Genomic DNA, 450660 nt, shown 5'->3' with positions numbered 1-450660 from the left:
GCCAGAGCCCGGCCTGGGTCAGGCGAGTGGCACCTTCGATGTCGCCAGCGCCGTGACGGATTGCCACCAAAGTGCCCACGGCAGCAATCACTCCGATGCAGAAGATCGACACGAACGAATAGCTCGCTGCGCCCAGGCCACCACCGGCCAGCGCTTCAGGGCTCAGGCGAGCCATCATCAAAGTGTCGGTCAGCACCATCAGCATGTGCGCCAACTGTGAGGCAATCAACGGCCCAGACAGCCGCAGAATGGCCCAGAGTTCGTTACGCGCTGGATGCTGCATGATCATCACACTCAGAAAGTCAGAGGGTTGGAGAGGGTTGGATTCTCGGCCCTCTCAGCTCATTGCACAAAGGGATAAAAGCGATCATCTACATGATTAAAACTCATGCCTGACTGATTCTGGTACGGTTTCGGCATCCTGCTGTCGGAGCTTTCCTCATGTCTCGTCGTCTTCCTCCTCTTTATGCCTTGCGTGCATTTGAAGCGGCCTCCCGGCATAACTCCTTTACCCGCGCCGCCGAGGAACTGTCGATTACCCAAAGTGCGGTGAGCCGACATATCCGCACGCTGGAAGAGCATTTCGCCTGTCGCCTCTTCCAGCGCAGCGGCCGTAACCTACAGCTCACGGAAGCGGCGCGCCTGCTGTTGCCCGGTGTGCGCGAGGGGTTCGCGGCGCTGGAGCGGGCCTGCCATACCCTGAACGCCGAAGATGACATCCTGCGCATGAAAGCGCCGTCGACCCTGACTATGCGGTGGTTGTTGGCGCGCCTCAGTCGCTTCCGCGCATTACAGCCAGGCAATGAAGTGCAATTGACCAGCGCCTGGATGAATGTGGATGAAGTGGATTTCAACCAGGAGCCTTTCGACTGTGCGGTGCTGTTGAGCTACGGGCACTTTCCGGCGGATTGGGAGGCCAGCTATTTGTTTCCTGAGCTGTTGATACCGGTGGGCGCGCCGAATCTGTTGGACGATGGCCCATGGGATGTAAATCGACTCGCCGGTGCCGAGTTGCTGCACCCCACGCCCGACCGCAGGGACTGGCGCAATTGGCTGGAGCGCATGGGGCTGTCGAATCAGGTTTCGCTCAAGGGTGGGCAGGTGTTCGATACCCTGGAGCTGGGCATGATCGCCGCCGCTCGCGGTTATGGCGTCTCCATGGGCGATCTGCTGATGGTGGCCGAGGATGTGGCGCAGGGACGTTTAAGCTTGCCGTTGCCGACGGCGGTAGCGAGCAGGGAAAATTACTATTTGGTGTGGCCGAAAACCCGTCCGGGCGGCGAGCGCTTGCGACGCTTGGCGGATTTCCTCCAGAGCGAAGTGCAGGCCATGGTTTTGCCCGATGTCGAACGGCTTGATTGAATAATTCTGGCTCTATCACGCAACCGTTTGCGTGATACCCCTGCGATTCGCTCAAGTATTGCAAAGCGCCGCCGAAGTAGGGGTGTTGGAACCATCGTGCACCAACGTTTCCCACCAGATAATTTGCCGAGCAGCGCTATGAGATCAGGATGATCCTGGCCTCGGCCAGGAGCTTTCATGTCTCAACCTCGCGCCCGGATCGCCTCGCAGTTAGGTCTTGCATTAGCCGTGATTTTGGCTGTCGTCATCAGCGGCAGTACTGTTTTCGCCTTGCGTTCCCTTGACTCCGCCAACCTCGATACCCGCGAGGAACACTTGGCCAGCGAGGCACGACTGCTGGCCGACCAACTCAATACCTTCCACAGCACGCTGCGCGAGAGCACCCAGCGTCTGACCGGATTGTTTGAAAAGCGCTTCAGCGCCGGGTTGCGTGTGCAGGCTGATCAAATGGTCGCGGTGGCTGGGGTCCAGACGCCGAGCCTGTTGCTGGGCAGCGAAGTGCTCAATAACAACTTCACTGAAGTCGATGAGTTCAAGCAGATGTCCGGCGGTGTGGCCACGGTGTTCGTGCGCAGCGGCGACGACTTTGTGCGCGTCAGCACTTCCCTGACCAAGCAGGACGGCAGCCGCGCCATCGGCACCGTGCTTGACCGCCAGGGTCCGGCTTACCAGCGCGTGCTCGGTGGTCAGGCGTATATCGGCCGCGCGGTGTTGTTCGATCGCTCCTACATGACCCAATACAGTCCCGTACGAGACAGCAGCGGCAAAGTGATCGCTGTGTTGTTCATCGGCTTTGACTACACCGACGCCCAGGCCGCGCAGTTTGAGAACCTCGAGCGCTTCCGCATCGGTCAGACCGGCTCCCTGGCGTTGCTCGACGAGCAGAAGCGTTGGCTGGTACCGCCCGCGGGTGTGCAGGCCTTGGACCAGTCGGTTGCGGTGATGCTGGACCTGGCCAAGACCCCAGGCAAAGGCCGCTTCTGGAGCGATAAGAACGAAGACTTCTACAGTGTTTCGGTACCGTTCGACGGCGGTCCTTGGGCCGTCGTCGCGAGCATGCCGAAAGCTGAAATCCGTGCAGTGACCTGGGCGGTCGGTATTCGCCTGGTGATCGGCAGCATACTGGCGATGTTGCTGGCGGTAGGCGCCACGGTCTGGTTGCTGCGCAGCAAACTGCAGCCGCTGAGTGATCTGGTGCGCCAGGCCGAAGCCTTGGGCGCGGGGGACTTGAGTGCGCGCCTCAACGTGTCCAGCCATGATGAAATCGGCCAACTGGCCCGTAGCTTCAACCAGATGGGTGAAGCGCTTTCGACCATGGTTTCCCATATCCGCAAGGCGGCCGAAGAGGTCAACAGCCGTGCACAGGCACTGTCCGGGTTATCCGGCGGGGCCTATGACGGCATGGAGCAGCAGTCTGGCGAAATCACCAGCATGGCTGGTGCGGTGGAAGAGTTCAGCGCCACTTCGCTGAATATCGCCGACAACATGGGCAACACCGAGCGTCTGGCTCAAGAGAATGCCCAGCAAACCCGCATCGGCCGCACCTCGATGCAGGAGGCGTCGTCGTCGCTGGAACATATCGCGACCGCGCTGAATAGCACGGCCACGGTGATCAATACCCTGGGCCAGCGCTCTCAGGAAATCGGCGGCATCGTCGGTGTGATCACCTCCATCGCCGAACAGACCAACCTGCTGGCGCTGAACGCCGCCATCGAGGCTGCTCGCGCAGGTGAACAGGGCCGTGGGTTTGCCGTGGTTGCTGACGAAGTGCGTAACCTGGCCTCGCGTACCCGCGAAGCCACCGATGAAATTTCCGGGATGATCCAGAGCATTCAGCGGGAAACCGGCAACGCCATCAGCACCATGGAGCACGGCAACACGTTGATGCAGGAAGGCCTGTCGCGCAACGCCGACGTGGCGTCGGCCCTGGCACGTATCGACGAGCAGAGCCGTTCGGCCGGTCAGCAGTTCGCGGCGATTACCACGGCGACTCAGGAGCAGAGCAGCACCGCGACATTGCTCAGCAGCAACTTGCAGAGCATCGCACTGGCCAACAGCGAGCAGCGGGAAGTGGTGTCGAACCTGGCGATTACGGCTAAGGAGCTCGAGACGTTGGCGGCGGGCTTGCGTCATGAGGTGGATCGCTTTCGCTGAGGCTCAATTGAGGGAGGCCGGGCGGTACTGCAAGGCCTCCTTCAAGTGGTCCCGCGTGATGGCATCCACCTGATCCAGGTCCGCCAACGTGCGTGACACTTTGAGCAGCCGATGAGCCGCACGCAGCGACAATGTCAGTCGCTCGCAGGCGCTTTCCAGCCAGCCTTCGTCGGCTTTCAAAAGTTGGCAGTGCTCACGCAGCCTCGGCAGATCAAGAAAGGCGTTGGCACAGCCTTGGCGCTGTTGCTGGCGCTCCCGAGCCTCGGCCACCTGGGCTGAGGCCGTTGCCGTCGTATCTCCAACCTGCTGGGTTGGATTCAGCGCAGTTGTTTCCCGCGCCACGGTGAGGTGCAAGTCAATCCGATCCAGTAACGGTCCAGACAGTTTATTGCGATACCGCTGGACCTGCTCCGGTGTACAGCGACAACGCCCAGTGGGTTCGCCCATATACCCGCAAGGGCAGGGGTTCATCGCTGCCACCAGTTGAAAACGCGCTGGGAAACTCACACGGTCGCGGGCGCGGGAAATCACGATATGCCCTGACTCCAATGGCTCACGCAAAACCTCCAGCACCTTGCGATCAAACTCCGGTAACTCATCCAGGAAAAGCACGCCATGATGAGCCATGGTGATTTCCCCAGGCTGCGGTTTCGATCCACCACCCACCAACGCGGGCCCTGACGCAGAGTGGTGCGGCTGGCGAAACGGCCGGTGCGGCCAATGGCTCAGCGGTGCGAGGCTGACCACCGACTGAATTGCCGCCACTTCCAGGGCCTCCTGCTCGCTCAGCGGAGGCAGCAAACCGGGCAAGCGGCTGGCAAGCAAGGTCTTGCCGGTGCCCGGTGGCCCGCTGAACAGAAGGTTATGTGCGCCCGCTGCTGCAATCAACAACGCCCGCTTGGCGGAGAGTTGGCCTTGCACTTCGCTCAAATCCGGGTAGGGCTTGTTCAGGTACAACAAACCATCGGATTTATAGGGCTCAATCGGCACTTGTCCGTTGAGGTGCGCCACGACCTGCAGCAAGTGATCCACGGCAATCACCTTCAGCCCCGAAGCCAGGCAAGCTTCCTCTGCATTCGCCCGCGGCACTATCACGGTGCGCCCAGCCTTGCGCGCCGCCAAAGCGGCTGGCAACACACCTTTGACCGCACGCACTTCGCCGGACAACGCCAACTCACCCAGGCATTCAATGTCATCGAGCATCAACGCTGGCACCTGCACACTGGCGGCGAGGATCCCCAGTGCAATCGCCAAATCAAAACGCCCGCCGTCCTTAGGCAGGTCGGCGGGCGCGAGGTTGAGCGTGATGCGGCGGGAGGGGTATTGCAGGGCGGAGTTGAGGATTGCGCTGCGTACTCGGTCCTTGCTTTCCTTGACGGCGGTTTCGGGAAGGCCCACCAGCGTGAGGGACGGGAGACCGTTGGCCATGTGCACTTCGACGGTGACGGCTGGGGCTTCTACGCCGATCTGGGCGCGGCTGTGGACGATGGCGAGGGACATGCTCGTTCCTTGAAAGAGAGGCCGCTTCCTGCGGGTTTTTCAAGGGTAGACGAGGGGTGGGGCTAGCGAGGGAGGGAGGTTTTACAGAACGTATCCAGAGAACGACGCAGAACAAATGTGGGAGGGAGGGGGCTTGCCCCCGATAGCAGTGGGTCAGTTGATAAATATGTCACTGACCCACCGCCATCGGGAGCAAGCCCCCTCCCACATTTTGGCCTCGTTGCGTCAGTTACTCGGCCGTTGGGATTAGCCGCGCTTCCAGTTCAGCCACCTTCGCCTCCAGGCTCTCCAGCCGCGCACGCGTGCGGGCCAGCACCACCATTTGGCTATCAAACTCTTCCCGGCTTACCAAGTCGAGCTTGCTGAAACCGCTTTGCAACAAGGCCTTGAACTGGCTTTCGATTTCATTGCGGGGCAGAGGGGTTTCGCCGCTGAACAGGCGAGAGGCGTGGCCGCTCAGGGCGTCGAGTAGGTCTTTGGGCGCGAGCATGGGAAATATTCCGGAAACTGTTGGCGGGCAGTGTATCACGCAGCGTCTATAGTCTTTTTCGCGGCCTGCAGCGCACGCTTTTCGCGCATCGGGCTGTGCGACAGCGCACTGTTTTCGTGCGCATTGCAGCTGCCAAATAGTCCTGTGGGTGAGGTTAAGTGGGCAAAGGACTGATTTCAGTGATTTTTACGGAGCTGGCAAGGTTTCTGCTTAGACGATCATGACCCATGCACTGATGCAGTCGCTGTGACGAATGCAGTGCGCCGACGGATCAGGGGTACAGGTTTCGTCACCAGTGGTTCGCTGGCGTCGCAAAGGCAACTGCCCTTGCGACGATGCGTTACAAAGCCAGGCACTGCGCTTAGACTTGAGACGGGTTTGTTTTCCTGGGGCAAGTCCACCAATTCGGGAGAGAGTTTTCATGAAGCTAGTCACTGCCATCATCAAGCCGTTCAAGTTGGACGATGTACGCGAGTCGCTGTCCGAGATCGGCGTGCAGGGCATTACCGTTACTGAGGTCAAGGGCTTCGGTCGGCAGAAGGGTCACACCGAGCTGTATCGCGGCGCGGAATACGTAGTCGATTTCCTGCCGAAGGTGAAGATTGATGTCGCCATTGACGACAAGGATCTTGACCGGGTTATCGAAGCGATAACCAAGGCCGCCAACACCGGCAAGATCGGTGACGGCAAGATCTTCGTGGTCAATCTGGAACAGGCTATTCGCATCCGTACCGGCGAAACCGATACCGACGCAATCTAAGCCGCCAAACCCCAACGCCCCAGGAGAAAACAATATGACTCTGCGTAAATTCGCAGGGCTCGGAGCCCTGTTGTCCATCGTAATGCCAAGCCTGGCCATGGCGGCAGACGAAGTGGCTGCTCCAGTCCTCAACTCTGGCGACACCGCCTGGATGCTGACCGCCACCGCACTGGTGCTGTTCATGACCATTCCCGGCCTGGCGCTGTTCTACGGCGGCATGGTCCGCTCCAAAAATATTCTGTCGGTGATGATGCAGTGCTTCGCCATCACTGGCCTGATCAGCATCCTGTGGGTCGTCTACGGCTACAGCATTGCGTTCGATACCACCGGTATGGAACAGGGTGTGGTCAACTTCAATTCCTTCTTCGGCGGCATGGGCAAGGCGTTCCTGGCGGGTGTGACCCCAGCCAGCATCACCGGGCCTGCGGCGTTGTTCCCGGAAGCGGTGTTCATCACCTTCCAGATGACCTTCGCCATCATCACCCCGGCGCTGATCGTCGGTGCCTTCGCTGAGCGTATGAAGTTCTCTGCGATGCTGATCTTCATGGGCATCTGGTTCACCCTGGTTTATGCGCCAATCGCGCACATGGTCTGGAGCGGCAACGGCGGCCTGATGTGGGACTGGGGCGTGCTGGACTTTGCCGGCGGCACCGTGGTGCACATCAACGCCGGTGTGGCTGGGCTGGTGGCGTGCATCGTGCTCGGCAAGCGTAAAGGCTTCCCTACCACTCCGATGGCACCGCACAACCTGGGTTACACCCTGGTGGGCGCGGCAATGCTGTGGATCGGTTGGTTCGGCTTCAACGCCGGCTCCGCTGCTGCGGCCAACGGCACTGCTGGCATGGCGATGCTGGTCACTCAGATCGCTACCGCTGCTGCGGCGTTGGGCTGGATGTTCGCCGAGTGGATCACTCACGGCAAGCCAAGTGCACTGGGCATCGCCTCGGGCGTAGTCGCTGGCCTGGTAGCTGTTACACCAGCCGCCGGTACCGTTGGCCCGATGGGCGCTCTGGTAATCGGCCTGGTGGCCGGTGTGGTCTGCTTCTTCTGCGCGACCAGCCTCAAGCGTAAGCTGGGCTACGACGACTCCCTGGACGCATTCGGCGTGCACGGTATCGGCGGCATCGTCGGTGCGATCCTCACAGGTGTATTCGCAGCCCCTGCTTTGGGCGGCTTCGGCACCGTCACTGACATCGCGGCTCAAGTCTGGATCCAGTGCAAGGGTGTTGGCTTCACCGTGATCTACACGGCGATCGTCACCTACGTCATCCTCAAGGTGCTCGATATGGTCATTGGCCTGCGTGTTACCGAAGAGGAAGAGGCTGTCGGCCTCGACCTGGCGCAACACAACGAACGCGGCTACAACTTGTAAGTGCGCGTAAAAAAAATGCCCGGCTTGCCGGGCATTTTTTTGCCTGGTGTTTGTCAGTCGTAAGACGCTGTGCCGGTTTTTGCGCAAAGTTTGTGATCGGCCGCACACGGCACTTTTCAGTGTGCGAATGTCTTACAGGCACGTAGGCGTATTCGGCACTTTGTTTTTTCCCAGAGCGCGCTAGAATGCGCGCCGATGGGCGGAGAACTCTATGTGGCAACAGACCCTGATTACCCTGCGGGCCAAGCCCCGGGGCTTTCACTTGGTGACCGATGAGTTGCTTGCCGGCTTGCCTGAATTGAAGGCGTGTCGTGTGGGCCTGTTACACCTGTGGTTGCAGCACACCTCGGCTTCTCTGACCGTCAACGAGAATGCCGATCCGGCGGTTCGCCGTGACTTCGAACGGTTTTTCAACTTGCTGGTGCCGCAAGGCCGTGCCGGGTTCGAACACAATGACGAAGGTCCGGATGATCTGCCGGCGCACTTCAAGGCCAGTCTCCTGGGCTGTCAGCTGAGTTTGCCGGTCAAGGCCGGCCGCTTGGCGATGGGTACCTGGCAAGGTGTTTATCTGGGCGAGCACCGTGATCATGGCGGTGCTCGTAAAGTCCTCGCCACCTTGCACGGTGACGGGGCGTAAGCCACTGGTTATCCAGTGGATGTTGATTTTTCCCTGGCGGCCTCGACAGAGGGCGAAGCTGGGCTATAACTAATCTGCTTTTCGCAAGTCATGAGGTAGAACATGAGCGACGATGATCTGGAAAACGACGAACTCGAAGTAGGTGACGAAGACGACACCGAAGAAGGTCTTGAAGCAGCAGCGGAAGACGTTGCGGACGACGATGGTGGCGATGATGCGCCTGCCCCTGCGGCCAAAGGCAAAGCCAAGGCAGCTGTTTCGGTAGATGAATTGCCGAGCGTTGAGGCCAAGAACAAAGAGCGCGATGCTCTGGCCCGTGCGATGGAAGAATTCCTCGCTAAAGGCGGCAGAGTGCAGGAAGTCGAGGCTAACGTGGTGGCAGACCCACCCAAGAAGCCGGATAACAAGTACGGCAGCCGACCTATCTGAGGTCAGTCACCTGCTTGTAAGAAAAAGCCCGCCGTCGCTGCGGGCTTTTTCATGCTTGCTGATTTATTTGAGCTTCGTGGTGATCCCCATATTGGGATCTCTAGTACTACTGCCACTTGCGGAGTAATTCCGGCAGCTCCGTAAGGCTACGAATCTCCGCGTCGGGGCGTTTATCCCCCTCCCACACCTTGGCGCTGGGGTTAAACCACACGGCCCGCAGCCCCGCCTGCTGCGCCCCAGCAATGTCGTCCCCGGGATGGTCGCCAACATGCACCGCTGCGCTGGCATCCACTCCGCCGCGTTGCAGTGCTTCCTGGAACAGCCGCGCATCCGGCTTGGCAATACCAATATCTTCAGCGCGCAGCGCAAAGTGAAAGTAGTCAGCCAGGCCCACACGCTGCACATCGGCATTGCCATTGGTGATCACACCCAGCAGAAAGTGCTGGCGCAGCGCTTGCAACATCGGCTCGGCTTCAGGGAAGGGAGTGAGCTGATGACGGGCGTGAATGAACGCCTCGAAGCACACGTCTGCCATTTCCGTGGCTTGCGGCTGTGGATATCCGGCCTCCTCGAAGGCGTGCATCAGCACCCGGTGGCGCAACACGCTGATGCGGTGTTTGAGCTCCGGATGACGCTGCAGCACCTGTTGGCGCAGGCTGGCGAAATGCTCCAGTGGCAGGTCGCCGACGTTGGGGGCATGCACGACCAGCCATTCGCGCATCGACGCTTCGGCGCTGATGATGACGGGTACGTTGTCCCAGAGCGTGTCGTCTAGGTCGAAGGTGATCAGCTTGATACTCATGAGTCGCCGCCCTTGATGCGTTTGGCCCGTGGATGGGCGCTGTCGTACACCGTTGCCAGGTGCTGGAAGTCCAGATGGGTGTAGATCTGCGTGGTCTTGATATCGGAGTGGCCCAGCAACTCCTGCACGGCGCGCAGATCCTGGGACGATTCCAGCATATGGCTGGCAAAGGAGTGCCGCAGCATATGCGGGTGCAGGTTTTGGCCCAGTTCGCGCTCCCCGGCGGCTTTGACCCGCACCTGAATAGCCCGCGGCCCCAGTCGCCGGCCTTGCTGGCTGATAAACACGGCGTCGTCCGCCGGGTTGGCCAACGCCCGCAGCGGAAGCCAGAGTTGCAGGGCTTCGCGGGCCTTCCTGCCCACCGGCAGCACGCGTGTTTTGCTGCCTTTGCCGAGTACTTGCACCAGGCCGTCTGCCAGGTCCAATTGGTCTAGGTTCAGGCCGGTGAGTTCCGACAGGCGCAGGCCCGAGGAATAGAACAGCTCCAGGATCGCCTGGTCGCGGTGGGCGAGGAAGTCATCCTCTACGGCGCCATCGAGCAATTGCAGGGCGCGGTCGGTGTCCAGGGTCTTGGGCAGGCGCCGTTCGCCCTTGGGCGGAGACAGGCCGTTGGCCGGGTCGTGGTCGCACAGGCCTTCGCGGTTGAGGTAGTGATAGAGCCCGCGCACAGCCGACAGCAGGCGAGCCAGGCTGCGCGAGGATTGGCCCGTCTGGTGCAAGCGCGCGATCAGGCTGCGCAGGCTTTGGATATCCAAGGCCTTCCAACTGGTGACCTGCTGTTTTTCGCAGTAGGCCAGGACCTTGTTCAAGTCCCGCCGATAGGCTTCCAGTGTGTGGGGCGACACCTGGCGCTCGTTGCGCAGGTGAGCGCAGTAAGCGTCCAGTTGCCGTTCCATGGCTAGCGCACCGCGCGCAGGGCGGTGGTGAAGCGCGGCAGGACGCGGCCCAACACTTCGGCGATATAGGTCAGGAACAGCGTGCCCACCGAGCTTTTGTAGTGCGCAGGATCACGGCTGGCGATAGCCAGCACGCCATGCAAGCCTTGATGGCTGAGGGCGACCACAGCTGTGGAGCCGATCTCCTTGAGCTGTTCGGGACCAAACAGGAAGTCCAGCTCATGCTCGCGCAAGGTGCCGCTGATGGTCTTGCCTTCGGACAACAGGCCGCCAATCGCGGTCTGTGCGTCGCTGCCGCTGACCCAGCGGCCTACAGGCATCGGGTTGTCGCTGAATAGGATCAGGCTGACAAATGGCACTTGGAAGTCCTGGCGCAGGCTGTCTTCCACGGCGATCACGGTTTCTTCCAGGCTGGTGGCGTCCATCAGCGCAAGGATCAGGCGACGTGTTTTGTCGAACAAGCGGTCGTTGTCGCGGGCGACGTCCATCAAGTGCGAGAGCTTATGACGCATCTCGATATTGCGCTCGCGCAGGATCTTCATCTGTCGTTCCACCAGCGACACGGTGTCGCCGCGCTGGTGGGGGATGCGCAGCGCTGGCAGCAGTTCTTCGTGCTCGACGAAGAAATCCGGATTCGCCTCAAGGTACGCCGCGACAGCAGCGGCCTCCAGACTTTCGCTCGGGGTTGCGGGTGCGGGTACTTGAGGCTTATCGGTCATTAGCTTGGCTCACTCATAGACGGACCTGTCCTTCGTATACACGCGAGGCCGGCCCGGTCATCAGCACCGGGTGGCCAGGGCCTGCCCATTCGATGGACAGGCGTCCACCGGGCAGGTCGATCAGCAGCGGCGAATCCATCCACCCCTGGCTGATCGCGGCCACGGCAGCGGCGCAAGCACCGGTGCCGCAGGCCTGGGTTTCGCCGGCGCCGCGTTCCCACACACGCAATTGCGCGCGGGAACGGTCGATCACCTGCAGGAAACCCACGTTGACCCGTGCCGGAAAGCGCGGGTGGTGTTCGATCTTCGGCCCCAGTTCATGTACGGGGGCATTGTTGATGTCGTTGACCCGCAACACAGCATGGGGGTTGCCCATGGAGACGGCCGCCAAGTCGACGATCTTGCCGTCGACATCGACTGCGTAGCTGGTGGCCTGCTCGCTGGCCTGGAACGGAATATCCGCTGGCACCAAGCGCGGCGCGCCCATGTTGACGCTGATTTGGCCGTCGCTGCGAATATCCAGCTCGATCACGCCGCTCTTGGTCTCGACGCGGATCTGGCGCTTGGCGGTCAAGCGCTTATCCAGCACGAAACGCGCGAAACAGCGCGCACCGTTGCCGCACTGTTCCACTTCGGAACCGTCGGAGTTGAAGATCCGATAACGGAAATCCACCTCCGGGTTGCTTGGCGCCTCGACGATCAGCAATTGGTCGAAGCCAATCCCTGTATGCCGGTCGCCCCACTGTTTAGCGTGCTTGGGCAGGATGTGCGCGTGCTGGCTGACCAGGTCGAGGACCATGAAATCATTGCCGAGCCCGTGCATCTTGGTAAAACGCAGCAGCATGGCTTACTCCGGCAGCAGGCTTTCGCCAGCATACAACTCGGCTACCGTCTCGCGGCGACGCACTTCAAACGCTTGATCACCGTCCACCAGTACCTCGGCGGTACGGCCGCGGGTGTTGTAGTTGGAACTCATGACAAACCCGTAGGCACCAGCCGAATGCACGGCCAGCAGATCGCCTTCCTCCAGCGCAAGCTGACGATCCTTGGCGAGGAAGTCGCCGGTTTCGCAGATCGGGCCGACGATGTCATAGGCGCGAGCTTCGCTGTCGCGAGGCGTCACAGCGGTTACATTCATCCAGGCCTGGTACAGCGCCGGGCGGATCAGGTCGTTCATCGCCGCGTCGACGATGGCGAAATCCTTGTGCTCGGTGTGCTTGAGGTACTCGACCTGGGTCAGCAGCACGCCGGCGTTGGCGACGATGTAGCGGCCCGGCTCGAACATCAGCGTCAGGTCGCGACCTTCGATGCGCTCGCGCACGGCCTGGATATAGTCGGCAATCAGCGGCGGCTCTTCATCGCGATACCGCACGCCCACGCCGCCACCGAGGTCGATGTGGTGCAGGTAGATGCCGCATTCGCCCAGGCGATCAATCAGCGCCAGCAGGCGGTCTAGGGCATCTAGGAACGGCGGCAGAGTGGTCAGTTGCGAACCGATGTGGCAGTCGACGCCCAGCACTTCCAGGTTCGGCAACTGCGCGGCGCGGATATACACGTCCTCGGCGTCAGCAATGGCGATGCCGAACTTGTTCTCTTTGAGACCGGTGGAAATGTACGGGTGGGTGCCAGCATCGACGTCCGGGTTGACGCGCAGGGAGATCGGCGCGCGTACGCCCATTTCGGCGGCTACGACCTGCAGGCGCTCCAGCTCGTCGGTGGATTCGATGTTGAAGCAATGCACACCGACTTCCAGGGCACGGCGCATGTCTTCGCGGCTCTTGCCGACGCCGGAGAACACGATCTTGTCAGCCTGGCCACCAGCTGCCAGTACCCGCTCCAGCTCGCCACGGGAGACGATGTCAAAACCAGCGCCCATACGCGCCAGGACATTCAGTACACCCAGATTGGAGTTTGCCTTGACCGCGTAGCACACCAAGTGCGGTACGCCGTCCAGTGCGTCGGTGAAGGAGCGGTATTGAGCTTCGATGTGAGCGCGTGAGTACACGTACGTCGGGGTACCAAAGCGCTGGGCAATCGCGGACAGCGCCACGCCTTCCGCGAACAGCTCGCCGTCCCGGTAGTTAAAAGCGTCCATGGAGCTCCCTTATTCGTAGGTGTCGTGCTTATGCGCTTTGGATGGCTTTTGCGACGATTGCGCCTGTTCATTCGGGTCTTTGCTGTCATCGGGCAGGTACAGCGGGCCTTTTTGACCACAGGCACTAACGAGGCAAGCGACCGCGACGAGCGCAGCAAGGGAAGAGATCAGGCGCTTCATGGCGAAATCCTTGAATATGCATTAATTGCGCCCGAGTATACCGACCACCCGCCAGCTTGCCTATGCGCCGAAATACCCGTCCGGCGGGGGTTTGCCGACATGAAGGTGAAGCGGGCTACGCTGGCAGAGGATATTTCATACCGTCATCGGTAATGAAATCGGTATCCTTTGCAATCGGCGAGGCTCGCCCGTATCGTGCGGCGCTTGAGCAAAACCAGACACTTTTGAGGTTGCCACAATGAGTTTGACCGAAGCCCGTTTTCACGACCTGGTGGATGCGACCCAGCAGGCGCTGGAAGATATTTTTGACGACAGCGGCCTGGATGTGGACCTGGAAAACTCGGCCGGCGTGCTGACCGTCAAGTTCGAGAGTGGCCAGCAACTGATCTTCAGTCGCCAGGAACCCCTGCGTCAGCTGTGGCTGGCGGCGCGCTCCGGTGGCGTTCACTTCGACTACGACGAAGAAAGCGGCAAATGGCAGTGCGATAAGAGTGAAGAGTTGTTGGGCGAGATGCTCACGCGCCTGGTCCACGAATATACCGGCGCCGAGCTGGATTTCGACGAGATTTGACCGTGACTGAGCCTGCGCCCGTACGTCCGCCAAAGCCGCTGTTCAGTAATGTCAGCCCGGCGGTGCCGTCACCTTGTATCAGTTTGTGTCGTCTGGACGAGCAAAAAGTCTGCCTCGGCTGCTTTCGTCACGTTGAAGACATCCGCGAATGGCGCTCCGCCGACGATGCCCGGCGCAGGGTGATCTGCGCCGAGGCCGAGCAGCGCAGGGCGCACGCCTGAGGCTGTCTTGTTTATTTGTGACGCTGTGGTAGTGTCCGGGTACGCCTCAACTCATCGAGGCCCGCGAGAACCCCGCCTTTTTTTGGCGGGGTTTTGCTTTTTTGTGCAGAAAAAAGGAGTCTGCCTGAATCATGACCACCGCACCGTCCATCATCCTCACCCGTCTTGACGTGCAGCGTCTGGAGCAACTGATCGACCGCTTGGGCGACGAAACTCCCGGCGTCGAAGCGTTGCAAGCCGAACTCGATCGCGCCGAAGAAGTGGTTGGCCACGATGAAGTGCCTGCGGGTGTCGTGACCATGAACTCCAGCGTACATTGCCGTGAGCAAGGCAGCGGCAAGGACTACCACCTGACGCTGGTCTATCCGAAAGATGCCAATGCAGACGCCGGCAAGATCTCGATCCTGGCACCCGTGGGCAGCGCGTTGTTAGGCCTGAAAGTGGGCCAGCATATCGACTGGCCGGCACCTGGCGGCAAGACCCTCAAGCTTGAATTGCTCAGTGTTGAAGGCCAGCCAAAAGACGGCGGCGCCTTCACTCTCTAAATCTGGCTCAGCGCCTCGTTGAGCGACAGCTCCAGCTCGGCCTTGTAACGCAGGTAAAGGTTGCTCGGGCTCTGCACATCACCGAGCAGGCCCGATAGATCCAGGTCGGTGATGTAGCAACGGTAGCGCTCGGTTTCCCGGCGCTGTCCAACGATCTCCTGGGCGACCACGGCAAATAGCTGGTCGCCGAATTCCAATTCGGAAAACTCCCGCTGATTGCAGTACAGGGTAATGCCCACCTTGCCGTGTGCTGCTTTGCCGATAATCGCCTGCACGTCGTAAAACGGTTTGTTCGTTGGATTGTGCGGCGCCGGCCGAGGTTCGATCCCGCGGGCGCGTCCGCTTCCTGTCGGCAATAGTTGGTAATACAAGGTCTGCACCGCGCCCAGGGGTTGTTGCGTGTCCAGCGGCGACAACGCATCCCGCCGATAGATGATGGATTGCAGAAAGCGCTGCAAAGGCGCCAGCAGGCTCTGCTCATCATGAAACGGCAGGCGCTGCTGCCAGAGCGCGTTGAACTCATCCAGCACATACAGCTCGGCGAAATCCTCATTGACCCGGTAGAACACTTGCACGCAATCAGCCATGCCCATGGGCAGCAGCAGCGCCAGGTCGTGGTCTTCCAGGGCCATCGTGTCCAGATGCAGCGGGCTGTAGCTGGCCAGCTCCTCGCTGAGGTAGGCGATCAGCGCGTCCTGGGTTGCCAGTGACACATGGGTGGCTTGGCCCGGCATCAACTCCATTACGTGGTAGTGCTGCTGAACTTGCAGCAAGTAGCGGTGGTTGGACTGACCCAGCAGCAGGTTCTGCGCGGTGTCGAAGATTTCCTCCACGCGCTGGGCAATGAACTGCGCACGGTTATGACAGAAGCAGCGTACCCGCAGACGCGGCAGGCGGTCCGATGGCAGTTGGTTGAGGTAGTCGCGCAGGCAATCGAGCAAAGCGTGCGGGCCGTCGTAACGGCTGACCATCACCTCGTTCCAGCTGTTGAGCGTGACTTGGTCCAGGGTCAGCACCAGGTTATCGCGAACACCGGCATAACTCAGGGAGTCGGTGCGCTCGGTGGTCATCAGGATGTTCAGGTCGCGGTGATGCTTGAGCGGGTCGACGCCGACGTTGATCAGCAGCAACACTTCCTCGGGCACCGCCGATCGCAGCAGGCTTATTTCATCGACGCTGGTCAGGGGCAGGGCGACCGTTTGTTGCAGGCTGCCCAGCAGGTTGAACAACTCGAATTCGGTCATGTCGCTGGTGCCGGGGTGCAGCGCCAGGCGCGTGCTGCTGTCGATTACACCGTTGCGATGGCACCACGTCAGCATTTCCAGCAGGTCGCGGCTGCGCTTGATCGGCGCAAAGTGTTCCCACTCCAGGGCCGTGAGGTTGCCGTTGTACAACCCCCAGTGATGCTGGCCGGGTTCCTTGCGGTTGGGCGACTGCACCAGGGTCAAGGTGTCTTCAGCCAGGTCCGGTGCGATGCCGGGGTTGATGAATTCGACCTTGCCGGCCTTGCGCTCAAAAGCGGCATACAGGCGCCGGCCCAGCACGTTAAGGTCGCGCTTGTTGATCAGGCTGACGGTTTGTTCGGTCCGGGCAAACTGGGTCAGGAAGCGATAGCTGTAGTTCAGCTCGCTGACCAGGGCGCGGCGTTCCGAGGCCACCTGACGCACTTTCCACTGGCTGCGGCTGTCCAGCAGGGCGAGTTGACGCTGGTCCCAGCTCCATTCGCGGGCCAGGCGCTCCAGCAACAGTCGCTGCCAACTGCTGGTGCGTTGGCCGGCGGTGAGCTTGCGATTGACCTTCAGGTACAGCGCGCGGCGTACCAATTCCAGGCGTTCGGGCTCGTTGCGTGCCTTGAGGTATTCCTCGATGCGGCGGTACACCACGATGTATGGGTCCAGCTCATCCAGGTCCATCTGGTTCGCGAACACCGCGCGCTTGAAGCGCAGGCTCAGGCAATGCACGTTGGGGTGTTCGCTGGCGTAGACCTCAGTCAGCAGCAGTTTGAGCACCGATTTGTAAGGTGACTCGATGCCTTTGAACAACTGCCATAGACCGGCTCCGATGAATTCGCCGGGTGGAATATGTGCCAGGTGGCCGAGGTCAAGGGTTTCATCGGCGCGGATAAACCGCTTGGAGAGCAGTGTGTGGGTGAATTCGGCGTAACGGGTCTCTTCGTATACCGGCACCAGCCACCAAATCGGCGTGCGCCCGGCCAACCAGATGGCTGTGCGGTAGAACTCGTCCAGCAGCAGGTAATGCTGGGTGGTACCGCAGTCGTCGGAGCTCAGTTGGGTGTCGCGCTCGCCGAGTACGAAGCGCGTTGGCTCGATCAGGAAGAAGTGTGCCTCGGCACCCATGGTGAGGGCCCAGGCTTCTAGCAGTTGGCATTTCTTGCGCAGTTCGGCCAGCTCGTTTTCGCCCAGGTCGGGGGCGTGGCACACCCATACGTCCATATCGCTCTGATCCGCTTGGGCGAGGGTGCCAAGGCTGCCCATCAGAAATAGGCCATGGATAGGCTTGGGCTGATTGACCGGGCGCGGCTTGTAAGAGAACGAGCGGGTCAGGCGTTGGGCTTCGGCCAAGGCCTGAGCGTCGGGCTCGAAATTCGAAAGCCCGGCTGGCGTGCTGCCCGAAACATAACCGGGCAACAGCGGATGATTAACGTGAAAAAACAGTGGCAGGAGGGTCAGCACGCTTTGCTGGCGCGGCGTCAGCCCCTCGACGGCACGCGCCATGCGCCCCTCATTGAGGGCCATGAAGCGCGCGCGCAATTGGGCCAGCACCTTGCGGTCGATGCCTTCGTCCAAGTCAGGGCGGATTTCATGGGTGCGGGTCATGTCGAACTCGGTGGCTCGCAGGGCCCGACGTGGGCGGCCGTGTAGGAGTTTACAGCCAGTGGCGTAGGAGGTTTAGCGGAAATGGTCTTTGACGCCAGAATTTTAACTGGCCCACGGCAACGCCCTTGGAATCCGCAGTGAGCGGACTCCATGGGCGGTATCGGGTATCAGGCTGCTTCTTTGGTGCTGGCAGTGGTCAGAATAGTCAGCAGGGTTTGGGCCTGCTCTGCGGCGTCCCGACCGAGGCTGGTCAGATAGCCCCCGTCTGGCTGGTCGATAAGTCCTTTGGCATGGAGGCGCTTGGCAGCGGCGATGGCAGTAGGAGCGGCGGTCTGATGGACCTTCAGACCTTCCTTGGTGCTGTCCAAGGGGAAGAGTACAAGGATTTCCAGTTCGGCAACCAATTCAGGGGTATACGACATAAGGACTCCAGACTTTCTAAAATTTATTAGAGGCTAGCAGGCCATAAGGTGAACGCACTTTGCCGAACTGTCCAGCGTGTTGCTGCGTGCCGGGATTATTCCTTTTCAGGCGGCAACTCAGGCAACGCCCGCAGCGCGGTTTCATACCATTCGGTATTGAAGGCGCGGTCCTCGTCCAGCATCGCGTCGATCTCGAACGCCAGCACGTGGGCCATAAGATTCAGGATGTCTTCGCGTTCATAACCCACCAGGGTCAGTTTGTTGAAGGTCGCTTTGGCGGCGGGGGGATTGTCGCTTTCGATCTGGTTCTCGATCGCTTCGATCAGGGTGTTTTCGGTGAATTCTTCTTCGTCACTGTCGATATCGGTCGGCTCGCTCATGGCAGGCTCCTCAAGGAAAGGGCGCCAGTCTACCTCCATTCAGGCAGGTGATGCTGCTGGTCAGGCTGGGCGCCAAGATCTATAACTCTTGCAGCCAACCCCGCACACGGCCTGGAGGCTTTGCGATGCTCAAGCTCTACGGATTTTCGGTCAGCAACTACTACAACATGGTGAAACTGGCGCTGTTGGAGAAAGGGCTCCTGTTTGAAGAGGTACCTTTCTATGCCGGTCAAACCCCGGAAGCCCTGGCAATCAGTCCGCGCGGCAAGGTACCGGCGCTTGGCGTAAAGCAGGGGTTTATCAACGAAACCAGCGTGATACTCGAATACATCGAGCAAACCCAGGAAGGCCCTTCGCTGTTGCCGGCAGACCCATTCCAGCGTGCCCAAGTGCTGGCGCTGTGCCGGGAAATCGAGCTGTACATCGAATTGCCCGCCCGCGCGTGTTTTGCCGAGGCGTTTTTCGGTATGCCGGTGCCGGAGGCGATCAAGGAAAAATCCAAGGCTGAGTTGCTGCTGGGGATCGGTTCTTTAGGTCGGCACGGCAAGTTCGCGCCTTACGTGGCGGGGGAGAGTTTTACGATTGCGGATCTGTATTTCATGTACAGCGTGAACCTCGCCTATGGCGTGGGCGAGAAGCTGTTTGGATTGGATTTGCTGGCTGAGTTGCCAAAGGCGAAAGCGTTGTTGGAGCGATTGCATGCCATGCCCAACGCCCAAAAGGTGGCAGCGGACCGGGAGGCGGCGATGCCTGCGTTTATGGCGATGATTGCGGCCAAAAAGTGATCAAGTGTGGGAGGGGGCAAGCCCCTCCCACATTTTTTAGCGGCTGGCGAGCAACGCCTGGCCGCGTACGACCGCTGCCTTCACCTGCGCGGGCGCAGTGCCGCCGATGTGATTACGCGCATTCACCGAACCTTCCAGGGTCAGTACGGCGAACACATCCTGCTCGATCTGGTCGCTGAACTGGCGCAGTTCTTCCAGACTCATTTCTGCCAGGTCTTTGCCGGTTTCCACGCCGTATTTCACTGCGTGGCCGACGATTTCGTGGCAGTCACGGAACGGCAGGCCACGGCGTACCAGGTAGTCCGCCAGGTCCGTTGCCGTGGAGAAACCGCGCAAGGCCGCTTCACGCATGATCGCGTGTTTTGGCTTGATCGCCGGGATCATGTCGGCAAAGGCACGCAGCGAGTCGCGCAGGGTGTCGGCGGCGTCGAACAGCGGTTCCTTGTCTTCCTGATTGTCCTTGTTGTAGGCCAACGGCTGGCCTTTCATCAGGGTCAGCAGGCCCATCAGTGCGCCGAATACGCGGCCGCTCTTGCCGCGGACCAGCTCTGGCACGTCGGGGTTTTTCTTTTGCGGCATGATCGAGCTGCCGGTGCAGAAGCGATCCGGCAGGTCGATGAACTGGAATTGCGCGCTGGTCCACAGCACCAACTCTTCGGAGAAGCGTGACAGGTGCATCATCGCAATGCTGGCGGCGGCGCAGAATTCGATGGCGAAGTCACGGTCCGAGACGCCGTCCAGGGAGTTGCCGCCCACAGCGTCGAAGCCCAGCAGTTGTGCGGTGTACTCGCGGTCGATCGGGTAAGTGGTGCCAGCCAGCGCGGCGCTACCCAATGGCATACGGTTGGCGCGCTTGCGGCAATCGACCAGGCGCTCGTAGTCGCGGCTGAGCATTTCGAACCAGGCCAGCAGGTGGTGACCGAACGTCACAGGCTGGGCGGTTTGCAGGTGAGTGAAGCCGGGCATGATGGTGTCCGATTCGCGTTCGGCCTGCTCCAGCAGGCCTTTTTGCAGGCGAGTTATTTCGGACAGGATCAGGTCGATTTCATCGCGCAGCCACAGGCGGATATCGGTGGCCACTTGGTCGTTACGGCTACGACCGGTGTGCAGTTTCTTGCCGGTCACACCGATACGGTCGGTGAGGCGGGCCTCGATATTCATGTGCACGTCTTCCAGGTCGACGCGCCAGTCGAACGTACCGGCTTCGATCTCACCGCGGATGGTGGTCAGGCCGTCAATGATGCTGTCGCGCTCGGCGTCGGTCAGCACGCCGACTTTGGCCAGCATCGTCGCGTGGGCGATGGAGCCCATGATGTCGTGGCGGTACAGGCGCTGGTCGAAGGTGACGGAGGCGGTGAAGCGGGCGACGAAGGCGTCGACGGGTTCACTGAAGCGGCCGCCCCAGGACTGGTTGGTCTTGTCGGTGCTCATGGATTCGCTCGTGGTCTGCTTAATAAAGAGGCGTGGAAGTCTGCCGGCGATAATAACAGGGTTGCCCGTGGAGGCGGTGCTGCGGGTCGTCGGCATTTTTATTTGTGCAAAGGATGGCTAAGTGCCTTGCCGCCGAACGCGTCCGGGAAGAGACTGGAGGTAGATGTTTATCGAAACGATATTTGACGATTGCGCAATATCGTTCCGGTGAGCGTCTACAGTTGGACTGATAGTGTGTGAATGCACCAAAGTCGGGTATTGCGGTCAGAGCCTGACTATCCATTTAAAAGGGGGGTATTCGGATTGTGTATCAGCAAACCCTACGACGATGCCCGATGGCAGCAGGTCTTGGGCGCTATTGAACAGGTCCGGGTAAATATGGGTGCCGCTGTCAGGGCACTTTTTGCCGCTCGCGCTAGTCTTAGCGTGGATCGCTGTGACGCAAGTCACCGCACCTGTCTACGCTATCCTTGTGCGAGACTCACGCAGGAATCCAGCGCTATATGAATGTCCTGATCGTTGATGACGAACCCCAAGCCCGCGAGCGACTGACCCGCTTGGTCAGTGAACTTGAGGGTTATACAGTCCTTGAGCCGAGTGCCACCAACGGGGAGGAGGCGTTGACGCTGATCGACAGCCTCAAGCCCGACCTGGTGTTGCTCGATATCCGCATGCCGGGCCTTGATGGCCTGCAAGTCGCCGCCCGGCTGAGCGAGCGAGAATCGCCACCCGCCCTGGTGTTATGCGCCGCGCAAGAAGAGTTTGCTGAGCAGACGCTGGAAGCCAGTGGCGTCAGCTTTGTGATTAAACCAGTGACTGCCGAAGCCTTGCTCAAGGCCATGAAGAAAGCCGAGCGCCCCAACCGCGCCCAACTGGCAGCCTTGACCCAGCCTGCCGCCCAAAGTGGTAACGGGCCGCGCAGCCACATCAGCGCACGTACGCGCAAAGGGATTGAGCTGATCCCACTGAGCCAGGTTGTTTATTTTATTGCCGATCACAAGTACGTGACCCTGCGACATGAGGCTGGCGAAGTGTTGCTCGATGAGCCGCTCAAGGCCCTTGAGGATGAGTTCGGCGAACGCTTCGTGCGTATCCACCGCAATGCGTTGGTGGCCCGCGAGCGGATCGAACGTCTTCAACGCACACCTCTGGGACACTTCCAGTTGTTCCTTAAAGGGCTTAACGGCGATGCTTTGATCGTCAGTCGACGCCATGTCGCGGGCGTGCGCAAAATGATGCAGCAGCTTTAGTTCGAGGGCTGTAGCGAGGCCTGAATTCCTTATCCCGGTGCGACGTGGCCAGGGAGGCCCCGCACTTGCTGATTCAAATCAAAGCGCATTTGCCTGAGCTGTTATTATCTGCCGTATCTATTCAGTACGGATTGATCCATGTCCTCTCGCGAAATCCGCATCGCCACCCGTAAAAGTGCTCTGGCCTTATGGCAGGCCGAATACGTCAAAGCACGCCTTGAACAGGCCCATCCCGGCCTCACGGTGTCCCTGGTGCCCATGGTCAGTCGCGGCGACAAGCTGCTTGACTCGCCACTGTCGAAAATCGGGGGCAAGGGCCTGTTCGTCAAGGAACTGGAAACTGCGCTGCTGGAAAACGAAGCCGACATCGCCGTGCACTCGATGAAAGACGTGCCCATGGACTTTCCCGAAGGCCTGGGCCTTTTTTGCATCTGCGAGCGCGAAGACCCGCGTGATGCCTTCGTTTCCAACACCTATGCATCCCTGGATGAGCTGCCGCTGGGCAGCATCGTCGGCACCTCCAGCTTACGTCGTCAGGCCCAGCTGCTGACCCGCCGTCCAGACCTGCAGATCCGCTTTCTACGTGGCAACGTCAACACTCGCCTGGCTAAGCTGGATGCTGGCGAATATGACGCGATCATCCTGGCTGCCGCTGGTTTGATCCGTCTGGGTTTCGAAGATCGCATCACCTCCGCCATCAGCGTCGAAGACAGCTTGCCAGCGGGTGGGCAGGGCGCCGTGGGCATCGAATGTCGCACCGCCGACAGCCAAATCCACGAACTTCTCAAGCCGCTCGATCACCACGATACCGAAGTGCGTGTCACAGCCGAGCGAGCTCTGAACAAGCACCTCAATGGCGGCTGCCAAGTGCCGATTGCTTGCTACGCCGTGCTCGAAGGTGAAGACCTGTGGCTGCGTGGCCTGGTCGGCGACCCTGACGGCGGCACTTTGTTGACGGCAGAAGTGCGCGGGCCGCAGCGTGATGCCACGGCGTTGGGTATCCAGGTCGCTGAAGAGCTACTGGATAAAGGCGCTGGTGCCATTCTGCAAAAAGTCTACGGTGAGGCCGGTCCGCAGTGAGTGGGTGGCGAGTGCTGCTGACGCGGCCTGCAGAGGAATCGACCGCCCTGGCGGCGTCGTTATCTGAAGCCGGCATTTTCAGCAGCAGTTTGCCCCTGCTGGACACTGAGCCTTTACCCATCACGCCCGAGCAACAGGCTGTCTTCCGTGACCTGCATCGCTATTGCGCGGTGATCGTGGTGAGCAAGCCCGCTGCGCGCCTTGCCCTGCAGCAGTTGGCTCATCATCCCAAGCCACAAATGCCTTGGTTCAGCGTCGGCGCGGCAACAGCGCAGGTACTGTCCGATCAGGGCCTGAACATTCATTATCCCCAAAGCGGCGACGACAGCGAGGCCTTGCTTCAATTACCGGCGTTGCGCGAGGCTATCGCGTGCCGCGATTCGCGGGTGTTGATTCTGCGTGGCGAGGGCGGTCGAGAGTTGCTGGCGGAGCGTTTGCGCGAGCAAGGTGCTAGTGTCGACTATCTGGAGTTGTACCGCCGTTTCCTGCCGACCTATGACGCCGGTGTGCTGGTGCAACGCATCCAGTTGGAACGCTTGAACGGCCTGGTGGTCAGCAGTGGGCAGGGTTTTTTGCACCTGCAAGCCTTGGCCGGCCCCGATTGGCCACAGGTGGCACAGCTGCCGTTGTTCGTGCCCAGCCCACGAGTCGCCGAGATGGCACGGACTGCTGGCGCAGAAAAAGTTGTGGATTGTCGCGGCGCGAGTGCCGCGGCTTTGTTAGTGGCGTTACGGAGTCATCCCGTTCCCACTCTCTGATACGCAAAGGACGGATACGTGAGCGAAACAGCCTTGCCTAAAGATGAAACCCAACCCGCACTCGATGCGCCGGTTGAGTCACCGGTCACCACGCCGCGCCGTGGCAATGGCCTGGCAGTTGTCGCCTTGCTGCTTGGCGCCGTGGGTGTTGCTGCCGGAGGTTGGGGGATCTGGCAGGTCCGCGCCCTGCAAGCCAGCAGCCAGCAGCAGCTGGGTCAGGTGCAGACCCTGGATGACCAATCCCAGTCCCTCAAGCAAAGTCAGCAGCAACTGGCTGCGCGCTTGGCCCAGTTGCCGGGCGCTGACGAGTTGGAAGAGCGCCGCCGTCTGGTCGCCCAGTTGCAAGGTGATCAGCAGCGCCTTAACCAGCGTCTGGAAACCGTGCTGGGGGCCAGCCGTAAAGACTGGCGCCTGGCCGAGGCCGAGCACCTGATCCGTCTGGCGAGTTTGCGGCTGTCCGCCCTGCAAGATATCAACAGTGCCCAGGCGCTGGTGCAGGGTGCCGACGAGATTCTTCGCGAGCAGAGCGATCCAGGTTCCTACGCTGCGCGAGAACAATTGGCCAAGAGCCTGGCCGCGTTGCGCAGTACCGAGCAGCCGGACCGTACCGGGCTCTACCTGCAATTGGCAGCCTTGCGTGACCAGGTTGTGCAGTTGGCAGCCATTGCCCCTGAATATCAACTCACCGAGCCCTCTGGGCAGGGGCGTCCAAGCACTGATACGGATAGCCGCTGGAGACAGTGGTGGGAGCAGATTTCCCGTTACTTCCGCATCGACTTCAATCCCGACGATAACATTCGACCACTGCTCGCCGGTCAGGGGCTGAACCAAGTTCGCCTGGCCCTGAGCCTGGCGCTGGAGCAGGCGCAATGGGCGGCGCTCAATGGAGAGTCGGCGGTGTACAGCCGTTCGCTGGGCGAGGCGCGCAGCGTGTTGCAGGACAACTTCAACCAGGACAATCCGCAGAGCAAGGCGATGCTGGCGCGTATCGCCGAGCTTGAGCCAAAAGCCGTGTCGGTAGTGACACCGGACCTAGCGGCGAGTCTGGCTGCGGTGCAGGCGTACCTAGAACGTCGTCATGTGTCTGCTGACGAAGCTAAGGCGGCGGCTGGCAAGCCGGCGATCCAGGAGTAGAGCCGATGAAGCGTTTCTATGTGATCCTGGTGCTGGTGGTTGCGATCGCCCTGGCACTCGCTGTGGGCATTTCGAAACACACCGGCTATGTGCTGATTACCTATCCTCATGTGCTGCATTACGAGTCGAGCCTATGGGCGACCGTGGTAGCAGTGTTTGCCATCGGCCTCGCCATTTACCTGATTCGCGTGTTGCTGAGCCTGTTGACCACCTCCGGTGGCGTGGTCAACCCGTGGTCTCGGCGTAACCGCAGTCGCCGTGTGCAGATCGCCATCGAACAGGGCCAGATGGACCTCGCTGAGGGCCGCTGGGCCAGCGCTGAGCGTCATCTGCATCGTGCAGCTGAAGCTGAGCGCCAGCCTTTGTTGTACTACCTGGGCGCGGCCCGTGCGGCGAATGAGCAGGGCCGTTATGAGGAGTCCGACGGTTTGCTGGCGCGTGCGCTGGAGCGTCAGCCCCAAGCGGAGTTGGCGGTCGCGTTGAGCCATGCGCAATTGCAGTTGGACCGTGGTGATACTGACGGCGCGTTGACGACCTTGCAGGTCATGCACGAGCGTCATCCCCATAACGCCCAGGTATTGCGCCAATTGCAGCGTTTGCACCAGCAGCGAGGCGACTGGTCTTCGGTCATTCGACTGCTGCCGGAGCTACGCAAGGACAAAGTGCTGCCTGCCAGCGAACTGGCCGAGTTGGAGCGCCGTGCCTGGGGCGAGAACCTGAGCCTGGCTGCTCAGCGCGAAGAGCAGGGCGAAGCAGGTTTGCAGTCCCTTGAGCGGGCCTGGCAGCAACTCACTTCGGCTCAGCGTCAGGAGCCTCAGTTGGTGCTGGCTTACGCCGAGCAACTGCGCCAGCTGGGCGCCGATGCCAAGGCGGAGGAGGCGTTGCGCGGTGCTATCAAACGCGGCTATGACAGCCACCTGATTCGTCTGTACGGCCTGCTGCGCGGCGGTGACCAGGCCCGGCAATTGAAGTTTGCCGAGGGGTGGCTCAAGGATCATCCGGGTGATGCCAGCCTGCTGCTGACGTTGGGTCGTCTGTGCTTGCAAAACAGCCTATGGGGCAAGGCACGGGATTATCTGGAAAGTAGCCTTCAAGTGCAGCGTAATCCTGAGGCGTGTGCCGAGCTGGCGCGGTTATTGGCCCAGTTGGGTGATACCGAGCGCAGCAACCAACTGTTCCAAGAAGGTTTGGGTCTGCTGGATAACCGCTTACTGGCCTCTCCGCTGCCAGTTCCTACCCGGTCTTGATGTAGGAAAGGAATGGAGGGTTTGCTCAGATACGTCTGAGAGTTAGCCCTTCAATGCCCAGCAGATGCTGGGTTTTAAGCGCTCTACTGCAAACTCCTACACTGGGATGCTCGAAGTCTTTCATGCTTATGCGGGATATCCCTGCGATCTCACAGAACTGTCTGCTCTGTCGCGTATTGAAAGGGGTCGGGCCTTTCCTCTACCGTAACGACCTATCTCTCGCTGTGCGGATAAAGCATGTCTTTGGCCCCTTCACGCTCCTTGTTTTTTCTTGCGTTCATGGCGGGTGCGCTGACGTTGGGCGCGTCCTTCTATCTTGAGTTCGGTGCATCGTTACGCCCGTGCTTCCTGTGCCAGATACAACGGGCCTTTCTGGCCGCATTCACGCTCATCAATCTGCTTGCCGCTATCCATTCATCCAGTCGATCCACTTACTACCTGTACGGGCTGACGAGCATGGGATGTGCATTGTTGGGTGCCGTTACCGCTGTGCGTCAGGTGCTGCTGCAAAATGCCGCACCGGATCAGGCCGCCGATTGCTGGCCCAGCCTGAGCCACATGATCGATAACCTCTCGGTGTGGCAGGCCTTACGATTGGTGGTCGAGGGTACCGTCGATTGTGTGGAAATAAGCTGGACGCTGTTCGACTTGAGCCTTCCCGAATGGAGCCTGTTGTTCTTCCTGGGCATGCTAGTCCTCGGTGTCATACAGTTTTCACGGCTGTATTTGAGCCGTCCCCTGCGTCCGGTAGGGCGCTGAACGAAGGTCGCGGTTTGTAGGATGGGATTAAACACTTGTATGAACTTTCTCTCCTGCGTACCTTGAAGCCATAGTCGTGCGGGCATAATCTGGCCCGCACGCGTTATTAAAACCGTTTGCTTGTCAGATGCGGCCTTGTCCCGCTGCGGCTTACTCCTTGAAGTGTTGCGCGGGCATCAGGCGGCAGCGCCCCTATAGGGAAGAGAGATCATCATGCTGGAAAGTTGTCAGAATGCTCAGGAACGCTGGGGTGGGGTGCACAAGCTGATCGACAGCTGGTTGAAGGCACGTCACGAACTGGTTCGGGCCTTTGATGCTCTCGGCGCCAAGCCTGAGGCACTGGGTGAGAATCGCGAGCCGTTGCAGGATTTCTGTGGTGTCTTGGTGGACTACGTGTCGGCCGGCCACTTCGGCGTCTACGAGCAGCTGACCAAGGAGGCCGAAGCCTTCGACGATCAACGTGGTCTCGACTTGGCCGAAACCATTTACCCACGCATTGATGTCATCACCGAGAAGCTGCTGGCGTTCACCGACCTGTGTGATGCCGGAAACTGCGTTGCCGAAAAATTCAAGGAGTTGGGCGCGCTGTTGCATGAGCGCTTCGAACTGGAAGATTGCTTGATCGAAGTGCTGCACAATGCCCACAAGGAAGAGCCAGCCACTCAGGCTTGATCCTCAACGGTGATTTAAAAAAACGGTGCGCATGACGCACCGTTTTTTATTGGATCATTGGCGAGTGCCGAGTAACTCGATCTCGAATACCAATGGCGTGTAAGGCGGGATCAACTCGCCCGCGCCGTCGGCACCGTAGGCTTGGGCTGATGGAATCACCAGGCGCCATTTCGCTCCCACCGGCATCTGTTGTAACGCACTGCTCCAGCCGCTGATCACACTGTCCAGGCGAAACCACTGGGGCTGTGTGCTCTGATCGAAGACTGTGCCATCGGGTAACCGCCCAACGTATTTCACTTGAACCTGATCATTAGCTCCAGGTTTGCTGCCACTGCCGGGTGTCAGTTCCGTGAGCAGGATTCCGTCAGCTAATTCGCGCACCCCTTTTGCCGTTTTTTCCTTGGCTAGAAACTGCTGTTCAGCTGCGAGCGACTTTTCACTTTTGGGTGCTTGGGCGTCGGCTTCGGCCTGCGCTTCATGCTGGGCAAGAATCTGTTCGATGCGCTTGTTATCCAACGCCAGCGGCTTGCCTTGATAGGCTTGATTGAGGCCCTCGATCAACGCCTGGATCTGCAGGTCCGGCACTTCCTGGCGCAGGCGTTCACCGAGGCTGGCGCCCAGGCTGTAGGCAAGGTCGTGCTGCTCTTGGTCTGCCGTTTTGGAAGGTGATTGCTCGCCTGCATTAGCTACGGAAATTGCCAAGCCCAGAACAAAAAAAAGGTAACGCGACATGGGCATTCTCCCGCCGAAAGTGCGACGGATTATGCCAGTGTGAAAGGGTAAAAAGTGTCGCGTGTTTTCGATATATCGATAAGAATTTTCGTACCGTGCAACGCAAGGCAAACGATACTGTCAACATGCCCTAGCGGCGGTAAGAGCAGAGGGCTAGTATGAGCCGCACCCACGTCAGCCAGGAGGTAAACCATGTCGGCCAAACAGAAGCCTGTTAATACCCCGTTGCACTTACTCCAACAACTGTCGAGCAGCCTGCTCGAACATCTGGAAAGCGCGTGTTCCCAAGCGTTGGCCGATGCAGAAAAACTGCTCGCCAAGTTGGAAAAACAACGCGGTAAGGCGCAAGAAAAGCTGCATAAATCCCGTACCAAACTGCAAGACGCCGCCACCGCCGGCAAGGCCAAGGCACAAGCCAAAGCCAAAGACGCTGTCAAAGAACTTGAGGACCTGCTGGACGCCCTCAAGGATCGCCAAGCTGAAACGCGCGCGTACATTTCCCAACTCAAGAAAGATGCTCAGGAAAGCCTGAAATTGGCCCAGGGCGTTGGTCGTGTTAAAGAAGCCGTGGCGAAAGTGCTGGGCGCTCGTACACCTGCAAAAGCAGTTGCAGCGAAGGCACCCGCCAAAGCCGCCGCCAAGCCAGCTGCTAAGGCTGCTGCTGCAAAACCAGCCGCTAAGCCAGCTGCTAAGACTGCTGCTGCAAAACCAGCCGCCAAGCCAGCTGCTAAGACTGCTGCTGCAAAACCAGCCGCCAAGCCAGCTGCTAAGACTGCTGCTGCAAAACCAGCCGCCAAGCCAGTTGCTAAGACTGCTGCTGCAAAACCAGCCGCCAAGCCAGCTGCTAAGACTGCTGCTGCAAAGCCAGCCGCCAAGCCAGCTGCTAAGCCTGCCGCTGCAAAACCAGCTGTTAAGCCTGCTGCTGCAAAACCAGCAACAACTGCAACCGCCCCGACAGCCTCCACCGCTCCAACAGCACCGGCCAGCAGCACTCCTGCACCGGCAGCATCGAACACCACCCCAACCAGCGCTTCCTAAGTGCCGGTGGCCACGGCGTGCAAGTGTTGCAGCGCGTCGTGGTCAAGGTTGTTGGCCGCCTCAGCCCCCAGTCCTTCAAGCCATTTCTGACCCCCGCTCACCTCTGCGCTCATCCAGTTCTGCGCCAGCGCCTCCAGGCGTGTCAGTAGCCCGCGCTCCGCCTCCAACTCCAGGGCTTTGACCCGCTCCCGTAACGCCGCCAGCTGTTCGTCCTGCTGCGCCAACGCCCGCCATTGCACGCGCACTTGTCGCAAGGGCTCGATGACTTGCTTCTGCCACGGCCCGGCTATCTGTGTTAACGCTTGAATGCGCTCGTAGGTCAGCGCCACGCCACGATGTTCCAGCCATGCCCCACACAGCAGCAGGCACACATCCGCTCCTTGTTCCTGCAAGCGCAGACAAGCGGCTTCCACGCCCGGACGGGCGTAAGTCGAGAGGGCAAAGCTCCACAGGTCAGCGCACATATTCACACCCAAGCCAGCGGGCAACGAAGCTGGTAGACTCCGCCGCCATTATGATCCGACTTCAAAGCCTAACATTACAGCGTGGCCCGCAACGTCTTCTCGAAGACGCCGAGCTGACCCTGCACGCCGGTCACAAAGCCGGCCTGATCGGTGCCAACGGCGCCGGCAAATCCACGTTGTTTGCCCTGTTGCTGGGTGAGCTGACCCCGGATTCCGGGGACTGCTTGCTGCCCGCCGACTGGCGCATCGCCCATATGCGCCAGGAGATCGACACCCTGGACCGCATCGCGATCGACTACGTGCTCGATGGCGACCTGCGTCTGCGCCAGGTGCAACACGACCTGGCCGAGGCCGAGAAAGCCCAGGATGGCGCCGCACAGGCCCGCCTGCACGCGGAACTCGACAGCGCCGACGGCTACACCGCCGACGCCCGCGCCCGCAAGATGCTTGCCGGCCTTGGCTTCACCAACGAGCAGATGGACCGGCCGGTCGCCGACTTTTCCGGTGGCTGGCGCATGCGCCTTAACTTGGCCCAGGCGCTGATGTGCCCCTCGGACCTGTTGCTGCTCGACGAACCAACCAACCACTTGGACCTCGATGCGATCCTGTGGCTGGAAGACTTCCTCAAGAGCTACCAGGGCACCTTGCTGCTGATTTCCCACGACCGGGATTTCCTCGATGCTGTGGTCGACAACATCGCCCACGTCGAACAGAAGAAGATCACCCTCTACCGTGGCGGCTACACCGCGTTCGAACGTGCGCGTGCCGAGCGCCTGGCCCAGCAGCAGCAGGCGTTCGAGAAACAGCAGGCGCAGCGTGCGCACATGGAAAGCTACATCGCACGGTTCAAGGCCCAGGCCACCAAGGCCCGTCAGGCCCAAAGCCGGATCAAGGCGTTGGAGCGCATGGAAGAACTGTCGGCGGCCCACGTCGATTCGCCATTCGACTTTGTGTTCCGCGAGTCGGTGAAGATCTCCAGTCCCTTGTTGGACCTCTCGGATGCTCGCCTGGGTTATGGCGAAAAAACCATCCTGGAAAAGGTCAAACTGCAGCTCACGCCAGGCGCGCGCATCGGTTTGCTCGGCCCCAACGGCGCGGGCAAGTCGACCCTGATCAAGAACCTCTCGGGCGAGCTGCAACCTTTGGCCGGCCGCCTGACTCGTGGTGAGAACCTGGTGGTGGGCTACTTCGCCCAGCATCAGCTGGACTCTCTCGATTCCAAGGCAAGTCCGTTGCTGCACCTGCAACGCCTGGCGCCGACCGAGCGCGAGCAAACCCTGCGTGATTTCCTAGGTGGTTTCGACTTCCGTGGCGCGCGTATCGATGAGCCGGTGCTGAACTTCTCCGGTGGCGAAAAAGCCCGCCTGGCCTTGGCGCTGATCGCCTGGGACCGCCCAAACCTGCTGCTGCTCGATGAACCCACCAACCACCTGGACCTGGAAATGCGCCTGGCGCTGACCATGGCCCTGCAGGAGTTCAGCGGTGCGGTGCTGGTGGTGTCTCACGATCGCCACTTGCTCAAGAGCACCACCGATAACTTCCTGCTGGTCGCAGATGGCAAAGTCGAAGAGTTCGACGGCGACCTCGATGACTACGCACGCTGGCTGACGGATTACCGTCTGCGCAACGCGCCGGTCAGCAACACACCGGTTAACCCGGATAAGACTGACAAGAAGGCTCAACGTCAGGCTGCTGCTGCATTGCGCCAACAGTTGGCGCCGCATAAGCGCGAAGCCGACAAGCTCGAAGCCGAGCTGGGCAAGGTTCACGAGCGCCTGGCCAAGATCGAAGCCAGTTTGGGCGACAGCGCTGTATACGAGGCGGCCCGCAAGGACGAGCTGCGTGACCTGCTGGCCGAGCAGGCCAAGCTCAAGGTGCGTGAAGGGCAGTTGGAGGAAACCTGGATGGAAGCCCTCGAACTGCTTGAAACCCTGCAAGCGGAGCTGGAGGCGCTGTCCTGATGGAGGCGTTGCAGTTGCCGATACCCACGCAATGGGTCGAGCCCGCGTGGATCGGCGTACAAATCCTGCTGATCCTGCTGGGCGCATACCTCGCCCAGCGTTTCGTTGCCAAAGGCCTGACTCGTTTGGGTGAGCGCTACCCGTTTCCGCCGCAACTGTTGATGCCGCTGCGCGGTGGCTTGCGCTGGCTGATCATGGGCAGTGCGCTGATCTTCGTGCTGGGTCGCCTGGGCGTGTCCGCCACGGTGTTGTGGACGGCGCTGTCGGGGTTTGTTGCGGTTGCCGCCGTAGCGTTCTTCGCGATGTGGTCGGTGCTGTCGAACCTGCTGTGCGCGATCTTAATCTTCACCGTCGGGCCGTTCCGCATTGGTGACATCGTCGAGCTGGTGGATACGGTCGACAAACCGGGGGTGAAAGGCCGTGTGGTGGCAATCAATCTGCTCTACACCACGCTGATCGAAGTGGCGGAAGCCGGCACCGACAGCGCGATGGTGCAGGTCCCAAACAGCCTATTCTTCCAACGCTCTGTACGACGCTGGCCAGGCACCCATGTGTTTCCTGGTGACCGCTAGCATTCACCGCGCGTAAAAATCTATAGCCAGCCTCTGGTCGGCGGAGTTAGCTTTAGGCATAACAATCGCTGACTCTCTCCCGAGGTGTGCAATGGCACTCGATACGTGGCTGGCCTTTTTCCTGGCCAGTTGGATCATCTCCCTTTCCCCTGGCGCCGGTGCCATCGCTTCGATGTCCAGCGGCCTGCAATATGGTTTCGTGCGCGGTTATTGGAACGCCATTGGCCTGCAATTGGGCCTGGCGATGCAGATTGCTGTGGTGGCAGGCGGCTTGGGTGCCATTCTGGCGGCGTCGTCGACCGCGTTCTATGCGATCAAATGGTTTGGTGTGGCGTACCTGGTGTACCTGGCTATCAAGCAATGGCGCGCCTTGCCCATGGACATGACCGATGACGCGGCGCCACGTCCGATCGGCAAGCCGATGGCGATGATGTTCCGTGGCTTTCTGGTCAACGCCAGCAATCCAAAAGCCCTAGTGTTCATGTTGGCGGTACTGCCGCAGTTCGTGAACCCGCAGGCGCCTTTGCTGATCCAGTATCTGATCCTGGGCGCGACGATGATCAGCGTCGATATGATCGTGATGGCGGGATATACGGGATTGGCGTCAAAAGTGCTGCGGCTGTTGCGTACGCCTAAGCAGCAAAAACGTGTTAACCGCACGTTTGCCGGATTGTTCGTTGGGGCTGCGGGTTTCCTGGCCAGCTTGCACCGCGCCACGGCATAACTGAAGAAACGGGGTCAAAAGTGTGGGAGGTGGCTTGCTCCCGATGGCGGTGTCTCAGCTACAGCTAAACTGACTGAGACACTGCTATCGGGAGCAAGCCCCCTCTCACATTGGGTTTGTGTCGCCCAGAGGATCACCGCTCTGCGCAAAGTCTTCGGCGCTTCATTCCTAGGCACGTTATTACGCAACTCCGGTAGGTTGGGCGCTTGATGCCCGCCACCCAATTGCTCCACATCCTCACCGAATGCCTTCGACACCTCTTTCATCCCATTCGGGCGGTTCAGGCTAACGCGCACATTGCGGCTGTTCACCAGTTTGGTGTCCTGGCCTTCACCGTGGTGGTAAATGCTGAGGTGATCTCAAAGGTGCGTGTGTTAACCGGCTGAAATCCTCCACCAGCGTCAGGCCCAGTACGGTTGAGTGGCTGTGGGAGTTCTCCAGAGCATGGCCAGATCCTCGCGAAATCGTCCCTACCGGTTAATAGCTGTTACCTGTTTGAGTGAACTGATTTGGAGCCTATATGGGTAAGCCATGCCGAAGTGCCACTATTCGACTGCAAAAATCCAGGGTCCTTATCCGCACCCCATCACTTACACCTTGAGTCAAACCGGATAAGCCTTAACAATGTGTTACTTCGTATTTCCCTTTGAGATTCGTTCATGACTGCCCCCTTCCGTTTTCTCGCCTGGCTGATGTTGCCGGCGTTGATGTCGTGCAGCTCCAACCTGTTGGCGGCAACTGCCGAAGGCGCGCCACAAGCCCTGCATTTGCTGGACTACATTGGCGCTGACTACCCGCCGACGGTGGAGGCGGGCAAGGTGGTGGATGATTCGGAATTTCGCGAGCAGGTGGAGTTTCTCGGGGTGTTGCAGGGGTTGGTGGCGGACTTGCCGCAAAGACCTGAGCGCGCCGAGCTGGTAAAGGGCGTTGATGAATTACTGTCAGCTGTCAACGCGCATGAGGATGGCGCGACCGTCGCCCGGCAGGCCCGTCAGTTGGGCGCCAAGTTGGCCGTCGCTTATGAAGTCAGTCAGGCCCCGGCCATCACGCCCGACCCGACGCGCGGTGCACCGCTCTATGCCCAGCATTGCTCGGTGTGCCACGGCACTGCCGGCGCGGGTGATGGCCCGGCGGGCGTGGGCCTCACACCGCCGCCTGCCAACCTGCGGGATGCCGCGCGCCTGGATCGTCTGAGCCTCTACGCGATCTATAACACCCTGGGCCTGGGCGTCGAAGGCACCGATATGCCGTCCTTTGCCGATCAGTTGGACGACCGTCAGCGCTGGGACCTGGCGACCTACATCGCTGGCTTCACCGCTGACCCGGCTGCGGCAAAAAGTGAGCAGCCCTTCAACCTCGCCGATCTGGCTCGCCGAACCCCCAACGAAGTGTTGGCCGCAGACGGCCCGGCCGCTGCCGCAACCTTCCGCGCCCAGCGTGCGCAACCACCGCAGGTCAAGCGTGGCCCGGCCCAGTTGCTCGACTACACCGCAACGACCTTGGACAAAAGCCTCGCCGCGTTCCGTAATGGCGACCACGAACAAGCCTACGACCTGTCTGTAGCGGCTTATCTGGAAGGTTTCGAGCTGGTAGAAAGCTCCCTGGATAACGTCGATGCTAACGTGCGCAAAGATACCGAGAAGGCCCTGATGGCCTACCGTCAGTCGTTGCAGGATGGCTTGCCGATTGAGCAGGTGCAGCAGCGCCTGGACGTGGCCAAGGGCAAGCTCACCGAATCCGCCGGTTTGCTGGGCAGCGACGGTTTGAGTTGGTCGTTGAGCTACATCTCAGGCCTGCTGATTCTGCTGCGCGAAGGCCTGGAAGCGATTTTGGTGCTGGCAGCGATCCTTGCCTTCCTGCGTAACACCGGCCAGCAATCGGCGGTGCGTAGCGTTAACGTCGGCTGGGGCCTGGCGTTGCTGGCGGGCTTGGCCACCTGGGCATTGGCGGCGTATGTCATTGATGTCAGTGGGGCCCAGCGCGAATTGCTTGAAGGCTGCACGGCCCTGTTCGCCAGTGTCATGGTGCTGTGGCTGGGCGTCTGGATGCATGATCGCCGCCATGCAGCGGCGTGGCAGGACTACATCAAGAGCAGCTTGGTGGGCGGTGGTGGGCGTTTTGGTTTCGCGGTGCTGGCGTTCTTCTCGGTATACCGCGAGCTGTTCGAAGTAATCCTGTTCTACGAAACCCTGTGGCTTCAAGCCGGCCCGGCCGGGCACAACGCTGTGCTGGCGGGCGGTGCAACGGCGCTGGTGCTGCTGGTGGGCCTGGCTTGGGTAATCCTGCGCGGTTCGGCGAGGTTGCCGCTGGCGCTGTTCTTCGGCATCAACGCGGCGCTACTGTGCGCGCTGTCGGTGGTGTTCGCCGGACATGGCGTCAAGGCGTTGCAGGAAGCCGGCATCTTCGGCACGCGGCCAGTGGCATTCTTTGATTTCGACTGGCTGGGTATCCACGCCGACGCGTATTCGTTGAGCGCCCAGGCCTTAGCGATCCTGGCGATTGTGGTGCTGTATGGTCGCAGTCGTTTGGCCGAAAAACGCCGCGTGACGGCTTGACTATGCGGGTATGGATTGACGCCGATGCCTGCCCTCGGGCGGCCAAGGACCAAGTGGTGAAGTTTGCCCTCAAACGCCAGTTCGAGGTGGTGCTGGTGGCTGGGCAGAGCCAGATCAAGCCGAGCTTTGCCTGCGTGAAGCTGATCGTGGTGCCCAGTGGTCCGGACGCGGCGGATGATTACTTGGTAGAGCACGCCGTGCCCGGCGAACTGGTGATCTGCAGCGATGTGCCGTTGGCTGACCGCCTTGTGAAAAAGGGTGTCACGGCGCTCGACCCGCGGGGCAAGGAGTTCAGCCCCGCGAACATGAGTGAGCGGTTGGCGGTGCGTAACCTGTTTACCGATCTGCGTGAGCAAGGCCAGATGGGCGGTGGGCCGCCGCCCCATAGCGAGAAGGATAAGCAGGCGTTCGCCAACTCGCTCGACCGCATCCTCACCCAGTTGATGCGCCCCGCCTGACTTCCGTACCTCGCCCGGGGCAAGCCCGCTCACCACAATCTAGTGTTGTGTGAGCGGATCAGTCGTTTTCGTGGGTCAGCTCCAACACCCGATCCACCAGCTTGTTGATGCCTGAAGCCACCTCGCTGATGTTCTTGCCGAGCATATAGGCCGGCGTACTCACGAGCTTGCGCGCCGTGTCTTCGGCGATATCTTCAACCGCGCACTCCTGATGGGAGGCGCCCATTTTGTCCAGGGCTGCGACGGTGTCGGTGTCGTTGCCGATGGTGCAGGTCACCCCTGGGCCGTAGATTTTTGCGGCCAGGGCCGGTGAGATGCAGATCAGCCCGACCGGCTTTCCGGCTTCGGCAAAGGCTTCAGCCAGTGCCAATACTTGTGGATTAACGCTGCACTCTGCGCCTTTCACAGCAAAGTCCGACAGGTTCTTCGCCGCACCAAACCCGCCGGGCACGATCAACGCATCGAACTCTTCGGCATTGGCCTCTTTGATGTCCTTCACCTCGCCTCGGGCAATGCGCGCCGACTCCACCAGCACATTACGTGACTCAGGCATCTCTTCACCGGTGAGATGGTTGACTACGTGCAGCTGTGGAATGTCGGGGGCAAAGCATTGGACCTGAGCGCCGCGCTGGTCCAGGCGCAGCAGGGTGATCACGCTTTCTTGGATCTCTGCGCCGTCATACACGCCGCAGCCGGAAAGGATCACTGCAATCTTTTTGCTCATGGGCATTTCTCCTGGGGTCTTGGCGTTAAATGTCTACTAATTTGTAACCTGTTGCCAATGGGATCTCGCGTCGCTGCACCTAATCTTGATGCCACAACAATAGACCGGACTAGCTCATGGACTTCGTGCCTTACGCGGTACCGTTTTTCATCGCCCTGATCGTGGTGGAATTGCTCGCTGACCGTTGGCGCGGTCAGCGCAACTACCGGGTCGCGGACGCCATCAACAGCCTCAGCACCGGCGTGCTGTCCACCACCACGGGGTTGTTGACCAAGGGCGTCGGGCTGCTGACCTACGCATTCGCCCTCAAGCACTTGGCGCTGATCGAACTGCCTGCCCAGAGTGTCTGGACCTGGGTCTTCGCCTTTGTGCTCTACGACTTCTGCTACTACTGGCTGCACCGGATGGGGCACGAGCGCAATATCCTGTGGGCCGCGCACTCGGTGCATCATCAGAGCGAGGACTACAACCTCAGCACCGCCCTGCGCCAGACCAGCACCGGGTTTCTGCTGAGCTGGATTTTCTACCTGCCCCTGGCCGTGCTCGGTGTGCCGTTGGTGGTATTCATCAGCGTCGCCTCGCTCAACCTGCTCTATCAATTCTGGGTGCACACCCGTCATGTGCCCAAGCTCGGCTGGTTCGAGTGGTTCTTCGTCACGCCATCCAATCATCGGGCCCACCATGCACAGAACGCTCTTTACATGGATCGCAACTACGGCGGGGTGTTCATTCTTTGGGACCGGCTGTTCGGCACCTTCCAGGAAGAAGACGACAACGAACCGGTGGTTTTTGGTGTGACGACCCCCTTGGCGAGTTGGAACCCGCTGTGGGCCAACTTGCAGTTTTATGCGCAGCTTTGGAGCGATGCACGGCGTACCGAGAGTAAGTGGGACAAGCTGCGCATCTGGTTCATGCGCACCGGCTGGCGCCCTGCGGACGTGAAGGCCAAATACCCCCTGGCCAAGCCTGATTTGAGCCAGTTCCGCAAATTCGACGTGCCGCTGGACGCGCGCCAACAGGTGTACATCGCCCTGCAGTTTGCCGCGTATGTGGGGTTTGGCAGCTATTTGATGAATTTCGGCGAGGGTTTGCCCGCCACCGCGCTGATTGTGGGCTGGGGTGCGATGGCGTTTGGGTTGTTTACGTTGGGCGTGGCTCTGGAGAATCGCCCGTGGACCTTGAAGGCTGAGCTGGTACGGCTGGCATTGAATGTACCGCTGGTGTGGCTGGCACCGCAGGTGGGGCTGTGGCCGGCCAGCCACTTGGGCTGGCTTGGGCTGCTGAGTTATAGCCTGCTCAGCGTGATCGGCCTCTACTGCTGTAGAAGCCGGCTTACTCGACTGGTGTCTTAGGCGCTTCGATCGAGGCAGGCTCGGCCGCGAGCCGGGCCTTGGCATCTGCACAGGCCTGGCGGGCGATTCGAGCGTTCTTGAAGCGGCGCCGCAGCCACAGGCCAAAGCCTAGTAACAACAACGCGCCGAGCACCCACAATTCGTACTTTTTGACGCTGCCGAGCATGCCTTCCAGTACTGCGCCGAAGTGATAAGCCGCCGCACCCAAAGCCGCTGCCCAGATGGCAGCACCGATCCCGTTGAGGATCAGGTAGCGCAGTGGCGGGTAGCCCGACAGACCAATCGCGACCGGCATCACCGTGCGCAATCCGTAGACGAAGCGGAAACTCAGCACCCAGATATCCGGGTGTTTGCGGATGTGTTCCAGTGCTTTGTCGCCCATCAGTTGCCAGCGCGGCTTGCGTGCCAGCAGTTTGCGGCCGTGCTTGCGCCCCATGTAATACCAAAGCTGGTCGCCGGCGTAGCTGCCAAAGAAGGCAACGACCACCACCAGGTTGATATCCATGTAGCCACGGAACGCCAGGAAGCCTGCGAGCACCAGAATGGTCTCGCCTTCAAAGAACGTCCCGAGGAAGAGGGCAAAGTAGCCGAAGTCATGCAGAAATTGTTGAAGCATGGTCTGGGTGCTGGCGAAATGAACGCGCAGCCTACGCCTTCGTGAACATTCATGAAAGTATCGAGATGTGTCACGAAGTGAACAATTCCTACATAAACGACGAATGCGACTACAGGTCGCATCGATAAGCACAACTGTCATACCTTCGTCATAATGGCCGCTTATAACTGCAACGCTCGCCCGTAAACCCGGGCTCAGGAGTCTGTCGTGAGCTTTACCCCTGCCAATCGCCTGTTCCCAGCCACTCGTCTGCGTCGCAATCGCCGTGATGATTTTTCTCGCCGTCTGGTTCGTGAAAACGTACTGACGACGAATGATCTGATCCTGCCGGTGTTTGTGCTCGATGGCGAAAATCGTCGAGAAGCCGTTGCGTCGATGCCGGGGGTGGAGCGTCTGACCATTGATCTGCTGCTGGAAGAGGCGGCGGGTTGGGTCGAACTGGGGATTCCGGCGTTGGCGCTGTTCCCGGTCACGCCGGCTGAACTCAAGTCCCTCGATGCGGCCGAAGCCTGGAACCCGCAAGGGATCGCCCAGCGCGCAACACGTGCTCTGCGCGAGCGTTTCCCTGAGTTGGGGGTGATCACCGACGTGGCGTTGGACCCGTTCACGACCCACGGTCAGGATGGCATCCTGGACGAAGACGGCTATGTTCAGAACGACATCACCGTCGATGCGTTGGTCAGGCAGGCCTTGTCGCACGCCGCGGCAGGCGCCCAGGTGGTCGCACCTTCGGACATGATGGACGGCCGCATCCAGGCGATTCGCGAAGCCCTGGAGCTGGCCGGCCACGTCAATGTGCGAATCATGGCCTATTCAGCGAAGTACGCCAGCGCCTACTACGGCCCGTTCCGGGACGCGGTGGGCTCGGCATTGAACTTGGGCAAGGCCAACAAGGCCTCTTACCAGATGGATCCTGCCAATAGCCATGAAGCCTTGCACGAAGTGGCGGCCGATCTGGCCGAAGGCGCCGACATGGTGATGGTCAAGCCGGGGATGCCGTACCTGGACATCCTTTGGCGGGTCAAAGATGAATTCAAGGTGCCGACCTTTGTCTATCAGGTCAGCGGCGAATACGCCATGCACATGGCTGCAATACAGAATGGATGGTTGAGTGAAGGGGTGATTCTGGAATCCCTGACGGCCTTTAAACGTGCCGGAGCTGATGGCATTCTGACCTACTTTGCCGCCCGCGCCGCCCAATTGCTTAGAGAGCAACAATAGCCCTCACAGGAACACTCGATGAATACCGAAGGACTCTCCGAAGTTGCAGTAAAAGACGCTCACCCGGTGGTTGAACAAGTCGCCGAGACCCCGCCGGAGCTGGAACCGGCTCCGCCTGCCGTGGTGGCCGAAGTACCAGCGCCGGCGCCAGTGCCGATGGTGACCAACCTGGATGACAGCAGCCTTTACATCCACCGCGAGCTGTCGCAACTGCAATTCAACATCCGCGTGCTGGAACAGGCGCTGGATGAGTCCTACCCGTTGCTGGAGCGGCTGAAATTCCTGCTGATTTTCTCCAGCAACCTGGACGAGTTCTTCGAGATCCGTGTTGCCGGCCTCAAAAAGCAGATCACCTTCGCCCGCGAACAAGCCGGCGCCGACGGCCTGCAACCGCACCAGGCGTTGGCGCGCATCAGCGAGCTGGTGCACGGCCATGTGGACCGCCAATACGCGATCCTCAACGACATCCTGCTGCCGGAGCTGGAAAAACATCAGGTCCGCTTCATCCGTCGCCGTCACTGGACCACCAAGATCAAAACGTGGGTGCGTCGCTATTTCCGTGACGAGATCGCGCCAATCATCACGCCGATCGGCCTCGACCCGACGCACCCGTTCCCATTGCTGGTGAACAAGAGCCTCAACTTCATCGTTGAGCTGGAAGGTATCGACGCCTTCGGTCGCGATTCCGGCCTGGCGATCATCCCGGCGCCGCGTTTGCTGCCACGGATCATCAAGGTGCCGGAAGAGGTGGGGGGCGCTGGCGACAACTATGTATTCCTGTCCTCGATGATCCACGCCCACGCCGATGATCTGTTCCAAGGCATGAAGGTCAAGGGCTGCTACCAGTTCCGCCTGACCCGTAACGCCGACCTGGCGCTCGACTCCGAAGACGTCGAAGACTTGGCCCGTGCCCTGCGCGGCGAGCTGTTCTCGCGGCGCTACGGCGATGCGGTGCGCCTGGAAGTGGCCGACACCTGCCCGAAACACCTGTCGGACTACCTGCTCAAGCAGTTCAACCTGGGCGAGACCGAGTTGTATCAGGTCAACGGTCCGGTGAACCTGACGCGCCTGTTCAGCATCACCGGCCTGGACAGCCACCCGGAGCTGCAATACACGCCGTTCACGCCGCAGATCCCGAAACTGCTGCAAAACAGCGAGAACATTTTCAGCGTGGTGAGCAAGCAGGACATCCTGCTGCTGCACCCGTTCGAGTCCTTCACTCCGGTGGTCGACCTGCTGCGCCAGGCCGCCAAGGATCCGCACGTTTTGGCCGTACGCCAGACCCTGTACCGCAGCGGCGCCAACTCGGAAATCGTCGATGCCCTGGTGGACGCTGCGCGCAACGGCAAGGAAGTCACCGCGGTGATTGAGTTGCGTGCGCGGTTCGACGAAGAGTCCAACCTGCAACTGGCCAGCCGTCTGCAAGCGGCCGGCGCGGTGGTGATCTACGGCGTGGTTGGCTTCAAGACACACGCCAAGATGATGCTGATCCTGCGCCGCGAAGCGGGTGAGATCGTGCGCTACGCCCACTTGGGTACCGGCAACTACCACGCTGGCAACGCCAAGCTCTATACCGACTACAGCCTGCTGACTTCCGACGACGCCTTGTGTGAAGACGTCGGCAAGTTGTTCAGCCAGTTAATCGGCATGGGCAAGACCTTGCGCATGAAGAAGCTGCTGCACGCGCCGTTCACCCTGAAGAAGGGCATGCTCGACATGATTGCCCGCGAAACTCAGTTCGCCCTCGACGGCAAACCGGCGCACATCATTGCCAAGTTCAACTCGCTGACCGATCCGAAGATCATCCGCGCGCTTTACAAGGCCAGCCAGTCCGGCGTGCGTATCGACTTGGTGGTGCGTGGCATGTGCTGCCTGCGTCCGGGCATTGTTGGCGTGTCGCACAATATCCATGTGCGTTCGATCATCGGCCGCTTCCTGGAGCACACGCGGGTGTTCTACTTCCTCAACGGCGGCGAAGAGCAGATGTTCCTGTCCAGTGCCGACTGGATGGAGCGCAACCTGGATAAGCGTGTGGAGACCTGCTTCCCTGTAGAGGGCAAGAAGCTGATCATGCGGGTCAAGAAAGAGCTGGAAAGCTACCTGACCGACAACACCCACAGCTGGAGCCTGCAATCCGACGGCCGTTACGTGCGCAATACGCCGACCGGCAACCAGAACCCACGCAGTGCGCAGGCGACGTTGCTAGAGAAGTTGGGCAGTCCGATTCTGTCGGTGAACTAAGCACCGACGCGGTCTGAAAATGTGGGAGGGGGCTTGCTCCCGATGGCGGTAGACCAGTCAACAGATTCATTGACTGGTCTACCGCCATCGGGAGCAAGCCCCCTCCCACAGTTGTTTCCGGTGTTCTCTAGCGCAGGTTCAGGCTGAACCCCACTCGTGTCAGCCACTCCGCTTCCTGGGCGAAGTCCGCCTGGGTCAGTTGGTTCTCATCCAGCCAGCCTTTCGGGAACACGACATCCAGGCTCTCGCCATTGGCGCGCAGGCTCACCTGGGGCATTTCCTGGGTGCCGCGAATGTGGTGGAACAGGATCGCGAAGCGCAGCAGTACGCACAGGCGGATCAGCTTGATGCCTTCATCACCGAACTCGGCAAACTTATCCTTGGGAATATTGCGACGATGGCCGCGCACCAGCAGTGCGAGCATCTGCTGGTCTTCCCGGGAGAACCCGGCCAGGTCGGAGTGCTCGATCAGGTAGGCGCCGTGCTTGTGGTAGTGGTAGTGGGCGATATCCAGGCCTACCTCATGCACCTTGGCGGCCCAGCCCAGCAGCTCTCGCCATACGCCGTCTTCCAGGTCCCAGTCCTCGGCCACTTGGTCGAACGCGTGCAAGGCTTTGCGTTCCACACGGGCGGCTTGTTCCAGGTCGACGTGATAACGCTCCATCAGCGAGCTGAGCGTGCGCTCACGTACGTCCTCGTGGTGATGGCGGCCCAGCAGGTCGTAGAGCACACCTTCGCGCAGGGCGCCGTCACAGTGGTCCATGCGTTGCAGTTCGAGGGCGTCGAAGATGGCTTCGAGAATCGCCAGGCCGGCCGGGAAAATGGTGCGACGGTCGGGCTTGATGCCGTCGAAGTCGATTTTCTCGGCGTCCCCCAGTTTGAATAGCTTGCGCTTGAGCCACGCCAGGCCTTCGGCGTTGACCTCACCCGTGCCATGGCCGCCGGCCTTGAGTGCCAGGCCGATAGCACGGATGGTGCCAGACGAGCCGATGGCCTCATCCCAAGTCAGGCGGTGCAGGGCGTGTTCGATACTCATGATTTCCAGCCGCGCTGCGGTGTAGGCCTGGGCGTAGCGCGCCGGAGTGATCTTGCCGTCCTTAAAGTAACGTTGGGTATAGCTGACGCAACCCATCTGCAGGCTTTCGCGCAGCAGCGGTTCGAAACGCTGGCCGATGATGAACTCGGTACTGCCGCCGCCGATGTCCGCCACCAGACGCTTGCCGGGGGTGTCGGCCAAGGTGTGGGACACGCCTAGATAGATCAGGCGCGCCTCTTCACGGCCGGAGATGACTTCTACCGGGTGGCCGAGGATTTCCTCGGCGCGGCGGATGAATTCGCCGCGATTGCGCGCTTCGCGCAGGGCATTAGTGCCGACAATCCGCACCGCGCCCAGGGGCATACCGTTAATCAGCTGCGCAAAACGCTTGAGGCAATCGAGCCCGCGCTGCATGGATTCTTCATTGAGCTGGCGGGCGTCGTCGATCCCGGCAGCCAGTTGCACTTTCTCGCCGAGCCGTTCAAGGATGCGGATTTCGCCGTTCTGGGCCTTGGCCACGACCATGTGAAAGCTATTGGAACCCAGGTCTATGGCGGCGATCAGGGACAGATTCTTGGCTTGGGATTGCGGCATGGTTTGGGGGTCTCGGTCGATAACCTGACCATCGTGCCACGATCGACCGCTGGCGCCAACGCGTAGCGCCATAGGAATTCCAATCAGGGCTTCAGCGGAAATTGCCGATGCGGGTTGTAGGAGATTTTCATGACGATTGCATTACAAAGTTAACAGATGCCGTAGTCCTTGATTTCCGGGGCTTTATTTATGGGATTGGTAACTAATTCCTACATGCTTCTGTATTAGTCCTCCAAGTTGTTGTTTTGATTCGCACAACGAATATTCCAGTGTGGAATGGCTGCCGCTGAGTACTCTTACAATCATTGATATTTTTTCCGGTTTAATTGAAGGGGTGGAGTGTTAATACTTCGGTCCGGCGATTTTGCCTAGGTGTTATTTATTTATAGTTGAGCGTTCAGTGTGGGCGGCTTTTAAATGTGGGCTTGTAAGATTGGCTTTTAGATAGTTTGAGTTTTTAGTTGTACGCAGATAAATGATCTTTGATAGTAAGGTGGACTGTATATGAAAAATAAAAGTGCTTTGTTTGGGGGCGTGTTCCTTGCAGTTGCTTGCCTGAGCGTTCAAGCTGCGGACTTACGTGTCAAAGGCTCCATTGCACCTTCCAGTTGCAGTTTTACACTCACAAATTCGACCATTGATTATGGCAAAATCAATCCGAGCTCTTTAAGCGCCACCCAATATAATCCGTTACCAAACAAAAGCACTCCGTTCGTCATAAAGTGTGCTGCACAAGCTCGGGTCGCTATAAGTGCAACGGATAATCGTGCGGCAAGTAAAGTGGGTGGCATAACACTTCAATATGGCTCGCAGTACAATGATAACTATAACTACGGGCTTGGTAATACCGGTAATGGTGAACATATCGGCGGTTATATTTTATACATGAGAAGTTCGGTGGCTGATGGCAAGGCTGTCAATATTATGCAGTCATTCGACAATGGTGGCGTTTGGCGCGGTATCGCCGGCGCCATGGCGCAAACTCCTGTCTTGACCAGCTGGTGGTCGGGTGACTTTACACCGCTGAAGTTTTCCACGCTGTCCGGTACGCTAAACGTTCGGGCCATTCTTAATAAGACATCCGCTCTCAGCCTCAGTAATGAAATCAAGCTGGACGGTCATGCCACGCTGGAACTGAAGTACATCTGAACATAACTACCCTAATGGTCAACTGGGGCTGATTGCTTTTCGGCGGGGCGACGGCGCTCTGCAGTGAATTTTTTCAGTGCCAGGCCTATGGGCGAGTTTTATCTGTGGCTATCCATTTTTTTGTTAAAGGTGATAAGTTTGAAAAATAAAATTATTGTAATGATGGGTGTATGTTTGGCTGCGACGGGGCTCAATGCCCAAGCAGCTGATGTCCGTGTTAAAGGAACCATCGCGCCCGCAAGCTGCAGCTTTACGATAGTCAACTCGGTATTTGATTACGGTATGATTCGACCGAGTTCGCTAAGTGCCACCCATTACACAAAGTTGGATAAAAAAAGCACGCCCTTTACCGTCAAATGCGATGCACCTACTTTGGTAAGCATCAAGACACAGGACAATCGTGCAAGCAGTAAAGTGCCTGGTATGATGCGAAGTGCATTTAATCAGACCTATGTTGACACCTTTAACTATGGGCTAGGCACGTCATCCAAAGGTGAGAAAGTTGGCGGTTACGTTATGTTCATGGCCAATACCGTTGCTGACGGTAAAACGGTCAGGGTTAATGGTTCGAACAATAACGGCGTTACTTGGTCCGTCGGCGACGGGGCCCTGGCACAGCCTCCGCATTTGACAAGCTGGGCGTCTGGGACCACTACGCCGATTAAGCTTTCAGTGGTTTCCGGAAACTTGCAAGTGCAAGGGGTTATCAACAAGACCTCTGCTTTCTCCGTCGGTGAGGGTATCAATCTGGATGGCCATGCCACCTTAGAGTTACGTTACTTGTAAGCAATGTTGAGTCGGTCAGCACACGTTGAGACTTTAGGTGTTTGAAGTTTTAACGTGTTCTGACTGTTTTGCTGTGTTCGAAGTAAAGGAAACGTCGGATGTGTATCGTCTCCAAGTCGAAGTTCTTTTTAGCGTTTAGCGTGTGCGTTAACTTTCTTTTATGCGGTGTGGCGTACGCCGATGGCATGGAGCCTGAAACCACTGTCATTGTGCTAAATGAGTCCGATGGCGAGGCCAGTATTAACGTCAAAAATACTGACGTCGGGCCTGCGCTACTCCATTCGGCTATTGAAGATGTTCCGGAAGACCTGGAACCCTTGGTGGTTGTCACTCCCCCGGTTGCAAGGGTGGATGGTGGCCAACTGCAAATGGTGAGGTTCATGTTGATTGGCAAGGAGCCGCTCAAGACTCAGCGTTTGAAGCGTGTCACCTTCGAGGGTATCCCACAAACCCAGCCAGGCTCGGGTGCGACGATTGGTATCAGCCTGCGACAAAACCTGCCGCTGATTCTCCATCCCAAGGGACTGCCACAGCACAATGCGCCTTGGGAGTTACTGACCTGGCGCCTGCAGGGCAAAACGTTGAGTGTGCATAACGACAGTCCCTATGTCGTTCGTTTGGCCGCCGAGGTGCAACTGAACCCGCAAAAAGCCAAAGCCTATCTTTCACGCACCTATATCTTGCCGGGTGAGGTGCTGAGCGCTGAATTTTCAAGCGCTCACCCTGATGCCACGTCAGTCACCATCATGCCTGCCACTGTTTATGGATTTACCGTAGACAACTACGATGCCTTGCTCCTAGCCAACATGCCTTGACCTCGTATGGGAAAAATAAACGAGGTTACCGGCGCTGTTGGTAAAAAACGGTGTGGGGGTAAAAAGGCCGCAGCGCCTTTTAAGTTCAACCGAGTCAGTCTCTCAGCCTGCGTAGCGATGTTTTCTGGCGCCGCAGGTCACGTTTACGCGGGGCCCGGGGCGCACCCGCTGGAATTCGATCTGACTATCTTGCAGCATCGCGGACTCGATCCTTCGGTTGCCCACTATTTTCGAGACGCGCCACGATTCACTGAAGGTGTTCGGGTTGTTGATCTGACGGTCAATGGTGATCGCGTTGGATTGACCGATGCGCGGTTCAACCATGAAGGGGCGTTGTGCTTTACCCGTGGCTTGCTGGACCGAGCAGGGCTGCGTGTACCTGCTTCAGTGATAGATAAACAGGTTTCTGCTGACCAGGCCTGTCATGACTTCCTTACCGAGTTTCCCAGCACGGAATTGAACCTGCGTCCGGGCAACGAGGAGGTAGCGATCGTCGTTCCCACCCAGGCGATCCGTGAGCCGCAACGAGCCACTGGCCATTTCGCTCGAGGTGGAGCGGCGGGCTTGCTCAACTATGACGTGCAAGGCATCAACAGTCATTCGCGCGATGCCAGGGGCCGTTTTCTATCGGCGTCCACAGAGGTGGGGTTTAACGTAGGCGATTGGATTGCGCGCAGTCGTCAGCTCTATATCTCTACCGATGGTCGGTCTGGGGCCGAGCACCTGTACGCCTATGCGCAACGGGATATTGCGCGGTTGGCGTCGACCCTCCAGGTGGGGCAGATATCCGGTAACAGCCCGGTGTTCGGCGGGGTGCAACTGACCGGTTTCCAACTGTCTCCAGACGGTGTCGACGGCGGTGCCGGCGGTAATGGAGTAGTGGTCGAAGGCCAGGCCCTTAGCCAGTCTCGGATAGAGGTACGCCAGTCGGGCGCACTGATCTACACAACAGTCGTGCCGGAAGGGCCGTTTGCATTGAGCAACCTGCCGTTGCTCAACGGCACGAGTGACCTTGATGTACGGGTCATTGAGACCCGTGGCGGACAGCGTAGCTTTGTAGTGCCGGCTGCTTCGTTTCGCGATGCGATGCCGGTGAAGTCCGGGTATACCGCGGCCGTCGGCAAGATACGGGATGTGGAACGTAGCGGTGCCGATGAGCCTATGCTGGCCGTGGCAAGCGGGACCTGGGCGCTCACCCCCGCCACGGCCCTCAGTTCGGGTGTGCAGGTTACCGATCATTACAATTCGGTGGGGCTTGCGCTGGACAGCAGTTTCGCGCAGCGATTCTCTGTTGGTCTGCGTAACAACCTCTCACGGGACGACAAGAACAACGTACGGGGTGTGCGTAATAGCGTTTCGTTGGGCAGCGTGCTGCCGGGTGACGTGCAGATGACCCTGAGCGCTACGACCCAGACACCTGGCTATCGTGATGTGCTCGATAGTGTGCGCGCTGACAGTGGTGAGTTGGCGAACTCGCGGTTCAAAAACCAATACACGGCAGGTCTCAGCTGGGCGGACCCGCAATTGGGTGTGTTCACGATTGGGTACACCCGTGCTGCAAACTTCAACAGTAGCGCCTCTCAGTATGTGCATGGCGCCTGGAACAAGCAGTTCAGGTACGCCAATGTCGGGTTGAGCGTGGACTCGCAAGTTGGCACTTCTGGCACTAACAAGAACAACAACGATGGGCTAGGCGTGCGTTTGCAAGTCAGTGTTCCCTTGGGGGGTGATCGTTCGCTCACTTCTACCGCCAGGCACCAGGGGCGTCGATCGAGTATTGGCGCAGCCTTCAACGAACGCGTCGACGACACACTCAATTATGAACTGCGCGCTGACAGCGACCTTGGTACGGCCGCCCGGCATGCGCAGGGCGGTTTGCTGAACATGACGTCCCGTTATGCTCAGTTGGGCCTGGGCATCAACCGGGACTCGACCAACACCAGCTATAGCGGTCAGTTGCAAGGCGCGGTCGTGGCTCATGAACGGGGGCTGACGCTGTCTCCGTACAGGGTCGAGGATACGTTTGGGGTTGCGTCGGTCGGCGATGTGTCGGGCGCGCGTATCACTACACCCCAGGGGCCTGTATGGACCGATCGGTGGGGAATGGCGGTGATACCGGGATTGCCCGCTTATCAGAGCAGCCTTGTCGAGGTGGAAGGCAAATCCCTGCCACGGCAGGTAGATATCAAGAACGGCACCCAATCCCTGGAAGTTGGACGAGGCTCATTCAGCAAGGTCGACTTTGAAGTGGTTAAGGTCAGGAGGGTGCTGTTGCGTGCCGTCGATCAGAGTGGCCAAGCGTTACCCAAAGGTGCTTCGGTGCTTACGGCAGACAATGCATTCCTGACCTCCGTCGTCGGAGACGGCCTGATTTTCCTGAATAACATCGACGCGCCACAAACCTTGACCGTGTCATCGCCGAACGCGACCTCCTGCAAACTGCAACTCGAACTGTCGGAACAAATCGATGAAGGCCAACTTTATGAAAACACAGCGGCGGTCTGCAGCTAAAAGTGCTCTGACGTCAGGGATGCTCGCGGCGGTGGTGAGCCTATTGACGGTTTTTGAGGCGTCGGCTTCTGAGTGCCACCTGTCAGTGAGCCAACCGCAAATTGATTACGGGCTTCTGCGCCCCGTTTCAAAGCCTGAGGCTCGCGGGACTTTCCTGGGTAAGCGCATGGTGCGTGTGAGCGTGGTGTGCGCTGATGCTAGGTTTATAGCCCTGCGTTTTATGGGCGTGCCTGCCGACGGTCAAGGTTTCAGGTTTGGTCGGGAGGGGCGGTTTGACCTGACGCTGCAGCAGCCAGTGCTCGATGGCCAGGCGATAGAGTTGGCGCCGATGCACAACCGGGCGGAGCGCGGTGGTCACCTGAGGCCGGACCAAGCGCTGGTGCTGTTGAAGGCAGGGCAGCCTGTCAGCGGGCGGGTGTTTTCAGCGCAGGTGCAGATTGACACCTATCTCTCGAATGCCGCCGCCTCAGTACGCGATAGAACGTTATTGGAGGGCGGCGGGCGCTTCGAGTTGGTACCTGGCGGCTAATCGATCAGGCGTGGGCTTCTGTTGTACCGATGAAGTTTGCCAACTCAGCGGTCTGGGGATTGGCAAACAGCAGTTTTGGATCGCCGACTTCATGCACCTTGCCCTGGTGCATGAATACCAGCTTGTCACCGACTTCCCGGGCGAAGCGCATTTCGTGCGTCACCATGATCAAGGTCATACCGTCCTTGGCCAGCTGGCGCACCACGCTGAGCACTTCGTTGACCAACTCCGGGTCCAGGGCTGAGGTGATTTCATCGCACAGCAGCACTTTGGGTGACATAGCCAGGGCCCGGGCAATGGCGACGCGCTGTTGCTGGCCGCCGGACAAGCGATCTGGGAAGGCGTCGAATTTCTCTCCCAGCCCAACGCGTTCCAGCATCTGCTTGGCCAACTGTGCCGCTTTGGCCTTGGGCACTTTCTGCACCACTTGTGGCGCGAGCATGACGTTTTCACCCACCGTCAGGTGCGGGAACAGGTTGAACTGTTGGAACACCATGCCGACTTTCTGCCGCAGGCTGCGCAAGTCAGCGCGGGCGGCATCAAGGTATTCGCCGTCGACCTCGATCACTCCATCGTTGATCGACTCCAGGCCATTGAGGGTGCGCAGCAGGGTGGATTTACCCGAGCCGCTGCGGCCGATGATCGCCACCACCTGGCCTTCTTCAACCGTCAGGTCGATGCCCTTGAGGACGTGGTGATCGCCGTAATACTTATGCAGGGCGGAAATTCTAAGCAGAGGCATGCAGTCTCCTTTCCAGGTAGCGAGCACTGAGGGACAAGGGGTAGCAAAGCAGGAAGTAACCGAGGGCCACCAGGCCGTAGATCATGAAGGGCTCGAAGGTCGCGTTGGCGAGCATGCCGCCGGTCTTGGTCAATTCGGTGAAGCCGATGATGGAGGTCACGGCGGTGCCTTTGACCACCTGCACCGAGAACCCCACCGTTGGCGCCACGGCGATCCGCAGGGCCTGGGGCAGGATCACGTAGCGCAGTTGTTCAAGAGGATTCAGCGCCAGGCTGGCCGAGGCTTCCCACTGCCCGTGGGCGATGGAGTCGACACAACCGCGCCAGATTTCAGCGAGGTAGGCGCTGGTAAACAATGTCAGGGCAATCGCCGCTGCCAGCCACGGTGAAATATCCACCCCCAGCAGCGCGATGCCGAAGAACACCAGGAACAGCTGCATCAACAACGGTGTGCCCTGGAACAGCTCGATGTAGGTGCGCGCAAGATTGCGCGCGAACGCCTTGCTGCTGATGCGCATGGTCATCACCAGCAAGCCGATCAGGCCGCCGCCGATGAACGCCACCAGCGACAGCAACAGCGTCCACTGAAGGCCCGTAAGCAGATTGCGTACGATGTCCCAGAAGGAAAAATCACTCATCGGCTATTCCTCATCACAAAGCGGCGGCCGATCCAGTTGAGCAACTGGCGAATCATTAACGCCATGCACAGGTACACCAGGGTGGTCAGGGCATAGGTTTCAAACGCGCGAAAATTACGCGACTGAATAAAGTTGGCGGCGAAGCTCAGCTCTTCGGTGGCGATCTGTGAACACACCGCCGAACCGAGCATCACGATGATGATCTGGCTGCTCAGTGCCGGCCACACTTTGCCCAGCGCCGGCAGCAACACCACATGGCGGAACGCTTCGAAACGCGTCATTGCCAAGGCTGCCGCAGCCTCCAGTTGCCCGCGCGGGATGGCCTGGATGCCGGCGCGAATGATCTCCGTGGAGTAGGCCCCCAGGTTGATCACCATCGCCAATACGGCGGCTTGCCACTCGGTTATCTTTAGCCCCAGGGACGGCAGGCCAAAGAAGATGAAGAACAGTTGCACCAGGAACGGCGTGTTGCGGATCAACTCGACATAGACGCCGAAGAACCAGGCAAACGGCTGGATCTTCCACGCCCGCACCACCGCGCCGACGGTGCCCAGGGCCACCCCCAGGATCGCACCGATGGCCGTCAGCTCAAGGGTGAACAACGCGCCGCGCAACAGCAGATCGGTATTGGCCAGCACCGGCACAAAGTCAAATTGATACGCCATGAGTCAGCTCCGTCGTATCAAAGATCGGCGGGCAGCGGCTCTTTCAGCCATTGCATCGCGTTCTTTTCCAGGCTGCCATCGGCCTTGGCCGCGACCAGGATCTGGTTGACCTTCTCCAGCAGCGCCGGCTCGTTTTTGTTCACGCCGACGTACACCGGCGAATCTTTGAGTTTCACTTTCAGCGCTGGCACGCGTTTCGGGTTGCGCTCGCTGATCGCCACCATCACAACGTTGCCGCTGGCGATCAGGTCGACCTGGCCTGCCAGGTAGGCGGCGATGGTGGAGTTATTGTCTTCGAAGCGCTTGATGGTCGCTTCCTTGGGCGCTACTGCGGTCAGCTCGATGTCTTCGATGGCGCCACGGGTCACGCTGATGGTCTTGCCCTTAAGGTCGTCGGTGCTGCTGATGGCGGCATCAGGTGGGCCGAATACGGCCAGGTAGAACGGCGCGTAAGCCTTGGAGAAGTCGATGACTTTTTCTCGCTCCGGGTTTTTGCCCAGGCTGGAGATCACCAGATCAACCTTGCCGGTGGTGAGGAACGGGATGCGGTTGGTGCTGTTGACCGGGGTCAGCTCCAGCTTGACCTTGAGTTGGTCGGCCAGCAGCTTGGCAGTATCGATGTCCAGGCCGCGCGGCTTCATGTCGGGGCCGACCGAGCCAAACGGTGGGAAGTCCTGGGGCACGGCTACCTTAAGGGTGCCACGGGCGACGATATCGTCCAGCCCATTGGCCTGGGCGGGTGCCTGGCTCAGCATCAGGCTGGCAAACAGGGCAGTGAGCAGGGCGCTGTAGCGCTTAGTCATGGCAACTCTCCGAAAAGGGCGAAAGGATTTTCTGGATTTGGCTTGCTTGCGTGACTGCACAGCCCATGCCAGTAGGCTCGAAATCGTCTGTAAGGCTGGGATTTGTTGAGCTTCATTGGTCTTACTGGTCTGAACAGTGGCATAGCCTTTCGCACCCTTTTCGAGCGCCAGCAAAAACCTGCGAGCCCCTTTGGGGCGTGGCTTGCCGCCGGCCGCGAATAGCTTTACAACTAGCCGCTCTGCTGACTGAAACCTTGAGTTTTTTATGAATTCCATCGCCCAAGCCGTACCGGAAGCGGCCCTGCAGGCCATTCGCAAACTGATCAAGGAGCAGGGCTTCGGGCCAGGCGACGCGTTGCCGTCACAACGCGACCTGGCGGTGCAGTTGGGCGTGAGCCGAGCGTCGTTGCGTGAGGCGTTATCGTCCCTGAGTGCGTTGGGCGTGGTCAGCGTGCTGCCGGGCAAAGGCGTATTCGTGCAGGCGGCGGAGGACGCGCCGGGCTTTGCCTGGCCTTTCGCGGCCCAGGCCACGCCGTTGGATATCTTCCAATTGCGCTATGCGCTGGAGGGGTTTGCGGCGGGGCTGGCGGCGGTCACGCTGACCATCGATGAGCTGGACAGTCTTGAGGACAACGTTGAGGCGATGCGCAAGGTGCTCAAGGCCGGCGACTTCGACGCCGCGGCGCGGCTGGACTTCGAGTTTCACCAACGCATCCTGTTGGCCAGCGGCAACCAAGCGATGGTGAGTATTCTCAGTGCCAGCGCCGAGGTGTTCCTGGAAAGTCAGAAATTACCGTTCATCCGGCCAGAGCGGGCCATGGAAACCTGGCAGGAACATCGCAAAATTTTGCGTGCCTTGGCCCGGCGTGCGAGTGCGACAGCGCAGAAAACCATGCAGGAACACGTACGTAATGCAGCGTTACGCACGGGCATTACCTTTGTGAGTCCCGTCGCGTCTTGAATTGGGCTATACCCAAACTCATGCATCACCATAGCAAGACTCAATCAGAGGCGGCTTCCTGAACGGGGGAAGGGCGGCTATGATGGGCAACGTTTTTTTTGCTTACAATCCGGAGACATCCATGAGCAACGATCTTATCAAGCACGTCACCGACGCGACCTTTGAGGCCGAAGTACTCAAGGCTGCTGGCCCGGTGCTGGTTGACTACTGGGCTGAATGGTGCGGCCCTTGCAAAATGATCGCTCCGGTCCTGGACGACATTGCAACTACTTACGAAGGCAAGCTGACCATTGCCAAGCTGAACATCGACGACAATCAGGAAACCCCGGCCAAGCACGGTGTGCGCGGTATTCCTACGCTGATGCTGTTCAAAAACGGCAACGTTGAAGCCACCAAAGTAGGTGCGCTGTCGAAGTCCCAGCTGCAAGCTTTCCTCGACGCCAACATCTAAGCGTCGTCAAAAAGGCCCCGCAAATTGCGGGGCTTTTTCGTTAAACAGGGCTAGACGCTCCGAAATTCAGGTGGTACATTCGGCCCCGCACTGGTTTCTCCACTGCCCCCTGCAAGCCGTCGCCGACGCATTCCTTTTCGATTAGTACGCGATCCTGTCGCCTTCTCTGCGGCGCGGCCTCATTAAGCCAAAAGCTTAATTTCCCCCCCTCCATAAATGATTACGTCATTCCTATATGAATCTGACTGAACTCAAGCAAAAGCCGATTACCGACCTGCTCCAATTGGCCGAAGAAATGGGCATAGAAAATATGGCCCGTTCGCGCAAGCAGGACGTGATTTTCTCCCTGCTCAAGAAGCACGCGAAAAGCGGCGAGGAAATCTCCGGTGATGGCGTGCTGGAGATTCTCCAGGACGGCTTCGGCTTCCTCCGCTCTGCAGACGCTTCCTATCTCGCCGGCCCAGACGATATCTACGTCTCGCCGAGCCAGATCCGTCGCTTCAACTTGCGCACCGGTGACACCATCGTTGGCAAGATCCGTCCACCGAAGGAAGGCGAGCGTTACTTCGCCCTGCTCAAGGTCGACACGATCAACTTCGATCGTCCAGAGAACGCGAAAAACAAGATTCTCTTCGAGAACTTGACCCCGCTGTTCCCGACTGTGCGCATGAAGATGGAAGCCGGTAACGGTTCCACCGAAGACTTGACCGGACGCGTGATCGACCTGTGCGCTCCGATCGGCAAAGGCCAGCGTGGCCTGATCGTCGCACCGCCGAAAGCCGGTAAGACCATCATGCTGCAGAACATTGCAGCGAACATCGCGCGTAACAACCCTGAAGTTCACCTGATCGTATTGCTGATCGATGAACGTCCGGAAGAAGTGACCGAAATGCAGCGCACCGTGCGCGGCGAAGTGGTTGCCTCGACGTTCGATGAGCCGCCAACCCGCCACGTGCAGGTTGCCGAAATGGTGATCGAGAAGGCCAAGCGCCTGGTCGAACACAAGAAGGACGTGGTGATCCTGCTCGACTCCATCACCCGTCTGGCCCGTGCTTACAACACCGTGATCCCGAGCTCCGGCAAGGTATTGACCGGTGGTGTCGATGCCCACGCCCTGGAGAAGCCGAAGCGTTTCTTCGGCGCCGCGCGGAACATCGAAGAAGGCGGCTCGCTGACCATTATCGCCACCGCGCTGGTTGAAACCGGCTCGAAGATGGACGAAGTGATCTACGAAGAGTTCAAGGGTACCGGCAACATGGAACTGCCTTTGGACCGTCGCATCGCGGAAAAACGCGTGTTCCCGGCAATCAACATCAACCGTTCCGGCACCCGCCGCGAAGAGTTGCTGACTGCCGACGACGAACTGCAGCGTATGTGGATCCTTCGCAAGCTGCTGCACCCGATGGACGAAGTTGCAGCCATCGAGTTCCTTATCGACAAGCTGAAAACCACCAAGACCAACGACGAGTTCTTCCTGTCGATGAAGCGTAAGTAATACGACGTTTCAGGTCCGAAAGAATGGCGCCCCCAGGGGCGCCATTTTTTTTTGCGCGTTTTTTAAGCACGTTCGGCAGTCAAATGCACCGCGATAAGCTGCCAGCCAGCCTCAGAGCAGGTAGGATGTACGCCTATTTTACGGGTGGCATGGTTAATGAAATTCAAGGATCTTCGGGATTTCGTGCAGCAACTTGAGCAGCGCGGAGAGTTGAAACGTATCCAGGTGCCGGTTTCCCCAGTGCTGGAAATGACTGAGATTTGCGACCGTACCCTGCGTAGCAAGGGCCCGGCGCTGCTGTTCGAAAACCCGACCGGCTTTGATATTCCGGTGCTCGGCAACCTGTTCGGCACGCCCGATCGCGTGGCGTTCGGCATGGGCGCCGAGTCGGTCAGCGAACTGCGCGAGATCGGCAAACTACTGGCCTTCCTCAAGGAGCCCGAGCCCCCCAAGGGTCTGAAGGACGCCTGGTCGAAGCTGCCGATCTTCCGCAAAATCATTGCCATGGCCCCCAAAGTGGTCAAGGACGCGGTGTGCCAGGAAGTGGTCATCGAAGGCGATGACGTCGACCTGGCCATGCTCCCGGTGCAAACCTGCTGGCCCGGCGACGTCGGCCCGCTGATCACCTGGGGCCTGACCGTCACCAAAGGCCCGAACAAAGACCGTCAGAACCTCGGTATCTACCGTCAGCAAGTGATCGGCCGCAACAAGGTGATCATGCGTTGGCTGAGTCACCGTGGCGGTGCGCTGGACTTCCGTGAGTGGTGCGAAAAACACCCTGGCCAGCCGTTCCCGGTTTCCGTGGCCTTGGGTGCAGACCCCGCCACCATCCTGGGCGCTGTGACCCCTGTGCCGGACAGCCTGTCCGAATACGCCTTCGCGGGCCTATTGCGTGGCAACCGTACCGAGCTGGTCAAATGCCGTGGCAACGACCTGCAAGTGCCGGCCACTGCTGAAATCATCCTCGAAGGCGTGATCCACCCTGGCGAGATGGCCGACGAAGGTCCTTACGGCGACCACACCGGCTATTACAACGAAGTCGACAGCTTCCCGGTATTCACCGTCGAACGCATCACCCACCGGATCAAGCCGATCTACCACAGCACTTACACCGGCCGTCCGCCGGATGAGCCGGCCATTCTCGGCGTGGCGCTCAACGAAGTGTTCGTGCCTATCCTGCAAAAGCAATTCCCGGAAATCACCGACTTCTACCTGCCGCCGGAAGGCTGTTCGTACCGCATGGCCATCGTGACCATGAAGAAGTCGTACCCTGGCCATGCCAAGCGCGTCATGTTGGGTGTGTGGTCGTTTTTGCGACAGTTCATGTACACCAAGTTCGTTATTGTCACCGACGACGACATCAACGCCCGCGACTGGAACGACGTGATCTGGGCCATCACCACGCGCATGGACCCCAAGCGCGACACGGTGATGATCGACAATACGCCGATCGACTACCTCGACTTCGCGTCGCCGGTATCGGGCCTTGGCTCTAAGATGGGCCTGGATGCTACCCACAAATGGCCGGGTGAAACTACCCGCGAGTGGGGTCGGGTGATCGTCAAGGATGAAGCCGTGACCGCGCGCGTCGATGCGATGTGGAAAGAATTGGGAATAGATTGATGCGTGTAACCCTGCAACCTTCCGGCGCCGTGCTGGAGCTGGTCCCCGGCGAGCGAATCCTCGAAGGGGCGCGCCGCCTGGGCTACGAATGCCCGCAGGCCTGTCGCAATGGCGTCTGCCACGTGTGTGCCGCGCTGCTGGTGGAAGGCCGGGTGCAGCAAGCAGGTGAGGTGCGCGACCACGGTGAGTTCTACACCTGCATCGCCGAACCGTTGGAAGATTGCATTGTGTTGTGGGATGGCGTGTTGGCGCCGGGAGAGTTGCCGTTGCGCAAGTTGTCGTGCCAATTGAGTGAATGCGTAGAGGTCGGTGGTGATGTGTGGCGCGTGCGCCTGCTGGCCCCGGCCGGCAAGGCGGTGCGCTACCACGCCGGGCAATACCTGATGATCGAACGGGAAAATGGCGAAAAATCCGCATTCTCCCTAGCGTCGGCTCCTCACTCCGGGCGCGAGCTGGAACTGCATGTGCTGGCCCGCGAGGACAGCGCGCGCGCCCTGCTGGAACAGCTGCAACGCAATCAGATGGCCCGTGTGGAGTTGCCGTTTGGCGATACCCATTTGGCTGAACTGCCGGACGGTCCGCTGGTATTGATCGCCGCCGGCACCGGTATGGCACAGATGCATAGCCTGATCGAACATTGCCGCGCCTCCGGCTTCAAGCACCCGGTGCACCTGTACTGGGGCGTGCGACGCCCGGAAGACTTCTACCAGATCGAACACTGGGACCAATGGCTGCAACTGCCAAACTTGTTCCTGCACAAAGTCGTCAGTGATCTGTGCGGTTGGGAAGGACGCTGCGGTTTGCTCCATGAAGCGGTGTGCGAGGACATCGCCGACCTCAAGGCCGTGCACGTCTACGCCAGCGGCTCACCGGCGATGATCTACGGCACGCTGGATGCGCTGGTCGACGCCGGCATGGATGCGCATCAGATGCGCGCCGACGTATTCGCCTACGCGCCGCGCTGATCCATTCCAAGAGCCGCCGGCTTTTTGTGGTGAGAGGGCAAGCCTGCTCATCACAAAAGCCCCGCTCAGTGCTCGCTTAGAAGCGCACGCCGGTCGTCACCATCGCCGCATTGAACCCCAACAACACCAACTCCGCCGCCACCGGCCCGTAATGGGTGCCTACCGACGGAATAATCACCGGCGCCACACCGAAACGGTTCAATGGGATCTTGTCGCGGTACTTGCCGCGATAGCCCTGGATCGCCCCGCCCGTGACCTTCAGGTACACCGGATAGTCGGTCATGTCATAGCGCTTGCCCGCGTAGGCGTAGTACGAGCGCTGGCGGAACGAGTTGCGAAAGGTTGCCCCGCCATACACCAACCCTGAGGCTTCATTGCGCTCCAGGCCAATCAGGTCTTGGTTGTTGTTGTGGTCCTTGTCCGGCGCGAAGTGCCGAGTGTAGACGCTGGTCTGCGCGTACCAGAAGCCCTTGTCGTCTTCGGTGACGGGCGATTCGCCAGCTAGCGCGGTGGTGGCCTGGGCCAGCAATAACAGGCCAGGCAGTCGAAAATTCTTCATGGGTGCGACCTCGGTAGTCGGTTTGATGGGCGGCTAAGTGGGTCGTGATGTGCACCCTATTTTGACGGCTTGGCGCGTGCCCAGGCTGAACCGGGGCTGAAAGTAACGGGATCGCTGCGGATAATCCTGACGGAGGGGACCCTGGGCTTATGCATTCTCTTATTCCTTAAAGGTATTTAATTTGTTACATGAATATCTTTAAGCTATATCGCAACGGACTACCGATTTTCTGCCAATCACCAACAACTGACCGCCACCGCCCGCCAGCCGGATCGATCGTATGAGCTCAGAGCACTGACGTTCTGATGTTTGATTACTGATTCATAAGGGAAAGGGGAGCGGTATGGGGAGCTACAAGAAACACGCGCTGTACTCGGCGATTTTGTCGGCCAATTTGCTGACCGCTGTGAGCTTCAATCCAGTCTTTGCGGCCGAAACGTCCGCCACCGATGCACCCAAACTCGACACCGTGATCGTCACCGGCACCCGCGCTCAGGAGCGTACGGCCAGTGCTTCACTGTCACCCATCGATGTGATTTCCGGTGACAGTCTGCGCAGCACCGGCTCCGATGAGCTGGGCGCAGTGCTGGCGCGCCTTATTCCATCAATCAATTTCCCACGCCCAAGCCTGGTGGACGGCGCCGAATTGGTGCGGCCTGCACAGTTGCGCGGCCTGTCACCTGATCAGGTGCTGGTGCTGGTCAACGGCAAGCGCCGCCACACCAGTGCCTTCGTCAACCTGGGCGGCGCAGTGGGCCGTGGGTCGGCACCGGCGGACCTGAATGCGATCCCGCTGTCGGCGGTGGACCATATCGAAGTGCTGCGAGACGGTGCTTCCGCGCGCTACGGCTCGGATGCGATTGCCGGGGTGATCAACGTGATCCTCAAGCACGCTGACCATGGCGGCTCGATCTCCACCAAGTTCGGCGAATACAAGAAGGGCGACGGCATCCAGCGTAATGTCAGCGGCAACACCGGCCTGGCATTGGGCGACAACGGCTTTATCAACCTGTCGGCCGAAGGGGCTGACAACGACTACACCAACCGCGCCGGTGATGACTACCGCACCGGAAGCGTCGGCTCTACCACCTATGGCCAGCGCGTGTTCCGCCAAGGTGAGCCGGCCACCAATGAAGGCAAGTTCCAGTTCAACTCCGAATATTCCTTCAACGACGCGGCCGAGTTCTACACCTTCGGCGGTTACAGCAAGCGGCGTGGCGAGACGGCGGCGTTCTACCGCGCGAGCAATGCGTCCAACAACATCCCGGCGCTCAACCCCAACGGTTACCTGCCGCTGATCAAGGGCAACCTTGAAGACACGTCGTTGGTGGTAGGCCTGCGTGGCTTGCTGGCGTACGACTGGCATTACGACCTGTCGGCCAACTACGGCAAGAACCAGTACGCACTCAGCACTGAAACCATCAACACCTCCCTGGGCCTGGCGACACCGCGCAAGTTCGACAACGGCACCCTGAGCAACGACCAGAAGCAAGTCAGCCTGGACCTGTCCCGCGAGTTCGACGTGGGCTGGCTGCCTTACCCGGTGTCCGTGGCGTTCGGCGGTGAATACCTGCATCAGGGTTATGAAATCGAGGCGGGCGAGCCAGCGTCCTACTTCCAGACCGGCAGCTCCGGGCTGGGCGGCTTCCGGGATGCCGACGCGGGCACCAGCTCTCGTCACAATTGGGCGCAGTATCTGGACCTGGAAACCAACTTCACCGAAAAACTCAGCGCCTCGGCCGCCGTGCGCCATGAGGACTACAGTGACTTTGGCTCCAACGTCAGCGGCTCGCTGTCAGCCCGTTATGACTTCACCCCGCAAGTGGCCTTGCGCGGCAGTGTGTCCAACGGTTTCCGCGCGCCGTCCCTGGCCCAGCAGAACTTTGCCTACACCTCATCGCAGCTGATCGGCAGCACCATCCAGGAAGCCGGTACCTTCCCGGCCAACAGCCAGGTTGCGCGCTTGCTCGGTGCTGAAGACCTCAAGGCCGAGAAGTCGCGCAACTACAGCCTTGGTCTGGTACTGGAGCCGGCCGATGACCTGACGGTGACGGTGGATGTGTACCGTATCGACATTCGCGACCGTATCAGCCTGTCCTCCAACCTCGGCATAAACGCGGCGACGCGTGCCTACCTGCAGGCCAACGGCGTGGGCAACATTGATTACACCACCGCCCGCTACTTCACCAACGCCACCGACACCAGCACCGACGGCGTCGATCTGGTAGCCAACTATCGCTACCAATTCGATAGCGGTATCCGCTGGAACAGCACCGTGGGCTACAACTACAACCACACCAAAGTGACCGATGTGAAACCCAACCCGGCCATCCTCGATAGCCTTGGGGCGAACCTGGTGCGGGTGGACCGTCGCGAGCGAATCGGTTTGCTCGGCGATACCACGCCCCAGCACAAGCTGAGCCTGGGTAACGACTTCACCTACGGCAATTGGGCACTGCACAGCAATTTGGTGCGCTATGGTGAGTTCACCAGCTACCAGGCGGACAAGGTCAACGACCAGACTTTCAAGGCCGCCTGGGTACTGGATTTATCGGCTGACTACAAGCTGAAGAACTGGACCTTCACCTTGGGCGGCGACAACGTCACCGATAAATACCCAGAGAAGGTCAACGCCTTCGCCAGCAGTGGTGGCAATTTGGCCTATAGCACTTTTTCGCCGTACGGTTACAGCGGCGCGTTTTATTACGGTAAAGTTGCTTACAACTGGTAACACACAGGAGGCGTACCGCTTTTCGCCATGACCGCCATAGAAACCGATCTTCAGCAGTTGGCTTACCCTCCGCGGCTCGATCTGGGGCCGCAACTCACTCACGAACAGTTAATGAGCTCGATGCAGGCCACCATGGGCCGGCATAAAGGTGGGCCGGTCTGGCTATTTGCGTACGGTTCGCTGATCTGGCGTCCTGAATGCTCGTCCTCCGAGCGGGTGCGGGCACGGGTCCACGGCTATCACCGCGGCCTGTACCTGTGGTCCCACGAGCATCGGGGCACGCCGGAAACGCCAGGGTTGGTGTTTGGGCTGGATCGCGGTGGCTCTTGCAGCGGGTTCGCTTACCGCTTGCCCGAAGATCAGTTGGAGGCCTCGCTTTACGCCTTGTGGCAGCGCGAGATGCCTTACCCGTCCTACCGGCCGCACTGGCTTAGCTGCCGTCTTGAGGATGGCAGTCAGGTGCAGGCGTTGGGGTTTGTCCTGGAGCGGCACTTGCCCAGCTATGCTGGCAACTTGCCGGATATCGTGCTCAACCATGTGCTGCAAAGCGCTTGCGGGCGTTACGGCACTACTCGCGATTATGTCGAGCAGACCGTAAACGCCCTGCGTAGCCACGCCATGCCAGATAAGAATCTGGAGGCGCGGCTCAAGCGTTGTGCAAAGGGTTGCTCTGGCGATTAACGCGCCGAGCTGACGCTGTTGGTGTGCCACAGCGTTGGGATCAGGAACGCGATAGCCAGCAGGCACGCACCGATCAGCAGTACGAAACCACCGTCCCAGCCGAAGTGGTCCACGGTGTAGCCCATTGCCGCACTGGCTGCCACCGAACCGCCCAGATAACCGAACAGACCGGTGAAGCCCGCGGCCGTACCGGCGGCTTTCTTGGGTGCCAACTCCAGGGCCTGCAGGCCGATCAGCATCACCGGGCCGTAGATCAGGAAACCGATGGAGAACAGAGCAATCATGTCGACCATCGGGTTGCCCGGCGGATTGAGCCAGTAAACCAGGGTTGCCACGGTCACCAGCGCCATGAACACCACGCCCGTCAGGCCACGGTTGCCACGGAAGATCTTGTCCGACATCCAGCCGCACAACAGCGTGCCTGGAATGCCTGCCCACTCGTAGAAGAAATACGCCCAGGACGTTTTATCCACGTCGAAGTGCTTGGCTTCCTTCAGATAAGTTGGCGCCCAGTCCAGCACGCCGTAGCGCAACAGGTAGACGAACACGTTGGCGAAGGCGATGTACCAAAGCATTTTGTTGCGCAGCACGTATTTGACGAAGATTTCCTTGGCGCTGAATTCTTCCTCATGGCTGGCGTCGTAGCCTTCGGGATAGTCGTTCTTGTATTTCTCGATGGGCGGCAGACCAACCGATTGCGGTGTGTCGCGCATGGTGATGAAGGCAAAGGCCGCTACCGCCAAGGCCACAGTGGCCGGCACATAGAAAGCTGCGTGCCAGTCGTTGAACCACGCCATGCCCAGCAGGAACAGCGGACCGATCAGGCCGCCACCGACGTTGTGCGCCACGTTCCACACCGACACTACACCGCCGCGCTCTTTCTGCGACCACCAGTGCACCATCGTCCGCCCACTTGGCGGCCAGCCCATGCCCTGGGCCCAGCCGTTGATGAACAGCAGAATGAACATCATGGTCACGCTGGACGTTGCCCAAGGTGCGAACCCGAAAATGAACATCACACCCGCCGATATCAGCAGGCCGAAAGGCAGGAAGTAGCGTGGGTTGGAACGGTCGGACACCAGGCCCATGAGGAACTTGGACAGGCCGTAGGCAATGGCGATGGCCGACATCGCCAAGCCCAGTTGACCACGGGTGTAACCCTCGTCGATCAGGTAGGGCATGGCCAGGGAGAAGTTTTTACGCAGCAGGTAATAACCGGCGTAACCGAAGAAAATACCGGCGAAGATCTGCCAGCGCAGTCGTCGGTAGGTACTGTCTATTTTTTCTTCAGGCAGGGGCGCCTGATGCGCGGCAGGACGAAAGAAAGCAAACATTCAAGAGCTCCAAATTTCTTGTTTTGACTGCGGATGCGAATGTTACAGTTTCGTTACCGAAAATAGCATCGCTTCTCATGCACAAACACAGGAAATGGGAGCAATTGCATGTTCTTTTACGAACATGTCGTAAATGGATAAGTGTGGGTCGTTATCGATTTTATGATCGCAGGAGATCAAATGTGGGAGGGGGCTTGCCCCCGATAGCGGTAGGTCAGCCAGCTTATCTGTAGCTGACCCACTGCCATCGGGGGCAAGCCCCCTCCCACATTTGATTGCATTTCAGGTCGGTTAGCGGGTCTGGACGACGACCTTGCCGACAGCCTTGCGCTGGCCGAGGTCATTGATCGCCTGGGCGGCTTGCTCCAGTGGATACACCTGCGACACCAACGGCTTGAGCTTGCCCTCACCGTACCAAGTGAACAGTTGCTGGAAGTTCGCCGCATTGTCCTGCGGCTGGCGCTGGGCAAACGAGCCCCAGAACACCCCGACCACCGCTGCGCCCTTGAGCAAAGCCAGGTTCACCGGCAGCTCTGGAATACGCCCGCTGGCGAACCCAACCACCAGCAAACGCCCGTTCCAGGCGATGGCGCGGATGGCCTGGTCAAACAGGTCACCGCCCACCGGGTCGTAGATCACATCGGCGCCGTTGCCGTCGGTGAGGCGCTTGATCTCTTCTTTGAGGCTGGTTTCGCTGTAGTTGATCAGTTCATCGGCACCCGCGGCCTTGGCCACGGCGAGCTTGTCGGCGCTGCTGGCTGCGGCGATCACACGGGCGCCCATGGCCTTGCCGATTTCCACCGCGGCCAGGCCTACGCCGCCGGACGCACCGAGCACCAGCAAGGTTTCGCCCGGTTGCAGGTTGGCGCGTTGTTTGAGCGCATGCATCGAGGTGCCGTAGGTCATGCTGAAGGCGGCAGCGGTGTTGAAGTCCATGCTCGGCGGGATCGGTAGCACGTTATAGCCCGGCACAGCGACCTGCTCGGCAAAGCTGCCCCAGCCGGTGAGTGCCATGACCCGGTCGCCGACTTTCAAATGGCTGATCTTCTCACCCACTTCGCTGACCACGCCCGACGCCTCGCCACCCGGCGAAAACGGAAAGGGCGGCTTGAACTGGTACTTTCCCTCGATGATCAGGGTGTCCGGGAAGTTCACCCCCGCCGCGTGTACGTCCAGCAGGATTTCGTTCTTCTTGATCGCCGGGCTGGCGATTTCTTCCAGCACCAGGGTTTCGGCGGGGCCGAAGGCTTTGCACAGCACAGCTTTCATCGGGCTATTCCTTTTGGTGTCGTGGCCGATAAGTGTAGGAGGGTAGGCCCGTGGGTCAACGAGCATGCCCGGCCCTGATAAGCCGCCATAAGCTTGTGCTCTGCCTTGCTAGCGTTATGCTACCCGGCAACCGAATGTGAGGAATGAACTGTGAAAGCGTGGATCCTGTTGATGCTGGCCCTGACTTTGCCCATGGCTGCCCAGGCCGAAGAAGCCAAAGAAGGCGAGGCGCCGAAGGTCAGCTATATCAGCCTGAGCCCGCCGTTCGTGGGTAACTACGGCCTGGACGGCACGGCGAAACTCAAGGTGTTCAAGGCTGATATCGCCCTGCGCGTGACCGGTACCGAAGCCGCTGCTGCTGTCAAAGCCAACGATGCGTTGATTCGTAACCAGTTGGTGGCGCTGTTTACCCAGCAGACCAACGAGGCCATGAGCACCGTCGAAGGCAAGGAAAAACTGCGCCAGGAAGCCCTCAAGCAAACCCAGCAAGTGATGAACGACGAGACCGGCAAGCCGGTGGTGGAAGACCTGTTGTTCAACAACCTGATCATTCAGTAATCAGCCTGGCTGGCGGTTCAGGAAGCCAAACTCTTCCTGAACCGCACCAATGCCACCGCAAAAAACAACAATCCAATTGCCGCCAGCGCCAGCAAGTCCGGCCATACCACACTGACGCCCGCGTCCCGAAACAGGATCGCTGCACTCAGGCTCACAAAGTGCGTCGACGGCGAGCCCTGCATCACCCACTGCAACCACTCGGGCATGCTGTCCAGTGGCGTACTGCCGCCGGATAGCAACAGCATTGGGATAATCACCGGGATTGCCAGCAAGCCGAACTGCGGCGTCGAGCGGGCAAGGGTGGCGAGGAAGATCCCCAGTGCGGTGCTGGCAAACAGGTACAGCGCGGTCACGAATAGAAACAGGCCCATCGATCCCGCCAGTGGCACGCCGAGCAAGCCTTTGACCACCACCTCCAGCGACACCCAAGTACACACCACCACCACCAACATGTTGCTCCAGATTTTTGCCAGCATGATTTCCAGCGCGGTCAGCGGCAGTACTAGCAGATGGTCGAGGGTGCCGTGCTCTCGCTCACGCAACAGCGCGGTGCCGGTCAATACGATGGCGAGAATGGTGATGTTGTTGACGATCTGGATCACCGCCAGGAACCAGCCACCTTCCAGGTTGGTATTGAACAGTGCTCGTGTGGTCAGCAGCGCCGGGGCTTTGCTGGCGGTATCGGTTTGGCCGCTGTAGCTCAGCAACTCCCGTTGGAAAATCCTGCCGATATAGCCCGCGCCCATGAACGCCTGGCTCATTGCCGTGGCATCGACGTTCACCTGCACGCCGGGCTGGCGACCCGCGAGCAGATCGGCCTGGAAGTTGGCCGGCACGTTGATCACGAAGGTGTACTGGCCGCTGTCCATCACCTTGTCCAATTGATCGTAGGCCAGCGGCGCAGGCGCCTGGAATTCCGGCGGTTGCAGCGCCTCTGCCATCTGCCTGGAGAGCGCGCTGTGATCCTCGTCCACAAAGGCGACGCTGGCGTTGTGTACGCCAATTACAGAACCGGCGGCAGGCATATAGATGGCGACAGTGAAGGCGTAGAACAGGAACAGCAGCAATACGCTGTCGTGGCGCAGGCTGGTGAGTTCCTTGATGCCCAGGCGCAGGATATGAGTGAGCGTGTGCATCAGGCCTCCTGCTTCTTGAGCATGATCAGGCTTAGCCCGGTGAATCCGATGAAGAACCCGAACAGCGCCAGGCATTGCGGCCACAACTGGCGTAGGTCCAAAGCTTTGGTGAACGTGCCGACTGCGATATCCAGGAAGTGCCCGGCTGGAAACAGCATGCCCATCAGTGCCGCCGCGCCTTCCAGAGAGGAGCGCGGCACGATCAGCCCGGAAAACTGGATGGTCGGCAGGCTGGTGATGATCATGGTGCCGAGGATCGCCGCGATTTGAGTACGGGTGAACGCGGAAATCAGCAGGCCCATGCTGGTGGTGGCCAGCACGTAAAGCAGTCCGCCAAAGGCCAACGTCAGGCCGCTGCCCTTGAACGGTACGCCAAACAGCCAGCGATTCATGGCCACCAGCAGCGCCAGGTTGATCAGGCTCACGGCGATGTAGGGCGCCTGCTTGCCCAGCAGGAACTCCAGGCGCGTCAGTGGTGTGGCATAGAAGTTGGTGATCGAGCCCAGTTCTTTCTCGCGCACGATTCCCAGAGCCGTGAGCATCGCTGGGATAAACGCCAGGATCAGCGCCGTCACCCCTGGGCCAATGGCATTCACGCTGACCACGTCCTGGTTATAGCGAAAGCGGGTTTCCAGCTTGGCGGCGGCCTGGGTGGTCTGCGGCAGGCTGCTCAGTTCGGCCAGTTGTTGCAGGTTGCCCTGGTGTACCGCTTCTACATAGTTGCGGCTGGTTTCCGCGCGAAACGGCATGCCGCCGTCGAGCCAGGCGGCGACTGTGGGTTGGCGGCCAGCGTAGAGGTCACGGCCAAACCCTGGCGGGATCTCCAGGGCCAGTTTGATTTCCGAGCGCTGCAGGCGCCGGTGCAACTCACTGGATTCCTGGATGGGCGCCTGTTCGGCGAAGTAGCGCGAGCTGCGGAAGGCTTCCAGATAGGCTCGGCTTTGAGGGCTCTGGTCCTGGTCGTAGACGGCAAAGGCGAGGTTTTCCACGTCCAGGGAAATGCCGTAGCCGAAGATCACCATCATGAACATCGCGCCGAGGAGGGCGAAGGCCATGCGCACTTTGTCGCGCAGTAGTTCTTTGCCTTCACGGCTGGCCACGGCCAACAGGCGAGAAAGGCTGAAGCCGCGTTTGCTCACGGGCGGCGCACTGATTTCGCTGACGGTTTTGGCCGGTGCGGCAGGCTCGGGTTCGCCTTGGGCCTGTTCCAGGCAGGTGACGAACGCGGCTTCCAGGGTGTCGCCGTGGAACTGCTGTTGCAGTGCCTCCGGTGTGTCGCAGGCCAGCACTTTGCCGCCGTGCATCAAGGAAATGCGGTCGCAGCGCTGGGCTTCGTTCATGAAGTGGGTGGACAGGAAGATGGTTACGCCTTGCTCCCGAGACAACTCGACCAGCAGCCGCCAGAAATCATCCCGAGCTGCCGGGTCGACGCCGGAAGTGGGTTCATCGAGGATCAGCACTTCCGGGCGATGCAGCACGGCCACTGCCAAAGACAAGCGCTGGCGCAGACCGAGGGGTAATTCGCCGGAGGGTTGCTCGGCTATCTTGCTCAGGTCAAAGCGTTGGATCAATTCATCGATACGCGGCCCACTGTCTGCTTTGGGCAGGTCGAACAGTTGCGCGTGCAGCACCAGGTTCTGGCGCACGCTGAGCTCGCCGTACAGCGAGAAACTCTGGGACATGAAACCCACGCGCTTGCGGGTGGCCAGGTCCTTTGCGTTCACAGGGTTGCCCAGCAGTGTCGCGCTGCCTTCGGTGGCCGGCATCAGCCCGGTGAGGACTTTCATGGTGGTGGTCTTGCCGCAACCGTTGGAGCCGAGGAAGCCGAAAATCTCGCCTCGACCAATAGCAAAGCTAACCTTGTTCACCGCCGTGAAATCACCGAAACGCAGGGTCAACTCGTGCGCTTCGATGGCGATATCGGCGTTGGCGTTTTCCCTTGGCGGGATCACCAGCGGCTGGTTGTCATGGGCGCCATCGCCCTGGAAGTGGGTGAAGGCCTCATCCAGTTTGCCGCTCGGCGTCGCTGCCGCCAGTTCGCGACTGAGACCGTCGGCGATCAGTTTGCCGCGGTCGAGCATCATGCAATGTTCGAACTGCTCGGCTTCCTCCATGTAGGCCGTGGCTACCAGCAGCGTCAGTTGCGGGCGTTCGCTGCGTACGGTTTCTACCAGCTCCCAGAAGCGTCGACGGGACAGCGGATCGACGCCGGTGGTGGGCTCATCAAGGATAAGCAGGTCCGGGTCGTGGATCAGCGCGCAGCACAGGCCGAGCTTCTGCTTCATGCCGCCGGAGAGTTTGCCGGCTGGGCGCTCGGCGAAGCGAGCCAGGTCGGTGGCCAGCAGCAGGTTGTGCATGCGCTGGTCGCAGTCGGCTTTGGACAGGCCGAACAGGGTGGCGAAGAAGCGGATGTTCTCGCTGATGGACAGCTCGGGGTACAGGTTGCCACCCAAACCCTGAGGCATGAAGGCAATGCGCGGGTACAGGCTGTTGCGGTGACGGCGATCCTGAATGGAGCCGCCGAGTACCTCCAATTGGCCGGCCTGGAGTTTCTTAACGCCGGCGATCAACCCCAACAAACTCGATTTTCCCGCACCATCCGGGCCGATCAGCCCGCAGCGTGTACCGGCGGGCAGGCTGAAGGCGATGTCGATCAGCGCCTGTTGTTTGCCGTAATGGTGGTTGATGCCTTTGGCGTGCAGCGCCAGGCCGGTCATTGCAGATTGGCCGGCCAGTCGATATCAGCTGTGCGCACATAGCCGGAGCCGGGCATGCCCGGTTTGGCTTGGGGCACGGCGCTCGGTTGAGTCAGGTGCAATTTGACGCGGAATACCAGTTTCTGGCGTTCGTCGCGGGTCTCCACTTCCTTGGGGGTGAACTGCGACTTGGCGGCGACGAAACTGATCTTGGCCGGCAACGGCTGCTGGGGCAGGGCGTCGAGCAGAATCCGCGCGTCACTGCCGACGGTCAGCCGTCCGGTCACGGAGGCGGGTAGATAGAGGTTCATGTACTGATCATTGGGGTCGATCAGCAGCAACACGCGCCCGCCCGCGCCAAGCACTTCACCCGGTTCGGCCAGGCGCAGTTGGATAATGCCGTCGATAGGCGCGCGCAGGCTGCTGTCGTCGATTTCACTGGTGAGCTGCGCGACCTGGGCTTGTGCGGCACCGATGGTGGCTTTTGCCGAATTGACCTGGGCCTGGGCGGCGGTCACGGCGGCGTTGCCGGTGTTCTGGCGGGCTTGCTGCTGGTCGATCAACTGGCCGCTGGCGAAGCCGCGTTTGTAAAGCTCCTGGGTACGCTTGAGTTCCTGGTTGGCCAGCAGTTGTTCGCTCTGGCGCAGTTGCACGTTGGCCTCGGCGGCGGCGAAGTTCTCCTTGGCCCTCAGCACTTCGGCTTCGGCCTGGGCGCGCTGGGCTTCCAGCGTACGGGTGTCCATGCGCGCCAGCAGTTGGCCCTTGAGGACCTTGTCGCCTTCGTCGACCCGCACTTCGGCCAGGCGCCCTGGGATCTTGGCGGCGATCTGCACTTCGGTGGATTCCAGGCGGCCATTGCCCATGCCCAGACCTTCTGGCAGACGGTCCTGGGTGGAGCGCCAGTAACCGAAGCCGCCGGCACCGAGCAATAATGCGATCAAGAGAATGGCAAACAGGTGGGAAGAGCGGGGTGTGGTCGACATGGGTGCATCCTGCGGCTTTAGCATCCTAGTTTGATCGGTGCTGCCCAAGGGGCGTTGATACCGATCAAATGAAGCGCAAGCCTAACCCGGTTAAGGGGCAGATGCATGCGTCGAGCGCGTGACCGCAGGGTTCTCGTCAGCGCAGCGCCAGCACCGTCGCCCATTGCTCGGCGGTGACCGGCATCACCGACAGGCGGCTGCCTTTTTGCACCAGGGGCAATTCAGCGAGGGCGGTTTGCTGTTTCAGGTAGCCGAGCCCCAGCACCTTGGGGAAGGTTTGGACGTGCGCGACGTTGATCGCAGTCCACGGGTTTTTCTCCGGGGTGGCTTTGGCGTCGAAATAGTGGCTGTCCGGTTCCAGTGCGGTCGGATCCGGGTAGGCCGCTTCGACAATTTTGCCGATACCCGCAATGCCTGGCTCTGGGCAACTGGAGTGATAGAAGAAAAACTCATCGCCCACGGCCATGGCGCGTAGGAAGTTGCGCGCCTGGTAGTTGCGTACGCCGTCCCAGCGCGCTTCGCCAAGCTTTTCCAGGCCGTTGATGGACAGTTCGTCGGGCTCGGATTTCATCAGCCAGTAGGCCATTTTTGGGCTCCTGAAAAAGGCAGTGGGCAAGTTGTCAGGCAATTTGATGACAAACCGACAGTCGGTTGGCGCCAAGGTTTGCGTGTTGGTTCACGTTACCGCAAAATGCCGGCCTTTAAGCTTGACGCAGCTGCAACGGACTACTTTGGAACGTTGTTGTCATCGTGTACGAGATGCCTGAAGGGGGGCAATCGATGCAACGTAAACCGGATTTACTATGGATTTTGGTGATTTTGTTTGGTCTGGGCGTCGTGACCACCGGGTATGCCCAAAGCTTGTGGTCGAACAAGACCGATGCTCCCGTTGAACTGGCTCAACAGCAGCCGCAACCGTTCAAGCGTTAACCCTTCTTCAAGACGCCGCTGCTTCAAGCGGCGTTTTTGCGACATACCACTGCTTATCAGTGACAGTGCCAGCCAATGGCACATCCCAACTGGCTTGTGCCAATCGATCGACCTTCTGACATTCATGGGCCAGGCCTAGCAGCGTCGGCTTGCGCCAGCTTTGACGGCGTGCCAGATACGCCAGGCTGCGGTCGTAGAAACCGCCGCCCATGCCCAGGCGGCCACCCGCGTCATCGAACCCCACCAACGGCAGCAACACCAGGTCCAGCGCCCACACCTTGCGCTGGCGCTTCGCATTGACCCTTGGTTCCAGAATCCGAAAGCGGTTGGGCAGCAGCTTGTCCCCAGGCTTCACGCGCTGGAACACCATCTTGGTACGCGGCCAAGCGCTGAGCACCGGCAGATAGGTGGCCTTGCCCCGGCGCTGAGCGGCGCGCAGCAGCAGGCGCGGATCGATTTCACCGTCCGTCGGTAGATACAAGGAAATATGTTTGGCCCGGCGAAACAGCGGGTGCTGTGCCAGTTGCCGATACAGGCCGTGGGCGGCTTGGCGCTGCTCGCTCGGCGTAAGGGCGCGGCGGGCGTTGCGTAACATGCGTCGAAGTTGCGGACGGGAAAGCGGCGCAGGTTCGGTCATGGTTTTTCGGCTCATAAAACAATGCCAGTCCTTAAGACTGGCATTGAGTTTGGAATTCAGGCTCCCCGACAGAACCGCTGTCGACTAAGCCCTTGAACCCGAAAGTTCAAGGTGGAAGAAGCAGTAGGCTTTAAGGCTTTCCGTCTAGCGGACATGCACACCAGCCCAACGTGCAACTTCCAGGGTAGTGCGAATCGGCTCCGGGACATCGCCGACTGGCAAGCACGCCAGGGAGTGGGGCGAGTATACCTTAAACAGTCGCGGGGATCAGCCCTTGGGTTGCTCTGTGTCGCTGGAAAGCACCAGATCAACACGTTCGAGCAGATCGCGAACCTGCTCGCGGGTCGAGCCGCTGGCCTGCACGTCAGGGCGTTCCTGCTTATGCAGCAGATCGTGGGTAATGTTCAGCGCGGCCATCACGGCGATACGGTCGGCGCCGATCACTTTGCCGCTGCTGCGGATTTCACGCATTTTGCCATCCAGGTAACGGGCGGCGCTCACTAGGTTGTTGCGCTCTTCCTGGGGACAGATGATCGAATATTCTTTGTCGAGGATCTGCACGGTGACGCTATTGCTTGAACTCATGAGTCTTGCTCCAGGGCCTTCAGGCGCGAAATCATCGATTCGACCTTACGCCGGGCGATTTCGTTTTTTTCAATGAGGTGAGCGCGTTCCTCGCGCCAGGTCTTTTCCTGAGCTAATAGGAGTCCGTTTTGACTCTTAAGTTGCTCGACCCGAGTAATTAGCAATTCGAGTCTGGCCATCAGCGCTTGCAGGTCGGTGTCTTCCATTGGGTTCCACTGGATTTTGTCTGATGAATGGCAACTGCAGGATAAACGATCTGACGCCCTTGATAGTCTTGGTACGTCTGCCGGTGCTAGGATACAGCGCTCCATTCTAGACATTGCGCCGTCTGGCGCCTAGCTCACCATGCCCACTAAGAACTCTCCGTACGACGCTTTTTCCACACTGCTGAGCACCAGCGGTCACCCATGTTCGCCTGCCGAACTGCACGGCGTGCTGTTGGGTCGCAGCTGCACCGGTGTTGGCTTTGATGCCGACAACTGGTTGGCCGATGTCGCCGAGCTGTTGGAAACCGAACCGACCGACAACGTGCGTAACGCGCTGATCGGCCTGCAAGAGATGGTCAAGGGCGAACTGACCGGTGATGACGTCACCGTAGTCCTGTTGCTACCGACCGACGACGCTCCGCTCACCGAACGCGCCGCCGCATTGGGCCAATGGTGCCAGGGTTTCCTCCACGGTTTCGGCGTGAACGCCGGCGGCCTGGAGCTGAGCACCGACGCCAAGGAAGTGCTGCAGGACCTCGCCGCGATCTCCCAAGTGCAAGATGCGCTGGAAGAGTCCGAAGACGGCGAAGGCGACTACATGGAAGTCATGGAATACCTGCGCGTCGCGCCGTTGCTGCTGTTCACCGAGACCAAGAAGTCCGCTGAGCCTGCTGCACCCAAGCCGTCGCTGCACTAAGAAAGGAAGCCCATCTGCCCATGATCCATATCCCCAAAGCGGAATACACCCGCCGCCGCAAGGCGCTCATGGCGCAGATGGAACCCAACAGCATCGCGATTCTGCCGGCCGCCGCCGTGGCCATCCGCAATCGCGATGTCGAGCACGTTTACCGCCAGGACAGCGACTTCCAGTACCTGAGCGGTTTCCCCGAACCGGAAGCTGTGATCGTGCTGATGCCCGGTCGCCAGCATGGCGAGTACGTGCTGTTCTGCCGCGAACGCAATGCCGAGCGTGAACTGTGGGACGGCCTGCGTGCCGGTACCGAAGGCGCAATCCGTGAGTTTGGCGCCGACGATGCCTTCCCTATCACCGATATCGACGACATCCTGCCCGGCCTGATCGAAGGCCGTGACCGGGTGTATTCGGCCATGGGCAGCAACGCTGAATTTGACCGGCACGTGATGGAGTGGATCAACGTGATCCGCTCTAAAGCGCACCTCGGCGCCCAGCCCCCGAACGAATTTGTTGCCTTGGATCATCTGCTCCACGACATGCGCCTGTATAAATCGGCGGCAGAAGTGAGGGTGATGCGCGAGGCCGCGCGGATTTCCTGCGCTGCCCACGTCAAGGCGATGCAGGCCAGCCGCGCTGGGTTGCATGAGTTCAGCCTGGAAGCCGAGCTGGATTACGAATTCCGCAAAGGCGGCGCGAAGATGCCGGCTTACGGCTCCATCGTCGCCGCCGGGCGCAACAGCTGCATCCTGCATTACCAGCAGAATGACGCGCTGCTCAAGGATGGGGACCTGGTGCTGATCGACGCCGGTTGCGAGATCGACTGCTACGCCAGCGACATTACCCGCACCTGGCCGGTCAACGGAAAGTTTTCACCTGAGCAAAAAGCGATCTACGAGATTGTGCTGGCCTCCCAGGAAGCCGCCTTTGCCGAGATCGCGCCGAATAAACATTGGAACCAGGCCCATGAGGCGACCGTGCAGGTCATCACCGCTGGGCTGGTTAAGTTGGGACTGCTGCAAGGTGACGTTGACGAACTGATCGCCAGCGAAGCCTATAAACCTTTCTATATGCACCGCGCCGGCCATTGGCTGGGCATGGATGTGCACGATGTGGGCGAGTACAAGGTGGGCGGTGAATGGCGGGTGCTGGAAGTCGGCATGGCGTTGACCGTGGAGCCGGGGATCTATATTTCGCCGGACAACCAGAACGTGGCGAAGAAATGGCGTGGCATTGGCGTACGCATCGAGGACGACGTGGTAGTGACCAAGCAAGGCTGTGAAATCCTGACCGGCGGCGTTCCCAAGACCGTCGTCGAGATCGAAGCGCTGATGGCGGCCTCCCGATGAGCCGGGTCAATCTCGCGATTATCGGCGGTGGCCTGGTGGGCGCCAGCCTGGCGCTGGCGTTGCAGGCCGGGGCCAAGGCGCGGGGCTGGAAGATCATGCTGATCGAGCCCTTCGCTCCGGGCGACAGCTACCAGCCAAGCTACGATGCACGATCGTCGGCGCTGTCGTTTGGCGCGCGCCAGATTTATCAGCGGCTGGGTATCTGGCAGGAGGTTTCCCGCCGAGCCGAGCCGATCAAGCAGATTCACGTGTCGGACCGTGGGCGTTTCTCCACCGCACGTTTGTCCGCCATGGAGGAGGGCGTGCCAGCACTCGGCTACGTAGTGGAAAACGCCTGGCTCGGCCAATGCCTGTGGCAAGGCCTGGACAAAGACGTGGTCAGTTGGCGCTGCCCGGCGGAAGTCACCCGCATGGAGCCGCTGCCCGACGGCTATCGCCTGACGCTCAACGATGAAACCGTGTTGGAATGCGACCTCGCCGTGCTCGCCGATGGCGGCCGATCCGGCTTGCGCGAGCAATTGGGCATTGGCGTGAAGACCCGTCCGTACAACCAGAGTGCGCTGATTGCCAACATCACTCCCAGCGAAGCCCATAACGGCGAAGCCTTCGAGCGCTTCACCGACGAAGGCCCGATGGCCTTGCTGCCGCTGCCAGACAACCGCTGCGCGCTGGTGTGGACGCGCATCGGTATGGACGCCCAGCGCCTGGCCGCCCTCGACGAACGCAGTTTCCTCAGCGAATTACAGAGCGTGTTCGGCTACCGTCTGGGCACCTTGAGGCAAGTCGGCGCGCGCCATCTGTATCCGCTGACCCTGGTGGAGGCCGAAGAGCAGGTACGTTCCCACCTGGTGATTCTTGGCAACGCCGCCCACAGCCTGCACCCAATTGCAGGGCAGGGCTTCAACCTTTCCCTGCGCGATGCGAGTGCCTTGGCCGAGGCCCTGCTCGCCGGGCCAGCGGTGCCCGGTGACCTGGCGACGTTACAGGCGTACCGCGAGCGCCAGCGTATGGACCAGAAGTTGACTGTCGGTTTCTCCGATCAGGTCACGCGCCTGTTTGGCAGTGCACAACCGCTGGTAGCGCTGGGCCGCAATATGGGCCTGCTGGGCCTGGATTTGTTGCCGCCGGCCAAACGCTGGTTCGCCCGTCAGGCCATGGGCTTGGGGACGCGTCCCGATGCGTAAGTGGCTGGTGGCGCGGTTGGGCAAGGCGCGCTTGCTGCGTTGGATCATGACCCTGTACCCGCCATACCTGGGCGCTGGCGTCAGCGTGCAGCATATGAGCGCGGATTTTCGTCACGTCAAAGTGCGCATGGGGCTGGGTTGGTACAACCGTAATTACGTCGGCACGCAGTTCGGCGGTAGCCTGTATTCGATGGTCGACCCGTTCTACATGCTGATGCTGATGGAAAATCTGGGCCGCGACTACATTGTCTGGGACAAGGCCGCGAGCATCGACTTTATCTCGCCGGGCAAAGGCCCGGTGTACGCCGAATTTTTCATCGACGAGGCCTTGCTTGACGAGGTGCGCCGACAGACCGAAGGCGGCGAGAAATACCTGCCTCACCTCACGGTCCAGATTCATGACGGCTCCGGCACCCTGGTGGCGCGGGTCGACAAAACCCTTTACGTGCGGCGCAAGCCGCAAGCGAGACAGGCTTAAACCATGGACATGCGCGCAGATGTGCTGATTGTCGGGGCCGGAATGGTCGGAAGCGCGCTGGCGCTGGCGTTGCAGGGCAGTGGCCTGCAAGTGCTGCTGCTCGATGGCAGCCCGCTGAGCGTCAAACCGTTCGACCGTGACGCGGCCTTCGAACCCCGCGTGAGCGCCTTATCGGCCGCCAGCCAGCGCATCCTGGAGCGCTTGGGCGTGTGGGACGGCATTGTGTCGCGCCGGGCCAGCCCTTACGGCGAGATGCAGGTGTGGGATGGCAGCGGCACTGGGCAGATCCACTTTTCGGCGGCCAGCGTGCACGCCGAGGTGCTCGGGCATATCGTCGAAAACCGTGTGGTGCAGGATGCTTTGCTTGATCGCCTGCACGACTGCGACCTGGGCCTGCTGGCCAACGCGCGGTTGGAGCAGATGCGCCGCTCCGGCGATGACTGGCTGCTGACCCTGGCCGATGGCCGCACCTTGCGCGCGCCGTTGGTGGTCGCCGCCGATGGCGCCAACTCCGCCGTGCGTCGCCTGACCGGCACCGCCACCCGTGAATGGGATTACTTGCATAACGCCATCGTCACCAGCGTACGTAGCAGTCAGCCGCACCAGCGTACGGCGTGGCAACGCTTTACCGACACCGGCCCGTTGGCGTTTTTGCCGTTGGTACGCGATGGGCAGGAAGATTGGTGTTCGATCGTATGGTCCACCACACCGGCTGAGTCCGAGCGCCTAATGGCCTTGGATGATGAAAGTTTTTGCCGTGAGCTGGAGCGCGCCTTTGAAGGGCGGCTTGGCACTGTGGTCAGTGCTGATCCACGGGTTTGCGTACCGTTGCGCCAGCGTCACGCCAAACGCTACGTGGCCGAGGGCCTGGCGTTGATCGGCGATGCGGCTCATGTGATCCACCCGTTGGCCGGGCAGGGCGTCAACCTGGGTTTCCTTGATGCTGCGGTGCTGGCCGAAGTGTTGCTGTCGGCTACTGAACGCGGCGAGCGTCTGGCGGATGTGAAAGTGCTGAGCCGTTATGAACGTCGTCGGATGCCCCACAACTTGGCGCTGATGGCCGCAATGGAAGGTTTTGAGCGGTTGTTCCAGGCCGATCAACTGCCGTTACGTTGGTTGCGTAACGCTGGGCTGAAGATGGTCGACCAGATGCCCGAAGCCAAAGCGGTATTTGTGCGCCAGGCCTTGGGCTTGACGGGCGATCTGCCAACACTCGCGAAACCCTGAGGCATCTGTGCAACATCTGGTAACGCCTCCACCGAGCGTTACCAAATGTGAGTCCCTATCATTTGCGCTCACTTTGCAAATGAGAGACCGCACCCATGTTGGCACCCAAGCGCCTACTGACTGCCCTGGCACTCACCCTGATCGGCAGCACGACTGTGCAGGCAGCCGACGAAGTGGTGGTCTACTCCTCGCGCATCGACGAACTGATCAAACCCGTGTTCGATGCCTACACCAAAAAGACTGGCGTCCAGGTGAAGTTCATCACCGACAAGGAAGCCCCGCTGATGCAGCGCATCAAGGCCGAGGGCGAAAACGCTACCGCCGACCTGTTGCTCACCGTGGATGCCGGCAACCTCTGGCAGGCCGAGCAAATGGGCATCCTGCAACCCTTCACCTCGCCCGTGATCGACAAGAACATTCCTCTGCAATACCGCTCATCCGCCCACGCTTGGACTGGCTTGAGCCTGCGTGCGCGGACCATCGCCTATTCCACTGACCGGGTAAAACCGGGTGACTTGACCACCTACGAAGCCCTGGCCGACAAACAGTGGGAAGGTCGTCTGTGCCTGCGCACGGCGAAAAAGGTCTACAACCAGTCGCTCACCGCGACCCTGATCGAAACCCACGGCGCGGCCAAGACCGAAGAAATCGTCAAGGGCTGGGTGAATAACCTCTCTACTGACGTGTTCTCTGATGACATCGCCGTGCTGGAGGCGATCAACGCCGGGCAGTGCGACGTGGGTATCGTCAACACCTACTACTACGGCCGCCTGCACAAGCAGAAGCCGGACCTGGCTGTGAAGCTGTTCTGGCCGAACCAGGGCGACCGTGGTGTGCATGTGAACCTGTCGGGTATCGGCTTGACCAAGCACGCGCCACACCCGGAAGCCGCCAAGGCTCTGGTGGAATGGATGACCACACCTGAAGCGCAGAAGATCTTTGCCGATGTGAATCAGGAGTTCCCGGCCAACCCGGCTGTACCGCCGTCGGCCGAAGTGGCGACCTGGGGCAAGTTCGTTGCGGACACCTTGCCGGTGGAAGTGGCGGGTAAGCGCCAGGCTGAAGCCATTCGCTTGATGGATCGCGCCGGCTGGAACTAAGTACAATTTGTAGGACGCCGCAGATCCAAATGTGGGAGGGGGCTTGCCCCCGATGGCGGAGGATCAGTCACCGATGAGTCGACTGACATTCCGACATCGGGGGCAAGCCCCCTTCCACATTGGGTTGTGGTGATTTCAAGATCTTCATTATCGAGAACCCACCTTTGGCCCACCCCGCCCAACGCCGCTGGTACCTGCCGGTTTTCACCGTCGCCGCCCTGGTGCTGCTGCCGCTGAGCGTGCTGTTGCTGTCCTGGCAAAGCATCGATGCGCAAATCTGGTCCCATCTGTGGGAAACCCAGATGCCCCGGCTGCTGGGCAATACCCTGACCCTTGTGGTTGGGGTGGGTTTGGGCGTGACCCTCTTGGGCGTAAGCCTGGCCTGGCTCACTAGCCTCTGCGAATTCCCCGGCCGGCGCTGGCTTGACTGGGCGTTGATGCTCCCCTTCGCCATCCCCGCCTACGTGCTTGCCTTCGTCTTTGTTGGCCTGCTGGATTTCGCAGGCCCAGTGCAGACCCTGCTGCGAGAGTGGTTCGGCACCGGTCTGCGCCTGCCTCGCGTGCGTTCCACCAGTGGCGTGATCATCGTGTTGGTGCTGGTGTTCTACCCCTACGTCTACCTGCTGGCGCGCACTGCATTCCTGGCCCAGGGCAAAGGCCTGATGGAAGTCGCGCGAGTGTTGGGGCAATCGCCGTGGCAAGCGTTCTGGCGCGTGGCGCTGCCCATGGCGCGGCCGGCGATTGGCGCCGGGGTCGCCCTGGCGTTGATGGAAACCCTGGCGGATTTCGGTGCGGTCTCGGTGTTCAACTTCGATACCTTTACCACCGCGATCTATAAAACCTGGTACGGCTTTTTCAGTCTTTCCAGCGCAGCCCAACTGGCCAGCCTGTTATTGCTGGTGGTGATGCTGGTGCTGTACGGCGAACGGCGTGCCCGTGGCGCGAGCCGTCCCAGCAATGAGCGGCCTCGGGGCAAGGCGCTCTACCACCTGCGTGGGTTCAAAGCGTTAGCCGCCAGTGCCTGGTGTGGGCTGGTGTTTGCGTGCGCCTTTGTCATTCCGGTGCTGCAGTTGATCGTCTGGTTCTGGCAGCGCGGCCGGTTCGACCTGGATGAGCGGTATTCGGGCCTGATCGTCCATACCCTCTATCTCGGTGGTATCGCGGCATTGATCACGGTCAGCGTGGCGCTGGTACTTGCCTTCGCCAACCGCCTGTCGCCGACCCGGGCGATTCGCTCCGGTATCAGCCTGGCCAATGTTGGCTATGCATTGCCGGGTTCGGTGCTGGCGGTGTCGATCATGTTGGCGTTCAGTTATCTGGACCGCGAACTGGTGGTGCCGCTGTCCGGCTGGCTCGGTGGTGCGGGCAAACCGCTGTTGCTGGGCAGTCTGTCGGCGCTGGTGCTGGCGTATCTGGTGCGTTTTCTGGCGGTGGCCTACGGGCCGCTGGAAAATAGCCTGGCGCGCATCCGGCCTTCGTTGCCGGAAGCGGCGCGTAGTTTGGGCGTGAGTGGGCCGCGACTGTTTTGCAAAGTGTATCTTCCGCTGTTGCTACCCGGCACCCTCAGTGCAGCGCTGCTGGTGTTCGTGGATGTGCTCAAGGAAATGCCCGCAACCTTGCTGATGCGCCCGTTCGGCTGGGACACCCTGGCGGTGCGGATCTTTGAAATGACCAGCGAAGGCGAGTGGGCACGGGCTTCGCTGCCGGCACTGACACTGGTACTGGTGGGCCTGCTGCCGGTGATCGGGCTGATCCGACGCTCTGCCCGACCAATCGGTTAGGTGTCAGTCCTACGGCTTGAGGCTACAATGCGCGGCATTCGGTGCGCTCCGCCTTTCGGATCGGGTCGTTGTACGTGGCTGCAGCCCTTGTAATTCAAGGTCTTCAGCACGAACAGCAACGCTGCGCACCTTCGCCAAGCCCGGAAGGAGAAACCCATGGGACAGCGTACGCCTCTGTATGACCTGCATCTCGCCCTCGGCGCGAAAATGGTCGATTTTGGCGGTTGGGATATGCCTTTGCATTACGGCTCGCAAGTTGAAGAGCACCATCAGGTGCGACGCGACTGCGGGGTGTTCGATGTATCTCATATGACCGTGATCGATATCAGCGGCCCCCAGGCCAAGGAATGGCTCCAGCACCTGCTGGCCAATGATGTCGAACGTTTGCATGGCTGTGGCCGTGCGTTGTACAGCGCCATGCTCAACGAGCAGGGCGGCGTGGTGGACGACATGATTGTCTATCGCACTGATGCCGGGTACCGGTTGGTGGTCAACGCCGCCACTCGTGACCAGGACATCGCCTGGATGCAGGCGCAACTCGGCAGCTATCAAGTGCAACTGCACGAGCGGCCCGAGTTGGCCATGCTCGCCATTCAAGGCCCCCATGCTCGGCAGAAGATCGCCGAGTTGGTCACCCAGTCTCGCGGCACCCTGATCCACCAGCTCAAGCCATTTGAAGGCGAGGCCGACGGCGATTGGTTTATCGCCCGCACGGGTTACACCGGCGAAGACGGCCTGGAAATTGTGTTGCCTGCCGATCAGGCACCGGGATTTTTCAACGATCTGGTGGGTGCAGGCATCTCACCTATCGGCCTCGGCGCGCGGGACACCCTGCGCCTGGAAGCCGGTATGAACCTGTACGGCCAGGATATCCACCAGAACGTTTCGCCCCTGGCGGCCAACATGGCGTGGAGTATCGCCTGGGAACCAGCCGAGCGCGATTTCATCGGGCGTGCGGCGCTGGAAGCAGAGCTGGCCGCCGGTGTGCAGTTCAAACTGGTCGGGCTGGTACTGGAAGAACGTGGGGTTTTACGCGCTCATCAGGTGGTTCGCATCGCCAATGTTGGCGAAGGTGAGATCACCAGTGGTAGTTTCTCTCCTACGCTGAGCAAATCCATTGCCTTGGCGCGTGTACCGACGGCAACTGCCGACCGGGCCGAAGTGGAAATCCGCGGCAAGTGGTACCCGGTTCGAGTGGTCAAACCGACCTTCGTGCGCCATGGCAAAACCTTGATCTAACTATTTCCGGCAGGCCGATGGCCGCTGACACTACTTCTGAGGACACAGACTATGAGCAATATCCCGGCCGACCTGCGTTTTGCCGAGAGTCATGAATGGGCCCGTCTGGAAGCTGACGGTACCGTGACCGTCGGGATCTCCGACCACGCCCAGGAAGCGTTGGGTGATGTGGTGTTTGTTGAGTTGGCCGAAGTCGGCGCCCAGTTTGGCGCGACTGATCAGGCAGGTGTGGTGGAGTCGGTCAAGGCCGCTTCGGATATCTACGCCCCGGTTGCAGGCGAAGTGATTGCAGTCAACGAGGAGCTGAGTGGTAGCCCCGAGTTGCTGAACTCCAACCCGTATGGCGCCTGGATCTTCAAGCTCAAGCCAAGCAACCCGGCTGATCTGGAAAAACTGCTGGATGCTGCTGGTTACAAAGCCGCCATCGGCGAGTAACACCGCACATAACCCTATAGGGGCCGGCAAACCGGCCCCTATAGGGTTAGCGTTTGAGCACCGCTTTCACTGCCGCCACCGACCGCTCCACATCCGCCTCAGTCATCGCCGTGAACATCGGCAATGAAACAATCAAGCGCCCAACCTTTTCCGCCACCGGGAACATGCCTTCCTTGAAACCCTGTGCCCGATAAAGGCTCAGCAGGTGGATCGGTGGGTAGTGATAACCAATGCCCACGCCATGAGCCTGCATCTGTTCCATGAACGTTGCGCGGGCCGGCAGGCCGTCCTGACGCTCCGGCAGCACTAGCTGGAACAGGTGCCAGTTGCTGTTTTCGAAGTCGGCGGGTGGCAGTTGTGCGCCGTACTTCTCTTCAAAGTCACTGCCGAAACACTTGAAGTAGTGCCTCGCCAGGTTCTGGCGGTGGGCGGTGATTTTCTCGATATGGGCAAACTGCCCCAGGCCAATGGCCGCAGCGATATCGGTCATATTGAACTTGCCACCCAGCACATCAACATCCAGGCCGTCGAAGCCGGTACGGGTGACGCCCTGCAGGCGGTATTTTTCTGCCAGGCGTGCCTCTTCGGCGCTATTCAAAACCAGGCAACCACCCTCGGACGAGGTGATGTTCTTGTTGGCCTGGAAGCTGAACGAAACGAAGTCCCCGGTGGCGCCAATGCGTTCGCCATCCCAACTGGAGCCAAGGGCCTGGGCCGCGTCTTCGACGATACGCAGTTTGTACTTGTTGGCCAGCGCGTAAAGCATTGGCATATCCAACGGCAGCCCGGCCAGGTAAACGGGGATGATGGCCTTGGTGCGCGGTGTGATCGCGGCTTCCACCTGGGACAGGTCGATATTGCGGGTGATTGGGTCGATATCGGCGAACACAGGTGTGGCGCCGACTTCCAGAATCACGTTGGCCGTTGCCACCCAGGAAATCGGTGTGGTGATGACTTCATCCCCAGGCCCGATACCGGCGATGCGCAAGGCAATCTCCATGGTGCAGGTGCCCGAGTTGAAGGTGCGAACGTGGCGCCCGCCAAAGTATTCCGACAGCTGCGCCTCGAACGCCTGCACCTTCGGCCCGCTGGTGATCCAGCCCGAACGCAATACATCGCCCACCGCCGAGATGGTGGCTTCATCGATGGTGGGTTTGGAGAACGGCAGAAAGGGCAGTTGGCTCATAACGACGAATGCATCCGTTTCAGGTTGGCGATGAGTACGGGAGGTATCAGTGCCGGCATGGTTGCACGGCTTGACTGAATATAGCCTGTCACCTGTGAATGAATCGTCATGTTACGGGCAAAAAAAATGCCGCTTCAAAAGCGGCATTCTTCAGAGTGCGGAAATCACTCGGTGACGGCGTTTTTCGCGAGGATAGCGTTAGCCAGCTCCATATCCGTGGCCTGCAGGCCAGGATTGTCGGCGCGGACTTTCTGCATGGCGGCTTCCAGGTATGGGCCACGGATGCCGCCGTCGCTGGCAACAAAGCTGCCTGCGTCGTCTTGTGCGGCAACGACCAGCTTGTGGTCCTTGAAGGTCAGGTACGTCGAGCCGGTGGTGGCGCCCGACGAGATGACATTGCGCCAGAAACTGTCGGCCATGGCTGAACCGACAGGAAGGGAAAGCACAGCAAGGGTAGCGACAGCATATTTGAGACGCATGATGGGTGACTCCGGGTGGGTGATCTGTACCGTTTGATTGTAGTTAGCCCAACCGAGTTCCATCACTGACTAAACAGTTTCTACCTTCAAAATCACGCCATCCAGGCCAACCACCCGTACTTGAGCGCCTACAGGGCTGTCAGGACCGGTCACCATCCATACGCCATCACCGACTTTTACCTTACCCCGACCGCCCGCGATCGCCTGGTGCACTACAAATGTGCGGCCGATCAGCTCCGAGCCGCGCTCGTTGAGCCCCGGTTGGTCACTGGCCTTTGCGCTGCTTCGCTGGCGTTTCCACCAGTAGACCGCTGTCAATATCGACAACACGGCGAACAGCAGCAGTTGCCATTCCGGTCCCAGGGGCGGCACCAGGAACTTGATAACGCCTACGGCTGCTGCTGCGATACCCATCCATAGCAGGTAACCACCGGCGCCGAACACTTCAAGAATCAACAGCACTGTACCCAGCGCCAGCCAATCCCAGAATGAAAGATGCTGCAGGAAATCCCACATGGCGACGGCCTCAACCTTTCTTGTTATCGAACGTTGCCTTGACGATCTCGCCGATGCCGCCCACCGCACCGATCACCTGGCTGGCTTCAAGCGGCATCAGGATGACCTTGCTGTTGTTGGCCGAGGCAAGTTTGCCCAAGGCGTCGATGTATTTTTGCGCAACGAAGTAGTTGATGGCCTGCACGTTACCGGTGGCGATGGCCTCGGAGACCACCTGGGTTGCACGGGCTTCAGCCTCTGCTTGACGCTCACGGGCTTCAGACTCAAGGAATGCGGCTTGGCGTCCACCTTCAGCTTCAAGAATCTGTGCCTGCTTCTTGCCTTCGGCAGTTAGGATTGCCGATGCTCGCAGGCCTTCGGCCTCAAGGATTTGCGCACGCTTGATCCGCTCGGCTTTCATCTGGCCGGACATGGCGGCCATCAGGTCGGCGGGCGGGCTGATGTCTTTGATCTCGATACGGGTGATCTTGATGCCCCACGGAGCGGTGGCTTCATCCACGGTGCGCAGCAGTTTTTCGTTGATGCCGTCACGCTGGCTGAGCATGGCATCCAGCTCCATGGAGCCGAGCACGGTGCGGATATTGGTTTGCAGCAAATTGCGGATGGCGTGTTCGAGGTTGTTGACCTCGTAGGCGGCCTGGGCGGTATTGACCACCTGGAAAAAACACACGGCGTCGATCTGTACGGTGGCGTTGTCGGCGGTGATGACTTCCTGGGGTGGAATATCCAGCACGCTCTCCATCACGTTGATCTTGCGACCGATGCGATCCATGACCGGGATGATGATGTTCAGGCCAGGCTTGAGGGTGTTGGTATAACGGCCGAAACGCTCGACGGTCCACTGGTAGCCTTGAGGCACCACCTTGAAGCCCATGAATAATATGGCGGCGGCCAAGCCCACGAAAAGAAGCAGTACGGTTCCGATCTGCATAGCGATTCCCTATCTGATGGTGTCAGTTAAACGACGGTTGGCCGAGTGTAACGGTGTTGTCACAGATAAGAACGATTTCAGCGCGCCGTAACCAAAGGATTTGTTACCGAATCCCCAGGCGTTACTCGCAACACTTCGGCCATCGTGGTCAGCCCAGCTTGCGCCTTCCTCAATCCGGCCATGCGCAGGCTGCACATGCCTTGCGCAATAGCTGCCTGGCGTAAGGTCTGCACGTCGGCGCCCGGAGTGATCAGTGCTTTGATCGACTCATTCAACACCATGATTTCGTAGACCCCTGCGCGTCCCCGGTACCCGCTGTTCCGACATTCCGCACATCCGACGGCCTCGTGGACATCGCCCGTCGAGCGCTTGCAATGGGGGCACAGCACTCGTACCAAGCGTTGCGCCATAACACCCAACAAGGTGGCCTTGATCAAATAATGAGCGATGCCCAGTTCCTGCAAGCGGCTAATGGCGCTGGGCGCATCGTTGGTGTGCAGCGTCGAGAGGACCAAGTGCCCGGTCAGTGCGGCCTGGATAGCCATTTCTGCGGTTTCCTGGTCGCGAATCTCGCCGATCATGATGATGTCCGGGTCTTGGCGCAGCAGAGCGCGGATGCCGCTGGCGAAGGTCAGGTCGATGTTGTGCTGCACCTGCATCTGGTTAAAGGCCGGCTCGACCATCTCGATCGGATCTTCCACTGTGCACAGGTTGACCTCCCGGGTCGCCAGTTGCTTGAGCGTGGTGTAAAGAGTGCTGGTCTTGCCTGAGCCGGTAGGACCGGTGACGAGGATGATGCCGTTGGTCTGGCGCGTCATCGCGTGCCAGCGGTGCTGGTCCTCGGTGGATAAACCCAGCTGGTCAAAATCCTTGAGCAGCACCTGAGGGTCGAAAATCCGCATCACCAGTTTCTCTCCGAAGGCTGTGGGCAAGGTCGACAGGCGCAACTCAACTTCTGCGCCCGTCGGGCTTTTGGTCTTGACCCGGCCATCCTGGGGCTTGCGCTTTTCTGCCACGTTCATCCGCCCCAGGCTTTTCAGGCGGCTGACCACCGCCATCGTCACCTGGGGTGGAAATTGATAGACGTCGTGCAGCAGCCCATCAATGCGAAAACGTACCCGGCCCTGCTCACTGCCAGGCTCGATATGAATATCGCTGGCCCGCTGTGCGAAGGCGTACTGCAACAGCCAGTCGACGATATTAACGATATGTGCGTCATTGGCGTCCGGCTCCTGGTCGCTGGCGCCAAGGTTCAGCAACTCGAAGTTACCCGGCACCGCGACCTTTTGATCGGCCCCGCTGACGGACTTCGCCAGCCGGTAAAACTCGCTGATACACCGCTGGATGTCCTGAGGGTTTGCAACCACTCGCTTGATCGAACGCTTGAGTACTTGCGCCAGTCCGGATTCCCAACTGCTGACGTGGGGCTGGGCGCTGGCGACGGTAACGGTATGCGCATCCACGGCCACGGCAAGAATGGCGTGGCGCTGGGCGAACGCGTGGGACATCAGTGGCACCACTGTTGCGACATCTATCTTCAACGGGTCGATACGCAGATAAGGTTGCCGGACACGCTGGGCAAGCCATTGGGTCAGGGTTTCCAGGGAAGGCCCATGGGCGGCGATGCGCTCCAACGGGTGTTGAGCGTTGTCGGGGTGCGCCGCTGATAACCGCTGCGCGGCGTCGGGAGTGATCAAACCTTCCTCCACCAAGGCCGGCAGCAACGCATGCAGTTCCAATCGCTGATCAACAGACATGAAGGTGTTCCTGGGTAGCCTTGGACGAAATTTCAGGCTAGCCAGCTCCCGAGTTTCATCCTCCCAGTGTGTGTTGCAGGTCTTTACTGAGCGGCTGCAACCACCGCTATAGGCCCCACGGAATCAGCTGACCACATGTCCAGCGCGCACACGCTGATCAGGTTTCGAATCTTTTCACCGATGACTTGGGCCCGATGCCAGCTCAGGCCATCGATCACGATATCGATGTTCAGCAGGTCGTCTTCCCGATTCACGGCGACGTGCCGAGGCGTCAGAAACTGCAACGCAAAATAGTTGAGTACTCGGCACAACACATCGGGCTCCGCCTCGGCGACGATCTGGTAGTGCGCCTGGCAATGGGCGCTGGTGACAGCCCACGCATCGGCGCGCGCAGCAGGTTGGATGGTTTCGACGGCGTGCATGCTGACTCTCCAGATTCGATGGAAGGAATTTTTACATTCGCCAGCGGAGATTTCTTATCTAAGATGGGCATGTTTTGCTAAAAATCGAATAGATCAATTCAAGTTCGATTCAATAATAGGTATTTCTATGCATAGCGAGTTAGACGCTTACGACCGTCGCATCCTGGCCCTGTTGCAGGAGGACGCTTCGCTTTCCAGTGCACAGATTGCCGAACAGGTGGGCTTGTCCCAGTCGCCATGCTGGCGACGAATCCAGCGGCTGAAGGAGGAAGGTGTGATCCGCGGGCAGGTGACGTTGTTGGATCGCAAGAAGATCGGCCTCAACACGCAGATTTTTGCCGAGGTCAAACTCAACGCCCACGGCCGATCCAACTTCACTGAGTTCACCGATGCGATTCGCGGCTTTCCGGAAGTGTTGGAGTGCTATGTGCTAATGGGGGCGGTGGATTTTCTGCTGCGCATCGTGACGTCGGACATCGAGGCGTACGAGCGGTTTTTCTTTGAGAAATTGTCGATGGTGCCGGGGATTCAGGAGGTGAATTCGATTGTGGCGTTGTCGGAAATCAAGTCCACCACTTCCCTGCCAGTCTAGCGCTGACAGCGGGGGCTTCATCGGGGGCAAGTCCCCCCCCACAGTTGAAACGCGTCCAAATGTGGGAGGGGATTGCCCCCCGATGGTGGTATTACAGACGCAGAAGAGTCTTCCAGGCACGGTTCTGATACACCGCAATCGCCTGATGCATACGCGCATCCAGCGATTCATCAGTGATCGGCTGGTTGGCCAATTGCGCCAACTTGTTCAGTTCGCCGTACAAACGGTCCAGCTCAGGAATATCCACCACGTTACGCGCATGGTGCAGCCAGGCCTGGATGCGTTCGATACGCGGCAGTTGCTCGGCCAGGTCTTCCGGTTGTTGCTGGTAGCGCGGCAGTTGCAGGGCGACGGCATCTTCTGCCAACAGGCGTGGCAGCCAGTTGGTGATTTGCGCAGCGCCCTGACGGTTGCCACGCACGTTGCGGTCGGCGGTCCAAGTGCGGGCGAGCAGCCATCGCGACAGGTTCAGTGAGAACAGGCCCCAGCGCACGTCTTCCAACTCTTCGACGAATTGCTCCGGTGCGGCTTTGCGGATGTCTTCATCGTCGTCACCGGCTTGTACCAGTGGGCGCCAATCTTCCAGCAAGGCATCGAGTACGCTGCGCAGTTCGCTGGTGGATTGACGCGGTGCGGCCTGGCCGAGGCTGCCGATCAGGGCGCGCAATTCGCCGAGGTTGTCGACCCAGTCTTGCAGCAGGCGCCAGTGGCCATTGAAGCGATATTGTTCGGCCAGGCGTTGGCTGCTGCCCAACAGGTGCCACATGATCGCGGCAAAGGCGTCGTCCAACGGCATTTCGGCGTGAATCTGCGGCGCCGGCAGGCTCAGGGAGTAGCTGCTGGCGTCGTACAGGCGATAGCCGCGCTCGGCCTTGCTGATATCGCACGGCATCAGGGCAAGCGTCGCGGCCAGTTCAGCGGCCAGCTCCAGCAGGGCCGCTGGTTCGCCTTCGCGCAGTTCCAACTCCAGCTCGCAGATTTCTTCTTTCTGTTTGCCGACCACCACGTGGCCCAAGTCCAGGGCGGCTTCGATCACGACTTTGGCCTTACCGCGGCCCCAGGCGATTTCAGCGCGTTCACGTACGAAGTCGGTGGTGAAGATCGGCTTGAGGGTCTTCTTGTCCAGCTCGGCCAATTGCTCGGGCCAGCATTCGCCGTCGAGTTTCTTCACGTCGAGCTTGGCTTTGGGCAGGTCCCAGTTGTACTCATTGCGTTCCGACAAACCGGCGACGCTTTGGCCACGGGTCTTGAGGGTCTGGATAATGTCGTCACCGTCTTTGCGCAGGCGCAGGGCGACTTTTGCCTGGGCCAGGTCGCGCTCGGGGGTGTCAAAGTACTGGTTCATCAACTCACGGCGTTCCCAGCCACTTTTGTTGCGTTTTTTCAGTAACGGGTGCTCACGCAGCGCGGCGAGTGTTTCGCGGCTGACGCGTAGCTTGATTTCGGTTTCTTTCTGCATGGCCGGAAAATCCAGGATCGGGAGCGCAGCCGGGGAAAAGTGTGGCTGCCAAGGTCGTGCAGTGTACAGGACTGAGCCCGGCAACGTGCCGCAACGGTTTATTGTGTCGTGCAGATGGCTCTATAGTGGGGCTCATCCGGGAAGTTGAGAGACCGCGCATGCCGTTACCGTCCATGAAAGAGCAGTTTGCCGCCTTGATTGCCGCGCCGTCGGTCAGTTGCACCCAAGCGTCTCTCGACCAGACCAACCGGCCCGTGATCGATTTGCTCGCCAGTTGGCTGGGTGATCTGGGTTTTGCCATCGACATCCAGCAAGTCAGCCCCGGCAAGTTCAACCTCTTGGCCAGCTTCGGCAGCGGCCCCGGTGGACTGGTGCTGGCCGGTCATAGCGACACCGTCCCTTATGACGCCGCCCTGTGGAAAACCGACCCGCTCAAGCTGACGGAAGTCGACGGTCGCTGGGTAGGATTGGGCAGTTGCGACATGAAGGGCTTTTTCGCCCTGGCCATCGAAGCCGTGCTGCCGCTGCTGGACCAACCGTTCAAGCAACCGCTACTGATCCTCGCCACCTGCGACGAAGAAAGCTCCATGTCCGGCGCCCGCGCGCTGGCCGAAGCCGGGCGCCCTCTGGGCCGTGCGGCGGTGATCGGCGAGCCCACCGGGCTCAAGCCGATCCGCCTGCACAAGGGCGTGATGATGGAGCGCATCGACATCCTTGGGCGCAGCGGCCATTCGTCGGATCCAAGCCTGGGCCACAGCGCCCTCGAAGCCATGCACGATGCCATCGGCGAGTTGCGTGGCCTGCGCCTGGCCTGGCAGCGCGAGTACCGCAACCCGCAATTCAGCGTACCGCAGCCGACCATGAACTTCGGCTGTATCCACGGCGGCGACAACCCGAACCGCATCTGCGGTCAGTGCTCCCTGGAGTTCGACCTGCGGCCCTTGCCGGGCATGGACCCACAGGTGTTGCGTGCAGCCATCCGGCAGAAGCTCGAACCCTTGGCCGAGCGGCATCAGGTCAAGATCGACTATGCGCCGCTGTTCCCCGAGGTGCCGCCGTTCGAACAATCGGAAGACGCCGAACTGGTGCGGGTTGCGGAACGATTGACCGGTCATCGTGCCGAAGCAGTAGCGTTCGGCACCGAAGCGCCTTATCTTCAGCGCCTTGGTTGTGAAACCCTGGTGCTTGGCCCTGGCGATATCGCCTGCGCCCACCAACCGGGTGAGTACCTCGAAATGTCACGCTTAACGCCTACAGTGCGTCTATTGCGGGAACTGATCGACCATTACTGCCTGAAACCTGCATAAATTAACCCCAGCCTATTCGTACATAGAAGGAGAGCGAGCGTGTCGCCAAGCCTGTTCCGACGATAACCATCAGCCCGCTGTGCGTTTTCACGATTCATCCTTTTTTGGCTGCTTTTTATTACAGGCCCAGGTGTTATGCCCGAATACGTCAATTGGCTTCGTCACGCTTCGCCCTACATCAACGCCCACCGCGACTGCACTTTTGTAGTCATGCTGCCTGGCGACGGTGTGGACCATCCCAACTTCGGCAATATCGTCCACGACCTGGTGCTGCTGCACAGCCTGGGCGTGCGGTTGGTGCTGGTTCATGGCTCGCGCCCACAGATCGAAGCGCGCCTTGAAGCGCGCGGCCTGATCCCGGCTTATCACGAAGGTATGCGTATCACCGACGCGCCGACGCTGGAATGCGTTATCGACGCCGTCGGCCACCTGCGTATCGCTATTGAAGCGCGCTTGTCGATGGACATGGCCTCGTCGCCGATGCAAGGCTCGCGCCTGCGCGTGGCCAGCGGCAATCTCGTGACCGCGCGCCCGATCGGCGTGTTGGAAGGCGTGGACTATCACCACACCGGCGAAGTGCGTCGGGTCGACCGCAAAGGTATTAATCGCCTGCTGGACGAGCGCTCCATCGTGCTGCTGTCGCCATTGGGTTACTCGCCTACCGGTGAAATCTTCAACCTGGCCTGCGAAGACGTCGCCACCCGCGCCGCCATCGACCTGGGAGCCGACAAACTGTTGCTGTTCGGCGCCGACCTCGGCCTGATCGATGAAAATGGCCGGTTGGTGCGCGAACTGCGTCCGCAACAAGTACCGGCTCACCTGCAACGCCTGGGCAGTAGCAACTACCAGGCCGAACTGCTCGATGCAGCGGCCGAGGCTTGCCGGGGCGGGGTAGGGCGCAGCCATATCGTCAGCTACGCCGAAGATGGCGCGCTGCTCACCGAACTGTTTACACGCGATGGCGGCGGCACGCTGGTGGCCCAGGAGCAATTCGAACTGGTGCGCGAAGCGGCGATCGAAGACGTCGGTGGTTTACTTGATCTGATCAGCCCGCTGGAAGAGCAGGGGATCCTGGTACGCCGTTCGCGGGAAGTGCTGGAGCGTGAAATCGAACAGTTCAGCGTGGTCGAGCGCGAAGGCATGATCATCGCCTGTGCGGCGCTTTATCAGATTGCCGATTCGGATGCGGGTGAGCTGGCGTGCCTGGCGGTGAACCCGGAGTATCGCCATGGCGGTCGTGGTGATGAGTTGCTCGAGCGCATCGAAACACGCGCCCGTGCCCAAGGCTTGAAGACCTTGTTCGTCCTCACCACTCGCACCGCGCACTGGTTCCGTGAGCGTGGTTTTGTACCGAGTACTGTGGACCGACTGCCGTCGGCGCGGGCGTCGCTGTACAACTATCAGCGTAATTCGAAGATTTTCGAAAAGGCGCTGTAAACCCGATCTTCAAAGCGCTGGAGACCCAAATGTGGGAGGGGGCTTGCTCCCGATGGCGGTGTATCAGTCAGAGAGATGTCGACTGATACACCGCCATCGGGAGCAAGCCCCCTCCCACGTTTTTTACCGAGTTTAGTCTTTGATGAATTTGTCGGTCACAAAGGCCGAATAGTCCGGTAGCACCGTCTCAACCTTCCCCTGCTCCTTCAAGAATTTCGCTGTCTCCCCAATCGCCTTCGCCGTGCCGCCTTTGAGCAGCGCATCGGTTTGCTGCGCTTGGGCATCCGGGAATGTGGTGCCTGCCAGCAGCTCGGGAATGTCCGCGGCATTAGAGCCTGTCAATTTGGCGATTTTCTGCACCGGCTCCGAGTCCACCGTCCAGCTGTCTTTATGGGCGGCATAATCGGCGAACGAGTCCAGGGTCACCTTGGCAAACTTGGCCACTGCCTCAGGATGTTTCTCCGCAAAATCCTTGCGCGCCACCCAGACTTCAAACGTCGGAGCACCCCACTGGCCCACCTGGGCCGCGTCAGTCAGGGTTTTGCCGGTCTTGCGGATTTCTCCCAGCGCAGGCGACCACACGAAGGCTCCATCGATATCCCCACGTTTCCACGCAGCGGCAATTTCAGCCGGTTGCAGGTTGACCACTTTGACTTGCTTGGTGTCCAGACCCCAGTGCTTCAAGGCGCCGAGCAGGCTGTAATGAGACGTCGAGACAAAGGGCGTCGCGATCGTCTTGCCGATCAAGTCTTCGGGTTTATCGATGCCGCTGCCGTTGCGAACTACCAGGGCTTCAGAACTATTGATCTGCGCCGATACGATGAACGCGACGATGGGTAGATTGCGCGAGGCAGCAGATGCCAGAGGGCTGGACCCGAGGTTGCCGATTTGCACATCGCCGGAGGCGATGGCCGTTACGACTTCCGGACCACTGTTGAAGCGGCGCCAGGCAATCTTCTCGCCAATGGCCTTTTCATAGGCGCCATCGGCCTGTGGGACCTTGCTGGGATCGATGCCGGTTTGGTAGCCGATGGTCAAATCGGCGGCTTGGACAGCAAAAGAAACTATTAGTGACACAAAAACTGTAACAAATTGACGGGAGGATATGCGTTTGGCCATGATGGCGTCGCCTTTTTGATCGTGGGTGACGTATGCAGCAGAGTCGTCACACTAATCGATCTAAAAAAGCGCTAATAAATACCCTTTAGGAATTAGCTTATGGAGCGGGTGGTCTATCCTGACCGGTCCTTTTCATGCAAAGGCTTATTCCCAGATCGTATGAAAAAGAATGAAATAATTCTTTTTGGGTGTATGAAAAACTCATTACCCTGCAGGGACCAAATCAACTGCGATTAGACGAAGGTAGTAGACACACAAGGTTACGATTGACTTGTCAGTCACTATCCGGTGGTAATCGCGCATCTGTGGATCGAGGGCGTCAGACCCGAGACCAAAGAAATACAAAAATTAGAAATGAGAGGAGCGGTACATGAAGAAGTCCACCTTGGCTTTGGCTGTAGCTTTGGGCGCGATCGCCCAGCATGCAGGCGCTGCCGGTTTCATCGAAGACAGCAAGGCCACACTGGGTCTGCGTAACTTCTACATCAACACTGATAACCGTGACGACGCTACCAAAGCAGCCGGCGCGCAGAACAAGTCGGAAGAGTGGGGCCAGGCTTTCGACCTGCGCTTCATCTCCGGTTACACCCAAGGCACCGTAGGCTTTGGTCTTGACGCTATCGGCCTGCTGGGCGTGCGTCTGGATTCGGGCGGCGGCACCAACGGCGCCACTGCTCCGTCGACTGGCAACGCTGGCTCTTACGGCGGCACGGTTTTCCCGAGCAAGTCCAATGGCGAAGCCGTTGATAACTACTCCAGCCTGGGCCTGACTGCCAAAGCCAAGATCTCTCAGACCGAATTGAAGCTGGGCACGCTGCAGCCAAAGCTGCCGGTTCTGGTGACCAACGATGGTCGTCTGCTGCCGCAAACCTTCCAGGGTGGCCAGATTACTACCAACGATATCAAGGACTTCACGCTGGTAGCGGGTCAGATCGAAAAGGCCAAGGGTCGTAACTCCAGCAACGTTGAAAACCTGTCCATCGCAGGTGCCAACGGTCGTACTGCTGCGGGTCGCGACAGCAACAAGTTCATCTATGCCGGTGGCGACTACAAGATCACCAAAGACCTGACTGCCCAGTACTACTACGGCAATCTGGACCAGTTCTACAAGCAACACTTCCTGGGCCTGCTGCACAACTGGGCTATCGGTCCTGGCGTGTTGAAAACCGACTTGCGCTACTTCAATAGCCGCTCTGACGGTAACAACAGCAACGACGCCAACTACTTCACCAGCGGTGACTACGGTACTAACGCCGCCGGCGCTAATATCGTCAAAGGTAAAGTCGACAACAACCTGTACAGCGGCTTGTTTCTGTACACCGTTGAAGGTCACACCTTCGGTGGCGGTTACCAGGCCAGCAACGGCAACAGTGACTTCCCGTTCCTGAACCAGGGCGACGGTGCTTCTGCTTATCTGACCACTGACTCGCAGATTGCCAAGTTTGCCCGTGCTGGCGAACGTACCTGGCAAGCTCGCTACGCGTATGACTTCGCCAAGATTGGCGTACCTGGCTTGACCGCTGGTGTGGTTTACCTGCGTGGCGACAATATCGATACCCGTGGCCGAGTGGGTGTTGCTCAGGTCCAGACAAACTCCAACGGCGCGAGCGAGTGGGAACGTGACATCACTGTTGCCTACGTCGTGCCACAAGGTCCGCTGAAGAACGTTGGCGTAGCCTGGAAAAACGCCATGTGGCGCAACGACATTGCCGGCCAGCGCGATCAGGACGAAAACCGCCTGATCGTCAGCTACTCGCTGCCACTGTTCTAGTAGCTTGAAGCTGTTGTAAGACTGTAAAAACCTTGCCCGGCGCAACGCCGGGCAAGGTGTCTTGCTTTTCAAGTCGGGCTCAACCCCCGCAAGCCCTTCCTGAACCCCTCTTTGTACAGCGTCTCAAGGCCTTCTCGAACCTTGGAAGCGATGGTGCCCTTCACCGTTTCCGGCGTCCAATGAACACATTTTTAATATTCCTTTATCGTCTAGATAAATCGATATTTATTCTTTTTAAATAATCTCTAATCCATGCACAGTGGGCTCCATAAGCACTCACCAGGAGCCACACCATGAGCCTAAGACTGGGCGATATCGCCCCCGACTTCGAACAGGATTCCAGCGCCGGCAAGATTCGTTTCCACGAATGGTTGGGCGATAGCTGGGGTGTGTTGTTTTCCCATCCGGCGGACTTCACCCCGGTGTGCACCACCGAGCTTGGTTTTACCGCCAAGCTCAAGGATGAATTCGCCCAGCGCGGCGTCAAAGCCATCGCCCTGTCGGTCGACCCGGTGGATTCGCACCACAAGTGGATCGAAGACATCAACGAAACCCAGAACACTATCGTCAACTTCCCGATCCTCGCCGACGCCGACCGCAAGGTTTCGGACCTTTACGACCTGATCCATCCAAACGCCAATGACACCCTCACGGTGCGCTCTCTGTTCGTGATCGACCCGAACAAAAAGATACGCCTGACCATCACTTATCCGGCCAGTACGGGTCGCAACTTCCACGAAATCCTGCGGGTAATCGACTCGCTGCAACTGACCGACAACTACAAAGTCGCCACTCCTGCCAACTGGCAGGACGGTGATGAAGTGGTGATCGTGCCGTCGCTCAAGGATGAGGAAGAGATCAAGAAGCGCTTTCCGAAGGGTTATCGGGCGGTGAAGCCGTATCTGCGGCTTACTCCACAGCCCAATCGTTAGCACATAACTGTGTGGGAGGGGCTTGCCCTCGATTTCGGTGGATCAGCCAATTCGTTGGTCACTGACACACCGTAATCGGGAGCAAGCCACCACATTTTGACTGCATTTCAAGTTGCAAACCGAATCACATAGCAGGGGTTTTCAGGCCGTTTTTACGGCCTTTTTTTTCGCCTGGCGGTTTACGAACTGCATATGCATTTAAGGAATAAACAAATGAAAAAATAAGATTTATAGATATATAAATCTGCTGATAAGGTCTGTCACATATTGGCGCCATCGCCGCACAGCGAACCGCCGGCACTTGCTCAAGGAATTCCTGCATGTTGGTCGTAACACTTGGAGGCAGTCCCAGCCAGCGTTCCCGCTCCGGGGTCTTGCTGGAAAAAACCCGTCAATGGTTGCAAGACAAAGGCGTTGAAGTGGTGAGTTATCAGGTACGGGACTTCCCGGCCGAAGATTTGCTGCACGCGCGCTTCGATAGCCCAAAGGTCATCGACTTGCTGCAACAGGTGGCTAATGCGGATGGCCTGGTAATCGCCACGCCGGTGTACAAGGCTTCGTTCTCGGGTGCGCTGAAAACCGTGCTCGACCTGCTGCCCGAACGCGCCCTAGCCCACAAGATCGTATTGCCGATGGCAACCGGCGGCAGCATCGCCCATATGTTGGCGGTGGACTACGCGCTCAAGCCAGTGTTGTCGGCGTTGAAAGCCCAGGAATTGCTCCACGGCATTTTTGCCGAAGATAGCCAGATTGCTTACGCCGAAGGCAGCGCCCAGGCGCAACTGGTGCCGGTGCTTGAACACCGTTTGCATGAGGCTTTGGAAACGCTCTACAGCGCCATGGCCCGCCGCCCTAAACCGCTGGACCCCCATGTGTTGAATGACCGTTTGTTGACTGCTCGCTGGAGCATCTGAGCCTCACCCTTTAAGAAACACTCACCTTACTCAGCCGCTAACGGCCAAGCAGGTGCAGCCAAAACCCTAATCGCATATTTGGAGAGAGCGCCATGCGCACTGTCATCTTGCGTCGTGGTCTGGTCGCACTGTTTGCTGCGGCTGTGTCCTTCGGCGCCATCGTTCAAGCTCAAGCCGCCGAGACACTGCGGATCGGCTATCAGAAATACGGCACGCTGGTGCTGCTCAAAGCCAAAGGCACCCTGGAAAAGCGCCTGGCCGCCCAGGGCGTGCAGGTGCAATGGACCGAGTTTCCCGGTGGTCCGCAACTGCTTGAAGGCCTGAACGTGGGCTCCATCGACTTCGGCGTGACCGGCGAAACCCCGCCGGTGTTCGCCCAGGCCGCCGGTGCCGATCTTCTCTACGTGGCCTACGAGCCGCCAGCGCCGACCAGTGAAGCGATCCTGGTACCGAAAGACTCGACGATCAAATCGGTGGCCGAGCTCAAGGGCAAAAAAATCGTGCTCAACAAAGGCTCCAACGTGCACTACCTGCTGGTACGTGCCCTGGAAGACGCCGGCCTCAAATACACCGATGTACAAACCGTGTTCCTGCCGCCCGCCGATGCCCGCGCCGCGTTCGAGCGTGGCAGCGTAGACGCCTGGGTGATCTGGGACCCGTACCAAGCTGCCGCCGAGAAACAATTGCAAGCCCGCACCCTGCGTGACGGCACCGGCATCGCCGACAACCATCAGTTCTACCTGGCGACCAAGCCCTACGCCGAGCAGCACCCTGAAGTGGTCAAGGCACTGATTGAAGAAGTGCGCGCCGTGGGCGAGTGGTCCAAGGCCAACCCCCAGGAAGTGACTGAACAAGTCGCCCCACTGCTCGGCCTGCCGGCGGATATCACCCTGACCTCGGTGAAACGCCAAGGCTACGGCGCGCTGTTCCTGACCCCGGAAGTGGTCGCCGCCCAGCAAAAGATCGCCGACAGCTTCTACCAACTCAAATTGATCCCCAAACCCTTGAGCATCAAGGACGTGATCTGGACGCCACCCGCCGCTGTGGCCAAAGCGCCGTAATTCGACTTCTTCAGGAGACAACTCCATGAGCCTCAATATTTTCTGGTTCCTGCCTACCCACGGCGACGGCCATTACCTTGGCACCGCCGAAGGCGCTCGCGCCGTTGATCACGGTTACCTGCAGCAAGTGGCCCAGGCCGCTGACCGCTTGGGATTCGGCGGGGTGCTGATCCCCACTGGTCGCTCCTGCGAAGACTCGTGGCTGGTGGCCGCCTCGCTGATCCCGGTGACCCAGCGTTTGAAATTCCTTGTCGCGTTGCGCCCCGGGATCATTTCCCCGACGGTGGCGGCGCGTCAGGCCGCGACCTTGGATCGACTGTCCGGCGGCCGTGCGTTATTCAACCTGGTGACCGGTGGTGACCCGGAAGAGCTGGCCGGTGATGGCTTGTTCCTCAGTCACGAAGAGCGCTATCAGGCTTCGGTGGAATTCACCCGCATCTGGCGCCGCGTGCTGGAAGGCGAAACCGTGGATTACGACGGCGAGCACATCAGCGTCAAAGGCGCCAAGTTGCTCTACCCGCCGATCCAGCAACCGCGTCCGCCGCTGTACTTTGGCGGTTCCTCCGAAGCGGCCCAGGACCTGGCAGCCGAACAGGTGGAGATGGTGCTGACCTGGGGCGAGCCACCGGCCGCAGTCGCCGAGAAAATCGAACAGGTACGGGCCAAGGCCGCGAAACTCGGGCGCACCGTGCGCTTCGGCATTCGCCTGCATGTGATCGTGCGCGAAACCAACGATGAGGCCTGGAAAGCCGCCGACAAACTGATCTCCCACTTGGACGACGACACCATCGCCCGTGCCCAGGCTTCCTTGGCGCGCTTCGATTCCGTCGGCCAGCAGCGCATGGCTGCCTTGCATGGCGGCAACCGCGACAACCTCGAAGTCAGCCCCAACCTGTGGGCCGGTGTCGGCCTGGTGCGTGGCGGTGCGGGCACCGCGCTGGTGGGCGATGGCCCAACCGTTGCGGCGCGGGTCAAGGAGTACGCTGCGCTTGGCATCGACACCTTTATCTTCTCCGGTTATCCGCACCTGGAAGAGTCGTATCGGGTGGCTGAACTGCTGTTTCCGCACTTGGACATCGAACGTCCCGAACTGCCGAAAAGCGCCGGTTACGTCAGCCCGTTCGGTGAAATGGTCGCCAACGACATCCTTCCCAAAGCTGCGTCACAGAGCTGAGGCGGCGTTATGAACTTTGAAAAATTGAGCCATCGCGTAGCGCCTTGGGTGCTGCCGATTCTATTACTGGCGGTGTGGCAGTTGTCGGTGTCGGCGGGCTGGTTGTCGACGCGCATTCTGCCGGCGCCCAGTGCGGTGATTGAAGCCGGGGTTCACTTGGTGGCCAGCGGCGAAATCTGGACGCACTTGGCCATCAGTGGCTGGCGCGCCGGCCTGGGCTTTGTGATCGGTGGCAGCATCGGCCTGGCGCTGGGCTTTATCACCGGTTTGTCGAAATGGGGCGAGCGCCTGCTGGACAGCTCGGTGCAGATGATCCGCAACGTGCCGCACCTGGCGCTGATTCCGCTGGTGATTCTGTGGTTCGGGATTGACGAGACCGCGAAGATTTTCCTGGTCGCCCTCGGCACGTTGTTCCCGATCTACCTGAACACCTATCACGGCATCCGCAACGTCGACCCGGCGCTGGTGGAAATGTCGCGCAGCTACGGTTTGTCCGGTTTCAGCCTGTTCTGGCAAGTGATCCTGCCGGGTGCGCTGCCCTCGATTTTGGTGGGCGTGCGCTTTGCTCTGGGCTTTATGTGGTTGACGCTGATCGTTGCGGAAACCATCTCCGCCAGCTCGGGCATCGGCTATCTGGCAATGAACGCCCGTGAATTCCTGCAAACCGACGTGGTGGTACTGGCCATCGTGATGTACGCGATCCTCGGCAAACTCGCCGATCTGGCCGCGCGCGGTCTGGAGCGGGTTTGGTTGCGCTGGCATCCGGCGTATCAAGTGAATAAAGGCGGTGCGGCATGACAGCTCAACAACCTCCGCGCCTGCTGAAGGGAATTCCTCTGGCGGTGCGCAAATTGCGCAAATCTTTCGGCGCACGTGAAGTGCTCAAAGAGATTGATCTGCACATTCCGGCTGGCCAGTTTGTGGCCGTGGTCGGCCGCAGCGGTTGCGGCAAAAGTACCTTGCTGCGCCTGCTGGCGGGTCTGGACAAAGCCAGCGGCGGCGAGTTGCTGGCCGGTTCTGCGCCGCTGAGCGAAGCGATTGAAGACACGCGGTTGATGTTCCAGGAAGCACGTTTGCTGCCGTGGAAAAAGATCATCGACAACGTGGGTCTGGGGCTCACCGGCAACTGGCGCCCTAAAGCGCTGGAGGCGTTGGAAGCGGTCGGCCTGGCCGAGCGTGCCAATGAATGGCCGGCGGCTCTGTCGGGTGGCCAGAAGCAACGTGTCGCCCTGGCGCGTGCGCTGATCCACCAACCGCGCCTGCTGCTGCTTGATGAACCGTTGGGGGCTCTGGATGCCCTGACTCGCATCGAGATGCAGCAACTGATCGAAAACCTTTGGCAGAAGCACGGCTTCACTGTGTTGCTGGTGACCCATGACGTCAGCGAAGCGGTGGCGATTGCCGACCGGGTGATCCTGATCGAAGACGGCGAGATCGGCCTCGATCTGATCGTTGATCTTCCACGTCCGCGTGCCCGTGGCTCACACCGCCTGGCCGCACTGGAAGCTGAAGTGCTCAACCGTGTGCTGTCGTTGCCCGGTACACCGCCGGAACCCGAACCTGTTTCACCGCTGCCTACGCAATTGCGTTGGGCTCAATAACTCACTTGTCCCGCGAAGGAAGAACACCATGACTATTAAAGCTATCAACGTGCGTAACCAGTTCAAAGGCACCATCAAGGAAATCGTAGTCGGCGACGTGCTGTCGGAAATCGACGTGCAGACCGCGTCCGGTATCGTCACTTCCGTGATCACTACTCGCTCGGTCAAAGAGCTGGAGCTGGTGATCGGCAGCGAAGTGATTGCCTTCGTGAAGTCGACTGAGGTGTCGATCGCCAAGTTGTGATCACTTGGACCGCTATCGGGAGCAAGCCCCCTCCCACATTTTGAATGTGTTCACAGATCAATATGTGGGAGGGGCGGTGCGACGATTCGACTTGCCCCCGATGAGGCCCGCCCAGCCAACCCAGGGTTCAGCGCTTAGGCAGATACGCCGGTAAATACAGCCCCACATACGCATCAAACACCCGCATCCCTTCCTCGGCCATCCGCGGCGTAATCAGCCCATGCTGATGCACCGAGCGCGCGTAGACGCGATCACTCAGTTCCAACGCCAGCGCAAATACATCCACATCAGTCGGCAAGGTCGGCACTTCGAAGTGACGGCTGAACACCGCCAGCATCAAATCCCCTAATTCCAGATCATGCTGACGATCCGCCTGGGTTACTTCGGTCAGCCCGTGCTGGGCCAGGATCAATTGGCGCGCGGCGGCGTCGTTGCTGTAGATGGTGAGCATGCGCTGCTCGACCACGTAGGACAGGTCCCGCCAGTGCTTGAGTGAGTCATGGTCGATGGGGGCCTGGATGGCCGCGCGGAAGGCTGCGTGGACGTCAGCGGTTAATGCTTCCAGCAACGCGGGCACACTGGCGAAAAAGTGATACACCGACGACGGCGGAATCTGCGCGCGCTCGGCCACGCTGTAGATCGACAGGCCGGCCACGCCTTCGGCGGCCAGCAAGGTGCGGGCGGCGTCGAGAATCGCGTCGATCCGCGCCTGGCTGCGTGCGCGGGGTTTGCGAGGGGCGGCGGGGCGGGTGGTCATGGAAGTCTCCTACAAGGCAGCGGGCATTGTATGAGTAGGAGTCTGTGTTGTCTTCCAGGCCGCCATCGGGAGCAAGCCGCCTCCCACACTTTGATCTGTGAACATTCAAATGTGGGAGGGGGCTTGCCCCCGATGAGGCTGGCTCGGTCTTCTGGAAGAAACCCAAAAAAAACGCCGCAGACCATAAGGTCTGCGGCGCTCTTTTTTCTGCAGCCGTCGTTTAGACGGTATGCAGGTACCAGTTGTACTCAAGGTCGGAGATGGAGTGTTCGAACTCTTCCAGCTCACTTTCCTTACAGGCGACGAAGATATCGATGTATTTAGGATCGATGTACTTGGCCATCACCTCGCTGTCGTCCAACTCGCGCAGGGCATCGCGCAGGTTGTTCGGCAGGCTCTGCTCGTTCTGCTCGTAGCTGTTGCCTTCCACGGGTGCGCCCGGTTCGATCTTGTTGGTCAGACCGTGGTGCACGCCTGCCAGGACCGAAGCCATCAACAGGTAAGGGTTGGCGTCGGCGCCGGCTACACGGTGTTCGATACGTACGGCGTCGGACGAGCCGGTCGGTACGCGAATCGCCACGGTGCGGTTATCCAGTCCCCAGCACGGCGAGTTCGGCACGTAGAACTGTGCGCCGAAACGACGGTAGGAGTTAACGTTAGGGCACAGGAACGCCATTTGGGCGGGTAGGGTCTCCAGCACACCGCCGATCGCGTGACGCAATGCGGCGTTCTGCTCGGGATCCTCGCTGGCAAAGATGTTCTTGCCGTCTTTGTCCAGAATCGAAATGTGTACGTGCAGCCCGTTGCCTGCCTGGCCTGGGTAAGGCTTGGCCATGAAGGTGGTGTCCATCTCATGGTCGTAGGCGATGTTCTTGATCAAACGCTTGAGCAGTACAGCGTAATCGCACGCTTTGATCGGGTCGGCGACGTGGTGCAGGTTCACTTCGAACTGCGCCGGGGCACTTTCCTTGACGATGGCGTCAGCCGGGATACCTTGCTCTTTGGCACCTTCCAGGATGTCCTGGAGGCAGTCGACGTATTCGTCGAGGTCGTCGATTAGGTAGACCTGTGTCGAGTGCGGGCGTTTGCCGGAGATCGGCGAGCGGGGCGGTTGCGGGCGGCCGTTCACGTTCTCCTGGTCGATCAGGTAGAACTCAAGCTCGAAGGCAGCGCAGATGGTCAGACCGAGGTCGTCAAATTTGCTTACAACTTGGCGGAGCACTTCGCGTGGATCGGCGAAGAAAGGTTCACCTTCAAGTTCGTGCATGGTCATCAGCAATTGCGCGGTAGGGCGCTTTTGCCAAGGTTCATTGCACAGGGTGTCGGGGATTGGATAACAGATTCGGTCAGCATCACCGATGTCCAGACCCAGGCCGGTGCTTTCCACCGTCGAGCCGTTGATATCCAGGGCAAATAAAGAGGCAGGCAGGTTAATGCCCTTCTCGTAAACCTTGTGGAGGCTGGTGCGTTCGATGCGCTTACCGCGCACCACACCATTCATATCCGCAATTAGAAGGTCTACGTACAGAACCTCAGGATGATCCTTAAGGAACGCGTTCGCTTCGTTAAGCTGAACGGCACGCGGGGGTACCGACATGATGCAACACCTTTGTTGTTAAAAATATCAATCATTGATCTTTTCTGGTTTCAGTCAACCCGAACGGCATGCCGAAGTCAAGCGAGGCCTTTTTTGCCCTAAAAAAGCGCCGTGAAGGCATTTTTGGGGCTTTTTGGGGCGGTTTTTTGCATTTGATTCGCTTGGGACTCGCAGGCTTGAGCGGGCCGTGTTGTATTTTTTACGGGGGTGTTGTGTAAAAAAATGAACAAGGCTAAGCTCGATTCAAACCCATAACAGCAATAATACCGGGGTGCTTCATGTTTCACCTGCCGCCGCTCGGCGTCTCTGCCTGCTCCAGCCAGGCGTTGTCCGCAGTTCGTTCGCCCCGCGTGAATGTCCCTGCACCGGCCAATATTCTTGACGGCCAGTCCGACCTCTTCTTTGCCACCTCAACTGCCTCTGACCGGCTCCCGTCCACGGAACCGATCATGATTCTGCACGACTTTGGCGTGAGGAATGCAACGCTGCAGCAAATGGCAGGTAAGCTCCTACCCTGAATGAACAAAACGACGCGGATGCTGCGTCAACCAACGCCTGGCCTTTAATGGATGCCAGGAAACCCAGCCCAGAGGCATTTATGAGTAACAACCTCGACCAGCTCACCGATTGGTTGAAAGACCACAAGATCACAGAAGTCGAATGCATGATTGGCGACCTCACCGGCATCACCCGGGGCAAGATCTCGCCGACCAACAAGTTCATCGCCGAAAAAGGCATGCGCCTGCCCGAGAGCGTTCTGCTCCAGACCGTGACCGGCGACTATGTCGAAGACGACATCTATTACGAATTGCTCGACCCGGCCGATATCGACATGATCTGCCGCCCCGACCAGAACGCGGTATTCCTGGTGCCTTGGGCCATCGAGCCCACCGCCCAGGTGATCCACGATACCTACGACAAGCAAGGCAACCCGATCGAGCTGTCGCCGCGCAACGTGCTCAAGAAAGTCCTCAAACTCTACGCCGACAAAGGCTGGCAGCCCATCGTGGCGCCGGAGATGGAGTTCTACCTGACCAAACGCTGCGAAGACCCTGACTTCCCGCTGCAACCGCCGATTGGCCGTTCCGGGCGCCCGGAGACCGGTCGTCAGTCCTTCTCTATAGAAGCCGCCAACGAATTCGACCCGCTGTTCGAAGACGTCTACGACTGGTGCGAACTGCAGGAGCTGGACCTCGACACGCTGATCCACGAAGACGGCACCGCGCAGATGGAAATCAACTTCCGTCACGGCGATGCGCTGTCCCTGGCTGACCAGATCCTGGTGTTCAAACGCACGATGCGTGAAGCAGCGCTCAAGCACAACGTAGCGGCAACCTTTATGGCCAAGCCGATGACCGGCGAGCCCGGCAGCGCGATGCACCTGCACCAGAGCATCATCGACATCGCGACTGGCAAGAACGTCTTCTCCAATGAAGACGGGAGCATGAGCCAGCTGTTCCTCAACCATATTGGTGGCCTGCAGAAATTCATCCCTGAATTGCTGCCGCTGTTTGCTCCCAACGTGAACTCGTTCCGTCGTTTCCTCCCCGACACCTCGGCGCCGGTCAACGTGGAATGGGGCGAAGAAAACCGCACCGTCGGCCTGCGCGTACCGGATGCCGGCCCGCAGAACCGCCGCGTAGAAAACCGCCTGCCGGGGGCCGACGCCAACCCTTACCTGGCGATTGCCGCCAGTTTGCTGTGCGGCTACATCGGTATGGTCGAAGGCCATAACCCGAGCGCACCGGTGGTAGGTCGTGGTTACGAACGACGCAACCTGCGTCTGCCGTTGACCATCGAAGACGCCCTGGAACGCATGGAAAACAGCAAGACCATCGAGAAATACCTGGGTCAGAAATTCATCACAGGCTACGTCGCGGTCAAGCGGGCCGAGCATGAAAACTTCAAGCGCGTGATCAGTTCGTGGGAGCGGGAATTCCTGCTCTTCGCCGTCTGATGCGCCGGGCGCACGGGGTAACCCGCGCGCCCTTAACTGAAAAGTCTAGGAGATTGGTATGTCCAGCAACAACCCGCAAACCCGTGAATGGCAAGCCTTGAGCAACGATCACCACCTGGCGCCGTTCAGCGACTTCAAGCAATTGAAAGAGAAAGGCCCACGGATTATCACCAAAGCCCACGGCGTTTACCTGTGGGACAGCGAAGGCAACAAGATCCTCGACGGCATGGCCGGCCTGTGGTGCGTGGCGATCGGTTATGGTCGCGATGAACTGGCTGACGCCGCCGCCAAGCAAATGAAAGAACTGCCGTACTACAACCTGTTCTTCCAGACCGCTCACCCGCCGGTGCTGGAGCTGGCCAAAGCCATTTCCGACATCGCACCCGCCGGCATGAACCACGTGTTCTTCACCGGTTCCGGCTCCGAAGGCAACGACACCATGTTGCGCATGGTCCGCCACTACTGGGCGATCAAAGGCCAGCCGAACAAGAAAACCATCATCAGCCGCAAGAACGGCTACCACGGCTCCACCGTGGCCGGCGCGAGCCTGGGTGGCATGACTTATATGCACGAACAGGGCGACTTGCCGATCCCGGGCATCACCCACATCGCCCAGCCGTACTGGTTCGGTGAAGGTGGCGACATGAGCCCCGAAGAGTTCGGGATCTGGGCCGCCAACCAGTTGGAAGAGAAGATCCTCGAATTGGGCGTGGACACCGTCGGTGCCTTTATTGCCGAGCCGATCCAGGGTGCCGGTGGCGTGATCGTCCCGCCCGCCACTTACTGGCCGCGCATCAAGGAAATCCTCGCTAAATACGACATCTTGTTTGTGGCCGACGAAGTGATCTGCGGGTTTGGCCGTACCGGTGAGTGGTTCGGTAGCGATTTCTACGACCTCAAGCCAGACATGATGACCATCGCCAAGGGACTGACCTCGGGTTACATCCCTATGGGCGGCCTGATCGTGCGCGACGAAGTGGTCGAGGTGCTGAACGAAGGCGGCGATTTCAACCACGGGTTTACCTACTCCGGTCACCCGGTGGCCGCAGCGGTGGCCCTGGAAAACATCCGCATCATGCGTGATGAAAAAATCATCGAGCAGGTCAACAGCGAAACGGCACCCTATTTGCAGCGTCGTCTGCGCGAGCTCAATGATCACCCGTTGGTGGGCGAAGTTCGCGGAGTGGGTCTGTTGGGCGCCATTGAGCTGGTGCAGGACAAGGCCACGCGCAAGCGTTATGAAGGCAAAGGCGTGGGCATGATTTGCCGCAACTTCTGCTTCAACAATGGCCTGATCATGCGCGCCGTGGGCGACACCATGATCATTTCCCCGCCACTGGTGATCAGCAAGGCTGAGATCGACGAGTTGGTGACCAAGGCGCGCAAGTGCCTGGATCTGACTTTGGCGGCATTGCAGGGCTAAGTGCTAGGCTCAGTGCGCAGAGCACTGGGCAGTTATAAATGTAGGGGCTTTGGTTGAAAGCCGGCCCCTGAACTTGCCAGACTGTCGCCCTGTTTTGTTGCCCTCTGGAAGGGCCGCAGAACATGAAAAAACGTGGCCCAAAAAAGAAAAATTGGAGCATCACCAAATGAAGGCATTAGGTTTGAAGAACGCTGGCAAGACCCTGCTCGCCTTGTCCCTGATGGGCGCAATGGCGGGCGCGGCCCAGGCAGACGATAAGGTGCTGCACGTCTACAACTGGTCCGACTACATTGCACCGGACACCATCGCCAACTTTGAAAAAGAGTCGGGCATTAAAGTGGTGTACGACGTTTTTGACAGCAACGAAACCCTGGAAGCCAAGTTGCTGGCAGGCAAGTCCGGTTACGACATCGTCGTGCCGTCGAACAACTTCCTCGCCAAGCAGATCAAGGCCGGTGTCTACCAGGAGCTGGACACGTCCAAGCTGTCCAACTACAGCAACCTGAACAAGTCCCTGCTTAAAGCCGTGTCGGTCAGCGACCCGGACAACAAGCACGCCTTCCCGTACATGTGGGGTTCGATCGGCATCGGCTACAACCCGGAGAAGGTCAAGGCTGCGCTGGGCGTGGACAAGATCGACTCGTGGGACATCCTGCTCAAGCCTGAGAACATCGCCAAGCTCAAAAGCTGCGGCGTGAGCTTCCTCGATTCGCCGACCGAAATGCTGCCAATCGCGCTGCATTACCTGGGCCTGCCGACCGACAGCCAGAAGAAAGAGGACCTCAAGCAAGCCGAAGCGCTCTTCCTGAAGATCCGTCCTTCGATCGGCTACTTCCACTCCTCCAAGTACATCTCGGACCTGGCCAACGGCAACATCTGCGTGGCCGTGGGTTACTCGGGTGATATCCAGCAGGCTAAATCCCGCGCGGCTGAGGCCGGTGGCAAAGTGAAAGTTGCCTACGACATTCCGAAAGAAGGCGCTGGTAGCTTCTTCGACATGGTCGCCATCCCTAAAGATGCCGAAAACGTCGACGCCGCTTACAAGTTCATGAACTACCTGCTCAAGCCGGAAGTCATGGCGTCGATCACCAACAGCGTGCGTTTCCCGAACGGTAACGAGAAGGCCACCGCACTGGTCGACAAAGACATCACCAGCGATCCGGGCATCTACCCGCCAGCCGATGTGCAAGCCAAGCTCTACGCCATTGCTGACTTGCCAGCCGCAACTCAGCGCGAAATGACGCGCAGCTGGACCAAGATCAAATCGGGCAAGTAAGCCTTAAAACCTGTGGAAGGGGGCTTGCCCCCGATGGCGTTGTATCAGAAACACATGCGCAAGCTGACACACCGCCATCGGGGGTAAACCACCTCCCGCACATTAAATGACAGAAAGTTTTGCCGGATCGGTTTATCGAGGGTAAGTTGCGCGCCGGTTTTGTTGCCGGGCAACAACTTCAGGCCCAACTATTTAAGAGGACCTCCACTTGCCAATTTCTTTATTTCGCAAAGCCATGCTGGTGGGCGCAGGTGTCACGCTGGCTGTCAGCGTGCAGGCCGCATCGACGGTGCATATTTATAACTGGTCGGACTATATCGGTACCGACACCCTGGCCAACTTTGAAAAGGCCACCGGCATCAAGCCCGTGTATGACGTGTTTGATTCCAACGAAACCCTGGAAGGCAAGTTGCTGGCCGGACGTACCGGCTACGACGTAGTCGTGCCGTCCAACCACTTCCTCGGCAAGCAGATCAAGGCCGGGGCGTTTCAGAAACTCGACAAATCGCTGCTGACGAATTACGCAAATCTTGACCCGGCCTTGCTCAAACGCCTGGAAAAGAACGACCCAGGCAACCAGTACGCCGTGCCGTACCTCTGGGGTACCAACGGCATCGGTTACAACGTCGACAAAGTGAAGGAAGTGTTGGGCGTCGACAAGATCGACTCCTGGGCTGTGCTGTTCGAGCCGGAAAACATGAAGAAGCTGGCCACCTGCGGTGTGTCGTTCATGGACTCGGCAGATGAAATGCTGCCGGCGGTGCTCAACTACATGGGCCTGGACCCTAACAGCACCAACCCTGAAGACTACAAAAAGGCCGAAGAAAAGCTGCTTAAAGTACGGCCCTACGTGACCTACTTCCATTCGTCCAAATACATCTCGGACCTGGCCAACGGCAACATCTGTGTGGCGGCCGGTTTCTCTGGCGATGTGTTCCAGGCCAAAGCCCGTGCGGCTGAGGCAGGCAAGGGCGTGAACATCGCCTACGCGATTCCGAAAGAAGGCGGCAACCTGTGGTTTGACGTGCTGGCGATCCCCAAGGACGCCACCAACGTTAAACAGGCCCACGCCTACATCAACTATTTGCTGCAACCTGAGGTAATCGCCCAGGTCAGTGATTACGTCGGTTACGCCAACCCTAACCCAGGGGCGGACAAACTGATGGAGCAATCGATACGCACCGACGAAGCGGTTTACCCACCGCAGGCGGTTCTCGATCGGACATTCGTCAACTTCGAGCTACCCCCGAAAGTGCAACGTTTAATGACCCGTAGCTGGACCAAGGTCAAGACGGGCAAGTAAGGCTCAAATTATCCAAGGGTCGTCCGTATTGGGCGCTCTGCACTCTTTTTTTCTGGGAGTTTCGTAAATGGCAGTTGCCTCCGGCGCCTACAAGAAAGCCCTCGAAGGGGACCAGACACCGAAGAAGGTGTTGGTCAAAATCGACCGGGTCACGAAGAAGTTCGACGAGACGATTGCCGTGGACGATGTGTCCCTGGAAATCAAGAAAGGCGAGATCTTCGCCTTGCTCGGCGGTTCGGGTTCGGGCAAATCCACGCTGCTGCGCATGCTCGCAGGTTTCGAGCGCCCGACCGAGGGTCGCATCTACCTCGACGGTGTGGACATCACCGACATGCCGCCGTACGAGCGGCCGATTAACATGATGTTCCAGTCCTATGCCCTGTTCCCGCACATGACCGTGGCGCAGAACATCGCCTTCGGCCTGCAACAGGACAAGATCCCCAAGGCCGAAGTCGACGCCCGCGTAGCCGAAATGCTCAAGCTGGTGCAGATGAGCCAGTACGCCAAACGTAAGCCGCACCAGTTGTCCGGCGGCCAGCGTCAGCGTGTGGCCCTGGCCCGCTCCCTGGCCAAGCGCCCGAAACTGCTGCTGCTCGATGAGCCCATGGGCGCCCTCGACAAGAAACTGCGTTCGCAGATGCAACTGGAGTTGGTGGAGATCATCGAGCGCGTCGGCGTGACCTGCGTGATGGTGACCCACGACCAGGAAGAGGCCATGACCATGGCCGAGCGCATCGCAATCATGCACTTGGGCTGGATCGCACAGATCGGCAGCCCGATCGATATCTACGAAACCCCTACCAGCCGCCTGGTGTGCGAGTTCATCGGCAACGTCAATATTTTCGACACCCAAGTGGTGGACGACGCCGAAGGCCACGCCGTGCTCAAGTGCCCGGACTTGGACCGCGACATCTACGTGGGCTACGGCATCGCCACCTCGGTGGAAGATAAGTCGGTGACCTACGCCATCCGCCCGGAAAAACTGCTGGTCACCACCGAAATGCCGACCTGCGAGCACAACTGGTCCAGCGGCAAGGTGCACGACATCGCTTACCTGGGCGGTCACTCGGTGTTCTACGTGGAACTGCCGAGCGGCAAGCTGGTGCAGTCCTTCGTCGCCAACGCCGAGCGCCGTGGTCAGCGGCCGACCTGGGGTGATCAGGTTTACGTGTGGTGGGAAGACGACAGCGGCGTGGTACTTCGCTCATGAACACAAAAAAGCTCAAGCGGCGCTTGAACCGCCTCGTCCCGAGCGGCAAGCAGGTGGTCATCGGGATTCCGTTCCTGTGGCTGTTCCTGTTTTTTGCCCTGCCGTTTTTCATCGTCCTGAAAATCAGCTTTGCCGAAGCCGACGTGGCAATCCCGCCGTACACCGAGATCTACACATACGTTGAACAAAAGCTGCAAGTGGTGCTGAACCTGGCCAACTACAGCTTGTTGGCAGGTGATGAGCTGTACATCGCTGCGTACCTGGGCTCGCTGAAGATGGCGTTCTTCAGCACGCTGCTGTGCCTGCTGATCGGCTATCCGATGGCGTATGCCATTGCCACTGCGCGCAAAGAGATGCAGACCGTGCTGGTGCTGCTGATCATGATGCCGACTTGGACCGCGATCCTGATCCGCGTGTATGCGTGGATGGGCATCCTCAGCAATAACGGCTTGCTCAATGGTTTCCTGATGTCCATGGGGCTGATCAATGAACCGCTGCAGATCCTCAACACCAACATCGCGGTGTACATCGGCGTGGTCTATTCGTACCTGCCGTTCATGATCCTGCCGCTGTACGCCAACTTGGTGAAGCACGATCAGAGCCTGCTGGAAGCCGCATCCGACTTGGGTTCGAGCACCTTCAACAGCTTCTGGAAAATCACCGTGCCGCTGTCCAAGAACGGCATCATCGCCGGCTGCATGCTGGTGTTTATCCCGGTGGTGGGCGAGTTCGTGATTCCGGAACTGCTGGGCGGCCCGGAAACCCTGATGATCGGTAAAGTGTTGTGGCAAGAGTTCTTCAACAACCGTGACTGGCCGGTGGCGTCTGCCCTGGCGGTAGTGATGCTGGCGATCCTGATCGTGCCCATCATTCTGTTTAACCGCAGCCAAGCCAAAGAGATGGAGGGCAAGATATGAAGCGCGTCAGTTTCTCAAGCTTCATGCTGGTGGCGGGGTTGTTGTTTATCTACCTGCCGATGTTGATCCTGGTGATCTACTCGTTCAACGAATCCAAGCTGGTAACGGTGTGGGGCGGTTGGTCGATCAAGTGGTACGTGGGCCTGCTGGACAACACCCAGTTGATGGGCTCGGTGGCACGTTCCCTGGAAATCGCCTGCTACACGGCGGTGGCCGCTGTTGCGCTGGGTACGTTGGCGGCGTTTGTGCTGACGCGCATCAGCCAGTTCAAGGGCCGCACGCTGTTCGGCGGCCTGGTGACCGCGCCGTTGGTGATGCCGGAAGTGATCACCGGTCTGTCGCTGTTGCTGCTGTTCGTGGCTATGGCGCAGATGATCGGTTGGCCCCAGGAACGTGGCATCGTCACCATCTGGATCGCCCACACCACGTTCTGTGCGGCGTATGTGGCGGTGGTGGTGTCGGCGCGTTTGCGTGAGCTGGACCTGTCGATTGAAGAGGCGGCCATGGACCTCGGCGCGCGGCCTTGGAAGGTGTTCTTCCTGATCACCATCCCGATGATCGCGCCGTCGTTGGCGGCAGGCGGCATGATGTCGTTTGCGCTGTCCCTGGATGACCTGGTACTTGCCAGCTTCGTCTCGGGCCCGGGTTCGACGACGTTGCCGATGGAGGTGTTCTCGGCGGTGCGCCTTGGGGTTAAACCTGAGATCAACGCCGTCGCCAGCCTGATTCTGTTGGCGGTGTCGTTGGTGACCTTCCTGGTGTGGTTCTTCAGCCGTCGTGCCGAAGAGATGCGTAAGAAGGCCATCCAGCAAGCCATTGAAGAAGCCGCTGCCGATGGTTGGCAGCAGCCGGACAGGCGTCGGGCTCCAGCGCCGGTCTAAAGGCCTGCGCGGTCCAAATGTGGGAGGGGGCTTGCCCCTCTCACATTTGATGCATTTCAGGTCCAAGGCGATTTGCGAATCACCTCGACAAAGTTCATCGGTTTGAACCCCGGCTCCTGATCCGCCAGTACATCCGTCTTCACGTTGCCAAACGTGGTCTGCGGGCGATGGCGCAAGCCGTCGGCGAACGCACAGATGATGCACTCCTTGAACCCTTCACCCCGTGGATGCGCATGCACCACTGCTTCACGCTGCACACTGCTAAACGCGGCGTAGTCCATGCCCAGCACGTCCATCTCCACCCCGGCAGTCACCAGCGCGACGGTGGGGCGCAGATGCTGCGGCACACCTGGCGTAGTGTGCAGGGCGATGGACAGCCACACCTGTTCGATATCGTCATCGCTGAGCCCGTAAGGTTTGAGGAAGGCCGCCGCCGCGTTGGCGCCGTCCACTTCGAAACGCTCGTTATCGCTGCGATACCCTTCCACCAGGCCCAAGTCATGGAACATCGCGCCCACGTAGAGCAACTCCGGGTTATAGGCCAACTGCTTGCGCTCACCGCTCAATGCGCCGAATAGAAATACCCGCCGCGAGTGGTGGTAGAGCAGATCGGATTCGATGTCACGGATGTACTCGGTGGTGGCCTTGGCCAGGGCGCTGTCGGGGATCTTGATACCGGCGATGGTGGTGGTCATGGTTGCTCTCCTCTGGAAAGCAATCAGTTTGGTCGCTCGTCTGTGCAGCGGCCATCGCGGTGAGGGCGCGATCCCGGCCAATGTGCCGACACATCGTGCCAAGCAGAAATCGACTAGGGTGTAGCGGGCGATACCACTCTTGAAGCCTGCGAAAATCCCAATGTGGAAGGGGGCTTGCTCCCGATTGTTGAGTACCAGGCACTGCATCTGCTGGCTGATACAGCGCCATCGGGAGCAAGCCCCCTCCCACAGGGTTTGCATTTTATTCCGCTAGAAAAAGGTGTCTGTGAGCATGCACAAGACCGTCGCCATCCTGATCTTCCCCGGCGTCCAGTCACTGGATGTGACCGGCCCCATGGATGTGTTCTGCGAAGCCAACCGCTTTCTGCCGCCCCAGGATCACTACCAAATAGAGGTCATCGGGCTAGGCCACGGCACCATGGCCGCCTCCAATGGTTTGGCATTGCAGGCCCACCGGCATTACAGCGAAGCCCTGCAGGCCTATGACCTGCTGCTGGTCGCCGGTGGCCCGCAGTTGCCGTTCGAAGATTTCGGCGTGTCGTTCGATGATTGGCTGCGTGGCGCCACCGCTCGGGCGCGACGTTTTGGCTCGATCTGCAACGGCGCCTTCATGCTGGCGCGCGCCGGATTGCTGGATGGAAAAACCGTCACCACCCATTGGAACGACGCCGCTGACCTGGCGCGCCTGTGCCCCTCGGCCCAGGTCGAAGCCGACCGCCTGTACGTCCAGCACGGCAACCTCTACACCTCGGCCGGGGTCACGGCGGGCATCGATTTGTCGTTGTACTTGCTGGCCCAGGACCACGGTCCGGAAGTGGCTTTGAGCGTGGCCAAGCGCCTGGTGGTGTTCACCCAGCGTTCGGGCGGGCAGTCGCAGTTCAGCCCGTTTCTTACACCCCACGCCGAAACCACATCGGCGGTAGCGCTGGTGCAGCTGTATGTATTGGCGAATTTGACCGGGGATCTGACCATCGCCGACCTGGCAAGGGCCGCCAATATGAGCGCGCGCAATTTTTCTCGGGTGTTTGCCCGTGAGGCGCAGGTTACGCCTGCGGAATTTGTTGAGCGGGCCCGGCTGGATGCGGCGCGGGTGATGCTTGAAAGTACTCACGCGCCATTGAAAACCGTGGCGTACCAATGCGGTTTTCGTGATGCCCAGCACATGCGCAGTGTGTTCAATCGCCGCCTGGGGGTGACGCCGCAGCAGTTTCGGCTCAACTTTGCGCCCCCAGCAACGGCGTAGACAAACGGTAGGCGTTGGCTTGCATAGGGCTACCGCGCCGGTAGTAGCTTCAAGGTGCCGCGCGTATTCGCCGTGACTTCCTCATCACTGAAATGCGCTTGCTCGTAACCGCCTTCGATATAGGTCTCTGCCTGGTCGCCATAGTGCTTGTCAAACGGCACACCGCTTTGACCGACTGGGTTGATCGTCAGCGCGTGGGCCACATCGGCGAAGTCGATCAGACGGCGGGTCGAAGGGCCGTAGGTCACCGGCCAGGGCGCCGGGCCGATGGCGGCCGACTGATTGTTCGGCACTTCGTGAGTGCCGGGCGCCGGGAAGGGGCCGACGTTGAGAATCAGGTCCAGCGGCTTTTGCGAACCCAGCGGATGGCCGTGGGTCAGGGTATGGGCCTTGCCCCACTGCCACTGGGTCGGGTCATCGCCGAAGGTGGCTTTCAGGTGCGTGAGGCTGTTGTCCCAGGCGAGTTTGACGGTGTCGGCGCGCTTGCCGTCCCACCAGGGTGAGTCCGGGTCGGCAGCCAGGCGGGGCAGGGCGGCGTCGATTACGCGGGTGGTGAGCAGGGTCTTGAACATGGCGTCACCCAGTTTCGGGTGGAAGGCTGCATCGGCGAGGTTGAACAGGAACTGGTTGAACAGCGTGGCACTGATGGAATCGAGTGGGTAGTCACCCTTCCAGCTTGCAAGCTGTTCCACCTGTTTCAACTGTGCCGGGTCTTTGACCACCTCACGCAGCACCGGCAACAACGGCGCCAACAGGCGCGGGCCGAAGGCGGTAGTGGTACCCAGTTGCAGGGCCTGGCTGTTGTTCACATCCCACTTCACGCTTTTGTCGCTTAACTGCGCGTTCAACTGCTGGCCACGGTCGGCCAGATTGTAATAGCCGGGGATTTCCATGCCGGTGGGTGATGCCGGTTGGGCATTGGCCGACACTACATAGCCACGCGCGGGGTTTTCTTCCTGGGGGTTGGCGCTGAACGGGTAGAAGCCCAACTTGTCGGCCTGGGCGGTGCTGCCGTCGAGGATAAACCCAGGGTTGACGCCGGCCGGACGAATCGGCAACTGCGCCGCCGCCCACCAGCCGATATCGCCCTTGGCGTTGGCCCACACGATATTCAGCCCCGGCGCCGACACTTTGGCCGCCGCCGCACGGGCCTTGGTCAGGGTGTCGGCGCGGTTGAGTTGGTAAAAGCCGTCGAGAATCGGGTTCTGGGTGTCGAGGAAGGCCCACCACATGGCGATGGGCGTCTTGCCGGCGCTCTCGCCGAGTACGTCATTGATAATCGGCCCGTGGGGCGACTGGCGCAGGGTGAAGGTGACTGGCGCCTGGCCCTTCACCGCGATCTGTTGTTCGCTGCTGGTCATGTCGACCCATTGGCCCTGGTACCAGACCTGGTTGGGGTTGTCCGGGTTGAGCTTCTCGGCGATCAGGTCGACGTCGTCGTTCTGGAACATCGTCAGGCTCCAGCCGAAATCCAGGTTGTGCCCCAGGAATGCCACTGGCACCAGCGCGTTGTGATAGCCATACAGCTCAAAGCCCGGCGCCGACAGGTGCGCCTCGTACCACACCGACGGCACCGAGAAACGGATATGCGGGTCACCCGCCAGTAGCGGCTTGCCGCTCTTGGTGCGACTGCCGCTGATGGCCCAAGCGTTGCTGCCTTCGAACTGCGGCAAGCCGTTGTCGGCCAGGGCCTGTTCGCTCAGGGACGCGATGGCACCGAGGGTTTGCCAATCGCCGGCAGCCAGGTTGAGTGCGCCTTTGGGTTGCCAGTCGAGGTCGAACACTTTCAGGTAGTCACCGCCCAATTGGTCGCGAACGTAGGTCAACAAGGGCTCGGTGCGAAACGCGGCGGCAAAGCTGTAGGCCATGTATCCGGCGACGCTGATGGTGTCTTCGGCGGTGAACCGGCGCTTGGGGATGCCCAGCACGTCAAACTCCATGGGGCTGGCGTGGGTGTCCTGATACTGATTGATTCCATCCAGATAGGCTTGCAGGGCCTTCCAGGACGCAGACTCGTGATCCATCTGCTCCACATAGCTCAAGGCCCGCTCACGGATGCGCAGGCTACGAAACAGTTTGTCGGTCTCCAGCAGCTTGGGGCCGAGTACTTCGGCCAACTCTCCACGGGACAGGCGCCGCATGATCTCCATCTGGAACAACCGGTCCTGGGCGTGCACATAGCCCAGGGCGCGATACAGGTCTGTCTCGTTGTCGGCGCGAATATGCGGCACGCCACGGTCGTCGTAGCGCACCGTGACCGAGCCTTGCAGGTTGGCCAGCGTGACCGAGCCCTGGCGAGTGGGCTGCTTGCTGTACACGTACCAGCCGCCGCCGAGGGCGATCAGCACCAGCAGAACCGCGAGAACCCGCAAGACGCGCTTCATGAACTTTCCTTACCGGGAGTGGAGTGACTAACGATCTTCAGGCCACGAACAATAGCAGCCCACTGCCAAGGTGTGAGTGGCATTCACTTCGCGCCCCGCTTGGAGTGCCTTCAGGATCGGCTCGATAAAACTGTTGCTGGCGTTGCACGTCAGGCCTTCGCTGTACGGCCCGAAATACGCGAGCTTGCCCGTGCGATCCCAGATGCCCACGGCCGGGCTGGCCGGTACTTGGTCGGCGCCGGGCAGGGCGGTGAGGATCTTCATGCTGCGCAGGTTGTCTGGCAAACGGCCGTGGCTGTCAGGTTTTTGCAGGGCGTAGAACTCGACGCCTTGTGGCGCGTATTGCTCGATCAACTCGCCCAAGTGTTGCTGGTTACCGACGTTGCACGGGCAGGCTGGGTCCCAGAAGTGCACCAGGCGGATCGGGCCAGGCCCGCTCAGCTCGGCGGGCAGGCGCAGTGCATCGCCGGAAAACACCGCTGTGTGTTCGCTGAAGGCGCGCAGGTAGCGGCCCTGGAACCAGTCATACGCGGCCCACAGCGCGACAGCGCAGATGATCAGGATCAGGCTGGCGAACAGGGTGGTACGGTAGGGTTGTCGCATCCGGATCTATCCTCGAAGGTCGCGTAGCTTGCCATGCTTGTCCTGACAGATGAATATCGCAGCTCGATATTCATCTGCCCTGTGCGTTAAGTCTGGAACCCCTTATGCCCGTTACCTTTGACCCCGATCATCTGCGCGACAGCTTGCGACCCCTGGTGGATGCGCAACCGCTCAGCGCCGAAGCGCGGGTGTACCAGCGCTTTTATGGATTGGACCTGGCCGCGCGCAAAGTGCCGGCTGTGAGCCGCCTGGGGCGCTTTGAGGTGCGCGGGTTCGAGGTGGTGGGGCAGGTGTGGTCGCCCCCACAACCGGTGGCGACGATGTTTATGTTTCACGGCTTCTACGACCACATGGGCCTGTACCGCCACGTGGTGGACTGGGCGCTGGACCAGGGTTTTGTGGTGATCGCCTGCGACCTGCCGGGCCACGGCCTGTCCAGCGGCGCGCGGGCCAGCATCGATGATTTTGCGGTGTACCAGGAGGTGGTGCAGGCGCTGTTCGCCCAAGCCCAGGCGCTGAAATTGCCGCAGCCCTGGCATCTGTTTGGGCAGAGCACGGGCGGCGCGGTGGTGGTGGACCATTTGCTCAACCAGGGGGCCGACAGCCCGGCCCAAGGCAAGACCTTCCTGCTGTCACCGTTAGTGCGGCCGCGTGCGTGGGGGTGGTCGCAGGTCAGTTATTACCTGCTGCGTCCGTTCGTCAAAGGCATCGCCCGGCGTTTCAGCGAGAACACTAACGACCCCGCCTTCAAGCCGTTCCTGGAGGCCGATCCGCTTCAGCCGCGCCAACTGCCCACCGCCTGGGTGGGGGCGTTGGCGCGCTGGATCAAGCGCATCGAAGCCGCACCGCGCAGCCCCCGGAGGCCGGTGATTGTGCAGGGTGAGGAAGACATGACGGTGGACTGGCAGCACAACTTGCAGGTGCTTCGGGGTAAGTTCGACCAGCCTGAGGTGCTGATGCTGAAGCGGGGAAGGCATCACCTGGCGAATGAGATTCCCGAGATTCGTGAAGAGTACTTCCGGTATTTGACAGACCATTTGAAATAACACAATCCAAATGTGGGAGGGGGCTTGCTCCCGATAGCGGTGCATCAGTCAGCTTATCTGTAGCTGACCCACTGCCATCGGGGGGCAAGCCCCCTCCCACATTTTCTACTGCGTCAGGCTTGAAGTGCTTTGGCCGACCGCCAGCCCCGCGCGAATCGCTGCCAGCGCCGCCTGGTAATACGCCTTACCTTCCGGCGACTCTGCAAACGTGGCGAACTCTTCCAGCTCCGGGTCGGACAAATCCCGATAGACGTACAGCAGGGTGTTGTTCAGATCCTTATCGATCTGCTGCATCAGCCGTTCACGTTGACCATTCAACATGCCCTGCGCCTGACCACCGCCCAGCAAACCGGGAATCATTTGGCTCAAACTGTCGGCCGCCACGCCGGCAATCGCCAGGCTGACTTCCGCACCGGCCTCGCGGGCGGGCAGGGCCTGGGCCAGGTGGCCGATGATCAGGCTGCGGGTGGCGTCGGCTTCGATTTTCGGCAGGCCTTGGGCGTTTTTGGCCAGCTGGTCGCGGCGGGTGGCCAGCAGCTCTGCGGCGACAATCTTGCGGCCCAGCGGTGATTGGAAGAACGCCAGGGCAGGCTTCGGATCCGCCAGGTTCTTGCGCATTTGCGCTTCGGCGCGCTGGTCCATGGCCTGGGCGGCAAAGCGCTTATTGCTGTTGTCCACCAGCGCCTGGTACACCGCCGGTGGCAGGCTATTGCGATAGCGCTGCTGGGCGGCACTGAGGGCGTCATTGAAATGCGCACGTTGTTCGGCCCAGCCGGCGACCTTGTACAACTGGTCATGGCCGTCTGCCCAAGCGGGCAAAACGCAGAACATCAGCAAGGAAAAAAACAAACGACGCATATGGACTCCTGTCAGTCGGCCACTATTGTCCGTGTCGGGCGTAGGATTTGTCGAGAAGTCCTATCAGTCACCTGACTAAAGTGTATTGAGACGCTCGACGGCGCTGTCGGATTTGAAGGCGTATGGATACTATGCGCGCCATGCAAATACCCCTTGATCACCCCCTGCTGCAACGCATTGTCGACGACCTGGCCGAGAAAGGTTGGTCGCAGCAGAACGGCTTCCTGCCCCAGGCTCTGACCCTGGAACTGGCGGCTGAGTGCCGTAAACGTGCGGCCGAGGGTGAATTGGCACCGGCGGCGGTGGGGCGCGGACCATCCCAGGAGATCCGCGAGGGCATTCGCGGCGACCATATCCAGTGGCTGGAGGAGGGCGACGCCGCCGTCTGCGACAGCTACATGGCGTTGATGGACAGCCTGCGCCTGGCGATGAATCGAGGGCTGTTCCTCGGTCTGGAAGACTTCGAAAGCCACTTCGCGATGTACCCACCAGGGGCGTTTTACCTCAAGCACCTGGACCGTTTCCGCGACGATGACCGGCGCATGGTTTCGGCGGTGATCTACCTGAATGACGGCTGGCTGCCCGAGCATGGTGGCCAGTTGCGCATGTACCTCAAGGACGGTGTTGAATACGATGTGGTGCCTACCGGCGGTTGCCTGGTGGGGTTCCTGTCGGGCGAAGTGCCCCACGAAGTTATGCCCGCCACGCGCGAACGCCTGTCCCTGACCGGCTGGTTTCGGCGGCGGGGCAACGAGCCGTTTTAATCATGCAAAAGATACTGATCAGCCGCTGCCTGCTCGGGCACAAGGTGCGTTATGACGGCGGAGCCAGCGGGCCGTTCGATCAACTGGCTGCGTGGCAGGCCGAAGGCCGTGTGGTTGCGATCTGCCCGGAAGTGTCGGGCGGTTTGCCGACGCCCAGGCCCTCTGCCGAAATTCCCGGCGGGCAAGGCATCGATGTCTGGGAAGGTCGCGCCAAAGTACTGACTGCCGAGGGCGAAGACTTCAGCGCCGCCTTCCTAGACGGCGCCCGCCAAGCGTTGGCGCTGGTGCAGCGCCACAACATCCGCGTCGCCATCTTAAAGGCCAATAGCCCATCCTGCGGCAATCTGCTGACCTATGACGGCACCTTCACTGGCGTAAAGGTGAGCGGCGAGGGCGTCACGGCGGCGCTGCTCAAACGCCATGGTGTGCAGGTGTTCAGTGAGCTGGAGTTGCCGGAGGCGGCACAGGCGTTGGCGCTTCTGTAGAGGCATCCCCCTCTAACCACTTCTGCGACAGCGCTTTCAACCGGCCATCTTCCTTCACCCGCTTCAACGCCCCGTCCAGGCTGGTCTTGAACGCCGGGTTGCCTTTCTGGAACGGGATTGCCAGTTCGGGCTTCTCGCTATAAGCCTCGCTGAAATCGAACTGATCCTTAAGCTCGGCAGTCAGAGCGATATGGTTGATGGCCACGTCGTATTTGCCGGTGGCAACCCCTGGCAGCAGGTCGGCGCCATCAGTGGTGATAAACGAGGGGCGCACGTCCATTTCTTTAGCCAGCAGTTCTCCCAGCTCGACTTCAAAACCGGTGAGTTTTTCGCCTTCCTTGAAGTTATAGGGCGGGGTGTTGGCTTCAAGGGCGATGCGCAGTTCACCGCGATCATTGACGTCGTCGATCAGTTCGGCATGAGCCAAGGGGCTCAGAAGGGGAAGCAAAAGTAACAGGCCAGGCGAAAAGCGCATGGTCACTCCTAAAGAATTCGAATGTGCGAGACGCCGTTCAGCATCGCTTTGCTATGGTGGTGAGTGACTTGGACAGCAATTTATCGCGAAGTTGTCATAACCCTACAGATTTCACAGAAAAACTGGAGAAGCGAATGAAAGCCCTTTTGTCCCGTGCAACGATTGCCAGCCTGTTGCTGGGTGCCTCGGTGTTGGCAAATGCCGCTGATGTGCCTCGTACCCCAGCACCCAAGGGCGCGGAGGTGTTTATCGTCTCGCCCAAAGATGGCGCCACCGTCGACAAAACCTTCACTGTCAAATTCGGCGTCAAGGGCCTGGACCTGGAGCCGATCGACAAGCAAGTGCCTAACGCCGGTCACCACCACTTGCTGGTAGACCAGGACGTGCAGTCGCTTAAAGCCGACGAAGCCATCCCGGCCACTGCAACTTCGATTCACTTCGGCAAGGCGCAAACCGAAACCGAACTGACCCTGACTCCAGGCAAGCACACCCTGCAGCTGGTAGCTGGCGACAACGTGCATCGCCAGTTCGAACCCACTGTAGCGTCGAAAGTGATCACGGTTAACGTCAAGTAAGATTTGTTCAGACAAAAAAATGGGAGGCCCCTGCGGGTCTCCCATTTTTTTGTGCAGCGTTTAAAGCGTTAGAACAACACGCGGCTACGGATAGTGCCGTTGATGTGCTGCAGCTTCTCTTGCGCCAGGTCCGAGTACTCGGCGTCGACGTCGATCACCACGTAGCCAACCTTCTCGTTGGTCTGCAGGAACTGACCGGAGATGTTGATGCCGTTTTCCGCGAAGACCTTGTTGATCTCCATCATCACGCCAGGGATGTTCTGGTGGATGTGCAGCAGACGGTGCTTGCCAGGGTGAGCCGGCAGGGCCACTTCCGGGAAGTTCACAGACGATACCGACGTACCGTTGTCGCTGTACTTGACCAGCTTTTCCGAGACTTCCAGGCCGATGTTGGCCTGCGCTTCAGCGGTGGAGCCGCCGATGTGCGGAGTCAGGATCACGTTGTCCAGGCCACGCAGTGGGCTTTCGAAGATATCGTCGTTGGAGCGAGGCTCCACCGGGAACACGTCGATGGCGGCGCCGATCAGGTGCTTGTCCTTGATCGCGTCGGCCAGGGCGTCCAGCTCGACCACAGTGCCGCGCGCGGCGTTGATCAGGATGCCGCCTTTCTTGATGGCGCGGATTTCCTTCTCGCCGATCATCCACTGGGTCTCAGCGGTTTCCGGAACGTGCAGGGTCACGATATCGGACATGCCCAGCAGCTCGGTCAGGCTCGACACCTGGGTAGCGTTGCCCAATGGCAGCTTGGTCAGGGTGTCGTAGAAGAACACCTGCATGCCCAGGCCTTCAGCCAGTACCGACAGCTGAGTGCCGATCGAGCCATAACCGACGATGCCCAGCTTCTTGCCGCGGATTTCGAAGGAGTTGGCCGCGCTTTTGATCCAGCCGCCACGGTGGCAGGAAGCGTTCTTCTCCGGGATGCCGCGCAGCAGCAGGATGGCCTCGGCCAGCACCAGCTCCGCAACGGAACGGGTGTTGGAGTACGGTGCGTTGAACACCGCGATGCCGCGTTCGCGCGCAGCGTTGAGGTCGACCTGGTTGGTGCCGATGCAGAAACAGCCGACAGCCACGAGTTTCTTGGCGTGATCGAAGATTTCTTCGGTCAGCTGAGTGCGGGAGCGAATGCCGATGAAGTGCGCGTCGGCGATCTTTTCCTTGAGCTGGGCTTCCGGCAGAGAACTGGTGATGTACTCAATGCTGGTGTACCCGGCGGCTTTCAGAACGTCGACAGCCGATGGGTGGACGCCTTCCAGAAGAAGGAACTTGATCTTGCTCTTATCGAGAGAAGTCTTGCTCATCTGCGTAAACCTGTATCCCGGAGAAAAATGGCAGGGAATCGAGCAGCGCAAGCTGACCCGGACGGCAGGAAAGCCGTCACCGCAGAAACGCCCTTGGGCTCTGTCCTGCGGGGGCGGTATGCTAGCATACGCGCCCCGCTAAACACCTATTCCTGCGACGTGAAGCGTTCTCAGGATGACCATGAATTGTTCGAGAGTTCTGTCGATGACCCATCCTGCCCTGATTGATGAGCTAAAGACCCTGGTTGAGCCCGGCAAAGTGCTGACCGACGCCGACTCCCTGGAGACTTACGGCAAGGATTGGACCAAGCACTTCGCACCCGCGCCCACCGCCATCGTGTTCCCCAAGACCATCGAGCAGGTACAGGCCATTGTCCGTTGGGCCAATGAGCACAAGGTGGCACTGGTGCCGTCTGGCGGTCGCACTGGCCTGTCTGCAGCCGCTGTTGCGGCCAATGGCGAAGTGGTCGTGTCGTTCGACTATATGAACCAGATTCTGGACGTGAACCTCACCGACCGCACCGCCGTGTGCCAGCCGGGCGTGGTCACAAAGCAATTGCAGAACGTCGCCGAAGAAAAAGGCCTGTACTACCCGGTGGACTTCGCATCGTCCGGTTCCAGCCAGATTGGCGGCAATATCGGCACCAATGCCGGCGGGATCAAGGTTATTCGCTACGGCATGACCCGTAACTGGGTCGCCGGCATGAAAGTCGTCACCGGCAAAGGCGATGTGCTGGAACTGAACCGCGACTTGATCAAGAACGCCACCGGCTACGACATGCGCCAGCTGTTCATCGGCGCTGAAGGCACCCTGGGTTTTGTGGTCGAGGCCACCATGCGCCTGGACCGTGCGCCGAAGAACCTCACCGCCATGGTGCTTGGCACCACCGACTTCGACTCGATCATGCCGGTGCTGCACGCGTTCCAGAGCAAGCTGGACCTGACCGCGTTCGAGTTCTTCTCCGACAAAGCCCTGGCCAAAGTGCTGGGTCGTGGCGATGTGCCGGCACCGTTTGAAACCGAGTGCCCGTTCTACGCACTGCTGGAATTCGAAGCCACCACCGAAGAGGTCGCCAACCACGCGCTGGAAACCTTCGAGCACTGTGTCGAACAGGGCTGGGTGCTGGACGGCGTGATGAGCCAGAGCGAAACCCAACTGCACAACCTGTGGAAACTGCGCGAGTACATCTCCGAGACCATTTCCCACTGGACGCCGTACAAGAACGATATCTCAGTCACTGTCTCCAAAGTGCCAGCGTTCTTGAAAGAAATTGACGCGATCGTCGGCGAACACTATCCGGACTTCGAAATCGTCTGGTTTGGCCACATCGGTGACGGCAACCTGCACTTGAACATTCTCAAGCCGGAAAGCCTGAGCAAGGACGAGTTCTTCGCCAAATGCGCCACCGTGAACAAATGGGTGTTCGAGACCGTTGAGAAATACAACGGCTCTATCTCCGCCGAACACGGCGTGGGCATGACCAAGCGCGATTACCTGACGTACAGCCGTTCGCCGGTCGAAATTGAATACATGAAGGCCGTCAAAGCAGTGTTCGACCCGAACGGGATCATGAACCCTGGCAAGATCTTCGCTGTTTAACCGCCCCCCGAAGGAGTCGTTCCATGAGCTACCAGCACAAGTATGTCGACGGCACCAACATCCACTTCCCGGTGGGTAAAGTGGTGTGCATTGGCCGTAACTACGCCGAACATGCCAAGGAACTGGATAATCCAGTGCCGACCGAACCGTTGCTGTTCATCAAGCCCGGCAGCTGTGTCGTGGCGCTGGAAGGCGGTTTTGCCATCCCTGCCGACCGTGGCTCGGTGCACTACGAAGCGGAAATCGCGGTATTGATCGGCAAGCCGTTGTCGAACAAGCCAAGCCGTGAAGAAGTGCTGGACGCCATCTCCGGCTTCGCCCCGGCCCTGGACCTGACACTGCGTGACAAACAGGCCGAGCTGAAAGCCAAGGGCCTGCCGTGGGAAATTGCCAAATCCTTCGACGGCGCGGCAGTGATCGCACCGTTCGTGGTAGGCAGCACTTTCCCGGACGTGACCGATATCGGCATTCGCCTGACCATCAACGGCGAAGTGCGCCAGGACGGCAACAGCTCGCAGATGCTCAACCCGATCATCCCGATGATCCAGCACATGGCCGGCTGCTTCTCGCTGCAGGCTGGTGATGTGATTCTCACCGGCACCCCGGCTGGCGTGGGTCCGCTGAATGTGGGTGATGAGTTGGTGTTGGAATTGGCGGGCGTGAATCGCTTTGACAGCAGCGTTCGATAAGCACCTGGCCAACGCGGTCAAACCTGTGGGAGGGGGCTTGCCTCCGATGGCGGTGTATCAGTTAAGTGGATGTTGACTGACGCGCTGCTATCGGGGGCAAGCCCCCTCCCACATTGGAGTTGTGTCGGCCGGTAAAGCCCCGGGTTTTTGCATTTTTTTCACACACCATCCGGATAATCCCCAGCCTCCAGAGCGCGGGCCCGTCGATCCTGTGCTATCACCTAACGCTGACTTTCCGGAAAAAGCGCCCCATGGCCGTGTCCCTGCCCTCCGCCACACCCAAGCCGCGTTCCCGTTTTGCCCTGCGCTGGTATTCCTGGCTGTTTCTGGCGGGGGCCATCTTTTATGGCGTTGCCTGGGCCATGCATTGGGATGACCGCGGCGTGCTGTGGTTGCTGGAGCGCTTCGAGACGCCCACCGAGCGCAGTGAAAGCGTATGGCTGCCGGACTACCACGCGGTCATCGACGCCAAGGTGTTACCGGGAATGGAGAAGGACGAAGCCTCGGACGTCGCCTACAACCCGCAGACCAAAACGCTGTTTTCCGTCATGGGCAAAAACCCGTTCCTCGTTGAGTTGAGCCTGCAAGGCGATGTGCTCCGCAAGATGCCGCTCAATGGCTGGGAAAATCCGGAAGGCGTAACGGTGCTGGAAAATGGTCTGATGGCAGTGGTCGACGAGCGCCAGCACAGCCTCACCATCGTCAAGGTCGACGCGACGACCCAACAGTTGAACAAGGCTGATTTCCAGGCCTACGACCTGGGCCCGTCCAAAGACCAGAACAAAGCTTTTGAGGCGATCACCTGGGACAAGCGCAACCAGCAACTGGTGTTGGGCGAAGAGCGCCCGCCGGCATTGTTTACCTGGAAAAGCGACGGCAGCCAGATCCTGAACGGCGATAAACAAAAACTCGCCAGCAAAGAATTGGACATGCGCAACCTCTCGGCCCTGGCTGTCGATCCGCGCACCGGCCACCTCCTAGCGCTTTCGGCCGACTCTCACCTGTTGCTGGAGCTGGACGAGAAGGGCGAACAAGTCAGCTTCATGACCTTGCTGGGCGGCTTCAATGGTCTCAACAAAACCATTCCTCGTGCGGAGGGGGTGACCATGGATGAGGAAGGCACTCTGTACATAGTGAGTGAGCCGAATCTGTTCTATCGTTTCGAAAAGCAGAAATAATCGACCAGTTACGTCGGATATTTCTCTATCAGCGGCATTCGCCAGACATCCGGGCGCGTTTAAGTTTAAATTCAGACAGGCGTGATATTCATTCGCCACTTTTGATTTTGAGCCCGCCCAATGCGCCGACTTGCCCGCCCCAAGCCCATTCTTTTTCTGTTCGTGCTGATCGCCCTGATCTGCGCCGGGGTCGCTGGGCAGCACTTTCGCTTGTTCGAGCGCGCTTGGTTCAATTGGCAGACATGGCGTCATCCCGCCGATGAGCGTTCCATTGGCCTCGCCGATTACCGGGTAACGCTGGAAGCCCAAGTCATCGAGGGGCTCGATGACGATGTCTCGGCACTCACCTATGACCCTGTGCGCAAAAGCCTGTTTACCGTGACCAATCAAAACGCCGAACTGATCGAGTTGTCGCTGGACGGCAAGATCCTGCGGCGCATTCCCTTGGTGGGATTTGGTGATGCCGAGGCCGTGGAGTTCATCAGCGACAACATCTATGTCATCACCGATGAACGCCAACAGCGCCTGATCAAGGTGCATGTGGACGACGACACCCAGTTCCTCGACGCCGCGGATGCAGAGCAAATGACCCTGGGCCTGCATGTAGGTGGCAACAAGGGCTTTGAGGGGTTGGCCTATGACTCAGTGGGCAAGCGCCTGTTCGTGGCCAAGGAGCGCGATCCGATGTTGATCTATGAGGTCCACGGGTTTCCTCATTTCAAGCCTGAAAAAACCTACTCGGTGCACGTGATCAATAACCCCAAGCGTGACGCCGGGCTATTTGTACGCGATCTGTCGAGCCTGCAATACGACGAGCGCAGCGGCCATCTGCTGGCGCTGTCGGATGAGTCATTTTTGGTGTTGGAACTGGATATCGACGGTCGCCCATTGAGCAGTCTTTCTCTACTCAATGGGCGCCATGGCCTGAAAAAACGTGTGCCTCAGGCCGAAGGGATCGCCATGGACGACGAAGGTACGTTGTACCTGGTCAGCGAGCCGAACCTGTTCTACGTGTTCAAGAAACCCAGTCCCTGACACACCGCCATTCGGGGGCAGGCCCCCTCCCACATTGGATTGGTGGTGTCCTCAGGCCTTGAGGGTTTTCACGCCTTCGGAAGTGCCCAAGAGCAGCACATCCGCCGGACGCGCAGCGAACAGGCCGTTGGTGACCACGCCGACGATGGCATTGATCTGCGTTTCAAGCTCCACCGGATTGGTGATCTGCATATTGAATACGTCGAGGATGATGTTGCCGTTGTCGGTCAGCACGCCTTCGCGGTACACCGGATCGCCGCCCAGCTTCACCAGCTCGCGGGCCACGTGGCTGCGGGCCATCGGGATGACTTCCACCGGCAGCGGGAATGCGCCGAGGACCGGTACCAGCTTGCTGGCGTCGGCGATGCAGATGAAGGTCTTGGCCACGGCCGCGACGATCTTCTCGCGAGTCAGGGCTGCGCCGCCGCCCTTGATCAGGTTCAGGTGCGCGTCGCTCTCATCGGCGCCGTCGACATAGAACTCCAGGTCGCTCACGGTGTTGAGCTCGTACACCGGAATGCCATGGCCTTTCAGGCGTGCGGCAGTGGCTTCGGAGCTGGCCACGGCGCCATCGAACGCGCCCTTGTGCTGGGCCAGCGCATCGATAAAGCAGTTGGCAGTGGAGCCGGTGCCGACACCGACGATGCTTTTGTCGTCGAGTTTAGGAAGGATTAAATCGACAGCGGCCTGGGCCACTGCCTGTTTGAGTTGATCCTGGGTCATGCGGGCTCCGGAACGGGCGGGGAGTAAAGAGGGGCGCGAGTATAACCCAACAAAACCTCGGGATTCGTGTGGTCGTACGGCCAAAAGCCGGGTTAGACTCCCCGGCCCTGCCCAACTCGCCCAGTGATTCCCGCCGATGCTTGAACAGTACGTCAAAAAGATCCTCACCTCGCGCGTTTACGACGTTGCCGTAGAAACCCCGCTGCAGACCGCCCGCCAGCTCTCCGAGCGGCTGGGCAACAAGGTCTGGCTCAAGCGCGAAGACTTGCAGCCGGTGTTCTCGTTCAAGATTCGCGGCGCGTACAACAAGCTGACTCAGTTGACGGCTGAAGAGCGCGCACGCGGCGTAGTCACGGCGTCGGCGGGCAACCATGCGCAGGGCCTGGCCCTGGCGGCCAAGGTGCTGGGGGTCAAGGCCACTATTGTGATGCCCAAGACCACCCCTGAGATCAAGGTCGAAGGCGTGCGCTCTCGCGGCGGTAAAGTGGTGCTGCATGGCGACTCTTTCCCAGAGGCGCTGGCCTACTCGCTGAAACTGGTCGACGAAAAAGGCTACGTCTACATTCACCCCTACGATGATCCGCACACCATTGCCGGGCAGGGCACCGTGGCGATGGAGATTCTGCGCCAGCATCCAGGGCCGCTGGATGCGATCTTCGTACCCGTGGGTGGCGGTGGTTTGATCGCGGGCATCGCGGCGTACGTGAAATACCTGCGCCCGGAAATCAAGGTCATCGGCGTCGAGCCGGACGACTCCAACTGCCTGCAAGCTGCCATGGCCGCGGGTGAGCGCGTGGTCTTGCCGACGGTTGGGATCTTTGCCGACGGCGTGGCGGTGGCGCAGATCGGCCAGCACACCTTTGAAATCTGCAAAGACTATGTCGACGAAGTGATCACCGTGAGCACCGATGAAATCTGTGCGGCGATCAAGGACATCTACGACGATACCCGCTCCATCACCGAGCCAGCAGGCGCGTTGGGTGTGGCCGGGATCAAGAAGTACGTTGAGACCCGTGGTGTCAGCGGCCAGACGTTCGTCGCCATCGACTCCGGGGCCAACGTCAACTTCGACCGCCTGCGCCACGTGGCTGAGCGCGCTGAGTTGGGTGAAGGCCGTGAAGCCATCATCGCGGTGACCATTCCTGAGAAACCGGGCAGTTTCAAGGCGTTCTGCGAGGCCGTGGGCAAGCGCCAGATCACCGAATTTAACTACCGCTACCACTCCGGCAGCGAGGCGCACATCTTTGTCGGCGTGCAGACCCACCCGGAAACCGACCCGCGCAGCGCGCTGATCGCCAGCCTCACCGAGCAGGGTTTCCCGGTGCTCGACCTGACAGAGAACGAACTGGCCAAGCTGCACATCCGCCATATGGTCGGTGGGCATGCCGCGCACGTCAGCAATGAAGTGGTGTTTCGCTTTGAGTTCCCGGAGCGTCCGGGGGCGCTGTTCAATTTTCTTAACAAGTTGGGCGGGCGCTGGAATATCTCGATGTTCCACTATCGCAACCACGGCGCGGCTGATGGTCGTGTGGTCGCCGGCCTGCAAGTGCCGGCGAACGAACGTCACCTGGTACCGGCAGCGCTGGAGGCGATTGGCTACCCGTATTGGGATGAAAGTGATAACCCGGCCTACAAACTGTTCCTCGGTTGAGCGACTACGCTGATTGGGGGCAGCCTCTAAGGAATACGAAACATGGAAACCCTGATCACCCTGAAAATTGTCCACATCGCGGCCACCGTGGTGTTGTTGCTCAGCGGCCTTGGCTTGGCGCTACTGGCCTGGCGTAAACGCAGCGCTGGCCCAGCCGTCACCGTGCAGCGTCCGTGGGCGTTTGTGTGGTTGCTGATGGGTATTTGTATGGTGAGCATGCCGTTCACCGGCTGGTGGCTGGTGCACCTGACTGGCTGGCCATTGGGGCAGACCTGGATCCTGGGCTCCAGCATCCTCTATACCGTGGCGGCGCTGGCGTGGTTCTGGCTGGTGGCACGGCTCAATCGCTTGCGCAAAGGCGAGGGCGGCAGCCTGAATTTCACTCTGGTGCTGGCGGTGGTGAGCCTGGTGGGGTTTGTGGCGATTGCCGGGCTCATGGGCGCCAAGCCGGTTTAACGCGGTGAGGGCTTCTGTGATGAGCGAGCTTGCCCCGCGCTGGGCTGCGAAGCGGCCCTGACAAAGGCCCGCATTTTTCCTGATAAGACCGGTTGGCAGGTTTTGGGGCTGCTTCGCAGCCCAGCGCGGGGCAAGCCCGCTCACCACGGTTACTCGCTACGCAGCGTAATCACCGGCCAACCACGTTTCTCGGCTTCAGCGCGCAGATTCGGATCCGGATCCACCGCCACCGGATGCGTCACTTGCTCCAATAGCGGCAGGTCATTCATCGAGTCGCTATAGAAGTAGCTGTCTTCCAGGCTATACCCCGTTTCTTCCAGCCAACGATTCAAGCGCGTCACCTTGCCTTCTCGGAAGCACGGCACGTCAGTGCTGCGCCCAGTGTATCGGCCATTTTCCATCTCGCACTCGGTGGCGATGAGGGTTTCAACGCCCAGGCGTGCGGCAATTGGCGCGGTGACGAAACGATTGGTGGCGGTGATGATCACCAGCTTGTCGCCAGCGGCGCGGTGCTTGGCCAGCAGTTCCACGGCCAGTGGCAGCATGATCGGCTCGATGCAGTCGCGCATATAGTCGTTGTGCCACTCATCCAGTTGGGCCATTTCGGTGCGGCCGAGGATTTCCAGGCAGAAATTCAGGTAGGCGGCGTTGTCCAGCTTGCCGGCCAAGTAGTCCTGATAGAACTCGTCGTTGCGGGCCTTGTAGGCTACCGGGTCGAGAATCCCGCGTTCGCACAGGTAATCGCCCCACGCGTGGTCGCTGTCACCGCCGATAAGGGTGTTGTCCAAGTCGAATAAAGCCAGGCGCATTGCAGTTACTCGCTGAAAAGTCTGTAAAAAGGCGTCCAGAATACGGTCTTTTCACAAGAGTGCACATAAGCTAAGAAGCCTCGTTGCCGCTTGCGCAACCTTTGTGGAACAATGCGGCGACATGCGTTTGCGAGGTTGTTGCCGTGATCGACCCCGATGGTTTCCGTCCTAATGTCGGGATTATTCTTACGAATGATGCCGGACAGGTGCTATGGGCTCGCCGAATCAACCAAGATGCCTGGCAGTTTCCTCAAGGCGGAATCAACCCCGACGAAACCCCTGAAGACGCCTTGTACCGTGAGTTGAACGAAGAAGTCGGCCTTGAGCGCGAAGATGTGCAGATTCTGGCCTGTACCCGTGGCTGGTTGCGCTATCGTTTGCCGCAACGCCTGGTGCGTACCCACAGCCAACCGCTGTGCATCGGCCAGAAGCAGAAATGGTTTCTCCTGCGCCTGATCTCCAACGAGCAGCGGGTGCGGATGGATTTGACCGGTAAACCGGAGTTCGATGGCTGGCGTTGGGTCAGCTATTGGTACCCGTTGGGCCAGGTGGTGACATTCAAGCGCGAGGTTTATCGTCGCGCTCTCAAAGAGCTTGCCCCGCGCCTTTTAGCGCGCGACTGACGACGGAGTTCGACCCCGAGCCATGCTCAATACGCTGCGCAAGATCGTCCAGGAAGTTAACTCCGCCAAGGATCTCAAGGCGGCGTTGGGGATTATTGTGTTGCGCGTCAAGGAAGCCATGGGCAGCCAGGTCTGCTCGGTTTACCTGCTGGACCCAGAGACCAACCGTTTTGTGCTGATGGCCACGGAGGGCTTGAACAAGCGCTCCATCGGCAAAGTCAGCATGGCGCCCAATGAAGGTCTGGTGGGCCTGGTGGGGACGCGTGAAGAACCCCTCAACCTTGAAAACGCGGCCGATCACCCGCGTTATCGCTACTTTGCCGAAACCGGCGAAGAGCGCTACGCGTCATTCCTCGGCGCACCGATCATTCACCACCGCCGCGTTGTCGGCGTGTTGGTCATCCAGCAAAAAGAACGTCGCCAGTTCGACGAAGGTGAAGAAGCCTTCCTCGTGACCATGAGCGCGCAGCTCGCCGGGGTTATTGCCCACGCCGAGGCCACGGGTTCGATTCGCGGCCTGGGCCGTCAGGGCAAGGGCATCCAGGAAGCCAAGTTCGTCGGCGTACCGGGTTCGCCGGGTGCTGCCGTCGGTACGGCGGTGGTCATGCTGCCACCGGCCGACCTCGATGTAGTGCCGGACAAGACCGTCAACGACATCGACGCCGAAATCAAACTGTTCAAGACCGCCCTGGAAGGCGTGCGCGCCGACATGCGCAACCTGTCGACCAAGCTGGCCACCCAGCTGCGCCCTGAAGAACGTGCGCTGTTCGACGTTTACCAGATGATGCTTGACGACGCGTCCCTCGGGAACGAAGTCAAAACCGTGATCAAGACCGGTCAATGGGCCCAGGGCGCACTGCGCCAAGTGGTCACTGATCACGTCAACCGTTTCGAATTGATGGACGACGCCTATCTGCGCGAGCGTGCCTCGGATGTGCGCGACCTGGGTCGCCGTCTGCTGGCTTACCTGCAGGAAGACCGCACCACCAACCTGGTCTACCCCGACAACACCATCCTGATCAGTGAAGAACTGACCGCCACCATGCTCGGCGAAGTGCCGGAAGGCAAACTGGTGGGCTTGGTCTCGGTTCTCGGTTCGGGTAACTCCCACGTCGCGATCCTGGCCCGCGCCATGGGCATTCCGACGGTGATGGGCCTGGTGGACCTGCCGTACTCCAAGGTCGACGGCATCGACATGATCGTCGATGGCCATCGTGGTGAAGTCTTCACCAACCCCAGCGACGTGCTGCGCAAGCAATACGCCGAAGTGGTGGAAGAAGAGAAGCAACTGGCGCTGGGCCTGGATTCATTGCGCGAGTTGCCGTGCGTGACCACTGATGGTCACCGCGTACCGCTGTTGGTGAATACCGGACTGCTGGCCGACGTGGCCCGGGCGCAGCAGCGCGGCGCCGAGGGCGTGGGGCTGTACCGCACCGAAGTGCCGTTCATGATCAACCAGCGTTTCCCGAGTGAGAAGGAGCAGCTGGCGATTTATCGCGAGCAACTGCAAGCCTTCCACCCGTTGCCGGTGACCATGCGCAGCCTGGACATCGGCGGCGACAAGTCACTGTCGTATTTCCCGATCAAGGAAGACAACCCCTTCCTCGGCTGGCGCGGCATTCGCGTCACGCTCGACCACCCGGAAATTTTCCTCGTACAGACTCGCGCCATGCTTAAGGCCAGCGAAGGCCTGAACAACCTGCGCATCCTGTTGCCGATGATCTCCGGCACTCATGAGCTGGAGGAGGCGCTGCATTTGATCCACCGCGCCTGGGGCGAGGTGCGCGACGAAGGCGCTGACGTACCGATGCCGCCGATTGGCGTCATGATCGAAATTCCAGCGGCGGTGTACCAGGCCAAAGAACTGGCGCGGCAGGTGGACTTCCTGTCGGTCGGCTCCAACGACCTGACCCAATACCTGCTGGCCGTGGACCGCAACAACCCACGGGTAGCTGATCTCTACGACTATCTGCACCCGGCGGTGCTGCAAGCGCTGCAACACGTAGTGCGCGACGCCCATGCCGAAGGCAAACCGGTGAGCATCTGCGGTGAAATGGCTGGTGATCCGGCGGCGGCGGTGCTGTTGATGGCGATGGGCTTTGACAGCCTGTCGATGAACGCCACCAACTTGCCGAAGGTGAAGTGGATGTTGCGCCAAGTCGAGCTGAGTATGGCCAAGGATCTGCTGGCGGAGTTGATGACCATCGACAACCCGCAAGTTATCCACAGCTCGCTGCAATTGGCGCTGAAGAACCTTGGGCTGACACGGATGATCAATCCGGCCTCTGCCAAGACCCTCTAACGCCTGGCGCCGATCAAAAATGTGGGAGGGGGCTTGCTCCCGATGGCGGTGTGTCAGTACCAGATATTCTGACTGACACACTGCCATCGGGAGCAAGCCCCCTCCCACATTGGTTTTGTGGTGTGTCTAGAGCGTGAGTTCGACTTCGCCGAGTCGGCCACCATGGGGCCCAAAACTACGCTCCACCATCCGCCGCGTGCCATCGGCATTTACAATCAGCGCCGTACTCGCCCGTGTCCCATAACTTGGACTGGCGATAAATACGCTCGATAACAGGCTTTCAGTCGCCAACCCCACGCCTGTATCCGGCAACTCAGCAAAGGGCGCGATCTGCGGATCGCTCAGAATCTCCAGTAGCGCTTCGGGTTGCGGATTGTTCAGCAACTCACTCAGCGCAGCTTTGGCCTTAAGCAGTTTCGGCCAAGGCGTATCCAGCCCTGCGTTGGATAACCCGTACACGCCCGCTTTCAACTGCGTGGGCTCGGTGTGATTGGCGTTGTAATGCCACAACTCATCTCGCGTGCCCACCAGCAGGTTAAACCCGGCGTATTCAATCGATCGGCCGTTAACGTCGGCCAAGTAGTCGTCAATGGGCAGTGAACCACTGAGGAACCGCGCGACCAGTTCGCCGCGTGACTTTCGTGCCGGCGGCTGGTGGGGATCACGGATATTGGTCAGGGCAGCAAATCGCCCATCGGCATTCACGCCAAGCCAAGTGCCGCCTGCTTCCTGATCGCGACCGGCATAGATTTCGGGCACGTCCGGCCACTGGGCCAGCGGCAGACTGGGGCGGGCATAGAACTCGTCACGGTTGGCCGCGACGATCAGCGGTTGGGCGTGGCCCGGCCGCCAGGCGAAAACAATCAGGCACATCAGGCGATTCCCTTTTGTGTTTTTTGCCACTCTACCCACACCGGCAGCGGTGTTCCATCGTATCCAGTTGGGCCGCATGCCTTCCATCCGTTAACATGCCGGACTTGATTCGGGGGCTCCCATGGAATTTCTGCTGTATTTGCTGCTGGGCGCCTGTGCGGGTGTACTCGCCGGGCTGTTTGGCGTGGGCGGCGGGATCATTATCGTGCCGGTGCTGGTGTTCAGCTTCACCTTGCAGGGCTTCGACCCGCAGGTGCTGACTCACTTGGCCGTAGGCACATCCTTGGCGACGATCATCTTTACCTCGGTCAATGCCGTGCGTGAGCACCACCGACGTGGCGCGGTGCGTTGGCCGATCTTTGTGTGGATGACCGTGGGCATCCTGATCGGTGCAGGTTTCGGTGCGCTGACCGCCGAGGCGATTTCCGGTCCGCATTTGCAGAAGATCATTGGCGTGTTCGCGCTGATCATCGCCGTGCAACTGGCCCTGGAGGTCAAGCCCAAGGCCAGTCGCACGGTGCCAGGCAAGGTCGGCCTGACCCTGGCAGGCACGGTGATTGGCTGGGCTTCGGCCATTTTCGGCATCGGCGGCGGCTCGCTGACCGTGCCGTTTTTGACCTGGCGCAGCGTGCCGATGCAACAGGCGGTGGCCACCTCGTCCGCCTGTGGCCTGCCGATTGCCCTGGCCAGTGCATTAAGTTTCATGATTCTGGGCTGGCATGACCCGCTGTTGCCCGCTCATAGTCTAGGGTTCGTGTATTTACCGGCGCTGCTGGGCATTGCCCTGACCAGTATGGTGTTTGCCCGCTTTGGCGCACGCCTGGCGCATCGGTTGTCGCCGCGGTTGCTCAAGCGGTTGTTCGCCGGCTTGCTGTTTTGCGTGGGTTTAAACTTTTTGCTGTAACGCAGACTTAATCGCGCCCGGGCATGGTCCGGTCGCCATAACGCATGATTTAACGAGGAGTCGCAATGCTGCCTTACCCGCAGATCGACCCGGTGGCTCTGGCCATCGGTCCGCTGAAAATCCACTGGTACGGGTTGATGTACCTGATCGGCATCGGCGGCGCCTGGCTGCTGGCCTCCCGCCGCCTGAACCGTTTCGACCCGACCTGGACCAAGGAGAAACTCTCCGACATGGTCTTCTGGCTGTCCATGGGGGTCATCGTCGGCGGGCGTCTGGGGTATGTGCTGTTCTACGATCTGTCCGCCTACATCGCCAATCCGACACTGATTTTCGAAGTGTGGAAGGGCGGCATGGCGTTCCACGGCGGGTTTATCGGCGTAATGATTGCTGCCTGGTGGTTCGGCCGCCGCAATGGCAAGTCGTTCTTCCAACTGATGGACTTCGTTGCGCCGCTGGTGCCGATTGGCCTGGGCGCCGGGCGTATCGGTAACTTCATCAACGCCGAGCTCTGGGGCAAGCCGACCGACGTGCCGTGGGCCATGGTGTTCCCGCCGTTCAGCGACCCGGCACAACTGCCGCGCCATCCGTCGCAGCTATACCAGTTCGCACTGGAAGGTGTGGCACTGTTCCTCATTCTGTACATTTTCTCGCGCAAACCACGCCCGACCATGGCCGTTTCCGGCATGTTCGCGCTGTTTTACGGCATCTTCCGTTTCATCGTCGAATTCGTACGTGTGCCGGATGCGCAGTTGGGCTACCTGGCGTGGGGCTGGCTGACCATGGGTCAGGTGTTGAGCATCCCAATGATCCTCGTGGGTCTGGGCCTGCTGTGGTGGGCGTACAATCGCCCGCAGCCGCTGAAGAACACCGCGCTTTAAATTCGAATGCCGGGGCCTGCGTGCGGGCTCCTGCTTCAACGATACGGGTACTTACATGAAGCAATATCTCGAACTACTGAACGACGTCGTGACCAATGGCCTGACCAAGGGCGATCGCACCGGCACCGGCACCAAGGCCGTGTTCGCCCGTCAGTATCGGCATAACTTGGCCGACGGCTTCCCGCTGCTGACCACCAAGAAGCTTCACTTTAAAAGCATCGCCAATGAGCTGATCTGGATGTTGAGCGGCAACACCAATATCAAGTGGCTCAACGAAAACGGCGTGAAGATTTGGGACGAATGGGCCACCGAAGACGGCGACCTGGGCCCGGTCTACGGCGAGCAGTGGACTGCTTGGCCGACCAAAGACGGCGGGACGATCAACCAGATCGACTACATGGTGCACACGCTCAAGACCAACCCCAACAGCCGTCGCATTCTGTTCCACGGCTGGAACGTCGAATACCTGCCGGACGAAACCAAGAGCCCACAGGAAAACGCGCGAAACGGCAAACAGGCCCTGCCACCGTGCCACCTGCTGTACCAGGCGTTCGTGCATGACGGCCATCTGTCGATGCAGTTGTACATCCGCAGCTCCGACGTATTCCTTGGTCTGCCGTACAACACCGCTGCCCTAGCGTTGCTCACCCATATGTTGGCCCAACAGTGCGACTTGATCCCTCACGAGATCATCGTCACCACTGGCGATACCCATGCCTACAGCAACCATATGGAACAGATCCGGACCCAACTGGCGCGTACACCGAAGAAGCTGCCGGAGTTGGTGATCAAGCGTAAGCCGGCGTCGATCTACGATTACAAGTTCGAAGATTTTGAGATTGTGGGCTATGACGCTGATCCAAGCATCAAGGCCGATGTCGCTATCTAGCGTCTGACGCCGTCCAATGTGGGAGGGGGCTTGCCCCCGATTGCGGTGGGTCAGTCACCCAATACTTAACTGGCCCACCGCCATCGGGGGCAAGCCCCCTCTCACATTTGGCCCGTTTAATGGCCGTGGCTTCTGCCTACATGTGAGGGCTCAGCCTCGCTGGCCTGCATACTCCCGCTGACCTCCAACTGCTGCAAAATCCCACAGTGATCCCCGCCGCCACAGCGTTGGCGCAAGTCCAGCAACTGCACCTGCAACGCCAATAGCCCGTCGATCCGCGCTTTCACATGGTGGATATGCTCGTCGACCAACGCATTCACGCTTTCGCATTGGTCCTGTGGACTGTCGCGCAGGCTGAGCAGGCTGCGGATTTCTTCGAGGGTCATGTCGAGGCTGCGGCAGTTGCGGATAAAGATCAGCCGCTCGGTGTGCGCCTGGGTGTACACGCGGTAGTTGGCGTCGGTGCGCGCCGGCGGCGGCAGCAGGCCTTCTTTCTCGTAATAACGGATGGTTTCCACCTGACAGTCAGTCAGTTTGGCCAATTCGCCGATCTTCATCGCAGCAATCTCCAAATGGGTGCTTGACCCTATAGTGGCTACAGGGTCTTTACTTGGCAACAGGCACCTTTACGGACGCGACCGAATGAGCGACTCCATCCACACCCCGCATAAACACGATCACGATCACGATCATGATCATGGCCCTAAGAAACTCACGCCTGTGCATAACCACGGCCACGGAGGTGCCTGCTGTTCCGGGACTCCAGCACCGGAGTTGGTGCAATTGAGCGAAGCGCCCACCGCCGGCTCGCGCCTCAGCACCTTCCGCATCGAAGCCATGGACTGCCCCACCGAGCAAACGCTGATCCAGAACAAACTGGGCAAGTTGGCGGGTGTGCAGCAATTGGAATTTAACCTGATCAACCGCATCCTCGGCGTCACCCACGACTTGCCGAGTACCGCGCCGATCATCGATGCCATCAAGTCCTTGGGCATGCAGGCCGACCCGATCGAGGAAGGTACCCCGGCTGCCGAACCGCCTGCCAAAAAACACTGGTGGCCGTTGGCGTTGTCCGGCGTCGGTGCGTTGGGCGCCGAAGTGCTGCACTTCACGAATGCCGCGCCGACGTGGGTCATCGCCCTCGTGGCGCTGGTGTCGATCCTCAGCGGCGGCCTCACCACCTATAAAAAGGGCTGGATCGCCCTGAAGAACCTCAACCTGAACATCAACGCCTTAATGAGCATCGCCGTGACGGGCGCGATCCTGATCGGCCAGTGGCCGGAAGCCGCCATGGTGATGTTCCTGTTCACCGTCGCCGAGCTGATTGAAGCCAAGTCCCTGGACCGTGCGCGCAATGCCATCAGCGGCTTGATGCAGATGACCCCGGAACAGGCCACGGTGCAGCAGGCCGACGGTAACTGGGTTGAGCAGGAGGTTAAAAGCATCGAACTGGGCGCCATCGTCCGGGTTAAACCCGGCGAGCGCATCGGCCTGGACGGTGAAGTCACCGCAGGTCAATCCACCATCGACCAGGCGCCGATCACCGGGGAAAGCCTGCCGATTGAAAAAACCGTGGGCGATAAAGTCTTCGCCGGCACCATCAACCAAGCCGGCTCCCTGGAATACAAAGTCACGGCAGCGGCCAATAACTCCACACTGGCGCGGATCATCCACGCCGTCGAGCAAGCACAAGGCGCACGGGCTCCGACCCAGCGCTTCGTCGACAGTTTTTCCAAGGTCTACACCCCGGCCGTCTTCCTGTTTGCCTTGGGTGTAGCGATTATTCCGCCGCTGTTCATGGCCGGTGTCTGGTTCGACTGGATCTACCGCGCCCTGGTGCTGCTGGTGGTTGCCTGCCCCTGCGCGTTGGTGATCTCCACTCCGGTGACGATCGTCAGCGGCCTGGCGGCGGCGGCGCGCAAAGGCATCCTGATCAAGGGCGGCGTGTACCTGGAGGGTGGTTACAAGCTCGACTACCTGGCGCTGGACAAGACCGGCACCATCACGCACGGCAAACCGGTGCAGACCGATTACTTGGCGTTGTTCCCAAACGTCGAGGACAGCGCACCGGCCCTCGCCGCCAGTTTGGCTGGGCGTTCTGACCACCCGGTGTCGTTGGCCATTGCGAATGCGGCTGTGGATAAAAACCTGCCGGTGCACGTTGTGGATAACTTCGAAGCCCTGGCCGGTCGTGGTGTGCGCGGCGATATCAAGGGTGAGACTTACCACCTGGGTAACCACCGTCTGGTGGAAGACCTCGGCCTGTGCTCGCCTGAGCTGGAAGAAAAGCTGTTCGCGCTGGAGAAGCAAGGAAAGTCCGTGGTGTTGCTGCTCGATAAGTCCGGCCCCCTGGCGCTGTTCGCCGTGGCCGATACCGTCAAGGACAGCAGTCGCGAGGCCATTCAGCAATTGCACGAGTTGGGCATCAAAACCCTGATGCTCACCGGCGACAACACCCATACCGCCCAGGCGATTGCGGCCCAGGTCGGCATCGACCAGGCTCAAGGCGACCTGTTGCCCACCGACAAACTGCAAGCCATCGAAACCCTCTACGGCCAAGGCCACCGGGTGGGCATGGTCGGCGACGGCATCAACGACGCCCCGGCCCTGGCCCGCGCCGAGATCGGTTTTGCAATGGCCGCCGCCGGTACCGACACTGCCATCGAGACTGCCGACGTGGCGCTGATGGACGATGATTTGCGCAAGATCCCGGCATTCATTCGTTTGTCGCGGCAAACGTCGAGTATCCTCAAGCAGAACATCGCCCTGGCGCTGGTGATCAAGGCGATCTTCCTCGCGGTCACTTTCCTGGGGATGGCCACCATGTGGATGGCGGTCTTCGCCGACATGGGCGTGAGCCTGCTGGTGGTGTTCAATGGCCTGCGCCTGTTGCGCAAATAAACGATGAGAGGGCGGTGTGCTGAGTGCTGAGCTGAAGGCGTTTTTTATGGTCGCCCGCCTGGGCAGCATTACCCAGGCGGCGAAAAAACTCGGCCTGAGCCAGCCCACAGTCACCACCCAGATCCGAAACCTGGAAAGCCAGTACGGCGTTGAGCTGTTCTACCGCGGTGGTCGCCGCCTCACGGTCAGCGACGACGGCGCCCGGTTGCTGCCGATGGTCAAGGCGTTGTTGCAGCAGGAAGCGGACATCGAGTTTTTCCTGCGCAACAGTGGTCAACTCCAGGGCGCTTTGCGCATTGCCGCGACAGCGCCGTATTACATCCTCGACCTGGTCAAAGCCTTTCGCGAACGCCTGCCCCATGTGGAGGTGTCGGTGGACATCGGCAATTCTCAGCAGGTACTCGAAGCGCTGGACGAGTACCGCGTAGACGTCGCCGCCTCTTCGCAGTTGCTGGAAGACCCGCGCCTGATCCGCCGCGTATTGGGCACTGATCCTCTGGTGTTGGCGGTGCATCGCAATCATCCCCTGGCCAAGCTTGATCATGTGCCATTGACTGCCCTGGCCGGACACACCTTATTGATGCGCGAAGCAGGTTCCACCACCCGACGGCTTACCGAGGAAATGTTGCAGGGTGCTGGGGTGAGCTATGGGCCGTTGCTGGAGATCGGCAGTCGCGAGTCAATCCGGGAGGCGGTGCTGCGCAATATCGGTATCAGCATCATTGCTCGACAGGAAGTGCCCCATGATCCGCAGTTGCGGGTGTTGACCATTGAGAATGCGCCGCAGATTCCGGAGTACCTGTACTGCCTCAAAGAACGAAAAGGCGCCCGCCTGCCGGCGGCGTTTCTAGGGTTGGCGCAGGAAATGTCGCCAATTTAGAGGTTTGGTGGCTGCCTTGAGGGCCAATCGGGGGCAAGCCCCCTCCCACATTTTGATCTGCGAACACATTCCAAGTGTGGGAGGGGGCTTGCCCCCGATTGCGGTAAACCAGGCACCCCCCTCCAAATCACCTACACAAATCCACCAATACCACTATCACTGCCTTTTGCCTTTCTGCCACAAGAGGGACGCATTGCCCGCCTAGCATGGCCTTCATCAGTTCGATGAGGTGCCACCATGAACACAGTCCTGACCCAACCCGGCGCGCCGATGAAAGTGCGCGGTATCCAGAAACGCTTCGGCGCCTTTACGGCGCTGGATCACGTGTCCCTGGACGTCGCCGCCGGCGAGCTGGTGTGTCTGCTGGGTCCGTCTGGCTGCGGCAAGACCACCTTGCTGCGTTGCATCGCCGGCCTGGAGCGCCAGGACAGCGGCGAACTTTACCTGGGTGATCGCGATGTTTCCCTGCTGCCACCTCAGGCGCGGGACTACGGCATTCTGTTCCAGTCCTACGCGCTGTTTCCCAACCTGACCATCGAAGCGAACATCGGCTACGGCCTCACCGGCAGTGGTCGCGATGAAGTGCGCCAGCGTGTTGGGCAGATGCTGGAACTGGTCGGTCTGGTCGGCAGCGAAAAGAAATACCCCGGCCAGCTGTCCGGCGGCCAACAGCAGCGCGTTGCCCTGGCCCGCGCCTTGGCGCCGGCCCCTTCGTTACTGCTGCTGGACGAACCCATGTCCGCCCTCGACGCCCGCGTGCGTGAGCACCTGTGCACCGAGCTGCGCCAGCTGCAACGGCGCTTGGGCATCACCACGCTGATGGTCACCCACAACCAGGACGAAGCCATGTTGATGGCCGACCGTATTGCCGTAATGAACAACGGTAAGGTCGAGCAATACGCCACGCCCCAAGAAATTTACGACCGCCCGGCCACGCCGTTCGTGGCGGAGTTTGTCGGCCAGGGCAACTGGCTGCCGTTCAGCCGCAACAGTGCCAGCCATGCCCAGGTCGGCGGGATGAACATGCGCCTGGCCGAGGATGCCGGTGTGGCCACGTCCGGCCGCCTGTTCTGCCGACCGGAAGCCATCAGCGTCAACCCGCCAGTGCATGAAGAAAACCTGTTCGCGGCCAAGGTCCGCGAGATCACCTTCCTCGGCAACCGCTGCCGCATGAGCTTTGAACTGGACCAACTGCCGGGCCACCCGCTGCTGGCTGAACTGGCCCCGGAGGCGATGCCGCGCCTGGGCGCCCAAGACATCTGGGTCGCCTTGCCGCCGCGCAGCCTGCAGGTGTTTGCCTGAGATGGCCGCTGTCATGACCCTGCCGCGGCAAGTTTCCCGCGCCGAAACCGGCGACCGTATTTTTGTGCTCGGCGGTAAACTGCTCTGGCTGTGCCTGCTCAGTGTTGCCGTGTTGATGCCGCTGCTGGCGATCTTCTGGCGCGGCTTCAGCAGCGAGGCCGGGCAGGGCGGTGGCCTTGTGGCCGCTCGGGAATTAATCACCAGCGAGAACTTCCACTGGCTGCTGGGCAATAGCCTGAAAGTCTCCCTCAGCGTGGCGGCCATTGTCGTACCGCTGGCCTACCTGTTTGCCTACGCGCTGCAACGCACGTTGATTCCAGGCAAGGCGATCTGGCGAGGCCTGTCGCTGCTGCCGTTGATGGCACCGTCGATGCTGCCGGGCATCGCGCTGGTTTATCTGTTCGGTAATCAGGGCATGCTGCGCGGGCTGCTTTCGGACAACATCTACGGCTTCTGGGGGATTGTGCTCGGGGAAGTGATTTACACCTTCCCGCACGCGTTGATGATCCTGCTGTCGGCGCTGTCCCTGGCGGATGCGCGGCTGTTCGATGCCGCCTCCAGCATGGGCGCCAGCCCGGCACGGGCGTTTCGCAGCATCACCTGGCCGGCCACGCGCCAGGCGGTGTTCGCCGCATTCTGCCTGGTGTTTACCTTGACCATTACCGACTTCGGCGTGCCCGTGGTGGTCGGTGGTGATTACCAGGTGCTGGCGTTGGAAGCCTACAAGGCGGTGGTCGGCCAGCAACAATTCGGTCGCGGCGCGTTGATCGGCATGGTGTTGCTACTGCCGGCGCTGTTCAGTTTTGGCGTGGATGCGTGGTTGCGCCGACGTCATGGCGACGCCATGAGTGGCCGTGCCCAGGTGTTCCAGCCCACGCCATCGCGGGTAAGGGATGGCTGCTACCTGGCCATCGTCCTACTGATCTGCGCGGTGTTGCTGCTGGTGTTCGGCATGGCGGTGTACTCCTCGCTGGTGAAATTCTGGCCGTACAACCTGTCGCTGTCGCTGAACCACTACCAGTTTGAAGACACGGCGGGCGGCGGCTGGCTGGCCTATCGCAACAGCCTGCGCATGGCCTTGTGCACGGCACTGATCGGCAGTGTGCTGATCTTCACCGGCGCCTATCTGATGGAAAAAACAAAAGGTCAGAAGGGCCTGAACCTGGCGCTGCGCATGCTCAGCTTTGTCCCGATGGCCGTGCCGGGTTTGGTGCTGGGCCTGGGCTACGTGTTCTTCTTCAACCTCAACGGCAACCCGCTGCACGTGTTCTACGGGACCATGACCCTGCTGGTGGTGTGCACCATTGCTCACTATTTGACCACTGCGCAGATGACCGCCACCACCGCGTTGCGCCAGCTGGACGCCGAGTTTGAAGCCGCCGCGCTGTCGCTCAAGGCGCCGCTGTACCGTCATTACCTGCGCGTCACCGTGCCGATCTGCCTGCCGGCATTGCTGGATATCGTGCGCTACCTGTTTGTGTCGGCGATGACCACCGTGTCCGCCGCGATCTTTCTCTACAGCCCCGACACCATCCTCGCCGCCGTCGCCGTGTTGAACATGGACGACGCCGGCAATGTGGGCGGCGCGGCGGCCATGTCGACCCTGATCCTGTTCACCTCGGCCGGCGTCTCGCTGCTGCTGGCGTGGGCCTCACGTGGCGCGCTGCGCCGATCCCAAGCCTGGCGCCAGACCGCGCCCGGCCAATAACCCTTAAAGGAGGTATTCCATGTTCAAGCCCCTGACGCTGGTCGCTGCCGTACTCACTGCATTCAGCCTGAATGCCTTCGCCAAGACCGAACTGACCGTTTACACGGCCCTCGAAGCCGAGCAGTTGAAGACCTACAAAAAGGCCTTCGAGCAAGCCAACCCTGATGTTGAAATCAAGTGGGTACGCGACTCCACCGGCATCATCACGGCCAAGCTGCTGGCCGAGAAAGATCGTCCGCAAGCCGACGTGGTCTGGGGACTGGCGGCCTCCAGTCTGGCGATCCTCGACCAGCAGGGCATGCTCGACAACTACGCGCCGAAGGACCTGGACAAGATCGGCAAAAACTACCGCGACGCTGCCAACCCCCCGGCCTGGGTCGGCATGGACGTGTGGGCCGCGACCATCTGCTTCAACACCGTCGAAGCCGAGAAACAGGGCCTGACCAAGCCGGTGAGCTGGCAAGACCTGACCAAGCCTGAGTACAAGGGCAAGATCGTCATGCCCAACCCGGCATCGTCCGGCACCGGTTTCCTGGACGTAAGCGCGTGGCTGCAGACCTTCGGCGAGAAACAAGGCTGGCAGTACATGGACGACCTGCACCAGAACATCGGCCAGTACGTTCACTCCGGTTCCAAGCCTTGCAAGCTGGCGGCTTCGGGGGAATTCCCGATTGGTATCTCGTTTGAATACCCGGCGGTACAGCTCAAGCGTCAGGGCGCGCCGCTGGACATCATCCTGCCCAAAGAGGGCCTGGGTTGGGACATCGAAGCGACTGCCGTGATCAAGGGCAGCGCCCATGCCGACGCGGCGAAGAAACTGGCGGACTTTTCTGCCAGCCCTGCGGCGATGGAGTTGTACAAGGACAACTTTGCCGTGCTCGCCCAGCCGGGAATCGCCAAGCCGCAGACCGAATTGCCAGCGGACTACGAGCAGCGTTTGATCAAGAACGACTTCGGCTGGGCCTCCAAAAACCGCGACAGCATCCTGACTGAATGGCGTAAGCGCTATGACGGCAAGTCGGAGAAGGTAGCGGGTCAGTAAGGTTTTCGTTAGGGCTGATGGCCCTAGCGGGAGCAAGCCCCCTCCCATAGTCGACCGAGTTCCTGCATGAGAATGCGGTCAACTGTGGGAGGGGGCTTGCCCCGATGGCGGTCATGAAAACAGGACATCACTAAATGACACACCACAGCGACCTGCTGATCATCGGCGCCGGCATCCTCGGCCTTTCCCACGCTTATGCAGCCGCCAAACGCGGCCTCAAGGTCAAAGTCTTCGAGCGCAGCGCCACGCCGTTGGGCGCCTCGGTGCGCAACTTCGGCCAGGCTCTGGTCACCGGCCAACCACCGGGGCCGATGCTCGACCTGGCGCGCGAAAGCCGTGAGATCTGGGGGCAGTGGGCGCAAGTCGCCGGGCTGCAACTTAAGCGCAACGGCTCGTACTTGTTTGCCCGCACCGAAGCTGAAGAACACCTGCTGGAAGCCTTCTGCGCCGGTCGCGCGCAGGAGTACGGCTATAACGTCGAGTTGCTGCAAGGCGCAGCAATGAAGGACCTGTACGGCGGCCAGTTCCGCCACCACCGCGCCGCGCTGCACGGCAAGGACGATCAACAGCTGTATTCGCGCGAGGCGATTCCGGCGCTGATCAACTACCTGACGCAAGCGCTGAACGTGGAGTTTCATTTCTCCACGCTCGTGCGCGACGTGGAGCCGGGCCAACTGCACAGCACGGCGGGGAGCTTTCGTGGCGAGCAGATCATCGTCTGCTCCGGCCACGATTACCAAACCCTGCTGGCCGAATCGATTGCGCCGCTCAACCCGCAGGTCTGTCGCCTGCAAATGCTGCGCGCCCGGCCGGTGCTCAACCTGAACCTGCAACACGCTTTGCTCACCGGCCTCAGTTGCGTGCATTACGGTGCTTTCGCCGACTTGCCGGAAGCCGCGCCGGTGCAGGCGCAGATCCTTCGTGAAGCACCGTACCTGCATGAGCATGGCATTCACTTGCTGATCAGCCCGACGCCTCACGGCGAACTGATCATCGGCGATTCCCACGAGTACGGCAGCGATGCGTCGCCCTTCAACGCCGAACAGGTCGACGACTGGATGATCGAACTGGCCCAGCAGACCCTGGGCTGCAAGATTCAGGTGGTGGAACGTTGGCAGGGCGTTTATGGCTCGCGTGGACCGGCGCCGTTTTCGTTCTTGCGGGCGGCGCCAGGCGTGAGTGCAGCGTTGATGCACACCGGCGTGGGCATGAGCGTGGGACCAGCGATGGCCGAGCGCAATATCCGCGCGTTGTGTGGGGAGGCGTGATGAACCGGGAACAGGTGATTACCGACGTCTTTGGTTTGTACGAACAGCACGGCACGGCGGACTACATCGGCGAGCCGGTGTCGCAGATCGAACACATGTCCCAGGCCGCGCAGTTGGCCATGGCAGAAGGTTTCGATGATGAAGTGGTATTGGCAGCGTTCTTCCACGACATCGGCCATCTCTGCGGCCAGGGCGGCGCGAACATGGGCGGTTATGGCGTGGTCAGCCATGAGCGGTTGGGGGCGGATTACCTGCGTCGGGCAGGGTTCAGCGAACGCATGGCCAGGCTGGTGGAATATCACGTGCAGGCCAAGCGCTACCTGACCTTCAGCCAGCCGGATTACTACGCGCGCCTGAGCGAAGCCAGCCGTCGAACCTTGGCTTATCAGGGCGGCGTGATGACAGCCGATGAGGCACGGGCCTTCGAGCAAGACCCGCTCTGTCACGTCAGCCTGCGCATGCGACACTGGGACGAACAAGCCAAGGACATGCACGTGCCGCTGCTCGACCTTGAAGTGCTCAAGGCCAAGGCTCGCAAGGTGCTGGCAGCTTAGGTCTCGTCGAGGCGTTGGGCGAGGGCCTCGATTTGCTCTTGGCGTTCAGCCTGGCTCAGCTTGGCGTGGGGGTTGAGCGACGACCATTGCGGATGGGCACGGGCTTTGTGCAGCGCCTCCGGCAACTTGCCTTCGCGCCAGGTTTTGTCCTGGGGCGTATCGACCTTGATGCTGTGCATCGCCGCGTGGCCGCGCACGCTCAGGGCCTTGAGCAACTGGCGTTGGCGCAGGGCGAGCAGGCGCAGCACGCTATCATCGACGGTCAACTCGCGTTGGCCCTTGATCTTGCCCAGCAGGCGGCTGCCATAGCTGCGCGCGGTTTGCAGCGCGCCCCCGGCGATGGCTCCGGCCAGGGCGGCGGCGCCCAGTGTCAGCCCGCCAACCAGCAGATCCACGCCGGCACCCGCCGCCGCGCCGGCAGCGATCCCGCCACCCACGCGCACGCCGAGTTGCTTGAGGGTTTCCGGGTTGAACAGGTCGTCGCCCCAGCGGCCATCCAGCAGCGGCAAGTCGCTGGCGGCCGCGTCTTGTGGGCGGAAACCGAACAGCTTGAGCAGGGCCTCCACACATTTTTGTTCGCGCTGGCGCACGGCCTTGCGCAAATCGCCGATGGCTTGCTGCTCATCTTCAGTGACCACGCTGCGCCTGCACGCGGCGCAGTCGATCAATAATTCGGCGATCAACCGCGCTGCGCTTTGCTGGCGAGCTTGGCGTTGGGCTTGCTGATCAAGGACCAAGCGTTCCAACTGCGGTCGTGCGTTTTCCAGCAGCAGGGCCAGACTTTCATACAGACGACGCTCGCCGTCTTCCGGCGGCGCGACGCTGTCGAAACGCACCAGCGCATGCAGGCCGAGGCGGGCCAGGGCTTCGCGCCAGTCCGGTTCGCGGTGGTCGCTGCTGCTGACGAAATTGAGCACCGGCAGCAAGGGTTTGCCGCAACTGGCCAGCACTTGCAGCTCATCGCGGTACTTGGCCAGCACCGGCTCGCGGGCATCAATCACATACAGACCGGCGTCCGAGGCCAGCAGTTGGCGCAGCACTTTGGCTTCCTGCTCGAAACGCTGGCGCGCTTCGCTGCCTTCGAGGAACCGCGCCAGGCGCGCCGGGCCGTCCAAGCGTTCGCCAGGTCGGTCGAGACGTTCCAGGTAATCAAGCAGGGCGATGGCATCTTCCAGGCCGGGCGTGTCGTACAGCTCCAGCAGGGCTTCGCCGTCCACCGACAGGCGCGCGCCTTCCACATGCCGCGTGGTGCTGGGACGATGGGAGACTTCACCGAAGCCCACATCCCGGGTCAGGGTGCGCAGCAGCGAAGTTTTGCCCACGTTGGTGTGGCCGACCACGGCGAGTTTCAGCGGTTTAGTCATGACCGGTCTCCAGCCAGTTCAACGGCGCGCAGTCGGCGAAGGGCAGCTCCAGCTGATGCAGCGCGGTGTGCCAATCGCCGAGGCGTTCGGCATCCAGCGCTTGGCCGGGCGGTGCTTGCAGCAGCCAGACGCGGGTGGCTGCGGCGCTGCGCGCGAGTTCGGCGATCAGCGCTAGGCTGCCGCGATCCGGCGAACGGCGCGGGTCGCAGGCGATGGCCAGGCGCGCGGGCGGGAAGCGGGTGAGCTGTTCCAACAGCTTGTTGCGCGATTCACGGCTGTCGAGGATGCCGGCGTTTTTCACTTGGGCTGGTAGCTTGGGCGGCCAGGGGTGTTGGTCGTCCAGCTCGATGGCCACCAGCAGGGCGCCGTCGCTTTCCAGCTCGCTGACGCCGCCGGTAACGTGGTGCAGTTGCTCGGGCGCGGCGTCGTTGACGCCGAGGCGTTCACTGCTTGGCATCAGGCGTTCACGCAGTTGGCTATAGCCCGGTAGGTTCAGGTCCAGGCGCAAGGCCGCGCGTCCTGCTTTCCAACGCCACAGGCACAACAGGGCGAGGATGAGTCGGGGCAGCAGGCCGTAGACCAGCAACACGCCCACCAACCAAGCGGCCCAGGCTTGGCGGGCGCTTTCGATATTGAGGGCGGAGTCGCCGCTGGCGCGGATCATCTCGACGGTCGGTACATTGAAACCAAGCACAGCGGGCAGGGCGCCGAGGGCCTGGGTGACGGCGACGAAGGTGTCGGCACCGAGAATGGTGGTTTCCCACACAAAGCCGTAGCGCCTTGTGGCGAGCAGTGTCAGCAGAATGACCAGCGCGCTGAGCAATGCCAGCAGCCACAGTCCGTTGACCAGCACACCGACTGCCCAGCGATTGAGTTTCTGGCGCTGCAACAACAGCAATAACGCCGGGGCCAATTGCGCGGCCTTGGCGTCACGGGCGAGTTTTTCACTGAGCCACAGCCATAAGCGACCAAGGCTGGCGCTGTGCTCTCCAGCAAACAGCAGGCCCAGTGCCCAGCTTATCAACAGGATCAGATTCAAACCGAGCAGGCTGCCCAGGGCCCAGAACACATTCACCGGGGTCAAACCGTTGCCCAGTGCCGCGAAGGCCAGCCCGGCGCCGCTGATAACGGCGACTAGCGCCAGCAGCACCAGTGCCAAACGCGCACCTTGCAGCCAGCGGGTGAGGGCGGCAGTCAGCCCATCGCGCTCGGCCAGATGCAAGGCGCGATGCTGGATGCGCGTCGGCAGATCGCCGCCGGCCGTACGGGCCAGGCGGTTGGCTTCCAAGTCTTCCAGGGCACCTGCGTGTTCTTCACGCAGGCGCACGGTTTCTGTCAGCCAGAGTTTTTGCAGCGGGTTCAGTGCAGTCACGCGCCGTCCTGTTGAGCAAGTGAGGTTGGAGCATAACCGCTAGGTCTTGGCTCTGGTATTCTCGTCGCCATGAAAAAAACTCTCCCTTTAAGCCTGATCGCAGCCCTCGGTGAAAACCGCGTGATCGGCGTCGATAACAGCATGCCCTGGCATTTGCCGGGGGATTTCAAATATTTCAAGGCCACCACCCTTGGCAAGCCAATCATCATGGGGCGCAAGACCTGGGATTCTCTGGGTCGACCGCTACCTGGGCGCTTGAACCTGGTGGTCAGCCGTCAGACCGATCTTAAGCTTGAAGGTGCGGAAGTTTTTCCGTCACTCGATGCCGCCGTGGCGCGGGCTGAAGCCTGGGCGCTGGAGCAGGGCGTGGATGAGTTGATGCTGATCGGTGGCGCGCAGCTGTATGCGCAGGGGCTGGAGCAGGCGGATCGGTTATATCTCACGCGCGTGGCGCTGAGTCCGGAAGGGGATGCGTGGTTTCCGGAGTTTGATGCGAACCAGTGGACGTTGGTTTCCAATCTGCCAAACCCAGCCGAAGGTGATAAGCCGGCTTACAACTTCGAAGTCTGGGAAAAAGCCTAAAAGCATCGGGGGCAAGCCCCCTCCCACATTGAAGTGCATTCCAAATGTGGGAGGGGGCTTGCCCCCGATGACGGTCTATCAGGCCTGCGCTAACTCCGCATGCTCATCTGCATCCAACAACGCCTTGTCCGTCTGCCCCATGATCTGGCTGGTAATTGCCCCTGCCGTCATCGAACCATTCACGTTCAACGCCGTACGGCCCATGTCGATCAGCGGCTCCACGGAAATCAGCAGCGCCACCAGTGAGACCGGCAAGCCCATGGCCGGCAGCACGATCAGCGCGGCAAACGTCGCACCGCCTCCCACGCCAGCAACACCGGCCGAACTCAGGGTCACAATCGCCACCAGGGTCGCGATCCATAGCGGGTCCAACGGGTTGATGCCCACGGTCGGCGCCACCATCACCGCCAACATGGCAGGGTAGAGGCCGGCGCAACCGTTCTGGCCGATGGTCGCGCCGAACGAAGCAGCGAAACCGGCAATGGATTGCGGAATGCCGAGGCGGCGAGTCTGCGCCTCAATGCTCAGCGGGATAGCCGCCGCGCTGGAACGGCTGGTGAAGGCAAACGTCAGCACAGGCCAGACCTTGCGGAAGAAGCGCAGCGGGTTGATCCCGGCCAGCGACAGCAGCAGGCCATGCACCACGAACATCAGGCCCAGGGCCAGGTACGACACCAGCACGAAACTGCCGAGCTTGATGATGTCTTGCAGGTTGGAACCGGCGACCACTTTGGTCATCAGCGCCAATACGCCGTACGGGGTCAGTTTCATCACCAGGCGCACCAGACGCATCACCCAGGCTTGCAGGGTGTCGATGGCGTTGAGCACTTTCTGGCCTTTTTCCACGTCATCCTTGAGCAGTTGCAGCGCGGCAACCCCCAGGAAGGCAGCAAAGATCACCACGCTGATGATCGACGTTGGCTTGGCGCGGGCCAAGTCGGCAAACGGGTTTGACGGCACAAACGAGAGCAGCAATTGAGGGATGTTCAGGTCGGCGACCTTACCTGCGTAATCACTCTGGATCACTTGCAGGCGCGCCATTTCCTGGGTGCCGGCCACCAGGCCCTCGGCGGTGAGGCCGAACAGGTTGGTCAAACCGATACCGATCAATGCCGCAATCGCGGTGGTGAACAGCAGCGTGCCGATGGTCAGGAAGCTGATCTTGCCCAAGGACGCCGCGTTATGCAGGCGCGCCACAGCGCTGAGGATCGAGGCAAATACCAGCGGGATCACGATCATTTGCAGCAACTGCACGTAGCCGTTACCGACTAGGTCGAACCAGCCGATGGAGGCCTTGAGCACCGGGTTGCCGGCACCGTAAATGCTGTGCAGCGCCACACCAAACGCCACGCCCAGGACCAGGGCAAACAGGACCTTCTTGGCGAGGCTCCAGTTTGTGCGACGGGTTTGTGCCAGGCCCAATAGCAGGGCCACGAACACGAGTAAGTTGAGAATCAGGGGCAGATTCATTGAAGCTCCGTTGAGAAGGCAGCCAATCGCGTGAGCCTGCGATTGCGAACCGGAAATCCTAACAGCTTGAAATATATTGATTTAATACCAATATGGAATGGTGACTGTCGTTTTTGGAATAAGCCTTTGACGCTCAGGCGTATGCCGTTGGCGGGATCAGGACGCGCGCGGTCGCGCTCAACATGGGAACTGTCACGAGTATTTGTTAGCGTCGATGTCTTTCACTCAGGGAGACAACGTCTATGAAGCTCGCGCCGAAACTACTGGTATCCGCCGCACTTTGCCTGGGACTCGCCAGCCAGGCGTTTGCCGCCACGGAGTTGAAACACTGGTCCGCACCTGCGGCCAAGCAACTGAACGACATGATCGCCGCCAACGCCAACAAGGGTAACTACGCGGTGTTCGACATGGACAACACCAGCTACCGCTACGACCTCGAAGAGTCCCTGCTGCCCTACATGGAAAACAAGGGCCTGATCACCCGCGACAGCCTTGATCCTTCGCTCAAGCTGATGCCGTTCAAAGACACGGCCGACCATAAGGAAAGCCTGTTCAGTTACTACTATCGCCTGTGCGAAGTGGACGACATGGTCTGCTACCCCTGGGTCGCCCAGGTGTTTTCCGGCTTCACCCTCAAGGAACTCAAGGTTCAGGTGGATGAGCTGATGGCGTCCGGCAAGCCCGTGCCGGTCAGCTATTTCGAAGGCGACGTGGTGAAGAAGTCCGAGGTGCAGCCGCCGAAAGTCTTCACCGGCCAGACCGAGCTGTACAACAAGCTGATGGAAAACGGCATCGAGGTGTACGTGATGACGGCCGCTTCCGAGGAACTGGTGCGCATGGTCGCGGCGGATCCGAAGTACGGCTACAACGTCAAACCTGAAAACGTCATCGGCGTGACCACCCTGCTCAAGGACCGCAAGACCGGCGAGTTGACCACCGCCCGCAAGCAGATCACCGCCGGCAAATACGATGAGAAAGCCAACCTCGGCCTGGAGCTGACCCCCTACCTGTGGACCCCGGCGACCTGGATGGCGGGTAAACACGCGGCGATCCTCACCTACATCGACGAATGGAAAAAACCGGTGATCGTCGGCGGCGACACGCCGACCAGCGACGGCTACATGCTGTTCCACGATGTAGACGTCGCCAAGGGCGGCGTGCACCTGTGGATCAACCGCAAAGACAAATACATGACTCAACTCAACGGCATGATGGCCAAGCATGCTGCGGCGCAGGCCAAGGAAGGGTTGCCGGTGACGGCGGATAAGAACTGGGTGATCGTCAAGCCGGATGAGATTCAATAACCACGGCTCTACGCCGGTAAATGTGGGTGGGGGCTTGCTCCCGATAGCAGGGTGCCAGTCGGTGCATGTGTTGACTGACCCATCTATATCGGGAGCAAGCCCCTCCCACATTGTGATCCTCAGTGTTTTGGAGAATTGCTCCAGGCAAAAAAATGCCCCGCACTTGGCGGGGCATTTTTATTGGGGGGAGGCTTACAGGCCGTCGAGCATCGCCTTGTTACGCACAGCACCCTTATCGGCGCTGGTGGCCAGCAGGGCATAAGCCTTCAGCGCGGTGGTCACTTTACGTGGACGTTTTTCAACCGGCTTCCAGCCTTTCTTGTCCTGCTCGACGCGGCGCGCCGCCAGTTCTTCATCGCTGATCAACAGGTTGATCGAACGGTTCGGAATGTCGATCAGCACCTTGTCGCCATCCTGCACCAGGCCAATCGCGCCACCGGCAGCGGCTTCTGGCGAAGCATGGCCGATGGACAGGCCCGAGGTGCCGCCGGAGAAGCGGCCGTCGGTCAGCAGGGCGCAGGCTTTGCCCAGGCCTTTGGATTTCAGGTAGGACGTCGGGTAGAGCATCTCCTGCATACCCGGACCGCCTTTCGGGCCTTCGTAGCGGATGATCACGATGTCGCCTTCTTTCACTTCGTCGGCGAGGATGCCGCGAACCGAGCTGTCCTGGCTTTCGTAGATCTTGGCGCGACCTTCGAAGACGTGGATGGACTCATCCACACCGGCGGTTTTCACCACACAGCCATCGAGGGCGATGTTGCCGTAGAGCACGGCCAGGCCGCCTTCTTGGGAGTAGGCGTGTTCGACACTGCGGATGCAGCCGTTTTCACGATCGTCGTCCAGGGTGTCCCAACGGGTCGACTGGCTGAACGCAGTCTGAGTCGGGATGCCCGCCGGGCCGGCCTTGAAGAAGGTATGCACGGCTTCATCGTCAGTCTGGGTAATGTCCCACTTGGCGATGCCTTCGGCGAGGGACTTGCTGTGCACGGTCGGCAGGTCAGTGTGCAGCAGGCCGCCACGGGCCAGAGAGCCTAAGATCGAGAAGATCCCGCCGGCGCGGTGCACGTCTTCCATGTGGTACTTCTGGATGTTCGGCGCGACTTTGCACAGTTGCGGCACGTGACGGGACAGGCGGTCGATGTCGCGCAGGTCGAAATCGATCTCGGCTTCCTGGGCGGCGGCCAGCAAGTGCAGGATGGTGTTGGTGGAACCGCCCATGGCGATGTCCAGGGTCATGGCGTTTTCGAACGCCTTGAAGTTGGCGATGTTGCGCGGCAATACCGAGTCATCGTTCTCGGTGTAGTAACGCTTGCACAGCTCGACGATGGTGCGGCCGGCCTGCAGGAACAACTGCTCGCGGTCGCTGTGGGTCGCCAGGGTCGAACCGTTGCCCGGCAACGCCAGGCCCAGTGCCTCGACCAAGCAGTTCATCGAGTTGGCGGTAAACATGCCGGAGCACGAACCGCAGGTCGGGCAGGCGCTGCGCTCGTATTCCGCGACTTTCTCGTCAGAAGCGCTGGAATCGGCGGCGATGACCATGGCGTCGACCAGGTCCAGGCCATGGGAGGCGAGCTTGGTCTTGCCGGCTTCCATCGGGCCGCCGGAGACGAAGATCACCGGGATGTTCAGGCGCAGGGAGGCCATCAGCATGCCGGGGGTGATCTTGTCGCAGTTGGAGATGCAGACGATGGCGTCGGCGCAGTGGGCGTTGACCATGTACTCCACGGAGTCGGCGATGATCTCGCGGCTTGGCAGCGAGTACAGCATGCCGTCATGGCCCATGGCGATGCCGTCGTCCACGGCGATGGTGTTGAATTCTTTTGCTACGCCGCCAGCGCGTTCGATCTCGCGGGCGACCAGTTGGCCCAGGTCCTTGAGGTGGACGTGGCCCGGTACGAACTGGGTAAAAGAGTTGGCAATCGCGATGATCGGCTTCTTGAAGTCGTCATCTTTCATCCCCGTGGCACGCCACAGTGCGCGCGCGCCGGCCATGTTGCGGCCGTGGGTGGATGTTTTCGAGCGGTAATCAGGCATTGGAGCACTCCGGGCGGCTAATCGGTATCAAAGGGGAGTGAGCTTCTAGTGACGTCTGGAACACCCGAAAAATGGCCCTGGTGTCCGGAAGTTGCCGCAAACGTGACGGGATCGCCGTGCGCATTGGCCTTGAGCTCATAAACCCGCCGGGGGATGACTGGCGATGAATAGGGCCGATTCTACACCGCTGGCGGCTGGAGGGAACGGGGCAATACTCATGTCCGTGGGCTTTGTTTAGACTAGCGACCCTTTGCCCCCCACCCCTCTCCAAAGGAATTGGAATGCCCGGTATCCATCGTTTTCTTGGGTTTTACCTGCTGATCGGTCTGATCCAGGGAATCGTCTTCAATTACTCCGATCAGCTCTATCGCTTGAGCGAAACTCTGTTTTTTGTCACCTACACCGTTGTGTTGGTCGGCGGTACCACCTTGCAGTTGCTGGGGGAAAAAGCCCTGCGGTGGCGGTCGCTGCTACCTACGCTGGCGTTCACCCTGTTGATGGGCGGCATGACGCTGTGGGTCTGTTACGGCCTCGACCATGTCGGCAATAGCCGTTGGGCGATCAATTCCTGGTTTATCAGCGTGATGTTGTTGAGTTATGTCTGTGCCACGTTTCTGTTCGCCTGGCCCGCCGAAAAAGGGCAGCGCTGGCGTTATGAGGACCTGTTTCAGCAGGCCTGGAACAGCGTGTTCATCGTGCTGTACGCCCTGATCCTGGTGGGGGTGTTCATGTTGTTGCTCAAGCTATGGGGCCGACTGTTCCTGATGCTGGGCATCGAATTTTTTGAGCATCACTTCTGGAGCCAGCGATTCCTGTGCATCAGCTTGCCGTTGGTGTTCGCCCTGGGCATGTACCTGGCGGCGCGCAGCGAGAAAGTCATCGGCCAGATGCGCGGCATGCTGTTCAGCGCCTGTGGCTTGTTGTTGCCGTTGATCGCCCTGATCAGTTTGCTGTTTACCCTGACTTTACCGTTCACCGGGCTCCAACGAATTTGGGCGACGGGTTATTCAACGCCCATTCTTCTGGTGCTGGCAGGTGCGCAACTGTTCTTGCTCAACGGTGTTTTTCAGGAGGGTATTCAGCCTCGGCCGTACCCCAAATGGTTAACGCGTTTTATCGAGTTGAGCCTGCTGTGTCTGCCGATTCTCGCCGCCATCGCGTTTTATTCGAGCTGGCTGCGGGTGGAGCAATATGCCTTGTCGCCACAACGCTTCATTGCGCTGGCGGCGGCGCTATTGTGTGGCTTGTATGGCCTGGCGGCCGTTTGGGCGGTGGTGTTGCGTTCGCCGATCTGGCTCGCCAACTTGCGGGTGACCAACCCGGCCCTGGCGTTGCTGTTTTGTGGGCTGGTGGTGTTGGTCAATACGCCGATCCTCGATCCGGTACGTTTGAGCGTCGACGATCAGGTCCGGCGTTTGCTCGACGGGCGCACCAAGGCTGAAGCGTTCGATGCGGACTACTTGCGGTTTGGCCTGGAGAAAGCAGGCGAGGAGGCGTTTGCAAAGTTGCAGGTCGACTTGGATCAGGAACGCATTCTGGACCCGGATTCACGCCGCGCCTTGCGTGAGCGGATGGACGACACGGCGCTGAGTTTCACCGAGCGCTATGCAAAGGAACAGGCGGAGCGGCCCAAGCCCGAACTGGAATGGATCGGCCCGGAGCCCAAAGGTAGCGAGCAATTTGCCGAGCTCAGCCTGAGCACGGACTCCCCTTGCGAGTTGGGTTGCGTGCTGTGGGCGGTCGACCTGGATCAGGATGGCCAACCCGAAGTGCTGGCAATGCCGAGCACCAGTTATCGTCACGACTCCAAGCCGCCACGCATTTTCGTGCTGGATGAGAAGGGCGAATGGGACGATCGTGGTCCGTTGTTGTGGACGCAGCTGCCGGACGGTTATGTCGACACGGAGACGCTGATCCACGATATCCGCGAAGGAAAGGTTTCGCTGGTCAAACCCCGTTATTTGCAGTTGCAGACCAGCGATATGCTGCTTACGCCGGTGATTCGGGAGCCTTAGCGGCCCGCACGGCTGTTGGTCATCAGCCCCCACAGGCTGAGCACAATGAACCCGATGGCGATGGTGATGAGCAGATAATCGCCGGCCTGGGCCAGTGCGGCGCTGCTGATGGCCGCCGTGAGAAACATGATGCTGTTCCCGGCCGATGCTGCGGTGCCCGCACTGCTTGAGAACAACAGCATCGCTGCGGAAATCGCAGCAGGCCGAACCAGGGTCACGGCCAGGGCGCTGATCAGCATTGGGATGAGCAAGGTCACGGTGCTGATGGCGTTCAGGCTCACGATCAGGGTTAACAGTGCGCCAGCAACGAGCAGTAGTCCGAGACCGATGTTGATTTGCCGGGACAGCGTCATGCGTTTTTGCAGGTGCGAGGCTGCGACGCCCCCGAGCAGGTAGGCCACGCCATACACCATCAGCACCAACGCATATTGGTACTCGGACAGCTTCAGCGCATCCATGAAAATCAGCGGTGTCACGCTGATCAAGGCGAAATAGCAGGCAAACACCAGGGCGGCGATCCACCAATAGCGCAGAAAGTCGCGATTGGCGGCGACTGCTTTGAGCGTGCCCAGGATCGAAACGGGTACGCGGTGCGGGCTGGCAGCCTGGGAAGGCAGAATGCAGAACGCATGGATCAACATGCCCAATGCCATGAGCGCAAACCCATAGAAGCTCCCTTGCCAGTCGAAGGTGGTTTGCAGCCAGGAGCCGATCAGTGGTGATAGGGCGACAAACGAGCCGCTCAGGGTCATGTAATAGAGGCGTACCCGGGCTCGGTCCTGTTCATCGAACAGGTCTTCCACCAGTGCATGGCCCAACACGAAGAAGCCGCACCCCATGGCCTGCACCGTGCGAAACAGCAGGAACGTCAGGTAATCCGGGGCCATTGCGCAGCCTATCGCCCCGAGGATCGACAGCGTTATGCAGCCGAGCAGCACTTCCTTGCGACCCCATTTATCCGACAGCGGGCCAGTGACCAGTTGGGAGATCGAAAACACCAAAGTGAACAGGCTGATGGACAGTGCGATGTCTGCGCTGGGCGTATCGAACTGGGCAGACAGGGCGGGAAACGAGGGCAGCAGGATATTGATCGGGAAGAAGCTGATCAGGGAAATGCAGGTGATCAGGATGAAGCGGGAGAGAGACGGCCCAGACATTGTTTTTGTTTTCCGGAGTAAAACCAGAAACCGATACTAGTCTGCGAAAAGTGGAATTCAATCAAAAGCGTTGAGAGAAATTTCCTGAGTAGACGTGGCTTGCTTGGGTAGGAAAAGTTTTCACGGCAACCACAAAACAAATGTGGGAGGGGGCTTGCCCCCGATTGCGTAGTGTCAGCCCCCTATTAGCTGGCTGACGCACGGCTATCGGGGGCAAGCCCCCTCCCACATTTTTATCTGTGCTTGCCTGTTAGCTATTCGGCAACAACCGGCACGTAATGCTCTTGATGTAGCGTGTCTCGGCAATTGCCGGGTGCACCGGGTGATCCGGACCCTGGCCGCCACGCTCAAGCATCTGGATATTGCGGTCCAGATGACGGGCGCTGGTCAGCAGAATGTTCTGCAGGTCGTCTTCCGGTAGGTGCATGGAGCACGAGGCGCTGACCAGGATGCCGTCCTTGCTGAGCAGACGCATGGCTTGCTCGTTCAGGCGGCGGTAGGCGCCTTCGCCGTTCTTCATGTCTTTTTTGCGTTTGATGAAGGCCGGTGGGTCGGCGACGATCACGTCGAAGCGTTCTTCGCTGGCTTTCAGTTCTTTCAGCGCTTCGAAGACGTCGCCTTCGATGCAGGTCATTTTTTCGGCAACGCCGTTCAGCGCAGCGTTGCGCTCTACGCCGTCGAGGGCGAAGGCGGAAGCGTCGACGCAGAACACTTCACTGGCGCCAAAGGCTGCTGCTTGCACGCCCCAGCCGCCGATGTAGCTGTACAGGTCGAGTACGCGTTTGCCTTTGGCGTATGGGGCCAGGCGTGCGCGGTTCATGCGGTGGTCATAGAACCAGCCGGTTTTCTGGCCTTGGATCACTGGGGCTTCGAATTTCACGCCGTTTTCTTCCAGCGCGACCCACTCAGGCACCAGGCCGAACACGGTTTCGACGTAGCGGTTGAGGCCTTCGGCGTCGCGCGCAGCGGAGTCGTTCTTGAACAGGATGCCGCTCGGCTTGAGCACTTGGGTCAGTGCGGCGATCACGTCTTCCTTATGGGCTTCCATGGTCGCCGAAGCGATCTGCACCACCAGGATGTCGCCGAAACGGTCGACTACCAGGCCCGGCAGCAGGTCGGAATCGCCGTAGACCAGGCGGTAGAACGGCTTGTCGAACAGGCGGTCACGCAGGGACAGGGCAACGTTGATGCGGTGCACCAGCAGCGACTTGTCCAGCGGCAACTTGATATCGCGCGACAGCAGGCGTGCGCAGATCAGGTTGTTCGGGCTCATGGCCACGATGCCCAGGGTCTTGCCGCCGGCCGCTTCCAGGATAGCCTGGTCGCCTGCCTGGAAGCCGTGAAGAGGTGTGGCGGCCACATCGATTTCGTTGCTGTAGACCCACAGGTGGCCGTTGCGCAAACGACGATCGGCGTTGGCTTTGAGACGCAGGCTTGGCAGGGACATGACGTCGCTCCGGAAAAAAGAGCGGGAGTATACCTTGTTGCGTAGGAAATCGCGGCGCCGCCGGACATGTGGCCAGCACCCAAATTTGGTCCGGCTCCATCCGGTTTTTGAGGTGTCGGTCAGCTTTGCTTAGGGGGTAGAATCCTCGCCTAGCCCAGAGTGTGTACTTATGTCCCAAGAGCTTTCCGCCGAACAGATCCAGCAGGCCCTGCAAGGCATCAGCGTACCGCCCCAACCGCAAATCATGGTGGATTTGCAAATGGAGCAGTACATGCCTGACCCGGACCTGGAAGTGATCGCACGGTTGATCTCCCAGGATCCCGGCCTGTCCGGCGCGTTGCTGAAGATTGTCAACTCACCGTATTACGGCCTGAGCAACAAGATTGCCTCGATCCAGCGCGCAGTGAACCTGTTGGGCAGCCGGTCGATCATCAACCTGATCAACGCGCAGTCGATCAGGGGCGAGATGAGCGACGACACCATCGTCACCCTCAACCGCTTCTGGGACACCGCCCAGGATGTGGCCATGACCTGCCTCACACTGGCCAAGCGCACGGGTTCCCAGACCGTAGACGAGGCCTATGCCTTGGGCTTGTTCCACGATTGCGGGGTGCCGTTGATGCTCAAGCGCTTCCCCAACTATATGACCGTGCTGGAGCAGGCCTACGCCAATGCCGGCCCTGACTGCCGCGTGGTCGACACCGAGAACAATGCGTTCAACACCAACCATGCGGTGGTTGGCTACTACACCGCCAAGTCCTGGCGCCTGCCGGAACATGTGACCGATGCCATCGCCAACCACCACAACGCCCTGGCGGTTTTCAGCGATGAGTCGTCGCGCAACCCGCAGGTGAAGAACCTGCTGGCAATCCTGAAGATGGCCGAGCACATCTGCTCGTCCTACCGGGTGCTGGGCAACCAGTCGGTTGACCATGAGTGGAACGCCATCGGCCCTCTGGTGCTGGACTACGTGGGCCTGTCGGATTACGACTTCGAGAGTATGAAGTTGTCGATCCGCGAACTGGGCGCGCACTGACTCCCCCCTTCAAGAGGTACACATGCCCGAGTTACCAGAAGTCGAAACCACCCGGCGCGGGATTGCGCCGCACCTGGAAGGCCAGCGCGTCAGCCGCGTAGTGGTACGTGAGCGGCGCCTGCGCTGGCCAATCCCGGAAGACTTGGACGTGCGCCTGTCCGGGCAGCGCATCGTGCTGGTAGAGCGGCGGGCCAAGTACCTGTTGATCAATGCCGAGGTGGGCACCTTGATCAGCCACTTGGGCATGTCAGGCAATTTGCGCCTGGTGGAAGTCGGTATGCCGGCGGCCAAGCATGAGCACGTGGATATCGAGCTGGAATCGGGCATGGCCCTGCGCTACACCGACCCTCGGCGCTTTGGCGCGATGCTCTGGAGCCAGGATCCGCACAACCATGAGTTGCTGATCCGTCTGGGGCCGGAGCCGTTGACCGACCTGTTTGATGGCGAGCGCTTGTTTCAACTGTCCCGCAGGCGGTCGATGGCGGTTAAGCCGTTCATCATGGACAACGCGGTGGTGGTGGGCGTGGGCAATATCTATGCGACGGAAGCGCTGTTTGCGGCGGGGATTGATCCGCGTCGTGAGGCGGGTGGTATTTCACGCGGGCGGTATTTGAAGCTGACGATTGAGATCAAGCGCGTGCTGGCGGCCGCCATCGAGCGGGGCGGCACCACGTTGCGGGACTTTATCGGCGGGGATGGGCAGCCGGGGTATTTCCAGCAGGAGTTGTTCGTCTACGGCCGGGGTGGCGAGGCGTGCAAGGTCTGTGGGACTGAGCTGCGCAACGTGGTGCTGGGGCAGCGGGCGAGTGTGTTTTGCCCCAAGTGCCAGAGCTGATTGTTGTGTGATGGCGGATATAACCATCGGGGGCAAGCCCCCTCCCACATTTGAAATGCATTACAAGTGTGGGAGGGGGCTTGCCCCCGATAAGGCCCTGACAGGCGCTGAAGAACCTCAGGCCTTACCGGTAATCTTCCGGTACTTCTCCATCAGTTCCTCTTCAGTCTCCGGACGCGCCTCATCCAGCGGAATGCAATCCACCGGGCACACCTGTTGGCACTGAGGTTCGTCATAGTGGCCGACACACTGGGTGCACAGGTTCGGATCGATCACGTAGATCTCCTCACCTTGGGAAATGGCAGCGTTCGGGCACTCGGGTTCGCAGACGTCGCAATTGATGCAATCGTCGGTGATGATCAGGGACATGGAAACTCCTGCCAGGGCTGTCAGCCAGGGCATCTGAAAACTAATGCGCGCAATTGTGCCGCATTGGCGCCCGCAGTGCGAGCCGGTCTGACTTGTGGCTTTTGATTTTTGTGGTGAGCGGGCTTGCCCCGCGCTGGGCTGCGAATTAGCCCCAATCCAGGCGACCGGGGTTCACCTAAAGCTACGCAGTGCTCTTATTGGGGGCTTCTCAGCCCGGCGCGGGGCAAGCCCGCTCACTACAGGTAAACCGGCAAACCTCGGCTACTTCTTGAAGCGCAGCGTCAGCGCGTCCGCCACGGCAGGGTGCACGAACTTGGTGATATCTCCGCCCAAAGCAGCGATTTCACGGACTAACGTCGAGGAAATGAACGAATAACGTTCCGAAGGCGTGAGGAACAGGCTCTCAACGTCCGGCGCCAGTTGGCGGTTCATGTTGGCCAGTTGGAATTCGTATTCGAAGTCCGATACCGCACGTAGGCCGCGCAGGAACACATTGGCGTTCTGCTCTTTGGCAAAGTGCGCCAGCAGCGTCGAAAAGCCCACGACTTCGACGTTAGGCAGGTGCTTGGTGACCTCACGCGCCAGCTCCACGCGCTGTTCCAGGGGAAACAGCGGGTTTTTCTTGGGGCTGGCCGCGACCGCGATGATCACATGGTCGAACAAGCGAGAGGCGCGTTCGACCAGATCGCCATGGCCTTTGGTAATCGGGTCGAAGGTTCCTGGGTACAACACTCGGTTCATCGCGTCGTCCTGGCGGAGTCCGTTGGGGAACCGGATGGTATCGCAGCCATCCCGGTCGGCCAAGTCGACTTATGTAGATACATGCCGCTGATCGAGCGTTTTTTCATGCTGTTTTCAGACGTTCGGCCAATGCTGTGGCCAGTTGGGCGGTCAATCCGTACACCGACAATTGGGGGTTGGCCCCAATGCTGGTGGGGAATAACGAGCCATCGTGGATCGACAGATTACGTAATTGGTGATGGCGACCCAGGCTGTCGGCCACGGCGTTTTTCGGGTCTTCGCCCATCGCACAACCGCCCATCACATGGGCGCTGCCCAGGGTCGTGCGATGCAGTTCCAGGTTCAAACCGTCAATCAGTTCGCGGGCTTGCGCCAAGGTGTTTACGTAACGCGCATCGTGATGCAGCGGCTTGACCGACTTGGCGCCCGCTGCAAACTGAATTTCGGCCATGCTGTGAAAGGCCCGGCGCAGGCCGTCCCAGGCGTAGGGTGAAACCTGATAATCGAGAACGGGAGTGCCGTCGCCGCGCAAATCTACCGTTCCACCAGGGCTGTCGGGGTGAAAACCGTCGCGCAAAAGGGCGAGCATGGCGTGAGTATTCGGCAATTGGCTCATGTCCAGCGCGTTCCCGGTGCCGTAGCCGCCGAACAGCGTGCTGGCCAATCCTGGGTGTAAGGGCGGCGCTTCTAGCTTGTAGGACATTTTGCCGGTCGTGCCGTCCTGCCATTGGAAGTGATCGGAGTAGATCGACTGCGGTGCACCGTAGAACGGGTTGATCACCTCGTCGAACAACCCGGCGGAGAAATTCACAAGGTGCAAAAAGGTGCGCTTGCCCAAGCGCGAGTGCGGGTCGGGTGCGTCCGAGCGCATCAGCAACGCCGGGCTGTTGATACCGCCGCCCGACAGCACGTAGTGTTTTGCCTTGACTGTGATCTTGCGCCCGGTCGGCGATACGCAGCGCTCATCCATGGCCACGCATTCCAGGCTGCTGATCGTGTCGCCGCTGTATTTGAGGTGTTCGGCGCGGGCCAGGTAGAGCAACTCGCCGCCTTTCTCCAGGGTGGACGGTATGGTGGTCACCAGCATCGATTGCTTGGCATTGACCGGGCAACCCATGCCGCAATAGCCCAGGTTGAAACAGCCACGCACATTGCGCGGGATCACATGCCAGCTATAGCCAAGTTTTTCGCAGCCTTTGCGGATCACGTCATTGTTGGCGTTCGGCGGCATGGCCCAAGGCGCGATGCCCAGGCGTTGTTCCATTTTTTCGAACCACGGCGCCATCTCGGCGCTGCTGTGGCCTTTGACCGCGTATTCACTGGCCCAGTGAGAGAGGGTGGCGTCCGGGGTGCGGAAGCTGGAGGTCCAGTTGATCAACGTGGTGCCGCCCACTGCCCGACCCTGCAGGATAGTAATCGCGCCGTCCTTGCTCATGCGGCCGATGCCTTCCTGATACAGGCTGGTGTAGGCCTCGTCCTCCAGCAACTTGAAATCGCTGCTGGTCTTGAGTGGGCCTTCCTCGATCAGCAGCACTTTATAGCCGGCGGCGCTGAGGATCTCGGCCGTGGTGCCGCCACCGGCGCCGCTGCCGATGATGGCGACGTCGGCTTCCAGCGTCAGGTCATTGTCGAGGGCGGCGCCGTTGTGGGTTTTCCAGCCACGGGCCAGGCCTTCGCGGAACAGATCGGGTACGGGCATCAGGATCGTCTCTTGTTTTTATTGTTGGGGGGATGCGGATCAGATCTTCGGCGGGCCGGGATAGCCGCAATGGGCCCAGGATGCGGGCTGGAAGTACCAGGCCATGATCACCAGCTTGAGCAATGAGCCCTGGCCCATGCGCAGCAGGTTCAGGTAGCTGTTTTCCCAGCGGTGCAGGAAGTTGTGGATCTGCTCTGTGCTGGCGTTCTCCCAGCTGCCCCAGATACCGGTCAACGGACCTCGGGTGATGGTCATGCCCAATACGTCGAACAGCTGCTGGGTGAGCTTGAACATCTCGGGCGACAGGCGCTGCAGGCTGAAATCGAGTTTTTTCAGGGTGTCTTCGACGCCGTTGGCCACCTCCTGGGCGCTGGCTACACCTTCCAGCAATACCGGAATGACCGCGCGTAAAAACGGCAGATCGCTGCTGCGCAACAGGGCAAAGCCGCTGGCCGGTGTGCTGCTGGAACAGCCGCTGAGGCTGGCGCCAAGCCCGGCGGTGGCGAGGAAGGCGCTGGCGCACAGGCCGATTTTCAAGACGCCGCGCCGCGACAGCGCGGGTGAATCAGTCAGGCTAGGGTTCATTGTTATTGTTATCCCGTGGGTGGCGGTGTCAGCGAACGAACAGCTTCTGGATCAACTTCTGAATAGCCTTGCCATAAGGCGGGTAGATCAACTTAGCGGCGTTCAGGCGCTGCTTCACCAGCACACCCTTAGCCTTGCTGAAGGTCAGGAAACCTTCATGCCCGTGGTAATGGCCCATGCCCGAAGGGCCGATGCCGCCAAATGGCATGTCGTCCTGGGCCACGTGCAGCAGGGTGTCGTTCAGGCACACGCCGCCGGAATGGGTCTCGTGCAGCACTCTGTTCTGTTCGCCCTTGTCGTAGCCGAAGTAATACAGAGCAAGCGGGCGAGGGCGTTGGTTGATGTAGGCAAACGCCTGGTCGATACCGCGATACGGCACGATCGGCAGCACTGGGCCGAAGATCTCGTCCTGCATCACAGTCATGTCGTCGCTGACATCCAGCAGCAGGCTGTGGGCCATGCGGCGCGCCTGGCCTTGCTCGTACAGCGGAATCAGCGTCGCGCCTTTATCGGTGGCGTCCTTGACGTAACTATTGAGCCGAGCCAATTGCCGTTCATTGATGATTGCGGTGTAGTCCGGGTTGTCTGCCAGGGTCGGATAAAATCCGCGAACGGCTTTGCTGTAAGCCTCGACGAAGCCCTCGACACGGTCTTCTGGCACCAGCACGTAATCCGGCGCCACACAGGTTTGCCCGGCATTCAAGGCTTTGCCGAAGGCGATGCGTTCGGCGGCGTCCTTGAGCGGTACATCGGCGGAAACGATGGCTGGCGACTTGCCGCCCAGCTCCAGGGTGACCGGCGTGAGGTGCTCGGCCGCTGCGCGCATCACGTGTTTGCCGATGCTGGTGGCGCCGGTGAACAGCAGGTGGTCGAAGCGCAGCTTGGAAAACGCCATGCCCACGTCGGCTTCCCCCAACACCACGCACACCAGATCCTCGGGGAAGATTTTCGCCAACAGGGTTTTGAGTAGTTCGCCGGTGGCGGGAGTGGACTCGCTGAGCTTGAGCATCACCCGGTTACCTGCCGCCAACGCGCCGACTAACGGCCCAATGGCCAGGTACAGCGGGTAGTTCCACGGCACGATCACCCCGACCACGCCCAGCGGTTGGTAAATGACCTTGGCTGAGGCCGGTTGAAAGGCAATGCCTACAGCACGGCGGGAAGGTTTCATCCAACCTTTGAGGTGTTTGCTGGCGTAGTGAATGCCATGCAGGCTTGGCATCAATTCGGCGAAAAGGGTCTCGTCGGCGCTGCGGTGGCTGAAGTCCTGGCTGATTGCGTTGATCAGCGCCTGACGCTCGTCGCTGAGCAGGTCGCGCAGGGCCTTGAGCCATTGCTGGCGTTGTGCTGCCGGCGGCATGGGGTTGGCGGCGTAGGCGCGACGTTGAGCGTCGAACAGGCCCTGGAGCTGATCCAGCACCTGGGAATCTTGCAGGTAGGCAACGTTGGCAGACATGGCGCAGCACCGATTGTTATTGGTCTGCCTGGATTTTTAGAGTCATTGCTCTAAATTGTCAAATAACATTGCGGCAACATGCAGATTTATCCTGGCAAGGATAGGTCGTAAGATGCGCCATCACGTGTATAGAAGCTGATTCCCCTATGGCACCACGAGTAAAGACCAGCGAGCGCATTGTGCAAACCAGCCTGGAGCTTTTTAACCAGCAGGGTGAGCGCAGTATCAGCACCAACCATATCGCCGCCCATATGGAAATTTCGCCGGGCAACCTGTACTACCACTTCCCCAACAAGCAGGCGATCATCGCCGTGCTGTTCCGTGAATACGAAGCGCTGGTAGACAGTTTTCTGCGTCCGCCACAGGGGCGCGCCGCGACGGTTCAAGACAAACGTTTCTACCTGCAGGCCCTGCTGGCCGGGATGTGGCGCTATCGCTTCCTGCATCGCGACCTTGAACATCTGCTGGAGAGCGATCCCGAGCTCGCCACCGGTTATCGGCGCTTTTCCCAGCGTTGCCTGACCCAAGGCAATGCGATCTACCGGGGGTTCGTCGACGCTGGCATCCTCAATATGGACCCTGTTCAAACCGAAGCACTGACCCTCAACGCCTGGATCATCCTCACGTCGTGGGTGCGTTTTCTGTGCACCACCAATGAAAATTCTGCCCATTTGAGTGCCGAAGCCATTAAGCGCGGGGTGTATCAGGTGCTGGTGCTGGAGGCCGGTTTTGTCACGCCTCAGGCGAAAGAGGCCGTGGATGCGCTGTTCAAAGAATTTTACGTGCCGCTGAACCAGGCACTGGAAGAAGTGAAGTAGGCCTTTCCCACTGCATTCGTAGGAGTTCGTCATGCCGCTTGCCCAACTGATCAGTCCCCAGCAATTGGCCGAGCGCCAGAAGTCTACCGGGCTGGTGATCCTGGACTGTCGTTTTGCCCTGGAAGACCCGGATTACGGACTTTGCAGCTACGCCGAAGGGCATATCGACGGCGCGCAATATGCCGACCTGGAACGCCATCTCAGCGGCCCGGTAATCAAGGGAGTGACCGGTCGCCACCCATTGCCGGCGGCGGACACTTTTGCCGAGCAATTGCGGGCCTGGGGCATCCATGCCAATACCGACGTGGTGCTCTATGACGACGGCCCCGGCGCATTTGCCGCCCGCGCCTGGTGGCTGCTGGCCTGGCTGGGCAAGCGCGATGGCGTGTTTATCCTGGATGGCGGCCTCAAGGCCTGGCATGTAGCTGGTTTCCCGTTGAGCCTGGACGCGCCGGTGACAGAGCCTGGCACCTTCGCGGGTACGCCGGACAATCATCTGTTGCTGGACGCCGAACACCTGCAAAAACGCTTGGGCCAACCCGGCCTGACCTTGATCGATGCCCGTGCCCAAGCGCGTTTTCGCGGTGACGTTGAACCTATTGATCCGATTGCCGGGCATATCCCCGGTGCGCAATGTGCGGCGTTCAACGAAAACCTGGGCAGCGATGGACGTTTCCTGCCGGCCGACCAACTCAGGCAACGCTTCGCCGCGCAGTTGCAAGGCCGCTCGCCGGAAGATCTGGTGGCGTACTGCGGCTCGGGTGTGACGGCCTGCCACAACCTGTTCGCCCTGAGTCTGGCGGGTTATCCGTTGGGCAAGTTGTATGCGGGGTCGTGGAGCGAGTGGATTACCGATCCTGCGCGGGCAATTGCGACTGGCGACTGATTTACCGGTCGTGTAAACCCAATCCAAATGTGGGAGGGGGCTTGTCCTCGATTACGGAGTATCAGTCGACACATTATTGACTGTTCCACCGCAATCGGGGGCGAGCCCCCTCCCACATGTTTAACCGTGTTTTGACAGTAACCATTGGGGAATGCGCCGCTCCAAGTAGTAGCTGGGGCGTTTCAGTGAGCCATCGACGAAGCCTACGTGCCCACCTTTGGCCGTCAGCTCAAACTCGGTGCACGCCGACAGCTCGCTGGCCTCGGGCAAGCTGTGGGCGAATACGAACGGGTCGTCGGCAGCCTGGATAATCAACGTCGGCGTGCGTATAGCACCCAGGTAGTAGCGACTCGACGCGCGGCGGTAATAGTCCTCGGCACTCAAGAACCCGTGCAGCGGCGCGGTGACCCGGCCATCGAAGTCCCAGAAGGTACGCATCTTCTCCAGTGAGCCGAGCGCTTCCAGGGTTTTCAACCCGTCCTCCCGACCATCCTGCAAAAACTGACGCTGCTTGACGCGGATATACGCGAGCATCTCGCGCATGAAGTGCTTCTGGTAAACGCGCGAGAAGCCTATCCCGATGCGGTCCGCACACTGGTCCAGGCGAAACGGCACCGACACCGCCGCCGCCCCTTGCAACCCGGATGCCTCGCCGGTTTCCCCCAGGTGCTTAAGCAGCACATTGCCACCCAGCGAATAACCCACCGCATACAGCGGCGCCAGCGGGCGCTTGGCGCGTAGATGCGCAATGGCGGCGGCCAGGTCTTCGCTGGCGCCCGAGTGATAGCTGCGGGCCAACAGGTTGGGCTCGCCCGAGCAACCACGCCAGTTCAAGGCCGCACTGGCCCAGCCTTGCGCTGCGAGGACTTTTTGCAGGCCGGCTACATAGGGGGAATTGGACGAGCCGGTCAGCCCATGCAGCACCAGCACCAACGGCGCCTGCGCGTCATGCGGGCCATGCCAGTCGAGGTCGAGAAAGTCGCCGTCTTCCAGCCACAGGCGTTCGCGTTGGCGTTCGATATGGGTGGTAGGGCGCCACAGCGGCCCCCACAGGGTTTGCAGGTGAGGGTTGCCGAGGCCGAAGGCGGGGGTGAATTTTTCAGAGGAAGGGGTCATGCAGATCTCTGTGGCAAGCGCGTTTGCTGTGGTGAGCAGGCTTCTGTGGTGAGCGGGCTTGCCCCGCGCGGGGCTGCGGAGCGGCCCCAGACCAAGCGACCGAGTTCTAGCTGATGGTGCGCGGTGTTTTTATTGGGGCCGCTCCGCAGCCCAGCGCGGCGCAAGCCCGTTCACCACAAAAGCTGGATTGCTCTCAGTTCTCGACCAACCGATGCCACAACGCGTAATACACCCGCCCGGATTTCTGCTCCCGGTGCAGTCGCCACGCGCCCGGCAGTCCCAAGGAAGATGGCGCAGTCTCGCTTTCAGTGTAGATCCAAGCGTCGGGCGCCAGCCATTGGCGTTCTTCCAGCAGCGTGCACACGGTCGGCAAGAGGTTCTGGTTAAACGGCGGGTCGAGGAACACTACGTCGTACTCGCTGGCCGCCTGGGTTTCCAGGTAGCGCAGAGCATCGGCAGTTTGTACCTGGCCATTGGTGCAACGCAGGGTGCCCAGGTGTTCCTTGAGGCTGGAGACCGCCACATTGCTGGCATCCAGCGCCTGTGCCTGAGACGCGCCACGGGACAACGCCTCCAGGAACAGTGCGCCACTGCCGGCGAACGGGTCCAAGACCTTAGCGCCCGCGATATACGGCGCGAGCCAGTTGAACAGGGTTTCACGCACGCGATCCGGCGTTGGGCGCAGGCCCACGACATCGGGGAAGCTCAGCTTGCGGCTGCCCCATTCACCGCCAATGATGCGCAGTTGGCCCACACCGTTGTGTACGTTGTGGACAGGTTTTTTCGGGCGAGATGAACTGGCCATTAATGCTCCGGAACCCCGAGCGGCTGCTCGGCGGGTTTATCAGTGGGGGGCGGTAGTGGCTTTTGCGCAATCGTCGGGCCGGCGGTCACGATGACCATCTTATCGGCGCTCAAGTGTTTATTCATTGCAGCCTTGACCTGCTCTACGGTCAGGGCCTGGGATTGTTTCATGAAATCTTCCAGATAGCTCAGCGGCAGGTTATAGAAACCCATGGCGCCCAGCTGACCGACGATATCGGCGTTGCTGGCGGTAGACAGCGGGAAGCTGCCGGCCAGCTCGCGCTTGGCGTCATCCAGCTCTTTTTGCGTCGGACCGTTCTTGAGGTAATCGGCCACGACGTCTTCGACCAGGCGCAGGGTGCCGCCGCTCATTTCGGCGCGTGTCTGCAGGTTGATCATGAACGGACCGCGTACCTGCATCGGTGAAAAACCGGAGTAAACACCGTAGGTCAGGCCACGCTTTTCACGTACTTCGCTCATCAAACGGGTGCCGAAACCACCGCCGCCGAGGATCTGGTTACCCAGGGACAAGGCCGCGTAGTCCGGGTCGGCGCGGTCGATGCCGAGTTGGGCGAACAGCAAGTGCGTCTGCTTGGATGGGAACTCGATATGGCTCAGGCCGGCCTTTGGTTCAGTCGGCTGGGCAATCTTCGCCAGGGCCGGGCCTTTAGGCAGCGATGCGGACACCTTTGCGGTCATGGCTTCAGCTTCGGCGCGGGTCAGGTCGCCTACCACCGCAATCACCGCATTACCGGCGGCGTACGCCTTGGCGTGGAACGCCTGCAACTGCGCCTGGCTAATTTTCGGCACGCTTTCAGGTGTGCCTTCGCTCGGGTGCGCATAAGGGTGATCGCCGTACAAGCGCTTGAACAGCTCCAGGCTGGCGAGTTTGCCGGGGTTTTGCTTCTGATATTCGAAGCCGGCGAGGATCTGATTCTTGATGCGGGCCAGGGAGTCGGCCGGAAAGGTCGGCTTGCCGATCACGTCGTCAAACAGCGCCAGGGCGGCGTCGCGTTTATCGCTTGCACTCAGGCTGCGCAGGGATACCAGTGCCATGTCGCGGTAAGCGCCATTGCCGAAGTCGGCGCCCAGGCCTTCAAAACCACTGGCGATCTGGCTGACGTCCTTGCCCGGTATGCCTTCGTTGAGCATGGCGTTGGTCATCAACGCCAGGCCCTGCACATCGCCATCCTGGCTGCTGCCGGCGGCGAACAGGATGCGCATGTCGAACATCGGCAGTTCATGAGCCTCAACAAACAGCACCTTGGCGCCTTCGGCGGTGGTCCAGGTTTGCACGTCGAGCTTGCGGTTGGTGGGTGCCTTGCCGTCCAACTCCGCCAAGGATTGCAGTTTGTTGGCTGACTGGGCTTTTTCAAGCGCCGGGCTCGCGACCGATTCACTTGGGCGCAGGAAATACACGGCGCTCGCCGCGATCAGGGTAACGGCGATCAGGCCAGGCAGGATCAGGCTTTTGCGATCACTCATGAGCAGTCTCCTCAGGCAGAACATGGGCGACGCTCAGACGCTCGCGGGTGAAATAAGTACGCGCGGCCTTCTGGATATCTTCAGGCGTCACGCTTTGCAGGTCGGCGAGTTCACTGTCCATCAGCTTCCAGGACAGGCCGACAGTTTCCAGGGAGCCGATGGCCGTGGCCTGGCTGGTGATGGAGTCACGCTGATAGACCAGGCCGGCGATGACCTGAGCGCGGATGCGTTCCAGTTCTTCGGCGGTTGGCGGCTTGGCTTTGAGTTCTTCGAGCAGTCGCCACAGGCCGGCTTCGGCTTGGGCAACGGTCTTTTTCTTCTGCTGGTTTGGGGTGGCCGACAGCATGAACAGGGTGTCGCCGCGGGTATAAGCGTCGTAATTGGTGGAGGCTGCCGAAACCAGCTCTTCACCGCGTTCCAACTGCTCCGAGATGCGCGCACTGTAGCCGCCATCCAACAGGGCCGAAATCAGGCGCAGGGCTTGCACCGAGCGTTTGTCTTCGGCAGTCGCCAGGCCAGGAACGTTGAAACCGAGCATCACGCTCGGCAATTGGGTCTGCACGTGCATCGTCAGCAGGCGCTCGCCGGGTTCAGCCAGCTCCATCGGGATCTTCGCGGGCGGTACGTCACGCTTGGGGATCGGGCCAAAGTAGCGTTGGGCCAGGTTTTTCACCTCGTCCGGAGTTACGTCGCCGACTACCACCAGGGTGGCGTTGTTCGGCACGTACCAGGATTGGTACCAGTGGCGCAGTTCTTCGACCTTCATGCGGTCCAGATCGGCCATCCAGCCGATGGTCGGCGTGTGGTAGCCGCTGGCTGGGAAGGCCATGGCCTTGAAGCGCTCGTAGGCCTTGGACATCGGGTTGTCGTCGGTGCGCAGGCGACGTTCTTCTTTAATAACCTCGATTTCGCGGCTGAACTCGTCGGCCGGTAGACGCAGGCTTGCCATGCGGTCGGCTTCAAGTTCGAAGGCCACGCCCAGGCGGTCACGGGCCAGGACTTGGTAATAAGCGGTGTAGTCATCGCTGGTGAACGCGTTTTCTTCGGCACCCAGGTCGCGCAGGATCAGCGAGGCTTCGCCGGGGCCGACTTTGGCGCTGCCCTTGAACATCATGTGTTCCAAGGCGTGGGACAAACCAGTCTGGCCCGGGGTTTCGTAGCTCGAACCCACTTTGTACCAAACCTGGGAAACCACCACCGGGGCGCGATGATCTTCGCGCACGACGACCTTGAGGCCGTTGTCCAGGGTGAATTCATGGGTGGGTTGTGGGTCGGCAGCCAAGGCTGTAAGAGGCAGACAAACTGTGCTGAACAGCAGGCCTGCGGCGCGGCGGGCTAGAGCATTCATTCGTTTTTAAACCTGTTGGGCTGCCCGCTTGGTCTTAGCGTCAGCGGGCGAGGAGGTGCTAGGATACTGGTCGAATATACGGACGGCCACTGCGGCAGTCTTGTTGAGGCCCTATTTAGGCCTTACAAAATGTTGCGCATGAACGAGCTGGCTAAAAAACAGTCTGTTACGCATCGAATTTTATTTACCGACGTGCCGCTCTGGCACTTCGCTACCTTGAGATAGCCGTCTCCATGTTTGGTTCCAACGACGACAAGAAGACCCCAGCTGCGGCTGGCGAGAAGAAAGGCCTGTTCGGATGGCTGCGCAAAAAGCCGCAGGAAACCGTTGTCGAACAGCCACAGGTTCAAGCTGAGCCGATCCCCGAACCTATAGTAGAAGCCGAGCCGGTTGCCGAAGTGCCTGCGCCGGTGGTGTTGCCGATGGCTGAGCCGGTGTTGCAGCCAGTGGTTGAGGCCGAGCCTGAGCCTGAGCACAAGCCGTGGCCTGAGTTGCCAGTGGCCGAAGAGCCCGTGGCGTTGGTCGAAGACATACAGGCTGAGCACGTGGCCCCGCCGATTCCTGCGGTGGTTGAGCCGGTCGAGGTGGTGGCCGAAGCGCCACTCGCCGTGGAAGTCCCGGTTCCTGCGCCTGTTGTGGCCGCTGAGCCTGCCCAAGTTATCGAGGTTGTCGAGCCAGAGCCCATCGCCCCACCCGCCGAAACAAGCAAGACCGGCTTCTTCGCTCGTCTCAAGCAAGGCCTGAGCAAGACCAGCGCCAGCATCGGCGAAGGCATGGCCAGCCTGTTCCTGGGCAAGAAGGTCATTGATGACGAACTGCTGGAAGACATTGAAACCCGTCTGCTGACCGCCGACGTGGGCGTCGAAGCCACCGCGGTGATCATCCAGAGCCTGACCCAAAAGGTCGCACGCAAGCAGCTGACCGATGCCGATGCACTCTACAAATCCTTGCAGGCCGAACTGGCGGCGATGCTCAAGCCCGTGGAAGCACCGCTGGTGATCACCCCGAACAAGCCGTTCGTGATCCTGGTAGTGGGCGTCAACGGCGCCGGCAAGACCACCACCATCGGCAAACTGGCCAAGAAACTGCAATCGGAAGGCAAGAAAGTCATGCTCGCTGCCGGCGACACCTTCCGCGCCGCTGCCGTTGAGCAATTGCAGGTCTGGGGTGAGCGCAACAAGATTCCGGTGATCGCCCAGCACACGGGTGCCGATTCCGCCTCGGTGATCTTTGACGCCGTGCAAGCCGCCAAGGCTCGTAACATCGATGTGCTGATCGCGGATACCGCTGGTCGTCTGCACACCAAAGACAACCTGATGGAAGAGCTGAAGAAAGTCCGCCGCGTTATCGGCAAGCTCGACGCTGACGCGCCGCACGAAGTGCTGCTGGTGCTGGACGCTGGTACCGGCCAGAACGCTATCAGCCAGGCCAAACAATTCAACCAGACGGTCCAACTGACCGGCCTCGCGTTGACTAAGCTCGACGGCACGGCCAAAGGCGGTGTGATCTTCGCCTTGGCCAAGCAGTTCGGGTTGCCGATTCGTTATATCGGCGTCGGTGAAGGCATCGACGACCTGCGCACCTTTGAAGCCGAACCCTTTGTACAGGCACTGTTTGCCGAGCGGGAGCGTTCATGATTCGATTCGAACAGGTCGGTAAACGCTATGCCAACGGGCATGTCGGCTTGCATGAGCTGAGCTTTCGAGTGCGTCGCGGCGAGTTCTTGTTTGTCACCGGTCACTCGGGGGCCGGCAAAAGTACGCTGTTGCGCCTGCTGCTGGCCATGGAACGCCCGACTACCGGCAAGTTACTGCTCGCCGGCCAGGACCTGGCCACCATCAGTAATGCGCAGATCCCGTTCCTGCGCCGCCAGATCGGCGTGGTGTTCCAGAACCACCAGTTACTGTTCGATCGCACGGTGTTCAACAACATTGCGCTGCCGCTGCAGATTCTTGGGTTGTCCAAGGCCGAAATCGTCAAGCGTGTGGATTCTGCCCTGGAGCGCGTGGCGCTGTCGGACAAGACCGACCTCTACCCCGGCGACCTCTCGACTGGTCAGCAGCAGCGCGTCGGCATCGCCCGCGCCATCGTCCATCGCCCGGCCTTGCTGCTGGCGGACGAACCTACCGGTAACCTCGACCCGCGTCTGGCGGCCGAGATCATGGGGGTGTTCGAAGACATCAACCGCCTGGGCACCAGCGTATTGATCGCCAGCCACGACCTGGCGTTGATCGCCCGCATGCGCCACCGCATGCTGACCCTGCAGCGCGGTCGCCTGATCGGTGACGGGGAGGCTGGCGTATGAGTGCCACACGTAGCCCTAAGGTTTCCGAGCGCGTTGCGCCAAAACCGGCCGACCCGCAACCGAAAAAGAAAAAACACGACGATGACGACGGCCCGGACTTCAGCACCTTGCTGCGCGCCTGGATCGAAAGCCACCGCGCCAGCCTGCTGGACAGCTTGCGCCGTCTGGGCAAACAGCCGATCGGCAGCTTTTTCACCTGCCTGGTGATGGCTGTGGCCTTGAGCCTGCCGATGGGCTTGTCGCTGCTGCTTAATAATGTGGAGCGTTTGGGCGGTTCCTGGCAGCGTGCGGCGCAGATTTCGCTGTACTTGAACCTGGATGCCAGTACCAAGGAAGGCGAAGCGCTACGGGACGATATCAAGAATATGCCGGGCGTCGCGGACGCCGAGTACGTTAGCCGCGACCAGGCCCTTGAGGAGTTCCAACAGCAGTCCGGCCTGGGCGAGGCGCTTAAAGAGCTGCCGCAGAACCCACTTCCCGGCGTGGTGCTGGTGACCCCGAATGAAGTCGACAAGCCGGCCCTTGAAGCCCTGCGGCAAAAACTCGCAGAGATGCCGAAGGTGCAACAGGCGCAACTTGATCTAGTCTGGGTAGAGCGCCTGGCGGCGATCCTCAAGCTCGGCGACCGTTTTGTGTTCGGCCTGACGGTGCTGTTGGTGTCTGCATTACTTTTGGTGATAGGTAATACCATTCGTCTTCATATTGAAAACCGTCGCATCGAGATAGAAGTGATTAAACTGGTCGGCGGCACGGACAGCTATGTGCGTCGGCCTTTTCTGTACATGGGTGCGCTTTATGGCCTGGGTGCGGGGATTTTGTCCTGGGGCGTGCTGGCGTTCGGCCTGAACTGGCTGAACGACGCAGTCGTTGGGCTTGCCGGCTTGTACGGCAGTGATTTTGCCCTGGCCGGGGTACCGGTGGCCGATGGTCTGTCGCTCTTGCTTGGCGCGGTATTGTTGGGTTATATCGGTGCCTGGATTGCGGTCGCACGGCATTTACGTGAGCTGGCACCGAAGTAGTTAATGTCAGATTAATGTGGTTTCGTTTGTATTGACCGTATCAGTGGTTTAGGGAACTTGTCCTACGGTTCCCGGTCAATTTTCGCAGTGCTGAACTGCACGAGTTATGTGAGTCGGAGGTTTTTTCGTATGACCACTTCTTTGCAACCTGCTTATGCCTTGGTCCCTGGTGCGAACCTGGAAGCCTATGTGCACACGGTCAACAGCATTCCATTGCTGACGCCCGAGCAGGAGCGTGAACTGGCCGAGAGTCTCTACTATGAGCAGGATTTGGGGGCGGCTCGGCAGATGGTGCTCGCCCACCTGCGTTTTGTCGTACATATCGCCCGTAGCTATAGCGGCTACGGGTTGGCCCAGGCTGACTTGATTCAGGAAGGCAACGTCGGCCTGATGAAGGCTGTAAAGCGCTTCAACCCTGAGATGGGCGTGCGCCTGGTGTCGTTTGCCGTGCACTGGATCAAGGCGGAAATCCACGAGTTCATCCTGCGCAACTGGCGCATTGTGAAAGTCGCGACCACCAAGGCCCAGCGCAAGCTGTTCTTCAACCTGCGTAGCCAGAAGAAACGCCTGGCGTGGCTGAACAACGAGGAAGTCCACCGCGTGGCCGAAAGCCTCGGTGTGGAGCCCCGTGAAGTGCGCGAAATGGAAAGTCGCCTGACCGGCCATGACATGGCCTTCGATCCGGCCGCGGAAGCGGACGACGACAGCGCCTTCCAATCGCCGGCCAACTATCTGGAAGACCACCGGTACGACCCGGCGCGTCAACTGGAAGACGCCGACTGGAGCGACAATTCCAACCACAACCTGCACGAAGCGCTGGAAGTGTTGGACGACCGCAGTCGTGACATCCTCTACCAGCGCTGGCTGGCGGAAGAAAAAGCCACGCTGCACGACTTGGCGCAGAAGTACAACGTGTCGGCCGAGCGAATTCGTCAGCTTGAGAAAAGCGCGATGAACAAGCTGAAGTTGTCGATCGCCGCTTAAAAGCGCCGCTTAAAAATGTGGGAGGGGGTTTGCCCCCGATAGCAGAGTGTCAGTCGACATCAAAATGACTGATCCAGCGCTATCGGGAGCAAGCGTCCTCCCACATTTTTTTGTGTTGTATCAGTCGGACCAAGGCGCTTTGCGCGAGTTGTTCAGTTCCACCAGATAACCATCTCCGCCTAGCTGGCTCATCTGCTGGCGAATCCACGCCGCCCGCCGCGCCACATAAGCGGTCGGGTGGCTGGCACTCCATACCCGAGGGTTAGGCAACACCGCCGCTAAATAACTGGCCTGCTGCCGGGACAAACCCTTGGCGCTTACGCCGAAGTGATGCCGTGCCGCCGCCTCCGCGCCGAATACGCCTTCATCCCATTCCACGCTATTGAGGTACACCTCAAGAATCCGCTGCTTGGGCCACAGCACCTCGATCAACCCGGTAAACCAGGCCTCCAGCCCTTTGCGCAAATAACTGCGGCCAGCCCACAGGAACAGATTCTTCGACACCTGCTGACTCAACGTACTGGCGCCGCGAATCGAACCGCCGCGCTCGTTGTGCAGGATCGCCGCCTGGATCGCGCCGAAATCAAAGCCCCAATGCTGCGGGAAGCGCTGGTCTTCACCGGCCATCACCGCCACTTTGAGCTCATCGGAGATCTCGTCCCACGGCACCCAGGTGCGCTGCAGGTCAATGGGTTCGCCGTCGAACCAGGATTCGACCTTGCGCTCCACCATCAGGGCAGTGAAGGGCGGCGGGACGACACGAAACAGCAGCACCAGCAAAACACTGCCGATGGCAAACCATTTCACGACGTTGAGAAAGCGTTTGAATAGGAGACGCAGCATAGAGATGGCTTGGCCGAACCCGTTGAGCGGGCCATTATACAGACCCTGCCCGATGAGTCTGACTGGAGTTCCCTATGCTGCGTAGCTTTCTGATGCTGGCCGCGTTTTTCGGCTTCACCGGTGTGGCCTTGGGCGCGTTTGCCGCCCACGGCCTGAAAAACCGTCTGAGCGCCGAGTACCTGGCGATCTTCCATACCGGAGTGACCTACCAACTGGTGCACACACTGGCGCTGTTCGGCGTGGCGTTGCTGGCCGCCCATCTTCCCGGCCGCCTGGTGACTTGGGCCGGTATCTCGTTTGTCATCGGTATCCTGCTGTTTTCCGGCAGCCTCTACGCGCTGACCATGACCGGTATCAGCAAGCTCGGCATCATCACGCCGTTCGGTGGCCTGGCGTTCTTGCTCGGCTGGTTCTTCCTCGGTTTGTTTGCCTGGCGCTTGCAGGTCGTCTGACCAAGGGACTTGGGCCGGCAACGCCAATCAAGCTAGAATGCTGGCCCCTAAAAACGATGGCGGCCCGCGGCATGCGCATTCTGTTGAACGGCGAATCCTTTGAACTGCCCGACGGTGAAACCGTTTCGGCCCTGCTGACCCGTCTGGACCTGACCGGGCGTCGCGTCGCAGTGGAGCTCAACCTGGATATCGTTCCGCGTAGCCTCCACGCCGAGACTGCGCTCACCGAAGGTGATCAGGTTGAAGTGGTCCACGCCATCGGCGGCGGCTAGTCGCCTGCCCGAATTCTGCAGAACCTCACCCCATTTCGAGGATTTCCCATGAGCATCGTTCGTAGCGACAAGCCCTTCGTCCTGGCCGGTCGTACCTACCAGTCCCGCTTGCTGGTCGGCACCGGCAAGTACCGCGACATGGAAGAAACCCGCCTGGCCATCGAAGCCTCGGGCGCTGAAATCGTGACCTTCGCCGTACGCCGCACCAACCTCGGTCAGATCGAGGGCGAGCCGAACCTGCTCGAAGTGCTGTCGCCGGATCGCTACACCTTCTTGCCGAACACAGCCGGTTGCTATGACGCCATTGAAGCCGTGCGCACCTGCCGCCTGGCCCGTGAGCTGCTTGATGGTCACAACCTGGTGAAGCTGGAAGTGCTCGCCGACCAGAAAACCCTGTTCCCCAACGTGATCGAAACCCTCAAGGCCGCTGAGACGCTGGTCAAGGAAGGCTTCGACGTGATGGTCTACACCAGTGATGACCCGATCATCGCCCGTCAATTGGCGGAAATCGGCTGCATCGCCGTGATGCCGCTGGCCGGTCTGATCGGTTCCGGCCTGGGTATCTGTAATCCGTACAACCTGCAGATCATCCTCGAAGAAGCCAAGATCCCCGTACTGGTGGATGCGGGCGTAGGCACTGCCTCCGACGCGACCATCGCCATGGAGCTGGGTTGCGACGCTGTGCTGATGAACTCCGCCATCGCCCATGCTCAGCAACCGATCATGATGGCCGAAGCCATGAAACACGCCATCGTCGCAGGCCGCCTGGCTTACCTCGCCGGGCGCATGCCGAAAAAACTCTACGCCAGCGCCTCTTCGCCGCTGGATGGTCTGATCAAGTAAGAGCCATTGATGACTGAATCAAACGAAACGCCGAACACCGTGGAAGAAGCAGGCGACGAGTCCAAGCATCGCCGCATCAAGAGCTTTGTGATGCGCGCCGGTCGTATGACCGAAGGCCAGCAAAAGGGTCTGGAGCAGGGCACGCCGCTGTTCGTATTGCCCTTGGCCGATGCGCCCGTGGACTACGACCAAGTGTTTGGCCGTTCGGCCCCGCGCTCACTGGAGATCGGCTTCGGCATGGGCCACTCCCTGCTGGAAATGGCCGCTGCCGCGCCGGACCAGGACTTCATTGGCGTGGAAGTACACCGCCCAGGCGTCGGCGCACTGCTTAACGGCGTCCTGACTCAAGGCCTGACTAACCTGCGGGTCTACGACTGCGACGCGATTGAAGTGCTTAACCGTTGCATCGCCGACAACAGCCTCGACCGCCTGATGCTGTTCTTCCCGGACCCATGGCATAAATCCCGCCACCACAAACGCCGCATCGTTCAGGCTTCCTTCGCGGAGTTGGTGCGCAGCAAGCTCAAGGTTGGCGGCATCCTGCACATGGCCACAGACTGGGAGCCGTATGCCGAATACATGCTGGAAGTAATGGACGTTGCCCCTGGCTACCGCAACCTGGCCGAAGATGGCAAATGCGTGCCGCGCCCGGCTGAGCGTCCGATCACCAAGTTCGAACGTCGCGGCGAGCGGTTGGGGCATGGGGTTTGGGATTTGAAGTTCGAGAAGCTGGCGTAACTCGCCACTGACTTGAAATGCAATTCAATGTGGGAGGGGGCTTGCCCCCGATAGCGGAGTGTCAGTCGACATCAAAGTGACTGGTCCACCGCTATCGGGGCAAGCCCCCTTCCACAGTTGTTTTGTGTTGGATTTGAGGTCAGCGGCGATCGGCGACGACGCCAATCAACACCAGCACCACCACCAACACCGGCGCCAGGCTGTAGTTATTGAACTGGCTCAAGCCTCGCACAATCCAGGGTGTGGCGTAGATCAATGCAGCGCCGCTGCCGACCATGCACACCAATGCCATCAACGGGACCCGCAAGGCGCCGGCGATGCTGCCCAGGCGTGCTTCGACCCAGCCCTTGATATCTGCGCCGAACAGCACCAGCAAACAGCCCACGAGCGCTAGGGAGATTTCCGACAGGTTGCTGCGGCTCCAGCGGGATACGGTGGCGAGCAGGTCGAGTACCAAATCCATTCGAATTCCTTAGAGCGTCAGCTCAAAAACTTCTGCAACAGGTCATTGAGAAAGAGTTGCCCGCGATCCGTGGCCGCCAGGCGTGACGGTTCGACCTGCATTAAGCCACTTTGTTCTGCCTCGCGACGTGCCTCGTCGAGGCTCGCCAGGTCGAGGCCCGTGCGCTCGGCGTAGAGTCTGGCGTCGACGCCGTCGGTGAGGCGCAGAGCGTTCATCAGAAACTCGAAAGGTAGCTCGTCATTGGTCAGCTCCTTCGCCCCAGCCTGGAAGCTTTTGGCCGGATTCAGGTAGTCCTTTGGCGCGCGGGTCTTCCAGGTGCGCACGATGCGCCCGTCCGGATGGCTGAGCTTGCCGTGGGCGCCGGCGCCGATGCCGATAAAGTCGCCGAAGCTCCAGTAATTCAGGTTATGCCGCGCCGGGCGGCCCGGTTGGGCATAGGCTGACACTTCGTATTGGGCATAACCGTGCTCGGCCAGCAGTGCCTGGCCTGCTTCCTGGATGTCCCAGAGGGTGTCGTCTTCTGGCAGCGCCGGCGGCTGGTTCCAGAACACCGTGTTGGGTTCCAGGGTCAACTGGTACCAGGACAAATGCGTGGGTTTGAGCGCGATGGCCTGGCGCAGGTCGCTGAGGGCGTCGTCCAGGGACTGATCGGGCAAACCGTGCATCAGGTCCAAGTTGAAGTTATCAAATCCGGCCTGGCGCGCCATCCCGGCAGCGCGTACAGCTTCGTCGCCATTGTGGATACGGCCCAGGGCCTGAAGTTTTTCCTGCTGGAAGCTTTGGATACCGATGGACAGGCGGTTGATCCCCAGCTTGCGGTACGCCACGAACTTCTCTTGTTCGAACGTGCCGGGGTTGGCTTCCAAGGTGATCTCGATATCGCCGGCAAACGGGATGCGCGCTTCCACGCCTTTGAGCAGGCGACCCAGTGCTGCAGCGCTGAACAGGCTTGGGGTGCCACCGCCGAAGAAGATCGAACTCAGTTCCCGGCCGTAAACGGCATGCAGATCCTGATCGAGGTCGGCCAACAGTGCGTCCACGTACTCTTCTTCCGGCAGCACTTTGCTTGCGGTGTGAGAGTTGAAGTCGCAATACGGGCATTTACGTACGCACCACGGGATGTGGATATACAGCGCCAGGGGCGGCAGCACGGGCAAGGCCGCCCGAGGTGTTTGCGCGCCGCCGTGGATCAGCGGCAGCGCCTGCGTGTCGTGGGTCATTTCAGGCTCAGGCGTTGGCGCAGCAAATCCATTGCGCGGGCGCGGTGGCTGATCTGGTTCTTGTCGGCCGGGCTCAGTTCGGCGCTGGAGACATTGCGCTCTGGCACCCAGAACAGCGGGTCATAGCCAAAACCATGCTCACCGCTGGCCGCATGCAGGATGCGCCCGTGCCACAGGCCTTCGCAAAGGATCGGCAACGGGTCGTCCGCATGGCGCACCAGGGCCAGCACGCAGACGAACTGCGCGCCGCGTTCGGCGTCCGGCACGTCCTTGAGGGCGTCCAGCAACTTGGCGTTGTTGGCCGCGTCACCTTTGCCATCGGCGTAGCGCGCCGAATAGATGCCAGGGGCTCCGCCGAGAAAATCCACCGCCAGGCCAGAGTCATCCGCCAGCGCCGGAAGGCCCGAGATACGTGCGGCATTGCGCGCCTTGAGGATGGCGTTCTCGACGAACGACAGGCCTGTCTCTTCCGGCTCGACCTGGCTGAACTCGCCAATCGAGCGCAGTTGCACGGAGTCGCCGAGCATGGCCTGCAGTTCTTTGAGTTTGCCGGCGTTATGGCTGGCGAGTACGAGCTGGGTAAGGTTCATCATTCCGCCGGAAACAGTTCCTGGTTGAATTGGAAGCTATGGGCTTTGCCGCCGGTTTCAACGTTGATGGTAAACGTCTTGTATTCCCGCTGGGTCACGGCGTAGGGCGCGAGATAATTGATCCCGCCTTTTTCGTTGATTTGCTTGAAGGTGAGGATCTCGCTCTTGCCGCCCAGATCCTTGATGGTGCCCGTTACTTGTGCGGCCACGGGGGTCACGCCCTTGATCACGGTCACATTGATCAAGCCCTTTTCCTTACTGCGTACCACGCCGACTTTCTGGGCGGTTTCCGGTTGCAGGAAGCTGGAGGTGAAGGTGTTGTAGTGAACGGTGATATCGCCGAAGTCTTTCTTGCGATTTGCGTCGATAGCGTCGGCTGCCAAGGCGTTGGCACCCAGGCAAGCGGTCAGTAGAAAAATAGCCAAGCGACTCATGAGCGCCCCTCTGGAAAATGATTAGACGGCAATTTTGTGGTCGGTCAGGCCAGGACTGCTGACCCGGTAGATACCGATTTCGCCCAACAGGTTGGGCCATAGTTTACTCGCCCAGCCGTGACGGTGCTGTTGATCGACGGCAAGTCGGTTAATCACTTTGGCTTCACGCTCGCCACACAGCGCTTCGAAGTCTTCGAAGGTGCAGAAGTGGATGTTCGGCGTGTTGTACCAGGTGTAAGGCAGGAAATCCGACACCGGCATGCGACCCTTGGTCGCCAGGTACCAGCGGCAGCGCCAGTGGCCGAAGTTAGGGAAGGTGATGATGCACTGGCGACCCACGCGCAGCATTTCGTCGAGGATGCGGTCAGGGTAGTGCACCGCTTGCAGGGCTTGGGTCATCACCACGATGTCGAAGCTGTTGCTGGCAAAGTTACCCAGGCCCTTGTCCAAGTCCTGCTCGATCACGTTGATGCCCTTGGCCACGCACTGGGCGATGTTGTCCGGGTCGTTTTCCAGGCCATAGCCGGTGACTTGCTTGTTGTCGCGCAGCCAGCTCAGCAGTTCGCCATCGCCGCAGCCCAGGTCAAGCACGCGGCTGCCGGCGGGGATCCATTCTTGGATGATTTCCAGGTCGGCTCTCATGGCGTTCTCACACTGTAATCCGGTTCATGTAATTGCCGAACGCCTGCAAGTAACGCGGGATCGGAATCAGGAAGGCGTCGTGGCCTTGCGGCGCATCGATCTCCAGGTAGCACACGTCTTTGCGTGCGGCCATCAGTGCATCCACCAGCTCGCGGGAGCGGGCCGGGGAGAAGCGCCAGTCGGTGGTGAACGACATCACGCAGAACTTGGCCGTGGCGCCTTCGAAGGTTTTCGCCAGGTCATCGTCGTGGTTGGCCGCCGGGTCGAAATAGTCCAGGGCCTTGGTCATCAGCAAATAGGTGTTGGCGTCGAAACGCCCGGAGAACTCCTCGCCCTGATAACGCAGGTAGCTCTCGACCTGGAATTCGACGCTGTGGAAATCGTAGTTGAGCTTCTCGCTCTTGAGGCCACGGCCGAATTTTTCGCCCATGGAGTCATCGGACAGGTAGGTGATATGCCCGACCATCCGCGCCAGCATCAAGCCGCGCTTGGGAATCACGCCCGCTTCCTGGAACGAACCGCCGTGGAACTCGGGGTCGGTGAGGATCGCCTGGCGCGCCACTTCGTTGAAGGCGATGTTTTGCGCCGACAACTTGGGGGCCGAGGCGATGGCCAGACAGTGGCGTACGCGATCAGGGTAGGTGATGGTCCATTGCAGTGCCTGCATCCCGCCCAGGCTGCCACCGATCACGGCGGCCCACTGGTTGATGCCCAACAAATCGGCAAGACGCGCTTGGCTGTGTACCCAGTCTTCCACGGTCAGCACCGGGAAGTCGGCGCCGAACGGCTTGCCGGTTTCCGGGTTGATACTGCTGGGGCCAGTGGAGCCGTTGCAGCCGCCGAGGTTGTTCAGGCTGACCACGAAGAATTTGTTGGTGTCGATGGGCTTGCCGGGACCGATACAGCTGTCCCACCAGCCGGGCTTGCGCTCGTCGGCGCTGTGGAAGCCTGCAGCGTGGTGATGACCGGACAAGGCGTGGCAGATCAGCACGGCGTTGCTCGCCGTGGCGTTCAGTTGGCCATAGGTTTCGTAGATCAGGTCGTAGGCGGGCAGAGAACGGCCGCAGGCCAGGGCCAGGGGTTCGCTGAAGTGCGCCACTTGGGGCACGACCAGACCAACAGAATCGGGGGGGAAGGCAACTGGCATCGACCCTGCTCTCGTTTAAATGAGGCGTAAGTCTAAAGACCGCTGCACCCAGCGGCAAGCAAAGGCCTGCGCGCTGCGAAATGAGGGAGGGAGCTAGCCCCTCCCTCATTTGTTTGCGTCAGATCAGCAGGCGCAGAATCTCTGGCATCCCGGTCATGGTGGCCAGGTTGTTGATCACCAGCATGTCCAGCAGCTTGAGCACCATGAACGCCAGGATCGGCGAGATATCCAGGCCGCCCAGGTTCGGCAGCAGGCGGCGGAATGGCGCCAGGGCGGGCTCGCAGATCTGGTTCACCAGTTCGGCGCCAGGGTTGTGGCTACCCGGGGCGACCCAGGACAGGATCACGCTGATGATCAAGGCGAAGAAGAAAATCTTCAGGAACAGCGCGGTCACGCCGATGATTGCCCAAATCAGCAACTGTATGAAATTGCCGGTGGTGCCGTACGTCAGCAGCAGTGTCAGCGCCATCAAGGCCAACTGCACCAGGATCGCCAGCACCAGCGACGACATATCCAGGCCGAACAGGCTCGGGATCACCCGGCGCAACGGCTTGAGCAGCGGCTGGGTCGCCTTGACGATGAACTGGCAGAGCGGGTTGTAGAAGTTGGCACGTACCAGTTGCAGCACGAAACGCAACAGCACGATCAGCAGGTAGAGGCTGCCGAGGGTTTGCAGCACGTAGACGGCTGCGGTGTTCAAACCAATCATATTGGCTCCTTAGTTGCCCAGTTGTTCGGCCATTTCGGCCGATCGGTGCGCAGCGGCACCCAATGCTTTTTCCACCAGGGCTTCAAAGCCCCCGGCCTGGAACGATTCAATGGCGGCCTGCGTCGTGCCGCCTGGTGAGGTCACGCGACGGCGCAGCTCGGCGGCATCCGCATCGCTGGACACGGCCATCTTCGCGGCGCCCAAGGCGGTCTGCTCGGACAGTTGCTCAGCGACTTCCCGTGGCAGGCCGAGTTTCACGCCGGCGGCGGTCATGGCTTCAATCAGCAGGAAGAAGTATGCCGGGCCGCTGCCGGAGACGGCGGTGACCGCGTCCAGTTGTTGTTCCTGATCCAGCCACAGAGCAATGCCCACGGCGGACAGCAGCTCTTGGGCCTGGTCACGTTGTTCGGTGCTGACCTCGGCGGTGGCATACAAACCGCTGACGCCTTGGCGCAGCAGAGCCGGAGTGTTGGGCATGCAACGCACGATGGGCTGGGCCCCCAGCCACTTCTTCATGCTGGCGCAGGTTATGCCGGCAGCGATGGACACCACCAACTGATGTGGTTGCAGATTTGGGCGCAGGCTTTCGCACACGGCCTTCATGGCTTGTGGCTTGACCGCCAGCACGATCACGTCGACGCCTTGGATGGCTTCGGCATTGTCGGCAAAGGTGTCGATACCGTGCTCGGCGCTGACGCGCGCACGGGTGTCGGCGCCCGGGTCGCTGGCGCGGATCTGCGCGGCGTCCAGGCCCTTGGCCCGTAGGCCGCCGATCAGGCTGGCCGCCATGTTACCGGCGCCGATAAAGGCAATACGCGTGTTGCTCATGACAGGTCCTTATTCAGAGGGAGGTCAGCCATTTCACGGCTGGCCGTAATCACGGGCGCCAAATAGGGCGGTACCGATCCGCACCCAGGTGGCGCCTTGGGCGATGGCCGACTCAAGGTCGTGGCTCATGCCCATGGAAAGCGTGTCGAGCGGCAGGTTCAGGCTGTTTTGCAGGTCGCGAACGGTAGCGAACGCTGCATCTTGCTCGGTCCGATCTTCAGTCGGCTCGGGGATTGCCATCAGGCCACGCAGCGTCAAGCGCGGCAGGGCACTGATGGCATTGGCCAGGGCCGGCAAGTCGGCGGGCGTGCAGCCGGACTTGCTGGCTTCGCCGCTGACATTGACCTGGATACAGATGTTCAGCGGCGGCAGGTCGGCCGGGCGTTGTTCGGACAGGCGTTGTGCAATTTTGAGGCGGTCCACGGAATGCACCCAAGCGAAGTTCTCGGCGATAGCGCGCGTCTTGTTCGATTGAATGGGGCCGATGAAGTGCCAACTCAAGGGCAGGTCGGTTAATTCAGCCTGTTTGCCCAGGGCTTCCTGCAGATAGTTTTCGCCGAATTCGAGCTGCCCGGCGGCATAGGCTTCGCGCACTGCTTGGGCGGGTTTGGTCTTGCTCACGGCCAGCAGGTGGATGCTGCTTGCGTCACGTTGCACGGCGTCGGCTGCGGCGCGGATGCGCTGGCTAACCAGGCCGATGTTGTCTGCTATCGTCGACATTCAAGATGCGCCCGTGGATATGGAGTCCGCGGCATTCTACTGGAAATGGAAAGCCCTATGGATATCACTGAATTACTGGTGGCCGGCGTGCGCCGTGGCGCCTCCGACCTGCACCTGTCGGCGGGGCTGGCGCCGATGTGGCGAATCGATGGCGAAGTCTGGCCTATGGATTGGCCGGTGCTTTCTGCCCCGCAAGTCGCGGATTTATTGAGCCCTTTGCTCAATCAATACCAGCAAAAGGATTTCGAAACATCTCTTGAAACGGATTTTGCCTTCGAGCTGCCGGGTGTAGCGCGCTTCCGGGCCAACGTATTCCAACAGGATCGCGGCATGGGCGCGGTGTTTCGTACTATTCCGGCCGAAGTCCAGAGCCTGGATAGCCTGGGTCTCGGGGCGGTGTTCCAACGCATCGCCCTATTGCCACGTGGCCTGGTGCTGGTGACCGGACCCACTGGCTCCGGCAAGTCCACCACTCTGGCGGCAATGATCGATTACCTCAATCAGCATCGGCGCCAGCACATCCTTACGCTCGAAGACCCCATCGAATTTATCCACAGGCCGAAAATCGCGCTGATCAACCAGCGCCAGGTACACCGCGACACCCACAGTTTTTCGGTAGCCCTTCGTTCGGCGCTGCGTGAAGACCCCGATGTGATCCTGGTGGGCGAACTGCGTGACCTGGAAACCATCCGCCTGGCCCTGACGGCGGCTGAAACCGGGCATCTGGTATTTGGCACCTTGCACACTACCTCCGCGGCAAAGACCGTGGATCGGCTGGTCGACGTGTTCCCGGCCGGCGAAAAGGCCATGGTCCGCTCAATGTTGTCGGAGTCGTTGCAGGCGGTGGTGTCACAGGTGCTGGTGAAGAAGCTCGGCGGCGGGCGCGTGGCGGCCCATGAAATCATGTTGGGCACGCCAGCCATTCGTAATCTGATTCGTGAGGACAAGGTGGCGCAGATGGTCTCGGCTATCCAGACCGGCGGGGCGTTGGGGATGAAGACATTGGATATGAGTTTGAAGGCGTTGGTCACGCAGGGCGTGATCAGCCGGGAAGAGGCGCTGGAGAAGGCGAGGGTGCCTGGGGATATCTAAGATCGGGAGATATAAGGAGATCCAAATGTGGGAGGGGGCTTGCTCCCGATTGCAGTGGGTCAGGTACAGATAAACTGACTGATCCACCGCTATCGGGAGCAAGCCCCCTCTCACATTGACGACTGCATTTCAGCTTGAAATCAGCGTTGAACCACTCGCAAGGTGTTCTGCTCTTTCGGCAGGACCCGCTTGGCAATCACGTAGTTCTTGTCCCAAAACGGCTTTTTCAACGTGTCGATGCTGACCGACTTGCCACGACGCGGTGCGTGGATAAAACGGTCATTGCCCAAGTAGATGGCAACGTGATTGACCTGGCGGCTCTTCAATTTGAAGAACAGCAGATCACCTGGTTTCAGGTCCTTGCGATCAACCTTCTGCCCGTGGCCGGCGGCCATGGCATTGGAAGTGCGCGGCAGATCCACGGCGGCTACGTCGTTGAACGCATATTTCACCAGGCCGCTGCAGTCGAACCCTTTACTTGGGCTGCTGCCGCCCCAACGATAAGGTGTACCGAGCACGTTTACGGCGCGGCTGAGGACGTTGCTGCTTTGCTTGGTGTTGACTGCCACGAGGCCGGGAACTGCTTTACCGTGCGCCTTGCTCAATTGAGTCGGGCGGCTGACGGTCGGCTTTACCGATTTGGCAGTGCTTGGCGTGCTGTGGACTTTAGGGGTGAAACCGTTAACGTTCGGAAGTCGTTGCTCACGATTGGTGGCGTGGGCGGCCAATGGCATTAATAGGCAAATGGTTAGCCATGTCTTTAAAAATGGTCGCATTAGGCGTGGCTCTTATGGGTTTGCGCGCAACTTTATAACAGCTTTTTGTGTCGTTCTCAGGCCGTTTGTCGACTGAACCTTGACGTCAAAATCAGGAAATACGCGACGATTCGCCGCAATTGTCCTACACAAGTCAGGTGGCATAAGGCTTTCAGGGCAGTGAAGATACCATTTGCCGTACGTCGGGCGCCCGTAAAAAAGTCACAAAGAAAATGAAAAAATTTATCTATCGAAGCAAAAGAGGTACGTCATGAACACCTATCAACAGGTTGGGCCGCAACAAGACACCCACAGCAAGGTGATCGGTTACCTGCTCTGGATTTTCGGGTTTACCGGCGCGCATCGTTTTTATTACGGCAAACCTGTCACCGGGACGATCTGGTTTTTTACCCTTGGCCTGCTGGGTATCGGCTGGCTGATCGACCTGTTCCTGATCCCGGCCATGGACCGTGAAGCCGACCTGCGCTTTACCGCCGGTCCCATCGAATACAACGTGGCGTGGATTCTGTTGGCGTTTCTGGGGGTGTTCGGCGTGCACCGCATGTACCAGGGCAAATGGATCACCGGCCTGATCTACCTGCTGACCGGTGGCTTGTTCCTGGTGGGGGTGCTGTATGACTTCTGGACGTTGAATACCCAGGTTTCGATCCGCAATGCAGAGCGCAACGGGGGACGCTGATTTCTCAGGCTTTATAGAGAACTAAATGTGGGAGGGGGCTTGTCCCCGATAGCGGTGGATCAGTCAGCTCATTTATTGCTGACCCACTGCAATCGGGGGCAAGCCCCCTCCCACTTTTTTTGCATGCCCGCTTTAGGCCTGGTAGCTGATGCGCCCATCCACCAAGGTGTAGCGCACGCTCGCCGGCAGGCTATGGCCGATGAACGGGCAGTTTTCACCTTTGGACAGCCAGTGCTCCCCGGCAACCGTGGAGCTGGCCGTGTCAAACAGCACCAGATCCGCTGCGGCGCCCACGGCCAATTTGCCGGCCGGCAGGCGCAAGGCTTCGGCCGGGCCGGCGCTCAGGCGCTGGAGCAGCGTCGGCAAGTCGAGCAGGCCATCCTCCACCAGCGTCATCGCCAGTGGCAGCAACAGCTCCACACTGCTGATCCCCGGCTCGGTCGCGCCAAACGGTGCCAGCTTGGCATCGCGCTCGTGTGGCTGGTGGTGGCTGGAAATCGCCGAAACCACACCGGATTTGACCGCGGCACGCAAACCGTCACGGTCGGCCAGGGTGCGCAGGGGCGGTTGCACGTGGTACAGGCTGGAGAAGTCGATCAGCGCTTCATCCGTGAGGATCAATTGGTACAGCGCCACATCCGCAGTCACCGGCAGACCGCGAGCCTGGGCCTGTGCAATCAGGGCCACGCCCCGGGCACTGGTGAGTTGGCTGAAGTGCGCGCGTACGCCGCTTTGTTCCACCAGCAGCAGGTCACGGGCAAGAGCGACGGTTTCGGCGGTTTCCGGAATACCCGGCAGGCCGAGGAAACTGGCGACGGCGCCTTCATGGGCCAAGCCGCCTTCGGCCAGGTCGCGGTCCTGGGAGTGGAAGATCACCGTCAGATCGAAGGTGGCCGCGTATTCCAGGGCGCGGCACAAGGTGCGGGTACTGCGGAAGCTCTCAAGACCGTTGCCGAAGGCCACGCAACCAGCGTCGCGCAGGGCGATCAATTCGGCGAGTTGTTCGCCTTCCAGACCTTTGCTCAGGGCGCCGATGGGGAACACTTTGCAATTGCCAGCTTCGCGGGCACGGTCGAGGATCAATTCGGTCACGGCCGACGTATCGAGGATCGGCTTGGTGTGCGGCGGGCAGCACAGGCTGGTCACGCCACCGGCCGCAGCGGCGCGGGTTTCGCTGGCGATGCTGCCTTTACGGCTGTAACCCGGCTCGCGCAGGGCGACGTTCAGGTCCACCAGCCCAGGCGCGGCCACCAGGCCTTTGGCGTCGATGGTCTGGCTGGGGCTGAAATCGCTGGGGGCGGCGCCGATGGCGATGATCTTGCCGGCTTCCAGATGAAGATCGGTGACTTGATCCAGGCCACTGGCCGGGTCGATAACGCGAGCGCCAAGAATGCTGAGCTTCACTGGGCGTTCTCCTGCTCGAATTGACGTTGCGCGGTTTGCCCGCTCATGGCCATGGACAACACCGCCATGCGCACGGCGATGCCGTAGGTCACCTGGTTGAGAATTACTGACTGATTGCCATCGGCCACCGCCGACTCAATCTCCACCCCTCGGTTGATCGGACCCGGGTGCATCACGATGGCATCCGGTTTGGCGCCGGCCAGGCGCGCGGTAGTCAGGCCGAACAAGCGGTAGAACTCACCCTCGCTCGGCAGCAAACCACCGGACATACGCTCGCGTTGCAGGCGCAACATGATCACCACGTCCACATCCTTGAGGCCTTCGGCCATGTCGGTGTAGACCTTCACGCCGTACTGCTCAATGCCGATGGGGAGCAGGGTTTTCGGCGCGATCACGCGGATGTCCGGGCAACCCAGGGTTTTCAGGGCCAGCATGTTCGAGCGTGCTACCCGCGAGTGCAGGATGTCGCCGACGATGGCCACCGATAGGTTTTCAAAGCTGCCCTTGTGCCGACGGATGGTGAGCATGTCGAGCATGCCTTGGGTCGGGTGGGCGTGACGGCCGTCGCCGCCGTTGATGATCGCTACCTGCGGGCACACGTGCTCGGCGATGAAATGCGCGGCGCCGGAGTCGCCGTGGCGCACCACGAACATATCGGCGGCCATGGCTTCCAGGTTACGCAGGGTGTCGAGCAGGGTTTCGCCCTTGCTCGCCGACGAAGTGGACACGTTCAGCGTGATCACGTCGGCCGACAGTCGTTGGGCCGCCAGTTCAAAGGTGGTGCGAGTGCGGGTGGAGTTTTCGAAGAACACGTTGCAGATGGTTTTGCCACGCAGCAACGGGACTTTCTTCACCGCCCGGCCACCGACTTCGAGGAATGAGTCGGCGGTGTCGAGGATTTCGGTGAGCAGTTCGCGGGGCAAACCGTCGAGGGACAAAAAGTGTTGCAACTGGCCCTGAGCATTGAGCTGCAGCGGGCGCTTGGCATCTAGAGGCGTCATCGCGGGGACTCTTTACAAGGCGGTTTAAAGGGCGAGGTCTTGCAGTTCGAGTTCGAGCGGCGTTGGACCGGACAATTTTACCCGTTGCTGGGCTTGCAGCGACAGGGTCGCGCCAACCACATCCGGGCTGATAGGCAACTCGCCGGCGTCCAGATCCAGCAGGCAGACCAGCGTGATGCTGGCCGGGCGGCCGTAGTCGAACAGTTCGTTCATGGCGGCGCGGATGGTACGGCCGCTCATCAGCACGTCGTCGATCAACACCAGGTGCTGGCCTTCGACTTCGAACGGCAGGGCCGAGGGCTGCACTTGCGGGTGCAGGCCGTTCTGGCTGAAGTCATCGCGGTAGAAGGACACGTCGAGGGTGCCCAGTGGCGAGTCGCTGACCAGTTCGTCCAGTAACGCCTGAGCGACCCACACACCGCCGGTGCGAATGCCGATAAAGCGCGGTTCGCTGATTCCGCGGTGCTCCAGGTGCGCTTTGAGGCGTAATGCCATCTGGCTGATCAGTTCGGCGGGATTGGGCAGGCTCATGGTGGCTCCTTCAAGGCCTTGCTGTAGGCAAGTTCCGGGCTCAAACGTAAGAAGACGCGGCAAGCCGCGTCAGTCAGGATTCAAATAAAGCGGTGTTTTCGTCCAGCCAGCCCTGCAACAGCAAGGCGGCGGCGATGGCGTCTACGGGGTTGTCGCGGTAACTGCCCTTCTGGCCGCCACGGTCGCGGCGTTCACCCTTGGCTTCAAAGGTGGTCAGGCGTTCATCGTGGGTATAGAAGGGGATGTTGTAACGACCATTGAGGCGACGGGCGAATTTTTCGGCGCGCAGGCACATGTCGCTGGGGGTGCCGTCCATGTTCAGGGGCAGGCCGACCACCACCGCGTCGGGCTTCCATTCCTTGATCAGGGCTTCGACCTGATTCCAGTCCGGTATGCCGTTCTGGGCCTTGAGGGTGCACAACTCGCGGGCCTGGCCGGTGATCACCTGGCCGACCGCTACGCCGATCTGTTTGGTGCCGTAGTCAAAACCGAGGATCAGACGCAAGGCCATCAGGCGTGCCCCGCCTGGCTGGTCAGCAGGCTGAGGTTGACCCGCAACTTGGCGGCGGCCGCTTCCAGGCGCAGTTCACTGGCCGTGTTGAACAGGATGTCGGCGTCGAAGGGGCAGGTCAGCCAGGCATTGCTGGCCAGTTCGGCCTCCAGTTGCCCTGCTTCCCAACCGGCGTACCCCAAGGTGATCACGCTTTGCTCTGGGCCTACACCGTCGGCGATGGCGAACAACACGTCCTGGGAGGTGGACAGCGACACACCGTCCAGGTCCACCGTGGCCTGGAACGTCGGCCCGGTCGGGTGCAGCACAAAGCCGCGATCAGTTTGTACCGGCCCGCCGATGTAGATCGGCACCGATTGGCAACGGGCCGGCGGATCGATCTCCGGACGCAGTTGCTCAAGGATATCGGCCAGGTTCAGCGCTTGCGGGCGGTTCACCACCAACCCCATGGCACCATTGGCCGTGTGCTCGACGATGTAGGTCAAGGTCTGCGCAAAGTTCGGGTCGGCCATATGGGGCATGGCGATCAGGAATTGGTGCTTGAGGTAGGTCGGGCTGACATTTTTCATGTCCGCTAGTGTGGCGTTGGAGGGGCGAACTGACAAGCTGGAGTTACCTGTGGCAGGACATGTCTGATCAGTTGCTGGAGAGCCGATCGCCCTTGGCAAACTTCCAGGTACGGATGATTTCCAGGCGGTCCACGTCATTCAGGTCGCCGGTAAACGGGGCAAAGGGCGCGGCCAGGCGCACGATGCGTTGGGCGGCCTGGTCCAGCAGTGGTTGGCCGGAGGACTCCAACACCTGCACTTCATATAAGGTGCCGTCGCGGTTGATCGATACCAATAGACGCAAGTTGCCGTAGATCTGCTGGCGCCGCGCTTCTTCTGGGTAGTTGAGGTTGCCGATGCGCTCGACCTTCTTACGCCACTCGTCTTTATACCAGGCACCTTTGTCGCGCATGGTCGAGGCGGCATTCAAGCGGTAGATGCGTGGGCGCTTGGCGTACAACTGCTGTTCGTTAGCCAGTTCGGCTTCCAGGCTGGAGATTTCGTCGGACAGGGTCGAGCTGTCGAAGGTAGGCGCCGGTTTGACGGGCTCCGGCTGCGGCTCGGTCTTGGTCTTTTCGCGTTGGACCGGGGCTTTTTGCGGTTTGGGTGCGATGGTGGCCACCGTAGGCTTGGGCGTAGCCTGCTTGACCTCGGGCTTCGGCGCAGGAGGTGGCGTGACTTTATTGACTTTGTTGTCCTGGAACGGCGCCAGTTCGGTGGTCTTGGGGATGGCTTTCTTGTCGAGGGTGCCGCTGCCCTGTTGATTGTCCTGGGCTAGAAAATCTGCCTTCTCGGGCTTCTTTTCACTCTTGAACGTGGCCAGGGTGATTTCCAGGGTCTTGGTGATCTGCTTGGGTTCGACCATGGTGAAGCCCACGCCAAGGAGCAAGGCCAAATGAATCAAGGCAGCCAGAAACAGGGTAAATCCGAGCCGATCAGCCGGGCGCACGCCGCTGTGGGAGAGTTCGGGGGGCAGATCGGACGGGAGTGTCATGACAAAAGAACCAACATCGCGCGTTTCACAGGTGGCGCATGATAACGCAATGTTGGTGTGTGTCCGGCTGTTCTATATCACTTGGCTGCGAGCTTGCGCTCAATGGCGGCCATCAGCATTTCGCCGATGTTCGTGCCAAATGCATTGTCTATCTCGCGAATACAGGTCGGGCTGGTGACGTTGATTTCGGTGAGATTTTCACCAATTACGTCAAGGCCTACAAACAGCAGGCCTTTTTCCCGCAAGGTCGGGCCAACTTGGCTAGCGATCCAGCGATCCTTATCCGATAAAGGCCGTGCTTCACCGCGCCCACCTGCCGCCAGGTTGCCTCGGGTCTCGCCTGCCGCCGGGATACGCGCGAGGCAGTAGTCCACCGGTTCGCCGTCGATCATCAGAATGCGCTTGTCGCCGTCCTTGATCGCTGGCAGGTAAGCCTGGCCCATGATCTGCTGGGTGCCCAGGGCGGTCAGGGTTTCCAGGATCACCGACAGGTTCGGGTCGCCAGCGCGGTGACGGAAGATCGACGTACCGCCCATGCCGTCCAACGGCTTGAGGATCACATCGCCGTGTTTGGCGGCGAATTCACGCAGCACATCGGCGCGGCGGCTGACCACGGTCGGGGGTGTGCACTGCGGGAACAGCGTGGCGAACAGCTTTTCATTGCAGTCGCGCAGACTTTGCGGCTTGTTGACGATCAGCACGCCGGCGCGCTCGGCCTGCTCCAGCAGATAGGTGGAGTAGACGAATTCCATGTCGAACGGCGGATCCTTGCGCATCAGGATCACGTCCAGGTCGCTCAGGGGGCTGTCGATTTCGTCCGAAAGCTCGAACCATTTTTCCGGGTTGGCGAACACCTGCAGCGGGCGCATGCGCGCGCGGGCCTCGCCGTCGCCCTGGTACAGATCGCGCTGCTCCATATAGAACAGGGTCCAGCCGCGGGCCTGGGCGGCCAGAAGCATGGCCAGCGAGCTGTCCTTTTTATAGGAAATGCTGGCGATAGGGTCCATGACAATGCCGACGCGAACGCTCATGGGGGATTTCCTCTAGCAAATTGGGCGCATAAAAGTGGCGTCAGAGTGGCGCTGCGGCTGTTGTGGGTCAAGGAAAAACCACCTGGCGGGTGCCTCGATAGATTGCTCTCCGAGACTGTGCTAAAAAGACTGCCACAGCGCAGCAGCCCTTGAAATCCAAGGCCTGCGGCGATCATCCTGTGCAACATCAGGCAGTACACACCGAAAACCGACTCGCTGTGGCGATGGTAGAGCAGATATGGAACAGCATTCCAACGCCTTGAGAGTGATGGTGATCGACGATTCGAAAACGATCCGCCGCACCGCCGAGACGCTGTTGAAGAACTCGGGGTGCGAGGTCATTACGGCCATCGACGGTTTCGATGCCCTGGCGCGGATTGTTGATCATCACCCGCACATTATCTTTATAGACATCATGATGCCGCGCCTGGATGGTTATCAGACCTGCGCCCTGGTGAAGAACAACCCGGCGTTCAAGTCGATTCCGGTGATCATGTTGTCCTCCAAGGACGGTCTGTTCGACAAGGCCAAGGGGCGCATCGTGGGTGTCGATCAGTTTTTGACCAAGCCTTTCAGCAAGGAAGAACTGCTGGGTGCAATCAAGGCCTATGTGCCGGGGTTCGCCGCAGTAGAACAAGCACACTGACGCCGCCCCACGAGGGCCGGCGCCGACCAATGTAGTGGGGAAAACCATGGCACGTGTTCTGATCGTCGACGATTCGCCGACCGAAATGTACAAACTCACCGGCATGCTGGAAAAGCACGGCCACCAAGTCCTCAAGGCCGAGAACGGTGCGGACGGCGTGGCCCTGGCTCGCCAGGAAAAGCCCGACGCAGTGCTGATGGACATCGTGATGCCTGGCCTCAATGGCTTCCAGGCTACTCGCCAACTGTCCAAGGAGCCGGAAACCAACGGCATCCCGATCATCATCATCACCACCAAGGATCAGGAAACCGACAAGATCTGGGGCGCGCGCCAGGGTGCAAAGGACTACCTGACCAAGCCTGTGGACGAAGAAACCTTGATCGCCACCCTGAACAAGGTGTTGGCCGGCTGACGGCACGCCATCATGACCGAGTCGCAAACCGCCTTCGAGTTGCTGCTGGACATCGACCGCCGCTGCCGCCTGCTGGCCGCCGACCTGCCGTCCCAGGAAACCCGCCTGCAACGCTGGAGCGGTATCGGCTTTCGCCTGGGGCAACATTGGTATGTGGCGCCCATGGGCGAAGTCGCCGAAGTCCTGCATGAACCACGTTGCACTTTAATGCCTGGGGTCAAGGCCTGGGTCAAAGGGGTTGCTAACCTGCGCGGGCGCCTGCTGCCGGTGATGGACCTGGGTGGCTTCCTCGGCCTTGCGCTGTCCAAGGCGCGCAAGCAACGGCGGGTGCTGGTCGTGGAATACAACGATCTGTTTGTCGGGCTGCTGGTGGATGAGGTGGTGGGGATGCAGCATTTTGCACAAGACGCCTTGCTGGCGAACACCAGCCCTGGCGCGCCGTTTATCCAGGGTCACTTCGAGGGTGATCCGCTGTGGCAGGTCTTCAGCCCCTTCGCCCTGGCCCAGGCCCCAGGCTTCATGGATGTCGCCGCATGACCACCGCTACCACGCCCAAACCCCAGGCCGGCTCGCGCAGCCGTTCACAGATCATCGTGCTGTTTATCGCACTGATCGTGTTCATCATGCTGCTGTTCGCCAACTTCGCGTACCTCAACACCCAGTCTACCTACGACAAACAGTACATCGGCCACGCCGGTGAACTGCGCGTGCTGTCCCAACGCATCGCCAAGAACGCTACCGAGGCCGCCGCTGGCAAGGCCGCTGCTTTCAAGCTGTTGGGAGATGCGCGAAACGATTTTGCCCAGCGCTGGGGCTACCTGAAAAAAGGCGACCCGCAAACCGGCTTGCCCGCGGCACCAAGTGCGGTCCGTGCCGAGATGCGTGCTGTGCAGACCGATTGGGAAGCGCTGCTGAAAAATACCGACGCGATCCTCGCCAGCGAGCAGACCGTACTGTCCCTGCATCAAGTGGCTGCGACCCTCGCTGAAACCGTGCCGCAATTGCAGATGGAGTCGGAGAAGGTCGTCGACATCCTGCTGCAACGTGGCGCCCCGGCCAGCCAGGTTGCCTTGGCCCAACGCCAGTCGCTGCTGGCCGAACGTATCTTGGGTGCGGTCAACACCGTGCTGGCCGGCGACGAAACCGCCGCGCAGGCCGCCGACACCTTTGGCCGTGATGCCGCCCGCTTTGGTCAGGTCCTCAATGGCATGCTCAACGGCAACCCTGGGCTGCGCATCACCCAAGTCGAAGACCACGATGCCCGCGCGCGGCTGGCGGACATTGCCGAGCTGTTCGAGTTTGTTTCCGGCTCCGTGGATGAAATCCTCGAAACCTCGCCGCAGCTGTTCCAGGTGCGCGCCTCGGCGAGCAATATTTTCAACCTGTCGCAAACCCTGCTTGATGAAGCCTCGCACCTGGCCATCGGGTTCGAAAACCTCGCCAGCGGGCGCAGTTTCGACACCATCGGCGGTTATGTGCTGGGTCTGTTGGCGCTGGCCTCGATCATCCTGATTGGCCTGGTGATGGTGCGTGAGACCAACCGCCAACTGCACGAGACTGCCGAGAAGAACGAGCGCAACCAAAACGCGATCATGCGCTTGCTGGATGAAATCGAAGACCTGGCCGACGGTGACCTCACTGTGACGGCTTCGGTGACCGAAGACTTCACCGGCACCATCGCCGACTCGATCAACTATTCCGTGGACCAACTGCGTGATTTGGTCGCGACGATCAACCTCACCGCCGGCCAGGTCGCCGGTGCTGTGCAAGACACCCAGGCCACCGCCATGCACCTGGCCCAGGCCTCCGAGCATCAGGCCCAGCAGATCGCCGAAGCCTCCACCGCGATCAACCAGATGGCCCAATCCATCGACCAAGTGTCGGCCAACGCCGCCGAGTCTTCGGCAGTGGCGGAGCGCTCGGTAGAGATTGCCAACAAGGGCAACGAAGTGGTGCACAACACCATCCACGGCATGGACAACATCCGCGAACAGATCCAGGACACCGCCAAGCGCATTAAGCGTTTGGGTGAATCGTCCCAGGAGATTGGCGACATCGTCAGCCTGATTGACGACATCGCCGACCAGACCAACATCCTCGCCCTCAACGCCGCCATCCAGGCGAGCATGGCCGGGGATGCCGGACGCGGCTTTGCCGTGGTGGCCGATGAGGTGCAGCGACTGGCCGAGCGCTCGTCGGCTGCCACGCGGCAGATCGAAACCCTGGTGCGGGCGATCCAGACCGACACCAACGAGGCGGTCATCTCCATGGAACAGACCACCACCGAAGTGGTGCGTGGTGCACGGCTGGCCCAAGACGCGGGCGTGGCACTGGAAGAGATCGAAGGCGTATCGAAGACCTTGGCGGCGCTGATCCAGAGCATCTCCAATGCGGCGCAGCAACAGACGTCGTCGGCAGGGCAGATCTCCCTGACCATGAACGTGATCCAGCAAATCACTACGCAGACGTCGTCGGGTTCCACCGCCACTGCCGAAAGCATCGGCAATTTGGCGAAGATGGCGAGCCAGTTGCGCAGGTCGGTCTCGGGTTTCACCTTGCCTGCGGCCAAACAGGTAGATGATTGAAATGCAGTCAAAGTGTGGGAGGGGGCAAGTCGAATCGTCGCACCGCCCCTCCCACATGTGATCTCCATCTGTCTGGAGATCCAGGCAACCCACGAATTCTAAGCGGAGCAGTTATGGTTGATCGGCACGACTACGTGGCCCTCGAATGGGTCAAGGGCGACATTGCCGAAACCCTGAAACAGGCCCGTTCGGCGCTGGATGCGTTTGTCGAAACCCATGACGATGACGTGATCAGCCAATGCCTGGCCGGTATCCACCAGGTGCATGGTGCGCTGCAAATGGTCGAGTTCTATGGCGCAGCGCTGCTGGCCGAAGAGATCGAAGAACTGGCCCTTGCGCTAAAGGCCGGGCGGGTCAGTCAGCGCGATGAAAGCATCCGTCTTCTGCAACAGGCCCTCGGCCAACTGCCGCTGTACCTCGACCGCGTGCACAGCGCCCGCCGCGATCTGCCGTTGGTGGTGCTGCCGCTGCTCAACGACCTACGCAGCGCACGGGGTGAAAGCCTGCTCTCGGAAACCAGCCTGTTCAGCCCACAATTGCTGTCGATCGCGCCGCTGCCCGATGAAACCCTGACCCAGCGCGCGCCGCCTGAGCTGCATGAGCAACTGCGTCAATGGCACCAGTTGCTGCAACAGGCGTTGGCCGGGTTGCTGCGTGAAGACCACGGCCCAAGCAATCTGGAAGACATGGCGCGGGTGTTCGCACGCCTCGAAGCCCTCTGCCAGGGCGCGCCGTTGTTGCCGTTGTGGCAAGTGGCTTCGGCGCTGGTCGAGGGCATGCTCACAGGTGTGGTCGCCAACAGCCCGGCTTTGCGCAGCTTGCTCAAGGCCAGTGACAAACAACTCAAGCGCCTGCTCGCCCAGGGCATAGGCGGCATCAACCAATCTGCGCCGGATGAGTTGCTCAAGAGCCTGTTGTTCTACGTCGCTAAAGTCACCCGGCCAACGCCGCGCATGCAAAGCCTGAAAGAGCGCTACGGCCTGGATGAAGCCTTGCCCGACAGCACGGTGGTCGACGCCGAGCGCGCCCGCCTGGCCGGGCCGGACCGCAATGCCATGGGCTCAGTGCTCGGTGCGTTGTGCGAGGAACTGGTGCGGGTCAAGGAACGCCTCGACCTGTTCGTGCGCAGCGACCGCCAACACACCAGCGACCTTGATGCGCTGCTGGCGCCGCTGCGGCAGATCGCCGATACCTTGGCGGTGCTGGGGTTCGGTCAGCCGCGCAAAGTCATCATCGACCAGCTTGCGGTAGTACTGAGCCTGGCCCAAGGCCAACGCGAACCCAACGACGCCGTGCTGATGGATGTCGCTGGCGCGCTGCTCTACGTCGAAGCCACCTTGGCGGGAATGGCCGGCACCGTTGAGCCGGAAAGCCGCGAAGAAAGCCGCCTGCCCACTACCGACCTGACCCAGATTCACCAGTTGGTGATCCGTGAGTGCTGCCAGTGCCTGAAGCAGGCTAAAGAACTGGTGATCGACTGCATGGAAGCCGACTGGGACCGTCAGCGCCTGGAATCGCTGCCGGAGTTGCTGAGCCAGGTGCGTGGCGCGTTGGCGATGATTCCGCTGCCGCGTGCAGCGAGCCTGATGCGCGGCTGCACCGACTACGTCGATGAGCAGTTGATGGTCAACGAAGGCCCGCCGGCAGAGGCGCAACTGGAGCATTTTGCCGATGTGATCAGCAGCTTGGAGTACTACCTCGAACGCATGCTTCAGGACCCCGACGCTGCTGGCGAGCGGGTATTGGAACTGGCCACCCAAAGCCTGGCGACGCTGGGCTACCTGCCCGCCGAGAAACCCTGGCGCCAGGCGTTGGTCGCCCCCGATGGTGCGTTGTCGAGCGAGGTCACGCCCAGCCAGTCGCAGTTCGACGCACTGGCCAACCCTACCTCGCGCCTCAACCCGCCGGCCCTGCAACGCCCCGGTAGTCTGCTGCCGCCGCCAGCCGATGAAGCGCCTATCGACGATGAACTACGCGAAGTCTTCCTTGAAGAGACTGACGAAGTTCTCGAAGTGCTGCACCGCCACCTGCCCAACAGCGCGGACAAAACCGCCCAAGGCGAAATGCGCCGCGCTTTCCACACGTTGAAAGGCAGTGGCCGCATGGTGCGCGCCCTGGTCCTGGCCGAGTTGGCCTGGGCTGTTGAAAACCTGCTGAACCGTGTGCTGGAACGCAGTGTGGCCCTAGGCCCCGAGATCCAGCAGGTGCTGGATGACGCCGTGGCCCTGCTGCCGGAGTTGATCTCCGATTTTGCGACGGACGACCAACACCAACGCGACGAGGTCGACGCCTTGGCCGCTCGCGCCCACGCCTATGCCAGCGGCGGCGCCCTATCTGCTGGCGAACCCCACGACCCGATGCTGCTGGAAATTTTCCGCAACGAAGCCCAGAGCCATCTGGACAGCCTCAACCACTTCCTGCAACAGGCCGCCGAGCATGTGCCGCTGCAGGTCAGCGATGAGCTGCAACGCGCGCTGCACACTCTCAAGGGCAGTGCGTACATGGCCGGCGTGTTGCCGATTGCCGAGCTGGTGCGCCCACTGGATCACCTGACACGCGAATACAAGGCCCATCGTCTGCCGCTGGACCTGGACGAGGTGGAGTTACTGCTGGAAGCCGAAGCTCTGTTCCAGCGTGGCTTACGCCAACTGGATCGCGACCCTCTGGTGCCGATCAGGGGCGCGGCCGACTTGATTGGCCGCACCCAAGCCCTGCTTGACCATCAGTTGGCAACGCTGCTCGACGCGCCCAACACCGGCTTGCGCATCAAGCGTGACCCGCAACTGATCGCCAACTTCCTGGCCCAGGGCATGGATATCCTGCTCGACGCCGAAAGCCTGCTGCGTCGTTGGCAACAGCACCCTGGCGAGCGCCAGGAACTCACGGCGTTGCTGGATGAACTAACCACGCTGGGAGAAGGGGCACACATCGCCGACCTGCATCCTATCGACGAACTGTGCGAAGCCTTGCTCGACCTCTATGGCGCGGTGGAAGAGAGCAGTCTGGCCGTCAGCGAGCGGTTTTTCCGGGAGGCCGAACAGGCCCATGAAGCGCTGATCAACATGCTTGACCAACTGGCCGCCGGGCAGGAAATCAGCCTGGCCCCGGCACGGGTCGAGGCCCTGCGCGAATTGCTGGACGGAGCCCTGGACCCGTCCGCCACCGGCCTGATCAAAAGCGACGGTAACCGCGCCCTGAGCATCGCTGAACTCGGTGCCGCCACCGCGCAGTTGGAGCATGAAACGGCGATGGACGATGAGATCGTCGAGATCTTCCTCGAAGAAGCCGTGGACATTCTCGACAGCGCCGGGCAGTCCCTCAAGCGCTGGCTGCTGGAGCCCGAAAACGCTGCACCGTTGTCCTCGTTGCAGCGCGACCTGCACACCCTCAAGGGCGGCGCGCGCATGGCTGAAATCGGCCCGGTGGGCGATCTGGCCTATGAGTTGGAATGCTTTTACGAAGGCCTGGTTGACCGTCGCTACAGCTACAGCGCCGAGTTGTCTCAAGTGCTGATGGCCAGCCATGAACACCTGGCCTTGCAGCTGGAAGAACTGCACCACCACCAGCCCTTGAGCGACAGCGTCGAGCTGGTTGCCAAGCTTCGTGAGCTGCGACAGAGCAGTACGCCCGCGACCCAGGCGCCAGCGCCTGAAACGGCGGGCGCCGACCCGGAATTGCTGGATATCTTCCTCGAAGAAGCGGCCGACATTCTCGACAGCTCGGGCAGCGCGTTGCTGCGCTGGCAGGCCGAGCCGAACAATCGCCAGGAAGTCGAAACCCTGTTGCGCGACCTGCACACCCTCAAGGGCGGCGCGCGCATGGTCGAGATCGGGCCGATTGGTGACTTGGCCCATGAGCTTGAGTTTCTGTACGAAGGGCTGTCCGCCGGTTTGCTCGCGCCGTCGGCTGAGCTGTTCGCGCTGCTGCAAGGCTGCCATGACCGCCTGGCGCAGATGATCGACGCCGTGACGGATGGGATGCCGGTGGGCTCCGTGGACAAGCTCATCGAACGCATCAAAAGCCTGGTGCACCCCAGCGTAGAGCCAGTGGTGCCGGTGGCGTTGCCCGCAGGCAAGGCCGAAGCGGTCGCTGATCCTACCGCCGACATGGTGAAAATCTCCGCCGACCTGCTGGACGATCTGGTCAACCTGGCGGGTGAAACCTCGATCTTCCGTGGCCGCATCGAACAGCAGGTCAACGACGCGCGCATTGCGTTGAACGAGGTGGAAACCACCATTGAGCGAATGCGCGATCAACTGCGCCGCCTCGACACCGAAACCCAAGGTCGCATCCTCAGCCGCCAACAGGCCGAGGCCGAGCGCCTGGGCTACGAAGACTTCGATCCGTTGGAGATGGACCGCCATTCGCAGTTGCAGCAACTGTCCCGCGCGTTGTCCGAATCCGCCTCCGACCTGCTCGACCTGAAGGACACCCTCGACCGTCGCAACGAGGATGCGCACGACCTGTTGCAGCAACAGGCACGCATCAACACCGAGTTGCAGGAAGGCCTGATGCGCACGCGCATGGTGCCGTTCGAGCGTATGTTGCCGCGCCTCAAACGCATCGTGCGCCAGGTGGCGGGCGAGTTGGGCAAGGACGTGGAATTCATCGTCGGCAATGCCGAGGGTGAGATGGACCGCAACGTGCTTGAACGCATGGCGGCGCCCTTGGAGCACATGCTGCGCAACGCCGTCGACCATGGCCTGGAGTCCCGCGATGTGCGGCTGCTGGCCGGTAAGCCGGAAAAGGGCCGCATCACCCTGGACCTGACCCACGAAGGCGGCGATATCGTTTTCGACATGCGCGACGACGGCGCCGGCGTGCCCCTCGAAGCGGTGCGGCGCAAGGCTATCAAGCGCGGGTTGCTCGCCCCTCATCAAGAGATCAGCGACCGCGACGTGTTGCAGTTCATCTTGCAGCCGGGGTTTTCCACTGCGGAAAAGATCACGCAGATTTCCGGGCGTGGTGTGGGCATGGACGTGGTGCATGAAGAAGTGCGCCAGCTCGGCGGCTCGATGTTCATTGAGTCGACGCCGGGCGAGGGCGTGCATTTTCGGATTCGTCTGCCGTTCACCGTGTCGGTCAACCGCGCGCTGATGGTGCAATGCGCCGACGACCAATACGCAATCCCGCTCAACACCATCGAAGGGCTGGTGCGTGTGCTGCCCCATGAGCTGGCGGGGCACTACCTGCAAGATCCGCCGCGTTATGAATACGCAGGCCAGCGCTACGAACTGTTTTACCTCGGCGACCTGCTGCATACCGTGGCCCGTCCGAAACTGCTGGGCCAGTACCAGCCGGTGCCGGTGCTCTTGGTGCAGTGCAATGAGCGGCGTGTTGCGGTGCATGTGGATGCCATGGCCGGCACGCGGGAAATCGTGGTCAAGGGCCTGGGGCCGCAGTTCGCGGGGGTGCAAGGCTTGTCCGGCGCGACCATCCTCGGCGACGGCCGCGTGGTGCTGATTATCGACTTGCTGGCGCATATCCGCGCCCGCCAACCGGCCTTGCCGGCGCAGTCGGTGGATGCGCCACTGATCCTCAACGACCCGCTGAAAAAACGCCCCTTGCTGGTGCTGGTAGTGGACGACTCGGTTACCGTGCGCAAAGTCACCAGCCGGCTGCTGGAGCGCAACGGCATGAACGTGCTCACTGCCAAAGACGGCATCGACGCCCTGGCTGTGCTTGAAGAACACACCCCGGACTTGATGCTGCTCGACATCGAAATGCCGCGCATGGACGGCTTTGAAGTGGCCACGCAAGTGCGCAACGACCCGCGCTTGATGCGCCTGCCGATCATCATGATCACCTCCCGCACTGGCCAGAAACACCGCGACCGCGCCATGGCGATCGGCGTCAACGAATACCTCGGCAAGCCGTATCAAGAGTCGGTGCTGCTGGAAAGCATCGCCTATTGGAGCAAGTCCCATGCTTGACCACCGCACCAGCCAACTCACCGGCCTGCTGCTGCCCCTGGCCGACCGTCACCTGGTACTGCCCAACGTCGCCATCGCCGAGTTGATCGACTTCCAACGCGGCGAACCGGCCAGCGACGCACCGCCGTGGTATTTGCGGCAAGTGACGTGGCGGGATCGGCAGATTCCGTTGATTAGTTTCGAAGCCGTGTGCGGCGAGGCCAGCGTGACCGGCGAACGCTCGCGGATCGTGGTGTTGAATGCGCTGGGCGGGCGGACGACGTTGAAGTTTATTGCGCTGGTGATCCAGGGTATTCCGCGGTCGTACAAGCTCGATAGCGAGTTGAGCTATGTGGACGTGCCGCTGTGCCCGCTGGAACTGGCAGCGGTGCAGGTGGGGGAGCATGTGGCGAAGGTGCCGGATTTGATGGGGCTTGAGGCGCTGCTGGTGGAGTCCGGGTTGGCCTGAGTGGCGCATTCTCCATGAGAAATGAAAGGCCCCTGTGGTGAGGGCGCTTTCCCGTTCAGAGACGCTGCAGCAGATGAAAATCAGCAATCAGCATACCCGCGAGGTACACCATCAAAATCACCACGCCGGCGTCCAACAAACGCCAGACCTTTGCCGAACGAAATAGCCCCGTCAACCTTTGGCATCCCAACGCCAAAACCACAAACCATACCAGCGACGCGGTCATTGCTCCGCCGGCAAAGAACGCTTGTTGGCTGACGGGCTTTGCCGCACCAATAGAGCCAATTAGCACCACGGTATCCAGCCAAGCATACGGATTGGCAAATCCAAGTATCACCGCCGTGCGCAGTAATCCGCGCTGTGAGGTGAGGTTGCTTTGAGTATCTGGCATCGACTGGTTACGCACACAAGCCAATAACCGCTGCCAGCCAAACCACAACAGATAGGCCGCTCCCGACAGCAGCAGTAACGCCACCAAACCAGGCTTGCTGCCGAGCAACGAGCCCAAGCCCATGACCCCAAGAGCGATGAGGATGATATCGGCGAACACGCATACCGCCACCACACCCCAGACAGGGCTGCGACTGACACCCTGGCGAATAACCAGGGTGTCCTTCGGTCCAGGAGCGGCGAACAGTCCGATGCCCAGTAGAAGACCTTCGAGATAAAAGACGTTGAGGTCTGGAGTCATGAAGTGCTCGACCGCCTGGGTATCAGTTCAATTGAAGGGGTTGATTACCGAAACCGGTATGGCGCGCGTTGGCGGCGCTTTTCAAGTCGATCGGCTGGTGGCGGAAAAAGCCTCTCAGTTCCTGCTCTGCATCAGGGTTGACGAAGTAAATGAGAGAGCTGCGTGGCATTGGTCTCCGAGGAGTCAGAACCGCGTGGTATGCAGCGGGAATTGCATAGTCTGAGAGGTCAGTCAGTAACGATCCGGCCAAGATTGCAACCTCGTTCTCCAAGAGGCGTACCGGCTCCAGCGAGCTGCCTCGAACCAGGACGAGGCCATCACGAGTCGGCTTGATAAATGACAACAGATGACCATCCTCATGAGGGTCCTGAGCAAACTGGCGCTGATCCGACCCGGAATTAGCTCCATAGACACACAGTTGCAGATAGGACGTTGCACGCAAAGAGTTCAACGAAGTGGCTCCAAACTCCGCGCAAATTCCGTCCATCAATTCCTGGGCAAGCTCGCTGATCTGTTGTTCAAAAGCATTAACGGCGGCAAAAAATTCACTTCGTGTGAATTCAAACGCTCTTCGTTTTGATGAATGCGCAGGCCAGTAACAAAATCGCTCACACAGGTCTGGCTGATCCTCAAGGCTCGAGTACTCAGCGCCAAAGGGGAAAAATCCATCGGTGTCTTTCGCGAAGGAAAACGAGGCCTTGGTGGCTGGCGATATTGCGGAGTATCCCTCAACGATTTTTTTGTAATCCAGCAGCATCGCTTCTGATATTTGCAGGGTGCCAAAGCCTGTTTGAGCAACGGATTTACAGCACGCTTTGATGTGGTTCATGGCTATATCCAAAGGTAGATGTAAAGGAATGCAACAAACACTGGGTTCGCAAGCAGGCGAGAAACTACGACACTGGATATGACTGACTAAAAGGGCCCCATCCATGTCCTTCACAACTTCGCCAGCAGGCGGCGAGTGTGCATGGTTCAAGACACGTGGCGGCGGACAGGTTGTCTTTTTTGGCGGACAAAGAAATGACGTTCACCTAAAAATGGGAACCGCAAACTTCGTATGAATATAAGAACGCGAGATACCCTCAGGTCGCTGGTTGCACGGCGCAGCCGAGAGTTGGGCAAGCCCCTGACTGCGCTGGCCAAGGAGGCGGGAATTTCCAGAACCTACCTGTACGGTCTATCGGCTGGAGCTTCCAGGGACCCGTCGGTGCGCACGCTGATCAAGCTGGCGAAGGCATTGCAGGTTTCTCCCTTGCTGCTGTTTCGCTACTTCGCTGACCTGACAGGTGCGCCCGGTAATGCGTGCTCAATGGCTACCACCAATCGGGCTGCAGGTATTGATGATCCGGAGGACGTTGCGGTGTTCAATGCCGATGTCACGACGCCTGATCAAACCGTCGTGTTGCCAGGGGAAGTTTTTCAGAAAACCTGGGAGATTCAGAACCTGGGCACACGACCCTGGCGCGGGCGACGACTGGTGCGTGTTGATGGGGAATACGTTATTGCCCGCCGCGCAGATCCACAAGGCCAGTTGGAGGTAGTGATGGATATTCATCTACGCAGCCTGCACAGCGAGCTCCCGATTGCCGATACGCTGCCGGGCCAGCCGGTGCATATCAGTGTGGAATTTGCAGCACCCAGGGAGACTTGTACGGTGGCTTCAGTCTGGAGAATCGAGGATGAGCAGGGGAAACCTTGTTACGGGCCTGCGTTCATTTTGCATGTGGTGGTTAACGTCATGGCACGTTGAGCGTCCGGTCGGATTTTTCCTTAATCAATCCGCGCAAACGGCTCAAGCATCGGCTGCTCCCGATGCTCGGCCTGCCACAAGTCGTAGGCGCTTTGCATCGATAACCATAACTGCGCAGTACTTACGCCGACTCGCTCCAACCGGACGGCAAGGTCCGGGCTTACGGGGGCGTGGCCATGCAAGATCCTTGAAAAAGTATCGCGGGCGAAGCCAAGGCGCCTGGCCATTTCGGTGATAGCAATACCGAGGGCCGGGACTACATCCTCAAGCAGAATTTCGCCTGGGTGAGGTGGGTTATGCATACGCAGATTGGGTTTAGAGTTCGGATTCACGATGGTCGCCCGTGGTGGGCTTGGACGAAAAAAGGCTAGAGAGACAGGTTCCGAGCAACAACCTGAACATCTTGTAGGAATGGAGTGCGGTTATTGTCGGCGAGTTCTGCATTTGGATTTATCGGGTTTCCAGGCCTGAGCGCGGTGGCTAAGTTCTACGCTCCTCACTGCCACCAAGGCCCCGAAAATGATCGTACCGTTAATGCCGCCTGGTGTTTCAATACTTGAAAACATGGCGACAGCCAAGTGCAAGGGCACTCATCTCAAGCCCGGTTCGGCATTCGCCTATTCGTGGTTTTATTCCCAGGTTCGTGCAGCCGGTCCATGGAACTACAAGAAGCGAGGGCGTCAGTACGAAGCTTTTGGTAATTTCAATTATGGTGCTACAGGTACGGTACTCGGCATTCCCGAGCATGTTCTGTTGCGGGCAGCCGGCGTCGCTCAAACATTCGCAAAAACCACCAAGCCGGAGTTTGGATCATGGTGGGGCGGTGACCCTTTTGGCGATGATCCCCGAGATCAATATTGGATAAAGAGGGGGATTGAGTATGCAATTTCTCAGGGCTACTAAGGGGCTCTTGCCGGTCCTGCGTAACTGTCTTCTGGTGGCCTGCCTGATATACATCGGGGGCAATTGGATCATGTCATCCGGTACGCCTGACCTGGACGAAGTGGTTTTGAAGCACTCCTTGGGCAATGGCAGCTCAATTTATGGTGCGCGTGACGGGCAGGGCGGCGCGACGGTGGGCTTTTCCTACAGGTACTACGTGCATAAGGACCTGCGTAATGATCACGAAATACTCACGTCACTGGTCTCGGCACATCCATTTCTAAAAACCAAAGAGCCTGATGTGCAAGTGAACCAGGTGGATGGAGTCATCCACCTCATTGTCCGTGGGGAGGTTTATGAGTACCGCAGCTACCCGCTTGAAGCTTTGGGGGCTGTGAGCATCGACATGAGGTTGTAGGCCTGCTGGCTTCGGATTTTTCCTGCACGATTTTGGGCCGTGCATGAACTTGTCGCGTGCAGTCCGCGCGCCTAGTCTTCGGCGCACCAACGCCCATAGCCATTCAACGGGTGTTTTTTATGCCTGCTGTATTTGTTATGGCGGCTGTGCGTGGGAGATCCTTCGGGGTCTGCCGGGGTCCGATATGCCCGGTCTTGCACACCGGCGCACCGCTGCCACCTTAATTCGCGTGCAAGCGAAAGAGCGCAGCCTCCATCACATATCGGCGTTGTAAATCATGGTCAAACCTACCCCCAATCCTCCCGCAAACCTCTTCACCGTAAACCCCCACCAAAACACCGAAACCCTGCTGGTCAACGCCAGCGAATCCCTGTCCTCCCTCAACGCACTCACCTGCAACCTGGCCTTCGACCTGGACACTTCCCAGCGCGCCATCTTGCTCGGGATCCAGCAAATGGCCGAGTTGGGGCAGTTGTTGGTGGATCGGGCGCTGGAGCAGGTCAGCCCTTCGCTGGAAAAGGTGCCAAGCAGGGACTGATCAGTCCCTTTTTGGGACCGCACTCTCACAGACACCAGTGAGCAAATGTGGGAGGGGGCTTGCCCCCGATGGCTGAGGGTCAGTTGAAACATCACTTAGCTGACCCACCGCCATCGGGAGCAAGCCCCCTCCCACATGTTGATCTTCTTTGGGCTCAGGTCAGTGTTTGCAGGTGTTCCATTACTCTAACCGTAACGATCCATCGCTAAGCTTGATTGATGGCTCCCGGATTCACTCCTAAGGTAAGCCTCACGACAGCTAACCTCGTGGAGCGACCATGACAACAACAATAACCCCCGCCTCGCGCTGGACGCGGCGGCGCGACGAGAAGCAGCGGCGGCTCGGGCTGGTCAAAAAGTACGCAGACGGCGCGGTGCTGCCCAGCGACAAGATTGTCGAGGCGCTTGAGGCGCTGATCCTCCCCGGCGACCGCGTGGTGCTGGAAGGCAACAACCAGAAGCAAGCCGACTTCCTCTCGCGCTCTTTGGCCAAGGCCGACCCGGCCAAGCTTCACGATTTGCACATGATCATGCCCAGTGTCGGGCGGTCCGAGCACCTGGACCTGTTTGAAAAGGGCATCGCCCGCAAGCTGGATTTCTCCTTCGCCGGCACCCAATCCCTGCGCATCAGCCAGTTGCTGGAAGACGGCCTGCTGGAAATCGGCGCGATCCACACCTACATCGAACTCTATGCACGGCTGGTGGTGGACCTGATCCCCAACGTGGTGCTCTCCGCCGGTTTCATGGCCGACCGTGCCGGCAATATCTACACCGGCGCCAGCACCGAAGACACTCCGGCGCTGATCGAACCCGCCGCGTTCAGCGATGGCATCGTGATCGTGCAGGTCAACCAGTTGGTGGATGACGTCACCGATTTGCCTCGCGTCGACATCCCCGCCAGTTGGGTGGATTTTGTGGTGGTGGCCGACAAGCCGTTCTACATCGAGCCGCTGTTCACCCGCGACCCGCGCCATATCAAACCGGTGCATGTGTTGATGGCGATGATGGCGATCCGTGGCATCTACGAAAAACACAATGTGCAATCGCTCAACCACGGCATCGGTTTCAACACCGCCGCCATCGAATTGATCCTGCCCACCTACGGCGAATCCCTGGGACTTAAGGGCAAGATCTGCCGCAACTGGACCCTCAACCCGCACCCCACGCTGATCCCCGCCATCGAAAGCGGTTGGGTGGAAAGCGTGCATTGCTTCGGCACCGAACTGGGCATGGAAAACTACATCGCCGCCCGCCCGGATGTGTTCTTCACCGGCCGCGACGGCTCGATGCGCTCCAACCGCATGTTCTGCCAATTGGCCGGCCAGTACGCAGTTGACCTGTTTATCGGCGCCACCCTGCAAGTCGACGGCGACGGCCATTCCAGCACCGTGACCCGTGGCCGCCTCGCCGGTTTCGGAGGGGCGCCGAACATGGGCCATGACCCGCGCGGTCGCCGCCATGGCACGCCGGCGTGGTTGGATATGCGTCACGACGATGCGCCGGTTGCGCTGCTGGAGCGCGGCAAAAAGCTCGTGGTGCAGATGGTCGAGACCTTTCAGGAAGGCGGCAAACCCACCTTCGTCGACACCCTCGACGCCGTGGAAGTGGCACGCAAAAGCGGCATGCCCCTGGCGCCGATCATGATTTACGGTGACGACGTCACCCACCTGCTCACCGAAGAAGGCATCGCCTACCTGTACAAGGCGCGCTCACTGGAAGAACGCCAGGCGATGATCGCCGCCGTCGCCGGGGTGACCGCCATCGGCATGCGCCATAACCCGAAGGACACCGCACGCATGCGTCGCGAAGGCCTGATCGCCTTGCCCGAAGACTTGGGCATCCGCCGCACCGACGCCACCCGCGAGTTGTTGGCCGCCAAGAGCGTGGCCGACCTGGTGGAGTGGTCCGGTGGCCTGTACAACCCGCCCGCCAAATTCAGGAGCTGGTAAATGCGTGCTCTCAAACTGCATGAACTCAGTCTTGCGGATCGCCTGGCGGATATGGCCGTCGATGCGCTGATCGATGAAGCCGACCTGTCGCCTAAACCCGCCCTGGTGGACCGTCGCGGCAACGGCGCCCACAGTGATTTGCACTTGGGGCTGATGCACGCTTCGGCGCTGTCGTTATGGCCGATGTTCAAGGAAATGGCCGAAGCGGCGATTGAAATCGGTGAGGTCGGCTTGCCTCTGCGCGAAGCCCTCGGCCGTATCGGTCGCGAAGGTGAACAAGCCATGCTCGCCACCACCCACGGCGTCAATACCCATCGCGGTGCGATCTGGGCCCTCGGCCTGCTGACCGCAGCGGCCGCGCTGGAACCCCGCGCCATAGCGCTGAATGCCGCCAGACTCGCCTTGCTTAACGACCGCTACGCGCCGCAAACCCAGAGCCACGGCGCCCAGGTCGCGCAACGCTACGGCGCGCGCGGTGCCCGTGAAGAAGCGCAGCTTGGCTTCCCCTCGGTGATGCAGCGCGGCCTGCCGCAACTGCACAAAAGTCGCCGCCAAAACGCCGGCGAACAGAACGCACGCCTGGACGCCTTGCTCGCGATCATGACCGACCTGGCCGACACCTGCGTGCTCTATCGCGCCGGCCTGGAAGGCCTGCATGCCATGCAGCGCGGCGCTCAGGCCGTGCTCGATGCTGGCGGCAGCGCTAGCCTCGCCGGGCGCCGCCAACTGCATGAGCTGGACCACCAACTGCTGGCCCTGAATGCCTCCCCCGGTGGCGCCGCCGACCTGTTGGCCGCCTGCCTGTTTATCGACCGCCTCGACGGAGCGTTGTGATGGAAACCTTATCCTTTGAATTCCCCGCCGGGCAGCCGCCAAAAGGCCGTGCACTGGTGGGTTGCGTCGGCTCGGGCGACCTGGAAGTGCTGCTGGAACCGGGTACGGCCGGCACGTTGACCATTCAGGTACAGACCTCGGTGAATGGCGCCGAACAACGCTGGCAGCACCTGTTCGAACGCATCTTCCAAGAACAGACACCACCCGCCCTGAACATTGATATCCACGACTTCGGCGCCACCCCCGGCGTGGTGCGTTTGCGCCTGGAGCAGGGTTTCGAGGAGATCGGCCATGACTGACTTGCTCGCTAAACACAGCTTCGTGGAACTGGGTGCGCGGCAGCGGGCCAAGGCCTTGTTGGATGCCGGCACCTTTCGCGAACTGATCGACCCGTTCCAGCGGGTCATGTCGCCCTGGCTCAGCCGCCAAGGTGTGGTGCCCCAGGCCGATGACGGGGTGGTGATCGCCAAGGGCAGCATCGGCGACTTGCCTGTGGTGATTGCAGCCATTGAGGGCAACTTCCAGGGCGGCAGCCTCGGTGAAGTGGGCGGCGCGAAAATCGCTGGCGCCCTGGAGTTGGCAGCGGAGGACAACCGCAAGGGCATCCCGACCCGCGCGGTGCTGCTCCTGGAAACCGGCGGCGTGCGCTTGCAGGAAGCCAACCTCGGCCTGGCCGCAATTGCCGATATACACGCGGCGATTGTCGACCTGCGCCAGTACCAGCCGGTGATCGGCGTGGTGGCGGGCAGCGTTGGCTGTTTCGGCGGCATGTCCATCGCGGCCGGGCTGTGCAGCTACCTCGTCGTGACCCGCGAAGCGCGCCTGGGCCTCAATGGCCCGCAGGTGATCGAACAGGAAGCCGGGTTGGAAGAATACGACTCCCGCGACCGTCCCTTTATCTGGAGCCTCACGGGTGGCGAGCAGCGCTTTAACAGTGGCCTGGCCGACCGTTACGTGGCCGACGATGTGGCGCAGATCCAACAGACGGTCAGCGCGTTGCTGCAGCAAGGCGTGCCCGCCCAACAACGCAGTCGCCAGGCTGATTATTACCTCACGCGCTTGGCCGAGTTGGACGCCGTACCGCAAATCGACCCGGCGACGGTGCGCGAGCTGTATCAAGGAGAACGCTCATGAGAGGTTTGCAGTGGTTCAACGCATTGAGCGCCGGCGCTCCACCTGTAGACGGTTTGCCCGCGTCGCTGAGGGTTGCCGACGGTGTATTGGGTGAGCAAAAGGTGCGCTTTGTCGCCGTGGTGACTGACGCGCAAAACCGCTTCCCTCGGGCGCGCAATGGCGAAGTCGGCCTGCTCGAAGGCTGGGGCCTGGCCAAGGCCGTCGATAAAGCCATCGCCCGCGGCGACAAGCGCCCGATCATCGCCATCGTCGATGTACCCAGCCAAGCCTACGGCCGTCGCGAAGAAGCCCTCGGCATCCATCAGGCGCTGGCCGCTGCCGCGGACAGCTATGCCCGCGCTCGCCTCGCCGGCCACCCGGTGATTGCGCTGCTGGTGGGCAAGGCCATGTCCGGTGCGTTCCTGGCCCACGGTTACCAAGCCAACCGCCTGATCGCCTTGCGCGATCCTGGTGTGATGGTGCACGCCATGGGCAAGGCCTCGGCTGCGCGGGTGACCCTGCGCAGTGTCGAAGAGCTGGAAGCCCTGGCCGCCAGCGTGCCGCCCATGGCCTATGACATCGACAGCTATGCCAGCCTCGGATTGCTGTGGGAGACCTTGTCGGTGAGCCAGATTGAACAACCGACAGCGGACGATGTGGTGCGGGTCAGTGAATGTCTGGTGAGTGCAATCAAGGACATTGGCACACCCGATTTGAGCGGACGCCTCGGCGCCACTAATCGCACCGCTTCCAGCCACGTGCGCGAGTTGTTGCGGGAGCAATGGTGAACGCGCACGACCTGCTCTGGGGCATGAGCCCGGCGCATCTGCCCATCGACGCACCGACCTGGGCGGTGGACGCGATCAGCGCCGGTCACCCGGTAGTGGTGCGTCGCGCGCTCGCCGAGCCGGGCCAGGTGGCGGTCGGCGTGCGTGGACGTTTGCGCGAACAGCGTTTTGCCGCCGTGATGCCGATTGCAGCGGTGCGTCGGCGTGTGGTGCCGGAGGCGTTGCGCGCCGTGATCTCGACGCGGGATTTACCTGCGTTGCAGGCATTGCAGCAGTTGCGCCCGGTGCTGGCCCAGACAAGCTGGGGCGTCAGCGGCAGTGCGGGTTTTGAATTGGCGACCGGCATTGAGGCGCTGCATGCTGAGAGTGATCTGGATTTGATCCTGCGCGCGCCTGAGCCGCTGGATCGCAATGACGCGCGGGCTCTTCTGGAACTACTGGATGAGGCGGTGTGCAGCGTAGACCTGCAATTGCAAACCCCGTTCGGCGCCGTCGCTTTGCGCGAGTGGGCCGGGCCATCCCGCCGCGTATTACTCAAAACCACCAGCGGTGCGCACCTTGTAATCGACCCCTGGCAGGTTGTGGCATGAGCAGCCTGCTGGTGTTTCCGGGGCAGGGTGCTCAGCGCATGGGCATGCTCCAGGCGCTGCCTGCCGACATCCTGGCCGAAGCCAGCGATGCCCTGGGCGAAGACGTGCGCCTGCTCGATTCCGCGCAAGCCCTGGCCAGTACCCGCGCCGTGCAACTGTGTCTGTTGATTGCCGGCGTTGCCCACGCCCGTCTGTTGGATCGCACCCCGGATTACGTGGCGGGCCTGTCCATCGGTGCCTATCCGGCTGCGGTCATCGCTGGTGCGCTGGATTTTCCCGATGCGGTAAAGCTTGTGAGCCTGCGCGGCCAACTGATGCAAAGCGCTTATCCACACGGCTACGGCATGACCGCGATCATCGGCGTGGAGTTATCCACCGTCGAAAACATCCTCGCCGACATCCACAGCCCCGAAACCCCGGTATACCTGGCCAATATCAACGCCGATAACCAGAGCGTGATCGCCGGCAGCGACGAGGCCATGAAGCGTGTTGCCGCGCGCATCAAGGGCAATGGCATCACCAAGTGCCTGGCCGTCAGTGTGCCGTCCCATTGCGCGCTGCTGGAGCAACCGGCCGAGGCCCTGGCACAGGCGTTTGTCCCGCTCAAGGCGCCGCGCATCACCTACCTGAGCAGCACCCGCGCGCGGCCGATCCACAATCCCGAACACCTTTGCGACGACCTGGCCTTCAACATGTGCCGCGTTGTCGACTGGCGCGGCACCGTGCAAAGCGCCTACGAGCGCGGCGTGCGCCTGCAAATCGAACTGCCCCCGGGCGCCGTGCTTACCGGCCTGTCACGCCGCGTGTTCGAACAAGGCACGGTGATCGCCTGTGAAGGCGCACGCCTGGATACCTTGCAGGCCCTGCTGGAAGAGGAGGAGCGCCGCCACCGATAAAGCACTACCCAAGGCTGTCGAATCACAAAAACAACAATTTCGATCGAGCACTTCGAGGACAACAACAATGATTATTTACGGTGTGGCATTGCTGGCGATCTGCACGCTTGCAGGTGTGATCATGGGCGACATGCTCGGCGTGTTGCTTGGCGTCAAATCCAACGTGGGCGGGGTGGGCATCGCCATGATCCTGCTGATCTGCGCCCGCCTGTGGATGCAAAAACGCGGCGGCATGACCAAGGAATGCGAGATGGGCGTCGGCTTTTGGGGCGCGATGTATATCCCTGTGGTGGTGGCGATGGCCGCGCAACAAAACGTCGTGACCGCCTTGCACGGCGGCCCGGTCGCGGTGCTGGCGGCCATTGGTTCGGTGGTGGTCTGTGGTTGCACCATTGCCTTGATCAGCCGTACCCACAAGGGCGAGCCTCTGCCCGCCGAAGAGCCGTTGATCCTGCCTGCGGGAGGTCGCTGATATGTGGGACCTCATCGAAAAAGGTTTGGAACATAACGGCCTGATCACCGCGTTTGCCTTTGTTGGCGTGGTGATGTGGATTTCTGTGGTGCTGTCCAAGCGCCTGACGTTCGGGCGTATCCATGGCTCGGCGATTGCCATCGTCATCGGCCTGATCCTGGCCTGGGTCGGCGGCACCATTACCGGCGGGCAAAAAGGCCTGGCGGACCTGGCGCTGTTCTCCGGTATCGGCCTCATGGGCGGCGCGATGCTGCGCGACTTCGCCATCGTTGCCACGGCGTTTGAGGTGCAAGCCACCGAAGCGCGCAAAGCCGGGATGATCGGTGTGATTGCGCTGCTGCTGGGCACGATCCTGCCGTTTATCGTCGGCGCCAGCATGGCCTGGGTGTTTGGCTATCGCGACGCGATCAGCATGACCACCATCGGCGCGGGTGCCGTGACCTACATCGTCGGCCCGGTGACCGGTGCGGCGATTGGCGCGACCTCGGATGTGATGGCGCTGTCCATCGCGACCGGGTTGATCAAGGCGATCCTGGTGATGGTCGGTACACCGGTGGCGGCGCGTTGGATGGGCTTGGATAACCCGCGTTCGGCGATGGTGTTTGGTGGCTTGGCCGGCACCGTGAGCGGCGTGACGGCTGGGCTGGCGGCAACGGACCGACGGTTGGTGCCTTATGGTGCATTGACGGCCACGTTCCACACCGGGCTTGGGTGTTTGCTTGGGCCTTCGCTGCTGTACTTCATTGTGCGTGGGTTGGTTGGCTAGCTTTGGAAGTTGTGTTGTCTGGTTTGGCCTCATGGGGGGCAAGCCCCCTCCCACATTTTGAATTGCGAACACATTCAAGTGTGGGAGGGGGCTTGCCCCCGATGGCTATCTCAAGCCTGCCGATTGGCGTACATCCGACACTCCGCCAACAACGCCAGCAAATTTGGGTCACGTTCCTTGGCTTTCAGAAACACCACGCCAATCTGCTGCTGCAACCGATACCTGGCTTGCAGCGGTATCAGCTTCACGCGGTTTTCATACACCGCTGCAATCCGTCCCGGCAACAACGCATAGCCCACGCCTGAGCTGACCATGCTCAACAGCGTGAAGATGTCATTGACCTGCATCGCCACCTTCGGCTCGAACCCCGCTTGCTTGAACACTCGGTTGCCATCCTGGTGGGTGGCGAAGCCTTGGGTGAGGGTAATGAAGGTCGCGTCGCGCACGTCGGCCAGGTCGATTTCGTGATCACGGTCGAAGGGTGAATCCGCTGGAGTGGCGAGGAAGATGTCGTCGGAGAACAGCGCGATCTGCTCGCAGTCGGGGTCGTTGGCCTGTTCATCGAGGGAGATCAGGATCGCGTCCACTTCCATGTTCTTGAGCTTGTAGAGCAGGTCGAAGTTGGAGCCCAGGATCAGGTCGATATTGAGCTCGCTGCGACGAATCTTCAGGCCCATGATCAGTTGCGGCACGGTCTTGACCGTCAGCGAATACAGCGAGCCCAACTTGAAGCGCTCGGCCGAGAAGCCGGCGGCTTCGCGGGTCAGGCGCACGCTGTCGACCACATCGGCCACCAGTTTCTGTGCGCGTTCTTCGAGGACGTAGGCGCTTTCCAGCGGGGTGAGGTTGCGGCCCTCGTGTTTGAACAGCGGGCAGCGCAGTGCATTCTCCAGCGAGTGGATGGCGCGGTGCACGCTGACATTGCTGGTTTGCAGTTCGGCAGCGGCGCGGGCCAGGTTGCCGGTGCGCATGAACGCCAGGAAGATTTCCAGCTTTTTGAGGGTGAATTCTTCGTCGATCAGCATGGCCGTGGGCTCTTGTTCGAATGCCCTCGATTGTGCCCGCAAAACCGCGCGGCGTCGCCGGAACGTCATGCGACGCTTGCACTCTTATGCCCAAGGCGGGAGGCTTGCCGCCAGCTGTTAACGGTTACAGGAGGTCGGTGACACATGTACCACGGGGAACGATTCAACGCCTGGAGCCATTTGCTCGGTGCAGTCGCGGCGTGTATTGGCGCCGTGTGGATGTTGGTGGTGGCGAGCCTGGATGGCAGCCCCTGGAAGATCGTCAGCGTGGCGATTTACGGCTTTACGTTGATGGTGCTGTACAGCGCGTCGACCGTGTACCACAGCGTGCAAGGTCGGCGAAAAGAGATCATGCAGAAGGTCGATCACTTTTCGATCTACCTGTTGATCGCCGGCAGCTACACGCCGTTTTGCCTGGTGACCCTGCGCGGCCCGTGGGGCTGGACGCTGTTTGGCATCGTGTGGGGGCTGGCGGTGATTGGCATCCTGCAAGAGATCAAGCCGCGCTCTGAGGCGCGCATCCTGTCCATTGTGATCTATGCGGTGATGGGTTGGATCGTGCTGGTGGCAGTCAAGCCGCTGATTGCCGCGCTGGGGACGGCGGGGTTTACCTGGCTGGCGGCGGGCGGGGTGTTGTACACCGTGGGCATCATTTTCTTTGCCCTGGAGGACCGCCTGCGGCATTCCCATGGGATCTGGCATCTGTTTGTGATCGGCGGCAGCCTGCTGCACTTTGTGGCGATCATGCATTACGTGCTTTGAATGAGAGGGGCGATGTCCTTAGAGGCGTCCCAACAACTCGCATGACCGCTTGCCCAAGATCTCCAGCAGATTGGCCAGCATATGCGGCGGCGGTCCGTCGGCGCGGGTCAGGGCATACAGGGTGATCGGCAGCGGCGGGGTGAGCGTGCGGATGCAAGTGGTGTCCGTCGAGGCGCCCAGCGCGGTGAACGGATCGATCACCGTTAACCCCGCGCCGGACTCCACCATCGCGCGCGCCAGCGAATAGGTTTGCACCGAGATCGTCACCCGGGGCGCAGGGTCGACATTCTCCAGGTAGCTGTCGAGTTTTGCCGCCAGCGGGTCGGCGCTGGACAGGCCAATCAGCGGCGCGCCCGCCAAGTCTGCCAATGGCAGGGGCTGATGCAGCTCAGTCTCCGGCCAATAGCCTTTGGACGCCAACGCCACCAGCACACCGTTGGCCAACACCTGGGTGGTCAACCCTGGATGGCCGGAGAAGTTGAGCGTCAGCGCCAGATCAATCTCGCGCATCAACAACTTTTGCACCAGTTCGCGGCTGTGGTCGCTGGACAGTTCACAGGCCATGTCCGGGTAGTCGCGCTTCCATTCCAGAATTGCCGGCGGCAGCAGCGACAGCGCCAGGGCGGGGGTTGCGCCGATGCGCACACTTTGCCCCGGCGCACGACGCAAGCTCTTGGCCAGACGCCGCACCCCTTGCAGGCTCGCGGTGACTTTCTCCACTTCACTCTCCAGCGCCAGTGCTTCCGGCGTGGGCTGCAACTTGCCGCGTACGCGCAGGAACAGTGGGAAGCCCAGTTGCAGCTCTGCGTGCTGCAACACTTTGGTTACCGCCGGCTGCGACACGTGCAGCAATTGCGCGGCGGCGCTGACGGAGCCGGTCTGGCGGATTGCCTGGAAGATTTCGATATGACGCAGGCGCATGGCAAGTCCATAACCTTTGTTTATAGGTGAGCCATCTTTATTCATTGTCGGCGGCCTGTCACCTGCCCCTACGCTTGAGCCTACTTAATCGACGGCGAGGGGGCGGGGATGGCCAGGCAGGTTTGCATCATTGGCGGTGGAGTCATTGGCTTGGCGAGTGCGTATGCGCTGGTGCGTGCCGGCCATGAAGTGACGGTAATCGACGCTCGCGACCGACTGGGCAGCGAAACCAGTTTCGCCAACGGCGGGCAACTGTCCTACCGCTATGTCGCGCCGTTGGCTGATGCCGGAGTGCCGCTGCAAGCGCTTGGCTGGCTGGTGCGCGGTGACTCTCCGTTGAAATTGCGCCCACGCCTCGATCCCCAGCAATGGCGTTGGATGGCGGCGTTTATCGGCGCATGCCGAGGTTCGGTGAATAAGCGTAATGCGGAGCACCTGCTGCGCTTGGCCTCCTTGAGCCAACGCACGTTGCAGCAATGGCGCGAGGATGACCACCTGGACGGTTTCGACTGGCGGCGCAATGGCAAGCTGGTGACTTTCCGCGATAGCCGTTCATTCGCGCATGCGCGCAGCAAGGTCACGGATATTTTGCAGCAGCAGGTATGGTCCGCCGCCGATTGCGCGCGGCTGGAGCCTGCGCTGGCGGGCGATGGGTTTGTCGGCGGCATCTACACGCCGAACGAGGAAGTCGCGGACTGTCACGCGTTCTGCCAACGATTGGCGGCGCGGCTTGAGGCCTCTGGGCGCTGCCGATTTTTGCTGGGGCGCAAGGTGACCGGGATTCGTCACGCGGACGGCGCGGTACAAACCATCGAATTGGCGGATGAAGTGATGCCGGTCCAGCACCTGGTATTGGCCGCGGGGTATCGCAGCGCCGAGTTGGGGTTGCCGGGGCTTTCGCTGCCGCTGTATCCGCTGAAGGGCTACAGCCTGAGCGTGCCGATTGGCCCGCAGCACCAGGCGCCGAATGTGAGCATCACCGACTACGACCGCAAGATCGTCTACGCGCGCATCGGCGAACAACTGCGGGTGGCGGCGATGGTGGATATCGTCGGTTTCGACGCGGGCCTGGAGCCCAAGCGTTTGGCCCTGATCAAGCGCCAGGCGGTCGAGACGTTCCCTCTGGGTGGCGACTATGCCCGTGCGGTCGAATGGGCCGGCATGCGCCCGGCCACGCCTACCGGTGTGCCGCTGATTGGCGCCAGCGTTTATCGCAACCTGTGGCTGAACCTGGGCCACGGCGCCCTGGGGTTTACCCTGGCATGCGGCAGCGGCCAACTGTTGGCCGAGCTGATCGGTCGGCACGCCCTTTCCATTGATATGCAGGGCCTGACGCCCCGCGCCGCTTGAGGATGTAACCATGACCATCAATCGAATCAGCAGCAACGAGCGTCTTTCTGGTGCCGTGACTTTCAAGGACTTGGTGTTCTTGTCGGGTCAGGTACCGGGCGACGGTCAGGATGTCGCGACACAAACCCGAGAAGTGCTGGCCAAAATCGACGGGTTGCTGGCCCAGGCGGGCAGCGACAAGGACCATCTGCTCAATGCGACCATTTACCTCAAAGACATCGGCACCGGTTTTGCGCCGATGAACGAGGTGTGGTCGGCGTGGCTGTCGCCGGGGATGGCGCCCACGCGAACCACCCTGCAGGCGGAGCTGGCGCGACCGAGTGTGTTGGTGGAAATCAGTGTCATCGCTGTACGTAAATAACCAACGGAGCAGAACAATGAAAAAAATCCTGTTGACCGGTTGTACCGTGGGGCTGTTGTTAGGGGCTCAGGTTCAGGCAAATGAACCGGCGCTGAACGGCACGTTGAGCAAGATCGCCAACGCCAAGTCCATCACCCTGGGCTATCGCGATGCGTCGGTGCCGTTTTCCTATGTGGGGGATCACAGCGGCAAACCCATGGGTTATTCGGTGGACCTGTCGAGCAAGATTGTCGAGCGCATCCAGCAGAAAACCGGAGTGGCCGACCTCAAGGTGAAGTACAACCTCGTGACGTCCCAGACGCGAATTCCGCTGGTGCAGAACGGCACCGTTGACTTGGAATGCGGTTCCACCGGAGTGACCGCCGAGCGCCAGAAGCAGGTGGCATTTTCCTATGGGTTTATTTATGTGAAAGGCCAGTTGCTGACGGCTAAAGACAGCGGCATCAAAGGCTTCACCGACCTTGCCGGCAAGAACGTGGTGACCACCGCCGGCACCACCAACGAACGTTTTCTCAAGAGCTACAACGCCGAGCACAAAACCAATATGTTCGTGATCAGCGCAAAGGATCATGGCGAAGCGTTCAAGATGCTGGAGACGGGCCGCGCCGTGGCGTTTTATATGGACGACGCGCTCCTCTACGGCGAACGCGCCAAAGCCAAGGACCCGCACAAATGGGTGGTGGTGGGCGAGGAGCAGTCGCGGGAGATCTACAGCTGCATGGTGCGCAAGGACGATCCGCAGTTTCTTGCGGTGGTCAACGAGACCCTCGGCGACCTGTACCGCTCGGGGGAGATCAACGGGATTTACCAGCGCTGGTTTGAACAGCCGATTCCGCCCAAGGGCTTGAACCTGGAATTCCCGATGACCAGCGAGTTGAAGGCGATTATTGCCAAGCCGGTGAGTGATCCGGTGGAGTAAGAAGGGGTAACCGAATCTAAATGTGGGAGGGAGCAAGTCCCTCCCGCATTACGATCGTTTTTGCAGCTGTGGACTAGAAGTCGCCCCAGAGTTGTTGGGCGACGGCCAGCGCTACCACTGGCGCGGTCTCGGTACGTAGCACCCGTGGGCCGAGACGGGCGGCATGGAAGCCGGCCGCTTGGGCGGTGTCGACTTCATTGTCAGTCAACCCGCCTTCCGGCCCGATCAGAAACGCCAGGCTCGCAGGCTTGGCATGGCTGACCATCGGCTCTGCCACCGGGTGCAGCACCAGCTTCAGATCCGCCTCGACCTGCTTCAGCCAGTCCGCCAGCAACAGCGGTGGGTGAATCACCGGCACCGTCGAACGCCCGCATTGCTCGCACGCACTGATCGCCACCTGGCGCCAGTGCAGCAGGCGTTTGTCAGCGCGCTCGTCCTTGAGTCGCACTTCGCAGCGGTCGCTGAAAATCGGGGTGATTTCGTTGACCCCCAGTTCAGTGGCTTTCTGGATTGCCCAATCCATGCGCTCGCCCCGGGACAGGCCCTGGCCAAGGTGGATGTGCAGCGGCGATTCGGTCTGGCCCGTGAAGCTTTCGGTGAGTTGTACGGTGACGCGTTTTTTCCCGACCTCCAGCAATGTGCCGCGAAACTCCAGGCCGGAGCCGTCGAACAATTGCACGGCGTCGCCCTCGACCATGCGTAGCACTCGGCTGATGTAATGCGCCTGGGCTTCTGGCAGTTCATGGTCACCGAGGCTCAGCGGGGTGTCGGTGAAAAAGCGGGACAGTCTCATGTCTGTTCTCTGAAGAATTTAGGTAGGAACCATCAGCCCGGGTCGCGAAAGCCTGGGTGGAAGTCTTTTGGCACGGCGACGCTGACCTTGCTATTGGTCGCGATATCGATGCCTTCGCTGGCAACGGTGGCGAGGAAGTCGATCTGCTCCGGCGTAATCACATACGGCGGCAGGAAATACACCACGCTGCCCAATGGCCGCAGCAGCGCACCACGTTCCAGGGCATGCTCGAACACCTTCAAACCACGGCGCTCCTGCCACGGATAGGCGGTTTTGGTGGCCTTGTCCTGGACCATTTCGATGGCCAATACCATGCCGGTCTGGCGCACTTCCGACACATGGGGATGATCGACCAGGTGGGCAGTGGCGGTTGCCATACGCTGGGCCAGGGCCTTGTTGTTTTCGATGACGTTGTCTTCTTCGAATATATCCAGGGTCGCCAGGGCCGCTGCGCACGCCAGCGGGTTGCCGGTGTAGCTATGGGAATGCAGGAACGCGCGCAGGGTCGGGTAGTCGTCGTAGAAGGCGTCGTAGACATCATCTGTGGTGACCACCGCCGCCAACGGCAGGTAACCGCCGGTGAGGGCCTTGGACAAGCACAGGAAGTCCGGACGGATGCCGGCCTGTTCACAGGCGAACATCGTGCCGGTACGGCCGAAGCCCACGGCGATTTCGTCGTGGATCAGGTGCACGCCGTAGCGGTCGCAGGCTTCGCGCAGCAGCTTCAGATACACCGGGTGGTACATGCGCATGCCGCCAGCGCCCTGGATCAGCGGCTCGACGATCACGGCGGCGACGGTGTCATGGTTGTCGGCCAGGGTCTGTTCCATGGCCAGGAACATAGTGCGCGAGTGCTCTTCCCAGCTCATGCCCTCGGGGCGCAGGTAGCAGTCCGGGCTTGGCACCTTAATGGTGTCGAGCAGCAGCGCCTTGTAGGTTTCGGTAAACAGCGGCACGTCGCCCACTGACATCGCGGCGATGGTTTCGCCGTGGTAACTGTTGGTCAGGGTGACGAAGCGCTTTTTGTTCGGCAAACCGCGGTTGAGCCAATAGTGGAAGCTCATCTTCAGCGCAACTTCGATGCACGACGAACCGTTATCGGCATAGAAGCAGCGGGTCAGGCCTTCGGGGGTCATCGCGACCAGGCGTTCGGACAGTTCGATCACCGGCTGGTGGCTGAAGCCGGCGAGGATCACGTGTTCCAGTTGGTCGACCTGGTCCTTGATGCGTTGGTTGATGCGTGGGTTGGCGTGGCCGAACACGTTGACCCACCAGGAGCTGACAGCGTCGAGGTAGCGCTTGCCTTCGAAGTCTTCCAGCCAGACGCCTTCCCCGCGCTTGATCGGGATCAGCGGCAGCTGCTGGTGGTCTTTCATCTGGGTGCAGGGATGCCACAGCACGGCGAGGTCGCGTTGCATCCACTGGTTGTTCAAGCCCATCGGTGATCTCCTCGAAGCGGTCCTGCGAACGGCGCAGGCGAAACAATCGCGCAAGCCTATGCAATGGAGGCCTGGGTCACAAGCCATTGTGGGGAATTCGGAGTAAACGCGGGACGGACTGTCACGTTTGTTAGGGATAGTCCTTAATCCTTGGTTAACTTATTGTGCATACGCTCTAGATCGTATTTCTCGATATTTCAAAGCAAAATTTTCCGCTTTAATTCGATAGGTAAATCGCTAGTCTTGGGCGCAGCTCTTACGGGATTAAGTACATGCAGCTACGTAACTCACCGGCCCGTTATGGCTGGGTCAGTATGATTTTGCACTGGGGTGTGGCCCTGGTTGTGTTCGGTCTGTTCGCCCTGGGTTTGTGGATGGTTGGGCTCGACTACTACAGCGCCTGGCGCAAAGACGCGCCGGACCTGCACAAGAGCATTGGCATCACGCTGTTCGCCATCATGCTGGTGCGTATCGTCTGGCGCCTGATCAGCCCGCCACCACCGCCGTTGGCCAGTTACAGCCGCTTGACCCGCATCGGTGCCGCGTTCGGCCACGCGTTCCTTTATCTCGGGCTGTTTGCCGTGATGATTGCCGGATACCTGATTTCCACCGCCGATGGTGTCGGTATCCCGGTGTTTGGCCTGTTTGAAATTCCTGCCGTGGTTTCCGGTCTACCGGACCAGGCAGACAACGCGGGCTTGGTGCATTTGTACCTGGCCTGGGTGCTCGTGGTTTTCGCCGGCTTGCACGGCGTGGCTGCGTTGAAACACCACTTTATCGATCGTGATGCGACCCTCACGCGAATGCTGGGGCGCAAAGCCTGATGTTCAACCTCGACTCACAAGGAATATAAAGCATGTTGAAGAAGACCCTCGCCGCTCTGGCAATCGGTACAGCGCTGCTGTCTGCAGGTCAGGTGATGGCCGCTGACTACAAAATCGACAAGGAAGGCCAACACGCCTTCATCGACTGGAAAATCAGCCACCTGGGCTACAGCTACATCCACGGTACCTTCAAGGACTGGGATGGTACGTTCAGCTGGGATTCCGCCAAGCCTGAAGCCAGCAAAATCGCCGTCGACGTGAAAACCGCCAGCCTGTGGTCCAACCACGCTGAGCGTGACAAGCACATCGCCAGCAAGGATTTCCTGGACGTTGCCAAGTTTGCTGACGCCAAGTTCGTATCTACCGCTGTTAAATCCACCGGCGAAAAAACTGCTGACGTGACCGGCGACCTGACGTTCCACGGCGTGACCAAGCCTGTGACCTTCAAGGCTACCTTCAACGGTGAAGGCAAGGATCCATGGGGCGGCGAGCGTGCGGGCTTCAACGCCACCACTACGCTGGACCTGAACGACTTTGGCATCAAAGGCCCGGGCCCGTCTTCGCAGACTGTTAACCTGGACATCTCGCTGGAAGGTGTTAAGCAGAAGTAATTTCTGCCCACAGCAGGGCTCATTCGTTTTTGTTGAGTCCAAAAAAAATGCCCCGTCTCGAAAGAGGCGGGGCATTTTTTATGGAGCTTTGAAACTCAGCGGTTGCGAGTCAGCAGCGCTGGTTTTTCACCACGAGGACGGCCTGGCAGTTGATCCAACTGCTCAGGTGTCGGGAAGCGGTCAGCTTTCGACTCCTTGTGGATGATCTTCGGCGCTGGGCCACCGCGCGGGTTTTGCACGGCTGGCTCGGACGAACGAGGCTGGTCGTCACGGGCTGGGCGGCGGTTGTTGCTGCGCGAATCTTCGCGGCGGGCCTGGCCGTCACGCGGTGCACCGCTACGCGGGCCGCTGCGTTTGGCAGGCGGGGTGCCGGTGGTGCCGCCGCTGCTGTTGCGCGGACCGTTCTGGCGTGCGCCCTGTGGCTGGCCGCCGCGGGGTGCGCCAGTGCCTGCGCCGGCGCCCTGTGCTGGGGCACCTGGACGACGGCCACGGCCTTGGGCCGGTTTGGCCTGTGGCACGTAGTCGACGCGGTTACCGAAGTTATCCACGTCGTCGTCGAGGAACTCGTCCGGGGCACGGTCGGCTGCAGCGCGCGGCGGTTGGCTCGGCTGACGCTGTTCGCGGGCCGGGGTACCTTCACGAGGCTTCTGCTCGCGGGCTGGGCGTTCGCCACGGCCGTTGGTTGGCGCTTTTTCCTTGCCGCCTTTGTCTTTGCCTTTGTCGCGACGACCACCGCCACCACCGCCGCCGTTCGGGCCATCGCCCTTCGGACCGCGTGGGTTGCGTGGGTTACGCACGTCAGGACGTTCGCGCACTTCAGGCTTTTCGGCCTCTACAGCGCTGGCATCAAAGCCCATCAGGTCGCCGTCGGCGATTTTCTGCTTGGTCATGCGCTCGATGCTTTTCAGCAGTTTTTCTTCGTCCGGTGCAACCAGGGAAATGGCTTCACCCGAACGACCGGCACGGCCAGTACGGCCGATACGGTGCACATAGTCTTCGTCGACGTTTGGCAGCTCGAAGTTGACCACGTGTGGCAACTGGTCGATATCCAGGCCGCGTGCGGCGATATCGGTCGCTACCAGGATGCGTACGCTGCCAGCCTTGAAGTCAGCCAGGGCTTTGGTGCGCGCGTTCTGGCTCTTGTTCCCATGGATGGCGACGGCGGTGAGGCCGTGCTTGTCCAGGTATTCAGCCAGGCGGTTGGCGCCGTGTTTGGTACGGGTGAACACCAGCACCTGCTCCCACGCACCGTGGGTGATCAGGTGGGCCAGCAGCGAGCGCTTGTGGCTGGCGGCCAAGCGGAAGACGCGTTGCTCGATACGCTCGACCGTGGTGTTCGGCGGCGTGACTTCGATGCGCTCCGGGTTGTGCAGTAGCTTGCCGGCCAGGGCGGTGATGTCTTGGGAGAACGTTGCCGAGAACAGCAGGTTCTGACGTTTGGCCGGCAGGCGGGCGAGGACTTTTTTCACGTCATGGACAAAGCCCATGTCGAGCATGCGGTCGGCTTCGTCCAGCACGAGGATTTCCACGTGGGACAAATCGACGCTGCCTTGGCCGCACAGGTCGAGCAAGCGACCAGGGCATGCCACCAGCACGTCAACACCACGGGACATGGCCTGAACCTGTGGGTTCATGCCGACGCCGCCGAAGATGCAGGCGCTGACGAACTTCAAGTCGCGGGCATACAGCTTGAAGCTGTCGTGCACTTGGGCGGCGAGTTCGCGGGTAGGGGTCAGAACCAGTACGCGTGGTTGGCGCGGGCCGTGACGCTGGGATTTGTCCGGGTGACCATTGGGGAACAACCGCTCCAGAATCGGGAGGGCGAAGCCGCCGGTTTTACCAGTACCTGTCTGAGCCGCAACCATCAGGTCGCGACCTTGCAACACGGCGGGAATGGCCCGCTGTTGCACCGGAGTAGGCTCGGTATAGCCCGCTGCCTCGATGGCGCGGACTAAAGCCTCGGAGAGACCGAGGGAAGCAAAGGACATGAGTAATCCTGTTTTAGTTAGGGCTTGGCCCAAAGGGATAATCTTGCCGGGCGTGAATGGCGCTTAGGGGAGCGCAATCCCGTCCGGTCCTGCTGCGTCTGGCGGGCACTCCACCGGCTCGCGCGGGCTGAAAGCTGCGCAGTAGCGGGGTTGGGTGCCTTTTTCAAGACCTCAGCGGCCGGGCGTAAGCCTGGCGGGAAGGCCGGAGTATAGCAGAGCAATCACGGTGCGCCGCTTTCCTGCTGCTCAACGGTGTGTCCGGACGCCGTAATCGCTTCGAATCCACCATATTTGGCGCTCAATGCCGTGTAGGCCGGCTCCTGCTTGAAGCGTTTGAGCTCGGCGGCAAAGCGTTGCACCAGCAGGTCCATGCCTGCGCCACGACGTACGGCGAGGTACTGCTGCTGGCGGCTGACGACAACGGGGGCCTGGCTGACCTTGCCTTCCAGGCCCAGTGTCTTGATCACGTGCTGGCCAACCCGGCGGTCGGTGATCACAAGGTCGATGCGCCCCAGCAGTAATTTGCCGAAGTTGGCTTCATGGCTGGGGGCCGGCTCGCGGTTGAATAAGGTGGAGTCGCTGAAGGGTAATCCGTACAGGTAGCCTGGCGACGTGCCGACTGTGAGGCCACGCAAGTCGTCGAGGCTTTGGACCGGATGCGGACGGTCGTTGGCGTAGAACATTACGAACTCCACTTCCGACAGCGGTTCGCTGGGGTACAGCAGCAGGGCGTCGCGGTCGTGGCTGTGGAAAATATCCAGCGCGCCATCGGCATGGCCTTGATCAAGCATGGCCAGACAGCGCTTCCAGGGCAGGAACTGCCATTGCACTTCGACCCCCAGGCGCTGGAATACGATCACCGTCGTTTCGTAATCCAGCCCGTGCATGGCGCCGTCTTCTTCATACACATAAGGCGCCCAGGGCTCGGTGACAATGCGCAGTTTCTCGCCGTAAGCGGCCAGGCTCAGGCAAGTGAAAAACGCGGCGATCAACAGCTTCAGAATGACAGGCATGCCCTGAGGTTACGACGCCCGTGCGTTAAAGAGAAGCTCTGGCTTAAGCTTCTGCGGGCCGCTCTATTTTGTGGGCGAGGTCATCAGGTGTTCATAGATGGCTGCGCGTCGCTCCCCCAGAATCAGGCGCACCACGGGGTTGGCGAACCAGTGTTCGAGTTGGTGTGCGTCCACCGGGCATTTCTGGCGTTCTTCCTGGTTTTGAAGGGCTTTTTCCCACCAAACTGGGCCGCAGGCCTTGTCGAATTCATTTTCGTGCTCGTAGCAGCCGTAGAGAATCTCACGGATGAACTGCTGCTTGCGCTTGGGCAGCGCCAGGGTGATCAGTTTGTACATCAGGCGCTGCAAGCGTGGTGGGCGGGGCAGGTGGGCGGAGACCTTGCGTGTATCGGCCAGGGCCTGGGTGCAGAGAGGGTCGGCGGCATGCTTGGTTACCCACGCCTTGACCTTGGCCCGGAACAACTGCTTGCGGCTCCAATAGTGATGGATCAGGTCCGGGCACTGGCGCACGTTGAGCGTGCGGTACGCGGCTACTGACAGGCAGAACTCTTCGAGGGTGTAGGCGCCGTGGGCCATGGGGAACAGCTCATCCATCAACTCGATCGAACGGTCCAGAATGTGCGCGTCTTGCCGGGTCAAGCCCATCACGCCTGAGTTGAGCAGCCACATATCATCGTCGGCGAGGCCTTTGTCGGCCAGGTATTTGGCCAGGGCTTCATACAGTACGCTTTCGCGGTTGTCGCCATACTTGGCCTGGAAGGCGTTGCACAGCACGGTGCCCGGTGTTACGCGCTCGAACAATGCCATGGGCGAGTCGTGGAAAAATGTATCGGTGTCGATCAGCAGCGCCAGTTCCGCCGTTTCCAGCACCTGACGCAACAGCACATGTTTGGTACGGAAATGGTAGCCGTGGGGTTCGCTCCAGCGTTGTCGCGTGGCGCTGTCCAATGTGTGGACCTGTACTGGCAAGCCACGGTACGGGGCCGGGTTGTCGCTGAACACTTGGATGTCTAACGGCATATCCTGAGGCCCGCCCAGTTGGGCAACGGCACTGGCGATGCTGAATACGGCTTCCTGATGGTAGGTCTCGGCGCCGAATACCAGGTAAATCAGCTGGGGGCGAGGAGTCGGGGACGCTGTATTCATTTACTGCTGGCTTCCTTTCCGGGGACATGTAGACGAAAAAAGCCCCCGTGATAACGAGGGCCGGGAACAGCTATTAAACCGGCTTAGCGTGGCAGTTTAAGGTTGTTCCAGATAGCGAGGCTCGGCTCAGCCTGGTTCAGGGTATAGAAGTGCAACCCTGGCGCGCCACCTTGTAACAAACGTTCACACATTTCGCTGATGACCTGTTCGCCGAACGCCTGGATGCTCTTGACGTCGTCGCCATAGGCTTCCAGTTGTTTGCGCACCCAGCGTGGGATTTCGGCACCGCAGGCGTCCGAGAAACGTGCCAGCTTGCTGTAGTTGGTGATCGGCATGATGCCCGGCACGATCGGGATGTTCACACCCATGGCCCGTACGCGCTCGACGAAATAGAAGTAGCTGTCGGCGTTGAAGAAGTACTGAGTGATCGCGCTGTCGGCGCCCGCGTTTGCCTTGCGTACGAAGTTCTGCAGATCGTCTTCGAAATTGCGCGCCTGAGGATGCATCTCCGGATAAGCCGCCACTTCGATATGGAAGTGATCGCCGCTTTCTTCACGTATGAAGCTCACCAGGTCATTGGCGTAGCGCAGCTCACCGCTGGCCATGCCCATGCCGGAGGGCAAGTCGCCGCGTAGGGCGACGATGCGCTGAATGCCGGCTTGTTTGTATTGGGTCAGCAGGCCGCGCAGGTCGTCCTTGCTGTCGCCCACGCACGACAAGTGCGGCGCGGCGGGAACTTTGACTTCGCTTTCCAGCTGCAACACGGTGTTGATCGTGCGATCACGGGTCGAGCCGCCAGCGCCGTAGGTGCAGGAGAAGAAGTCGGGGTTGTAGCTTGCCAACTGTTTGGCAGTCGCCATCAGTTTTTCATGCCCAGCATCGGTCTTGGTGGGAAAGAACTCGAAGCTGTAGCGACGGTCTTGGGACATGGTCATACCCTTTGAAACTCAGAAGCCGGAGTGTGTACACCGCCAATGTGGGAGCGGGCTTGCTCGCGAATGCGGTATGTCAGTGAAGAATAAGTTGACTGAAACACCGCATTCGCGAGCAAGCCCGCTCCCACATAAAGCCCGCTCCCCTTAAGATAGAGAGCGGGCACAGGCAAATCAGTAGCGGTAAGCGTGCGGCTTGAACGGGCCTTCGACGGTCACGCCGATGTAGTCGGCCTGGGTCTTGGTCAGTTGAGTCACTACGCCGCCGAAGCCGCGGACCATTTCCAGGGCCACTTCTTCGTCGAGTTTCTTCGGCAGTACTTCCACGGTCAGGCGCTCGGCTTTCTGGGCTGGCGACAGGTCGGCGTACTTCTGGCCGAACAGGAAGATCTGGGCCAGTACCTGGTTGGCGAATGAACCATCCATGATGCGGCTCGGGTGGCCGGTTGCGTTGCCCAGGTTAACCAGACGGCCTTCGGCCAGCAGGATCAGGTAGTCATCGTTCTGCGGGTCGAAATCGCCAGCGCCGGTACGGTGAACCTTGTGTACCTGCGGCTTCACTTCTTCCCATGCCCAGTTCTTGCGCATGAAAGCGGTGTCGATCTCGTTGTCGAAGTGACCGATGTTGCAGACAACGGCGCGCTTCTTCAGGGCTTTGAGCATGTTCGCGTCGCAAACATTCACGTTACCGGTGGTGGTCACGATCAGGTCGATCTTGCCCAGCAGGGCTTTGTCGATGCTCGCTTCGGTGCCGTCATTGACGCCGTCGATGAACGGCGAAACCACTTCGAAACCGTCCATGCAGGCTTGCATGGCGCAGATCGGGTCGACTTCGGAGACCTTAACGATCATGCCTTCCTGGCGCAGGGACTGGGAAGAACCCTTACCCACGTCACCGTAGCCGATCACCAGGGCTTGCTTGCCCGACAGCAGGTGGTCGGTGCCGCGCTTGATGGCGTCGTTCAGGCTGTGACGGCAGCCGTACTTGTTGTCGTTCTTGCTCTTGGTCACCGAGTCGTTGACGTTGATGGCCGGGATCTTCAGCTCGCCCTTGGCCAGCATGTCCAGCAGGCGGTGTACGCCGGTGGTGGTTTCTTCGGTGACGCCGTGGACACGGTCCAGGATCGCCGGGTATTTCTTGTGCAGCAGCTCGGTCAGGTCGCCGCCGTCGTCGAGGATCATGTTGGCATCCCAAGGCGCGCCATCTTTGAGGATGGTTTGCTCCAGGCACCACTCGTACTCTTCTTCGGTCTCGCCTTTCCAGGCATAAACCGCGATACCGGCAGCGGCGATAGCGGCGGCGGCCTGGTCTTGAGTCGAGAAGATATTGCAGGACGACCAGCGTACTTCGGCACCCAGGGCAACCAGGGTTTCGATCAGCACGGCAGTCTGGATGGTCATGTGGATGCAGCCGAGGATCTTCGCGCCTTTGAGTGGTTGCTCAGCGGCGTACTTGCGGCGCAGACCCATCAGGGCTGGCATTTCGGATTCGGCGATAAAGGTTTCGCGACGGCCCCAGGCAGCGAGGGACATGTCGGCGACTTTGTAGTCGGTGAAATCTGCAGGCGTGTTGACAGCGCTCATGAAGAGCCTCCATTCGTAGTGTGCGAATGGGCGCCGTTGTGCGTTTAGTATCAGGCCAGGGGAATCAGGCCGGACAACGCCCCATCCGAGCCTGACAGGCCTAGCCTGCTGCAGCGCCCCTCGGACAGGTGGCGGGAGAACGGTATCAATCGAAGATGACCGTTTTGAAACGGGGGCGATTATAGCCGTGTGCGCCAGACTTCCCAAGCCTTTCTGTCGGCGGCATGAAGATCGTTCATGGGCTTGATAGGCAATGGCTCATAGAGCTTGGGCCTGGGCTCTGCCATGATGTCGCCCATCATTCGGCAAGACGCTTTGGAGTGACCATGAACTTCCACACCCGCAAATGGGTAAAACCTGAAGACCTCAACCCCAACGGCACCCTGTTCGGTGGCAGCCTGCTGCGCTGGATCGACGAAGAAGCAGCCATCTACGCCATTGTTCAACTGGGCAACCAACGGGTGGTGACCAAGTACATCTCCGAAATCAACTTCGTCAGTGCCTCGCGCCAGGGCGACATCATCGAACTGGGCATCACCGCCACCGAGTTCGGCCGCACCTCCATCACCTTGACCTGTGAAGTGCGCAACAAGATCACCCGCAAGAGCATCCTCACGGTTGAGAAAATGGTCTTCGTCAACCTCGGCGAAGACGGATTGCCGGCGCCTCACGGGCGTACCGAGATCAAGTACGTCAAAGACCAGTTCCAGGACGACGGCGTCAGCGAATAATCCTGCGTCGGACCAGTGAACGCTATTGATCGGCCATAGGTCGTACCTGAACACCGCCCCCCCGTTCAGGTATCGCCATGGCCACGCAACAAGACGGCAAGACCCCCAACTTATCCCAGGAAGAGCAACAGGACGTTGACGACAACCAGCCGCCCCGCGCGGCGGTCCTGCATGAAATTATCCGCACCCAGGGAGATCAGGAGCTGGAGCGCAGTGTTGCCGCTTTGTGGTGGTCGGCACTGGCGGCCGGACTGACCATGGGCCTGTCGCTGATGGCCATGGGATTGCTCAATTCACGTCTTCCCGAGGGTGAAGCCTTCAAGGTGATTGCCAGCTTCGGCTACTGCGCGGGATTCCTCGCGGTAATCCTTGCGCGGCAGCAACTGTTCACCGAAAACACCCTGACCGCGGTGCTGCCGGTGATGAGCAAGCCGACCTTTGGCAATGCCGGGCGCCTGTTACGGCTGTGGTCGGTGGTGCTGGTGGGTAATCTTTGCGGCACCCTGTTGGTGGCGTATGTGATGCTGCACTTGCCGATCTTCGACACAAAGACCGACCAGGCCTTCCTGGAAATCGGGCGCAAGATCATGGAGAACGACACCGGCCAGATGTTTGCCAAAGGCATCGTCTCCGGCTGGATGATCGCCACCATGGTGTGGATGATCCCGTCGATGGAAAGCGCCAAGATGTGGATCATCATCCTGATCACCTACCTGATGGCGCTGGGGGATTTCACCCATATCGTGGTGGGGTCTGCGGAAGTGTCTTATCTGGTATTCGCCGGCGAGTTGCCGTGGAAGGATTTCTGGCTGGTGTTTGCCGGCCCGACTCTGGCCGGCAACATCATCGGTGGCAGCTTTATCTTTGCCTTGATCAGCCATGCGCAGATTCGCAGTGAAGGCAGCTTGCCGGGTAAGAAGGCTGCGGACCCAAGGCATCCGCAACCTATCGACAAGGATCAGTGAGCGTCAGGCGTGGCCTGGGGGTCGTCCCGGGTCACGCGTTTGACCAGTTTGCCGATGCTCAAACCCTGCAGCAGGATCGACGACAGCACCACGATGTAGGTGATGCTCAGCAGCAGATCGCGCTCCGGCCCCAGTGGCAGGGCCAGCGCCAGTGCCACCGAAACCCCGCCGCGCAAGCCGCCCCAGGTGAGGATACGGATGGTGCCGCGCGGCACGGTACGCCAGCGGCGCAGCAGCAGGATCGCCGGGGCCACAGTTAGCAGGCGTGAGAGCAGGATCGCCACTGCCAGCAAACTGGCCGCGAATACGTGCAGCCAATTGAACGGCAACAGCAGCAATTCCATGCCGATCAGCGCAAACAGCAGAGCGTTGAGCATGTCGTCGAGCAATTCCCAGAAACCGTCCAGGTAGCGACGGGTCATGTCGTTCATCGCCAGCTTGCGCCCGAGGTTACCGATGATCAGCCCGGCCACCACCATCGCAATCGGGGCGGAGACGTGCAGCTCGGTGGCCATCGCTGAGCCGCCGATCACAAGGGCGAGGGTCAGCATGACTTCGATCTGGTGCTGTTCGATGCTCTTGATCATCAGGTAGACCAGATAGCCGATCAGCCCCCCGAACGCCACGCCGCCAACGGCTTCATGGACAAACAACATGGCTGTGGCGCCCACGGTAGGCGTCTCGCCCAATTGTGCGATGCCCAGCAGCACGGTAAATACCACCACCGCTGTACCGTCGTTGAACAGCGACTCGCCGACGATGGTGGTTTTCAGCGGTTTCGACGCATTGGCGGTTCGCAATACACCGAGTACCGCAATCGGGTCCGTGGGTGAGATGAGTGCGCCGAACAGCAAGCAGTAGAGGAAGCTCACGTGCCAGCCGAACAGGGCAAAAATGTAGTACGCCAGACTGCCGATCACTACGGTAGCGATCAACACGCCGAAGGTTGCCAGCAGGCCGATGGGCCAGCGGTAGCTGCGCAGATCGTTGAGGTTGACGTGCAAGGCGCCGGCGAACAGCAGGAATGACAGCATCCAGTTCATCAGCAAGTCGCCGAAGTCGATCTGGCCGATCAGTTGCTGGATACGCTCCTCAAGGCCTGGGTAGCCGAGCACGCTCAAGCCTTGCAGGATCAGGGAAAATAGCAGGGCTGTGACCATCACCCCGATGGTGGGCGGCAGTCCGATAAAACGGAAGTTCACATAGGTGAGCAGGGTGGTGAGGCAAATGAAGGCGGCGACAAGTTCAAGCATCCGGGGTCCTTGGAGTGGGAAAGATCAGTCATGAGTGGGTGGATGGACCGCCGCAGCGGCCTGAGGTTGCAGGCAGGGCGCAAAACACCGGTAGAACCTTTTGGCGTGTGGCGGCTCATAGCGGTGGGTGCGGCTTGCCAGAATTGGTGCTAAAACTCTAATTTCTGTTTCAAATTAAAAATAGAAAACTAAAAGGGAATCAGTGATGACGGTAGCTTTCTGGTGTGTGTTGATCGCAATTTTCTTGCCCTACCTGTGCACAGGGTTGGCCAAGTTCAGTCAGGGCAAGTTCGGGCCTCGGCAGAACCATGACCCTCGCGCTTTTCTGGAGACTCTCGATGGGTTCGCTCGGCGCGCCCACAACGCCCAGCTCAACAGCTTTGAAGTCACCCCGGCATTTGCGGCGGCGGTGATTATCGCGCACCTGGCGGGTACGGCCGAACTGGTGACCATCAATGTACTGGCCGTGCTGTTTATCACCAGCCGCCTCTTGTACATCATTTGCTACGTGGCCGACTGGGCGATCCTGCGTTCACTGGTGTGGTTCGTGGGCATGGCGTTGATTGCGAGTTTCTTCTTTGTCTCGATCTGAGCCGTGACGCAGATCCACTTGTGAGGGGCGGCAAGTCCAACCGCCCCCACAGTTGATCTAGAGTATCTCCGGCACCTGCGGCAACGCTGCGCCCTTGGGCCATAGCATCCAGATTTGCCCTTGCTGCTTCATGTTCCCCGCCAGCTCACCTGCCGCATCGCCGGTGCCCCAGAACAAATCCGCACGCACCTCACCGGTAATTGCACCGCCGGTGTCCTGGGCCGCGACCGGTCGAACGATCGGCGAACCATCGGGCTTTGTCGTCGACAGCCACAGCAGGCTGCCCAGCGGGATGACTTTGCGATCCACCGCCACGCTGTAGCCGGCGGTCAACGGCACGTTCAGCGAGCCACGTGGGCCTTCGTTGCTGTCGGGGCGAGCACTGAAGAACACGTAGCTGGGGTTGCTCGCCAGCAGTTCCGGGATTCGCTCCGGGTGCGCCTTCGCCCAGGCGCTGATGGCGCCCATGGTCACGTCTTCTTTTTTCAACTCGCCTTGCTCCACCAGCCAGCGGCCGATAGGGCGGTAGGGATAGCCGTTCTGGTCGCCGTAACCGACGCGCAGTTGGCGCCCGTCTTTCAATTGAATGCGGCCTGAACCCTGGATTTGCAGAAATTGCAGGTCCATCGGGTTGGTCAGCCAGGCGATCGGCTTAGCTGTGGAGCCTTGGCCGTTGATGGCGCTGGCATCGTCATAAGGCTTGAGCACGCGACCTTCAAGACGACCGCGCAGGCGCTTGCCTTTCAGTTCAGGATAAATGCTTTCCAGGTTGACGATGATCATGTCATCCGGCACGCCATACACCGGCACGTGGGCGGTGGCAGTCTTGGTGAGGCTGCCGGGGTAGACCGGTTCGTAGTAGCCGGTGATTAAACCGTTAGGGGTGTTATCGGACGAGCGCAAGCCGAACACATCCAGACGCTCCTTGAGAAAGCCTCGCACCGCCACAGCATTGCCCGGCACACTGGCCGCTGCCGCGCAGGTCGCGCCCCATACAGGGTCGGCCTTCAGGCGCTGGCAAGCACTGCGCCAGGACTCAAAGCCGGCCAGCAGGTCGCTGTCGGACACCGCCGGCAGTGCTTCCCAAGGTGCGTTTACATAGGTGGCGACGGCGTGGGGTTTGGCAACTTCATCTTTGGCCGTGTCTTTGCCGGTGTCCTTGCCCGCGTCGCAGCCGGCCAGCAGCGCAATCATCGGCAGAGCCCATGCCAGGCGGCGGCTCCAGGGTTTCAATGTGAGACTCATACATGTAATTCCTGAAACGGTTGCCCGCGCCGTAGCGCCGTTGGGCAACCCTTATTATTAATAGGGCTATTGGTCTTTGCGGGTGGGGCGAGGATACTGGCCGCCGTTTCCCGTGACCCTGAGCCACCATGACTTTTAAAAAATTGACGGTTGTATTGTTGGCCTGCCTGGCAGTGTCTGCCTGCGGCGGTGTCGATCCGAATTCGCCCTTGGGCCAGCGCAAGGCGATCTTCAAGCAGATGCTCAAGACCGGCGAAGACCTGGGCGGCATGTTGCGCGGACGCATTGCGTTCGACGGCGCGAAATTCGCTGAGGGCGCGGTCAAGCTCGATGCGTTGTCCCATGAACCTTGGAAACACTTTCCGAGCGTGCGCGAGGAAGATCACACCAGCGCCAAGGATGACGTGTGGCAAAAACAAGCGCAATTCCAGCAGTTGGCCCGTGACCTGGAGGCGGCCACCGGTGAATTGGTGATCGCCAGCCAAGTGCAGCCCTACAAGGCCAGTAACCTTTCCCCTGCCGTACAGAAAGTCGAAGATGCCTGCAGTGCCTGCCATAAACAGTTTCGGGACCACTGACCGGTTTTACTGGTCAAGTTCTTCCACGGCGTCCTGCAGTTCCTTGCGGGACTCGGCAAGTTTGTCCTTACGCTTGTTGATCTTCTCCGCGTCGCCCTTTTTCATTGCCTTGTCGAGGTCCGCCTGACGGCGGCTGACGTCGTGCTTGGCGTCGAGCACCTTGTTTTCCCGCTCCTTCCTCAGCGAGGCGTCGGTGCAATTGGCGGTGACTTCGCTCAGGGCTTTTTCCAGGCCGGCTTGTTGGTCGCTGTTGCCATGGGCCTTGGCTTGTTCGATCTGGGTGCTGATGGCTTGGCGCTTAGCGGCGCAGCCAGTGAGTTGGGGGGCTTCTTCGGCGGCCAGCAGCGGCGTGGCCATAAAGCTTGCGACGGTCAGCAGGGCAAAAGGGGCGAGGAATTTCATGTGGAGCTCCAGATTCGCAAAGGGCAGGGTGAATTCTGCGGTGGTTTAAAGGTGGCTGGGGGCGCGTTCAAAACCCGTCTATTCCGGCCACACGTAATGTTTCAGCTAAGGACTGTACCTGCGGGTCGCGAAAAAAAGCGCTCAGTTGCGCTGCACGAGCCGGACCTATGCCATCGATCTCCAACCAGGCCTGGGTGTCTCTGGCAACCAGTGTCTGCCAGTTTCCCTCCAGGTTGCTGCGGGCCGCAGGCGGCACACCCAAGGCTTTTAGCCATTGTGCAAAGGGTCGTTGCCGAGCGCTGTGAAGGCTGTCGAGCAGTCGGGTGCGGCTGCGCTCACCCAAGCCATCAATGTTAGCAAGCTCTGCCGCATCCAGGGTTAACCAATCGAGAAAGCCTGCGATTAGACCGGCCTGGATCAATACGTTCCACGTCTCGCGCCCCATGTGCGGCAGCGCCAAGCCCTGGTTGCTGCTCAGCCAGGTCAGGCGTGCGAGCAACTGTTCTTCGCAGCCTGGGTCCAGTTGCCAGCAACTCAGGGCGTGAAAGTCTCGCGGGTCGGGCACTGGCAGGTCGATCCGCTTGGGATTGCGCAGGATCACGTGGTCCAACCGAGGGATCACCTGGCCCGCCAGGCTGATGGATACTTGGTCGCCAGGGCGAATATCCAGCGCTTGCCAGTGTTTCAAGGAGCCGACGCTGACCCGGCGGATCTGCCGATCGTCCAGCCGCACCGGCTCCAACTCCAGAATGGGGGTGATGCGCCCCGTGCGGCCGATCTTGAACTGCACCTTGCGTACCAGAGCCAACGCCTTGGAAGTCGGGTACTTCCAGGCGACCGCCCAGTAGGGGGCGCTGACTTGCCAGCGTTTGCCGGGCGCTCGTGATGTTTGGTGCAGCACCACTCCATCACTGGCGAAGGGCAGTGAGTGGTTGTACCAATACATGCGCCAGTGCGCGGCTTCTGTGAGAGTTCGGATGGGCTGGCTGTAACGCAGGCTGTCGGTGAAACCCCATCGTGCCAGGGTGGCCAGGCGCTCGGTAAATACGCTTGGGCCGTCCGGCCAGGCCCAGACAAACAGGCCTATACCAGCGGCGTCGGCGTCACTCAGCTGTCGACGGTTCATCAGGCCAGCCACCTTGCTGCGGGCATTGAGCCCACCAGTGGTCGATTGCACGTGGTCGTCCAAGCGCCAATAGAGCTCGCCTTGCAGTACCACGTCGATAGGCTCCGGCAGTTGCTGGACAATGCCGGGGATCCTGCGGGCGGAAGCGGACCAGTCCTGACCAAGTGCGCCATCGCCGCGGCTGATCACTTGCTCCAACCGGCCCTGACGATACACCAGCGTCACTGCAACCCCGTCGACCTTGGGTTGAATCCACACGTCTTGTCGGCTATCGAGCCAGGCACCGACGGCCTGTTCATCCAGCAGTTTTTCCAGGCCGGTATGAGCAACGGGATGCCGGAAGGTGCCCCGAGCGCCGGCCAGCGGGTTGTCAGGTTTTGCGAGGGTTTGAGGGAAGCACTGGCGCCAATGGGCCAGGCGCTGGCGGGCTTGGTCGTAGAGTTCATCGTGGACGGGTGATTGGCCGAGGCGGTGGTAGCTGTCGTCCCACAGACGGACCTGTTCGGCCAGGGTGTCGACCTGGGTTCTGGCCTCATCGGTACAGGCTTCGGCCCATGCCAAAAAGGGCAACGCGCTGAGTGACAGAGCAATCAGTAAACGCATCATGAGCATCCTTGCTCGGAAAGGGTGCCCAGCCTAAATGAACCTCCCGGCCACAAAAAAGCCCCGACAGTGCGGGGCTTTTTACCGGGTGTTTCTGCTTACTTGAACAAACCGCCCAAGGCTTTCACGGCATCCGGCTTGTCAGCCTTGGCTTCCTGGGTTTGCTGCTTGGCATCGGCTTTGGCCTGGGCTTCAGACAGTTTGTCACAACCTTTGTTGATCTGGTCTTGCGCCGCTTTGAAGGCCTTCACTTTGAAGGTGTCTTTGCTGGCTTCGGCCGCATCGATTTTGGTTTGCAGGTCTGCGGCTTGCTTCTGGCAGTCGCCGGAGTTACCGCCACCCAACTGGGAGCTCAGGGCGCCACTCAGTGCGCTCAGGTCGGCGGCGTGGGCCGGCAGGGCGAACAGGCTGAGCAGAAGGGCAGCAGGGGCGAGCGTGGAGATGCGCATGAAAAACCTCAATGTTCGATTGCCTGCGCGCGTGTCTATCCCGGGCTGGCGCAGGGCAATATCCAAATAAGGTAGAGGGCCCGAGAGGGCGCGGATTCTAGAGGGCCATCATTGGGCCTGCAAGGTTTGGATCCAAAAAATGTGAAGGTGATCGCGCAGGCAATAAAAAACCCTGCCGGGCGAACCCGGCAGGGCTTTTGGGTGCAACGCGTACTTACAGGCCGGCGGCGGTGCGCAGGTCGTTGGCGCGGTCGGTTTTTTCCCACGTGAAGGTGGTGAAGGTGTCGTCGCCGACGGTCTTCTGCTCCGGGGTGCGGCCGAAGTGGCCGTAGGCTGCGGTTTCCTGGTACATCGGGTGCAGCAGGTCGAGCATGGTGGTGATCGCGTAAGGGCGCAGGTCGAAGATCTCACGCACCAGCTTAACGATCTTGTCGTCGCTGATCTTGCCGGTACCGAAGGTATTCAGCGAGATCGACGTAGGCTGGGCCACACCAATGGCGTAGGACACCTGGATCTCGCAACGCTCGGCCAAGCCGGCAGCAACGATGTTCTTGGCCACATAACGACCTGCGTAAGCGGCCGAACGGTCAACCTTGGACGGATCTTTACCGGAGAACGCGCCGCCGCCGTGGCGAGCCATGCCGCCGTAGCTGTCGACGATGATCTTGCGACCGGTCAGGCCACAGTCGCCCACCGGGCCACCGATGATGAACTGGCCAGTCGGGTTGATGTGGAACTGTGTGTCTTTGCTCAGCAGCTCGGCCGGCAGTACGTGCTTGACGATCAGCTCCATCACGCCTTCACGCAGGTCGGCGTAGGACACGTCCGGGTTGTGCTGGGTCGACAATACAACAGCGTCGATACCGACGACTTTGCCGCCTTCATAGCGGCAGGTCACCTGGGACTTGGCGTCCGGGCGCAGCCATGGCAGCAGGCCGGATTTGCGGGCTTCGGCCTGGCGCTGTACCAACTGGTGCGAGAAAGTGATCGGTGCAGGCATCAGCACATCGGTTTCGTTGCTGGCATAGCCGAACATCAGGCCCTGGTCGCCGGCACCCTGGTCTTCCGGCTTGGCACGGTCGACACCTTGGTTGATGTCTGGGGACTGCTTGCCGATGATGTTCATCACGCCGCAGGTCGCGCCGTCGAAGCCGACGTCGGAGCTGGTGTAGCCGATGTCGGTGATCACGTCACGGACGATCTGCTCCAGGTCAACCCAGGCGGTGGTGGTCACTTCGCCAGCGATGATCGCTACACCGGTTTTCACCAGAGTCTCGCACGCCACACGGGCGAACTTGTCTTCAGCAATGATGGCGTCCAGCACCGCATCAGAAATCTGGTCGGCGATTTTGTCCGGATGCCCTTCAGACACGGACTCGGAGGTGAAAAGGGAGTATTCGCTCATCTCGATGTTTTCCTGATATTACCGATGGTGAGTGTCGCCAGCCGGTCGCTGAAAATGGCGAACCTGGATCTGGAAACCATTACGTAAGCCTACATAGAGGCTTTCCCCGGGAACGAGCCCCGCAGCGGTGGCCCAACGGGCCAGATCGTCCTGTTCAAAACCCAACCAGAGATCACCGCAGGCCTCCCTGGCCCAATTCTGGTTGTGGCTGCATAAATCCGTAACCAACAGGCTACCGCCGGGGTGCAGCAACCCGGCCATTTGCTTTAACGCGTCGGCGGGGGCGGCGAAATGGTGCAAGACCATGTTCAGCACCACGCAGTCGGCTTTGATCTGTGTGCCGCTCAAAGCGTCAGCCAGTTGCAGGGTCACATTGCGCAGCGATTCACGCTCGCACAACTGGCGCGCCAGTTCGAGCATCGCCGGGCTGTTGTCCAGCGCGGTTACCTGATGAAAGCGGCGCGCCAACTCCGGCAGAAAACCGCCGTCCCCAGGCCCGACTTCCAACGCGGTCGCCTCATCACTGAAGCTCAGCTTGTCCAATAGCGCCAGCACGCTGTCGCGGTACTGCGGCAGGCCGGCGATCAGGTCTTGCTGTGCGCGAAACTTCTCGGCCACCCGTGCGAAAAAATCCTGACTCGCCGCTGCGCGTTGCCCGTGAACCTGGCCGATACGCGACTGTACGTCGGTTGGCAGGCTCAGGTTGTCGACTTCTTCGAGCAGGGAGGCGTGCAGCTTGCCGCCGAGCAGGTCGGTGTGGGGCAGGGCGCGGCGGTAAAAAATTGCATTGCCTTCGCGGCGTGTGGCCACTAGGTCGGCCTGGGACAGCACCTTCAAATGGTGGCTCATGCCGGACTGGCCGATGGCGAAGATCTGCGCCAGTTCCAGTACGCCGAAGGAATCGTTTGCCAGTGCGCGCAAGACGTTCAGACGCAACGGGTCGCCAGCGGCCTTGCACAAGGCTGCCAGTTCATCGCCGTCGTCGGGACGCAGTGAGGGCACGGGTAGATTCATAAGGGCAGCAGTCTAGTGACGGGTGGATATCCTCGCAAGGTCAATATCAAAAAGTTTTGATATTGATCGATAAGTGGCGGTTATAAGCAGCCGCTATAACTTTTAGACGAACAAGTAGGCGGTCAATGCAGGCGATTGCCGCGCAAGGCACAGGAAAAACAGCCACAAGTGACTATCTGTCATTGCCCGCAGGCGGTGGCTGAGGGAAAATGCCGGTCCTTTTTTCCGTTTCTTTTAATCATTCACTCTTCAAAATCCTCAGGAGAACAGCGATGCCCAGCCGTCGTGAGCGTGCCAACGCCATTCGTGCCCTCAGCATGGATGCCGTGCAAAAAGCCAACAGCGGCCATCCCGGTGCCCCGATGGGCATGGCGGATATCGCCGAGGTACTTTGGCGTGATTACCTGAAACACAACCCGAGCAACCCGTCCTTCGCCGACCGTGACCGCTTCGTGCTGTCCAACGGCCACGGCTCGATGCTGATCTACTCGCTGCTGCACCTGACCGGCTACGACGTCACCATCGATGACCTCAAGAGCTTCCGCCAGCTGCATAGCCGTACTCCGGGTCACCCTGAGTTCGGCTACACCCCAGGCGTCGAGACCACCACCGGTCCCCTGGGCCAAGGCCTGGCCAACGCTGTAGGTTTCGCACTGGCTGAAAAAGTCCTGGGCGCGCAATTCAACCGTCCTGGCCACGACATCGTCGATCACCACACCTACGTGTTCCTGGGTGATGGCTGCATGATGGAAGGCATTTCCCACGAAGTCGCTTCGCTGGCCGGCACGCTGGGCCTGGGCAAGCTGATCGCCTTCTACGATGACAACGGCATCTCCATCGACGGCGAAGTCGAAGGCTGGTTCACCGACGACACCCCTAAGCGTTTCGAAGCCTACAACTGGCAGGTGATCCGCAATGTCGACGGCCACGATCCGGAAGAGATCAAGACTGCCATCGACACCGCTCGCAAGAGCGCGCAGCCGACCCTGATCTGCTGCAAGACCACCATCGGCTTCGGTTCGCCGAACAAGCAAGGTAAAGAAGACTGCCACGGCGCCCCACTGGGTGACGCGGAAATCGCCTTGACCCGTGAAGCGCTGAAGTGGAACCACGGCCCGTTCGAAGTTCCGGCCGACATCTACGCCGAGTGGAGCGCCAAGGAAAAAGGCCTGGCGGCCGAAGCCGAGTGGGACCAGCGTTTTGCTGCCTACTCCGCCGAATTCCCAGAGCTGGCCAATGAGCTGGTTCGCCGCCTCGCTGGCGACCTGCCTGCCGACTTCTCGGAAAAAGCCTCGGCCTACATCGCCGAAGTCGCGGCCAAGGGCGAGACCATCGCCAGCCGTAAAGCCAGCCAGAACACCCTGAACGCCTTTGGCCCACTGCTGCCTGAGTTCCTCGGCGGTTCGGCTGACCTGGCCGGTTCCAACCTGACCCTGTGGAAAGGTTGCAAAGGTGTCTCGGCCGAAGACGCCAGCGGCAACTACATGTACTACGGCGTGCGCGAGTTCGGCATGAGCGCCATCATGAACGGCGTGTCCCTGCACGGCGGCCTGGTGCCTTACGGCGCGACCTTCCTGATGTTCATGGAATACGCGCGCAACGCGGTACGTATGGCTGCGCTGATGAAGAAGCGTGTGATCCATGTCTACACCCACGACTCCATCGGTCTGGGCGAAGACGGCCCGACGCATCAGCCGGTCGAGCAACTGACCAGCCTGCGCACCACACCGAACCTGGATTGCTGGCGCCCAGCCGACGCGGTGGAATCCGCCGTGGCATGGAAGCACGCCATCGAGCGTAAAGACGGCCCTTCGGCGCTGATCTTCTCCCGTCAGAACCTGCAGCACCAAGTGCGTACCGACGCACAGATCGCCGACATCAGCCGTGGCGGCTACGTGCTCAAAGACTGCGTGGGTGAGCCGGAGCTGATCCTGATCTCCACCGGTTCCGAAGTGGGCCTGACCGTTCAGGCCTACGACAAGCTGACTGCCCAAGGCCGTAACGTGCGCGTTGTGTCCATGCCGTGCACCAGCGTGTTCGAAGCCCAGGATGCTGGCTACAAGCAATCGGTCCTGCCGTTGCAGGTCAGCGCGCGTATCGCCATCGAAGCGGCTCACGCCGACTACTGGTACAAGTACGTGGGCCTGGAAGGCCGCGTGATCGGCATGACCACCTACGGTGAGTCGGCGCCGGCTCCAGCCTTGTTCGAAGAGTTCGGTTTCACCCTGGAAAACATCCTGGGTCAGGCTGAAGAGCTGCTGGAAGACTAAGTCAGTCTGCGTTGTCTGAACTGGCGCTATCGCGGGCAAGCCCGCTCCCACATTTGGATCGCGGTCTAATGTGGGAGCGGGCTTGCCCGCGATGGCGATAGTGCATTCAGCACCGAACTAACCTTGATCGAGAACCCCATGCCCCAACCGCGTCCCTACAAAGTTGCACTCAACGGCTACGGCCGCATTGGTCGTTGCGTCTTGCGTGCTCTGTTCGAGCGAGGGGCGGCAGCCGGGTTTGAAATTGTCGCGATCAACGATTTGGCCGACATGGCCAGCATCGAATACCTGACACGCTTTGACTCCACCCACGGCCGCTTCCCTGGCGAAGTGCGGGTTGAGGGCGATTGTCTGCATATCAAAGGCGACTGCGTAAAAGTACTGCGCAGTGCCACCCCCGAGGGCATCGACTGGGCGGCGCTGGGCGTCGACCTGGTGTTGGAATGCTCCGGTGCCTATAACACCCGCGCCGATGGCCAGCGTTTTCTCGACGCCGGCGCGCCGCGTGTGCTGTTTTCCCAGCCAATGGCCAGCGAGGCGGATGTTGACGCCACCATCGTCTATGGCATCAACCAGGATTGCCTGACCGGCCACGAGCTGCTGGTGTCCAACGCCTCTTGCACCACCAACTGCAGCGTGCCGCTGTTACGCCTGTTGGATCAGGCGATTGGCATCGATTACGTATCGATCACCACCATCCACTCGGCGATGAACGACCAGCCAGTGATCGACGCCTATCACCACGAAGACCTGCGCCGTACGCGTTCGGCGTTCCAGTCAGTAATTCCGGTGTCCACCGGCCTGGCCCGTGGCATCGAACGCCTGCTGCCGGAACTTGCCGGGCGAATTCAGGCCAAAGCCGTACGGGTGCCGACGGTAAACGTGTCTTGCCTGGACATCACCATGCAAACCGTCAGCGACACCGATGCGGTGGAGGTCAACCGGATTCTGCGCGATGCCGCTACCAGCGGCCCGCTCAAAGGCTTACTGGCCTACACCGAGTTGCCCCACGCCAGTTGTGACTTCAACCATGACCCGCATTCGGCAATTGTCGATGCCAGCCAGACCCGCGTTTCCGGCCCGAGGCTGGTGAATATCCTGGCCTGGTTCGATAACGAATGGGGTTTTGCCAACCGCATGCTGGATGTTGCAGAACACTATCTGCACGTTGCCTCATCAAAACCTGCCCTTTAAATAAGTCAATTCAGGAACTGCGACCCATGACCGTGTTGAAGATGACCGACCTCGATCTGCAAGGTAAGCGCGTACTGATTCGCGAAGACCTCAACGTCCCAGTCAAGGACGGTGTTGTCACCAGCGATGCGCGAATCCGGGCTTCGCTGCCGACCATCAAGCTGGCCCTGGAAAAAGGCGCGGCCGTAATGGTCTGCTCCCACCTGGGTCGTCCGACCGAAGGTGAGTTCTCGGAAGAAAACAGCCTCAAGCCTGTGGCCGATTACCTGAGTGAGGCCCTGGGCCGCACAGTGCCGTTGGTGTCTGACTACTTGGGTGGCGTTGACGTCAAGGCCGGCGACATCGTGCTGTTCGAAAACGTGCGCTTCAACAAAGGCGAGAAAAAGAACAGTGACGAACTGGCCCAGCAATACGCAGCCCTGTGCGACGTATTTGTGATGGATGCGTTCGGTACGGCTCACCGTGCTGAGGGTTCCACCCACGGCGTGGCCAAGTTCGCCAAGGTTGCGGCTGCTGGCCCGCTGCTGGCTGCTGAACTGGATGCACTGGGCAAGGCCCTCGGCGCACCGGCCCAGCCGATGGCTGCCATCGTGGCTGGCTCCAAGGTGTCCACCAAGCTGGACGTGCTCAACAGCCTCAGCCAGATCTGCAACCAATTGATCGTCGGCGGTGGCATTGCCAACACCTTCCTGGCCGCAGCCGGCCACCCGGTGGGCAAGTCCCTGTATGAACCGGACCTGCTGGATACCGCTCGCGCCATCGCTGCCAAGGTCAGTGTGCCGTTGCCGGTAGACGTGGTGGTTGCCAAGGAATTCGCTGAAAGCGCCGCCGCCACCGTCAAGCTCATCGCTGACGTGGCTGCCGACGACATGATCCTGGACATCGGGCCGCAAACCGCAGCCAACTTCGCCGAACTGCTGAAAGCCTCCCAGACCATTCTGTGGAACGGCCCGGTCGGCGTGTTCGAGTTTGACCAGTTCGGCAACGGCACCAAAGTGCTGGCCAATGCCATCGCTGAAAGCTCGGCGTTCTCCATCGCCGGCGGTGGCGACACCCTGGCGGCCATCGATAAATATGGTGTGGCTGACCGTATCTCCTACATTTCTACTGGTGGCGGCGCGTTCCTTGAATTCGTCGAAGGCAAAGTGCTGCCCGCCGTTGAAGTGTTGGAAGCCCGAGCCAAAGGCTAAGGCCCGTGATCAGGAAAAGGAGCATTCCCATGATCAAGTCGTTGGCACTGTTGATCGCAGCGGGCCTTCTGGCCGGCTGCGGCAGCACGCCAAGCGCGGCGCAGGAGGCTGGAAAGCCGTTGCCTGTGCAGAAAAAGAGCTGCTACCAGGCTGACTGGCAAGCCGAGACCATGCCGGTGATCAACAAGCGCATCGGCAACGAACGGCTGGAGAAATACGACTCCGCGCCCAACGGTCAGGAACAGGGTTGCCCTTGACGGGTCTGATCAACTAACCGACAGCATCGGCGGCCTCTGGCGCCGCTGCGAGGATTGGCAATGAAAGGCGTTTTCGCCCTGGCAGCTCTGGCCCTACTGGCCGGTTGCAGCAGCATGAACATGTTCAACAAGGCAGAGCCTGCCGATAAGTGGACCACTTGGACCTGCGACAGCAAGGCCGAGGTCAACTGGCGATTTGCCAACCAGGCCCGTAGCGAGGTGGATGTACGCCTCGGCGGTTCCGACCAGGTTTACCGCCTTAAACAGGACGTTGCCGCTTCGGGCGTGCTGTACAGCAACGACCAGTTGGCGTTTCACACCAAAGGTGAGGAAGGCCTGGTTTACTGGGTTGCCACCGACGATTTGATCGGGCGGGGCTGCAAGGCCCAGTAAACAGAACACGGTCTCGAATGTATTGAGATCCAAATGTGGGAGGGGGCTTGCTCCCGATTGCGGTGGGTCAGTCACCGAAGTCAGCGACTGATAGATCGCTATCGGGAGCAAGCCCCCTCCCACATTGATTCGGTTCCAAATGGCGAGCCGGACACTGCAATAACGATTCAGCAGGCCAGGCATGCAAAACCTGACCGGCAATAACTTGAATAGCAGCCGCCGCTACGGCAGGCTTGCACGATTAACGACCCTCGACCGGGAGAGACAACACAATGGCACTTATCAGCATGCGTCAAATGCTGGACCACGCAGCCGAGTTCGGCTACGGCGTCCCAGCCTTTAACGTCAACAACCTTGAGCAGATGCGCGCCATCATGGAAGCCGCTGACAAGACCGACTCCCCAGTGATCGTCCAGGCTTCGGCCGGTGCCCGCAAATACGCCGGTGCTCCATTCCTGCGTCACCTGATCCTCGCCGCAATCGAAGAATTTCCGCACATCCCGGTGTGCATGCACCAGGACCACGGCACCAGCCCTGACGTGTGCCAGCGCTCCATCCAACTGGGCTTCAGCTCGGTGATGATGGACGGCTCCCTCGGCGAAGACGGCAAGACCCCAACCGACTACGAATACAACGTGCGCGTAACCCAGCAAACCGTAGCCCTGGCTCACGCCTGCGGCGTCTCGGTTGAAGGCGAACTGGGCTGCCTGGGTTCCCTGGAAACCGGTATGGCCGGCGAAGAAGACGGCATCGGCGCCGAAGGCGTGCTTGATCACAGCCAAATGCTGACCGATCCGGAAGAAGCCGCTGACTTCGTCAAGAAGACCCAGGTCGATGCCCTGGCCATCGCCATCGGCACCAGCCACGGCGCCTACAAGTTCACCAAGCCGCCTACCGGCGACGTGCTGGCCATCGACCGCATCAAGGAAATCCATAAGCGCATCCCTAACACCCACTTGGTGATGCACGGTTCTTCCTCGGTCCCGCAAGAGTGGCTGGCGATCATCAACCAGTACGGCGGCGACATCAAAGAAACCTACGGCGTACCGGTTGAAGAAATCGTTGAAGGCATCAAGCACGGCGTGCGCAAGGTCAACATCGACACCGACCTGCGCCTGGCGTCCACCGGCGCAATGCGTCGCCTGATGGCCACCAACCCGAGCGAATTCGACCCACGTAAATTCTTCGGCGCCACCGTGACCGCGATGCGTGATGTGTGTATCGCTCGCTACGAAGCCTTCGGCACTGCCGGCAACGGCTCGAAGATCAAGCCGATCTCGCTGGAAGCGATGTACCAGCGTTACCTGAAAGGTGAGTTGAACGCTAAGGTGAATTGAGCCTTGGTCGTTTAAAAGAAGCCCGCAGCGATGCGGGTTTCAGCTGGACGTAATGTTCGTTAGTTTATATAAAAACCCGTCGTGAGACGGGTTTTTAGTTTGAGCGGGTTTAGCGCGTTATACAGGGTCCAATTCAAATTTTCCCGCTACAAAATAGGCCGAACTCGTTGGCGTGGTCGTTACAAGGATATACGCCATGTTTGAGGTGGCGAAGGTGAACTTGTCTAAACCCGTAGTTGCTTTTTTTATTGGCACAGTGCTTGTTCCATCAGACCATGAGAAATACACGTCGCCAGCAGAGACGTATGAAAAACTCATTCTGTTAAATTTAATGTAGGTGTCATCTTTTCCGCGTAAAGAGATCTCAACTGATGTGTTCTTGGGGTCTGGTGATCTGAAAGAATAAACGATGTCTGGAAAATTTGCTTCGCGCGTAGCATCATCGATGAAGTTCGTTAGAAGGTTGGTCCTGCTCATGGCCTCTATGGATAACTTGAAAGACCTACCAATGCCGCCATGAGGTCTGAATTTTAAAAAGTTTTTGGTTACGAACTCTTCATCGGTGGCATATCTAAGTTGTTCATGTTCAAAGTTTTCTATGATTGTTTTGTCCACCTCAAGATTTATCGAAACCTCTTTTGGGTTTGCGTCCGTTTCCGTAAGCGTCAAAGTGACAGGGCCTGGGACGGGAGCCATTATGGTGGCGGAAAATCTCGCATCTGGCGCAATTGTTATTGTGTCCACGACCTTGCTGCCGGTAGCACTAAATCGAACCTGTAGTTGACCAGGAAAACCAGTGCCTGTGATTTTGAAAGAGCGTTTAGCGAAATTTCTACCGTTTAGCGACACTGCCGTGCCGTCTATGGTTTGGATCGTCGGAGGGATATTGCTCATTGGAGTGCTCCTTGATTTTTTGGATAACTGAGTTGTAGGTGTTGAGGTTTAAGTGACTGGCGCTGCTGTTAAAATGAGTTGAGTGCTTTACTAATTGCTTTTATCACGTCGTGGCAGGTAGTTTGGAGTAAGGGGGTGGCTATTGAAACCTGTCAGGTTTAACAGTTTTTTATACGATTTTGCGATGCGCGAAATTTAATTTGCTTATAAGAAACGAACCCACGTGAACTGAGCGCTGATCTTCAAAGAAGAGCGAGTCTGCATGTCAGGGTTTATTGCTAAAAACTATAAGCGACTGTTAGTTCTAACAGTTGTTTCTATCTGCTGGCGCGCCATTCTAAGGCTGTAAAAGCCAATCACAGGAGTGCTATGCATGAGTACCCAAAAACCGGTTTCTCCAAAGGGGCCAGCGCCCGCTCGACTTCCGCCGGAAGACGCTCCCGAGCCAACGCCCGTAAAGCCCAAAGGTCCGGCACCTATTACCGTTCCGCTTGAAAAGCCAAGTGAATAATCGTTGCACCTGCCCCCGCAGAGGCAATGCTGTCCAGTTAAGGAAGAACAGCATTGCTTCTCACAGAGGGAGGCGTTTACCCGGAAGTAGTCCTTACGCTGATCGGATGATGTCTCAGCGAAATTAGCTGGTCTGGTTATTCGTGGTCTATATCCAACTTCGCAAAGGTCACCTTCGCGCCTTCCTTGCTGTCCCCACTGTTGTCCTGCACATACGCGCCGGCCTTGAAGTACAGCGGCTTGCTGCCCCACGCTGCGCCAATGCGCTCGTTCCATTCACTGTCGGCGGCGTACACGCTGAGCAGCCCGGCTTTGTTGAGGTTGATCACGTAGGTAAAGCTTTTCTCCAGCGGCACATTGGACGCGACGATGACCACGCGGCTTTCACCTTCATCCGGGCGCATGCGCACTTTGGCGACGATGTTGCCGGTCTGGGTCTTTTCCTTGAACTGGTATTCGAGCTTGATCAGCGGTTTTTGGCTGTCATAGGCGTGGATCTGGCCGATGACGATCTTGCCGCTGGACGGTACTTGGTTCACGGCCAAGGTGGCGCGCAGGAAGTTGTCGGCTTCGGGGTAGGTCCAGTTTCGCAAGCGCCCGTCGGCGTAAGTTTCGCGCAGCTCACTGCGTGGGTAGATGGCGTTTTCGGTGCGGGTGCCGGTGACGGGTGTCCAGAACTGCACGTTGCTGCCTTCGGCCTGGAAGTACTGGTCGTTGAAGCCGCTGAGCAGCTTTGGGGTGTCGATAGTCGCGGGGGGCGAGCCGACCGGAATGCTCAGGTTCCAAGTGGAGAGGTCGATCATGGCGTTGGCCTTTTACAGGGGGTGAAGGCTTTGGCCCGTGGGCCTTACAGGTTCTTTATAGGCGGTGGCCGGCCTGTTGTTAAACATTTGCTGGCAATTTATTGGCGCCAAATGAATGCCAAAAAGCCATGTTTCCCATGAACCGTGGGCTGTAGAGGTTGACCGTTAGTCGGCTGAGTGAACTTTGGCGCAATGATGGTATCCACGTCACTTCTGATTTTCAGTATCCAGGGCTAGAGTGAGCCCTCAATGTTTATCCGCGTTTTCTCTCAGAAGTGACCGGAGTAGACCTAAGGAAGAGACCCAGCATGGAATGCGCTCCACCTCATGGCGATGGCAGTTCGGTTCTTCTGGTCGTCGATGACTACCCGGAAAACCTGATCAGCATGCGTGCGCTGCTACAACGTGATGACTGGCAGGTGGTCACCGCGGAATCCGGGTTGGAAGCTCTGGAGGTGCTGCTGCAGCATGAAGTGGACCTGGTATTGCTGGATGTAATGATGCCCGGCATGGACGGCTTTGAAGTCGCCCGCCTGATGCGTGGCAACCAGCGCACACGCATGACCCCTATTATCTTCCTGAGTGCCAACGCCCAGTCGCCCGCCGCGGTGCTGGAAGGCTATGCCAGTGGCGCCATCGACTACCTGTTCAAACCCTTCGACCCGCATATTCTCAAGCCCAAGGTCCAGGCGTTGCTGGAGCACCAGCGCATTCGCCGGGCCTTGCAGCGCCTGAGCCATGATCTGGAGTCAGCCCGGGCCTTTAATGCCTCGGTGTTGGATAACGCCGCCGAGGGCATCCTGGTGGTGAGTGAGGAGGGCGTGATCGAATACGCCAACCCGGCGATCTCGCGCCTGCTCAATGCCCCGATCCAAGAGTTGCAGGGCCAGGAATTCCTGAGTTTCATGCAAAAGCCCCATGTGCCCACGTGGCTGGATTCGCAGATGTACGCCGGTTACCGCAAGGGCGAAACCTGGCGCCTGCACGATGCGCTTCTGCGCACCGGCCGTGGCCAGCAGGTGCCGGCGGCGTTGTCCTGCGCGCCACTGCCCGCCGAACAGAAGGCCATGGTGGTGACGGTGCTGGATATGTCCGAAGTGCGCCACCTGCATCAGCAGTTGGAATTCCAAGCCGTTACCGACCCGCTGACCGGGCTGCTGAATCGACGCGGCTTCCACCAGGCTGTGGAAAACACGCTGTTGCGCAGTGAGCGCACAGAGCAGTCCTTGGTGTTGCTGTACCTGGACCTCGACGGTTTCAAGCGCGTCAACGATTCTTTGGGCCATGATGCGGGCGACCGGGTTTTACGCTGGGTTTCGGAGCAATTGCAGGGCGGCTTGCGCTCCTACGACATTATCGGCCGCATGGGCGGTGATGAATTTACTGCGCTGCTGGAGTTGGAATTCCCAGAGCAGGCGGCAAAAATTTCGGAAAAACTGATCGAACGAGTCTCTGTTTGTCAGCAGGTTGACGGTTTGGATGTGATGCTCGGCGTGAGCATTGGCATTGCTACCTTCCCGGACTGCGGTTCGGACTTGAATGGTTTGCTGCGTGCGGCCGACATCGCCATGTACGAAGCCAAGCGCGCGGGCCGTCAGCAGTATCGCTATTACGACCAGGAAATGAACGGCCGCGCGCGCTCGCGGCTGATGCTCGAAGACAGCGTGCGTACGGCCATTCAAAACAAGGATTTCACCCTGGTCTACCAGCCTCAGGTCTCTCTGGCGGATGGGCGCCTGCGCGGTGTCGAGGCGTTATTGCGTTGGCAACACCCCAGCGTCGGCGATGTACCGCCTGGGCTGTTTTTACCGCTGCTGGAGGAAGCGCGACTGATCAGCCAGCTGAGCGCGTGGATTTATCAACAGGTCGCTGCCCAGCGTCAGGTGTGGCAAAGCACCTTCGACGATGAATTGGTGCTGAGCGTCAGCCTGAGTAGCAGCCAGTTCAATATGCCCAACCTGGCTAACCAGTTGCAGCAGGTGATGGAGCGACATGGGCTTCAGGTTGGGCAGTTGGAGGTGGAAATCGGCGAGGATTGCCTGATGAGTAGCTTGGAAGAGGCCACCAAGCAGCTCAAGTTACTGCGCCGAATCGGGGTGCGCATCGCTTTGGATGACTTTGGTTCGGGACAATGCTCCCTGGCGCATCTGCGTGACTTGGAGTTCGACACCCTCAAACTCGATCCGCAATTAGTCGCGCGCCTGCCGGGGTCGGTGAGGGACGCAGCGATGGCACGCAGCATTATCGAACTGTGCGGGCATTTTGACGTGCTGGTGGTGGCCGAGGGTGTGGAAACCCAGGAGCAAGCTCAGTGGCTCAAAGCCCATGGCTGCCCGTTTATCCAGGGACCGTGGGCGGCGCACCCCCTGATGGCCGACGAAGTGGTCGACTGGTCACGCGCCCGCCTGCGCTGAATTCGCTACACTGGCGCCCATTCGAACCCTGTTGCAGACCTCAATGACCGCGCTGAAATACCTCCAGGCTTACCCCGCAGCCCTCCAGGAGCAAGTCCGTCAACTGATCGCCAAGGACCAGTTGGGCGCTTACCTGGAGCAGCGTTATCCCGAGCGTCATGCGGTGCAGAGCGACAAAGCCCTGTACGCCTACGCACTGGCGTTGAAGCAGGAACACCTGCGCAATGCGCCAGCGATCGACAAAGTGCTGTTCGATAACCGCCTGGATCTGACCCACCGCGCCCTCGGGCTGCACACCACGATTTCGCGGGTGCAGGGCGGCAACCTCAAATCCAAGAAAGAGATCCGCATTGCTTCACTGTTCAAGGACGCCGCTCCGGAATTTTTGCGCATGATCGTGGTGCACGAGCTGGCGCACTTTAAGGAATCGGACCACAACAAGGCGTTCTATAAACTTTGCGATTACATGATGCCGGGCTACCACCAGGTGGAATTCGACTTGCGGGTGTACCTCACGTATCGCGACCTGCAGGGCAAGCCCTGACCGCACAAGGCGACTGACCATGGATGTGAGCAAGACCAAAAGCAGCTTCTACCGCCGCCTGTACGTGGCGTACCTGATCGACAGCGGGCTTGCTAGCAGTGTGCCGGCGCTGACCGACGTCACCGGTATGCCCCGGCGAACGGCGCAGGACACGATTGCGGCGTTGGCTGACCTGGATATCGTGTGTGAATTCGAACAGGAAGACGGCGCCCGCAACCATGCCGGGCACTATCGGATTCGCGACTGGGGCGCGATTGATCGGGGGTGGATCGAGGTGAATCTCGACCAGATCAAGCGGGTTCTGGGTTATCCCTGAGTTTGGCGGTGGCTGGTCTGGCGCTATCGGGAGCAAGCCCCCTCCCACAGTTTGAATGTATTCACACATTCAAACTGTGGGAGGGGGCTTGCCCCCGATGGCGGCCTTAAGCGCGCCGCATACCAATATGTGGAATGTCATCCTCCAGGTATTCCTCACCCGCCACCACAAACCCATACCGCCCGTAATAGCCCTGCAAATGCGCCTGGGCTGACAGGAATATCGGCGTCTCAGGCCAGATCTCCTCAATCTGCCTGAGGGTTTCCTCCATCATCTTGTGCCCCAGCCCGGTACCCCGTGCCGCCGGTGCGACGATCACCCGACCGATAACCACATCGCCACCTTGGGATTCCGGATCCAGCAGGCGCAGGTAGGCCATCAGTTCATCGTCTTTCCAAGCCATCAGATGGTGGGTATCACCCGTCAGATCCTGCCCGTCGATGTCCTGATAAACGCACTTCTGCTCGACAACGAAAACCTCGCAGCGCAAGCGCAGGATGGCGTATAGCTGCTCCTTGCCCAGGTCGGTGTGATGTTTGCAGACCCAATCGACTGTCATGGTGTGTTCTCTCGTAAATGTCTGTTCTGGATAGTAGGCGCGACGGGCTTCGGTGTCTAAATCAACTATTTTTGTGAATGAAATCAATTTGCCACTATTGAGTGCAGGCGGCGGCCGTTTCTTTGTGTAATCTGAGCTAATGTTAGAACCTCAGGCGCAGCCTGAGCTAAGGCCACCGCCTGTCCGCCAAGGATTTTGAGCATGCCGCGATTCTCTCGTGCCGTTGCTTTGATTGGAGTGTTGCTGCTGGCAACGCCTGCATGTGCACAGCGCCTGCGCCTGGTCGCGGATGCCTGGCCGCCCTTTACCGATGCCACGCTGATCAACGGGGGCTTGGCCACTGATATTGTCAGCACGGCCTTGGCGCGCGCGGGCTATGCCAGCGATTTCGAGCAGGTGCCCTGGGCTCGCGCGCTGATGGGCGTGGGTGACGGGCGCTATGACGTGCTGGTCAACGCCTGGTACGACGACGCGCGTACGCACTTGGGGCAATTCTCCGGCGAATACCTGCTCAACCGCGTGCGTTTTATCAAGCGCCGTGACGACCCCATCGAGTTTCAGAACCTGCAGCAACTGCACGACTATCCCATCGCGGTGGTACGTGGTTATGCGTATTCAGCGGCGTTCGATGGGGATGCGCAGTTGCAGAAAGTGCCTGTGCATAACTTCGCCATGGCCGTGCGCATGCTGGCGGCGCAGCGGGTGCGGCTGACGGTGGAGGATGAATATGTGGCGCGCTTTTACCTGGCACGGGAGTCGGCCCGGGTGCGTAATACGGTGGAGTTCCTGCCCCAGCCGCTGAGTGAAAACAGCCTGCATATTCTGGTGAGCCTGAAGAACCCTGAGCACGCGCAGATCGTGGCGAGCTTTGACCGCGAGATTGCCAAGATGAAGGTCGATGGCAGTTATGCGCGGTTGATGAAGGCCCATGGCATGTAGTGCTTGTGCGGGCCTCATCGGGAGCAAGTCGAATCGTCGCACCGCCCCTCCCACATTTGGACCGTGTGAATCCGATCAAGTGTGGGAGGGGCTTGCCCCCGATAGCGGCCTAAGCCGCGCTGGTATCTTTGATCAGGTGCGCCGCCAAGGTGCGCAACGGCCCCAACTGCCGGCAAATCAAGGCCAACTGTGTCTGCACCAATCGCTGCCCTTCATCAATCTCATCCGGCATCTGCTCCAAGTCCGCCGCCAGGGCTTCCTCGGCGTCGCTCTGGATCGCAATGGGTTGCTTGTTGGCCAAACCTGTCGCGATTTCATCGATGCTCGCAGCGAGGGTTTTACCCGCGCCGTCGATCAGATGCTCGCGCACCTCAGCCGGCAATGGCGTATCGCGGTGGGCTCCTAGGCCTGACAAGTAGCTGAGCAAGGTGTGGGACAACACCAGGAAACGGAAGCCCACATCCGCCTCCTTACGGAAATGCCCCGGCTCCATCAACATGTTCGCCAGCGTGGTGGACAGCGCCGCATCGGCGTTGTGCGCGTTGCGGCGGGCCAGACGATAGGCCAGGTCGTCGCTTTTGCCGGCGGCGTATTGCTGCATGATCTGGCGCAGGTAGATGCTGTTGCAGGTCAGGGTGTTGGCCAGCACTTTGTTCAGGCGACGGCCTTGCCAGTCCGGCAGGAACAGGAACACGGCCAGGCCGGCGATCAAACTGCCCAGCAAGGTATCGAACAGCCGTGGCAAAAACAGCCCGTAGCCGTCCCCCACCTGGTTAAAGCAGAACAGCACCATCAGGGTGATTGCTGCCGTGGCCAGGGTGTAGCGGGTGGTGCGGTTGATAAAGAACACCAGGCCGGCAGCGATGGCGAACATCGATTGCACCAAGGGGCTTGGGAACAGGTCGAACAGCGCCCAGGCCACGGTGAGGCCGATAGCGGTGCCGATGATCCGCTGGCCGAGCTTGCGCCGCGTCGCACCATAGTTGGGCTGGCACACAAACAGGGTGGTGAGGATGATCCAATAACCTTGGGAGGCGTGGATGGCATGCAAGGTGCCGTAGCCGATGGTCAGCGCCAGTGACAGGCGCAACGCGTGTCGGAACAGCAGCGACGTCGGCGTGAGTTGGGTGCGCAGGCGCGTCCACATTTCTTTGAGGTTGCGCGGCGCGCGGTCCAACAGGTTGCTGTCGGTGGCGTCGGCCAGGGCGTCGGGGTTGCTCGCGTCGCCGAGCAGGCGGTCAAGGGTGGACAGGTTGGCCGCCAGGGCGCGCAGCGAACGCAGCAGGCCTCGCCAGGCCGGGTTGCTCTGGATGCGCAAGTGTTCCAGGGAGGCGTTCAGGTCGCTCAGGGCTTCGGCGAAGCTGTCGTCATAGATGAACGGTTGGCGCAGTTGGATCGACTCGGCCAGGGCCTGGCAGGCCTTGCCTTGTTGGCGCAGCAAGCGCTGACAGCGGAACAGCACATCGCTGTGGAAGAACGCATCGGCCAGGGCGTTGTAAGGGTAGTGGGATGAGCTGGCGCGTTCGTGGATGTCCTGGGCCAGGAAATACAGCTTGAGGTAGCGACTGACCTTCGACCCCGGTCGGCCATTGCCCACGCGGTGCAGGATGATTTCTTTCGCGGCATTCAGCGCGGCCACCACCCGGCCATTTTGCTGGGCAAGTTCCAGGCGGCGCGCCTCCACATCCAACTGGCGGATTGGTTCAAACAGCGACGACTTGAGCTTGAGGTAGCGCCCCAACTCGCGGAACAGCCGCGCCAGGCTCTGCTGCACCGGCTGGTTGGAAAACAGCGCCTGCCACAGCACCGACAGCGCGCCGTACCAGGCCGCGCCGGCCACCAGCAGCAAAGGCTCATGCCAGAAATCACTGACGGCGCCGCCGCGCTGGTCCACGCCGATCATGGTGTAGACCGACAGGATTAACGTGGCCGACGCAATCGCGCCATAGCGTTCGCCCAGCGCCCCGAGCATCGTCAGGCCGAACGTCGCCAGAGCCAGGGAGATGGCGAAAATCCAGGGGTAAGGGAACAGCAATTCCACCGACAGCGCGGCGATGCTGAAGCACACCAGCGTTACTGCCAGGGCATTGAGGCGTCCCTGCCAACTGTCGTCGGTCTCAGCCAGGGCGCTGGCGATAATCCCCAGGAACAGCGGGATCAGCAGCGTCATTTCATCCTGATACCAGCACAGCGCCATGCTGCCGGTGAGGGCGATGAATACCCGAATGCTGTAACTGAATTTATCCAGCGCCCACAGGCGCCGCATAGACTGCTTGAACGAGGTCGATGACATGAAGTCGTGAGTCTTCCGGGACGATGCCGTTAAATTGAGCCATCAGTGACGCCACGGCAAGGGTGGTGATCACATCTGACAACAAATTATTCGCAGGCACACCTCAAATCAAAATGTGGGAGGGGACTTGCCCCCGATTGCAGTGTGTCAGCCAGAATATCGGTGACTGATACACCGCTATCGGGGGCAAGCCCCCTCCCATATTTTTTTCTGCGTCGCGTCAAACAAACTGCGCGGCCGCGTAACCGGAGGCCCACGCCCACTGGAAGTTAAATCCGCCCAGATGGCCGGTCACGTCCAGCACTTCCCCAATAAAGTACAAGCCAGGGCTTTTCAGCGATTCCATGGTTTTGGACGACACTTCCCGCGTGTCCACCCCACCCAGCGTCACCTCGGCGGTGCGATAGCCCTCGGTGCCCGCTGGCACCAGCTGCCAGCTCCCCAGCTTCTGCGCGATGTCGGCGATTTCGGCGTGGGTGTACTGCTTCATCGGCTTGGACGCAAACCAGGTGTCCGCCAGCAGGTTGGCCATCTTCTTGGTGAAGATCTCACCCAGCAGGGTTTTCAGCTCGCTGTTGGGACGCTCGACCTGTTGCTGTTGCAGCCAGGTGTGGGCGTCGTGGTCGGGCAGCAGGTTGATTTCCACGGTGTCGCCGGATTCCCAATAGGAGGAAATCTGCAAGATCGCCGGACCGCTCAGGCCACGGTGGGTAAACAGAATGTTCTCGCGAAAGCTCTGGTCGTTGCAGCTGACCAGACAGTCCACGGAGGTGCCGGACAACTCGCCGCACAAGTCCTTGAGCTGATCAGTGATGGTGAACGGCACCAGCCCGGCGCGGGTTGGCAGCAGTTCGTGACCGAATTGCTTGGCCACTTGATAACCAAAACCGGTGGCGCCCAGAGTCGGAATCGACAAGCCGCCGGTGGCGATCACCAGGGATTCACAGCGCAACTCACCCAGCGTGGTTTGCAACTGGTAGCCGCCGTCGACCTTGGCAATCTCCTGGATCGACGTGTCCAAGTGCATGCTGACGCCGGTCTGGATACATTCATCGAGCAGCATGCCGAGGATGTCGCTGGACTTGTTATCGCAGAACAACTGGCCAAGCTTCTTCTCGTGATACGGCACGCCGTGTTTGGCCACCAGCCCGATAAAGTCCCACTGGGTGTAGCGGGCCAGGGCGGATTTGCAGAAGTGCGCGTTGTGCGAGAGGAAGTTGGCCGGCTCGGTGTACATATTGGTGAAATTGCAGCGGCCACCGCCGGACATCAGGATCTTCTTGCCGGCCTTGTTCGCATGGTCGATCAGCATCACCTTGCGCCCGCGCCCGGCGGCGGTCAGTGCGCACATCAAGCCTGCGGCGCCGGCGCCAATGATCACAACTTCGGTCGAGCGCAAAACGGTGTCCTCATACAAATTCTGATTTGGAATGCAATTAATGTAGGAGGGGGCTTGCCCCCGATAGCGGCGGTTCAGTCACATCTATATTGACTGACACTCCGCTATCGGGGGCAAGCCCCCTCCCACATTGGATCTCCATTGGTGCGGAGATCGTGTTACAGGATCCGAACGCGCAACGAACGGCCTTTGATTTTGCCGTCATTCAAACGCTGCAACGCTTGCTTGGCGATTCCGCGCTCAACAGCCACAAAGGCCTGGAAGTCAAAGATCGCGATCTTGCCGACCTGGGCGCCCGGGATGCCGGCTTCGCCGGTCAGTGCGCCGAGGATGTCGCCCGGACGTACTTTGTCTTTACGGCCTGCGGCGATGCACAGGGTGCTCATCACCGGCAGCAACGGACCGCCGCTTTGCGGCTTGAGGTTGTCCAGTTGGTCCCAGTTCAGCGGCGACTTCTGCAGTTGCTCGATGGCTTGGGCGCGGTGCGCTTCGGACGGCGCCACCAGGCTGATTGCGATGCCGGTCTCGCCCGCACGACCGGTACGGCCCACGCGGTGGATGTGGATTTCCGAGTCGCGAGCCAGTTCGACGTTGATCACCATGTCCAGCGCGTCAATGTCCAGGCCACGGGCGGCGACGTCGGTGGCGACCAGCACCGAGGTGCTGCGGTTGGCGAACATCGCCAGCACCTGGTCACGGTCGCGCTGTTCCAGGTCGCCATGCAGGCCAACGGCGGAAATGCCCTTGGACGTCAGGTGGTCGACGGTTTCTTGTACTTGCTGCTTGGTGAAGCAGAACGCCACGCAGGAAGCCGGGCGGAAATGCGCCAGCACCTTGGTCACGGCGTCCATGCGTTCTTCCGGGGAGATCTCGTAGAAACGCTGCTCGATCTGGTCGTCGGAGTGGAACGCTTCGGCTTTCACTTGCTGCGGCGCGCGCATGAACTTCGAGGCCAGCTGCTTGATGCTCACCGGGTAGGTGGCCGAGAACAGCAGGGTTTGGCGGCGTGGTGGGGTCTTGCTGATGATGTCTTCGATCGCGTCGTAGAAGCCCATGTCGAGCATGCGGTCGGCTTCGTCGAGGATCAGGGTGTTCAAGCCGTCCAGCACCAGCGAACCTTTGCGCAGGTGTTGCTGGATGCGGCCCGGGGTGCCGACGATCACGTGGGCGCCGTGCTCAAGGGAGGCGATCTGCGGACCGAGGGACACGCCGCCGCACAGGGTCAGGACCTTGATGTTGTCTTCGGCGCGGGCCAGGCGACGGATTTCTTTGGCGACCTGGTCGGCCAGTTCACGCGTCGGGCACATCACCAGCGCCTGGCAGCCGAAGTAGCGCGGGTTGATCGGGTTCAACAGGCCGATACCGAATGCAGCGGTCTTGCCGCTGCCGGTCTTGGCCTGGGCAATCAGGTCCAGCCCTTTGAGGATCACCGGCAAGCTTTGCGCCTGGATCTGCGTCATCTCGACATAACCCAGCGAGTCGAGGTTAGCCAGCATGGCGGCGGACAGGGGCAAAGTATTAAAAGCGGTGGCGATGGTAGTCACGGGACTGGCTCTGCAAAACAAAATGTCGCGCAGTGTACCAGCCCTGTGGGAATTTCCCCGCAAGTTCTAGACGAGACGCCGCTTAATGCTCGATATGTTGGTCTGGGTTGACCACCCGTTTGCCGTCTGTTGGCGACAGTTGCAGGAAGATCGCCGCCGCCAGCATCGCCATGATGCCCACGGTGAGGAAGGTCAACTGGAAGGCGCCCAACACACTTTCCACGCCATCATTGCCCGATTCGGCAGTGAAGCCGCCGAGCAGCGCACCGGCGCAGGCCACGCCCAGGCTCAGGGACAGTTGCGCCACCACCGAAAGCAAACTGTTGCCGCTGCTGGCCTGAGCGTCGTCGAGGTCGATCAGGGTCACGGTGTTCATGGCGGTGAATTGCAGGGAGTTGATCGCCCCCAGCACCGCGAGCATGCCCAGCAGCAAAGGGTAGGGCGTCTGTTCCGTAACCAGGCCCATGCTGGCGAGCATCATCCCCAGCGCCAGGGTATTGCCGGTGAGCACGATGCGATAACCCAGGCGCTCGATCAACGGACGCGCTACGGACTTGGCAAACATCGCCGCCGCCGCCAGGGGCAGCATGCTCATGCCGGCTTGCGATGGCGAATAACCCAGCGCTACCTGCAACAACAGCGGCACCAGGAACGGCAGCGCGCCGCTGCCCAAGCGGGCGAACAGGTTGCCCAGAATGCCCACCGCAAACGTGCGCGTCTTGAACAGCACCGGCGAGAACAGCGCATTGTCGATATGCCCGGCCCGCAGCCAATACGCCGCCAGGCACGCCAGCCCGCCGAACAGTAGCAACATCACCCGCAGGTGCGGCAAGTGCAGTTCGCCCAGGCCTTCCATCGCGATGGTGATCAACACCATCGCCGCGCCGAACAGCAAAAAGCCGAGGCCATCGAAGCGTGTGCGCTCGCTGCCGCGCAGGTCGGGGATGAATTTCCACACGGCGTAGCAGCCGATCATGCCCACCGGCAGGTTGATCAGGAAGATCCAGTGCCAGGTCAGGTATTGCACCATCCAGCCGCCCATGGTTGGGCCGAGCAATGGGCCGAGCAGGCCAGGAATGGTGATGAAGCCCATGATCCGCACCAGCTCGGAGCGCGGGTAAGCACGGAGAACGACCAGCCTTCCGACCGGCAGCATCAGCGCGCCGCCCAAGCCTTGGATCACCCGCGCACCCACCAGCATGGTCAGGCTGCTGGACAAGGCGCACAGCAAGGAGCCGATGCTGAACAGCATGATCGCGCCAAAGAAGATTTTCTTAGTGCCGAAGCGGTCGGCAATCCATCCGGACGCCGGGATCAGCAGGGCGACGGTGAGCATGTAGGCGATCACCACACCTTGCATGCGCAGCGGGTTCTCGGCGAGGTCCCGCGCCATTGCCGGCAGCGCCGTATTCAGAATCGTCCCGTCCAGCGACTGCATGAAGAAGGCAATCGCCACCACCCAGGGGAGCCAGCGGGCGGTCTTGTCATCGAGCGGGACGCGATTCGGCATGGGAACCCTTTTGTTAGCAGGCTATGTGTTGGCGATTATGCGCCATTCGTCGCGCTTTTTCCCACTGGCGGTTCGTCTAAGTCCGACAACACCGCGTGCTCGCCCACCAAAAAATTCAGCAGCGCGCGGTGCACCGATAACGCGGCCTCGCGGGACTCCAGATCAAGCAAATGACCGGTGTGCTCGGCCACTGCAAAGCTGCTGCGGGCCACGTAATGCTTGAACAGCTGAGCTTCGGCGGCCGGGGTGTATTCGTCCAGGGCGCCGTTGAGGAAATGCACCGGCGTTTCAATCTGCCGCAGTGCTGGCAGGTAGTTGCCGTCGCCCAGACCGAGTACCTGATGGATATGGAAGCGCGCCTGGCGGTACTCGGTGGTGGCCATGGTCGACAGGTGACGGTGGTTATTTCGTTTGAGCCGGGGCGAGAGGTATTTGCCGACCGTCTCGTTGAGCAAGTGGCCGACAGCGGATTTGTCATCGGCCTCGATCAGCACACGCACGCGCTCCACGTAGTCGAGCATGGGTTGGTTGAGGTTGGGCGCCAGGGCCATCACCACCGAGCTTTCGATGGACGGCGGGTTGTGCGCGAGGGTCAGCAGCGTGGAGATGCCACCCCAGGAGGCCGATACCAGGTGGTTGACCTCGAAGCGTTCCACCAGGGCGCGCAGCATCTGCACTTCGTCGTCTTTGGTCACTAGGTCCAGGTCAGTGTTGTGCTCGCGGGAATAGCCGGAGAATGGCAAATCGAAGAGCAGCACATTGAAATGCTCGGCCAGGCATTTGCTGGTGCGGGCGAAGGAGCGGGTGGTGGAGAGCGCGCCATTGACCATCAGTACCGTTTTCTTTTGCGGGTCGTGACCCAGTTGCTCCATGTGAACGTTGTAGTGTTTGAACAGCTTTTGTATGACGAAACTTCCATGGTTCATCGCAGTACTTCCAGTATGTGGCGGTATGCCACTAGCTGTTATAGCGAGGTTTTTTGCAGGCGACAACAGGCCGCCCGTGCAAACGGACAGGAAGAGAATTTACGGTAGGAAGGGCCGAAACCGGGATGTCTGAAATCAGCACAAAACACTGTGGGAGGGGCTCCTCCCACAGGCATTTGATGTTTAGAGAGTCAGGGTCAGGCGTTTTACCAAAGCCCCCGGCAACAGGTTGGATGCAGTGTTGCGCTGTCCGTAGGTGCTGGCCGACAGCAGCAACTCGCGCTCAGCGGTGAGGGCTTCCAACTGCGAGCCGAGCAGGCTGTAGACGCTGTCATCAAACCGCATGGTGCTGACCGGCGCTTTGATCTCGCCGTCTTCCACCCAGAACGTGGCGAAGCGCGTCATGCCGGTGAGGCGGGCGGCGGGCAGGTCTGAATAGTTCAGGTACCACAGGTTGCTGATGTACAGCCCGGTGCCGAGTTGTTTGAGGATGTCAGCTTCGGCCAGGCTGCCCGCTGCCATCTGCAAGGCACTGGGGGATTCGTCGCTGCTGGCGCCGTTGGTGCTGAGACCATATTCGGCGGCACTGCGCGAGTTCACCAGTTGGCCCTCGGCCTTGCCCGCGTTGATCAACGTGACATCGCCGCGCGGGTAGCCCTCGCTGGAAAACGCCTGGCTCAGGGAGCCGCTGACGTGTTCGTTCACTGTTACCAGCGGGCTGAGGTGTTGCTCGCCCGCGTACAGCTTTTGCAGTGAGCTGCCTTTGCTGGCGATGGCCTGTGCGGAGAAACCACCCCAAGTGATGATGCTGATGATTTCTTCCAGCGCCGCCGGGGCGAGGTAGGCGCGATACTGCCCGGGCGCCAGGGTGTGCAACGGTCGACCGAGGAACTCAAGCTGGTTGCGGGCCTGTTCCAAGCGGCGGGCAAACTCGGCGCTGTCCCAGGTGTGCCCGGCATAGTTGGCCTTTACCGCTTCGCCGTTGGCATGGAACAGGCTGAAGTCGAAGTTGAAGCTATTGGCCTGGTGCCAGCCGAATGCCCCATCGGAACTGGCAAAGCCACGGCTGATCGGCCCGGCGGCGTAGATGCCAACCAAGTCCACGCCGTCAGCGGCCTGGCTGATGTCCTCCAGCACGAGGGCCAGATCGGGCAGCGGCTGGGCCTGTTCGTTGTGGCTGTGCCAGGCATCGTGGTTGAGCAACAGATATGGGTCATGGGGCAGCAACGGCAAGGTTTCGCGCAGTTGTTGCAGGCCATCGGCGAGGCGCTGGCGGTCCAGTTCAGGCGTGCCGGCCAGGGTGATAGCGAGGTCGGCGTGGCGGCCATCGTTGATCAGTTTCAGGTTGAGGCTGGCCTGTTGCACTTGTCCGGCCTGGCGCACCTTGGCGTGGTTGAACCGCACGAACTCGGACGCCTCGGCCGCATAGCTCAGGTGAAATTGTTCCTTTTCGGTGATGGCCTGCTTGAGCCACTCCACCAATGCCTTGAAGGTATTCATCAGGCATCTCCCCCAAATACGTCAATGTTGCTGAACACACACGCGGGTGAGGCGTGGCCGACACGGATCACCTGGTTGGGTTCGCCCTTGCCGCAGTTCGGCGTGCCCAGCACCTTGGTGGTGCTGGCGTCACCCACGGCGCTGAGCTTGCGCCAGAACTGCGCGGAAATAGCTCGGTAGTTGGGATTCTTCACCACGCCCTTGAGCTCACCGTTTTCAATCAACTGGCCCCATTCGCAGCCGAACTGGAATTTGTTGCGCGCATCGTCGATGGACCATGAACGGTTCGTCGACATCAGGATGCCGTTTTCGATGCCGCCAATCAGTTGCGCCAGGCTCTTGTCGCCGGCTTCGATATTCAGGTTGGCCATGCGGTCGATCGGCGCGCGGTTCCAACTGCTGGCGCGGCTGTTGGCTACGCCGCTCATGCCGGATCGAAATTGCGACAGCGCCCCACCCAGCGGCTTGATCAACAGCCCTTCGCGTATCAGGAATTGCTTGCTGGCGGCGGTGCCGTCGTCGTCATGGCTGTAGCTGGCGAGCTGCTCGGGAATGTTCGGGTCGAACGTCACATTGAGCAGCTTGGAGCCGTATTGCAGGTGGCCAAAGTCGCTGGCCTTCACAAAACTGGTGCCGGCGTAGTTGCGCTCGTCGCCGAGAATACGGTCCAGTTCCAGCGGGTGGCCGATGGACTCGTGGATCTGCAGGATCATCTGGTCAGGCATCAGCAGCAGGTCGCGCGGGCCTTGGGGCGTGTTCGGCGCCAGCAGCAGTTGCAGGGCTTCGTCGGCAATGCGCGGGGCCGCGCCGACCAGGCCGAAACGGTTGATCACCTCAAAGCCGCCTTGTTGGCCAAAGTTGGTGCCGCCGAGGGTGCGGGTCTGGCTGTCGTTGCCGTCAAAGGCTGTAACGTTGACGCCAGGGAACACAAAACGCTGGGCCTGGCGCAGCTCGGCGCCGGCAGTATTGAGGTAGATCTGCTCGACGTGGGTCAGACCCAGGCTGACGTCCCAACTGACCAGGCGCTCGTCCTTGGGCACGGCGGCCGATTCGTCGCCAAGCAGGTGATAGCAGTCACTTAGGGACGGGAAGGCTTGGTCGAGGTCAGGCGACAGATAGTCGGCGATGTCGCTGGAGACGTGTTGGTCGCGCACATCCAGCAGGGCGTGAGGCTTGATCTGCCGGGCTTGCTGTTCGGCGCGCTCAAGGGCGGCTTGCAGGCCGGCAAGGGAAATGTCGTTGGTTGCGGCGTAGGCTTCGACACCGTTGAGACGCACGGTGAGCATGGCGCCTTCGTCGTTGCTCAAGTGTGGCGGTTCGGCGACGTTCTTGCGCACCGACAGGTACTGGCCGGATTCGCGAACGTAGCGTAGGGAGAAGAAATCGGCGGTAGTGCGCAGGGCACTGAAATGCCGTTTGAGTGTGGCGTGGTGTTCGAACATGGGGCCTTCCTTGTGGGCAGCTCAGCGCGGGCAGGCAAACAGAGTAGGCCTGGGCTGGGGGCTGATCAAGGAAAGTGTAGAGGTAAGGTTTGCAGTGCCTGATCGGGCCCTATCGGGGGCAAACCCCCTCCCACACTTGATTTGTGAATACATTCAAATGTGGGAGGGGGCTTGCCCCCGATGAAGGCACCGCAGTGAATCAGTTACTGCGCAGTTGGCCCCACTTCACGCAACGGCTTGCCACGCACCGGCGCATCGCCTGCCACGTAGTAATCCGCCGTGCTGCGGGGCAGCGGCTGGCGACCACGGATCTTGTCGGCGATTTTCTCGGCGATCATGATCGTCGGCGCGTTCAGGTTACCGGTGGTGATGATCGGCATGATCGAGGCATCGACCACACGCAGACCTTGCATGCCATGCACGCGACCTTCGCCATCCACCACGGCCATTTCGTCGGTGCCCATCTTGCACGAGCAGGATGGGTGGAACGCGGTTTCGGCGTGCTCGCGGATGAACTTGTCCAACTGCTCATCGGTTTGCACGTCGATGCCCGGGCTGATTTCGCGGCCACGGTATTGATCGAGGGCCGGCTGCTGCATGATTTCACGGGTCAGGCGAATGCCATCGCGGAATTCCTGCCAGTCCTGCTCGGTGGCCATGTAGTTGAAGAGGATGCTCGGGTAGTCCCGTGGGTTCTTCGACTTCAGTTGTACGCGGCCACGGCTCGGCGAGCGCATGGAGCCCATGTGTGCCTGGAAACCGTGCTCTTTCACACCGTTGCTGCCGTTGTAGTTAATCGCTACCGGCAGGAAGTGGTACTGGATGTTCGGCCATTCGAATTCTTCACGGGTACGGATAAAACCGCCCGCTTCGAACTGGTTGCTGGCGCCGATACCGGTGCCGTTGAACAGCCATTCGGCACCGATGGCCGGCTGGTTGTACCAGAGCAGCGACGGGTACAGCGACACCGGCTGAGTGCACGCATATTGCAGGTACAGCTCAAGGTGGTCCTGCAGGTTTTCGCCGACGCCAGGCAGGTCATGGACCACGGGGATGTCGAGGCTTTCCAGCAATTTGGCCGGGCCCACGCCGGAGCGTTGCAGCAGTTGCGGCGAAGCGATTGCGCCGCTGCACACCAGCACTTCTTTACGCGCACGGGCTTCAACGCGCTCTTCGGCGGCACCGATCAGGTAACGCACGCCAACGGCACGCTTGCCTTCGAACAAGACTTTGTCGGTGAGGGCGTGGGTGACGATGGTCAGGGTCGAACGCTTCTTGGCCGTGTCCAGGTAACCGCGCGCGGTACTGGCGCGACGGCCGTTAGGCGTGACGGTACGGTCCATCGGGCCGAAGCCTTCCTGCTGGTAGCCGTTCAAGTCTTCGGTACGCGGGTAACCGGCCTGCACGCCCGCTTCAACCATGGCGTGGAACAGCGGGTTATTGCCGGCTTTAGGCGTGGTCACGCTGACCGGGCCATCGCCGCCATGCCAGTCGTTGGGGCCGATGTCGCGGGTTTCAGCCTTGCGGAAATACGGCAGGCAATCGAGGTAGCTCCAGTCTTCCAGACCTGGCAGCTTCGACCAGTTGTCGTAGTCCATGGCGTTGCCGCGGATGTAGCACATGCCGTTGATCAGCGAAGAGCCACCCAGGCCCTTGCCGCGACCGCATTCCATCCGACGGCCGTCCATGTGTGGCTCTGGATCGGTCTCGTAGGCCCAGTTGTAGCGGCGGCCTTGCAGTGGGAACGCCAGGGCGGCGGGCATTTGGGTACGGAAGTCGAGGCGGTAGTCGGGGCCGCCGGCTTCCAGCAGCAGGACGGTGACGCCTTCGTCTTCGGTCAGACGGGTCGCCAGGGTATTACCGGCGGAGCCGGCACCCACAATGATGTAGTCGTATTCTTGGGACATTGAATGCACCCTCTTTGATGTGTGGTCAGGTCGGGCCTCATCGGGGGCAAGCCCCCTCCCACATGTGATCGGGTTCACACCGTCAAAGGTGGGAGGGGGCTTGCCCCCGATGGCGGCCTCAAAGGCAACGCAAGGCTCGGGTTTTAGAACACCGAGGCGTAATCGCCCAACTCAACCTGTACCGATTTGATGCGAGTGAAGTTATTCAGCGAGCTGATGCCGTTCTCACGGCCAACACCCGATTGCTTGTAGCCGCCGACCGGCATTTTTGCGTCGGACTCGCCCCAAGCGTTGATCCAGCAGATACCCGCTTCCAGTTGATGAATCACGCGGTGAGCGCGGTTCAGGTCTTTGGTGACCAGGCCGGCGGCCAGACCGAAGTCGGTGTCGTTGGCGCGGCGGATCACTTCTTCTTCGGTTTCGTAGGTGAGGATGCTCATCACCGGGCCGAAGATTTCTTCACGCACGATCACCATGTCGTCGGTGCAGTCGGTGAAGACAGTCGGTGCCACGAATGCGCCTTTGGCGAAGTCGCCGTCGGTCAGGCGGTCGCCGCCGCACAGCAGGCGGGCGCCTTGCTCTTTGCCTTTGGCGATGTAGCCCAGCACGCTTTCCATGTGGGCGAAGCTGACCAGCGGACCGAAGTTGGTGTTGTCGTCTTGCGGGTCGCCAACGCGGATGCGCGCAACACGCTCAACGATCTTGGCTTCGAACGCCGCTTGCAGGTGCTTAGGCACGAACACGCGAGTGCCGTTGGTGCAGACCTGACCGGAGCTGTAGAAGTTGGCCATCATCGCGATGTCGGCCGCACGATCCAGGTCGGCGTCTTCGAACACGATCAGCGGCGACTTGCCGCCCAGTTCCATGGTCACTTCTTTGAGCGAAGAGCTCGACGCGCTGGCCATGACTTTCTTGCCGGTGTCGGTGCCGCCGGTGAACGAGACTTTCTCGATGCGTGGGTGCTCGGTCAGCCAGGTGCCGACTTCACGGCCGCTGCCGGTCAGTACGTTGAACACGCCAGCTGGAACGCCAGCCTCGGTGTAGATCTCGGCCAGTTTCAAGGTGGTCAGCGAAGTGACTTCGCTTGGCTTGAAGATCATCGCGTTACCGGCAGCCAGGGCCGGTGCGGATTTCCACAGGGCGATCTGGATCGGGTAGTTCCACGCGCCGATACCGGCGACCACGCCCAGCGGTTCGCGGCGGGTGTAGACAAACGAGGTGTCGCGCAGTGGGATCTGCTCGCCTTCGATGGCAGGCACCAGGCCTGCGTAGTATTCCAATACGTCAGCGCCGGTGACGATGTCGACGTACTTGGTTTCGGAGAAGGATTTGCCGGTGTCCAGAGTTTCCAGGGCGGCCAGCTCGTCATTGCGCTCGCGCAGGATATCGACGGCACGACGCAGGATGCGCGAACGCTCCATGGCGGTCATGGCGGCCCAGATTTTCTGGCCTTTTTCAGCGCTGACCACGGCACGTTCAACGTCTTCTTTCGTTGCGCGTTGCACTTGGGCGAGAACTTCACCGTTAGCCGGGTTGATGGCTTCGAAGGTGGCATCGCTGCCAGCGTCGCTGTAGCCGCCGTCAATGTAGAGTTTTTGCAGGTCGAAACGGGCCATAAAGTCCTCGCAAGTGCATAAGTGGTTGGCGTTACCCGCCGCTAAGTGGGCCATAAGGGTGTGGCAACACTGAGCGGCAGACGTTCAGGGGTTGAGCGTTTATAAGGGCTCTAACTCACCTGCTTGGCCAATTGGAAATCCATGTATTCGTAAGCGATCCGTTGCGCTTGCGCCGTGTCGAAAGCGTCTCCCGACAGGGCGCCGCGCAACCACAAACCGTCGATCAACGCCGCCAGGCCTCGGGCTGCTTTTCGTGCATGCGGCAGCGGCAGCGTTCGGCGAAACTGGCAGCACAGGTTGGAATACAGACGTTGATCGTTGATCCGCTGCAACCTGTGCAATGACGGGTGGTGCATGCTGGTGGCCCAGAAGGCCAACCAGGTTTTCATTGCCGGGCCGTTGACCTGGCTGGCATCGAAGTTGCCCTCGATGATCACCTGAAGGTGTGCCCGTGGGCTGTCGTCCGTGAGCGCAAGCCTGCGTTCGTGGACGTTCTCAATCAGCGCGTTCATCAGGTAGCGCATCGTCGCTGCAATAAGGCCGTTCTTGTCCTTGAAGTAGTGACTGATGATGCCGTTCGAAACGCCGGCCAAACGGGCGATCAGCGCAATGCTGGCATCTCCCATTCCGACCTGATCGATGGCCGTCAACGTGGCTTCGATCAACTGTTGGCGGCGTATGGGTTGCATACCGACCTTGGGCATGTAGCACCTCTCCTTAGGCCTGCCGACGGGCGATGAACGTTCGTCGACTTGAAGGCCAGTCTATTTTGTTTTGATTGAACGTTCAATCAACAAAGAATAAGCTCTGCGACAAATGGTCGCTGCCTACAGGTATTTCCTACGTGAGGGCGGCGACATCTGACACCTGGGAAACCCTTGAAACAGGCCGCATAAGCGCCTGGCACCGCATCGACGGGGCGCAAGAATTTTCGGGGTGTCTTTATAACACCCGTCCGTCGACTGCCGAAAAATCGATGGCCTGGGATAACCGTTGCCTTGTGTTTCTCTCTCGCACTGCCCGGAGCATCTGCGCCATGAGTTCTGCCTCTCTTATAAAGACCCCGCCGGAAAAGGTGCGGGTCAACGGTTGGGTGTTCTACACCTCCACCGCGCTGATTCTGTTGTTGACTGCCATTCTGATCATCGCCCCGCAGGAGGCCGGGCGCATGCTCGGCGTAGCCCAGGCGTGGCTTTCCAAAAGCTTCGGCTGGTACTACATGGTGGTCATCGCCGCCTATCTCGTATTCGTAGTCGGCCTGGCGTTTTCGTCCTACGGCAAGTTGAAACTGGGCAGCAAGGACGACACCCCGGACTTCAGCTACGGCGCCTGGGCCGGCATGTTGTTCTCGTCGGGCATCGGCATCTCGCTGCTGTACTTCGGCGCCTCGGAGCCGTTGGATCACTACTTCAACCCGCCTGAAGGCGCGGCCGCCAGCAATGGCGCCGCTCGCCAGGCGTTGCAACTGACCTTCCTGCACTGGGGCCTGCATGGCTGGGCGATCTACGCCTTGGTCGGCCTGGCCGTGGCGTACTTTGCGTACCGCCATAACCAGCCGCTGGCGTTGCGTTCGGCGTTGTACCCGCTGATGGGCGAGCGTTGGGTCAAAGGCGCGGCGGGCCACGCGGTGGACGGTTTCGGCATGTTCGTGACCCTGCTGGGCCTGGTAACCAACCTGGGGATCGGTTCGTTGCAGGTGTCGTCCGGGTTGGAAAACCTGTTCGGCATGGAACACAGCAACACCAACCTGCTCATCGTGATCATCGTGATGAGCACCGTCGCCACCATCGCTGCCGTGTCGGGTGTGGAGAATGGCATTCGTCGCCTGTCCAACCTCAACATCGTGCTGTTCAGCGGTTTGCTGATCTTCGTGCTGCTGTTCGGCCCGACCCTGCACTTGCTCAATGGCCTGGTGCAGAACACCGGTGATTACCTCAACGGCATCGTGCTGAAGACGTTTGACCTGTATGTGTATGAAGGCGACGGTGAAAAAACCGAGCGCTGGATGGGCCTGTGGACGCTGTTCTACTGGGCCTGGTGGATTTCCTGGGCGCCATTTGTAGGTATGTTCATCGCGCGTATTTCCCGTGGTCGCACGGTGCGTGAACTGGTGGCCGGCGTGCTGCTGATCCCGCTGGGCTTTACCCTGGCGTGGCTGTCGATCTTTGGTAACTCGGCGCTGGACCTGGTGCTGAACCAAGGGGCGGTGGAGTTGGGCAAGACGGCGCTGGAACAGCCGTCCATGGCCATCTACCAACTGCTGGAGCACTACCCAGCGTCGAAAATCGTCATTGGTGTGTCGATCTTCGTAGGCTTTGTGCTGTTCCTGACCCCGGCGGATTCCGGCGCGGTGATGATGGCCAACCTTTCCTGCAAAGGCGGCAACGTGGATGAAGATGCGCCGCACTGGCTGCGGATCTTCTGGTCGGTGGTGATCACCCTGGTGACCATCGGCCTGCTGTTTGCCGGCAACTTCGAAGCCATGCAAACCATGGTGGTGTTGGCGGGGCTGCCGTTTTCGGTGGTGCTGATTTTCTTCATGTTCGGTCTGCACAAGGCCATGCGCCAGGACGCGGCGATCGAACAGGAGCAGGCGCAACTGGCTGAACGCGGGCGTCGTGGTTTCAGCGAGCGTTTGACGGCACTCGACCTGCAACCGAGCCAGGGCACTGTGCAGCGCTTCATGGACAAGCACGTCACGCCAGCGCTGGAAGAGGCGGCGGTCGCGTTGCGTGAGCAAGGGTTGGAAGTGCAGACGCTGTTGGGCAAGTCCAAGCGTTGCATCGGTGTGCGGATCGAGATGGAAGAGGGCAACCCGTTCGTTTATGAAGTGAGCCTGGATGCTTACTCGTCGGCGCCGAGCGACCTGCCTGAAGAAGAGCGCACCCGCTATTACCGTGCCGAGGTGTACCTGCACAACGGGCCTCAGGAATACGACCTGATGGGCTTCGCCCAGGAACAGATCACCCGGGACGTGCTCGATCAGTTTGAAAGCCATCGGCAGCTCCTTGGCCGTGTCTATAGCTGATGCTTTGAAAGCCCGGTGGTGTTGTCACTGACACCACGGGGCAAAAAAATGTGGGAGGGGGCTTGCCCCCGATTGCAGTGTGTCAGTCAGTTCATCTGTTACTGATCCACCGCTATCGGGGGCAAGCCCCCTCCCACATGTTTGACCCAGTTTCTCCAATGGCGTTTGCGGTGTTTGCTAGCCCAGGTTTTTGCCCAGCAGGGCGTGGTAGAGCTCACTGTCGCCCAGGATCCCCACCACCTGGTTGTTGTCATGCAACACCAGCTTGTTCCCTGTCTGGTAACGAATCTGCAGCGCATCACGCATGCCGATATTCGAATCCACCAGCGTCGGTACCCGGCCCAGGCCTTCTACTGCTTGCCCCGGTGCCCAGTTCTGCAGGTTCATCACCACGCCATTCTGACGGGCGCCCTGGATAGTGTTGCCCTCGGCCAGGTCCAGCCACGAGTCGCCGCCCGGATCGAGGCACACCGAGCCGTTCACTCGCGTGCAGTTGTCCAGCGTGCGCATCAGGCTGCGGCCGCACAGCACGTTCAGCGGGTTGGTGTGGGCGACGAAGGTACGCACATAGTCGTCCGCGGGGTTGAGTACGATCTCTTCCGGCACGCTGTACTGAATGATCTTGCCGTCTTTCATGATCGCGATGCGGCTGCCCAGCTTGAGCGCCTCGTCGAGGTCGTGACTCACGAACACGATGGTCTTGCTCAGCTTGCGTTGCAGTTCCAGCAACTCGTCCTGCAAGCCCTGGCGGATCAGCGGGTCGAGGGCGGAGAAGGGTTCGTCCATCAGCAGAATATCGGCGTCCATCGCCAACGCACGGGCCAGGCCAACACGCTGCTGCATACCGCCGGAGAGTTCGTCCGGCTTCTTGTTGCGCCACTGGGTCAGGCCCACCAGCTCAAGTTTCTCGTCCACCAGCTTGCGCCGTTCTTTCTCCGGACGGCCCTGCATTTCCAGGCCGAAACTGATGTTTTCACGCACTGTCAGCCAAGGCATCAGGGCAAACTTCTGGAACACCATGGCGATGCGCTTGGTGCGCATCATTTTCAGCTCGGCAGGGGTGCAGGAAGCGATGTCGATCTGGCGACCTTCATGCTCCACAAACAGCTGGCCACGGCTCACGGTGTTAAGGCCGTTGATGCAACGCAGCAAGCTCGATTTGCCGGAGCCCGACAGGCCCATCAGTACACAGATTTCACCTTTCTCGATATCCAGGCTGGCTTTTTCAACGCCGACAATCTGCCCGGTCTTTTTCAGGATCTCGTTGCGATGCATGCCCTGGTCGAGCAGCTTGAGTGCTTCGCGTGGGTCTTTGGAGAAGATCACGTCGACATTGTCGAATCGGATAATGCTCATGCATCACCCCCTACTTTGGCGTCGGGTTGTTTGCAGATGCGGTCGAGCATGATGGCCAGCAACACGATTGCCAGGCCCGCTTCAAAGCCCAGGGCGATGTCGGCGGTGTTCAGCGCGTTGACCACTGGCTTGCCGAGGCCATCGGCGCCTACCAGCGCGGCGATCACCACCATCGACAGCGACAGCATGATGCATTGGGTAATGCCGGCGGCAATGCTCGGCATGGCGTGGGGCAGTTCAATGCGCGAGAGCAACTGACGGCGCGAGCAGCCAAAGGCCTTGCCGGCGTCCATCAACTCTTGCGGTACATCGCGGATACCCAGGTAGGTCAGGCGGATCGGCGCGGCAATGGCGAATACCACCGTGGAGATCAACCCAGGCACCACACCCAGCCCGAAGAGGGTCAGGGTAGGGATGAGGTAGACGAAGGTCGGTACGGTCTGCATCAGATCGAGCACCGGCCGCATCATGGTGTAGAACATCGGTTTGTGCGCGGCAACAATGCCCAGCGGCACACCGATGACCACGCAGACCAGGGTGGCGAACAGCACCTGCGCCAGGGTCTCCATGGTTTCCTGCCAGTACCCCAGGTTGAGGATCAGCAGGAAGGAGGCGATGACAAAAACCGTCAGTCCCCACTTACGTTGAATAAAGTGAGCCAGCAGCGCAATCAGACCGATCAATGCCAGCGGATTGAACCAGGTCAGCGCAAACGTCACGCCGTGGATCATCGTTTCCAGTGTCGATGCGATTGCGTCGAAGTAGTTGGCACCGTGTTGGGTCAACCAATCGACGAAGGCAGCGATGTACTGGCCTAGTGGGATTTTCTGTTCAGTCAGCATGGTAGTGAATGTCCACATGCGAAGAGGGAATACATCCCGGGGCAGCGTACCGCCCCGGGGTCAGCAGTATTACTTGGCGAGATACGCTTTGACGGCCTCCAGACCTGGTTTGCCATCGACGGTGGTGACCCCTGCAAGCCAGGTGTCGAGTACTTCTGGGTTCTTTTTCAGCCAGGCCTTGGCGGCGGCGTCGGGCTTCATCTTGTCGTCAAGGACGTTACCCATCAGGGTGCTTTCCATGTTCAAGGTGAACGACAGGTTTTTCAGCAGTTGGCCAACGTTGCTGCATTCCTGGGTATAGCCCTTGCGGACGTTGGTGTAGATGGTGGCCTGGCCGTAGTTGGGGCCGAACGAATCGTCACCCCCGGTCAGGTACTTCATCTTGAAACGGGTGTTCATCGGGTGCGGTTCCCAGCCGAGGAACACGATGGCCTGGTCGCGCTTGGAGGCGCGTTCCACCTGCGAGAGCATTCCGGCTTCGCTGGATTCGACCACTTTGAAGCCGGCGGTTTTCAGGCCGAAGGCGTCTTTATCGATCAGCGTCTGGATGGTGCGGTTGCCGTCGTTACCCGGCTCGATGCCGTAGATCTTGCCGCCCAACTCATCCTTGAATTTGGCGATATCGGCGAAGTCTTTCAGCCCTTTGTTGTACAGCGCCTCGGGGACCGCCAGGGTGTATTTGGCGTTCTCCAGGTTGGCGCGCACGGTTTCCACGGTGCCGGCATCACGGTACTGCTTGATGTCGTTTTCCATGGTCGGCATCCAGTTGCCGAGGAAAATATCCATATTCTTGCCGTCGGCCAGGGACTTGTAAGTCACCGGTACCGAAATCATCGTGGTGCGCGGCTTGTAGCCCAGGCCCTTGAGGATTTCGCTGGTGGTCGCGGTAGTGACGGTAATGTCGGTCCAGCCGACATCGGAGAAGTTGACGGTCTTGCACTGTTCCGGTTCTGCAGCGTGCGCCATGACGGGAAGACTCAGCATGGCGGCCAACAACAACGAGGGTGAACCTTTCATCTGGGTAGACTCCTGTGTTTTTTCTGGCGGCCTTCGCCGCGCTTTATAAGTGTTGCGGTTGGAGCGTGCGACAACAGCTCTGCCACGGTGCCTTGCAAACGAGTCGAGACTGATCATGTACCAGTGAAAATCTGACGCCTACAGGGGGCGTCGTATCCAGTACAGGGAGGGTCGCATCCAGTGTCGGTGACGTCGCTTACAGGTTTTTCCCAAGGCAAAACCGCAGTTTTTGCCCATCTGCGCCGCTGAAAACGGCCAAAACAGGCGATCGCACGCGAGCGACGCTGGTGAGCATGGGTGCGTCGGTGTGAGACGCCGTGACGGCAGATAAAACCTTGATGATGCCGCCATCTGGGCGATCTGAGCGTAGCAGCTTGTTCAAGTCCGGCCCGTGCTTATCGAGGAGTTCCACGTTAATGGCTATCAGCGTTTTCGACCTGTTCAAGATCGGCATCGGGCCTTCTAGTTCTCACACCGTCGGCCCCATGCGCGCCGCGGCGTTGTTCGTCCAAGCACTGCGTGAACGTGAATTGTTGGAACAAGTACGGCGCGTCGAAGTTCAGCTGTACGGCTCGTTGTCGGCCACCGGCATCGGCCACGGCAGCGACACCGCTACCATCATGGGCCTGATGGGCGAGTGGCCGGATGCAATTGATCCGTCGCAGATCGGCCTGCGCATCCACACCCTGCGCGAGACCGACACACTGCTGCTGGACGGGCGTTTGCCGGTGCCGTTTGTATGGGCACGGGACATGCGTCTGCTCGATGAGAACCTGCCGTTCCACCCCAACGCCATGACCTTGGTGGTAGTTGGTGATGATGGCGAGCTGCACCGCGACACCTACTACTCAGTGGGCGGTGGTTTCGTGGTGGATGAAGCCCAGGCCCGAAGCGGCGTGGCGGATATGGACCGCACCGAGTTGCCCTATGACTTTTCCAGCGCGGTGGAGTTGTTGCAGTTGTGCAAGACCCACAACCTGCGCGTTGCCGAGTTGATGCTGGCCAACGAAAAGGTCTGGCGCTCCGAAGAAGAAATCCGCAGCGGCCTGATGAAGCTTTGGCGCGCCATGCAAGCGTGCGTGGAGCAGGGCCTCAAGCACGAAGGCATCCTGCCTGGCGGCCTTAACGTGCGTCGCCGCGCGGCCAAGTTGCACCGCAGCCTGCAGGAGTTGAACAAGCCTAATGTGATTGGCTCGACGTTGAGCGCCATGGAGTGGGTCAACCTGTTCGCCCTCGCGGTCAACGAAGAAAACGCCGCCGGTGGGCGCATGGTCACCGCGCCTACCAATGGCGCGGCGGGGATTATTCCGGCGGTGTTGCACTACTTCATGAAGTTCAGCGACGAAGTCACCGAAGCCAACGTGGTCGACTACCTGCTCAGTGCTGCGGCGGTAGGGATTCTGTGCAAGAAGAACGCCTCAATCTCGGGTGCCGAAGTCGGTTGCCAGGGGGAAGTGGGTTCTGCGTGTGCCATGGCCGCGGCCGGGCTGGCCGAGATTCTTGGCGCTACGCCGGAGCAACTGTGCAACGCCGCTGAAATTGGCCTGGAACACAACCTCGGCCTGACCTGCGACCCCGTGGGCGGGTTGGTGCAAGTGCCGTGCATCGAGCGCAATGCGATTGCGGCGGTGAAAGCGATCAACGCGGCGCAAATGGCCTTGCGTGGCGACGGTCAGCACTTTATTTCCCTGGACCGGGTAATCCGCACCATGCGCGATACCGGGGCAGATATGCATGACAAGTACAAAGAGACATCGCGGGGTGGGTTGGCGGTCAGTGCAGTGGAGTGCTGATGAGCTTGTTGTGATGAACAGGGCCTTAGTGATGAACAGGGCTTTTGTGGTGAGCCGGGCTTTTGTGGTGAGCGGGCTTGCCCCGCGCTGGGTGGCGAAGCCGCCCCAATCAATAAAGGCACCACATAGTTTCAGATAAAACCCGGTCGCCTGATTTTGGGGCGGCTTCGCCACCCAGCGCGGGGCAAGCCCGCTCACTACAAGTGAACACTCCAACCAAAATCGCCACCTTTTAGCGCGTCGCAAACAGATAAGTAGCTCCCGAACGATTTCCGCTCCGACCACCCGTCACCTGTGCATGGGGTGACAGACTTCTCCTACGCCCGCAAAGCGCCTTCCCACAAGTGCTACCGATCTGCTCACACCCCTTAGCAGTGCTGCTCCTACGTCCCTTTTCGGCCGTATCCCGCACTTCCTGCGCGGGCTTATATAGACACGTCATAAGGTCGTTTTCAGGAGTTATTGAATAGCCATTCAATTTTAGGCATGGCATTTGCTCTATCTATTTAAAGCGTCGCCTTCCTGAGGCCGACCGCCATAACAAGAGCCTCGCCTGAGGCCAACACCCGCTTAGTGTGAGGAGATACCGCGATGACGTCGTTCAACTCAGGGGCCCAACCCCAGAACCGTGCGCCTCAATCCATCGGCTTTTTGCTGTTGGACAATTTCACGCTGATTTCCCTGGCGTCAGCCGTGGAACCGCTGCGCATGGCCAACCAATTGTCCGGTCGCGAGTTGTATCGCTGGACAACCCTGAGTGTCGACGGCAACCAGGTCTGGGCCAGCGACGGTCTGCAAATCACCCCCGATGCCTCCATGCACAAAGCTCCGGCCCTGGACACCGTCATCGTGTGCGGCGGCGTGGGTATTCAGCGCACCGTTACCCGTGAACACGTGTCGTGGCTGCAAAGCCAGGCGCGCCAGTCCCGCCGTCTTGGCGCCGTCTGCACCGGCAGTTGGGCCCTGGCTTGCGCCGGCCTGCTTGATGGGTTTGATTGCAGCGTGCACTGGGAATGCCTGGCGTCGATGCAGGAAGCCTTCCCGCGCGTGGCCATGAGCACACGCCTGTTCACCCTCGACCGCAATCGCTTCACCAGCTCCGGCGGCACCGCGCCGCTGGACATGATGCTGCACCTGATCAGCCGCGATCATGGCCGCGAACTGTCGGCAGCGATCTCCGAGATGTTTGTGTACGAGCGCATCCGCAACGAACAGGATCACCAGCGTGTGCCGCTCAAGCACATGCTGGGCACCAACCAGCCGAAGCTGCAGGAAATTGTGGCGTTGATGGAAGCCAACCTGGAAGAGCCGATCGATCTGGACGAACTGGCGGTGTACGTCGCCGTGTCGCGGCGCCAGCTGGAGCGCCTGTTCCAGAAATACCTGCACTGCTCGCCGTCGCGCTACTACCTCAAACTGCGCCTGATCCGTGCACGGCAGTTGCTCAAGCAAACGCCGATGTCGATCATCGAAGTGGCCTCGGTGTGCGGGTTTGTGTCTACGCCGCACTTCTCCAAGTGCTACCGCGAATACTTCGGCATTCCGCCACGGGATGAGCGCGTCGGTTCCAACACCACCCAGCAGGTGGCGATGATGCCGATTCCGCAGGCGTTGGTGTTGTCACCGTTGGCCGGGCCGATGTCGGCGTTGAGTCAGGCGCGCAATGAGTCGACTTTTGCGAGCGTGCGGCTTTAGACCGAGTTGACTGCATCGGGAGCAAGCCCCCTCTCACATGGGAATGGATTCCAAGTGTGGGAGGGACGGTGCGACGATTCGACTTGCTCTCAATAGCGTTCTATCAGACACCAGAGTTCTGCTTGAACTGCACCAAAGCCGGCAACAGCTGCTTATCAATCGCCTGACGCACCGCCGGCAGGATCGTCGCGCTGCCGCTGTACATCTGTTCCACCATGCCCTTGAGCGCTTTGGCCCGTGCTTCGCTCAAACCGCGCACGGCGCACTCGCAGGCCTGCTCAGCGGTGGCGCCGCTGGACACGTCGAAACCCAGTGAGCGCAGTTGGCCCAGCAGGTCATCCTGGTCAATCAAATCCGCATGCATCATGACGTTTATCCTGGTGAGGGGAGCGAGGTCTGACTGGGATTCTGGTAGCCGCCCATGCGGTCGGCAAGGGCAGAATGCGCGAATGCCTCAGATGGCTATGAGCGTGTCGTTTTCGGGCCATTTGCCAACCGCACTTATCGGCACACTGAACCCAGGCACACAGCTTGACGGTTTGGTCACCCTCGGGATGTACGGCTCACACAAGGCACTCTGCCCCGATCCACTCCACATTGGATCGGGTTTTTTTTTGCTTATTGTCTGACCGGCAAACCGATGACACGGCCAAGCAGGGCAGGCTTGGGCAGGTCAGCCTGTGCAGCGCTGACAGCGATGATTTTTTCCAGCGTCGCCTCGGTAAACGGCGCCGAATGCGGGCCGGCCAGATCGACGTGCAAGAGCATCTGTTCGTTACCCGCCAGCGCCCGCTCTTCGCCCACAAGATGGAGGCTGTGATAGAGGTGCAGCCGCTTGGCGTCATGGGCGATCAGTTGGGTATGCACCTCAACCTCGGCGCCGAGTTTCACCTCATGCAGGTAGTTCAGGTGCAGTTCCAGGGTGAACAGCGAGTGGCCGCTGGCGTCGCGGTTTTCGCTGTCCAGGCCCAACGTGTCCATCAGCGCGTCGGTCGCGTAGCTGAAGATCAGCAGGTAGAACGCGTCGCGCAGGTGGCCGTTGTAGTCGACCCACTCGGGGAGGATTGCTGTGGTGTAGGTCGTCAGTGCAGGCATGGAAAACTCCCGGATCAGTACTCGGTCAAAATGTGGGAGGAGCTTGCCCCCGATAGCGGTGTGTCAGTTGCCAGATTTCTTGACTGATCCAATGCTATCGGGGGGCAAGTCGAATCGTCGCACCGCCCCTCCCACGTGGGTTATTCGGCGAAAGTCATACCGTGCTTGGCTTTGGTGGTTTTTACCGCTTCCAGCACCGCCAACAGGCAATCATCACGATAGCGTTCCAGTGCCGAAATGCTGTGTGTACCCAACTGATCGCTAGTGCCATCCACCACATCATCAATCAATTTGTCAGTCAGCTCGGGCGCCGGCAGATACGTCCACGGCAACTGCAGCGCCGGACCAAACTGCGCCATGAAATGCCGCATCCCCGCATCGCCGCCCGCCAGGGTGTAGGTCAGGAAGGTGCCCATGAACGACCAGCGCAACCCTGCGCCAAAGCGGATGGCATCGTCGATTTCGCCGGTGGTCGCCACGCCGTCATTCACCAGGTGCAACGCTTCACGCCAGAGCGCTTCGAGCAGGCGATCGGCAATGAAGCCGGGGACTTCCTTACGCACATGCAACGGGCGCATGCCGAGGGATTCGTACACCTTGATCGCGGCTTGAATAGCGTCGGGCGCGGTGTTTTTGCCGCCGACCACTTCCACCAATGGCAGCAGGTAAACCGGGTTGAACGGGTGACCGACCACGCAGCGCTCAGGGTGGGTTGAGCTCTCGTAGAACTCACTGGGCAGCAGGCCCGAAGTGCTCGAGCCGATCAGTGCGTTGGGCTTGGCAGCGGCGCTGATTTTGCCGTGCAGTTCCAGCTTCAGCTCCAGGCGTTCTGGGGCGCTTTCCTGGATGAAGTCAGCGTCTTTTACGCACTCTTCAATGGTGGCGACAAAGCGCAGGCGGTCTTGGGATGCGCCGGGTGCGAGGCCTTTTTTCTCAAGCGCACCCCATGCGTTGGCAACGCGTTTGCGCAGGGCGGCTTCGGCGCCGGGGGCCGGATCCCAGGCGATTACATCAAGGCCGTGGGCGAGGGCGCGGGATACCCAGCCACTGCCGATGACACCGTTGCCGAGCGCGGCGAAGGTTTTGATTTCGGTGATAAAGCTCATGGCACATTCCTAAAGAGGTTGGTAATCCCCTGTGGGAGGGGGCTTGCCCCCGATAGCGGTGTGTCAGTCGATACAGCTGGTGCTGATCCTCCGCCATCGGGGGCAAGCCCCCTCCCACATGTTGATCAGCGGCGTTTGGTGAGGCCCATCTTTGCCCGGCCCTCTGCGGGGGTCATGACTCGCGCGCCCAAGCGGCTGAGGATCTCACTGGCCCGTTCTACCAACTGCCCATTGGTCGCCAGCACGCCCTTGTCCAGCCACAGATTGTCTTCCAGGCCTACCCGCACATTGCCGCCCAGCAGTACCGCTTGCGCCGCCATCGGCATTTGCATGCGGCCGATGCCGAAGCCCGCCCACACTGCGTCGGCGGGCAGGTTGTCGACCATGGCTTTCATGGTGGTGGTGTCGGCCGGCGCGCCCCATGGGATGCCCAGGCACAGTTGGAACAGCGGGTTGTCGAGCAGGCCCTCCTTGATCATCTGCTTGGCGAACCACAGGTGGCCGGTGTCGAAAATTTCCAGTTCGGCTTTTACACCCAACTCTTGAATGCGTTTGGCACCGGCGCGCAACTGCGCAGGGGTGGACACGTAAATGGTGTCGCCATCGCCGAAGTTCAGCGTGCCGCAGTCCAGTGTGCAGATTTCCGGCAGCAGTTCTTCCACATGGGCCAAGCGCGTCAGCGGGCCGACCAGGTCGGTATTGGGGCCGAACTCCATCGGGTTCTCGCCGCCGCCGATCTCCAGGTCGCCGCCCATGCCGGCGGTGAGGTTGACGATGATGTCGATGTCCGCCTCGCGGATGCGCTCCATCACTTCGCGATACAGCGCCACGTCGCGGCTGAACTTGCCGGTTTCGGGGTCACGCACATGGCAGTGCACCACGGTGGCGCCGGCCTTGGCGGCTTCAACCGCTGCGGCTGCGATTTGTTTGGGGGTGACCGGCACGTGTGGGCTTCTGGCGGTCGTGTCGCCAGCACCGGTGAGTGCGCAGGTGATGATGACGTCGTGATTCATGAGACGGTTCCTTACAGGCGTGGTGATGCCGTTCGCAGCCGTGTCTGGCTGCGAAGCAGTGGTTGAAAGGGTGTTACTTGCCGGTCAATTGCAGGTTGGCGGCGGCCGGTTTGCCATCGAAGGTGGTCACGCCTTCCAGCCAGCGAGCCTGGTCTTGAGGGTGATCCTTGAGCCACTGCTTGGCCGACTCGATAGCGTCCTTGTGATCCAGCAACGGCTGCATCATTCGGCTCTCGTCGGCCGCGGTGAAGGTCAGGTTGGTCAGCAGTTTGTGCACATTGGGGCACTGCTCGGCGTAGGTCGGCGAAGTGACGGTCCAGACGGTCGCCATGCCTTCGTTCGGGCCCAGGGCGTCGTCGCTGCCGGTGAGATAAGTCATCGCCACGTTGACGTTCATCGGGTGCGGCGCCCAGCCAAAAAACACCACGGCTTCCTTGCGGCGAACGGCGCGGTCGACGGCGGCGAGCATGCCGGCTTCGCTGGATTCCACCAGTTGGAATTTGCCCAGGCCGAACTGATTCTTGGCGATCATCGCCTTGATCTGGGTGTTAGCCCCTGAGCCCGGCTCGATGCCGTAGATCTTGCCACCCAGTTCTTTTTCGAATTTGGCGATATCGGCGAAGGTTTTCAGGCCCTTGTCCGCCAGGTAAGTCGGCACGGCGAGGGTGGCGCGGGCGTCTTCCAGGCTTGGTTTGTCGAGGACTTTGACTTGTTTGGCATCGACGAATGGCGTGATGGTCTGGGTCATCAGCGGGTTCCAGTACCCCAGGAACAAGTCCAGGCGCTGGTCGCGGATGCCGGCGAAGATGATTTGCTGGGAGGCGCTGGTTTGTTTGGTCTTATAGCCGAGGCCGTCGAGCAGTACTTGGGTCATGGCGCTGGTGGCGATGACGTCGGTCCAGTTCACCACGCCCATGCGCACGTTCTGGCATGAAGCGGCATCCGCTGCCATCACATTGGTGCTCAAAATAGCGCTGGCACTGAGTGCAAGCACGCAGCGGCTGATCAGTCGATTCATGGTGGATCCCTCGGCAGGTCGTTATTGTGGGGTCCGGCGTCTTTGTGCGCCGTGCAGCCAAGTTACGCAAGCCAGGGGCCAGCAAAACGCACGGCGGCGACCACCTCTTGCACTGCAGCGACCTGCCCCCTTGAATCCGCCCCTGAACGGGAGTATCACAGTGCCACGCTGCCCGTCCGACGAGAGCGCCACCATGTCCCAGGATTTCTACTTTCTGCTGATGCCGGGGTTTTCGGCCATTGGTTTTATCTCCGCGCTGGAACCGCTACGGGTGGCCAACCGCTTTCGTGGCGAGCTGTACCGCTGGCATGTGCTGAGTGCCGATGGCGGCGCGGTGTTGGCGAGCAATGGCATGTCGGTCAACGCGGATGCCGGGCTGGAGCCGCTGAAAAAAGGGGCGACCTTGCTGGTGGTGGCCGGCTTTGAGCCGCTGCAGTTCGCCACCCCCGCCCTGGAACACTGGCTGCGTCGCCTCGACCACGACGGCGTGACCCTTGGTGCCATTGATACCGGCGCCTGCGTCCTCGCCGAAGCCGGCCTGCTTGACGGCCATCGCCTGACCCTGCACTGGGAAGCCATCGACGCGTTCAAGGAGTCCTATCCTCACCTGACCGTCACCCAGGAGCTGTTCGAGATCGACCGCCGCCGCATCACCTGCGCCGGCGGCACCGCGTCCATCGACCTGATGCTCGACCTGATCGCCCAGGCCCACGGCCCGGAACTGGCGATTCAAGTCTCCGAACAATTCGTACTCGGCCGCATCCGCCCACGCAAAGACCACCAGCGCATGCAGATCGCTACGCGCTACGGCATCAACAACAAAAAATTGGTGCAAGTGATCGGCGAAATGGAGCAACACACCGAACCGCCCTTGAGCACCTTGGCCCTGGCCGAAGCGATCAAGGTGACTCGGCGCCAGTTGGAGCGGCTGTTTCGCCTGCATCTGAATGACACGCCCAGCAACTTCTACCTCGGCCTGCGCCTGGAAAAGGCCCGGCAACTGCTGCGCCAGAGCGATTTAAGCGTGCTGGAAGTCAGCATTGCCTGTGGGTTTGAGTCGCCGTCGTATTTCACGCGCAGCTATCGCGCTAGGTTTGCGAAGTGCCCGAGGGAGGATCGGCGACGGGAGGTGGTTTGACGGGCAATTATAGTCAATTATACTCGTGACTATAATTTATAGTCCTTTCCATAATTGAGTATAAAACCATGTCCAAGAACAGCGGTTTCGTGTTCCGCCGCCCGGTCCTGGCGCGCAGCATTGCCGATGGTCTTGTGGGGGCCGGTATTCAGGATTTCACTTCCGGCCTGTTTCTCGCAGCGCCGCGCCGCACCGGTAAGAGTACTTTTTTGCGCGAAGACCTGATCCCGGAGTGTCAGCTTCGGGGCTGGCTGACCGTGTACGTGGATTTGTGGGCCGACAAGGAAAAGGACCCCGCCGAGTTGATCGCCAGCGCCATAGCCGCTGCGCTGGTTCCCTATGAAAAGGGCATTCGTAAGCTGGCCAAGAATATCGGGATCGAGAAGCTCAGCTTTCTGCGTACCCTGTCCTGGGATTTCAGCAAGCCACAATTGCCGGTCGGCGCCACGTTGACCCAAGCTTTGGAATTGCTCCACAGCGTTGCGCAAAAAACCGTCGTGCTGGTGATAGACGAAGCACAGCACGCATTGACCAGCGATTCGGGTATCAACGCGATGTTCGCGCTCAAAGCTGCCCGGGACCAACTCAACCAGGGCCGTGACGAGGAGGGCAGCGGATTGCATCTCGTGTTCACGGGCTCCAATCGCGACAAACTGGCCCATTTGGTGCTGGGCAAAAGCCAACCGTTTTTCGGCTCCAGCATTACGCCGTTTCCGTTGCTGGGCAAAGAGTTCACCCAGGCCTACACCGTGCACCTCAATGCGCACTTGGCCCAAGACAATCAATTCAGTGCTGCGGATATCGACGAAGCCTTCGAGTTGGTCGGTCGTCGTCCCGAAATGCTGCGCACGATCATCGGCGAAGTGGCGTTGGAGTTGGGCGAGGCCAGCAATCTGGGCGAACTGCTGCACAGCCGCGCCGAACTGCTGCGCGCGGGTGTATGGACCGAATTCGAAAGCGCTTGGAACGCCCTGACGATCCCGCAGCGTGCGGTGTTGGAGGTGATGGTGGCGCGCTCACACAACAACGAACCTTTTGCGCCGTTTACCGACAGCACACTCATAGCGGTCAGCAAGGCATTGGAGGACATGGGCAGCGACGTGGTGCCGGGCACCCAGACCATTCAGGCCTGTATCGATGCGTTACGCGATAAGGAGTTGGTGTGGAAGTCGAGCCGGGGTGGGTATGCCCTGGAGGACAAAACGTTCGGCGATTGGCTGCGGCACAAGCGCCATACGCCCCACTGAAAACACCACAGACCCAGTGTGGGAGGGGGCTTGCTCCCGATAGCGGTAGGTCAGCCAATGCATGAGCAAGCTGATCCACCACCATCGGGAGCAAGCCCCCTCCCACAGTGGATTTCGGCGTGGCTTATTTCTTCAGCAGGGCGGAGCACGCGGTCTTGAAGGCCTCATGCTGATACTTGTTCAACGTCGCCGGCAGTTCAAAGGTGTGCTTCTTGTTCTGCGCATTGATGGTCTGCGGCGACAGCAACGTCACCTCAACCCCCTCCAGCAGTTGAAACACCCCTTCAATCTTGAACGTGGTCGGGCCACCGGCGAATTCGCCTTTTTTGCTGCGCTTCTTGATCGCGATGCGAGTGACGGCGTTGGCCTGCACGAAGGCCTTCACCTGGGCGGCAAAGGCTTTGACGTTGGCCGCTTCATCATCGTCTTCAAGGGCGATTTTCTTGGTAGCCAGGGCGACGTGGCTCAGCGCCTGGTTGTCCAGGGAGGCGACAGCGATGATGGCTTCGCTGCCTTTGATTTCGATGCCGCAGATAGTCATGAAAAACCTTGGCTCAGAGTAAAAGTGGCGGGGATTGTCGCTTATTCCTGCCCAATCGACTCCAAAAACTCCGACCGCTCATCACTCATCCGCGCCAGGCAGTCATTTTGCGCAATCGCATAGGCTTTGGTGCCGGTCACTGCCGGGAAGGTGTCCACCGCGCAATCGGCGTCACGTAGTTTTTCCCACTTCTGCTGGGCGTCCTTCAGACGAGCGGTAATGTCGGCGAGCTTGGTCTTGTCGCTGCCATAGGTAGAACCCATGCGTTCCAGCAGGCCCTGATAGTTGTCTTTCAACAATTGTTCGGCGGTGGTTTTGTTGTAAGTGGCGCATTCCAGGGTTTGCTTGTCGTTTTCGATGCCATCGCACGGCGTGCTGTCGGTGTCTTCAGCCGCGTGGACGCCGGTTGCGATGAGTGCCAAAGCCAGGAAAATCGATTTCATTGCGCCGTCTCATATCAGGTGATGCGGGAATTCTGGCTCAAGCGTAAGACAAAGAACAGTCGCCAGTCAGAGCTGTCATGTAGGCCTTTGTCGCGGATTGACGCTTTCGGCAATTCCCCTGTCGTTTTTGCACCCGGCTCAGGTTGCCCCTGGGCATATGCTGGCCCCAAAGCGCCGGCAGACGATTCGGCGCATGAATCGCCAATAAGGGGACGCCTGATGAGCCCAGCCGAATTGCACGCCGACAGCATCGTTATCGACGGGCTGATTATTGCCAAGTGGAACCGCGACCTGTTCGAGGACATGCGCAAAGGTGGCCTCACCGCCGCCAACTGCACCGTGTCGGTGTGGGAAGGGTTTCAGGCCACCATCAATAACATCGTCGCGAGCCAGACCCTGATCCGCGAGAACAGTGACCTGGTGATCCCGGTGAAAACCACCGCCGACATCCGTCGCGCCAAGGAACTGGGTAAGACCGGCATCATTTTCGGCTTCCAGAATGCCCACGCGTTTGAAGACCAACTCGGCTACGTCGAGATCTTCAAGCAGCTCGGCGTTGGTGTGGTGCAGATGTGCTACAACACCCAGAACCTGGTCGGCACCGGTTGCTACGAGCGTGACGGCGGCCTGTCGGGCTTCGGGCGCGAGATCGTCGGCGAGATGAACCGCGTCGGCATCATGTGCGACCTGTCCCACGTCGGCTCCAAAACCTCCGAAGAAGTCATCCTCGAATCGAAAAAGCCGGTGTGCTACTCCCACTGCTTGCCTTCCGGTCTTAAAGAGCACCCGCGCAACAAGTCCGATGCAGAGCTGAAGTTCATCGCCGACCACGGCGGCTTTGTCGGCGTGACCATGTTCGCGCCGTTCCTCGCCAAGGGCATCGATTCGACCATCGACGACTACGCCGAAGCCATCGAATACACCATGAACATCGTCGGCGAAGACGCCATTGGCATCGGCACCGACTTCACCCAGGGCCATGGCCAGGATTTCTTCGAAATGCTGACCCATGACAAGGGCTACGCCCGCCGCCTGACTAGCTTCGGCAAGATCATCAACCCGCTGGGCATCCGCACCGTGGGCGAGTTCCCCAACCTCACCGAAACCCTGCTCAAGCGCGGCCACAGCGAGCGCGTGGTGCGCAAGATCATGGGCGAGAACTGGGTCAACGTGCTCAAGGACGTCTGGGGCGAATAAGCCACCGCTGACACTTCTTTACCCTCGGCCATCCGGCGCCGAGGGCATACAAACGAATTTTCTGGAGTTAAGTTTCCATGGCCAAGATCGCCCCTCAATTGCCTATCGAAGTCGACAGCGAAACCGGTGTCTGGACCTCCGACGCCCTGCCGATGCTGTACGTGCCGCGCCATTTCTTCGTCAACAACCACATGGGCATCGAAGAAGTCCTGGGCGCTGACGCCTACGCCGAAATCCTCTACAAAGCAGGCTACAAATCCGCTTGGCACTGGTGTGAAAAAGAAGCTGAATGCCACGGCCTGGAAGGCGTCGCGGTGTTTGAACACTACATGAAGCGCCTGTCGCAACGCGGCTGGGGCCTGTTCAAAATCCAGGACATCGACCTGGATAAAGGCACCGCCAGCGTCAAGCTCGAACATTCGGCATTTGTCTACGTGTACGGCAAGGTCGGGCGCAAAGTGGACTACATGTTCACCGGCTGGTTTGCCGGCGCGATGGACCAGATTCTTGAGGCCCGTGGCAGCAAGATCCGCACTGTGGCCGAACAAGTCTACGGAGGCTCCGAAGAGGGCCACGATGACGGCTTGTTCACCGTCAAGCCGTTGTAAGCCGAGGACCGTGCCATGGCTTTCGAAGCAATGTTCCAGCCGATCCAGATCGGCAAACTGACCATCCGCAACCGCGTGCTCAGTACCGCCCACGCCGAGGTGTATGCCACCGACGGCGGCATGACCACCGATCGCTATGTGAAGTACTACGAAGAGAAAGCCAAGGGCGGTATTGGCCTGGCGATCTGCGGCGGTTCCTCGGTGGTCGCCATCGATAGCCCCCAGGAATGGTGGAGTTCGGTGAACCTGTCCACCGACCGCATCATCCCGCACTTCCAGAACCTGGCTGACGCCATGCACAAGCATGGCGCCAAAATCATGATCCAGATTACCCACATGGGCCGTCGCTCGCGTTGGGACGGCTTTAACTGGCCGACCCTGATGTCGCCGTCCGGTGTACGTGAGCCGGTGCACCGCGCAACCTGCAAGACCATCGAGCCGGAAGAGATCTGGCGCGTGATCGGCAACTACGCCAGTGCCGCCAAGCGTGCCAAGGCCGGTGGCCTCGACGGTGTGGAACTGTCGGCAGTGCACCAGCACATGATCGACCAGTTCTGGAGCCCGCGGGTCAACAAGCGTACCGACGAATGGGGCGGCACCTTCGAAGGCCGCATGAAGTTCGGCCTGGAAGTGTTGAAAGCCGTGCGCGCGGAAGTCGGTGATGACTTCTGCGTGGGCATGCGCCTGTGCGGTGACGAGTTCCACCCGGACGGCCTGTCCCACGAGGACATGAAGCAGATCGCCAAGTATTACGACGACACCGGCATGCTCGATTTCATCGGCGTCGTCGGCTCGGGTTGCGACACCCACAACACCCTGGCCAACGTAATCCCGAACATGAGCTACCCGCCGGAGCCGTTCCTGCACCTGGCGGCCGGTATCAAGGAAGTGGTCAAGGTTCCAGTGCTGCACGCGCAGAACATCAAGGACCCGAACCAGGCCACGCGCATCCTTGAAGGCGGCTATGTGGACATGGTCGGCATGACCCGTGCACACATCGCTGACCCGCACTTGATCGCCAAGATCAAGATGGGCCAGATCGACCAGATCAAACAGTGCGTCGGCGCCAACTATTGCATCGACCGCCAGTACCAGGGCCTGGATGTGCTGTGCATCCAGAACGCCGCGACGTCCCGTGAATACATGGGCGTGCCGCACATCATCGAGAAATCCACCGGACCGAAACGCAAGGTCGTCGTAGTCGGCGCCGGCCCAGCAGGGATGGAAGCTGCGCGTGTAGCAGCCGAACGTGGCCACGACGTAACCCTGTTCGAGAAGAAAGAATTTATCGGCGGGCAAATCACCACTGCTTCCAAGGCTCCGCAACGCGACCAGATCGCGGGGATCACGCGCTGGTTCCAACTGGAACTGGCGCGCTTGAAAGTCGACCTGCGCCTGGGCGTGGCGGCCGATGCCGCGACCATCCTGGACCTGCGTCCAGACGTGGTGGTGCTGGCGGTCGGCGGGCATCCGAACATCGAGCAGAACGAACACTGGGGCGCGGCCGAAGGCCTGGTGGTGAGCAGTTGGGACGTGCTCGACGGCAAAGTCGCGCCGGGCAAGAACGTGCTGGTCTACGACACCATCTGCGAATTCACCGGCATGTCGGTTGCGGACTTCCTCGCGGACAAAGGCAGCCAGGTGGAAATCGTCACCGACGACATCAAGCCGGGCGTGGCGATTGGCGGTACGTCGTTCCCGACCTACTACCGCAGCATGTACCCGAAAGAAGTGATCATGACCGGCGACATGATGCTGGAAAAGGTCTACCGCGAAGGCGACAAGCTGGTGGCGGTGCTGGAGAACGAATACACCGGCGCCAAAGAAGAGCGGGTGGTGGACCAGGTGGTCGTCGAAAACGGCGTGCGTCCGGACGAAGCCATCTACTACGGGCTCAAGGAAGGTTCGCGCAACAAGGGTCAGATTGACGTTGAAGCCTTATTCGCGATCAAGCCGCAGCCGTGCCTGAGCGAGACGGGCGAGGGGTACTTGCTGTTCCGCATCGGTGACTGTGTGGCCCAGCGAAATACCCACGCTGCCATCTATGACGCCCTGCGCCTGTGCAAGGATTTCTGACACCACAGGGCCAAAAATGTGGGAGGGGGCTTGCCCCCGATAGCGGTGGGTCAGCGACAACTGTACCGACTGACAGTCCGCCATCGGGGGCAAGCCCCCTCCCACATTCGGGTCAGTTTCGCATTAGATTTGTGTGGTCTGTGGGAGCTTCACCATGTTGAACACCTTGCTGCCTATTCTCTTGTTCGCCGCCTTGGGCCTTGCCGTCCTCGGCGCCCTGCGCCGGGTGAACATGTGGCGCCGTGGCCGCGCGTCCAAAGTCGACCTGCTGGGCGGCCTGCTGGCCATGCCCAAGCGCTACATGGTCGACCTGCACCACGTGGTCGCCCGCGACAAATACATCGCCAACACCCACGTCGCCACGGCCCTGGGCTTTGTGCTGTCGGCACTGCTGGCGATTCTGGTGCATGGCTTCGGCCTGCAAAACCGTATCCTCGGCTACGCCTTGCTGCTGGCCTCGGTGTTGATGTTTGTCGGCGCCACCTTCGTTTACCTGCGTCGGCGCAACCCGCCGGCACGCCTGTCCAAAGGCCCGTGGATGCGCCTGCCGAAAAGCCTGATGGCGTTCTCGGTGAGCTTTTTCCTGGTGACCTTGCCCGTGGCCGGGATTCTGCCGGCGGACTTCGGCGGTTGGTTGCTGGCTGCGCTCTTGAGTGTGGGTGTGCTGTGGGGCGTGTCCGAAATGTTCTTCGGCATGACCTGGGGCGGCCCGATGAAACACGCCTTCGCCGGTGCCCTGCACCTGGCCTGGCACCGTCGCGCTGAACGTTTTGGCGGTGGTCGTTCCACCGGTTTGAAGCCGCTGGACCTCAGTGATAAATCCGCGCCGTTGGGCGTGGAGAAACCCAAGGATTTCACCTGGAACCAACTGCTCGGCTTCGACGCCTGCGTGCAGTGCGGCAAGTGCGAAGCGGCGTGCCCGGCGTTTGCCGCCGGCCAGCCGTTGAACCCGAAAAAGCTGATCCAGGACATGGTGGTCGGCCTGGCCGGCGGCACCGATGCCAAATTCGCCGGCAGCCCATACCCAGGCAAAGCCATTGGCGAACACAGCGGCAATCCGCATCAACCGATCGTCAACGGCCTGGTGGACGCCGAGACCCTATGGTCCTGCACCACCTGCCGCGCCTGCGTGGAAGAGTGCCCGATGATGATCGAGCACGTGGACGCCATCGTCGACATGCGCCGCCACCTCACCCTGGAGAAAGGCGCCACGCCGAACAAAGGCGCCGAAGTCCTGGAAAACCTGATCGCCACCGACAACCCTGGCGGTTTCGCACCGGGCGGTCGCCTGAACTGGGCGGCGGATTTGAACCTGCCGTTGCTCAGCGACAAAAGCAGCGTTGACGTGCTGTTCTGGGTCGGTGATGGCGCCTTCGACATGCGCAACCAACGCACCTTGCGTGCGTTCGTCAAAGTGCTTAAAGCCGCCAAGGTCGACTTCGCCGTGCTCGGCCTGGAAGAGCGCGACAGTGGCGACGTTGCCCGTCGCCTGGGCGATGAGGCGACGTTCCAACTGCTGGCTACGCGCAATATCCAGACGTTGGCCAAGTACAGCTTCAAGCGCATCGTCACCTGCGATCCGCACAGTTTCCATGTGCTGAAAAACGAGTACGGCGCCTTCAACGGCAACTACCGCGTACAGCACCACAGCACTTTCATGGCCGAGCTGATCGGCGAGGGCGCGCTGAACCTGGGCCAGCACAAAGGTGACAGCGTGACCTACCACGACCCGTGTTACCTGGGCCGCTATAACGGCGAATACGAGGCGCCGCGCGAAGTGCTGCGGGCGCTGGGGATCGAGGTCAAGGAGATGCAACGTTCGGGCTTCCGCTCGCGTTGCTGCGGCGGTGGCGGCGGCGCGCCGATCACCGACATCCCCGGCAAGCAACGTATCCCCGACATGCGCATGGACGACATCCGCGAAACCGGCGCCGAGCTGGTGGCGGTGGGCTGTCCACAATGCACTGCGATGCTTGAAGGTGTGGTCGAGCCGCGTCCGTTGATCAAGGATATCGCCGAGCTGGTGGCCGATGCGTTGCTTGACGAGGCGTCGCCAGCCAAAGCTCCCATCAAACGTGAACCTGCGGAGGTGCACTGATGAGCGACATTATCCGCCGCGACCCACGGGCCGAATGGATCGCCCGTAACCGCCTGCACCCGTTGCATGCGGCGATGCAGCCGGTACAACACAGCTGGATGGGGCCGAACGGCGTTATCCGCAAAAACGTACATGGCGTCGGTTTTATCGGCCCTAACGGCATCAAGCGCATCGACCGCAGCGGCGCCCAGCAGGGTGGCGTGACCAAGCGTACTGCGGCGATTGAAGTGCAGTTGCCGCTGCATCAGGTGCCTGCGCCGGCGTTCTATATCAACGTGGTGCCGGACATGGTCGGCGGCCGCTTGAGCAGCCACGACCGCGACCTGCTCGGCCTGGCGCGACAACTTGCCGGCAGCGACGGTGCGGTGTTGGCGGTGGTGTTTGGCGAGCATAAGGAAAACGCGTTCGCCACGGCCGGTGTCGACCGTCTGCTGGTGCTGGACGGCCACGAATTCGACGGTTATTCACCGGAACAACGCGTGCAGGGTTTGCGGGCTGTGGATAACCAGTTCAACCCACGCCATTGGTTGCTGCCCGACAGCCGCAGCGGCGGTGGTGAGCTGGGTCGGCGGTTTGCCGCGAGCCTCAAGGAGCGCCCGGCCACGCGGGTGTGGCAGATCAAGGGCGACGCGTGCATCGGCCGCGCCGGCGCTGGCCAGGAAGACCTGGCGCGGCCACTTCCGCGCCTGATCCTCGCCGCCGTCGAATGTGCCGATCCGGTCAGCGACACACGTCATGAAGTCTTGCCCGTGGAGTTATCCACAACCCTGGCACGCAGCCTGCCGCGCATCGAAGACCTCGGCGCGGTGGCAGTGGACCCGGCGGCGATCCCCATGGCCGAGGCCGAGTTTATTTTCTCTGGCGGCAACGGCGTGAAGGATTGGAACCTGTTCCACCAGACCGCTGCTGCCCTGGGCGCCACCGAAGGCGCGTCGCGTGTGGCTGTGGACGACGGCTTTATGGCCCGCGATCGCCAGGTCGGCGCCAGCGGCACCTGGGTCACCGCACGGGTGTATGTGGCCGTGGGGATTTCCGGGGCTATCCAGCACCTGCAAGGCATCGGCGCCTGCGACAAGGTGGTGGCGATCAATCTCGATCCGGGTTGCGACATGATCAAGCGTGCCGACCTGTCGGTGATCGGCGAAAGCGCCGCGATACTGCAAGCCTTGATCGATGCGGTCGAGGCCTACCGCAACGGCGCCAAGCGCGATGCGGCTTGAGGACATGACTATGACCACGAATGTAATCAGCCTGGTGTCCATCGGCGCACACCCCACCTCCGGGCGCCCGCGCCGGGCAGAGCAGGATGCGCGAGCCGTTGAACTCGGCCTGCAAATGGCTGGGGATAAGTTGCAGGTGCTGCACGCGGGCAATATCGCCGAACCCACCTTGCGCAGCTACTTGGGCATGGGCTTGCCGCAACTGCATGTACTCGAACAACCGGAGGGTGCCGATGCCTTGCCGGTACTCAGTGATTATCTGCGCGAGGCAGGCGCCCAGGTGGTGCTCACCGGCAGCCAGGCCGAAACCGGTGAAGGCTCGGGCATGCTGCCGTTTCTGCTGGCCGAGCAATTGGGCTGGCCGCTGGTTGTCGGGTTGGCTCAGGTGGAGTCCATCGAAGGCGGCGTTGCTCATGTGCTGCAAGCCTTGCCGCGTGGGCAGCGGCGGCGCTTGAAGGTGCGCTTGCCGTTTTTGGCGACTGTGGATAACGCCGCGCCCAAGCCTCGGCAGAGCGCCTATGGCCCGGCGCAACGCGGTGAGTTGGCAGCCCATGAGGTTGAAGTTGAAGCCGATGAGTTATTCACAGGCGCGGTGCTGCAACCGGCCAAGCCTCGTCCCAAACGCCTCAAGGTGATCAAAGCCAAAAGCGGCGCCGACCGCATGAAAGCCGCTACGGCCAAGGCCAGTGGTGGCGGTGGGCAAGTGCTCAAAGGTGTCAGCGCCGAGGAAGGCGCCCAAGCCATTCTCAAGTTGCTCATAGAAGAAGGCGTCGTGCGCTAACCCACCAACACTGCAAAACAAATGTGGGAGGGGGCTTGCCCCCGATAGCGCTGTGTCAGTCACAGATGTACTGAACTGATCCACCGCCATCGGGGGCAAGCCCCCTCCCACATTTTTATCTCCATCAGGTTCTGAGGTTAAGGGGTGGCTGGCGCGGGTTTCGGCACCAGCTCCGGCAGCGGTGGCGGCAGCGGCTGCCAGGTGGCATCCGGCTGTTGCATCGGCGGTGGCAGGGCCGGTGTAGGGTCGCCGCCCATCGGCTTGAGGATCATTTTGTCGGTGGTGTCGCGCAGGATCATGCCCTGGGTTGAGCTGCGCGCTTCGGTGCCGCTGTGAAAGGTGCTGATCTGGGAAATCGGCAGGTCGAGGTTGCGTTCGATCCTCGGCGTCAGCAGCAGGATGATCTCGGTTTTCTGCTGAGTGTTCTGGTTAGTGCCGAACAGCTTCTTCCCGATCCACGGGATCTGGCTCAACCACGGCAGCCCCGAGCCTTCGTCGATATCCGAGGTGCGGATCAGCCCCGAGACGATCTGGGTTTCGTTGTTGCGCGCGGTCAGCAGGGTCTTGGTGGAACGTGAGCCCAGTTCGAAGGTGGCTGGCACATTTTCCGAGCCGGGAATGCGCTTGGTGATGTGGCTCATTTCCACGTTCAGCTCCAGGTTCACCTCATCGCTCAGGCTGATATTGGGCTTGACGGTGATCTGCAGCCCCACGTCCTGATAAGACACCGATGAGGTGGTGATCTGGTTGGCGGTGGTGGTGGTCACCACCGGGATCTTGTCGCCGATATTCACCTGGGCTTCTTCACGATTGCGCACCCGCACCCTGGGGTTGGCCAGGGTCACGGTGTTGCCGCTGCGCTGCAGCATATTGATACGCGCCGATGTGCTGCCCGAATCCAGCAGGATGTTGTCACCGTTGATCCCGCGCAACGCGCTGATGGGGATACCCGCAAGCCCGGCGGGCACGTTGGCCAGGTTGCCTACCGACAAGCCGATACCTTCCGGGTACTGGATGCCCAGGTTCAATTCGTCGGTCAGGCTGACCTCCAGCACCTGGATATCGATGGTCACTTCCGACTGCGCAATGTCGATGGCCTCCACCAGTTTTTCCACGGCGCTGAGGGTGTCCAGCCCATCGCGCACAATCACCGCATTCAGGCGCTCGTCTACCAACACCTCCTTGGGCTTGAGCACCTGCTTGATCTCGGCGGCGATGACCTTGGGGTCGCCATGGCTGAGGTAGAAGGTGCGGACGGCCAACTCACGGTATTCACGTTCTTTGTCCGGGCGGCGGGGGTAAACCAGGATGGTGTTGGCGTTAAGGATTTTCTTGTCCAGCCCTTGGGTGGTCAGCAGCAGGTTCAGCGCATCTTCGGCGGTGGTTCGGCTGGCGGTCATGCTTGCCGAGGCGCTGGGATTGACGTCTTTGTCGATGACGAAGTTGACCCCTGAAAGGCGCGCGATAGTCTCGAAAATCGTGGTCAGGCTCTGGGCGCTGAACTCCAGGCTCAGGGGTTTGCGCATGGCCTCGGAAAGGTCGGCGCTGAGGTAGTCGGCGCTGACCAGCTCGCGGGTCAGGGCATTGCGAAAGTCCAGGGCCTCTCGGTAGTTGGGCTTTTGCGCGATGATCCGGCGCACCAGGTTGAGCGCCTCCACTGGGTTTGCGCGTTTCATTTCGTAGGCCTGCGCCAGTTGTGGGCGCAGTTGTTTCATCGCCTGGATGCTCTGGATTTCCTGGCGTGCGCCGAGGTTGCTGGGGTCGTATTTGAGGATGGTTTCCAGGGCGCGGATGGCGGCCGCGTCGTCTCCACGCATCAGTGCGGTACTGGCCTCGCGGCTGTACTGGGCCACCAGCAACTCCAGTTTGCTGAAATTGGCGGTGCGCAGTTGCACGTCGTCCGGGTCTTGTTTGGCTTCGGCTTGCAGCACTTCCACCGAGCGGATGATGTCGCCCTTTTGGCGCAACTCATCGCTTTCTTTGATTGCGCGTTGGGTCTGGCACGCGCTGAGCAGAGCCAGGGTCAGGCTCAAGTAAATCCATGTACGTAACGCCATGATCGTGTCCCGCCCTGGTCAGTGAGTGTCAAGCCGCAAGGTGCTGACATGCTTGAGCGGCATGTAGGTCAGCACCACGGTCGTGTCGGTCAGCTTGTCCAGTCGGTAGTGCGAGTCGAGCATCTTGCCGGGCACGATGCGCCCCGGCACCGAGCAGCGGTTGCACAGCGTGTATTGGCGATCGTTACCGCGCAGCACGACGATTTTCGATTGGTTCTCATAACGCCACTGCGCGCTCACGCTGAAGGGCAGCGCAGGTGGTTTGGGCGGTGCGGTGTCGACTGGAATGGGGGGCGGCGCAGGTGTCCAGGTTTGGGTGGGGAACAGGTCGACCGTCTCAGCCAAGGCTGGCGCGGAGGGTGACGCTGGCGCTGTGGGTTTGATCTGCGCCGTGGTCGTCACGGGTGACGATGCAGGGGCAGGGCTGTCCACCGTGTCCTGCCAGAACAGCCAGCCACAGCTGATCAGGGTCAATAACAGGAGCACGCGCAAATACAGTGGCAGCTTCATTCCACCACCCCCAGCACACTGACCTTGAGGTTGATGTCCAGCATGCCGCTGCTGATGTCTTTGCGCTCCAGGGTCACGCGCTCGATGCGTACGGCGGGCTCGTTCGAGAGGTCGACCAGGGCATTGCGCAATAAGGCGTAGGGGCCGGAGAGCGGGATCTCCACGTCCAGCCGTTGCAGCCCTGTGTCGCCGGGCGCGGAGTAGGCCAGCGTGGTCTGTTCGATGGCAAAGCCGTAGCGGCTGAGCACCCCCAGCAGCGTTTCCAGGCGGGGGGCAAAGTCCTGCGCGCTGGGTAAGCGCTCGACCACCGCCGGTTCGGTGACTTGCACATCCTGAGGCTGTTCATCGATGCCGGCCTGCAGTTCCTGGCGGCGCAGGTTGTCGCTGATGCCTGCCGGGTAGATCACCGTCACTTCGATCACCAGCGCCGCCATCATGGCCCCCACCGCCAGCAGGCCCCAAAATCCCAGGCGTTGTTGCCACTGGGTCAGTTGCCAGCGCAGGCGCGGCAGGTGGCGAGTAAGGGCATGCATGGGCATTACCCCGCGCCAACGGTGAGTTTGACCTGCACCGGGTGTTGCGGGTCGTTGGCCTTGCGGGCGCTTTGTTGCAGGTTCACCTGTACACCGGGTTGCGCCTTGAGTCGCTCGGCAAATCGAAAGGCGTCGCCCAGCACTTTGGCTTCCAGGTCCAGATGAATCAGTTGGGCCTGTGTGTTGATCTCGACGCGGGTCAGGGCGATATCTCGGGACCAGGCTTGGGCCACGGCATCCATCAGTGCGAAGGGCGTGACCTTTTGTTGGGCGAACGTGGACAACTGCTGTTTTTGCGTGGGCGACAGGCGAATGGCGGCCTGGATCAACTGCTCCTGACGGCGAGTCAGCTGGATGAAGTGCTGCTCCAATGCGTCGGTCTGTTGTTGCTGTTGCTCCATGCGTTGCCAGTGCTGCCAGGTGTTGAACAGCAGGGCGGCCGCGCCCAGCCATAGGACAGTCACCCAAGGCCGGCGGGTGGCGCTGGCGCGTTGGAAATCCACGTGTGGCCCTTGAGGCGTACGCAGGTGCTGCCAGACAGTCGCGAGCCTGGATTTCATACAGACGACTCCTCCAGCCAGGGGTGCACCGGACCCAACCGGTTTTCCGCCGGGGTGTTGGTGACCACCAAGGTGGCAGCGGCATGCCGCTCCACCAGCAGGTCGGCGGTGAACAGGTTGTCGCTCAAGGTGCTGCCGCGTGGGGTGGGTATGACGCAGACCTGGTCGATCACACCCTGTTGTCGATAGAGGCAACTGAGGCTTTCGGTTTCGGGCACCACCAGCACACAGTCGGCCGGTAAGTGCCGCCAATACCGCTGCGCCACCGCTGTCAGCAATGGCATACACGTCACCAGCGGCAGGCGACGCAGCTTGAATAGCTCACGCAGGTCGTGCAGCAGCTCCCGATGCATCGCGACCGCCAGGCGCTCATGGCCGAAGGCGCTGTCCGCCACGTGTATCTGCCACTGCTCAGGGTCGATGCCGGCTTGTTGGCTGAACGTGGCCTCGGCGAATCCTTGCCAATCGTCTGCGCTGTACAACCCGGTTTGCCACCCCAGCATCAGGTAATGCACATGGGGAAATCCCAGCAGCACCGTGGCGCGGTCCAGGAACCCTACGCGGCCGCGCGGCGCCTGTTCCAACAGCTCGGCGCAGGCGGCCAAGGGCACGCCTTCATGTTGCGCGCGCCACACCGGCGCACCGCGCCAGCGCGGGCGCGCGGCCCACTCGGCACCGGTGCTGTGCAGCCACACCACATGCTCAATAAAGGGAAATGACACGGTGTATCTCCTTGAGCGTGGTATCGCCCTGGGCGGCATGGGCCAGGGCGATATCGCGGATAAATACGTGGCCGGCTTCACGCGCCAGTTCACGCAGGCTGGAGGCCGAATTGCGGTTGAGCAGGCCCTCCTTGATGCTGTCGGTCAGCGTCAGCACTTCGGCCAGGGCGAGCCGGCCGCGATAGCCGGTGTGGCGGCAGGTCTCGCAGCCTGTGCCCACACGATAGTGGCCCTGTCTGAGTTGGGCGTCAGGCAGTTGGGCGAGGCGGACAATATCGGGGTCGGGCTCGGCGTCGACGCCGCAGTCCGGGCAGATGCGCCGCACCAGGCGCTGGGCGACCACGCCGTTGAGGGCTTCGACAAAACTGGCCGGGTCCACGTCCATATAGGTAAAGCGCTCCAGCACACTGAACGCGCTGTTGGCGTGCACCGACGACAGCACCAGGTGCCCGGTCAGCGCCGCCTGCACCGCGATACCGGCGGTTTCGCCGTCGCGGATTTCCCCCACCAGAATCGTGTCCGGGTCGTGGCGCAGGATCGAGCGCAGGCCACGGGCGAAGGTCAGGCCCTTCTTGTCGTTGACCGGAATTTGCAGCACGCCGGGCAGTTCGTATTCCACCGGGTCTTCGATGGTGATGATCTTTTTCTCGCCGGTATTGGTCTCTGACAGGGCGGCGTACAGCGTGGTGGATTTGCCGCTGCCGGTGGGGCCGGTCACCAGCAACATGCCATAGGGTTCGCTGGCCAATACGCGGATGCGCGCGATGGTGTCGGCGCTCAGGCCAAGGGTTTCCAAGCTCAGGGATTCGCCGCGCTGGGACTTGTCGAGAATCCGCAGCACCGCATCTTCGCCGTGGATGCTGGGCATGATCGACACACGAAAATCCACCTCGCGGCCCTGGATCTTCATCTTGAAGCGTCCGTCCTGGGGCACCCGCCGCTCGCCGATGTCCAGCTCCGACAGCACCTTGATCCGCGACAGTGCCTGCTCGGCCATGTCCAGGCCGCTGGCCTGGCCCATCTGCTGCAACACGCCGTCGATACGGTATTTGATCACCAGGCCCTGGGGCGTGGTTTCCACATGGATGTCACTGGCGCGGCTTTGCAGCGCATCGAACAACATGGAGTTGACCAGGCGCACCACCGGGTTGTCGTCGCGGGCGATGCTGCTCAATGAGATTTCCTGGGCGGCCTGGATGACACGGGCGCTTTCATCGTCGCTGCCGAAGGGTTGCATGACCCGTTGGCTGGCTTCGGCCAGAGTCAATTGAGCTTTCACCGCGCCGGGCAGGCTCATGGCGAGGGGTAATTGGCGCAAGGTTTTGGAGGACTGCAACCAGTGTCGGCTGGCCAGGGTGAACGGGTCGCCCAGTACCAGGCAGGGCTCACCGTGGTTATCCACAGGCAGCGCGTTATGGATCAGTGCCTGAGGCAATGCCAGCAGATCAAAACGCCAGTTTTCACTGAGGGTTTGCGGGGCGATGGCAAGCAGGCCGAGGGGCTGGGCGATAGTGCTTAATTGGTCGGGTGCTTTTTCCAGGACCTCCCGCAGGTAATCGGACAAGGGGATGCCTCGTTGTGCCGCAAGCGCTTGCCATTGCAGTGTCTGCTCACTCATCGCGTTACCCCTGAATGGAACCCGCCAGTTCGAAAATCGGCATGTACAGCATGAACACGATCAAGCCGATCAGCCCGCCCACCACCAGCATCAACAGTGGCTCGAACACCTTGCTGAACAGCTCAATGGCGCGCTCCAGTGCCTCATCGTGAAACTGCGCGATGCGCTCACACATGGCCGCCAATTCGCCGCTTTGCTCGCCCACCCGCAATAGGCGTTCGGCGACGGCGGTGGTCAGTTGATGGCGGGCGAGGGCGGTAGAGAGGGGTTGTCCGGCCTGGATATCGGTCATGGCTTGGCGCAAGGCGCCTTGGCGTTCCACGGGCAGTAGCGCGCCGGACAATTCCACCGCCGTGACCACCGGCATTCCGCCCATCAGCAACATGCCTGCGGTGCGATAAAACCGCGCGAGCACAAACAGCGTGCGCTGGGCTCCCAGGCTGGGGATTTTCCAGAACAGGCCCGCTGCGCGACGCTTGAACCCGGCGCTGCGAAACATCAGCACCAGTGCAGCGATGACCAGTACCAGGCCGACCAGCATCTCCAGGCTATGGGCGTCCACCAGCGCACCCCACCACACCATGAAGCGCGCGGTGGCTGGCAGGTCGGTGACCGCATCGAATACCGAGGCGAAGCGCGGGATCACGAAAAACAGCAGAAACAGCAGGATCAACGCGCCCACGCTGAGCACCACCAAGGGGTACATCAGGGCGCCGCTGACGCGCTTTTTGACGGTTTCCAAATGCGCTTCGAAATGATGGTAGCGGCGCAGAGCCACGGCCAATTGGCCGCTGTGCTCGGAGGACGCCACGGTGGCGATCAACAGCGAAGGAAACGTCTGTGGCTTGAGCTGCATCGCCTTGGACAGTGAGTTGCCTTCATACATGGAGGCGAGCAGATCGCTCATGACCTGTCGGTTGACGCCCGGCGGCGCCTTGTCGCGCAGGGTTTCCACCGCTTCCACCAGCACCAGTCCGGCGTCCAGCAGCACCACCAGTTCCTGGATAAACAGGCCAAGGGCGAACGTGCTGCGGCGACTCGGCAGTTTGAGTTGGCGGCGGGCTTTGAGCGAGATGACTTGCACACCCTCGGCCTGCAGTTGCCGGCGCGCCTGGGAGAGGTCCACGGCGTGCAGTTGCAGGGACTGCAAATGGCCGTCGCGGATGATGCGTGCGTCGACGTCGATCATGGTGCCTGCCTCGCCAGTTGTTGGCGTTGTTGCAGTAACTCACCGTAGTAGCGCCACACCGCCCGGGCGTAGCGCGAGCGCTGCGCCTGGCGATCCGATTTGGCCCCGGCGTTGTAGGCGCCGACTGCCTGCCAGCCATAGCCCTGTTCGCGGATAAACCCGGCGAGGATCCACGCGCCGACCATCACGCTGGTGCAGGGCTGGGTAATCAGGTGTTGTTCGGTGATGCCCCATTGCGCGAGCGCAGGCAAGTGACGGCTGTTGATTTGCATCAGGCCGATGTCCTGGCTGCCGTCACTGTTGACGTTACGCGCGTGTGGGTTGAGGCCGGACTCGACCTTGGCGATGGCGTACAGCAGAAGCGGGTCAACGTGGTAACGGCTGGCCGCCAATTGCCAGCAGTTGGCCTGGGCAACGCCCATGCAGCACAACAGGGTTAAGGCAAGCGGCAGGCGGCGCATGGTGGGTCACAGCCCGTAGACGATGTCGGCGTAGGTGTTCTCACCGCCCGCTTTGCCGTCTCGGCCCAGGCAGATGATCTCTGCGTCGTTGGGCGCAGTACCGGGGTTCTTGAAAAGGTAAGGGTTGCCCCATGGGTCTGGCGGCAGTGACTTGAGGTACGGCCCCTGCCAATTGTTCGCGTTGGCGGGGCGCGTCGTGAGCGCATTCAGGCCGAGTGTTTCGTCGGGGTAGGTGCCATTGTCCAAGCGGTACTGATGCAAGGCATCGGCAAGGGACTTCATCTGCCCCTGGGCTGTTTGCACCTTGGCCAGTTCCAATCGATCAAACATCTTCGGCCCGACGTAGCTGGCGAGCAGGGCGATGATCAGCAGGACTACCAGCAGCTCAAGCAAGGTGAAACCGCAGGAGCGGGTGCGGAAAAAGGTGCGACTGTACATGGAGATACCCTGTGGGAGTGCCAAGGCACGGCGGTTGTGTAGCCATCTCCCCGCCCGCGTTTGAGCGGGCACCGCCGGTAGTACTGCATCGCTATTCGAATTACACCTCTACAACTGTAGCGTTCGTCGATATAAGGCGCCGTGAGGCGCCCTATAACGTTTGGCTCTTGGGGTTATCGAGTTAATGAATATGCGCGTCGGCTTATTCCACCTTTTCCCAAGCGTCGCGCCATGCTTCGCCGGTTTCCGGTGCATAAGCCCATGCGGCACCAGCGCACCAGCCGCTGTTCGGAAACGGTCTGCAGCGGTAGTTACCGCCAGCGTTGCTCACGATGTCCCCGGCTTTGTACGGTGTGCCCTCTACGTAGGCCGGATACTCTCCGCCGCCGCTGTCCGGAGTCACCGTGAAGTCGAACTCCGCCTGGCTGGTCTTGCCGTTTTGCTGGTCGCGCACATTCAGGCGTGCCTTGAACGGGGTCGCCTCTGTGACGGTGTAGGCAGTACCGCTGACGTTGGCGGCGTTCTGCGCCCCGGTCATCCCAGGCACCGCCCATTGGTAGAGCAGTTGCCCGTTGCTACCGGTCGAGCCCGTGCCACTGAAGGTAAATGCCTGTCCGGACTTCAACGAAGTGGGGCCGGTAATACGGGCAACCGGTGGCGCTGGGTTAACAGGCGTTTCCCCACCCGGAATGATGGACATCGCCTTGGAGTAACCCTCGTTCTGGACGAACACTGAGTTGGCGCTTGGGTCGGCTGAGTTGAACGCAATGTCGTTGCCGTGCTTTTCCCCGACTTTGGCGATGCTCGCATTGATCTGACTGGCCAGTTGTTGGCCCCAGATTTTCGCGTCCAGATTGGCCGCCGTGATGGGCAGGGTTATATCGACGACCTCCTGGGCTCGCGGGGTGTTGTCGAGGATGCGGAAGCGCACGGCGTCACCGGGTTTGAGGGCGCCCATGACGGCGTCGATGAACTGGCCAAGCTCGCGCCAGCGCTCCGGAATACCGCCCCCGACGATGTTAATGTCGCTGCAGTTGTAGAACCCTTCCCCGGCCGGATCTATGCGCTGCCATTGCACGAAGAGCGTCGCCTTGCCGGACTGCTGTGCCGGAACCGGAACTGACATTTTGAAGTATCCCGAGGCCGAAATAGCCGGTGGCTTGTTGCCCCAGTTGGTTTGCGCGACCGTGAATTGCTCGGTGTGGATAAGGGTCAAGTCATTCCAGGTCAAGGGCGCGCGGGTCGGGTCAACGCCTGGTTTGGTCAGGAACACCCGCGCAAAACTGGGCACGTGGGGCGCCGTGCCGATGATGCGCACGTCCATTTTGCCGTTTTCGGGCGTCACGTCGGTGCGGTGCCAATCCCATTTCGCCTCCGACGGCGATTCGTTCCCCACCAGGTTCAGGCCGTCTTTTTTGCTGTCGGCTGCCGAGCACAGTTTGCCGTCCGGCACTTCTCGCTTGACGGTCTCCAGGTCCTCATAACCGGGCGCCCGGATCAAATGCGCGACTTCATTCCATTGTTGACCTGGATACTTTTCACTTTTTTTGTCCAGTGCTGCGCACCCAGCGTCACTTTTGCTACCTGACCAAAAGTCCGGAAGCATTCTGCAGTGGATCTGTCGTGCGACGGGGGTATCCACGCCGCCATGGGCTATCGCCAGCGCCGGCATCAGAATTGCCAGTGCGAGCACCCAGTTAATCAAGTTCCTTGTGTAGCGCTGTAGGTTATTCATGTTGTAGTCCGCCTCAATTCAGATAGAAAAGTTCCGAACGGCTGGAACGATCAGTGTGTGTGCAAGGGCATCATTGGTTGGGCTGGTCTCCACGGGGAGTGCTGGGGATTGGAGGGTTACTCTGTCCAGGGCCGTACAGAAACACCCACCCTTGATAACTGCCTTGCCCTGTAAAACTCTGATTGATCACCGCAAAGTTGCTTTGCTTGAACGGCGTGCCGCTGGCGTTGCTGAACACGCCCATGATCGTTTCACCCGGCCCCGGGACCACGCCCCAATCGGCGGTGCCGGTCAGCGGGTCGTCATAGACCCGGCGCAGGTAGCGCTTGATGGTCGGTTGGCGGCGGTCCAGCACCAAATCTTCGAGGGACTTGGGGAACGTATTACCGGCGGCGTAGTACAGGCCGATCGCCCGCCGAATTTCATTGCCTCGCGCCAGCAGTTCCAACTCACGCTCGCGCTGCAACACGCTGGACCACAGCGTGCCTGTTTCCATCAACATCACGGCCACCACGGCCACTGTCACCAACATGCCCATGAACACCGAGCCGTCCTGGCTGTGTTTACCAGTCTGCATAGGCGCTCCCGTCGTGGGCGCTGCCGGGCGCACCGCTGCGCACGTCGCCCAGGCCTTGTTCGTCGGAGGGTTGCAGTTGCCAGGTGTCGCGTTTGCCGGTGAGCGGGTCCATGGGGATTTCGCGCAAATAGCGCCGGTCGACCAGGGCTTGCAGGGACTCGGGATTGTTGCCGTGGTCTTCACGGTATTGGTCCAGGGCCTGGCGGATGGAAGACAGGTTATGGCGCAGCACGGTTTCCTGGGCCTTGGCGTGCTGGCGAAAATACTGGGGCGTCACGAGGGTCATGAGGGTGGCGATGATAGCCATCACCACCAGCAACTCGATCAGGGTAAAACCCCGATTACCACTGGCTGTATGACGTTCCATTCAAACTCTCCCGAGTGCTGCGGGACGAAACGTCGAATACATCTTCCCCCTCTTGTGGGTTATCAGCGGTGCTCTTGTAACTGCGCAGTTGCCAGGTTTGCGCGGGCAACAGTTCCGGACACTCGCAGACGGGGTCGCGGGGGATGCGGCGCAGGAAGAAGAGTTTTTTGCCTTTGAGATCGGTCTTGTCCGTGACCCCCTCGACTAATGCTTGGAGGGAGGGTGGATAACCGCTGTCGCTGATACTTTTTTCAATACGTCCGTCGTCGCTGGCCTCTTTGTAGGCGTCGATCCCACGGCGTATTTCCCGCAACGAGCGTTGCAGGTCAAGTTCCCTGTCGCGTTTACCCATCAACGCCGTCAGCGGATAAGCCACTGTCGAAAGCGTGGCCAGGAGGGCCAGCGTCAGTAGTAATTCAATCAGCGTAAAACCTTTGGCGCAGTGATGGCTGGAATGACCCCGCCCTATCACTGATCTATCTCCCTCTATCGCGCCAAGGACTTCTGCATTAACCCAGGCCAATGGATATAACTGCAAAAGTGAGTGTAGATGAACTTTGAATCTGAGTATTTTTTGTACAGTTGGCCGATAAGCGGTGGTTACCCACAATCACTGTGCACGTGCCTGTGGATAAGGTGTTTGTGGTTGTCCACAGAGCATGTAAATCAAGGCCTGCAGCGCGCTGTACGAAAAACAACCAGGCTAAGTGGCGGTTTTTACAGGCGTTTTGATGTGGATAAGGACGCTGCCCATTCTCGACTTGCCCCCAAACTCTGTTGGCGGTTCTGTGGATAAGATGTTCGCTATCAGCTACAGGCCATATAAACAGTGGCTCTCAGTGAGTTGGTTGTATTTTGATCAATTCGGCCTTTTTGTTCCGCTAAACCGGTAGATGCCCCGGTTTATGAAGGTTTGAGGCGGTTTTCCACAGCGTCGCCAGAGTTGCCCCCAAAGTCTGTTGGCGGATCTGTGGATAAGGTGTTTGCGTACCGCTGTGGGCTTTGTATTACGTGGCTTGCAGGCTATTGATCATAAATTGATCAAAGTAGGGCGAAACCCGTGGAGTTGAATAAGTCACGGATTTTCTTCAGTTAATTTTGGACAAGTAAGCCAGTTGCCCACAATTACTGTGGGTGGCTTTGTGGATAAGTTGTTGGGTAAAGGCTGGAGGGCGCGCTGGCAGAGGCCTGCGAGAGATTTGATCAAATATTGAGCAGTGTGAGGTTCAAGTGCGGGAGGGGGCTTGTCCCCCTCCCACCTTGTTGAGCTGCGGGTATCGGTTATTCGTGTGCAGCCACGCCTTTGAGGTAAGGCGCCGGTGCAGCGCCCAGATTGCTCAGCAGGCGCTCGCTGTACCAGTCCACAAAGTTCACCACGCCGAACTCATAGGTTTTGGAGTACGGCCCTGGCTGGTAAGCGGTGGAGTTGATCCCGCGCTGGTTCTCTTCGGCCAAGCGACGGTCCTGGTCGTTGGTGGCGTCCCACACTTGGCGCATGCGCTCCACGTCGTAGTCCACGCCTTCGACGGCGTCCTTGTGCACGATCCACTTGGTGGTGACCATGGTTTCCTGGGCGCTGATTGGCCACACGGTGAACACGATGATGTGATCGCCCATGCAGTGGTTCCAGGAATGCGGCAGGTGCAGGATGCGCATCGAGCCCAGATCGGGGTTTTTGATGCGGCCCATCAGCTTGGCGCAGCCTTGCTTGCCGTCCAGCGTCATCGACACAGTGCCCTTGAGCAGCGGCATGCGCACGATGCGGTTGCGCAGGCCGAAGCTGGCGTGGGCGTAAGGAATTTTTTCCGCGTCCCAAGCGGCTGCGGAGGCGGCCACGTGGTCCTTGAACGCCTGGTCGGCACGCGGGTCGGTGACATCGTCCCATTCCAGCAGGGTCTTGAGCAGTTCCGGGTGCGAGGCGTTGCAGTGGTAGCACTCGCGGTTGTTTTCCAGCACCAGCTTCCAGTTGGCTTTTTCCATCAAGGTGGTTTGCACCGCCACCTTGGTGTTCTCCATGTCGTACGGTTCCATGTAGTGGTTCAGGGTCGACAGGAAGTCATCAATGGCCGGCGGGTTCTCGGCCAGGCTGATGAAGATGTAGCCACCGGCGGTCTTCACGTTCACCGGCTTCAAACCGTACTGCTTCATGTCGAAGTCGGCGCCCATTTCGGTACCGGCAAACAGCAGGCGGCCGTCCAGCTCGTAAGTCCACTGGTGGTAGTGACACACGAGTTTGGCGACCTTGCCCTTGTCACTGGTGCACAGGCGCGAACCACGATGGCGGCAGACGTTGTGGAACGCATGCACCACGCCTTCGGCGCCACGAATCACGATGATCGGGTTCTTGCCGATTTGCAGGGTCAGGTAGTTGCCCTTGGCGGGAATTTCGCAGGTCATGCCAGCGATCAACCACTCTTTCTGGAAAATCTCCTGCATGTCGATATCAAACAGCCGGTCATCAGAGTAGAACGGCTGCGGCAGCGAAAACGTGCGCTCGCGCTCTTGCAGCATTTGCGCGGTGGCCTTGCGTGCGGGTTCCAGCGGATCGCCCAAGCTTAAGGTTGCGGTGACGTCCATCGTGTGTGTCCTCATGGCCATTCTGTGTGGCCGGCGAATAGTGGCTACGGTTGATGCTATGCAAGGCGTAAAGAAAGCGTAGTTGTTGGGTGCGAGTGTGGGGCCGGCGTTGCGACGATCCTTATCCATGGGCGACATGGCCCAATCTGATCCCGACGCGCAACCCCCTGTCGTTGGGGGCTGGTCGCGATAAGTATGTGAATGTCGCAGATAGGTAAATGGGTGGTTCTCGCGTTACGCAGAATCGCCACCATAAAGCCGAATATCGGCAGTGGAGAATCAGCATGTCCAACAGTTTCCTGAATCCAGTAACTACCCAGACCTGGGCCAATGGTCGGCACATCGTCCGTTGCGTCAAAGTCATCCAGGAAACCTGGGACGTGCGCACCTTTTGCTTCATGGCCGACCAGCCGATCCTGTTCTTTTTCAAGCCGGGGCAATTTGTCACCCTGGAGCTGGAAATCGAAGGCCAGCCGATCATGCGCTCGTACACGATTTCGAGCTCGCCCTCGGTGCCTTACAGCTTCTCGGTGACCATCAAGCGTGTGCCGGGCGGCAAGGTGTCCAACTGGCTGCACGACACGCTGCACGAAGGCCAGGAACTGGCGGTACACGGACCGGTGGGGTTGTTCAACGCCATCGACTTCCCAAGCCCCAAAGTCTTGTACCTCAGCGGCGGTGTGGGGATTACTCCCGTGATGTCCATGGCGCGTTGGTTCTACGACACCAACGCCAATGTCGACATGACCTTTATCCATAGCGCCCGCTCGCCCAAAGACATCATTTACCACCGCGAGCTGGAGCACATGGCGTCGCGGATCGATAACTTCAGCCTGCACCTGATATGTGAGAAGCACGGTCTGGGCGAGCCTTGGGCCGGTTATCGGGGCTACCTGAACCACAAGATGCTCGAACTGATGGTGCCCGACTTCCTGGAGCGCGAAGTGTTCTGCTGCGGCCCGACGCCGTACATGAACGCGGTCAAGCGCCTGCTGGAAGTGGCCGGGTTCGACATGGCGCGCTATCACGAGGAATCCTTCGGTGCGACGCCGCCGGAAGCTCGTGCCGATGCGGTGGAACAAGCCGAACAAGCGGCCGACGCGCCGGAAATCGATTTGGCAGACCTGCATCAGGTGGAATTCATTTCGTCAGGCAAGAGCATCCGCGTGGCGCCGGGCGAAACCGTGCACGCAGCGGCGGCCAAGCTTGGGCTGTTGATCCCGAAAGCTTGCGGCATGGGCATTTGCGGAACGTGCAAGGTGATGAAGCTGGGCGGGGAGGTCGAGATGGACCACAACGGCGGGATCACCGAGGAAGACGAAGCCGACGGTTACATCCTGTCGTGCTGCAGCGTGCCGAAGGGGGATGTGCGTATCGAGTTCTGATTGCTCAAGCAGGCACAACACAGTCCAAATGTGGGAGGGGGCTTGCTCCCGATAGCAGAGTGTCAGCCACTGCATGTGCAAGCTGACCCACCGCCATCGGGAGCAAGCCCCCTCCCACATTTTTTTATGTACATCAGTGAGTCATTGTCAGGCGCCCATGACTTCGCGGATGTCTGCGGCCAGTTCGCGCACGCTCTTCCTCCAGGCACAACACAGTCCAAATGTGGGAGGGGGCTTGCTCCCGATAGCAGAGTGTCAGCCACTGCATGTGCAAGCTGACCCACCGCCATCGGGAGCAAGCCCCCTCCCACATTTTTATGCACATCAGTGAGTCATTGTCAGGCGCCCATGACTTCGCGGATGTCTGCGGCCAGTTCGCGCACGCTCTTCCTCCAGGCACAACACAGTCCACATGTGGGAGGGGGCTTGCTCCCGATAGCAGAGTGTCAGCCACTGCATGTGCAAGCTGACCCACCGCCATCGGGAGCAAGCCCCCTCCCACATTTTTTATGCACATCAGTGAGTGATTGTCAGGCGCCCATAACTTCGCGGATGTCTGCGGCCAGTTCGCGCACGCGTTCTTCCTCGGTATCCCACGCGCACATGAATCGCGCGCCGCCTTTACCGATGAAGGTGTAGAAGCGCCAGCCCTTGGCGGTCAACGCGGCAATGGCTGGTTCCGAGAGTTGCAGGAATACGCCGTTGGCCTGTACCGGGAACATCAATTCCACGCCCGGAATATCCGCCACCAGGCTGCTCAGCAGTTGTGCGCAGTGGTTGGCGTGGCGTGCATGTTTGAGCCAGGCGTCGTTTTCCAGCAGCCCCACCCATGGCGCCGACAGGAAGCGCATCTTCGACGCGAGCTGGCCGGCCTGTTTGCAGCGGTAGTCGAAGTCTTCGGCCAGCTTGTGGTTGAAGAACAGGATCGCTTCCCCCACGGCCATGCCGTTCTTGGTGCCGCCAAAGCACAGTACGTCCACACCGGCTTTCCAGGTCAGGTCTGCTGGCGAGCAGCCGAGGAAGGCGCAGGCGTTGGAAAAGCGCGCGCCGTCCATGTGCAGGTTCAGGCCCAGTTCTTTGCAAGTGGCGCTGATGGCGCGGATTTCTTCCGGGGTGTACACGCTGCCGACTTCAGTGGCTTGAGTCAGGGTGACTACGCGGGGTTTGGGGTAATGGATGTCTTGGCGTTTGAGCGCGATCTCGCGGATCGATTCCGGGGTCAGCTTGCCGTTTTCGGTGCGGGCTACGAGCAGCTTGGAGCCGTTGGAGAAAAACTCTGGCGCGCCGCATTCGTCGGTTTCGACGTGGGCCGTTTCCGAGCAAATCACGCTATGGTAGCTCTGGCACAAGGAGGACAGCGCCAGTGAGTTGGCGGCGGTGCCGTTGAAGGCGAAGAACACTTCGCAGTCGGTTTCGAACAGGTTGCGGAAACCGTCGGCGGCGCGGTGGGTCCATTCATCATCGCCATAGGCGCGTTGATGGCCTTGGTTGGCTTGTTCCATGGCGGCCCAGGCTTCCGGGCAAATGCCCGAATAGTTGTCACTGGCGAATTGTTGGCTCTTGTCGGTCATGGCCCATTCCTGTGGTCGATGTTGGTGCGCACTTTAACCAAGATTGTCGGGCGTACGCACGCTCTGTAAATGCAAAGTCACTGGGGAATTATGCACGGTACTGAAACGATACCTGTCGGACGTGTCCGTGATGGCGCTTTGGATTTGCTCAAGTGGCTGGCGCTGCTGAGCATGGTGCTCGACCACCTGCGTTATGTCGGCTTGAGCCTCGATGGCCTCTACGTACCGGGGCGCTTGGCGTTCCCGTGGTTTTGCCTGGCGATTGCGGCGAACCTGCACCGCGTCGCAAACGCACCGGTGACTGGGCATTGGCGTTACCTGGGCTGGCTGCTGCTGTTCAGTGTGATCAGCGAAGTGCCGTACCGGATGTTTATCGACGATGCCGATACGTTGAATGTGCTGCCGACCTTGGCCTTGGGCTTGCTGGTTGCCCGAGGATGGCAGCAGAAGGCGCTTATTGATCGAGGATTGGCGTTGATCGCCGCCACGATAGCGGCCGTATTTTCATCCCACTTAATGTTCGGTTTCTTTGGTGTATTGCTGCCATTGGCGATGCTGCTGGTGTTTAGTCGGCCTTGGTATTTCAGTGTGTTGCCGGGCCTGGTCTGCGTCGCGGCCAACCAGTGGCAGATCCTGCTCAATAGCGGCACGCCGGTGGCGCTGTTGGGGTTGGCTGCATGCCTGATTGCGCCATTGGCCGGATTGGTCTTATTGCGACATGCCAATAGCGCCGGGCCCCCGGCCATGCGTCGTTGGGCGTATGTGCTCTATCCCGCGCATTTCCTGCTGCTGCTACTCCTTCGCAAGTTCATCACCTGACCCATTGTGGGAGGGGGCTTGCTCCCGATAGCGGTGGATCAGCTTGCACATGCTGTGGCTGACACACCGCTATCGGGAGCAAGCCCCTCCCACATTTGTTCTGTGTTGTTCCGGCAATGTCGTAAACGCACCTTTGCGTGGCGTCCGTAGGCATTTGGCCTGTCTGCGCCAGCCCTACCATCGCATCAAAGGGCCCTGCGACGGGCCTCAACAATACGAAAGGCTGGGAGAGACGCGATGTTCAGCAAACAAGACCAGATCCAGGGATATGACGACGCACTGCTGGCGGCCATGAATGCCGAAGAGCAGCGTCAGGAAGATCATATCGAGCTGATCGCGTCGGAGAACTACACCAGCAAGCGTGTGATGGAAGCTCAAGGCAGCGGCCTCACCAACAAATACGCCGAAGGCTACCCAGGCAAGCGCTACTACGGTGGCTGCGAGCACGTGGACAAGGTTGAAGCCCTGGCCATCGAGCGCGCCAAGCAACTGTTCGGCGCCGATTACGCCAACGTGCAGCCACACTCCGGTTCGTCTGCCAACAGCGCTGTGTACCTGGCGTTGATCAATGCCGGCGACACCATCCTGGGCATGAGCCTGGCCCACGGCGGTCACCTGACCCACGGCGCCAAAGTGTCGTCCTCGGGCAAGCTCTACAACGCGGTGCAATACGGCATCAACACCGACACCGGCCTGATCGACTACGACGAAGTCGAGCGCCTGGCCGTCGAGCACAAGCCGAAAATGGTGGTGGCCGGTTTCTCTGCCTACTCCAAGACCCTGGATTTCCCACGTTTTCGCGCCATCGCTGACAAAGTCGGCGCGCTGCTGTTCGTCGACATGGCCCACGTCGCCGGCCTGGTTGCCGCCGGCCTGTACCCGAACCCGCTGCCCTACGCAGACGTGGTCACCACCACCACCCACAAAACCCTGCGCGGTCCACGTGGCGGTTTGATCCTGGCCAAGGCCAACGAAGAAATTGAAAAGAAACTCAACGCCGCCGTGTTCCCTGGCGCCCAGGGCGGCCCGCTGATGCATGTGATCGCCGGCAAGGCCGTGTGCTTCAAGGAAGCCCAGGAGCCAGGCTTCAAGGTCTACCAGCAGCAGGTGATCGACAACGCCCAGGCCATGGCCGGCGTGTTTATCAAACGCGGCTACGATGTAGTGTCCGGCGGCACCGATAACCACTTGTTCCTGGTCAGCCTGATCCGTCAGGGCCTCACCGGCAAAGAGGCGGATGCCGCCCTCGGTCGCGCCCACATCACCGTCAACAAAAACGCCGTGCCGAATGACCCGCAGTCGCCGTTCGTGACCTCGGGCCTTCGCATCGGCACCCCGGCGGTGACCACGCGCGGTTTCAAAGTGGCGCAGTGTGTTGAGTTGGCCGGCTGGATCTGCGACATCCTCGACAACCTCGGCGATGCCGACGTCGAGGCCAACGTGGCCAAGCACGTGTCTGCCCTGTGCGCTGATTTCCCGGTTTATCGCTGAGCGCGGTTTTGGAGTAATGACTATGCAACGCTACTCGGGCTTCGGCCTCTTCAAGCACTCCCTCAGCCACCACGAAAACTGGCAGAAGATGTGGCGCACGCCGACCCCTAAGAAGGTCTACGACGTGGTTATCGTCGGCGGCGGCGGGCATGGTCTGGCGACCGCCTACTACTTGGCGAAAGAGCACGGCATCACCAACGTGGCCGTGGTCGAGAAAGGTTGGTTGGGCGGTGGTAACACCGCGCGCAACACCACCATCGTGCGTTCCAACTACCTGTGGGATGAGTCGGCGCACCTGTACGAACACGCGATGAAACTGTGGGAAGGCCTGTCCCAGGACCTGAACTACAACGTGATGTTCTCTCAGCGTGGCGTCTACAACCTGTGCCACACCCTGCAGGACATCCGTGATTCCGAGCGCCGTGTGAGCGCCAACCGCCTCAACGGCGTGGACGGCGAACTGCTCAATGCCAAGCAAGTGGCCGACGAGATTCCGTACCTGGATTGCTCCAAGAACACCCGCTACCCGGTGCTTGGCGCCACCGTGCAACGTCGCGGCGGCGTGGCCCGTCACGATGCCGTGGCCTGGGGCTTTGCCCGCGCCGCTGACGCACTCGGCGTGGACCTGATCCAGCAGACCGAAGTGATCGGTTTCCGTAAGGAAAACGGCGTGTGCATCGGTGTGGAAACCAACAAGGGTTTTATCGGCGCCAAGCGCGTCGGTGTGGTGACGGCGGGTAACTCCGGCCACATGGCTTCGCTCGCCGGTTTCCGCCTGCCGATCGAATCCCACCCGCTGCAAGCGTTGGTGTCGGAGCCGATCAAGCCGATTATCGACAGTGTGATCATGTCCAACGCCGTGCACGGTTACATCAGCCAGTCCGACAAGGGCGACCTGGTGATCGGCGCCGGTATCGACGGCTACAACGGCTACGGCCAGCGCGGCTCGTACCCGGTGATCGAACACACCATCCAGGCCATCGTCGAGATGTTCCCGGTGCTGTCGCGCGTGCGCATGAACCGTCAGTGGGGCGGCATCGTCGACACCACGCCGGACGCCTGCCCGATCATCTCCAAGACCCCAGTGCCGAACATGTTCTTCAACTGCGGTTGGGGCACCGGTGGCTTCAAGGCTACGCCGGGCTCAGGCAACGTGTTTGCCGCGAGTCTCGCCAAGGGTGAAATGCACCCATTGGCTGCACCTTTCTCTATCGACCGTTTCCACAACGGTGCGTTGATCGACGAACACGGCGCTGCGGCCGTCGCCCACTAACAGGAGAAATTTCCTATGTTGCATATCTTCTGTCCTCACTGTGGCGAACTGCGCTCCGAAGAGGAATTCCACGCGTCCGGCCAAGCGCACATCCCGCGCCCGCTGGACCCGAATGCCTGCACCGACGAGCAGTGGGGCGACTACATGTTCTTCCGCGACAACCCGCGCGGCCTGCATCACGAACTGTGGATCCATGCCGCCGGTTGCCGCCAATATTTCAACGCGACCCGCGACACCGTGACCTACGAAATTCTTGAAACCTACAAGATCGGTGAGAAGCCGCAATTCACCGCCAAGGCCTCTGGAGAGAAGGTATGAGCCAGATCAATCGCCTGTCCAACGGTGGCCGGATCGACCGGAATAAAGTCCTGACCTTCAGCTTCAACGGCCAGAGCTACAAAGGCTTTGAAGGCGATACCCTGGCCGCTGCATTGCTGGCCAACGGCGTCGACATCATTGGCCGCAGCTTCAAGTACTCGCGTCCACGGGGCATCTTTGCTGCCGGCGCTGAAGAGCCAAACGCGGTGCTGCAGATCGGCGCCACCGAAGCCACGCAAATCCCTAACGTGCGCGCCACGCAACAGGCGCTGTACCAAGGCCTGGTCGCCACCAGCACCAACGGCTGGCCGAGCGTCAACAACGACATGATGGGCATTCTCGGCAAGGTCGGCGGCAAGCTGATGCCGCCGGGTTTCTACTACAAAACCTTCATGTACCCGCAATCGTTCTGGATGACCTACGAGAAGTACATCCGTAAGGCCGCAGGGCTGGGTCGCTCGCCGACCGAGAACGACCCGGACACCTACGACAACTTCAACCGTCACTGCGACGTGCTGGTGGTCGGCGCAGGCCCCGCCGGCCTCGCTGCTGCACTGGCTGCTGCGCGCAGCGGTGCCCGCGTGATCATCGCCGATGAGCAGGAAGAGTTCGGCGGTTCGCTGCTCGATTCCCGCGAAAGCCTCGACGGAAAGCCGGCCACTGAATGGGTCGCGAGTGTCATTGCCGAACTGAAATCCCTGCCGGACGTGGTGCTGCTGCCCCGCGCCACCGTCAACGGCTACCACGACCATAACTTCCTGACCATTCACGAGCGCCTCACCGATCACTTGGGTGACCGTGCGCCGATTGGTGTGGTGCGCCAGCGCATCCACCGCGTGCGTGCCAAGCGTGTGGTCCTGGCGACCGGTGCTTGCGAGCGTCCGCTGGTGTACGGCAACAACGACGTGCCGGGCAATATGCTCGCGGGTGCGGTTTCCACCTACGTGCGTCGCTATGGCGTAGCACCGGGTAAAAAGCTGGTGCTGTCGACCAACAACGACCACGCTTACCGCGTTGCGCTGGACTGGCTCGATGCCGGTCTGCAAGTGGTGGCGGTGGCTGATGTGCGCCACAACCCACGCGGCGCGCTGGTTGAAGAAGCTCGCGCCAAAGGTATTCGTATCCTCACCGGCAGCGCCGTGATCGAGGCTCGTGGCACCAAGCGCGTGACCGCTGCGCGTATCGCCGCGATCGACGTCAAGGCGCATAAAGTCACCAGCCCCGGCGAGTGGCTGGACTGCGACCTGGTGGCCAGCTCCGGCGGCTACAGCCCAGTGGTCCACTTGGCCTCGCACCTGGGTGGCAAGCCGACCTGGCGCGAAGACATCCTCGGTTTTGTACCGGGCGAAGCACCGCAGAAACGTGTGTGCGTCGGTGGCATCAACGGCGTCTACGGCCTTGGCGATTCCCTGGCGGATGGTTTTGAAGGCGGCGTACGCGCGGCCAGCGAAGCCGGTTTTGCCCCGGTGGAAGGTACGCTGCCAAAAGCCTTGAGCCGTCTGGAAGAGCCAACCCTGGCGCTGTTCCAAGTGCCTCACGAGAAAGCTACCGCACGGGCGCCGAAGCAATTTGTCGACCTGCAGAACGACGTCACCGCCGCCGCCATCGAACTCGCCACCCGCGAAGGTTTCGAGTCGGTGGAACACGTCAAACGCTACACCGCGTTGGGCTTCGGCACCGACCAGGGCAAGCTCGGCAACGTCAACGGCCTGGCGATTGCCGCGCGCTCGCTGAACGTGACCATCCCGCAGATGGGCACCACCATGTTCCGCCCCAACTACACGCCGGTGACCTTCGGCGCAGTAGCGGGCCGGCACTGTGGGCACATCTTCGAACCCGTGCGCTACACCGCGCTGCAAGCCTGGCACGTGAAAAACGGCGCCGAGTTTGAAGACGTCGGTCAGTGGAAACGCCCGTGGTACTTCCCGCGCAACGGTGAAGACCTGCACGCCGCCGTGAAACGCGAATGCCTGGCCGTGCGTGACAGCGTCGGCCTGCTGGATGCGTCCACCCTCGGCAAGATCGATATCCAGGGCCCGGATGCGCGCGAGTTCCTCAACCGCATCTACAGCAACGCCTGGACCAAGCTCGATGTGGGCAAGGCGCGTTACGGCCTGATGTGCAAGGAAGACGGCATGGTCTTCGATGACGGCGTCACCGCCTGTCTCGCCGACAACCACTTCCTGATGACCACCACCACCGGCGGCGCCGCCCGTGTGCTGCAGTGGCTGGAAATCTACCAACAGACCGAATGGCCGGACCTCAAGGTGTACTTCACCTCGGTCACCGACCATTGGGCGACCATGACCCTGTCCGGTCCTAACAGCCGCAAGCTGCTGGCCGAAGTCACCGACATCGACCTGGACAAGGACGGTTTCCCGTTCATGACTTGGAAAGAAGGCCTGGTGGGCGGTGTGCCGGCGCGGGTGTTCCGTATCTCGTTTACCGGTGAGCTGTCGTACGAAGTCAACGTGCAGGCCGACTACGCCATGGGCGTGCTGGAACAGATCGTCGCGGCCGGCAAGAAGTACAACCTGACCCCGTACGGCACCGAGACCATGCACGTACTGCGGGCCGAGAAGGGCTTCATCATCGTCGGCCAGGACACCGACGGCTCGATGACCCCGGACGACCTGAACATGGGCTGGTGCGTTGGCCGCACCAAACCGTTCTCGTGGATCGGCTGGCGTGGGATGAACCGTGAAGACTGCGTGCGCGAAGAGCGTAAGCAACTGGTGGGCTTGAAGCCGATCGACCCGACTGTGTGGCTGCCGGAAGGCGCGCAACTGGTGTTCGATCCGAAGCAGTCGATCCCGATGAAGATGGTCGGCCACGTCACCTCAAGTTATGCGCATAACTCCCTGGGCTATTCGTTTGCCATGGGCGTGGTGAAGGGCGGCTTGAAGCGCATCGGCGAGCGGGTGTTCTCACCCCAGGCGGATGGCAGCGTGATCGAGGCGGAGATTGTGTCTTCGGTGTTCTTTGATCCTAAGGGTGATCGGCAGAACATCTGATAGACCGCGGCGCGGCCATCGGAAGCAAGCCTCCTCCCACATTTTGATGGGTGAATACTTTCAAATGTGGGAGGGGGCTTGCCCCCGATGAGGCCAGAACAGTCACCCCAGAATTCAGATAGGTGCTTTATGACAGCAGCCAATGTTTACCAACAACGCCCCACCTCCGGCGCCAAGGCCGAGTCGTCGCTGCACCATGCCGACCTCGCCAGCCTGGTCGGTAAGGGCCGCAAGAACGCCGGCGTGACCGTGCGTGAAAAGAAACTCCTCGGTCACCTGACCCTTCGTGGTGACGGCCATGACGCAGCCTTCGCCGCCGGCGTGCACAAGGCCCTGGGCATCGAACTGCCCGGCGCCCTGCAGGTCATCGTCAAAGGCGAAACCAGCCTGCAATGGCTCGGCCCGGATGAGTGGTTGCTGATCGTGCCAAGCGGTGAGGAATTCGCCGCCGAACAAAACCTGCGCGCCGCTCTGGGTGATTTGCATATCCAGGTCGTCAACGTCAGTGGCGGTCAGCAGATCCTCGAACTGAGCGGCCCGAACGTGCGTGATGTGCTGATGAAATCCACCAGCTACGACGTGCACCCCAACAACTTCCCGGTGGGCAAGGCAGTGGGCACGGTGTTCGCCAAGTCGCAATTGGTGATCCGCCACACGGCTGAAGACACCTGGGAACTGGTGATTCGTCGCAGCTTCTCGGATTACTGGTGGTTGTGGCTGCAGGACGCCTCGGCCGAATTCGGCCTGAGCGTTCAAGCCTGATCGAGTGGGCGCTTTTGTGGCGAGGGGGCTTGCCCCCCGTTGGAGCGCGCAGCGGTCCCACTAAGGTCAGCGCATTTTTTCTGTAATAACCGAGTGGCGGGTTTTGGAGCTGCTTCGCAGCTCAACGGGGGACAAGCCCCCTCGCCACAAGGGCCTGAGGATTCCAGTATGAGCCGCGCACCCGATACATGGATTTTGACCGCCGACTGCCCCAGCGTGCTCGGCACGGTGGACGCGGTCACCCGCTATCTGTTCGAACAGGGCTGCTACGTCACCGAGCACCATTCGTTCGATGACCGTCTCTCGGGTCGGTTTTTTATTCGCGTCGAATTCCGCCAGCCGGATGGCTTCGACGAGCAGGCTTTCCGCGATGGCCTGGCCACGCGCGGTGAAGCCTTTGGCATGATCTTCGAACTGACGGCGCCGAACTACCGGCCAAAAGTGGTGATCATGGTCTCCAAGGCCGATCACTGCCTAAACGACCTGCTGTACCGCCAGCGTATCGGTCAGCTGTCTATGGATGTGGTCGCAGTGGTGTCCAACCATCCCGATCTCAAACCTTTGGCCGACTGGCATCAAATTCCCTACTACCATTTCCCCCTCGACCCCAACGACAAACCGTCCCAGGAGCGTCAGGTGTGGCAGGTGATTGAAGAGACGGGCGCCGAATTGGTGATCCTTGCGCGCTACATGCAAGTGCTGTCGCCGGAGCTGTGCCGCAAGCTGGACGGCAAGGCCATCAATATCCACCACTCGTTGCTGCCGGGGTTCAAGGGCGCCAAGCCTTATCACCAGGCGTACAACAAGGGCGTGAAACTCGTCGGCGCTACGGCGCATTACATCAACAACGATCTGGACGAAGGTCCGATCATCGCCCAAGGCGTGGAGGTGGTGGATCACAGCCACTATCCCGAGGATTTGATTGCCAAGGGGCGGGACATCGAAGGGCTGACATTGGCGCGGGCGGTGGGGTATCACATTGAGCGGCGGGTGTTCTTGAATGCCAATCGGACGGTGGTGCTCTGACTGCCGCCATCGGGAGCAAGCCCCCTCCCACATTCGACCGCATTCCAAAGGTAGAACTCGGTCAACTGTGGGAGGGGGCTTGCCCCCGATGAGGCCCTCACAAACAACGCAATAACAGCATCTGTACCCGAGCACTTAAACGCGCTGCCCACCCAAAAGGGCAACGCAGTTCCATAAAAACAACAGCGAGGTGAAAGCATGTCTGGTAATCGTGGTGTCGTGTATCTCGGCAACGGCAAGGTCGAAGTACAGAAAATCGACTATCCCAAAATGCAGGACCCCCGTGGCAGGAAGATTGAACACGGCGTCATCCTGCGCGTGGTCTCCACCAACATCTGCGGCTCCGACCAACACATGGTGCGCGGCCGCACCACCGCCCAGACCGGCCTGGTGCTCGGTCACGAGATCACCGGTGAAGTGATCGAGAAGGGCAGCGACGTCGAAAACCTGAAGATCGGCGACCTGGTTTCCGTCCCCTTCAACGTCGCCTGCGGCCGCTGCCGCTCCTGCAAAGAACAGCACACCGGCGTGTGCCTGACCGTCAACCCGGCCCGTGCCGGTGGTGCTTATGGCTACGTCGATATGGGCGACTGGACCGGTGGCCAGGCCGAATACGTGCTGGTGCCATACGCCGACTTCAACCTGCTGAAACTGCCCGACCGTGACAAGGCCATGGAGAAAATCCGTGACCTGACCTGCCTCTCCGACATTCTCCCCACCGGCTACCACGGCGCGGTGACTGCTGGCGTTGGCCCTGGCAGCACCGTCTACATCGCGGGCGCCGGTCCCGTCGGCCTGGCAGCTGCTGCGTCTGCACGCCTGTTGGGCGCGGCGGTGGTGATCATCGGCGACGTCAACTCCATCCGCCTGGCCCACGCCAAGGCCCAGGGTTTTGAAATCGTCGACCTCTCCACCGACACCCCATTGCACGAACAAATCGCCGCGCTCCTCGGCGAGCCCGAAGTGGACTGCGCGGTTGACTGCGTAGGCTTTGAAGCACGCGGTCACGGTCACGACGGCGTCAAGGCCGAAGCCCCGGCCACGGTGCTCAACTCACTGATGGGCGTGGTGCGTGTGGCGGGCAAGATCGGTATCCCCGGCCTGTACGTCACCGAAGATCCAGGTGCTGTGGATGCCGCCGCGAAAATGGGCAGCCTGAGCATCCGCTTCGGCCTGGGCTGGGCCAAATCCCACAGCTTCCACACTGGGCAAACGCCGGTGATGAAGTACAACCGCCAACTGATGCAGGCGATCATGTGGGACCGTATCAACATTGCCGAAATCGTCGGTGTGCAGGTGATCAGCCTGGATGACGCACCACGTGGGTATGGCGAGTTCGATGCGGGCGTGCCGAAGAAGTTTGTGATTGATCCGCATAAGTTGTTTAGTGCGGCGTAGTTGATAGATAAGGGCGACTTAGAGTCGCCCTTTTTTATCGCAGATAAGTCTTATATAAAAAACCAACTGATAAACATGCCGGCAAAGGATAGGCAGGCAGTGAGTGTCGGTATCACCATCCAATACCTAAGGTGTCTTGGTATTCTTTCAACGTCCTCAACAAGCACCAGATGTTTCCATTGAAGTATTTTTGGAATAAGAATAATCGTCGCCATGGCGAATACGCGCTGGGGGCGTCCTTCAAAGTGTGAATTACGGAAGATATGTTTTTGCACGACTAGATAGGTGCTGTATTGCACATAGCCTTCTGCAGCATCCAGCTTTTTATACATGGCACAAAAGATCAGCGGAAAGCTCAATAGCATCAGGATGACTGAACCCATACCGAGGTAGAACCAGACCATTTAATCCCTCGCAGTCTTATAGATAAAATCGCCTGTGCTTTGCGCAAGTCCGGTTCCCAGCGCGGCTCCCCCTAGGCCGCCTGCGGCACCGCCGACGATGGCACATGCCAAGGCTCCGGCGCCAGCCGTGGGTATTCCAAAAACTAACATGCAGGCGCCGATGCCAATCGAGGCTCCAAGTCTTGCTCCCAAGTATGAGCCACCAACGCCAGCTACCAACTTGCCTCCTTCAACATATTTCGCCCGCGTACATTCTTGCTCACGCCCGGTGGAACACGCCTCTGCTATCTCCAATGCTGTCGACCCAACATCCAGCGCAAGACCAATGTAAGTGCCCTTCTTCAATATCTGCGACGCCTTGGCTATACGCTCGACTGTGTCCTCATACCCGCGAATCTCCCCGTGATGCCAATAGCTCTTGCTGGAGATCCCCAGCATTCTCTTGATTGAACCTTCATTCTTCAGCCCCGTACCAAAGCGCGCCATCCCGGAGAGTTGGGTATCCAGCTTCGCAAACAACGCCCTACGCTTAGCCAGAAATTCATTTCTCGCACTCACGGTACCGTTCCTCAGGTACTGCTTATGCAATTCATCGATTTCCTTGAGCGTCTGCTCGATCTGCGTCAGGTGATTGCTCCAAGCACCGCTCACACTGCCGATGCCCAAAGACGCATGGGACATGATGGTCTGCAATTGATCGTAGTTTTTGATCATAAATTGATCCGCGGCGGAGTGTGCCAACAGCGCATGCTTGATGTTGGCTGCCGATCGCATCAGTCGGGCTTCTTCAGCGGTACAGGAAGCTGTTCGGCTGTCCCCAATAATGACCAAATGTCCAGGCAGTACTACGGTGTTGCGAATGTGTTGGTTGAGGATGTCGAACTTGGTTTGGGTATTTGGGGTGAGAGAAAGGCTCAGTTTGAGCAACGGATAAGGCTGCGGCCGTTCATTGATAAATGCGTAAGGTCCCTGCATCGCGTACACCTCCAAGACTGAGGTGCAGGACTATAAGAAGGCGCCATAAAGGATGTAAGGCGTGTACAAGGAAGTTGGTAGCGTTTCGGAAACGGACTACCTAAGTTAGGGCTGATGACTACAAATCAGCCCTACGCAGCGCAACGTTCATTGATGGTTGAACATGCATTTCAAGTTGTCATTAGCCTTGCAGTAGTTGGCTTCCCAGAACGTATTGGGCGCATGTGAGAACTGATGCACAGGTTTTAGTACCAGTCTCACGGCGTCATCGCCGGCCCCGGAGTAATCACAGATGACCGCAGGCATGCTGTTTCTCTCGTCGTTTATGGGCTTGTAGTTTGCCGCCGTGAATTCCAGGCTTGCCATGCGCAGTTCTTTAGCGGTCTCGTTCTCGCCGGCCCATTTCTGATCCAAAGGACCATCAGCCACATAGTGGTAGCCGCCTTTGTCCATCCGGTATTGCTTGATGTCGGCAGGCTTGGGGCAGGAAGAAGTTTGTGCAAAGACGTGACCGGTCACAGTGAGCATTGCCAATAGGCAAACAACACGGCTGAGGTTCATGAGAGAGACTCCCTTGTGCATTGGACTTGAATGCTGAGGGAGTTTTCATCAAGCATCTACTGTGAGAAATGACAGTGGCTTAGATTCAATTTTGATAAAAAACGGGGTGCTCAGAGCACCCTTGCGGCAATGGGCTCAGCGCGTTGCCAAAGCCCCCTGATAGACGGTCGGCCCCGTCGGTTGCTTGCTCACTGAGCCGCCTTTGCTCTCCGCGCTCACCATCAATTCCACCGGTTTGCTGATTGAGGCCTGCTGCCTCGGGTTCAAGCCGATGATGCCTTCGCCATCCTCCGGTATCAGTCCAAGTGACACGGGCTTGCCGCCGTCGGGTATCGCCCACAGTTCCAGGCTCTGGTCCGGCGCGGGAGCGGTGATGGCGATGGGTTGCACTTCCAGGTAATCCTTGTGCGCCATGACCTGCGCCGCCGGCTGTTGGGTGGTGGTGATCAGGGTGGCGGCGGACTTGACGTTGTCCTGAGTGTAGAACGCGCCGCCGAGGCCGGCGATCACGGCCACGCAGACGCCGATAAACAGGCGTGGACGGCTCCAGAAAGGCGGCTTGGGCTCAATGATTGTGGGGCGTGTCGCGCTCATAACGTTGTTCCTGACAGGGCTTTCAGTGCTGTCATGGACTCTGGTTTGCGCGATGGGTTCCTGGCCCCCCTTGCAGGTCAAAGTGATGCCAATTGGCCCTGATACAGCACCGGTCCGGTGGGTTGCCCGGTGGGCGAGCCGCCGTGTGGTTCCAGGCTCACGGCCAAGGTCAGCGGTGCGGTCAGCAAGGCTCGCTGCGCTTCGCTCAGTTGGATTCGGCCTTTGCCCACTGCGGGCACCAAGCCCAGGGAGATTGGTTTGCCTCCGGGCTTGATGGCCCACAATTCCAGGTCCTGTGCCGACGTCACGGCGGCCAGTGACAAGGGTTCCACTTGCAGGTGGTCGGCAAAGGCCTTGATCTGCAACGCGGGTTGTTGGTTGGCGGCGACCAGTGTGGCGTTGTACTCCACACCCAGGTCGCGCTGGTACAACACGCCCACCAGCACTGCGATAACAATCCCGAACGCCGCCGCCCACAGTCGCAGGTTCGTCCACAACGGTTTCTTGGCCGGCATGTGCAGCACCTGCGGCTCGATCCGTGACTTGATGCCCGCCCACACATGCTCGGGCACCGGCCGCTCGGGCAATGCGCCGGTCAGGCTGGCAAGCGCTTCCTGCCAATGGCCCAGTTCAACGCGCAGCGCGGCGTCTTCCAATAACAGCGCATCAAAACGCCGACGGGCGGTGGCGGGCATCAGTCCGATGGCGTAGTCGGCGGCCAGGGCGCGGCGCAGGGCTGTGGTTTTGTAGTTCATGATTCAAGGCACCTGCGCAGGCGCTCCATGCCGCGGCGAATCCAGGATTTGACCGAGCCCAGCGGCGCGGCCAAGTGTTCGGCCAACTCTGAACACGACAGGCCCTGGAAGTAAGCCACAGTGATCGATTGACGCTGCATGCTGTCGAGGGTGTCGAGGCAGCGGTTGAGCGCGCGGGCTTCGCGTTCGCTGTCGAGCCGTTCGTAGGCGCTGGGGCTTTCGTCGAGCAGGGCGTCCTGTTGACCGTCGGCCAAAGGCTGTTCGCGGCGTTTACGCAGTTGGTCGATGGCCAGGTTGCGGGTGATGTTGATCATCCAGGTCATCGGCGCCGCCAGGTGGGCTTCGTAGCGCGAAGCGTTGTACCAGATGCGTACGAAGGCTTCCTGCAGCACCTCTTCAGCCAGGTCCTGGCGTCCCATAAACACCATGGCGACCCCGTGCAGACGCGGCGAAACACTGCGATAGAGCGTTTCAAACGCTTGGCGATTGCCCAAGGCGCATTGGGCCAGCAGGGGCCGCAACGTGTCAGCATCAGTGAGCGTAATAGGGCTTCTCCAGGCTCTCGTTTGAGGGCGACGGGACTGCGCACGGTAGGCAGAGGTTAGTTCAGCTTGGGCATTCATTCCATCCAGCTCCGGGCAGCGTATGAAGCCTATACGTAGGGCAGGGCGATTCGGATGCGGGTGTGGGAACAATCCCCCGGAATGTCCAGTCAAACGCCTGCTTTCGCACCTATATCCAGAGGTTGTTTCAATGAAGATTTCACGCGGTTTCGCCCTTTCCTGCCTGATGACTCTGGCGGCCGGCCCCGTACTCGCCGCGGGCTTCAGCCTTGGTGATGCGGCCAATGCCATTTCCGGCATGCAGGGCGGTAGCAACAAAGCCGCTGCCGCCGCACCGTCGTCCGAGACGGCCGGTTTGCTGAGCGCGCTGACCTCGCAACTCAATATCACCCCCGAGCAAGCCGTTGGTGGCACCGGCGCGATGTTGGGCCTGGCCAAGAACAAACTGAGCGGCAACGATTATTCGCAACTGGGCAACAGTGTGCCGGGCCTGGATCAGCTGTCGGGCAACAATGCATTGGGCAGCCTCGGGGCCTTGAGCGGGATGCTCGGCCAGACCGGTGGCAGCAAAACCAGCGGCCTGGACGGCTTGCTGGGTAACGTGAAGAACACCAACGACCTCAACACCGCGTTCAGCGCGTTGGGCATGGACAGCGGCATGATCGGCCAATTCGCTCCGGTGATCCTGCAATACCTGGGCGGCCAGGGCGCCAGCAGTTCGGTGCTGGGCAAACTGGCCCAGGCCTGGGGCACCGGCAGCTAAATGCTCTGCGCGCGCAGTTGTTCGATGCGCGCGTCTTTCTCCTTCCAGAGCTGGTTGACCCAGTTCTGGACGGTCTGGCGAAATGCTGGATCGTTTTCGTAATCTCCCTGCCACAACGCCGGGTCCAGCTCACGGGTCTGGATGTCGATGATCACCTTCGGCACCGCGCCGCTGATCAAGTCCCAGAACCCCGGAATCTTCTGCTGCGGATAGACCACCGTGACGTCGAGGATTGCGTCCAGCTGTTCCCCCATCGCTGCCAGCACAAACGCCACACCGCCTGCCTTGGGTTTGAGCAACTGGGTGAAGGGTGAGTCCTGCTGCCTGCGTTTGGCCTCGCTGAACCGCGTGCCTTCCAGGTAATTGACCACCGTCACCGGCTGGCGCTTGAACAGCTCACAGGCTTGTTTGGTGATCTTCAAGTCCTGGCCCGCCAGCTCGGGGTGCTTGGCCAGGAACGCCTTGGTGTAGCGTTTCATGAACGGGTAATCCAGCGCCCACCAGGCCAGGCCCAGGAAGGGCACCCAGATCAGTTCTTTTTTCAGGAAGAATTTAAAGAACGGCGTACGCCGGTTGAGCGCCTGGATCAGCGCCGGAATATCCACCCAGGACTGGTGGTTGCTGATGACCAGGTAGGAGGTGTCCCTGCGCAAGTCGTCGCCGCCGCGAATGTCCCATTGCGTCGGGATGCAGCGGGCGAAGATCAGTTTGTCGATCTCGGCCCAGGTCTCGGCGATCCACATCACCGCCCATGACGCATAGTCACGGTAGCGCCCCGGTGCCACCAGCTTGAGCAGGGCGAACACCAGCAAGGGGCCGATCAGGATCAGCGTATTGAGTAACAGCAGCAGGGTGACCAAACAGCCGGTGAGCAGGCGGCGCATAAGCAACTCTTGGGATCTTGTGGGCGGATCATGATAAGCAAGCTGAGTCTAGAGGCCAAATCGCAAAGCGTCGGACGAATGTTTCACAATGTTCCGGGTATGTTGGGCTGACTAACTAACGGTCGCTTTTGCGGTCTAGAATCCGCCTAATTAATTCAAGGAAACCACCTAAGTGAAATCTATCCTTGCCTTGCTTGCCCTCGTTGCGCTGCCTGTCATGGCGGCCGAACCGACCCTTTACGGTCGCTACGAATACATTCAACTGCCGGAGATCGGCGAAACCTTCAAGGCCAAGATGGACACCGGCGCGCTGACCGCCTCGCTGTCGGCCCGCGACATCGACACCTTCACCCGTGATGGCGATGACTGGGTGCGCTTCCGTCTCGGCGGCAAGGACGCCTCCGATAAGGTCTACGAACACAAAGTCTCGCGCATCAGCAAGATCAAGAGCCGCGCCGACGAAGACGACGACAAGGACGAAGCCAGCGTCGCCAAGCGCCCGGTGATTGACCTGGAAATGTGCCTGGGCAACGTCAAGCGGACCGTCGAGGTCAACCTGACCGACCGCAGCAGCTTCAATTATCCGTTGCTGATCGGCGCCAAGGCCTTGCGTGAATTTGGCGCAGCGGTAAACCCGGCTCGTCGGTACACTGCCGACAAACCGGACTGCTGATTTGAACCCATGCCCCACATCCTGATTGTCGAAGACGAAGCGGCGATAGCCGACACGCTGATATTCGCCCTGCAAGGCGAGGGCTTTACCACCACCTGGCTGAGTCTCGGCCAGGAGGCATTGGCCCATCAGCGGCAGACTCCCGCCGACTTGATCATCCTCGACATCGGCCTGCCCGACATCAGCGGTTTTGAAACCTGCAAGCAATTGCGCCGTTTCACCGAAGTGCCGGTGATGTTCCTCAGCGCGCGCGATGCTGAGATCGACCGGGTAGTGGGGCTGGAAATCGGCGCCGATGATTATGTGGTCAAGCCGTTCAGCCCACGGGAAGTGGCGGCGCGGGTCAGGGCGATTCTCAAACGGGTCGGCCCCGGCGTTGCACCGGCGGTGTTCCAGGTGGACCTGGAACGCATGCAGATCACCTATCGGGGCCAGCCCCTGAGCCTCACGCGCCATGAATTCCGTCTGCTGCAGAGCCTGCTTGAACAACCCGAGCGGGTGTTCAGCCGCGAGCAATTGCTGGATGCGGTAGGCGTACCGGCGGATGCCGGCTACGAGCGCAATATCGACAGCCATATCAAAAGCCTGCGCAGCAAACTGCGTAGCGTGGCGGCCGACGCCGAACCGATCCAGACCCATCGCGGCCTGGGCTACAGCTACAGCCCGAGCAACAGCTGATGCGCCTGGGGCTGCGGATTTTCCTGGTGTACGCGCTGTTTATCGGCCTCACCGGTTACTTCGTGCTCAGCACGGTGATGAAGGAAATCCGTCCCGGCGTGCGCCAGTCCACCGAGGAAACCCTGGTGGACACCGCCAACCTGTTGGCCGAGATCCTGCGCGATGACGTCAAAAACCGCACCCTCGGCCAAAGCCACTGGCAGGAATTGCTCAAGGCCTACGGGAACCGTCAGCCGGGCGCGACCATCTGGGGCCTGCCGAAAAACCAGGTCAACCACCGCATCTATGTCACCGACGCCAAAGGCATCGTGTTGCTCGACTCCACAGGCGAAGCGGTGGGCCAGGACTACTCCAAATGGAACGATGTTTACCTGACGCTGCGCGGCGAATACGGCGCCCGCTCCACCCGCAGCCAACCGGATGACGCCACTTCATCAGTGATGCACGTAGGTGCACCGATCCGCGACAACGGCCAGATCATCGGCGTGGTCACCGTGGCCAAGCCCAACAGTTCATTGCAGCCTTATGTGGATCGCACTGAGCGGCGCCTGCTGTGGTACGGCGCCGGATTAGTCATCCTGGGCCTGCTGTTGGGCGCGCTGTTGTCGTGGTGGTTGAGCGTCGCGCTGCGACGGCTGACGGCCTATGCCGAGGCGGTCAGCGAAGGCCGGCGCGCCGAGTTGCCTCACTACCGTGGCGGCGAGTTGAAGCAGTTATCCACTGCCGTGGAGCACATGCGCACGCAACTGGAGGGCAAGGCCTACGTCGAGCATTACGTGCACACCCTGACCCATGAATTGAAAAGCCCATTGGCGGCGATTCGTGGCGCGGCAGAGCTGTTGCAGGGTGATATGACCCGCGAGCAGCAGCAGCGTTTTGTCGGCAATATCGACAGTGAAAGCGCACGCCTGCAGCAGTTGATCGAGCGCTTGCTGAACCTGGCGCAAGTGGAACAACGCCAAGGCCTGGAAGAGCAGGTGAGTATCCCGCTGGCAGCCTTGGTCGACGACGTGCTCAAGGCCCAATGTGCGCGGATCGAAGGCGCCGGCTTGCAAGTGGAGCAGACGATTGCGGCGGATGTGAAGGTGTTCGGCGAGCCCTTCCTCCTTCGCCAGGCACTGGGCAATCTGCTGGAGAACGCCTTGGATTTCACCCCCCCTGGCGGCCTGTTGGCATTCGCTGCACAGACGCACCATAACGATGTGCAGGTGAGCCTGTTCAACCAGGCCGCACCGATTCCCGACTACGCGTTGCCGCGCCTGAGCGAACGTTTTTATTCCCTGCCACGCCCGGCCAGCGGACGCAAAAGCACGGGGCTGGGCCTCAACTTTGTCGAGGAAGTGATGAAGCTTCACGGCGGCGCATTGCAGATCGGTAACGTCCCTGGCGGCGTGCGCGTAGAACTGCATCTCCACACAGTCTCCACATTGCCCACATAAATCCCCCACATGCGCGGCCCACTCTCTCTCCATCAAAACAGGGAGAGACCCATGAACCGCAGCCTGCTTTTCAAACTTGGCGCGATTGCGCTGCTGATCCTGCTGTTGCTGATTCCGTTGCTGATGATCAACGGCATCATCAGCGACCGCCAGCAACTGCGCGACGGCGTACTGATGGACATCGCACGCAGCTCCAGCTACGCCCAACGCCTCACCGGCCCGGTGATGGTGGTGCCGTATCGCAAGACCGTGCGTGAGTGGAAGCTCAATGAAAAGCTCAACAAGCGCTACGAAGAAACCCGTGAAGTGCGTGGTCGTTTGTATTTCCTTCCGGAGCGTTTTGAACTCGACGGCAAGGTGCAGACAGAACTGCGCGCACGGGGCATTTACCAAGCTCGGCTGTTCCACGCCGACAATCGCATCAGCGGGCGTTTTGTGCTGCCGGAGCAATGGGGCATCACCGAGAACTATGCCGATTACCGCTTTGAGCCGGCGTTTCTGGCGGTGGGCATCAGCGATATTCGCGGTATCGAAAACGCGCTGAAACTGGAGCTGGGCAGCCAGCGCCTGGAGTTCTCGCCGGGCAGTCAGGTCGGTTGGTTGGGTGAAGGTGTACACGTCGAACTGCCGGCGCAGGACAACAAGAAACCGGCCGCCATGGACTTCACCTTTGACCTGCGCCTGCAGGGCACCGAGCAACTGCAAGTGGTGCCGGTGGGCAAGACCAGCCAGGTCTCACTCGCGTCCAACTGGCCACACCCGAGCTTTATCGGCAACTTCCTGCCGGCTCAGCGTGAGGTCACCGACCAGGGCTTCACCGCCAACTGGCAGACTTCGTTCTTCTCCACCAACCTCGAAGAAGCCCTGCGTGGCTGCTTGTCCGAAAACAGCTGTGAGGACTTCAACAGCCGCAGCTTCGGGGTGAACTTCATCGATCCGGTGGACCAGTACCTCAAGAGCGACCGTGCGATCAAATACGCGCTGCTGTTCATCGCCCTGACCTTTGCCGGCTTCTTCCTCTTCGAAGTGCTCAAGAGCCTGGCAGTGCACCCGATTCAATACGCCTTGGTGGGTGTGGCGCTGGCGTTCTTCTACCTGCTGCTGTTGTCGTTGTCCGAGCACTTGGGTTTTGCCCTGGCGTACCTGATCTCGGCGAGTGCCTGTGTGATGTTGATCGGCTTTTATGTGTGCCATGTGCTGCGCAGCGTCGCCCACGGCCTGGGGTTTTCGGCGGGGTTGGCGGCGTTGTACGGCTTGTTATACGGGCTGTTGAGCGCCGAGGATTACGCGCTGCTGATGGGCTCGCTGCTGTTGTTCGGCCTGCTGGGAACGGTGATGGTGCTGACGCGCAAACTGGATTGGTACGGCGTGGGCAAGCGCAAGGTGGTCGAGCCGTTGGCGTTTGATCTGGAGGCGGTGCAATGAGTGGGTTACGAGAGGATCGGCAAGAGCGGTCGCAGTTGGTGGAGAAAATTAACGCGCTGTTTTCCGCTGTTGTGGTGAGTGAGGTTTGCGTGGTGAGCGGGCGGGCTGTGGAGAGTGAGCGGTCTGTGGTGAGTGGACGGTCTGTGGTGAGTGGATTTTTTGGGGTGAACGGGTTGTCTGTGGTGAGCGGGCTTGCCCCGCGCTGGGCTGCGAAGCAGCCCTAATCCAGACACCGCGTTTTTTCAGCAATACCCGATTGGCAAGTTTTGGGGCCGCTTCGCAGCCCAGCGCGGGGCAAGCCCGCTCACCACGGACAGCCCACTACCACGGACAGCCCACTACCACAGACAGCCCGCTCACCACGGACAGCCCACTACCACAGACAGCCCGCTCACCACGGACAGCCCACTACCACAGACCGTCCACTCACCACAGGAAAGCTGAGCGGTTTGCTAGACCGGCGGCTGGGTCTCCAGCATCGAAGGTCGCTGGCTGACTTCGGCGTACCAGCCGGCAAGCTTAGGGTTGTCGACTCGCCACTGCATGTCCGGATGACGGAAGTCGAGGTAGCCCAAGGCGCAGGCCACGCTGATCGAAGCAATGTCGAAGTGGCTGGTCAGCTCGGCGATGGCATCCTGTTCCAGCTCGGCGAGGGCGCGGCGGATCTTGTTGCGCTGCTCGTCGAGCCAAGGCGCCCAATGTTTCTCCACCGGGCGCAGGGTCGATTCATAACGCACCAGCACGGCGGCATCCATGATGCCGTCGGCCATCGAGGCCAGGGTCAGACGGCGCCAGCGGGCCGCGCCGTCGCGGGGGATAAGTGGGTTGCCCACATGCTGGTGGTCGAGGTAATCAAGGATCACCCGGCTGTCGTGCAACGCGCTGCCGTCCGCCAGGCGCAGGGCCGGGATCTTACCCACGGGGTTGCCTTGCACCACCTGCGCGTCCGGGCTGACCGGGGTCGGCATGCACTCTTGCAGGGCCACGCGATCCTGCTGGCCGGTTTCGATCAGCAGCACGCGGACCTTACGAACGAACGGTGACGCGGGGTTATGGAACAAGGTCATGCTGGGAGTGGACATGGGCAAACCTCAAAATTGACTGTGGCTAGCCTAGAGGGTTGCGCGGTGGCTGGCGAGGGGGCGTGCGGGTGTTTTTGAGGGCCTCATCGGGGCAAGTCGAATCGTCGCACCGCCCCTCCCACGGTTGACCGAGTTGTCATGACGACCACGGAACACCTGTGGGAGGGGCTTGCCCCCGATAGCGCCCTCAGCCACGCCGCTTGAACAACGCCCACATGCCAATGGCGGCCGGTATCCCCAACCCCACCCAACTCAACGAATCCCACAGCCCATCACCCAGCAACGCCGCAAACAACCCGGCGGCGCCGAGCAGGCCAATCCCCAGCGGGATGCCAAATACCTTCCAGAAACTCGACTGTCTTGGCTTCATGCCTTGCCCGCCTTGCGCCGGACGATCCACAGATAAATCCCGCTGATCAGCACAACGATGGTCAACACATCCAGCACCGCCCACAGGATTTTCATCGGCATGCCGCCGTAGTCACCGAAGTGCAGCGGCTGAGACATGCCCATGGCGTCCATGTACCACGGTCGTTCGGCAACGGCGGTGACGGCCAGGGTGCTCGCGTCGATCAGCACCGGCGTGAGCAGGTGCGAGGTCAGGTGGGTGCTGCCTTTCATGAACACCGCGTAATGATGCTCGCTGGAAAAGCGTGTACCAGGAAAGGCGATAAAATCCGGCTGCATACCAGGGGCGGCCTTGGCGGCGATGGTCAGCAGTTCCGTTGCTGGGGCACGCTGGGTCAGCGGCGGGGCATTCTTGTACGGTTCGATCATCGCGCTGAGGCTGTCCTGACGCCACGCGGCGATGATCAGGTCGGCGCAGGCGCTGATCACGCCGGTCACGCCCACCACCAGCGCCCAGGTCAGGGTGACCACGCCGATCAGGTTGTGCAGATCCAGCCAGCGCAGGCGGGTGGATTTGTCCTGGCGCACAGTGGCGAACTTCAATCGGCGCATAAACGGCAGGTACAACACTGTGCCGGAGATGATCGCCAGCACAAACAACACGCCCATGAACGCCAGCAGCAACTTGCCCGGCAGCCCGGCGAACATGTCCACATGCAGACGCAGCAGGAACAGCGTGAAACCGCCATTGGCCGAAGGCATCTCCACCGACTCGCCGGTGCGCGCGTCGAGCATAAAGGTGTGGGACGAATTGGGCTCAGTGCCCGCAGTAGCGGCCATGATCGCGATCACACCGTTCTTGTCGTCCTCGTCCCACGCCAGGTATTGCATGGCTTCACCGGGGCGATGGGCCTGCGCCTTGGCGACCAGTTGCTCAAGGTTGAGCTGCGGCGTATCGGCAGGCATCTGCGCCAGTGTGGGCTCGTTGCCCAGCAGATGGTCGATCTCATGGTGAAACACCAGGGGCAGGCCGGTGAGGGCGAGCAGCAGGAGGAATACGGTGCAGATCAGGCTGGTCCAAGTGTGGATGAAGGACCAGCGGCGGATGGTTTTGCTTTTCATTTTCTAACCTTCAGACACACCAAAGCCGCCCCAAGGAGGCGGCCTGGTTGTTAACTCAGCCGATTACCACTGGTAAGTGGCGCTGGCGACTACGCTGCGTTGGTCGCCGAAGTAGCAGTAGGAACCGTCACAGGTGGAAATGTAGTCCTTGTTGAACAGGTTGGTAGCGTTGAGTTTTACCGACGCGCCTTTGAGGCTGTTATCGATTCGGCCCAGGTCGTAGTGCACCGCGCCGTCGAATACGGTGTAGGCATTGGCTTTGCCGGTCCAGGTGTTGCCCTGGTCGCCATAGGTGTTGCCGGTGTAGCGCGCGCCGAAGCCGATACCGAAACCATCCAGTGGGCCGGTGTGCCAGGTGTAGTCGGTCCACAGCGAGGCTTGCTGATTGGGGATCAGTTGCAGGCGGTTGCCTTTATAGGTGCCGGTTTGCACCTCGGACTTGGACAGGGTGTAGGCGGCAATCACCTTGAGGTTCTCGGTCACGTCAGAGACGGCTTCCAGTTCCAGACCCTTGACCTTCACTTCGCCGGCCTGGTCGGTGATCGACTCGTTGCCTGCGCCGGTGCGGGTTACCAGTACGTTTTTCTGAGTCAGGTCGTAGACCGCCGCGCTCAGCAAGGTATTAGAGCCGGGCGGTTGGTACTTGATCCCCAGTTCCCACTGCTTGCCTTCGGTGGGTTTGTACGATTTGACCGGGTCGGTGCTGGCGTTGCTCGCTGGCTGGAAGGATTCGGCATAGGACAGGTACGGTACAAAGCCAGAATCGAATACATAGCTGATCGCCGCGTTGCCACTGAAGTTCTTGCTGCGGTCGGTATTGGTCGCGTCTAGTTTGTTGAAGTACGTGGTGCCCTGGTGTACCCAATCTTCACGGCCACCCAGCGTCAGGCGCCACTTGTCGAGGGCCATCTGGTCTTGCACATAGAGGCCGGTCTGCACGGTTTTCTGGTTGTAGTCGTAGTAAGGCGTCACGCCGACCGGACGCACAGTCGGCGCGGTGTTGACCGGATCAAAGATGTTGATGTTCGATGCGGTGCCGTAGATGGTCCGGAACGAGGTATCGGTGCGCTGATGATCCAGGCCCAGCAGCACGGTGTGGATAATATCGCCAGTGGCGAAGTCAGCCTGGAAGTTGTTGTCCACTGCGAACTGACCGATGTTCTCGTCAACGTTCGTCGAAGAACGGGCGATATTGCCCGCCGCGTCAGCTGGTTGGTAGATATAAGAACCGACGGTCAATTGCTGGAACGACAGCTCAGACTTGGTATAGCGCAGGTTTTGTTTGAACTGCCACGTATCGTTGAAGCGATGTTCAAACGCGTAGCCCAGCGCGTAGTAGGTACGGTCGTAGAACTCGTAGTCAGGATCGCCCAGATTCTTGTGGTGGGATACTTCGCCCAAAGACGATTTTATTTTGGTGCCCTGGATCGGCAGGAACTGGCTGGTGGTGCCGGTATCGTCGCGGGTGAACTGCGAGAGCAAGGTAAATTTGGTATCGGGGTCGATGTTCCAGGTCAGGCTCGGCGCAATGTTGTAGCGCTTGTTATCGATATGGTCGACCTGGGTGCCTGCATCACGCACCACACCGCTGACGCCGTAAAGGAACTGGCCTTCATCGTCGATCTTGCCGGTGCTGGCGAAGTTGATCTGGCGGTAGTTGTCGCTGCCGTATTGCACCTGGATCGCATTGCTCTGTTCAGCGCTGGGGCGGCGGCTGACCATATCCAGCAGGCCGCCGGGCGGTGTCTGGCCATACACCGAGGAGGCGGGACCGCGCAGCAGGGCGAGACGGTCGAGGTTCCAGGTTTCGGCTTTCGGGTTGGCGTAAACGCCGCGTGGCAGTGGCAGGCCGTCGAGGAATTGGGTCGGTTCGAAGCCGCGCACGCGCATCCAGTCGTAACGGGTATCGCTGCCATAGCTGGCGGAGACGATGCCGGGCATGTACTTCACCGCGTCATCCAGGTTCTGGACGTTGCGGTCCTGCATCTGCTCGCGGGTGGCGACGGAAATCGAACGCGGTGCCTCGACCAGTGCCGTGTCAGTCTTGGTACCGGCGGCAGTGCGGTTGGCCAGGTAGCCCTCGACCGGACCCCAGGCACTTTCGGTATCGCCCTGACCAATGATGCTGGTCTCTGGCAACGCCACAACCCCCTCAGGAATCGCCACCAAGGTAAACGTCCCCGCACCACCCTGTTCCAATTGCAACCCAGTCCCACGCAACGCCTCGCGCAGTGCACCTTGTGCATCGAACTGGCCCTGGACCGGCGCCGAGGTCTTGCCGGCGGCCAGCGACGGGTTGAGGGTCAGCGCGATGCCGGCCTGGCTGGCGATTTGGTTCAGGGTGGTGGCCAGCGGTGCAGCCGGCAGGTTGTAGGCGCGCACGCTGGACGCTTGTTCGGCGGCAAACAGTGAAGGGCTGGCCAGCGGGGCGCTGAGGGCTATAGCCACGGCTAACAGGCTGGGGCGCAACAAGGTGTCTAGCGTGCGGGACATGGGGCGGCTCCTGAATGGAAGTAATTCGCAATTGCCTATGTGCCGAACGAGAATCGAGAAGTGATAGGGCAGGATCAAAATATTTTTGCGGTGGGTGTGAGGGCCTCATCGGGGGCAAGTCGAATCGTCGATAGCGATAGCCCAGCCACCCCAGAACCTAAGGCTTACCCGTGACCGTTACCCACCACGGCGTGTGCTGCTCGATCTGCACCGGCAGGGTCGGCAGCAGAGCGTTGAGCGCAAGGGTGGTGTCGTGCAGCGGGAAGCTGCCGGTGATGCGCAGGTCAGCCACGTTTTTATCCACACCCAAGTAGCCGGTGCGGTAGCGGCTGAGCTCATCCACCACATCGCCCAGGCGGGCGTTGTCGACCACCAGCATGCCGCGGGTCCAGGCGTCGGTGGCAGGGGTGACGGCCAGTGCTGGGCCGAGGCCGTCGCCACGCATCAGCACTTGCTGGCCTTCCTTGAAAATCTGTTCTTGATGCAATGCTTGCGGCTGCGCCGCGACTGCCGATTGCAAGACGCTCAACCGCGTGGCGTCGTCTTCGCGCCTGACGATAAACCGCGTGCCCAGCGCCCGCAGGCTGCCGTCGCGGGTTTGCACGTAGAACGGGCGCGCGTCGTTGTGGCCGGTCTCGACGAGGATTTCGCCTTCCTGCAACACGATCAGCCGGCGTTTTTCATCAAAGCGTACGTCGATGGCGCTGTGGGTATTGAGGTTGATCTGCGTGCCGTCCGCGAGTTTCAGCGTGCGCTGTTCGCCAGTGGCGGTGCGTTGGTCGGCCAGCCAATAGTGGATCGGCACATAACGCTCGCCGGCAAACAACGCCAAACCGCACACCAGCGCGATACTCGCCAGGCCAGTACCGAGCTTGCGCACCCGTTGGCGAATACCTTCACGCGATTGCAACAACGCCGCCCGCGCCGGGCCCGAGGCCACGCCAAAGCGCTGGTCGAGCATCCCCAGCTGGCGCCAGGCGCGAGCGTGTTCTTCATTGCTGGCCAACCATTTGCTGAACTCTTCACGTTCCACCGCGCTGCCGTCGCCGGAATCCAGGGACAGCTGCCAGGCAATCGCCGCATCCAGCACACGGGCGGAGACCGGTTTTGAGCTGATGGCACTCACAACGGTTCGCCATACAACGCGATGTAGCACTGGCGAATTCCCTGGGCCAGGTATTGGCGCACACGGGGTACTGACACGCCGAGGCGCTGGGCGATTTCCGCGTGGCCCAGGCCGTCGAGGCGGTTATAGAGGAACGCGGCGCGGGCCTTGCTCGACAGCTTGCCGAGCAGGCGGTCGATGGCCTTGAGGTCTTCCAGGATAAGTTGCTGTTCTTCCGCAGAAGGGTGTTCGCTTTCCGGGACTAGCATTAATTCGGCGAGATAGGCCTGTTCCAAGGCGGCGCGACGGAAGTAGTCGAACAGCAAGCCTTTGGCGATCGCCACCAGAAATGCCCGTGGCTCGCGGGGGGCGCGCAGCTCGTCACGGCCCAGCAGGCGCATGAAGGTGTCCTGACTCAGGTCTTCGGCGCGACTCGGGCAGGCCACATTGCGCCTCAGCCAGGCCAACAGCCAGCCGCGATGGTCGCGATACAACGCGCCAACAAGCTCACTGTGTGGGTTCTGGACCGACGACAAGGCATCACCGAATAAACAAGGGGTTTAAACTAACGAGAATTATTCGCGATTGTGTCAGAGGCGTGGGATGGACGCAATTGGCGTCCGTCGGGTTGAAGGCTTAATGACATCTCATTGGTCGATGAGCGTTGCCTGGTGAGACGGGCTCTTTGTGGTGTGGGATTTCTGTGGTGAGTAGGTTTTCTGTTGTGAGGGGGCTTTCTGTGGTGAGTAGGTTTTCTGTTGTGAGGGGGCTTTCTGTGGTGACTAGATTTTCTGTGGTGAGCGGGCTTGCCCCGCGCTGGGCTGCGAAGCGGCCCCAACACCTGCCAATGGGTTATGACTGAAGAAACGCGGTGCCTGGATTGGGGCTGCTCCGCAGCCCAGCGCGGGGCAAGCCCGCTCACCACAATGAAAGCTCATTCACCTAAAGGTCATTTATTTAAGTGGTTAGAAAGAGGGCGCTTGCTTGCGCCGTTTCCATTGGCTCAAGCGCTCCTGAAGCGCCTTCGGGGAGTCGATCTGCTGTTGTCGCGCACGACTGAATAAGATAAGCATCAGCTCCGCCGTGGCCAGGGCGTCGGCGCTGGCGTGATGCCGTTCGCCCACGTGCAGTTTGAAATGGTTTATCCAGTCGTCCAGTCCGGCTTCGCGGATAGGCGCCTCGGGGCACAGCAGTGGGGCGATGTCGGCCACATCCAGAAACGGATGCGCCAGGCGATAACCCAGGCTGTCCTTGAGTGCGCGGCCGAGCATGTGCTGGTCGAACGGTGCATGGAAGGCCAGCAATGGGCTGTCGCCGACAAATGCCATGAAGTCCAGCAGCGCTTCCACCGGATCACTGCCAGCGGCGATGGCGCTGGGCCCCAGACCATGGATCAACACGCTGGGGCTGAGCTTTGTTTCGGCGCGCTGCAGGGTACGTTCGAACAGCTGTGAAAAGTCCACCGCGCCGTCTTCGATCACCACCGCGCCGATGGACAGCACTTGGTCACGGTTGAGATTCAGGCCGCTGGTTTCCAGATCCACCACCACCCAGCGTTGGGTACGCAGTGGGTTATCGCCCAATGCCGCGGGCTTGGACAGTTGCTCCAGGCGCCGTTGTTGCGCGGCATCAAGGCCAGGTTTTTTCGCACGTAACCAGTCGAATAAACTCACAGTTGATACCGCAACGTCAGGCTGCTTTGCAGGCGTTGGGCCTGGCGCAGGGATTCGCGCAGAATGCGCCGGTCCAAGTGGTTGAGGCTATCGGGGTCGACGCGGTTGGAATACGGCTGGTTCTCGCGGGTCTGTAACTGGTGCTGCTGCATGCGGGTTTGCTGGATAAAGTGGTACGCCTCCTCATACGCGGCGCCGTCCAGCGGCTCGATGACTTCCTTGGCCACCAACTGGCGCAGACGCTCCAGGGTGTTGTTGGCGTGGATGCCATTGGCCAGCGCCAGCAGGCGCGCGCCGTCGACAAACGGTGTGAGGCCCTGCACCTTGAGGTCGAGCGTGGCTTTTTCACCGCTTTTGCGTGTCAGCACGAATTCGCGGAAACGTCCTACAGGTGGCCGTTGGCGCAAGGCGTTCTCGGCAAGCATGCGTTGAAACAGCCGGTTATCTGCGACCTGATCCAGGACGTTTTGGCGCAAAAAATCGCCCCCCTGTTCATCGCCCCACACCACCCGCAGATCAAAATAGATGCTCGAACCCAACAGGTTCTCCGGCGTTGCTTCACGAATAAACGCCGCAAACCGCCGCGCCCATTCCGCCCGCGATAGGCACAGCTCGGGGTTGCCGGCCATGATATTGCCCTTGCACAGGCTGAACCCGCACAGCGCCAAGCTCTGGTTGATCTGCTGCGCCAGGGGCAGCAACCGACCGCGAATCTCGGCGGCCTCCACCGCGTCCTTGGCCTCGAACAGAATGCCGTTGTCCTGGTCGGTGTAAAGCGTCTGCTCGCGGCGGCCTTCGCTGCCGAAACATAACCAACTGAACGGCACGCCGGGGTCGCCTTTTTCGGCGAGGGTCAACTCGATTACTCGACACACCGTGTGATCGTTGAGCAGGGTAATGATGTGAGTGATCTGGGTGGATGACGCGCCATGGGCGAGCATTCGCTCGACCAACTGGCCAATCTCGCCGCGAATCGCCACCAGGTTCTCCACCCGGGGCGCATTGCGGATGGTGCGGGCCAGGTGCACCAGATCGACCCGTTGCAGGGAAAACAGATCGCGTTCGGATACCACGCCACACAGGCGCTGGTCCTTGACCAGGCACACATGGGCGATATGCCGTTCGGTCATGGCGATGGCGGCGTCGAATGCGCTGTGGTCCGGGGTCAGGAAAAACGGCGCCTGGGTCATGTGACTGTCGATCGCCTGGCTGAAATCGCTGGTGCCGTCGGCGACCACTTGGCGCAGGTCGCGCAGGGTAAAAATCCCCAGGGGCGACTGATGGACGTCGACGATCACAATGCTGCCCACCTGTTGCTCGTGCATCAGCGTCACGGCTTCGCGCAGTGGCGTGTCCGGGCTGCACATTACCGGGTGGCGCATGGCCAATTCGCCCAGACGGGTATTGAGCGAGTACTGCGTGCCTAGGGTTTCCACGGCTTTTTGCTGCACTTGCTGGTTGACCTGATCCAGCAGGCTGCTGACGCCGCGCAGGGCAAAGTCGCGAAACGGGCTGGAGAGGGCAAACAGTTTGATAAAGGCGGGCTTGTTCAGTTGCAGGCAGAAGGTGTCTTCGGCGGCTTTATGCTCGGTGCGCGTGGCTCGTTCACCTAAAAGCGCAGCAAGGGGGAAGCACTCGCCAGTGGTGATTTCGAAGGTGGTTTCTGCCGAGTCCGGTCGTTCGCCCACGACGCGGCCTTGTTTGACGATGTAAAAGTGCTCCACCGGCCCGCCCGACGGCTTGAGAATGCTCTCGCCAGGGCCGAAGAAACGTAATTGACACTGTTCAACCAGAAATGCCAGGTGCGCATTTTCCATTTGATTGAATGGCGGGAAACGTTGCAGGAATTGCAAAGTGCCGTGGATGTTCTGCAACACGGCGGTTTTACCCGCCTGCGTGAAAGCATCAGCTTTACTCATAACAGTGACCGCAGTTTTTTTGTCGTTATCGTCCTGCATGGTCGACTCCTACGCGATAGGTGCCCATTGGACGTAAGTCTAGGTCGATGAAAACAGCGTAGAGCTAGGGAAAAACCTTACATGAATATCGTCCAAACCCCGTGGAACACCCACTAGTCAAACTTTCCGACGAAGTGCACATTGATCGCCCTTCCGCAGATGTCTGACGAGTGTGCTGGGAGATTGATGAAAATTGTTGAGAACCGTATGTCCGACCACGATATTTTGAGTGATGCCGAGCGCGAGGCCCTGAGCGCCGTGATGCTGGAGCCTGATTTACCGCCGCAACGCGTGCTGATTGTCGATGACGACAAGGATGCGCGAGAACTGCTGGCGGAGATCCTTGCTCTGGACGGTATTCGCTGCATGACTGCCGAGAGTGGTGAGGCAGCGTGGAATTTGTTGAAATCCAGCAGCTCCATCGGTTTGCTGATCACCGACTTGCGCATGGCACCGAGCAATGGCCTGGAGTTGATCCGCCAAGTGCGCGAATCCACCCGCGCGGCGCTGCCGATCATCATCATGTCGGGGGACGCCGAAGCGCCGGATGTGATCGATGCGATGCATTTGAGTGTGGTGGACTTTTTGCTCAAGCCGATCGACAGCGTGAAGTTAGCGAAACTGGTCAAGCGCGAGTTGGGCATGGCTTCCTGATTTTTGCGGTATCTGCACGGGCTTCGTCGGGAGCAAGCCCCGTCCCACAGTTGACCGCGTACATCCACAACACAGCCCCAAAGAAAAAGCCCTGATCTCTCGATCAGGGCTTTTTCATTTACAGGCCGTTTTTAGCCTTGAACTCCCGACGCCGACGGTGCAACACCGGCTCGGTGTAACCGTTGGGTTGCTTGGTCCCTTCAATCACCAACTCCACCGCTGCCTGGAACGCGATGTTGCTGTCGAAGTCCGGGGCCAGTGGGCGATACAGCGCGTCCCCTGCGTTCTGACGGTCCACCACTGGCGCCATGCGCTTGAGGCTTTCCATCACCTGGGCTTCGTTGACGATGCCGTGGCGCAACCAGTTGGCGATGTGCTGGCTGGAAATACGCAGGGTGGCGCGGTCTTCCATCAGGCCCACATCGTTGATGTCCGGCACTTTGGAGCAGCCGACGCCCTGGTCGATCCAGCGGACCACGTAGCCGAGGATGCCCTGGGCGTTGTTGTCCAGCTCGTTGCGGATTTCTTCCTCGGACCAATCGGTGTTGCTGGCCAGGGGGATGGTCAGGATGTCGTCCACCGAGGCGCGCTCGCGCGTGGCCAGTTCGGCTTGGCGGGCGAATACGTCAACCTTGTGATAGTGCAGGGCGTGCAGCGCAGCCGCCGTAGGCGACGGTACCCAGGCGGTGTTGGCACCGGCCAATGGGTGAGCGATTTTCTGTTCGAGCATCGCGGCCATCAGGTCGGGCATCGCCCACATGCCTTTACCGATCTGTGCGCGGCCTTGCAGGCCCGTGCTCAAGCCGATATCGACGTTCCAGTTCTCGTAGGCGCCGATCCATTTTTCGGCCTTCATGGCGGCCTTGCGCACCATCGCGCCCGCTTCCATGGAGGTGTGGATTTCGTCGCCGGTACGGTCCAGGAAGCCGGTGTTAATAAACACCACGCGCTCGCTGGCCGCCTTGATGCAGGCCTTGAGGTTGACCGTGGTGCGGCGCTCCTCGTCCATGATCCCGACCTTGAGGGTGTTGCGCGGCAGGTTCAGCACGTCTTCGATGCGACCGAACAGCTCGTTGGTAAACGCGGCTTCTTCCGGACCGTGCATTTTCGGCTTCACGATGTACACCGAACCGGTGCGGCTGTTCTTGCGGGTGTTGTTGCCGTTGAGGCTGTGGACCGCCGCCAGGCTGGTGACCAGGCCGTCGAGGATGCCTTCCGGCACTTCATCGCCGTTCTTGTCGAGGATCGCGTCGATGGTCATCAAGTGACCAACGTTGCGCACGAACAACAACGAACGGCCATGCAACGTCACGTCCTGACCGTCGATGCCGGTGTAGACACGGTCAGGGTTCATGGTACGGGTGAAGGTCTTGCCGCCCTTGGCCACTTCTTCGGCCAAGTCGCCCTTCATCAGGCCGAGCCAGTTGCGGTAGATCACCACTTTGTCGTCGGCATCCACGGCGGCGACGGAGTCTTCGCAGTCCATGATGGTGGTCAGCGCAGCTTCCATCAGTACGTCTTTCACGCCGGCGGCGTCGGTCTGGCCGACCGGGGTGCTGGCGTCGATCTGGATTTCGAAGTGCAGGCCGTTGTGTTTGAGCAGGATCGCAATCGGCTCGGCCGCCGGGCCCTGGAAGCCGATCAGCTGCGCATCGTCACGCAGGCCGCTGTTGCTGCCGCCCTTGAGGCTGACGATCAATGTGCCGTCGACGATCTTGTAACCGGTTGAATCGACGTGGCTGCCGGCGCTGAGCGGCGCGGCTTCGTCGAGGAAGGCACGGGCGAAGGCAATCACTTTGTCGCCACGCACTTTGTTGTAGCCCTTGCCCTTCTCGGCGCCGTCGGCTTCGCTGATGGCGTCGGTGCCATACAGCGCGTCGTACAGCGAACCCCAACGCGCATTAGAGGCGTTGAGGGCGAAACGGGCATTCATCACCGGCACCACCAGCTGTGGGCCGGCCATACGGGCGATTTCGTCATCGACGTTTTGGGTCGAAGCCTGGAAGTCTGCGGCTTCTGGCAGCAGGTATCCGATGTCTTGCAGGAAGGCTTTGTAGGCCACCGGGTCGTGAGCCTGGCCGGCATGGGTCTGGTGCCAGGTATCGATGCGCGCCTGGAAATCGTCGCGTTTGGCGAGTAGGGCTTTGTTCTTCGGTGCCAGGTCATGGATGACCTTGTCGGCGCCGGCCCAGAACTGGTCGGCAGTGATGCCGGTACCGGGAATGGCTTCGTTGTTCACGAAGTCGAACAGGACTTTGGCGACCTGCAGGCCACCGACTTGAACGTGTTCAGTCATTGCTTGCCTCACTCTGCGGAGCTTATGCGCTTTTTCAGATTTTCATTATGTAGTGCACTGTTGGGCATACTACATGATGACTTGCGGTTGTGAAAATTAGACTAAATACGTCGTTTAGCGACCCACTTTGGTCGTACGGTCACAGCGGAGAACAGGATGTTCTCAAAAAACTATTAGATTGTTCCAGATAAATATAAAAATGGTACACGATTTGTTTTCGTGGGCCCCCGGGTCCACCTTGTAGATTGAATTCAGAGGGCTTCGCCATGGACCATCTTGTACTCACAATTATCGCCGCCGACAAACCCGGCCTGGTCGAGCGCATCGCGCAGAACATTGCCGCCCACGGTGGCAACTGGCTGGAAAGCCGCATGGCCCATATGGCCGGGCAGTTTGCTGGGATCCTGCGGGTCAGCGTACCTACGGAAAGCCGTCAGGCGTTATTGGGGGCGCTGGAGGACTTATCCACACACGGCATTCGCGTGCTGGTGGGTGAGGGCAGCACTGGGCAGGCCTCGGCGTCCAAACCAATTGTGATGACGTTGGTGGGCAATGACCGTTCGGGCATCGTGCGTGAGATCACGGCGTTATTGAGTCAGCAGGGCGTGAACCTGGAGCGCTTGAGCACGGATGTGCGCCCGGCCCCTATGAGTGGCGACCCGCTGTTCACAGCTGAAGCGTTGTTGCAGGTGCCACCATCGTTGTCCCTGGAGAGCTTGCAGCAATCCCTGGAAACCTTGGCCGATGACTTGATGGTGGAGCTGCGTAACGAGGAATAATTTGTCCACAAGGTTATGCATGGAAATCTTGCATGGGCCTGTGGATAACCTTGGGGTGAATGCCTGCAAGCCATGCCGGCTGTGGCTTGCAGGATGCTGTACGTTATTTGATCAGCGTTTGCGCACGGTCAGCCAGGCGTCCACGCTGTAGACCACCAACCCAGCCCAGATAAAGGCGAAGGCAATCAGCGTGCTTGGCGCCAGGTGTTCGCCGAACAGCAGTACGGCTTCGAGCAACACCAGGGTCGGCGCGACGTACTGCAAGAAACCCAGCGCGGTGTACGGCAAATGCCGTGCGGCGGCGTTGAAGCACACCAGCGGGATGAGCGTTACCGGACCCGCGGCCACCAGCCACCAGGCTTCGGACGTACTCCAGAACGCCAGTTGCGCACTGTGGGCGGAGGGGTTGAACAGCAGCCACGCGACGGCAATTGGCACCAGCATCCAGGTTTCCACCACCAGCCCTGGTAGCGCCTTGACCGGTGCCTGTTTGCGGATCAGGCCGTAGAAGCCAAAGGTCAGCGCCAGCACCAACGACACCCACGGCAAACTGCCCACTTGCCACACCTGTTGCGCCACGCCCACTGCGGCCAGGCCCACGGCAGCCCATTGCAGGCGACGCAAGCGTTCGCCGAGAAGCAACATGCCCAGCAGTACATTCACCAACGGGTTGATGTAGTAACCCAGGCTGGCTTCCAGCATGCGGCCACTGTTCACCGACCACACATACGTCAGCCAGTTACCGGCAATCAACGAACCGCTGAGGGCAAGGATCGCCAGACGCTGGGGGTTGTCGCGCAGCTCGCGGAACCAACCGGGATGCTTCCACACCATCAACAGCAAGCCACCGAACAACGCCGACCACAGCACACGGTGAACGATGATCTCGGCGGCGGGTACGCTGGCGATGGCTTTGAAGTAGAGCGGGAACAAGCCCCAGATGACATAGGCGCTCAGGCCCAGGATGTACCCCTTGCGGGGGTTGGCGGCGTGCATTGCAGAATCCTTGCTTAGGCAGCTAACAAAGCGCGATTGTAAGGATATTTGTCAGGCAATGGGACTGGCTTGGTAATGAGGTCTGCTTAGTGTAGGAGGGTGCAAGCCCCCTCCCACGTTCGAAAGCAATCAGAAGAGTTTGAGCGGCTCTTCATTGAGCGCCGAAAGCTGCTCGCGCAGTGCCAGCACCTGATCACCCCAATACCGCTCGCTGCCGAACCACGGGAAGCTGTGGGGGAAGGCGGGATCGTCCCAACGCCGCGCCAGCCAAGCGCTGTAGTGCATCAGGCGCAGGGCGCGCAGCGGTTCGATGAGCGCCAATTCCCGCGGGTCGAAATCGTGGAATTCCTGATAGCCGTCCATCAACTCGGACAGTTGGCCCAGGCATTCCTGACGGTCGCCAGCGAGCATCATCCACAGGTCCTGCACCGCCGGCCCCATACGGCAGTCATCCAGGTCGACGATATGGAACATCTCGTCGCGGCACATCATGTTGCCGGGGTGGCAATCGCCGTGCATGCGGATGTTCTTGTGCGGTGTGGCCTTGTAGACCTCTTCCACACGCTTGAGCAGGTCGCGGGCAACGGACTCGTAGGCCGGCAGCAGGCTTTTGGGAATGAAATTGCCTTCGAGCAGCGTGTTGAGTGAATCGTGACCGAAGTTCTTCACGCCCAGGGCTTCACGGTGTTCGAACGGGCGGGTCGAACCCACCGCGTGCAAACGGCCGAGCAGTTGCCCGAGTCGATACAGTTGATCAAGGTTGCCGGGCTCTGGCGCACGGCCGCCACGGCGAGGGAACAAGGTGAAGCGGAAACCGGCGTGTTCGAACAGGCTCTCGCCGTTGTGGATCAATGGCGCGACTACTGGCACTTCGCAGTCGGCCAGCTCGAAGGTGAAGCGGTGTTCTTCAAGGATCGCGTCGTTGGTCCAGCGTTGAGGGCGATAGAACTTGGCGATCAGCGGTTCACCGTCTTCGATACCCACCTGATACACGCGGTTTTCGTAGCTGTTGAGCGCCAGAACACGAGCATCGCTGAGGAAACCGATGCTTTCGACGGCGTCGAGCACGAGGTCAGGGGTGAGGGTTTCAAACGGATGGGCCATGGGAACTCCTGCGGGCAGCAGGGCGCCGCTTCCGGCCGGGTATGGTAACGCACCAAGCCTGAGATAGGGGGCGCCTGTGCCATTGTCATCGGGGGCAAGTGCCCTCCCACAGGTGACCGCGTTTATCCTGTAGGAATGCGGTCTGATGTGGGAGGACGCTTGCCCCCGATAGCGGTCTATCAGGCGCCGACAATCCCGCCATCATCTCGCCGAATCGCTATCACCGACGAACGCGGCTTGCCATTCGGCAGATGCTCCGGCCAAGTCGAGCCGCCGGTTTCCCCCGGATGCTGAATCCCCACAAACAACGTTTTCTGATCCGGTGAGAAGCTGATACCCGTCACTTCACACGCCACCGGCCCGACCATGAAGCGGCGGATTTCTCCGGTGACTGGGTCGGCGCAGAGCATCTGGTTGTTGCCCATCCCGGCAAAGTCGCCCGCGTTGCTGTAATCGCCATCGGTGAGGATCCACAGGCGTCCGGCCTTGTCGAAGCCCAGACCGTCGGGGCTGTTGAACATGTTCTGCGGGTTGATGTTGGACGATCCGCCCTTGGGCTTGCCCGCGTGTACGCCGGGGTTGCCGGCGACCACAAACAAATCCCAGCTGAAATCGGCCGCACCGTGGTCATCGGCATTGGCTTTCCAGCGCAGGATCTGGCCGTAGACGTTCTTTTCCCGTGGGTTGGGGCCGCCTACCGGTTGGCCGTCTTCGCCGCGCTTGGCGTTGTTGGTCAGGGTGCAGTAAACCTGGCCATCGGTGGGGCTGACCACGATCCATTCCGGGCGGTCCATGCGCGTGGCTTTGACCACACTGGCGGCCAGGCGCGCGTGGATCAGCACTTCTGCCTGGTTGGCGAAACCGCTGCTGGCGTCAATGCCGTTTTTTCCATGGGTCAACTCGACCCACTGGCCTTTGCCCTTTGGATGGTCGGCATCGCCGTTGCCCGCGTCGAAGATCGCCACGTACAAGGTGCCGTGGTCGAGCAAGTCTTTGTTGGCCTTGGGGTTCTTGTGGTTGATCTTGTCGCGGCTGACGAACTTGTAGATGAACTCACCGCGCTCGTCGTCGCCCATGTACACCACCGCGCGGCCGTCGCGGGTTTCAGCGAGGGCGGCGTTTTCGTGTTTGAAGCGGCCCAGCGCCGTGCGTTTGGCCGGGGTGGATTGCGGGTCGAATGGGTCGATTTCCACCACCCAGCCATGACGATTGAGTTCGTTGGGGTTCTTGGCCAAGTCGAAGCGTGGGTCGTGCTGGTGCCAGTTGATGTCTTTACTGGCGGCCACCACGCCGTAGCGTTTCTGTCCGGCGTCGAAAGTTTGTTGTGGGTTGCTGCTGCCGAAGCAGTCGGTGAAGTTCTCTTCACACGTCAGATAAGTGCCCCAGGGTGTCTTGCCGTTGGCACAGTTCTGGAAGGTACCGAGGGCTTTCTTGCCGGATTTGTCGGCGCTGGTTTTCAGCCAGTCGTGGCCAGCAGCGGGGCCGCTCAGGCGGATTGGCGAGTTGCCGTGGATACGGCGGTTGTAACGCGAGTCCTGGACGAACTGCCAGGTGTCACCCTTGCGCCGGACTTCAATTACCGACACGCCTTCGCTGGCCTGGGCCTTGTGCACATCTTCCGCCGATTGCGGCGCGCCGCCGTGGGCGTAGAGATAGCGGTAATTGGTGTATTCGTTGTTGATCGCCATCAGCGCGCGGTTGTCGTCGCCGGGGAAGGCGAACAGGCTCATGCCATCGTTGTTGTCGCCGAATTGTTGTTCCTGGGCCTTGGCCGTGCCGTTGCCGGAAGGGTCGAAGGCCGGCGCGCTTTTGTGCAGCGGCTGGCCCCAACTGATCAGCACCGAGGCGCTGTAGCCCGGCGGCAAGGTGATGGTGTCGCTGGTGGCGGCAGCGATGCTGGCAAACCCCAGCAGCGGGCTGGCGGAAGCGGCGTTCACGGCCAGTGCGCTGCGGCTCAGCAGGTTGCCGCCCAGGAACATCGCGGCACCGCACAGGGCGCCGGCGCCGATGAAGCGGCGGCGGGTGAGGCCAACCATCTGTTCAAGGTCGGTGGCTTGGTTTTCTTCTAATAGGCTCATCTCAGGCTCCCTGCGGTTTTTGCAGACACCATAAGGAGCGGGTGTGACGAAGTTGTTGCAGTTTGAAGAACTCTGCGGCTCAGACCGGTGTGCCGAGCAGCACATGACTGGGGGCAAATTGCACTTGGATCGCCTGGCCTTCGGCGGCGTCCAGGGCGATGAGTACGTCGGGCTGCGCCAGGGCGCATAAAACCTGGCCATTGGGCAGGGCGATACGCACTTCGCTGGGACCGTCCTCGGCGTGGAGAATGGCGTCTAGCGTCCCGCTCATACAATTGTGTCCGGGTGTTACGGCGCCATCCGGTGCCAGCAATTCCAGCCAGCCAGCCTTGATCAGCGCGACGACTTCCACGCCGATCTCCAGCTCCAGCCGTTGTGTGCTGTCGTGGGTGATTTGCGCCGCGAGGGTCAATCCACCCGCGAGTTGCAAATGAATCAGGTCGTTGCGGCCATGGCTTTCAATTCTGATGACCAGGCCATGCAACTGGTTGCGCGCGCTGGTTCGCAGCATCAGACGGCCCAGCAGATTGAAGTCACTGGCGGCTTCGTCCGAGCCCAGCACCTCTGCCTGCAAGGCTTGCAGGCGTTGATAGAGGCGCAATACCCGTTCCCCTTCAGCCGTGAGCCTGGCGCCGCCGCCGCCTTTGCCGCCGACGCTGCGTTCTACCAGCGGTTTTTGCGCGAGGTTGTTCAGTTCATCAATGGCATCCCAAGCGGCCTTGTAGCTCAAGCCAGCACTCTTGGCGGCGCGGGTGATGGAGCCCTGTTCGGCGATATGCCCAAGCAGGGCGATGCGTTGGGGGCGGCGGACGATGTGTTGGCTCAGTAAAGTCGGAAGAGACATGGGCATATGCTGTGTTGGGATGAGCGGACGTTGCGGCTGTGAGACATGAGAGTCAAGTGCCGGGCTTGGGTGTGCGGGCCAGGCAGTACACGTCCACCTGTCGCGCGCCGGCGTTGATCAACAGCCGCGCCAGGCTGTGGGCGGTGGCGCCGGTGGTGAGCACGTCGTCCACCAGCGCCAGGTGGCGGCCTTGTACAAGGGCGTCAGGGGTCAGGGCGAAGGCGTTGAGCAGGTTGCGTTTGCGCGCCTTGGCGTCGAGGGTCTGTTGCGCCATGGTTTCATGGGGGCGTAATAACAGGTGTTCATCGTAGGGGATATTCAGGTCGGCACTGAGCCAGCGCGCCAGCATCAGCGCCTGGTTATAACCACGCTCGCGCAAGCGCTGGCGGGCCATGGGTACCGGCAGCAGAACGTCTGGGCGGGTGAGTTCGTTGTTGTCGAAGCGATCCCGCAGGTGTTGCCCCAGCAAGTGCCCCAGTAGATGCCCGAGGGGCCAGCGCGCCTGGTGCTTGAAGCGACTGATCAAGGTGTCCACGGGAAAGCTGTAGGTCCAGGGGGCGATTACTTGTTTAAAGGCGGGGGGGTGTTTCACGCATTGGCCGCAGATCAAACCGTCCATCGCCAAGGGTAGCGCGCAGGTCTGGCAGTGATCCATCAGCCAGGGCAGCTCGGTTTCGCAGACGTTGCACACACAATCGTCTGTTTCTGTGGCCTCATCGCAGATTAAACAGGTGCGTATGTTTTTTGACCAGATGTAAACTTCGTGTTTGTATCTTGGTTGACAGTGCATGAATCTTCCTTAAATATGCCGAGCATCCGTGTCGCGCCTGTGGGTATTGCCCTTCCCGCAGCGTTTGCCAAAGCATAATCAAGGAATCGCCCATGAGCGCCAGCATCACCGCCACCTTGCGTCACGATTGGTCCCTGGCTGAAGTCAAAGCACTGTTTGTGCAGCCGTTCAATGACCTGTTGTTCCAGGCGCAGACCGTACACCGTGCGCATTTCGACGCGAACCGTGTGCAGGTGTCGACCCTGCTGTCGATCAAAACCGGCGCCTGTCCGGAAGATTGCAAATATTGTCCGCAGTCGGGCCACTACAACACTGGCCTGGAAAAAGAAAAACTGATGGAAGTGCAGAAGGTCCTCGAAGAGGCCGCCCGCGCCAAGGCCATCGGTTCGACGCGCTTCTGCATGGGCGCCGCCTGGAAACACCCGTCGGCCAAAGACATGCCGTACGTGCTGCAGATGGTCAAAGGCGTGAAGGCCATGGGCCTGGAAACCTGCATGACCCTCGGCCGTCTTGACCAGGACCAGACCGAAGCCCTGGCCCAGGCCGGCCTCGACTACTACAACCACAACCTGGACACTTCGCCGGAGTTCTACGGCAGCATCATCACCACCCGCACCTACAGCGAGCGCCTGCAAACCCTGGCCTATGTACGTGATTCGGGGATGAAGATCTGTTCCGGCGGCATCCTCGGCATGGGCGAGTCCCTCGACGACCGTGCCAACCTGCTGATCCAGTTGGCCAACCTGCCGGAGCATCCGGAGTCGGTGCCGATCAACATGCTGGTGAAAGTGGCCGGTACGCCGCTGGAAAACGCCGAAGACATCGACCCGTTCGACTTCATCCGGATGCTCGCCGTGGCGCGCATCCTGATGCCTCAGTCCCATGTTCGGCTGTCCGCCGGCCGTGAAGCCATGAACGAGCAGATGCAGGCCCTGGCGTTTTTCGCCGGCGCCAACTCGATTTTCTACGGCGACAAACTGTTGACCACCGCCAACCCGCAGGCCGACAAGGACATGCAACTGTTCTCGCGCCTGGGCATCCTGCCGGAAGCCCGTGAAGAGCACGCCGATGAAGTGCATCAAGCGGCGATTGAGCAGGCGTTGGTCGAGCAGAAGAGCAGCGAGCAGTTCTACAACGCTGTCGTCTGATTGAAATGAAAGGCCCATGTGGGAGGGGGCTTGCCCCCGATGAGGGAGTGTCAGTCGATAAATAAAGTGACTGGCCCACCGCTATCAAGGGCAAGCCTCCTCCTACAATTTGATCGAGTTAATCCTGCTAGTCCGAGGCCTGCATGTCTTTTGATCTATCCGCGCGCCTCGCTGCCCGCCGTGCCGAACACCTTTACCGTCAGCGGCCACTGCTGCAGAGCCCCCAAGGCCCTGAAGTGGTGGTCGACGGCCAACCGTTGCTCGCCTTCTGCAATAACGACTACCTGGGCCTGGCCAATCATCCTCAAGTGATCGAAGCCTGGCGTGCCGGTGCGTCCCGTTGGGGCGTGGGCGGTGGCGCATCGCATTTGGTGGTCGGGCACGCCACGCCGCACCATGAACTGGAAGAGGCCCTGGCTGACCTGACCGGTCGCCCCCGTGCGCTGCTGTTTACCACGGGCTACATGGCCAATATGGGCGCAGTCACGGCGCTGGTGGGGCAGGGCGATACGGTGCTGCAAGACCGTCTCAATCACGCGTCCTTGCTGGATGCGGGCTTGCTGTCCGGTGCGCGGTTCAATCGCTACCTGCATAACGACGCCGCCAGCCTGGCCAAGCGCCTGGAGAAAGCCACCGGTAATACGTTGGTGGTCACCGATGGCGTGTTCAGCATGGACGGCGATTTGGCCGACTTGCCCGCGCTGGCCCGTGAAGCCAAGGCCAAAGGCGCCTGGCTGATGGTGGACGACGCCCATGGTTTCGGCCCGTTGGGGGCCAACGGCGCAGGGATCGTCGAGCATTTTGGCTTGAGTCAGGAAGACGTGCCGGTACTGGTCGGCACCCTGGGCAAAGCCTTCGGCACCGCCGGCGCGTTTGTGGCGGGCAGTGAAGAATTGATCGAAAGCCTGATCCAGTTCGCCCGGCCGTATATCTACACCACCAGCCAACCACCCGCGTTGGCCTGCGCCACGTTGAAAAGCCTGGAGCTGCTGCGCACCGAGCATTGGCGGCGTGAGCACCTCAATGGGCTGATCCGCCAGTTCCGACAGGGCGCCGAGCAGCTCGGCCTGGACTTGATGGACAGCTTTACGCCGATCCAACCGATCCTGATTGGCGACAGCGCCAGAGCCGTGCGTTTGTCCCAGATGCTGCGCGAGCGCGGCTTGATGGTCACCGCGATCCGACCACCAACGGTACCCGTCGGCAGCGCCCGTTTGCGCGTGACATTGACGGCGGCCCACAGCGAGGCGCAGGTGCAGCTATTGTTAAACGCATTGGAAGAGTGTTTCCGCTTGCTAGGCGCCCTGGAGCCCGACCATGCGTGATCGACTGATATTGCTGCCCGGCTGGGGCCTCGGCGTATCGCCGCTGGAACCTTTGGCCGCCGCATTGCAAGGGCTGGACGAACACCTGCACGTACAGATCGAGCCGTTGCCGGTGCTGGACTCCAGCGATCTCGGCGAATGGCTGGATGAACTCGACGCCACATTGCCGGATAACGCCTGGCTCGGCGGCTGGTCCCTGGGCGGCATGCTGGCTTCGGAATTGGCGGCGCGACGTGGCGAACGGTGCTGCGGGTTGCTGACCCTGGCGAGCAATCCATGTTTTGTCGCCCACGAGGGTTGGCCGAGTGCGATGCCTGCGCAGACGTTCGATTCCTTCCTCGCCGGCTGCCACGCCGATTCCCAGGTCACCCTCAAGCGCTTCGGACTGTTGTGCGCCAAAGGTGCTGAAGACCCTCGCGGGCTGGCGCGTTTGTTGGTCAGCGGCGCGCCGCAGACGCTGTCCGGCGCGTTGATGACCGGTCTTGAACTGCTTGCGCAATTGGACACCCGCGAAGCCTTGCTGGCCTATCGCGGCCCGCAGTTGCATCTGTTTGCCGGTATGGACGGGTTGGTGCCTGCCGAAGCCGCCAGCGACCTGCTGACGCTGCTCCCCGATGTTGAAATCGGTCTGATTGAACAGGCCGGTCACGCTTTTCTTCTGGAGGATCCCCACGGAGTAGCGGGGGCCATCCAGGCTTTTTTGCATGAGTGCGTTGATGACTGATTTATCCCACCCCCCTCTGCCGGGTGCCTTGCCGGACAAGCGCCAGGTAGCGGCGTCATTTTCCCGTGCGGCGGCCAGTTACGACAGCGTCGCCGAGCTGCAGCGAGCGGTGGGGCATGAACTGCTGTCGCGCCTGCCGTTAGCGTGCGCGCCACGACGTTGGCTGGATATGGGATGCGGCACTGGGTATTTCAGTCGCGTGCTGGGTGAGTTATTGCCGGCCAGCGAGGGCGTGGCGCTGGATATCGCTGAGGGCATGCTCAACCATGCGCGGCCTTTAGGCGGCGCGGCGCATTTCATCGCGGGAGATGCCGAGCGTTTGCCCGTGCACGATGCAAGCTGCGGGCTGATCTTCTCCAGCCTTGCGGTGCAATGGTGTGCCAACTTCGATGCAGTGCTCAGCGAGGCACATCGCGTGCTGCAACCGGGCGGGGTATTGGCCTTTGCCAGTTTGTGTGTGGGTACATTGGACGAACTGCGCGAAAGCTGGCGCGCCGCCGATGGCCTGGTGCACGTCAATCGCTTCCGTACCTTCGAGGCTTACCAACAACTGTGTGCGGCCAGCGGCCTGCGTGTGGTCAGCCTGGAGCGCCAGCCCCATGTGCTGCATTACCCGGATGTGCGCAGTCTGACCCATGAATTGAAGGCTCTTGGTGCACACAATCTCAACCCCGGACGCCCCGGAGGGCTGACGGGCCGTGCGCGGATTGTTGCACTGGTCGAGGCTTATGAGCGATTCCGCCAGTCCCAAGGCCTGCCGGCGACTTATCAAGTGGTGTACGCCGTACTGGAGAAACCTCTATGAACGCCGCTTATTTCATTACGGGCACCGACACCGACGTCGGTAAGACCACCATCGCCGCCGGCCTCCTGCATGCAGCCGGCCAAGCCGGCAAAAGCACCGCCGCTGGTAAACCTGTCGCCTCCGGTTGCGCAGTAACCCCCGAGGGCCTGCGCAATGCCGATGCATTGGCGCTGCTGGCCGAATGTTCATTGCCGTTGAGTTATGCCGAGGTCAATCCGGTGGCTTTCGAGCCCGCCATCGCCCCGCACTTGGCAGCAAGGGAGGCGGGGGTTTCGCTGACGGTGCAATCGCTGCTCAAGCCCATGCAGCAGATTCTGGCGCGGCAAGCGGATTTCACCTTGATCGAGGGCGCAGGTGGCTGGCGCGTGCCGTTGGCTGACCAGGCCAATCTGTCGGACCTGGCCATCGGGCTCAAACTGCCGGTGATCTTGGTGGTAGGCGTGCGCCTGGGCTGTATCAGCCATGCTTTGCTCACCGCCGAAGCCATCGCAAGGGATGGTCTGTCGCTGGCGGGCTGGGTGGCGAACATCATCGACCCCAAGACCTCCCGTCTGGAAGAAAACCTCGCCACCCTGGCCGAACGGCTACCTGCTCCGTGCCTGGGTCGAGTGCCGAAACTCAAGCACGCCAGCGCCGAAGCCGTGGCGCAATACTTACAGTTGGACTTGCTTGACTGATTTTGGCTATCGCTAAGGCATTATGCCATTAGTGTTTTTGACGGGCGTTTTGCCAGGTTCTCTGCTTCAATCAGCATTCACGATTCTCTAAAGGCAGGCTTACGCCATGGAAATCTCTGGAAGCAGCGCGTTTTATTCGGGCCTGAACACCATTCAGTCCGGGCAGAGCCGTGTCGACCAGGCCGCTGGCAAGATCGCCAGCGCAGCCACCAGCCAACCTTCCGATGCCCAGAATGATCGCTTGCAGGCGATCAACCGTGGCCAGCCGACCGATTCTGCCAGCAATATGGTGGAACTGGCAGAAGGCAAGTTTCAGGTGGAGCTGGGCGTCAAAGTCGCCAAGGCTTCCGACGAAATGCTCGGCACCTTGATCGACACCTACGCCTGATCTGCTGGCGCTCGAAATGTGAGAGGGGCTCGTCCCCCTCCCACATTTGTCCTGTTTTATTCTGATCCCTCTCTACACTCTCCCCGATGTGGCATCTCGCCTCAGGCCTTGTTGCGCCTGGGTTGACGTGCGTCATGACAGACGGCATCTGCCCGACGCTTGACATCCCCAGGTCGTAAACGTATGTTTCAAACACCTGTTTGACCGCCACAACAAATCCACGCGGTTGTTCATTCCAGCTACATCAGCAGAGGTTTATCGCTATGCCTGACTACAAGGCCCCCTTGCGTGATATTCGCTTCGTTCGTGACGAACTGCTCGGTTATGAAGCGCACTATCAGAGTCTGCCGGCTTGCCAGGACGCTACTCCGGACATGGTCGACGCCATCCTTGAAGAAGGCGCCAAGTTCTGTGAACAAGTGCTGGCACCGTTGAACCGCGTGGGCGACATCGAAGGGTGCACCTGGAGTGAGTCAGGCGTTAAGACGCCGACGGGTTTCAAAGAAGCCTACAAACAATTCGTCGAAGGCGGCTGGCCTAGCCTGGCCCACGACGTGGAGCACGGCGGCCAAGGCCTGCCGGAATCCCTGGGTCTGGCCGTGAGCGAAATGGTCGGCGAAGCCAACTGGTCGTGGGGCATGTACCCAGGCCTGTCCCATGGTGCGATGAACACCATCTCCGAGCACGGCACCCCCGAGCAGCAAGAGGCCTACCTGACCAAGCTGGTATCGGGCGAATGGACCGGCACCATGTGCCTGACCGAGCCACACTGCGGCACCGACCTGGGCATGCTGCGCACCAAGGCCGAGCCTCAGGCCGACGGCTCCTACAAAGTCTCCGGTACCAAGATCTTCATCTCGGCCGGTGAACACGACATGGCCGACAACATCGTCCACATCGTATTGGCCCGCCTGCCGGACGCACCGGCCGGCACTAAAGGCATCTCGCTGTTTATCGTGCCCAAGTTCATGCCTAACGCCGACGGTTCGGTGGGTGAGCGCAACGCGGTGACCTGTGGTTCCCTGGAACACAAGATGGGTATCCACGGCAACGCCACCTGCGTGATGAACTTCGACGCGGCCACCGGTTTCCTGATCGGCCCGGCGAACAAAGGCCTGAACTGCATGTTCACCTTTATGAACACCGCTCGCCTGGGCACTGCGCTGCAAGGCCTGGCCCATGCCGAGATCGGCTTCCAGGGCGGCCTGAAATACGCCCGCGATCGCCTGCAAATGCGCTCCCTCACCGGCCCCAAAGCACCGGACAAGGCCGCTGACCCGATCATCGTGCACCCAGACGTGCGTCGCATGTTGCTGACCATGAAAGCCTTCGCCGAAGGCAATCGCGCAATGGTGTACTTCACGGCCAAGCAAGTGGATATCGTCAAGTACGGCACCGATGACGAAGCCAAGAAACAGGCCGATGGCCTGCTGGCTTTCATGACGCCAATCGCCAAGGCATTCATGACCGAAGTTGGTTTTGAATCGGCCAACCATGGCGTGCAGATCTACGGCGGTCACGGCTTCATCGCCGAGTGGGGCATGGAGCAGAACGTTCGCGACAGCCGCATTTCGATGCTGTACGAAGGCACCACCGGTATCCAGGCGCTGGACTTGCTCGGCCGTAAAGTGCTGATGACCCAAGGCGAGGCGCTCAAGGGCTTCACCAAGATCGTGCACAAGTTCTGCCAGGCCAATGAAGGTAACGCGGCCGTTCAGGAGTTCGTTACACCGCTGGCTGCACTGAACAAAGAGTGGGGCGAGTTGACCATGAAGGTCGGCATGGCCGCGATGAAAGACCGTGAGGAAGTCGGTGCCGCTTCGGTGGATTACCTGATGTATTCCGGTTACGCCTGCCTGGCTTACTTCTGGGCCGACATGGCACGCCTGGCGGCCGAAAAACTGGCTGCCGGCACGACCGAAGAGGCGTTCTACACCGCCAAGTTGCAGACTGCGCGCTTCTACTTCCAACGCATTCTGCCGCGTACTTTGGCGCACAAAGCCACCATGCTGTCGGGCGCCAACAACCTGATGGACATGAAAGAGGAAGACTTCGGCCTGGCTTACTAAGCCTCACCGGGTTTGCCTGAACCGCCGCTTCCCTTGGAAGCGGCGGTTTTTTATGGGCGATAAAAAACACAGCGCAGCGCTCAGGGATTGTCGCCGCCTGCCGTTACAGTGATGGCAATGTGATACGTGACAGGCAGGGTGTGCTTAACTGTCCGCGCTAAGGCACATAGCCATCATTTTTGCGGGTCGGAGTTCTACCCTTGTCACGCGTGTCCGCTGTTCGTTTCAGTCATTTCCTCCCTTCGTTGCTGCTCTTGCTGGCCGGGCTCTCGGCTGCGTACGTCAAGGACCTCAACGTCTTCTTCACGTCACTGTTCAATGTGTTGCCAACCTTGGTGCTGTTGCTCGGCGGTTCGTACTGCGCTGTGTATCGGCGCCAGCGTGAGCTGTTTTTGATGATCACGGTGTACATCGCCTACTTCCTGCTCGATACCCAGACCGATTTCTATCGCGACAACGGCCGCGTGCGCGAAGACGCTGCCGTGGTGTTTCATCTGTGTTGCCTGCTGTTGCCGCTGCTGTTCAGCATCTACGCGCTGTGGCAGGAGAAAACCCATCTGTTCCGCGACTTCGTGGCCCGTTGCGCTGTGGTACTGGCGATAGGCAGCGTGGCGCTGGCCCTGGAGCAAAGTTATCCCCAAGCGGTGTTGAACTGGCTGGCGGAGATCCGCTGGCCGGCGCTGCACGGGACCTGGATGAGCCTGATCCAGTTGTCGTACCCGATGTTCCTGATCGGTTTTCTCACCCTCGCCGCCCAATACTGGTACCAGCCGCGCCCGCTGCACGCGGCGCAATTGGTGGGGTTGCTGGGGCTGTTCTGGATGCTGCCGAAAACTTTCATCCTGCCGTTCACCCTGAACATCATGTGCAGCCAGGTGATGTTGATGATCGCGGCCGGCGTGGCCCATGAGGCCTATCAAATGGCGTTCCGCGACGAGCTGACCGGCCTGCCGGGACGCCGCGCCCTCAACGAGCGCATGCAGCGGCTGGGGCGCAACTATGTGTTGGCGATGACCGACGTCGACCACTTCAAACGGTTCAATGACACCCATGGTCACGATGTGGGTGACCAAGTGCTGCGCCTGGTGGCGAGCAAGTTGTCCAAGGTCAATGGCGGTGGACGCGCCTACCGCTACGGCGGTGAAGAGTTCGCCGTGGTGTTTGCCGGCAAAACCCTGGATGAGTGCATGCCGCACCTAGAGGAAATCCGCGAAATTATCGCCAGCTATGACATTAAGCTGCGCAACGCGGACCGTCCCCAGGATGATCAACAAGGCCGTCAGCGCCGGGCGGGCAGCGGCGCGACGAGTGTGTCGGTGACGGTCAGTATCGGCGTGGCCGAACGCCAGGCCGAGCAGCGCAGCTCCGAAGAAGTCCTCAAGTCCGCCGACCAGGCGCTGTATGCGGCCAAGGGCGCCGGGCGTAACTGCGTGATCGCCGCCGGGCAGACGCGCCGTGGCGCGGTGCGTATGGACAGCGCTGCCGGTTAAGTAATGGCGGTGTATTCAGCGGTTCTACAGTGATTGTTTGCGACGCTGGCCAGCAGTAGGTTGAGACCATCTGCTGCCGGAGACATGACCATGCCTGAGTACAAAGCTCCCCTGCGCGACATGCGCTTTCTGATCGACAACGTATTTGATTTCCACGGTCACTACGCCGCGCTGGGCGCAACCGACGCCAGCCCGGACATGGTCAGCGCTATCCTCGAAGAGGGCGCCAAATTCTGCGAGAACGTGCTCTCGCCCCTCAACCGCAGCGGTGATGAAGAGGGCTGCCATTTCGACAATGGCGTCGTGACCACGCCCAAGGGCTTCAAGGAAGCCTTCGCCCAATACGTCGAAGGCGGTTGGCACGGTGTGGCGGCGGATCCGGCTTACGGCGGCCAGGGCTTGCCGCAATCGTTGGGCCTGGTGCTCAGCGAGATGATCGGCTCCAGCAACACCTCATGGGGCATGTATCCGGGCCTGACTCACGGCGCGATGTCGGCGATCCACGCCCACGGGACGGAAGAGCAGAAGGCCACGTTCCTGGGCAAACTTACCGCAGGCGAATGGACCGGCACCATGTGCCTCACCGAAGCCCATTGCGGCACCGACCTGGGCCTGATCAAGACCCGCGCCGTGCCCCAGGCCGATGGCAGCTATGCGATCACCGGCAGCAAGATCTTCATCTCGGCCGGTGAGCATGACATGAGCGCCAACATCATCCACCTAGTGTTGGCCAAACTGCCGGATGCACCCGCGGGCACCAAAGGTATCTCGCTGTTTATCGTGCCCAAGTTCCACGCTGACTCCGGCGAACGCAACGCGGTGCACTGCGGCTCCATCGAGCACAAGATGGGCATCAAGGCTTCGGCCACCTGCGTGCTGAACTTCGACGGCGCCAAGGGCTTTTTGATTGGAGAGGCCAACAAAGGCCTCAATTGCATGTTCACCATGATGAACCACGCGCGGCTGGGTACCGGCATGCAGGGCCTGTGCAACGGCGAGGCGAGCTTCCAGGGCGCGATCAAATACGCCAACGACCGCCTGCAAATGCGCTCCCTGACTGGCGCCAAGGCGCCGAACAAAGCCGCCGACCCGATCATCGTGCACCCCGATGTGCGTCGTATGCTGCTGACCATGAAAGCCTTCAACGAAGGCAATCGCGCGCTGACCTACTTCACCGCGCAATTACTCGACACTGCACACCTGAGCAGCGATGCCGCTCAACGCCAGGAAGCCGAAGACCTGCTGGCGTTCCTCACGCCGATCTGCAAAGCCTTTATGACCGACACCGGGCTGGAAGTGACCAACCACGGCATGCAGGTATTTGGCGGCCATGGCTATATCCGTGAATGGGGCATGGAGCAGTTGGCTCGCGATGCGCGGATTGCGCCGATCTATGAAGGCACCAACGGCATTCAGGCACTCGACCTGCTGGGGCGCAAGGTGCTGGGCAGCCAGGGCAAGTTGCTGCGCGGGTTTACCAAGATTGTGCATAAGTTCTGCGCCGCGAATGCCGAACATCCGCAGTTCAAGGCCTATGTGGCGCAGCTCAATCAGTTGAACCAGGAGTGGGGCGAGTTGACCACCCAGGTCGGCATGGCCGCGATGAAAAATCCCGACGAAGTGGGCGCCGCTGCCGTGGATTACTTGATGTACAGCGGTTACATCGTCCTTGCCTACCTGTGGCTGCGCATGGCGATCGCGGCGCAGGCCCATGACGATGTCGAGTTTGCCAAGGCCAAGCTGGCCACGTGCGAGTTCTACTTCAAGCGTCTGCTGCCGCGTACCACAACCCACCGCGCCGCTGTGCAAGCGGGCAGCGAATGCCTGATGAGTCTGCCAGCGGAGGCATTTGCACTGTAGTGACTTAAAAATACCAATCAGTCACAAGTGGACCCTATGTGTCTGAAAAGTTGTTCGGGTACACTCGGAGCCTGTAAAACCGATCCTATCGAATCACTTTTCCCGTTCTCACGAGGTTTGCCATGGCTGATTACAAAGCGCCGCTGCGTGATATGCGCTTCGTCCTCAACGAAGTTTTTGAGGTCGCCAATACATGGGCCCAATTGCCGGCATTGGCAGACAGCGTTGACGCCGAAACTGTCGAGGCGATCCTCGAGGAAGCCGGCAAAGTCACCGCCAAATCCATCGCCCCGCTGAGTCGCGGTGGCGATGAGCAAGGCTGCCGCTGGGATAACACCGCGGTGTTTACCCCGGACGGTTATCCACAGGCCTACAAAACCTACGCTGAAGGCGGCTGGGTCGGCGTCGGCGGCGATCCGGTGTTTGGCGGTATGGGCATGCCCAAGGCGGTGTCGGCCCAGGTTGAAGAGATGATCAACTCGTCGAGCCTGGCGTTTGGCCTGTATCCGATGTTGACGTCTGGCGCGTGCGTATCGATCAACACCCATGCCAGCGAAGAGCTCAAGGCTGCCTACCTGCCGAAGATGTATTCCGGTGAATGGGCCGGTTCCATGTGCCTGACAGAGGCCCATGCCGGCACAGACTTGGGGATTATCCGGACCAAGGCCGAGCCTCAGACGGACGGCTCCTACAAAATCAGCGGGACCAAGATCTTTATCACCGGTGGCGAGCACGACCTCACCGAAAACATTATCCATCTGGTCTTGGCCAAGCTACCGGATGCGCCGGCCGGGCCTAAGGGGATCTCGCTGTTCCTGGTGCCAAAGTTCATGGTCAATGCCGACGGCAGCCTCGGCGCGCGCAACCTGGTGAGCTGTGGTTCCATTGAACACAAGATGGGTATCCAGGCGTCCGCTACTTGCGTGATGAACTTCGACGAAGCCGTGGGTTACCTGGTGGGCGAGCCTAACCGTGGGCTGGCGGCGATGTTCACCATGATGAACTACGAGCGTCTGGGTGTGGGTATCCAGGGTCTCGCATCCGGCGAGCGTTCCTATCAAAACGCAATTGAATATGCGCGTGATCGTCTGCAAAGCCGCTCACCGACAGGCGCTCAGGCGAAAGACAAAGCCGCTGACCCGATCATCGTCCATCCGGACGTGCGCCGCATGCTGCTGACCATGAAAGCTGCGAACGAAGGCGGCCGCGCGTTCTCCACCTACGTGGCAACGCAGCTGGATATCGCAAAGTTCAGCGAAGACGCCGCAGCCCGTGAGCGTGCGGATAACCTGGTGGCATTGCTGACGCCGGTGGCCAAAGCGTTCCTCAGCGACCTGGGCCTGGAAACCACGGTGCTCGGCCAGCAGGTGTTTGGTGGCCACGGCTACATCCGCGAGTGGGGCCAAGAGCAACTAGTGCGTGATGTGCGCATCACCCAGATCTACGAAGGCACCAACGGCATTCAGGCCCTGGACTTGATGGGGCGCAAGATCGTGGGCAGCGGCGGGGCGTTCTACACCTTGTTTGCCGACGAGATCCGCCAGTTCATTGCTCACTCGAACGCCGACCTGGCTGAGTTCACCAAACCGCTGAGTGCGGCGGTGGACAACCTCGATGAGTTGACGGCCTGGGTGCTGGATCGCGCCAAGACCAACCCGAACGAAATCGGTGCGGCCTCAGTGGAGTATTTGCATGCGTTTGGATACATGGCCTACGCCTACATGTGGGCGCGTATGGCCAAGGCCGCGTTGGGCAAAGAGGCTGAAGAAGACTTCTACGCCAGCAAGCTGGGGACCGCGCGCTTCTACTTTGCGCGCCTGCTGCCGCGTATTCACTCGCTGAGTGCATCGGTAAAGGCCGGTAGCGAATCACTGTTTTTGATGGATGAGGCACTGTTTTAAGGGGGGCGAGGGCGTGTAAGCATTCTCTTACATGACGTGCTGCTATTCGTCCTCTATCGCCAAATTGGATCCACGGATAATCTACTTCACATGGACGTCGCGCAGGAAGCGCAAAGAAACAACACGGACACGTAGGATTCTGCCAGGACGGCGGAGTGAAATGGATGTCAGGGAAACAGTCTGCAAAGCCCCGCTTCGGCGGGGTTTTCTTTTGCCCGCGAAAAAGTCAGGCCGGCGCCTGCGGGGCATTCATCACGTCTTCAAGCAAGGTGCGCAGCAGTGCCACTGTTGCTTGCTGGCGCTGCACGTCACGGCACACCAAGCCTACTTTCAGCGGCACCCTCGGTTCACTCAAGGGTTTCCACAGCAGCATCTGGCTGTTGTGTTCGTCCTGGGAGCGCCCCGGCAGCACCGTTGCCAGTTTGGTATGGGGCAGGCTGTCGAGAATCCCCACCATGGTGTTGAGCTCAGCCTGGACTTGTGGCCGTCGCCCAAGGTTGGCGAGTTGGCCCTGCCAGATCTGCCTGATTTGAAACTCTTCCCCCAGCAACAACATCGGCAACTCGGCCGCCTGTTTCAGCGAGACTTTCTTGAATTCGCGCAGGGGATGATCGTCCGGAATGACCACTTTCAACTCATCTTCATACAGCAGCACGCCATGTAATCCCGGCTGACGGGGTGGCAGGTAACTGATGCCGATGTCCAGCGAACCATTGAGCAGCCGCCGTTCAATCTCAAGCCCGGTCAATTCGTAAATCTGCACCACCAGATGCGGCTGGGCCTTGCGTACGCGCTCAAGCATCTGCGGCACCAGGCTGGTGTGCACGGTTTGCAGCACGCCGATAGCCAAGGTGCGCAGGGCCTGGCCCTTGAAGTTGCGCAGCGCTTCGACGGCTTGCTGCATGCCATCTATCAACGGCAACGCGTGGTTGTACAGCGTGTGAGCGGCCAGGGTTGGCAGTAGACGTTTGCTGCTGCGCTCGAACAGGCTCACATCCAGGTTCTGCTCCAGTTGGCGAATCTGTTGCGACAACGCTGGTTGGGAAATCGACAGACGTTCGGCGGCACGGCCTACATGGCCCTCTTCATACACCGCGACGAAATAACGCAGTTGCTTGAAATCCATAAGTCTTTCTTATCGAAAAAGCTGAAAAATCGAAATGGCTGTTAGCCCTTTAGGCGCCTAGTCTAGCGCCTATTCGCAGGGCTTACAGGGCCAGATCAGGCAATGAACAGTGTTTGTGTTGATAGCGTTTACATAGGCAACTCAAAAAATTCACAGGCAGTCTTCGCGACTTGCTCGGTTGCTATCGGGGGGGATCTGTGAACTTGTTCTCTATTCGCCGCCCCGCGCCTAGCCTGGACGATTTGGTCTTGGATACGCAGCACGATGATCCGTCCAGCGAATCCTTGATGCCCACGGTGGCGAGGCCGCCGCAAGTCTTCGTGCGTGGCCAAGGTTCCTGGTTGTGGGACAGCGACGACCGCGCTTACCTGGACTTCAGCCAAGGCAATGGCGCCAATAGCCTCGGCCATAGCCCCCAGGTGTTGATCAAAGCGCTGAGTGACCAGACCCAAGCGTTGATCAACCCCGGCGTGGGTCTGCATAACCGTGCCCAACTCAACCTCGTCGACCGTTTGTGTCACCGTACCGGCAGCGACCAGGCTTACCTGCTCAACAGTGGCGCGGAAGCCTGTGAAGCGGCGATCAAGCTGGCGCGCAAATGGGGTCAGCTGCATCGGGGTGGCGCGTACCGCATCATCAGTGCCAGCAACGGTTGCCATGGCCGCAGTTTCGCGGCGCTGGCTGCATCGGCCGGTACTTTGGAAAACCGTTTCGAACCGCAATTGCCTGGTTTCAGCCATGTGCCTTTCAACGACCTGCCGGCGCTGCACGCTGCTGTCGATGCTCAAACCGTAGCCATCATGCTCGAACCGATCCAGGGTGCCGGCGTAACCCCTGCGACGGAGCGCTACCTCAAGGGCGTTGAGCGCTTGTGCCGTGAACTGGGGATCCTGCTGATCCTTGACGAAGTGCAGACAGGCCTCGGTCGTTACGGCACGTTGCTGGCCGAACAACAGTACGGTGTACGCGCCGACATCATCACCCTTGGCAAAGGTCTGGGCGGCGGCGTGCCCCTGGCGGCGCTGCTGGCACGTGGTAAGGCGTGTTGTTTCGAAGTAGGTGAATTGGAAGGCACTCATCACGGCAATGCGTTGATGGCGTCAGCCGGCGCGGCGGTGCTCGATACGGTGCTGGAGCATGGCTTTCTTGAGCATGTGCGCGAGTCCGGCCTTTATCTTGGCGAAGGCCTCACCCGTCTGGCCTATCGCTACGACCACGGCCAACTGCGCGGCCAGGGCCTGATGTGGGGGCTGACGTTGTCGGATGATTCTGCCGATGCTGTAGTAAGCGCCGCACTGCAAGAAGGCCTGATCCTCAACGCCCCGCAACCTGACTGCCTACGCTTCACGCCAGCGCTGACGGTGAGCAAAAGCAACATTGACGAAATGCTCCTACGCCTCGCTCGCGCGTTCTCCCGCGTGCGTACCGCACAGCTGCAATGCCGCAAGGGCATCGCTGTTTAATCCCATTTTTCTGAACCGTCTCGCGGTATACGCGGCGCCTCCAGCCTGATTCTTTTGGCTGGGGGCGTTTTTTTGCCTGCTCGTTACAGGATGGCTCAATGCCAGAATTCACTGAACCCTCACGAATGGCAAAGGTCGATTAGCTACACGGCTCGCACGAGCCGATTTTTTGGAGCTGACCCATGGACATCATTCGTATCATCATCGCCATTCTGCTGCCGCCACTGGGTGTGTTTCTGCAAGTAGGCTTCGGCGGCGCGTTCTGGCTGAATATTCTGCTGACGTTGTGCGGTTACTTCCCTGGGATCATCCACGCGGTGTACATCATCGCCAAGCGCTGAGGCTGTTAGCCTTTTGCGATGAGCCGTGAGTTGCGCTCATTTCGAAAGGCCAGTTGCTCGATGGTCTGGGTGGCGTGTTCGGCCTCTTCCCGCGCTTGCAGGATGATGCCGTGTTGCTCGGACTTGCTGCACACTGGGTCGGCATTGCTCGCATCCCCCGTGAGCATGAAGGCCTGGCAACGGCAGCCGCCGAAGTCCTTTTCCTTCTCATCGCATGAACGGCATGGCTCGGGCATCCAGTCATAGCCGCGAAAGCGGTTGAAGCCGAACGAGTCGTACCAGATGTGCTGCATGCTGTGGTCGCGCACGTTGGGAAACTGCACTGGCATTTGTCGGGCGCCGTGGCAGGGCAGGGCGGTGCCGTCTGGCGTGACGGTCAGAAAGATGCTGCCCCAGCCGTTCATGCAGGCTTTCGGGCGTTCTTCGTAGTAATCCGGCGTGACGAAGATCAGCTTGCACGGATGACCTTCGGCTTCGAGCTTGGCGCGGTATTCGTTGGTGATGCGCTCGGCGCGCACCAACTGCTCCTTGGTTGGCAACAGCCCAACACGATTGAGCTGCGCCCAGCCGTAGAACTGGCACGTCGCGAGCTCAACAAAGTCCGCTTCCAGCGCGATGCACAACTCGATGATGCGGTCGATCTTGTCGATATTGTGCCGATGGGTGACGAAATTCAGCACCATCGGATAGCCGTGGGCTTTCACCGCACGCGCCATTTCCAATTTTTGCGCGAAGGCTTTTTTCGAGCCGGCCAGCAGGTTATTGACCTGTTCGTCGCTGGCCTGGAAGCTGATTTGGATATGGTCCAGGCCGGCCTTCTTGAAGTCGCTGATCTTCTGCTCGGTGAGGCCGATGCCGGAAGTGATCAGGTTGGTGTAGAACCCCAGTTTGCGAGCCTCGGCGATCAACTCGGCCAAGTCCTGACGCACCAGCGGTTCACCGCCGGAAAACCCCAGCTGCGCGGCGCCCATTTCCCGGGCTTCGCGAAATACCGTGATCCACTGCTCGGTGCTCAGCTCCTTGCCCTGCTCGGCAAAGTCCAGCGGGTTGGAGCAATACGGGCACTGCAGCGGGCAGCGGTAAGTCAGCTCGGCCAGCAGCCATAGCGGCAGGCCAATGGCCGGCTTTTCAGGCAAGGGTGATCCAGTGCTCAGCACGGGCGACCTCCATGAATTGCTCGATGTCGTCACCGAGCTCAGGCACACCTGGGAATTGTTTATCCAACTCGGCGATGATTGTGGCCACGTCGCGCTCGCCGTCGATCAAACCACCGATCAACGCGGCGCTGTCATTGAGCTTGATCATGCCCTCAGGGTAGAGCAGCACATGGCCCTTTTGCGCAGGCTCGTACTGGTAGCGATAACCCTGGCGCCAGGTCGGTGTTCTGCTGCGATCAAAGCTCATAGGGTGATCCCTTTATGCCAGACCCGCTGCTCGGTCACGCTGTGATAGGGCGGGCGTTTGAGTTCGTAGGCCATGCTCATGGCGTCCAGCATGCTCCACAGGATGTCCAGTTTGAACTGGAGAATTTCCAGCATGCGCTCCTGGCCTTCGCGGGTGGTGTAGTGCTGCAGCGTGATCGCCAGGCCGTGCTCCACATCGCGACGGGCCTGACCCAAGCGAGTGCGGAAATATTCGTAGCCGGTTGGGTCGATCCACGGGTAATGCTGCGGCCAACTGTCGAGGCGCGACTGGTGGATCTGCGGCGCGAACAGTTCGGTCAACGAGCTGCTGGCGGCCTCCTGCCAACTGGCGCGACGGGCGAAGTTGACGTAGGCGTCCACCGCAAACCGTACGCCGGGCAGCACCAATTCCTGGGAGCGCAGTTGGTCCGGGTCGAGGCCGACAGCCTCGCCCAGGCGAAGCCAGGCTTCGATACCGCCGTCCTCACCGGGAGCGCCATCGTGGTCGAGCAAGCGCTGGATCCACTCGCGACGGATCTCGCGCTCCGGGCAGTTGGCCAGAATCGCGGCGTCCTTCAGGGGAATGTTCACTTGATAGTAGAAACGGTTGGCGACCCAGCCCTGGATTTGTTCGCGGCTGGCACGGCCTTCGTACATCGCCACATGGTAAGGGTGATGGATATGGTAGAAGGCGCCCTTGGCGCGCAAGGCGGCTTCGAATTCGGCGGTAGTCAACGGTGTGTCAGTCATGTCGTCTGCTCCTACAATTCAATGCTCATGCCGTCGTAAGCCACTTCGACATTGCGCCGCACCAGCTCCGCCCGCTCGGGAGAATCTTCATCGAGGATCGGGTTGGTGTTGTTGATGTGGATAAGCACCTTGCGCTGCTCCGGCAGTTGCTCCAGCACTTCCAGCATGCCGCCGGGGCCGTTTTGCGCCAGGTGGCCCATCTCGCGACCGGTGCGGGTACCGACGCCACGGCGCTGCATTTCATCGTCGTCCCACATCGTGCCGTCTACCAGCAGGCAGTCGCTGCCGGCCATGATCTCCAACAGTGGCGCGTCGACTTTGCCCAGGCCCGGGGCGTAGAACAGTTTGCCGCCGGTGCGCAGGTCTTCAACGATCAGGCCAATGTTATCGCCGGGGTGCGGGTCGAAACGGTGCGGCGAGTAAGGCGGCGCAGCGCTGCGCAGTGGCAATGGAGTGAAGCGCAGATTCGGGCAGGCCGGGATGGTGAAGCTGGCGTCGAGTTCGATGCGGTTCCAGGCCAGACCGCCGTTCCAGTGGGTGAGCATGGTGAACAGCGGGAAGCCGGTGCTCAGGTCTTCATGGACCATGTCAGTGCACCACACCTGGTGCGGGCAGCCTTCGCGCAGGCTCAAGAGGCCCGTGGTGTGGTCGATTTGGCTGTCCATCAGGATGATCGCACTGATGCCGGTGTCGCGCAGGGCACGGCCCGGTTGCATCGGCGCAAAGCCTTGCAGCTGTGCGCGAATATCCGGGGAGGCATTGCACAGCACCCAATTCACACCATCGTCGGAGATCGCGATGGACGACTGGGTACGTGCCTGGGCCCGCAGGCTGCCATCACGAAAACCTGCGCAGTTCACGCAGTTGCAGTTCCACTGCGGGAAACCACCGCCGGCGGCGGAACCTAGAATCTGGACGAACATGGTTACTCCATCACGCAAAGCTCAAAACAAAAACGCCCCGGGCGAACCGAGGCGTTGTATTACCCAGCGGATTAACGGCTGGCGAAGTACATGGTGACTTCGAAACCGATGCGCAGATCAGTGTAAGCAGGTTTGGACCAAGTCATATTCTTACTCCTACGAAGTGATGGGACGTTTACTACCAAGTAATACATATAGTCCACCTCCAGTCGGAGATGTTCAGATGTGTGCGTAGGAATGTTACTCAATTCTTGTCAGGTTAGCGCTGTCTTGGTGGAAAAAGCCTGTTGCAGGGTTGGCAATGATCAGCCTGCTGGCGTTCAGGCGCTCAACGTCTCCGGGCCGTTGGCTACGTAGCGCCAGCCACCTAGGGCGTCATTCAATTGCTGGGCGGCCCGCAGCAGGTCTTCACGGCTAACGCTGTGGATCAGTTGCTGAATGTGCGTGAGATAACCCGACGAATGGCCGGCCAAGTGTGCGTGCCACAGCAGCTCGGCAGCTTGGCCGACCGGCAACGCTTGAGGTGAAAATTGTTGAGCCAGGGCAAGGTTGCCCAGATCTTCGAAACTGCCGACCAACGCTGGCAGTTGGGCCAGGAAAGTTTCCAGGTGCTCAACGATGCCTTCCAGGGACACGCTGGGAGACTGCACGCCAAACAACAGGCCGGTTTGCCCGTTTATCTGTCGGACTGCGCTGAATACTGCGTAGCCCAACTGCAGTTCAACCCGCAGGCGTTGGTAGAAAGGAGCTTGGAGCAGGTGTCCAAGCAGTCGCCACGACGCTTCATCGGCCAGGGATTGGCTCGGGGTCGGGCAAAACAGCAGCAAGGCGGCTTCGGTGGAGCTGGTTTTTATCTCATGCCACACGCGTTGACCACTGAGGTTTTGCAGTGTTTGTTCGATGTGGGCAGGTTGCCCAGGCAGACGGGCGGCGGCCGCTTTGATCAACGCTTGAGTTGCGATGGGTAAACCCAGGCCCAGGCCATGCCAGCGTGCGGTGGCCCAGGATGCAGGCTGCTCGTGGGGGGCGACATTACCAGCGGCGCAGCACGAGGGCAGCGCCTTGAGCAACGCTCGGATTGGGATCATGGGCGGTGGCGCGATGACAGCTTCTTGCGGCTGATTCAGGCTTTGCGCCAAGACCTCCAGCACGGCCGGCATGGGCTCGTGCAGGCCGGTCATTTTCACCAGCCAGTCACTACCGGTGGCTTCAAAGGACACTTCAACACCCGCCTGACGTGCATTTTCAAGCAAGGGCTGCAAGCTGCTTTCCACCCCGGCGGCAACTGGCGAGCCAAACCGCCATTGCAGGTACAGCGCGCCTTCGTCGCTGTCATCCGCCAAGGCCTGGCTGAATGTTAGCGCCGCTACCTCCCGGCGACCCCGCGAGCGATCCTGGGCAAAGGTTCGCAGCCCTCGGTGGGCGCTGGTTTGGCCGCGGATCAGGCCTGCGCGCTCTTGCTTGACCGGTGGGCGCAGGAACGGATTGTTCGATGGGAGTTGCCAGCGATGTTCAGCGGGCGGTAGTTGCAGTGATTCAAGCAGGGCCTTGAGCGCGGCGATGCCTTGTTCACCCAGATCGTCGCTGTCGTTTCGGGCCAATGTCAGGGCGCCTTGGATCTGTTGTTGTCGCACGTTCAGCAGCGCGAACTCTTCGCGCAGCGGAGTCCAGTCGCTGTGTGAGAAAAAGCTCAGCCAGTCGTGCAACAGTGCCTCAATGTGTGTCGCCGGTTTGTCTGCGGTCCCGAGCGTAAATTCGATATCCAGCACTGCTTGTCCGACGGCGTGGTACAGGACTGACGCCTGCAGTGCGCTGACCAATTGCCGTGCTTTCAACTCAGCGAGCAGCCCGCCCGGTGCAGAGGCGTTTAGCCAAGTGCAGAGGAAATCCAGTGCTTCGCGGGGTACGTCACAGGTGATGACGTGGTGCAGGTGGTCGCCTTCGGTGTGCTGATACCGCCGAGCCTGGCCTTGCATCAGGGCCGGTGGCGACGCCTGCGGATGTTGCGGGCCAGAGACCAGTTGCACACTGAACTGCTGCGCCAGGGCTTCCAGCTCTTGCAGCGACTGCGGACCGGCAAGGCTCAAAGTCATCTGCCCGCTCTGATAGAAATGTGTGTGGAATTCCCGCAAGGCTTGTTGAAACGCCTCGCGCTCCACCGGCAGGCTGTCGCGGTTCCCGGCATGAAAACCACGCAACGGATGATCCGCCGCCAAGCCTTCGAACAGCGCCACCTGTTGCTGAGCCTTGGCATCTTGAGACCAGGCGACAAACTCTGCGTGCAGCACTTCGCGCTCGCGCAGTTGATCCTCCAGCGTCAGGCGCGGATGGGTCAGCATGTCGGCCAGCCGTTCAAGTCCCTCTGCAAAGGTCGGAACGGGCAGTTCAAAGAAGAAGTCTGTGGTGCGTTCGCGGGTGCTGGCATTCACTTGGCCACCGTGACGTTGTACGTAGGCCATCAACCCTTCGCCGCTGGGAAACCGCTCGGTGCCGAGAAACAACAAATGCTCAAGAAAATGCGCCAGACCCGGCCAAGCCAACGGTACGTCATGGCTGCCGGCAGCCACCCTTAACGCTGCGGCGCAACGCTTCAAACGTGGCGCATGGCGCAGGCAAACCCGCAGGCCGTTGGCCAGGGTCAAATGAACGGGATAAGGGTGGGCCGGGACAGGCATGGGCACTTCCAGAACGGGGCAAGTGCCTATGCTAACAAACCCATCGGATCAGGGCTTGTGCAGCGGGCCGTAAAGCTCGGGGCGACGGTCTTGCAGGTAGTGATTGGCGGCGCGGGCGTCGAGGATCGATTGGTGATCCAACGTGCCGACAATCAAGGCTTCATCCAGACCGGCCTGGGCGATGCGCTGGCCATCCGGTGCGGCGATGCTGCTTTGGCCACAGTACTGAATCTCGCCTTCGTGCCCGCAATAGTTGGCATAGGCCACATAGCACTGGTTTTCAAAGGCCCGCGCCCGCACGGTGACGTCGGCAACGAAATCGAACGGCACCATGTTGGCGGTGGGCACCAGTATTAATTCGGCCCCGGCCAAGGCCAGGCGTCGGGTGTTTTCCGGGAACTCCAGGTCGTAGCAAATCAGGAATCCCAGCTTCCAACCGTTGAGCTCCACCAGTGGGAAGTCATCGTCGCCGGCACTGAACATCGAATGGTCCAGATCCCCGAACAGATGGGTCTTGCGATAGTTGCAGAGGCGCTGGCCGTTGGCGTCTATCAGCTGCACGGCGTTGTAGATCTGCCCATCGTCGGCCCGCTCAGGATAACCATACAAAATGGCCAGTCCGGCGCTTTGCGCGATGTCGGCAATGCTCTGGGCAGACTCGCCATCCCGCGCTTCGGCCAATGCCCCGACGGCTTCTGCGCCGATGTTGTAACCGGTCAGGAACATCTCCGGCAGCACTAGCACATCGGCGCCGGTCGCTTCGTGTGCGAGCTGGCGCAGGCGCTTGAGGTTGCCCGCCACTTCCAGTGGCAGCGGCGGGCATTGGTACAGGGCGACACGCATGGCGTAACTCCTTATTCGGCCAGGGCGATTGGTCCGATGTCATCGAACACGTCGCCCGGCCCTGGGTTCTCGGCGTGAGTACTGCCACCGAAGTGGGTCATGATGCCCCACACCGCGTTCAGCGAGGTTTGTACTGCGCCTTCCACCCAGGCAGGTGTCCAGGAAACGTCGTCGCCGGCGATAAAAATCCCACGCTGTTCGGCCGGCATGTCCTTCTGCATAAAGTGCGCATACATACGCTGGTTGTAACGATAGTGGCCAGGCAGCGCGCCTTTGAAGGCCCCGAGGAAATGCGGGTCGGCCTCCCAGGACACGGTGATCGGATCACCAATGATGCGCGCCTTGATATCGACTTTCGGGTAGATCTTGTTCAAGGCATCCAGGGCCAGCTTTACCCGCTTTTCGATAGGCTGCGGAAGCATTTTCAGCGCGTCGCTCATCCACGAGTACGACAAGCAGATCACCCCTGGTTTGTCGTCGCCGTTGTCGAACAGGTAAGTGCCGCGGGTGAGGCGGTCGGTGAGGGTCATGCTCATGAGGTCGCGGCCGGTTTCCGGATCTTTGTCTTTCCAGAAGGGGCGGTCGACCATCACGAAGGTTTTCGAGGATTGCATGTAGCGGGTGCGGTCCAGGGCCATCCACATCTTTTGCGAGAACAGGGTTTCATCGCATTCGATTTGGGTGGTCAGCAGCCAGCTTTGGCAGGTGGTGAGGACGGCGGCATATTCGCGGGTGTCGCCGTAGTTGTCGGTCACCGCGAAACGGCCATCGGCTGCGTGTGCAATGCGCTTGACCCCGGCTCTCGGCGCGCCGCTGTGCAACGAGCTGAGGCTGGTGCCGGCCGGCCAGTGGGCGCAGCGTTCCGGTACATGGCGCCAGATACCCATTGGCACTTGGGCCACGCCACCGACCACCAGGTGTTGGTGGTCGTCGCAGTTGGTCATCACTACGCGGAAGATTTCCAGCATCGAGTTGGGAAAGTCCGAGTCCCAGCCGCCGGTGCCGAAACCGACTTGCCCAAACACTTCACGGTGATGAAACGACAACTTGGCGAACGCCTTGGACGTGGCGACGAAATCGTAGAAGGTGCGGTCGTCCCACAGGGGCACCAGCTTATTCCACAGCGCTTTGAGGCGCGGTACGTCGCGGTCGCGAATGGCTTGCTGGATATCACCGAACTGCGAGCCGGCTTCCAGGGCGTCGGCCCAAGCGTCAGCCACTTCCTGGAACAGTGCAGGCAAGTCGGACAGCTTTTGTGCGTAGTGGGTTTGGCCTTCGAGGTCGATCACGGTGCTGCCGGAGGCCGGCGTCAGTGGGTTGGGGAACGGTTTGGTTTCCAGTCCCAGCTTGTCCACATAGTGATAGAAGGCGGTGGACGACACCGGGAAGCGCATGCCGCCCAGCTCGGCGATGATGCCTTCGGCACCTTCGAAAGCCTGGGAGCGCAAACGGCCACCCATTTTCGAGGCTTCGTACACCACGGGTTTGAGGCCCAGCTTCATCAGCTCATAGGCGGCAACCAGCCCGGCGATACCTGCGCCGATGATGGCTACTTCTGCACCATGGTTGGCGGCGGGGATGCTGCCCAAGCCTGCGGGGTGCTCGATCCAGTCATCAAAGGCAAACGGAAAATCCGGGCCGAAGATGGTGATGGGCTTTTTACCGTCTGCAGGGTGGCGACTGTTTTTGTTCGACGTATTCATGGCTGACCTGGCTGGATACCCGGCGGGGCACGACCCGCTGATTATAGGAAAAGATGGCAGCCAGTTTAGGGAGCGTTGCGCTCGTTAATAAGACGCAATGTGTCGTCGGAATGAATTGTTTTCAGTCGAAGTGACGAGATTGCTGGTCAGATTGGTTGTCCGCGATCCAATTTGTTACTGAGGATGATCGAGGTGGTGGTTTTCTCTACACCATCGACACTGCCGATCTGGTCCAGTAACTGATCCAGTTGCTCCGGCGAATCCGTCCGTAGCCAAGCCACGTAATCAAACTCGCCGCTCACCGCGCACAACTGTTGCACCTGAGCCATGGCACTCAGCCTGCGCAACACTTCTTTGCCTGAGCGAGGTTGCACAGTGATGCCCACGTAGGCCTGCAAACCACCGTCCGCTACCCGTTGGCCCAAGCGCACGCCATAACCGGTGATCACTTGGGTTTTCTCCAGGCGCGCCAGGCGGGAGGTCACCGTGGTGCGCGCGATGCCCAACTGCCGGGCAAGCATGGCTACGCTTTCGCGGGCGTTGATCTGCAAGGCGGCGATCAGTTGGCGATCGATTTCATCGAGGACAGGCAAGGGAGGCTCCGTGACGGGCTGCAATGGGAACGCATGTTACAGGCTTGAATCGTCCAGCAGGCAGCGGGCAAACAGTTGTGGCACTGGTAAGTGCCGTTGGCTATAGCGACTCAGTAGGATGACCTCTCGGTAAAACGTCAGGTTGCCCAGCGGGATTATTCTTACTTGGGGCGAGCGCTCCAGCCACAGTCAGTAGTTTCTTCGGCCACCCATTGGTCATCCCCGGACATCCGAAAACCGCCTTCCAGGACGCGGCCCACACCAATGCCGTCGACGTCCACGATGTCCCCGTGCCGTATTTCGGCGTGGTATTGAGCTGTGAAGATTGGCACGTACTGGCGTACCGCTTGCAGGCGCGAGGTACGACGTTTGCGCTTGAGTCGCATATTCGGTTCAAGGGCCAAGTAGGAGGGCAGGCGACATTGTTCCTGTTTGACCCGTGCGTTAATGCGCTTGAGTTCAAAGCAACCAGGGATATTGGGCAGTTGTTTGCGAAGTGGGGCGGCGGACGTTGTGTGGACAGTCCGGATACTGAGAGTGGGTCTTCAGACACACAAAAGCCGCGCAATGCGCGGCTTTTGAGTTGGTGGGCCCACACGGACTTGAACCGTGGACCAAGGGATTATGAGTTGCTGGGCGACCGGGTATGCCTAGAGAAATCGTGCGTAGATGAACGTAGGTCGGCATAGCTGGAGGCCCCGTCTTTACAGGTGTTGAACGTAATTTTGAGAAATTTTCTCAAGCTGAGGACTGTACTGTGATTGTACTGAATCTGCACCGAGGTTCTGCCCCGTACGGTGATCACCCTAGTGCGGACTTTTGGACGGCAGGTGATCCCTATGGGGTGGAGACTGTCTAGCACAGGGAATTGCTGGTGGGACTTGGTTGTGAGGTGGCGCAGGGCTAGGGTGTTTCCGGCCGATAGTCGGGTTAGTCTAGGTGTACTCAAACCTGCACCGATGGGTATTACAGCGCTAGACATCGCCGTGTTTGCCCGCTAGCGGTCCTGGAATACTGGCTGGTGTGTGCGGTGGAACTGATCGTTGGCATACACCCTAAGCCGCTCCAGCCATTCCTCGGCGCACGTGCGCGAAACCCCCTGCGCACGGGCGGCTTCCAGCAACAGGGCGTACTCGGTTCGTAAGGTGGTCGGAATTACGCCAGGATCGTCGGTGTTCACAGTTACCCGTATCGGTCCCCGACGCAGCCCGAACCGATTGTACCGTGCGCCCTGTTCCAGCACGCTTTCGTCAGGCGGGTTCCAGCGAAAAATAGGGTGGTCCTCGTAGCGGCGTATTCGCGCGATATACACGTTGGAGCTGGGGTTGGTCTCGAATATCACACCGCGCTGGTCATACTCGTCGATCAGCCAGTCCTGAAGGGCCTCCATCAGTTCAAGGTCGTCTTCGGTTTCGTAGTCATGCAGCAGTTGCAGATGGGCGTCATGACGAGGTAACAGATAGTCGATTGTCGCATGAGGGCGCACACTGACCCGTACTGTCATTGGCTTGCCGCTGCCATGCTTTATGTGTGTCGAGCGACGCCAGTAGAGCAGCTCAGGGGTGGGGTCGGCATGGCTACCATTGAGCTTGTCGAAATCAATAGCCGAAAGCAGCGTCAGATCCGGAACTGCGGCAAGTACCTTTGCATCTTTCATGCGGTTGCTGCGGTATCCTTCCAACATATGGAAGCAGTTGCGCCTTAACCTCCAGCCGTCGTGCAAGGTGTGCGGGCTTATAAAGCGGGCCGCTGAGGTGGTGGTTGGAGTTTTCTTGTGTGTGTTGGGGTAGAACGCATTCAGGTAGTTTGTCCCGACCCACGGAACCTGGGCTGCGAACTGCGCAATGCGACGCTCCAGGCGTGGCAAGACCTTGTTGGCCAGTGGTAGGCGCGGCGCCAGTAGTGTCGCGTTGTGCCAGAGCCATACCAGGTTGTCCAGGTGCTCATCGACCGGCAACAGCATGTCGCCCTGGTTTTCGCACCAAGTACGCGGGGATACACCCAATGCCAAGGCGTGGCCGATGCGATCACCGTGGCGCATTTCGCAGAAGCGGACAGTTTCATCGATATGGCGCATACCCGATAACGGGTGGGCATAGTCTTCGCCGGTATGGATGCTTAAATGAAAGCCGCTGTGCGCGCCAGCTTTGCGCACGTTGGGCTGCAAGCCCGAACGAAGCCAGCGCAGCATGGGGGCATAGATCTCATTGCGGGTCTTGTTTTCGTCACCCGCAACATCGAGGCCACGAACCCAGGCATCCGGTTCGAAGTAAAAATCCGGGCTTAGATACCCAGCTAGGAACGTGGGATCAGACCAGCCAGTCTGTTGACTGAGTTTCTGAAAAAGGTTTTCACCCTCGAGCCAAAGTTGACTGCGATTTTTCAGGTGTTCGGTGCGGCGCAGGAAATGCACGCAGAAATGCCAGCGCTCCATCTGGGCCTTGACGCGGACGGCTTGTTTCGGACTTACCTGTTTCAGAAACGGCACACTATTCAGGCCGTGATGGCGATTGATTGCCAGGGCCCAGCCACGAATACTCTCGGGGTTAAACACTTGCTCGCTGATCTTGATTTCGGCGACGTCGTCGGCACCTTGAAATAGTTTTCGCACGCTGCCTTGTGCAAAGGAGCTACGTTGTTTCGGCGTGTGAGATTTCGAGCCCGACGCCGAGGCAAATTTCCCGTATATACCGGAGAACCGCGAGAGGCCTTGGCCGTCCATGATCAGTTGACGACGCTTGGTCATCAATGCCGATATCAGAAAGAAGATGCTCATCCGCAACGTGGGCGGGGCGACGTCAGACTGGTACTGAGTCCAGAGCCATATCAATAGCCAGAGCCATGCCTTGTCCAGGTCTCCGAGGGTAACCGCGAGGGCAATCTGGCGCTTGAGCCAGTTTGGTTTGCGTATATCGTCTTCACAAACCTGCAGATGGGCCAGGCTGGACCAGTCGAGTATTGTCACGGGGTTTGTCATGTGTTGGTTGCCAAGGGCACGACGGCAGAGGCTCAGGATGTGTACCTGCTGGGATTTGCCAACGGTTCCTCGGGAAGGCCATTCACTGAGTAAGGCGTGCGTGAGCCGATGTAGTGGGGCAAAGTCCTCCATACCTGGTTCATTGGCTAGCTGGTTCATCAGGATGATGCCGTCGAAATGAATACCGCCCAGATGGACATGACCTTCAGCAAATGGTTTGTTGCTAATTGGAGGGGGGCTGAACAAAGGTTGCTGGGCCTGCACAATGCGACAGATATCGCCAGCATTAAGCCCAGCAGATTTTTTGAACTGCTTTGCCAGATGCCACGCTACTACTGCGCTGGGGTCCAGTTTCGCGCACAGACTGGCATAGTCCCGCAGACGCTCCGGACGATAGTGGATGTAGTCCCCATTGCACAGGAACAGATCTTCGAATAGGGCATCCAGAGGCTTAATGTCCGGGGTTCGCAACAGCGTTGGTGGCAACGCATGCGCCGCCGCGCTGGCCAAGTCGTTCAAGCGAAAGCGGCCATGGTGGCGCTGGTCGATTTCGTTCGCCAAGTGTTGCAGATAAACTTTGTGGCGCTTGTCGAATTCGCCGAGCCGCTCGGGGGCTTGAGGTGATAGCAGATCTTCACGCAGTTGGTCGACCAAGGCCTGGCTTGAAAGCAGGCTCGCAACAGTTAGCTCAAGCAGGGATTGCTCAAGCATCTCAATTATCCTCAGTCACGCGCTTCATGAGGAAGGAGAAGTGTTTGCTCTTGAGTAATGTTTCCTTCGTGAGGTCGTTCTTCAGGCCTTCCTCAATTATTTCAGATAGATCTTTTTTAGTAACGATTATGCTTTCGATCTCATCATCAATTCGCCCTTTGACGTTGAAGTGCTTCTTGATAATTGCGGTCACTTTGCGTCCTTCACTCGCATAGAAAGGCGCGTTGGAAGTGTGCAATTTTTTGCTGGGCATCTCACTGACTTGCTGATGAACGGTTTCAATAAGGACCCTCAGCGGGTGCGATGCTAAAGCGTGAGTGTAGGAGTGAGTTTCTCGTCCGAATGAGCGATTGCCGGAGCGATGCATAAAGGGCGATATATTCTGCCGGTAAAGGTCACTGTTCTCAAAACTTTCGCCCTCACCGACGTTTACATTAGCGATAACATATGGCATGCCAAAAATCTCGCCTTTTTCCAGCATTGCGAACGCACTCCAAAGACTGCGATAGGCACGTCTGGAAACATCGATAAGGTATGAGTGATCTTCTTTGGCCGAGCTCTGGTTAACCTTTAACGGTTTATTGAAGTACCAAGCTTGTTTGAAATAGCGATTCATTACGTTAAATACCAGCCAGCTAGATAGTAACTGCTGGTCAATATGCTCGCTGCGTCGCCATTCATTTATTCGTATGGTCAGGTCGGCAATTGCAGAGTCATAATCGGTTTCAACATCGGTTTCTGTCGGTGCTGTTTCCAGCTCACTGTCCTCCGTGCCAGCGATAGCTGGCAGGGAATAGAACGGAGGTCGAGCCACGATATGAGATATGTCCCGAGGATCTAGATCCCTGACCAAGCTAGCTATGACCAGTTCAAACAATCTTCCGCAATATATCAAACTGGCTTTTTTATTTTCGTTGTAAAAGCTTCGATGGAGCATGAGATCAATGAGCAGTTGAGTGTCTTCTGTAAAGGCAAGAGAGTTTCTAGTCTTGGTAGCGAAGCCGACTTCTGGCAGCGTATAAGGAAAGTCTTCGTTAAATGGTAGATCCTTTACCAAATTGTAGGGTGCTCTTTCATATAGCTCGCTACCATCAATCTGTTGTTTGCTCACAGGAAAGGATTCGGCAGTTTCTTTGGACACAAGTCGGGGCTTAAACAACGTGGTGTCGAACAAATCAGCTAGTTTTAAGCTGGGATTTTTTATCAGTCGCGCAAAATGCAGGTCAGCGGCCAAGACCAAGTATTCGGCGGTTCTTCTGTATTCATGGCGTAGATGGCTTAATAATACGCCCTTGCAGTCAAGAATTATCGCATGCCAATAGGCCAGGTGCTGTGCCTCCACGTCTTGTCGTGGGTTTAGGAAATCCGTATAGGCTCGATTGCGTGCGGTCTCTCGTTGACTTTTCCCAAGCAAATTTTGCGCCTTTTGGTAGTCATCGGAGAATTGCTCTATACGGAATGCTGCACCGGCGGGCATGAATATCAGACGCTGTAGGGTATGCTCACTCAATGCGCCCGACTTGAGGCTGACGAGGAACTCGTGCAGCTTGGGAATCTGATGTTTTAAAGAAAATATGAGTTGGGTCAGCTCGCGAACCGTATCGACTGAAATCCACAACCGATGCCCTTCTACGCAATTGGTCCGGTCATTCAGCAATGCGTCAATCCAACGCCAGAATGTGTGGAGTGAAAAGTAGTCTGCCTCGCCGTTGCAAAGCACAATGTCTTTGCGCTTTATGTAGCTGCTGGTAGAAGGCATTTTTCGCCGTAGTTGCAGTGGCATTACCTTACGCTGGTACTCTGTTGCCAGCTCCTTGGCCTTAATAACCGCAACCTCCGAGTTGGCGCTACTATCTTTAGTAATCTTCGAATGAAAATCACGCCAAGTTACTTCGTGGTAAAGCGACAGATCGCCACTGATTATAGGTTGCGCAAAAGGAGAGGTAAGGTAACGCCGAACCACTTCCAGATTTTCGAAAGCCCGGTTCATCGAAGTGTCGACATCATCGATTGGCAATACCAGCAACTTCTTATCGACTAGATCCAACGCTTTCTTGAACAGGATATGAACTTGCTGCATCAGGTCATGGCTGCCCATGAACGCCCGCAATTTGTCTAGGCCGTACTTATCCCTCTGCGACTGCAGGTTTTCCAGCGTGTTGCCCAATACCTGTAGCTGATGATGGAACGCTTCTGCTTTGTGGTCAGCACAGCTGAGCGCACGAGCAATAGCTTTGTCGCGAATTACCGCTGCAACAATAACGTTCAAGAACAGGTCATCAGTATCTTCGAGCAGGGTTGGGTCAACCGGTTTGAGGATATGGACTTGATTTTCCAGTTCTGGGTGCTCACGCTCGAGATACAACTTCAGATTGACCAGCACCGAGCTTTTGCCAGCACCGCGCTTGCCATCAATCAGGATTGCGCTATGAGAACGATACAGGTCGACATCGTCATCATTGTCTGGCTGATTATTCAGGCTCTCTGCCAGCAGGGTGGCGAGATCATGGTAGATTTCGCGTGCCAGCAGTGTGCTTGCATCCTTTTGAGCGGCCTGCTCCTTCTGCTCGATGGGGAGACGTATGATTGATTTATCTGCGCTTCGTGCGTTGAACACCAATACATTCCTAGTAAGGCGCCGAATGCCGGGATCAAGTGATCAAGGCGCGTGTCGTCCCCAGGGGACGGGCGGCGGGTGGGTTCAGGCATGCTACTGCTGCCCTAAGCTGCCCGCAACAGATCAATAGGGTCAGTAGTAACTACTTTTGCGCGCTAAAGGGCTAGCGTTGTCTGGCACAAGGATGGCTCCCATGGCTTACTTCGCCCCTGTTTTCCCGCCTTCGCCCAGCCCGTGATCCCGCGTGGTAGTAATCCTTCCTTCTTTCCACTCCGTTTACGTTACGAAAACTCTCCGTTAGCGAGCTTGGCCTTGCTGGTGGTGCCTCGTCGTCTACTCGCAGGCCGTCGAGCGGGTATATTCGCTTATCCTATCCAGATGACTGTTCATTCATACAGTATTAAGATAAAATGCCCTCAATGATGCATAAAAATCGAAATTCATGCATATTATGGCGATATTGTGGGTAGGAGGCGTAATGGAACACTTTTCAATCGTTTTGGCGGTCTGCCGTGCTGCTATGCAAACTCCCAATCCTGCTATTGAGAACCATTTGCGCAGGCTGGCGAAGGCGCTGGAGAAGGATGGCCAAGGAGCCCAGGCGCAAGGATTGGCGAAGCTGCTTCAGGCCCCAGGCAAAAGTGTCGAAATTCAACCAAGTCGAGTTGTGTTATCGCTTGCCTCTATGGGGGGAGAGTTACTCACTCCTAGCGTCAAGGCCCCTGTAGATAGGGAAACAAGTGCCCCCTTAGCCGAGATAATATTTCCGGATTTTGTGCGACCAGTCGTACCGATATTTGATACTGGGCTTTCAGGCAGCGTCGATGGTCTTTTAGATGAGTGGCGGAACATAGACCGGCTGAAGGCCGCAGGGGTCAAGCCAGCGCTATCATTGATGATGTTTGGTGCCCCGGGGACGGGCAAGACTCTATTGGCTCACCATATGGCTAAAGAACTAGGTTATCCATTAGTGGTCGCACGACTTGATGGCTTGGTCTCTTCATTTTTAGGAACTACGGCTAGAAATATTTCTAACCTTTTTACATTTGCTAATCGCTATAAATGCATACTTCTTCTTGATGAGTTTGATGCTGTAGCGAAACTTAGAGATGATCCAAACGAGCTTGGAGAATTAAAGCGAGTTGTCAACACATTGCTTCAGTGCCTCGATGAAAGAAGCTCGATAGGGTTTACGGTAGCTATTACAAATCATGAGTCGCTACTTGATCCTGCCGTATGGCGTAGATTTGATATTAGGATAGAAGTTCCTAAGCCTAATTGGGATGCACGCGTTCAGATTTTAAAGGCTCAGTTTTCTGGCGGCATGAAAATATCAGCTGTCCAGCTATTGTTCTTGGCCTGGGTTTCAAAAGGATATAGCGGGTCTGATATTGAAAAGCTATCGGATTTTGTTAAGCGAAGATTTGCCATACTGGCGGACAAATATGAGTTTATTGAATCTGTCAGGAAGTATGTTCAATTAAGTGCTCAGGTGTTGGAAAGCGAAAATAGAGACTTAGTAATAGGGCGGTCGGAAGACTTAGCGTATGCGTTAGCCCATGATGCTGAGATAACTATGCCGCAGGACAAACTGGCTGAGTTGTTCAGTCGAACCCAGTCAACAATAAGCCGCTGGGTCCGGAAAGAAAAAACGCAGGGAGGTGTTCGTAATGGCAAATAATCCGGTTCAAATTGTGTTGAACTCTCAGCACTATGTACAGCATGTTGAAGTCAATCCAGGGGGGAGTAACACCGATTTTTACGCTGGTAAGGACGCAGCCTTCATTGCTCATAAGGTGGAACTCGCTAGTGCCATTTTGGCATTGAGGCCGTTTTCAAATCAGGAAACTTTGGTCTATGCCCATGTTGAGCTTCAAGAGAGTGCATGGGCAAAATCTCACAGACCTAACAGGGTGATGTTCCCCTCTAGTAAAATACGTTCTCTGAGTGGTAATGAACTCGGAACTGTGATAGTTGAGCTTAACTCATCCGAGTTAGATGCTTTGCGGAAAAAGGTTCTGAGTGCAGAAGACGAAACCAACTGGGTTTTTGACGAAGATAAAAATAAAATGATCGCGAAGCCTACTAGGCTTCGTAGTGAAGTCGGGGCTGTCAAGAGAATTAGAATATATGATGACGCGGATAGGCGTAAATTCTCAATAGAGCAGGCGGCTAAGTGGTTATCTGATCCTCGAACCGGGAGTGCTTATTATGTGGAGAGTTTTGCTTCTGATGCCTCCAAAGAGAAGCCCTCTTTAGCTCGCGCTGTCACCTTAGCTAACCGGAACGTTGATGACTTTAAAAACGGGTTATTGTCCTTACGTTTATCGATAGAAATTACTCAGGTGAGAGCTGAGTGGACACCAAATGCACTATTTGTAATTCGTCTGAAGGATAAGTCGGATACTAGTTTGGCTGCACACCAAAAGCTTGTAAGTTACATGGATTCACATTCTGCTGTTCGAGCTATACTCCTGCCTCCTATCTTGCAGTCGGCAAAAATGGGGACGGATGAGGTTGAAATGAGCAGTTTTCCACAAGTGGGTGAGTTAACAAACTACCCAGTGGTGGGCATTATTGATACAGGTGTCAGTCGCCTAGATTGTTTGGAACCTTGGCGACTAGGTGAGGTGGACTTTATAGATGAATCCCTTCAGGATAACTCGCATGGAACATTTATTGCCGGGCTTGTTTCTGGTAGTAAACATTTAAATGATGGGCAGGAATTCGACGAGATTGATTGTAAATATTATGACCTCGGGCTCCATCCTACATCGAATTACGATTTTTATTACCCTCGTGGGTTTCTAGACTTTTTGGAGCAGCTGGACTCTGAGCTCTCCACGGCTATAGCCGCAGGCGTCCGAATTTTTAATATGAGCCTTTCTGTCACTCTTCCAGTGGAAGATAGGCGGTATAGTTTGTTTGCAAATATATTAGATCAGATAGCTGATCAGCATGATATTATTTTCGTTTTACCATCTGGAAACCTGGATGGAGAAACGCTTAGAGGCCATTGGCCTGATGGGCCGGACAATTGCTTGAAGTTCTTGGCTGAGTATAGCTCTCAGGGCCGAGATAAGATTTTTCAACCCGCAGATAGCGTGCGCTCTATTACGGTTGGTGCGTTAGACCCAGCTTGCATTAAAGGCGAGTTAAAACCGTCCAGATACTCGCGTCGCGGTCCAGGCCCATCTTTGGGCGCTAAGCCTGATGTTGCACACATAGGTGGCAGCTATGATAACGGGCACGGCCTTTTTTCTTTAACTCCAAGGGGCGGAATTGCAGGCAACTGTGGTACTAGTTTTGCGTCGCCTCTAGTTGCGAAAACGCTAGCAGTGCTCGACCACTCAATAGAGGGGTATACCCCTAGAGAGACACTAGCAGCTCTTCTACTTCATAACTCAATTGTTCCGAAATGGCTTACACACAAAAAGCTTAGTAAGATTGCAAAGGACTTTGTCGGGGCGGGAATTCCTGCTTCAGCATTGCCAAGCTTGGTTATTGATGACAGCGAGATTACGCTTGTATTTAACGGGGTTTTGAATCAGCGGCAAGAGTTAACTTTTGATTTTTCGTGGCCCGCCTGTTTGGTAAAAAATGGAAATTGCTCAGGGAAAGTTAAAATAACCACAGTCTATAGGCCGCCAATTGATCGTGATTTTGGGGCTGAATTTGTTCTTGTCAACGTTGATACTTGGTTGCGTCAAGAGACCTTAGATAAAAAAACCGGTGAAATGGTTTTTAAAAACAAGCTTAAGAATGACGCAGATAAAAGTATTGAAAAAGAGCGAATTGCGCAAGGTGCTAAATGGTGGCCGGTCAAACGATTTGAGCAGAAATTTCGAGGCGTTGGCACGTCCTCTCGGTGGAGGTTAGTGTTGGAGTCGCTGTGTCGAAGTGGTTATGACTTCCCTGTTGAGGGAATTCCGTTTTCAACAATAATCACTATTAGTGACCCTGGAAATAGTGGGAAGGTGTTCAACGAAATGCGGCAGCAGCTTCAGGCTGATGGTGTTGAACTTTCTGATATAAGAACGGCGGTCAACTCTCGTCTACGCCCTGGATCTAAGTAATTCATGAAAGCTCTCTAAAATATAACTCGAGTTGAGTTTAGAGTGGAGGGCCGTTAGAGAAGTAGGTGCGGTGGCCTGCCAAGGCATTGGTGAAGAATGCCTTGGCAGTACTGATAGGCTGTTTTCGAATTAGCCAGATTTGCTTGTGGCACCCTCGGAAGATTGCTCAGTTTCTTCGGCAGAAGTGTTTACGCTGCGGGAAGGCTCCTCTATGCTTCGATCGCGTTCGCTTATTGTTCTATGCATGCGAGTTCGATCTAAATGGCTAAGTAATGTTTGGATCAATGCATCTCTACTCTGACGCGTACTGACGCTTAAACCAATTAACTTGGCTAAGGCACGGACGTTATCCCCGCTTTTAAAAAAACTGTCGACCTCCATCGAGTTTTGAACTTCTTCTAGGGACGCATGCCTTAACCAATTAGAAAGTTCATTCAGCTTTGCTTTATCTAACTGCTCTACTTGAGCTTTTCGCCTAGGCGTTTCAGTGCGTTTTTCGAGATTTTGAGATTTAAGTTTGGTAAGGTCACTTAGTATGTGATGGATGTCCTTGTCATCGTACATGTCAAGCAGGGTAGCGGTTTGGCGCAATATTTTAGATAGTTCGTTAGCCTTCATGCTTCCTCCTTAGACACGCGAAATAAATTCGGCAGTTACCCTTTCCAGGGCTTCGGCTTGTTTTTGTCCGTTTGCCTTAGCCTTGGGAAAGTGGTCATAGCTGTAGACGGTCATATTATTATCGGCAGCGGTAGATATGCCATCACCATCAGTTACATAATTTTCGAACACTAAATTTGGATGTTGTGTCTTCATCAAGTTGATCGTGGTGTCATGCGTTTGTTTGGGGCCGCCGCCGTACTCATCTACCATATTGAAAATAATTCCTTTCAATTCGGCATCTGCATAAGTTGCGTCGATTCCTGAATATCCTATCATTTGGCTGAAGTTTTTGTTCAAGCGATCCATTTCAGTTCGAATCAACGAGATACCGACTGTTGAGAGGAAGTCTGGTATGGCTGGGATTACATATGAGTCACTGGCAAAGAAGGAATTCTGTGTTACGAGATTTATATTTGGTGGGCAGTCTAGGATGATATAGTCATATTGATCCGCGACTTGATCTAAAGCGTTTTGGATAATGGATAGTTTGTCTATCTCGTACCGTGTTTCTTCTTGGTGAGTAGTTCCACTTTTCTTTTCGCGAGCTAGTCGCATATCTACCAATACTAAGTCGTGATGGGAAGGCAAAAGGTCAACGTCTACCCATATTTTTCCAGGGCTTGCAGTAATCGGCTTTTTTATGATTGCTTTTGTTGTGTCGAAAGTCTCCCCTTTAAAATAGGAATCAAATAAATTCTTCAAAGTGGGTTTTTTCTTGTCGTAAACGTGATCGATATATTTTGATACGCCTAAGGCGAGATAGGATAAGTTGCACTGCGGATCCAAGTCTACCAGAAGTACTCTAGCCCGCGACTCTGGATTCGAGAACTTCATAGCTCCGACGCCTAAGTGTAACGACAAGGTAGACTTTCCAACACCACCTTTCCAATTAATCATACTGATGACTTTAGGCATATTCACTTCCTATGTGTTTTGGGTTAGACATCTGCTCGGACATTTTTAATCCATTTTGACGATGGCTGGCTTTAAGCTACTGCAGTTGGTTCGGTGTGCCTACGGGAGACATCCGTGTTCGTCTACCGGTTGATACCATGATTGTCGGGTGCAGGGCTCTGTAGCGGTCCTCTCCAAGAAAATGTTCGAGTTCGACTCGGTCTATGGTACTAAAACATCTCTTAGGCTGCGGGTGCAAAGATTTTGCCTAGGTTTTTAGGTGATTTTCCATCGACTTAAGCTGGCGTCTTGGAGGTCAGAAACGAGTTCGGTATGGCTGTAGATGTAGTCGGATAGCTGCTTTATTTCCTCAGTAGTGAGCGCCTGGTCGCCGCCCTCATTCAGTTTTTTTGCTATCTGATTCAGGTTCCTCCCAATGGCTCGAAGCTGTCCCGACGAGTCCCAAAGGGCCTTCGTAGCCTCCATCGTGAATTGGGGCTGGTTGGTCAAACTGGCCCGAACGCAATTGATGACCCACCGCTGAGGCGAGCATCCCTCGGCTTCTGAGCGCGCCACGATCTCATGGTGCTCACTCGGTGTGAATCGAACCTCAAGCCTTTGTTTCGGACCTTCGTCTGGCTCGCCTGCGATTTGTCCTGATATCCAGTTCTTCACGTCAGGAGGCATTTCATCTTGGATGACGTAGCGCATTAGCGCTCGGATCACGCCGTGTTGAGATATACCTTTTTTCTCGCAGTGCGCTTCCCACTCTGATTTCAACTCGGCCGGTATGCGTACCCGGTAAACGGCGCTATCTCTTGTGGCGCCGATGGTCGCTTTGCGCGGCATGTGCATTCCTCGCTTGGTATCGACAGTTCGATATTTTCGTAGTGAACCACATTTTACCGGCGAACGCCTATCCTGCACTAGATCTCCACTCGCCATAGTTTTTGTTCATGAACAAGCTTTTGTGGATAGGGGGGCGACGATGGATTGAAAAATCGCTGTGCTTCCTGTTTGTGTTTTTGCTGCGACGTCAGACTGGATGATTCACTGCGTGAGTGACAGATGTGGCAGAAGCGAGTTCTACCCTCTGAATTGGAATCGCGCTGTTCTTGATCAACACACTACCGGGGTAGTTATCCGGCGCTTCGCCTATCCTGCATTAGATCTCCATGCAATCCGTTCCTTGTTCATGAACAAGCTTTTTGCAAAGCTCACTGCGTTCCTGATGGCTGAGAATCGTCGCTGTCAGGACGCATCTTCTGCGAGAGCATCACAAATTCGTTCAGGTCAATTTTGCCGGTGATGTAAAGCTGACCAAGGTGTTTCATTTCTTCTGAGGTTTCGAATCCAGAAAGGCCGATGGATGCGGTGGCAAATGCGACAGCTTTCTTACGCTCGCTCTGCTCTGCCTCAGAAATCTGATGCTCCGGTTCCTTCGTATCAACGGCTTCAATTTTGGTGTTTCCTTGGTGCTGCGGTGGCTCTTGGTTGTTTGAGGTCATGCGTATTTCTCGCTGTTTGGCCGAACGCGGGATCGCGTTAGCGCTATGTCTGTGGTGCGTAGCAAATTAGCAAGGTTTTTGCTGGATGTGGTGTCAAGGGCGGCACCGGAAGCCGCATGCGGAGCGGAGCCGAAGGCGAGCACCGAACGGGTGAGGATGCCGGGCGTAGCCGGACCCTTGATGCAACAGTAAGCACTGAGCCTATGGCAAGGGGGAGGTCAAGGGCTCTGCCCGCCGTACCTGCCCACGCAGCCAGTCCGGCAAGCTCGGACACGGGATGCAACCGAAGGGGTTGCCCAAGCAACGCGCGGAGTTTTCGTAGTCGTTTTGCATTCGTTTTCAGTGGGTTGTGTGTCCGGGGCGGGTTCAATGCGCCTCATGACTGAACATGAATCAGAGGCGCGCTGAAACTGTCTTGTTTTTGTTATTAATCGTTTATTTACAATCGGTTAACGTGTTTGAGAATTGCCCATCCCCCCGCCCTTCCCGCGAGCGGGAAGGGAGCGAGTCGCCCTCTGTCGTCAAGGGTGCAGGGGAGGCCTACGGCCTTGATCCCCTGCGCCCATGACTTGAGCGTTGGTCGCTTCTGCCGCGTCAAGGGGCCGAGTCCTCGTCGCTTCGCTCCTGCGGGCCGCACCAACCCCTTGACCCGTCATACGCTTTTTGAAAGTGCTCAGAAAAAGACCTCGCCGAAGCGAGGTCTGATCAGCCGTGGGTCAGTGGCTACTGATTTACTTTGCCCCCAGTTGCACTTCCCCAATTTTTGCCCATGTTCTGCATGACGTGCTGTCGGTACGCTGGATTCCAGGCTGTGTTCCCAGCCGCGAGGTGGTTCAGTCTTCCAGCTGTGACCATCTGGCCCGACTGCATGTCACGGCGCGTTGACTGTCTGTTGAGGCCCTTTGTGATTGGTGCCATGGCGCCGTTTGCGATTCCGCGCAAGGTCAGTGCTGCACTCGATATACCTCCTGCAAGGCCTCCTGCAACGCCATGAGCTTGATACATCATGTAAAGCACGACGATGGTAGTAACCAATAGCTCCAGGAACGTAGCGATTGGGTAGTCGCCTGGGTTCGCCAATATGCTGGCAGTTATCGAGGAAAAGTATTTGATTCCAAAGCTGAGAACCGTACTAACCAGTGCCGTCTGCATGATGTACGTGATGACCTGGGCAAACCAGCTATCGAACCATTTGGACGTGAACTGTCCGAACAGCAGCATCATGATGAAGACTGGCCCGATTCCGAGCATTACCGAAAGCATTCCTTTTGCTACAACAATCATGGCACCTGCTGGAACCGCGATGAGCAGCGTAGCGGTGTAGACGACGAGGGCGTTCAGGGCATCCCAAATAATCATCCCGATTTCATAGGAGTGGCGTTGTCCCATTTTCGACAACATATCTGCACCGATCTGCCAGCCGTCCGACATTGCCTTGTCGATGACCTGGAAAACCGAGTCCGAGGTTGAGGGATCACTTGTCGCTGTGAAGGCGGCCGTTACTCCTGTTTCAAGCCCCTTCAATGCCTCTACTACCCATGACATGTACGTGTCGGCGTTCATGGCCAGGCCACTGATAAGCAGGAACTTTCCGCAGGTTTTGAGAAAGTGAGAGGCTGACTGCTCAATTGTTCCGGTGATCATCATGTAGCCGACCATCGTCAAATATAGCGTCCCGCCTATCGTCACGGTGAGCGTGAAATCCTCAATCACTCGGCTCGAAGTAATGCTGATGAACGTATGGAGGGTTTGATCCATAGACCCTCCGATCCATTCAAATATTCCTGTTTTGGTCGCCATGTCTATTTTCCCTGAGAAGAGAAATTCGTGGGTTCTCGCTGCTTGTACTCCCGGTTCTCAAGCACTAATGCGTTTGCGGCGGTTTTCGCGTTGACGCAGTTCGGTGTCAGAGCAAGCTCGCCCGGATTGGCGTTACACCTTTCCAAAGCCTTCAGTCGTTCAAGCGAGTTTGCTTTGTACCAATCAACCGTCTGCACGGGCTCATCTCTGCCGCAGCCTGAAAGAGACGCGATGACGATCATCAGAAACGCAGGGATAGTAAGGTGGGATTTCATTTTTCTTCCTTGGATTGGATAACGATTGGGGGCCGTCCAGCGCTCTCTTGTTTTGCGATGTTGATTTTGTCGGCGTGCATAGAAAAGGCTAGCTCAGTTGCATCAATGATTTGCATCGCTGCCAGGGTGCGCAGCACGCTTTCCTTGGTGCCTGCCCAGTTACCTGCAAGCCGGTGAAGGGAGTTGTTCAAAATGGTAAGTGATGCTCCAAGGCTACCGGCTGCCATGAAAGCGCCGAGCAGGGGAGGAATTGGAGCTGATTGGCGGGGAAGAGTGATGCCAAACCAGTCGATAAATGCCATCGCGAGCGGCACCAGCGCGAGGACCGCAGCCATGATGTCCCGATGGAGTAGTGTTGGTGCGCGCCGTGAGAACTCCAGCATTAAACCCATACGGGCAGTGCATATCCAAAATCTTCGGATGGAGATAATTAGGAATGTGCTCAGAACAAGCATTGGTAAGTATGCATATGAAATCATTGTTACCTCCAGTAGTTACTTGGACGCGTAGGCTGTGTATACGGCGCTTTGGTCGAGTTATTTTTTTCGCTTTTCTGATGTAAGCGAAATTTGAATATCGGTATTGGATTACTAAGTCGTGTGTGCGTTGCTTGTGCTCTGGTGGGTTATGGCTAAGACCAAGATTTTCGGTCAACCATGATTTGATCGGATAAATAGGGGATGTTGGCAAGTTCGTCTAAGGCCATTTCGACGGTCCTGAAGAAGAAAGGTCGATTCTCGTCGTCCGTTACAGTATGGCCAATGGTTCCATCTGATACGCTCAGTGCAAAGCCATGCTTGTAGTGAGCTTTTAAAATTACTTGGATATCGCCTGTTCTGTCTAAGCTGTCGCAATAGCTTTCAAGCTGCTTGAAATGTAATGGCATTGAGAAGCTTCCTTTCAGTTTTGTGAAAAGTTTTCTGTGGAGTTGCTAGCGTACAAGTTTGCTGGAAGTGAATTTTTTCATGCTTTCCAATGCTTGGTTACGTGCCTCCTTGTTACGGGCATTTGGTTTGGCGTGAGTTTCAATTGGTATTTCGTTAAACAAAGGATTTGGTTTGCTCGGCCGCGCCATTGGACAGAAAAGTCCCTTTCTATAGTTTAGAATAAGCCCGTTAAACCATTTTGAGGCTCGGCCTCTGATCCTCCCTGATTTCAGTGCGGCTGCCAGTTCGTCCAAAAGCTGCTGAGCATCCGGGCTAGGTACATCTTGCAAAATATTGCTGATCCACATGCGATCACTGGCTTCTAATTTCCCCGGGTATCGGAGGCCAGCCTCAGTTAGTTGTTGTATTCCTTTTTTTTGTTCTGTTGGTAGTTCTTGGGGTGTCACTGCTGTGTCATCCCCGGTGTGACATGATGGTGTCTGGGAAGGGGGTGACTTTGTTGACACCCCCCCTATGACAGCCCTGTCACCGGGGCGCAGTGATTTCACCGGTGGGAGGGTTATGAAATATCTGTTTGAAGTCTGCCCGCCGTCTGGTCGGTATGCATTTTCAATAGTTAACCGACCGGTCTGCTCAAATTTTTTAATTATACGTTGTACTTGCCGCGCCGATATTCCGCAGCAGCCGGCGATAGTCTTCACTTTCGGCCAGCCCTTTCCACTGTCGTCAGCATGACTAGCTATTTCGAGCATCACGAGCTTTTCGGTAGGTGAGTCAAAGTCATGGGCCCATACTAAATTATAAAACTTGTGGCTCATTGCAAGCTGCTCTTAGGGCTTACCTCAATGTCCAGATTCAATGCGTCATTGATTTGCATTGTCCTAAAATATACGCGGCGGCCGATCCGAATCATTGCCGGTTTCAGTTTTCGGGAAATGTCGGTGTCTGAATATAGAGAAACCCTTACTCCATCAGGCGAACGCCCTAGTAGAATGGCAATGTCCGGGATGCTCATCAAAGGGCCAAAACGGTTCAGTAGATACTCTTCAGTTGTCATGTGTAAGTTCGCCATGGTGGGAGAAGTTGAGCGAAGTTTTACGCGATGATTTGCTGGTGTCAAACTAAGTGGTGACACGGATCGACCAAGAAGTATTACTTTGGTAGTCGTACTGTCGCCATATTGCTACCAAGATTATATATGTTGGTTTTCTTGACTTTGGCTAAGCCCTTGTAATTCAAGGGCTCGTATCGTTGTCTAGGAAATTTTTGAAATTAATATAAATATTTGTGTTTTTTTGGATGCTTTAGCTTCAAGGGTTACTGTTATCTTGAGATTTTATCCAGCTTCTCAACTAGGTCTTCAGCACGAAGGTGGGTATATCGCTTGAGCATCTGCATCGACTTGTGACCACTAATGGCCGAAACCTCTTGATCAGATAACCCGCCTTCGACAAGCCTGCTCACTGCCTCATGGCGCAAGTCGTGAAACCTGAAGTCAGGTAGACCAAGCTTCTTCTTTAGCTGACCCCAAATTTTGGTGAAGGTATACGGCCGACGTTTCCCGTCTTTTCCAGGCTCGCCGAAAAACACCAGGTTGCAGTCGATTGGTCGCACCGGGTTATCCATCGCGGCTTTGAATACTTCGGTGGCACGCTTGCTGAGAGGCACAGTGCGCGAGCCGTCGTTCTTTGTGTCTGAGAGACGTATGACGCGCTTTGCCAAATCGACTTGAGGTCGACGTAGGGATGAGATCTCTGACGAGCGCATACCCGTTTCCAGGGCGATGCAAACAATCCAGCCCAACATAGGATTGCTATGTCGATTCACGGCCGCGAGCAGAAGACGTTCTTCCTCCGGCGATAGCCTCCGATCACGACCATCCCCAGGGCTAGGCTTACGGATATTCAGCACTGGGTTGAAAGTCAGGCCCAAACCCCACTCCTGAATCGCTACGGTGTACAGGTGGCTCAATAGGGCCAGTTCGAGGCGCACAGTGTTGTTGCTAATGGTCCCACCACGGCTGGGCTCGTTCAGGCGCTTGTCGCGATAGCCGGCGATGATGTCAGCGGAGAGCGCAGCCAGTGAGTATTTGCCCAGATGCTCGATGAGCTTCTTGGCTTTCGAGGTTTCGCCACGCTGAGTGGTGGGCTTCTTGGTGGGGGTGATGTCGCTCAAGTATCGCTTGAGGGCTGCCTCCAGCGTCATGCGCTCGGAGCCGGTGCGCTGGATATAAACACCTCTGACCATTTCGTCTTCGGTGCGACGTGACCAGTCCTCCGCATCGCGCTTGGTGCGGAAGGTTTTGGCTACTGTTGGCCAGCCGGTTTTGCGGATCAAAGCCTTCCAAGTGCCGGAAGGAGTTTTGACTAATGTTGCCATCTGAAAGGACTCCAAAGGTGTACTGGCGCACCAGCACTGTACCGATTTTGTACCTTTGGACCATAGGACTGTATTAGTGGAGAACCACCCAGAAACGCGAAAGCCGCGCAATGCGCGGCTTTGAGTATGGTGGGCCCACACGGACTTGAACCGTGGACCAAAGGATTATGAGTCCTCTGCTCTGACCAACTGAGCTATAGGCCCTTAACAGGTCGCGGATTATAACTATGGTTTCTTCTGTGTGCTATCCGAAAAATCCTCAATGCTCATACGAAGGAAGGTAGCGACAAAAAGCTCCGGCGGCAGTGGCAAGCTGACGATGTAGCCTTGCATCTGTTCGCAGCCCTCAGCTGCCAGGAAGGCTTGCTGCGCGGGGTTCTCCACGCCTTCGGCGATGATGGTGAATTGCATGCTGTGGCCCAGGGCGATGATAGCGCGCACGATGGCGGCGTCGTGGGGGTCGTCCGGCAGGCCGCGGACGAAGGATTGGTCGATCTTCAGGAAATCCAGCGGTAGCCGTTTAAGGTAGCTGAGGGACGAGTAGCCAGTGCCGAAGTCATCAATTGCCAGCTGCACGCCCAGTTGTTTGAGTTGGTGTAGCACCTCAAGTGCTTCTTCGGCCTGGCTCATGATGAAATTTTCAGTGATCTCCAGTTGCAGGTGACCTGGGTCGAGGTGGTAGTCGCGCAACAGTTGTTCTATTCGACTCAGCAAGCCGGGATGGCGTAGCTGCGCACCGGCGAGGTTGACCGACAGCGGGCCGAAATCTTCGTAGGTGCCCTGCCACGCGTGCAGTTGTCGGCAGGCCTGTTCCAAGACCCAATCGCCAATTTGCAGGATCGTGCCGTTCTCTTCGGCCAGGGCAATAAAGTGTTCTGGCGGTACGTCGCCAAAGGTGGGGTGATGCCAGCGGATCAGGGCTTCGGCACCGATCAGTTCTTGTGTTACCAGGCTCAGTTTCGGCTGGTAATACAGGCTCAGCTCTTTACGTTCGATGGCTCGCCGCAGTTCATGCTCCAGTGCCACACGCTCGTTGGCCTGAGCCGTCAGGTCGCGGGTGTAGCTTTCGACCCGGTTACGTCCCTTGGCTTTGGATCGATACATCGCAGCGTCGGCATTCTTGACCAAGGTGGCGACATCCGTACCGTCCTGCGGGTAAAGGCTGGTGCCGATGCTGGCGCTGATGAAGAACTCGTGCTCGCCAGCCTGGAATGGCGGGGTGAAGCAGGTCAGTAACTTGTTGGCCAATTGCTCGGCGTCATTGGCGTGTTGCAGGCCGGGTAGCAGGATGATGAATTCATCGCCGCCCAGGCGCGCTACGGTATCGATGTCTCGCAGTTGGTCCTTGAGGCGCACGGCAATGTCTTTGAGCAGCAGATCGCCGATCGGGTGGCCGAGGCTGTCGTTGATGTGTTTGAAGCGGTCCAGATCGAGGAACAACACCGCGCCCTGTTTGCCAGTCTCTTGATGGCCGTTTAGGGCTGCCTGCAACCGGTTTTCAAATAGAGTGCGGTTGGGCAGCCCGGTCAGTGGATCGTGGTGCGCCTGATAATCGAGGCGCGCCTGGGCCAGTTTGAGGCTGGAGATGTCTGCAAACACCGCCACAAAGTGAGTGATCAATTGATCCCGGTTGCGCACAGCGCTGATGGTCAGCCAACTGGGGTACAGTTCGCCGTTCTTTCGACGGTTGGAAATCTCGCCCTGCCAATGACCTTGGGCCGTCAATTGGTGCCACATCGCGGCGTAAAACGCGCTGTCATGCAGGCCAGAGGCGAGGAGGCGGGGTGTTTGGCCGAGGGCTTCGGCTTCGCTGTAGCCAGTGATTTCGCTGAAGGCGCGGTTGACGGCGCTGATGTTCTGCCGGGTGTCGGTGATCAACACGCCTTCGGCGGTACTCTCGAATACCGTCGCGGCCTGTTGCAGTTTTTCCTGCATCAATTGACGTTCGGTGATGTCGCGGGCGATGGTCAGCATGCAGTCTTCCCCGGCGATCGGCAGCGGGCGACTGGACACTTCACACATCCGAATTTCACCGTCGCTACGTCGTATGTGGCAGATGAAATCACGCACAAAGCCATCTCGCTGCATCAGTTCCAGCATGTGTTTGCGTTCGTTGAGATCGACCCAGATGCCCAGTTCCAGGGTTGATTGGTCGAGAGAGGTGGCGCTGGTGTAACCGGTCAGGCGGCTGAAACCTTCGTTGACTTCAATCAGCAGGCCGTCGCGTTGGCGGCTCAGCAGCAAGCCGTCGGGCGAAGCATGGAAGGCTTTGGCGAACTTCTCTTCGGAGGTTTGCAGCAGTTGCTGGGTTTCCTTGAGTTGGGTGATATCGCGCACCACCACCACGATGGCTTCAATCGCGTCGAGCTGGAAGGGCTCCGCGGAGATAAGCCCGGTGAAGGCTTGGCCGTTGCTGCGCAAAAACGGCATTTCAAGGTTGCGAATACTGGTTGTCTGGACGCGTTGCAACAACTCCGGACCGATGCCCGGGATGCCCCATATCTCCAGTTCCGTGCCGGTTCTGCCGATCACTTCCTCGGCAGTCAGGCCGATTTGATCTTCGAACGCTTTATTGACCTCCAGCAGACAGCCATCGGAAAGCCGCGCGATCACCAGGATGTCGGGGCATTGCTGGAAGACCGAGGCAAACTTCTGCTCGGACAGCTGCAGCGCCTCCTCGGTGCGCTTGGCCTCGCTGATATCAATCATCAAGCCGCGCAGCACCGGCTCATGGCCGTGTTCGATCAGGCTGACAATATCGCGTACCCACAAACAGCGGCCGTCGGCGGTGATCACTCGGTAATCAATGCTGTGGTCGCGGTTGGCGCGGGTTTCGCGATAGCAATAGGCTTCGGTGCGGATCAGGTCGGCGGGGTGAATGATGTTGCGCCAGAAGCCCGGAATCAGCCAATGGGCTCGTGGGTAACCCAGCAGGTCCTCGGCGTGGGGCGACACGTAGCTGTAGGTGAAATCGGTGATGCTGGCTTCCCAGGCAATAGCGGACAAGCTTTCTACCAGGCCGCGATAGTGGTACTCGCTGCTGCGCAATTCTTGTTCAAGCGCGACGCGGCGGGAAATTTCCGAACTCAGCCGGCGATTGATCCGAATCACGACGGCCAATACGGCGATTAGCAGCAGCACGGCGGGCAGGCCGTACATCAGCAGGTCGCGCCAGAACGTGCGGTTATCCGTGAAGTTGCCTACCCAGTGCTGTTGGATGGCATTGGTTTCATCGGGGCTGAGGTCGGCCAGGACTTTATCCAGGATGCCCACCAGTATTTTGTCGTCCCGTGGCACTCCCATCGCCAATTGATAGCGGTAAGGGGTGTCGCCGCTGACGTATAGACCATCGAGTTTTAGTTCGCGCAGGCTCCAGACGCTGGACGCCAGGTCGCTGACCACGGTATCGACTTCGCCGGTCGCCAAGGCCTGCAGCGTGGAACTGACGTTGGGCATCGCGACCAGGTTGAGGTCAGGATGGTGGGTGCGCAGCAACTCGTGAGGGGCGTAGTTTTCCACCACGGCAACCTTCAATCCGTAAAGGTCCTTGAGATTACGCGGCCGTGCCCCGCCTTCGTGGGCAAGAATCACCATCGGAAAATCGATGTAAGGCCGGGTGAAGGCCAGATAATTCTGGCGCTCCGGTGTCGACATGATGCTGGGGATAAGGTCGAGCTGATTGCTTCGAGCCATCTCCAATACGGCACCCCAGCTCGGCGGCTCGATTATCTTGACCCTGACGCCCAGGCGATCCTGGATCAGACGCACATAATCCGCCGACAAGCCTTGGTATCGACCATTTTCATCACGGTATTCGAAGGGTGGCCACGAGGGGTCCACTCCCAGTCTCAGCTCCTGATGGTCCGCCAGCCAGCCACGCTCATCATCAGTAAGAGTCAACGCGCCAGCCGTTGCGGTCCAGTTCAGCAGCGACAGCAGTATCACGGTCGGCAATCTGGGCATAACGGTCTCGTTATGGCACGGGGGAATGTGTCGAGTGTAGACGGGCATTGCGGGGGGAGTGGGGCAGTACAGGATTTTATCTATGCAAAACAAAACCCCCGGCATGGGCCGGGGGTTCTGGTATCACTCGTCGAGGAAGGAGCGCAGATGCTCGCTTCGCGTCGGGTGGCGCAACTTGCGCAGCGCCTTGGCTTCGATCTGACGGATCCGTTCACGGGTCACGTCAAACTGCTTACCGACTTCCTCAAGGGTGTGGTCGGTATTCATGTCGATGCCGAAACGCATGCGCAGTACCTTGGCTTCACGGGCAGTGAGGCCGGACAGTACGTCGCGAGTCGCTTCTTTCAAGCTCTCAACTGTGGCGACATCGATTGGCGACTGCATAGTCGAGTCTTCGATGAAGTCACCCAGGTGGGAGTCTTCGTCATCACCGATCGGGGTTTCCATGGAGATCGGCTCTTTAGCGATCTTCAATACCTTACGGATTTTATCCTCAGGCATTTCCATGCGTTCGCCCAGCTCTTCCGGGGTCGGTTCGCGACCCATTTCCTGCAACATCTGCCGGGAAATACGGTTGAGCTTGTTGATCGTCTCGATCATGTGCACCGGAATACGAATGGTGCGGGCCTGGTCGGCGATCGAGCGAGTGATCGCTTGACGGATCCACCAGGTGGCATAAGTCGAGAACTTGTAGCCGCGACGGTATTCGAACTTGTCGACAGCCTTCATCAAGCCGATGTTGCCTTCCTGGATCAGATCGAGGAATTGCAGGCCACGGTTGGTGTACTTCTTGGCGATGGAGATCACCAGACGCAAGTTCGCTTCTACCATCTCTTTCTTCGCGCGGCGGGCTTTAGCCTCACCGATCGACATGCGACGGTTGATGTCCTTGATCTCGGCAATCGTCAGACCGGTTTCGGTCTCAAGTGCAGTCAGCTTCTGCTGGCAGCGGATGATATCCGGCTGCAGGCGACCAATGGCTTCAGCATACTTCGCCTTGCCTTTGGCCAGAGCGTCGCTCCAGCTTTCGTCAACTTCGTTGCCCGGGAACTGGCGCAGGAAGTCAGTACGCGGCATGCGAGCATCACGAACACAGAGCTGCATAATCGCACGCTCTTGTGCGCGCAGACGCTCAAGGGCGCTGCGAACGCGTTCAACCAGGCCTTCGAATTGCTTCGGAACCAGCTTGATTGGCATGAACAACTCAGCCAGCGCCAGCAGCTCGGCAATTGCCAGCTTGTTGGAGCGACCGTGCTTTTTCAGGGCCTTGCGGGTGACTTCCATTTGATCGGAAACCGCACCGAAACGCTGGGCAGCGATGATCGGGTCTGGACCGCTTTCGACTTCTTCTTCGTCGTCGGTGCTGGCTTCAGCCTCGTCGTCATCGGAGTCGTCGTCCGCTTTTGCGGCTTTCGCATCGACAGGCGGCGGTACTTCGGCAGCAGGCGGCGCAATACCGTCGTCCGGGTCGATATAACCGCTCAGGACGTCGGACAGGCGGCCACCTTCGGTGGTGACGCGAGTGTACTCGGAGAGAATGTGGTCAACCGTGCCAGGGAAGTGCGCGATTGCGCCCATCACTTCACGGATGCCCTCTTCGATACGCTTGGCGATTTCGATCTCGCCTTCGCGTGTCAGCAACTCGACGGTACCCATTTCACGCATATACATGCGCACAGGGTCAGTCGTGCGACCGATGTCGGTCTCCACCGCGGCCAACGCAGCAGCGGCTTCTTCAGCGGCTGCCTCGTCGGTATCGGCGTCGGCCAACATAAGGGCGTCCGCATCCGGAGCACTCTCGTGTACGGGGATCCCCATGTCATTAATCATGCGGATGATGTCTTCCACCTGCTCAGGATCTGAAATATCCTCAGGCAGGTGGTCGTTGACCTCTGCGTAAGTCAGATACTTCTGCTCACGACCAAGGGTGATCAACTCTTTGATACGAGACTGCTGTTGCGCTTTTCCGGACATAACACCCTATCCACTGAAGGTCTTGGCGGGCAAAAAACAAGCCGAGGATTATACCCGAGCTATGACCTCACACGCCAGCTGAGGTCGGGTTTGATGCGGAAACATTCTGTTTTAAGAGGTCGCGCATCTGTTTTGCTATCTGAATTTGCTCTTCAGCCGATAATCCTGGCTGTCTTGCTCTCTTGATGAGTTCATCGAGGGTTTGCGTATGCTGACCCGCAGATAACCTAGTAATGGTGTCTAAAAACTGTTGTTCAAGGTTATCGCCGTCAATTAGCCACTCCTTTTCCGCAAGTGCTTTCAACAAGCGCCCTTGTTCTGTGCCGTGCCAGCGTGCCATCAGCTGAATTGAGTTTAGCTTAGGATTTTTCTGCACGGCTTCGATCAGCGCGATCAGCACCTGAGCGTAGGTATTGCTCGCATTGGCAAAATGGTCGGCACTTTCGACCTTGCCCGCCAGTTGCGGGTGGTGAATGAGCGTGCGCAGGGCGATCAGCGTGGGCGCTTCTACGGCAACTGGCGTGCGTGGGGCGTAGGCCTCATCGCGATCGCCACGCTTGCCGTTCTTGCTCCACGGTTTCTTGTCCCATTTCTTGCCGCCGGCACCGGGCTTCTTCGGCGTCCATTCCTGCTGGGGCGCGTAGGCCTCCTGCGGCTGGAAGTCGGCATAGTCCGGCATGGCGTCGTAATCCATGCCCGGGTCGTAGGCGGGCGGAGCATCCTGCGGTGCGCTGTGCACCAGCTGACTGACGGCTTCGCCGCTTAGCCCGGTAATTTCCAGCAGGCGTTGGCGCATCAGGGTGCGCAGGTTGGCGCCAGGCACCTTGTCGATCAGCGGCGCTGCGAGGGTGGCCATATGGGCCTTGCCTTCAAGGGAGCGCGGATCGGCTTCCTCAGTCAGTTGCTGGAAGAAATAATCGGCCAGCGGCTGCGCATGTTGGTTGATGCGTGCACGGAATGCGTCAGTGCCTTCGGAGCGCACCAGGGTGTCCGGGTCCTCTCCCTCGGGCAAGAACAGGAAGCGCGCGCGGCGCCCATCCTGCAGGCTCGACAGCGTGGCTTCGAGTGCGCGCCAAGCGGCGTTGCGGCCAGCCTGGTCGCCGTCGAAGCAGAACAGCACGCTGGGCACGACGCGAAACAGGCGCTTCAGATGTTCTTCGCTGGTGGCGGTGCCAAGGGTGGCCACGGCGTTGCGCAAGCCTTGCTGAGCGAGGGCGATCACGTCCATATAGCCTTCAACCACGATGATTTCATCGAGGTTGCGATTGTTCTTGCGCGCTTCGAACAGGCCGTAGAGTTCCTGGCCTTTGTGGAACACCGGGGTTTCCGGGGAGTTCAGGTACTTGGGCTTGTCGTCGCCCAGTACGCGGCCACCGAAGGCGATGATACGGCCGCGACTGTCACGGATAGGGAACATCACGCGGTCGCGGAAGCGGTCGTAGCGCTTGCCGGTCTCGGCGTTTTCCACCAGGAGGCCTGCGTCGATCATGGCTTTTTGCTGCAGAGTGTCGCTGCTCAAATGTTTGTACAGGTTGTCCCAGCCGGGTGGCGCGAAGCCGAGACCGAAGTCGCGAGCGATTTCACCGGTAAGGCCGCGCCCCTTGAGGTAATCGACTGCTGCCTTGCGCTGAGGATGGCTCTTCAGTGCCTGCCGGTAAAAGTCGGCGGCGGCAGTGAGCAGCGGGTATAGCGGCGAATCGGTGGGTTGCCGTGGTTTGTGCGGGCGGCCACTTTCTTCGCGGGGGACTTCCATGCCGGCGGCTTTCGCCAGGTCCTCGATTGCCTGGGGGAAGTCCAGGTTGTCGTGGTCCATCAAGAAACCGAGGGCGTTACCGCCTGCGCCGCAGCCAAAGCAGTAATAGAACTGCTTGTCTGGGCTGACGCTGAACGACGGGGTTTTTTCTTTGTGGAACGGGCAGCAGGCGGTGTAATTCTTGCCGGCTTTCTTCAATTGCACGCGCGAGCTGACAACATCGACGATGTCGGTGCGGTTCAGAAGGTCGTCAATAAAGCTCTGGGGAATTAGCCCGGCCATGGCGTTCTCGTCAGCACTGCGTGTAAATGAGGGCCCGTGAAGTGCTCAAGCGCTTGAGTCGAGTGGCTCGACCATCAATCGTCTGCTTGGGCTGTATGGAAGTGTATCTGCCGAGCATTCACTGACGTTAATTTCTATCAGTCTTCGGCGAAGAAATGTTGCCCCTGGCTCCGGTCTTGGCCGCTGGCGGCCTCGGAAGCTCATCGATGGGCACAGCCGACCGTTGATCGCCTGTTTACAGAATAAGTGTGCTCGTCAGTAGCCTTGTTAGGCTCGTCAGAAGAGACGTGCACCGCTGGCAAAAGAGCCAGTCCTGACGTGTGAAGCAGTTGTCTCAGTCGCATGTGCGGCTTCGACGATGAAGCATCAAGCGATATCTGCAAATGCCAATAGCCCGGCTGAAGGGCCGGGCTTGGCAGAAGCTTGCTACGAACGTCTGTGTATTAGTACAGACGAACGGCGCGGCGCTGCTCGCGCTGAACTTTCTTGGCGTGACGCTTAACAGCGGCTGCTGCTTTACGCTTACGCTCAGAAGTTGGCTTCTCGTAAAATTCGCGGCTACGAACTTCGGCCAGTACACCGGCTTTTTCGCAGGAGCGCTTGAAACGACGCAGAGCTACGTCGAAGGGTTCGTTCTCTTTAACTTTGACGGCTGGCATCCAGAGCTACCTTCTTTCATTACCGGGATCAACGTTCTCGTCGCAAAAAATTCGCGGCTGAGGTCGTCGGTTTTTAAGGGTTGCGGATGTTAACCCCTCATTGACCGGAATGCAAAGCCTCTGATCGAAAACCGCTAGTCGGGAGGGGGAGTGGCGACTATTATGCGCGCCTTCGAATTTAGCCTCTACAAGGCGCAAACCCATGCTAGTACTGGGACTTGAAACCTCCTGCGACGAAACCGGTGTCGCACTTTACGATAGTGAACGCGGGCTTTTGGCCGATGCACTGTTCAGTCAGATCGACCTGCACCGCGCTTATGGCGGCGTGGTGCCGGAGCTGGCCAGCCGTGATCACGTCAAGCGCATGCTGCCCTTGATTCGCCAGGTGCTGGACGAGGCCGGTTGTGTGCCGACCGAGATCGACGCGATTGCCTACACGGCGGGCCCTGGATTGGTCGGAGCCCTTCTGGTTGGGGCCTCTTGCGCACAGGCGCTGGCTTTCGCCTGGGGTATTCCAGCCCTGGGTGTGCACCATATGGAAGGCCATTTACTGGCGCCGATGCTGGAAGAAAACCCGCCGCAGTTCCCGTTCGTCGCTTTGTTGGTTTCGGGGGGGCATACGCAGCTGGTTCAGGTTGACGGAATCGGTCAATACACGCTTTTGGGCGAGTCGCTGGACGACGCCGCCGGCGAAGCTTTCGACAAGACTGCGAAGATGATGGGCCTCAATTACCCCGGCGGACCGGAAATCGCCCGTCTCGCCGAAAAGGGCGTTGCTGGTCGCTACACATTCCCGCGTCCGATGTGCGATCGCCCCGGTTTGATGTTCAGCTTCAGCGGGTTGAAAACCTCCGCACTGAATACCTGGCAGCACAGCGTCAGCGCCGGGGACGACAGTGAGCAAGCCCGTTGCGACATCGCTCTGGCGTTCCAGCAGGCCGTGGTGGAGACTTTGACCATCAAGTGCAAGCGTGCCCTGAAACAGGCTGGCATGAAGCGTCTGGTGATCGCTGGCGGCGTCAGCGCCAACAAGGCGCTGCGCAGTTCATTGGAAAAAATGCTCGGTGATATGAAGGGTGATGTGTTCTACGCGCGCCCTGAGTTTTGCACCGACAATGGCGCCATGATCGCCTATGCCGGTTGCCAGCGTCTGCTGGCGGGGCAGCACGAGAGCCTGGCGATCAGCGTGCAGGCACGTTGGCCGATGGAGCAGCTGCCGCCGTTGTAGGCCGTTATTTAGGCGCGACGTGAGCCAGGCTCATCTTGGGGATTTAAAAATGCCGTTCGCGCCCGGCAAACAGGTCGCGTAAATTGCCCCGATGGCGCCAGACGATCAGCAATGTCAGCACGCTCATCGGCAGCAGCGCCGCCGGTTCCTGCCAGGCCAGCAATGGCAGGGTGAGCGGCGTGGCGATCAGCGCCGCCAGTGAGCTGGTTCGGGTCAGGTAGAACGTCAGCAGCCAGGCAAGCACGGCCAGTAGTGCCGCCGGTGGGTAGATCCCCAGCAGCATACCGGCCGCCGTGGCGACACCTTTGCCGCCGCGAAATCGGAAGTACAGTGGAAACAGATGGCCCAGGACGGCGCACACGCCCACCCAGGCCTGCTGTTGCAGGGTAAGGCCGGCGGTGCTGGCGATCAGCACGGGCAGCAAGCCCTTGCACAGATCGCCCAGCAGCGTCAGCACGGCGAGCTTCTTGCCCGCCAGGCGCAACATGTTGGTGGCGCCAGCATTGCCGGAACCACTCATTCGCGGGTCGGGGTTTCCCGTCAGGCGGCTGAGCAAAATGGCGAAGGACAGCGAGCCGAGCAGGTAGGCGAGAATCGCCAGTGACCAAAACATGCTAACTATTCCGGGCGAGGACGCCCTGATTCTAACGGGGCATCGCGCCCTTGTCGTGCTGCGGAGAAGAGCTTGGACAGAGTGTTTATCGAAGGCCTGGAAGTCGACACCGTGATCGGGGCCTACGACTGGGAGCGCGGGATCCGCCAATGCCTGCGTCTGGACCTGAGCTTCGCGTGGGATAACCGCCCGGCCGCCGCAGGTGACGACCTGACCTTGGCGCTGGATTACGCCAGCGTTTCGGCGCGTATCCAGGCGTTTGCCGAACAGTCCCAGTACCAACTGGTGGAAACCTTTGCTGAGCGCTTGGCCCAAGTGTTGATGAGTGAGTTCCAGATTCCCTGGCTGCACCTCAAACTGACCAAGCCCGGCGCAGTACCGGCCGCCAAAGGTGTGGGCGTGGAGATTGAGCGCGGATGTCGCTAACTCAGGTTTACCTTGGCCTCGGTAGCAATATCGAGCGCGAGCTCCATCTGTGCGCCGGGCTCGACGCGTTAGCGAGCTTTCTGACGGATATGCGCTGCTCGGCGGTGTTTGAAAGCCAGCCGGTGGGCATCAAAAGCGGGCCGTTCTTCAATCTGGTGGTGTCGGCCTATACCGACCTGTCGTTGACAGAATTGGACCGCCGTCTTAAGACCATCGAAGCTGAAAACGGCCGCTACGCGCCGGACCGCAAAGGCCTGCCATTGGACATCGATGTGCTGCTGTACGGCGAGTTGGTGGGGGATTTCGACGGTTTGATCCTGCCCCGTGCGGAAATCCTGAAAAACGCCTTTGTTTTGTGGCCGCTGTCGTTGATGGCACCGGACCGCGTGCATCCTGAGGTGGGTAAAACGATGGCTGCTCTGTGGCGGGATGCGCAGATCGATCAGTTGCTGGCGCCTGTCGCCTTTGAGTGGCAGGGCCAGCACCTGACGCCGAATGCGCTTCTAATTCGATAGGGCGCGTTGTTCCTTGTAGGCCTGCAACGCCTTGAGCCGTTCGCGCTTCAAGGCTTCGCCCAGCTCAGGGCCTTTGAAACCCTTCTCCACCAATGGCGCCACCGCCACCTCGCGTGCTGTCTGCGCTGCACCGCGCAAATAATCTGCCTGTGGATAACTGCGTTGCTCGAAGCCCTTGCGGCCCCGGGCATCCATTTCACAGGCGACCACAAACTCCTCAAAGCGCTGCGGTCGGCGATATACGTCAAAACTTTGCAGTAACTCCAGCAGCGTCGAGGCTTTCAGCTCCAGCGCTCGATGGCCGTGGGTGTGATATTGACCCACCAGCAGCGCCAGCTCCTGGCAATCCCTTTGCACTTTGAAACGTTCATTGACTGCCTTGATCAGCTTCAAGCCCCGATGCTCATGGGCGATATGCTGCGGCAACTTATCCACAGGCGTTAGACCTTTGCCCAGGTCATGCAGCAGGCAGGCCCAGCGCACGGTCAGTGGCTGTTTGTGCAAGGCGGCCTGCTCCAGCACGCTCAAGGTATGCACGCCAGTGTCTATCTCGGGGTGGTGGGCCTCGGGTTGGGGGACGCCGAAGAGTGCATTTACTTCCGGCATCAAGGTTTTCAGTGCGTCGCAGTCGCGCAGGACCTGAATAAACACCTGAGGCTGATCTTCCATCAGTGCTCGGGAGATTTCCTTCCAGCTGCGCTCCGGCGTCAGGGCTTCCAATTCGCCTGACTCGCTGAGTTGACGCATCAGTTCCAGAGTCTGCGGTGCCACTGTAAAACCAAGATGTGCATAGCGCGCGGCAAAACGTGCGACGCGCAGAACTCGCAGGGGATCTTCGGCGAAAGCGGGGGAAACATGGCGCAGAACGCGGGCTTCGAGGTCACGCTGGCCGTTGTAGGGGTCGGTCAGGTTGCCGTCATCGTCTTCAGCCATTGCGTTGATGGTCAGGTCGCGACGGATCAGGTCTTCTTCCAGCGTGACCTCGGGGCTGGCGTGAAAGACAAAACCGCCATAGCCCCGGCCGCTCTTGCGCTCAGTGCGGGCCAAAGCATATTCGTCGCCGTTCTTCGGGTCCAGGAACACCGGGAAGTCAGCGCCTACCGGCTTGAAGCCCTTCGCTAGCATCTCCTCGGTGGTCGCACCGACAACGACGCGGTCGATATCAGTGACCTTGATGCCCAGCAGGCGGTCACGCACGGCGCCGCCGACTTTGTAGATTTTCATGAAAAAGCCTCCATTAGCGGCACAGGATACCGCCTGTGCCTGACCAATGGAGGCTTTGCTGTTTCAGAGGTGAACGACGGCCATGTCCAGGCGACCATAGTCGTTATCGTTGTGATCACTGCGCGGTGGTACATGGTGAGTTTTCATCACCTGATCGCCTTGCAGTGTTTCCAGATGGATGTCGAAGCCCCACAACCGGTGTAAGTGCTTGAGTACTTCCTCGGTGGATTCGCCCAGGGGTTTGCGGTCATGTTGCTGGTGACGCAAGGTCAGCGAGCGGTCGCCGCGGACGTCGATGCTGTAGATCTGTACGTTGGGCTCCCGGTTGCCCAGGTTGTACTGCGCGGCCAAGGTTTCACGGATGATGCGGTAGCCGGGCTCATCGTGGATGGCCGGCACCACCAAATCGTCCTTGAGATCGTCATCGAGGATGCTGAACAGCTTGAGGTCGCGTATCACCTGGGGTGACAGGTACTGCAGGATAAAACTCTCGTCCTTGAAGCTGCTCATGGCGAACTTGATGGTGGACAGCCAGTCGCTGCCGGCGATTTCCGGAAACCAGCGGCGGTCCTCTTCGGTCGGGTGTTCGCACATGCGCCGGATGTCGCGGTACATGGCAAAACCCAGAGCGTAAGGGTTGATGCCGCTGTAATACGGGCTGTCGAAGCCAGGCTGAAATACCACACTGGTGTGGGAGGTGAGGAACTCCATCATGAAGCCGTCGGTGACCAAGCCCTCGTCGTACAGGTCGTTCATAAGCGTGTAGTGCCAGAACGTCGCCCAGCCTTCGTTCATCACTTGGGTTTGGCGCTGTGGATAAAAGTACTGGGCGATCTTGCGCACGATGCGCACGATTTCCCGTTGCCATGGTTCCAGCAGTGGGGCGTGTTTTTCCAGGAAATATAGGATGTTTTCCTGAGGTTCGGCGGGGAAGCGCGCATTGTCCTTGTCGCTGTTTTTGTCGGCGCGTTTAGGAATAGTGCGCCACAGGTCGTTGATTTGCTTCTGCAGGTGCTCTTCACGCTCCTTCTGACGCAGGCGTTCTTCCTCGGCGGAAATCGGGTACGGGCGCTTGTAGCGGTCGACCCCGTAGTTCATCAGGGCATGACAAGAGTCGAGCAAGTCCTCCACTGCGTCGATCCCGTGGCGCTCCTCACACTGCATGATGTACTGCTTGGCGAACACCAGGTAATCGATGATCGAACTCGCATCGGTCCAGGTGCGGAACAGGTAGTTGCCTTTGAAAAAGCTGTTATGCCCATAGCAAGCGTGGGCCACCACCAATGCCTGCATGCAGATGGTGTTTTCTTCCATTAAGTAGGCGATGCATGGGTCGGAGTTAATCACAATCTCGTAGGCCAGCCCCATCTGGCCACGGGTGTAGGACTTCTCGGTGCTGAGGAAGTGTTTACCGTAGGACCAATGGTGATAACCCAGCGGCATACCGACAGACGCGTAGGCATCCATCATCTGCTCAGCGGTGATCACTTCGATCTGGTTGGGGTATGTGTCCAGAGCATAACCCGCCGCGATCCGACTGATTTCCTTGTCATAGGCTTGGATCAGCTCAAAGGTCCACTCGGAGCCGGTGGAAATGGGTTGGCGCTTAGTCTCTTTTTTGGCGGTCATGTCACTAACCTGCGCTGGAAGAGTTCACGGAAGACCGGATAGATATCGCCGGCCGAGACCAGTTGCTGCTGGGCGAACGTGTCGGCAAAAGCTTCGCCGATGCGCTCATATTCGAACCACAGGGCCTGGTGCTCACGGGGGGTAATTTCAACGTAAGTGTAGTACTGCACGAACGGCATGATCTGGTTGATCAGGATGTCGCGGCAGATGGGCGAATCATCATTCCAGTTGTCGCCGTCAGAGGCTTGAGCGGCGTAGATATTCCATTCGTTGGCCGGGTAGCGCTCGGCCATGATCTCCTGCATCAGCTTCAGGGCGCTGGACACGATGGTGCCGCCGGTTTCCCGCGAGTAGAAGAACTCTTCTTCGTCGACTTCCCGGGCGCTGGTGTGATGGCGGATGAACACTACGTCGATCTTGTCGTAGTTTCGCTTCAGGAACAGGTAGAGCAGGATGAAGAACCGTTTGGCGATGTCCTTGGTGGCCTGGGTCATGGAGCCGGAAACGTCCATCAGGCAAAACATCACCGCCTTGGAACTGGGGTTCGGTTGTTTGACGAGCAGGTTGTATTTCAAGTCGAAGGTGTCGAGGAACGGCACACGATGGATGCGCGCACTGAGTTTCTCGATTTCCGCCTCGATTTCCTGGATATCGCCGAAGTTATCCGGTTCTTCGCGCTTCAAGCGCGCCAACTCTTCCTTGGCCTCTTTCAATTTGGCGCGGCTGCTGCCCGACAGGGCGATACGCCGTGCATGGGCCGAGCGCAGGGTACGGATGATATTGATCCGTGACGGGTTGCCCTCGTTACTGATACCTGCCCGCACGGTCTTGAAGGTGTCGGTACCGGTCAGGTTTCGTTTGACGAGGTTGGGCAATTCCAAGTCCTCGAACATGAATTCGAGGAATTCCTCCTGGGTGATCTGGAACACAAACTCGTCCATGCCTTCGCCAGAATTGCCGGCTTTGCCTGGACCTTTGCCACCACCACCGCCTTGAGGTCGCTGGATATGTTCGCCGGTGGTGAACTCCTTGTTACCAGGGTGCACGACGGTCTGTTTGCCGCCGCGGCCATGGTGCAGGACCGGTTCGTCGATATCCCGTCCGGGAATGCTGATTTGCTCACCATGCTCCATGTCGGTGATGGAGCGGCGGCTGACGGCCTCTTCGACGGCCTTTTTGATGTGGTCACGGTAACGCCGCAGGAAACGCTGGCGGTTTACCGTGCTCTTGTTCTTGCCATTGAGGCGTCGGTCGATCACATAGCTCATGAGGAGCCCTCCGGGCAGCTTCACGTTACAAGCTTCAAGCGGCGAGCTGGAAGCTTAGAGACAAGCGGTCAACTGCCAGGCCCATGACCTGGCAGTGCACGCCTATCGCTGCCTTACTGCGATTTGCGAACCCGCAGATACCACTCGGAGAGCAGTCGTACCTGTTTGTCGGTGTAGCCACGCTCGACCATTCGTGTGACGAAGTCGTTGTGTTTTTGCTGGTCCTCCTTGCTGGCCTTGGCATTGAAGCTGATGACCGGTAGCAGATCCTCGGTGTTGGAGAACATTTTCTTCTCGATGACCACCCGCAGCTTCTCGTAGCTGAGCCAGGTAGGGTTCTTGCCGTTGTTGTTGGCGCGGGCACGCAGTACGAAGTTGACGATCTCGTTGCGGAAATCCTTCGGATTGCTGATGCCAGCGGGTTTCTCGATCTTTTCCAATTCCTCGTTGAGGGCTACGCGGTTGAGGATCTCGCCGGTTTCCGGGTCGCGGTATTCCTGGTCCTGGATCCAGAAGTCCGCATACAGCACATAGCGGTCGAAAATGTTCTGGCCGTACTCGCTGTAGGACTCCAGGTACGCGGTCTGGATTTCCTTGCCAATAAACTCGATGTAGCGCGGCGCGAGGTACTCCTTGAGGAAGCGCAGGTAGCGTTCACGGGTTTCCGCCTGGAACTGTTCCTGTTCGATCTGCTGCTCCAGCACATAGAGCAGGTGCACCGGGTTGGCGGCGATCTCGTGCGGGTCGAAGTTGAAGACTTTGGACAGGATCTTGAACGCAAAGCGCGTCGATAGGCCGTTCATGCCTTCATCCACGCCTGCCGTGTCGCGGTATTCCTGGATTGACTTGGCTTTAGGATCGGTGTCCTTGAGGTTTTCACCGTCGTACACGCGCATCTTCGAGTAGATGTTCGAGTTCTCTGGCTCCTTGAGGCGCGACAGCACGGTGAACTGGGCGAGCATCTTCAGGGTGTCGGGTGCGCAATGGGCCTTCGCCAGGGAGCTGTTGAACAGTAGCTTGTCGTAGATCTTGATCTCATCGCTGACTCGCAGGCAATAAGGCACCTTGACGATGTAGATCCGGTCGATGAAGGCTTCGTTGTTCTTGTTGTTACGGAAGGTGTGCCATTCCGATTCGTTGGAGTGGGCCAGCAGGATCCCGGTGAACGGAATCGCGCCCAAGCCTTCGGTGCTGTTGTAGTTACCTTCCTGGGTCGCGGTAAGCAGTGGGTGCAGCACCTTGATCGGTGCTTTGAACATTTCCACGAATTCCATCAGGCCTTGGTTGGCCCGGCACAGTGCGCCCGAGTAGCTGTAGGCGTCGGCGTCGTTTTGCGGGAATTCTTCGAGTTTGCGGATATCGACCTTGCCCACCAGCGCCGAAATATCCTGGTTGTTCTCATCGCCCGGCTCGGTCTTGGCAACGCCGATCTGGTTGAGGATCGAGGGGTAGAGTTTCACCACGCGGAACTGGCTGATGTCACCGCCAAACTCGGCCAGGCGCTTGGTGGCCCAGGGCGACATGATGGTGTTGAGGTAGCGGCGTGGGATGCCGAAGTCTTCTTCGAGGATCGCGCCATCTTCCGTGGCGTTGAACAGGCCCAGTGGCGACTCGAAGACCGGCGAGCCCTTGATCGCGTAGAAGGGCACTTTCTCGATCAGCTGTTTGAGCTTTTCGGCCAGGGACGATTTACCGCCGCCGACAGGGCCGAGCAGGTAGAGGATCTGTTTCTTCTCTTCCAGGCCTTGGGCGGCATGGCGGAAGTAGGAGACGATCTGATCAATGCATTCTTCCATTCCGTGGAAGTCTTCAAAGGCCGGGTAGCGGCGGATCACCTTGTTGGAGAATATTCGCGACAGGCGCGAATTATTGGCGGTTTCCACCAGCTCCGGCTCACCAATTGCCAATAGCAGGCGCTCGGCGGCAGATGCGTAGGTGCTGCGGTCCTGCTTGCACAGCTCAAGATACTCTTGCAGCGTGAGTTCTTCCTGCTGTGTGGACGCGAAGCGTTGTTGGAAGTGGCTAAAGATACTCATGACGTCGTCACCTCGCTCGATACGTGGAGCCGACGCCGGATCTATCAGTCGATGCTGGCAGTCATTGACGATCGCCAATGGCCGTTTTCCCCCCAGAACACCCTAAACGCTACCGATGACCCGCACGCCGGTGTACCGGCTCTCCCCTGATTCGGATGGCCTGCGCTTAAGGATAGTTCGGAATCTGGGAGGTCAAGGCGTGATACGCAATTAGTTTGCCTGCGCCGTTCGTCAGAAACGGCGCGAGCCCAAGCGTCACGCGGGGTAGCGGGGTTTGAAAATATTTATTGCGAATCGCCCGAAGAAATTTCTGCAGGATAGGTCGTACGCCACAGCTCAAAACCACCGTCCAGGCTGTAGACGTCGGAGAAGCCTTGGCTGATCAGGTAGGCGGCGGCGCTTTGGCTGGAGTTGCCGTGGTAGCAGGCCACGATCAGTGGCGCGTCGAGGTCGGCGGCGCGGATGAAGTCGGCGATGTTAACGTTATCCAGATGCTGGGCGCCGGTGATATGGGCTGCCGAGTAAGTAGGCTGGTCGCGGATATCAACCACCACCGCGCCTTGCTCGCGCAGGGCTTGGGCTTGTTCGGGAGGGATACGTTTGAATTCGCTCATGGCGGGCTCCTTGTCTTGGCGGCGCTTAGCGTCTAGCGCTTGGCGGCAGCCGGCAGTGTAATGGGAAGGGGAGATTCACACTGGCAGCTGTGGCGCTCGCCAGTGTCGATGTTCATCAGGGTCATGGCGCCGCCCCACACGCAACCGGTGTCGAGGGCGAATACGCCGGGTTCGTTGCAATTGCCTTCCAGGGCGGCCCAGTGGCCGAAGATGATCTTCGTATCACGGGTCTTGCGTTCCTTATGGGCAAACCACGGCTTGTAGCCGGGCAGGGCGGTGTCGGCACCTTCTTTGCTCTTGAGGTCCAGCTTGCCCTCGGCGGTACAGAAGCGCATGCGCGTGAAGTAGTTGGTGATCACCCGCAGGCGGGCGACGCCCGTCAGGTCGTTATCCCACTTCACCGGTTCGTTGCCGTACATGCCGTCCAGGTAGGTGGTGTACAGGCTGTCATCGGCCAAGGCACTTTCGACTTCGGCTGCGCACTTAAGGGCTTTCTTCAGCGTCCATTGCGGCGGGATACCCGCATGCACGAGGGCCATGTTGCGGCCTTCGTCGTAATGCACGATCTTTTGCCGGCGCAGCCAATCGAGCAACTCGGCTCGGTCGGGCGCTTCGAGAATTTCCCGCAGGGTGTCGCCCTTTTTCAGGCGCTCGATATTATTGCCGGCCGCCAACAGGTGCAGGTCATGGTTGCCCAGCACGCACACCAGGGAATCACGCAGGCTATATAAGTAGCGCAGGGTTTCCAGGGACTCAGGGCCGCGATTGACCAGATCACCGACTAACCAAAGCCGATCATTGGCCGGGTCGAAGGCCACGCGCTCAAGCAGGCACTTGAGCGGCTCCAGGCAGCCTTGCAGGTCGCCGACTGCGTAGGTCGCCATCAGTGCAGGGCTCCCGGTACGGCAAGGCGAAATGGCTTGATGATGGCGTCGAACAGTTGGCCATCGGTGGCTTTCATCTGATACGAGCCTTGCATGGTGCCGACCTTGGAGGTCATCACCGTGCCGCTGCTGTAGGTGTGGCTGGCGCCAATGTCGATCAGCGGTTGCTGGCCAACCACGCCTGCGCCGCGCACTTCTTCCACTTGGCCGTCACCGTCGGTGATTACCCAATGGCGTGATAGCAACTTGGCCGGCACCTGCCCGTTGTTCTTCACCGTGATGGTGTAGGCAAAGGCAAAGCGGTTCTGTTCAGGTTGCGATTGGTCCGCCAGGAAGCGGGTCACGACGCTGACGTCGATCTGGTAGCGAGGATCGGACATGCAAGAGGCCTTAAAAGCAAAAGCGGAGGACAGCAGATGCGGATCAGTCTAGGCCAAGAGGTGGGCACTAGGCCAGACATGTGTCTGGCCATGGCTGGGTGCTTCAGTCGACTGCTGGAGCAGGCTGGATGGCAAGCTGGTCTGCCAGGCGCACGAACGCGGCCAGGTCCAGTTGCTCGGGACGCAGGCTACCGTCGACGCCAGCGGCTTCAATTTCAGCTTGGCTCAATAGGGTCTTGAGCGTGTTGCGAAGGGTCTTGCGGCGTTGGTTGAACGCTTCGCGCACGACACGTTCCAGCAACTTGTGGTCCTTGGCCGGGTGGGGCAGAACAGCATGCGGTACCAGGCGAACAATGGCCGAGTCGACCTTTGGCGGCGGGTTGAATGCACCCGGACCCACGTTGAACAGGTGTTCAACGCGGCAGTGGTACTGAACCATGATCGACAGACGGCCCCAATCACCACCACCTGGGCCTGCGGCCAGGCGTTCCACCACTTCTTTCTGCAGCATGAAGTGCATGTCGCGGATGATCCCGGCGTTGTTCAGCAGGTGGAAAATCAGCGGTGTGGAGATGTTGTACGGCAGGTTACCGACCACGCGCAGGCTGTTAGGCGCGGCGTTGAGGGAGTTGAAGTCGAACTTCAGTGCATCGCCCTGGTGCAGATTGAAGTTGGATTTTCCGGCGAACTGCTGGTTGAGGATAGGGATCAGATCCTTGTCCAGTTCAACCACGTCCAGCTGGCCACCGCTGGCCAGCAGGCCTTGGGTCAATGCGCCCTGGCCTGGGCCGATTTCCAGCAGGCGGTCTTCGGGCTTGGCATGGATGGAGCGCAGGATGCGGTCGATCACGCCAGCGTCGTGCAGGAAGTTTTGCCCGAAGCGCTTGCGCGCCCGGTGTTGGTAATGCTCAGTCATATACGGGTCTCGGCCATCTGATAGGCGGTTTCCAGGGCCACGTGCAGGCTGCCGGTATCGATCTTGCCGCTGCCCGCCAAGTCCAGGGCAGTGCCATGGTCGACGGAGGTGCGGATGATCGGCAGGCCCAGTGTCACGTTGACGGCGGCGCCGAAGCCTTTGTATTTCAGCACCGGCAGCCCCTGGTCATGGTACATCGCCAACACTGCGTCGCAGTGCTCCAGATATTTGGGGGTAAACAGAGTGTCCGCTGGCAGTGGGCCACGCAGGTCCATGCCTTCTTGGCGCAGACGCTCCAGGGTTGGTTCGATGATGTCGATTTCTTCATGGCCCAAGTGCCCGCCTTCACCTGCATGGGGGTTGAGCCCACAGACCAGGATACGCGGTTGAGCGATGCCGAATTTTTGCTGCAGGTCGGCGTGCAGGATGCGCGTGACGCGCTCCACGCGTTCGGCGGTGATGGCGTCTGCGACGTCACGCAGCGGCAGGTGCGTAGTCACCAGGGCGACACGCAGGCCGCGTGTGGCCAACATCATCACGACTTGTTCAGTGTGTGTCAGTTCGGCGAGGAATTCGGTGTGGCCGGAAAAGGCGATGCCGGATTCGTTGATCACGCCCTTGTGGACCGGTGCGGTGATCATGCCGGCGAAGTCACCGTCGATGCAGCCTTGCCCCGCACGAGTCAGGGTTTCGAGCACAAAAGCCGCATTGCCCTTGTCCAGTTGCCCTGCAACCACCTTGGCCTGCAGTGGGGTGTCCCACACATAGAGGCTGCCCGCGGGCGCCGGCAGGTCAGGCCAGTTGCCCGGCGCCACGTCCAGCAGGTTGATAGCCACACTCAGTTGCGCGGCCCGCTCAAGGAGCAGGTCGCGGCTGGTAATGGCAATCAGGGGGTATGGTTGAGGCTGCGAGGCGAGCAGCAGGCAAAGGTCTGGACCAATGCCGGCCGGCTCGCCGGGTGTTACCGCGAAACGCTGGGGTTTCACTGTGCTGCCTGGTCGGTGCCTGTTTGCTCGGCGCCTGGCAGCTTGTTTTCCACGTAGGCTTCGTCACGGATCTGACGCAGCCAGGTTTGCAGCTCTTCGTCGTACTTGCGGTTACGCAGTACGTTCAGCGCTTGTTGCTCGCGGGCCTGGCTGGTGTTGTCAGTGGCGCGGCGGCCAAGGACTTCCAGTACATGCCAGCCATATTGGGTCTTGAACGGCTTGGACAGTACGCCTTGCGGAGTATCGGCCATTACCTGTTGGAACTCGGGCACCAGCGCTTTCGGGTCGATCCAATTCAGGTCGCCGCCGTTGAGGGCTGAACCTGGGTCTTCCGAGAAGCTCTTGGCCAAGGTGGCGAAGTCTTCACCGCTTTCGATGCGGTCATAGATCTTCTGGGCCAGCTCCTTGGTTTGCGCCTCGGTACGGATTTCGCTTGGTTTGACCAGGATATGACGAACATGAACTTCGTCTTTCAGCGAGGTCTCGCCACCGCGACGTTCCAGCAACTTCAGGATAATGAAGCCACCTGGGGTGCGGGCTGGCTGGGTGATACCGCCCACTTCCATGGCACTCAGTTCACGGTCGAACGGAGGTGGCAGTTGAGCGGCTTTACGCCAGCCCATATCGCCGCCTTCAAGGGCGTTGTCGCTGCCGGACTGGGCAATGGCCATCTGAGCAAAGTCAGCACCGCCTTTCAGGCGATCATAGATAGCTTGGGTTTTCGCCGCCGCCGCATTCAGTTGCTCGGAGTTGGCACTGTCCGGGGTCGGGATCAGGATATTGGCCAGGTGCAGTTCTTCGGAAAGCTGCATCTTGCCCAAGTCGGAGGCCAGGAAGTTCTTCACTTCCTGCTCGGACACCTGCACTCGCTCGGCAACGCGACGCTGACGCACACGGCTGATGATCATCTCGCGGCGGATCTGGTCGCGGGCGTCTTCGTACGAAAGACCGTCGCGGGCCAGGGCTGAGCGGAACTGGTCGATGCTCATGTTATTGCGTTGAGCGATGGTGCCGACGGCCTGGTTCAGCTCTTCGTCCGAAATACGAATACCGGAACGATCACCGATCTGCAGTTGCAGGTTTTCGACGATCAAGCGTTCAAGTACCTGTTGGTCCAGGACGCTGGTAGGCGGTACACCACCGCCACGCTTGGCGATGGTTTGCTGAACTTCCTTGACCCGTTGGTCCAGTTGGCTCTGCATGATCACGTCGTTATCGACGATGGCCACTACCTTATCCAGCTGTTGAACCGCAGCGTGTGCCGATGCGGTCCCCAGGAACAGTGCGCCCAGCACTAGCGGGCGCAGACAATCAGAAAGCTTGGTCTTCACGTTCACGATAACCTTCAATGCCTTTGTCGAGGAAGCTCTCTACCTTGGCGCCGGTCAGGCCGCCGAGTCCTTTGAGGACGATCTGCAGGAAGAGCCCGTGGTCACCCTTTTCGTTCAGCGGGGCGATCTGGCTGTATTCGTCGTTGGAAACCCAGTAACGGTTGATGACGCGCAGTTTCCAGCAGCAGTTGTCGTACTCGAAACCACCAAAGGCTTCCAGTGTACGGTTGCGTGCGTAGTCATACTGCCAGCGGGTGATCAGATTCCACTGAGGAATGATCGGCCACATCATCGAGAAGTCGTGTTGTTGGATTTTGTAGTAATCCTTCACGTAGTTCGGGTCGCCTGGCTGACCGTAGTCGCCACCGAACTGCCACTTACCGGTCAATTGGTTGTAGACAACCTGGTCGTTACGATAGCGGTAACCAACGTTGATGATCTTGTTCGGGTTGTCTTCCGGCTGGTAGTGAAGCATCGCGCTGCCGGAGCGAGGGCTGTGCTCCTCGGTGTCCCAGTTGTAGTTGGCCGTGGCGCGCCAGTCGCGGTTGAAGCGGAACTCGTAGTCCAGGGCAACCGGAGAGACGTCGGACTGTGCATCGGCACGGTCTGCGGCGAGGATGCCTGGCAGTTGAACTTCACGATCCTTGAAGTACACCGCCTGGCCCACGGCTACACGTTGACGTTCGAAGCCGTTTTCTTCGATCCAGCGGCTGGTCAAGCCAAGGGACAGCTTGTTTTCGTCGCCGATACGGTCGGCCCCGCTGAAGCGGTTGTCGCGGAACAGCGAAGAGTAGCTGAACGACGATTCGCTGGTGTCAAACACCGGAATATCGCTTTGGTCCTTGTTCGGCACGTACAGGTAGAACGCGCGCGGTTCAAGGGTCTGGCGATAGTCTTTGCCGAACCAGTTGGTATTGCGATCGAAGTACAGGCCGCTGTCGACGCTGGCTACAGGAATTGCACGGTCCTGGGAGCTTTTGAACGTGCCGCCAGCGTATCGGGTGCCGTTATTCGCTGCCAATGTTTGTGCAGCGATGATGTCGTTCTTGCCTTTGTTGTCTAGGTCAAGATCGTACTTGGTGTAGACGTACTTGAGCTTCGGCGTCACAAAGCCGTAGGTCCAGTTCATCGGGTATGAAACGGCTGGCGCTACGTTCAGGCGAGTACCGTTTGCACGGGTCAGGCCGTTGACGTAAGTGTCCAGGCGACGCTCGGAATCACCGTTTTCATTGATAAAGTTGCCGCTTTCCAGGCTGCGTTCAAACCGAACTGCTTCGGTTTCGTAGCTGAAGTTCAAACCACCTGGGTGGTATGGCAGCTGACCATTGAAGGTGATCTGTGGCAGTCGGTCATACGGTGTGATCTGGGAGATCGTGGCCAGCTGGTAAGCCTGGACATTCAAGCGCGCCTGGTAGGAGTCGCCGCGATAACTCACGGAGCCCTGCTGGTTGACGTAGTCCCGGCTCTCGACACCTTCCTGATAGGACTTGAGGTCCTGGAAGTAATAAGGGTCGCTGATTTTTGTGTAGTCGACCTGGGTCAGTACACGCGAATCCAACCCGCCTTTATGCTGCCAATTGAGCATGTAGCGGGTTTTTTCGTAATCGGTCTGCAGTTTGCGTTCGTCGTTGTCGTCGTTGAGGTACGCGCCGCCGAACTGGCCTTCGCTGGACTTGGTGAGGTAGCGGAATTCGCCTTCCATCATCATGCCGCGCTTGGTCATGTATTGCGGGTACAACGTGGCGTCGTAGTTCGGCGCCAGGTTGAAGTAGTACGGCGTAACCAGGGTGAAGCCGGTTTCGCTGCCGGTGCTGAAGCTCGGCGGCAGGAAGCCGGACTGACGACGGTCGTCGATCGGGAAATAGATGTAAGGGGTGTACAGGATCGGGATGTTCTTGATCCGCAACGTCGCGTTGGTGGCCGTACCGAAACCGGTGGCTGGGTTCAACGTGATGTTGTTGCCTCGAAGCTGCCAGGCGTTGCTGTCCGGCTCGCAGGTGGTGTACGTACCGTCCTTGAGACGGATGATCGCGTTTTCGGCGCGCTTGGCGTACAGCGCGTTACCGCGGATACGCGACTTGTGCAGCACGTATTCGGCGTTGTCGATCTGGGCCGCGCCGGTGTCCAACTGAACCTGGGCGTGGTCGCCGACGATCAGTGCACCGTTGTCACGCAGTCGTACGTTGCCGTTCAGCTCGCCGCGGCTTTCGGCCTGGTACAAGCTGGCTTCTTCGGCTTCAAGCTGCATGCTGCCCTGACGCATGACGACGTCACCTGCCAGGGTCGCGACTTGTTGTTCCTGCTCGTAACGAGAGGCCTTGGCACCGATGAAGGTGGGCGCATCGCTCTTGTTCGTCTTGTCGTTCATGCCAGGACGAGTCGGCTCGATGTACGCACCGCCGCAATAAGGACCGGTTTCGGCCAACTGGGCTGCGGTCAACTTTTCGCGAGGTACCCAGTCCAAGTGGCTGTAGTCGGCGCTGCGTGAGCGCAGGCCACGGCCCTTGGATTCTGTGACCAGTGCGGTCTTGGGTTCGGCCGCGGCAGTGCCATCAGCTTCGGCCTGCGCCGTGCTGTTGGCCGAGCTGACGGCGGCTCCGTCATGCACCGGGCGCGGTGGCAATGGGGCTGCGGCGGTTTTCGGCGCGCAATCCCAGGCACCCGAAGCAGAGACTGAGCAGTCATACTGTTCCGCGGCGACCACGAATGAGGTGGCGAAGGGTTGCATGGCCAGCAGACTGCCGGTTACCAGCAACGGAAATTTTCTACGAAACGCGGGGGATTTCAATGCCATCTTATTAGTCCGGGCTTCCTGCGTGCCATCTGCCCGCGGTTTGGGCCGCACGCCTCTCGATGGTCTGAAAAAGATGCGTGATAATAAAGCATGACCCGCTTGACGGCTAGCGCCGTCGGAGACCCTTGTAATGCCTGAGCAAGATCTACGTTTACAACAGCTGGAAGTCTGGCTGGATGAGCAGTTGCCGATCCTTTTCAACGCTCAAGACTGGGGCTCCGTACCCCCGGCCACACTGACTGCGGCCAGCAGCGACGCGAGTTTCAGGCGTTACTTCCGTTGGGAGGGTGGCGGCCGGACTTTCGTGGTGATGGACGCTCCGCCCCCCCAGGAAAACTGCAAACCCTTCGTCGATATCGCCCATTTACTGGCGAAGTCGGGCATAAATGTTCCAAAAATTTATGCAGAAGATCTGTCGCGCGGCTTTCTTTTGCTCAATGACCTGGGCAGAAAAACCTACCTGGACGTGATTGACGAACAAAACGCCGATCAGCTGTTTGCCGACGCCATCGACGCCTTGCTGGCATTCCAGCAGTTGCCGATGGACGCACCACTGCCCAGTTATGACGTTGCCTTGTTGCGCCGCGAGCTGGAACTCTTTCCCGAGTGGTACGTACGGCGCCATTTGGGTGTCGAGTTGGATGCAGAACAACAAGCCCTCTGGCAGCGCGTCAGCGACCGGCTGATCGACAGCGCCTTGGCGCAGCCGAAAGTGCTGGTGCATCGCGACTATATGCCGCGCAACTTGATGATCAGCGAGCCGAACCCCGGCGTGCTGGATTTCCAGGACGCGGTCTACGGCCCGGTCACTTATGACATTACCTGCCTGTTCAAGGACGCTTTCCTCAGTTGGCCCCAGGCGCGCGTACGCGATTGGCAGCGCGGTTATTGGGAGCGTGCGGGCCAAGCGGGCATCCCGGTGCAACCGGATTTTGATGACTTCCTGCGTGCCAGCGACCTGATGGGGGTGCAGCGCCACCTCAAGGTCATTGGCATCTTCGCGCGTATTTGCCATCGCGACGGCAAGCCACGCTACTTGGCCGACGTGCCGCGCTTCTTTGCTTATATAGAAGCAGTGCTCGCCGATCGCCCGGAGTTGAGCGAATTGGCTGAGCTGCTGACCAGTCTGCGCCAACCCGCTGAGGCCAGCGTATGAAGGCCATGATCCTGGCCGCCGGCAAAGGTGAGCGGATGCGTCCGCTTACCTTGCACACGCCCAAGCCGCTGGTGCAGGCCGGCGGCAAGCGTCTGATCGAATACCACCTGGAGGCGCTGGCCAAGGCCGGCTTCACCGATATCGTGATCAACCACGCCTGGCTCGGCCAGCAGATCGAGAGCTATTTGGGCGATGGTGCGCAGTTTGGCGTACGCATCCGCTACTCCCCGGAGGGCGAACCGCTGGAAACCGGCGGTGGGATTTTCCAGGCGTTGCCGTTGCTGGGGGACGAGCCTTTTCTGGTGGTCAATGGCGATATCTGGACTGACTACGACTTTACCCAACTCAAGCAACCGCTCAGCGGCCTGGCTCACCTAGTGATGGTCGACAACCCAGCGCATCATCCCTCGGGCGGTGATTTCTTCCTTGATGAGGGTCTGCTTCATGATGCGACGCCCGGTGCCGATAACCTGACCTTCAGTGGCATTTCAGTGCTCGACCCCCAGTTGTTCGCGGGTTGCAGTGCCGGTGCCTTCAAGCTGGCGCCGCTGCTGCGTGCGGCGATGGCCAAGGGTCAGGTAACGGGGGAACACATGGCGGGACGCTGGATTGATGTCGGCACGCTGGAGCGCTTGGCGCAAGTCGAAACCCTGCTGACAGCGGGGCAGTAGCATGTTGTGGCCAGGGACGCTGATCGGCGCCGGGGCTGGCTTTGCCATTGCCAGTATTCCGGGGGCCTTGTTGGGTGCATTGTTGGGGCAGGCGTTGGACCGCCGAATGCAATTGCGCAGTTGGGCTCAGTTGCGCGAGCGCATGGGCGGCCGCCCGGTGCTGCGCAATGATGAGTTGTTGTTTGTATTGCTCGGGCGCCTGGCCAAAAGCAACGGGCGCGTGGTGGACGGGCATATCCAGCAGGCGCGTCAGGAGATGCGCTCGCTGGACATGACCGAGTCCGCCCAGCGCCGCGCGATTGCGGCGTTCAATCGCGGTAAGTCGGGCTCCGATCGTATGCGCAGTTATCTGCGCGTGCTCAAGGCTCAGCCCCATGCGGCGGAAGGTGTGTTGCGCGCCTGTTGGCGGATGGTGTGGGCGGACGGTAAGGCGGATGATGCCGAGCGCGACTTGATCAACCTGTGGGGCAAGTGGTTGGGCTGGACGCCGCAGCAGCTTCAGGCCTTGGCGGCGGACTACACGCCTGAGCGCAAGCCGCTGGTCAATCGAGGCACGACCTATCAGGAAGCGTTGCGACTGCTCGGCGTCACCGCTACCACCGAGCCGTCGGTCATCAAACGTGCCTATCGCCGCCTGCTGAGCCGTCACCATCCGGACAAGGTGGCCGGTAGTGGCGCCAGTCTCGCGCAAGTGCGTGAGGCGACCGAGCGAACCCGTGAATTGCACAATGCTTACTCGTTGATTCGCGAGCGCCGTGATTTTCGCTAGATGCCGCTCTTTCACGGATAACCACATTCCAATGTGGGAGAGGGGCAAGCCCCTCCCACATTGTTTTTGTGCTGTTCTTCAGTCGGCGCTGGCCTGCGGGCTCAACCACCCGCGAATCCTGCGATACAACTGCTCCTGCTCGGCTGCGCTATTGCCGGGCACGGTTTTCAATGACACCTGCTTATAGCCATCATTCTTCAATCGCTTGGCAGCCTGGGCACGGGCCTGAGCGTTTTTGCGTGCCAGCGCGTTGTCTTGATAGAAGACATCGGCAGTCGGCAGTTTCAGGCCGGGCGCCAGTTGCTGCACGTCCGGATGGCGTCCGTTAGGCGTCTGCGCCGCGACCATCACAAATTTCTGCACCTGGGACGGTTGTTTCTCGGTGAGATAACGCGCGGCCCACCAGGCGCCTGTGCCATGGCCCAGCAGCACCACACTGCGTGCGTTCTGGGTCTGGGCGAAGGCCACGGCAGCGTCGATGCGGTCGAAGATGCGCGAGGCGTCGGTCTTGTCCTGCTCGTCGGCGCCCGGCACCACTGACGGATCGGTGCCCTCGGCTTCGGCGCTGGCGGCTTGTTCGATCGGTTTGTCGGCGGTGCTCGCTTCTTTGCTGCTGGTGTCGACAGTGGCTTTGGGTGCTTCCATAACGCGCGGCGGCAGGGTATCTACGCTCACATCCGGCAATGACAGGCTGAGGCTGCCCCAATTGGCGTCGGGAAATTTGCGCCGCAACGGGCCGATTGCTTGCGGCCAGTCAGCACTTTCACCGCTGCCCGGTACGATAATCACCACACCTTCGGGTTCGGCGCTGTTGGCCGGTTTCCACAGGGCGAGGAATGAGTCGCTGCCAGCCTGCAATTGTTGCTGTTCCTGCTGAGGGATGGTGCGCTCCAGCGCGGTGGCGTCTTCCTGGCTGCGCTCAAGCAGAGGCTGGCGCTCGACGGGTTTTTCGTCGGCCGGCGCGGGGGCGTCGGCGGCCTGTACAGAAAAGGCACTGGTAAACAGCAGCGACAGGCACAATGCTGGCAGTGCCGAACGGTTTCGATAGGGCATCGTAGATTTCCGGCCAGAAGAGATTCCAGCAGCCTAATGGGTTGGTCAGTTTTTGTCAGTGATGTGAGACGTGGATCATGGGTTTTCGCTGTCTGCTGGTTATCGGCTGTTTGTGCGTCGCCTTGATGGCGAACGCCTCACCTACGCCTGCAGCCCCGCAGGCGCAGCTCAATGCGCAGCAGCGCGAATGGCTGGCCCAGCACCCGGAATTGCGGGTGGGCGTAGTGCTGCAGTTGCCTTACGCGCAATACGACCGTCGCTTGCAGCGCTTGTCCGGGGCCAATGTGGAGTTGATGCAGTGGCTGGCCAAGGCGCTGAATATCGAGCTGACCTGGCGCAATTTCCCCAACCAGGAGCAACTGGAAGCCGCCGTCCGCGACGACGAAGTGGACATTGCCCCCGGCCTGCAACAAACCCCAGCCGGTTTGCGCCTGTGGCTATTCAGCGACCCATATATGCGTGTGCCCCAGCATATCGTCGGCATCCGCGAGGGCGGCGGCGCGGTTGAGCTGGAAAAACTGGACGATCAATCCCGCGTCGCCGTGCGCATGCCCAGCGCCGTGGCCGATTACTTGCGCAGCACTTATCCCAACCTCAACCTGCAAGGTGTGCCCATCGAGCGCCAGGCCTTGCAGTTATTGGTCAGCCAGCAAGCGCGTTATGCCGTGGTAGATGAAGCGCAATTAAGCCGATTATCCGGCGAGGCCGAGTTCGCCGGTTTGGCGGTGGTGGGGGACATCGGTCTGCCGCAATTGTTGCGGGTGGCCACACGGCGCGATTGGCCCGAACTGGCGGGCATCATGGAAAGTGCCTTGGGCGCTATCCCCGCCCGCGACCTTGACCAACTGCACAGCCGCTGGCTGCAACCCAAATACCCACGGTTATCGGAGTCGCCTGGGTTGTGGCAGAACCTCAGCCTGTTACTGAGCCTGCTGCTGCTCGCCAGTTTGGCGACCGTGTTCTGGCAGCGCCGCCAGCAACGTGTGTTGGAGCATGGCCTGCTGGCCGCCCGTGAAGAAAGCGCCGCCCGCGCTGCCGGTGCCGAAGCGCTGCGGTTGACACAGTTTTCCATCGACCAAAGCACCGTTGGCATCCTGTGGGTCAACTGGGACAGCCATGTGCGCTACGCCAACCACGCCGCCGAAAGCATGCTCGGTTATGCTCCTGGCGCACTGATCGAGCGGCCGCTGGTTGACCTCGACCCGACCCTGGACATGGACCGCTGGCTCAATTTGTGGAAGCGCGCACGGGCCAGCGAAGAGGGACCACAGAACTTCGCCACCGATTGTTTGCGCGCCGACGGCAGCATCCTGCCGGCCAACGTGTCGTTGAGCTTTTTGCGGTTTGCCGAGGCTGAGTACTTGGTGGTTTACCTGAACGACGTCACCGAGTTGCGCCGCACGCTGGCCGCGTTGATGCAAAGTGAAGCGCAACTACGCGAACTGTCGGCCCACCTGGAAACCGTGCGCGAGGAAGAAAAAGCCCGCATCGCCCGTGAAGTGCATGACGAACTCGGTCAGATGCTCACTGTGCTCAAGTTGGAAACGTCCATGTGCGAGCTGGCTTATGCGCAACTGGACCCTGGCCTGCACGAGCGCTTGAACAGCATGAAGCGCCTGATTGCTCAACTGTTCCAACTGGTGCGGGACGTCGCGACGGCGCTGCGCCCACCGATTCTCGATGCTGGCATTGCCTCCGCAGTTGAATGGCAAGCCCGTCGTTTTGAAGCGCGCACGCAGATTCCCTGTCTGGTTCAGGTGCCGGATAACCTGCCGACCCTGAGCGACGCCAAGGCCATCGGCCTGTTTCGTATCCTGCAGGAGGCGCTGACCAACGTGATGCGCCATGCCCAGGCGCATACTGTGGAGCTGACGCTGGCCATAGAAGGCTCGGATTTGCGGTTGACCATCAGCGACGACGGCGTGGGTTTCGTCCAGCCTGAAGGGCGTGCGGTATCGTTTGGCCTGGTCGGTATGCGCGAGCGGGTGCTGATCATGGGCGGGCAATTGAGCCTGCACAGCGAGTTGGGGGAGGGCACCACCCTGAGTGTGACGGTGCCGCTGGATGCATAACGCCAAGAGGAAGTCCCTGTGATCCGTGTACTGGTAGCCGAAGACCACACCATCGTTCGTGAAGGCATAAAACAACTGATCGGCCTGGCCAAAGACCTGCTGGTGGTGGGGGAGGCTAGCAATGGCGAGCAGTTGCTGGAGACGTTGCGCCACGTGCCGTGCGAGGTGGTGTTGCTGGACATCTCGATGCCCGGCGTCAACGGCCTGGAAGCGATTGCGCGCATCCGTGCGTTGAGCAACCCGCCGGCGATCCTGGTGCTGTCGATGCACGACGAAGCGCAAATGGCAGCCCGTGCCCTGAAAGTCGGTGCCGCCGGTTACGCCACCAAGGACAGCGACCCGGCGCTGTTGCTGACGGCGATCCGCAAAGTCGCGGCCGGCGGGCGTTATATAGACCCGGACCTGGCCGACCGTATGGTGTTTGAAGTCGGTCTGACCGACGCCCGGCCATTGCATTCGTTGCTGTCGGAACGGGAGTTCTCGGTGTTCGAACGCTTGGCGCAGGGCGCCAACGTCAATGACATTGCCCAGCAACTGGCGCTGAGCAGCAAGACCATCAGCACTCACAAGGCGCGATTGATGCAAAAGCTCAATATCACCTCCCTGGCTGAGCTGGTGAAGTACGCCATGGAACACAAGCTGTTGTGATGACATGCCTGTTTGCGACCTGCTTCAAACCCCGCTGACGCCATTCCCGGCGCTTCGCACTGCAGCACTGTTCCATCCCCGCCATGCGTGTAGGGCAATCCCTACCCCCAAGCTTCCATCCTGCTGATGCAATTCTCTCCTGGCCCCCGATTTCCGGGGTCTCGCGCCTGGACTACGCTTGTGCCACAGCAGTCCAAAACACAAAGGTGCGGGTATGAGCGAGGTGGATTCAAATGATGTGCTGGTCAGCTTTCGTGGCGTGCAGAAGAGCTACGACGGCGAGAACCTGATCGTCAAAGACCTCAACCTGGAAATTCGCAAGGGCGAGTTCCTCACCTTGCTCGGGCCTTCCGGTTCGGGCAAGACCACCAGCCTGATGATGCTCGCCGGGTTTGAGACGCCGACTGCCGGTGAAATCCAGCTGGCCGGGCGCTCCATCAACAACGTGCCGCCGCACAAGCGCGACATTGGCATGGTGTTCCAGAACTACGCGCTGTTCCCGCACATGACCGTGGCCGAGAACCTGGCGTTTCCCTTGTCCGTGCGTGGTTTGAGCAAGACCGATGTCAGTGAGCGGGTCAAGCGCGTGCTGAGCATGGTCCAGCTCGACGCGTTCGCCCAGCGCTACCCGGCGCAACTGTCCGGAGGCCAGCAACAGCGTGTGGCCCTGGCCCGCGCGTTGGTGTTCGAACCGCAACTGGTACTGATGGACGAACCGCTCGGCGCTCTCGACAAGCAATTGCGCGAACACATGCAGATGGAGATCAAGCACCTGCACCAACGTCTCGGCGTGACAGTGGTGTACGTGACCCATGACCAGGGTGAAGCCCTGACCATGTCCGACCGCGTGGCGGTGTTCCATCAGGGCGAGATCCAGCAGATCGCCCCGCCGCGCACGCTGTACGAAGAACCGAAGAACACCTTCGTCGCTAACTTTATTGGCGAGAACAACCGCCTCAACGGCCGCTTGCACAGCCACACCGGAGACCGCTGCGTGGTCGAGCTGGCGCGGGGCGAGAAGGTTGAAGCACTGGCGATCAATGTCGGCCAGATCGGTGGCCCTGTAACGCTATCGGTGCGTCCGGAACGGGTCAGCCTCAATGGCTCCAGCGAAAGCTGCATCAACCGCTTCTCCGGGCGGGTGGCCGAATTTATCTACCTGGGCGACCACGTGCGTGTGCGCCTGGAAGTCTGCGGCAAGACCGATTTTTTTGTGAAACAACCGATTGCCGAGCTGGACCCAGCACTGGCGGTCGGCGACGTGGTACCGATTGGCTGGCAAGTCGAGCACGTTCGCGCACTCGACCCACTTCTAGAGGCGAATTGATCGCCCCATGGCTTCACCAACCCTGCACGTGGAGAGAACAACAATGTTGAGATCCCTGAAGTATTCCGTCCTGGCCTTGAGCTTGATGGGCGCGACACAGGCCATGGCCGGCCCGGACCTGACCGTCGTGTCCTTTGGTGGCGCGAACAAGGCTGCACAGGTCAAGGCCTTCTATGCACCGTGGGAAAGCGCGGGCAACGGCAAGATCGTCGCCGGTGAGTACAACGGTGAGATGGCCAAGGTCAAAGCCATGGTCGACACCAAAAGCGTGTCCTGGGACCTGGTAGAAGTGGAATCGCCGGAACTGTCCCGCGGTTGTGACGAAGACATGTTCGAACCGCTGGACCCGAAACTGTTCGGCGACAGCGCCAACTACGTGAAGGGTGCGATCCAGCCATGCGGCGTGGGTTTCTTCGTATGGTCGACTGTGTTGGCGTACAACGCCGACAAACTGGCTTCCGCGCCAACCAGTTGGGCGGATTTCTGGGACACCAAGAAATTCCCGGGCAAGCGCGGCCTGCGCAAAGGTGCCAAGTACACCCTGGAATTCGCCTTGATGGCCGACGGCGTAGCGCCGAAGGACGTGTACAAAGTGCTGGCCGGCAAAGATGGCCAAGACCGAGCGTTCAAGAAACTCGATGAACTCAAGCCGTCGATCCAATGGTGGGAAGCTGGCGCACAACCGCCGCAGTACCTCGCATCGGGTGACGTGGTGATGAGCTCGGCTTACAACGGCCGAATCGCTGCCGTGCAGAAAGAAAGCAACCTGAAAGTGGTGTGGAACGGCGGCATCTACGACTTCGATGCATGGGCGATTCCAAAAGGCCTGGCCAAGGATCGCGCAGAAGCAGCGAAGAAATTCATCGCCTTCTCGGTCGCACCGCAGCAGCAGAAGACCTACTCGGAAAACATCGCCTACGGCCCGGCCAACACCCAAGCCGTACCGTTGCTGGCCAAGGACATCCTCAAGGACATGCCGACTACGCCAGAGAACATCGCCAACCAGGTGCAGATCGACGTGAGCTTCTGGGCGGACAACGGCGAGCAGCTTGAGCAGCGCTTCAATTCTTGGGCTGCCAAGTAACCCGCCTGCTGTGTTCAAGGGGCTTTTGTGGTGAGCGGGCTTGCCCCGCGCTGGGCTGCGAAGCAGTCCCAAACCAGGCGCCGTGTTCTGTCTGAAAGAACGCGGTGACTGTCAGAGGGGCCGCTTCGCCGCCCAGCGCGGGGCATGCCCGCTCACCACAGCGTCTGAGCCCAGGCACAGGTTTGTCGTCACTTTCAGATTTTCGGAGTTAGCCATGGCCATCGCCGTTCCCTCGAACGAGGTCAACAGCCCCACCCTCAAGCAGCGCCTGGCGCGTGCCGAGCGGGTCAATCGCTGGAAGGCCCAGGCCTTGATTGCACCGCTGGTGCTGTTTTTGCTGCTGGTGTTTCTGGTGCCGATCGTCGCGCTTTTGTTCAAGAGCGTCGGTAATCCGGAAGTGGTGGGCGGCCTGCCGCGTACCGTGGTGGCGGTGACTGCCTGGGACGGCCGTGGTCTGCCGGGTGAACCGGTGTATCAGGCTCTCAGTGAAGACCTGGGTGAGGCGCGCAAAAACCAGACCCTGGGCGATCTGTCCAAACGCTTAAACATGGAGCTGGCCGGCTATCGCAGCCTGCTGACAAAAACCGCGCGGGCGCTGCCGTTCACCGAAGCGCCTGCCTCCTATAAAGAAGCGCTGGAAACCCTCGACGAACGCTGGGGCGACCCGGCGTACTGGCAAGCGATCCGGCGTAATACCAGCAGCCTGACACCGTTCTACCTGCTGGCGGCCGTCGATCACCGCATCGACGACCTCGGCGAAGTGGCCCCGGCCACCCCGGATCAGGCGATCTATCTGGATATCTTTGCCCGTACCTTCTGGATGGGCCTGGTGATCACCGTGATCTGCCTGTTGTTGGCCTATCCCCTGGCGTATCTGCTGGCCAACCTGCCGGCGCGTAAAAGCAACCTGCTGATGATTCTCGTGCTGCTGCCGTTCTGGACCTCGATCCTGGTGCGAGTGGCAGCGTGGATCGTGCTGTTGCAATCCGGCGGTCTGATCAACAGTGCGCTGATGGGCATGGGCCTGATCGATAAGCCCCTGGAGTTGGTGTTCAACCGCACCGGTGTCTACATCTCCATGGTGCACATCCTGCTGCCGTTCATGATTCTGCCGATCTACAGCGTGATGAAAGGCATCTCGCCGACCTACATGCGTGCGGCGATTTCCCTGGGCTGCCACCCGTTCGCCAGTTTTTGGCGCGTGTACTTCCCGCAGACCTACGCCGGCGTTGGCGCTGGTTGCCTGTTGGTGTTCATCCTGGCGATTGGTTACTACATCACCCCGGCACTGTTGGGCAGCCCGAACGACCAGATGGTCAGCTACTTCGTGGCCTTCTACACCAACACCAGCATCAACTGGGGCATGGCGACGGCGTTGGGCGGCTTACTGCTGCTGGCGACCGTGGTGCTGTACCTGATCTACAACCGTTTGGTCGGCGCCAGCCGCCTGCGCCTGAGCTGAGGAGACCTTGCGATGCTGAGCCCTTATATGTCGCCCGTTGAGCGGGTTTGGTTCTACAGCTTGCGGATCCTCTGCGGCTTGATTCTGCTGTTCCTGATCTTGCCCGTGCTGGTGATCATCCCGCTGTCGTTCAACAGCGGCAGTTTTCTGGTGTACCCGTTGCAGGGCTTCTCGCTGCACTGGTACCAGGACTTCTTCGCTTCGGCCGAATGGATGCGAGCGCTGAAGAACAGCATCATCGTCGCCCCGGCGGCCACCGTGCTGGCCATGGTGTTTGGTACGCTGGCGGCGATTGGCCTGACCCGTGGCAATTTCCCCGGCAAAGCACTGGTCATGGCGCTGGTGATTTCGCCGATGGTGGTACCGGTGGTGATCATCGGCGTGGCCAGCTACCTGTTTTTTGCGCCGCTGGGTTTGGGTAACAGCTTTTTCTCGCTGATCGTGGTGCACGCGGTGTTGGGTGTCCCTTTTGTGATCATCACGGTGTCGGCGACGTTGCAGGGTTTTAACCACAATCTGGTGCGTGCAGCGGCCAGCCTGGGGGCTTCGCCACTGACTGCGTTTCGTCGGGTGACCTTGCCGTTGATTGCGCCGGGGGTGATTTCCGGGGCGCTGTTTGCGTTCGCGACCTCGTTCGACGAGGTGGTGGTGACGCTGTTCCTCGCCGGCCCTGAACAAGCGACCCTGCCACGGCAGATGTTCAGCGGTATCCGCGAAAACCTCAGCCCCACTATTGCGGCGGCTGCGACGTTGCTGATTGCCTTCTCGGTGTTGCTGTTGCTGACCCTGGAATGGCTGCGCGGCCGTAGCGAGAAACTGCGTACTGCCCAAGTCTAAAGCCCAGCACAGAACCCATGTGGGAGGGGGCAAGCCTCCTCCCACATGGGTTCTGTGACCATTCAGCTGCTGAATGAAAGACAACCTGTTTCGGTCAGCTACTCTTGTGCCAGCCCATCGACTAATAAGAGGCCGCGCACATGAGTACTTCCTCATTCAAGATCGCCCACAAATTGCTGACCGGCGCTGGCGCCATCGAACAACTGGCCTTTGAACTCACGCGCCTGGATGTGGATAACCCGCTGATCGTGACCGACGCCGTGCTGGTCAAATCCGGCACCGTGGCGCTGGCGCTTGAACACCTGGGTGAACGCCCCTACGAAATTTTTGATCGCGTGCTGCCCGACCCGGAAATCGCCATCGTCGAAGACTGCATGCAGGCCTATCGCGACGGCGGGCACGACGGCCTGATTGGGCTGGGCGGCGGCAGTGCCATCGACATCGCTAAAAGTGTGGCCGCCTACGCCGGTTACCATGGCGCCCTGGCCGACTTGTTTGGTGTCGACCAGGTACCGCGCAAGGGCCCGCCGCTGATCGCCATCCCGACTACGGCCGGCACGGGCTCGGAGGTGACCAATGTGGCGATCCTCTCCGACAAGGCCGCACAGCTGAAAAAAGGCATCGTCAGCGACTACCTTTTGCCGGATGTGGCGCTGATCAGCCCGCAAATGACCCTGACCTGCCCACGCAGTGTCACCGCCGCCAGTGGTGTAGATGCACTGGTGCATGCCATTGAGTCCTACCTGTCGCTGAATGCCTCTCCGATCACGGACGCCTTGGCCATCGGCGCAATCAAGCTGATCGCCAAGGCGCTGCCCAAGGCCTACGCCAACCCCGCCAACCTCCAGGCCCGCGACGACATGGCTACCGCCAGCCTGATGGCCGGCATGGCGTTCGGGAATGCCGGGGTGGGTGCGGTGCACGCGTTGGCTTATCCACTGGGCGGGCGTTTCAATATCGCCCATGGCGTGAGTAACGCGCTGTTACTGCCCTATGTGATGCACTGGAACAAGCTGGCGTGTGTCGAGCGGATGCAGGACATTGCCCAGGCCATGGGCGTGAATATCACTGGGTTAAGTGCCAATGACGCGGCCGACCAGGCGGTCGAGGCGATGACGCGACTCTGCGCCGCAGTGGAGATCCCGGAAGGGCTTCACAGTTTCGGTATTCCCGAAGGCGCAATTCCCACCATGGCCGCCGAAGCGGCAGGTATCGAACGGTTGATGCGTAACAACCCGCGCAAGCTCAGCGTGGCGGATATTGAGAAAATCTACCGGGCCGCTTACTAGCCATTGAGCCAGGTCACGGTGCGCGCAGCAAAGCATGAGGTATACAATGCGCGCCATCGTGATTTAGCTCAAAAAAGGTGCGTCATGCAGCCCTTCGTCATTGCTCCATCGATTCTCTCCGCCGATTTTGCCCGCCTGGGTGAGGAAGTGGACAACGTGTTGGCCGCCGGTGCCGACTTCGTGCACTTCGATGTCATGGACAACCACTACGTGCCCAACCTGACCATCGGTCCGATGGTCTGCGCAGCGTTGCGCAAATACGGCGTTACCGCGCCGATCGATGCGCACCTGATGGTGAGCCCGGTAGACCGCATCATCGGTGACTTCATCGAAGCCGGTGCAACCTACATCACCTTCCACCCGGAAGCCTCGCTGCACGTCGACCGTACCTTGCAACTGATCCGCGAAGGCGGCTGCAAGGCGGGCCTGGTGTTCAACCCGGCTACCCCGTTGGACGTGCTCAAGTACGTGATGGACAAGGTCGACATGGTGTTGCTGATGAGCGTCAACCCAGGTTTCGGCGGGCAGAAGTTCATCCCCGGCACCCTCGACAAGCTGCGCGAAGCCCGCGCGCTGATCGATGCGTCCGGTCGTGATATCCGCCTGGAAATCGACGGTGGGGTCAACGTCAACAATATCCGTGAAATCGCAGCGGCCGGCGCCGATACGTTCGTGGCCGGTTCGGCGATCTTCAACGCGCCGAACTACCAGGAAGTCATCGACAAGATGCGTGCCGAACTGGCGCTGGCACGTCCATGAGCGGCTTTGAGCAGCTGTTTCCCGGCAAACTGCCACGGTTGGTGATGTTCGATCTGGACGGTACGCTGATCGACTCGGTGCCAGACCTGGCGGCGGCGGTGGACCAAATGCTGCTCAAGCTGGGACGCAAGCCGGCGGGGATCGAGTCTGTACGCGAATGGGTTGGCAATGGCGTGCAGATGCTGGTGCGCCGGGCCCTGGCTAACCATATCGACGCTGAAGGCGTCGATGACGTGGAAGCCGAGCATGCGCTGGAGTTATTCAATGTTGCTTATGAGGACGGCCACGAACTGACCGTGGTTTACCCCGGCGTGCGCGACACCCTCAAATGGCTGCACAAACAGGGCGTGGAAATGGCCCTGATCACCAACAAGCCGGAGCGCTTCGTAGCGCCGCTGTTGGACCAGATGAAAATCGGCCGGTATTTCCGCTGGATCATCGGTGGCGATACCTTGCCACAGAAGAAACCCGACCCGGCGGCGCTGTTTTTCGTGATGAAAATGGCCAATATCCCGGCGTCCCAGTCGCTGTTTGTCGGCGACTCGCGCAGTGATGTGCAGGCGGCAAAAGCCGCGGGTGTTCAGTGTGTAGCCCTAAGCTACGGTTATAACCATGGCCGGCCGATTGCCGAAGAGTCGCCGGCGCTGGTCATTGATGACCTGCGACTGCTAATCCCCGGTTGCTTGGGAGCGGGCGCTGAGATAACGTTGCCCGACATCGATAAGTCCCCTTCTGGAAATTCCATCGTGGTGGTCACTCGCAAACTCTGGATGAAAGTCATCAAGGCCCTGGCCCGCTGGCGTTGGCGCGCCTGACTGATCCTGGCCGCGCCCTGCGGCACGTTTGCATACCTGACTGTTAGACCCTCACGCCACGAGGCACATCATGATCCGCGAAGAATTCCTGCGTTTGGCCGCTGCCGGCTATAACCGTATCCCCCTGGCCTGCGAAACCCTGGCCGACTTCGACACGCCACTGTCGATCTACCTGAAACTGGCCGACGAGCCCAACTCCTATCTGCTGGAGTCGGTACAGGGCGGCGAGAAGTGGGGCCGTTACTCGATCATCGGTCTGCCATGCCGCACGGTGCTGCGGGTACACGACCATCATGTGAGCATTACCCATGATGGCGTCGAGATCGAAAGCCATGACGTTGAAGACCCGCTTGCCTTCGTCGAAGCCTTCAAGGCGCGCTACAACGTGCCGACCATTGCGGGTCTGCCGCGTTTTAACGGCGGGCTGGTGGGTTACTTCGGCTACGACTGCGTGCGTTACGTGGAAAAACGCCTGGGCAAATGCCCGAACCCGGACCCGCTGGGCGTGCCGGATATTCTGCTGATGGTGTCTGACGCGGTGGTGGTTTTCGACAACCTCGCCGGCAAGATGCACGCGATTGTGCTCGCTGACCCATCCCAAGCTGACGCCTTCGAACAGGGCCTGGCCAGCCTGGAAGCCCTTCTGGAAAAACTGCGCCAGCCGATCACCCCGCGTCGCGGCCTGGACCTCAGCCGTCCACCGGCGAGCGATCCGGTGTTCCGCTCCAGCTTTACCCAGGATGACTACGAGCGCGCCGTCGATACCATCAAGGAATACATCCTCGCCGGTGACTGCATGCAGGTGGTGCCGTCGCAACGTATGTCCATCGACTTCAAGGCCGCGCCTATCGACCTGTACCGGGCGCTGCGCTGCTTCAACCCGACGCCGTACATGTACTTCTTCAACTTTGGTGACTTCCACGTAGTGGGTAGCTCGCCGGAAGTGCTGGTGCGTGTCGAGGATAACCTGATCACCGTGCGCCCGATCGCCGGCACTCGTCCGCGTGGCGCGACTGAAGAAGCGGATCTGGCGCTGGAAGAAGACCTGCTCAGCGACGATAAGGAAATCGCCGAGCACTTGATGCTGATCGACCTGGGCCGTAACGACACCGGGCGCGTTTCGGAAATTGGCTCGGTGAAGCTGACCGAGAAGATGGTCATCGAGCGTTATTCCAACGTGATGCACATCGTGTCCAACGTCACCGGTGAACTGAAAGCCGGGTTGACGGCGATGGACGCACTGCGGGCGATTCTGCCGGCGGGCACGTTGTCGGGCGCGCCGAAGATTCGCGCGATGGAAATCATCGACGAGTTGGAACCGGTCAAGCGTGGTGTCTACGGCGGCGCCGTGGGGTATTTCGCCTGGAACGGCAACATGGACACCGCTATTGCGATCCGCACGGCAGTGATCAAGGACGGGGAGCTGCATGTGCAGGCCGGTGGCGGGATCGTCGCCGACTCGGTACCGGCCCTCGAATGGGAAGAAACCCTGAACAAGCGCCGCGCGATGTTCCGCGCTGTTGCGCTGGCTGAACAGACCCCCAATTCCTGAGGTTTCCCCATGTTGCTGATGATTGATAACTACGATTCCTTTACCTACAACGTTGTGCAGTACCTGGGCGAACTCGGTGCCGAGGTCAAGGTGGTGCGCAACGACGAGCTGACCGTGGCCGAGATCGCCGCGCTGAATCCCGAGCGCATCGTGGTTTCGCCGGGCCCGTGCACGCCGACCGAGGCGGGTATTTCTCTCGAAGCCATCAAGTACTTCGCCGGCAAGCTGCCAATCCTGGGTGTATGCCTGGGCCACCAATCCATTGGCCAGGCCTTTGGTGGTGACGTGGTGCGTGCGCGCCAAGTGATGCACGGCAAGACCAGTCCGGTGTTCCATAAGGACTTGGGCGTATTCCAGGCACTCAACAACCCGGTGACTGTGACTCGCTACCACTCGCTGGTGGTCAAGCGCGAAACCCTGCCGGAATGTCTGGAGCTGACTGCCTGGACACAGCTGGAAGACGGCTCGGTCGACGAGATCATGGGCCTGCGTCACAAGACACTGAACATCGAAGGGGTGCAATTTCACCCCGAGTCGATCCTGACCGAGCAGGGCTACGAGCTGTTCGCCAACTTTCTCAAGCAGAGCGGCGGCACGCGCTAAGGACTTTCCATGGATATCAAGACTGCCCTGAGCCGTATCGTCGGCCATCTGGACCTGAGCACCGCTGAAATGAGCGATGTGATGCGCGAGATCATGACCGGCCAATGCACTGACGCGCAGATCGGCGCGTTTATGATGGCAATGCGCATGAAGAGCGAGAGCATCGACGAGATCGTCGGCGCGGTTTCGGTGATGCGTGAGTTGGCCGACAAGGTCGAGCTTAAAACCCTCGACGGTGTGGTCGATGTGGTTGGCACCGGCGGCGACGGTGCGAATATTTTCAACGTGTCGACGGCTTCATCCTTTGTGGTTGCGGCGGCGGGCTGCACCGTGGCCAAGCACGGTAACCGTGCGGTGTCCGGTAAGAGCGGCAGTGCCGACCTGCTGGAAGCGGCCGGTATCTACTTGAACCTGACACCGGTACAAGTGGCGCGCTGCATCGACAACGTCGGCATCGGCTTTATGTTTGCCCAGTCCCATCATGGTGCAATGAAGCACGCCGCCGGTCCGCGCAAAGACCTTGGCCTGCGTACGCTGTTCAACATGCTCGGCCCGCTTACGAATCCGGCCGGTGTAAAGCACCAGGTGGTGGGCGTATTCAGTCAGGCGTTGTGCAAACCGTTGGCTGAAGTGCTGCAACGCCTGGGCAGCAAGCATGTGCTGGTGGTGCACTCCAAAGATGGCCTGGATGAATTCAGCCTGGCCGCGCCGACCTTTGTGGCGGAGCTGAAGAATGACCAGATCACCGAGTATTGGGTCGAGCCAGAAGACCTGGGCATGAAGAGCCAGAGCCTGCATGGCTTGGCGGTAGAAAGCCCGGCGGCGTCCCTGGAGTTGATTCGCGATGCCCTGGGGCGGCGTAAGACTGAGAACGGTCAAAAAGCTGCGGAAATGATTGTTCTGAATGCTGGCGCGGCACTTTACGCTGCCGACCATGCCTATAGTCTTAAGGAAGGTGTCGAATTGGCCCACGATGCGCTGCACACCGGTCTGGCTCGTGAAAAGCTCGAAGAGCTGGGAGCATTCACCGCTGTATTCAAGATGGAGAATGAAGGATGAGTGTTCCGACCGTTCTGGAAAAGATCCTGGCCCGCAAGGCTGAAGAAGTCGCCGAACGCCGTGCCCGTCTGAGCCTGGCCGAGCTGGAAGCCCAAGCGAAAGCCGCTGACGCACCGCGTGGATTTGCCAATGCACTGATCGCCCAGGCCAAGCTCAAGCATCCGGCGGTGATCGCGGAGATCAAGAAGGCTTCGCCGAGCAAGGGTGTTATCCGCGAGCACTTTGTGCCAGCGGAAATCGCGGTCAGCTACGAAAAGGGCGGGGCGACATGCCTTTCCGTATTGACTGATATCGATTATTTCCAGGGTTCCGACCTGTTCCTGCAGCAGGCCCGTGCGGCGTGCAAGTTACCGGTGATCCGCAAGGATTTCATGGTCGATCCGTACCAGATCGTCGAAGCCCGTGCCTTGGGCGCCGACTGCGTTCTGCTGATCGTCTCCGCTCTGGATGACGTGAAGATGGCCGAGTTGGCGGCCGTGGCCAAAAGCGTCGGCCTGGACGTGCTGGTGGAAGTGCACGACGGCGATGAGCTGGAGCGCGCACTCAAAACCCTCGACACACCGCTGGTGGGGGTCAACAACCGTAACCTGCACACCTTTGAAGTCAGCCTGGAAAACACTCTCGACCTGCTGCCGCGTATTCCACGCGACCGCCTGGTGATCACTGAGAGCGGCATTGTTAACCGCGCCGACGTGGAGCTGATGGAAATCAGCAATGTGTACTCGTTCCTGGTGGGCGAGACCTTCATGCGCGCCGAGAACCCGGGGGCGGAACTGCAGCGTCTGTTCTTCCCGGAGCGTGGCGTGGCGGTCAGCGGTTCAACTCTCGATTGATTTGACCCACGGTCAATATTTGAAATGCAGTCAAATGTGGGAGGGGGCTTGCTCCCGATAGCGGAGTGTCAGTTGACTTGTTCATCAACTGACAGAATGCCATCGGGAGCAAGCCCCCTCCCACATTGGGTCCTGTGGTTATGCCGATAGGTAGGTGTTAGATGACTCAGCCAGTAAAGATGACCGTCGAAGCAGGCCTTGCCGCCGAGCAAGCCTTGTTGGCTGCCGTTTGTGCTGGTGACCAGGAGTTCGGCCTGCTGTTCTGGCAACCCAGTGATCAAGCCTTGGTGATGCCGCGTCGTCTGAGTCGGTTGCCGGCATTCGAAGCCGCCAGCCAAGTCTCGGCCGATTACGGTTGGCCGGTGTTGCTGCGTGAGACCGGTGGCGAACCGGTGCCGCAGTCCAGCGCTACGGTCAATATCGCCCTGGTCTACGCTCCGCCGCGCAGTGAAGGCGATCAAGGCCGCATCGAAACCGGTTACCAGCGCCTATGCCAGCCGATCTGCGATTTACTCATCGAGTTGGGCGGCGATGCCTCCGTCGGGGAAATCGAAGGTGCATTCTGCGACGGTCGTTACAACGTCAACCTCAACGGGCGCAAAATGGTCGGTACAGCCCAGCGCTGGCGGCAAAGCGGTGGCCGCCCGGTAGGGTTGGTGCACGGTGCGTTGTTGCTGGATAACGATCGCGAAGAACTGATCGCGGCGGTCAATCGCTTCAACGAAGCCTGCGGTCTGGAGCAACGGGTTCGTGCCGACAGCCATATCGCCTTGCACGAAGCTTTCCCCGCGCCGGACGCCATCAGCCGATTGGATACCTTGTACCGTCAGATGCTGGCCAGCTTCCTGCCGGGTTAGCGAGTACCGAACACCACCATTGTCTTGCCTTTGACGTGGACCAGATTGCGCTCCTCCAGGTCCTTGAGCACGCGGCCGACCATCTCTCGTGAACAGCCGACAATTCGCCCGATTTCCTGACGGGTGATCTTGATTTGCATGCCGTCGGGATGAGTCATTGCATCGGGCTGTTTGCACAGCTCCAGCAGGCAACGGGCCACGCGACCGGTAACGTCGAAGAATGCCAAGTCGCCGACCTTGCGCGTGGTATCACGCAGGCGCTGGGCGATCTGACCGCTGAGTGCGTAGAGAATGTCGGGATCGTGTTGAGCCAGCTCGCGAAATTTGGTGTAACTGATCTCGGCCACTTCGCACTCGACCTTTGCCCGCACCCAGGCGCTACGCTCCTGTTCCTTGCCGGCTTGCTCAAACAGCCCCAGTTCCCCGAAGAAATCCCCCGTGTTCAGGTAGGCGATGATCATCTCGCGGCCGTCTTCATCCTCGATCAGAATGGTGACTGAGCCCTTGATAATGAAGAACAACGTTTCGGAGCGCTCGCCGGCGCAGATGATGTTGTGCTTGGCCGGGTAACGTCGGCGCTGGCAATGCATCAGCAGCTTGTCGAGATTCTTGATCTTGGGTATGGGCGTCAGAGCAACCATGGTTGTATCCCGAAAGGCAGCGCGAGGTGGTTGGAATTGTTGTACTCGGCGGTATCGGCATTGATACACGCTTTATAAAGGGTGGCAATGCGCCACTCATTTGGCGTCAGCTTAACAGACACATTCTGACTCGATTAGCCAATTTACCGAGCAAGCCCCGTTATTGATCACATAGATGGGAAACGCTGTCGCGCTCAGGCCCTGTGCTAAGCTGGCGACCCTTTTTTAGCAGTGGAGTCTGGGCGATGAAGGCACGCATCCAATGGGCGGGCGAAGCCATGTTCCTCGGTGAGTCGGGCAGTGGCCATGTAGTGGTCATGGATGGCCCGCCTGAAGCCGGTGGCCGCAACCTGGGCGTACGTCCGATGGAAATGCTCCTGCTGGGCGTGGGCGGTTGCAGCAATTTCGACGTGGTCAGCATCCTGAAAAAATCCCGACAGGCCGTGGAAAGCTGTGAAGCCTTCCTGGAAGCCGAGCGCGCCACTGAAGATCCCAAGGTGTTCACCAAGATCCATATGCACTTCGTGGTGAAGGGCCGAGGGCTGAAGGAGGCTCAGGTCAAGCGCGCCATCGAGCTGTCGGCAGAGAAGTACTGCTCGGCGTCGATCATGCTCGGTGCGGCCGGCGTGGCCATTACCCATGACTACGAGATTATCGAGTTGGGTTAATCGCCGATTGGCAAAAGAAAAGGGCGCTTTGAAAGCGCCCTTTTTTTCGTCTGCAGGTTTGCTCAGACGCGGTAGGTGCTTTTGGTCATGACCTTGGCAAGTAGGCTCATGCCGAAACGCACTGGCGCCGGGAAGCGGAAACCGCCTGCATCCAGTGCGCTTTCAGCGTGGTGTTCTTCATCGATACGCATCTGCTCAAGAATGGCCCGGGATTTTTCGTCTTCGGCCGGCAATTGTTCCAGGTGTTCATCCAAGTGCTTGCACACTTGATGTTCAGTCGCGGCGACAAAACCGAGGCTGACCTTGTCACTGATCAAGCCAGCAGCAGCGCCGATGCCGAACGACAAACCGTAAAACAGTGGATTCAGCACGCTGGGATGGCTACCCAGTTGACGGATGCGTTGCTCGCACCAGGCCAGGTGGTCGATTTCTTCCTCGGCCGCGTGCTCCATGGCCGCGCGTACCTGCGGCAGCTTGGCAGTCAATGCCTGGCCTTGGTAAAGCGCCTGGGCACAGACTTCGCCGGTATGGTTGATGCGCATCAGGCCGGCGACATGACGAGTGTCGGTCTCGCTCATCTGCGCGTCAGGTTGCACGATGGCGGGCGACGGACGGTACGGTTGGCCACTGAAGGGCAGGAGTGTGCGCATGGCCGTGTCGGCTTGCAGCAATAGGCGATCAATCGGCGAGTAGTGACGTTGGGTAGTCATGCTGACCTCCGGGAAGAATCTCGGCGGCCAGTTTACCGCAAGAGATGGGCAAGCGTTTGCCCTGAGTCAATTTGCCTTTGTGGCGAGGGAGCTTGCTGCCGTCCGGCTGCGTCGCAGTCGCAAACTCCCCAATAATCCTCAGCCCGGTGGCCAGTTCATCTGGCGCTGACCCAGCACGTGCATATGGATGTGATAGACAGTCTGTCCGCCATCCTCATTGCAGTTCATTACTACGCGAAACCCTTTCTCGCAGCCTTGTTCCACGGCGAGGCGCTGGGCGGTAAACAGAATGTGCCCGGCCAGGGATTTGTCATCTTCCGTGAGGTCATTGAGGGTGCGGATAGGCTTCTTCGGGATCACCAGAAAATGCACTGGTGCCTGCGGGGCAATATCGTGAAAAGCGAGGACTTGATCATCTTCGTAGATGATCTTCGCGGGTATTTCTCTGTTGATGATCTTGGTGAACAGAGTATCCACAGCTGTTTCTCCATTATGAGCGTGCAGGGGTGAGTGTACCCACGCGGTCAGCGTGGGCAATAGGCCTTGTTGATGGCACCGGCTATTTTGCGCGTCAGCCAGCGCGGGCTTAGACGTGGGCTGAAGGCCAGCCAGCGATTACGGCGGCCGGGGATGATGATGGCTTTGTTCTTTTCCAATGCGCGTACGGTGTAGAGCGCGACCTCTTCCGGGCTCATCAGTTGTTCGCTGCGATCAAGCTTGGCGGTGTCCATTTGCGCGGTACCGAAGAACGCAGTGCGTGTCGGGCCAGGGCAAAGGACCGATACCTTGATGCCGCAGGTCTTCAGTTCTTCGCGCAAACCCTCGGAGAAATGCAGCACATAGGCCTTGCTGGCGTAGTAACTGCTCATCCACGGACCGGGTTGAAACGCGGCAATCGACGCAACGTTAAGAATTTGTCCGCCGCCCTGCAGCGCCATGGTATTGCCCAGGGCGTGACACATGCGGGTGAGGGCGAGGATGTTGACTTCAATAAGGTCTTGCTCGGTCATCCAGTCCTGGGCCAGGAATGGTCCGCTTGTGCCTATGCCGGCGCAGTTGACCAGCAAATCAATCTGCCGCTCGCCTTCTTCAAGCTCCAACAGGAATCCGGACAAGCGCAGCGGCTCGCCCAAGTCGCAGGCACGAAACAGCACCTCGACGCCGAAGCGCTGAGTCAATTCGATTGCAATGCTTTCCAACTGATCACGCTGGCGGGCCACCAGAATCAAGCTGCGGCCACGACGTGCCAGGGCTTCTGCCAAGGCAAGGCCAATGCCGCTGGAGGCACCGGTGATCAGAGCGTAACGGGTCATGCCTTTCTCCATCGCAACGCCCCCATCAATGATGGAGGCATCACGGATGGGGGCGTTTCTTTACTGTTCTTCTGCAGAGTCTACAGGTTCGGCCGCTTCGTCAGCACTTTGGGCGTCTTCTTCATCAACGATGACGCTTTGATCGGCGTCTTCATCGGAGGTGATGGAGCTGCTTTCGTAGCTGCTGTCGACGTTGGATTCGAGTTGGTCCAGGTAGCCGTTCATGCCCAGCGACACGACGAGGATGAGCATCAGAGGAATGAATGCCAGCCACAGAGAGGCCAGAACCTTTACCGCAGTGGAGTTACGCGGTGGCGGTGCGCCGTATTGGTTGGCACCCGAGTTACCTGGCACTACCAGCAGCAACAGCGGGAAAATGCTGTTTACCAGCGGCACGAGGTTCAGCAGGTACAGCCAGCCAGACCAGCCCAGGTCGTGCAAGCGCTGGACCCCGATTTGCACACTCACGACTACAACCGCAACGAACAGCGCTAAACCGAGCAGCGAGCCAACAATGATGGCTATCGTCGGTGACGCGGTCGCGATGGCGAAGCCTACAGTACTAAGGATGCCTGCTGCGACGAGCATTGCGACGGTCAGTACCAGCGTCCATGCCAGATACCGCAGACGGCCAATACGGCCATTGATCGTGAAGATCTTGAGATCGGCGTATTCAGGGTGGCTGTCACCCACGGCAGCACGCGGAGGCGCGTACGGTGAAGCGGCTGGGCGAGAGAAGTCTGTTGCACCAGAGCTCGTCTCGTGTGTTTCGGCAAGGCTGAAGGCTACGGGCTGTTCGGCCTCGATGCGCGCGTCGACGCCAGCGTTCTTCAGAGCGGTGAGGTAGGTTTCGGCGTCGGGGCGTGACAGGTCGCGTTTTAGTGCAACCGGGCGACCGGTGAAGAGTTTCTCGATGTCCTCGACGGTGCTTTTGAACAGCTCAGCCAGGTTCAGCTTGGCCGTGGTGCTTTCGACACCCGGGAGCAAGGCTCCATCAAAAACAATCTTGAAGCGGTTGTCGCTCATGCGGGCTTCCTTGTCACTTATTCAGGTGGGGGTGCGGGTCTGCTCAATTGGCAGGCCTGTCGGTTGGGTCAGCGTGGCCAGCGCAATTGTGCGGCCTGCTCGCGCGCCTTGCGGTATTCGGCATCGAGGCGGGCAACGAGTTCATCGACGCTGGGCAAATCATTAATCTCACCGACGCCTTGGCCGGCGGACCATACGGTCTTCCATGCTTTGGCTTCGTCGCTCAGCGGTTTGAGCTTGGAACCGAAGTTGACTTCGCCTTTGCCTTGCAGGGCAGCGAGGTCGAACCCGGCATTTTCCAGGCTTTGGCGCATAAAGCTAGCGGGAACGCCGGAGACTGCGGGAGTGTGCACGATGTCGGCGGCGCGCGATGTGAGCAGCATCTCTTTATAGGCATCTGGGGCGTGGCTTTCGGCTGTACCGATAAAGCGCGTGCCGAAATATGCCAGGTCTGCGCCCAGCAACTGGGCGGCGAGGATTTCGTGTCCATGATTGAGGCACCCGGCCAGCAGCAGGGTTTTGTCGAAGAACTGTCGAATCTCGGCAATCAGCGAGAACGGGCTCCAGGTGCCGGCATGGCCACCGGCACCGGCAGCCACAGCAATCAGGCCATCTACACCGGCTTCAGCGGCTTTTTCGGCATGGCGCCGGGTGGTGACATCGTGGAACACCAGCCCGCCGTAGCCGTGCACGGCATCTACCAACTCCTTCACCGCGCCCAAACTGGTGATCACGATCGGCACCTTGTGCTCAACGCAGATCGCCAGATCCGCCTCCAGGCGAGGGTTACTGTTGTGCACGATAAGGTTGACGGCGTACGGCGCTGGATTGTCCAACTGCGCAAGGCCCGCTTCGATTTCCTCCAGCCAGGCTTTGAAGCCACTGCTCTCGCGCTGGTTGAGCGCAGGGAAGCTCCCGACCACGCCATTGCGGCAGCAGGCCAGGACCAGTTGTGGATTGGAAATCAGGAACATCGGCGCAGCCACCACGGGCAGGCGCAGACGTTGTTCAAGCAGAGCGGGCAGCGACATTGGAGGTACCCCGAGTAATTGAAGTTAGAACGGTTTGACTACGACCAAAATTACGATAGCCAGCAATATCAGAACCGGGACTTCATTGAACCAGCGATAAAAGACATGGCTGCGGGTGTTTTCGCCACGGGCGAAACGTTTTACCTGTGCGCCACACATGTGGTGATAGCCGATCAACAGTACAACGAGGGTCAGCTTGGCGTGGATCCAGCCGCCGGACTGAAAGATGCCGGGGTTGAGGGCAATCAGCCAGATGCCGAATGCCAAGGAGGCAATCATCGCCGGGCCCATGATGCCGCGGTACAACTTGCGCTCCATGATGCTGAAGCGCTCCTTGCTGACGGTGTCCTCGCTTTGGGCGTGGTAGACGAACAGGCGCGGCAGGTAGAACAGCCCGGCAAACCAGCAGACGATGCTGATGATGTGGAAGGCTTTGACCCATAGATAAAGCATTTTTAGTTATTCCCAGGTTCACGGTAGCGAAGATAGTAGTGGCTCATGCGCCCATACGTCACGTTGACGGTTGTCGCAGGGCGATACGGCCCCTATTATCGACGGCTTTCCAGTGGTTCGTTGAGGGCAGGTTTATGGTCAAGGTCGGTATCGTCGGCGGCACGGGTTACACCGGTGTCGAATTGCTGCGTCTGTTGGCTCAGCATCCGCAAGCTGAGGTGGTGGTCATCACCTCTCGATCCGAGGCAGGCCTGGCTGTGGCCGATATGTACCCGAACCTGCGAGGCCACTACGACGGCTTGGCGTTCAGTGTTCCGGACATCAAGACCCTTGGCGCCTGCGACGTGGTGTTCTTCGCCACGCCACATGGTGTTGCCCATGCGCTGGCCGGTGAGTTGCTGGCAGCTGGCACCAAGGTCATTGACCTGTCGGCAGACTTCCGGCTGCAGGACGCCGATGAATGGGCCAAGTGGTACGGTCAGCCACACGGCGCGCCGGAGTTGTTGGAAGAGGCGGTGTACGGCCTGCCTGAAGTCAATCGTGAGCAAATCAAGCAGGCGCGCCTGATCGCGGTGCCGGGTTGCTACCCAACCGCTACGCAGTTGGGCTTTCTGCCGTTGCTTGAAGCTGGGCTGGCGGATGCTTCGCGCCTGATTGCAGACTGCAAGTCGGGCGTCAGCGGTGCCGGCCGTGGTGCTGCGGTAGGTTCGCTGTACTCCGAGACATCGGAAAGCATGAAGGCCTACGCGGTAAAAGGGCATCGCCACCTGCCGGAAATCCGCCAGGGCCTGCGCCGTGCTGCCGGTAAGGAGGTGGGCTTGACCTTTGTGCCGCACCTGACGCCAATGATCCGTGGTATCCACTCAACGCTATACGCAACCGTGGTCGATCGTTCGGTAGACCTGCAGGCGTTGTTTGAAAAGCGCTACGCGAATGAGCCGTTCGTCGACGTAATGCCGGCGGGCAGCCACCCGGAAACCCGTAGCGTGCGTGGCGCCAACGTGTGCCGGATTGCTGTGCACCGTCCGCAGGACGGCGACCTGGTGGTCGTGCTGTCGGTGATCGATAACCTGGTCAAGGGCGCGTCGGGCCAGGCTGTGCAGAACATGAACATCCTATTCGGCTTGGATGAGAAGTTGGGCTTGTCCCATGCCGGCATGCTGCCTTAAGGCGGTTTGTTGATTGCGCAAAAGGCCCGTTGATCGGGCCTTTTGTGTTTCTAATGGCGGCGATGCAGATTGATATACCGTAACAATAGTTGACCGATTTTCTAGGAGAAGCGGATAATGCCCGCCATTACGCATATGGCGGCTCTACGCCGGGAGATTATCAGCATGAGCGTTGAATCCTTCACCCCCACGGCTTTGCAATTCACTCACGGTGCTGCGCACAAGGTGAAGAGCCTGGTCGATGAAGAGGGTAATGATCGCTTGAAGCTGCGCGTATTCGTTACGGGCGGCGGTTGTTCAGGGTTTCAGTACGGCTTTACCTTCGATGAAGATGTGGCTGACGATGACACTATCGTTGAGCGCGAGGGCGTGAGCCTGGTTGTAGACCCGATGAGTTTCCAGTACTTGGCGGGCGCCGAGGTGGATTATCAGGAAGGTCTGGAGGGTTCGCGTTTCGTGATCAAGAACCCTAATGCCACCACTACATGTGGTTGCGGGTCTTCGTTCTCGATCTGATCGAGAGTGGATACAAAAACGCCGCTTGGCTTTCATGGGCCAAGCGGCGTTTTGCTGTCTGCGGATTAGTCAGGCGGGGTAGATTGCGCCTAGTAACCGCAGTCCGCGCGCGCCAGTGACGCTGGGGCGGTTGGCGGCAATGCCTTCCAGGCAGCAATGGGCCAGCCAGGCGAAGGCCATGGCTTCGACCCAGTCGGGGTCTACGCCGTGAGTGGCTGTGCTGCTGACCTGGGTGGATGGCAGCAGGGCGGCCAGTCGCTTCATCATTGCGGTGTTATGGGCGCCGCCCCCACAGATCAACAGCGTTTCTGTCTGCGATTGTGCGGTTTGCAGGGACTCAACGATGGTCAGGGCGGTCAGTTCCAGCAAGCTGGCCTGCACGTTCTGGGGTTCGAAGGCTGGCAGGCGGCTAAGGTGCTGTTGCAACCATCCCAGGTTGAACACTTCTCGGCCGGTGCTTTTTGGGCCTTTTGTCAGGAAAAACGGGTCGCCGAGCAGAGCGTTGAGCAACTGATGTTCTACTTTGCCGCTGGCTGCCCACTGGCCGTCGCGATCAAAGTGTTCGCCGCGTTGTAGATGAATCCAGGCATCCAGCAGGACATTGCCCGGGCCGCAGTCGAAGCCGGCTACAGGTTTGCCGGTCTCAATCAGGCTGAGGTTGCTGAAACCGCCTATATTCAACACCGCACGGTTGCCGGTGCTTTCGCCAAACAATGCTTCATGAAACGCAGGGACGAGCGGTGCACCCTGGCCGCCGGCGGCTACATCGCGGCTGCGAAAGTCGCTGACCACGGTGATGCCCGTCAGCTCAGTGAGCAAGGCCGGGTTTCCGATCTGCACCGTAAAACCTCGGGCGGGTTCGTGGCGGATAGTCTGACCATGGCTGCCGATCGCGCGGATGTCTTGAGGCTTGAGGTTTTGCTGGTCGAGCAGTGTGTGAATGCCTTGAGCGGCGAGGGTAACCCAATGCTGCTGGGCGATCGCTGAACGGGCAATCTCATCCGGGCCGCTAGCGCACAGGCTTAGCAGCTCTGCGCGCAGGGTGTCCGGCATCGGAGTGTAGTGGGTGGCGATCAGATTGACCGCTGCACCTTGTTCGATCAGGGCGATATCCAGGCCGTCGAGGCTGGTTCCGGACATCACACCTATATAGAGCGGCATGACTTAACGCTTCGCCGAAGCCAGAAGGGTGGAACGCTCCTGGTCCATACGTGCCATCAGGGGCTGGCTTTGTTGTATGAAGCGCGCGCGCTCTGCTTTGGCGATTGGGTCGGCCATCGGCAGTTTCTGGCCCAGTGGATCAACGTGTACGCCATTGACCTGGAACTCGTAGTGCAAATGCGGTCCGGTGGAGAGGCCGGTAGTGCCGATATAGCCGATCACCTGACCCTGCTTCACATTACCGCCCGTCTTCACGCCCTTTGCGAAGCCTTGCATGTGGCCATACAAGGTTCGGTAGGTGTTGCCGTGCTGAATGATCACCGTGTTGCCGTAACCGCCGCGACGGCCGGCCAGCAGGACCTTGCCGTCTCCCGCTGCCTTGATAGGCGTACCACGAGGAGCTGCGTAGTCGACGCCCTTGTGTGCGCGGATTTTGTTCAGGATTGGATGCTTGCGCCCCATGGAGAAACGCGAGCTGATGCGAGCGAAGTCCACTGGGGTACGGATGAAGGCTTTGCGCATGCTATTGCCATCAGCCGTGTAGTAGCTGCTATTGCCTTGCTTGTTGGTGTAGCGCACAGCGGTGTAGGTCTTGCCGCGGTTGGTGAAGCGTGCAGAAAGAATATTGCCAGTGCCGACCACTTTGCCGTTGGCGACTTTCTGCTCGTAGATCACGTCGAATTCGTCGCCTTGGCGGATGTCTTGGGCGAAGTCGATGTCGTAGCCAAATACGCTGGCCATGTCCATGGTCATGCTATGCGACAACCCCGCGCGCGCAGCGGATTGCGACAGCGAGCTGTTGATCACACCGTGAACGTAGGCGGAGCGCATCACTGGTTTGGTGGTGATGCGATTGAACGCGAAACCTTTAGCGCCCTTAGTCAGGGAGATGCTTTCGAGGTCGCTGACGTTGCTGTGCAGGTTGTTCAACTGGCCGTCAGGCGTCAATTCGAACTCAAGCTTCTGGCCGTGTTTCAGTTGGGTGAACTGCTTGGCTTGTTTGTCGCTGGCCAGCACGTCGTTAACGGTGGCGGCAGGAAGGCCAACCTTCTCGAAAAGGGTCGAAAGCGTATCGCCTTTTGCGACGATCACTTCGCGGTGCTGAGGATTCTTAGCTGCGTCTGCGACTGGCTTTTGCAGTTCCTTTGCCGCTTGCTGGGTATCTTCGGGCGTGTTTTCTATCTGGGCAAACGGCGATTCAGATGGGGCATTTGTGGCTTGTTGAGCGTCGGAAGCGTCTTGATCTTGTGTCAGTTGTTCAACTGGACTCTCCAAGTCGAGGCTCAGGGATGTTCGTTTGGCTTCTACGTCACTGGAAGGGAATACCAGGAGTGCCAGGCTAAGAAGGGCGGCGATACCACTTGCGGCGAGCAGGTGGGTCTTCGGGTAAAGCGGCGGCGCTTTAGACGGTTCAGTGGTCATAGGTAATTTGACTTTGAAGATGAAATGGAAAAGATGAATGACATGATGAAGATGAAATAACTGTATAAAATATAACCAAATCATCTGTGGCGCAAGCTCGCGAATGCTGGGCTTGCTGAACGGTGTCCGTGCGCAGGGCAAAACTTGTAATTAGTCCCTGATCTTGTATGGTTGGTTCCCTTTTGAATCTGAGCCTTGCGGGTCTGTTATGAAGTCGGTTGAAGAGCAGCTAGCGCTGATAAAACGTGGTGCGGAAGAACTGTTGGTTGAGGCCGAGCTGATCGAAAAGCTCAAGCGTGGCCAACCCCTGCGTATTAAGGCTGGTTTCGATCCGACAGCGCCGGACCTGCACCTGGGTCACACCGTGCTTATTAATAAGCTACGTCAGTTCCAGGAACTGGGGCATCAGGTCATCTTCCTTATAGGTGACTTCACTGGGATGATCGGCGACCCGAGTGGCAAAAGCGCTACGCGCCCGCCGCTAACCCGCGAGCAGGTTCTCGACAACGCCGAGACCTACAAGACCCAAGTATTCAAGATTCTTGATCCGGCTAAGACCGAGGTGGCGTTCAACTCCACCTGGATGGATCAGATGGGGCCGGCCGACTTTATTCGTCTGACATCTCAGTACACCGTTGCGCGAATGCTTGAGCGCGACGACTTCGATAAGCGCTACTCCACCAATCAGCCGATCGCTATTCATGAGTTCCTGTATCCGCTAGTCCAGGGTTATGACTCGGTGGCGCTGCGTGCCGATGTGGAGCTGGGTGGTACCGACCAGAAGTTCAACCTGCTGATGGGGCGTGAGCTCCAGCGTGCGTATGGGCAAGAGGCTCAGTGCATTCTGACTATGCCATTGCTGGAAGGGTTGGATGGCGTCAAGAAGATGTCCAAGTCTCTGGGTAACTATGTAGGTATCCAAGAGGCGCCAGGCGTGATGTACGGCAAGCTGGTTTCCATTCCTGATGCGCTGATGTGGCGTTACTTTGAGCTGTTGAGCTTCCGCTCGATGGACGAGATCAATGCGTTGCGTGCTGATGTCGAGGCGGGTGCCAACCCGCGTGATGTGAAAATCAAGCTGGCAGAGGAGATTGTTGCTCGGTTCCATGGTGAAGAGGCAGCGGCCAGTGCTCACCGCGCGGCGGGCAACCGCATGAAAGATGGCGAGTTGCCGGATGATCTGCCTGAGGTTGAGCTGACTGCTGCTGAGGCGATGCCGATTGCGGCCGTTCTTAATAAGGCGGGCTTGGTGAAAAACTCCGCCGTGGCTCGTGACCTTCTGGGTTCGGGTGGTGTGCGTATAGATGGCGAGGTGGTAGATCGCACCTTTATATATGAGCTCGGAGCGACCCACGTTTGTCAGGCGGGGAAGAAGGCCTTTGCACGTATTACGCTAAAATCTGAATAAGGCTGAAATTAGGTGTTGACGGCGAATTATATCTGTCTATAATTCGCCCCACTTCCGGCGCAGTCGAAACGGAAAACTCCTTGGTAAACAACGAGTTACGCAGTTTTCGGCAGTAAGTTGCTTCAGTTCATCGAAGCCAAAAGGAAGTTGAAAAAGAGGTGTTGACAGCAGCGTGTAACGCTGTAGAATTCGCCTCCCGCTGATGAGAGATCAGAAGCGCAAGTGGTTGAAGTTGTTGAAGAAATCTTC

Annotated in this window: 425 protein-coding genes, 1 tRNA gene, 1 other RNA gene, 4 pseudogenes and 1 riboswitch (1 of these 432 only partly in view); of the genes and pseudogenes, 214 read left to right on the top strand and 217 right to left on the bottom strand. The window is 59.7% G+C overall.

The features are described 5' to 3' along the window. Window positions 1-289: the 5' end (the start) of a NorM family multidrug efflux MATE transporter gene (locus BW43_RS25070; RefSeq protein WP_032884376.1), read on the bottom strand. 1124 nt of this gene lie to the left of the window's left edge; only the first 289 of its 1413 coding nucleotides appear in the window; its start codon is at window positions 287-289; its stop codon lies off the left edge, out of view. 152 nt (window positions 290-441) lie between these two features. On the opposite strand from BW43_RS25070, the gene BW43_RS25075 reads away from it, so the two are divergent. Then, entirely contained in the window at window positions 442-1362 is a 921-nt protein-coding gene (locus BW43_RS25075; RefSeq protein ID WP_032884375.1) for a LysR substrate-binding domain-containing protein, read from the top strand. A 177-nt stretch (window positions 1363-1539) separates the two neighbouring features. After that, a complete protein-coding gene (locus tag BW43_RS25080) occupies window positions 1540-3516 on the top strand; it encodes a methyl-accepting chemotaxis protein (RefSeq protein WP_032884373.1) in 1977 nt (658 codons plus the stop codon). Between the two features lie 3 nt (window positions 3517-3519). Here the strand turns inward: BW43_RS25080 and BW43_RS25085 are convergent, their stop codons facing one another. Beyond that, complete coding sequence (locus BW43_RS25085; protein WP_032884371.1) at window positions 3520-5016, bottom strand: YifB family Mg chelatase-like AAA ATPase; 1497 nt, start codon at window positions 5014-5016, stop codon at window positions 3520-3522. Between the two features lie 229 nt (window positions 5017-5245). Continuing rightward, window positions 5246-5506 (bottom strand): accessory factor UbiK family protein, encoded by a 261-nt coding sequence (locus tag BW43_RS25090; protein WP_032884370.1) that lies wholly within the window; start codon window positions 5504-5506, stop codon window positions 5246-5248. A 421-nt stretch (window positions 5507-5927) separates the two neighbouring features. Between BW43_RS25090 and glnK the strand changes: the two genes are divergently transcribed. From glnK to sutA, 4 genes are all read left to right on the top strand, one after another. Continuing rightward, window positions 5928-6266, top strand: coding sequence for a P-II family nitrogen regulator (gene glnK / locus BW43_RS25095; RefSeq protein WP_002555808.1), 339 nt, complete (start codon window positions 5928-5930; stop codon window positions 6264-6266). A gap of 34 nt (window positions 6267-6300) precedes the next feature. Next, a complete protein-coding gene (locus BW43_RS25100; RefSeq protein WP_032884369.1) occupies window positions 6301-7638 on the top strand; it encodes an ammonium transporter in 1338 nt (445 codons plus the stop codon). Window positions 7639-7849: 211 nt separating this feature from the next. Next, on the top strand, window positions 7850-8275 hold the full coding sequence (locus tag BW43_RS25105) for a secondary thiamine-phosphate synthase enzyme YjbQ (protein ID WP_032884368.1): 426 nt from the start codon (window positions 7850-7852) through the stop codon (window positions 8273-8275). A gap of 102 nt (window positions 8276-8377) precedes the next feature. After that, window positions 8378-8704 (top strand): transcriptional regulator SutA, encoded by a 327-nt coding sequence (sutA, locus tag BW43_RS25110; protein WP_032884367.1) that lies wholly within the window; start codon window positions 8378-8380, stop codon window positions 8702-8704. A 106-nt stretch (window positions 8705-8810) separates the two neighbouring features. On the opposite strand, the gene BW43_RS25115 is transcribed toward sutA, so the two are convergent. From BW43_RS25115 to BW43_RS28075, 6 genes are read right to left on the bottom strand one after another with little or no spacing between them, the layout of a single operon-like run. Continuing rightward, window positions 8811-9506, bottom strand: coding sequence for an HAD family hydrolase (locus BW43_RS25115; protein WP_032884366.1), 696 nt, complete (start codon window positions 9504-9506; stop codon window positions 8811-8813). Then, window positions 9503-10402, bottom strand: a complete 900-nt coding sequence (gene xerC / locus BW43_RS25120; RefSeq protein ID WP_032884365.1) for a tyrosine recombinase XerC — start codon at window positions 10400-10402, stop codon at window positions 9503-9505. The genes BW43_RS25115 and xerC overlap by 4 nt, the downstream gene beginning before the upstream one ends. Before the next feature lie 2 nt (window positions 10403-10404). Continuing rightward, window positions 10405-11121, bottom strand: coding sequence for a DUF484 family protein (locus BW43_RS25125; RefSeq protein ID WP_032884363.1), 717 nt, complete (start codon window positions 11119-11121; stop codon window positions 10405-10407). Between the two features lie 13 nt (window positions 11122-11134). Next, on the bottom strand, window positions 11135-11965 hold the full coding sequence (dapF, locus tag BW43_RS25130; protein ID WP_032884362.1) for a diaminopimelate epimerase: 831 nt from the start codon (window positions 11963-11965) through the stop codon (window positions 11135-11137). Between the two features lie 3 nt (window positions 11966-11968). Next, entirely contained in the window at window positions 11969-13216 is a 1248-nt protein-coding gene (lysA, locus tag BW43_RS25135) for a diaminopimelate decarboxylase (RefSeq protein WP_032884361.1), read from the bottom strand. 9 nt (window positions 13217-13225) lie between these two features. Then, entirely contained in the window at window positions 13226-13396 is a 171-nt protein-coding gene (locus BW43_RS28075) for a lipoprotein (protein WP_010207449.1), read from the bottom strand. A gap of 238 nt (window positions 13397-13634) precedes the next feature. Here BW43_RS28075 and cyaY point away from each other — a divergent pair, with 238 nt between their 5' ends. The 3 genes from cyaY (at window position 13635) to rnk (ending at window position 14733) form a co-directional block, all read left to right on the top strand. Next, complete coding sequence (gene cyaY, locus BW43_RS25145) at window positions 13635-13967, top strand: iron donor protein CyaY (RefSeq protein ID WP_032884360.1); 333 nt, start codon at window positions 13635-13637, stop codon at window positions 13965-13967. Window positions 13968-13969: 2 nt separating this feature from the next. Continuing rightward, window positions 13970-14188: a DUF1289 domain-containing protein gene (locus BW43_RS28065; RefSeq protein WP_081797581.1), complete on the top strand. Its 219-nt coding sequence runs from the start codon at window positions 13970-13972 to the stop codon at window positions 14186-14188. Window positions 14189-14319: 131 nt separating this feature from the next. Next, window positions 14320-14733, top strand: a complete 414-nt coding sequence (gene rnk, locus BW43_RS25150; RefSeq protein ID WP_032884359.1) for a nucleoside diphosphate kinase regulator — start codon at window positions 14320-14322, stop codon at window positions 14731-14733. Here rnk and BW43_RS25155 read toward each other — a convergent pair. From BW43_RS25155 to BW43_RS25165, 3 genes are all read right to left on the bottom strand, one after another. Then, entirely contained in the window at window positions 14730-17570 is a 2841-nt protein-coding gene (locus BW43_RS25155) for a class I adenylate cyclase (RefSeq protein WP_032884358.1), read from the bottom strand. The genes rnk and BW43_RS25155 overlap by 4 nt on opposite strands. A 167-nt stretch (window positions 17571-17737) precedes the next feature. After that, window positions 17738-17992 (bottom strand): TIGR02647 family protein, encoded by a 255-nt coding sequence (locus BW43_RS25160; RefSeq protein ID WP_003195403.1) that lies wholly within the window; start codon window positions 17990-17992, stop codon window positions 17738-17740. Between the two features lie 95 nt (window positions 17993-18087). Beyond that, a complete protein-coding gene (locus BW43_RS25165; protein WP_032884356.1) occupies window positions 18088-18372 on the bottom strand; it encodes a hypothetical protein in 285 nt (94 codons plus the stop codon). Window positions 18373-18497: 125 nt separating this feature from the next. On the opposite strand from BW43_RS25165, the gene BW43_RS25170 reads away from it, so the two are divergent. After that, the gene (locus BW43_RS25170; RefSeq protein WP_032884524.1) at window positions 18498-19157 is read left to right on the top strand and encodes a glutathione S-transferase family protein; all 660 of its coding nucleotides are present in this window, start codon (window positions 18498-18500) and stop codon (window positions 19155-19157) included. Between the two features lie 36 nt (window positions 19158-19193). Here the strand turns inward: BW43_RS25170 and argH are convergent, their stop codons facing one another. Then, window positions 19194-20588: an argininosuccinate lyase gene (gene argH / locus BW43_RS25175; RefSeq protein WP_032884354.1), complete on the bottom strand. Its 1395-nt coding sequence runs from the start codon at window positions 20586-20588 to the stop codon at window positions 19194-19196. Between the two features lie 390 nt (window positions 20589-20978). Here argH and BW43_RS29475 point away from each other — a divergent pair. The 8 genes and pseudogenes from BW43_RS29475 to BW43_RS25210 form a co-directional block, all read left to right on the top strand. Then, window positions 20979-21095, top strand: a pseudogene (locus BW43_RS29475) (sensor histidine kinase); the annotation flags it as partial. Next, complete coding sequence (locus BW43_RS25180; RefSeq protein WP_032884353.1) at window positions 21092-21838, top strand: LytTR family DNA-binding domain-containing protein; 747 nt, start codon at window positions 21092-21094, stop codon at window positions 21836-21838. The pseudogene BW43_RS29475 and the gene BW43_RS25180, both read left to right, overlap by 4 nt. A gap of 138 nt (window positions 21839-21976) precedes the next feature. Continuing rightward, window positions 21977-22918, top strand: a complete 942-nt coding sequence (hemC, locus tag BW43_RS25185; protein WP_032884352.1) for a hydroxymethylbilane synthase — start codon at window positions 21977-21979, stop codon at window positions 22916-22918. Further along, a complete protein-coding gene (locus tag BW43_RS29180; protein WP_032884351.1) occupies window positions 22915-23676 on the top strand; it encodes a uroporphyrinogen-III synthase in 762 nt (253 codons plus the stop codon). The genes hemC and BW43_RS29180 overlap by 4 nt, the downstream gene beginning before the upstream one ends. An 18-nt stretch (window positions 23677-23694) precedes the next feature. Continuing rightward, complete coding sequence (locus tag BW43_RS29175; protein ID WP_032884350.1) at window positions 23695-24810, top strand: uroporphyrinogen-III C-methyltransferase; 1116 nt, start codon at window positions 23695-23697, stop codon at window positions 24808-24810. A gap of 5 nt (window positions 24811-24815) precedes the next feature. Continuing rightward, the gene (locus BW43_RS25200; RefSeq protein WP_032884349.1) at window positions 24816-26057 is read left to right on the top strand and encodes a heme biosynthesis protein HemY; all 1242 of its coding nucleotides are present in this window, start codon (window positions 24816-24818) and stop codon (window positions 26055-26057) included. A gap of 237 nt (window positions 26058-26294) precedes the next feature. After that, entirely contained in the window at window positions 26295-26816 is a 522-nt protein-coding gene (locus BW43_RS25205; protein WP_032884348.1) for a disulfide bond formation protein B, read from the top strand. Window positions 26817-27029: 213 nt separating this feature from the next. Beyond that, on the top strand, window positions 27030-27488 hold the full coding sequence (locus BW43_RS25210; protein WP_032884346.1) for an Rsd/AlgQ family anti-sigma factor: 459 nt from the start codon (window positions 27030-27032) through the stop codon (window positions 27486-27488). A gap of 54 nt (window positions 27489-27542) precedes the next feature. Here the strand turns inward: BW43_RS25210 and BW43_RS25215 are convergent, their stop codons facing one another. Further along, a complete protein-coding gene (locus tag BW43_RS25215; RefSeq protein ID WP_032884345.1) occupies window positions 27543-28220 on the bottom strand; it encodes an FKBP-type peptidyl-prolyl cis-trans isomerase in 678 nt (225 codons plus the stop codon). A 192-nt stretch (window positions 28221-28412) separates the two neighbouring features. Here BW43_RS25215 and BW43_RS25220 point away from each other — a divergent pair, with 192 nt between their 5' ends. After that, window positions 28413-29258 (top strand): AlgP family protein, encoded by an 846-nt coding sequence (locus BW43_RS25220; protein WP_032884344.1) that lies wholly within the window; start codon window positions 28413-28415, stop codon window positions 29256-29258. Here BW43_RS25220 and BW43_RS25225 read toward each other — a convergent pair. Then, window positions 29255-29722, bottom strand: a complete 468-nt coding sequence (locus BW43_RS25225) for a TIGR02444 family protein (protein WP_032884343.1) — start codon at window positions 29720-29722, stop codon at window positions 29255-29257. The genes BW43_RS25220 and BW43_RS25225 overlap by 4 nt on opposite strands. 50 nt (window positions 29723-29772) lie before the next feature. Here BW43_RS25225 and BW43_RS25230 point away from each other — a divergent pair, with 50 nt between their 5' ends. The 3 genes from BW43_RS25230 (at window position 29773) to BW43_RS25240 (ending at window position 32979) form a co-directional block, all read left to right on the top strand. After that, complete coding sequence (locus BW43_RS25230; RefSeq protein ID WP_032884341.1) at window positions 29773-31683, top strand: ATP-binding cassette domain-containing protein; 1911 nt, start codon at window positions 29773-29775, stop codon at window positions 31681-31683. Beyond that, window positions 31683-32255: a mechanosensitive ion channel family protein gene (locus BW43_RS25235; protein WP_032884339.1), complete on the top strand. Its 573-nt coding sequence runs from the start codon at window positions 31683-31685 to the stop codon at window positions 32253-32255. Before BW43_RS25230 ends, BW43_RS25235 begins: the two co-directional genes overlap by 1 nt. A gap of 91 nt (window positions 32256-32346) precedes the next feature. Continuing rightward, entirely contained in the window at window positions 32347-32979 is a 633-nt protein-coding gene (locus tag BW43_RS25240) for a LysE family transporter (protein WP_032884337.1), read from the top strand. Window positions 32980-33122: 143 nt separating this feature from the next. On the opposite strand, the pseudogene BW43_RS29170 reads toward BW43_RS25240, so the two are convergent. Continuing rightward, window positions 33123-33405 (bottom strand): annotated as a pseudogene (locus BW43_RS29170) (penicillin-binding protein activator LpoB); the annotation flags it as partial. Between the two features lie 233 nt (window positions 33406-33638). Here BW43_RS29170 and BW43_RS25245 point away from each other — a divergent pair. Both BW43_RS25245 and BW43_RS25250 read left to right on the top strand, forming a co-directional pair. Then, window positions 33639-35534, top strand: coding sequence for a cytochrome c/FTR1 family iron permease (locus BW43_RS25245; RefSeq protein ID WP_032884334.1), 1896 nt, complete (start codon window positions 33639-33641; stop codon window positions 35532-35534). Between the two features lie 2 nt (window positions 35535-35536). Beyond that, window positions 35537-35992 (top strand): YaiI/YqxD family protein, encoded by a 456-nt coding sequence (locus tag BW43_RS25250; RefSeq protein WP_032884331.1) that lies wholly within the window; start codon window positions 35537-35539, stop codon window positions 35990-35992. Window positions 35993-36050: 58 nt separating this feature from the next. Here BW43_RS25250 and elbB read toward each other — a convergent pair whose 3' ends face one another. Continuing rightward, on the bottom strand, window positions 36051-36716 hold the full coding sequence (gene elbB, locus BW43_RS25255) for an isoprenoid biosynthesis glyoxalase ElbB (RefSeq protein ID WP_032884330.1): 666 nt from the start codon (window positions 36714-36716) through the stop codon (window positions 36051-36053). Window positions 36717-36832: 116 nt separating this feature from the next. Here elbB and BW43_RS25260 point away from each other — a divergent pair, with 116 nt between their 5' ends. Further along, window positions 36833-38068, top strand: coding sequence for a sterol desaturase family protein (locus tag BW43_RS25260; RefSeq protein ID WP_032884328.1), 1236 nt, complete (start codon window positions 36833-36835; stop codon window positions 38066-38068). Here the strand turns inward: BW43_RS25260 and BW43_RS25265 are convergent. After that, window positions 38049-38684: a DedA family protein gene (locus tag BW43_RS25265; RefSeq protein WP_032884326.1), complete on the bottom strand. Its 636-nt coding sequence runs from the start codon at window positions 38682-38684 to the stop codon at window positions 38049-38051. The genes BW43_RS25260 and BW43_RS25265 overlap by 20 nt on opposite strands. Window positions 38685-38891: 207 nt before the next feature. On the opposite strand from BW43_RS25265, the gene hemB reads away from it, so the two are divergent. Together hemB and ppk1 are read left to right on the top strand one after the other, a co-directional pair. Continuing rightward, window positions 38892-39905 carry a porphobilinogen synthase gene (gene hemB / locus BW43_RS25270; protein WP_032884324.1) on the top strand — a complete coding sequence of 338 codons (1014 nt, stop codon included), beginning with the start codon at window positions 38892-38894 and terminating at the stop codon, window positions 39903-39905. An 18-nt stretch (window positions 39906-39923) separates the two neighbouring features. Beyond that, the gene (gene ppk1, locus BW43_RS25275) at window positions 39924-42146 is read left to right on the top strand and encodes a polyphosphate kinase 1 (protein ID WP_032884322.1); all 2223 of its coding nucleotides are present in this window, start codon (window positions 39924-39926) and stop codon (window positions 42144-42146) included. 127 nt (window positions 42147-42273) lie between these two features. Here the strand turns inward: ppk1 and ppx are convergent, their stop codons facing one another. Then, complete coding sequence (gene ppx / locus BW43_RS25280; RefSeq protein ID WP_032884523.1) at window positions 42274-43776, bottom strand: exopolyphosphatase; 1503 nt, start codon at window positions 43774-43776, stop codon at window positions 42274-42276. 504 nt (window positions 43777-44280) lie between these two features. Between ppx and BW43_RS28050 the strand changes: the two genes are divergently transcribed. The 5 genes from BW43_RS28050 (at window position 44281) to BW43_RS25305 (ending at window position 49566) form a co-directional block, all read left to right on the top strand. Next, the gene (locus BW43_RS28050) at window positions 44281-44925 is read left to right on the top strand and encodes a DUF1120 domain-containing protein (RefSeq protein ID WP_081797570.1); all 645 of its coding nucleotides are present in this window, start codon (window positions 44281-44283) and stop codon (window positions 44923-44925) included. Between the two features lie 63 nt (window positions 44926-44988). Continuing rightward, window positions 44989-45711 carry a DUF1120 domain-containing protein gene (locus tag BW43_RS25290; RefSeq protein ID WP_155989931.1) on the top strand — a complete coding sequence of 241 codons (723 nt, stop codon included), beginning with the start codon at window positions 44989-44991 and terminating at the stop codon, window positions 45709-45711. Between the two features lie 98 nt (window positions 45712-45809). Next, on the top strand, window positions 45810-46526 hold the full coding sequence (locus BW43_RS25295) for a fimbria/pilus chaperone family protein (protein ID WP_081797568.1): 717 nt from the start codon (window positions 45810-45812) through the stop codon (window positions 46524-46526). A gap of 117 nt (window positions 46527-46643) precedes the next feature. Next, window positions 46644-49037 (top strand): fimbria/pilus outer membrane usher protein, encoded by a 2394-nt coding sequence (locus BW43_RS25300; RefSeq protein ID WP_032884317.1) that lies wholly within the window; start codon window positions 46644-46646, stop codon window positions 49035-49037. Beyond that, window positions 48994-49566 (top strand): hypothetical protein, encoded by a 573-nt coding sequence (locus BW43_RS25305; RefSeq protein WP_155989930.1) that lies wholly within the window; start codon window positions 48994-48996, stop codon window positions 49564-49566. Before BW43_RS25300 ends, BW43_RS25305 begins: the two co-directional genes overlap by 44 nt. A gap of 4 nt (window positions 49567-49570) precedes the next feature. On the opposite strand, the gene BW43_RS25310 is transcribed toward BW43_RS25305, so the two are convergent. The 4 genes from BW43_RS25310 to BW43_RS25325 are packed head-to-tail and all read right to left on the bottom strand — an operon-like array spanning window position 49571 to window position 52413. Beyond that, entirely contained in the window at window positions 49571-50308 is a 738-nt protein-coding gene (locus tag BW43_RS25310; RefSeq protein WP_032884313.1) for an amino acid ABC transporter ATP-binding protein, read from the bottom strand. Beyond that, on the bottom strand, window positions 50295-50945 hold the full coding sequence (locus BW43_RS25315) for an amino acid ABC transporter permease (protein ID WP_032884311.1): 651 nt from the start codon (window positions 50943-50945) through the stop codon (window positions 50295-50297). Before BW43_RS25315 ends, BW43_RS25310 begins: the two co-directional genes overlap by 14 nt. Beyond that, entirely contained in the window at window positions 50942-51610 is a 669-nt protein-coding gene (locus BW43_RS25320) for an amino acid ABC transporter permease (protein WP_017736949.1), read from the bottom strand. The genes BW43_RS25315 and BW43_RS25320 overlap by 4 nt, the downstream gene beginning before the upstream one ends. Window positions 51611-51627: 17 nt before the next feature. Then, on the bottom strand, window positions 51628-52413 hold the full coding sequence (locus BW43_RS25325; protein WP_017530859.1) for a transporter substrate-binding domain-containing protein: 786 nt from the start codon (window positions 52411-52413) through the stop codon (window positions 51628-51630). A 265-nt stretch (window positions 52414-52678) separates the two neighbouring features. Between BW43_RS25325 and BW43_RS25330 the strand changes: the two genes are divergently transcribed. From BW43_RS25330 to BW43_RS25350, 5 genes are all read left to right on the top strand, one after another. Continuing rightward, complete coding sequence (locus BW43_RS25330; protein ID WP_032884308.1) at window positions 52679-53374, top strand: FadR/GntR family transcriptional regulator; 696 nt, start codon at window positions 52679-52681, stop codon at window positions 53372-53374. A 121-nt stretch (window positions 53375-53495) separates the two neighbouring features. Further along, entirely contained in the window at window positions 53496-53825 is a 330-nt protein-coding gene (gene trxA, locus BW43_RS25335) for a thioredoxin TrxA (protein ID WP_015886460.1), read from the top strand. A gap of 235 nt (window positions 53826-54060) precedes the next feature. Beyond that, a complete protein-coding gene (rho, locus tag BW43_RS25340; protein WP_003176825.1) occupies window positions 54061-55320 on the top strand; it encodes a transcription termination factor Rho in 1260 nt (419 codons plus the stop codon). A gap of 156 nt (window positions 55321-55476) precedes the next feature. Next, window positions 55477-56943, top strand: coding sequence for a 4-hydroxy-3-polyprenylbenzoate decarboxylase (gene ubiD, locus BW43_RS25345; protein ID WP_032884305.1), 1467 nt, complete (start codon window positions 55477-55479; stop codon window positions 56941-56943). Beyond that, on the top strand, window positions 56943-57908 hold the full coding sequence (locus BW43_RS25350; RefSeq protein ID WP_032884304.1) for a CDP-6-deoxy-delta-3,4-glucoseen reductase: 966 nt from the start codon (window positions 56943-56945) through the stop codon (window positions 57906-57908). The genes ubiD and BW43_RS25350 overlap by 1 nt, the downstream gene beginning before the upstream one ends. Window positions 57909-57984: 76 nt before the next feature. Here BW43_RS25350 and BW43_RS25355 read toward each other — a convergent pair whose 3' ends face one another. Further along, window positions 57985-58467, bottom strand: coding sequence for a hypothetical protein (locus tag BW43_RS25355; RefSeq protein ID WP_032884303.1), 483 nt, complete (start codon window positions 58465-58467; stop codon window positions 57985-57987). 343 nt (window positions 58468-58810) lie between these two features. On the opposite strand from BW43_RS25355, the gene BW43_RS25360 reads away from it, so the two are divergent. Continuing rightward, on the top strand, window positions 58811-61198 hold the full coding sequence (locus BW43_RS25360; RefSeq protein WP_032884301.1) for a TonB-dependent siderophore receptor: 2388 nt from the start codon (window positions 58811-58813) through the stop codon (window positions 61196-61198). Window positions 61199-61225: 27 nt separating this feature from the next. Beyond that, complete coding sequence (locus BW43_RS25365) at window positions 61226-61879, top strand: gamma-glutamylcyclotransferase (protein ID WP_032884300.1); 654 nt, start codon at window positions 61226-61228, stop codon at window positions 61877-61879. On the opposite strand, the gene glpT is transcribed toward BW43_RS25365, so the two are convergent. Both glpT and BW43_RS25375 read right to left on the bottom strand, forming a co-directional pair. After that, window positions 61876-63213 carry a glycerol-3-phosphate transporter gene (gene glpT / locus BW43_RS25370; protein WP_032884299.1) on the bottom strand — a complete coding sequence of 446 codons (1338 nt, stop codon included), beginning with the start codon at window positions 63211-63213 and terminating at the stop codon, window positions 61876-61878. The two genes, BW43_RS25365 and glpT, sit on opposite strands and share 4 nt — an antisense overlap. A gap of 291 nt (window positions 63214-63504) precedes the next feature. Beyond that, window positions 63505-64482, bottom strand: a complete 978-nt coding sequence (locus BW43_RS25375) for an NADPH:quinone oxidoreductase family protein (protein WP_032884298.1) — start codon at window positions 64480-64482, stop codon at window positions 63505-63507. A gap of 150 nt (window positions 64483-64632) precedes the next feature. On the opposite strand from BW43_RS25375, the gene BW43_RS25380 reads away from it, so the two are divergent. After that, a complete protein-coding gene (locus tag BW43_RS25380) occupies window positions 64633-65040 on the top strand; it encodes a flagellar basal body-associated protein FliL (RefSeq protein WP_032884296.1) in 408 nt (135 codons plus the stop codon). Between the two features lie 17 nt (window positions 65041-65057). Here the strand turns inward: BW43_RS25380 and BW43_RS25385 are convergent, their stop codons facing one another. From BW43_RS25385 to BW43_RS25400, 4 genes are all read right to left on the bottom strand, one after another. Next, on the bottom strand, window positions 65058-66176 hold the full coding sequence (locus BW43_RS25385; RefSeq protein ID WP_032884291.1) for an ABC transporter permease: 1119 nt from the start codon (window positions 66174-66176) through the stop codon (window positions 65058-65060). Beyond that, complete coding sequence (gene rbbA / locus BW43_RS25390) at window positions 66176-68893, bottom strand: ribosome-associated ATPase/putative transporter RbbA (RefSeq protein WP_032884290.1); 2718 nt, start codon at window positions 68891-68893, stop codon at window positions 66176-66178. The genes BW43_RS25385 and rbbA overlap by 1 nt, the downstream gene beginning before the upstream one ends. After that, window positions 68890-69855 carry an HlyD family secretion protein gene (locus BW43_RS25395; RefSeq protein ID WP_032884288.1) on the bottom strand — a complete coding sequence of 322 codons (966 nt, stop codon included), beginning with the start codon at window positions 69853-69855 and terminating at the stop codon, window positions 68890-68892. Before BW43_RS25395 ends, rbbA begins: the two co-directional genes overlap by 4 nt. 136 nt (window positions 69856-69991) lie before the next feature. Further along, window positions 69992-70441, bottom strand: coding sequence for an EVE domain-containing protein (locus BW43_RS25400; protein ID WP_032884287.1), 450 nt, complete (start codon window positions 70439-70441; stop codon window positions 69992-69994). Window positions 70442-70635: 194 nt separating this feature from the next. On the opposite strand from BW43_RS25400, the gene BW43_RS28880 reads away from it, so the two are divergent. Then, window positions 70636-70785: a hypothetical protein gene (locus BW43_RS28880; RefSeq protein WP_010207387.1), complete on the top strand. Its 150-nt coding sequence runs from the start codon at window positions 70636-70638 to the stop codon at window positions 70783-70785. A gap of 7 nt (window positions 70786-70792) precedes the next feature. Here BW43_RS28880 and BW43_RS25405 read toward each other — a convergent pair whose 3' ends face one another. From BW43_RS25405 to BW43_RS25415, 4 genes are all read right to left on the bottom strand, one after another. Further along, window positions 70793-71422: a 5-formyltetrahydrofolate cyclo-ligase gene (locus tag BW43_RS25405; protein WP_032884520.1), complete on the bottom strand. Its 630-nt coding sequence runs from the start codon at window positions 71420-71422 to the stop codon at window positions 70793-70795. 58 nt (window positions 71423-71480) lie between these two features. Continuing rightward, window positions 71481-71659: non-coding RNA, 6S RNA (gene ssrS, locus BW43_RS28045), on the bottom strand. Window positions 71660-71689: 30 nt separating this feature from the next. Beyond that, window positions 71690-72007, bottom strand: a complete 318-nt coding sequence (locus tag BW43_RS25410; protein ID WP_027608375.1) for a cell division protein ZapA — start codon at window positions 72005-72007, stop codon at window positions 71690-71692. Beyond that, the gene (locus BW43_RS25415; protein WP_007982902.1) at window positions 72004-72213 is read right to left on the bottom strand and encodes a TIGR02449 family protein; all 210 of its coding nucleotides are present in this window, start codon (window positions 72211-72213) and stop codon (window positions 72004-72006) included. The genes BW43_RS25410 and BW43_RS25415 overlap by 4 nt, the downstream gene beginning before the upstream one ends. Before the next feature lie 139 nt (window positions 72214-72352). On the opposite strand from BW43_RS25415, the gene BW43_RS25420 reads away from it, so the two are divergent. The 9 genes from BW43_RS25420 to gcvH all read left to right on the top strand — a co-directional run bounded on the left by BW43_RS25420 (window position 72353) and on the right by gcvH (window position 81697). Then, the gene (locus BW43_RS25420) at window positions 72353-72910 is read left to right on the top strand and encodes a YecA family protein (protein ID WP_032884286.1); all 558 of its coding nucleotides are present in this window, start codon (window positions 72353-72355) and stop codon (window positions 72908-72910) included. 20 nt (window positions 72911-72930) lie between these two features. After that, window positions 72931-74253: a Xaa-Pro aminopeptidase gene (gene pepP / locus BW43_RS25425; RefSeq protein WP_032884285.1), complete on the top strand. Its 1323-nt coding sequence runs from the start codon at window positions 72931-72933 to the stop codon at window positions 74251-74253. Continuing rightward, a complete protein-coding gene (ubiH, locus tag BW43_RS25430) occupies window positions 74250-75437 on the top strand; it encodes a 2-octaprenyl-6-methoxyphenyl hydroxylase (RefSeq protein ID WP_032884284.1) in 1188 nt (395 codons plus the stop codon). The genes pepP and ubiH overlap by 4 nt, the downstream gene beginning before the upstream one ends. Beyond that, window positions 75430-75915 carry a DUF4442 domain-containing protein gene (locus BW43_RS25435; protein WP_032884283.1) on the top strand — a complete coding sequence of 162 codons (486 nt, stop codon included), beginning with the start codon at window positions 75430-75432 and terminating at the stop codon, window positions 75913-75915. The genes ubiH and BW43_RS25435 overlap by 8 nt, the downstream gene beginning before the upstream one ends. A 9-nt stretch (window positions 75916-75924) precedes the next feature. Then, a complete protein-coding gene (locus tag BW43_RS25440; RefSeq protein ID WP_163033280.1) occupies window positions 75925-77142 on the top strand; it encodes a 2-octaprenyl-3-methyl-6-methoxy-1,4-benzoquinol hydroxylase in 1218 nt (405 codons plus the stop codon). Between the two features lie 95 nt (window positions 77143-77237). After that, complete coding sequence (locus BW43_RS25445; RefSeq protein ID WP_032884279.1) at window positions 77238-78242, top strand: extracellular solute-binding protein; 1005 nt, start codon at window positions 77238-77240, stop codon at window positions 78240-78242. A 164-nt stretch (window positions 78243-78406) separates the two neighbouring features. Next, the gene (locus BW43_RS25450) at window positions 78407-80023 is read left to right on the top strand and encodes an iron ABC transporter permease (RefSeq protein WP_032884519.1); all 1617 of its coding nucleotides are present in this window, start codon (window positions 78407-78409) and stop codon (window positions 80021-80023) included. Window positions 80024-80179: 156 nt separating this feature from the next. Continuing rightward, window positions 80180-81262 (top strand): glycine cleavage system aminomethyltransferase GcvT, encoded by a 1083-nt coding sequence (gene gcvT / locus BW43_RS25455; protein WP_032884277.1) that lies wholly within the window; start codon window positions 80180-80182, stop codon window positions 81260-81262. A gap of 51 nt (window positions 81263-81313) precedes the next feature. Beyond that, a complete protein-coding gene (gcvH, locus tag BW43_RS25460) occupies window positions 81314-81697 on the top strand; it encodes a glycine cleavage system protein GcvH (protein WP_032884276.1) in 384 nt (127 codons plus the stop codon). 46 nt (window positions 81698-81743) lie between these two features. On the opposite strand, the gene BW43_RS25465 is transcribed toward gcvH, so the two are convergent. From BW43_RS25465 to BW43_RS25490, 6 genes are all read right to left on the bottom strand, one after another. Continuing rightward, entirely contained in the window at window positions 81744-82883 is a 1140-nt protein-coding gene (locus BW43_RS25465) for a DegT/DnrJ/EryC1/StrS aminotransferase family protein (protein WP_032884274.1), read from the bottom strand. A gap of 164 nt (window positions 82884-83047) precedes the next feature. Then, window positions 83048-83362, bottom strand: coding sequence for a DUF2388 domain-containing protein (locus tag BW43_RS25470; protein WP_003176799.1), 315 nt, complete (start codon window positions 83360-83362; stop codon window positions 83048-83050). Between the two features lie 69 nt (window positions 83363-83431). Beyond that, on the bottom strand, window positions 83432-83878 hold the full coding sequence (locus tag BW43_RS25475) for an NfeD family protein (RefSeq protein WP_032884272.1): 447 nt from the start codon (window positions 83876-83878) through the stop codon (window positions 83432-83434). Window positions 83879-83888: 10 nt separating this feature from the next. Continuing rightward, on the bottom strand, window positions 83889-84809 hold the full coding sequence (locus BW43_RS25480) for an SPFH domain-containing protein (RefSeq protein ID WP_032884271.1): 921 nt from the start codon (window positions 84807-84809) through the stop codon (window positions 83889-83891). A gap of 77 nt (window positions 84810-84886) precedes the next feature. Further along, window positions 84887-86566: a GspE/PulE family protein gene (locus BW43_RS25485; RefSeq protein ID WP_032884270.1), complete on the bottom strand. Its 1680-nt coding sequence runs from the start codon at window positions 86564-86566 to the stop codon at window positions 84887-84889. Between the two features lie 83 nt (window positions 86567-86649). Then, window positions 86650-86988: a hypothetical protein gene (locus BW43_RS25490; RefSeq protein WP_032884268.1), complete on the bottom strand. Its 339-nt coding sequence runs from the start codon at window positions 86986-86988 to the stop codon at window positions 86650-86652. A 127-nt stretch (window positions 86989-87115) separates the two neighbouring features. On the opposite strand from BW43_RS25490, the gene BW43_RS25495 reads away from it, so the two are divergent. Next, window positions 87116-87580, top strand: coding sequence for an Lrp/AsnC family transcriptional regulator (locus BW43_RS25495; protein ID WP_032884266.1), 465 nt, complete (start codon window positions 87116-87118; stop codon window positions 87578-87580). Window positions 87581-87671: 91 nt separating this feature from the next. Here BW43_RS25495 and BW43_RS25500 read toward each other — a convergent pair whose 3' ends face one another. After that, complete coding sequence (locus BW43_RS25500; protein ID WP_032884264.1) at window positions 87672-89039, bottom strand: inorganic triphosphatase; 1368 nt, start codon at window positions 89037-89039, stop codon at window positions 87672-87674. 158 nt (window positions 89040-89197) lie between these two features. Here BW43_RS25500 and argE point away from each other — a divergent pair, with 158 nt between their 5' ends. Next, the gene (gene argE / locus BW43_RS25505) at window positions 89198-90346 is read left to right on the top strand and encodes an acetylornithine deacetylase (RefSeq protein ID WP_032884262.1); all 1149 of its coding nucleotides are present in this window, start codon (window positions 89198-89200) and stop codon (window positions 90344-90346) included. A 135-nt stretch (window positions 90347-90481) separates the two neighbouring features. Beyond that, window positions 90482-91783 (top strand): amino-acid N-acetyltransferase, encoded by a 1302-nt coding sequence (gene argA / locus BW43_RS25510; protein WP_032884260.1) that lies wholly within the window; start codon window positions 90482-90484, stop codon window positions 91781-91783. A gap of 132 nt (window positions 91784-91915) precedes the next feature. Here the strand turns inward: argA and tauA are convergent, their stop codons facing one another. Continuing rightward, complete coding sequence (gene tauA / locus BW43_RS25515; RefSeq protein ID WP_032884258.1) at window positions 91916-92902, bottom strand: taurine ABC transporter substrate-binding protein; 987 nt, start codon at window positions 92900-92902, stop codon at window positions 91916-91918. A gap of 370 nt (window positions 92903-93272) precedes the next feature. On the opposite strand from tauA, the gene BW43_RS25520 reads away from it, so the two are divergent. Both BW43_RS25520 and BW43_RS25525 read left to right on the top strand, forming a co-directional pair. Next, window positions 93273-94673: an OprD family porin gene (locus BW43_RS25520; RefSeq protein WP_032884257.1), complete on the top strand. Its 1401-nt coding sequence runs from the start codon at window positions 93273-93275 to the stop codon at window positions 94671-94673. Window positions 94674-94966: 293 nt separating this feature from the next. Beyond that, window positions 94967-95605, top strand: a complete 639-nt coding sequence (locus tag BW43_RS25525; protein ID WP_032884255.1) for a peroxiredoxin — start codon at window positions 94967-94969, stop codon at window positions 95603-95605. A gap of 124 nt (window positions 95606-95729) precedes the next feature. Here the strand turns inward: BW43_RS25525 and BW43_RS28710 are convergent, their stop codons facing one another. Continuing rightward, window positions 95730-95927, bottom strand: coding sequence for a hypothetical protein (locus BW43_RS28710; protein ID WP_143499368.1), 198 nt, complete (start codon window positions 95925-95927; stop codon window positions 95730-95732). Here BW43_RS28710 and ssuE point away from each other — a divergent pair. From ssuE to BW43_RS25555, 6 genes are all read left to right on the top strand, one after another. Next, window positions 95926-96519, top strand: coding sequence for an NADPH-dependent FMN reductase (ssuE, locus tag BW43_RS25530; protein ID WP_032884253.1), 594 nt, complete (start codon window positions 95926-95928; stop codon window positions 96517-96519). The genes BW43_RS28710 and ssuE overlap by 2 nt on opposite strands. A 92-nt stretch (window positions 96520-96611) precedes the next feature. After that, the gene (locus BW43_RS25535) at window positions 96612-97580 is read left to right on the top strand and encodes a sulfonate ABC transporter substrate-binding protein (RefSeq protein ID WP_032884251.1); all 969 of its coding nucleotides are present in this window, start codon (window positions 96612-96614) and stop codon (window positions 97578-97580) included. Window positions 97581-97605: 25 nt separating this feature from the next. After that, window positions 97606-98754, top strand: a complete 1149-nt coding sequence (gene ssuD / locus BW43_RS25540) for an FMNH2-dependent alkanesulfonate monooxygenase (RefSeq protein WP_003176786.1) — start codon at window positions 97606-97608, stop codon at window positions 98752-98754. A 9-nt stretch (window positions 98755-98763) separates the two neighbouring features. Next, on the top strand, window positions 98764-99552 hold the full coding sequence (gene ssuC / locus BW43_RS25545; RefSeq protein ID WP_032884249.1) for an aliphatic sulfonate ABC transporter permease SsuC: 789 nt from the start codon (window positions 98764-98766) through the stop codon (window positions 99550-99552). After that, entirely contained in the window at window positions 99549-100355 is an 807-nt protein-coding gene (gene ssuB, locus BW43_RS25550; protein ID WP_032884247.1) for an aliphatic sulfonates ABC transporter ATP-binding protein, read from the top strand. Before ssuC ends, ssuB begins: the two co-directional genes overlap by 4 nt. A gap of 28 nt (window positions 100356-100383) precedes the next feature. Next, complete coding sequence (locus tag BW43_RS25555) at window positions 100384-100599, top strand: molybdopterin-binding protein (protein ID WP_003176783.1); 216 nt, start codon at window positions 100384-100386, stop codon at window positions 100597-100599. Window positions 100600-100726: 127 nt separating this feature from the next. Here the strand turns inward: BW43_RS25555 and BW43_RS25560 are convergent, their stop codons facing one another. Then, a complete protein-coding gene (locus tag BW43_RS25560) occupies window positions 100727-101356 on the bottom strand; it encodes a TetR/AcrR family transcriptional regulator (RefSeq protein ID WP_032884245.1) in 630 nt (209 codons plus the stop codon). 220 nt (window positions 101357-101576) lie between these two features. Continuing rightward, entirely contained in the window at window positions 101577-102953 is a 1377-nt protein-coding gene (locus tag BW43_RS25565) for a glutamine synthetase family protein (protein ID WP_003213894.1), read from the bottom strand. Window positions 102954-103231: 278 nt separating this feature from the next. Between BW43_RS25565 and BW43_RS25570 the strand changes: the two genes are divergently transcribed. From BW43_RS25570 to BW43_RS25605, 8 genes are all read left to right on the top strand, one after another. After that, a complete protein-coding gene (locus BW43_RS25570) occupies window positions 103232-103471 on the top strand; it encodes a hypothetical protein (RefSeq protein WP_032884242.1) in 240 nt (79 codons plus the stop codon). Window positions 103472-103551: 80 nt separating this feature from the next. Further along, window positions 103552-104910: a glutamine synthetase family protein gene (locus BW43_RS25575; protein ID WP_032884240.1), complete on the top strand. Its 1359-nt coding sequence runs from the start codon at window positions 103552-103554 to the stop codon at window positions 104908-104910. 58 nt (window positions 104911-104968) lie between these two features. Next, window positions 104969-106333: an aspartate aminotransferase family protein gene (locus tag BW43_RS25580; protein WP_032884238.1), complete on the top strand. Its 1365-nt coding sequence runs from the start codon at window positions 104969-104971 to the stop codon at window positions 106331-106333. 181 nt (window positions 106334-106514) lie between these two features. Next, complete coding sequence (locus BW43_RS25585) at window positions 106515-107609, top strand: polyamine ABC transporter substrate-binding protein (protein ID WP_032884518.1); 1095 nt, start codon at window positions 106515-106517, stop codon at window positions 107607-107609. A 208-nt stretch (window positions 107610-107817) separates the two neighbouring features. Continuing rightward, window positions 107818-108912 carry a polyamine ABC transporter substrate-binding protein gene (locus BW43_RS25590; RefSeq protein WP_032884236.1) on the top strand — a complete coding sequence of 365 codons (1095 nt, stop codon included), beginning with the start codon at window positions 107818-107820 and terminating at the stop codon, window positions 108910-108912. Between the two features lie 67 nt (window positions 108913-108979). Further along, complete coding sequence (locus tag BW43_RS25595) at window positions 108980-110122, top strand: ABC transporter ATP-binding protein (RefSeq protein WP_003195240.1); 1143 nt, start codon at window positions 108980-108982, stop codon at window positions 110120-110122. Next, window positions 110119-111039: an ABC transporter permease subunit gene (locus tag BW43_RS25600; RefSeq protein ID WP_032884234.1), complete on the top strand. Its 921-nt coding sequence runs from the start codon at window positions 110119-110121 to the stop codon at window positions 111037-111039. The genes BW43_RS25595 and BW43_RS25600 overlap by 4 nt, the downstream gene beginning before the upstream one ends. Further along, a complete protein-coding gene (locus BW43_RS25605) occupies window positions 111036-111920 on the top strand; it encodes an ABC transporter permease subunit (RefSeq protein WP_032884233.1) in 885 nt (294 codons plus the stop codon). The genes BW43_RS25600 and BW43_RS25605 overlap by 4 nt, the downstream gene beginning before the upstream one ends. Before the next feature lie 56 nt (window positions 111921-111976). On the opposite strand, the gene BW43_RS25610 is transcribed toward BW43_RS25605, so the two are convergent. Next, window positions 111977-112615, bottom strand: coding sequence for an HD domain-containing protein (locus tag BW43_RS25610; RefSeq protein ID WP_032884229.1), 639 nt, complete (start codon window positions 112613-112615; stop codon window positions 111977-111979). 292 nt (window positions 112616-112907) lie between these two features. On the opposite strand from BW43_RS25610, the gene BW43_RS25615 reads away from it, so the two are divergent. After that, window positions 112908-113879 (top strand): GlxA family transcriptional regulator, encoded by a 972-nt coding sequence (locus tag BW43_RS25615; protein WP_032884226.1) that lies wholly within the window; start codon window positions 112908-112910, stop codon window positions 113877-113879. A gap of 29 nt (window positions 113880-113908) precedes the next feature. Here the strand turns inward: BW43_RS25615 and BW43_RS25620 are convergent, their stop codons facing one another. Both BW43_RS25620 and BW43_RS25625 read right to left on the bottom strand, forming a co-directional pair. After that, the gene (locus BW43_RS25620) at window positions 113909-116263 is read right to left on the bottom strand and encodes a penicillin acylase family protein (RefSeq protein ID WP_032884224.1); all 2355 of its coding nucleotides are present in this window, start codon (window positions 116261-116263) and stop codon (window positions 113909-113911) included. A gap of 27 nt (window positions 116264-116290) precedes the next feature. Further along, complete coding sequence (locus tag BW43_RS25625) at window positions 116291-116866, bottom strand: DUF6436 domain-containing protein (protein ID WP_032884222.1); 576 nt, start codon at window positions 116864-116866, stop codon at window positions 116291-116293. Window positions 116867-116970: 104 nt separating this feature from the next. Between BW43_RS25625 and BW43_RS25630 the strand changes: the two genes are divergently transcribed. After that, the gene (locus tag BW43_RS25630) at window positions 116971-117912 is read left to right on the top strand and encodes an alpha/beta hydrolase (protein WP_032884220.1); all 942 of its coding nucleotides are present in this window, start codon (window positions 116971-116973) and stop codon (window positions 117910-117912) included. Between the two features lie 105 nt (window positions 117913-118017). Here the strand turns inward: BW43_RS25630 and BW43_RS25635 are convergent, their stop codons facing one another. Then, on the bottom strand, window positions 118018-118770 hold the full coding sequence (locus BW43_RS25635) for a DUF2059 domain-containing protein (RefSeq protein WP_032884219.1): 753 nt from the start codon (window positions 118768-118770) through the stop codon (window positions 118018-118020). Between the two features lie 131 nt (window positions 118771-118901). On the opposite strand from BW43_RS25635, the gene BW43_RS25640 reads away from it, so the two are divergent. After that, window positions 118902-119534: a 2OG-Fe(II) oxygenase gene (locus BW43_RS25640; protein WP_032884218.1), complete on the top strand. Its 633-nt coding sequence runs from the start codon at window positions 118902-118904 to the stop codon at window positions 119532-119534. Window positions 119535-119536: 2 nt separating this feature from the next. Further along, entirely contained in the window at window positions 119537-120019 is a 483-nt protein-coding gene (locus tag BW43_RS25645; protein ID WP_032884217.1) for a DUF523 domain-containing protein, read from the top strand. On the opposite strand, the gene BW43_RS25650 is transcribed toward BW43_RS25645, so the two are convergent. Continuing rightward, window positions 119970-120494, bottom strand: a complete 525-nt coding sequence (locus BW43_RS25650; RefSeq protein WP_050442789.1) for a transporter substrate-binding domain-containing protein — start codon at window positions 120492-120494, stop codon at window positions 119970-119972. The genes BW43_RS25645 and BW43_RS25650 overlap by 50 nt on opposite strands. Window positions 120495-120628: 134 nt before the next feature. Between BW43_RS25650 and BW43_RS25655 the strand changes: the two genes are divergently transcribed. Then, window positions 120629-121069 (top strand): DUF4399 domain-containing protein, encoded by a 441-nt coding sequence (locus BW43_RS25655; RefSeq protein ID WP_032884216.1) that lies wholly within the window; start codon window positions 120629-120631, stop codon window positions 121067-121069. Between the two features lie 68 nt (window positions 121070-121137). Here the strand turns inward: BW43_RS25655 and serA are convergent, their stop codons facing one another. Further along, window positions 121138-122367 carry a phosphoglycerate dehydrogenase gene (gene serA, locus BW43_RS25660; RefSeq protein ID WP_003176761.1) on the bottom strand — a complete coding sequence of 410 codons (1230 nt, stop codon included), beginning with the start codon at window positions 122365-122367 and terminating at the stop codon, window positions 121138-121140. Between the two features lie 205 nt (window positions 122368-122572). Between serA and BW43_RS25665 the strand changes: the two genes are divergently transcribed. The 4 genes from BW43_RS25665 (at window position 122573) to BW43_RS25680 (ending at window position 126869) form a co-directional block, all read left to right on the top strand. Then, window positions 122573-123967 (top strand): FAD-binding oxidoreductase, encoded by a 1395-nt coding sequence (locus BW43_RS25665; RefSeq protein ID WP_032884215.1) that lies wholly within the window; start codon window positions 122573-122575, stop codon window positions 123965-123967. 23 nt (window positions 123968-123990) lie between these two features. Next, window positions 123991-124656: a fumarylacetoacetate hydrolase family protein gene (locus tag BW43_RS25670; protein ID WP_032884213.1), complete on the top strand. Its 666-nt coding sequence runs from the start codon at window positions 123991-123993 to the stop codon at window positions 124654-124656. A 251-nt stretch (window positions 124657-124907) separates the two neighbouring features. Then, a complete protein-coding gene (locus tag BW43_RS25675) occupies window positions 124908-125834 on the top strand; it encodes an SdiA-regulated domain-containing protein (RefSeq protein WP_032884211.1) in 927 nt (308 codons plus the stop codon). A 120-nt stretch (window positions 125835-125954) separates the two neighbouring features. After that, window positions 125955-126869, top strand: a complete 915-nt coding sequence (locus BW43_RS25680) for an SdiA-regulated domain-containing protein (RefSeq protein ID WP_032884208.1) — start codon at window positions 125955-125957, stop codon at window positions 126867-126869. 51 nt (window positions 126870-126920) lie between these two features. Here BW43_RS25680 and rpiA read toward each other — a convergent pair whose 3' ends face one another. Beyond that, window positions 126921-127592, bottom strand: coding sequence for a ribose-5-phosphate isomerase RpiA (rpiA, locus tag BW43_RS25685; protein WP_017253881.1), 672 nt, complete (start codon window positions 127590-127592; stop codon window positions 126921-126923). Between the two features lie 136 nt (window positions 127593-127728). Here rpiA and ilvA point away from each other — a divergent pair, with 136 nt between their 5' ends. Together ilvA and BW43_RS25695 are read left to right on the top strand one after the other, a co-directional pair. Continuing rightward, window positions 127729-129243, top strand: a complete 1515-nt coding sequence (ilvA, locus tag BW43_RS25690; protein WP_032884206.1) for a threonine ammonia-lyase, biosynthetic — start codon at window positions 127729-127731, stop codon at window positions 129241-129243. 42 nt (window positions 129244-129285) lie between these two features. After that, window positions 129286-129699, top strand: a complete 414-nt coding sequence (locus BW43_RS25695) for a DUF2269 family protein (protein ID WP_032884205.1) — start codon at window positions 129286-129288, stop codon at window positions 129697-129699. A gap of 149 nt (window positions 129700-129848) precedes the next feature. Here the strand turns inward: BW43_RS25695 and BW43_RS25700 are convergent, their stop codons facing one another. Beyond that, entirely contained in the window at window positions 129849-130508 is a 660-nt protein-coding gene (locus BW43_RS25700; RefSeq protein WP_032884204.1) for an HAD family phosphatase, read from the bottom strand. 143 nt (window positions 130509-130651) lie between these two features. On the opposite strand from BW43_RS25700, the gene BW43_RS25705 reads away from it, so the two are divergent. Together BW43_RS25705 and ptsP are read left to right on the top strand one after the other, a co-directional pair. Next, window positions 130652-131131 (top strand): RNA pyrophosphohydrolase, encoded by a 480-nt coding sequence (locus BW43_RS25705; RefSeq protein WP_003176750.1) that lies wholly within the window; start codon window positions 130652-130654, stop codon window positions 131129-131131. Between the two features lie 22 nt (window positions 131132-131153). Further along, the gene (ptsP, locus tag BW43_RS25710) at window positions 131154-133433 is read left to right on the top strand and encodes a phosphoenolpyruvate--protein phosphotransferase (RefSeq protein WP_032884201.1); all 2280 of its coding nucleotides are present in this window, start codon (window positions 131154-131156) and stop codon (window positions 133431-133433) included. Window positions 133434-133559: 126 nt separating this feature from the next. Here ptsP and BW43_RS25715 read toward each other — a convergent pair whose 3' ends face one another. Further along, a complete protein-coding gene (locus BW43_RS25715) occupies window positions 133560-134306 on the bottom strand; it encodes an NRDE family protein (RefSeq protein WP_032884199.1) in 747 nt (248 codons plus the stop codon). A gap of 121 nt (window positions 134307-134427) precedes the next feature. Here BW43_RS25715 and BW43_RS25720 point away from each other — a divergent pair, with 121 nt between their 5' ends. The 3 genes from BW43_RS25720 to BW43_RS25730 all read left to right on the top strand — a co-directional run bounded on the left by BW43_RS25720 (window position 134428) and on the right by BW43_RS25730 (window position 136977). Further along, entirely contained in the window at window positions 134428-135210 is a 783-nt protein-coding gene (locus BW43_RS25720) for a sulfite exporter TauE/SafE family protein (RefSeq protein ID WP_032884198.1), read from the top strand. Between the two features lie 65 nt (window positions 135211-135275). Further along, window positions 135276-136088: a prolipoprotein diacylglyceryl transferase gene (gene lgt / locus BW43_RS25725; protein WP_032884196.1), complete on the top strand. Its 813-nt coding sequence runs from the start codon at window positions 135276-135278 to the stop codon at window positions 136086-136088. Between the two features lie 55 nt (window positions 136089-136143). Beyond that, window positions 136144-136977, top strand: coding sequence for a thymidylate synthase (locus BW43_RS25730; protein WP_015886389.1), 834 nt, complete (start codon window positions 136144-136146; stop codon window positions 136975-136977). Between the two features lie 116 nt (window positions 136978-137093). Here the strand turns inward: BW43_RS25730 and cadR are convergent, their stop codons facing one another. Beyond that, complete coding sequence (cadR, locus tag BW43_RS25735; RefSeq protein ID WP_032884195.1) at window positions 137094-137534, bottom strand: Cd(II)/Pb(II)-responsive transcriptional regulator; 441 nt, start codon at window positions 137532-137534, stop codon at window positions 137094-137096. Window positions 137535-137619: 85 nt separating this feature from the next. On the opposite strand from cadR, the gene BW43_RS25740 reads away from it, so the two are divergent. The 7 genes from BW43_RS25740 (at window position 137620) to BW43_RS25770 (ending at window position 146632) form a co-directional block, all read left to right on the top strand. Then, window positions 137620-139878 (top strand): heavy metal translocating P-type ATPase, encoded by a 2259-nt coding sequence (locus BW43_RS25740; protein WP_032884194.1) that lies wholly within the window; start codon window positions 137620-137622, stop codon window positions 139876-139878. 16 nt (window positions 139879-139894) lie between these two features. Next, window positions 139895-140758 carry a LysR family transcriptional regulator gene (locus BW43_RS25745; protein WP_032884193.1) on the top strand — a complete coding sequence of 288 codons (864 nt, stop codon included), beginning with the start codon at window positions 139895-139897 and terminating at the stop codon, window positions 140756-140758. A 237-nt stretch (window positions 140759-140995) separates the two neighbouring features. Next, a complete protein-coding gene (locus BW43_RS25750) occupies window positions 140996-142060 on the top strand; it encodes a putative 2-aminoethylphosphonate ABC transporter ATP-binding protein (protein WP_032884191.1) in 1065 nt (354 codons plus the stop codon). A 1-nt stretch (window position 142061) separates the two neighbouring features. Continuing rightward, window positions 142062-143768: a putative 2-aminoethylphosphonate ABC transporter permease subunit gene (locus BW43_RS25755; RefSeq protein ID WP_032884190.1), complete on the top strand. Its 1707-nt coding sequence runs from the start codon at window positions 142062-142064 to the stop codon at window positions 143766-143768. Between the two features lie 19 nt (window positions 143769-143787). Next, window positions 143788-144810, top strand: coding sequence for a putative 2-aminoethylphosphonate ABC transporter substrate-binding protein (locus BW43_RS25760; protein ID WP_032884187.1), 1023 nt, complete (start codon window positions 143788-143790; stop codon window positions 144808-144810). Window positions 144811-144944: 134 nt separating this feature from the next. Continuing rightward, window positions 144945-146078 carry a TIGR03364 family FAD-dependent oxidoreductase gene (locus BW43_RS25765; RefSeq protein WP_032884185.1) on the top strand — a complete coding sequence of 378 codons (1134 nt, stop codon included), beginning with the start codon at window positions 144945-144947 and terminating at the stop codon, window positions 146076-146078. After that, window positions 146078-146632, top strand: coding sequence for a phosphonate degradation HD-domain oxygenase (locus tag BW43_RS25770; protein ID WP_032884184.1), 555 nt, complete (start codon window positions 146078-146080; stop codon window positions 146630-146632). The genes BW43_RS25765 and BW43_RS25770 overlap by 1 nt, the downstream gene beginning before the upstream one ends. On the opposite strand, the gene BW43_RS25775 is transcribed toward BW43_RS25770, so the two are convergent. Both BW43_RS25775 and BW43_RS25780 read right to left on the bottom strand, forming a co-directional pair. Continuing rightward, window positions 146629-147996: a DUF3482 domain-containing protein gene (locus BW43_RS25775; RefSeq protein WP_032884183.1), complete on the bottom strand. Its 1368-nt coding sequence runs from the start codon at window positions 147994-147996 to the stop codon at window positions 146629-146631. The two genes, BW43_RS25770 and BW43_RS25775, sit on opposite strands and share 4 nt — an antisense overlap. Then, window positions 147989-149368 carry a DUF2868 domain-containing protein gene (locus BW43_RS25780; protein ID WP_032884181.1) on the bottom strand — a complete coding sequence of 460 codons (1380 nt, stop codon included), beginning with the start codon at window positions 149366-149368 and terminating at the stop codon, window positions 147989-147991. Before BW43_RS25780 ends, BW43_RS25775 begins: the two co-directional genes overlap by 8 nt. A gap of 69 nt (window positions 149369-149437) precedes the next feature. On the opposite strand from BW43_RS25780, the gene BW43_RS25785 reads away from it, so the two are divergent. Next, window positions 149438-149950, top strand: coding sequence for a dihydrofolate reductase (locus tag BW43_RS25785; protein ID WP_032884180.1), 513 nt, complete (start codon window positions 149438-149440; stop codon window positions 149948-149950). Between the two features lie 78 nt (window positions 149951-150028). On the opposite strand, the gene BW43_RS25790 is transcribed toward BW43_RS25785, so the two are convergent. Then, window positions 150029-151420 carry an L-cystine transporter gene (locus BW43_RS25790; protein ID WP_032884179.1) on the bottom strand — a complete coding sequence of 464 codons (1392 nt, stop codon included), beginning with the start codon at window positions 151418-151420 and terminating at the stop codon, window positions 150029-150031. Window positions 151421-151662: 242 nt separating this feature from the next. Between BW43_RS25790 and BW43_RS25795 the strand changes: the two genes are divergently transcribed. Then, on the top strand, window positions 151663-152724 hold the full coding sequence (locus BW43_RS25795) for a hypothetical protein (RefSeq protein WP_032884177.1): 1062 nt from the start codon (window positions 151663-151665) through the stop codon (window positions 152722-152724). A 192-nt stretch (window positions 152725-152916) separates the two neighbouring features. Here the strand turns inward: BW43_RS25795 and ilvD are convergent, their stop codons facing one another. Further along, window positions 152917-154758 carry a dihydroxy-acid dehydratase gene (gene ilvD, locus BW43_RS25800; RefSeq protein ID WP_032884175.1) on the bottom strand — a complete coding sequence of 614 codons (1842 nt, stop codon included), beginning with the start codon at window positions 154756-154758 and terminating at the stop codon, window positions 152917-152919. Window positions 154759-155039: 281 nt separating this feature from the next. Between ilvD and BW43_RS25805 the strand changes: the two genes are divergently transcribed. After that, entirely contained in the window at window positions 155040-156773 is a 1734-nt protein-coding gene (locus BW43_RS25805; RefSeq protein WP_032884173.1) for a DUF4153 domain-containing protein, read from the top strand. Here the strand turns inward: BW43_RS25805 and BW43_RS25810 are convergent. Both BW43_RS25810 and BW43_RS25815 read right to left on the bottom strand, forming a co-directional pair. Beyond that, complete coding sequence (locus BW43_RS25810; RefSeq protein WP_032884171.1) at window positions 156770-157930, bottom strand: MFS transporter; 1161 nt, start codon at window positions 157928-157930, stop codon at window positions 156770-156772. The genes BW43_RS25805 and BW43_RS25810 overlap by 4 nt on opposite strands. Window positions 157931-158180: 250 nt before the next feature. Continuing rightward, window positions 158181-159377 carry a class I SAM-dependent rRNA methyltransferase gene (locus BW43_RS25815; protein ID WP_003213799.1) on the bottom strand — a complete coding sequence of 399 codons (1197 nt, stop codon included), beginning with the start codon at window positions 159375-159377 and terminating at the stop codon, window positions 158181-158183. Window positions 159378-159546: 169 nt separating this feature from the next. On the opposite strand from BW43_RS25815, the gene BW43_RS25820 reads away from it, so the two are divergent. Both BW43_RS25820 and mutM read left to right on the top strand, forming a co-directional pair. Beyond that, window positions 159547-160413, top strand: coding sequence for an HDOD domain-containing protein (locus BW43_RS25820; protein WP_032884170.1), 867 nt, complete (start codon window positions 159547-159549; stop codon window positions 160411-160413). Window positions 160414-160435: 22 nt separating this feature from the next. Next, on the top strand, window positions 160436-161248 hold the full coding sequence (gene mutM / locus BW43_RS25825; protein WP_032884169.1) for a bifunctional DNA-formamidopyrimidine glycosylase/DNA-(apurinic or apyrimidinic site) lyase: 813 nt from the start codon (window positions 160436-160438) through the stop codon (window positions 161246-161248). Between the two features lie 117 nt (window positions 161249-161365). Here mutM and BW43_RS25830 read toward each other — a convergent pair whose 3' ends face one another. From BW43_RS25830 to BW43_RS25850, 5 genes are all read right to left on the bottom strand, one after another. Beyond that, a complete protein-coding gene (locus BW43_RS25830) occupies window positions 161366-161617 on the bottom strand; it encodes a YfhL family 4Fe-4S dicluster ferredoxin (RefSeq protein ID WP_032884168.1) in 252 nt (83 codons plus the stop codon). A gap of 261 nt (window positions 161618-161878) precedes the next feature. Continuing rightward, on the bottom strand, window positions 161879-162358 hold the full coding sequence (gene coaD, locus BW43_RS25835; protein WP_003176711.1) for a pantetheine-phosphate adenylyltransferase: 480 nt from the start codon (window positions 162356-162358) through the stop codon (window positions 161879-161881). A 103-nt stretch (window positions 162359-162461) separates the two neighbouring features. Next, a complete protein-coding gene (locus BW43_RS25840) occupies window positions 162462-164057 on the bottom strand; it encodes a GMC family oxidoreductase (RefSeq protein ID WP_032884166.1) in 1596 nt (531 codons plus the stop codon). Between the two features lie 39 nt (window positions 164058-164096). Then, window positions 164097-164642 carry a hypothetical protein gene (locus BW43_RS25845; RefSeq protein WP_032884165.1) on the bottom strand — a complete coding sequence of 182 codons (546 nt, stop codon included), beginning with the start codon at window positions 164640-164642 and terminating at the stop codon, window positions 164097-164099. Between the two features lie 28 nt (window positions 164643-164670). After that, window positions 164671-166098: a coniferyl aldehyde dehydrogenase gene (locus BW43_RS25850; protein WP_032884164.1), complete on the bottom strand. Its 1428-nt coding sequence runs from the start codon at window positions 166096-166098 to the stop codon at window positions 164671-164673. 146 nt (window positions 166099-166244) lie between these two features. On the opposite strand from BW43_RS25850, the gene BW43_RS25855 reads away from it, so the two are divergent. Both BW43_RS25855 and BW43_RS25860 read left to right on the top strand, forming a co-directional pair. Then, window positions 166245-166916 carry a TetR/AcrR family transcriptional regulator gene (locus BW43_RS25855; RefSeq protein WP_032884162.1) on the top strand — a complete coding sequence of 224 codons (672 nt, stop codon included), beginning with the start codon at window positions 166245-166247 and terminating at the stop codon, window positions 166914-166916. A 31-nt stretch (window positions 166917-166947) separates the two neighbouring features. Then, window positions 166948-167802, top strand: coding sequence for a sulfurtransferase (locus BW43_RS25860; protein WP_032884160.1), 855 nt, complete (start codon window positions 166948-166950; stop codon window positions 167800-167802). A 120-nt stretch (window positions 167803-167922) separates the two neighbouring features. On the opposite strand, the gene BW43_RS25865 is transcribed toward BW43_RS25860, so the two are convergent. The 4 genes from BW43_RS25865 to BW43_RS25880 all read right to left on the bottom strand — a co-directional run bounded on the left by BW43_RS25865 (window position 167923) and on the right by BW43_RS25880 (window position 172555). Beyond that, a complete protein-coding gene (locus tag BW43_RS25865; protein ID WP_032884157.1) occupies window positions 167923-168918 on the bottom strand; it encodes a hydrolase in 996 nt (331 codons plus the stop codon). Between the two features lie 193 nt (window positions 168919-169111). Further along, window positions 169112-169723, bottom strand: coding sequence for a 16S rRNA (guanine(966)-N(2))-methyltransferase RsmD (gene rsmD / locus BW43_RS25870; protein ID WP_032884156.1), 612 nt, complete (start codon window positions 169721-169723; stop codon window positions 169112-169114). Next, a complete protein-coding gene (locus BW43_RS25875; protein ID WP_032884154.1) occupies window positions 169723-171207 on the bottom strand; it encodes a pitrilysin family protein in 1485 nt (494 codons plus the stop codon). The genes rsmD and BW43_RS25875 overlap by 1 nt, the downstream gene beginning before the upstream one ends. Continuing rightward, the gene (locus BW43_RS25880) at window positions 171200-172555 is read right to left on the bottom strand and encodes a pitrilysin family protein (protein ID WP_032884151.1); all 1356 of its coding nucleotides are present in this window, start codon (window positions 172553-172555) and stop codon (window positions 171200-171202) included. Before BW43_RS25880 ends, BW43_RS25875 begins: the two co-directional genes overlap by 8 nt. A gap of 233 nt (window positions 172556-172788) precedes the next feature. Between BW43_RS25880 and ftsY the strand changes: the two genes are divergently transcribed. From ftsY to rpoH, 4 genes are all read left to right on the top strand, one after another. After that, window positions 172789-174192 carry a signal recognition particle-docking protein FtsY gene (gene ftsY, locus BW43_RS25885; protein WP_032884150.1) on the top strand — a complete coding sequence of 468 codons (1404 nt, stop codon included), beginning with the start codon at window positions 172789-172791 and terminating at the stop codon, window positions 174190-174192. After that, window positions 174189-174860 carry a cell division ATP-binding protein FtsE gene (gene ftsE / locus BW43_RS25890; RefSeq protein WP_003213784.1) on the top strand — a complete coding sequence of 224 codons (672 nt, stop codon included), beginning with the start codon at window positions 174189-174191 and terminating at the stop codon, window positions 174858-174860. Before ftsY ends, ftsE begins: the two co-directional genes overlap by 4 nt. Then, window positions 174857-175879: a permease-like cell division protein FtsX gene (gene ftsX, locus BW43_RS25895; RefSeq protein ID WP_032884149.1), complete on the top strand. Its 1023-nt coding sequence runs from the start codon at window positions 174857-174859 to the stop codon at window positions 175877-175879. The genes ftsE and ftsX overlap by 4 nt, the downstream gene beginning before the upstream one ends. A 129-nt stretch (window positions 175880-176008) precedes the next feature. After that, window positions 176009-176863, top strand: a complete 855-nt coding sequence (gene rpoH, locus BW43_RS25900; RefSeq protein ID WP_003176698.1) for an RNA polymerase sigma factor RpoH — start codon at window positions 176009-176011, stop codon at window positions 176861-176863. 120 nt (window positions 176864-176983) lie between these two features. Here the strand turns inward: rpoH and mtgA are convergent, their stop codons facing one another. After that, on the bottom strand, window positions 176984-177706 hold the full coding sequence (gene mtgA, locus BW43_RS25905) for a monofunctional biosynthetic peptidoglycan transglycosylase (RefSeq protein WP_032884148.1): 723 nt from the start codon (window positions 177704-177706) through the stop codon (window positions 176984-176986). Window positions 177707-177780: 74 nt separating this feature from the next. Here mtgA and BW43_RS25910 point away from each other — a divergent pair, with 74 nt between their 5' ends. From BW43_RS25910 to trmB, 4 genes are all read left to right on the top strand, one after another. Beyond that, entirely contained in the window at window positions 177781-178158 is a 378-nt protein-coding gene (locus tag BW43_RS25910) for a DUF423 domain-containing protein (protein ID WP_032884146.1), read from the top strand. Window positions 178159-178229: 71 nt separating this feature from the next. Continuing rightward, window positions 178230-178430 carry a sulfur carrier protein ThiS gene (gene thiS, locus BW43_RS25915; protein ID WP_032884144.1) on the top strand — a complete coding sequence of 67 codons (201 nt, stop codon included), beginning with the start codon at window positions 178230-178232 and terminating at the stop codon, window positions 178428-178430. 48 nt (window positions 178431-178478) lie between these two features. Next, the gene (locus BW43_RS25920; RefSeq protein WP_032884143.1) at window positions 178479-179273 is read left to right on the top strand and encodes a thiazole synthase; all 795 of its coding nucleotides are present in this window, start codon (window positions 178479-178481) and stop codon (window positions 179271-179273) included. 9 nt (window positions 179274-179282) lie between these two features. Then, window positions 179283-180011 (top strand): tRNA (guanosine(46)-N7)-methyltransferase TrmB, encoded by a 729-nt coding sequence (gene trmB, locus BW43_RS25925; protein ID WP_032884142.1) that lies wholly within the window; start codon window positions 179283-179285, stop codon window positions 180009-180011. 139 nt (window positions 180012-180150) lie between these two features. On the opposite strand, the gene BW43_RS25930 is transcribed toward trmB, so the two are convergent. The 9 genes from BW43_RS25930 to BW43_RS25970 all read right to left on the bottom strand — a co-directional run bounded on the left by BW43_RS25930 (window position 180151) and on the right by BW43_RS25970 (window position 186764). Further along, window positions 180151-180474, bottom strand: a complete 324-nt coding sequence (locus BW43_RS25930; protein WP_032884141.1) for a DUF3392 domain-containing protein — start codon at window positions 180472-180474, stop codon at window positions 180151-180153. A 17-nt stretch (window positions 180475-180491) separates the two neighbouring features. Next, the gene (gene hemW / locus BW43_RS25935) at window positions 180492-181694 is read right to left on the bottom strand and encodes a radical SAM family heme chaperone HemW (RefSeq protein ID WP_032884140.1); all 1203 of its coding nucleotides are present in this window, start codon (window positions 181692-181694) and stop codon (window positions 180492-180494) included. Beyond that, on the bottom strand, window positions 181691-182287 hold the full coding sequence (rdgB, locus tag BW43_RS25940; RefSeq protein ID WP_025859581.1) for an RdgB/HAM1 family non-canonical purine NTP pyrophosphatase: 597 nt from the start codon (window positions 182285-182287) through the stop codon (window positions 181691-181693). The genes hemW and rdgB overlap by 4 nt, the downstream gene beginning before the upstream one ends. Then, window positions 182284-182718: a DUF4426 domain-containing protein gene (locus tag BW43_RS25945; protein WP_032884139.1), complete on the bottom strand. Its 435-nt coding sequence runs from the start codon at window positions 182716-182718 to the stop codon at window positions 182284-182286. Before BW43_RS25945 ends, rdgB begins: the two co-directional genes overlap by 4 nt. A 21-nt stretch (window positions 182719-182739) precedes the next feature. Next, window positions 182740-183360: a methionine biosynthesis protein MetW gene (gene metW / locus BW43_RS25950; protein WP_010207236.1), complete on the bottom strand. Its 621-nt coding sequence runs from the start codon at window positions 183358-183360 to the stop codon at window positions 182740-182742. Between the two features lie 7 nt (window positions 183361-183367). Next, window positions 183368-184507 carry a homoserine O-acetyltransferase gene (locus BW43_RS25955; RefSeq protein ID WP_032884138.1) on the bottom strand — a complete coding sequence of 380 codons (1140 nt, stop codon included), beginning with the start codon at window positions 184505-184507 and terminating at the stop codon, window positions 183368-183370. A 118-nt stretch (window positions 184508-184625) separates the two neighbouring features. Then, complete coding sequence (locus BW43_RS25960) at window positions 184626-185216, bottom strand: YggT family protein (RefSeq protein WP_032884137.1); 591 nt, start codon at window positions 185214-185216, stop codon at window positions 184626-184628. 9 nt (window positions 185217-185225) lie between these two features. Next, window positions 185226-186044: a pyrroline-5-carboxylate reductase gene (gene proC / locus BW43_RS25965; RefSeq protein ID WP_032884136.1), complete on the bottom strand. Its 819-nt coding sequence runs from the start codon at window positions 186042-186044 to the stop codon at window positions 185226-185228. 33 nt (window positions 186045-186077) lie between these two features. Continuing rightward, complete coding sequence (locus BW43_RS25970; protein WP_032884134.1) at window positions 186078-186764, bottom strand: YggS family pyridoxal phosphate-dependent enzyme; 687 nt, start codon at window positions 186762-186764, stop codon at window positions 186078-186080. 57 nt (window positions 186765-186821) lie between these two features. Here BW43_RS25970 and BW43_RS25975 point away from each other — a divergent pair, with 57 nt between their 5' ends. Next, window positions 186822-187856, top strand: coding sequence for a type IV pilus twitching motility protein PilT (locus BW43_RS25975; protein ID WP_032884132.1), 1035 nt, complete (start codon window positions 186822-186824; stop codon window positions 187854-187856). Window positions 187857-187996: 140 nt separating this feature from the next. On the opposite strand, the gene BW43_RS25980 is transcribed toward BW43_RS25975, so the two are convergent. After that, window positions 187997-188632 (bottom strand): C40 family peptidase, encoded by a 636-nt coding sequence (locus BW43_RS25980; protein ID WP_032884130.1) that lies wholly within the window; start codon window positions 188630-188632, stop codon window positions 187997-187999. Between the two features lie 250 nt (window positions 188633-188882). On the opposite strand from BW43_RS25980, the gene BW43_RS25985 reads away from it, so the two are divergent. After that, window positions 188883-189311 carry a TM2 domain-containing protein gene (locus BW43_RS25985; protein ID WP_027606088.1) on the top strand — a complete coding sequence of 143 codons (429 nt, stop codon included), beginning with the start codon at window positions 188883-188885 and terminating at the stop codon, window positions 189309-189311. Window positions 189312-189443: 132 nt separating this feature from the next. Here the strand turns inward: BW43_RS25985 and BW43_RS25990 are convergent, their stop codons facing one another. The 7 genes from BW43_RS25990 to gshB all read right to left on the bottom strand — a co-directional run bounded on the left by BW43_RS25990 (window position 189444) and on the right by gshB (window position 195331). After that, on the bottom strand, window positions 189444-190715 hold the full coding sequence (locus tag BW43_RS25990; RefSeq protein WP_032884129.1) for a dihydroorotase: 1272 nt from the start codon (window positions 190713-190715) through the stop codon (window positions 189444-189446). After that, window positions 190712-191716, bottom strand: coding sequence for an aspartate carbamoyltransferase catalytic subunit (locus tag BW43_RS25995; RefSeq protein ID WP_015886339.1), 1005 nt, complete (start codon window positions 191714-191716; stop codon window positions 190712-190714). The genes BW43_RS25990 and BW43_RS25995 overlap by 4 nt, the downstream gene beginning before the upstream one ends. Before the next feature lie 24 nt (window positions 191717-191740). Then, window positions 191741-192247: a bifunctional pyr operon transcriptional regulator/uracil phosphoribosyltransferase PyrR gene (gene pyrR, locus BW43_RS26000; RefSeq protein ID WP_032884127.1), complete on the bottom strand. Its 507-nt coding sequence runs from the start codon at window positions 192245-192247 to the stop codon at window positions 191741-191743. A 73-nt stretch (window positions 192248-192320) separates the two neighbouring features. After that, on the bottom strand, window positions 192321-192758 hold the full coding sequence (gene ruvX, locus BW43_RS26005; protein WP_003176676.1) for a Holliday junction resolvase RuvX: 438 nt from the start codon (window positions 192756-192758) through the stop codon (window positions 192321-192323). Then, window positions 192758-193327 carry a YqgE/AlgH family protein gene (locus BW43_RS26010; protein WP_032884125.1) on the bottom strand — a complete coding sequence of 190 codons (570 nt, stop codon included), beginning with the start codon at window positions 193325-193327 and terminating at the stop codon, window positions 192758-192760. Before BW43_RS26010 ends, ruvX begins: the two co-directional genes overlap by 1 nt. 67 nt (window positions 193328-193394) lie before the next feature. After that, window positions 193395-194300, bottom strand: a complete 906-nt coding sequence (locus BW43_RS26015; protein ID WP_032884124.1) for an energy transducer TonB — start codon at window positions 194298-194300, stop codon at window positions 193395-193397. 77 nt (window positions 194301-194377) lie between these two features. Then, a complete protein-coding gene (gene gshB / locus BW43_RS26020; protein WP_032884123.1) occupies window positions 194378-195331 on the bottom strand; it encodes a glutathione synthase in 954 nt (317 codons plus the stop codon). 238 nt (window positions 195332-195569) lie between these two features. Between gshB and pilG the strand changes: the two genes are divergently transcribed. From pilG to BW43_RS26050, 6 genes are all read left to right on the top strand, one after another. Next, window positions 195570-195977 carry a twitching motility response regulator PilG gene (pilG, locus tag BW43_RS26025; RefSeq protein ID WP_032884122.1) on the top strand — a complete coding sequence of 136 codons (408 nt, stop codon included), beginning with the start codon at window positions 195570-195572 and terminating at the stop codon, window positions 195975-195977. Window positions 195978-196023: 46 nt separating this feature from the next. After that, on the top strand, window positions 196024-196389 hold the full coding sequence (gene pilH, locus BW43_RS26030) for a twitching motility response regulator PilH (RefSeq protein WP_014720320.1): 366 nt from the start codon (window positions 196024-196026) through the stop codon (window positions 196387-196389). A gap of 12 nt (window positions 196390-196401) precedes the next feature. Next, window positions 196402-196926 carry a chemotaxis protein CheW gene (locus BW43_RS26035; protein ID WP_032884121.1) on the top strand — a complete coding sequence of 175 codons (525 nt, stop codon included), beginning with the start codon at window positions 196402-196404 and terminating at the stop codon, window positions 196924-196926. After that, window positions 196923-198974, top strand: a complete 2052-nt coding sequence (locus BW43_RS26040; protein ID WP_032884120.1) for a methyl-accepting chemotaxis protein — start codon at window positions 196923-196925, stop codon at window positions 198972-198974. Before BW43_RS26035 ends, BW43_RS26040 begins: the two co-directional genes overlap by 4 nt. Before the next feature lie 113 nt (window positions 198975-199087). Beyond that, on the top strand, window positions 199088-204907 hold the full coding sequence (locus BW43_RS26045) for an Hpt domain-containing protein (protein WP_032884119.1): 5820 nt from the start codon (window positions 199088-199090) through the stop codon (window positions 204905-204907). After that, complete coding sequence (locus tag BW43_RS26050; RefSeq protein ID WP_032884118.1) at window positions 204900-205355, top strand: chemotaxis protein CheW; 456 nt, start codon at window positions 204900-204902, stop codon at window positions 205353-205355. The genes BW43_RS26045 and BW43_RS26050 overlap by 8 nt, the downstream gene beginning before the upstream one ends. 55 nt (window positions 205356-205410) lie before the next feature. Here the strand turns inward: BW43_RS26050 and BW43_RS26055 are convergent, their stop codons facing one another. Both BW43_RS26055 and BW43_RS26060 read right to left on the bottom strand, forming a co-directional pair. After that, the gene (locus tag BW43_RS26055) at window positions 205411-206046 is read right to left on the bottom strand and encodes a LysE/ArgO family amino acid transporter (protein ID WP_032884116.1); all 636 of its coding nucleotides are present in this window, start codon (window positions 206044-206046) and stop codon (window positions 205411-205413) included. Between the two features lie 22 nt (window positions 206047-206068). Next, entirely contained in the window at window positions 206069-206875 is an 807-nt protein-coding gene (locus BW43_RS26060; RefSeq protein WP_032884115.1) for a 2OG-Fe(II) oxygenase family protein, read from the bottom strand. A gap of 231 nt (window positions 206876-207106) precedes the next feature. Between BW43_RS26060 and BW43_RS26065 the strand changes: the two genes are divergently transcribed. Beyond that, window positions 207107-207799: an NBR1-Ig-like domain-containing protein gene (locus BW43_RS26065; RefSeq protein ID WP_032884114.1), complete on the top strand. Its 693-nt coding sequence runs from the start codon at window positions 207107-207109 to the stop codon at window positions 207797-207799. 20 nt (window positions 207800-207819) lie between these two features. Here the strand turns inward: BW43_RS26065 and BW43_RS0127180 are convergent, their stop codons facing one another. Next, on the bottom strand, window positions 207820-208107 hold the full coding sequence (locus BW43_RS0127180; protein WP_032884516.1) for a HigA family addiction module antitoxin: 288 nt from the start codon (window positions 208105-208107) through the stop codon (window positions 207820-207822). A gap of 211 nt (window positions 208108-208318) precedes the next feature. Between BW43_RS0127180 and BW43_RS28035 the strand changes: the two genes are divergently transcribed. From BW43_RS28035 to madM, 12 genes are all read left to right on the top strand, one after another. Next, a complete protein-coding gene (locus BW43_RS28035) occupies window positions 208319-208702 on the top strand; it encodes a polymorphic toxin type 44 domain-containing protein (protein ID WP_233896912.1) in 384 nt (127 codons plus the stop codon). Continuing rightward, entirely contained in the window at window positions 208680-209099 is a 420-nt protein-coding gene (locus BW43_RS26070) for a hypothetical protein (RefSeq protein ID WP_032884113.1), read from the top strand. The genes BW43_RS28035 and BW43_RS26070 overlap by 23 nt, the downstream gene beginning before the upstream one ends. Before the next feature lie 277 nt (window positions 209100-209376). Further along, window positions 209377-209637, top strand: a complete 261-nt coding sequence (locus tag BW43_RS26075) for a DUF6124 family protein (RefSeq protein WP_032884112.1) — start codon at window positions 209377-209379, stop codon at window positions 209635-209637. A gap of 277 nt (window positions 209638-209914) precedes the next feature. Continuing rightward, complete coding sequence (gene mdcA, locus BW43_RS26080; RefSeq protein WP_032884111.1) at window positions 209915-211585, top strand: malonate decarboxylase subunit alpha; 1671 nt, start codon at window positions 209915-209917, stop codon at window positions 211583-211585. Then, entirely contained in the window at window positions 211586-212419 is an 834-nt protein-coding gene (locus BW43_RS26085; protein WP_032884110.1) for a triphosphoribosyl-dephospho-CoA synthase, read from the top strand. After that, entirely contained in the window at window positions 212419-212718 is a 300-nt protein-coding gene (locus BW43_RS26090) for a malonate decarboxylase subunit delta (protein WP_032884109.1), read from the top strand. The genes BW43_RS26085 and BW43_RS26090 overlap by 1 nt, the downstream gene beginning before the upstream one ends. Then, window positions 212711-213553: a biotin-independent malonate decarboxylase subunit beta gene (locus tag BW43_RS26095; protein WP_032884108.1), complete on the top strand. Its 843-nt coding sequence runs from the start codon at window positions 212711-212713 to the stop codon at window positions 213551-213553. Before BW43_RS26090 ends, BW43_RS26095 begins: the two co-directional genes overlap by 8 nt. Continuing rightward, entirely contained in the window at window positions 213550-214320 is a 771-nt protein-coding gene (gene mdcE / locus BW43_RS26100) for a biotin-independent malonate decarboxylase subunit gamma (RefSeq protein ID WP_032884107.1), read from the top strand. Before BW43_RS26095 ends, mdcE begins: the two co-directional genes overlap by 4 nt. Beyond that, window positions 214314-214910, top strand: coding sequence for a malonate decarboxylase holo-ACP synthase (locus BW43_RS26105; protein WP_032884106.1), 597 nt, complete (start codon window positions 214314-214316; stop codon window positions 214908-214910). The genes mdcE and BW43_RS26105 overlap by 7 nt, the downstream gene beginning before the upstream one ends. After that, window positions 214907-215806: a malonate decarboxylase subunit epsilon gene (gene mdcH, locus BW43_RS26110; protein WP_032884105.1), complete on the top strand. Its 900-nt coding sequence runs from the start codon at window positions 214907-214909 to the stop codon at window positions 215804-215806. Before BW43_RS26105 ends, mdcH begins: the two co-directional genes overlap by 4 nt. A gap of 67 nt (window positions 215807-215873) precedes the next feature. Further along, the gene (gene madL, locus BW43_RS26115; RefSeq protein ID WP_032884103.1) at window positions 215874-216278 is read left to right on the top strand and encodes a malonate transporter subunit MadL; all 405 of its coding nucleotides are present in this window, start codon (window positions 215874-215876) and stop codon (window positions 216276-216278) included. Between the two features lies 1 nt (window position 216279). Continuing rightward, window positions 216280-217044: a malonate transporter subunit MadM gene (madM, locus tag BW43_RS26120; RefSeq protein ID WP_032884101.1), complete on the top strand. Its 765-nt coding sequence runs from the start codon at window positions 216280-216282 to the stop codon at window positions 217042-217044. Between the two features lie 110 nt (window positions 217045-217154). Here the strand turns inward: madM and BW43_RS26125 are convergent, their stop codons facing one another. Beyond that, on the bottom strand, window positions 217155-218069 hold the full coding sequence (locus tag BW43_RS26125) for a LysR substrate-binding domain-containing protein (protein WP_032884099.1): 915 nt from the start codon (window positions 218067-218069) through the stop codon (window positions 217155-217157). Window positions 218070-218213: 144 nt separating this feature from the next. On the opposite strand from BW43_RS26125, the gene BW43_RS26130 reads away from it, so the two are divergent. Continuing rightward, on the top strand, window positions 218214-218831 hold the full coding sequence (locus tag BW43_RS26130; RefSeq protein WP_032884097.1) for a hemolysin III family protein: 618 nt from the start codon (window positions 218214-218216) through the stop codon (window positions 218829-218831). An 18-nt stretch (window positions 218832-218849) separates the two neighbouring features. Here the strand turns inward: BW43_RS26130 and BW43_RS26135 are convergent, their stop codons facing one another. Next, window positions 218850-219752, bottom strand: coding sequence for a LysR family transcriptional regulator (locus BW43_RS26135; RefSeq protein WP_032884095.1), 903 nt, complete (start codon window positions 219750-219752; stop codon window positions 218850-218852). A gap of 108 nt (window positions 219753-219860) precedes the next feature. Here BW43_RS26135 and BW43_RS26140 point away from each other — a divergent pair, with 108 nt between their 5' ends. Genes BW43_RS26140 through BW43_RS26150 form a run of 3 tightly spaced genes read left to right on the top strand, consistent with a single transcriptional unit; the run spans window position 219861 to window position 222382 of the window. Then, window positions 219861-221102: a D-amino acid dehydrogenase gene (locus tag BW43_RS26140; protein WP_032884093.1), complete on the top strand. Its 1242-nt coding sequence runs from the start codon at window positions 219861-219863 to the stop codon at window positions 221100-221102. Window positions 221103-221112: 10 nt separating this feature from the next. Then, window positions 221113-221463 carry a RidA family protein gene (locus BW43_RS26145; RefSeq protein ID WP_032884091.1) on the top strand — a complete coding sequence of 117 codons (351 nt, stop codon included), beginning with the start codon at window positions 221113-221115 and terminating at the stop codon, window positions 221461-221463. Window positions 221464-221479: 16 nt separating this feature from the next. Further along, complete coding sequence (locus BW43_RS26150) at window positions 221480-222382, top strand: transporter substrate-binding domain-containing protein (RefSeq protein WP_032884089.1); 903 nt, start codon at window positions 221480-221482, stop codon at window positions 222380-222382. A gap of 73 nt (window positions 222383-222455) precedes the next feature. On the opposite strand, the gene BW43_RS26155 is transcribed toward BW43_RS26150, so the two are convergent. Beyond that, window positions 222456-223175 carry a 16S rRNA (uracil(1498)-N(3))-methyltransferase gene (locus tag BW43_RS26155; RefSeq protein WP_032884087.1) on the bottom strand — a complete coding sequence of 240 codons (720 nt, stop codon included), beginning with the start codon at window positions 223173-223175 and terminating at the stop codon, window positions 222456-222458. A 32-nt stretch (window positions 223176-223207) separates the two neighbouring features. After that, the gene (locus BW43_RS26160; protein ID WP_032884084.1) at window positions 223208-224614 is read right to left on the bottom strand and encodes an adenosylmethionine--8-amino-7-oxononanoate transaminase; all 1407 of its coding nucleotides are present in this window, start codon (window positions 224612-224614) and stop codon (window positions 223208-223210) included. 272 nt (window positions 224615-224886) lie between these two features. On the opposite strand from BW43_RS26160, the gene BW43_RS26165 reads away from it, so the two are divergent. Continuing rightward, window positions 224887-225438 carry a cytochrome b gene (locus BW43_RS26165; RefSeq protein ID WP_032884081.1) on the top strand — a complete coding sequence of 184 codons (552 nt, stop codon included), beginning with the start codon at window positions 224887-224889 and terminating at the stop codon, window positions 225436-225438. A 32-nt stretch (window positions 225439-225470) separates the two neighbouring features. Then, window positions 225471-226049 carry a YceI family protein gene (locus BW43_RS26170; RefSeq protein ID WP_032884079.1) on the top strand — a complete coding sequence of 193 codons (579 nt, stop codon included), beginning with the start codon at window positions 225471-225473 and terminating at the stop codon, window positions 226047-226049. Window positions 226050-226144: 95 nt separating this feature from the next. Here the strand turns inward: BW43_RS26170 and BW43_RS26175 are convergent, their stop codons facing one another. The 5 genes from BW43_RS26175 to ahcY form a co-directional block, all read right to left on the bottom strand. Next, complete coding sequence (locus tag BW43_RS26175) at window positions 226145-228037, bottom strand: DEAD/DEAH box helicase (RefSeq protein WP_032884076.1); 1893 nt, start codon at window positions 228035-228037, stop codon at window positions 226145-226147. Window positions 228038-228258: 221 nt separating this feature from the next. Further along, window positions 228259-229050 carry an ABC transporter substrate-binding protein gene (locus BW43_RS26180; protein ID WP_032884074.1) on the bottom strand — a complete coding sequence of 264 codons (792 nt, stop codon included), beginning with the start codon at window positions 229048-229050 and terminating at the stop codon, window positions 228259-228261. A 63-nt stretch (window positions 229051-229113) separates the two neighbouring features. Continuing rightward, window positions 229114-230196 carry a hypothetical protein gene (locus tag BW43_RS26185; protein ID WP_032884073.1) on the bottom strand — a complete coding sequence of 361 codons (1083 nt, stop codon included), beginning with the start codon at window positions 230194-230196 and terminating at the stop codon, window positions 229114-229116. Between the two features lie 83 nt (window positions 230197-230279). Next, a complete protein-coding gene (gene metF / locus BW43_RS26190) occupies window positions 230280-231125 on the bottom strand; it encodes a methylenetetrahydrofolate reductase [NAD(P)H] (RefSeq protein WP_032884515.1) in 846 nt (281 codons plus the stop codon). Window positions 231126-231302: 177 nt separating this feature from the next. Beyond that, window positions 231303-232712 carry an adenosylhomocysteinase gene (gene ahcY / locus BW43_RS26195; RefSeq protein WP_032884071.1) on the bottom strand — a complete coding sequence of 470 codons (1410 nt, stop codon included), beginning with the start codon at window positions 232710-232712 and terminating at the stop codon, window positions 231303-231305. A gap of 21 nt (window positions 232713-232733) precedes the next feature. Continuing rightward, a riboswitch (S-adenosyl-L-homocysteine riboswitch) is annotated at window positions 232734-232840 on the bottom strand. Between the two features lie 198 nt (window positions 232841-233038). On the opposite strand from ahcY, the gene BW43_RS26200 reads away from it, so the two are divergent. Together BW43_RS26200 and BW43_RS26205 are read left to right on the top strand one after the other, a co-directional pair. Then, window positions 233039-233443 carry an acyl-CoA thioesterase gene (locus BW43_RS26200; RefSeq protein WP_032884068.1) on the top strand — a complete coding sequence of 135 codons (405 nt, stop codon included), beginning with the start codon at window positions 233039-233041 and terminating at the stop codon, window positions 233441-233443. A gap of 77 nt (window positions 233444-233520) precedes the next feature. Beyond that, window positions 233521-234408: a formate/nitrite transporter family protein gene (locus tag BW43_RS26205; RefSeq protein WP_032884067.1), complete on the top strand. Its 888-nt coding sequence runs from the start codon at window positions 233521-233523 to the stop codon at window positions 234406-234408. On the opposite strand, the gene BW43_RS26210 is transcribed toward BW43_RS26205, so the two are convergent. Then, window positions 234402-235661 carry a sodium:proton antiporter gene (locus BW43_RS26210; RefSeq protein ID WP_032884066.1) on the bottom strand — a complete coding sequence of 420 codons (1260 nt, stop codon included), beginning with the start codon at window positions 235659-235661 and terminating at the stop codon, window positions 234402-234404. The genes BW43_RS26205 and BW43_RS26210 overlap by 7 nt on opposite strands. A gap of 205 nt (window positions 235662-235866) precedes the next feature. Between BW43_RS26210 and BW43_RS26215 the strand changes: the two genes are divergently transcribed. Next, the gene (locus BW43_RS26215; RefSeq protein ID WP_032884065.1) at window positions 235867-236253 is read left to right on the top strand and encodes an MAPEG family protein; all 387 of its coding nucleotides are present in this window, start codon (window positions 235867-235869) and stop codon (window positions 236251-236253) included. A 57-nt stretch (window positions 236254-236310) separates the two neighbouring features. Here BW43_RS26215 and BW43_RS26220 read toward each other — a convergent pair whose 3' ends face one another. Continuing rightward, a complete protein-coding gene (locus tag BW43_RS26220; RefSeq protein WP_032884064.1) occupies window positions 236311-237498 on the bottom strand; it encodes a murein transglycosylase A in 1188 nt (395 codons plus the stop codon). A gap of 128 nt (window positions 237499-237626) precedes the next feature. On the opposite strand from BW43_RS26220, the gene BW43_RS26225 reads away from it, so the two are divergent. Beyond that, window positions 237627-238076, top strand: coding sequence for a cytochrome c (locus BW43_RS26225; RefSeq protein ID WP_032884063.1), 450 nt, complete (start codon window positions 237627-237629; stop codon window positions 238074-238076). A gap of 6 nt (window positions 238077-238082) precedes the next feature. Here the strand turns inward: BW43_RS26225 and BW43_RS26230 are convergent, their stop codons facing one another. The 5 genes from BW43_RS26230 to BW43_RS26250 all read right to left on the bottom strand — a co-directional run bounded on the left by BW43_RS26230 (window position 238083) and on the right by BW43_RS26250 (window position 243075). Beyond that, window positions 238083-238478 (bottom strand): DUF1090 domain-containing protein, encoded by a 396-nt coding sequence (locus BW43_RS26230; protein WP_032884062.1) that lies wholly within the window; start codon window positions 238476-238478, stop codon window positions 238083-238085. Window positions 238479-238545: 67 nt separating this feature from the next. Further along, window positions 238546-240210 carry an NAD-dependent DNA ligase LigB gene (gene ligB, locus BW43_RS26235; RefSeq protein WP_032884060.1) on the bottom strand — a complete coding sequence of 555 codons (1665 nt, stop codon included), beginning with the start codon at window positions 240208-240210 and terminating at the stop codon, window positions 238546-238548. Window positions 240211-240305: 95 nt separating this feature from the next. Further along, window positions 240306-240656, bottom strand: coding sequence for a DUF1090 family protein (locus BW43_RS26240; RefSeq protein ID WP_032884059.1), 351 nt, complete (start codon window positions 240654-240656; stop codon window positions 240306-240308). A gap of 214 nt (window positions 240657-240870) precedes the next feature. Then, window positions 240871-242061 (bottom strand): methionine adenosyltransferase, encoded by a 1191-nt coding sequence (metK, locus tag BW43_RS26245; RefSeq protein ID WP_032884058.1) that lies wholly within the window; start codon window positions 242059-242061, stop codon window positions 240871-240873. Window positions 242062-242079: 18 nt separating this feature from the next. Beyond that, complete coding sequence (locus tag BW43_RS26250) at window positions 242080-243075, bottom strand: metalloregulator ArsR/SmtB family transcription factor (protein ID WP_032884056.1); 996 nt, start codon at window positions 243073-243075, stop codon at window positions 242080-242082. 272 nt (window positions 243076-243347) lie between these two features. On the opposite strand from BW43_RS26250, the gene tkt reads away from it, so the two are divergent. The 6 genes from tkt to fba all read left to right on the top strand — a co-directional run bounded on the left by tkt (window position 243348) and on the right by fba (window position 249716). Next, complete coding sequence (tkt, locus tag BW43_RS26255; protein ID WP_032884054.1) at window positions 243348-245345, top strand: transketolase; 1998 nt, start codon at window positions 243348-243350, stop codon at window positions 245343-245345. A 138-nt stretch (window positions 245346-245483) separates the two neighbouring features. Continuing rightward, on the top strand, window positions 245484-246539 hold the full coding sequence (epd, locus tag BW43_RS26260; protein WP_032884053.1) for an erythrose-4-phosphate dehydrogenase: 1056 nt from the start codon (window positions 245484-245486) through the stop codon (window positions 246537-246539). A gap of 26 nt (window positions 246540-246565) precedes the next feature. Continuing rightward, a complete protein-coding gene (locus tag BW43_RS26265) occupies window positions 246566-247729 on the top strand; it encodes a phosphoglycerate kinase (protein WP_032884052.1) in 1164 nt (387 codons plus the stop codon). Between the two features lie 29 nt (window positions 247730-247758). After that, window positions 247759-247986 carry a hypothetical protein gene (locus tag BW43_RS26270; protein WP_032884051.1) on the top strand — a complete coding sequence of 76 codons (228 nt, stop codon included), beginning with the start codon at window positions 247759-247761 and terminating at the stop codon, window positions 247984-247986. A gap of 60 nt (window positions 247987-248046) precedes the next feature. Continuing rightward, window positions 248047-248379: an MliC family protein gene (locus tag BW43_RS26275; protein WP_017531025.1), complete on the top strand. Its 333-nt coding sequence runs from the start codon at window positions 248047-248049 to the stop codon at window positions 248377-248379. Between the two features lie 272 nt (window positions 248380-248651). Continuing rightward, window positions 248652-249716, top strand: coding sequence for a class II fructose-bisphosphate aldolase (gene fba / locus BW43_RS26280; protein ID WP_032884050.1), 1065 nt, complete (start codon window positions 248652-248654; stop codon window positions 249714-249716). Between the two features lie 117 nt (window positions 249717-249833). On the opposite strand, the gene BW43_RS26285 is transcribed toward fba, so the two are convergent. Further along, on the bottom strand, window positions 249834-250610 hold the full coding sequence (locus BW43_RS26285; protein WP_032884048.1) for a hypothetical protein: 777 nt from the start codon (window positions 250608-250610) through the stop codon (window positions 249834-249836). 647 nt (window positions 250611-251257) lie between these two features. Then, a complete protein-coding gene (locus BW43_RS26290) occupies window positions 251258-251923 on the bottom strand; it encodes a polysaccharide lyase family 7 protein (RefSeq protein ID WP_032884045.1) in 666 nt (221 codons plus the stop codon). A 308-nt stretch (window positions 251924-252231) separates the two neighbouring features. Here BW43_RS26290 and BW43_RS26295 point away from each other — a divergent pair, with 308 nt between their 5' ends. The 3 genes from BW43_RS26295 to BW43_RS26305 are packed head-to-tail and all read left to right on the top strand — an operon-like array spanning window position 252232 to window position 255197. Next, complete coding sequence (locus BW43_RS26295; protein ID WP_032884044.1) at window positions 252232-254337, top strand: bifunctional diguanylate cyclase/phosphodiesterase; 2106 nt, start codon at window positions 252232-252234, stop codon at window positions 254335-254337. Window positions 254338-254380: 43 nt separating this feature from the next. Next, window positions 254381-254881: a M48 family metallopeptidase gene (locus tag BW43_RS26300; RefSeq protein WP_032884043.1), complete on the top strand. Its 501-nt coding sequence runs from the start codon at window positions 254381-254383 to the stop codon at window positions 254879-254881. Between the two features lie 19 nt (window positions 254882-254900). Then, window positions 254901-255197 carry a helix-turn-helix domain-containing protein gene (locus BW43_RS26305; RefSeq protein ID WP_032884042.1) on the top strand — a complete coding sequence of 99 codons (297 nt, stop codon included), beginning with the start codon at window positions 254901-254903 and terminating at the stop codon, window positions 255195-255197. A 106-nt stretch (window positions 255198-255303) separates the two neighbouring features. Here BW43_RS26305 and BW43_RS26310 read toward each other — a convergent pair whose 3' ends face one another. After that, entirely contained in the window at window positions 255304-255756 is a 453-nt protein-coding gene (locus tag BW43_RS26310) for a GNAT family N-acetyltransferase (RefSeq protein WP_032884041.1), read from the bottom strand. A 201-nt stretch (window positions 255757-255957) separates the two neighbouring features. Here BW43_RS26310 and BW43_RS26315 point away from each other — a divergent pair, with 201 nt between their 5' ends. Next, window positions 255958-256695, top strand: a complete 738-nt coding sequence (locus BW43_RS26315) for an ABC transporter substrate-binding protein (RefSeq protein WP_032884040.1) — start codon at window positions 255958-255960, stop codon at window positions 256693-256695. Window positions 256696-256804: 109 nt separating this feature from the next. Here the strand turns inward: BW43_RS26315 and yccS are convergent, their stop codons facing one another. The 10 genes from yccS to betI form a co-directional block, all read right to left on the bottom strand. After that, window positions 256805-258988, bottom strand: coding sequence for a YccS family putative transporter (gene yccS / locus BW43_RS26320; protein ID WP_032884039.1), 2184 nt, complete (start codon window positions 258986-258988; stop codon window positions 256805-256807). A 220-nt stretch (window positions 258989-259208) separates the two neighbouring features. Then, complete coding sequence (locus tag BW43_RS26325) at window positions 259209-260387, bottom strand: NAD(P)/FAD-dependent oxidoreductase (protein WP_032884038.1); 1179 nt, start codon at window positions 260385-260387, stop codon at window positions 259209-259211. Window positions 260388-260545: 158 nt separating this feature from the next. Continuing rightward, a complete protein-coding gene (gene dbpA, locus BW43_RS26330; protein ID WP_233897098.1) occupies window positions 260546-261883 on the bottom strand; it encodes an ATP-dependent RNA helicase DbpA in 1338 nt (445 codons plus the stop codon). Window positions 261884-262013: 130 nt separating this feature from the next. After that, window positions 262014-263441 (bottom strand): multidrug transporter subunit MdtD, encoded by a 1428-nt coding sequence (gene mdtD / locus BW43_RS26335; RefSeq protein WP_032884036.1) that lies wholly within the window; start codon window positions 263439-263441, stop codon window positions 262014-262016. A gap of 35 nt (window positions 263442-263476) precedes the next feature. Next, on the bottom strand, window positions 263477-264367 hold the full coding sequence (locus tag BW43_RS26340; protein ID WP_032884035.1) for an alpha/beta fold hydrolase: 891 nt from the start codon (window positions 264365-264367) through the stop codon (window positions 263477-263479). Between the two features lie 183 nt (window positions 264368-264550). Next, window positions 264551-265867, bottom strand: coding sequence for a TldD/PmbA family protein (locus tag BW43_RS26345; protein ID WP_032884034.1), 1317 nt, complete (start codon window positions 265865-265867; stop codon window positions 264551-264553). Further along, window positions 265867-267309, bottom strand: coding sequence for a TldD/PmbA family protein (locus BW43_RS26350; protein WP_032884033.1), 1443 nt, complete (start codon window positions 267307-267309; stop codon window positions 265867-265869). Before BW43_RS26350 ends, BW43_RS26345 begins: the two co-directional genes overlap by 1 nt. 203 nt (window positions 267310-267512) lie before the next feature. Then, window positions 267513-269216, bottom strand: a complete 1704-nt coding sequence (betA, locus tag BW43_RS26355) for a choline dehydrogenase (protein ID WP_032884032.1) — start codon at window positions 269214-269216, stop codon at window positions 267513-267515. A 143-nt stretch (window positions 269217-269359) separates the two neighbouring features. Next, the gene (gene betB, locus BW43_RS26360; RefSeq protein ID WP_032884031.1) at window positions 269360-270832 is read right to left on the bottom strand and encodes a betaine-aldehyde dehydrogenase; all 1473 of its coding nucleotides are present in this window, start codon (window positions 270830-270832) and stop codon (window positions 269360-269362) included. Between the two features lie 110 nt (window positions 270833-270942). Then, the gene (gene betI, locus BW43_RS26365; RefSeq protein ID WP_032884029.1) at window positions 270943-271536 is read right to left on the bottom strand and encodes a transcriptional regulator BetI; all 594 of its coding nucleotides are present in this window, start codon (window positions 271534-271536) and stop codon (window positions 270943-270945) included. A gap of 389 nt (window positions 271537-271925) precedes the next feature. Here betI and BW43_RS26370 point away from each other — a divergent pair, with 389 nt between their 5' ends. Next, window positions 271926-273860, top strand: a complete 1935-nt coding sequence (locus BW43_RS26370; protein ID WP_233897097.1) for a BCCT family transporter — start codon at window positions 271926-271928, stop codon at window positions 273858-273860. Window positions 273861-274037: 177 nt separating this feature from the next. Here BW43_RS26370 and choV read toward each other — a convergent pair whose 3' ends face one another. From choV to BW43_RS26385, 3 genes are all read right to left on the bottom strand, one after another. Then, window positions 274038-275216 (bottom strand): choline ABC transporter ATP-binding protein, encoded by a 1179-nt coding sequence (choV, locus tag BW43_RS26375; RefSeq protein ID WP_032884027.1) that lies wholly within the window; start codon window positions 275214-275216, stop codon window positions 274038-274040. Beyond that, complete coding sequence (choW, locus tag BW43_RS26380; RefSeq protein ID WP_003194913.1) at window positions 275213-276058, bottom strand: choline ABC transporter permease subunit; 846 nt, start codon at window positions 276056-276058, stop codon at window positions 275213-275215. Before choW ends, choV begins: the two co-directional genes overlap by 4 nt. 69 nt (window positions 276059-276127) lie before the next feature. Further along, window positions 276128-277075, bottom strand: coding sequence for a choline ABC transporter substrate-binding protein (locus BW43_RS26385; protein WP_032884025.1), 948 nt, complete (start codon window positions 277073-277075; stop codon window positions 276128-276130). Between the two features lie 416 nt (window positions 277076-277491). Between BW43_RS26385 and BW43_RS26390 the strand changes: the two genes are divergently transcribed. After that, on the top strand, window positions 277492-278868 hold the full coding sequence (locus BW43_RS26390; protein ID WP_032884024.1) for an L-serine ammonia-lyase: 1377 nt from the start codon (window positions 277492-277494) through the stop codon (window positions 278866-278868). A gap of 591 nt (window positions 278869-279459) precedes the next feature. Then, window positions 279460-280563, top strand: a complete 1104-nt coding sequence (locus BW43_RS26395; RefSeq protein ID WP_032884022.1) for a GlxA family transcriptional regulator — start codon at window positions 279460-279462, stop codon at window positions 280561-280563. A 103-nt stretch (window positions 280564-280666) separates the two neighbouring features. Here BW43_RS26395 and BW43_RS26400 read toward each other — a convergent pair whose 3' ends face one another. From BW43_RS26400 to BW43_RS26420, 5 genes are all read right to left on the bottom strand, one after another. Next, complete coding sequence (locus BW43_RS26400; protein WP_032884020.1) at window positions 280667-280930, bottom strand: hypothetical protein; 264 nt, start codon at window positions 280928-280930, stop codon at window positions 280667-280669. Between the two features lie 251 nt (window positions 280931-281181). Continuing rightward, on the bottom strand, window positions 281182-281658 hold the full coding sequence (locus BW43_RS26405) for a thioesterase family protein (protein WP_032884018.1): 477 nt from the start codon (window positions 281656-281658) through the stop codon (window positions 281182-281184). A 140-nt stretch (window positions 281659-281798) separates the two neighbouring features. Further along, window positions 281799-282764, bottom strand: coding sequence for an L-carnitine dehydrogenase (locus BW43_RS26410; protein WP_032884017.1), 966 nt, complete (start codon window positions 282762-282764; stop codon window positions 281799-281801). Between the two features lie 125 nt (window positions 282765-282889). After that, window positions 282890-283777, bottom strand: coding sequence for a 3-keto-5-aminohexanoate cleavage protein (locus BW43_RS26415; RefSeq protein WP_032884016.1), 888 nt, complete (start codon window positions 283775-283777; stop codon window positions 282890-282892). A gap of 73 nt (window positions 283778-283850) precedes the next feature. Next, window positions 283851-284795 (bottom strand): choline ABC transporter substrate-binding protein, encoded by a 945-nt coding sequence (locus tag BW43_RS26420; RefSeq protein WP_032884015.1) that lies wholly within the window; start codon window positions 284793-284795, stop codon window positions 283851-283853. A gap of 193 nt (window positions 284796-284988) precedes the next feature. Between BW43_RS26420 and BW43_RS26425 the strand changes: the two genes are divergently transcribed. Both BW43_RS26425 and BW43_RS26430 read left to right on the top strand, forming a co-directional pair. Beyond that, the gene (locus tag BW43_RS26425; protein ID WP_032884013.1) at window positions 284989-285933 is read left to right on the top strand and encodes a GlxA family transcriptional regulator; all 945 of its coding nucleotides are present in this window, start codon (window positions 284989-284991) and stop codon (window positions 285931-285933) included. 68 nt (window positions 285934-286001) lie between these two features. Then, the gene (locus BW43_RS26430) at window positions 286002-287180 is read left to right on the top strand and encodes an AAA family ATPase (RefSeq protein WP_032884012.1); all 1179 of its coding nucleotides are present in this window, start codon (window positions 286002-286004) and stop codon (window positions 287178-287180) included. A 124-nt stretch (window positions 287181-287304) separates the two neighbouring features. Here BW43_RS26430 and BW43_RS26435 read toward each other — a convergent pair whose 3' ends face one another. Both BW43_RS26435 and BW43_RS26440 read right to left on the bottom strand, forming a co-directional pair. Continuing rightward, window positions 287305-287721, bottom strand: a complete 417-nt coding sequence (locus BW43_RS26435) for a DUF3010 family protein (protein WP_032884011.1) — start codon at window positions 287719-287721, stop codon at window positions 287305-287307. Between the two features lie 41 nt (window positions 287722-287762). Then, window positions 287763-288164: a lysozyme inhibitor LprI family protein gene (locus BW43_RS26440; RefSeq protein ID WP_032884009.1), complete on the bottom strand. Its 402-nt coding sequence runs from the start codon at window positions 288162-288164 to the stop codon at window positions 287763-287765. Between the two features lie 219 nt (window positions 288165-288383). On the opposite strand from BW43_RS26440, the gene BW43_RS26445 reads away from it, so the two are divergent. From BW43_RS26445 to BW43_RS26470, 6 genes are all read left to right on the top strand, one after another. Continuing rightward, window positions 288384-289361 (top strand): dipeptidase, encoded by a 978-nt coding sequence (locus tag BW43_RS26445; RefSeq protein ID WP_032884008.1) that lies wholly within the window; start codon window positions 288384-288386, stop codon window positions 289359-289361. Window positions 289362-289438: 77 nt separating this feature from the next. Then, a complete protein-coding gene (locus tag BW43_RS26450; RefSeq protein WP_005792152.1) occupies window positions 289439-289969 on the top strand; it encodes a DUF5943 domain-containing protein in 531 nt (176 codons plus the stop codon). 15 nt (window positions 289970-289984) lie between these two features. Next, window positions 289985-292045: a dimethylglycine demethylation protein DgcA gene (dgcA, locus tag BW43_RS26455; protein WP_032884007.1), complete on the top strand. Its 2061-nt coding sequence runs from the start codon at window positions 289985-289987 to the stop codon at window positions 292043-292045. A gap of 154 nt (window positions 292046-292199) precedes the next feature. Further along, on the top strand, window positions 292200-294143 hold the full coding sequence (gene dgcB, locus BW43_RS26460; RefSeq protein ID WP_032884006.1) for a dimethylglycine demethylation protein DgcB: 1944 nt from the start codon (window positions 292200-292202) through the stop codon (window positions 294141-294143). After that, window positions 294143-295363, top strand: coding sequence for an electron transfer flavoprotein subunit alpha/FixB family protein (locus tag BW43_RS26465; protein ID WP_032884004.1), 1221 nt, complete (start codon window positions 294143-294145; stop codon window positions 295361-295363). The genes dgcB and BW43_RS26465 overlap by 1 nt, the downstream gene beginning before the upstream one ends. Window positions 295364-295373: 10 nt before the next feature. Next, window positions 295374-296144 (top strand): electron transfer flavoprotein subunit beta, encoded by a 771-nt coding sequence (locus BW43_RS26470; RefSeq protein WP_032884002.1) that lies wholly within the window; start codon window positions 295374-295376, stop codon window positions 296142-296144. 137 nt (window positions 296145-296281) lie between these two features. Here BW43_RS26470 and BW43_RS26475 read toward each other — a convergent pair whose 3' ends face one another. The 14 genes from BW43_RS26475 to gbcA all read right to left on the bottom strand — a co-directional run bounded on the left by BW43_RS26475 (window position 296282) and on the right by gbcA (window position 309488). After that, window positions 296282-298201, bottom strand: coding sequence for a secretin N-terminal domain-containing protein (locus BW43_RS26475; protein WP_032884001.1), 1920 nt, complete (start codon window positions 298199-298201; stop codon window positions 296282-296284). A gap of 18 nt (window positions 298202-298219) precedes the next feature. Beyond that, entirely contained in the window at window positions 298220-298711 is a 492-nt protein-coding gene (locus tag BW43_RS26480; RefSeq protein ID WP_032884000.1) for a hypothetical protein, read from the bottom strand. After that, entirely contained in the window at window positions 298708-299244 is a 537-nt protein-coding gene (locus BW43_RS26485) for a hypothetical protein (protein WP_032884514.1), read from the bottom strand. The genes BW43_RS26480 and BW43_RS26485 overlap by 4 nt, the downstream gene beginning before the upstream one ends. Before the next feature lie 5 nt (window positions 299245-299249). After that, window positions 299250-299804: a hypothetical protein gene (locus BW43_RS26490; RefSeq protein ID WP_032883999.1), complete on the bottom strand. Its 555-nt coding sequence runs from the start codon at window positions 299802-299804 to the stop codon at window positions 299250-299252. Then, entirely contained in the window at window positions 299801-300526 is a 726-nt protein-coding gene (locus BW43_RS26495; RefSeq protein WP_050442788.1) for a hypothetical protein, read from the bottom strand. The genes BW43_RS26490 and BW43_RS26495 overlap by 4 nt, the downstream gene beginning before the upstream one ends. Next, window positions 300507-302144, bottom strand: coding sequence for a GspE/PulE family protein (locus tag BW43_RS26500; protein ID WP_032883997.1), 1638 nt, complete (start codon window positions 302142-302144; stop codon window positions 300507-300509). Before BW43_RS26500 ends, BW43_RS26495 begins: the two co-directional genes overlap by 20 nt. Window positions 302145-302148: 4 nt before the next feature. Beyond that, window positions 302149-303333: a type II secretion system F family protein gene (locus tag BW43_RS26505; RefSeq protein ID WP_032883996.1), complete on the bottom strand. Its 1185-nt coding sequence runs from the start codon at window positions 303331-303333 to the stop codon at window positions 302149-302151. After that, on the bottom strand, window positions 303330-303794 hold the full coding sequence (locus BW43_RS26510; protein WP_032883995.1) for a transglycosylase SLT domain-containing protein: 465 nt from the start codon (window positions 303792-303794) through the stop codon (window positions 303330-303332). The genes BW43_RS26505 and BW43_RS26510 overlap by 4 nt, the downstream gene beginning before the upstream one ends. Before the next feature lie 6 nt (window positions 303795-303800). Next, a complete protein-coding gene (gspG, locus tag BW43_RS26515; RefSeq protein ID WP_032883993.1) occupies window positions 303801-304232 on the bottom strand; it encodes a type II secretion system major pseudopilin GspG in 432 nt (143 codons plus the stop codon). 202 nt (window positions 304233-304434) lie between these two features. Further along, a complete protein-coding gene (locus BW43_RS26520) occupies window positions 304435-305967 on the bottom strand; it encodes a lytic polysaccharide monooxygenase (protein ID WP_032883991.1) in 1533 nt (510 codons plus the stop codon). A 70-nt stretch (window positions 305968-306037) separates the two neighbouring features. Further along, window positions 306038-306544 (bottom strand): type II secretion system protein, encoded by a 507-nt coding sequence (locus BW43_RS26525; protein ID WP_177326407.1) that lies wholly within the window; start codon window positions 306542-306544, stop codon window positions 306038-306040. Beyond that, window positions 306531-306911 (bottom strand): type II secretion system protein, encoded by a 381-nt coding sequence (locus BW43_RS26530; RefSeq protein ID WP_032883989.1) that lies wholly within the window; start codon window positions 306909-306911, stop codon window positions 306531-306533. The genes BW43_RS26525 and BW43_RS26530 overlap by 14 nt, the downstream gene beginning before the upstream one ends. After that, complete coding sequence (locus BW43_RS26535; RefSeq protein WP_032884512.1) at window positions 306886-307380, bottom strand: prepilin-type N-terminal cleavage/methylation domain-containing protein; 495 nt, start codon at window positions 307378-307380, stop codon at window positions 306886-306888. The genes BW43_RS26530 and BW43_RS26535 overlap by 26 nt, the downstream gene beginning before the upstream one ends. An 812-nt stretch (window positions 307381-308192) precedes the next feature. Continuing rightward, window positions 308193-309488, bottom strand: a complete 1296-nt coding sequence (gene gbcA, locus BW43_RS26540; RefSeq protein ID WP_032883986.1) for a glycine-betaine demethylase subunit GbcA — start codon at window positions 309486-309488, stop codon at window positions 308193-308195. Window positions 309489-309772: 284 nt separating this feature from the next. Between gbcA and gbcB the strand changes: the two genes are divergently transcribed. After that, a complete protein-coding gene (gene gbcB, locus BW43_RS26545) occupies window positions 309773-310873 on the top strand; it encodes a glycine-betaine demethylase subunit GbcB (protein WP_032883983.1) in 1101 nt (366 codons plus the stop codon). A 530-nt stretch (window positions 310874-311403) separates the two neighbouring features. Here the strand turns inward: gbcB and BW43_RS26550 are convergent. Next, window positions 311404-312444, bottom strand: a complete 1041-nt coding sequence (locus BW43_RS26550; protein ID WP_032883981.1) for a low specificity L-threonine aldolase — start codon at window positions 312442-312444, stop codon at window positions 311404-311406. A gap of 90 nt (window positions 312445-312534) precedes the next feature. On the opposite strand from BW43_RS26550, the gene BW43_RS26555 reads away from it, so the two are divergent. The 8 genes from BW43_RS26555 to fdhA all read left to right on the top strand — a co-directional run bounded on the left by BW43_RS26555 (window position 312535) and on the right by fdhA (window position 322545). After that, a complete protein-coding gene (locus BW43_RS26555) occupies window positions 312535-313263 on the top strand; it encodes a TraX family protein (protein ID WP_032883979.1) in 729 nt (242 codons plus the stop codon). Between the two features lie 237 nt (window positions 313264-313500). Further along, on the top strand, window positions 313501-314754 hold the full coding sequence (glyA, locus tag BW43_RS26560; protein ID WP_032883977.1) for a serine hydroxymethyltransferase: 1254 nt from the start codon (window positions 313501-313503) through the stop codon (window positions 314752-314754). A 22-nt stretch (window positions 314755-314776) separates the two neighbouring features. Further along, complete coding sequence (locus BW43_RS26565; RefSeq protein ID WP_010207084.1) at window positions 314777-316027, top strand: sarcosine oxidase subunit beta; 1251 nt, start codon at window positions 314777-314779, stop codon at window positions 316025-316027. A 15-nt stretch (window positions 316028-316042) separates the two neighbouring features. Further along, entirely contained in the window at window positions 316043-316345 is a 303-nt protein-coding gene (locus tag BW43_RS26570; RefSeq protein ID WP_003194855.1) for a sarcosine oxidase subunit delta, read from the top strand. Further along, window positions 316342-319359, top strand: a complete 3018-nt coding sequence (locus BW43_RS26575; protein WP_032883975.1) for a sarcosine oxidase subunit alpha — start codon at window positions 316342-316344, stop codon at window positions 319357-319359. Before BW43_RS26570 ends, BW43_RS26575 begins: the two co-directional genes overlap by 4 nt. A 129-nt stretch (window positions 319360-319488) precedes the next feature. Then, entirely contained in the window at window positions 319489-320121 is a 633-nt protein-coding gene (locus BW43_RS26580) for a sarcosine oxidase subunit gamma (protein WP_032883974.1), read from the top strand. Window positions 320122-320289: 168 nt separating this feature from the next. Next, entirely contained in the window at window positions 320290-321147 is an 858-nt protein-coding gene (gene purU / locus BW43_RS26585; RefSeq protein ID WP_032883972.1) for a formyltetrahydrofolate deformylase, read from the top strand. A gap of 198 nt (window positions 321148-321345) precedes the next feature. Further along, a complete protein-coding gene (fdhA, locus tag BW43_RS26590) occupies window positions 321346-322545 on the top strand; it encodes a formaldehyde dehydrogenase, glutathione-independent (protein WP_005792122.1) in 1200 nt (399 codons plus the stop codon). Between the two features lie 50 nt (window positions 322546-322595). Here the strand turns inward: fdhA and BW43_RS26595 are convergent, their stop codons facing one another. From BW43_RS26595 to BW43_RS26620, 6 genes are all read right to left on the bottom strand, one after another. Continuing rightward, window positions 322596-322949, bottom strand: a complete 354-nt coding sequence (locus BW43_RS26595) for a hypothetical protein (protein ID WP_032883970.1) — start codon at window positions 322947-322949, stop codon at window positions 322596-322598. Continuing rightward, window positions 322950-323924, bottom strand: a complete 975-nt coding sequence (locus BW43_RS26600; RefSeq protein WP_032883969.1) for a hypothetical protein — start codon at window positions 323922-323924, stop codon at window positions 322950-322952. It abuts the gene before it with no gap. Window positions 323925-324071: 147 nt separating this feature from the next. Next, on the bottom strand, window positions 324072-324485 hold the full coding sequence (locus tag BW43_RS26605) for a DUF3757 domain-containing protein (protein WP_032883968.1): 414 nt from the start codon (window positions 324483-324485) through the stop codon (window positions 324072-324074). Between the two features lie 135 nt (window positions 324486-324620). Continuing rightward, complete coding sequence (locus BW43_RS26610) at window positions 324621-325079, bottom strand: anti-sigma factor domain-containing protein (protein WP_032883966.1); 459 nt, start codon at window positions 325077-325079, stop codon at window positions 324621-324623. A gap of 77 nt (window positions 325080-325156) precedes the next feature. Further along, a complete protein-coding gene (locus BW43_RS26615) occupies window positions 325157-325834 on the bottom strand; it encodes an anti-sigma factor domain-containing protein (RefSeq protein ID WP_032883965.1) in 678 nt (225 codons plus the stop codon). Then, window positions 325831-326457, bottom strand: coding sequence for a sigma-70 family RNA polymerase sigma factor (locus BW43_RS26620; RefSeq protein WP_032883964.1), 627 nt, complete (start codon window positions 326455-326457; stop codon window positions 325831-325833). The genes BW43_RS26615 and BW43_RS26620 overlap by 4 nt, the downstream gene beginning before the upstream one ends. 130 nt (window positions 326458-326587) lie before the next feature. Here BW43_RS26620 and BW43_RS26625 point away from each other — a divergent pair, with 130 nt between their 5' ends. Then, window positions 326588-327160, top strand: a complete 573-nt coding sequence (locus tag BW43_RS26625; RefSeq protein WP_032883963.1) for a DUF2780 domain-containing protein — start codon at window positions 326588-326590, stop codon at window positions 327158-327160. On the opposite strand, the gene BW43_RS26630 is transcribed toward BW43_RS26625, so the two are convergent. Next, a complete protein-coding gene (locus tag BW43_RS26630; protein WP_032883962.1) occupies window positions 327157-328044 on the bottom strand; it encodes an acyltransferase in 888 nt (295 codons plus the stop codon). The genes BW43_RS26625 and BW43_RS26630 overlap by 4 nt on opposite strands. A gap of 172 nt (window positions 328045-328216) precedes the next feature. On the opposite strand from BW43_RS26630, the gene BW43_RS26635 reads away from it, so the two are divergent. The 4 genes from BW43_RS26635 to creD are packed head-to-tail and all read left to right on the top strand — an operon-like array spanning window position 328217 to window position 332259. Next, entirely contained in the window at window positions 328217-328717 is a 501-nt protein-coding gene (locus tag BW43_RS26635) for an ATP-dependent zinc protease (RefSeq protein ID WP_032883961.1), read from the top strand. A 9-nt stretch (window positions 328718-328726) separates the two neighbouring features. Beyond that, window positions 328727-329395, top strand: a complete 669-nt coding sequence (gene creB, locus BW43_RS26640) for a two-component system response regulator CreB (protein ID WP_032883959.1) — start codon at window positions 328727-328729, stop codon at window positions 329393-329395. After that, a complete protein-coding gene (gene creC / locus BW43_RS26645) occupies window positions 329395-330834 on the top strand; it encodes a two-component system sensor histidine kinase CreC (RefSeq protein WP_032883957.1) in 1440 nt (479 codons plus the stop codon). Before creB ends, creC begins: the two co-directional genes overlap by 1 nt. Before the next feature lie 51 nt (window positions 330835-330885). Beyond that, a complete protein-coding gene (gene creD, locus BW43_RS26650; RefSeq protein ID WP_032883954.1) occupies window positions 330886-332259 on the top strand; it encodes a cell envelope integrity protein CreD in 1374 nt (457 codons plus the stop codon). 452 nt (window positions 332260-332711) lie between these two features. Here the strand turns inward: creD and BW43_RS26660 are convergent, their stop codons facing one another. The 8 genes from BW43_RS26660 to BW43_RS26695 form a co-directional block, all read right to left on the bottom strand. Then, window positions 332712-333341 (bottom strand): glutathione S-transferase, encoded by a 630-nt coding sequence (locus BW43_RS26660; RefSeq protein WP_032883949.1) that lies wholly within the window; start codon window positions 333339-333341, stop codon window positions 332712-332714. A gap of 187 nt (window positions 333342-333528) precedes the next feature. Beyond that, window positions 333529-333711, bottom strand: coding sequence for a hypothetical protein (locus BW43_RS26665; protein WP_032883948.1), 183 nt, complete (start codon window positions 333709-333711; stop codon window positions 333529-333531). Then, window positions 333708-334811, bottom strand: a complete 1104-nt coding sequence (locus tag BW43_RS26670) for a PepSY domain-containing protein (protein WP_032883945.1) — start codon at window positions 334809-334811, stop codon at window positions 333708-333710. The genes BW43_RS26665 and BW43_RS26670 overlap by 4 nt, the downstream gene beginning before the upstream one ends. Window positions 334812-334874: 63 nt before the next feature. Then, a complete protein-coding gene (locus BW43_RS26675) occupies window positions 334875-337304 on the bottom strand; it encodes a TonB-dependent siderophore receptor (RefSeq protein WP_032883943.1) in 2430 nt (809 codons plus the stop codon). Window positions 337305-337461: 157 nt separating this feature from the next. Further along, window positions 337462-338430, bottom strand: a complete 969-nt coding sequence (locus BW43_RS26680; protein ID WP_032883941.1) for a FecR domain-containing protein — start codon at window positions 338428-338430, stop codon at window positions 337462-337464. Next, on the bottom strand, window positions 338427-338945 hold the full coding sequence (locus BW43_RS26685) for an RNA polymerase sigma factor (RefSeq protein ID WP_032883939.1): 519 nt from the start codon (window positions 338943-338945) through the stop codon (window positions 338427-338429). Before BW43_RS26685 ends, BW43_RS26680 begins: the two co-directional genes overlap by 4 nt. A 429-nt stretch (window positions 338946-339374) precedes the next feature. Continuing rightward, the gene (locus tag BW43_RS26690) at window positions 339375-340082 is read right to left on the bottom strand and encodes a PolC-type DNA polymerase III (RefSeq protein ID WP_032883937.1); all 708 of its coding nucleotides are present in this window, start codon (window positions 340080-340082) and stop codon (window positions 339375-339377) included. Beyond that, the gene (locus tag BW43_RS26695; RefSeq protein WP_032884511.1) at window positions 340079-342001 is read right to left on the bottom strand and encodes a putative nucleotidyltransferase substrate binding domain-containing protein; all 1923 of its coding nucleotides are present in this window, start codon (window positions 341999-342001) and stop codon (window positions 340079-340081) included. The genes BW43_RS26690 and BW43_RS26695 overlap by 4 nt, the downstream gene beginning before the upstream one ends. A 246-nt stretch (window positions 342002-342247) precedes the next feature. Between BW43_RS26695 and BW43_RS26700 the strand changes: the two genes are divergently transcribed. Beyond that, window positions 342248-342694, top strand: coding sequence for a response regulator (locus tag BW43_RS26700; protein WP_032884510.1), 447 nt, complete (start codon window positions 342248-342250; stop codon window positions 342692-342694). A gap of 118 nt (window positions 342695-342812) precedes the next feature. Here the strand turns inward: BW43_RS26700 and BW43_RS26705 are convergent, their stop codons facing one another. Further along, window positions 342813-344990, bottom strand: coding sequence for a malate synthase G (locus tag BW43_RS26705; protein WP_032883935.1), 2178 nt, complete (start codon window positions 344988-344990; stop codon window positions 342813-342815). Between the two features lie 266 nt (window positions 344991-345256). On the opposite strand from BW43_RS26705, the gene BW43_RS26710 reads away from it, so the two are divergent. Beyond that, window positions 345257-345769 carry a glycine cleavage system protein R gene (locus tag BW43_RS26710; RefSeq protein ID WP_032883932.1) on the top strand — a complete coding sequence of 171 codons (513 nt, stop codon included), beginning with the start codon at window positions 345257-345259 and terminating at the stop codon, window positions 345767-345769. 111 nt (window positions 345770-345880) lie between these two features. On the opposite strand, the gene rarD is transcribed toward BW43_RS26710, so the two are convergent. The 5 genes from rarD to BW43_RS26735 form a co-directional block, all read right to left on the bottom strand. Continuing rightward, window positions 345881-346765, bottom strand: coding sequence for an EamA family transporter RarD (rarD, locus tag BW43_RS26715; RefSeq protein WP_032883928.1), 885 nt, complete (start codon window positions 346763-346765; stop codon window positions 345881-345883). 129 nt (window positions 346766-346894) lie between these two features. Further along, window positions 346895-347869: a serine/threonine protein kinase gene (locus tag BW43_RS26720; protein ID WP_032883927.1), complete on the bottom strand. Its 975-nt coding sequence runs from the start codon at window positions 347867-347869 to the stop codon at window positions 346895-346897. 179 nt (window positions 347870-348048) lie between these two features. Continuing rightward, window positions 348049-349947 (bottom strand): PhoX family phosphatase, encoded by a 1899-nt coding sequence (locus tag BW43_RS26725; protein WP_032883925.1) that lies wholly within the window; start codon window positions 349945-349947, stop codon window positions 348049-348051. Between the two features lie 79 nt (window positions 349948-350026). Further along, window positions 350027-350791, bottom strand: a complete 765-nt coding sequence (locus BW43_RS26730; protein WP_032883924.1) for a TOBE domain-containing protein — start codon at window positions 350789-350791, stop codon at window positions 350027-350029. 52 nt (window positions 350792-350843) lie between these two features. Then, window positions 350844-351581 (bottom strand): ComF family protein, encoded by a 738-nt coding sequence (locus BW43_RS26735; protein ID WP_032883923.1) that lies wholly within the window; start codon window positions 351579-351581, stop codon window positions 350844-350846. A 92-nt stretch (window positions 351582-351673) separates the two neighbouring features. On the opposite strand from BW43_RS26735, the gene bioB reads away from it, so the two are divergent. The 10 genes from bioB (at window position 351674) to BW43_RS26785 (ending at window position 363968) form a co-directional block, all read left to right on the top strand. Beyond that, the gene (gene bioB / locus BW43_RS26740; protein WP_032883922.1) at window positions 351674-352729 is read left to right on the top strand and encodes a biotin synthase BioB; all 1056 of its coding nucleotides are present in this window, start codon (window positions 351674-351676) and stop codon (window positions 352727-352729) included. A 143-nt stretch (window positions 352730-352872) separates the two neighbouring features. Beyond that, window positions 352873-354054, top strand: a complete 1182-nt coding sequence (gene bioF, locus BW43_RS26745; RefSeq protein ID WP_032883921.1) for an 8-amino-7-oxononanoate synthase — start codon at window positions 352873-352875, stop codon at window positions 354052-354054. Beyond that, window positions 354047-354778 (top strand): alpha/beta fold hydrolase, encoded by a 732-nt coding sequence (locus BW43_RS26750; protein ID WP_032883920.1) that lies wholly within the window; start codon window positions 354047-354049, stop codon window positions 354776-354778. The genes bioF and BW43_RS26750 overlap by 8 nt, the downstream gene beginning before the upstream one ends. Further along, window positions 354771-355583, top strand: a complete 813-nt coding sequence (gene bioC / locus BW43_RS26755; RefSeq protein ID WP_032883919.1) for a malonyl-ACP O-methyltransferase BioC — start codon at window positions 354771-354773, stop codon at window positions 355581-355583. The genes BW43_RS26750 and bioC overlap by 8 nt, the downstream gene beginning before the upstream one ends. Further along, entirely contained in the window at window positions 355580-356260 is a 681-nt protein-coding gene (bioD, locus tag BW43_RS26760) for a dethiobiotin synthase (RefSeq protein ID WP_032883918.1), read from the top strand. The genes bioC and bioD overlap by 4 nt, the downstream gene beginning before the upstream one ends. A 106-nt stretch (window positions 356261-356366) precedes the next feature. Next, window positions 356367-356648, top strand: a complete 282-nt coding sequence (locus tag BW43_RS26765) for a hypothetical protein (protein WP_032883917.1) — start codon at window positions 356367-356369, stop codon at window positions 356646-356648. Between the two features lie 263 nt (window positions 356649-356911). Then, window positions 356912-358717 carry a phenylacyl-CoA dehydrogenase gene (locus BW43_RS26770; protein ID WP_032883916.1) on the top strand — a complete coding sequence of 602 codons (1806 nt, stop codon included), beginning with the start codon at window positions 356912-356914 and terminating at the stop codon, window positions 358715-358717. A gap of 200 nt (window positions 358718-358917) precedes the next feature. Next, the gene (locus tag BW43_RS26775) at window positions 358918-360207 is read left to right on the top strand and encodes a diguanylate cyclase (RefSeq protein ID WP_032883914.1); all 1290 of its coding nucleotides are present in this window, start codon (window positions 358918-358920) and stop codon (window positions 360205-360207) included. A 90-nt stretch (window positions 360208-360297) separates the two neighbouring features. Beyond that, entirely contained in the window at window positions 360298-362067 is a 1770-nt protein-coding gene (locus BW43_RS26780; protein WP_032883912.1) for an acyl-CoA dehydrogenase C-terminal domain-containing protein, read from the top strand. Between the two features lie 122 nt (window positions 362068-362189). After that, window positions 362190-363968 carry an acyl-CoA dehydrogenase C-terminal domain-containing protein gene (locus BW43_RS26785; protein ID WP_032883911.1) on the top strand — a complete coding sequence of 593 codons (1779 nt, stop codon included), beginning with the start codon at window positions 362190-362192 and terminating at the stop codon, window positions 363966-363968. Between the two features lie 226 nt (window positions 363969-364194). Here the strand turns inward: BW43_RS26785 and BW43_RS26790 are convergent, their stop codons facing one another. Continuing rightward, complete coding sequence (locus BW43_RS26790) at window positions 364195-365094, bottom strand: LysR family transcriptional regulator (protein WP_032883909.1); 900 nt, start codon at window positions 365092-365094, stop codon at window positions 364195-364197. Window positions 365095-365291: 197 nt separating this feature from the next. Between BW43_RS26790 and BW43_RS26795 the strand changes: the two genes are divergently transcribed. Then, window positions 365292-366557 carry an aspartate aminotransferase family protein gene (locus BW43_RS26795; protein WP_032883908.1) on the top strand — a complete coding sequence of 422 codons (1266 nt, stop codon included), beginning with the start codon at window positions 365292-365294 and terminating at the stop codon, window positions 366555-366557. Between the two features lie 182 nt (window positions 366558-366739). Then, window positions 366740-366898, top strand: coding sequence for a YqaE/Pmp3 family membrane protein (locus tag BW43_RS28025; RefSeq protein ID WP_003194776.1), 159 nt, complete (start codon window positions 366740-366742; stop codon window positions 366896-366898). Window positions 366899-366903: 5 nt separating this feature from the next. Here the strand turns inward: BW43_RS28025 and pqqE are convergent, their stop codons facing one another. The 10 genes and pseudogenes from pqqE to BW43_RS29165 form a co-directional block, all read right to left on the bottom strand. Next, the gene (gene pqqE, locus BW43_RS26805; protein ID WP_050442786.1) at window positions 366904-368034 is read right to left on the bottom strand and encodes a pyrroloquinoline quinone biosynthesis protein PqqE; all 1131 of its coding nucleotides are present in this window, start codon (window positions 368032-368034) and stop codon (window positions 366904-366906) included. Then, the gene (gene pqqD, locus BW43_RS26810) at window positions 368027-368302 is read right to left on the bottom strand and encodes a pyrroloquinoline quinone biosynthesis peptide chaperone PqqD (protein WP_032883906.1); all 276 of its coding nucleotides are present in this window, start codon (window positions 368300-368302) and stop codon (window positions 368027-368029) included. Before pqqD ends, pqqE begins: the two co-directional genes overlap by 8 nt. Then, entirely contained in the window at window positions 368299-369051 is a 753-nt protein-coding gene (gene pqqC, locus BW43_RS26815) for a pyrroloquinoline-quinone synthase PqqC (protein WP_032883904.1), read from the bottom strand. The genes pqqD and pqqC overlap by 4 nt, the downstream gene beginning before the upstream one ends. A gap of 11 nt (window positions 369052-369062) precedes the next feature. After that, window positions 369063-369974, bottom strand: coding sequence for a pyrroloquinoline quinone biosynthesis protein PqqB (gene pqqB / locus BW43_RS26820; protein WP_032883902.1), 912 nt, complete (start codon window positions 369972-369974; stop codon window positions 369063-369065). 71 nt (window positions 369975-370045) lie between these two features. After that, window positions 370046-370120 carry a pyrroloquinoline quinone precursor peptide PqqA gene (gene pqqA, locus BW43_RS28020; RefSeq protein ID WP_003194766.1) on the bottom strand — a complete coding sequence of 25 codons (75 nt, stop codon included), beginning with the start codon at window positions 370118-370120 and terminating at the stop codon, window positions 370046-370048. Between the two features lie 174 nt (window positions 370121-370294). After that, on the bottom strand, window positions 370295-372649 hold the full coding sequence (gene pqqF, locus BW43_RS26825) for a pyrroloquinoline quinone biosynthesis protein PqqF (protein WP_032883900.1): 2355 nt from the start codon (window positions 372647-372649) through the stop codon (window positions 370295-370297). A gap of 48 nt (window positions 372650-372697) precedes the next feature. Then, entirely contained in the window at window positions 372698-373492 is a 795-nt protein-coding gene (locus BW43_RS26830) for a carbon-nitrogen hydrolase family protein (RefSeq protein WP_032883898.1), read from the bottom strand. An 11-nt stretch (window positions 373493-373503) separates the two neighbouring features. Then, window positions 373504-375195: an NAD(P)/FAD-dependent oxidoreductase gene (locus BW43_RS26835; RefSeq protein WP_032883896.1), complete on the bottom strand. Its 1692-nt coding sequence runs from the start codon at window positions 375193-375195 to the stop codon at window positions 373504-373506. A gap of 146 nt (window positions 375196-375341) precedes the next feature. Continuing rightward, window positions 375342-375788 carry an Lrp/AsnC family transcriptional regulator gene (locus tag BW43_RS26840; protein ID WP_032883895.1) on the bottom strand — a complete coding sequence of 149 codons (447 nt, stop codon included), beginning with the start codon at window positions 375786-375788 and terminating at the stop codon, window positions 375342-375344. 36 nt (window positions 375789-375824) lie between these two features. Continuing rightward, a pseudogene (locus BW43_RS29165) lies at window positions 375825-375977 on the bottom strand (LysR family transcriptional regulator); the annotation flags it as partial. Window positions 375978-375985: 8 nt separating this feature from the next. Here BW43_RS29165 and BW43_RS29160 point away from each other — a divergent pair. Then, window positions 375986-376285 (top strand): annotated as a pseudogene (locus BW43_RS29160) (VOC family protein); the annotation flags it as partial. A 500-nt stretch (window positions 376286-376785) separates the two neighbouring features. Here BW43_RS29160 and rdrB read toward each other — a convergent pair. Together rdrB and rdrA are read right to left on the bottom strand one after the other, a co-directional pair. After that, a complete protein-coding gene (rdrB, locus tag BW43_RS26850) occupies window positions 376786-379476 on the bottom strand; it encodes an antiviral RADAR system adenosine deaminase RdrB (RefSeq protein ID WP_050442785.1) in 2691 nt (896 codons plus the stop codon). 1 nt (window position 379477) lies between these two features. Further along, window positions 379478-382093 (bottom strand): antiviral RADAR system adenosine triphosphatase RdrA, encoded by a 2616-nt coding sequence (gene rdrA, locus BW43_RS26855; RefSeq protein ID WP_155989929.1) that lies wholly within the window; start codon window positions 382091-382093, stop codon window positions 379478-379480. Window positions 382094-382535: 442 nt separating this feature from the next. Between rdrA and BW43_RS26860 the strand changes: the two genes are divergently transcribed. Together BW43_RS26860 and BW43_RS26865 are read left to right on the top strand one after the other, a co-directional pair. After that, window positions 382536-383774, top strand: a complete 1239-nt coding sequence (locus BW43_RS26860; protein WP_256225788.1) for an AAA family ATPase — start codon at window positions 382536-382538, stop codon at window positions 383772-383774. Then, a complete protein-coding gene (locus BW43_RS26865) occupies window positions 383764-386169 on the top strand; it encodes a S8 family peptidase (RefSeq protein ID WP_032883890.1) in 2406 nt (801 codons plus the stop codon). Before BW43_RS26860 ends, BW43_RS26865 begins: the two co-directional genes overlap by 11 nt. A 129-nt stretch (window positions 386170-386298) precedes the next feature. Here BW43_RS26865 and BW43_RS26870 read toward each other — a convergent pair whose 3' ends face one another. The 16 genes from BW43_RS26870 to rpsU form a co-directional block, all read right to left on the bottom strand. Further along, window positions 386299-386787, bottom strand: coding sequence for a hypothetical protein (locus BW43_RS26870; protein WP_032883887.1), 489 nt, complete (start codon window positions 386785-386787; stop codon window positions 386299-386301). A 9-nt stretch (window positions 386788-386796) separates the two neighbouring features. Continuing rightward, a complete protein-coding gene (locus BW43_RS26875) occupies window positions 386797-387744 on the bottom strand; it encodes a ParA family protein (RefSeq protein ID WP_032883886.1) in 948 nt (315 codons plus the stop codon). Window positions 387745-387999: 255 nt separating this feature from the next. Further along, on the bottom strand, window positions 388000-388572 hold the full coding sequence (gene mobC, locus BW43_RS26880; RefSeq protein ID WP_032883885.1) for a plasmid mobilization relaxosome protein MobC: 573 nt from the start codon (window positions 388570-388572) through the stop codon (window positions 388000-388002). A gap of 368 nt (window positions 388573-388940) precedes the next feature. Further along, window positions 388941-389231: an antitoxin VbhA family protein gene (locus tag BW43_RS26885; protein ID WP_032883884.1), complete on the bottom strand. Its 291-nt coding sequence runs from the start codon at window positions 389229-389231 to the stop codon at window positions 388941-388943. Window positions 389232-389954: 723 nt separating this feature from the next. Then, the gene (locus BW43_RS26890) at window positions 389955-391031 is read right to left on the bottom strand and encodes a type IV secretion system protein (RefSeq protein WP_032883882.1); all 1077 of its coding nucleotides are present in this window, start codon (window positions 391029-391031) and stop codon (window positions 389955-389957) included. A 2-nt stretch (window positions 391032-391033) separates the two neighbouring features. Then, window positions 391034-391306, bottom strand: coding sequence for an EexN family lipoprotein (locus tag BW43_RS26895; RefSeq protein WP_032883880.1), 273 nt, complete (start codon window positions 391304-391306; stop codon window positions 391034-391036). After that, window positions 391303-391641, bottom strand: coding sequence for a hypothetical protein (locus BW43_RS28875; RefSeq protein ID WP_177326406.1), 339 nt, complete (start codon window positions 391639-391641; stop codon window positions 391303-391305). Before BW43_RS28875 ends, BW43_RS26895 begins: the two co-directional genes overlap by 4 nt. 296 nt (window positions 391642-391937) lie before the next feature. Continuing rightward, the gene (locus BW43_RS26905; protein ID WP_032883877.1) at window positions 391938-392192 is read right to left on the bottom strand and encodes a hypothetical protein; all 255 of its coding nucleotides are present in this window, start codon (window positions 392190-392192) and stop codon (window positions 391938-391940) included. A 45-nt stretch (window positions 392193-392237) separates the two neighbouring features. Continuing rightward, window positions 392238-393011 carry a helix-turn-helix domain-containing protein gene (locus BW43_RS28010; RefSeq protein ID WP_081797549.1) on the bottom strand — a complete coding sequence of 258 codons (774 nt, stop codon included), beginning with the start codon at window positions 393009-393011 and terminating at the stop codon, window positions 392238-392240. Beyond that, window positions 393008-393250 carry a hypothetical protein gene (locus BW43_RS29155; RefSeq protein WP_032883876.1) on the bottom strand — a complete coding sequence of 81 codons (243 nt, stop codon included), beginning with the start codon at window positions 393248-393250 and terminating at the stop codon, window positions 393008-393010. Before BW43_RS29155 ends, BW43_RS28010 begins: the two co-directional genes overlap by 4 nt. Window positions 393251-393516: 266 nt before the next feature. After that, a complete protein-coding gene (locus tag BW43_RS26915) occupies window positions 393517-394572 on the bottom strand; it encodes a site-specific integrase (RefSeq protein WP_032883875.1) in 1056 nt (351 codons plus the stop codon). 127 nt (window positions 394573-394699) lie between these two features. Next, a tRNA-Ile gene (locus BW43_RS26920) sits at window positions 394700-394776 on the bottom strand. 21 nt (window positions 394777-394797) lie between these two features. After that, entirely contained in the window at window positions 394798-398535 is a 3738-nt protein-coding gene (locus BW43_RS26925) for an EAL domain-containing protein (RefSeq protein ID WP_032883874.1), read from the bottom strand. A gap of 123 nt (window positions 398536-398658) precedes the next feature. After that, a complete protein-coding gene (gene rpoD / locus BW43_RS26930) occupies window positions 398659-400509 on the bottom strand; it encodes an RNA polymerase sigma factor RpoD (RefSeq protein ID WP_032883873.1) in 1851 nt (616 codons plus the stop codon). Window positions 400510-400576: 67 nt separating this feature from the next. Then, window positions 400577-402544 carry a DNA primase gene (dnaG, locus tag BW43_RS26935; RefSeq protein WP_032883872.1) on the bottom strand — a complete coding sequence of 656 codons (1968 nt, stop codon included), beginning with the start codon at window positions 402542-402544 and terminating at the stop codon, window positions 400577-400579. A gap of 443 nt (window positions 402545-402987) precedes the next feature. Continuing rightward, window positions 402988-403203, bottom strand: coding sequence for a 30S ribosomal protein S21 (rpsU, locus tag BW43_RS26940; protein WP_002551877.1), 216 nt, complete (start codon window positions 403201-403203; stop codon window positions 402988-402990). Window positions 403204-403405: 202 nt separating this feature from the next. Between rpsU and tsaD the strand changes: the two genes are divergently transcribed. Beyond that, complete coding sequence (gene tsaD, locus BW43_RS26945) at window positions 403406-404431, top strand: tRNA (adenosine(37)-N6)-threonylcarbamoyltransferase complex transferase subunit TsaD (RefSeq protein ID WP_032883871.1); 1026 nt, start codon at window positions 403406-403408, stop codon at window positions 404429-404431. A 43-nt stretch (window positions 404432-404474) separates the two neighbouring features. Here tsaD and plsY read toward each other — a convergent pair whose 3' ends face one another. Continuing rightward, on the bottom strand, window positions 404475-405044 hold the full coding sequence (plsY, locus tag BW43_RS26950) for a glycerol-3-phosphate 1-O-acyltransferase PlsY (protein WP_032883869.1): 570 nt from the start codon (window positions 405042-405044) through the stop codon (window positions 404475-404477). Window positions 405045-405116: 72 nt separating this feature from the next. Between plsY and folB the strand changes: the two genes are divergently transcribed. Further along, window positions 405117-405470, top strand: a complete 354-nt coding sequence (gene folB / locus BW43_RS26955) for a dihydroneopterin aldolase (RefSeq protein WP_032883867.1) — start codon at window positions 405117-405119, stop codon at window positions 405468-405470. Next, window positions 405461-405985 (top strand): 2-amino-4-hydroxy-6-hydroxymethyldihydropteridine diphosphokinase, encoded by a 525-nt coding sequence (gene folK / locus BW43_RS26960; RefSeq protein WP_032883865.1) that lies wholly within the window; start codon window positions 405461-405463, stop codon window positions 405983-405985. Before folB ends, folK begins: the two co-directional genes overlap by 10 nt. Here folK and BW43_RS26965 read toward each other — a convergent pair. From BW43_RS26965 to BW43_RS27015, 11 genes are all read right to left on the bottom strand, one after another. Further along, complete coding sequence (locus BW43_RS26965; protein ID WP_032883863.1) at window positions 405974-407209, bottom strand: multifunctional CCA addition/repair protein; 1236 nt, start codon at window positions 407207-407209, stop codon at window positions 405974-405976. The two genes, folK and BW43_RS26965, sit on opposite strands and share 12 nt — an antisense overlap. 63 nt (window positions 407210-407272) lie before the next feature. Then, a complete protein-coding gene (locus BW43_RS26970; protein ID WP_032883861.1) occupies window positions 407273-408838 on the bottom strand; it encodes a SpoVR family protein in 1566 nt (521 codons plus the stop codon). Next, window positions 408835-410106, bottom strand: a complete 1272-nt coding sequence (locus BW43_RS26975) for a YeaH/YhbH family protein (protein WP_016977872.1) — start codon at window positions 410104-410106, stop codon at window positions 408835-408837. Before BW43_RS26975 ends, BW43_RS26970 begins: the two co-directional genes overlap by 4 nt. A 113-nt stretch (window positions 410107-410219) precedes the next feature. Beyond that, a complete protein-coding gene (locus tag BW43_RS26980) occupies window positions 410220-412142 on the bottom strand; it encodes a PrkA family serine protein kinase (RefSeq protein ID WP_003194732.1) in 1923 nt (640 codons plus the stop codon). Between the two features lie 284 nt (window positions 412143-412426). Beyond that, window positions 412427-412756 carry a thiosulfate sulfurtransferase GlpE gene (gene glpE / locus BW43_RS26985; protein WP_032883859.1) on the bottom strand — a complete coding sequence of 110 codons (330 nt, stop codon included), beginning with the start codon at window positions 412754-412756 and terminating at the stop codon, window positions 412427-412429. Between the two features lie 32 nt (window positions 412757-412788). After that, on the bottom strand, window positions 412789-413640 hold the full coding sequence (locus BW43_RS26990; protein WP_032883858.1) for a symmetrical bis(5'-nucleosyl)-tetraphosphatase: 852 nt from the start codon (window positions 413638-413640) through the stop codon (window positions 412789-412791). Next, window positions 413640-414020 carry a Co2+/Mg2+ efflux protein ApaG gene (apaG, locus tag BW43_RS26995; RefSeq protein WP_032883857.1) on the bottom strand — a complete coding sequence of 127 codons (381 nt, stop codon included), beginning with the start codon at window positions 414018-414020 and terminating at the stop codon, window positions 413640-413642. Before apaG ends, BW43_RS26990 begins: the two co-directional genes overlap by 1 nt. A 103-nt stretch (window positions 414021-414123) precedes the next feature. Beyond that, window positions 414124-414936: a 16S rRNA (adenine(1518)-N(6)/adenine(1519)-N(6))-dimethyltransferase RsmA gene (gene rsmA / locus BW43_RS27000; protein ID WP_032883856.1), complete on the bottom strand. Its 813-nt coding sequence runs from the start codon at window positions 414934-414936 to the stop codon at window positions 414124-414126. Next, a complete protein-coding gene (gene pdxA / locus BW43_RS27005; RefSeq protein WP_032883855.1) occupies window positions 414933-415922 on the bottom strand; it encodes a 4-hydroxythreonine-4-phosphate dehydrogenase PdxA in 990 nt (329 codons plus the stop codon). The genes rsmA and pdxA overlap by 4 nt, the downstream gene beginning before the upstream one ends. Then, window positions 415919-417259: a peptidylprolyl isomerase gene (locus tag BW43_RS27010; RefSeq protein WP_032883854.1), complete on the bottom strand. Its 1341-nt coding sequence runs from the start codon at window positions 417257-417259 to the stop codon at window positions 415919-415921. The genes pdxA and BW43_RS27010 overlap by 4 nt, the downstream gene beginning before the upstream one ends. Beyond that, window positions 417234-420047, bottom strand: coding sequence for an LPS-assembly protein LptD (locus BW43_RS27015; protein WP_032883853.1), 2814 nt, complete (start codon window positions 420045-420047; stop codon window positions 417234-417236). The genes BW43_RS27010 and BW43_RS27015 overlap by 26 nt, the downstream gene beginning before the upstream one ends. A 130-nt stretch (window positions 420048-420177) precedes the next feature. Between BW43_RS27015 and BW43_RS27020 the strand changes: the two genes are divergently transcribed. From BW43_RS27020 to BW43_RS27030, 3 genes are read left to right on the top strand one after another with little or no spacing between them, the layout of a single operon-like run. Then, window positions 420178-421203, top strand: a complete 1026-nt coding sequence (locus BW43_RS27020) for an aminoglycoside phosphotransferase family protein (protein ID WP_032883852.1) — start codon at window positions 420178-420180, stop codon at window positions 421201-421203. Continuing rightward, on the top strand, window positions 421200-421874 hold the full coding sequence (murU, locus tag BW43_RS27025) for an N-acetylmuramate alpha-1-phosphate uridylyltransferase MurU (protein WP_032883851.1): 675 nt from the start codon (window positions 421200-421202) through the stop codon (window positions 421872-421874). The genes BW43_RS27020 and murU overlap by 4 nt, the downstream gene beginning before the upstream one ends. Window position 421875: 1 nt before the next feature. Continuing rightward, entirely contained in the window at window positions 421876-422643 is a 768-nt protein-coding gene (locus tag BW43_RS27030) for a TerB family tellurite resistance protein (protein ID WP_032883850.1), read from the top strand. Between the two features lie 78 nt (window positions 422644-422721). Here BW43_RS27030 and BW43_RS27035 read toward each other — a convergent pair whose 3' ends face one another. Beyond that, window positions 422722-423696 (bottom strand): alpha/beta hydrolase family protein, encoded by a 975-nt coding sequence (locus BW43_RS27035; RefSeq protein ID WP_032883849.1) that lies wholly within the window; start codon window positions 423694-423696, stop codon window positions 422722-422724. Window positions 423697-423773: 77 nt separating this feature from the next. Between BW43_RS27035 and BW43_RS27040 the strand changes: the two genes are divergently transcribed. From BW43_RS27040 to BW43_RS27105, 14 genes are all read left to right on the top strand, one after another. Continuing rightward, entirely contained in the window at window positions 423774-425768 is a 1995-nt protein-coding gene (locus tag BW43_RS27040) for a histidine kinase (protein ID WP_032883848.1), read from the top strand. A gap of 18 nt (window positions 425769-425786) precedes the next feature. After that, window positions 425787-426416, top strand: coding sequence for a response regulator transcription factor (locus BW43_RS27045; RefSeq protein ID WP_032883847.1), 630 nt, complete (start codon window positions 425787-425789; stop codon window positions 426414-426416). Between the two features lie 214 nt (window positions 426417-426630). Beyond that, window positions 426631-427743, top strand: a complete 1113-nt coding sequence (locus tag BW43_RS27050) for an ABC transporter ATP-binding protein (protein WP_032883846.1) — start codon at window positions 426631-426633, stop codon at window positions 427741-427743. A 43-nt stretch (window positions 427744-427786) separates the two neighbouring features. After that, on the top strand, window positions 427787-428827 hold the full coding sequence (locus BW43_RS27055; RefSeq protein WP_032883845.1) for an ABC transporter substrate-binding protein: 1041 nt from the start codon (window positions 427787-427789) through the stop codon (window positions 428825-428827). A gap of 214 nt (window positions 428828-429041) precedes the next feature. After that, complete coding sequence (locus tag BW43_RS27060) at window positions 429042-430289, top strand: ABC transporter permease (protein ID WP_032883844.1); 1248 nt, start codon at window positions 429042-429044, stop codon at window positions 430287-430289. 12 nt (window positions 430290-430301) lie between these two features. Beyond that, window positions 430302-431126: an ABC transporter permease gene (locus BW43_RS27065; protein ID WP_017739612.1), complete on the top strand. Its 825-nt coding sequence runs from the start codon at window positions 430302-430304 to the stop codon at window positions 431124-431126. A 140-nt stretch (window positions 431127-431266) separates the two neighbouring features. Further along, a complete protein-coding gene (locus BW43_RS27070; protein WP_032883843.1) occupies window positions 431267-432415 on the top strand; it encodes an iron-containing alcohol dehydrogenase in 1149 nt (382 codons plus the stop codon). 84 nt (window positions 432416-432499) lie between these two features. Continuing rightward, the gene (rpe, locus tag BW43_RS27075; protein WP_032883842.1) at window positions 432500-433174 is read left to right on the top strand and encodes a ribulose-phosphate 3-epimerase; all 675 of its coding nucleotides are present in this window, start codon (window positions 432500-432502) and stop codon (window positions 433172-433174) included. Further along, window positions 433171-433989 carry a phosphoglycolate phosphatase gene (locus BW43_RS27080; RefSeq protein ID WP_032883841.1) on the top strand — a complete coding sequence of 273 codons (819 nt, stop codon included), beginning with the start codon at window positions 433171-433173 and terminating at the stop codon, window positions 433987-433989. The genes rpe and BW43_RS27080 overlap by 4 nt, the downstream gene beginning before the upstream one ends. Before the next feature lie 70 nt (window positions 433990-434059). Further along, window positions 434060-435541, top strand: a complete 1482-nt coding sequence (trpE, locus tag BW43_RS27085; protein ID WP_032883839.1) for an anthranilate synthase component I — start codon at window positions 434060-434062, stop codon at window positions 435539-435541. 9 nt (window positions 435542-435550) lie between these two features. Then, a complete protein-coding gene (locus BW43_RS27090; RefSeq protein WP_024077700.1) occupies window positions 435551-436144 on the top strand; it encodes an aminodeoxychorismate/anthranilate synthase component II in 594 nt (197 codons plus the stop codon). A 9-nt stretch (window positions 436145-436153) separates the two neighbouring features. Further along, window positions 436154-437203 (top strand): anthranilate phosphoribosyltransferase, encoded by a 1050-nt coding sequence (trpD, locus tag BW43_RS27095; protein ID WP_032883837.1) that lies wholly within the window; start codon window positions 436154-436156, stop codon window positions 437201-437203. Next, window positions 437200-438036, top strand: coding sequence for an indole-3-glycerol phosphate synthase TrpC (gene trpC / locus BW43_RS27100; protein ID WP_032883835.1), 837 nt, complete (start codon window positions 437200-437202; stop codon window positions 438034-438036). Before trpD ends, trpC begins: the two co-directional genes overlap by 4 nt. A 161-nt stretch (window positions 438037-438197) precedes the next feature. Continuing rightward, entirely contained in the window at window positions 438198-438893 is a 696-nt protein-coding gene (locus BW43_RS27105) for a lipoate--protein ligase family protein (RefSeq protein ID WP_032883833.1), read from the top strand. Here BW43_RS27105 and crp read toward each other — a convergent pair. Then, the gene (gene crp, locus BW43_RS27110; RefSeq protein WP_032883832.1) at window positions 438890-439534 is read right to left on the bottom strand and encodes a cAMP-activated global transcriptional regulator CRP; all 645 of its coding nucleotides are present in this window, start codon (window positions 439532-439534) and stop codon (window positions 438890-438892) included. The genes BW43_RS27105 and crp overlap by 4 nt on opposite strands. Before the next feature lie 245 nt (window positions 439535-439779). On the opposite strand from crp, the gene BW43_RS27115 reads away from it, so the two are divergent. Beyond that, a complete protein-coding gene (locus BW43_RS27115; RefSeq protein WP_003176451.1) occupies window positions 439780-440202 on the top strand; it encodes an OsmC family protein in 423 nt (140 codons plus the stop codon). Between the two features lie 62 nt (window positions 440203-440264). On the opposite strand, the gene coq7 is transcribed toward BW43_RS27115, so the two are convergent. The 6 genes from coq7 to hemJ all read right to left on the bottom strand — a co-directional run bounded on the left by coq7 (window position 440265) and on the right by hemJ (window position 444735). Beyond that, window positions 440265-440912: a 2-polyprenyl-3-methyl-6-methoxy-1,4-benzoquinone monooxygenase gene (gene coq7 / locus BW43_RS27120; RefSeq protein WP_032883831.1), complete on the bottom strand. Its 648-nt coding sequence runs from the start codon at window positions 440910-440912 to the stop codon at window positions 440265-440267. A gap of 138 nt (window positions 440913-441050) precedes the next feature. After that, the gene (locus tag BW43_RS27125; protein ID WP_032883829.1) at window positions 441051-441389 is read right to left on the bottom strand and encodes a histidine triad nucleotide-binding protein; all 339 of its coding nucleotides are present in this window, start codon (window positions 441387-441389) and stop codon (window positions 441051-441053) included. A gap of 47 nt (window positions 441390-441436) precedes the next feature. Further along, window positions 441437-442225, bottom strand: coding sequence for an SDR family oxidoreductase (locus tag BW43_RS27130; protein WP_032883828.1), 789 nt, complete (start codon window positions 442223-442225; stop codon window positions 441437-441439). Between the two features lie 60 nt (window positions 442226-442285). Further along, entirely contained in the window at window positions 442286-443251 is a 966-nt protein-coding gene (locus tag BW43_RS27135; RefSeq protein WP_032883827.1) for a DUF805 domain-containing protein, read from the bottom strand. Window positions 443252-443319: 68 nt separating this feature from the next. Then, window positions 443320-444282 (bottom strand): nitronate monooxygenase family protein, encoded by a 963-nt coding sequence (locus BW43_RS27140; protein ID WP_032883826.1) that lies wholly within the window; start codon window positions 444280-444282, stop codon window positions 443320-443322. Between the two features lie 24 nt (window positions 444283-444306). Then, a complete protein-coding gene (hemJ, locus tag BW43_RS27145; RefSeq protein ID WP_032883825.1) occupies window positions 444307-444735 on the bottom strand; it encodes a protoporphyrinogen oxidase HemJ in 429 nt (142 codons plus the stop codon). 134 nt (window positions 444736-444869) lie between these two features. Between hemJ and argC the strand changes: the two genes are divergently transcribed. Further along, a complete protein-coding gene (argC, locus tag BW43_RS27150; protein WP_024077689.1) occupies window positions 444870-445904 on the top strand; it encodes an N-acetyl-gamma-glutamyl-phosphate reductase in 1035 nt (344 codons plus the stop codon). Window positions 445905-446069: 165 nt separating this feature from the next. Beyond that, window positions 446070-446420 (top strand): iron-sulfur cluster insertion protein ErpA, encoded by a 351-nt coding sequence (erpA, locus tag BW43_RS27155; RefSeq protein WP_003176443.1) that lies wholly within the window; start codon window positions 446070-446072, stop codon window positions 446418-446420. 69 nt (window positions 446421-446489) lie between these two features. Here the strand turns inward: erpA and BW43_RS27160 are convergent, their stop codons facing one another. Both BW43_RS27160 and BW43_RS27165 read right to left on the bottom strand, forming a co-directional pair. After that, on the bottom strand, window positions 446490-447581 hold the full coding sequence (locus BW43_RS27160) for an anhydro-N-acetylmuramic acid kinase (RefSeq protein ID WP_032883823.1): 1092 nt from the start codon (window positions 447579-447581) through the stop codon (window positions 446490-446492). Window positions 447582-447584: 3 nt separating this feature from the next. Next, a complete protein-coding gene (locus BW43_RS27165) occupies window positions 447585-449003 on the bottom strand; it encodes a peptidoglycan DD-metalloendopeptidase family protein (RefSeq protein WP_032883822.1) in 1419 nt (472 codons plus the stop codon). Window positions 449004-449211: 208 nt separating this feature from the next. Here BW43_RS27165 and tyrS point away from each other — a divergent pair, with 208 nt between their 5' ends. Continuing rightward, window positions 449212-450411 carry a tyrosine--tRNA ligase gene (tyrS, locus tag BW43_RS27170; protein WP_017739632.1) on the top strand — a complete coding sequence of 400 codons (1200 nt, stop codon included), beginning with the start codon at window positions 449212-449214 and terminating at the stop codon, window positions 450409-450411. The last annotated feature ends 249 nt before the right edge of the window (window positions 450412-450660 follow it).

It is taken from the genome of Pseudomonas sp. RIT357 (assembly GCF_000632245.1).
In the GTDB taxonomy this organism is placed as follows: Bacteria; Pseudomonadota; Gammaproteobacteria; order Pseudomonadales; family Pseudomonadaceae; genus Aquipseudomonas; species Aquipseudomonas sivasensis.
The sequence above is the reverse complement of the archived record's forward strand: the minus strand, read 5'-3'. Positions and strand labels throughout refer to the sequence as shown.

Excerpts from the sequence above, each read along its gene's own strand:
- BW43_RS25075 (WP_032884375.1), top strand. The coding sequence starts at position 442 with ATGTCTCGTCGTCTTCCTCCTCTTTATGCCTTGCGTGCATTTGAAGCG.
- BW43_RS25080 (WP_032884373.1), top strand. The coding sequence starts at position 1,540 with ATGTCTCAACCTCGCGCCCGGATCGCCTCGCAGTTAGGTCTTGCATTA.
- BW43_RS25085 (WP_032884371.1), bottom strand. The coding sequence starts at position 5,016 with ATGTCCCTCGCCATCGTCCACAGCCGCGCCCAGATCGGCGTAGAAGCC.
- BW43_RS25090 (WP_032884370.1), bottom strand. The coding sequence starts at position 5,506 with ATGCTCGCGCCCAAAGACCTACTCGACGCCCTGAGCGGCCACGCCTCT.
- glnK (WP_002555808.1), top strand. The coding sequence starts at position 5,928 with ATGAAGCTAGTCACTGCCATCATCAAGCCGTTCAAGTTGGACGATGTA.
- BW43_RS25100 (WP_032884369.1), top strand. The coding sequence starts at position 6,301 with ATGACTCTGCGTAAATTCGCAGGGCTCGGAGCCCTGTTGTCCATCGTA.
- BW43_RS25105 (WP_032884368.1), top strand. The coding sequence starts at position 7,850 with ATGTGGCAACAGACCCTGATTACCCTGCGGGCCAAGCCCCGGGGCTTT.
- sutA (WP_032884367.1), top strand. The coding sequence starts at position 8,378 with ATGAGCGACGATGATCTGGAAAACGACGAACTCGAAGTAGGTGACGAA.
- BW43_RS25115 (WP_032884366.1), bottom strand. The coding sequence starts at position 9,506 with ATGAGTATCAAGCTGATCACCTTCGACCTAGACGACACGCTCTGGGAC.
- xerC (WP_032884365.1), bottom strand. The coding sequence starts at position 10,402 with ATGGAACGGCAACTGGACGCTTACTGCGCTCACCTGCGCAACGAGCGC.
- BW43_RS25125 (WP_032884363.1), bottom strand. The coding sequence starts at position 11,121 with ATGACCGATAAGCCTCAAGTACCCGCACCCGCAACCCCGAGCGAAAGT.
- dapF (WP_032884362.1), bottom strand. The coding sequence starts at position 11,965 with ATGCTGCTGCGTTTTACCAAGATGCACGGGCTCGGCAATGATTTCATG.
- lysA (WP_032884361.1), bottom strand. The coding sequence starts at position 13,216 with ATGGACGCTTTTAACTACCGGGACGGCGAGCTGTTCGCGGAAGGCGTG.
- BW43_RS28075 (WP_010207449.1), bottom strand. The coding sequence starts at position 13,396 with ATGAAGCGCCTGATCTCTTCCCTTGCTGCGCTCGTCGCGGTCGCTTGC.
- cyaY (WP_032884360.1), top strand. The coding sequence starts at position 13,635 with ATGAGTTTGACCGAAGCCCGTTTTCACGACCTGGTGGATGCGACCCAG.
- rnk (WP_032884359.1), top strand. The coding sequence starts at position 14,320 with ATGACCACCGCACCGTCCATCATCCTCACCCGTCTTGACGTGCAGCGT.
- BW43_RS25155 (WP_032884358.1), bottom strand. The coding sequence starts at position 17,570 with ATGACCCGCACCCATGAAATCCGCCCTGACTTGGACGAAGGCATCGAC.
- BW43_RS25160 (WP_003195403.1), bottom strand. The coding sequence starts at position 17,992 with ATGTCGTATACCCCTGAATTGGTTGCCGAACTGGAAATCCTTGTACTC.
- BW43_RS25165 (WP_032884356.1), bottom strand. The coding sequence starts at position 18,372 with ATGAGCGAGCCGACCGATATCGACAGTGACGAAGAAGAATTCACCGAA.
- BW43_RS25170 (WP_032884524.1), top strand. The coding sequence starts at position 18,498 with ATGCTCAAGCTCTACGGATTTTCGGTCAGCAACTACTACAACATGGTG.
- argH (WP_032884354.1), bottom strand. The coding sequence starts at position 20,588 with ATGAGCACCGACAAGACCAACCAGTCCTGGGGCGGCCGCTTCAGTGAA.
- BW43_RS25180 (WP_032884353.1), top strand. The coding sequence starts at position 21,092 with ATGAATGTCCTGATCGTTGATGACGAACCCCAAGCCCGCGAGCGACTG.
- hemC (WP_032884352.1), top strand. The coding sequence starts at position 21,977 with ATGTCCTCTCGCGAAATCCGCATCGCCACCCGTAAAAGTGCTCTGGCC.
- BW43_RS25200 (WP_032884349.1), top strand. The coding sequence starts at position 24,816 with ATGAAGCGTTTCTATGTGATCCTGGTGCTGGTGGTTGCGATCGCCCTG.
- BW43_RS25205 (WP_032884348.1), top strand. The coding sequence starts at position 26,295 with ATGTCTTTGGCCCCTTCACGCTCCTTGTTTTTTCTTGCGTTCATGGCG.
- BW43_RS25210 (WP_032884346.1), top strand. The coding sequence starts at position 27,030 with ATGCTGGAAAGTTGTCAGAATGCTCAGGAACGCTGGGGTGGGGTGCAC.
- BW43_RS25215 (WP_032884345.1), bottom strand. The coding sequence starts at position 28,220 with ATGTCGCGTTACCTTTTTTTTGTTCTGGGCTTGGCAATTTCCGTAGCT.
- BW43_RS25220 (WP_032884344.1), top strand. The coding sequence starts at position 28,413 with ATGTCGGCCAAACAGAAGCCTGTTAATACCCCGTTGCACTTACTCCAA.
- BW43_RS25225 (WP_032884343.1), bottom strand. The coding sequence starts at position 29,722 with ATGTGCGCTGACCTGTGGAGCTTTGCCCTCTCGACTTACGCCCGTCCG.
- BW43_RS25230 (WP_032884341.1), top strand. The coding sequence starts at position 29,773 with ATGATCCGACTTCAAAGCCTAACATTACAGCGTGGCCCGCAACGTCTT.
- BW43_RS25235 (WP_032884339.1), top strand. The coding sequence starts at position 31,683 with ATGGAGGCGTTGCAGTTGCCGATACCCACGCAATGGGTCGAGCCCGCG.
- BW43_RS25240 (WP_032884337.1), top strand. The coding sequence starts at position 32,347 with ATGGCACTCGATACGTGGCTGGCCTTTTTCCTGGCCAGTTGGATCATC.
- BW43_RS25245 (WP_032884334.1), top strand. The coding sequence starts at position 33,639 with ATGACTGCCCCCTTCCGTTTTCTCGCCTGGCTGATGTTGCCGGCGTTG.
- BW43_RS25250 (WP_032884331.1), top strand. The coding sequence starts at position 35,537 with ATGCGGGTATGGATTGACGCCGATGCCTGCCCTCGGGCGGCCAAGGAC.
- elbB (WP_032884330.1), bottom strand. The coding sequence starts at position 36,716 with ATGAGCAAAAAGATTGCAGTGATCCTTTCCGGCTGCGGCGTGTATGAC.
- BW43_RS25260 (WP_032884328.1), top strand. The coding sequence starts at position 36,833 with ATGGACTTCGTGCCTTACGCGGTACCGTTTTTCATCGCCCTGATCGTG.
- BW43_RS25265 (WP_032884326.1), bottom strand. The coding sequence starts at position 38,684 with ATGCTTCAACAATTTCTGCATGACTTCGGCTACTTTGCCCTCTTCCTC.
- ppk1 (WP_032884322.1), top strand. The coding sequence starts at position 39,924 with ATGAATACCGAAGGACTCTCCGAAGTTGCAGTAAAAGACGCTCACCCG.
- ppx (WP_032884523.1), bottom strand. The coding sequence starts at position 43,776 with ATGCCGCAATCCCAAGCCAAGAATCTGTCCCTGATCGCCGCCATAGAC.
- BW43_RS28050 (WP_081797570.1), top strand. The coding sequence starts at position 44,281 with ATGAAAAATAAAAGTGCTTTGTTTGGGGGCGTGTTCCTTGCAGTTGCT.
- BW43_RS25295 (WP_081797568.1), top strand. The coding sequence starts at position 45,810 with ATGTGTATCGTCTCCAAGTCGAAGTTCTTTTTAGCGTTTAGCGTGTGC.
- BW43_RS25300 (WP_032884317.1), top strand. The coding sequence starts at position 46,644 with ATGTTTTCTGGCGCCGCAGGTCACGTTTACGCGGGGCCCGGGGCGCAC.
- BW43_RS25305 (WP_155989930.1), top strand. The coding sequence starts at position 48,994 with ATGAAGGCCAACTTTATGAAAACACAGCGGCGGTCTGCAGCTAAAAGT.
- BW43_RS25310 (WP_032884313.1), bottom strand. The coding sequence starts at position 50,308 with ATGCCTCTGCTTAGAATTTCCGCCCTGCATAAGTATTACGGCGATCAC.
- BW43_RS25315 (WP_032884311.1), bottom strand. The coding sequence starts at position 50,945 with ATGAGTGATTTTTCCTTCTGGGACATCGTACGCAATCTGCTTACGGGC.
- BW43_RS25320 (WP_017736949.1), bottom strand. The coding sequence starts at position 51,610 with ATGGCGTATCAATTTGACTTTGTGCCGGTGCTGGCCAATACCGATCTG.
- BW43_RS25325 (WP_017530859.1), bottom strand. The coding sequence starts at position 52,413 with ATGACTAAGCGCTACAGCGCCCTGCTCACTGCCCTGTTTGCCAGCCTG.
- BW43_RS25330 (WP_032884308.1), top strand. The coding sequence starts at position 52,679 with ATGAATTCCATCGCCCAAGCCGTACCGGAAGCGGCCCTGCAGGCCATT.
- trxA (WP_015886460.1), top strand. The coding sequence starts at position 53,496 with ATGAGCAACGATCTTATCAAGCACGTCACCGACGCGACCTTTGAGGCC.
- rho (WP_003176825.1), top strand. The coding sequence starts at position 54,061 with ATGAATCTGACTGAACTCAAGCAAAAGCCGATTACCGACCTGCTCCAA.
- ubiD (WP_032884305.1), top strand. The coding sequence starts at position 55,477 with ATGAAATTCAAGGATCTTCGGGATTTCGTGCAGCAACTTGAGCAGCGC.
- BW43_RS25350 (WP_032884304.1), top strand. The coding sequence starts at position 56,943 with ATGCGTGTAACCCTGCAACCTTCCGGCGCCGTGCTGGAGCTGGTCCCC.
- BW43_RS25355 (WP_032884303.1), bottom strand. The coding sequence starts at position 58,467 with ATGAAGAATTTTCGACTGCCTGGCCTGTTATTGCTGGCCCAGGCCACC.
- BW43_RS25360 (WP_032884301.1), top strand. The coding sequence starts at position 58,811 with ATGGGGAGCTACAAGAAACACGCGCTGTACTCGGCGATTTTGTCGGCC.
- BW43_RS25365 (WP_032884300.1), top strand. The coding sequence starts at position 61,226 with ATGACCGCCATAGAAACCGATCTTCAGCAGTTGGCTTACCCTCCGCGG.
- glpT (WP_032884299.1), bottom strand. The coding sequence starts at position 63,213 with ATGTTTGCTTTCTTTCGTCCTGCCGCGCATCAGGCGCCCCTGCCTGAA.
- BW43_RS25375 (WP_032884298.1), bottom strand. The coding sequence starts at position 64,482 with ATGAAAGCTGTGCTGTGCAAAGCCTTCGGCCCCGCCGAAACCCTGGTG.
- BW43_RS25385 (WP_032884291.1), bottom strand. The coding sequence starts at position 66,176 with ATGCACACGCTCACTCATATCCTGCGCCTGGGCATCAAGGAACTCACC.
- rbbA (WP_032884290.1), bottom strand. The coding sequence starts at position 68,893 with ATGACCGGCCTGGCGCTGCACGCCAAAGGCATCAACCACCATTACGGC.
- BW43_RS25395 (WP_032884288.1), bottom strand. The coding sequence starts at position 69,855 with ATGTCGACCACACCCCGCTCTTCCCACCTGTTTGCCATTCTCTTGATC.
- BW43_RS25400 (WP_032884287.1), bottom strand. The coding sequence starts at position 70,441 with ATGGCCTACTGGCTGATGAAATCCGAGCCCGACGAACTGTCCATCAAC.
- BW43_RS28880 (WP_010207387.1), top strand. The coding sequence starts at position 70,636 with ATGCAACGTAAACCGGATTTACTATGGATTTTGGTGATTTTGTTTGGT.
- BW43_RS25405 (WP_032884520.1), bottom strand. The coding sequence starts at position 71,422 with ATGACCGAACCTGCGCCGCTTTCCCGTCCGCAACTTCGACGCATGTTA.
- BW43_RS25410 (WP_027608375.1), bottom strand. The coding sequence starts at position 72,007 with ATGAGTTCAAGCAATAGCGTCACCGTGCAGATCCTCGACAAAGAATAT.
- BW43_RS25415 (WP_007982902.1), bottom strand. The coding sequence starts at position 72,213 with ATGGAAGACACCGACCTGCAAGCGCTGATGGCCAGACTCGAATTGCTA.
- BW43_RS25420 (WP_032884286.1), top strand. The coding sequence starts at position 72,353 with ATGCCCACTAAGAACTCTCCGTACGACGCTTTTTCCACACTGCTGAGC.
- pepP (WP_032884285.1), top strand. The coding sequence starts at position 72,931 with ATGATCCATATCCCCAAAGCGGAATACACCCGCCGCCGCAAGGCGCTC.
- ubiH (WP_032884284.1), top strand. The coding sequence starts at position 74,250 with ATGAGCCGGGTCAATCTCGCGATTATCGGCGGTGGCCTGGTGGGCGCC.
- BW43_RS25435 (WP_032884283.1), top strand. The coding sequence starts at position 75,430 with ATGCGTAAGTGGCTGGTGGCGCGGTTGGGCAAGGCGCGCTTGCTGCGT.
- BW43_RS25440 (WP_163033280.1), top strand. The coding sequence starts at position 75,925 with ATGCGCGCAGATGTGCTGATTGTCGGGGCCGGAATGGTCGGAAGCGCG.
- BW43_RS25445 (WP_032884279.1), top strand. The coding sequence starts at position 77,238 with ATGTTGGCACCCAAGCGCCTACTGACTGCCCTGGCACTCACCCTGATC.
- gcvT (WP_032884277.1), top strand. The coding sequence starts at position 80,180 with ATGGGACAGCGTACGCCTCTGTATGACCTGCATCTCGCCCTCGGCGCG.
- gcvH (WP_032884276.1), top strand. The coding sequence starts at position 81,314 with ATGAGCAATATCCCGGCCGACCTGCGTTTTGCCGAGAGTCATGAATGG.
- BW43_RS25465 (WP_032884274.1), bottom strand. The coding sequence starts at position 82,883 with ATGAGCCAACTGCCCTTTCTGCCGTTCTCCAAACCCACCATCGATGAA.
- BW43_RS25470 (WP_003176799.1), bottom strand. The coding sequence starts at position 83,362 with ATGCGTCTCAAATATGCTGTCGCTACCCTTGCTGTGCTTTCCCTTCCT.
- BW43_RS25475 (WP_032884272.1), bottom strand. The coding sequence starts at position 83,878 with ATGTGGGATTTCCTGCAGCATCTTTCATTCTGGGATTGGCTGGCGCTG.
- BW43_RS25480 (WP_032884271.1), bottom strand. The coding sequence starts at position 84,809 with ATGCAGATCGGAACCGTACTGCTTCTTTTCGTGGGCTTGGCCGCCGCC.
- BW43_RS25485 (WP_032884270.1), bottom strand. The coding sequence starts at position 86,566 with ATGTCTGTTGATCAGCGATTGGAACTGCATGCGTTGCTGCCGGCCTTG.
- BW43_RS25490 (WP_032884268.1), bottom strand. The coding sequence starts at position 86,988 with ATGCACGCCGTCGAAACCATCCAACCTGCTGCGCGCGCCGATGCGTGG.
- BW43_RS25495 (WP_032884266.1), top strand. The coding sequence starts at position 87,116 with ATGCATAGCGAGTTAGACGCTTACGACCGTCGCATCCTGGCCCTGTTG.
- BW43_RS25500 (WP_032884264.1), bottom strand. The coding sequence starts at position 89,039 with ATGCAGAAAGAAACCGAAATCAAGCTACGCGTCAGCCGCGAAACACTC.
- argE (WP_032884262.1), top strand. The coding sequence starts at position 89,198 with ATGCCGTTACCGTCCATGAAAGAGCAGTTTGCCGCCTTGATTGCCGCG.
- argA (WP_032884260.1), top strand. The coding sequence starts at position 90,482 with ATGCCCGAATACGTCAATTGGCTTCGTCACGCTTCGCCCTACATCAAC.
- tauA (WP_032884258.1), bottom strand. The coding sequence starts at position 92,902 with ATGGCCAAACGCATATCCTCCCGTCAATTTGTTACAGTTTTTGTGTCA.
- BW43_RS25520 (WP_032884257.1), top strand. The coding sequence starts at position 93,273 with ATGAAGAAGTCCACCTTGGCTTTGGCTGTAGCTTTGGGCGCGATCGCC.
- BW43_RS25525 (WP_032884255.1), top strand. The coding sequence starts at position 94,967 with ATGAGCCTAAGACTGGGCGATATCGCCCCCGACTTCGAACAGGATTCC.
- ssuE (WP_032884253.1), top strand. The coding sequence starts at position 95,926 with ATGTTGGTCGTAACACTTGGAGGCAGTCCCAGCCAGCGTTCCCGCTCC.
- BW43_RS28710 (WP_143499368.1), bottom strand. The coding sequence starts at position 95,927 with ATGCAGGAATTCCTTGAGCAAGTGCCGGCGGTTCGCTGTGCGGCGATG.
- BW43_RS25535 (WP_032884251.1), top strand. The coding sequence starts at position 96,612 with ATGCGCACTGTCATCTTGCGTCGTGGTCTGGTCGCACTGTTTGCTGCG.
- ssuD (WP_003176786.1), top strand. The coding sequence starts at position 97,606 with ATGAGCCTCAATATTTTCTGGTTCCTGCCTACCCACGGCGACGGCCAT.
- ssuC (WP_032884249.1), top strand. The coding sequence starts at position 98,764 with ATGAACTTTGAAAAATTGAGCCATCGCGTAGCGCCTTGGGTGCTGCCG.
- ssuB (WP_032884247.1), top strand. The coding sequence starts at position 99,549 with ATGACAGCTCAACAACCTCCGCGCCTGCTGAAGGGAATTCCTCTGGCG.
- BW43_RS25555 (WP_003176783.1), top strand. The coding sequence starts at position 100,384 with ATGACTATTAAAGCTATCAACGTGCGTAACCAGTTCAAAGGCACCATC.
- BW43_RS25560 (WP_032884245.1), bottom strand. The coding sequence starts at position 101,356 with ATGACCACCCGCCCCGCCGCCCCTCGCAAACCCCGCGCACGCAGCCAG.
- BW43_RS25565 (WP_003213894.1), bottom strand. The coding sequence starts at position 102,953 with ATGTCGGTACCCCCGCGTGCCGTTCAGCTTAACGAAGCGAACGCGTTC.
- BW43_RS25570 (WP_032884242.1), top strand. The coding sequence starts at position 103,232 with ATGTTTCACCTGCCGCCGCTCGGCGTCTCTGCCTGCTCCAGCCAGGCG.
- BW43_RS25575 (WP_032884240.1), top strand. The coding sequence starts at position 103,552 with ATGAGTAACAACCTCGACCAGCTCACCGATTGGTTGAAAGACCACAAG.
- BW43_RS25580 (WP_032884238.1), top strand. The coding sequence starts at position 104,969 with ATGTCCAGCAACAACCCGCAAACCCGTGAATGGCAAGCCTTGAGCAAC.
- BW43_RS25595 (WP_003195240.1), top strand. The coding sequence starts at position 108,980 with ATGGCAGTTGCCTCCGGCGCCTACAAGAAAGCCCTCGAAGGGGACCAG.
- BW43_RS25600 (WP_032884234.1), top strand. The coding sequence starts at position 110,119 with ATGAACACAAAAAAGCTCAAGCGGCGCTTGAACCGCCTCGTCCCGAGC.
- BW43_RS25605 (WP_032884233.1), top strand. The coding sequence starts at position 111,036 with ATGAAGCGCGTCAGTTTCTCAAGCTTCATGCTGGTGGCGGGGTTGTTG.
- BW43_RS25610 (WP_032884229.1), bottom strand. The coding sequence starts at position 112,615 with ATGACCACCACCATCGCCGGTATCAAGATCCCCGACAGCGCCCTGGCC.
- BW43_RS25615 (WP_032884226.1), top strand. The coding sequence starts at position 112,908 with ATGCACAAGACCGTCGCCATCCTGATCTTCCCCGGCGTCCAGTCACTG.
- BW43_RS25620 (WP_032884224.1), bottom strand. The coding sequence starts at position 116,263 with ATGAAGCGCGTCTTGCGGGTTCTCGCGGTTCTGCTGGTGCTGATCGCC.
- BW43_RS25625 (WP_032884222.1), bottom strand. The coding sequence starts at position 116,866 with ATGCGACAACCCTACCGTACCACCCTGTTCGCCAGCCTGATCCTGATC.
- BW43_RS25630 (WP_032884220.1), top strand. The coding sequence starts at position 116,971 with ATGCCCGTTACCTTTGACCCCGATCATCTGCGCGACAGCTTGCGACCC.
- BW43_RS25635 (WP_032884219.1), bottom strand. The coding sequence starts at position 118,770 with ATGCGTCGTTTGTTTTTTTCCTTGCTGATGTTCTGCGTTTTGCCCGCT.
- BW43_RS25640 (WP_032884218.1), top strand. The coding sequence starts at position 118,902 with ATGCGCGCCATGCAAATACCCCTTGATCACCCCCTGCTGCAACGCATT.
- BW43_RS25645 (WP_032884217.1), top strand. The coding sequence starts at position 119,537 with ATGCAAAAGATACTGATCAGCCGCTGCCTGCTCGGGCACAAGGTGCGT.
- BW43_RS25650 (WP_050442789.1), bottom strand. The coding sequence starts at position 120,494 with ATGCGCTTTTCGCCTGGCCTGTTACTTTTGCTTCCCCTTCTGAGCCCC.
- BW43_RS25655 (WP_032884216.1), top strand. The coding sequence starts at position 120,629 with ATGAAAGCCCTTTTGTCCCGTGCAACGATTGCCAGCCTGTTGCTGGGT.
- serA (WP_003176761.1), bottom strand. The coding sequence starts at position 122,367 with ATGAGCAAGACTTCTCTCGATAAGAGCAAGATCAAGTTCCTTCTTCTG.
- BW43_RS25665 (WP_032884215.1), top strand. The coding sequence starts at position 122,573 with ATGACCCATCCTGCCCTGATTGATGAGCTAAAGACCCTGGTTGAGCCC.
- BW43_RS25670 (WP_032884213.1), top strand. The coding sequence starts at position 123,991 with ATGAGCTACCAGCACAAGTATGTCGACGGCACCAACATCCACTTCCCG.
- BW43_RS25675 (WP_032884211.1), top strand. The coding sequence starts at position 124,908 with ATGGCCGTGTCCCTGCCCTCCGCCACACCCAAGCCGCGTTCCCGTTTT.
- BW43_RS25680 (WP_032884208.1), top strand. The coding sequence starts at position 125,955 with ATGCGCCGACTTGCCCGCCCCAAGCCCATTCTTTTTCTGTTCGTGCTG.
- rpiA (WP_017253881.1), bottom strand. The coding sequence starts at position 127,592 with ATGACCCAGGATCAACTCAAACAGGCAGTGGCCCAGGCCGCTGTCGAT.
- ilvA (WP_032884206.1), top strand. The coding sequence starts at position 127,729 with ATGCTTGAACAGTACGTCAAAAAGATCCTCACCTCGCGCGTTTACGAC.
- BW43_RS25695 (WP_032884205.1), top strand. The coding sequence starts at position 129,286 with ATGGAAACCCTGATCACCCTGAAAATTGTCCACATCGCGGCCACCGTG.
- BW43_RS25700 (WP_032884204.1), bottom strand. The coding sequence starts at position 130,508 with ATGCGCCTGGCTTTATTCGACTTGGACAACACCCTTATCGGCGGTGAC.
- ptsP (WP_032884201.1), top strand. The coding sequence starts at position 131,154 with ATGCTCAATACGCTGCGCAAGATCGTCCAGGAAGTTAACTCCGCCAAG.
- BW43_RS25715 (WP_032884199.1), bottom strand. The coding sequence starts at position 134,306 with ATGTGCCTGATTGTTTTCGCCTGGCGGCCGGGCCACGCCCAACCGCTG.
- BW43_RS25720 (WP_032884198.1), top strand. The coding sequence starts at position 134,428 with ATGGAATTTCTGCTGTATTTGCTGCTGGGCGCCTGTGCGGGTGTACTC.
- lgt (WP_032884196.1), top strand. The coding sequence starts at position 135,276 with ATGCTGCCTTACCCGCAGATCGACCCGGTGGCTCTGGCCATCGGTCCG.
- BW43_RS25730 (WP_015886389.1), top strand. The coding sequence starts at position 136,144 with ATGAAGCAATATCTCGAACTACTGAACGACGTCGTGACCAATGGCCTG.
- cadR (WP_032884195.1), bottom strand. The coding sequence starts at position 137,534 with ATGAAGATCGGCGAATTGGCCAAACTGACTGACTGTCAGGTGGAAACC.
- BW43_RS25740 (WP_032884194.1), top strand. The coding sequence starts at position 137,620 with ATGAGCGACTCCATCCACACCCCGCATAAACACGATCACGATCACGAT.
- BW43_RS25750 (WP_032884191.1), top strand. The coding sequence starts at position 140,996 with ATGAACACAGTCCTGACCCAACCCGGCGCGCCGATGAAAGTGCGCGGT.
- BW43_RS25755 (WP_032884190.1), top strand. The coding sequence starts at position 142,062 with ATGGCCGCTGTCATGACCCTGCCGCGGCAAGTTTCCCGCGCCGAAACC.
- BW43_RS25760 (WP_032884187.1), top strand. The coding sequence starts at position 143,788 with ATGTTCAAGCCCCTGACGCTGGTCGCTGCCGTACTCACTGCATTCAGC.
- BW43_RS25765 (WP_032884185.1), top strand. The coding sequence starts at position 144,945 with ATGACACACCACAGCGACCTGCTGATCATCGGCGCCGGCATCCTCGGC.
- BW43_RS25770 (WP_032884184.1), top strand. The coding sequence starts at position 146,078 with ATGAACCGGGAACAGGTGATTACCGACGTCTTTGGTTTGTACGAACAG.
- BW43_RS25775 (WP_032884183.1), bottom strand. The coding sequence starts at position 147,996 with ATGACTAAACCGCTGAAACTCGCCGTGGTCGGCCACACCAACGTGGGC.
- BW43_RS25785 (WP_032884180.1), top strand. The coding sequence starts at position 149,438 with ATGAAAAAAACTCTCCCTTTAAGCCTGATCGCAGCCCTCGGTGAAAAC.
- BW43_RS25790 (WP_032884179.1), bottom strand. The coding sequence starts at position 151,420 with ATGAATCTGCCCCTGATTCTCAACTTACTCGTGTTCGTGGCCCTGCTA.
- BW43_RS25795 (WP_032884177.1), top strand. The coding sequence starts at position 151,663 with ATGAAGCTCGCGCCGAAACTACTGGTATCCGCCGCACTTTGCCTGGGA.
- ilvD (WP_032884175.1), bottom strand. The coding sequence starts at position 154,758 with ATGCCTGATTACCGCTCGAAAACATCCACCCACGGCCGCAACATGGCC.
- BW43_RS25805 (WP_032884173.1), top strand. The coding sequence starts at position 155,040 with ATGCCCGGTATCCATCGTTTTCTTGGGTTTTACCTGCTGATCGGTCTG.
- BW43_RS25810 (WP_032884171.1), bottom strand. The coding sequence starts at position 157,930 with ATGTCTGGGCCGTCTCTCTCCCGCTTCATCCTGATCACCTGCATTTCC.
- BW43_RS25815 (WP_003213799.1), bottom strand. The coding sequence starts at position 159,377 with ATGTCCCTGCCAAGCCTGCGTCTCAAAGCCAACGCCGATCGTCGTTTG.
- BW43_RS25820 (WP_032884170.1), top strand. The coding sequence starts at position 159,547 with ATGTCCCAAGAGCTTTCCGCCGAACAGATCCAGCAGGCCCTGCAAGGC.
- mutM (WP_032884169.1), top strand. The coding sequence starts at position 160,436 with ATGCCCGAGTTACCAGAAGTCGAAACCACCCGGCGCGGGATTGCGCCG.
- BW43_RS25830 (WP_032884168.1), bottom strand. The coding sequence starts at position 161,617 with ATGTCCCTGATCATCACCGACGATTGCATCAATTGCGACGTCTGCGAA.
- coaD (WP_003176711.1), bottom strand. The coding sequence starts at position 162,358 with ATGAACCGAGTGTTGTACCCAGGAACCTTCGACCCGATTACCAAAGGC.
- BW43_RS25840 (WP_032884166.1), bottom strand. The coding sequence starts at position 164,057 with ATGCCCGTACCCGATCTGTTCCGCGAAGGCCTGGCCCGTGGCTGGAAA.
- BW43_RS25845 (WP_032884165.1), bottom strand. The coding sequence starts at position 164,642 with ATGAACCCTAGCCTGACTGATTCACCCGCGCTGTCGCGGCGCGGCGTC.
- BW43_RS25850 (WP_032884164.1), bottom strand. The coding sequence starts at position 166,098 with ATGTCTGCCAACGTTGCCTACCTGCAAGATTCCCAGGTGCTGGATCAG.
- BW43_RS25855 (WP_032884162.1), top strand. The coding sequence starts at position 166,245 with ATGGCACCACGAGTAAAGACCAGCGAGCGCATTGTGCAAACCAGCCTG.
- BW43_RS25860 (WP_032884160.1), top strand. The coding sequence starts at position 166,948 with ATGCCGCTTGCCCAACTGATCAGTCCCCAGCAATTGGCCGAGCGCCAG.
- BW43_RS25865 (WP_032884157.1), bottom strand. The coding sequence starts at position 168,918 with ATGACCCCTTCCTCTGAAAAATTCACCCCCGCCTTCGGCCTCGGCAAC.
- rsmD (WP_032884156.1), bottom strand. The coding sequence starts at position 169,723 with ATGGCCAGTTCATCTCGCCCGAAAAAACCTGTCCACAACGTACACAAC.
- BW43_RS25875 (WP_032884154.1), bottom strand. The coding sequence starts at position 171,207 with ATGAGTGATCGCAAAAGCCTGATCCTGCCTGGCCTGATCGCCGTTACC.
- BW43_RS25880 (WP_032884151.1), bottom strand. The coding sequence starts at position 172,555 with ATGAATGCTCTAGCCCGCCGCGCCGCAGGCCTGCTGTTCAGCACAGTT.
- ftsY (WP_032884150.1), top strand. The coding sequence starts at position 172,789 with ATGTTTGGTTCCAACGACGACAAGAAGACCCCAGCTGCGGCTGGCGAG.
- ftsE (WP_003213784.1), top strand. The coding sequence starts at position 174,189 with ATGATTCGATTCGAACAGGTCGGTAAACGCTATGCCAACGGGCATGTC.
- ftsX (WP_032884149.1), top strand. The coding sequence starts at position 174,857 with ATGAGTGCCACACGTAGCCCTAAGGTTTCCGAGCGCGTTGCGCCAAAA.
- rpoH (WP_003176698.1), top strand. The coding sequence starts at position 176,009 with ATGACCACTTCTTTGCAACCTGCTTATGCCTTGGTCCCTGGTGCGAAC.
- mtgA (WP_032884148.1), bottom strand. The coding sequence starts at position 177,706 with ATGCTGCGTCTCCTATTCAAACGCTTTCTCAACGTCGTGAAATGGTTT.
- BW43_RS25910 (WP_032884146.1), top strand. The coding sequence starts at position 177,781 with ATGCTGCGTAGCTTTCTGATGCTGGCCGCGTTTTTCGGCTTCACCGGT.
- thiS (WP_032884144.1), top strand. The coding sequence starts at position 178,230 with ATGCGCATTCTGTTGAACGGCGAATCCTTTGAACTGCCCGACGGTGAA.
- BW43_RS25920 (WP_032884143.1), top strand. The coding sequence starts at position 178,479 with ATGAGCATCGTTCGTAGCGACAAGCCCTTCGTCCTGGCCGGTCGTACC.
- trmB (WP_032884142.1), top strand. The coding sequence starts at position 179,283 with ATGACTGAATCAAACGAAACGCCGAACACCGTGGAAGAAGCAGGCGAC.
- BW43_RS25930 (WP_032884141.1), bottom strand. The coding sequence starts at position 180,474 with ATGGATTTGGTACTCGACCTGCTCGCCACCGTATCCCGCTGGAGCCGC.
- hemW (WP_032884140.1), bottom strand. The coding sequence starts at position 181,694 with ATGACCCACGACACGCAGGCGCTGCCGCTGATCCACGGCGGCGCGCAA.
- rdgB (WP_025859581.1), bottom strand. The coding sequence starts at position 182,287 with ATGATGAACCTTACCCAGCTCGTACTCGCCAGCCATAACGCCGGCAAA.
- BW43_RS25945 (WP_032884139.1), bottom strand. The coding sequence starts at position 182,718 with ATGAGTCGCTTGGCTATTTTTCTACTGACCGCTTGCCTGGGTGCCAAC.
- metW (WP_010207236.1), bottom strand. The coding sequence starts at position 183,360 with ATGAGAGCCGACCTGGAAATCATCCAAGAATGGATCCCCGCCGGCAGC.
- BW43_RS25955 (WP_032884138.1), bottom strand. The coding sequence starts at position 184,507 with ATGCCAGTTGCCTTCCCCCCCGATTCTGTTGGTCTGGTCGTGCCCCAA.
- BW43_RS25960 (WP_032884137.1), bottom strand. The coding sequence starts at position 185,216 with ATGATTGGTTTGAACACCGCAGCCGTCTACGTGCTGCAAACCCTCGGC.
- proC (WP_032884136.1), bottom strand. The coding sequence starts at position 186,044 with ATGAGCAACACGCGTATTGCCTTTATCGGCGCCGGTAACATGGCGGCC.
- BW43_RS25970 (WP_032884134.1), bottom strand. The coding sequence starts at position 186,764 with ATGTCGACGATAGCAGACAACATCGGCCTGGTTAGCCAGCGCATCCGC.
- BW43_RS25975 (WP_032884132.1), top strand. The coding sequence starts at position 186,822 with ATGGATATCACTGAATTACTGGTGGCCGGCGTGCGCCGTGGCGCCTCC.
- BW43_RS25980 (WP_032884130.1), bottom strand. The coding sequence starts at position 188,632 with ATGCGACCATTTTTAAAGACATGGCTAACCATTTGCCTATTAATGCCA.
- BW43_RS25985 (WP_027606088.1), top strand. The coding sequence starts at position 188,883 with ATGAACACCTATCAACAGGTTGGGCCGCAACAAGACACCCACAGCAAG.
- BW43_RS25995 (WP_015886339.1), bottom strand. The coding sequence starts at position 191,716 with ATGACGCCTCTAGATGCCAAGCGCCCGCTGCAGCTCAATGCTCAGGGC.
- pyrR (WP_032884127.1), bottom strand. The coding sequence starts at position 192,247 with ATGAGCCTGCCCAATCCCGCCGAACTGATCAGCCAGATGGCATTACGC.
- ruvX (WP_003176676.1), bottom strand. The coding sequence starts at position 192,758 with ATGGCCTTGCGTCTGATCCTCGGTTTTGACTACGGCACCAAACAGATC.
- BW43_RS26010 (WP_032884125.1), bottom strand. The coding sequence starts at position 193,327 with ATGAAAAATGTCAGCCCGACCTACCTCAAGCACCAATTCCTGATCGCC.
- BW43_RS26015 (WP_032884124.1), bottom strand. The coding sequence starts at position 194,300 with ATGACACTCCCGTCCGATCTGCCCCCCGAACTCTCCCACAGCGGCGTG.
- gshB (WP_032884123.1), bottom strand. The coding sequence starts at position 195,331 with ATGAGCGTTCGCGTCGGCATTGTCATGGACCCTATCGCCAGCATTTCC.
- pilG (WP_032884122.1), top strand. The coding sequence starts at position 195,570 with ATGGAACAGCATTCCAACGCCTTGAGAGTGATGGTGATCGACGATTCG.
- pilH (WP_014720320.1), top strand. The coding sequence starts at position 196,024 with ATGGCACGTGTTCTGATCGTCGACGATTCGCCGACCGAAATGTACAAA.
- BW43_RS26035 (WP_032884121.1), top strand. The coding sequence starts at position 196,402 with ATGACCGAGTCGCAAACCGCCTTCGAGTTGCTGCTGGACATCGACCGC.
- BW43_RS26040 (WP_032884120.1), top strand. The coding sequence starts at position 196,923 with ATGACCACCGCTACCACGCCCAAACCCCAGGCCGGCTCGCGCAGCCGT.
- BW43_RS26045 (WP_032884119.1), top strand. The coding sequence starts at position 199,088 with ATGGTTGATCGGCACGACTACGTGGCCCTCGAATGGGTCAAGGGCGAC.
- BW43_RS26050 (WP_032884118.1), top strand. The coding sequence starts at position 204,900 with ATGCTTGACCACCGCACCAGCCAACTCACCGGCCTGCTGCTGCCCCTG.
- BW43_RS26055 (WP_032884116.1), bottom strand. The coding sequence starts at position 206,046 with ATGACTCCAGACCTCAACGTCTTTTATCTCGAAGGTCTTCTACTGGGC.
- BW43_RS26060 (WP_032884115.1), bottom strand. The coding sequence starts at position 206,875 with ATGAACCACATCAAAGCGTGCTGTAAATCCGTTGCTCAAACAGGCTTT.
- BW43_RS26065 (WP_032884114.1), top strand. The coding sequence starts at position 207,107 with ATGAATATAAGAACGCGAGATACCCTCAGGTCGCTGGTTGCACGGCGC.
- BW43_RS28035 (WP_233896912.1), top strand. The coding sequence starts at position 208,319 with ATGATCGTACCGTTAATGCCGCCTGGTGTTTCAATACTTGAAAACATG.
- BW43_RS26070 (WP_032884113.1), top strand. The coding sequence starts at position 208,680 with ATGCAATTTCTCAGGGCTACTAAGGGGCTCTTGCCGGTCCTGCGTAAC.
- BW43_RS26075 (WP_032884112.1), top strand. The coding sequence starts at position 209,377 with ATGGTCAAACCTACCCCCAATCCTCCCGCAAACCTCTTCACCGTAAAC.
- mdcA (WP_032884111.1), top strand. The coding sequence starts at position 209,915 with ATGACAACAACAATAACCCCCGCCTCGCGCTGGACGCGGCGGCGCGAC.
- BW43_RS26085 (WP_032884110.1), top strand. The coding sequence starts at position 211,586 with ATGCGTGCTCTCAAACTGCATGAACTCAGTCTTGCGGATCGCCTGGCG.
- BW43_RS26090 (WP_032884109.1), top strand. The coding sequence starts at position 212,419 with ATGGAAACCTTATCCTTTGAATTCCCCGCCGGGCAGCCGCCAAAAGGC.
- BW43_RS26095 (WP_032884108.1), top strand. The coding sequence starts at position 212,711 with ATGACTGACTTGCTCGCTAAACACAGCTTCGTGGAACTGGGTGCGCGG.
- mdcE (WP_032884107.1), top strand. The coding sequence starts at position 213,550 with ATGAGAGGTTTGCAGTGGTTCAACGCATTGAGCGCCGGCGCTCCACCT.
- BW43_RS26105 (WP_032884106.1), top strand. The coding sequence starts at position 214,314 with ATGGTGAACGCGCACGACCTGCTCTGGGGCATGAGCCCGGCGCATCTG.
- mdcH (WP_032884105.1), top strand. The coding sequence starts at position 214,907 with ATGAGCAGCCTGCTGGTGTTTCCGGGGCAGGGTGCTCAGCGCATGGGC.
- madL (WP_032884103.1), top strand. The coding sequence starts at position 215,874 with ATGATTATTTACGGTGTGGCATTGCTGGCGATCTGCACGCTTGCAGGT.
- madM (WP_032884101.1), top strand. The coding sequence starts at position 216,280 with ATGTGGGACCTCATCGAAAAAGGTTTGGAACATAACGGCCTGATCACC.
- BW43_RS26125 (WP_032884099.1), bottom strand. The coding sequence starts at position 218,069 with ATGCTGATCGACGAAGAATTCACCCTCAAAAAGCTGGAAATCTTCCTG.
- BW43_RS26130 (WP_032884097.1), top strand. The coding sequence starts at position 218,214 with ATGTACCACGGGGAACGATTCAACGCCTGGAGCCATTTGCTCGGTGCA.
- BW43_RS26135 (WP_032884095.1), bottom strand. The coding sequence starts at position 219,752 with ATGCGCCTGCGTCATATCGAAATCTTCCAGGCAATCCGCCAGACCGGC.
- BW43_RS26140 (WP_032884093.1), top strand. The coding sequence starts at position 219,861 with ATGGCCAGGCAGGTTTGCATCATTGGCGGTGGAGTCATTGGCTTGGCG.
- BW43_RS26145 (WP_032884091.1), top strand. The coding sequence starts at position 221,113 with ATGACCATCAATCGAATCAGCAGCAACGAGCGTCTTTCTGGTGCCGTG.
- BW43_RS26150 (WP_032884089.1), top strand. The coding sequence starts at position 221,480 with ATGAAAAAAATCCTGTTGACCGGTTGTACCGTGGGGCTGTTGTTAGGG.
- BW43_RS26155 (WP_032884087.1), bottom strand. The coding sequence starts at position 223,175 with ATGAGACTGTCCCGCTTTTTCACCGACACCCCGCTGAGCCTCGGTGAC.
- BW43_RS26160 (WP_032884084.1), bottom strand. The coding sequence starts at position 224,614 with ATGGGCTTGAACAACCAGTGGATGCAACGCGACCTCGCCGTGCTGTGG.
- BW43_RS26165 (WP_032884081.1), top strand. The coding sequence starts at position 224,887 with ATGCAGCTACGTAACTCACCGGCCCGTTATGGCTGGGTCAGTATGATT.
- BW43_RS26170 (WP_032884079.1), top strand. The coding sequence starts at position 225,471 with ATGTTGAAGAAGACCCTCGCCGCTCTGGCAATCGGTACAGCGCTGCTG.
- BW43_RS26175 (WP_032884076.1), bottom strand. The coding sequence starts at position 228,037 with ATGTCCTTTGCTTCCCTCGGTCTCTCCGAGGCTTTAGTCCGCGCCATC.
- BW43_RS26180 (WP_032884074.1), bottom strand. The coding sequence starts at position 229,050 with ATGCCTGTCATTCTGAAGCTGTTGATCGCCGCGTTTTTCACTTGCCTG.
- BW43_RS26185 (WP_032884073.1), bottom strand. The coding sequence starts at position 230,196 with ATGAATACAGCGTCCCCGACTCCTCGCCCCCAGCTGATTTACCTGGTA.
- metF (WP_032884515.1), bottom strand. The coding sequence starts at position 231,125 with ATGTCCCAAGACCGTCGCTACAGCTTCGAGTTCTTTCCCACCAAGACC.
- ahcY (WP_032884071.1), bottom strand. The coding sequence starts at position 232,712 with ATGAGCGCTGTCAACACGCCTGCAGATTTCACCGACTACAAAGTCGCC.
- BW43_RS26200 (WP_032884068.1), top strand. The coding sequence starts at position 233,039 with ATGAACTTCCACACCCGCAAATGGGTAAAACCTGAAGACCTCAACCCC.
- BW43_RS26205 (WP_032884067.1), top strand. The coding sequence starts at position 233,521 with ATGGCCACGCAACAAGACGGCAAGACCCCCAACTTATCCCAGGAAGAG.
- BW43_RS26210 (WP_032884066.1), bottom strand. The coding sequence starts at position 235,661 with ATGCTTGAACTTGTCGCCGCCTTCATTTGCCTCACCACCCTGCTCACC.
- BW43_RS26215 (WP_032884065.1), top strand. The coding sequence starts at position 235,867 with ATGACGGTAGCTTTCTGGTGTGTGTTGATCGCAATTTTCTTGCCCTAC.
- BW43_RS26220 (WP_032884064.1), bottom strand. The coding sequence starts at position 237,498 with ATGAGTCTCACATTGAAACCCTGGAGCCGCCGCCTGGCATGGGCTCTG.
- BW43_RS26225 (WP_032884063.1), top strand. The coding sequence starts at position 237,627 with ATGACTTTTAAAAAATTGACGGTTGTATTGTTGGCCTGCCTGGCAGTG.
- BW43_RS26230 (WP_032884062.1), bottom strand. The coding sequence starts at position 238,478 with ATGAAATTCCTCGCCCCTTTTGCCCTGCTGACCGTCGCAAGCTTTATG.
- ligB (WP_032884060.1), bottom strand. The coding sequence starts at position 240,210 with ATGATGCGTTTACTGATTGCTCTGTCACTCAGCGCGTTGCCCTTTTTG.
- BW43_RS26240 (WP_032884059.1), bottom strand. The coding sequence starts at position 240,656 with ATGCGCATCTCCACGCTCGCCCCTGCTGCCCTTCTGCTCAGCCTGTTC.
- metK (WP_032884058.1), bottom strand. The coding sequence starts at position 242,061 with ATGAGCGAATACTCCCTTTTCACCTCCGAGTCCGTGTCTGAAGGGCAT.
- BW43_RS26250 (WP_032884056.1), bottom strand. The coding sequence starts at position 243,075 with ATGAATCTACCCGTGCCCTCACTGCGTCCCGACGACGGCGATGAACTG.
- tkt (WP_032884054.1), top strand. The coding sequence starts at position 243,348 with ATGCCCAGCCGTCGTGAGCGTGCCAACGCCATTCGTGCCCTCAGCATG.
- epd (WP_032884053.1), top strand. The coding sequence starts at position 245,484 with ATGCCCCAACCGCGTCCCTACAAAGTTGCACTCAACGGCTACGGCCGC.
- BW43_RS26265 (WP_032884052.1), top strand. The coding sequence starts at position 246,566 with ATGACCGTGTTGAAGATGACCGACCTCGATCTGCAAGGTAAGCGCGTA.
- BW43_RS26270 (WP_032884051.1), top strand. The coding sequence starts at position 247,759 with ATGATCAAGTCGTTGGCACTGTTGATCGCAGCGGGCCTTCTGGCCGGC.
- BW43_RS26275 (WP_017531025.1), top strand. The coding sequence starts at position 248,047 with ATGAAAGGCGTTTTCGCCCTGGCAGCTCTGGCCCTACTGGCCGGTTGC.
- fba (WP_032884050.1), top strand. The coding sequence starts at position 248,652 with ATGGCACTTATCAGCATGCGTCAAATGCTGGACCACGCAGCCGAGTTC.
- BW43_RS26285 (WP_032884048.1), bottom strand. The coding sequence starts at position 250,610 with ATGAGCAATATCCCTCCGACGATCCAAACCATAGACGGCACGGCAGTG.
- BW43_RS26290 (WP_032884045.1), bottom strand. The coding sequence starts at position 251,923 with ATGATCGACCTCTCCACTTGGAACCTGAGCATTCCGGTCGGCTCGCCC.
- BW43_RS26295 (WP_032884044.1), top strand. The coding sequence starts at position 252,232 with ATGGAATGCGCTCCACCTCATGGCGATGGCAGTTCGGTTCTTCTGGTC.
- BW43_RS26300 (WP_032884043.1), top strand. The coding sequence starts at position 254,381 with ATGACCGCGCTGAAATACCTCCAGGCTTACCCCGCAGCCCTCCAGGAG.
- BW43_RS26305 (WP_032884042.1), top strand. The coding sequence starts at position 254,901 with ATGGATGTGAGCAAGACCAAAAGCAGCTTCTACCGCCGCCTGTACGTG.
- BW43_RS26310 (WP_032884041.1), bottom strand. The coding sequence starts at position 255,756 with ATGACAGTCGATTGGGTCTGCAAACATCACACCGACCTGGGCAAGGAG.
- BW43_RS26315 (WP_032884040.1), top strand. The coding sequence starts at position 255,958 with ATGCCGCGATTCTCTCGTGCCGTTGCTTTGATTGGAGTGTTGCTGCTG.
- yccS (WP_032884039.1), bottom strand. The coding sequence starts at position 258,988 with ATGTCATCGACCTCGTTCAAGCAGTCTATGCGGCGCCTGTGGGCGCTG.
- dbpA (WP_233897098.1), bottom strand. The coding sequence starts at position 261,883 with ATGCTGGCTAACCTCGACTCGCTGGGTTATGTCGAGATGACGCAGATC.
- mdtD (WP_032884036.1), bottom strand. The coding sequence starts at position 263,441 with ATGCCGAATCGCGTCCCGCTCGATGACAAGACCGCCCGCTGGCTCCCC.
- BW43_RS26340 (WP_032884035.1), bottom strand. The coding sequence starts at position 264,367 with ATGAACCATGGAAGTTTCGTCATACAAAAGCTGTTCAAACACTACAAC.
- BW43_RS26345 (WP_032884034.1), bottom strand. The coding sequence starts at position 265,867 with ATGAATACCTTCAAGGCATTGGTGGAGTGGCTCAAGCAGGCCATCACC.
- BW43_RS26350 (WP_032884033.1), bottom strand. The coding sequence starts at position 267,309 with ATGTTCGAACACCACGCCACACTCAAACGGCATTTCAGTGCCCTGCGC.
- betA (WP_032884032.1), bottom strand. The coding sequence starts at position 269,216 with ATGTCCCAAGAATACGACTACATCATTGTGGGTGCCGGCTCCGCCGGT.
- betB (WP_032884031.1), bottom strand. The coding sequence starts at position 270,832 with ATGGCCCGTTTCGACCTGCAAAAACTCTACATTGACGGCGGCTACAGC.
- betI (WP_032884029.1), bottom strand. The coding sequence starts at position 271,536 with ATGCCCAAGGTCGGTATGCAACCCATACGCCGCCAACAGTTGATCGAA.
- choV (WP_032884027.1), bottom strand. The coding sequence starts at position 275,216 with ATGAGCATTATCCGATTCGACAATGTCGACGTGATCTTCTCCAAAGAC.
- choW (WP_003194913.1), bottom strand. The coding sequence starts at position 276,058 with ATGCTGACTGAACAGAAAATCCCACTAGGCCAGTACATCGCTGCCTTC.
- BW43_RS26385 (WP_032884025.1), bottom strand. The coding sequence starts at position 277,075 with ATGAAAGGTTCACCCTCGTTGTTGTTGGCCGCCATGCTGAGTCTTCCC.
- BW43_RS26390 (WP_032884024.1), top strand. The coding sequence starts at position 277,492 with ATGGCTATCAGCGTTTTCGACCTGTTCAAGATCGGCATCGGGCCTTCT.
- BW43_RS26395 (WP_032884022.1), top strand. The coding sequence starts at position 279,460 with ATGACGTCGTTCAACTCAGGGGCCCAACCCCAGAACCGTGCGCCTCAA.
- BW43_RS26400 (WP_032884020.1), bottom strand. The coding sequence starts at position 280,930 with ATGATGCATGCGGATTTGATTGACCAGGATGACCTGCTGGGCCAACTG.
- BW43_RS26405 (WP_032884018.1), bottom strand. The coding sequence starts at position 281,658 with ATGCCTGCACTGACGACCTACACCACAGCAATCCTCCCCGAGTGGGTC.
- BW43_RS26410 (WP_032884017.1), bottom strand. The coding sequence starts at position 282,764 with ATGAGCTTTATCACCGAAATCAAAACCTTCGCCGCGCTCGGCAACGGT.
- BW43_RS26415 (WP_032884016.1), bottom strand. The coding sequence starts at position 283,777 with ATGAATCACGACGTCATCATCACCTGCGCACTCACCGGTGCTGGCGAC.
- BW43_RS26420 (WP_032884015.1), bottom strand. The coding sequence starts at position 284,795 with ATGAATCGACTGATCAGCCGCTGCGTGCTTGCACTCAGTGCCAGCGCT.
- BW43_RS26425 (WP_032884013.1), top strand. The coding sequence starts at position 284,989 with ATGTCCCAGGATTTCTACTTTCTGCTGATGCCGGGGTTTTCGGCCATT.
- BW43_RS26430 (WP_032884012.1), top strand. The coding sequence starts at position 286,002 with ATGTCCAAGAACAGCGGTTTCGTGTTCCGCCGCCCGGTCCTGGCGCGC.
- BW43_RS26435 (WP_032884011.1), bottom strand. The coding sequence starts at position 287,721 with ATGACTATCTGCGGCATCGAAATCAAAGGCAGCGAAGCCATCATCGCT.
- BW43_RS26440 (WP_032884009.1), bottom strand. The coding sequence starts at position 288,164 with ATGAAATCGATTTTCCTGGCTTTGGCACTCATCGCAACCGGCGTCCAC.
- BW43_RS26445 (WP_032884008.1), top strand. The coding sequence starts at position 288,384 with ATGAGCCCAGCCGAATTGCACGCCGACAGCATCGTTATCGACGGGCTG.
- BW43_RS26450 (WP_005792152.1), top strand. The coding sequence starts at position 289,439 with ATGGCCAAGATCGCCCCTCAATTGCCTATCGAAGTCGACAGCGAAACC.
- dgcA (WP_032884007.1), top strand. The coding sequence starts at position 289,985 with ATGGCTTTCGAAGCAATGTTCCAGCCGATCCAGATCGGCAAACTGACC.
- dgcB (WP_032884006.1), top strand. The coding sequence starts at position 292,200 with ATGTTGAACACCTTGCTGCCTATTCTCTTGTTCGCCGCCTTGGGCCTT.
- BW43_RS26465 (WP_032884004.1), top strand. The coding sequence starts at position 294,143 with ATGAGCGACATTATCCGCCGCGACCCACGGGCCGAATGGATCGCCCGT.
- BW43_RS26470 (WP_032884002.1), top strand. The coding sequence starts at position 295,374 with ATGACCACGAATGTAATCAGCCTGGTGTCCATCGGCGCACACCCCACC.
- BW43_RS26475 (WP_032884001.1), bottom strand. The coding sequence starts at position 298,201 with ATGGCGTTACGTACATGGATTTACTTGAGCCTGACCCTGGCTCTGCTC.
- BW43_RS26480 (WP_032884000.1), bottom strand. The coding sequence starts at position 298,711 with ATGAAGCTGCCACTGTATTTGCGCGTGCTCCTGTTATTGACCCTGATC.
- BW43_RS26485 (WP_032884514.1), bottom strand. The coding sequence starts at position 299,244 with ATGCATGCCCTTACTCGCCACCTGCCGCGCCTGCGCTGGCAACTGACC.
- BW43_RS26490 (WP_032883999.1), bottom strand. The coding sequence starts at position 299,804 with ATGAAATCCAGGCTCGCGACTGTCTGGCAGCACCTGCGTACGCCTCAA.
- BW43_RS26500 (WP_032883997.1), bottom strand. The coding sequence starts at position 302,144 with ATGAGTGAGCAGACACTGCAATGGCAAGCGCTTGCGGCACAACGAGGC.
- BW43_RS26505 (WP_032883996.1), bottom strand. The coding sequence starts at position 303,333 with ATGATCGACGTCGACGCACGCATCATCCGCGACGGCCATTTGCAGTCC.
- BW43_RS26510 (WP_032883995.1), bottom strand. The coding sequence starts at position 303,794 with ATGCGCCGCCTGCCGCTTGCCTTAACCCTGTTGTGCTGCATGGGCGTT.
- gspG (WP_032883993.1), bottom strand. The coding sequence starts at position 304,232 with ATGTACAGTCGCACCTTTTTCCGCACCCGCTCCTGCGGTTTCACCTTG.
- BW43_RS26520 (WP_032883991.1), bottom strand. The coding sequence starts at position 305,967 with ATGAATAACCTACAGCGCTACACAAGGAACTTGATTAACTGGGTGCTC.
- BW43_RS26525 (WP_177326407.1), bottom strand. The coding sequence starts at position 306,544 with ATGCAGACTGGTAAACACAGCCAGGACGGCTCGGTGTTCATGGGCATG.
- BW43_RS26530 (WP_032883989.1), bottom strand. The coding sequence starts at position 306,911 with ATGGAACGTCATACAGCCAGTGGTAATCGGGGTTTTACCCTGATCGAG.
- gbcA (WP_032883986.1), bottom strand. The coding sequence starts at position 309,488 with ATGGACGTCACCGCAACCTTAAGCTTGGGCGATCCGCTGGAACCCGCA.
- gbcB (WP_032883983.1), top strand. The coding sequence starts at position 309,773 with ATGTCCAACAGTTTCCTGAATCCAGTAACTACCCAGACCTGGGCCAAT.
- BW43_RS26550 (WP_032883981.1), bottom strand. The coding sequence starts at position 312,444 with ATGACCGACAAGAGCCAACAATTCGCCAGTGACAACTATTCGGGCATT.
- BW43_RS26555 (WP_032883979.1), top strand. The coding sequence starts at position 312,535 with ATGCACGGTACTGAAACGATACCTGTCGGACGTGTCCGTGATGGCGCT.
- glyA (WP_032883977.1), top strand. The coding sequence starts at position 313,501 with ATGTTCAGCAAACAAGACCAGATCCAGGGATATGACGACGCACTGCTG.
- BW43_RS26565 (WP_010207084.1), top strand. The coding sequence starts at position 314,777 with ATGCAACGCTACTCGGGCTTCGGCCTCTTCAAGCACTCCCTCAGCCAC.
- BW43_RS26570 (WP_003194855.1), top strand. The coding sequence starts at position 316,043 with ATGTTGCATATCTTCTGTCCTCACTGTGGCGAACTGCGCTCCGAAGAG.
- BW43_RS26575 (WP_032883975.1), top strand. The coding sequence starts at position 316,342 with ATGAGCCAGATCAATCGCCTGTCCAACGGTGGCCGGATCGACCGGAAT.
- BW43_RS26580 (WP_032883974.1), top strand. The coding sequence starts at position 319,489 with ATGACAGCAGCCAATGTTTACCAACAACGCCCCACCTCCGGCGCCAAG.
- purU (WP_032883972.1), top strand. The coding sequence starts at position 320,290 with ATGAGCCGCGCACCCGATACATGGATTTTGACCGCCGACTGCCCCAGC.
- fdhA (WP_005792122.1), top strand. The coding sequence starts at position 321,346 with ATGTCTGGTAATCGTGGTGTCGTGTATCTCGGCAACGGCAAGGTCGAA.
- BW43_RS26595 (WP_032883970.1), bottom strand. The coding sequence starts at position 322,949 with ATGGTCTGGTTCTACCTCGGTATGGGTTCAGTCATCCTGATGCTATTG.
- BW43_RS26600 (WP_032883969.1), bottom strand. The coding sequence starts at position 323,924 with ATGCAGGGACCTTACGCATTTATCAATGAACGGCCGCAGCCTTATCCG.
- BW43_RS26605 (WP_032883968.1), bottom strand. The coding sequence starts at position 324,485 with ATGAACCTCAGCCGTGTTGTTTGCCTATTGGCAATGCTCACTGTGACC.
- BW43_RS26610 (WP_032883966.1), bottom strand. The coding sequence starts at position 325,079 with ATGAGCGCGACACGCCCCACAATCATTGAGCCCAAGCCGCCTTTCTGG.
- BW43_RS26615 (WP_032883965.1), bottom strand. The coding sequence starts at position 325,834 with ATGAACTACAAAACCACAGCCCTGCGCCGCGCCCTGGCCGCCGACTAC.
- BW43_RS26620 (WP_032883964.1), bottom strand. The coding sequence starts at position 326,457 with ATGAATGCCCAAGCTGAACTAACCTCTGCCTACCGTGCGCAGTCCCGT.
- BW43_RS26625 (WP_032883963.1), top strand. The coding sequence starts at position 326,588 with ATGAAGATTTCACGCGGTTTCGCCCTTTCCTGCCTGATGACTCTGGCG.
- BW43_RS26630 (WP_032883962.1), bottom strand. The coding sequence starts at position 328,044 with ATGCGCCGCCTGCTCACCGGCTGTTTGGTCACCCTGCTGCTGTTACTC.
- creB (WP_032883959.1), top strand. The coding sequence starts at position 328,727 with ATGCCCCACATCCTGATTGTCGAAGACGAAGCGGCGATAGCCGACACG.
- creC (WP_032883957.1), top strand. The coding sequence starts at position 329,395 with ATGCGCCTGGGGCTGCGGATTTTCCTGGTGTACGCGCTGTTTATCGGC.
- creD (WP_032883954.1), top strand. The coding sequence starts at position 330,886 with ATGAACCGCAGCCTGCTTTTCAAACTTGGCGCGATTGCGCTGCTGATC.
- BW43_RS26660 (WP_032883949.1), bottom strand. The coding sequence starts at position 333,341 with ATGTCCACTCCCAGCATGACCTTGTTCCATAACCCCGCGTCACCGTTC.
- BW43_RS26665 (WP_032883948.1), bottom strand. The coding sequence starts at position 333,711 with ATGAAGCCAAGACAGTCGAGTTTCTGGAAGGTATTTGGCATCCCGCTG.
- BW43_RS26670 (WP_032883945.1), bottom strand. The coding sequence starts at position 334,811 with ATGAAAAGCAAAACCATCCGCCGCTGGTCCTTCATCCACACTTGGACC.
- BW43_RS26675 (WP_032883943.1), bottom strand. The coding sequence starts at position 337,304 with ATGTCCCGCACGCTAGACACCTTGTTGCGCCCCAGCCTGTTAGCCGTG.
- BW43_RS26695 (WP_032884511.1), bottom strand. The coding sequence starts at position 342,001 with ATGAGTAAAGCTGATGCTTTCACGCAGGCGGGTAAAACCGCCGTGTTG.
- BW43_RS26700 (WP_032884510.1), top strand. The coding sequence starts at position 342,248 with ATGTCCGACCACGATATTTTGAGTGATGCCGAGCGCGAGGCCCTGAGC.
- BW43_RS26705 (WP_032883935.1), bottom strand. The coding sequence starts at position 344,990 with ATGACTGAACACGTTCAAGTCGGTGGCCTGCAGGTCGCCAAAGTCCTG.
- BW43_RS26710 (WP_032883932.1), top strand. The coding sequence starts at position 345,257 with ATGGACCATCTTGTACTCACAATTATCGCCGCCGACAAACCCGGCCTG.
- rarD (WP_032883928.1), bottom strand. The coding sequence starts at position 346,765 with ATGCACGCCGCCAACCCCCGCAAGGGGTACATCCTGGGCCTGAGCGCC.
- BW43_RS26720 (WP_032883927.1), bottom strand. The coding sequence starts at position 347,869 with ATGGCCCATCCGTTTGAAACCCTCACCCCTGACCTCGTGCTCGACGCC.
- BW43_RS26725 (WP_032883925.1), bottom strand. The coding sequence starts at position 349,947 with ATGAGCCTATTAGAAGAAAACCAAGCCACCGACCTTGAACAGATGGTT.
- BW43_RS26730 (WP_032883924.1), bottom strand. The coding sequence starts at position 350,791 with ATGTCTCTTCCGACTTTACTGAGCCAACACATCGTCCGCCGCCCCCAA.
- BW43_RS26735 (WP_032883923.1), bottom strand. The coding sequence starts at position 351,581 with ATGCACTGTCAACCAAGATACAAACACGAAGTTTACATCTGGTCAAAA.
- bioB (WP_032883922.1), top strand. The coding sequence starts at position 351,674 with ATGAGCGCCAGCATCACCGCCACCTTGCGTCACGATTGGTCCCTGGCT.
- bioF (WP_032883921.1), top strand. The coding sequence starts at position 352,873 with ATGTCTTTTGATCTATCCGCGCGCCTCGCTGCCCGCCGTGCCGAACAC.
- BW43_RS26750 (WP_032883920.1), top strand. The coding sequence starts at position 354,047 with ATGCGTGATCGACTGATATTGCTGCCCGGCTGGGGCCTCGGCGTATCG.
- bioC (WP_032883919.1), top strand. The coding sequence starts at position 354,771 with ATGACTGATTTATCCCACCCCCCTCTGCCGGGTGCCTTGCCGGACAAG.
- bioD (WP_032883918.1), top strand. The coding sequence starts at position 355,580 with ATGAACGCCGCTTATTTCATTACGGGCACCGACACCGACGTCGGTAAG.
- BW43_RS26765 (WP_032883917.1), top strand. The coding sequence starts at position 356,367 with ATGGAAATCTCTGGAAGCAGCGCGTTTTATTCGGGCCTGAACACCATT.
- BW43_RS26770 (WP_032883916.1), top strand. The coding sequence starts at position 356,912 with ATGCCTGACTACAAGGCCCCCTTGCGTGATATTCGCTTCGTTCGTGAC.
- BW43_RS26780 (WP_032883912.1), top strand. The coding sequence starts at position 360,298 with ATGCCTGAGTACAAAGCTCCCCTGCGCGACATGCGCTTTCTGATCGAC.
- BW43_RS26785 (WP_032883911.1), top strand. The coding sequence starts at position 362,190 with ATGGCTGATTACAAAGCGCCGCTGCGTGATATGCGCTTCGTCCTCAAC.
- BW43_RS26790 (WP_032883909.1), bottom strand. The coding sequence starts at position 365,094 with ATGGATTTCAAGCAACTGCGTTATTTCGTCGCGGTGTATGAAGAGGGC.
- BW43_RS28025 (WP_003194776.1), top strand. The coding sequence starts at position 366,740 with ATGGACATCATTCGTATCATCATCGCCATTCTGCTGCCGCCACTGGGT.
- pqqD (WP_032883906.1), bottom strand. The coding sequence starts at position 368,302 with ATGAGCTTTGATCGCAGCAGAACACCGACCTGGCGCCAGGGTTATCGC.
- pqqC (WP_032883904.1), bottom strand. The coding sequence starts at position 369,051 with ATGACTGACACACCGTTGACTACCGCCGAATTCGAAGCCGCCTTGCGC.
- pqqB (WP_032883902.1), bottom strand. The coding sequence starts at position 369,974 with ATGTTCGTCCAGATTCTAGGTTCCGCCGCCGGCGGTGGTTTCCCGCAG.
- pqqF (WP_032883900.1), bottom strand. The coding sequence starts at position 372,649 with ATGCCTGTCCCGGCCCACCCTTATCCCGTTCATTTGACCCTGGCCAAC.
- BW43_RS26830 (WP_032883898.1), bottom strand. The coding sequence starts at position 373,492 with ATGCGTGTCGCCCTGTACCAATGCCCGCCGCTGCCACTGGAAGTGGCG.
- BW43_RS26835 (WP_032883896.1), bottom strand. The coding sequence starts at position 375,195 with ATGAATACGTCGAACAAAAACAGTCGCCACCCTGCAGACGGTAAAAAG.
- rdrB (WP_050442785.1), bottom strand. The coding sequence starts at position 379,476 with ATGCTTGAGCAATCCCTGCTTGAGCTAACTGTTGCGAGCCTGCTTTCA.
- BW43_RS26860 (WP_256225788.1), top strand. The coding sequence starts at position 382,536 with ATGCATATTATGGCGATATTGTGGGTAGGAGGCGTAATGGAACACTTT.
- BW43_RS26865 (WP_032883890.1), top strand. The coding sequence starts at position 383,764 with ATGGCAAATAATCCGGTTCAAATTGTGTTGAACTCTCAGCACTATGTA.
- BW43_RS26870 (WP_032883887.1), bottom strand. The coding sequence starts at position 386,787 with ATGAAGGCTAACGAACTATCTAAAATATTGCGCCAAACCGCTACCCTG.
- BW43_RS26875 (WP_032883886.1), bottom strand. The coding sequence starts at position 387,744 with ATGCCTAAAGTCATCAGTATGATTAATTGGAAAGGTGGTGTTGGAAAG.
- mobC (WP_032883885.1), bottom strand. The coding sequence starts at position 388,572 with ATGCCGCGCAAAGCGACCATCGGCGCCACAAGAGATAGCGCCGTTTAC.
- BW43_RS26885 (WP_032883884.1), bottom strand. The coding sequence starts at position 389,231 with ATGACCTCAAACAACCAAGAGCCACCGCAGCACCAAGGAAACACCAAA.
- BW43_RS26890 (WP_032883882.1), bottom strand. The coding sequence starts at position 391,031 with ATGGCGACCAAAACAGGAATATTTGAATGGATCGGAGGGTCTATGGAT.
- BW43_RS26895 (WP_032883880.1), bottom strand. The coding sequence starts at position 391,306 with ATGAAATCCCACCTTACTATCCCTGCGTTTCTGATGATCGTCATCGCG.
- BW43_RS28875 (WP_177326406.1), bottom strand. The coding sequence starts at position 391,641 with ATGGCTGCGGTCCTCGCGCTGGTGCCGCTCGCGATGGCATTTATCGAC.
- BW43_RS26905 (WP_032883877.1), bottom strand. The coding sequence starts at position 392,192 with ATGCCATTACATTTCAAGCAGCTTGAAAGCTATTGCGACAGCTTAGAC.
- BW43_RS28010 (WP_081797549.1), bottom strand. The coding sequence starts at position 393,011 with ATGAGCCACAAGTTTTATAATTTAGTATGGGCCCATGACTTTGACTCA.
- BW43_RS29155 (WP_032883876.1), bottom strand. The coding sequence starts at position 393,250 with ATGACAACTGAAGAGTATCTACTGAACCGTTTTGGCCCTTTGATGAGC.
- BW43_RS26915 (WP_032883875.1), bottom strand. The coding sequence starts at position 394,572 with ATGGCAACATTAGTCAAAACTCCTTCCGGCACTTGGAAGGCTTTGATC.
- BW43_RS26925 (WP_032883874.1), bottom strand. The coding sequence starts at position 398,535 with ATGCCCAGATTGCCGACCGTGATACTGCTGTCGCTGCTGAACTGGACC.
- rpoD (WP_032883873.1), bottom strand. The coding sequence starts at position 400,509 with ATGTCCGGAAAAGCGCAACAGCAGTCTCGTATCAAAGAGTTGATCACC.
- dnaG (WP_032883872.1), bottom strand. The coding sequence starts at position 402,544 with ATGGCCGGGCTAATTCCCCAGAGCTTTATTGACGACCTTCTGAACCGC.
- rpsU (WP_002551877.1), bottom strand. The coding sequence starts at position 403,203 with ATGCCAGCCGTCAAAGTTAAAGAGAACGAACCCTTCGACGTAGCTCTG.
- tsaD (WP_032883871.1), top strand. The coding sequence starts at position 403,406 with ATGCTAGTACTGGGACTTGAAACCTCCTGCGACGAAACCGGTGTCGCA.
- plsY (WP_032883869.1), bottom strand. The coding sequence starts at position 405,044 with ATGTTTTGGTCACTGGCGATTCTCGCCTACCTGCTCGGCTCGCTGTCC.
- folK (WP_032883865.1), top strand. The coding sequence starts at position 405,461 with ATGTCGCTAACTCAGGTTTACCTTGGCCTCGGTAGCAATATCGAGCGC.
- BW43_RS26965 (WP_032883863.1), bottom strand. The coding sequence starts at position 407,209 with ATGAAAATCTACAAAGTCGGCGGCGCCGTGCGTGACCGCCTGCTGGGC.
- BW43_RS26970 (WP_032883861.1), bottom strand. The coding sequence starts at position 408,838 with ATGACCGCCAAAAAAGAGACTAAGCGCCAACCCATTTCCACCGGCTCC.
- BW43_RS26975 (WP_016977872.1), bottom strand. The coding sequence starts at position 410,106 with ATGAGCTATGTGATCGACCGACGCCTCAATGGCAAGAACAAGAGCACG.
- BW43_RS26980 (WP_003194732.1), bottom strand. The coding sequence starts at position 412,142 with ATGAGTATCTTTAGCCACTTCCAACAACGCTTCGCGTCCACACAGCAG.
- glpE (WP_032883859.1), bottom strand. The coding sequence starts at position 412,756 with ATGAGCGAATTCAAACGTATCCCTCCCGAACAAGCCCAAGCCCTGCGC.
- BW43_RS26990 (WP_032883858.1), bottom strand. The coding sequence starts at position 413,640 with ATGGCGACCTACGCAGTCGGCGACCTGCAAGGCTGCCTGGAGCCGCTC.
- apaG (WP_032883857.1), bottom strand. The coding sequence starts at position 414,020 with ATGTCCGATCCTCGCTACCAGATCGACGTCAGCGTCGTGACCCGCTTC.
- rsmA (WP_032883856.1), bottom strand. The coding sequence starts at position 414,936 with ATGACTGAGCATTACCAACACCGGGCGCGCAAGCGCTTCGGGCAAAAC.
- BW43_RS27015 (WP_032883853.1), bottom strand. The coding sequence starts at position 420,047 with ATGGCATTGAAATCCCCCGCGTTTCGTAGAAAATTTCCGTTGCTGGTA.
- BW43_RS27020 (WP_032883852.1), top strand. The coding sequence starts at position 420,178 with ATGCCTGAGCAAGATCTACGTTTACAACAGCTGGAAGTCTGGCTGGAT.
- murU (WP_032883851.1), top strand. The coding sequence starts at position 421,200 with ATGAAGGCCATGATCCTGGCCGCCGGCAAAGGTGAGCGGATGCGTCCG.
- BW43_RS27030 (WP_032883850.1), top strand. The coding sequence starts at position 421,876 with ATGTTGTGGCCAGGGACGCTGATCGGCGCCGGGGCTGGCTTTGCCATT.
- BW43_RS27035 (WP_032883849.1), bottom strand. The coding sequence starts at position 423,696 with ATGCCCTATCGAAACCGTTCGGCACTGCCAGCATTGTGCCTGTCGCTG.
- BW43_RS27040 (WP_032883848.1), top strand. The coding sequence starts at position 423,774 with ATGGGTTTTCGCTGTCTGCTGGTTATCGGCTGTTTGTGCGTCGCCTTG.
- BW43_RS27050 (WP_032883846.1), top strand. The coding sequence starts at position 426,631 with ATGAGCGAGGTGGATTCAAATGATGTGCTGGTCAGCTTTCGTGGCGTG.
- BW43_RS27055 (WP_032883845.1), top strand. The coding sequence starts at position 427,787 with ATGTTGAGATCCCTGAAGTATTCCGTCCTGGCCTTGAGCTTGATGGGC.
- BW43_RS27060 (WP_032883844.1), top strand. The coding sequence starts at position 429,042 with ATGGCCATCGCCGTTCCCTCGAACGAGGTCAACAGCCCCACCCTCAAG.
- BW43_RS27065 (WP_017739612.1), top strand. The coding sequence starts at position 430,302 with ATGCTGAGCCCTTATATGTCGCCCGTTGAGCGGGTTTGGTTCTACAGC.
- BW43_RS27070 (WP_032883843.1), top strand. The coding sequence starts at position 431,267 with ATGAGTACTTCCTCATTCAAGATCGCCCACAAATTGCTGACCGGCGCT.
- rpe (WP_032883842.1), top strand. The coding sequence starts at position 432,500 with ATGCAGCCCTTCGTCATTGCTCCATCGATTCTCTCCGCCGATTTTGCC.
- BW43_RS27080 (WP_032883841.1), top strand. The coding sequence starts at position 433,171 with ATGAGCGGCTTTGAGCAGCTGTTTCCCGGCAAACTGCCACGGTTGGTG.
- trpE (WP_032883839.1), top strand. The coding sequence starts at position 434,060 with ATGATCCGCGAAGAATTCCTGCGTTTGGCCGCTGCCGGCTATAACCGT.
- BW43_RS27090 (WP_024077700.1), top strand. The coding sequence starts at position 435,551 with ATGTTGCTGATGATTGATAACTACGATTCCTTTACCTACAACGTTGTG.
- trpD (WP_032883837.1), top strand. The coding sequence starts at position 436,154 with ATGGATATCAAGACTGCCCTGAGCCGTATCGTCGGCCATCTGGACCTG.
- trpC (WP_032883835.1), top strand. The coding sequence starts at position 437,200 with ATGAGTGTTCCGACCGTTCTGGAAAAGATCCTGGCCCGCAAGGCTGAA.
- BW43_RS27105 (WP_032883833.1), top strand. The coding sequence starts at position 438,198 with ATGACTCAGCCAGTAAAGATGACCGTCGAAGCAGGCCTTGCCGCCGAG.
- crp (WP_032883832.1), bottom strand. The coding sequence starts at position 439,534 with ATGGTTGCTCTGACGCCCATACCCAAGATCAAGAATCTCGACAAGCTG.
- BW43_RS27115 (WP_003176451.1), top strand. The coding sequence starts at position 439,780 with ATGAAGGCACGCATCCAATGGGCGGGCGAAGCCATGTTCCTCGGTGAG.
- coq7 (WP_032883831.1), bottom strand. The coding sequence starts at position 440,912 with ATGACTACCCAACGTCACTACTCGCCGATTGATCGCCTATTGCTGCAA.
- BW43_RS27130 (WP_032883828.1), bottom strand. The coding sequence starts at position 442,225 with ATGACCCGTTACGCTCTGATCACCGGTGCCTCCAGCGGCATTGGCCTT.
- BW43_RS27135 (WP_032883827.1), bottom strand. The coding sequence starts at position 443,251 with ATGAGCGACAACCGCTTCAAGATTGTTTTTGATGGAGCCTTGCTCCCG.
- BW43_RS27140 (WP_032883826.1), bottom strand. The coding sequence starts at position 444,282 with ATGTCGCTGCCCGCTCTGCTTGAACAACGTCTGCGCCTGCCCGTGGTG.
- hemJ (WP_032883825.1), bottom strand. The coding sequence starts at position 444,735 with ATGCTTTATCTATGGGTCAAAGCCTTCCACATCATCAGCATCGTCTGC.
- argC (WP_024077689.1), top strand. The coding sequence starts at position 444,870 with ATGGTCAAGGTCGGTATCGTCGGCGGCACGGGTTACACCGGTGTCGAA.
- erpA (WP_003176443.1), top strand. The coding sequence starts at position 446,070 with ATGAGCGTTGAATCCTTCACCCCCACGGCTTTGCAATTCACTCACGGT.
- BW43_RS27160 (WP_032883823.1), bottom strand. The coding sequence starts at position 447,581 with ATGCCGCTCTATATAGGTGTGATGTCCGGAACCAGCCTCGACGGCCTG.
- BW43_RS27165 (WP_032883822.1), bottom strand. The coding sequence starts at position 449,003 with ATGACCACTGAACCGTCTAAAGCGCCGCCGCTTTACCCGAAGACCCAC.
- tyrS (WP_017739632.1), top strand. The coding sequence starts at position 449,212 with ATGAAGTCGGTTGAAGAGCAGCTAGCGCTGATAAAACGTGGTGCGGAA.